This is a genomic window from Ferruginibacter yonginensis (assembly GCF_042651465.1).
Classification (GTDB): Bacteria; Bacteroidota; Bacteroidia; order Chitinophagales; family Chitinophagaceae; genus Ferruginibacter; species Ferruginibacter yonginensis.
This window is the reverse complement of sequence record NZ_JBHSCZ010000002.1, coordinates 1-461,373: the sequence shown is the minus strand read 5'-3', so window position 1 is coordinate 461,373 and position 461,373 is coordinate 1. Positions and strand designations below refer to the sequence as shown.

The window sequence follows — 461,373 nt, the reverse complement described above, 5'->3', positions numbered from 1 at the left end:
CTGCTAAACTCTTATTAGCGATCAGCTAATGGTATCCAGCAAATATTAATGTTTACTCTCATCTGCACCAACTGGTACATCTTGCATAATAAAATCTTTACCATCTTTTGAGTAATCGTATGGCCAACGGTGTACTTCTGGTATTTCACCAACCCAGTTACCATGACCCGGACGAATAGGTGTTGTCCACTCTAATGTATTCGCATTCCAAGGGTTCATCGTGGTTACTTTTCTACCTTTCCAAATACTGTAGAAGAAGTTGATGATGAATAATATTTGCGCTGCAAATACTACCATTGAAACGAAACTGATGAACTCGTTTAAACCACCAAACATTTTGAATGATTCCCAGTTTGAGAAATCATAATAACGACGTGGCATACCTGCCAAACCTTCGTAGTGCATTGGCCAGAAGATACAGTAAGCGCCAATAATAGTGATCCAAAAGTGAATATATGATAAGGTATTGTTCATATACCTACCAAACATTTTTGGATACCAGTGGTAAACACCAGCAAATAAACCAAAGAATGATGCAACCCCCATTACAATGTGGAAATGGGCAATTACAAAATAAGTATCGTGTAAGTGAATATCTAACGCTGAGTTACCTAAGAAGATACCTGTTAAACCACCACTAATAAATAAGCTTACAAAACCAATAGCAAACAACATTGCTGGTGTAAAGCGAATATTACCTCTCCATAATGTTGTTAACCAGTTAAACACTTTAATAGCAGATGGTACCGCAATTAACAATGTTAATAGTACGAAGAACGCTCCTAAGAAAGGATTTAAACCTGTTACAAACATGTGATGCGCCCATACTAAGAATGCCAAAATTGTAATCGCAAACATAGAACCTACCATGGCCATGTAACCAAAAATTGGCTTACGACTGTTTACAGATAATATTTCTGAAGACATACCCATTGCTGGTAACAAAATAATGTAAACCTCTGGGTGACCTAAGAACCAGAATAAATGCTGGAACAAAATTGCACTACCACCTTCGTTTGGTAATACTTTACCTGCTACAACAATATCGCTTAAGAAGAAGCTGGTACCTAAGTTTCTGTCAAATAATAATAAAATAGCACCTGATAATAATACAGGGAATGATAATACACCTAATACCGCAGTGAAGAAGAACGCCCAAATAGTCAAAGGCATTCTCGTCATGCTCATACCTTTGGTACGCATGTTTAATACGGTGGTAATGTAGTTTAAACCTCCTAATAAAGATGATACAATAAAGAAAGCCATACTCACCAACCATAAATCCATACCAATTTTACTACCTGATGATGCATCACCCAAGGCACTTAATGGCGGATATATTGTCCAACCACCACTTGCAGGACCCGTTTGTACAAATAATGATGACAACATTACGATTGATGCCAAGAAAAAGAACCAATAGCTTAAGCAGTTTAGTAACGGCGAAGCCATATCCCTTGCACCAATTTGTAATGGAATTAAAAAGTTTGAGAAAGTACCACTTAAACCTGCAGTTAATACAAAAAACACCAAAATGGTACCATGCATGGTTACCAATGCATAATAAAACTCAGGTTGTATTTTACCGCCTTTTGCCCAATGGCCTAACAAATCTTCTAACCAAGGGAAAGTACTTTGTGGGTAACCTAATTGTAAACGGAAAATTACAGAGAATAAACCTCCAATAAAAGCCCAAATGATACCGGTTACTAAAAATTGTTTTGCAATCGTTTTATGATCTTGACTAAATACGTATTTAGCAATAAACGACTGATGATGTTCATGGTGGTGTTCATCATGATGTGCACCGTGTTGTATTGACTGCCCTACTGATGCCTCATTAATTGTTACTACACTGCTCATTTTATTGAATTTTTATATCTTTTAATTATTTTTTTGCTGGTAATACTGATGCTAAAGCTTTTGCTGTATCGGTGGTTGCAGGTGCTGCGTTAGGGTCTTTTGGCGCCTTATCAGGAAACAAAGTATAGTACTCTGGTTTTTGAGATGCTAACCATTGTTTATACTTTTCAGGAGTTTCAACTACAATAATACCCCTCATTGAAAAATGCCCTTGTCCACACATTTGATCACAACTAATTTCATAGGTGAAATTAGGGTTACCTGTACGTACTTTCATTTCTTCAGTAGTGTACTTTGGTGTAAACCATAAAGTGGTAGGAATACCCGGTACTGCATCCATCTTCATTCTAAAATGTACCAAACCTACATCATGTATAACGTCTTGTGCACCAATAACCAACTTAACAGGAACACCAACTGGCAAGTGCATCTCTTGTGTATGAATATCATCTAAACTATTCACATCTTCAAAATCAACGCCTAAGGTGTTTCCAGATGGTTTATTATAATTGGTGTATTTCTTTTTACCTAAAATACCGTCTTTACCAGGGTAGCGCATTTCCCATGCAAATTGGTGACCTGTAATTTCAACTGTTATTGCATTGGCTGGTGGCTCACCCGTCATTTTAAACCAGTTAATCAAACCAAAAACAACCAATACAGTTAAGAAAATAGCTGGTACAGTTGTCCACAATAATTCTAATTTATTATCATGCGGAAAAAAGTAAGCTTTTCTACCATCTTTTTCCTGATACTTGTACGCAAACCAAAATAATAATATTTGTGTAATTACAAATACCAACCCAGTTACACCAATGGTAAGGTATAACATGAAATCAATTTTTTCACCTTCAACAGAAGCTGAACCTTGTGGAAACAAGGTTTTATTGAAATACCATTCGTTACAAACATACACACCTATAAGGCCCAATACCAAAAAGGCTATCAACATAAAACCGTTGATTTTGTTGTTTTGCTTACGAGTTTTTTCTTCTCCTTTTAATACACTAACATACTCACTGGCTTTTGCAATTTGAAAAATTACTACAAAAACCATGGCAACAATCGCTAATAAAAATAACTCTTTCATTTGTATCTCAATTTTTAGCTTTCTTCACTTATTTGTACGCTGTAAATACTTGTGATTGCAGCGATAATTTACTTTTTTGAGGACGACCTCCTCATTAAAATCTACGATAAAATTACGTATGGTGTATCATACTTTCTTTCAAGAAAGGATGATTTTTCGCAATTAGGGAGTGCTTTGTGAAAAAGCGACCCACACCCCACATAATGATACCTATAAATAGGCAAGCCACACCAAATTCAAAAGGCATTAATTCTGCATTTTCATGCAAAGTGCCCGGCATAACCATTTGATAAAAATCTATCCAGTGACCAAAAATGATTAACACACCCACAAAAGTCACCACCGTCCAATTTCTTTTTGAACCCTTACGCATTAATATCAATAACGGTGCTAAGAAGTTCACTATTAAGTTAAAAAAGAAAATGCCTTTGTACGGACCAGCTTGTGTTGCAGTGCCCAAACGTGCCACAAAATACCTGGTTTCTTCTGGTTGGTTACTATACCAAATCAACATATATTGGCTAAACCATAAATACGTCCAAAATACAGAGAATGCAAACATGAATTTACCAACGTCGTGCAAATGCTCTTCGGTAACATATTCAAGTTGGCCTCTATTTTTTAAGAAGATGATGAAAATTGCCATTAATGATAAGCCAGATACAAACGTACTAGCAAAGGTATACCAACTGTACATGGTACTATACCAATGAGCATCAATACTCATTAACCATAACCAAGGCACCGTTGATGCTACGGTTAAACCAAAAAACACTACATAGTACGATGCGTAAGTAAAGTTGGTATCAATCCACTTTTTAGCTTGTACAATGTCCATCGGACCTGTTTCGTCTGACTTTAAACTTAATGAACGCAATTTAGCACCCAATAAAGACCATAAGCCGATAGAAAGAGCCGACCAAACTATAAAGAAAGTAGGGTTTAAAAAACCTTTTTTACCATTCAATATTTTATCAAAATGTTCTGAGCTTTTGTCGTATAAACTAGCATCTAACCAATGGTAAATATCAGTACGGCCACCATAAACAATTGCCAATAATATTACAAAAGTGATCAAACCTAAAATAGGCACTACACTTGAAATCGCTTCTGGCACCCTACGCAAAGCCACTTGCCAACCACCCATTGCTAAGGTAGTTACGCATATAAAAAACATAGAGGCGTTAACTGTTAATAACCAATACACACTGTTTTGCAACAATACTGCCCAAAAACGTGTACTAGCAACACTTTCGTGGCCAGCAGCGCCATGAGCACCTTCGCCATGTACAGGGTGTGTAAATGGATGATACATTATAAAACCATAAAGTACGGCAAGTAAACCTGCTACAATCAGTCCCCATGTCCATTTTTTATAGCTTGCCGGTAATTGAAATGTGTTGTGATTCATCGAAAATTAATTTGTGTAAATACCTTGGTTTTATGTTGTTAGATTTTCTTTGCTGCTGTTGAATCCTTTGCTGCAGGCGCCGCTGCTGCTTCAGGTTTTGGTTGTAATGTTCTAATGTATTTAATAATCATCCAACGTTGTTGTCTTGATACTTGCGATGCATAACTTCCCATTACACCTCTACCATAAGTTATAGAGTGAAACATGGTACCGTCCGTCATTTTAACATAAGCATCTGCAGTTAAGTTTGCCACACCACCTACATAACCGCCGGTTGCTATTGGGCCATTAGCAACACCCTTTGCACCATGGCAAATAGCACAGTTAATATTGTATAACCTACCTGCTTCTTCCATATCTTTTTTGCTCATTGGAATACTATCATACGGATTTTTTACTGAAGCACTCAATTTATAACCTGCACTATCATTTGGGATGGTGTATGGAAACAATTCACCTCTTTTAATAGTACCATGCGGTGGTATATTGTTATAAAATATTACGTTACCACCTCTTTTACTTTCAATGGTAGTAAACTTGGTGGTATCTCTACCGCCATAGCTTTCGTAGGCACGACTGTACGCCATATCTGGCATATATATTTTACCCGGTTGGCGCTTGCTATCGCAGCTTGCAAAAACAACCGTAGCTACTACCAATATGGTTACTATAAAATTCAGCTTTTTCATTTATCAATTTTCATTAATGCATTAATCAATTAATACCCAAGTTCTTCTCTGTACAATTTTTGCTCTCTGTCGTAGCGACCTATCCACCAGCCACTTTCAGCAGTTTGTACATTTACATCTAAAGCACCTGCTTTCTGTAAAAAACTTTCTACTTCGCTTTGGTTGGTTTTTTCTGTACACTCAATAGCCATTACAAAATGATCATCAGTTGCTCTTGGGCTAAAGTGATGCTTTTTAACAAATGGCGCTAATTGACATAAGTAACAAAAGGTTAATACCATACCAACCGCAGAAAATAAAACGGTTAATTCAAATGTAATAGGTATCCAAGCTGGCAATGCAAAATGCGGCTTACCACCAACGTTTAAAGGCCAATCTTTTGTAAACACCCAGCTAATGAAACTCAACGCTGTAGTTGTACCTGTAATGGCATAAATAAACCCTGCTGTGTGCAAGCTTGTTTCTCTTAAACCCATTGCATGATCTAAACCATGCACCGGAAATGGTGTGTACACATCATGAATTTTGTAGCCTGCCTTTCTTACGTTTTTTACCGCAGGAAAAAGCACTGCTTCATCATCAAAAGAACCTACCACAAATTTTTTAATTCCGCTCATATAATTAATTAATAACTATTGTAAATATTGTGCTTTTATTAGTGTGCATGTTCTACTTCTTCAATGTAAAACTTCTCTGCGTCTGCCTTTTCAATATCACTCATTTTTACTTTGTAGTTTTCACCACTTGTTTTTAAGATAGATTTGATTTCGGCTACCGCAATAACTGGGAAGTATTTCGCAAATAAGAAGAAACAAGTAAAGAACAAACCAAAAGTACCTAAGTAGAAACCAATTTCATAGATACTTGGGCTGTAGTAAGTACTCCAGCTCGATGGTAAGAAATCTCTGTAAACCGATGTTACAATAATTACGAAACGCTCATACCACATACCAATGTTTACGATGATACTCATAAAGAAAGTAACCGTAATATTTCTTCTCAACTTCTTGCTCCAGAATAACTGCGGCGATACCACGTTACAGAACATCATTAAGTAATAACTCCAACCATATGGGCTAAATATATTACCCCTGTTTTCAAAGAAAGCTGCTAACTCGTAAGGGTTTTGGCCATACCAAGCAATAAACAACTCCGTTAAATAAGCGATACCTACAATACTACCCGTTAATACAATTACCTTGTTCATCGCTTCAATGTGACCAATTGTAATATAATCTTGTAGGTTTAATACTTTTCTTACAATAATTAAAAGGGTTTGTACCATTGCAAAACCAGAAAAAATAGCCCCTGCTACGAAGTAAGGAGGGAAGATGGTGGTGTGCCAACCTGGTACTACTGATGTTGCAAAGTCAAAAGATACAATGGTGTGTACTGATAATACCAATGGTGTACTTAAACCTGCTAATACCAATGATAATGATTCATGGCGTTGCCAGTGTTTGGTACTACCTGTCCAACCAAAAGCAGCCATACCGTACATCATTTTACGGAACTTGGTTTTTGCCCTGTCTCTTACCGTTGCAAAATCTGGCAACAAACCAGAATACCAGAATAATAATGATACTGTGAAATAAGTTGAAATAGCAAATACGTCCCATAACAATGGTGAGTTAAAATTCACCCATAACGGACCTCTTGTGTTTGGGTAAGGCAATACGAAGAACGCCATCCACACACGACCCATGTGCCATATTGGAAACTGACCAGCACATATTACCGCAAAAATCGTCATCGCCTCTGCTGCACGGTTTACACCCGTTCTCCAACCTTGGCGGAATAATAATAAAATTGCAGAAATAAGTGTACCAGCATGACCAATACCTACCCACCATACGAAGTTGGTAATATCCCAACCCCAACCGATGGTTTTATTTAAGTTCCATTGGCCAATACCATAAGTAACCTCTCTGTAGATGCTGTATACACCAAACATGAGCAATGCTACACTGATGTAAAAACCAATATACCAAAGCTTACTCGGCTTCATTTCAATAGGGCTGATGATATCTTCCGTTACTTGATGGTAATCTTTGTTACCATCTACCAGCGGTTCCCTTTGTTGCGATTCGTATTTGAGTAGTGACATATATTTTTCAGCTTAAGCCTTATAATTTATTTTTCTTCTTTCTAATTATGCAGTTGCTTTTTCCTCTTTTTTTGCACCTGCTTCATGGTGCTCTTCTTCATGGCCGTTGTTTACCAACCTATCCGTATTACGTACTTTAGCCAAGTAGCTCACATTCGGTAAAACGTGTAATTGCTCTAATACATAGAAATTACGGTTAACCTGATCTACGTGTCTGATTTTGTAAACATCACTTTCTTTATCGTTTACGTTACCGAAGCTAATGGCGTTGGTAGGACAAGCCTGTGCACAAGCTACTTTTACATTACGAACCAATGAAGGATCTTGTTGTTTTTTAGCTTCTAACTTGCTATCCTGTAAACGTTGTACACAGAAAGAACATTTTTCAATAACACCTCTACCACGTACAGTAACATCAGGGTTTAATACCATTCTTGTTAAGTCATCATTCATTTGAGCAATAACTTCATTGGTATCAACGCCAATAAGTGGTTGTTGGTTGTCGCTAAAACTATCAGATCCGTTATAATCTAACCAGTTGAAACGACGAACTTTATACGGACAGTTGTTTGCACAATACCTTGTACCAATACAACGGTTATAAGTCATTTGGTTTAAACCTTCACTACTATGGTTTGTAGCTGCTACCGGACAAACGTTTTCACAAGGAGCGTTGTCGCAGTGTTGGCACATCATTGGCTGAAATACCACATCTGGGTTTTCTAAATCACCCGTAAAGTAACGGTCAATACGCAACCAGTGCATTTCGTGTGCTCTTTGTACTTGTATTTTACCTACAACACTCACGTTGTTTTCTGCATTACAAGCCACTACACAAGCACTACAACCTGTACATGTATTTAAATCAATGCTCATACCCCATTTAACGCCCGGACGGTCATATTGTGGGTAAATAGTAGCATCTCTTTCAAAATCTGTTTTACCTTCTGGCGTAATACCTTCAAGCTCTTCCCTTAATTCTGCTAACAACGCAGTAGGGTCTTTACGGTAGCTCGTTAAATTAGTTTCGTAAAATACAGGGCGCCCTTCAGTAAAAGCATGCACCTGTGTTTGTGCTAAAGCATAAGTAGCATCGGTTTTAACCGCTGTTGCATTTACGCCATAACTAATAGTAGTACCATTAAATTGTGCTAAAGGATATGCATTTTTACCTGCACCGTACGCTGCTCTACCAATACGCTCAAGGTTTACAGCAGCATCAGTATTAGCACTGGTTCTACCATAACCAACAGCAATACCAATGGTTGCGTTGTTCATACCCGGCACAATCAAAGCAGGTAATTCTAACGATTTTCCATTAACCGTAATTTTCATTACTGGTTTTTCTGGGAAAACCTCATATTTATCAGCATCTTTTTTATTAGGATTGGTAACATCAAAACCAAACATTGCTTTAGCCATTGCTGGGCCAATTAATGCATAGTTATCCCATGTTACTTTTGAAATAGGATCAGGCAACTCTTGTAACCAAGGGTTGTTGGCTTGCGCACCTGTGCCAACACCTATTTTTTGATACAATACCACTTCAAATTCAGCACCTTTTATTGCAGCAATTTTGCTTGTAGCATCTGCAACTGCTGCGCTGTTAAATGTAGCTGCTGCTGGTGTAGTGGCAGTTTCTATCACACCATCTTGCAAAGCCTTATCCCATAAATTGGTGCTGTTTAATTTAGCTGACCAATATGCTTTGAAATAATTTTCGTAAGCATCAGTACTTGCTGGTGTTGCAGGTACCGACATTGAGTTAGCTGGCGCAGGCGATTTGGTGCTATCAACCACTGCAACCGCAGGGGTAGTAACTGCTGCTAAACCAGCCCATTTAATTAATGATGATTGGTAAGGACGAGTTTTGAATAATGGGTTAATGATTGGCTGAATCATACTAACATGACCCGTTACAGGCTCAGCATCACCCCAACTTTCTAACCAATGGTGTGTTGGTAAAATGTATTTACAGTTTTCAGCTGTTTCATCTAATGTGCCATTGAATGAAACACTTACAGGTACTTTTGATAATGCTTGTGCAAACTTAGCACCATCAAAATAACTATAAACAGGGTTACAATCAGCAATAAGTACGGCACCAATTGCACCGCTGCTCATTTCGTTGGTTAGTTGTACCATTTCGGCATCAATACCTTTACGGGTATTGGTTGTAGCCGCCCAATTAATGGTAGTACCATTGGCACCAATCGCTTCGTTAATAGCGTTTACTATAATTTGTACATTAACATCGTTGCTACCGCTTACTACCAAAGCATTGCCTTTGTTAGCTGCTAATAAAGCCGCTGCTTGGTCAATACCTTTTAATAAACGAGCATCTTTTAAACCACTAGCAGCACCGCCATTTAACTTTGCTAAAATAGCTAAAGCAACAGCGCCTGTTTCAGATGGTTTATGTGTATAACGATCATCAGCATTACTACCCGTTAAGCTCATAATGCTTTCGAATTGTATGTGACGATTTAATTCTGGATTTTTTCCGTTTACTTTTTTGTTAGCTGCATATTGCTTGCTGTAAATGGCACCATTTAACCAAGTACCTAAAAAATCAGCACCTAAACTAACAATAGCTTTTGCCTTATCAAAATGATAAGATGGTAACGCTTTTTTACCATAAGTGGCTTCGTTCGCTAACAACATACCACTGTAACTTACGGCATCGTACTGTACGTGACGGCTACCAGGGTATTTCGCTAAAAACTCAGTAATTAATTGTAATGTAGAAGGAGAGTGAACGGTTGATGTAAGTAATACCACAGGTTTACCAGCTACACCAGCCATTGCTTCAGCAATCATTTTATCGAAGCTTTCAAAACTAGTAACTTCTTTAAAATCGTTGCCCGACTTTTGTAAAGGATGACGTAAACGTGTAGGATCATATAAATCTAACACAGATGCTTGTGCTTGTGCACTAGTAGCGCCTTGTGATAAAGTTGATAATTCGTTCCCCTCTATTTTAATAGGACGACCATCTCTTTGCTTTACTACTACACTGATAGCATCGCCACCATTTACATAAGTAGAAGCATAATAATTAGGTACACCTAAAATAACATTATCTGGTCTTTGTAAATAAGGTACCGCTTTACGTACCGGCATTTCACAACTTGCAGCAATTGCAGCCGCAGCTGTACTAAAACCTAGATATTTTAAGAAATCTCTTCTCGGCGTTTTAGCGTCCAATAATCCTTTTCCGTCAAGATCTTCTATCGGTAGCAATTCTTCTTGAAACTCTTTTTCTGCTGATTGTTTAAATCTGTCAGAGTTGGTAAGGTCTCCAAAATTTTGCCAGTACAACTTATTACTCATATTACAATTTGAAAATTCGAAAAATTTAAACCTGCTTTAAACAAGGGTTATAACAACCCGAGTTTGTTGATATGCGTTGTGATTAATAGTGACATTTTTGACACTCAGTACCACCAATTTTTTCAACCGTTACGCTGTCCATTTTCTTGTTCTTTAAATCTGTATGGAACTTTTCGTAAATGCTGTAAAATTTGTTACCAGTGCTATCTGCCTTGTTGTAAAAATCAACTTTTGATTCTCTGTGACAGTTAATACACCATCCCATACTTAAATCAGAAAACTGATACACTTCTGGCATTTCTTGAATATTGCCATGGCAGGTTTGACATTGTTGCTTACCTACTTTAATGTGTTGGCTATGGTTGAAGTATACGTGGTCAGGTAAGTTGTGAATTTTTACCCACTCAATCGGACGAGAACCATCTGGAGCACCGTCACCATTGTTATCTGGGTTATATGCCTTGGTTTCTGGGTTCCAACCGGCGTAAGCATATAGTTTTTGAATTTCTGCAGTACCATTCACTTGTGTACCATCTTCTTTTACAATGGCTTCACCTTTGTATTCTTTAATAGACATGTGACAGTTCATACAAACGTTCACCGATGGTATGCTACCCGATTTACTATCTTGTGCACCACCATGGCAGTATAAACAACTAATTTGGTTAGTTCCAGCATGTACTTTGTGAGAGTAATAAATAGGCTGCTCTGGTTGGTAGTTTTGCATTCTACCTAAACCCATTGCACCGTTAATAGTATAATAACCACCCAAACCAAACAATAACAAAACCGCCGACATTAAATAGGTTTTGTTTCTATAAAAAGGTACTGGTTCGCCTCTCAACACACCTTCTTTATCGTCAGATAATTTGCGGAGGTTACTATTTACTTGTAATAATATAAATGCAACAATAGCTAAAATCAAAGTTAAAATACCAAACATTAAAGAACTGTTGCTATCTTCCGGAGCACCTACTGCACCAGGCTTGCCTGAAGTAGGTTCGGGTGCTTTATATGCATCACAATAGTCTAAAATAGCATCAATTTCAGCTTTCTTTAAATTGGGGAAAGCGGTCATAATGGTCGGCTTCCATTTTTCAGCCAAACCTTTTGCATAGGCATCAGAAGCAATCATGCCCGATGGGTTAGCCACCCACTTGTACACCCAATCTTTCGATGGTTCACGATCCCTTGCACCTTTTAATGCCGGCCCGGTATAATCTTGATCAGGCTTATGACAGTTAGCACACTGGGCTTTAAAAATAGCCTCTCCTTCCCCTTGAGCAAACGCATTATTATTCGAAACAAACGCAATGATAATAAGGCTTGCAACAAACCGATACATGAATTTTTTATAGCGAATCATACAATTAAGCCGGGTTTTTTTGTGGAAAATAATGAAACCCTTTGCAAAAATAAGACAGGATATTGACAAACTATCAACATTTTTTTATTTTTTTTAAATGATTTTCAACGAGAAATGACTAAACAGCCCACCGTACAATAATTGATTGTCATAAAAATGTAAGTGATTAAAAAATAAAATTTAAAGCAGCTACAGCTATTCAAAAATTTTATTAGATTTTTGCCACATGTTAAAAAAACTGCAATCAAAATGGGGGGTTAGTGCATTACAACTCCTACTCATAATAGCCACTTTTGCAGTAGGAGGTAGCCTTTGTGGCTATGCTGGCAGAAAAATATTGGCGCTAACACCGCTTGATAAAGGGTTGCTGTGGGTTATTTTATACGTTATTATCGTTACTATATTATGGCCCGTAGCTGTAATTTTAGTTAGCATACCGCTTGGTCAATTTAAATTTTTTAAAAATTACCTACATAAAATGTTTACCAAAATATCCGGTTCATCTAAAAAACAGCAGCCCCAATAATGATCAATATTGCCCTATTTGCAAGCGGTGCTGGTAGCAATGCAGCGGTTATCATCAAAACCTTACACCAATATATTACACCACAAGAGGCTAACGTTGCCGTAATAATTACCAATAATGAAAACGCAGGTGTAATAAACATTGCTCATGCTAACAATATACCCGTTGCCATTATCAACCTTAAAAAGAAAGACGAAGCCGCCCAAACCGACATTTACCAAACTGTTTTAGAGCAATATAATATTGATTTTATTGTACTAGCAGGTTATTTAAAGAAAATACCAGCTGCAATAACCCATGCTTTTCCCCAACAAATTATAAATATTCACCCAGCCTTGTTACCAGCCTACGGCGGACCGGGCATGTACGGCACAAAGGTGCATGAGGCTGTTATTGCAGCTGGTGAACAACAAAGCGGCATTACCATACATTATGTAGATGAAGTGTACGACCATGGTGCTATAATATTTCAAGCTACTTGTGCAGTAGAAGCAACGGATACCCCCGATAGCTTGGCCCAAAAAATACACCAACTAGAACACCAATGGTTTACAAAAACAATAGCACAAGTGTTACAATCGCAAAAATGACGTTAAAATAGCAACAGTATATCTATTTGCGACGTAATATTACCATCTCAAAAAATTAACGGTTTGCGATTATTTATTACCAGCTTTCTTTTATGGGTAGGTATTGCACCATTACAGGCACAAATTACTGTAAGTGGCACTGTGCTCGATAATTCAAAACTTAATTATGTTGAAGGTGTACGTGTGCTCAGCACTCAAGGCAAAATGAGCTATACCGATTCGCTAGGTCGCTATAATATTACAACGCAAAAAGGTGACTCCCTCTTTTTTATATACAACAATAAACCCACACAAAAGTTTGCCGTAAATAAAATTGGGAATTATAACCAGTTTGATATTGCCCTATTAGTACCTGTAAAAAGCAAATACAGCGTTTTAAAAGAAGTGGTGGTATACTCCAAAAGTTATAAAGAAGATTCAATTGAAAACCGCCAAAACTATGCTTCTATATTTTCATACAATAAACCTCGTTTTGAAACATCGGTTGTGCCAGGTGGTGGGGTTGGGTTAGATGTAAATGAATTGATTAACATGTTTCGTTTTAGAAGAAACAAAAGCCTGAAAAAATTTCAACAACGCCTCGAAACAGAGGAGCAAGAAAAATACGTGAACTATCGTTTTAGCAAAAACAATGTAAAACGTATTACCCAATTGAAAGGCGCTGCTTTAGATACTTTTTTGGTATGGTACCGCCCTAGCTATGAGTTTACGAGTAAAAGCAGCGAAATACAATTTAACCAATACGTACTCAACGCTAGCTATCATTTTAAGCGAACCTATAACATTGGTACAGGCGAAGCTAAATTAGAAAAACCGACTACACTTTAGTAACCTGCTAATTTTTCAATAACATCATGCAAACGGCTATATGCCATAAAGTTTTTCTCTAAATCAATATTAAACGGTATTGGAGTATCTAAACTTGCACAACGCATCACCGGTGCATCTAGTTGGTCAAAACAATGCTCCCCAATCCATGCAGCGATTTCGCCACCAAAACCACCAGTAAGCGTATCTTCATGTAACACCACCACTTTACCGGTGCGTTGTACAGCTGCTGCAATCGCATCATAATCTAACGGTAATAAAGAGCGTAAATCTAAAATATCTAACGAAATGTTTGGGTGGTTTTTTGCATAATCCAACGCCCAATGTACCCCTGCGCCATAGGTAATAACGCTAATATCTGTACCAGCTTGTATATGCCTTGCTTTACCAATGGGTACTTCATAATACCCATTAGGCACCGGGCCACTAATACTTCTATACAATGCTTTGTGTTCAAAAAACATCACAGGGTTAGGGTCATTTATGGCGGCTATCAGCAATCCCTTAGCGTCTTCTGGTGCGCTTGGGTACACTACTTTTAAACCAGGTGTATGAGCAAACCAAGCTTCGTTGCTTTGGCTGTGAAAAGGACCAGCACCCACACCGCCGCCAGTGGGCATACGCACCACCACATCGGCATTTTGGCCCCAACGATAATGTATTTTAGCTAGGTTGTTAATTATTTGGTTAAAACCCACAGTTACAAAATCAGCAAACTGCATTTCAACCACTGATTTAAATCCTTCTAAACTGAGGCCCAACGCAGTACCAATAATGGCACTCTCACACAGGGGTGTATTACGTACCCGATGTTTACCATACACAGCTACCATGCCTTCGGTTACTTTAAATGCACCGCCATACTCAGCAATATCTTGCCCCATTAATACAAGTTGCGGATGTTGATCCATACTCATTTTCAACGCATCGCTAATGGCGTTAATAAATTTTTTGTCGGATGTAAAACCCGTTTCTTTATACGTTACCGCATCATTGTGCAACATTGTTGCGCCAAAATGTTCCGTAACCTTTTTATATACATCGGCTACCTCCACTTCGGTATGAGGCACAATATTTTGGGCTTCAAAAGCAATGGCCAACTCTGCCTCTATATAGGCTTTGGTATCGTTTTTAATGGCGGCAATTGTAGCAGTACTCATGCGTTTATCGTTTACCAACCATGCTTCAAAATTTTTAACAGGGTCTTTTTGTTCCCATTGCTGAAACAGCTCTGGTGGTACATATTTTACACCACTAGCTTCCTCGTGCCCCCTCATCCTAAACGTGATACACTCAATAAAATAGGGCTTTTGATGGCTAATACAATAATCACGAACACCTTTAATGGTGTCATATACTTCTAAAATATTGTTACCATCTATTCGTATACCTTCCATGCCGTAACCCTTAGCTTTATCTACCAAGCTTTCACAGCGGTACTGCTCATTTACAGGTGTGCTAAGGCCATAACCATTGTTTTCAATGATAAAAATTACGGGTAAGTCCCACACAGCAGCCGTGTTCAACGCTTCATGAAAATCACCTTCGCTAGTGCCTCCATCGCCACTAAAAGCAACCGCTACTTTTTGTTCGCCTTTTAGTTTATACGCCAATGCAGCGCCATCTGCCAAAGCCAACTGCGGACCTAAATGCGATATCATACCACATACATAATGCGGTGCACTACCAAAATGAAAGCTACGTTCCCTACCATTGCTATAGCCTTCTTTATTGCCTTGCCACTGCATAAATAATTTGTGCAAGGGCATGTTTCTACCAGTAAATACACCTAAGTTGCGGTGCAAGGGCATAATCCACTCCTGTTGTTGTAATGCGGCGGTTACACCTACGGCAATAGCTTCTTGTCCAATTCCGCTGAACCATTTTGATATTTTACCTTGGCGCAACAACACCAACATTTTTTCCTCAATCATACGAGGTAATAAAATGGCTTTATACAGTTCAGTTAGTTGCTCGGTGGTGTACCCTTTATCATTAAAATTCATGTTGCGAAGATAATGGCTTGCGTATTTTAAAAAATCATTGGGGGGTTGAAATAGACCTATAAGGTTTTTAAAACCTTATAGGTCTTTATTGAATTACCACTGGTGGAATAAATGGTGTAGGTACGGCATTATTCGGAAATAAAGTAGACAACAAATAATTAACCATTCAAAATGCAGTTTTTTTATTTAAAACGTACAAAAAATCATCATTACAATATTAATGAACGGTTTATTCGAATATATAGCCAAATAATAGTAGTGTCATTTCAATCCTTTTTTAACCATACTTTTTGTGTAGTATATTCTTAATATCAAGGTTTTAAGTAAAATTTGGGATGTATAAAATTGTATATTATTCCCATTTTTGATTCTTATTGCTAAGGTTGTTTTATCAAAACAAAACTATCTGGCATTTTACTGGATCCTGTTGGTGGATTCCATGGCTGATTATTTTCAGTCATAGTATTTTGATAAGTTAGAAATAATGTCATTTGTGTGCCTGTATAGTTTATTACTGCTTTTAATTTATAAAACTGTGTGCCATTTAGTTCATAAAATAAACCTCCAAAAAGTTCATTTTGAGAATAGGGTAAATTTCCGAAATGGCTATACCGAAGAAATATTTTCATATTGTCGTAAGTAACATTATCCTTCATATAAGGAAATTGATAAAACCGATTTGCATAGTTACCAGAAACAATGTTGTTACCATGTTTATATTCATAAAAACCAATTAAATTATCAATTATAGAGTTGCGATTAATGCTTTTACCACGATAATATCTAAGATAAATTCTTATTGTATCTGCTCCATTCGTATACCTCCATTCACCCTGAAATTGCTGTAGGGCAGCACAAGTATCATAATGGGGTTTATTGATTTGCCCACTAGCTTTAGTATATATAAACAAACTAAAAATAAATATGGTAAGTATATTTTTCATTTTGTATGAATTTAATAATTAAAAACAATTTTTGTATTCAGTGTAAATACTAAGCGCAGGGTCAGTTAAGTCTTTTCCGTTCCAAATTAATTGAAGTTTTTTCCATTCTGTGCCAGTTGAATTTCCCGAATAAATTTCAAATGCATTGTTAACTTTTTCTTTTTTCATCATATACTGCATTCTTTCCTCCCAATTAGGAATTTTTGACAATTCCTCATCCCATACATCTCTAAACGAACTCTTTTTTTGTAGATTACCAGCAACATTCTCAGCAAAGATTCTGAATTGTGCAGTGTCTTTAACTTTTATTAAATAATTAGTTGCAGGGATGTAAATTCCCTGTACAGTGTAAGGAGGGGTAGTAACTTGGTAAAATAAATTCTGCGGATCGAGTGCATTTTCTTTTATGAATACATCAGCAAAGTCAATCACATCTTGTGCAGAAAACATGGGAGAAAGCCCTGCATAATGGCGATGCATAAAACCGCTTACCCCTCCTGCTGAACTCCACTCCATAGCAGGTACTCCGATACTTCCAGTCTTAGGGGTGTACTGATTATTATTTAAGTTATTTACGATAAATGCTTTTTCATACTGAATTGTAGTATCAGGGTCTGTTAATTCAGCTATTTTTTGTTTAAAAATATTATTATACTGAAGTGCGATTACAAAAGGATCACATTCATCATCAAAAAAAGGATCGGGTTCAAAACCACCACCTCCCGAGGATGAACAGGGTAATTTTGCATACCAGCGACCCTGACATGGATCGGGTGTGCTACCATCACCATTACCACCACCACCACCATTACCTGTTCCGCCGCCGTCACCGCCACCACTAGTTCCACCTCCGCCAGTTTCCTCATCATCAATAATAGTTACAAACGAGTGACTATTACATTCCCATTCAGCATAATGCGGAATATTGGGGTTGCCATCCCAAGTATGCCCACAACCATCATTATAACCTACAATTGTACATTGCGTAAAAGTTACCACCAACATTAAGCTTTGCGTATTGGTTGTATCATTTTTTACTACTATTGTTTTAGTAGTTGCATCTTGTTGTAGGGGATAAGCGTTAGGATAAAAATTTTGGGGAATATGGTAAAATGTATCTGTTCCAAATGCCCTGTTTTCCATTGCAAAATATAGCGATAATAAATCTTTTGTTAAAGCATTTGCTGTATCATTGGTATTATGTGTTTTGTTATATAAATTTTGCTGGGTATAGCTTGTATAATTATAGTTGCCATTGTTTTCATTTACAATTAAAAGGTTACTCAGTATAGAATTGTCCATACTAAAAGGAATTATGACAGTACTATCTGTTTGGGTTACCGATGAAGCTGAACCAGAAAACGATGAACTTGTTGTATTACGATTAGATATTATTACAGCTATTTTATCCCAAATAGGAAAGCCAGCATTTTTGGGTAACTTTTTTATAAAATGAGTTTTCTAGTTGTCCAGTTTTTAATTTACTCATTATAGCTGCAATTTCGGAAGTTAATGGTTTAGTTGTTGAAAAAAATTCCCTTCGATATACCGTTATCCCGTATTTGAATATCAAGCTTTGTACATAATTGTTGTAAAATAAAAAGCGAAAAATAAAACAACTGATAAAAACATTTTTTGGCTTTAATGTAAGTACTAATTTCATAGCAGTTGGATTGAAAGTTTATTTTTAAAATTAATATAATTTTTTATGTATTTCAAAATAGTTTGACCAACTTTCCATTTTTAAATGCTTTGCCCCACATTTAAAAAAACCTTACATGTATTAAAAAGGCTATTTCATCTTTCTCCCCTAAATTTGACTATGCAAAAATTAGGAAATTACATCACCGGACATTGGATAACCGGCGATGGGGACGGACAACCTTTGTTTAACGCCGTTACCGGACAAGTCATTTCACATGCAACCACACAAGGGCTTGATTTTGAAGCCATTTTACATTATGCTCGTACAGTAGGCAACCCTGCCCTCCGCAATATGACGTTCCAACAAAGAGGTCGTATGCTCAGAGCGCTTGCATTGCATTTATTAGCACACAAAGAAAAATTTTATACCATCAGTTACCAAAGCGGTGCAACCCGTATTGATAGCTGGATAGATATTGAAGGCGGAATTGGTAACTTATTTGCCAACGCTACACTTCGCCGCAAATTACCCGATGAAACCTTTTGTATGGATGGCGACCCCATTAACCTCAGCAAGGGCAATACGTTTATGGGTCATCATATTTTAGTGCCAAAAGAAGGAGTAGCCGTTCACATTAACGCATACAATTTCCCCGTGTGGGGCATGCTCGAAAAAATTGCTGTAAACTTATTGGCCGGTGTACCAGCTGTAGTAAAACCAGCAACAGTTACAGCTTATTTAACCGAAGCCGTGGTGAAAGAAATTATAGCATCGGGCATTTTACCCGAAGGGGCTTTACAATTGGTTTGTGGCAGCGCTGGCAATATGCTCAATTATGTAAATGCGCAAGATGTTGTTACGTTTACGGGCTCTGCTTACACTGGTGTAAAATTAAAAAGTCATCCTACTATTTTAAATGAAAGTGTGCCATTTAACATGGAAGCCGATTCGTTAAACTGTATGGTTTTAGGGCCAGATGTTACACCTGATATGCCCGAGTGGGACATCTTCATTAAAGAAGTAAAAAAAGAAATGACGGTAAAAGCCGGACAAAAATGTACCGCCGTTCGTCGCATTTTTGTACCTGAAAATAAATTAGAAGATGTACAAAAGGCATTATCAAAAGCCCTTGCACAAACCACCATTGGTAACCCATTGAACGAAACGGTACGCATGGGGTCGTTGGCAGGGCAAGAGCAACGCAACGATGTACGCCAACAAGTACAAAAACTACTAGCCAGCTCTCAAATTATTTATGGCTCATTAGACAGTGTTACCGTGGTAGATGCCGATGCTGCAGCTGGAGCCTTTATATCGCCTTTGCTATTATTAAATACAAACCCATTAGTGAACGAAGCGCCACACAATGTGGAAGCATTTGGTCCGGTAAGTACTTTAATGCCTTATAAAGATATTTATGATGCTATTGCCCTTAGTAAAATGGGTAAAGGTAGCTTGTGCAGCAGTATCATTACGGCAAGCCCAACCATTGCCAAACAATATGTAATTGGTGCCGCAACCCACCATGGGCGTATTTTAGTACTTAATGCTGCTTGCGCTAAAGAAAGTACAGGCCATGGCTCACCTTTGCCAACATTGGTACATGGCGGACCCGGCCGTGCCGGTGGCGGTGAAGAAATGGGTGGCCTACGTGGTGTAAAACATTACCTACAACGTACCGCTATACAAGGGTCGCCAGATATGTTGACCGCCATCAGTAATGTATACCAACCACATGCAACAGGCATTACCAACGAGCAACATGTATTTAAAAAATATTTTGAAGCGTTACAAATTGGCGACCAACTGATAACAGCAAAACGCCTTATTACTTCTGAAGATATTGATGCCTTTGCTACTTTAAGTGGCGATCATTTTTATGCCCATAAAACCAATACTGATTTTGCTGGCACCATGTTTACTGAACAAGTGGCACATGGCTATTTTATTATTAGCGCAGCGGCTGGCTTATTTGTTGATAGCTTTGAAAAAAACCCCGTACTACTCAATTATGGCATTGATGAAATGCGTTTTACCAAACCAGTATACGCAGGCAACAGCATCTACATCCGTTTTACTTGTAAAGAAAAAGTAGCGCAAGAGCTCAAAGAAGCTAATCCTGATGTGCCGATGGTACAGGGGCAAGACATACCGAAAGGAATAGTAAAATGGTTCGTAGAAATATTTGATGAACATGATGAAGCTGTGGGAGTTGGCACTATTTTAACTATGGTTCAAATGAAAAACTATTCAATTTAAAAAGATACACAATATGGCTATTACAGAAAATGTACAAGAAGGATATGTAAGTTCAGAAACACATGCAGGGGTTACCACCATTGAGTTTTACCACCCACAAAGCAATGCAATGCCCACATTGCAATTAGAAAAATTGGCACAAGCCATACACTTTGCAGGTACACATGATGAAACAAAAGTGATTGTTTTAAAAAGCGCAGGCGATCGTTCGTTTTGTGCAGGTGCTTCGTTCGATGAATTAATGCAAATAAAAACCCCGGCAGAAGGCGAAAAGTTTTTCAGCGGTTTCGCAACGGTTATCAATAATATGCGTAAATGCCCCAAGTTCATTATTGCTAGGGTACAAGGCAAATGCGTAGGCGGTGGTGTAGGTATTGCTTGTGCAGCTGATTATGCTATTGGTGTTGAAGGTGCCGATATTAAACTCAGCGAATTAGCGGTAGGTATTGGTCCGTTTGTAGTAGGACCAGCCGTTGAACGTAAAATAGGTACAGCGGCGTACAGTGCATTGGCTATTGATGCTACTATGTGGCGCAACAGCGATTGGGCTAAAAAGAAAGGTATGTTTGCAGAAGTACACGAAAACATTGCCAATATGGATGAATCGGTAAAACGCTTAGCCAACACTTTGGCCCATAGCAACCCCGAAGCCATGGCAGCCCTTAAAAAAGTATTTTGGCAAGGCACCGAACATTGGGACACATTGTTACACGAAAGAGCCCTCATTAGCGGCAAACTAATTTTAAGCGAATTTTCAAAAAACGCTATTGCGAAGTTTAAGGCGAAGTAATTGGCATATTAATTTTTAATCATTAGCTTTAATTAATGGTAAAACAATAACCAATAATTACGTACGTTTGCTAACATTTTTAGTTTCAATGAGTGAAAAAAATAAGATACCTTCTAAACTTACATTTTCGGGACACGATACCTTTCATTGTAGGCACTTGTGGCTAAAAAAGGGATATGAATTTGTAAAAGATGGTAATAAATTTTCGGATGAAGATGCTGTAGTTAAATTGGGGGTAGGGAAAAATATGGTTTCTGGTATTAATTATTGGCTTAGGGCTTTCGGTATTATAGATAAAGATGGGGCACTAACAGAATTTGCTCAATTCATTTTAGATGATACAGGTAAAGACCCATACCTTGAAGATGAAGCCACACTTTGGCTTTTGCATTATCAATTAGTAACTCAAAATATTGCATCAACCTACAACTTAATTTTTAACGAACTTAGAAGAGAAAGAATTGAATTTACAAAAGACAGTTTCGTTGCATTTGTTCTAAGAAAAGCAGAAGAATTAGGTTTAACCCAGATTAATAAAAATACAGTTGCTACTGACTTTGAGGTTCTAATAAAAATGTATATTAGAACGGATGCACAAAGCAAGGATAAAGAAGATACTTTTTCGGGGTTGCTTACCGAGCTAAATATTATACAGGAAGAAAAAAGAAAGATTAACGATAAAACAGAAGTCTTTTTTTCTGTTGCAGCAGACGACAAGGTGGAAATACCTGATGAAATAATACTTTATAGCATTTTAGATCAGGAAAACACTGGTAATTCTATTAGTTTATACAGTATCGAACAAGAAAAAAATCAAGCTGGAAGTGTGTTTGCAATTGGCAGAACAGGATTAGTGAATAAAATTGAAAGCCTTACTAAAAGCAAAATTTATAAGAAATATAGCATCACATTTAATGACCATGCAGGCATAAAAGAATTGCAATTCAAAACCAAACCAAACAAGTTTGAAGTATTGAATAACTATTATGGCAACTAAGTTTACAACATCAGTAAATATCATCCGCGATAGCGATAGGGAGTTAAATTACACCCCTACACCTAACGCCGTTCGTGTAGTAAACCAAATTGCAAACGACTTCAAAAAGGGTATTCGTTCTTTTAATATCATTGGTTCTTATGGCACAGGTAAGTCTGCTTTTCTTTGGGCATTCCAGCAAAGCATATTAGGAAAGAAAAAGTATTTTGGTATTAATCTATTGCCGAGCCCCAACATTGCTTTTATCAATATAGTGGGTGAGTACAAATCAATAAAAGAAGCTTTTGCAGAAACCTTTGAAATAAAAGATAATAGAAACTTATCTGAAAATATTTTTTCAGAAATTTTCAATAAGTATCACGACTTAGGTAAGAAAAATACCATCCTTTTTTTAGTTATAGACGAGTTTGGTAAGTTCTTAGAATATGCTTCACAAAACGAACCAGAGAAAGAGTTATATTTCATCCAACAACTTGCAGAGTTTGCCAATAATCCAGATATAAATATTGTTCTATTCACAACAGTCCATCAAAATTTCGATGCCTATGCTTTATCATTAAGCCAGGCACAAAAACAAGAATGGACTAAAGTAAAAGGTCGTTTTAGAGAAATTACCTTTAACGAGCCAGTAGAGCAGCTTTTATTTTTGGCTTCAGAGCATTTAAACAAAAAACCTTCTGCCAATAAGTCTTCAAAAGAAATCACAAAGTCTATTGATTTATTAATAAAGTCAAAAGCATTTACAGTTAATGAAGACTACATCAACGACGTTGCCGAAAAACTTTTTCCATTAGATGCTATTTCTGCTTATGTACTTACATTGTCATTACAGAAATATGGGCAAAACGAAAGGTCTTTATTTTCGTTTTTAGAATCAACAGACCACACAGGTTTATTTCAACATAGCCAATCAAAAGAAGGCTTTTATACAATAGCAGATGTTTACGAGTATTTAATATTTAATTATTACTCATTTCTTAATTCAAGATACAACCCAGACTTTGCAGCTTGGAAGTCTATTAAAACAGCACTTGAAAAGGTAGAAGCATCATTTGAAATAAATGTCATTGCTTACACTAAAATCATTAAAGCAATAGGTCTTCTAAATATTGCTTCTCAAGCAGGTGCAATACTTGATAAAACATTTTTAGTAAGTTATGCAGAAAAATGTATTGGCTTAAAAAATGCAAGTGGTTTAATAGAAGATTTAGAAAAGAAAAAAATTATACTTTACCGCAACTACAGCAAACGATTTGTTTTGTTCGAGGGTACAGACCTTGATATTCAAATGGCATTGTTTGAAGCTGGAAATAAAGTGGAAGATGTAACAGATATAGCTACATTACTAAGCAAAAGCTATAATGTACCGCCAGTTGTTGCTAAGAAAATAATGTACGAAACTGGTACACCTCGTTTGTTTGAATATAAAATTTCAGCACATCCAACGAATGATATTCCTGTTGGTGAAATAGATGGCTTTATAAATTTAATATTCAACGAAAAGAATATTACCAATGAAATAAAAGAACACTCACGTAATAATGAAGAAGCCGTTTTATATTGTTACTACAAGAACTCTAAATCAATTAAAGACTTATTGTTTGAAATTGAAAAAACAAAAAAAGTAATTGATGAAAACAGGGATGATAAAGTAGTGGTGAGAGAGCTTAACAGTGTAATAAAACACCAACAAAATCTGTTAACATATAAAATTTTGAATAATTTCAGTGGCACAAAGTCAGAGGTTATTTGGTTTTTTAAGGGTGAGCAAATAAATATTCACAACAAAAAAATGTTCAATAGTAGGCTATCTGCTATTTGTAAAATTGTATATAACAACGCCCCAATTTTCAATAACGAATTAGTAAACAAGCATAAAATTTCTCCTTCAATTCATACAGCAAAACGAAATTATTTTAAAGCACTTGTTGCTAATTGGGATAAACCACAATTAGGCTTTGCTGCTGACAAATTCCCACCTGAAAAAACAATTTACTTATCACTTTTAGAGAATAATAATATTAATCTCTATGCGGATGAAATAACTGAAGATTACAAACCAAATAACAAAAACAAGTTTGACGAGCTTTGGAAATTATCAATGGAATTTTTAGACAGTGCCAAAACTTCAAGAAGAACATTAGCAGAGTTCGTAGAAACGCTAAGTCAAAAACCTTTTAAACTAAAGCAAGGTTTAATAGATTTTTGGCTACCTACTTTTTTGTTTATTAAAAGAGATGATATTGCATTGTTTGGTGAAGGTGGTTATATTCCTTTCATTACAGATGAAGTATTAGACTTAGTTGTTAAAGAACCAAAAGACTTTGAAATAAAAACATTTGCAATTGAAGGTGTAAAACTTAATATTTTCAATAGTTACAGGCTTTTTTTAAATCAAAATTCTAAGAACAAGCTATCTAATACCAACTTCATTGAAACCATAAAGCCTTTTCTTACTTTCTATAGAGAGCTGCCAGAATATTCAAAAAATACAAAACGCTTATCTAAAGAAGCAATTGAGATAAGAAAGGCAATTGCAAGTTCTAAAGACCCAGAGAAAACATTCTTTGAAGATTTTCCTATGGCTTTAGGGTACTCAATAAACGATATTCAAGACTCTTCAAAATCTTTACAGCAGTACACTTTAAAGCTTCAAGATGCGATAAGAAATATCCGTACTTGCTACGATGAATTGGTAAATCGAATGGAGTTATTTATTCAAAGCGATATTGTTGGTGAAACTATTCCTTTTGAAGCATACAAAGAGAGCTTACAGGGCAGATATAAAAAACTAAGAAGGCACTTACTACTTCCTCAACAACGCATTTTTGTTCAAAGAATAGACTCACAAATTGAAGATAAAAAAGCTTGGTTAAATTCACTAACACAGGCTTTAATCAATACAACTTTAGATAAGATTAAAGACGAGGAAGAAATATTGGTTTATGATAAGTTTAAATCAATGATTGTAGAATTAGATAGCCTTACTACATTATCAAAAACTGATTTTAAAGAAGATAAAGAAGACGTTTTTGATTTGCAGATAAACTCTTTCTTTGATGGCATTAACAAAAAAATTATTCGTTTGCCAAAAAGTAAAAAAGAAGAAGTAAATTTAATACAAGTAGAGTTGAAAAAGAAGTTATCCAAAGACAATTCATTGAACATTGCAGCATTAACAAACCTATTAAAAGAAATGCTTAAAAAATGAGTAAAGTAAGACACGTTTTAGGTATATCTGGTGGCAAGGATAGTGCAGCTTTGGCAATCTATATGAAGCAAAACTATCCTCATTTAGATATAGAGTATTATACATCAGATACAGGAAAAGAATTAGACGAAACATATCAGTTAATTGATAATCTCGAAATTTTTTTAGGTAAAAAAATTCTTCGTTTAACTGGTGCTGATAACAGCCCAGAACTACCATTTGACCATTTTATAAAAATGTATAATGGTTATCTTCCATCATCAAATGCAAGATGGTGTACAAAAAAGTTGAAGCTTGACCCTTTTGAAAAGTTTGTGGGTAACGACCCTGTAATTTCTTATGTTGGCATTCGTGGCGATGAAGATAGAGAAGGCTATATTTCTAAAAAGTCCAATATTCAATCCATATTTCCTTTTCGTAGAAATATCTGGAGCGAAGATGTAATTAATAAATTCTTAGCAAACGCAAATATTACTATAGCACAAAATTGTTTTAATACACTTTCATTAAATGGGAAAACAGAAAGAATCAATGAAATTGTAAACACAAAAATATCTACAACATTTAACCAACAACAGAAACTAAACCAGCTTTTGGACTTAGGCGTTAGAGTGTTTAATAAAGCTGTTTTTGAATTTATTAAAACAACTAAATATCCATTATCAAAAGAAGACAGTTTTGCATTGGTTGATAATGAAGATGTTTTAGTTAGAGATGATATTTTTAGAATACTGGAAGATTCGGGTGTTGGTGTTCCTGCTTATTACAAAGAGGTTGAGTTTGAAATTAATGGCAAGAAATCTACTTATGCACGAAGCCGTTCAGGTTGTTTTTTTTGTTTTTACCAGCAGAAAATTGAATGGGTTTGGCTATACGAGCAACATAAAGATTTATTCTTAAAAGCAATGGAATATGAAAGGGATGGCTATACATGGATTGAGGATGAACCGTTATCCGAATTAATAAAGCCAGAACGCATTGAACGCATAAAAGAAGAATACATTAAGCGTAGCCAAAGCAAAAAAAATAAAATTCAGTCACCCTATTTGCTAGACATTCTTTCCGAAGCTGAGGAAGAAGGTTGTGCAAGTTGTTTTATTTAACTAAATGAGTGAGATAAATACAAAACAAATCTCTTTTAGTATTGATTCTGGTCTAATAGATAGATTGGGTAGAGAACTTGTTGGGAAAGCTGAAACGGCCGTTTCTGAATTAATTAAAAATTCTTACGATGCTGATGCCACGCAAGTTGAAGTAAATTTCATTAATACTGAACTTAGTGGAGGAACTTTGATAATCGAGGATAATGGTGTTGGTATGACTTATGAGCAACTTATAAATGGTTTTATGGTCATCTCATCTTCGGACAAAATACATAACCCGATATCAAAAAGATATCAACGAAGTAAGGCTGGAAAAAAAGGAATTGGAAGATTTGCAACCCAAAGGCTTGGAACTCTACTTACTATTATTACACAAACTATACAATCAACAACGGCCTATAAAATTACAATAGATTGGAATAAATATTTGATAGACACAGATATTACAAGGGTAACACATACAATTGAAGAGGTTGAAAAAGATAGAGATGAAGGTACAACTCTGTACATAACAAACCTTAGAGAATCATGGAACGAAAAGGCTGTGGAAAGAGTCTATCGTTATGTTTCAGAATTACTACAACCTGATTATCTATCTGAAAATAGCCGGACATTAGGTCTAGCAAAAAAAGACGTCACTTTATTCCATGTAATATTCTACACAACTAATAATGATGTAAAGAAGGCTGTTGCAAGTCAAGTTGATATGCTTTTTGACAAAGCGATTGCGACTATTGAAGGTTATATTGATCAAAGCGGTGATGGCTATTATGCTTTAAATAGCAAAAGTCTGGAAATTGATGACTATGCAATACCCATAGAAAATGAAGGAATCAGCCGAAGATTTTCAAGAATTAGAAATATATATTTTAAGTGTTACTACTTTATATACAATCGGACAGAATATTACACCAATATCTCAAAGTTAGAACTAAAAAATATTCAAAATATCTCCAAAGATTTTGGAGGTGTGAGAGTTTACAGAAATGGATTTCGAGTATTGCCGTATGGAGAGCCTACGGATGATTGGATAGGTTTAGATATTCGTTATAGTGGGGAAGTAGGTTTAACCAATATACCATATTCTAACAAAAATATCTTTGGTTTTGTAGAAATAGTAGACCAAGAGGGAACCGATTTTGAAGAAACAGCAAGTCGGGAAGGTCTAATAGATGGTCCGGCATTGGAAGATCTCAGAAATTTTATGCATAAAGCTTTAATAAGTGCAAGAGGTAGGATTAGTGAAGGCATAACCATCATCCGTAATAAAAAAAGAGGGAATACCACAAATAAAGAAGAACAAAAACGTGTTGATGATAGGTTTGATACATTAAGAAAATTAATTAATGAAGAGGCTGGAACTGAAAATTCTCAATTTAAACAAGAAGCCACAAAAGCCATAGAAGAACTGCAAGATGATTATATTAATAGTTTAGAAGAAATAGGAATGTTAAGGGTTTTGGCTGGATTAGGATTAACCATTGCAGAATTCACCCATGAGATAATACAATTTACTCCCTCTATTAATGGCTACTTATACTCTTTGTCTGAAAGATTAAAAGGTCAAGAAACGGAGCTTATAGAGAATATGCGAAGAACAATAAATAATGTAACTTCTTACACTTCGTACTTTAATACAACTGTTTCGCAAAATGTAAGTCGAGAACTCCGTCCAATTCTTCTAATTGATGTCATCAACACCTTTACAGATACTATATTTGCTGATTTGAATAAACAGATTATTAGCAAGGAGGTTGACTTTTATGGGTTTGATCTTTATACAATACCAATGCATCATTCTGAATGGAGTTCGATTTTCTTTAATTTGTACACCAACTCTAAAAAGGCTATTAAGAGAGCAGAAGTAGAAGGCAAAATCAAATTTATTGCAGGAAAAGAAAAAGAATATATTTATATTGAGTTTTTAGATAATGGAGATGGTATTCCAAAGGAAAATGAGAATCGCATTTTCAATCCATTTTTTACTACCTCAACTCCAGCAAATTTTGATTCTAGTAATGAAGATAAGCTCACTGGAACTGGCTTAGGACTAAAAATAGTTAAAGATACAATTGAGACATATGGAGGCCGGATATTTTTAGTTACACCTGAAGCTTCTTATTCGACAGCTTTTAGAATTGAAATCCCTGCGGCTACAAAAAAACAATTGAATGACTATGGCTTATAATTTTTTATATATTGATGACGAACAGCAAGAGAAGATTGATGGTACTATCTCTGGTTTAAAATGTGATGAATTAAATATTACATTTTCTAATCCTGATCCTTCATGGGATGAACAAATAAAAATCCTTATAGAAGGCCAAAATGAAATTGATGGTATTATTTTAGATTTAAGATTGCAAGAGGAAGTTAATCAAGCTAAAGGTGGGAAGGCAAATTACCGAGGCTCAACTTTAGCCCAAGAACTCCGAACCCTATCAAAAGAAAAGTTATTAAAAGATTTACCAATTATACTTTTATCTGCTACAGAACAAATTGACAAATCGTTTGATTCTACTGGTATAGATCTTTTTGACCTACGAATAGTAAAAGACCAAGTTCAAGAAAAAGATTATCCAATTTTTCAAAGAAAATTGATAGCAATTGCCAAAGCATATATTAATGCGAAAGATTTAGATACTGATAACGTACCAGAAAATCTTAAATCTATGCTTGGGAACACCAAAGATTTACAAATAGATTTTAGATTATTGGACGTATTGTCACAATTAATCATCGCAAAGCATCCATTCCATCAAACAAGTAAATTCATTTTAAAAGAAATAGTTTGTAAACCTGGTGTTTTAATAAATGAAAGATACTTGGCAGCTCGGCTTGGTGTTAATATTGCAGATTCACCTGACTGGGAAAAATTGATAAACTTATTAGATTATTTTCGATATAATGGGTTCTTTCACGATGCTTGGAAACGATGGTGGGCATCGGAACTTCCTGTTTGGTGGAAGAAAAATGTTTCCAAGGAAACAGATTTGCAATCTCTTAATGCAAAACAAAGAGTAGATATTCTAAAAGAAATATTTCAACTAGCGAATTTAGTCCCTGATATTAAACTTCCTAAATGTAGTAGTTCTAACTTTTGGGTAGTATGTCAAGGAACTAGCAAACCTATTGCCATAATTGATGGTTTTAGGACTGCTGGAGGCCTTCATTCTTACCCTTGGGTTGAACAGCATTACGTTTCAATAGATGCTGCTTTGGAAAGGACAAATATTTTGGCATGGAAAGGATTATCGCCACTTGAAAAAGAAAGATTAGAACAAGTTCAAAAATTCTATACACGTGAACGTAAGTGACAGTAAACAATTAATTGCTGCGGATTTAGAAACACTAGCCTTGCTTCTTAATACGTATGGGATAGGCAAAAATATAAATGTGGTGTACGACGCATCAGCAAATTGTAAAAATGACTCTACTGATGATTTCTATAAGTATTCGTTAGAAGAGTTGAATTTTGACATTAGCTCAATGTCACATACTATTCCAACTGAAGCCATATTATTAACTGTCTCTATCAGCTTGCATATTGAAGGAAGATACATTGATAAAGCATCTCTTTTCAACCCTTTAAATAATTTACAGGTAGATATTATTTGCCGTGGTTCCAAAAACGAAATCAACGATCTAGTTTCTGCATGGCATTTAGACAGGCACGAAGCAATTAATCAAGGCGGAATTGAAGAAGGAGAGAATAAATTTTTTCACCCAATGTACCACTTAACTTTTGGAGGTAAAAATATGTGGGCGTTTGGTATGGATAATTTTGGTTCGTCACTGATTTACCCTTCTCCAAGATTAGTACATTTACCTTTAGACGCAGCATTAGCAATTGATTTTGTTATAAGAAATTTTATACCATTAGAAGAGCGATTTGGGTTGATGAATGACAATGAATATAAAAGAATTATTTCCAATTCTCAATTAAGAATATGGCGGCCTTTTTTACAAGGAATGTTAGAGCATTGGAATTATTTAGACCCATACCTAAACAAAGAAGGGGCAAACACGAATACAACTCTATATTTACCAAATCTAGTTTTACAGTAAATTTCGAGCCTCACTCCGACTATTTGTCTAATAAATCAATAAAACAATTTTCATTGGTCAAGAAATAATTTGGATCAGCTTCCTTCTTTGCACGAATAATATCAAACCCTCCATTGGCATAATCTTCTAAAAGCCCCCTTAATTCAGTAATCTTTTTCTCTACCTTTTCTTCTTCAAGATTTTCTAATTCATTAAAGTCAATTCCCGATTTTGCAAACACCCCCATTATTATATAATCAGTAATATCCTGTGGCTGCCAAGAACGCATTTCAATAAACTTACTTTTTTCAGTTCCGTAAGCAATAGGTATTTTGTAATCTTTCTTTAGCCCTAATAAAGCAGCATACATATACATTTCATAACGGGTAGAGAAATATTTTCCCTGCTTCCACCTGTCTTCATTGGTACTTGTACCAGCCTTCCCACCTTGTTCAATGGTAAAGTCCAAAATCATTTGGTAATACTGGTTATCGTATTCTGGGGCTCTATCTTTTATACGTTTTAAAAGTTCCATAAATTAGTTAAGCTTTTCAATGTTGGTGGACAAACTGTTTCTGTTGCTTCTTGCACTTTCAGCAATTGATGGCGTAATCAAATACACTTTACCAAGTTTAATATCACCATTGGATAATAACTGTTCACGAAGTGTAGTATTCTTATAAAACTCTTTACTCATGATAATGCTTTGTCTGTAAACCTTACTAACAGTTTTGCAGAAACCAATGGTATAGTCTTCCCCAAAAACTGACATAGGTGCATCAGTTATTAAAGTATACAAATCAGTATCTCTTGCACCTTGCCTTGCAGATATAATAGCCATTATAGTGGCAAGTTTTATCAGTATAATATTACCTGTATTTAATTGAAGTAATACATTGCCGTTTTCATCAACAAGTTCTGGCATATAGTTTTTACCATTGCTTAATTCCTTCAACCTAATAATCCCTCTTGATGACATATTACCTTGAGTCATTTCTTGGTAATGCTTATTAGCTTCATTTTCTAACACTTGTACAAGTCCACTAAAAACCCTCTTACGAGTTGAATGTGCCAATTGATGAAACTCTTCTACCACTTTTACTTTTTCTAAAAGATAAGCAGGTATTTCACCTATCACTAATTTACTTAAATCAGCCTCAATTTTTGCTAAATCCTCTTTACGTCTTGCTATAATGCTTGCATTTGAAACCACTTCATTACTTGACCTAATTCGTAATTCATTTTGGGCATTATATTCATTTAGTAGGTTAGTGGCTTGGCTAACATTTAAAGCAGCATCAACTATTAAGCTATTTTTTTCTGCCTCTGTTTTGTTTAAGTCCTCGGTTAAAGTTTTCCTTCGTTTATCAAGCTTCCGCAATCTTCTATAAGTTGAAGCAATATCATCATCAATATTTTTAATGGTATGGCTTAATCCTAGTCCATTTTGATAAAGCCTTTTGAAATCTGCACTAAAGTTATGAGTAGATATTTCTTCATCTTCAAGTGTCTTAATCTTCATATTAGACCTATCAATTAGTTCTTTCATTTTCAGCCAAGCTACTGAACCAGTAGGTGCTTCTCTATCACACACAAGACATCTTTCATTATCAAGCATATGCTGAACATGTATAGGTTCAGGTACATCAATTGGCAATCTAGCATGAAGTTCTTTGATAAGCTCATTTTCATTATCTAGCTTTACTTGTATCTGGGCTTGTTTTTGTAGTTTCTTCTGTTCAAATTGATTGTACTGTAAACTGTATTGTTCAAATAAGTTTTCAGTACCTTTTAATACCCATTTATTAGTAAACATTTTTTTGTGCAAATTCTTTTGTTCTTCATCATACTCTTCTTGTACATCCTTTAAATTGCCTTCGATTGTTTTTCTTCTTGATTCTATTTCACGTATCTTCTGTGCATCTTCAAGTTTATTAAGTAAGTTCTCTGCTTTTTCTTCAGCCGTCGCTAAATTGTCTTTAATCTGTAGATCTTGTAGTTCTATCGCCTTGATTCTTTGTAAAAGATTTTGACGTTCTAATTCTAAGTTTTCACTTTTTCCTTTATCACCACTAAGGTCTCTTTGTTTTTTATTATGCTCTTTTGTTGTTGATTCCTTAATAGATTCAGCAATAGAAATAATATTATCAAATCTTGTAATGTTTGATAAAACATTTATAGCTTGTGTTAGAGTATCGTTTTTATTAAAATCAATAATCGATTCTACTTGTTCACCCTGAAACCACATATAGGGCTTGATATTATCAGGCAGAATAGATTTTTTTATCCTCTCAATTTGTTGATTATCTTTAATTTCTTTAGCGTTTAGGTATGACATTTCTTTCTCCCAAATAATTTCTTCACTTTCCTGTTCCCCAATGATTTTATCATCATATTTTCTTACACTATAACGCCTTTCTAAAATATATACACTATCCTTTTCTTTGTTATGAAAAGTGAGGGTAACGGAAGAGGTAATGATACCTTCTTCTGTTTCTTGAATTGCTTTATCTGATATTATTAACCTTTTTAGGAGGTTAGTATTTCTGAACTTCTTTATTGATGTATCAAAACATTGGTCATACATAACCCAATAAAAAGCGTCATACAATTTTGACTTGCCGTAACCATTATCACCTATAATAACATTTATACCTTCTGTAAAGTCAAACTTGTTTGAACCAGCATAACACATGAAATTATTTAACTCGATGCTTTGAAGTATCATTGCTGCCTGTTTAAAAGTGTATTTATTTTTTTCTCAGTAACATTTGCACTTTCATTGCTCACCTCACCTTCAATAGCTAGTTTCAAAACTTGTATTAAGTTGTTATCGCTATGTGTTGCCCACTTATATTTTCCAGCTTCCCCTACTGCTAAATATTTTTGTTCTATGAATAAATCGTCTTCTAAATAAGACCTTAATATTTCTTCTTTAGTCATTGTTTTTTAATTTATTGTGGATTGTGTAGATATTCAAATCATAGTGATGGCATATTTCTGAAAAGACACTTTCGGTTTCAAATGGGTTTATTGCCAAAGAAGCAAAGTACATTACTCTTTCTATTTCTTTTTCAACCAAGCTTCTTTCTACTTTAAAAGTATCTGAGTTCGCATCAGAAACTAATAAATCAGGTATTACAATTAGGTCGTGAATTACAGCAATATCCTTTTGTGGATGTGTCCTTAATATTCTACCTCTTCGTTGTATAAATTGTCTTGGATTTCCTGTGCTTGAACAAAAGATAGCATGTTCTGCCCTTGGTATATCCACCCCTTCATCTAAGCACTTCATTGATGCAATTACATGTATTTTGCCATCTTTAAATTGTTCTAACACTTCGTTTCTATCTACCATCCCACTTACAAATTGATTAACTCTAATCGAATCATTTATTCTGCCAATTTCTCGTGTATATTGATTGATAATCTTTATACTTTCTTCGTCTGTATTTTCATCCTCATCTATCTCAGGTGTATTGCCTTCAGGCACATAAATAAAAGTATATTTTAAATTTCCTTCTTTTCTAAATCTTTCTTCAAGTATGTACCTTGTAATTCCAAGCTTATTTACAGCCTTATGAATGATTCTTTTCCTTTTAAGTAACAACTTCTGTACAATATCATTATCATCAAATGCACCAGACTGCTTATTAAAAAACTTAGCCAGCTTTTTTGTAATTTCTATATATTCTTTTAGTTCATCGCTAGTTAGTGTTACAAGATGCGGATGATAATAATACTTGCAGAGTATACCTTCTTCAATTGCACGTTCCATTGAAAAAGAATAGGTATATGGTTCACTATCATTAAAAAAGTTTTCCATTGCTGAACTACCTTCAATATCATAAATTCTTTTTGGTGTTGCAGAAAGTCCAATTCGTTTTTGAATTAATACATTGGAGAGTTTACTTAAAACACTTTTTGAGCCAAGATTATGAGCTTCATCTGCAATAAATAAAGTGTCTTGTGGCAAATCTTTAATATACTTACTGAACCTATCTTTTATGAAAGAGGCGTAAGTGGCAATAATAATAAACGAAGTAGGTATTCTTTTATTTGTTGAAAGAGTTGTTGCTAAATCACTTTCCCAATCGTTATTAGATGACACCTGAATAATTTCTTTGAAATTAAATCTGTTAGCTTCGTCAGCCCATTGATTTACTAATGTTATAGTTGGCACTAATATTAGTGCATGATAATTTTTCTTATCATCTTTATTTACTTCTTGTAACAAACAATTAATTGATGTAATGGTCTTACCAGTTCCAGTTGCCATTGCAAAAATTCCTTGATAATTATTGCTGACCCAATTAGAATATGCTTCCATTTGATATGCTCTTGGGCCACTACTAAAAGGAAATCTTGGTTCTCTTCTTATTGTTTCAATTTTATCAAAAAGCTTTGTAATAGTTTTTTTTAGCTTTGGATTTGAAATTAAACCCTGTTTTTTTCGCAGGAGTTGTTCTTCTTGCACCAACAGTTCATTAATTTCTTTTTTGCCAAATCTATCTTTCAACACAACCTCTATTTCATTTACAGGAATGTAATCTACATCTTCATCCTCCTCAGTAAAATAAGCATCTATAAGTTTTAGTTGCTTTTTAATTAATTTGTTAGATCTGCCATTTTCCCAACTTAGAAAAGCTTCTAACTCTTCTAAATTTTCAGATAAACCATAAAGGGTGAAATTGCAAGATGCCTTATAACCTACAAAATCTTGGCCATCACTAAACACACCTGATTTGTAATGTGCTATACCCCTACCATTTTTAGGTTTGATAACTTTTATTTCAATTCGCTTTTCGGCGATTAAGTAAGCTAGACATTCAAAAAAGTGTGTGTCGTATTCGTCCAATACTCTACCTAGTGTAACCACATCGGTTAAGTCAAATACTTTATTAATAGTTTCGTGATTAGCTATTTCTATAGCTTTTTTGTCTTTTGAAGAAAGCAGATGATTAATCACCATTTTCATCTTGCCTCCCTTACTGATGAATGTAGCAAAGCCAACAGAAAGCAGGTTTATGGCTGATGAACTAAAGTAACCAAGCAATAAACTAAATTCATTGCTAGTCGCTAATCCATCCAAATAAAATTGTAATGGTTCGTTCTCTGAACCTGTTTTGTAATCTCTATCAATGGACCAATCAGCGTTTTTCAGCATTACAAGGTATCTTTTGGGGATTAATTTAGTTGACGAAAAGTGCTAGTTAATTTTTAGCAGTACTTTTTATATTTTAATAATTTTAGTTAAATAGTTGTATAGTTTATAGTTTATAGAGTACATGAATATTCCATTTCAAAATAATATTCTCAATTAATACTTCATCTATCCTTGTTAAACTTTTTTGTAGTGTAATAAAATACTAAAATACAAATTTATTTCAACACCTCCATTCCATCCATCACTTTTAATGCTGTTGCAGCATACATATCTTTCTCTTTTACAGCAGCAGTATAAGTAGCTACCACAAATAAATCATTGTTCAAATACACCCTTTGCAATAATTGTACATTATTACCATCGCTTTTAACTTGGTAACTTAACTCCCAGGCATTGCTGTTCATCCAAGTGGTGGCTTTTGAATAATTTAATTGTAAACTTGGGTATTTATTTTTTACACTCTCTAATGATGCGGCACCAATATCTGCCATGGTAGCACCATCGGTATTGGTTACAGTTTTTGTAATGATGTTGATATTCTCAAAAAATGCATCTGCCTCATTTTCTTTCGGTGATTTTATTACGAAACGAACACCTTTGTTTTCAAAATACCATGCTGTGGGGTAGCTTAACTTTATATGACTTTCAGTTAGGTTGACTGTTTTCCAGTCGGCTGCATCATTGTTGGTTTGAGCTGATGCATCAACAATATACCAACAAAAAAATAGGAGCATAATTTGTTTCATAACAGGTATTGCTTTGGTTAAATGATAAATGTTGCTGCATTAAAAATAGGCAATAAACCATTACAACCGCTCCGTTATGGGTATCCAAATAGTTTCTTCCGATAAATGACTTTGTGGGTTATACTCCGGTGGCAACAGTTCAAAATGAGGCCTATCTGCTAATTGATAACCAGATGTAGGTAACCAAGTTTCAAATATATACCTAAAAGCAACTGCTGCACCATCAACGGAGCCCTTGTATAAAAACACCGCATAGTTACCACTTGGCAACAACATCGTTTCCATATTGTCCGGTAATTCAGTTGCTGCACTTACTGCCACTGCGGCCCATTTTACAAAACTGGCCTTTGGGTCAAATGCTGCAAAAAATTGTGGCGGATAAACTTGTAATTAATAGTATTGCTCATCTATTCTATTAAGTATTTGGTGCCGGTAAGGCATAAACGATTGCCATAACGCCCCAGTTTGGTTTTGCTCGTACGTCATAGTCAATCTCCTCCCCACCAAAATGGTTGGTTCAATACTCGTTATGTAGTGTTTCATGGCTAAACAAATATACTAAGTTTATATATGTTTATAAGCGTACTTACTTTTGTTTAAAAGCTGCATAATGGTTCAGTTATAACTGCGTTACTCCGTACAAACAGCTGTACAACAGCTATGTAATAGCTTTACAACAGTTACTTTATAGTTATATAGCTCATGTACGTTATCACTCAAATGAGTGAGTTCATTTTTACTTTAATCTGCTATTTTTATCATTCAAAAAAATAAGCATGAATACTAAAACTTTTTTACTCTACTGCTGCCTTTTTACAGCAACCACTTTACAGGCACAACAAAAATGGTTCTCGGTTTTTACTGATTCAGCCAAGCTATTAAAAACAGCCAACCCCATTACCACCCAATTTAAAAAGGATATTAAAAAGCTACAACCCAACATCCGTTTTAATACCGATAACATCATCAACACTTCACCCTACCTTATTTATTATGGCTTAAACGATCATGTAAACCTTCCTTTATGGTCGCAAGTAATACCGCCAATTAAACAATTTTTTACGGGTGTTGGCGGCTCCCCTCAAGAAGGTGAAAAAATATTCGGTTTATTTTTTAATGGCTTTTATTTAATACACGAATATGGCCATGCGTTACAATATATGGTTGATAGTGCCCATACACAATTGGGGTACAGCAACGAATACCTAGCCAACACCATTGCTATATTATGGTGGCGCAAAAATGGTAAACAAGCACAATTAAAAGCTTGCTACGATTATGCTAAAAAAATATACAAACAATTACCCAACCCAGTACCTGCCGGTGAAGATGTGGCAACTTACTTTACTAAAAACTACGAAAAAGCCGCTAGCGACCCTAATGTATATGGGTTTATGCAATGGGGACAATTCATTACCATTTATGAAGATAAAAGCTTGCCTAATTTTGATACCTACATAAAAAATTATCTCAAAAAACTATAACCTCTTGCAACATTACCAGCATTAAGCAACTATTTTGTAAATAGTTGCTTTTTTATTATCGGCATGTACCTTGTATATATTATTTCAAATGTGCATATTATTATGCACTGTAAAAAACAACTGCATGAAATTATTGTTACGCATTGCTCTAGCGCTCTTAATTATAGGTATTACCGTTGGCATTTTTTGGTGGCAACAAAACAAAAAAGCTCTTGTAAAAAATGAAATTGAAAAGGCCGTAGCCAAGGGTACAGATAGTACCTATTTTATACATTACGATAGTAGCCGTATTGATGAAGTAGCAGGCAATGCCACATTTTACAACATTGCACTACAAAGCGATTCATTACAACAAAAGTTATTGGTGAACGATACCAGTAGCATGGGGGCTACAATTTTCAATATTCATATTGACGAACTTTCTATAACTGGTGCCGATATTCCATCTTTTCTACAAAAAAACAACGTTCAAGCTGCTAGTATTAATATTATACACCCCGTTGTTACAATTATTAGCACAGGCAAACAAAATAAAATTGAATTAACAGGGGCTGATACTTTAGCGTTATATGAAAAAATAACAGGTAAATTCAACAGCATTAACGCCGATAAAATCAATATTACCCGTGCTGAAATTTTATTTAAAAGAGGTTTTGATACACCCCACACAAGCCTACACAACGTGAACGTGTTGCTGCAACATTTTAAAATAGATAGTACCCGTAATTACGATAATATTATCAGTTATTTTATTAAAGATGTGGTGGCCAACGTTGCACAAATTGATATAATGGGCGCCACCAACAATATGAAACTACAACTCCAAAATGTGGTTTACAATGCACCCCAACGTTTTTTACAAATACAACGTTTTACCGAAACCAATACCCTTAACAATAAAACCCTCATCAATATTGGCAATACCAAAGTTGCAGGCTTATCAACCAATGCTTTTATTGTAAACAAAACCATTAAAGCCGATTCGTTGGTTACTCAAGGGGGCGATGTTACCGTTATTAAAAAGACTGAAAAAACGAGTCAAACCATTAAAATTGATAATCCCTTTTTTGATGCAGCCATTGTAAAAAACCTAGTAATCGGCAACAGCAATGTTACTTTTATTAATGGCAACAATAAACCAATTTTATTTAAAAATGTAAAAGCAAGCGCTTTGGGTATTGATAGCTTTTACAACGGCTCTAACATACTTACATTACTTACTGATAGTCGTTGCACCATAAGTATGGGATCATGTGTACTACCCATTTCAAACAATACAGCATCCATTCAAATAAATGGTTTGCTGTATAACAACAGCAACAATACCACAACGGTACAAGCAATTAATATAATACCCACTTTAAGTAAAGAAGCGTTTGCACAACAATTAAAAACACAAAAAGATTGGGTGGACCTACGCCTAAAAAACATTCAACTTACTGGTTTTAATTTAGGCAACTTTATTAACCAACAGCAACTTATTTTAAACAGTATTAGTTGTACACCTAGTATTCAAATTTATAATGATAAAACGGTGAAGGAAGATGCTACGAGTAAAATTGGGCAATATCCCCACCAACTCATTAAAAAAATAACCCTGCCGTTTTACATAAAAAAGGTACACATTAATAATGGCTATTTGAGCTATAAAGAAAAAGGAGACGTATCAAAAAAGGTAGGAGATGTGTTTTTCAACAACATTAATGGCGATGTAGTCAACATTACCAACATTAATAATAAAATACAGCTACAGCCCTTTTTACAAGTAATGCTACAATGTAATTTTTTGGGTAAAGCGCCCTTACAAACCAATTGGAAATTGCCACTACAAAACACCAAAGATCCGTTTTATATAAACGGAAATGTGGGTAGTTTTGATGCAGTAATATTAAACCCTGTTATTGAACCATTAGGCTTGGGTTCTATTAAAAGCGGACAAATAAAACAATACCAATTTAGTTTACAAGCTGATGATTATAATAGCAAAGGTGAGGGCCTTTTATTGTACAACAACTTACGTATTGCTTTATTAAAAACCAATGCAGATAATGAGCTACAAACAAAAGGTTTATTAACCACTATTGCCAACACTTTCATAAAAAACGACAACGAAAACCCCGGTGCCCGTAAAGCAGATTTAGCCTTCAAGCGTATTGAAAACAAATCGTTTTTTAATTTGGTATGGAAGAGTATTTTCGCTGGTGCTAAATCATCTACTAAATAAAACGCATAAAAATAGCGGCTGTAAAGCCGCTGAATATATGATGGAGTTGTTGTGCTATTAACTTACTTCTTTTTATTAAATAGGTTTTTATAAATAGCCGTAGCCCATGCTGCTATTTTATCTTTGTTATTATTAACTGCATTTTTAGCGGTTGATTGTAAAGCACTACTAGCTAAGTTGGTAACATAATTAGTAGCCTTGTTTAATACAAAGTTTTTGGCCAACAAGCCCACACCTATACCGCCTGCCGCTTTTAAAATAGTGCTGCCTATATTGCCGGGCTCTACCAAACCGTTCATGGTTGTTTTAAGAATATTTTGTGGTTGGTAACTTTCTAGCGTTGCATGAAACTGCGTTTTTAAAGCCGCTTCTTTAGTAGCTTTTTCAATTTCTAATGCCGCAATTTCTTTCTCTAAATCTTGTAAATTTTTGATAGCCATGTTAGTCTGCCATTTTATCGATGATAGAATCGGCTATTGGATTTTTAAGCCATTTATCTCTAAACCTAAAAGTAATAAGTCCGGCAACAAAGTAAAACCCTGCTAGTGCAAAAAAGCCCAAGTAAGTTTTATGCAATAATTCGCCCAACCACAAGCCTACGGCTATGTTTAAAATCATTACAAAAGACAGCAATAAGGCACCTACCACCAATTTTGATATGAGTGACGATGTTATTACAGCCGTTTTTTTAATGGCTTTGTACTTAGTTAACTCTAATCGGGTTTCTACATAATCACTTGTTTTTTCAAACAATGATTCTAATACATTTTCTGTTGGTTTTTTTTCCATTGTAAGGCTCGTTTGTTGCCGGTACTTATTAACTTTTTTAAACCCCTATATTAAGAAAAATTACGTTGAACATCTTCTTTAATATCTTTTGCGGTGTCTTTACCTTTATCTAAAATGCTATTGGCTTCGCCTCTAATGCTATCATATTTATCTTGCAAAGCTGAACCTAACTCATTGAACTTGTTGCGAACGGTATCACCTAAATCACCTGTTTTTTTAGCTATTTTTTTACGAGTTTCTTTGCCTTTATCTGGTGCAAATAAAATTCCCAAAGCTGCGCCAACTGCAGCGCCTACCAATATACCTGTTATTAATTTCTTGCTCATAATTATACAATTTTACGTGGTTAATTAATTAAATGTTATGTGTTATATTATTACCAAAATGCTGCCAACAAATACAAATTTTATAAGTGTGCAAAACTATAATGGTACTTTTTGTTGGTTAATAGGTTAGGCTTTTTTTAAGATGCCCACCATACAGTTTACTGTATTTGCTTACCAATTTACGGTAGTATTTTTAAAGTGAATACCTGTGGTGTTTATGAAACAAACCTTGCCTTATTTAGTAAATCAATTTTTAAGAAAGAATATTGTAATGCTTGCATTTGGTAATAGATCATTTGTTTTAAAGGCACAAGGGCTGCAATTTCTTTCATCAAATCTTGATATGCCTGTGTGAGCAAATTTGCTTTATTGGTGCAAATTTGTGATAACTCTTGGTAAGGTGTATCGTTATCACTTACTGCTTCAGCAACTTCTTGCTGCTTCATTTCGTTATTTTGTAAAGAAATGCCCATTTGTTTACAATAGCTGCGTAATTCGGTTTCATAATAATGACTTTCATCAGACAAGCCATTTAAAGCAGCCTTTAATAATGTATTTTCAATTTCATCTGCAAGGGTTTCAAATGCATTTTTTGTTTGCGTTAAAAATTGCAGTAAGCAATTCATTTTTTGCAATACCAAATGGTTCAATGTTTCCATTTCCAATATATTAGTTTGAAAAGTTCAATAAATGAAAGCGAAATATTAAGCGGCAAAACGGGCAATGTTTTACCCAATAGTATATTTTTATGCACAAACCGCTTCAACGGCTTTATAAATAATTTCTTTAGTAAAAGGCTTTCCAATAAAAAAATCGGCGCCATTTTCTATCGCCATCGCCCTATCAATAGCTGAGTCGTGAGCCGTAATCATCACCACTTTAGTTTCAGGATATTTCTTTTTTATATAACCAATATAGTTCATTCCTAAGCCATCTGGCAGGTGATTATCTAAAAAAATAATACCAGGGTGCTCCGTTTCAAGCGCCTCATTGGCCGCTGTTAGTGAGTTTACAAAGGCTGTTTCTAAATTCTTTTGTTTCAAAAGCCTACTCAACAAATAACATATATCTGTTTCATCATCTATTATTAAGGCTTTCAAAATTTGGGCATTTATATGATTACTCTGGTTCATACACTATCAATTTGCTACACGTTTATGTTTTCAATATTGTTGCCAACTATTAATTTTACTAGATTGTAGGCTGCAAACCAACCAACTTGTGCATAAGTTATAGCGATTGTGTTGTGTTTCAACCGTTTAAAAATAAAAAATTACGGGTCATTTACAAATTATTTTTATAATTAATCTTTTTACAACATTGGGCAATGCATATTGAGGAATTTTTTACAATTTTATCGAGGAAATAGTTACATGGTACAATTATAGAATACTTGATTGTATACTAATGAATATGAAACAAAAATTATTTGTTTTTGGGGGCTTTTTAAAACAAGTATTAGTAGAGTTTATAGGCGATAATATTTTAAAGTACAGCGCCTCTTTAGCCTACTATACGATGTTATCTATTGCGCCATTATTAGTTATTGTATTAACCGTTATGGGTACCTTTTTCGGCAAAGAGGCGGTAAATGGTGAGTTATACAACCAAATTAATAAGTTAGTGGGCAGCGAAGCGGCCATGCAAATTCAAACATCTATTCAAAATATTCATTTGTATAAAGACAATGTTTTTGCCACCACCATCGGTGTAGTAGTATTAATAATTGGCGCAACAGGTATTTTTGGTGAAATACAAGATTCACTTAATCGTATTTGGGGTTTAAAATTAAAAGCGCAAAGAGCTTGGTGGAAAGTGCTGATTGATCGGTTAATATCTTTTTCACTCATTATTAGCTTAGGCTTTGTACTCATTGTTTCACTAGTACTTAATGCCATTGCAGCTGCCATTAGTGGTAAAATAAGCAGCTTAATACCGGGTGTTGGTAATGTATTGGTTTTGGTAATAGATAGTGGCGTTTCACTCATTATCACTACATTTTTATTTGGTGCTATATTTAAAATTTTACCTGATGCTAAAATAAAATGGAAAGATGTTGGCATTGGTGCACTCATTACAGCTGGTTTATTTTTATTAGGTAAATTCGGTATTGGGTATTACTTAGGCCAAAGTAAAATTGGCTCTATTTACGGTGCGGCTGGCTCTATAATGATATTGATGATTTGGGTTTATTACAGTGCTACCATTTTATATTTAGGCGCTGTATTCACAAAAGTATATGCTACCAATTTTGGTGGTAAAATTTACCCTAGCGAATATTCTGTTTGGGTAAAAGTGGCAGAAATACCGATGCAAACGGTACAATTAAAAGATTAATTATTTATCCCATAAAAAAGTACAACCTCCTTCAAAAAAAGACAAATGAAAAAGAAAATTTTAATTATTGATGATGATGTAGATATGTGTTTATTGCTTAGCAAATTTTTAACCCGTAACGGCTACGAGGTTGATACTGCTAACGCTGGCAACAAGGGTATTGCCAAGTTTAAAGAAAATAAATTTGATATTGTTATCACCGATTTTAGGTTAGGCGATAAAGATGGTAAAGATATTTTAAAGGAAATAAAAGATATAGCACCCAACACCATCGTACTCATTATAACTGGTTATTCTGATATTAAAGTAGCGGTTGATGTTATTAAAATGGGCGCTTTTGATTATATCACCAAACCATTAATTCCTGATGAAGTGTTGAATGTACTCAACAAAGCGTTGGACCAACCAATAACACAGCAGAGCACCATTAACTCAGATGGTACAATCAAAAAAATTGCTCCATCAAAATCAGCGGTTGAACAAAAGTTAAGCAGCAACAGCGAATTTTTAGTAGGCGAAGCTGGTACTACAAAAGAGCTGTATAAACAAATTAAAATTGTAGCGCCAACAAATTACAGCATCATTTTATACGGCGAAAGCGGTACAGGTAAAGAGGTAATTGCAAAAACAATACATAGCCTCAGTGATAGGGCCGATAAGCCTTTTGTTGCTATGGATTGTGGTACGCTTAGTAAAGAGCTGGCTGGTAGCGAATTATTTGGTCACGTAAAAGGCGCATTTACTGGTGCCCTTTCTGATAAAGAAGGACATTTTGAACTAGCCAATGGCGGCACTTTGTTTTTAGATGAAGTGGCCAATTTATCATACGAAGTACAAGCATCTTTATTAAGGGTTATTCAAGAACGTGCCTTTAAAAGAGTTGGGGGTAATAAAGAAATGCCTGTTGATGTTCGCATTATAGTAGCATCAAACGAAAACTTACAAGAGGCCTATCGTAAAGGTAAATTTAGAGAAGATTTATACCATCGTTTCAACGAATTCTCTATCAACCTTCCGCCGTTGAGAGATCGTAAAAAAGATATTCCTTTGTTTGCTGATTTCTTTTTAAACAAAGCAAAAAATGAGCTGGGTAGAGAAATTGATGGTTTTAGCAACGAAGTAATGCAAATGTTTATTAACTACACATGGCCAGGTAATTTACGTGAATTTAGAAACGTAGTTCGCCGTGCTGTGTTGTTAACCCAAAGTGGCCTTGTTGATAGTGCAACGTTACCTTGGGAAATTACCAATAATGAGCCCACTAGCTTATCGCATACGCCACCTGCTTTTTCACATAGGTATGAAGATGAGTTTATACAACACCAAATGCCATCATCACCAGTACGAACCGGTTTCGATTTAAAAGATGCTGCTTCAAGAGCAGAGTATGATGCTATTATGACTGTATTAAAACAAGTGAACTTCAACAAAACGAAGGCGGCAGAAATTTTAAAAATAGACAGAAAAACACTCTACAATAAAATCAAAAGTTTTGAAGAGTTGAATAAAGGATAATATTTTATTTCCATTAAAAAGGGGGTATGGTCATTTACCATATCCCCTTTTCGTTTTTATTGCTAGCTATCTTATTACATTCTTTGATCTTTCTTTTCATCTGCTGCATCTTTTGATTCGTTGCCTGATAGTGCTGATTCTAACTTGTGTAAAAAACTTGAAACCGGACCCTCCATTTTATTGGTACTATCATCTAACGATGTATCGCCCAATAATTGTCCTACATGTAAACTTGTTGGTAAGTAACTCATAAAAAATGGTTTTTGTGCCCCTGCAATATCCCTAATAGCTGTACGCATATCATTACCCTTAGCGGCATTACGTAGTATAGCTACAGCTTCTTTTGCAACGGTATCAAATACTTTTTCAGCAATTGTTTCAGTTGTGGCCGTATAGGCTGCTAACCTTGCTTTTAATGTAGGCGCTTGCTCACCAAATAACAGTGTTAGCCAATCGCTACTGGTTGCATCGCTAGCTAAAACGGCTAAGCCTACTTCTGATTTTGCACTATCATAAATACCTGCTACTACGGTTGGTACTATGGCTTGTGTTAAGGCACTCTCCGTATTTTCAGTATTATGATCAACTACTTTTTCTGTTGTTGGGTCAATTTTTTGCAACGGTGCTAAGTGCAAATTTTCTACTAATTGGTTCACTATATTGATTGACATAAAATCTTTTTTTATTCTGTAATACAACAACCAACAAAAAAACCGTGCCATTTAATTGGTATAAAAATGGGGACTTGTTTATGAAATATGTTTTATCATCTCAAAAAAATTATATCATGGCAGCATCCACTTATTTAACAACCCTCAGTTCAGTATTAGAACAGTTGCGTATTAGAAAACAAGACAAGGCGTTTGAAATGACACCCGATGGTTTTGGCACATCGGCTAAAACCTACAGCCCTAGCGACTTACAGATTATTAAAACCTATCGTTTTGAAGGTGCATCTGACCCATCTGACAATATGATTTTATACCTCATAGAAGCCAATGATGGTAGCATTGGTTACTCTATTGATGCTTATGGTGCATACAGCAACCATGACGATGATGGGTATGATGATTTTATTAGAAAAATACCTGTATCAGAAAGAAGTGAACAACAAATTTTTGGAGAATAAATTAAACAATAGGGTATCAAAATACCCAATAAAAAAGCCTCACTAATTAGGTGAGGCTTTTTTGTTTTAATTACTTGGTTACTTTACCAACTTTAATTCATTAATTAAATTTTTAGCACCGCCTAATTTATCAATACACCACAACACATATCTAACATCAACACAAATGGTGCGGTTTAAATCTTTATCAAAAGCAATTTTGTGACTTAATGCTTCGTAGTTACCATCAAAAGCCAGCCCTATTAAATTGCCATTACCATCAATAACAGGTGAGCCAGAGTTGCCGCCAGTAATATCATTGGTTGTAATAAACGCAACAACTAAATCGTTACGAGATTTATCAATGTACTGACCAAAATCTTTGTTCTTTAATAATTCTACTTGCTTTGTAGGCAAATCAAATTCGTAATCGCCGGCTACATATTTTTCTAATAACCCTTTACTGGTGGTTACAAAATCATACTTCACTGCATCTCTTGGTGCATAGCTTTTTACATTGCCATAACTTACCCTCATACTAAAATTAGCATCTGGGTACATTTTAGCAGCTGCTGCAGGGTCTTTCTCCATAATACCTTTTAAATAAGCCCTACCTAGTTCGTTATTTTTATTTACAAACACAGTATACAATGGTGCATATTTAACGTTGTAATTTTTTGCAAATGCGGTAGCATAATCAAATGCAGGGTCAGCCTGTAACACATTAGCATCAGGCTTTGCAATAAATGCTGCCCATTTAGTATCGTTTAAAATGATGGTGTTGGCAAACAAATCTTTCGCCCATTTTTTAAAAGTAGCTTCATCATTTAAATCACCATACTGAGATTTTATTTTTTCGTAAAAACCTATTGGATGTTGATTTTTGTCGATATCATTATAAAACATTTGTGCTGCTGCAGCAACAATTTTTTCATCGCTGATGGTGTTAGCTGCTTCTAAATATGCTTTACGTGATGCATCTGCTGCAGCGGCAGCTTTGGTAATATCAGCAGCCGTCATACCTGTTTTTACCAATGCCATTTCGAGGCTTTGTAATTGAGCAGCAAAATTGGCTAATGGTGAGCCTAAAATACCTTCCACTAAATATTGGCGTTGTTTAGCATAGGGTGTCCATGCGGCATAATTAGCGGCATAGTCTTTAAAAATATTTTCATATTCTGCTTTACCTGTTGCCCATTTTTGAAAACCAGCTTCGTAAGCTTGCTTTTGATCAAAGGTTTTAAACTTTACCAACTGTTTGGTTTCGCCATCAAAAAATTTCCAATAGTTGGCAACGCTTGCATAGTTGCTTGCCAATTTTAATTTAACGGCAGGGTCTTTAATCATTTGCTCATGCATGTATTTCAAACGCATATCACGTAAACCCACTAACGATGGGTTTTCAATTTCGTTTTTCAATTTAATGCCATAGCTTGTTTCATAACGATTGGTGCTACCAGGGTAGCCATATATCATAGCATAATCACCATCTTTAATACCTTTAATGCTTACTGGTAAAAATGCTTTAGGTTTTAGAGGAATGTTTTCTGCACTAAAGTCAGCAGGCTTACCATCTTTACTTGCGTATACACGAAAAATAGAAAAATCGCCGGTATGACGAGGCCACTCCCAGTTATCAGTATCGCCACCAAATTTACCAACACTTTCTGGCGGTGCACCTACCAAACGAATATCTCTGTAGGTTTTATATACATACATTAAGTATTGATTGCCTTTAAACATGCTGTAAATTCTACCGGCTAAGCCATTGTCTTTATCAGCAACTTTATCAGTTATTGTTTTAAAAACATCGGGTAATTTTTTAGTACGATCCGCCCAACTTAAACCTTTTACAGCATCTTCAACTTCTTTGGTTACATCTACAATTTTATCTAAAAACTGTACCGTTAATTTGCTTTGAATTTCTTGGCCCATATTGTAGGCATAAAAACCATCTCTCAAATAATTGTTTTGAACAGAGCTGGCGCTTGCAATAGCATCATAACCGCAGTGGTGGTTGGTAAAAATTAACCCTTTATCACTCACTATTTCGCCAGTACAGCCACCGCCAAAAATAATAATGGCATCTTTTAACGATGATTTGTTGATGGAGTACAACTGCTCTTTGCTGAGTTTTAAACCACGTTTTACCATGTCGTTATACACTTGTTGGCCCAATAACATAGGCAACCACATACCTTCATCGGCACGGGCTTGTAGTAAGCTTGATATTAATACAAGCGATACAATAAATTTTTTCATTTGTTTGTGTTTTAAATAATATACAAGTGGCAAAAACCAACACACTGTTAGTATGCATGCAACTTGCTTCCTCTGAATTTTTGGTGCAACGAATTTAGGGTTTTTGTGTGGTATTGGTGAGCCAATTAACATTATTAGCCTACACAACAAGTAAGTGCAGTTTTATTAAAGCTATACAATATGAATTAACTTTTTAAGACCATTTCGAAACGACCTACCAATAGGAATTTGTACTTGATGAACTAATAAACTATCGTATTTAATTGCTTTTATATAATGTGTATTAATAGCGTATGACTTATGCACTTGCACTAATGTTGGTATCGCTAACTGCTCCAATACCTCAAGCATGGTAGCTCTAATTAAAAACTTTTTACCGTTTGATGTATGTACTTCAATGTATTTATTGTTGGCCTCAAGGTGTGTAATATCTTGAGGGTTAATCGCAATACTTTGAGGCCCATTTTTAATAAAAATTTGGGATGGTGGGTTTAATGATTGTTCACGTTCATGTTGCTGCTGTACCAACGCCAACTCAATGGTTGCAAATAAATTTTCTTTACTAAAAGGCTTCACTAAATATGCAGCAGGCTTATATTGTTGCGCCTGCTCAAGTGTTTGTTTATCGTACAAAGCCGTTAAAAAAATAAATGGAATATGGGCTTGTTGTAACTTAGCTGCAACATCAAAACCGGCGTAGCTAGCTCCTACATGTATATCAACAATTGCAATATCGGGTTGGTGATTTTCTAAAAAATGTATAGCCTCTTTTCCTGTACTACATGGTTCGTATGGTTTGTAACCTAGGTTTAATAAAACTTGGAACAAACTTTCCGCAATAATGGCTTCATCCTCAACAATTAATACTTTCATAGCTGCTTGAATACTACACAATAAATATAGCTATTTTTTACAGTGGTATCACTAATAAGAATTGTAAATGATGTTTATTTTGTTCAACTGTAATTTTTGCATTCATTTGTTTTGCTAGGCGTTTTACCAAACGAAGCCCCGTAGTGGTGGCTGTTTCAAGCTGTGTAGCTGTTATACCTTTACCATTATCAGCGTAAGTAAATAATAATTGATTGTTGATTTTTGTAGCCGTTATGTAGATGGTACAATCTTTTTTAGTAGCAACATATTTAATAGTATTTAGCAACAGTTCATTGGTTATAAAAACCAGCGGTGTAACAATATCTAATACCAAATAAACTTCCTCCATCATTAAATCAAAAGCTATTGCGTTGCTTCCATCGTGGTGGGTTTGTATGGTTTCAGCCACAAACTGTTCAAAGTATGATTTTAATTCAATGGAGTCGTAATTATTTTGTTGATATAATTTTTGGTGAATCAGTGCTAATGCTTGTATACGACTATGTAGTTGTTTTATGATTTCATCACTATTGGCGCCTTTTTTCAATTGTTGCAATAGCATAAAGCTGCTTATAATTTGTAAGTTGTTTTTTACACGATGGTGCACTTCGTTTAACAACAAATTATTTTGTACAATTTGATCTGCCAGTTTTTTATTTTGCCTTTTAGAGCGGATATTGGAACCGATAGCTAAAGCAACAATGATTAATAACAACGAACCAATAACTAATAAGCTATAAAATTTTATTTTGGTTTGTTGCTCTTTTAGTGAAAGCTTGGCATTATCTTCTTTCAAAAGCAATTCTGAAAAAACAAGTTTATTATTAATGCCATAAAGCCCTTCATTGGTGCTCATGTTTACATATACATCTAATTCTTTTTGCTTATAATAAGCGGCCTCTTTATATAAGCCTCCTTGTTTTGCAATGCTACTTAATTGTTGGTAAGTTAGCATAGAATCGTTAGGGCGCATACCTTGTTGCAAAGCAGTATCAGCAGCCATAAAAGCGGCTTTGTAATTGCCTTTATTGGCTAGTATATAATATTGTGTTGATCGGTATTTATTACGATACATTAAACCATCGTTTTCAATTACATCATTTTTTAAATTAAGCTGTTCAAAATACTTTCTTGCATTGGCGCTATCATTTAACATCATGTAATTTTCTGCTACAAAAACATACGCTTGGTTGCGCTTTTTTATAACTGAGTATTTGCTTGATAATTGAATAATTTTTTGTAACCAAATTTTTGCTTCGGCAGCTTGGTACATTTTGTTGTATGTTGCCGCAACGTTCATCATACTCCTTAAAATTTTGGCCGTATCGGTTGTTCGCAACATAGCTTTATAAAAAATTAGATAATTTTTTATAGCCAATGGTAATTTGTCTTTTCCGAGTGCATCATATACTTCTGCCATTGAGCCGCAGGCTAACCCAATCAATACACTGTCTTTGGTGGATTGTGCTATAGCCAAGGCTTTTTCAAACATTGATAATGCTTTTGAATAACCCAATGGATTGTAATACCCATAATAAAAATCACCGGCCTTTATATACGCTTTTAGTTTTGTAGCTGGTGTTTTTGCGGTGTCAATTTTTAGTTGAAGGCTATTTGGCAGTGGCCGTTGCGACAAAGCAATTATGTTAAAACACAATAAAATTATCAACAATAAATACTTCATTTTTTCTGAATATTAAAATAGCTTATCACACTTATGAGGTAAATGAATTTAGTACAAATAAAATTATATCGCTTTTAAATACAGTTAATATTAAAAAAGGGCTGCATAGAAATGCACCCTTGTAAATCCAATATCCTAAGAAAAACCTTTGGCAAATATGAAGTTGATGAAGATAATGTGCTAATAAAATGCCGTAAACAGCTTTAAATTGTGCACAAAATGCAGGACAACAATAATGTTGACTTGCTGTTTTGTATACGATAGCTTTTGTTTTCAAAATAAGTTAAGTTGTACCTTTACCCTATGCAACACCGTATTAATCCCGATATTGATATTATAGCACAGGTGATAGCTGCTGTATTAACGGCTAAGCCAGATGATGGCTTTTGTAAAAGTATACAGCAACAGTATTTTGAAAGAGGTAGCCTTAGCAAAAAACAATTAGAAGGCTTATTGGGCAAGGCACAACGCATTCAAAAAATTGCACCTGCAAAAATTGCAACCCTTGAGGCAATTATAAAAAAGAAGCATGTTACCCAACGTTCAGAAGCTACTATATCAGCTTCAATTGTTACAGCTAAAGATGAGCAAGTTGGGCAAATGGTAGCTGCCATTTTATTAAAATATCCCCAACACAAAAGAGTGTTGTTGTTTCAATCTATCTTTAAAAAAAACAATATTTTAAACCCTGCCGAAAAAGCTGAACTAGAGCGGTTATACAAGCTTTTAATTAAGTAAACGGTAATGTATAACCCATTTACATTACTAAATAATACCGTTTAAAACATATTAATATTATTTTTTGTGCAGTTCAATCAATAATCCTTACTTTTGATTTAGGAAACGGTAATTTTTACCCCGGTAACATTGCTTCTGCATGGAAACCCTTCCAATCAAATTTCAATAATCAACTACAATTTTCATCACAACAACAGCGAATTTTTTTTGAAACGCACTGCTGATTTTTTATGTACGATATATCACAATTAAACGAGCTACTCGTTCCTGAACTGCATGATATTGCAGACCAGCTCTCCATCAACCAATACAAAAAACTAAATAAAACTGACCTTATAAAGGCCATTACCGATAAACAAGTATACATGAGCACAGCCGCTAATACCAATGAAGCTGAAAAGCCAAAAAGAAAAAGAATTGTAAAAGCCACCCCTGTAGCTAGCGCCGCTACTCAAGCTACACTTGATATTGATACCGCCGCAACAGCCGCAACTGTAGTTAAAGACGAAACACCTGTTGCCGAACCTGTTGCAACAAAAAAAGAAAGCCCTCAAAAATTTAAAAAACAAGAAGGCAACGAAAGAAAACCTATCAGAAAAGATAAACCAGCGCCAGCGCCGATTGATATTGAAGAAGAGTTACAGCCAATAACCAGCGAACAAACAACCATACCTGCTGCTATTGCACAAATGTTACAAGCGGTTGATGCTGAAGAAATTCAAGGGCCAGAAACCTTTATTGAAGAACCTACCCCTCCACAACAACACAACAAACCACATTTTAAACAAAGAGAACAACCCGTTTTTAATATTGAATTTGATGGTGTGGTACAAGGCGAAGGCGTATTAGAAATGATGCCAGATGGTTATGGTTTTTTACGCAGCAGCGATTACAACTATTTATCTTCTCCCGATGATATTTACGTATCACCTTCTCAAATAAAATTATTTGGTTTAAAAACTGGCGATACCGTATTGGGCTCTGTTCGTCCACCAAAAGAAGGCGAAAAATACTTTGCACTTTTAAAGGTGAACACCATTAATGGTAAATCGCCAGAAGAAGTGAGAGACCGAGTTCCTTTTGATTATTTAACACCATTGTTCCCATACGAACGTTTAAACTTAACTACCAAAAGCGACCATTATAGCACTCGTATTATGGACCTTTTTACACCAATTGGTAAGGGGCAACGTGGCCTTATTGTAGCACAACCAAAAACGGGTAAAACCATGCTATTAAAGGAGTTGGCTAATGCTATTGCAGAAAACCACCCTGAGTGTTATTTAATGATTGTGTTGGTAGATGAGCGACCTGAAGAGGTAACGGATATGGAGCGTAGTGTAAGAGCCGAAGTAATTGCATCAACTTTTGATGAGCCTGCAGAAAAGCATGTAAAAGTATCAACCATTGCTTTAAACAAAGCAAAGCGTTTGGTTGAGTGTGGGCATGATGTAGTGATTTTATTAGACTCTATTACTCGTTTGGCAAGAGCGCATAATACCGTTGCACCAAGCAGTGGTAAAGTATTAAGCGGTGGTGTTGAAGCCAACGCTATGCAAAAACCAAAACAGTTTTTTGGTGCAGCTCGTAAAATTGAAAACGGTGGTTCATTAACAATCATTGCAACGGCTTTGGTTGATACTGGTAGTAAAATGGATGAGGTTATTTTTGAAGAGTTTAAAGGTACGGGTAATATGGAGCTACAATTAGAGCGTAAATTATCTAACCGTCGTATTTATCCTGCTATTGATATTGTATCATCATCAACTCGTAGAGATGATTTATTGTTAGATAAAGATACCTTCCAACGCATGTGGATTTTGCGTAAACACATGGCCGATATGAACCCAGAAGAAGCACTGAACACATTGCTTAAAAATATGAAAGGCACTAAAGACAACGCAGAGTTTTTAACCAGTATGAATGGTTAATCATTATAACAACACCGCAACGCCTCCAAATTTTGGGGGCGTTGTTTTTTAAAACAAATTTGTATGGAAGTAAAAGGTTTGTTGGTTGATGATGCTACTCGTTGTGAACATTATCATTCCGAATTAGATATTATCGCCATTAAAATGCACTGCTGTAATACATACTATGCCTGCATTACTTGCCACAACTTATTGGCGCAACACCCTGCCACCGTTTGGCCAAAAAATAGTTTTAATGAAAAAGCTATTTTATGTGGAAGTTGCAAAACCGAACTTACCATAAATGAGTATTTAAATAGTAACAGTATTTGTAAAAATTGTAACAGTAACTTTAACCCAAAATGTAGCAACCATTATCATTTATACTTTGAACAATAATTGGTTTTGGCAAACCTATAACATTAGTTATTGTAAGCTAAAGCAATTTTCTACGTAAGTAATACATCAACTTAATATCAAAAATAAATACAATGAAATCATTTAAAAATTATGCCATGTCAATGATTGGTTTATTGATCATTGGTGCATCATGCACAGCGCAACAGCAAAAAGCTACTACTTCAAAAGAAGGAAAAGAAGTAGCAGAAAAAACAAGTTTTCCAAAAGGTAAAACCAATGCTGAATGGAAAAAAATATTAACCAGCACCCAGTACGAAATAATGGTAAACAGAGGTACTGAGCGTCCCTTCGATAATCCATATTACAATAATCACGAAAAAGGTTTTTATTTAAGTGCTGCTACTGGCGATACCTTATTTAGTTCAGATGCTAAATTTGAATCGGGTACAGGCTGGCCAAGTTTTTTTACGCCATACGATAAAAATAAAGTAACCGTAGTAAAAGATAATAGTTACGGTATGGAGAGAGATGAAATCATTGAAACCAGTACAGGTTTACATTTGGGCCATGTGTTTAATGACGGACCCAAACCAACGGGCCTTCGTTACTGTATGAATTCTGCAGCATTTAAGTTTGTAAAAGCACCGTAATGTCATTTAATTTTTTTGCAACCGCTCTGTTAAAATGAGCGGTTTTTTTATGCCTAATTCAAAGCAATTTTAGTGGTACATTTACATGCGTTCATTATGGCCATTACAAAAACACACATTGCCGATTTTATTGAATTAACTACAACAGCTATCGTTATTGATGTTCGTAGCCCTGCTGAATTTGCCCATGCACATTTTCCTAATGCATACAATATTCCACTTTTTAGTAACGAGGAACGTGCCGTGGTTGGTACTGCTTATAAACAACAAAGTAGGGAAGTAGCCATTAAAAAAGGATTGGATTTTTTTGGTCCGAAAATGAACCAAATTATTGATGCCGTAACTGCAATAAAAACATTGTACCCCAACAAAAAAAATGTACTCGTATATTGTTGGAGGGGTGGTATGCGTAGCGCAGGTGTTGCCTGGTTGTTAGATTTATACGGTTTTAAAGTAAGTACATTAATTGGCGGCTACAAGGCTTTTAGAAATTGGACACTTGCACAGTTTAACCAAAGCTATCGTTTCAATATTATTGGTGGTTATACTGGTAGCGGTAAAACCCTTTTATTGCAACGCTTACAAACCGCTAATTTTTCAGTAATAAACTTAGAGGCATTGGCACATCACAAAGGATCAGCCTTGGGTGCATTAGGTGAAGCATCACAACCTTCGCAAGAAATGTTTGAAAATAAACTGGCCACATCACTTTACGAAAACAATAAATCCCAACCCATTATTTTTTTGGAAGATGAAAGCCAACGTATTGGTAAAGTGCAAATTCCTTTAGGTATATGGACACAAATGCGGTCGCAAACCGTTTTCTTTTTTGATATTGATTTTGAAGTGCGTTTACAATATTTAACTGAATGCTATGGCGTACACCCTAAAGACCAACTCATTGCAGCTATTTTACGAATTCAAAAAAGATTGGGAGGGTTAGAAACAAAAAACGCTATCAATTTTATTGTTGAAAATAATTGTAAAGAGAGCTTTCGCATTCTCTTACAATATTATGATAAATGGTATTTTAAAGGATTATACAAACGCCCAAACGTTAATGATGTGCTCATCACTATACCTTCAAACACTGTTGATAGCAACGAAAATTACATCTTACTAAAAAATTTATTACATGAGCAATATTAAACTTACTCAATATTCACATGGTGCTGGTTGTGGTTGTAAAATATCACCACAAGTGTTAGATACTATTTTAAAAGGCAACATTGCCATGCCCGATAATAAAAACTTAATTGTGGGTAACCATAGTAAAGATGATGCGGCTGTTTTAAACTTAGGCAATGGCACAGCGTTAATTGCTACTACTGATTTTTTTATGCCGATTGTTGATGACCCTTTTAATTTTGGACGCATCGCATCTGCAAACGCCATTAGTGATGTTTACGCTATGGGTGGTACGCCTGTTCTAGCTATTGCCATTTTGGGTTGGCCCATTAACAAGTTATCGCCAGAAGTTGCCCAACAAGTTATTGATGGTAGCCGTAGTATTTGTAAAGAAGCTGGTATTTCATTGGCTGGCGGCCATAGTATTGATTCGCCTGAACCCATTTTTGGGTTGGCTGTAAATGGTATTGTTGCTATAGAAAACATCAAACAAAATAACCAAGCACAAGAGGGTGATGTGTTGTTGCTCACCAAGCCTTTGGGTGTAGGCATTTTAACTACTGCTGAAAAAAAATCGATTTTAAAAAATGAACACGAAGGCATTGCTGCTAAACAAATGATGCAACTAAATAAAGTTGGTGAAGCCCTTGGCAAATTAAAGAGTGTTCATGCAATAACAGATGTTACTGGTTTTGGTTTGTTAGGACATTTAGCTGAAATGGCCGAAGGCAGTGGAGTAAGTGCTGTTATTCATTTTAATGATGTGCCCATTATTACGCCTGCATTGTTTGATTATATTGAACAAGGTGCTGTACCAGGCGGCACTCATAGAAACTGGGATAGCTATGGCCATAAAATTGGAAATATTACTGAGGTACAAAAAACCATTTTAGCAGACCCTCAAACAAGTGGTGGTTTGTTAATAGCTGTAAAAAAAGAGGCTGTTGATGCTGTGATAAATATTTTAAACGATTATAACCTCAGCGCTTTTACAAAACCCATTGGGTATTTAACCGCATTAAGTGAACATACTATTACGGTGCTATAAAAAAAGCCGCTTCGTATTGAAGCGGCTTTTTTAATAAAATAATTCTGACATCATACTTCGTACGCTACCACCTGCCGCTTTTTCAATATAGCTGATGTTGGGCGTTATTATTGTTGCATGTTTTTGTAGCATTTCAATTTGAGGTAGTGTAAATGCATCATGTGCCGTGGTACTCATTACCAAAATGGGCTCTCCTTTTTTATTGACCAACTCTAAAATATGTGCAGCAAATAAATTCATTTGTTCGTAACTAATATCAATTACTTCGTGGCCCGATTGTTTAAGCCTGTGTAAAATAATTTTACGTTCAATTGGTTTTTTAATGGCTTCTAAACAAATAATTGCAAAGCTTGTTCCCAAGCACATCATCAAACTGGTGTAATGAATAATATTGTCATCTTCGTCTTTTGATGTGAAAGTAATGGGCACATAATTGTTTTGTGCACAATATTGCTTTACCAATTTTTCATTGGTTCTGGGTGATATACTGGCGTATACCAACTTCGATTGATGATCAATCACCATACTACCATTGCCTTCTAAAAAAATATTTTCCTCTTCGTAAATACTCCAATCTTGCAAATTGTAAATACCCGTTTTTTCTTGAATAGCCTGCACTATATCTAATCGTTTTTCTATACGGCGAATAGGGGCCATCATAGGGAAAATGGTGATTACATTATTGTTACAGCTGATCCAGCTATTCGGAAAAATAGCATCGGGCTTTTGAGGCACTGGTGTATCATTTAATACCAACACTTCAATAGCATTTGCCCTCAATAGTTCCACCATTACATCAAACTGATGCACCGCATGTTCATGTAATGTTTTATTGTTTTTGTAGGTACTATCTTGAAAAAAATTATTGGTTGCTGTTTGTTCATTAAAGCCAAACGCCGCAGGGCGTATCATGGCCACGGTATCTGTTGTTTGCATAAAAACTACTATTTGAATAATGCATCAATAATGGCTGCCAATTGTTCATCTTTTGCTGTTACTACATTGCCCTCGTCGTGGGTACTAAGCCAAATTTCAACAATATTGTAAGTGTTGGTCCAGGTAGGGTGATGATTCATTTTTTCTGCCGCTATTGCAACCGCAGTCATAAATGAAAAAGCATGAACAAAGTTTTTACATTCAAACTTTTTGTAAAGTTTGTTATTAATGTTATTCCACATGTTGGTTGAATTTTAAAAAATTCAGGTTAAAAGATAAGGTGTTGTTTGTTTTTAATTTTCTCATTGGTCATTTCAGTAACCAATTGTACAGATGGTAGTAATCGTAAGGACTGGATAAGGGTTTGTAGTTCAGTTTTAGATAACATTTCGCCCTTGGTTAGCCATAAAAAATCTAAATGCTTGAACTCGGGTAATAAATATTCGCCATCATCTTCGTTATTATACAAATAATGCGCCAATGATGTACCTGGCACAAGGTACTCATAAATTGAAAAATAATAATCTCTACCCTTTTTTTTTAAGGGTATTTCAATACTATGGTTTAATATAAAATTAAATCCTAATGTTTGATTAATATGCCAAGCAAATTGATAATCTTTAACAGGTGCCACAATGCCTAATAGACAAGCATCTTCAAAAAAATCATCGAGCAATTTATCAACATCTAATTTAATTTTCATCATACAAAAGTTTGATGGGTATTAAAACGTAATGGGCAACGTTATTTCTTCGTTACCTCTTTTAATTTTTAATTGGGTACTATCACCCTTATTAAATTTACTTAATGTGTTCATATAGCTTTGTACATCTGTAAACTTATAATCGCCTAATTGTAATAATACATCACCCGTTTTTACACCGGCTTTAATGGCTGGTTTGTTTTCAGAAACACCATCAACCATTACACCTACGCCACTAAAAGTATAATCGGGCATTATACCCAAACTCACTTTAAAGCTTGATTTTCCCATTGCCGCAGCTTCTCTCGTTTTAGTAAACGTAAGTTTATCCATATTATTGGTTGCCGTTAATATTTGCTCAATATATTTTATGATAGCAACAGCGCCTTCATAATTTATTTTATCAGCATCGTCACTTGGTTTGTGGTAATCTTTATGGCTGCCAGTAAAAAAGAATAATACGGGAATATCTTTTTTGTAAAAAGATGTATGGTCGCTTGGGCCGCTTCCGCTGCTATCAATATTTATTTTAAAATAAGTATCGTTGGTTTTAATTAAATTTCCCCATGTAGGTGATGTGCCATAACCCCCAACCGTTAATCCGTGTGTACTATCGTTTAACCTGCCCACCATATCCATGTTAATCATGTAATTTACTTTGCTAACATCTATACCGCTTTGTTCAACAAAATATTTTGAACCAAACAAACCCAACTCTTCTCCTGAAAAAGCTACAAATACAACATTGTATTTTTTAAGGTCGCTTTTTTTAACCCAATTTGCTAAAGCAATTAAAGCAGCTGTACCACTAGCATTATCATCAGCCCCGTTGTGTATCATAGGTTGTGCACCTGTGTATAATGACGTATGATCTTCACCATACCCTAAATGATCATAGTGAGCACCTAGTATAATGGTATATGGTGCATTGTTGTTAATGTACCCTATTACATTATGACCCACTCTTACGGATTGTTGAACTTGAATAGTAATGGTGGCGTTTGGTACGCTGTAACCCTTTACTGTAAATGCAGCTTCGTTAACAGCAGCATCTAAAACAATTGCAGGAATATTCAATGCTGGTGTTTTTTCTTTGGCATCAAATACTATAGCATTTTTAGGGTTACTGCTATTTTTAACGATAAAAAGGGTTGCCTTGTTATTAGCCGCCGCCTTTGCAGCATCTAACATATTTTCTTTTATATCAAAATGTGGGTTGTTGGTATTTTGTGCAATAACACTATCTATATAATAATAAACAACGTTGGGCGATGAACTGTTGAATGATACTTTGCTAACATTTGCTGAATAAGCCAACGGAAAATAATCTTTCAACAATTGTAGTGTTTTGCCGTTTAATTCAAACTGTGTGGTAGTAGCAATTATTTTACCATCGTTTACCTCAAACGGTTGTATAAAACTATTATTGGTGTAGGTTGTTAAACCAGCTTTTTTAAATTGTGCTTCAATGTATTGGTAGGCCAATTTTTCACCAGCTGTGCCTGTGCGTCTGCCTTCCAACTTATCATCTGCCAAAAAATTAATAGTAGCTTTTAAATTATTTTTCAAAGCATCGTTTGTAACGATGTTATTTTTTTGTGCCCACAACACTTGTGGTAAAGCAACCATTAACAACACTAAATACTTCATAAATATTTTTTTGAATGTTCAAAGGTAAATTAATACATGGGTTAGTGTGCTAAATATGCTTAACTGATAGTCAATAATTTGTAAAATATGCTTTTGATTGGGGCATTTAACCGCTTTGGGGCTGTATTTTAATGTTTATATTTGCAGCCATTAAAATAATAGGCATGTTTAACAAGCGTACAAAAATTAAAGTTTTATTAGAAAGCGATCAAGCAAATTACGAAACCACTGTTATGGGTTGGGTGCGTACTTTTCGTAACAATCAATTTATAGCCCTTAATGATGGTAGTACCAATAATAATTTACAAGTGGTGGCTGCCTTGGGTTTGTTAGATGATGCTACTATAAAACGTATTACCACTGGCGCTTGTATTAAAGCTACGGGCACAGTTATAGAATCGTTGGGTAAGGGCCAAAAGGTAGAGTTACAGGCTACCGTTATAGAAATTTTAGGTGATAGCGATGCTGAAAAATTTCCGTTACAACCTAAAAAACACAGCTTAGAGTTTTTACGTGAAGTGGCACATTTACGCTTTCGTACCAATACATTTGGCGCTATTTTTAGGGTACGCCATAGCTTAGCTTTTGCTGTACATCAGTTTTTTAACGACCGAGGTTTTGTATACATGCATACGCCCATTATTACGGGTAGCGATGCTGAAGGTGCCGGCGAAATGTTTAAAGTAACCACTTTGCCTTTAGATGGTACTGCACCTAAAAACGATGATGGTAGCATCAACTTTAAAGAAGATTTTTTTGGTAAAAGCACCAACCTCACTGTAAGCGGACAATTAGAAGGTGAATTAGCGGCAATGGCTTTTAGTGATATTTATACTTTTGGACCAACGTTTAGGGCCGAAAATAGTAATACCACAAGGCACTTAGCTGAATTTTGGATGATTGAACCCGAAGTTGCGTTTAATGATTTGGAAGATAATATGAACCTTGCTGAAGATTTCATTAAGTATATTATTAAATATGCGATGGATCATAATGCTGATGATTTGGCGTTTTTAGCACAGCGTTTAGAGGAAGAAGAAAAACAAAAACCTCAAAACGAACGCAGTGAAATGGGTTTGATTGATAAATTAAAATTTGTAGTAGAAAATAATTTTGAACGTTTAACTTATACTGAAGCCATTGAAATTTTAAAAGAAAGTAACCATAATAAAAAGAAGAAGTTTCAATATTTGGTTGAAGGCTGGGGTGTTGATTTACAAAGTGAACATGAGCGTTACTTGGTAGAAAAACATTTTAAAAAACCAGTAATATTAACCGATTACCCAAAAGATATTAAGGCATTTTATATGCGCCAAAACGATGATGGTAAAACCGTTGCCGCTATGGATATTTTAGCACCAGGTATTGGCGAAATTGTTGGTGGCTCACAAAGAGAAGAACGTTTAGATAAATTGGTACAACGTATGGAAGAAATGCACATACCAACCGAAGAAATGAATTTTTATTTAGATACCCGTAGGTTTGGTGCTTGTCCGCATGCTGGTTTTGGACTAGGTTTTGAACGTTTGGTGTTGTTTGTAACGGGCATGACGAACATTAGAGATGTAATACCTTTTCCACGTTATCCGAAAAGTGCCGCATTTTAAATTTTTTAAAAGAGTAAGTAACACACTTACTCTTTTTTTATGCTTGCTGATAAAACAGTACTTTTAAAAAAGTTTTCTTTTCACCTATTATTGAATATATGTTTGGCACTAAATACCTCGATTTAATTTTAAGCAGCACCGGTTTGTTGCGAACTAAAAAGGTTTTACAAGTAAACCCCACCGCACCACCAACTAGGGTAGAGCCCGAAAAATCAATCATCACCGTTTTTGAATATAGTAAAGATGAGGTGCTTTGTAAGCAATTAAATAAAGTGGAAGATGCTTTTCCCTTTTTGCATTCACCTTCCAATACTTGGATTAATGTTGATGGTTTACGGAAAGAAGATGTTGATAAACTTGCTGCACAATTTGGTATACACCCTTTAATTGCCGAAGATATTATTAGTATTGGGCAACGACCAAAAACCGATGAAATTGATGGACTGGTTTTTTGTTTGCTGAACATGCTTTCGTTTAACAAAGCAATGGGTATTGTTGAATCAGAACAGTTGAGTATTATTTTGGGGCGAAAGTTTGTAATTACTTTTCAAGAAGATCCTACCAAAGATCCATTTAACCCTTTAAGAGATAAATTAAAAATTAGTAGTAGTAAAGTTCGGCAACTCGGTAGCGACTTTTTATTTTACAGCTTGCTTGATTATATTGTTGATTACTATTTTGTGGTAATGGAAAATCTTGCAGAAAAAATTGAAGACTTAGAAGAAGAAATTATTAAGAATGCTAATAACCGCAGCTTGGTAAAAATAAATATGCTTCGTAAAGAAATGATTGTGTTGAAAAGAAGCATAGCGCCTGTTCGTGAATTGGTGAGTAGCATTATGCGTAGCGAAACTGAGTTAATTGAAGAGCGTACTGAAAAGTATTTTAAAGATGTATATGATCATATCATTCAAGCCCACGACCTTTCAGAAAACTATCGTGATATGATGATGAACCTGCAAGATTTATATTTGAGCAATGTAAACCTTCGTATGAACGAGGTAATGAAAGTAATGGCGGTGGTTACTTGTTTACTAGCACCTGCTACTGTTATTGGTGGTATTTTTGGTATGAACTTCGATATAATTCCACTCATGCACAATACATGGGGCTTTTTTATTTGTGTTGGGTTGATGTTGATAATACCAATAGTGATGTTGCGTTTGTTTAAAAAACGTGGTTGGTTTTAACTAATAGGCGTTGCTGCACTTTTCTTTTTAAACACCGGCACAGTACTACATGGTTCACCATACATAATGCTTTTAGCAACAGGGCGTAATTTATTGGTTATCGCTACATATGCTGCTTCGCCAATAGGTAATTCGCCGCAACCTTTTATAACTAAACGAGCATCGGTATATACAGTACTATCAATAGCCGCTATGTTTTGTAATAATATTTTTGTAGCAATATCTTGTTCCGTACTAAATTCAATTTGTTTGGCAACAGGTTGTAATAAACTTACCACTAACATGTAGGCCCACATGGGTATCACCGCATCAGCAGTACATGTGAGTGCTACAATTTTATTGGTATAAATTGTAAGATCAATGTTTTTAAGTGCTTCCCTAAAATCTTTCTCTTTTAAAATTAGGCCCATAAAAAGGTAGTCTTTTAAATCAAAAACCACTACGCCTTCTTTAGGATAATAATCTTCTAAATTAATAGTGATGATACCACTTTCGGCTACCTTATTTACAAATTGCGATTCCATTGTACAAAATTATACTATTTACAAATGTTTACTGTTGTTACTATTGTTGAAATAAGAAATTTAACAGCACAAAAAAACCGCTACAAATGTAGCGGCTATTTTTATTAATTACTTTTTAGAAGAATTTACTTCTGTTATCTTTTATAGTGGCTTGTTTTCTTAATCCTTCAAACCAGTTGTTACTTTGTTGGCGAATAGCAGCCATACGAGCAGTGGTTTGTGCCGATTTTTCTTCTGGCGATGGTGCTGCTTTTTGTTGTATGCTGTTTACTTTAACTAAATACACACCTGTTGCACCTATAATTGGTGTTGATGCTTTGGTTTGATTGTCTTTATTAAATGCAGCACCAATTACCTTTGGTTCAGGGCCAATACCATTAATAATTCTACCACTCATAGTTAAGGTTGAATCTGCACCGGCAGTTAAAATTTGTTTGTTGTAAGCCGCTGCAGCACTTTCTAAAGTTGGTGTTGCACCTAGTTTAGCAGTAATAATATCAGCCTTCTTTAAATTTCTTACAATTGCTTCAGCACCCGGACGAGCCGTTGCAGCATCTTGCACACCTTCTTTATATATTTTATTTACAGTAGCTACAATAAATTGATCACCAATACCAATTGGGTCGCTTACTGCCCCAGGTTTTGCATCAAATACCCAACGTACCAAACTTCTTGCCTCTTGCATATTGGCAACACTAAAATCGTTCTCTTTAATAGTAGTTGGTAATTCAATAATTTGTAAACCATTTTTTGCAGCATACTCTGCTAATGCTTTACCATCTTTTTGTTGTGATGCTTTTGTAGCAGCTAAACTTGCACCGTTAATGGTTTCATCACTCGGTACAATTTGTTTTGCCATGTAAGCAATTTTATACGCTGTTTTAAAATCTTTTTGGTTTAAAATATCAATAACATGGTAACCAAATTGTGTTTTTACAACATCTTTAGCGCCTGCTGTTTTTGTAAAACTAAATTCATTAAACTCAGGTACCATTGCACCGTAGCCAAACGTACCTAAATCACCACCTTTTTCAACACTTCCTTTATCAGCAGAATATTTTGTTGCCAAAGCACCAAAATCAGCACCACCTTTAATAGCAGTTAAAATACTATCAGCCAATGCCTTTGCAGCAGAGTCTGTTCTTATTGGTTGTTGTGTTTGTAAATCATTTACGGCAACTAAAATATGACGAGCTTTTACACTATCAGGTAATTGCTTGGTTGCTAAAATTTTTGCTAAAGCATAATTATTACCTTCAATATAAGGACCGTACACAGTACCAACTGCTTGTTTTACGATTGTATCTTTTGCTTGCGATGGTATTTTTGATAATGGTGCATAATCATCTTTAAAATCAATGGTTGATGTATTACGAGCTACAAAAGCACTTGCGTTGGTATCTGCAGCAAAAGCATCTCTTAAACCAGCAACCATATCTCTTGCTTTTGCACTATCCGTTGCAGATGGTAATTGGCTAAACGCAATGTATGAAATCGTTCTACCGGCTTCTTGCTTAAACAAATCTTTGTGTGATGCTACATATTTATTAATATCATCGTCAGATACTTTTACGGTACTGTCGCTAATTTCTGCATAATTAACACCTACATATGAAATGTTTGAAAAAGTAACTGATTCTTGTTGGTCTTTTTCTTGCATCCAAGTAGGGTAGTAAGCAGCAGCACTTATTAAACCACCATATTTTGCAGCAGCGGTGCTTAATTTAAGTGGTTCCAAAATTTGTGCATCAATAGCTTCTCTATCAGCACCTTTTAATTTCTTAATATTATTTATAGCATCAGCCACTTTTGCTAAATCTAATTTTCCCGTTGCTGGGTCAATTAAACTTCTTTCTTGCATAAATGGATTACTAGGATCGTTGCTCATTAAAATTGATGACAACTCTTTTGGAGTAAGTGTAATACCTAACTTTTCTGTTACATTGTAAAACACATTTTCAGCAATCATTTGGTTCCAAACGTTATCTCTAATTCTTAAAGATGCTGCACCTGTTGGTTGTTGACCTGTTTGACCAGCTTGCTTATTTTCTTCTTGCGTTACTCTTTTATTGAATTCATTTAAATCAATACTGGTACCGTTTACTTTACCAACTGTTGTACCTGCACTGCCACCAAATAAACTGGCACTGCTACCTGATTTAGCATCCATTAAAATAAAACCAATAAGACTTAAAGCAATTACTATAATGATAATAGCTGCGCCTTTTTCTCTGATACTTTGAATAATCTGCATCTCTATATAATATTAATTTTGGAGGGCAAAAATAGGGTAATTAATAGCTATTAACAAATTGTGGATAATCAAGCTTAATTAAGTGAAAAAACAGCTTACTTATTTTATATGTATTCAAAAAAATGATTGCGAATTTTATTAGCAGCTTTGTATACCTGTATTTTACTACCTGTTAAGTTACATTATATAATAAAACATAGTTTTAATACTAAAAATACAATTAACTAACATTATGTATTATTAATAATCAATAAGTTATATATTTTTAAGGGTATTTTTAGGGTTATTAACATTTACTGTTGATAAGCCCTATTTTAGGTGTATAAAGCTATTTTTTACAAAAAAATTATCTTAACAGTTGGGGAATAAAAACCAAGGTTTTTGGTAATTGTTGTTATGCACACTTTTTAATATCATTTTACAACCAGTTCATTCACACAAAAAATAAAAAAATGTTCCAAATTATTTTCCACCAACAATGTTATTAACCATTGTGTGTTATTAAGGTTTAAAAGGCGTAAATGTGGCGTTTTTATTATTCATTATTCATATTAATTAAATGTTACTTACTTGTGAATTACTGTTAATAAAACAAAGTTTTTAATTTTACAATAGTTTAAAAGTTCGATCTTTCCACAAATTAACATCCCTAATAGTAATAGGGCTTTATATAAATAATAAGTATTAATATATATTATGGTAGATATACACAGTGAAAATGAATTAAAACAAATTGTTCAAAAAAAAGGTTTTCTTGATTTTGATGTGGACCCCACTATTGATTTGTTTGCGGCCATTCAACAACTCAAAAAAGAAAAGAACGCCATTATACTAGCGCATTACTATCAGGAACCTGATATTCAGGATATTGCTGATTTTATTGGTGATAGTTTAGGGCTGGCTCAAAAGGCACAAAGTACAGATGCTGATATGATTGTTTTTGCAGGTGTGCATTTTATGGCTGAAACAGCTAAAATTTTAAATCCACACAAAAAAGTTTTGTTACCCGATTTAAATGCTGGTTGCTCATTAAGCGATAGTGCACCACCAGCTATGTTTAAAGCTTTTAAAGATAAACACCCTGATCATTTAGTAATTACCTACATTAATTGTAGTGCAGGTATGAAGGCTTTGAGTGATATTATATGCACAAGCAGCAATGCACAACAAATTGTAGAGAGTTTACCAAAAGATCAGAAAATAATTTTTGCGCCTGATAAAAATTTAGGTGCATGGATCAATAAGCAAACAGGCCGTAATATGGTTTTGTGGAATGGTGCCTGTATGGTGCACGAAATGTTTAGTTATGAAAAAATTACCAAACTCAAAGTAAGGCATCCGCAAGCTAAAGTGTTAGCACACCCTGAGTGTGAAGCACCTGTATTAGCTTTGGCAGATTATATTGGTAGCACTACAGGTATTTTAAAGTATGCTGAAAAATCGGCTGATCAAACCTTTATTGTAGTAACTGAGTCGGGCATTTTACACCAAATGCAAAAAACAAGTCCGCATAAAACGTTTATACCTGCACCTCCAAACAATGCATGTGCTTGTAATGATTGTCCGTACATGAAATTGAATACATTAGAAAAATTATACTTATGTATGCAATATGAATTGCCAGAAGTTACGATGGATGCAGGTTTAATTGCCGCTGCTAAAAAACCAATTGAAAGAATGTTACAAATAAGTGCCGATTTAAAGTTGTAATTATTTCAACATATTAACAGTATTTCCACATTTTTCACTATTTTTAAATTTCTAATTGATGATTTAAAGTAGTTTCTATGTCTATTCCTTCAGTTGATTTAGCGCTGTTTTTATCAGGTGATCCTGTAAAAAAACAAGCATTTGTGCAAGATTTAGGTAAAGCCTATGAAGAAGTTGGTTTTGTAGCTGTTAAAAATCATGGCGTACCTGACAGTTTAATAGCTGATTTATACAAGTATGTGCAAGAGTTTTTCTCTCTACCGCTTGATATGAAAAAGCAATACGAAATACCTGAACTTGCCGGTCAACGAGGTTATACATCATTTGGTAAAGAACATGCAAAGGGTAGTGAAGCTCCAGATTTAAAAGAGTTTTTTCAGTACGGACAAGTACCAAGAGATAATTTTAAGGAAGAAGAATACCCAGCCAATGTTCAAGTACAACAAATAGCTCCTTTTAATAAAACCTTTGATGACGCCTATAGGGCATTCGAAAAATCGGGTACAGCATTGCTACAAGCAATTGCTTTATATTTAGGTTTAGATGAACATTATTTTGATGAATATGTACACAATGGTAACTCTATTTTGAGGGCTATTCATTATCCGCCTATTACACAAGAACCTGCAAGTGCTATAAGAGCAGAGCAACATGAAGATATTAACCTCATTACACTGCTTGTAGGGGCCTCTGCTGATGGTTTAGAGATATTAACGAAGCAAGATGAGTGGGTGCCCGTTACATCGCTTCCTGAGCAAATTGTGGTGAATGTAGGCGATATGTTACAACGTTTTACCAACAATAGGTTACGCAGTACTACTCACCGTGTGGTAAATCCTAAAAGAGAATTGTGGCACACCAGTCGTTTTTCAATACCATTCTTTTTACACCCACGTAGCAGTATGAGTTTAGCTTGTTTACCAAGTTGTATCACAGATGAAAATCCGATTGCATACGATGATATTACAGCAGGTGAATACCTCGATGAACGTTTAAGAGAAATCGGATTAAAAAAATAAATAATATATTAAACCACTTTTTTAAGTGGTTTATTTTTTAGTTTGTTGTTATTAAATTTATATTTGGTTATAACTTATTAATTGAATTTATTTAGACACATACCTTTTCTTAAAACGGTTTTCTTTTACAGCCTTACTGCTTTTGGTGGGCCACAAGGTCATTTAGGTATGATGTTAAAAACCTTTGTTTTAAAACATAGGTATGTAACTGAAGATGAATTAATTGAGTATAATTCTTTTTGTCAATTATTACCAGGCGCCTCAAGTACACAAACCGTAACTTTAATTGGTTATAAAAGAGGTGGTGTTCCTTTAGCAATATTAACGCTGTTGATATGGATTTTACCTGCCTGTTGTTTAATGGGCGGTTTATCATTTTTACTCACTTTATTTCCTGCAAAAAATTATACAGCTAACCTATTTAAGTTTATACAACCAATGGCTATTGGTTTTTTAGTGTTCGCTTTTGTGAGGGCATTTGGTATTTCAATTAACAACTTTATTACAATGGTAATTATGTTGATTAGTTTAATACTTACTTTTTTCTTTTTTAAAACGCCTTGGGTATTTCCTATTTTAATTATTGCTGGTAGTATTGCCACTAACTTCAGCGACAAACGTATTCCCGAAAAAGAAAAAATTGTTCCCAAACAAATTCGTTGGACGAACATTTGGTTATTCGTATTTGTATTTATTATCGCAGGTACTTTGAGTGAAACAGCTCGTTCGCAACATTGGCCTAATAGAAAAGCCTATAACTTATTTGAAAACTTTTACCGTTTTGGAAGTTTTGTGTTTGGCGGTGGTGATGTGTTATTACCTATGATGTTAGATCAGTATGTTGAAAGACCCAACTCTAAACAAATTGTAGAAAACAACCCCAATGTAATAAAAATAGATAGGGCAGATTTATTAACGGGTTACGGTTTTGTGAGGGCCATACCTGGTCCTGTTTTTTCAGTAGCATCATTCACTGGCGGTATGGCTATGAAAAATGATGGAATACAAATGCAGTTAATAGGTTGTATTATTGGTTCTATCGCTATTTTTTTACCAAGTGCCTTACTAGTATTATTCTTTTTTCCGGTGTGGCAATATTTAAAAAAGTATGTAATTGTATTTAGAGCATTAGAAGGTATTAATGCAGTAGTGGTAGGTTTAATGGGTGCAGCTGCAGCTTATTTATTAAAAGGTATGAATTGTACTTTTAGTAACCTTAATGATTACCTAATGATTATGGTAATTTTAGCCACTTTATTATTATTAAAGTATACCAAAATACCAGCACCATTTATTGTTATTGGATGTATACTACTCGGTTGGGTTTTCTAGGTTCGATTGATAATAACCCTTCTCCATTATTTCATCATACACTACATCTGGCACATAAAAACGAATACTTCTATGTTCTTTAATGTTTTTCCGAATCATGGTAGATGATATTTCTAACAAAGGAGCATCTATTATTTTAATAGTGTCTGATAAGTATTTAGTAACAGCAAAGCCTGGTCTATTGTAAATATAAATACTGTAGTTATCTAATATAGTTTGATAGTTTTTCCATTTATCAATATTTTGAAAACCATCACTACCCATTATAATGGTAAATGTTTTGGTAGGATGTTGTTCTTTTAAGTAAGTTAAAGTATCTACAGTATAGGAGGGTTTTGGTAATTTAAACTCTACATTACTAGCTTTTAGTTTTGGTACGTTTTCAATGGCTAATTGTACAAGTGATAAGCGGTGTTGTTGGTTTAATAAACCTGCAGGGTTTTTAAAAGGGTTTTGAGGCGATACCACAAACCATACTTCATCAACATCAGTATGGTCAGCCATATAAGCGGCTATTATTAAATGACCAATATGTATGGGATTAAATGAACCGAAATACAAACCTACTTTCATACTATGTTTTTATATTTCTTCTACTAAAATATGTTCTGCTTCGTTTAAGCGTAAACTTAATGTATACCCTGCAACCGAAACTGATATAGGATCTTTAAAAGGTGCAATTTTTTCAACGGTTACTTGTTCACCAGGCACACAACCCATTTCCATCAACTTTAAAAAGATATCATCGTTTTCAAATGCTCGGATAATAACCGCTTGCCCAATTTTAATTTCTGATAATCTTTTATACATGGTCATACCCTTTTTTGTAAGGCGTAAAAATAGTTGATATATTAGTGGTAACATTGCGATATTAAGAAAATTATGTCAGTATCATTTCACCAACAAACCACCGTTACGCTAAGCCAACGTAATCATTTAAAACTTTTTATAGCTAAGTTATTTGCTATGGAAAATAAAAGGATGGCAACATTGGATATTATTTTTTGTACAGATGATTATCTTTTAGAAGTCAATCGTTCATTCCTACAACACGATTATTATACTGACATCATCACTTTTGATTTAAGTGACAATAAAAAAGCACCTACCATCGGTGAACTTTACATTAGTGTTGATAGAGTAAAGGATAATGCCACCACTTTAAAAACTAGCTTTAAAAACGAACTTCATCGTGTAATTTTCCATGGCTGCCTACATTTATGTGGTTATAAAGACAAAACACCTAAAGCAGAACGCTTAATGAGACTTAAAGAAGAAGAGTATTTAGACCTATACTTTTAATAATGTTCCACGTGAAAAAACTAAAATACTACATAAAATGTTCCACGTGAAAAAAAGTGTATTTAAATTGTAATTATCTATTGCATTAATCTATTGCATAGTACCTTTGTACTCATGTTTCCAAAATACGATATTATAGTAGTAGGTGCTGGTCATGCTGGTTGCGAAGCTGCTGCCGCTGCCGCCAATATGGGTAGTAGTACCTTGTTAATTACCATGAATATGCAAACCATTGCTCAAATGAGCTGTAACCCAGCTATGGGAGGTATTGCAAAAGGACAAATTGTGAGAGAAATTGATGCCATGGGCGGTTATAGTGGTATTGTAACCGATAAAAGTTTGATACAGTTTAGAATGCTCAACCGTTCTAAAGGTCCGGCAATGTGGAGCCCACGTGCACAAAGCGATCGTATGTTATTTGCACAAGTATGGAGAGAAATGCTTGAGCAAACCCCCAATCTAGATTTCTATCAAGATACCGTGTATAATTTAATAGTTGAAGAAGGTGTAGTAAAAGGTGTAATTACAGGTTTGGGGCATCATATTTATGCCTCATCGGTTGTGTTAACCAACGGTACGTTTTTAAATGGTGTTATACATATTGGTGAAAAAAACTTTGGTGGTGGTAGGGTAGCAGAAAAAGCGGCTACTGGTATTACTGAGCAATTGGTAGCACTGGGTTTTGAAAGTGCTCGTTTAAAAACAGGTACGCCACCCCGTATTGATGGTAGAAGTTTAGATTATTCTAAAATGGAAGAGCAGCAAGGTGACGATGAATTGGTTGGCTTTAGCTATCTTGAAAAACCAACATTACCAGCAAATAAGCAACGCAGCTGTTGGATTACGTATACCAACCAAGAAGTACACGATATTTTAAAAACAGGTTTTGAAAGTAGCCCAATGTTTCAAGGGCGAATACATGGTACAGGCCCAAGGTATTGTCCTAGTATTGAAGATAAAATCAACCGTTTTGCTGAACGAGAACGCCATCAACTATTTGTAGAACCCGAAGGTTTTAATACAGTAGAAATTTATGTAAATGGTTTTTCATCATCTTTACCAGAAGAAATACAATTAAAAGCATTACGTAAAGTACCAGGTTTTGAAAACTGTAAAATGTTTAGGCCAGGTTATGCAATTGAGTACGATTTCTTTCCACCAACACAATTAACAGCATCGCTTGAAACAAAGCTGATAAAAAATTTATTTTTTGCCGGACAAATAAACGGTACCACAGGTTATGAAGAAGCTGCTTGCCAAGGTTTAATGGCCGGTATTAATGCTCACTTAGCCAATAATAATAAGCCTGCATTTATATTAAAAAGAAGTGAAGCTTATATTGGTGTGTTGATTGATGATTTAATTAATAAAGGTACAGATGAACCTTATCGTATGTTTACGAGCAGAGCAGAGTTTAGAACCTTACTCAGACAAGATAATGCGGATATTCGGCTTACTGAAATTAGCTACCAGTTAGGCTTAGCATCTAAACAACGTAAGGATGCTGTTACACAAAAAAAGGAAGCAGTTGCAGCAGCGATTGAAATTCTCAATTCATTGTCTATCAATATATTAGAAGCTGATGAATATTTAGTTTCCGTAAACTCAGCGCCACTTACTTTTAAGCAAAAAGCAGCGCAAATATTATTAAGGCCCAATATTAATTTGGTAGATATGATGGCCCAAATACCAAGTGTGCAAACTGCCTTAGCAGCATTTAGTAGCGAAGTGTTAGAACAAGCAGAAATTCAATTAAAGTACAATACTTACATAGAAAAAGAAAAAGAGTTGGTTGATAAAATGAGTGCTTTAGAAAACTTAGCCATACCTACCGATTTTAATTATGATAAATTGGTAAGCCTTGGTACAGAAGCAAAACAAAAATTTAAAAAAATTCAACCACGTACATTAGGCCAAGCAAGCCGTATTAGCGGTGTTAACCCTAGCGATGTGCAAATATTAATGGTGTATATGGGTCGTTAAAAAAAATATTATGGAAATACAAGCAGGCGATATTGTTGAGTTAAAATCAGGAAGCCCCAAAATGACAGTAGCTTTCGTATCAAAAGAGGGTTATTGTTATTGCACCTGGTACGATTTTAATTCGTTTACTTGGCATGAGCAAGTAAAAATTTATACGGTGCTCCTCAAAAAATGTGAATAAAAAAGTTTAAATAAAATAAAAAATGCCAACAACCATAGTTGGCATTTTTTCGTATCTATATTAAAGCGATAAAAAAAGCGAAAGCTTATAAAAATATAAAATGTTGTTCAGGTGTAGTTTTTAGGTTAGATGAAAAGCCCTTGTTTCGAGCAAGGGCTTTTTTATTTGATTTTTTTATACGACTAATATTGACAATTAGTTTCTTTCAAAAGTGAGGAAATCAACACCACCATTTCCTCCGCTAACATCTTGTAATCTTATTTTGGTATCAGTACGTTCTATTACATGCCAATCATCACTAATTTCAACAAAACTAGCAGGACTGCTAAAACTCAATACCAGCTTGGTTTTTGAGTCATCTAAAGCTGTATTCCAAGTTCCATTAATGGCTGTTGTGCCTGTTTTAGTTGCAGTAACCGTGTTGTTATTGGCAAAAACAAAACTATAGCCACTATAGTTATTTGTTTCTTCATGATCAGTATCATAATAATAAGTAATACGCCAATTACCAGTTACAACAGTGGCGGTTACAGCACTTGTGGTAATGTTTGTTGAATTATCATCTTTTTTACAAGACGATAAGCTAATAACACAAAAGGAAATAACAGTTAATAATATACTTTTCATGTTTAAAAAATTTTGGTAATAAATGTAGATATAATACCACATTAACAATAACTGTACCAATTGTAAAAATTTTGTAAAATTGTAGAATGTGTATATATTAGAATATTAAAACTAACTACATGAAAAAAGTATGCTTATTTTTTATTATTACATTATTTTTTAATATTTATGTTAATGCTCAAACGCAACGTACACTTAAACAGGTGTTAGTGTTACAAATGCCCAAAACTATTGATGATGATATGCCCGGTACCACAGGGTCTTCCGTAGCATGGCATCCTATATTCAAAAAATATTATGCTTGTTTTGCCGGTAATGTTGAATATCCATTTGGCGTATTTGATGAAAAAGGAAACCTCTTATCAGATCCTAATTTATCGTGTAACAATGATGTACGTGGTTTATGGTATTCGCCTATTAACAGAACCATTGCTGGTAATGCTTATAATGATGGTGGTTGGTTTGAGTATAAGCTAGATAATAAAGGCATGGTAAAAGAAACAAAAACGGTACTTGAAAAAATGAACCAGCCCGAAGAACAATCTGTGGGCTGTTATAATACTGCTGAAAATAAAATATTGTTTTTAGATGGGCCAGTAATAAAACAATATGATACAAAAGGCTATGCAGAAAAAACAATTGATATTTATTGGGGACAATCAAAAAAACCACAAGAAGCAACCATGTTTGATGAGTTACCTGTTGAATATAATACAAGAAATATTGTTTATGCGGCCAAACCACAAAGTATGATAGGCGCTTTAAATATTGATAATAATTCAGTAGAGTGGTACAGCTTAAAAACAGGTTTACTAATAAGAAAAGATAATTTACCACAAAGTGCACCGGCTCCCGAATCTTTTAATTTTGCTTATGCAAATGATATTGTTTGGTTGTTTGATAAAGAAAACAGGCGCTGGCTCGGATATAAATAGCATTAAAAAGCCGCAACATTTAAGTTGCGGCTTTTTTTATAAGTATTTATTTAAACGGATTACCCCATTTAACATCTGTATAAACATTATTACCGCTAAGCGTATTCATAAAGGCGATAACGTTGTTAACTTCTGTTGCCGTTACGTTTAATTTTTGGCCCACACCATTTGGTCGTAAACGAGGGTCGAGGTTGGTATTACCAGGCGCAATGGTAATGTTACCGTAGTGGCCAATAACTTGTTGTACTGTTGTAAATACACCTGTATGCATCATCGGTGTATTGGGTACACCATTTCTTAATAAATCTCTTAAACTGGGTGATCGGGTATTATTGATATCAATACCTGTTGCATTAATAATTCCAATAATGCCATTGTTTCTTGTATTGGGGTCAATATCAAATTCGGGTGCAGCATGGCAACCACCACAACCAAGGCCTCCAGCAATTCTGTTACCTGTTGCATCAAAAGTAGGAGGTGTATTGAATAAGTTTTTACCTGCATTTTCCGAAGCAGAAAAATTAGGAAAGTTTTGATTGTCGTTATTTACCAAAGCCCTGCCAGCATCATACTTTGCATCGAACGATTGTATACTGCGAATAAATTGTGAAAGACACTCTTGCAACCTTGCTTCGGTTACATTTACGTCACCATAAACAGCTGTAAATAATTCTTGATAATAACCAATACCTTTTAATTTGTTCAATAAATCATTTAAATTTTGGCGACCAGTTTGTCCACTAAAACCCATTTCAGCATGGTCTTGTATAGGTTGTGTTGTTTGTACTTCAAGTGTTGCCGCTCTTTCGTTCCAAAAAAACTTGGCTTCATTTGCAAAACGAGCATTCACTAAACGCATACTGTGCCTACCTGTAAGGCCCCCACTTACCCCTTTGCTTTGTATGGCAGTATCACCAAAAGCAAAAGTTTGTTTATGGCAACTTGCACATGCAATAGTATTATCAATACTTAAACTTTTATCATAAAACAATACCCGGCCAATAGTGGCCTTACCATTAGTAATTGGGTTAGCACCTGTATTGTCTTTTACAATATAATTAGGTTTAGGTTGTGCTGCGTAATTGGCAAAATTATTAGGATCAATGTTGTTACCAAACGCCGCAGTTATGGCTGGGTAACTTTGCGAAGCAATTGCATCGGTATTTTTTTTGGAACAATATTCAAAAATAAATACAGTGCATAATAATGCCGTAATAACGGAAATTTGTTTAAGCATGTTAGTTAGTTTGTGGTGTGACCAACAATTTATAAAAAAGTTTAATGGAAAAAAAGTTAATTTTCAAAATAGGTATAATGATGTTGTTTTAAAAATGATTTTATAACATCAACGTGAACACATTGCCCAAGGTGTAAAAAAGAGTAATCTGTTACTTTTTTATGTTGGTGGTTAATGATGATATCTTTATTAACCAAATCGAAACCAAGGTGAAGGTGCTTTGTTGAAAATTGCATGCCATATACTATACCATCTTTATTAAAAAGTGGTCCACCGCTTTGGCCCTTTAAACCCGGGGTGCTCATTTCAATACCTGTAATTTCATTTGGGCTATCAGCTAAAAAACGAGTTACCATACCATCAATAGGAAACTGTGGTGTACTGGCTACACCGGTATGGCTCCAATCAATATCATCAGCAGCTTCATTAAAAGTAAAATTGGTAAATTCAGGAAAAGGAAAACCCAACCTACACAACATATTACCTTGTTTTATTTGACCACTATCTTTTAAAAAAATTGCATGGTTATTATACAGTTTTTTACCAAACCCTTTAAATTGTATAATGGCTAAATCGGCCGTTGGGTGCACATGTGTAGTGAAGCCCTGCATACTATCAACACAATCAACAAAAGTGTTTTTCATTTGTATAATTGTATCTGCATCATAATTGTATTTTATTTCTAACCCTTTCAAGCGCATTTTATATTTGCCATCATTCGGCAAGGCGGCACGTTCTTTTTTAAAATCATTAAATGTTTTATTGATATGGTCTGATGATGCTAGCATTTGAGCAACATGTTTACAGGTAATAGCAACAGCCTCATCGTTTATAAAAAACAATGTAGATGAGCCTGTAGTTATTTGTTTACCACCATAAGTTCTTATAATTGTATTGATAGGACGGGTATAATTAGACGCAGTTGCAATTGCATATTCAAACATAATATGTATTTAAGTGTGTATTTTTGAATAAGTAAATTACAATAAACCCACTCAACAACATGAAATACATTTTCGGATTGCTATTTTTAACTTTTACAATACAAGGTTTTGCACAAAAAGCCATCAACTCAAACAAACAAAAAGCGGTTAAACAAATTGTTGATGTTGCATGTGGCCAATGCCAGTTTAATATGAAAACACAGCAAGGTTGCGATTTAGCTGTAAGCATAAATGGAAAAACCTATTTTGTTGATGGTGCAAATATTGATGCTTTTGGCGATGCACATGCAACGGATGGTTTTTGCAACGCAATTACTAAAGCTGAAGTAATAGGTACTATAAAAAACAATAGGTTTAAAGCAACATACTTTAAACCTATTAAAAATAAATAAGCAGCTATTGTTAGGAGAATAAATACTCTACATCTGCCTTTGATAATGCTTTTACAAAATTTGCATCATCAGCAATAAGCTCTTTTGCTAATATTTTTTTACGTTCTTGTAATTGTAAAATTTTATCTTCAATTGTATCAATACAAATCATACGATAAGCAAATATATTTTTTGTTTGCCCAATACGGTGTGTACGGTCAATAGCTTGTTGTTCCACCGCTGGGTTCCACCATGGGTCAACAATATAAACATAATCAGCAGCGGTAAGGTTTAAACCTACACCACCTGCTTTTAATGAAATTAAGAAAACCCTACACTCATCATTGTTTTGAAAATTTTGAATTGCCTTTTCTCTATCGGTTGCAGATGTACTACCATCAAAATACTCAAAAGGAATATTAGCTTCTGTTAGTTTTTGTTTAATTAAACTTAGCATACCTAAAAACTGAGAAAATACCAATGCCTTGTGGTCACCAATATTTTCTTCAATTTCTCGAGTGAGTTCATCAAGCTTAATGGAATGATTCGGAAATTTTTCATCTTCATTTAAAATAGCTGGGCTATCGCAAATTTGACGAAGCTTCATCAATCCCTGTAAAATGGTAAGCTGCGATTTTTGAATACCTTGTTCTTCAATAGTTCCCAAAATTTTATCTCTGTAACTATTACGGTAAGCATCATAAATTTTACGTTGCTCTTTTTCCATTTCACAAAACAAAATTTGTTCTGTTTTCTCTGGAAGGTCTTTGGCTACCTGCTCTTTGGTTCTGCGTAAAATAAAAGGAAACAATAATTTTCGTAAATGCTCTTTTTGTTCTTGTTCGCCAAACTTATCAATAGGTGTTGCAAACTCATTTCTAAAAAACTCCATGCTGCCTAATAAGCCAGGGTTTAAAAAATTCATTTGAGCATAAATATCAAATGTATTGTTTTGAAGCGGCGTACCACTCATACAAATTCTATTTGTTGCTACTAACAATGAAGCCGCTTTGGTAACTTTTGATGATGGGTTTTTTATAGCCTGACTTTCATCTAACACCACATAATCAAAATGTATTTTTAAAAATAATTGAATATCGCTACGCAATGTGCCATAGGTAGTAATGATAACATTGGCTTTTTTTAACTCCTCTACATTTCGGGTACGGGTGCTACCATGGTGTATATGCGCTTGTAACGTTGGCGTAAACTTTTTCATTTCGTTTTGCCAGTTGTAAATAAGCGTAGTAGGGCAAACAACAATGGCCATTAAACCACCTGTATTTTTATTGTAATGATCAAGCATGGTAAGGGCTTGTACGGTTTTACCCAAACCCATATCATCTGCCAAAATACCACCCCAACCTACTTCGTTTAAATAATTTAACCAGCGGTAACCAGCTAGTTGGTAAGGCCTTAGTATGGGCGCTAACTGTGCCGGTGCTTCAGTTTCAGGTATATTTTTAAATTCACGTAGGCGTTCATATTTTTCATCTAAAGCAAAACTCATTTCTTCTTCGTTGCGGTTTTCATAGAGGTCGTCAATTACGCTCATATGAAATTTACTTAAACGCAATTTATCGCTACGGCCGTCGCCTACTTTAAATAGTAATGAATATTTTTTCAACCACTCATCGGGCAAAATACCTAAAGTACCATCTCCTAATTGTACAAAAGAACGTTTATCGGCTAAGGCTCTTTTAATATCAGCAATGCCCACCCGTTGTTCACCAAATTCAATTTCAACTTTAGCATCAAACCAATCTTGTCCGCTACTTACATGTATATGCGTACTCGGCCTTGCCGTATTGAAACGAAAATTCTTTAAAGCCTCAAAACCGAAAACAGGAATTTTTAATTCCTTCATAGCATCAACAAATAAGAAAAACCAATTATCTCTGAGTACATCGGCACCTTTTAAAACAAGGCTACCATTTTCTTGTTTGTCAATAAAGCCAGAGTGTAAGCTGGTTAATTTATTGATGAAGCTAGCTTCAGCTTCTTTGTTGCGGTGAATCTGTAAAATTTTATCGCCATCGGGTATGGTAAGTGTTTCTTTATCACCAGCTTTGGTTTCAAAACCTTTGTAGCTAAACACGGGTTGAAAAACCAAGTAATCGCCTTTTTCTTGTAACAGTAACTTTACTTCTGGCACACTTACCTTCACCTCTTTCACCAACGATTTATCAAACGTAACATCATACTCTTTGGTAAGCGGCAGAATAACGGTTTCCATTACTTTTGCCCAATTTTTTTTATTGAGTGTAATGTTACCTTGTTTAATGAATTTTTCGGCTTGCATTACATCTTCCGTTTTCTGCCAAGTGTATAGCACATCATCATGTAAAAACAATAAACTGGTGCCAGATTGGTTTTCAGCGAAAGGAATATTTTGTGCACCAATACGCACTTTACAAGTAATATTAAACTGACCATCATTAACCCCTACATTAAAAAGGGGCGTAATAAAATGATCGCTTAACTCAGCCTCTTGTAAATGTGCTGTTTTTAATTTTTTGGCATAAGGCAACATAAAAACAAAAGGATTATTTGCCTGTTCATCAAAAAGCTTTTTTAGTTTTGGATGAAGGTATTCTGTAATTAATACTTTTGTTTCTTCTGGTAAATCATCACCATCGGTATGAATTATGTTTTCCCAAATGCCACTAAATGGTGAATTACGATTGAGGTATTTGTTGATTTCGTTGTCTTGCAGTTTGCGAATTTGTTGAAACAACAATTTATCATCTTCAGAAAAACCTTCTGTATCAACAAATTTAGTTAAGTCAATTTTAGCGGTTTTACCAATAAATTTTTTATTATCATCATCTGGCTCACCCTGTACTGCTTCTACCGTAAAGCCCGGATAATTTTTTACATTGAAATTAAAAACTACACCAAGTCGTAAACGTTGTTTTGAAACTTCAACTTTTTCAGCAACAGGGGCACTTGTAATGGGTACAAAAGTATTGGTACGTAAAGGTGCTACATTGGTGGTGGGGCTGGTGGAAGCTGCTACTCTTTTTATAGAGGTATCTAATACCTTCAAAAATGGTTTTCCATCTTTGTATATAAATTCAAATTTACCTGTTAAATCATCTGCTAAACTATAGCCATAAATTTGAAGCAGTTTGTTTTTTTCTTTATCTCTGTTGCGAATACTATCAAAATAATCAGCACCATAATTATGCAGTAGCTGCACAAATAATAACACTTTATGTTCGCATAAAGGGTGTTGCGATTCGCTACACATGCAAGAGGTATCAAAATTTCGTTCGTCGTTTTTTTGAATAACCAATGGGTAGGTTTCACCATTAATTACAAGTGATGCTTCTACACGTTCATCAGCTGCTTTTAAAATAGTGGCTTTGGTGCTTTGTAACAACTCTTCAGCTTCATGAAAAATAGAAGGTGATGATAACATTTTGATCATTTTAAGATCAATGTTTTTCATTTTTGCAACCGAGTGCATTTGGTTGTATTGTATAGCGCTGCTGCGTAACAAATTTTTATCAACCATATCTTGCAAACGCAGTAGTGCTGCAGCTTCGTGCCTACAAATATCGCCCATGTTATATGGGCAACTACAGCGCAAGCTCATGGCTTTTGCATCGCTGTATTTTTCAATGTATACCTTGTAAAAAGTATTGTAAACATCGTCTTTTACCCTAAATACAATGCTACTCATAAGCTCATCATGCTCCACCAACTCCACCGTATTGAGCGAATGAATTTTTTTGCCTCGGCGAATAACTTCGTCAGACCCATTATTGTACACGTATTTAATAAGATGTGGTAGCGCCAAAAGGAAAATATTTAAGTAAGCGTAAAAAGAAAAATTCTATAATAGCGATTGGTATTCCTATTAAGGCAATCGCATTACGCAAGGTACGAAGGTATTGTTAGAGCACAAAGGAAAATAAAAGTTAAGGCGTTGGGGTAAATAAAAAAGCGGTGGATTTTTAAAAATCAGCACCGCTTTGAAAGTATTATGAAAGATTGATTAAGCGCCCTTCACTATAAAATGGGAGTGAGGGTGCACCATCATTGGTTAAACAGTAACGTATATCTTTTTCAAGATGGTATTTGGTGAGCCTATGGTAATGTGTGGCATTACGCTCCTTCATAAACTCGTAAAGGTCGTTTTGTGCAGTATGGTATAAACTTTCAGCCATTTGTGAGGCATCACAAGCTAGTTCAAAATGTGATTTTAGGCGGCTAATTACTGCACCAGCAAAAAGGGTATCTTCAATATTCACCTTATCTTTCCAGGCGGCACAAGCCAGCACCACATTGGTATTTTGCGCTAATAAATAATCGCAAACACGGCTTATATTAGGGAAAGAGCCCGTAATTATTTGTTTAGCTCCATTTTTATGAGCCATGTGTAAAAGCTTGGTACCATTTGTAGTGGTGAGCACAAGGGTTTGTCCGCCAATAAAACTTTGTGGGTACTCAAAAGGAGAGTTGCCGTATTGCAAACCTTCTGCCACTTGGCCATCACGTTCGCCAGCTGTAATGCTGTTTAATTCTTTACCAATACGAATACACTCTACCACACTATCAACAGGTATTACAGCTGAAGCGCCATTATTTAAAGCGGTAGCAATGGTAGAGGTAGCACGGAGTACATCAATAATAACCACCACACTATTACTAACATCATATAAATGTAGTAATGCTGGTGACAAACAAGTATAAAGCGATGGTTTCATGTAACAACAACAAAAATTTTATTCAAAAGGAATTTTTACTACAACTGCTTTTAATAAAGTAGCACGTACTTTAATAAAAATTTCAGCGCCAATAGCAGCATAGGCGGTGTCAACATAACCCATTCCTATAGCTTTGTTTAATGAAGGTGCTTGTGTACCTGAGGTAACAATACCAATAGTGCTGCCGTCAAAATTTTTAATTTCGTAATCATGACGGGCAATACCTTTTTCCATCATTTCAAAGCCAACAAGTTTGCGTTGTACGCCTGCTGCTTTTTGCTTTTCGAAAGTAGCTTTATTGATAAAATCTTTGCTAAACTTGGTGATCCAGCCGAGGCCAGCTTCAATAGGTGAAGTGGTATCGTTAATGTCATTACCATATAAACAGAAACCTTTTTCTAAACGAAGGGTATCTCTTGCACCAAGGCCAATCGGTTTAATATCGGCAGATTTTCCTGCTTCAAAAATGGCATCCCAAATAATATCAGCAGCGTTGTTGCTGTTTTCAAAATAAATTTCAACACCACCACTACCTGTGTAACCTGTAGCACTTATTAATACATTACCAACGCCAGCAAAAGTGCCTTTTGCAAAAGTATAATAAGGAAGGTTTAAAATATCAATATCGGTGAGGGGTTGTAATATTTTAGTAGCGTTAGGACCTTGTATTGCTAACAAACAAGTATCATCAGATATGTTTTGCATAACAACATCGTTGGTATTGTGTTGGGTAATCCAGTTCCAATCTTTATCAATATTACCAGCATTTACCACTAACATATATACATTATTGGGCTCAATGCAATACACCAATAAATCATCAACAATACCGCCAGTTTCATTTGGCATACAGCTGTATTGTGCTTTGCCGGCAACAAGTTTGCTAGCATCGTTGGTGGTAATGCGTTGTATAAGTTCCAACGCATGAGGGCCTTTTAATAAAAATTCACCCATATGGCTTACATCAAAAACGCCAGCATTGTTACGAACACTAGCATGTTCATCATTAATACCGGTATAAGAAATGGGCATGTTAAACCCAGCAAAATCGGCCATTTTAGCGCCTAGTGCTACGTGTTTATGTGTAAACGGGGTATTTTTCATGTATACAATTTAAGTGTGCAAATGTATTGAATAATTGTAGAATGTAAAATTTGATGCATGCTACCTTAATTTAAAATTGTTGTAAAATAAAAAGCCCCGCTGTTGCCAACGGGAGCTTTTTCAACCTCAACTTACATGCTTTATTATATTACTGACCTGATGGGGTTGTGACCAGGTATTTTTTCAAACAGGGTAGCCGTACCACCTGCTTTCTCTTGGTATTTTTCTAATTGTTTATCAATTTTTTCTTTTTCTTTTTTCAATGAATCTTTCATGCGTTGCTCTTCTTTTTGTAAAATCAGTTTTAAAGAATCAACTTTGTTAGTAGGCGGCTCATTTGTATTGTAGCGGTAAGTGCCAGCATCTTCATCATCACTATCATCATCTACTTGTATACCATTACTATTGATGATTACCCTACCGTTACCATCTTTTACATCAATACCATTTTTATTAATACGTACACGGTTGTTTTTGTACGTATCAGCAGGTTTACCATCGAGGGTGTAAAGGCCATCTTTTGTCATGGTATACCAAACACCATGGTTCCAACCGTCTTCTGTGTTTTCAAATACAACATCTTCCCAATTACCATTGTTTGGTCCGTTGATGATGACATTGTAATTACGATCAACCTTATCGTTTACTTTAATTTGTTTACCAACAGGTACGTAAACAGTGATTACTACACGTTGGTTGCGAAATTTATCAGTTTTATTAATTGCAATACCGTTGTTGATGATTAAGAAAGAATCTTGTTGGTATGCGTTAAAGTTGATTAATGAAGCGGCAGTATCTGCATAGCGTTTGTTGCTACCATTGGCCATTTTCATCATTGTTATTTTAAAGCTATCGTTAGGCGATTTAACTATTTGTATGATGGTGTTTTTAACAAAAGCGGTGTCATCATCAATACCTTCAAAAGGCGACATGGTAAAAAAGCGACTGCGACTGTAACGTTGCCCCGGTGCTAACGTAGTAATTTCTAAAGATTTTACAGATGGGTTTGTTAATGTAACCTGTTGCTCAATTATGTTTGAATTGGCTTTAAAATCTTTAAACACTGATGATATTAAAAAGATAAAACAAACCCAACCAACTACCCAAAGTGCACTAAACCCAAAGCGTAGTAACTTGCTACCAGCTTTAATTTTTGCAATTTTTCTGATAATCCAAGTGATAACACCAATCATTGGCGTAAGTATAAAAAATATTAATGTACCCCAAGCCAATGCCGTTTGCCACCCTTGCGTTAAAACAAAATCTTTAGCAGGAAAAATACCAATAGCTACGATACCCAAAGAAAACAAAGCCACCACTAAAGAAAAACCAACTACGGCTAAAATGAAGTATACAAATATTTTAACCAACAGTGCAATTATATCACCCAAGCCTCTGCTGCTTTTTTTAGCAATGCTGCTAGCCTCTGAACTAAAAGCCCTGCTTTTTTCGTTGGCAATAATGGTAGCTTCTTTACTAAACTTTTGTACACGTTGTTGTACGCCTTTCATTTCATCAACCACAGCATTTTTAATAGAGTTCATATCAACCTTTTCGCCTTTCATTTCAAGCTTTTCGGCAGTAGTGGTAGCTTCTGGTAAAACCAACCATAAAATAATATAGATAAAAACAGCACCCGGACTAAACCCTAATCGTAAAAATTCGCCGAAGTTGTTAAACCCATCATCCCAATGGTTCCAACGGTTTACGAATGATAAAAACGGAATTAAAAACAATACCCTCGGAATCCATACACTTATACCAAAATAATGTGCTAAGCCGCTGCACACACCGCCAACGTATTTTTCATCACCATCACGGTAAAGTTTTTTACGCATGCTTCCAATTTCAGTGGTAGAGCTACTTGGTGTAGCAATCCATAAAATAATGTAAGGCAACAAACCAAACCCAAATGAAAAAACGAGTATTAAAAAAATAACCCTCACCACCACTACATCAATACCAAAATAGTTGGCAATACCGCTACACACACCGCCGATTATTTTTTGATTTTCATCTCTATACAATCGCTTTTTGTAATGTGTATTGGTGTTGGTTTCGGTGTTTGATGATGCCCCTTCATTGGTTTTTTCATTTTGTTGGGAAAAGGATGCTTCTTCGGTTTCAAAATCTTCGGGGCGGCCCATACTTTTGATAATAGCATTTACATCATCATCAGTAATACAAGTGGCGCCATTTTTAATACGCTCTTGAAAAAGTTCGCCAATACGGTTTTCGATGTCGTTAATAATTTCATCTTTACCATCTTCAGCAGCGAAGTGACGAGAAAGACTATCTATATAAGCTTTTAGAATATCGTAAGCAGATACTTCTATTGGAACTACCCTGCCTTGAAAATTTATGTTTATTACCTGTTTCATTTTGTAATAATTGATCGTTGAAAATTTGTTGTTGAGGTGATGTTGTTTTGGTGTTTATTAACCGGTAAGTGCTTGTACTGCATTGGCCAGTTCGTTCCAAGTAGTTTCTAATTCTGCATAAAACGTGGCGCCTTTTTCGGTTAATGAAAAATACTTTCGTGGCGGTCCGCTATTACTTTCCACCCAACGGTAGGTTAGCAATTCGGCATTTTTGAGCCTAGTAAGCAACGGGTATAAAGTGCCCTCAAAAATATTGAGGTTGGCTGCTTTCATTTTATCAATAATGTCAGAAGGATAAGCTTCTCCTTGTTTAATAACCGATAAAATGCAGAACTCTAAAACGCCCTTCCTCATTTGGCTTGCGGTGTTATCAATATTCATGGCATTTATTTTTAATGTTGTACCCAAACCTTGGTTTCGGTAGTGTAACTTCTTTTACAACACAAAGATAGGTTTAATTTGGTACTATGCAACACATAATACCATTTATTTTAAAGTAGTAGGTGCTGTATTTTTGGTGATAAATCGCTGAAATACAATACAGGTGTTGGTTTCATTAAAAAATGCCTGCTAAAAAAATAGTTTCATTTTAGGATGATTGGCGTATTAGCATGGCTGAGCGGTAAATTAATCACCCCAATACATGGCTAAAACAATACCGGGTTAACCAATATAATAGTCTACCTTTGCAATAGTTCATTTATTTAGCGGCATTAAAAGCCCGGACGATTATTGTAGATTTTTATTTAATACACTTCCCCAATAACATGCTGTACGAACAATAGCATGCTCCCATTTTTAGTGATGATGGATACCATCATTTCCGCACTCATTTATTAAAACAATTTATTTTGTTATTTACAGACTTAAAATTAATTAAGCCCATATTAGATGCGCTTATTAAAGAAGGCTATACAAAGCCTACACCCATTCAACAAGGAGCTATACCACATATTTTAGCTGGTAGAGATTTGTTGGGTTGTGCTCAAACAGGCACAGGTAAAACAGCAGCTTTTGCAATACCAATGCTACAGTTGTTAGCCAAACCAACCACCATGCAAGGTGGCGGTCAACGACCAATAAGAGCACTCATATTAACACCTACTCGTGAGTTAGCTATACAAATACAAGAAAGCTTTAATGCATATGGCGCCAACTTGCGCTTAAAAAACTTGGTAATTTTTGGCGGTGTAAACCAAGGCCCACAAGTAAACGAACTACGCCGAGGTATTGATGTATTGGTAGCTACGCCTGGCCGCTTGTTAGATTTAATGAGCCAAGGGTTCATTAATTTAAAAGATATTGAAATTTTTGTGTTAGATGAAGCTGATCGTATGTTAGATATGGGTTTTGTGCATGATGTTAAAAGGGTAATAACCAAATTGCCTAGCAAACGCCAAACGCTTTTCTTTTCAGCAACAATGCCTGGTGAAATACAATCATTAGCCAATAGCATTTTAACCAACCCCGAAAAAGTAGAAGTAACACCCGTATCATCAACGGCAGATACTATTGAACAATCGTTGTTTTATGTGGAAAAAGATAACAAAAAATCATTGTTAGCCTACATTTTAGCTGATAAAACAATAGAAACCGCCTTGGTGTTTACCCGTACCAAACATGGTGCAGATAAAGTAGTAAAAGATTTGGCCAGAATTGGTGTAAGCGCCGAAGCGATACATGGCAACAAATCGCAAAATGCAAGACAAAGAGCGTTATCCAACTTTAAAAACAGAACCACAAGGGTATTGGTTGCTACCGATATTGCTGCAAGAGGTATTGATGTTGACGATTTAACCCATGTTATTAATTACGAATTGCCCGATGTTGCTGAAACCTATGTACACCGTATTGGTCGTACCGGTAGAGCAGGCGCTAGTGGTATATCTTTCTCATTTTGCGAAGCAGAAGAAACAGAAGCATTGAGAGATATTCATAAATTAATTGGCAAGCAAATTCCAGTGAACGAAAACCACCCTTACCATGTTACATTTAATAAAATTATGGGGCGTCCAAAACAAGCGGTAAGGCCACAACGGCCACCACAACGCAGTTTTGGCGGTGGAAGAAGCAATGCAGAACGTAATAGAAAATACGGTTCAAAAGAACCACAAAGACGCTAAAGAGAGGGCCACATCATTAAAATGTGGCTTTTTTATTGCAACTATTTATTTCATCCATCAATATATTTGTTTAAACATTCTTATGGTTCCATACAATCAAAAAAACCCATTCAGTTACGTTTTTAAATTTCATAAGGCTGATACGTTTCGCAAACTATTACCTTTTATTGTATTGTTTTGTTTGTACGCTTGGGCCGTAGCGTATTTGGTTAAGGAGTATTATCACTTGCCAGATAGTAGTCCGTTACACAAAGTAACCCTCATGCATGCATTGTTGGGTTTTGCAATATCAACTTTATTAGTATTTAGAACCAATACCGCTTATGATCGTTGGTGGGAGGGGCGTAAATTATGGGGTGCATTGGTAAACAATAGCCGCAATTTAGCCATGAAACTCAACGCTATTTTACCAGAAAATATGGTGGAAGATCGTACTTTTTTTAGCAAAGTAATTCCGGCTTTTGCTTTGGTATTACACGATCATTTACATAAAGAAAACACCCGTACGGAGTTGTTTGAAGATGCGCAACATGGCCATATTTTTAATGAAATTGATGAAGATAAACACATACCTAACCAAGTGGGCGCTATAATTTACAAAAGAGTACAAAAATTATTGGCGCAAAAAGTAATAACAGGCGAACAGTTACTATTTATTAATGCAGAGCTACAATCGCTAGCTGATATTTGTGGCGCTTGTGAACGTATTAAAAATACGCCCATACCTTTTTCGTATAGTGTATTTATAAAAAAGTTTATTTTCATTTACGTGGCCACATTACCTTTTGGCTATGTATTTGATTTAGGTTATTTGGTAATACCTGTTACTGCTTTTATTTTATATGTATTGGCAAGTTTAGAATTAATTGCAGAAGAAATTGAAGACCCTTTTGGTGGCGACCAAAACGATGTGCCAACAGATAAAATTGCCGCCAATATTCAAAAAAACGTAGCAGATATTTTATAAATAGCCGTATATAAATCAAATTGCATACGTATTACGTATATACAAAAAACAATAACCCCCAGCATGAAATACAATCAATTAACACCAGAGGAAGCCTATGTAATTTTACAAAAAGGTACCGAAAGGCCTTTTACTGGCGAACTCAATAACAATAAAGCAACAGGTACCTATATATGCAGGCAATGCGATGCACCGCTTTACAACTCAACTGATAAGTTTGACAGCCATTGTGGATGGCCAAGTTTTGATGATGAAATACCGGGAGCGGTAAAAAGAGTGCCTGATGCTGATGGTCACCGAGTTGAAATAGTATGTAATAATTGTGCCGGCCACTTAGGGCACGTATTTACAGGTGAAAGGTTTACTGCAAAAAATACCAGGCATTGTGTAAACTCTATTTCATTAAAATTTATACCAGCAAATAATTCATAAAAAAAGCGCTTCAAACGAAGCGCTTTTTTTATTCAACTTTAAGTTGTTTGGTATTGTATAATACAATTTCTGGTTTTTCTTTAAAGAGTACAATTTTTCCTGTAACACACACATTTTTATCTTTCAATTGTAGCTCAGGCGCATAACCCATTTCTTTACGTACACTTAAAGGTATCATAATCGTTAAAGGGTGGTTAGGAAAAGCAGCACCCATATTTAACAAAGTGGGCGAACTATTTGATGTTTCAAAAAAACGCCCTCCAAAAATTTTACCACATACCTTCGTGCTATCTCCAATGTGTTGAGCAGCTTCATCAGCTTTTATAGTTTGTGCTGTTGCAAAATAATTACAAAAAACCACCAATAAACTACTGATCACAAAACGTTTCATACCTAATTATTAAGAAGATAAATATACACAACATTAACGTGTGATGGGTTAAAATATTATCAACATTAATGGGTTAACCTTGAGGCATTTCTTGGTAAAAAACAGCGTACCAAACACCGTTACGTTTAACATATACTGATGATGCTGAAACCTTTGGTATCCATTTTACGCCATCAGCCCCTGTAACATCTTGTAATACATCGTAATAAATAATAGCAACATCATTAGCAACCGGTTTTACCTTAATATTAGAGAGATGGTAATCAGTAAAAGTGGTTTTACTTAATAAATTAATAACATCGCTTGGTAACATGTTACCACTGCTAAAATAACCAATATAATCATCAGCCAAAATAGCCCTTAACTTATCAAACTGTTTGGTTTTTGAAAACTCCCAAATACTAATTTCTCTTTCGGTAATTTTTTCCCCATCGGCTTTACTCATAACTGGTAAAGGAACAGTGGTTTTTGAATTACCGTTGTTTTTACATTGACTAAAACATAAAATAACAAATGTAAAGGTGGCTATGGCTTTAACTAACTGCTTCATTTTAAAAATTTTAATGATGTAATAAGTAATTGTACTTGCAATTATTTTACCAAAAAAAATCAAAAAAAAATCGAAAAAGTTATCCCTACCATGTGCATTACTTTGGTGGAAAACTAATTTTTATGGCTGTAGCCTTTACTGTGTTTGCGTTTACATAATTTGTAAACATTCTGTGAAAAACTCTTTCAAAAAAGTGTATCAAATGATTAGTAATATTGTTTTCAAAGTGAACAAATCGGCTAACTGTTGACAACTGTCAAATTACCAAACCCTCGTTTGCTTTGCAACAAACAGCAACAATTTCTAAAATTATATACGCAATGCAAATGGAACCGCTTTTAGCAGATAATAAAGACCGCTTCGTACTTTTCCCTATTACCCATCAGGATATTTGGAAAATGTACAAACAAGCGGAAGCTAGCTTTTGGACGGCTGAGGAGTTAGACCTTACAACTGATGTACAGGATTGGGCTAATAAATTAACAGAAGATGAACGTTATTTTATTAAACACGTATTAGCATTTTTTGCAGCTAGTGATGGTATCGTAAACGAAAACTTAGCAGTTAACTTTTTAAAAGAAGTACAATACCCTGAGGCTAGGTGTATGTATGGCTTTCAGGTAATGATTGAAAATATACACAGTGAAGCTTATTCGCTGTTAATTGATACCTATATTAAAGACCCTATTGAAAAAGATAGGTTGTTACGTGCCATTGAAACCATTGATTGTGTACAGAAAAAAGCAGAGTGGGCTTTGCGTTGGATTGATAAGGGCAGCTTTGCAGAACGATTGGTAGCATTTGCAGCAGTGGAAGGTATTTTCTTTTCAGGCTCATTCTGTTCAATTTTTTGGTTAAAAAAGAGGGGTTTAATGCCAGGCCTTGCTTTTGCGAACGAATTAATTAGTAGAGATGAAGGCTTGCATTGCGATTTTGCTTGCCTATTATATACCCAGCATTTGCAAAACCAATTACCAAAAGAAACCGTTACAAAAATTATAACAGATGCTGTTGAAATAGAAAAAGATTTTGTTTCAAGTGCATTGCCAGTACGATTGATAGGTATGAATGCCGATTTAATGTGCAATTACATTGAGTTTGTTGCTGATAGGTTGTTACTATCATTAGGTTGTGCAAAAGTGTACAACGCAACCAACCCTTTTGATTTTATGGAATTGATTTCATTACAAGGCAAAACCAACTTCTTCGAAAAAAGAGTAGGCGAATACCAAAAAGCTGGCGTAATGGGCGAAGGCGGCACTACCTCAAAAGTGTTTTCGTTAGATGAAGATTTTTAATAAATACATAGTAATTGGTTTTTAGTATTTAGCATAAACCCTATCCGAATTAGCTAAATAAATAAAACGTACTAATAAAAGAAGGGGTGTTTCAATTGCAGTAAATATTGCAGTAGGCGCCAAAATAAAATAATAGCAAAACACATTCAATTATTTTATTTCAATTGTTGTTAGGCTTAGTTATAAAACAAAACATACAGCACAATAGCAATTCAATAAAAATGAATAAACAAAAATAAAGCAACAACTTTTTTTAGAAAAGTTAACATCAATTCAAAAAGCGTTGTTTGCGTTATAAAATAAATTAAGCAAAAAAATCTAAATACAAACTACTAACTACTCAATACTAACACCATGCAGGTAATTAAAAGAAACGGAAAAAAAGAAGCAGTACACTTTGATAAAATCACATCAAGGGTAATGAAGTTGAGCTACGGCTTACAACTTAAAAGCGATGATATTATTGAAATCGCAAAAAAAGTAGTGGCTGGTATTTATGATAATGTTACCACAACGGAGTTAGATAATTTATCTGCAGAAACAGCAGCATCGTTCACCACACGTCACCCAGATTTTGCGGTGTTGGCAGCACGTATTGCAGTAAGTAACTTACACAAAAACACCAAAAAATCTTTTTCTGAAACAGCAGAAATTTTATACAATTATATTGATGCTAAAACGGGTGAGCATGCACCATTGTTGGCAGATGATATTTTTGAAGTAATTAAAAACAACAGCGATTTATTAGATGCTTCTATCATCTATGAAAGAGATTATCATTTTGATTTCTTCGGTTTTAAAACACTTGAAAAATCATACTTATTAAAAGTACATGGTAAAATTGTAGAGCGTCCGCAACATATGTTTATGAGGGTTGCCTTAGGTATTCATAAGCAAGATGTAGCTGCAGCTATTGAAACCTATAACTTAATGAGTGAAAAATGGTTTATACATGCAACGCCAACCTTGTTTAATGCAGGCACACCTAAGCCACAAATGAGCAGCTGCTTTTTATTGAGCATGAAAGATGATAGCATTGCTGGTATTTACGATACGCTAAAAGATTGTGCAATGATATCGCAATCGGCCGGTGGTATTGGTTTAAACATTCACAACGTTCGCTCAACAGGTAGTTATATTAAAGGCACCAACGGCACATCAAACGGTATTATACCAATGTTAAGGGTTTTTAACGATACGGCTCGTTACGTTGACCAAGGTGGAGGCAAACGCAAAGGCGCCTTCTCAGTTTACTTAGAGCCTTGGCATTCAGATGTATTTGAATTTTTGGAGCTCCGCAAAAACCATGGTAAAGAAGAAATGAGGGCAAGAGATTTATTTTTAGCCTTGTGGATACCTGATTTATTTATGAAGAGAGTAGAGGCTGATGGTAACTGGAGTTTATTTTGCCCGAACGAAGCTCAAAACTTACACACTACACATGGCGATGCATTTGAAGCTTTGTACGAACAATACGAACAAGAAGGAAAAGCAAGAAAAACCATTCCGGCTCGTGAATTATGGAATGCTATTTTAGAAGCACAAATTGAAACCGGTACACCTTATATTTTGTATAAAGATGCTGCTAACAAAAAGAGCAACCAACAAAATTTAGGTACCATACGTTGTAGTAACCTATGTACTGAAATTATTGAGTACAGCGATGAAAATGAAACAGCGGTTTGTAACCTTGCTTCATTATCATTACCAAGGTTTGTTGAAGGAAAAAAATTCAACTTCGATAAGTTGGTAGAAGTAACTAAAATTGTTACCCGTAACTTAAATAAAGTAATTGACGGTAATTACTATCCTATACCAGAAACCAAACGCAGTAACGAACGCCACCGCCCAATAGGCTTAGGTGTACAAGGTTTGGCCGATGTATTTATGATGATGGGCCTACCATTTGAAAGTGATATGGCGAAGTTGTTGAACAAAAATATTTTTGAATCAATATACTTTGCAGCTATGACCGCTTCATGCGAATTAGCACAAGAGCAAGGCGCTTACGAAACTTTTAAAGGTTCACCATTAAGTCAAGGTAAGTTTCAATTTGATTTGTGGGATGTTCAACCAAGCGAAAGATACGATTGGGAAGACTTACGTAAAAAAGTAATGGAACATGGTGTAAGAAACTCATTATTGTTAGCGCCAATGCCAACAGCATCTACTTCACAAATTTTAGGTAACAACGAGTGTTTTGAACCATACACTTCAAACATTTACAACCGCAGGGTATTAAGTGGTGAGTTTGCTGTAGTAAACAAACATTTGTTGAAGGATTTAGGTAACCTTGGTTTGTGGAACGATAATATGAAACAGCGCATTATAGCAGCAAATGGTTCTGTACAAAATATTGACGAAATACCAGCTGACTTAAAAGAAATTTATAAAACCGTTTGGGAAATCAAACAAAAAAATGTGATTGATATGTCGGCCGATAGAGGTGCTTTCATTTGCCAATCACAATCATTGAATTTGTTTGTAGAGCAACCAAATTTTGCAAAACTTTCATCTATGCATTTTTATACCTGGAAAAAAGGTTTAAAAACAGGTATGTATTATTTGCGTACTAAAGCAGCAGCTGATGCAATTAAGTTTACGGTAGATGCCGATGTTTTAAGCAAAACAAAAGATGATGCAACGGCACAAATTTCATGTTCGTTAGATAACCCAGACGCTTGTGAAGCCTGTGGTTCATAAAAATAATAACAACCATTAACGGGGCCGCTCTATTTTGTAGAGCGGCTTTTTTATGAAATAAGGAACAACTGAAAGTACAGCACAAGAGTAATAAACGCAACAATTATATTTGCAAAAAATTATACAAGATGATGGATGTGGTTGAAATGAATGGTATAAGTTATAATTTAAACTACATTGAAAAAGATTGCTGGGTACGCCTCTTAAATGGTTCACTCAAAGGAAAAGACCCTATGCATAATGCAGCAGTGGCTAGCATAGGTAAATTTGGCGTACACCAACGCACCGTTGTGTTACGAAGGGTAAACACACAACAAAAACAAGTGGCTTTTCATACAGATATACGCAGTGGTAAATGGGGCGAACTTAATAATGGCGATACCATCAGTTGGTTATTTTATGATGCGCCGGCCCGAATACAAATTAGATTGAGCGGCACAATCACCAAACATTATAATGATGATGTTGCTAACCAAGCATGGAACAAAAGCACCGTTAATAGTAAAAAAGTGTATTTGGGCTTACAAGGTCCATCAACTATTTCGGCAATACCCACTAGTGGGCTTTCTGAAACTTTAGAAACTAATACGATTACAGAAGAAGAAGCTCAAAAAGGTAAGCCTAATTTTGGTTTGGTAATTACCAACATACAATGGATGGAGTGGTTGTGGCTAAACAGTAAAGGGCACCGCAGGGCAGCGTTTCATTATAACAATGATTTTACTTTTAATGCACATTGGCTTATACCATAGTTACAATAAATTGATATCGCATATTTAAAATATGTTTGTATTTTACAATGTCAATTATAGGCCACAAATAGCAACTAGTGAAAATTACCACCAAACAAATTCAGTACGGAACAGATATACATACTTGTAAAAACTGTGAACATAAGTTTACTGGCAAAGCATGTAATATGTGTGGCGAAAAAGTGTTTGATCCCCATCAACTTACCACCAAACATTTTTTTCATGAGGTGATTGATTTTTTTTACCACTTTGAAAGTAAGGTATTAAAAACCATCAAACTAAATTTTTTAAAGCCAGGCTTTATTACACTACAAAATATAAAAGGCATACGTGTACCTTATGCAAAGCCCGTACAACTGTATCTTGTAGTAGCTTTTGTGTTTTATGTTATAGTGAGTAAAGTAGGTGTGAAGGATTATATACCAACGTTTGGCGATCACCATTACTTCTCTTTATCTGACTACAAATTATTACAATGGGCACAACCGCTTGATGATAAAATTGCAGCAAACATTGATTCGCTTTGGGTAAAAAAGGGTAGAGTGATGCAAGCTGAAATTGAAGAAAAACTACGCTACAACAGCGTTAACCAACAATCACTCATATTAAAATCAAGAGATAGGCAAGATAGTATTGTACTACCAGTTGAAAATGTACCCATTATTGCGTACCGGCAAATGGTGGAACTTCGGCAATCCCTATACAACCACTCAATTGGTACATTTGGCAAAACGTTTATTTTTATTTTATTGCCCATTTTTGCTGCATTTTTATTTTTAATTTTCTTCAAAAAAATACAATACTATGGTGCTGCCCTTATTTTGGCTACCCATTTTATGATATATAACTTATGCGTTTATAGCCTGTATACATTAATTGATTTATGGCCACGGTACCTTTTTAAAGGGTTTAAAGGGTGGGTATTAAGGCCATTTGATGCGGTTTTATACAATGAAACCATGGCGCCTATTAGTGAAGCTTTGTTTGGCAGCGGCTTTGAGTTTTTTCACCTTTTGTTTTGGATGCCCTGGTTGTACATCGCCTTTAAGCGTTTGTTTAATACCGTTTGGTGGAAAAACATCATCTTATCATATTTACTTAGCAGGGTTTTCTTTTACCTCATTTTTGGCGTACTTAAAAAAGTACTTATAGCATTTACGGTGTACAATATGCATCTATAAAAACAGACTTCTATAAGGTTGTAAGAAGTCTGTTTTATAAGTTATTTATTTTTTATCAGCAATATTAAAAACAGCTGTATAAAAAGTAGTATCGCCTTTTTCAAAATTTACTCGTCTGTTATCAGCATCTTGCAATTCCATAGTATCGTTTATAACAAACTTAACTTCTGTAAAAGTATAACCGGTTTCAAAAGTAATGGCAGTAGTATAAATGCTGCTATCATTTTTTAAAGCATTCAATTTTGTAATATTTTTCCAGCTAAGCGGTTTGTTATTTCCTTTTATACCTACAGATGTAATACTTGTTTTACCGTTGGTATCAAGCGAAAAAACCACCGTTTTTTTAAAAGTTTTTTGAACACAACTGCTGTACAATAATATGGCTGCTGTTAATTTTAGAATTATAAAATATTTCATTTGTATAGTTTTTTTGTAATTAAATAATCAATACCAAACCTGCCGCTGCCCAATATTAGTGTGAAAATACTCACCCATAAAAAACCCATAGCAGGTAGCATGTTCCATGTACCATTGCTCCATTGTTGTAAAAATATAGCTACTAACATAGTGCATACTAATAAAAAAGCGGCTACCCTTGTTTGTAAACCAAGTAGTAAAAGTAAGCCACCTACTGCTTCGCTGAAGGCGCCCATCCAAGCAAAAAATACGGGGAACATTTTAAAAATGCCACCATACGAAGCAACATCTTGTGGAAACCAATAGGCTACTTCAAAAAGACCAAGATTATTATCTACCGGCGACCAAGGCATACCAAATTTTGCTGCGCCAAAATCAGTAGCTAACAAATAGCCGCAAATAAATCGGGGTAACATAAAAAGTACATCTTGCCACCAAAATGGCATTGTGATAGGTGTTAGTAATTTTTTCATTGTTATAAGTTGAGGTTGTTAAAAAAAATTGAATGTGAAATGAAATTATAATCCAAATACTCGGTTATTATCTTCTTTTTTTACAATTAAAAATGGCGGCTCATTATCGATACGGTTACCACTCATAACCGTTGCCACTTGGTTATTGTTAGCAATGTATACTTTAGCACCAACTAACAGTCGTAATTTTTTTCTTTGTCCGGGCATTAAAAAGAAGCCATTGGTACCGTTGCCAGTATTGCCTGGCTCATAAGTTATAATGGTTGGTTTTTTGGGTAAGAGGCTATTATTTTTTAAGTAGATATTCACCAACCCATCCGAGCCATTGGGTGTTACAACTGTGGTAGTTGGCGTATTTGATGCGGTTGTTTTTGAAATAATTTGTCCATTGCCATTATCTTCAATAACGGTTATATTTTTTGAGTGGGTGTATACATTACCATTGCCATTTCTTTTTATGGCGATGTTATTGGCCATTAATTTATTAGCATCAACATTACCGTTACCATTACAAATAATAAGTAAGTCGTTGACTTTACCTGTTATAAAAGTATTGCCGTTGCCAATATTACTAATGGTGCAATTGTTACCGATGGTATTATTTATTTGAATATTGCTATTGCCTTTGTTTAAAACAGCACTTAAAGTTGGTGCACTAATGCGTATGTCAATATTGGTTTTTTCGAGGTAGCGTTTATTATTGGTGTTGCCTTTTAAAGTAATGCTAAGTTGTTGGCTGTTTTCAGTAACAGTTAATAATTCGGCCAAATTATCATCAATAGCAATTGTTATGGCATAGGGCTTACCAATATCAATAGTAGCTTTTCCTACAAAATCTATTAAATCAACTGACGTAAATTGGTTAAAAGCAAAGGTTTTGTTTACAACCTTGCCCGATCCATTTAAGGGTGCTCGTTGGCAAAAACTCATTTGAAAACTCATTAAAAAACTGATGCTGCATACAAGTAACTTTTTCATGTTGGTTTGTTTTTGTGATTTATTTCAACAAAGGTGCAGCACACAAACAGCCATACGGTTTCAAATGATGATTTGATACAACTCAACAAGGGCTCAAATCATAACATCATCACTTTCAATGGTTTAAAATAAAATTCTTTTAGTGATTACACATAAAATGAGTCTTTTTAATTAACTATGGAAACCATCAAAATTTTAAAAATGAAAGAAAAACTGAAATTTATATTTGAGATGACCAGTCCTTAGGACCCACACCTGTAAATTTTTTAAACGCTCTATTAAAAGTAGCCTTGCTGTTAAAACCACAATCGTACGCAATACCTAATAGTGTTTGTTTTTTTTGTTCGCCAGCCTCCAACATTTTCTTTACAGCTTGTACTCTATAAAAATTAATAAGATCATTAAAGTTCATACCAAAACCCTGGTTCACTACTTTTGAAATAATTGTGGCATTGGTTTTTAACAAAGTAGCTATTTGTTTTAACGACAATTCAGGGTCCTCGTAAATTTTATTCTCAACAAGTAACTGCACTATTTTGGGTTTCCATTCGTTAATGAATGTTTGATCTGTAACAGCATCCGTTTCAAAAGGGTTTAATTCAATGGTTTCAATTACTTCATTTGCAGTAGCATTGTTTAAAACAAGCTGTTCATCATTAATATTACTTAGTAACAAAGGCTTATTAAACTGTAGCTTGTTAATTTGAAAAGGAATTTTGGTAGCGATAGCATTGCTGTAGCCCATAATAGCCACATAGTAAAAAATAATGGCGAACATAAAAAAGTACCACCAACTGCCAACATAGGTTTCAAAAGCAGGATTAATTTTTGAAAGCACAAAAAAAGCAACTTGTAACAACTGCATGGTTAAAAACGCCATTAAAAAATGGCTCACCCATTTAAACATGACAACATCGGCATAACTAATTACTTGTACCATTAATTTTTTATAAGTGTTGTAATAACGCATAGCCATAAAAAAGTAAAATAGCATAGCGGCAAAACCACACCATTGGTACCAACGGTCAAAATCTCTATCTAAACCATCTGCTAAAAAATAATAGCGCTGTAACAATAGCTTATCTACCAACACCATAACAATACAATACAAGGCGTATAACATGCCTGGTATAAAATGTAACAATTGATTTTTGGTAAAACGGAAAGATGGGTTCAACAAACTTTGAACGTAAAAATAAATAACGGGCCCTATTAAAAATAAATGTTGAAGTGGCGTATAAAAAAGAATGTCACGGTAGGGTTGGTTATCGTACCAGCCAGCAAAACCCAACATCCACGGTGAAATATAAAGTACACATAATAACAAAAAAGCACTGAGCCATTTATCAGCACTACTATTATTTACATAGCCTTTTCGAAAAAGCAGTAAGGAGTACACCAAGCCATGCACAAAAAATATAAGTAATACAGAGCTGCGTAAACCAAATTGAAAATGCATAGGCTAAAAAAATAAAATGGCCGATTACAATAATCGGCCATTAAATATAATTAAATTTCAACCATAAGTGGTTGGGGCGCCCTCTTTGGTTTGTAATTCATTTTTTGTAGGCTATTAATATCTATTTCAATACCTGCAATTAGCTGCTCTTCTAACACATTTGCGAAGGTTTCAAAATACACAATAGCATCTTCCTTTTTATTGCGTTTGAGCCACCTAAAACCACCTGGCAGCTGGTTTAATACAGCCCTGTCTGATAAATATTCAATGTGGTGAATATCTGTTGGGGTTAAACCAATTTCTTCTAAACGTTTAAAAATAAGCGTTAATGGCGCATTGGTTACGGGGCAAAATTCTTGTGCTAGTTCCGTCCACTCACCCACACCGGTATGAGCATATCTTAAAATTTCTTCTTTTGTAAACGATGTTACTGATTGTACCAAGTTACCACAGTTGCAAGCACCATGGTGACCCCATGAATGGTATGCTCCATTCGATAAATTTTTAGCTGTTGTTCTCAATGCTTCAATTAACGCAACAGTTGCCTTTGCCATATCTTTTCTATTTTTTGAAGTATTATAAAATAAGTACAACATAAATTTACAACACAACTGGCATAACCGCCTTTACAATGGCGCTAAACTATTTACCCGATGAGAAATTTTTTACAGCCCGATTGTTTTTTGCTATGCCACTTACTTTTTCGGCAAGCATAACAAACTCTTTACGGTAACCTTCTTTATCATCACCCATGGCTGCGGTTGCGTTTTCAATAACCCAAGTCATTTTACTAAAATCGCCACTGCGTAGTTGCATGGCAAACTGTGCCACTGTACTTGCAAAACGTATATTATTGGAGGCTTCATTAAATGGTAATGGTTTATTGGGTACAGCTTGTGTAATGAGTTTGCTTTCGTCGCCATCGGGTGCTTTGTACCTAAAGTTAATATTAGCCATTTCTGCAAAAAAGGGCCTTATGTAAGGCGATGTTATATTTTGTTGGTACTTTAATGCAGGCACACTTACACCATGCGGTAATGCTACCCCAACAGGAACAACCTCATATAAAGCTGTTACAGTATGGCCACTACCTAATTCGCCAGCATCTTTAGCATCGTTATTAAAATCTTCTTTATTTAGCAACCGGTTTTCGTAACCAATTAAACGATAACCAGCTACTGATTGTGGATTAAATTCTACCTGTATTTTTACATCTTTAGCAATGGTAAATAACGTACCACCAAATTCGTTCACCAATACTTTTTTTGCTTCGTTAATGTTATCAATATAAGCATGGTTGCCATTACCCTTATCTGCCAACTCTTGCATTTTGCTGTCTTTATAATTGCCCATACCATAACCTAATACCGTAAGAAAAACACCAGTTTTTCTTTTGTTTTCAATTAAACGAGCCATGGCATCATCGCTACTAGCACCTACATTAAAGTCACCATCTGTACATAAAATAATACGGTTGTTCCCTTTATCATTGAAATGGTCCATAGCTACTTTATAGGCTAATTCAATTCCCTCACCACCAGCAGTGGAACCACCTGCCTCTAAAGCATCAATAGCTTTATTAATATTGTTTTTTTGAGCACCACTTGTACTGGGCAACACCAAGCCAGCGCTGCCAGCATATACCACAATAGCTATATTATCTTGTGGTCGTAATTGCTCAGTAAGTAATTTTAAAGATGATTTTACCAATGGTAATTTATTGGCACTTTGCATTGAGCCAGATACATCTATTAAAAAAACCAAATTACTTGCAGGCAAATTATCTGTCGCTATATTTTTTCCTTGTAAGCCAATAAGCATTAACTGGTGTTGATTGTTCCATGGGCAAGCGGCTAGTTCGGTATTAATAGAAAAGGGTTGGCTATTGGTGGGTTGTGGGTAGTTGTATTTAAAATAATTAATCATTTCTTCGGTACGAACAGCACCTGCAGGCGGTAACTGTCCGCCATTAATAAACCTACGCACATTGCTGTAAGATGCTGCATCTACATCAATAGAAAAGGTAGAGAGTGGATCATTGGCCGTACTTTTAAAACTGTTGTCGGCAATGTAATTATAGCTTTCAGTGTTACCAATATCTTCATTATAATAACCTGATGGCATTGGTGCAGCTTTTAGTGCCAAATCATAATTTGAATTGGTTGTTATTACTCTTTTTACAGCAATATTTTTTTGTTCAACCACCTTAACTTTTTCAGCCAACGCTTTTAATTTTTTTAAGGTGATTTTTAAGTAAGATTTTCCTTTAATGTTCACTTGCAAAGGCTCGTAACCTTTTGCAGTAACAGTAATTGTGGTAGCAGTTTCGGGTAATGTTATTTTAAAATATCCCTTTACATCAGTTTGAGTTGATGATGTACCCACGGCAGTACTTACTATAGCATTATTAACAGGGTTATTATTTTCATTTACAACAATACCTGTTATGGTATTACTGAATTGAGGCGTAAAGCCGAGTGCAAAACAACATGCACAAATGAGGTTGGCAGCAAAAAACAGTTTCATAATTAAATATTTAAGATGATGGTAATGTGTAACAATGGTTAGATGCACCATTTTTCATCATTACACAAAAGCGCCTAAAAATTTTTAAATATCTTTATCATATTGGCACCTAAAACATACATATCAAACACGGATGCTGAACTAGTACAGCTGTATAAACAAACCACAAACATGGAGTGTTTGGGCGAACTGTACCAACGTTACATGGATTTGGTATATGGCGTTTGTTTGAAATATTTTAAAGAGCCAGAAGCTAGTAAAGATGCTGTAATGCTAATTTTTGAAGAGCTGGTGAAGAAAGTATTGAAATATGAAATCGATAATTTTAAGCCCTGGTTATACCAAGTTGCCAAAAATCATTGTCTTATGAAATTGCGTAGCCAAAAAACAATACCACATTTTATAGAGGCCGATGTTGTGCATTTGGCAGATAATGTGCATCTAGATGATGTAATGCAAAAAGAAACATCGTTGAACCACATGCAACACTGTATAGAGCAATTGCCCGTTGAACAAAAACAGGCCATTGAATTGTTTTATTTAAAAGAACAATGCTATAAAGATATTGCTATAGCAACGGCATTAGATATTAATAAGGTGAGGAGCTTTATACAAAACGGCAGGCGCAACCTAAAAATATGTATGGATAAATTAGCATTGCAACAGGCATAACATGAGTACTATTAAAACCTATACCGCCATTGACTTTGAGCGTTACCATAATGGTAGCATGCCTGCGCATGAAATGCATGCATTAGAAAAAGCAGCGTTGAACGATCCGTTTTTGGCAGCTGCATTGGATGGTTTTATACATACCAATACACCTGTAGCAGATGTAGCCATGTTGCGGCAGCAATTACAACAAAAAAATACACAACAAAAAAAGGGACTTTTATTAAATATACGTTGGTGGCAAGCAGCTGCAGCCTGCCTTTTATTTGGTGGCTTAGCTTGGTTGTTTTATAGTTTAAATGCAACAGAAAAAATACCAAATGTTGCACAAAATACTACTACTAAACCCCAAAACACAACTGTAACCCCAAACAACATCAAACCCAATGATACGCCTGTAACTACAATCGACAAGGTTAATACAGTTGAACCCCAAATTAATAAAACAGATAAAATTATAAAAGAGGCTGTTTCGCCAACAGCAGCATCGACAGATATGAAACCAGCACCAGCCCCCATAGTTACGTATGATGCTGATGAAGTAGCGGCTTATAAAGATAAACAAGCAACGGCTGCAGCCGAAAAGCTAAAACAAGATGCTGATAATGCGAAGGCAGCGAAAAAAATAGCGGCACCACCATATGAGTTAAAAGGGATAGTAACCAATGAACAAGGGGTGCCCTTGGCGAATGCTACAGTTAAATCATTGAACAGCAACAATGCAACAACAACTGATGATAAAGGGTATTACCAACTCAAAAATAATAATGCAGTCGAAAATGTGGTGGTTAATGCAAATGGTTATAATAATGCCACTACAAATGTTAGTGCAAACCAATTAAACAATATTGTTTTACAAAACAATTATAACCAAGCCATACAAGGGAAAACCAATGGGGTAAACATTGCCCAAGCTGAGCAAAAACTCGAGGAAGATGTTACGGTAAAGCAAAAAAATATCAATATTGTAACACCGCTAGATCATTTTAATAAATACGTTGCGGAAAATCTAAAACCTATCGTTGATAAAGAGGGAAATACACAAAAAGGTACCGTAACCGTACACTTTAAGGTTGATAAAAAAGGCAGACCATACCGTATTTCTGTAAAAAACACCACCTGTAAAGCATGTAATAATCAAGCGATTACATTTGTAAAAGAAGGCCCATCATGGCCGGCAAAACAACCGCAAACGGTTACCATTGTTTTTTAGTAACAGTGGTTTAAATTTTTACTGAGCGGTAAAATTTCGTATTTAGTAACCATAATATCTAAAATTTTCAATCTTTAACAATTGTGGCATCGTATGTGCTAAAAACTAATAAGTTAAAAACGACTAAAAAAAATCAAAATGAAAAAAACATTCTTATCAGCAATGATGGTTGCTGCAACAGCAGTAGTAGTGTTAACTTCTTGCAACGAAGGTGAAAAGAAAGCTGAAACGCCAGCAGCAGGTGCTGATTCTCCAAAAACAGAAATGGCAAAACCAGCTGAAGAAGCAGGTGTAATGGTAGGTGGTGCAAACATGGTACCTTCAAAAAACATTGTTGAAAATGCAGCAGGTTCTGCTGATCACACAACTTTAGTAGCAGCAGTAAAAGCAGCAGGTTTAGTAGAAACATTAAGCGGTGCTGGCCCTTTCACTGTATTTGCTCCAACAAACGAAGCTTTTGCAAAATTACCAGCAGGTACTGTTGATAATTTATTAAAGCCAGAAATGAAAAAAGATTTAACGGGTGTTTTAACTTACCACGTAGTAGCAGGTGCTTTAAAAGCAGCTGATTTAAAAGATGGTCAAAAGTTAAAAACAGTACAAGGTCAAGAATTAACGGTTACTATTAAAGATGGTAAAGTAATGATTAATGGTGCTGTAGTAACTATACCAGATGTTGTATCAAGCAATGGTGTTACGCATGTAATTGACGCAGTATTATTACCTAAAAAATAATTTGTTGTTTAATTTTAATTTTAAACGAAAGCCGCTCATTTGAGCGGCTTTCGTTTTTTTAGCTTGTTTTATTTTTTAGTAATTGATAACTTGTTCTTTCATTTGTGGAATGGTACGCCACTCGTATTGTTGGTTGCGAAGTTGTGGTTCAAAGCCAGCATCTTTAATAGCCTCTTGTATAGTAACACTTGTAAAACGATGCGGTGCACCGGCAGCGCTCACAACATTTTCTTCTATCATAATACTGCCAAAGTCGTTTGCACCTGCATTTAAACAAAGTTGTGCAACTTGTTTACCCACCGTTAACCAACTAGCTTGAATATTTTTTACATTCGGTAACATAATTCTACTCAAAGCGATCATTCTAATATACTCTTCAGGTGTAGTTAAATTATGTACACCTCTAATTCTGGCTAATAAAGTATCTGCATCTTGAAAGGTCCATGGTATAAAAGCTAAAAAACCTTTAGCGTCATCAGGTTTACGACTTTGCACTTCTCTAATTTTTACCAAATGTTCAAAACGCTCTTGTAATGTTTCAACATGGCCAAACATCATGGTGGCCGAAGTAGTAATGTTAAGTTTGTGGGCCTCATGCATAATATCTAACCATTCTTGAGCGCCGCATTTACCTTTACTAATAAGCCTACGAACCCTATCGGTTAAAATTTCTGCCCCGGCACCAGGCAAACTATCCATGCCAGCTTCCTTTAATGCAAGTAGTACAGCTCTGTGTGTACTTTTTTCAAGCTTAGTAATATGGGCAATTTCTGGCGGCCCCAATGTGTGTAATTTAATATTAGGGTAAAGGCTTTTTAACTCTTTAAATAGGTTTACATAAAAAGCTAAACCTAACTCAGGGTGGTGCCCACCTTGTAATAATAATTGATCACCACCATAGGCAATGGTTTCTTCAATTTTTTTCTTGTAGGTTTCAATATCAGTAATGTAGGCATCTTTATGGCCCGGTATTCTGTAAAAATTACAAAACTTACAATTGGCAATACATACGTTTGTAGTGTTTACATTTCTGTCAATTTGCCAAGTTACTTTACCATGTGGTACTTGAATTTTTCTTAACTCATTAGCCACATACATTAAATCAGTCAATGGTGCATTTTCAAAAAGAAAAACACCTTCTTCAACAGATAAAAATTCAAAAGCCAACGCTTTTTTCAACAATGCATTTATATCCATAAAATTGGTTTAAATGTTATTTTACAAAAGTACATTCATTAACTTGTAATACGATTAAACCAACTGCCATAAAAACTGTACTTACCATATTATTCCTTATTGTGAAAATGACGGGCTGTTCGCAATCAAAACCAGCATTATTATTGCAAACAATTCCCATTAAATCGTTTACAGGCGGTGTTATTGCCATTGAAGCAAATTTGGGTAATAGTAATCAACCCTTAAACTTTATTGTTGATACAGGAAGCGGAGGTATTTCGTTGGATTCATCTACTTGTGTAGAGTTAGGATGCTCAATGGTTAATACTGATACTACAGTTAGTGGTATCGCTGGTGTTAAAAAAGTAGCATTCGTATTTAACCAAAAACTTACAACGGGCAATTTGGTAACCGATAGTTTAAATTTTTATGTAAACGATTACTCATTGCTCACAAGTATTTATGGCATTAAAATCGATGGTATTATTGGATACTCCTTTTTAAATAAATACATTGTTCAAATAAACTTTGATAGTTCGTTAATTAGGTTATACAGCCAAGGTAAATTTAATTATGAAAATAGTGGTTATACGCTGCACCCATCAGTAAATAAATTATTAGCACAACCCTTAACTGTAAAAGATAAATTAAAGCTTACCTATAATTTTTTTTTGGACAGCGGAGCTGGCTTGAATTTACTGATGACGGAACAGTTTGCTAAAGATTATAACATTATATCAAACAAAAGAAAGCCCGTAGTTACTCAAGCAGAAGGTGTTGGTGGTAAAAAAAGTATGCTGCTAACGGTTATAAAAACACTAAAAATTGGACCCTTTAGTTTTAAAAACGTACCAACATATTTATATAACGATGATCAAAATGTTATACGATACCCATATGCAGCAGGCTTATTAGGAAACGATTTGTTACGAAGGTTTAATATTACCCTTAATTATTTTAAAAAAGAGGTACATATAGTACCTAACACACATTTTAATGACCGATTTGATTACACCTATACAGGTTTATCGCTTTATGATGTAAATGGTAAAATTATCATTGACGATATTGTTGAAAATTCACCTGCTTCAAAAGCTGGTTTAAAAAATGGTGATGAATTGGTGTCAGTTGCAAACGTGATGAACGCAAACATACAAGAGTATAACATACTTTTTCAAAAAGCGACAGACACACTTAAACTCATCGTTAAACGAAATGAACAACTGCTATTTTTAGCACTGCAACCAATAAGTATACGATAACAAATTTTTAAAAAATTGTCTTCATACATTTGTATATGATTCAATTTGAAAAATTTACGTTAGATAATGGTTTGAGGGTATTGGTTCATGAAGATAAAAGTACCCCAATGGCAGTGGTGAACGTGTTGTACGATGTGGGCGCTAAAGATGAACATCCAGAAAAAACAGGTTTTGCTCATTTGTTTGAACACCTTATGTTTGGTGGCAGCATTAATATTCCGGTATATGATGATCCGCTACAAGTAGCCGGCGGCGAAAATAATGCTTACACCACCAATGATTTAACCAACTATTACTGCCAATTACCAGCCGAAAATATTGAAACCGCTTTTTGGTTAGAAAGCGATCGTATGCTTAGCTTAGCCTTTAGCAAAAAAAGTTTAGAGGTGCAACGCAAAGTGGTATGCGAAGAGTTTAAAGAGCATTACATTAATAAGCCATACGGCGATGTTTGGCATAAGTTACGCAACCTTGTTTATACCACACACCCATATAAATGGATGACCATTGGTGCCTCTTTACAACATGTAGAAGATGCTACTTTAGAGGATGTAAAAGCGTTCTTCAAAAAACATTACAATCCTGCAAATGCTATATTAACGGTAGCTGGCAATGTAACGGTGGCACAGGTAAAAGCATCAGCTGAAAAATGGTTTGGACCTATTCCATCTGGCGAAAAATACCATCGTAATTTGCCGGTTGAACCACCACAAACAGCACCTCGTTTTTTAGAAGTAAAAGCCAATGTACCACTTGATGCCTTGTACAAATGTTGGCATATTTACCCAAGGGTTGATGATAGGTATTACACGGCTGATTTAATTTCTGATATATTAAGCGGCGGAGGTTCATCGAGGCTGTTTCAAAGTTTAGTTAAAGAGCAGCAACTATTCAGTAATATTGAATGTTACCACATGGGCAGTACCGATGCTGGTATAATGGTAATAGAAGGTAAGCTGGTTAAAGGTGTTGATATTAAAGTAGCAGAAGCGGCTGTAAATGCCGAAATAAAAAAACTACAGCAAAATGGTATTACTGTTGCCGAACTTGAAAAAGTGAAAAACAAAACTGAAAGCGCCATGGCTTTTGAAGATATGAGTGTTATGAACCGGGCAGCAAGTATTGCTATGTATGAACTACTAGGCGATGCTGAACTCATGAATAGTGAGTTAGATAAATACCGTGCCGTTACAGCTGAAAATATTATTACAGAAGCCAATATCATTTTTAATGAAAACAATTGTAGTACCATGTACTACTTATCTACTAATTAGTTTAAGCAAACATACATGCTCAATAGAAAAATAGCACCACCAATAGTTGATGCAACAGATTTTAATTTCACACTAAAGCCCTACGATTATTTTACCCTTGATAATGGGGTGCCCGTTTACGCCATCAACGCAGGCGCTCAAGATGTGTTGCAGCTGGAGCTTGTTTTTTACGCAGGTAATTTTTATGAACCTAATAGAGGCATAGCCGCTGTAACCAACTTCTTATTAAAAAACGGTACCGCTAATAAAACGGCTTTTCAAATTAATGAAGTGTTTGATTATTATGGCGCAAGTTGCTCAAGGGCTTGTTATAATGAAACAGCAGTATTATCACTACACACACTTACCAAACATGCTGACAAGCTTTTGCCTGTAATGAACGAAATGTTGGCGCAGCCAAATTTTCCGCAAACGGAGCTTGATATTTACAAACAAAATAGCAGGCAACGATTAATGGTCAACTTACAAAAATGCGAATTTGTTGCAGGCCGTAAAATTGATCAATTGGTATATGGTGAAAACCATCCTTACAGTAGCTACACAAACCCTGCTGATTTAGATGCACTCGATATTGAAACCATTAAAGCCTATTATCAACAATATTACCTAAATGGCCAATGTGCCATATTTGTTGCAGGTAAATTGCCTACCAACATACAAGCGCTACTCAACCAATATTTTGGAACATTGCCTTTTACCAAGCCAAGTTTCATTTTACAAAACATTGCTACTACACCAGCTATTGAAAAAAAGTATAGAATTGAAAATGATGCTAATGCAGTACAAGGTGCCATACGTTTGGCACAACCTTTTCCTAACCGCCATCACCCCGATTTTAAAAAAGCAATTGTTTTAAACACAGTTTACGGTGGTTTTTTTGGCTCAAGGCTCATGAGTAATATTAGAGAAGAGAAAGGCTATACCTATGGCATTTATAGTTACATTCAAAACCATTTACAACAAACCGCATGGGTTATTAGTACCGAAGCTGGTAAAGATGTTTGTGAAGCCACCATTGAAGAAGTGTATAAAGAAATGAAGCTATTAACGGAAACACCTATTGATGATGAAGAGTTATCGTTAGTACGTAATTATATGATTGGTGGTATTTTGGGCGACCTTGATGGGCCTTTCCAAATTATTGCTAAATGGAAAAATATTATTTTAAATAATTTAGACGAACAATATTTTTACGATTCAGTAGCAGCTATTAAAAATACAGGTGCAGAAGAATTACAAGCCTTAGCAAAAAAATATTTACAACCACAAAATTTTTACGAACTTATAGTTTATTAAATTTTTTAAGATGAACCTTTTGTTACGACTTTTATTTTCAGGTTTGATTGTGTTTGTACTATCAAAAATATTAAGCGGTATACACATCAATACATTTTTTACAGCACTCATATTTGCAGTTGCAGTTGCGGCATTAAATGCAATTGTAAAACCTATTTTTATTTTACTTACACTACCCATTACCGTATTTACAATGGGCTTGTTTTTGTTTGTAATAAATGCCATCATTATTTTATTAGCCGATGCGTTGGTTGATGGTATTAAAGTAGATGGATTTTGGTGGGCACTTTTATTTAGCATCATCTTATCAATATTTTCATCAGCCATACAAAAAGCGCTTGATAAACAAGAGTAATAAAAAAGGGAAGCTACTAGCTTCCCTTTTTTTAGATTAATGCAAATTGTTTTAAATGATGGTGCACATGCTTATAATGTAAACGGGTCCATTCATCAAAATTCAATGAGCCAAATATCGGGTGTATGGTACGTTGTTGCTGGTTGGTATTAAAGTAAGCTATAAATTGTTGTATACTGTGTAATAAAGTTTGTACCGCTTCGCTTATATTATTGTGGCGAATTGGTATAGGGGTATCGCCAAGTAAAGCAGCTGGCGCCTTAGTGTTTTCTCTAAACATTTTATCGCTCATTAAAAACGCATGGTATTTTGGTAAATCTTCTGTTGGTGTTAATAAGCTTGCAGGTTGGTTGTTAATGCTCATTTGAAAAAAATCATTCAAATGTTCAATCATTTCTTGGGCATTCATTACACCCCATTGAGGTTTTGTGGTAGCTTCAAGTGTTTGTAAATGGGTATGTAAAGCTTCCGTTAAAAAATGTAAGTGTTCGTTTTGTTGCATTATTAAAAATAGCAAAAAAAAGCAGGCTTTAAAGCCTGCTATCAATTTCTGTACAAATTCTATCAAAAATATCATCTACACTGCCTTCGCCTGGTACCATTACAACTTTATTGAAAGTTTTATAATAGTCGGCAACAGCTTCGGTTTTGTTTTTATATTCAGCCACTCTTGCTGCAATAATATTTTTATCGGTATCATCAGAGCGGCCGCTTGTTTCACCTCTTTTTAAAATTCTTTTTATAAGCTCTTCTTCACTAACATCTAAAGCCAACATCACTTTTACAGGGTTATTTTTTAACGCCAATAAATTATCTAAAGCCGCCGCTTGTGTAGCCGTTCTCGGAAAACCATCAAACAAAAAACCTTTAGCATCGCTATTTTCATCTAAAGCAGTGCTAATCATACCAACCACCACTTCATCAGGCACTAATTGGCCTTTATCCATTAGTTTTTTAGCCTCTAAACCCAAAGGTGTTTGTTGGGCAATTTGCGAACGTAACAAATCGCCTGTACTAAGGTGTACTAAATGGTATTTTGCAATTATTTTTTCACTTTGCGTTCCTTTTCCGCTACCGGGAGGGCCAAAAAGTATTAAGTTAAACATAAGCCTGCGTAAAATTTATCGATTTTGGTAAAGATAAGTTAAAAACATGGGCTTTTCAAACCCAAAAACCACCAATCCTTCGACTTATTTGTTTAAAACGAGGTTTTGATATGAAAGGCCTATCGGTTACATTTGCTTAAACAAAAATTTTGACCTAAAAACTTTTAAAATGGCTAATGTGAAATTAAGTGTACTAGCAGAAACCTTAATTGGATCTGAAATTGTGAAATTAGGCGGCATTATTAAAGAAAAAATTAGCAAAGGCGAACATATTTATAATTTTACGATTGGCGATTTTGATCCATCACAATTTCCTATACCGCATGCATTACAATCAGCCATAAATAAAGCCTACGAAAACGGCTATACCAATTACCCAATTGCCGATGGCGAAACGGATTTACGTAAAGCAGTAATCAGCTTTTTACAAACAAGAGAAAATCTTTCATTCGATTTAAATGAAATTTTAATTGCAGCTGGCGGTCGCCCTTTAATATATGCGGCATACAGAGCTATTGTTGACAAAGGCGATAAAGTAATTTACCCAGTACCAAGTTGGAACAACAACCACTATACACACTTTACAGAAGGCGAACATGTATTAATTGAGTCATCGCAACAAAATAATTTTATGCCTACGGCAGCACAAATAAAACCGCATGTACAAGGGGCATCATTATTAGCACTATGCTCACCGCTAAACCCAACAGGTACTGTGTTTACGAAAGAAGCATTGGAAGCTATTTGCGATGTGGTTTTAGAAGAAAATGCACGTAGGGCACCGGGTGAAAAGAAGTTGTATTTAATGTACGATCAAATTTATTGGACACTCACTTTTGGTGATACACAACATTACAACCCCATTACTTTACGCCCAGCTATGAAGGCTTATACCGTTTTTATTGATGGTATTAGTAAAGCTTTTGCTGCAACGGGTGTAAGGGTAGGTTGGAGTATGGGCCCTGCTGAAGTTATTGCCAAAATGAAAGCAATTAATAGCCATGTTGGTGCTTGGGCTCCAATGGCAGAGCAAAAAGCAGTAGCACAATTTTTACAAGATGAAATGGCCGTTACTGATTATTTAACCCATTTTAAAAGTGAGATTGAATACCGTTTGGTTACTATTTACAATGGCTTTAAACAATTAAAAGCTGCTGGTTTTACTGTAGATGCTATTGCGCCACAAGCTGCTATTTACCTTACTATTCAAATTGATTTGGTGGGCAAAAAAGTAGGTGAGCGCCTTTTGGCTACTCAGCAAGATGTAACTGCTTATATTTTAGATGAAGCCAAACTTGCCATTGTACCTTTTAGTTCGTTTGGCGGTTCGCCTGATAGTACTTGGTACCGTTTGAGTGTTGGCTGTTGTAAAAAAGAAGAAATTGATGAGATGTTGACTAAATTAAAAAATGCACTTGCGTTAACAAGTGCATAAATAAAAAGTAAATTAATTTTTATTACTAAAGAAGATGAATGGTTTAGATAATTTTTTCTGGCGAATCATCTTCTTTATTTCAACCGAATTGTTGATTACTTTATAACGGTTTAAATCAAGCACTTCATGTGCATTCACATAATTATCTAAACGCTCTGCTGTAAAAAGCATAGTATTTAGTTGCATTAATTCTCTATCAATGTCCTGCTGTGTCATCGCTCTCTGTCTCAGCATCAATAGTAAATCACGGTTGCTTGTCATGCGATATTGTTTTTACTTATAACCTACCATGCCAGTACAGCCACAGGTGCTTTTTTTGGTTGCAGAACAACCAGTTGCAATTAAGCTTAAAGCTATAAGGACTAATGAGGTAATTTTAATGAGCTTTTTCATAATTTGTTGATACAAAATAACAATTTTTTACTTACAAAATATTTAATTGAGCACAGCTTTTACAAATATTAACAGCAACAAAACCGCCAAAAAAGTGTTGGTTGCTCCTTTAGATTGGGGTTTGGGGCATGCAACTCGTTGTATTCCATTAATTAATGAATTATTGAAACAGCAATTTGAAGTTTTACTCGTTGCGGAAAAAGATGTGGCAACACTATTACAGAACGAATTTCCGCCATTAAAATTGCTCCCATTATCAGGCTATAATGTTAAATACAGTAAAAGCAAGTATTTGTTTGGCCTCAAAATGTTGTGGCAACTACCCAAAATATACAGTGCTGTAAAACACGAACAACGTTGGTTACAAAAAGCAGTAATAGATTATAATATTGATATCATAATTTCTGATAATAGGCTAGGTATGTATTGCCCACAAGCCAAGTGTATTTTTATAACACACCAACTTGCCATACAAACAGGCAACAGCATTACTAATTGGTTAGTACAAAAAATAAACTATCATTTTATACAAAAATACAATGAATGTTGGGTGCCCGATGTTGCTGGTGATAACAATATGGCTGGTGTATTAGCCCACCCCCAGCATTTGCCGAAGTTACCGGTACATTATATTGGCAATTTATCAAGGCTGGTAAAAAATGATGTTGTAGAAAATATAGATGTGTTGATGGTGCTTTCTGGTCCTGAGCCACAGCGAACAATGTTTGAAAATATTTTGTTGCAGCAGTGTGCCACCATTAATAAAAAAATGATTTTGGTAAGAGGTTTGCCCAACGCAACAGAGCAGGTGGTGAGTAATAACCCTCTGCTACAAATCATCAACTTTGCAACGGCGGCAACATTAAATACATTGATGCTGCAAGCCAAGTTAGTAGTGGCTCGTAGCGGTTACTCCACCATAATGGATGTGGCTGCTTTACAAAAAAAAGCCATATTTGTGCCTACGCCAGGTCAAACCGAACAGCAATATTTGGCAACGTATATGGCATCAAAAAAATATGCAGTGGTGGCAACGCAACATCAATTCAGTTTATCGAAATTATTAGCAAAGGCAGCACAATTTACTTTTGAGCAATATCCTACCAATAATACCGAAGCTTTACAAAAAGCTATTGCTGCATTGAAATAAAAACACCCCGTTCGTTTTTATTATTACTGCCTACCATACTTTCACTGTTTGTGTAATGAAATAGCAGCAGCCAATTTTTGGGCATTTGCATTAAAAAAGCTATATAAAATTGATAACCAATTTTACCAATACATGCTGCTATTTGAGTGTATTGTTGCGCCATTGTAGCAGCTATAATTGATTGAAATGCAGTTTTTGCATTTATTAAAAAAACCTCGTATTGAATTTGTTGATGATCTAAAATATTTGTGGCACTTGCTACATCTTCAGCTGCACCAACTACCAATATTTTTTCATGTTTATGGTGTTGTGTAATTTTATTTGAAGCAAACAATCTACCAACATCTGCCATACATTTACCAACACCAATAGCAGCCTTCATAGCAACTAATTGTGCAGGCTTTTTTTGGTAATGTTTATCTACAAAAAGGCGCATGGCACCATAAAAATGTTGGCTGTAACTGGCTGATTTTTTTTGCGTACTCTCACCTTTAAAATGCACAATAGTAGTTTGAGCTAAGTAATAATTTAGCAAACCTGCTTTTGTTATGCGATAGCTCAAATCAACATCTTCACCATACATAAAAAAGGTTTCATCAAAACCTTGAGTGGCTTCAATTGCAGCCCTACTTAACATCATAAAAGCGCCAGCCAACACAGCCACTTCATTACTTCGTGTGGCAGGCAAATGGCCTTGGTAATATTGAGCAAATATGCTTGATGTTGGTAAAAGTTTAGTGAGGCCCACCATTTTACAAAAGCTAGCCCAAGCAGTAGGCAAGCCACGTTTACTTTCTGGCAAAAACTGTCCGCTACCATCAACCATACACACACCTATTGCACCAATATGTTGGTTGGTTTTAAATTGTTGCAGGCATTGTACAAAACAATTTTCGCTCACAATCGTATCGGGGTTTAAAAACAATACATAATCACCTTTAGCTTGTTGCAAGGCTTTGTTATTGGCTTTGCCAAAACCGAGGTTTTTATCGCTCCAAAAAAATTGTACGTTTGGGAATTTTGGTGTGAGGTAAGTTTTGCTGTCATCAGTAGAATGATTATCTACAACCAATATTTCAGCATCAATATGCAAACAAGCACGAGCAACAGCATGCAAACACTGCTCTAAAAAGTATTGTACGTTGTAATTAACAATGATGATGGATAGTTGCATGTTGCTACGAAATACGAATATTTATTCGGCTTCACAAAATGTTGTTAAGTAAAATCTGCATAAAAATAGTTGGTTAAACTATCTTTGCCTTATGTTACAAACTACGCTATTACATGCGGTGCAGGCGGGTGCAGCACAATTACAGCATTATTTTAATGGCCGTTTTGAAATTTCAAATAAAGAAGGTGCAAATAATTTGGTAACCGAGGCTGATCATGCAGCGGAAAAAGCCATAATAGAAGTTATACAAAACAACCACCCCGATCATTTTATATTAAGTGAAGAAACGGGAGAAATACAAAGTAACAGCGGTATTAAGTGGATTATTGACCCTATTGACGGTACCGTAAATTTTGCCAATGGCATACCTATTTGTTGTGTGAGTATTGGGGTTGAAAAAGAAGGTGAAATGATATTGGGTGCCGTGTACAACCCATTTATGAACGAACTTTTTATGGCCGAAAAAGGTGCAGGTGCTACCTTAAACCAAAAGCCAATTAAAGTAAGTACCAAAAGCGAATTGCTCCACAGCTGTTTGGTAACGGGCTTTCCGTACACCTACACACAATCGCCTAATGGTCCGTTAGAGGTTTTTGAAAAATTTATTCGTAAAGGCGTACCCGTTAGGCGATTAGGCAGCGCTGCTATTGATTTGTGTTGGGTGGCAGCAGGTAGGTTTGATGGTTTTTTTGAACACTCATTACAAGCATGGGACAGCGCCGCAGGTTTTTTAATGGTAACAGAAGCCGGTGGTACCGTTACTGATTTTGCTGGCAAGGTTTACTCACCTTACCAACCACATTTGGTAGCTACCAACGGTAGTATACACCATGAATTATTGACCGTTATAAATGGCGGATCACTTTAAAAAAATAAATGAATATGGAAGAACGTACAGAAATAGCATCTTTAGGAGAGTTTGGTTTAATAGATCATCTTACAAAAAACAATGAAACAAAAAACGCCTCTACCATTTTGAGTGTGGGTGACGATGCTGCGGTGATGGATCATTTTGGTAGACAAACAGTAATATCAACCGATTTATTATTAGAAGGTGTTCATTTTGATTTATCATATACTCCCCTAAAGCATTTAGGATATAAAGCGGTAGTGGTAAACGTAAGTGATATTTATGCGATGAATGCAACGCCAACCCAAATAACCATGAGCATTGGCTTTAGCAATAGGTTTAGTTTAGAAGCACTAGATGAATTTTATGAAGGCGTTTATGCAGCCTGCGAAAAATACCAAGTTGATTTAGTAGGTGGCGATACCACCACCTCACTTCGTGGTTTTGTTATTAGCGTTACGGCTATTGGCGAAGTTGCGCCTGATAGTTATGTAAAAAGAAGTACGGCACAACCAAACGATTTAATTTGTGTAAGTGGCGAATTGGGTGGCTCATTTTTAGGACTTACCCTACTCGAAAGAGAAAAAAGAATATTTGAAGAAACTGGTGCTCAGCCTGATTTAGAAGGACAAGCCTACATTGTGGGCAGGCTACTAAAACCAGAAGCCCGTAAGGATATTGTTGAATACTTTGCAGAAGAAAATATTGTACCCACTAGTATGATTGATGTGAGCGATGGGTTAAGCAGTGAGTTGATGCACATTTGTGAAAAAAGTGAAGTGGGCTGTGTTATTTATGAAGACAAATTACCCATGGCAGATGAAATGAAAGAATTTGCTTATAAACTTCAAACAGACCCAACAGCTTGTGCATTGAGTGGCGGTGAAGATTACGAATTGCTTTTTACAGTATCACAAACGGAGTATGAAAAAATAAGGTTAAACCCTGCCATCAGTATTATTGGTTATGTAACAGCCGCTAGCGAAGGCAAGCATTTAATTACCAGAGGTGGTAATAAACATGGACTCGTTGCACAAGGGTGGAATCATTTAAATAAATAAAATAAATGCCGTAAAAAACTTACGGCATTTATTTATTATAACAGTTATTTGTACAACAAGCAATGTTTTCTTTTTAACTTGAAGTGAATTTATGCTGATACGTTTTTTCTTTTTTCTTTTAATCACCACACTACTGTATTCGTGTACAACGAGTAAATCAGCGTATAGCCCATCTAAAAAAATTGCCGCAACTGCCCTAAAAAAAGATTTTTTCTTGTTGCGTAAAACCCTCGAGGCAAAACATCCATCACTATATTGGTATACCCCCAAACAAAAAATGGATCAATATTTTGATTCGTACTATGCAAAAATTACGGATAGTATGACGGAGCAACAATTTGCATGGCTTATTGTAGCACCCGTAATTGATAAAATAAAATGTGGCCACACCAGTGTAAGTTTAAGTAAGCAATACGATAAATGGATAAAGGGTAAATACATAGCAACCTTCCCTTTGTTTTTAAAAGTTTGGAATGATACGTTGGCCGTTACGGGTAATTACAATTTTAAGAAAGACAGTATTTTTAAAAGAGGTACGCTGATCACCGCTATCAATGGTATACCCAACCAATTATTAATAAAGTACATGCTTGACTTTTTGCCAAGCGATGGTTATGCAGAAAACGTAAATTATATTAGGTTAAGTTCAAATTTTCCCTATTATCATCGTAATATTTTCGGGCTTAGCAAAAACTATGAAGTGGCTTATATTGATAGTAATGGAGTAGCGCAAAAAGCGATGGTTCCATTATTTATACCGGCACCAGATTCTACCAAAAAAGACAGTACCAAAAAAATTATAACAGCAACGCCTATTAAAGTAAATAAGTTATTAAAGTACCGATCGTTCACTATTGATAGCAGTAAAAAATTCGCCACATTAACCATCAACACTTTTGCCGAAGGGCATTTGAGGGCCTTTTTTAGAAGATCATTTAGAAAAATCCGAAAACAACATATACAGCATTTGGTGATTGATGTTCGTAATAACGGTGGCGGCAGGGTTGGCTTAAGTACCTTATTAACAAGGTATGTGAGTAAACAAAAATTTAAAGTGGCTGATTCGTTGTACGCTACAGCAAGAGGTGTTGGTCCTTACGGTAAATACATTACAGGCGGTTTTTTAAATAGTGTAGAAATGTTATTTATTTCACCATTTAAAAAAAATGGTCAATACCATATTAAACATTTAGAAAACCATTGGTACACTCCTAAACGTAAAGCCTTTAATGGCAATGTATATGTGATTACGAGTGGCCCTACTTTTTCAGCTGCAGCCTTGTTTTGTAATGTGCTTAAGGGTCAAAAAGATGTGACTATAGTGGGTGAAGAAACTGGCGGCGGATGGTATGGTAATAACGGTATTATAATCCCCGATGTTAAGTTACCCAATACAGGCATAAGGGTACGTTTGCCTTTGTATAGGCTTGTGCAATACAACCACCCTAATGTAAAAGGTACTGGTATTATGCCTGATGTATATGTGCCTACTAGTTACGAAGCCTTGTTAAAAGGATACGATAAAAAAATGGCTGTGGTTCGTTCAATGATATTCAGCAACACACAACCGTAGTTATACTAAAATATTAAAATCATCTGCATCTTTTAAAAATGGAAATTGCTGTCTTACAGCATCAAGTGTTTCTTTTTGTAATGTGATGGTGTGTATAGCCTCCTTATCAGCTTCATGGTATAAAATTTCTCCCAAAGCATCAACGACCATAGTATTGCCACTATGGTATATTTTATTACCATCATTACCTACACGATTTACACCCACCACATAACACTGGTTTTCAATAGCCCTAGCTGTGAGTAAGGTTTTCCAAGCATGGCTGCGTTTTTGAGGCCAGTTGGCAACATACAATAAAACATCGTATTTGCTATCACTGGCATTGCTTTGCCTAGCCCAAACAGGAAAACGCAGGTCGTAACAAATTTGTACATTTATTTTAAACCCGTTTACTTGGGTTATTAATTTACTATTACCTGCTTTGTAATGTGCATCTTCTTTACCAAAACCAAACAAGTGCCGTTTGTTATAATAACCCAATTGTCCGTTTGGTTGCATCCAAATTAACCTGTTATAATAACAATCATCTTCTTGTATCATTACACTACCAGTAACAATAACTTTTTTTTGCTGTGCTATTGTTCGCATCCATTGTATTGTAGCTCCATCCATTGTTTCGGCTAAACTTGTGTTCATAGAAAAACCGGTGGTAAACATTTCGGGTAACACTACAACATGAGTTGGTTGTTGTAAACTATTTATTTTATCAGTAAACATAAGTAGGTTCGCCTCTTTATCTTCCCAATGTAATATGCTTTGTATTGTAGTAATGTGAAGTGTACTCATATTTTTACAGCTTTGTGAACTCGTTATTGTATCATAAATTTAATCGCTTTACTTAACTTGTTGGCAAATTAATAAAGATGGTTTTTTAGTCCATCAATGAATTTAAATACTTAAGCATGAAATTATTTTCGAAAGATAATTTAACACCAATAAAAATTATATTTCTACTAGCGGTTGTTGCTTTGGCTTCACTGTCTATATTTTCATATTTAAAAAACAAGCAATTAATTGAAAATGCCCTGCTCGTAAACCATACGAGTTTTGTAAAAACGGAAATAGAACAAAATTTATCGTATTTAAAAGATGCTGAAACGGCAAATAGAGGTTTTATTATTACAAAAGATAGTAGTTATTTATTACCATATTTTGAAGCACAACAACAAATACCTGTCACTTTACATATACTCGATTCATTGGTAGCAGATAACCCTAAACAAAAGCAACAATTACAACAATTAACAAGTATTACCAATGAGCGAATGAGTGTATTTAAACTAAGGGATAGTGCACAAAAATCTAAAGAAGGGGTGAATGCCTTATTGTTAAAAGGAAAAATTGTAATGGATGAGGCAAGGCTGTTATCAGCTTTAATGATACATGAAGAAGACAGATTGCTTAACCAACGTATTACCACTTTAAATAACTCAGTATATTTTGCGCCAATCAACATGGCGTTATTATCCATATTTGCAATTACGTTACTTATATTTTCTTATTTAAAAATCATAGCCGAACTAAAAAAATCAAACCAGTTACAAAATGATTTAAGAGCGTCAAACATCATCTTAGAAAAATCAAATACTGAGTTGGCGCAATTTGCCTATGTGGCCAGTCATGATTTACAAGAGCCGCTACGAAAAATACAAACCTTTATTTCTCGTATACAAGATGTTGAGCCTAGTATGAGTGATAAAGCGAAAGATTATTTTAATAGAATTGTACGTTCGGCAAAGCGTATGCAGCAATTAATTTTAGATATTTTATCGTATGCTCAATCAAGCAACGAAACGGCTACAACGGAAAGTGTTGACTTAAATAATGTATTAACCGTTGCAACATCACAATTAGAAATATTAATTAATGAAAAGCAGGCCATTATAAAAGCAGCGCCTTTGCCAAGTTTAAATGTGGTGCAATATCAAATAGAGCAGGTGTTTACCAACTTACTTTCAAACGCCATAAAATTTAGTAAACCACAAGTAAAGCCAATTATAAACATAACATCGAGTTTTATTGAGCAAGATGTGTTACCTCAATTTATTACCAATAACAACAAAGCCTACCACTGTATTAGTTTTATTGACAATGGTATTGGTTTTGAACCACAATATGAAAACCGGATTTTTAAAATTTTTCATCGCTTAAACGATAAAGAAACTTTTGAAGGTAATGGCATAGGTTTATCAATTGTAAAAAAAATAATTGATGCACATGGTGGTTATATACATGCAACTAGTTCGTTGGGTAATGGAGCCACTTTTTCTATTTATTTACCTCATAATGTGTAAAACAAAAAAGGCTTTCTCAATCAAGAGAAAGCCCTTTTTCTAAAAAATTATTGTTTATTGTCCAACAAAAAACACTGCGTTGCATAACATCAATTTGCCGTTTTCCCAAAAGCTACGAAACATAACATTATCAGTAAGGTATGTTACAGTGCCACCGCCTAACTCCTGAGCACTAAACAGCAATCCATCTTTTAATTTGGGGGCTAGTTTTTTACCTACAAACCCTGCAACTGCATTTTCTTTTTTTATAACACCTATATTCCAGCCACCCTCTTTTACAAATTCATACACCACATCATCCATTTTTAAGGTGTAATAAAAATTAGGGTAACCATACATTAAAGGGTGACTATTATCAACTGCTACTTTAAAAATTGCACCAGGTGTGTAATTGCTGATGGCGCTGCGTTCTCTGTCGTTATAATTCACCAAAGCATCATAGCTGTTTTTATTTACATAATTTGTATCATCATCGCCATCTGTTTTTTTTGCTTTAATGCTGCTCCATTCTTGTTTTGATAATTGTGCAACAGCACTTTCTAATGCAACCACCCTACCACCATTTTTTATCCATTGTTCAAAAGCCTTTGCATCATCTTTATCATTTAAAAAATTATACCTTCCATCGGGCATTATTAAAACATCAATTACACTCCAATTAATACGGTTTACATTGTTAGCATTTATTAACGTAATAGGGTAGTGCAATACATTATCAAAAAAATGCCAAACTTCACCGGCAGCATTAGCATTTACATTTTCGCCAGTTAATAAGGCAACCCTTGGTGCTTGTATTGGGTGCACTGCTTCGCTACCAAAATCAGCCCCTTTATCAACCATGCCAGAGTTTACTGCAAACATTTTAACCTCATTTGCATCACAAATATTTTTTACGGTTGGCCATAAATTGTTGCCAAAACTTTCATTACCTTTTTTTAAGATGATAATTGCGCCGGCTTTAAATGATTGTCCGTTTGCATCAAAATCTTTTTCAGCATAGCGTAGTTTAATACCTTTTTGAAACAATGCAGCTACTGTTGAAGCACTATTTACAGCTTGCCATTTGAGCACATACCCATATACATCATTATTACTGTTGGGTACAAAAGCAGTGCTGGTATTATTGTTAACCGCTAGTTTTTGTGTAGTGGCATAACATTGTACACCGTATACATATGGCAAAGCCCATGCGGTGATATCATATGTTGCAGAATCTTCTAAAATGGCATTTGGCTCAAACAATACATTTAATAAAGTTGCTTTTGATTGTGCTGCCGTAATAACAATATCATTTTTATTGATACTGAACGATTCATTTTTTTGAGTAAAATAATTAAAGCCGTTGCTATTTGTTGGGTTGGTAGTACCATAACTGATACCGTTTTTTTGAAGCAGTTGTAACAGCGATTTTATTTTAGGCATATCATCATCACTTGTTTTAATGATGTATGTTTTATAAGTACCTACTTCACCGTTGTTGGCTGCTTTATAATATTTTTGAAAAGCGGCCATTAATAATCCATTGTTTTTTGATGCGGTTTCAACTGTACTCATACCCGTTGTAAAGTGGTGCATTATTCTATCTGTTAATGTAAGGGTATCGCCTTCATCAGTTGTTGCTGCTAAACCGCCAGCAGGTCCGCCACCTTGCTCGTATGTCATACCTATAGCGCCATTGTACAAAGGGTAGGTGTCGCCGTAAGATGGGTAGAACAAATCGAAGGTTTCCTTGGTAAAATAAAGCCAGTTGTTTTTATCAAAATAGCCTGCATGGTTTTTACCCACTATTACTTGAAAATCTTTTTGCCATTTGGTAATGGCTTGGTGATATGGTTTTGCTGCAGGTGCAAAGTAATAGGGTTGGTTAATACCTTGTTCGTGAAAATCAACATGTATTTGTGGCATCCATAGTTGGTATTGCTGAATACGGCTCATACTTTCTGTTTGTGTTTGCCAAGCCCAATCTCTATTAAGGTCAAAATTATAGTGGTTGGTTCTGCCACCCGGCCAAGGCTCACGATGTTCTCTTGCGTTGAGCGATGCATTGTATTGGCTGCCAACTATACCATTAAACCAATTTACATATCGCTCCCTACCATCAGGATTTAAACAAGGGTCAATAATTACCACCGTATTTTGTAGCCATTGTTTGCTTTGTGTATTTGAAGTATTTAGTAATTCGTATAACGTAAGCATAGCAGCTTCAGTAGAAGATGTTTCGTTACCATGTACATTATAACTCAACCAAACAATACTCGGGCTATTAGTATTTGCCTCAGTATTATTGTTGACTAACTGAATATTATTAACCCTAATTTTTTCAAGATTGGCAATATTTTTATCAGATGAAACAAACGCAAGGTATAATGGCCTGTGCTCATTTGTTGTACCATATTGCACCAACTTACATTGGGTATCCATTGTTTTGCTTACATACAAAAAATAATCAACTACTTGATGGTGTGCCGTGTACCTGCTACCTAATGGGTAACCTAAAAAAGCTTCCGGACTTTTTAATTGTGCAACCGAAACGGTAACACAACAAAGTGTAATCATAAATAAGCAATACTTTTTCATTGAAATAATTTACTGTATAAAAGTGTTGTTAGAATCCAATTGGTTGATTCTATATAAATTAAAAGAGTAAATTAAAACAATAAATCTAAAAAGCCATTATGCTTCTTTACGCTTCACCACCAAGTACCAATCATTTTCTAGTGCTAAATAACCCATATCATAACAAAAGCAATACACGTTACCTTTTTTATTGGTGTATGTATGGGTACTGTATTTAAATTGAAAACCGTGGCTCAATAATTTTTCACCCGTAACTTTTGCGGTTTCCTCATTATTTACAAGTAGGGCTTCTAAAATACGCCTGTTTTTGCCTAGGGCATTATTAATGTTGCGTACCAAGTTTGTGGTGGTTGATTTAAGTCGATTATTATATTCATTTCTACAATAATCATTACAAAATTTTTTGTCGGCCCTGCCTTTTACAGTACTGCCGCAACTCAAACAAGTGGTAGGTGTTTTTGTAGATATCATACGGTGGATATTGGTTTTGGAACATAAATATAAAAATTTTTATATGTACAACCGTTTACAAACGGCTATATACAACAATAAACGGTTAAAATACGAGTACCGCTTTTGGGCAACTGCATCTTTGCATTGTCAATCCGATAGAAGGGTTGGCTGAAATAAATAAAATTTTAAAACCGCAACACTTAATACGAGTGAAGCACAAAATCTAAAAAAATGTACGCATTAAAAAACAAAGTTCAATTGATTGGAAATTTAGGTAACGCACCAGAAGTAAGAAACACAGAGAGCGGAAAAAAACTAGTACGTTTTTCTATCGCTACCAACGAGCAGTACAAAAATGCTAAGGGCGAACGTGTTACAGAAACACAATGGCACAACGTAATTGCATGGGGTAAAGTAGCAGATATTGCTGAGCGTTTTTTATTGAAAGGAACGGAAGTTGCTATTGAAGGTAAATTGGTAAACAGAAATTATACTGATAAAGAAGGTAATAAAAAGTATGTTACTGAAATTCAAATAACAGAGTTGTTATTATTAAGTAAAGCCACAACAGGTATGGTAGCTTAATAAAAAGCCACACAAATAAATACCAAATAGGGTTTATTTGATGGTATCTTTGAAGCAGTTTGGTTGGTAAAACAATCCGGGCTGCTTCTATTTTTTTGATTGATGTTTTGTATTTAATTTATGACAACAGCGGCTTCTCCCATTGAACGTAACGAAAGGTTTGAACTAGCCTATAAATTTATTACCGAAACGGCTGAAAATATTTTTCTTACCGGTAAGGCAGGTACAGGTAAAACAACCTTCTTAAAATATTTAAAAGAACATTGTATAAAAAATATTGTAGTAGCCGCCCCAACAGGTGTTGCAGCCATTAATGCTGCCGGCGTTACGTTACATAGTTTGTTTCAATTGCCTTTTCATCCGTTTATACCAACAGCTGTGGGTAGAGATGAATTGCTGAAGAAAATGAAATACAATAACCAACGCCTGCAACTACTTCGCAAAATGGAATTGTTGGTGATTGATGAAATAAGTATGGTACGTAGCGATGTTATTGATGCTATTGATACCCTATTACGTAGTGTGCGTCGCAATTACAGCACCGCTTTTGGTGGTGTACAATTATTATGTATTGGCGATTTACATCAGCTACCACCTGTTGCTCAAAACCACGAGTGGAGCATCTTACAAGAGTATTACGAATCACCTTTCTTTTTTGATAGTTATGCAATTAAAGAGCAGCAGCCTATTTTAATTGAACTGAATACAATTTACCGACAAAAAGAACAACGTTTTGTTGATTTGCTCAATAATGTACGCACCAATAATATGTCCGAAGAAGATTTTGAAAGTTTACATGAGCGATATATTCCCGGTTTTCAACCGTATAGTGATGATAAATTTATAACCCTTACATCGCATAACAACCAAGCCAATCTTATTAACAATACTGAATTAGAAAGATTACTATCACCGGCCTACACATTTAAAGCTATTATAGAAGATGATTTTCCTGAAAACCAATACCCTGCTGATGTTGCTTTAGTGTTAAAAAAAGGAGCACAGGTGATGTTTATTAAAAATGATGGTCCTGAAAAAAAATATTTCAACGGCAAAATTGGTATTGTTGATACCTTAAATGATGATACCGTAATTGTTGATTGTAATGGCGAACGTATTGAAGTATACAAAGAGCAATGGGAAAACAGTCGTTACACACTTAACCGAACCGATGGTAAACTGGTGCAAGAGGTAGTAGGTACTTTTCGGCAATACCCTCTCCGGTTGGCATGGGCAATTACCATACATAAAAGCCAAGGGCTTACATTTGATAAAGTGATGATAGATGCTGGCGCAGCATTTAGTAGCGGACAAGTGTACGTTGCCCTTAGCCGATGTACAAGTTTAGAGGGAATAGTGTTATTGTCAAAAATACCAGCAACGGCTATTTATAGCAATAGCAGTGTTAACAAAGGCCAACAAAGCCTTACCCACCGAGGGTCGTTAGAAGAGCGATTTGAAGGTGCTCGACAACTTTATACACAACAACTGTTAGAAGATATGTTTACGTTTAATGCCGTAGCTGATGTGTTGGATGTGCTGCAAGTACAATCAAACATACACAGGGCAAAGTTGAATAATGGCGCTTTAGATTGGATTACGAACCTTAGAGAAAGTTTTGCTCCTGAAAAAATGAACGGGTTAAAATTTGTTCGCCAAATAAATACGCTGTTAAAAGAGCAACCAGTAGTTGAGCTTAACATCAGCCTACAAACAAGAATTACCGCTGCAGTTAACCATTTTATACCAAAGTTTGCGGCAATTTTAGAAGCAGTAAAAAAGCATCCAATTATAACAGAATTTAGAGAAGTGGCAGATGCTATTAACGAGCCATTGAATGAGTTGGCACAAGCTACTCATTTAACCCACTACATGTTGCAGTATGGTTTACAACCTTTTGAATTAACCAGCTACTTGCAACACAAATTAAATGCAGTGCAGCCTAAATTTAACCTTACTTGTTATGCCGCATCGCAAAAAACAACGGCGACAGATGTACCAAACCCAGCATTATACGAAACGCTAAAACAATGGAGAGATGATGTTTGTAAGCAAGAAGATAAACCTATTTACATGTTAGCATCGCATGCTACCTTAAAAGAAATTTGTGCACTTTTGCCAACCAACAATAGGGCATTACTTTTAATAAATGGTTTTGGAAAAGCCAAGGTTGATAAGTATGGTGATGAAATTATTAAAGCCGTTGTTGATTATTGCGACGAACACCAAATTGAAAGCCCAGCAGCTGCATTAAACACCACTACCAAAACAAAAAAAACAACCAAACCCAAAGCTGCTGCTACAGCTAAAAAGGTTGATACCAAACAATCAACCTTTGAATTATTTCAACAAGGCAAAACCATTATTGAAATTGCTACCATACGCCAACTTACAGTGGCAACCATTGAAGGGCATATAACTGCATTTATAGAAAAAGGTTTGGTAGATGTGCATCAGTTTTTACAACCAGCACATGTTACAGCAATTGCAGCAGTATTAAACGACAAAGCTTATACTAGCCTTACTGAAATTAAAGCAGCCTTACCCACGTTTAGTTACAGCGAAATAAAAATGGCCGAGGCGGCTATAAAATTTAATGAAAGTAAGGGGTAATATTACCTACCAAAATCATCTTGTAAGCGAATAATATCATTTTCATCGCTAGGGTTTTCGGCATCTGTATGGCGCCAAATTTCAGCAATAATGCCCCAATTTGTAGTACCTACAAGGCGGTGTCTTTCGCCTTGCTGCAATTCCACCACATCGCCTACGCTTAAATGGTGTGGTGTGTTTTCAATGTCGGTATCGCTTTTAACTATTGCGGCTTCTCCGTTAATAAGTTTCCAAATTTCGGCACGGCGGTGATGGTATTGCCAACTCAATCGTTTAAAAGGAGCCACTATTAATATTTTGGGGCTCAACTTGCCAGAAATATTTAAAGCGTCAAATGATAAATGCGGAAAAAAAGCAGCAATAAAAGTAGCCGCATCAGCTTCGTTAATTACAAAAAAACCACCCCAAGGGCGTTGATCATCATGTGAAGCAATACGTATATTTTTTTCAGCCAACATAGCTGTAACAATATCAAATATTTGGTGTTTGCTCGTTTGTTCTGTAAAGCGCATGCAAAGTAGTTTTGAGCAACAAATATAATTTATTAAAAAATTGAAGCTTCAATTTTCACAAATTGTTACAAAACACTCATAACAGTTTATTTACATTATACTCATAAATACTTAACAGTTTATTGATTATTTGGTTAGATGATGTTTCAACATTTGATACTAAAAATGTTGGGTTTCACCAACATCATCTAATTACATTGAAATGAAAATATTATACGCTGTACAAGCCACTGGTAACGGCCATATTAGTAGGGCAATGGAGTTATTACCCTATTTACAAAACTATGGTACTGTTGATATTTTTTTAAGCGGTAGTAACAGTAACCTTACACTCAATGCTAATGTAGCTTACCGCAGTAAAGGGTTAAGTTTATTTTATAGTGGTAATGGTGGCTTGCATTACCGTAAAATTGCAACTGATAATGCGCCGCTTCGTATTTTAAAAGAAATAAAACAATTACCTGTTGAAAAATACGATTTGGTAATAAACGACTTTGAGTGCATTACAGCTTTGGCATGTGCGTACAAAAAAGTAAAAAGTGTACAGTTTGGGCATCAGGCTAGTTTTATGAGTACCGCTACACCAAGGCCTGCGCAAAAAAATATAATGGGCGAATGGGTGCTAAAAAATTATGCAAGGGCTCAAAAATATATAGGGCTGCACTTTGAAAGCTACGATGATTTTATTTTGCCACCCGTAATAAAAAAAGAAATTTGGGGTGCTTACCCTACCAATCAACAATACATTACGGTTTATTTATTATCGTATGCTGATGCTGTGTTGTACCAACATTTTTCGCAGTTAAAAGATTGTTGTTTTCAAATATTTTCAAAAGAAGTAAAACAAATTACCACAAAAGGCAACTGTACATTTATACCTGTTGATAAAAAAGCGTTTAATAAAAGCTTGATCAATTGCTATGGTATTATTACTGGTGCTGGTTTTGAAACCCCGGCCGAAGCTTTACATCTTAACAAAAAAATATTAGCCATACCGGTTAAAGGGCAGTATGAGCAAGCTTGTAACGCCGCAGCTTTACAAAGGTTTGGCGTAAAAGTTATTAAAGGAATTGACCAGCATTTTACAGCTGTTTTTAATGATTGGGTGTACAACAACCAACAACAAACAGTAGTGTTTAAAAAAGATACCCAATCAATTGTAAGCAGTATGATGCAGATGGCTACTTACAACGAAAATTTACCCATGTTTGGTGTTGAAAATTTAGCTTGGTAAGTGTATTATTTACTGGCTAGGTTAATGGGTGTTTCATTCGAAAAACGTTCACCTGCTAATTGAGCAATGGTTGGTGCTATTTGTTTTTGATATAATTGTCCGCTATTTTTTACTTCGCCAAGTGCCTCAATATTTTTGCCTAACAATGCTACCCAAGTTTGTGAAGCGCCTTTGGTAAAAGGGCCATGTGAGGTCCATTTATTAGGGTTTGCACCCCTGCCATGGTCGGTAGTAATAATAAAAGTAGTGTTGTTTTTATAACCAGGGGTGGTTTGTGCCCAATGCCAAAGTTGTGCAATAATGTTATCAGCCTCATTGGCTTTTTGTAAGTACATATCATAGTTGCCGTGGTGAGCATATTCATCAGTTTCGCCCAAGCCTAAGTAAAATAATTTGGGATGGTTTTTATTTAAATATTCCTTTGCGGCTATAAACGTTAGCATATCTTGCCTAGTAGCCTCTTTCGCCTCAATAATATTTGTTTGTATGCTGTTGATGTTTTTTTCAATATCGGTGTTGGCGTTATTTATATTTTCATAACCACTGTTTATAGCAATGCCCATCCGTTTTTCGTTTAGTATATAAGGAAATACATCCCATGAGGTGAATAGCGCTATATGATCTTTATAAGTAGGGTTGCTTTGTAGTAATTCAAAAATATTGCGATGTGGATTATTGTTTTTATTGTTGGTAGCTATAGTAACATCAGTAGTACTTGTAAATATTTCATTATAGCCCGGGTACGATATGGCGTATAAATTGGCCACATTTACATTGTTATCATAACGGCGGTTACCATATAGCTGTCCTTTTTTTGCTAAAACTTGCCACATAAACGGCATCAGTTTTTTTCTTTTTTCTTCGGCAGTTGATCCTCCGTACATGCTTTCCATTAAATCAATATCGGTTGTAAAATGGTTGTTTTGTAAGATGGCATCATCGGCACCACCAAACAATTCTTGCCAGCGAAAACCATCTAAAGTAATAATAAAAATATTGGTACTACTGTCGGTTGTTGTATTAGCAAGGGCTGCATGCGTATTATTGGCTTGGGGTATGGTTGCCAATGATAGTAAAAAGAAACAAGCAAATAAATGTTTCATTGTTGTTGGTTTTTCAAAAGTCCATTTATAGTGTAAGTATTTTGTTAGCAAACCATCAACTTAATGTTAATTGTGCTTTGTAGTGGTAATGTCAATTCTTAAAATCGTAACCAAGGCATTAAATGAAAGCGTACTTTTGCAATCAATTCATATTTACTTAAAATTAAATATTGAGCAATCGTATAAACATAGCGTTGGTGGGTAACCCAAATAGTGGCAAAACATCACTATTTAATGTGCTTACAGGGTTAAACCAAAAAGTGGGTAATTTTCCGGGTGTTACGGTCGATAAAAAAACCGGCACCAGTACCATATCTACCAACATGGTGGCTAATATTATTGATTTGCCGGGCACGTATAGTTTATACCCAAAAAGGGCTGATGAATGGGTGGCTTATAAAGTACTAATTGGGGAAGATGAACAGGTAAGCCCAGATATGATTGTGTTGGTGGCAGATGCAAGTAACCTCAAAAGAAATTTACTGTTTTGCTCACAGATTATTGACTTAAAAATACCAGTAGTTATTGCCTTGAGTATGATGGACCTCGCCAAGCAAAAAGGTACACAAATAGATATTGCAGGGCTCGAAAGAGAATTGGGGGTGCCAATTGTAGTGATTAACCCACGAAAAAATAAAGGGATAGCGCCATTAAAAAAAGCTATTGAAACCGTAGCTGAAAATATGGCCAATACCAATGCTGCTAGAGATTTTATTGATACCAATGCGCTAGCGCCAGAGGCCATTAATACGGTAAAAGCAATGTTTCCGTCGGTGAGTAATTATGGTGCCATACATTACCTTATTAACCACGAAAATTTTCATTTAACAACAGCTCAGCAAACGGCCATTGAACAAGCTGAAATAGACCACAAATTCAATCCTACCAAAACACAGGCAGAAGAAATAATGCAACGGTACAGTCGCATTAAATTTATAATGCAACAAACTGTGGTTGAAAATGATCCATTAAAAAAATCGTTATTTACGGAACGGTTAGATGATATTTTGTTACACCGTACATGGGGCTATGTTATTTTGTTAGTGGTGTTGTTTTTTATGTTTCAATCTGTTTTTTGGTTGGCACAGTTTCCAATGGATGGTATTGAGTGGGTATTTGGTCAATTAGGTGGTTGGTTTGCCAACATTTTACCTGCTGGTTGGGTAAGCGATATTTTCATAAATGGTATTTTAGCAGGGTTGAGTGGCATCATGGTTTTTATACCACAAATCATGATATTGTTTGGCCTTATTACTTTGTTAGAAGACACAGGTTATATGGCTCGTATCAGTTTTTTAACTGATAAACTTATGCGTAAAGTAGGGCTAAATGGTAAAAGTGTAATGCCTATGATCAGTGGGTATGCTTGTGCCGTACCAGCTATAATGAGTGCCCGTAATATTGAAAACAAAAAAGAACGTTTACTAACTATTATGATAACACCGCTTATGAGTTGCAGTGCTCGTTTGCCAGTGTATACCATATTAATTGCGTTGGTAATACCTTCTAAATTATACTTTGGTTTTTTGAGTTTGCAAGGTTTGGTAATGATGTTGTTATATGTGCTAGGAACAGTGTTGGCTTTGTTGGTAGCATGGGTAATGAAATGGTTTATTAAAAGTACCGAACGTAGTTTTTTTATATTAGAATTGCCAGTATACCGCAGCCCACGTTGGAAGAACATGCTTGTAACTATGGTTGAAAAAGCTAAAATATTTGTGTTTGATGCTGGTAAAGTAATCATGATCATCAGTTTACTGCTTTGGGCTTTAAGTACCTACGGACCTGCTACGAAAATGAAAGCAGTTACCAACCAATACGATGCATTAGTTGCCGTACAAGAAAAAGCTAGGGAAGCGGTTGAAATGCAAAAAGCCAGCGCTATTGCTTTGCAAAATGCAACCGATAGCAGTGCAACAATAGTTGCTTTTAATGATAAACTACAGCAATACGATAGCGTTATTACACAATTGAATAAAGAACGTAGAACCGCTTTATTACAAAATTCTTTTGCAGGCTCATTGGGTAGTTTTATTGAACCTGTTATTAAACCGCTTGGGTACGATTGGAAAATTGGCATTGCCCTTATTACCTCTTTTGCTGCTAGAGAAGTGTTTGTTGGTACTATGGCTACTTTATATTCTGTTGGTGATGATGCTGATGAAAACAGCAACACCCTTCGCCAAAAAATGGGCGCCGCTACAAGGGCAGATGGTACTAAAGTTTACAACCTTGCCACAGGCTTGTCATTATTGGTATTTTATGTAATTGCTATGCAGTGTATGAGCACACTCGTAATTGTAAAACGTGAAACCAAAACATGGAAATGGCCAGCAATACAGTTGGTATACATGACCGGCTTAGCGTATGCACTCAGTTGGCTTACTTATATAATTTTTAGTGGAGTATAAATTGCACCAATCAATTTCGTGTACAATTTTATAGCCTTCATCAACTTTTATAATTGCTTCATCAATACTTTTTTCATCATTTTTATTTTTTAGGCATTTTTATTTTTCGTTAGAATTTTTTAACGCCATAATTATCCCATATTTAAAGCTCAAAAAATGAAATTGTATTGGTGGCTTTTACTTTTTTTTATCAACCTAAGTGTTGTATCGTTTGCACAAACTTTTAATGCCCCTATTCCTATTATAAACACACAAAATGGCACAGGTGGATTTGTTGGACAATATACAAGTCAACAACTGGTAAACGGCAACCCTGCCATGGTGTATTATGATGCCACTAGAGGCGATTTAGTGTATGTACGTGCCTTAGATGCCAACGGTTCGGTATGGGGAACGCCAATTTCAATTGACTATAATGGCAGTGTAGGTACATATGCCTCATTGCAAATTGTAAACGGCAATCCAGCAGTTGCTTACCATGATGCTAATAATCTTGATCTAAAATATATAAGAGCTATAGATGCTAATGGTGCTACTTGGTCGCAGCCAATAACTGTTGATGCTTCGCCAAGTTTAACGGGAAGGCACACTTCTTTACAAGTGGTAAACGGTAACCCAGCTATTGCTTATCAAAATACAACCACAGCCGATTTGCTATATGTACGTGCTACAGATGCAAATGGCGCAACATGGGCAACACCCATTATTGTTGATGCTGTGGGAGATGTTGGCACTTTTAATTCAATGGTAGTAGTAAATGGCAACCCAGCCATTTCGTACATAGATCAAACCAACTACGATGTAAAATTTGTTAGAGCAATGGATAGCGATGGTATCAGTTGGGGTACTCCTATTACAATTGACGGAGCAGGTATAGTTACTTTTTATACATCTATGCAAATTGTAAATGGGAACCCTGCAATAGCATATTATAGCCAAACTACGAACGATTTAATTTATATACGAGCTACAGATGTTAGCGGTACAGTTTGGGGAACGCCAGTTACGGTTGATGCTACAGGCGATGTTGGTTCATTTTGCTCATTACAAATTGTTAATGGTAACCCAGCAATTAGCTATTATGAAGGCACTATAAATTTTGACTTAAAATATGTTAGAGCTGCTGATGCTAACGGTACAACTTGGGGTACACCACTTACTATTGATGCTGCTGGTGCAGTGGGCACATATGCATCTTTACAAGTTATAAATGGTAATCCTGCAATTGGTTATTATGATGAAACTTCAAGAAATGCCAAATTTATAAGAGCGGCTGATATTAGTGGAAACTCTTGGAATACTGCAGTTTCATTTGATGGCATTGGAACTACAGGCCAATACATCAGTTTGGAAAATATAAATGGTAACCCAGCTGTTGTATTTTATAATGCAAGTAATAGCAACATTAAATATGTAAGAGCATTAGATGCAGCAGGCATTAACTGGGGCCCAAGTGTAACTTTGCAAACCACAGGTGCCGTTGGTCAGTATCATTCTTTAAAATTAGTAAATGGCAACCCTGCTGTTTCATATTATCAGCAAACGTCTGGCGATCTTAAATTTACAAGGGCAGACGATGCAATAGGAACAACCTGGTCAACATCAGTAAATATTGATGTTACAGGTAACGTAGGTCAATATACCTCTATGCAAATAATAAATGGCAACCCTGCTATTTCATATTATGATGTTACTAATGGCGATTTAAAATATGTTAGGGCAACCGATGCAAGCGGCACCGTTTGGGGTACTCCCATTAGTATTGATGTTACGGGTAATGTTGGTCAATTTACAGCACTACAAATAATAAATGGTAACCCAGCTATTTCGTATTATGATGTTACTAATGGCGATTTAAAATATGTTAGGGCAACCGATGCAAATGGCACCGCCTGGGGCACACCAATTAGTATTGATGTTACGGGTAATGTAGGAACATTTTCATCCTTAAAGGTTATAAACGGTAACCCAGCCATTTCATATTATGATGTTACTAATGGCGATTTAAAATATGTTAGGGCAACCGATGCAAATGGTACTGCTTGGGGCACATCTGCTGCAATTGATGTTACAGGTTTTGTAGGACAATTCACATCAATGCAAATAGTAAACAACACACCTGCAATTGCTTATTATGATGCAACTAATCAAGATTTAAAGTATGTACAAGCCATTGATGCCAATGGCGCAACCTGGGCTACTCCAATAGCAGTTGCTACACTAAGTAACCAAGGTCAATTTGTATCTATGATAGCAGGTGCAACAGGCGCAATGATTGCTTACTATAATGTAACAGAAGCGGCTCCATATTTTGCAGCCTCATCTACCTTTTCACCCTTGCCTTTACAATTATTAAATTTCACTGGCAAACAACAAAACGGCATTAACAAACTGCAATGGCATACTGCCAATGAAACAAATACCCAATATTTTGAAGTGCAATCAAGTACGAATGGTACTAATTTTAGTACAATTAACAGGGTAAACGCCGTAGGTACTGGCACCAACTATTATGAGTATGATGATGCTCTAAAATACAATGGTACTGTGTATTATCGTTTAAAAATGGTTGATCAAAATTGTAAGTTTAGTTATAGCCATATCGTTAAACTCAACAATAACATTGGTACTAAAATTACCGTATACCCTAACCCAGTAGTAGATAATGCTGTAGTGCAATTAAGTGATGATAAATATGTAGGCACCGTTGCATTTTTATTTGATGCAACGGGTAAAAAAGTAGCCATTATCAACATCAACAATAATTTTACCACCGTTCATATGCAAAACTTTAGCAAAGGGGTGTATGTATTGCAATTGATAGATGGTACCAATGCAACTATAATAAAGCAATAAAATTATTTTATGAAATGTATACATGCACAGATACCTATCTGTGTATGTTGCGTTTAATACATTTTCTATTATTAACACAGTACTGGCTAACAGCAGTTATTAAATTCTCATTAAATTGAGGTATGAACCAACGGAGCACCATCTTATTAAAAGTAGTTTTATTTACTATAATATTCATCGTACTTTTTATTGGATTATGTTTTTTAAAAAACAATATTCCATCTCAATATGAAAGGTTAGCTCATGGGCTTATAGGTACCCTAGCTGCATTGTTAACCAGCGCTGCGTTTATAAAATTTGATGGTATATCTTTCAATGCTATCGGTTTGCGATGGGAGCATGCAACAATACCTCGTTTTTTAATAGGCATACTAGTAGCTGCTACCATTATGGGCGGATTGACCATACTGGTGATTGCATTGCAAGGATTAACAATCACAAAAAATGAAAATAACAATGGTATTTATTTTCTTTTGAATGCCTTACCGTTACTGCCATTAGCGTTTATGGAAGAAGTGGCTTTTAGAGGGTACACTTTACAAACATTAAAGCAAAAATTTACAACACCTATAGCTATCATTTTTACAGCTTTTCTTTTTGCGGTATATCATGTGGTAAATGGCTGGAGCTTACAAAACGCTTTTATGGGTGCTGGTTGTTGGGGTTTGGTTTTTGGTGTATCAGCGGTTTATTCAAATGGTATTGCTATGCCAACAGGTTTGCATGTTGCTGCAAATTTTATAACGAGTTTATTCGGCACAACGGCACAAGGGGTTCATTTGTTTCATTTACAATCACACAATAGCAACAATATTAATGACCTTCAAACAAGTACTCTGCTTACTGTTATACCACAAATAATTGTTTTGCTTATTGGTATGGTTGGTATTGTTTGGGTAAACAAAAAACAACCAATAAAATAAAAAACGCAACCCATAGGTTGCGCCTTTTTGTATTAACTATATTTCAATAATATTACCAAGGATATTTGTTGGCAGCAATTAAAGCATCAGCAACGTTTCTACGAGCTGCTTTACTATTAAAAGGTGCTAATTTGGTAAAGCGCTTTAAGCCTAACAACATCATACGTTGTTCGTCACCATCAGCAAAAGCATTAATGGCTTCTTTACCAGCTTTGTTTACTGCATCAACCGCATCGTTTAGGTAAATACGCATCATATCAGTTTGTACACTTGCTGCGGCTTCCCCTTCTTTATCGCTTAATTTAATTACCCTCAACAAAGCACTTTCCGCATGAAAAGTAGCAATGGCCATATCGGCAATGTTCATCAAAATTTCTTGCTCATTGCTTAAGCTCATCATTAATTTTTGTACAGCAGCACCAGCTACCATTAAAATAGCTTTTTTCATTTGTACAATTGCTTTCTTTTCGGCTGCAAAAGCGCCTTCATCTTCACTACCAAAATCTGGTATACTCATTAACTCTTTGCTTACTTGCATGGCTGGTCCCATCAAATCTAATTTGCCCTTCATCGCTCTCTTCAACATCATATCTACTGTTAGCAAGCGGTTGATTTCGTTGGTACCTTCGTAAATTCTGTTGATACGGCTATCACGGTAAGCCCTGCTAATTACATACTCATCACTAAACCCATTACCACCGTGTATTTGTACGCCCTCATCTACCACATAATCCAACACTTCACTACCATCTACTTTTAACATGGCGCATTCAATGGCATATTCTTCAGCCGCACCCAAATGGGCTTCAGCAAAGGTTTTGCCACTGCTCATCATTTCATGTTCTTTATCATCAATCCATTTACTAGTGCGGTACAAAGCACTTTCGCTTACCCAAATACGAGTAGCACATTGTGCTAACTTATGTTTAATGGCACCAAACTGAGCAATTGATGTTTTAAATTGTTCTCTGGTATTGGCATAATTAATAGTATCATGCATGGCCATTTTTGCACCGCCTAAAGTGGCTGCACATAATTTTAAACGACCAATATTTAAGATGTTGAATGCGATAATATGACCTTTACCAATTTCACCTAAAAGGTTTTCAACAGGCACTTTACAATCTTGAAAATACAATTGTACGGTTGATGAACCTTTGATACCCATTTTATGCTCTTCGGGCCCTTGTGTAAAACCTTCCATGCCTCTTTCAACAATAAATGCGGTAAACTTATCGCCATCAATTTTGGCGAAAACGGTATACACATCTGCAAAACCACCATTGGTAATCCAGCATTTTTGTCCATTTAAAATGTAGTGTGTACCCTCTGCATTTAATACGGCTGTAGTTTTTGCACTTAAAGCATCGCTACCGCTGTTGGGTTCTGTTAAACCGTAAGCGCCTTTCCACTCACCGCTACTTAATTTTGGTACGTATTTCGCTTTTTGAGCATCGTTACCAAAATATAAAATAGGCAAAGTGCCAATACCTGTATGCGCTGCAATGGCTACACTAAAAGAGTAACCGCCGCCCAAGCCTTCGTTAACAAGGGTTGATGTAATAAAATCTTTACCCAAGCCACCAAACTCTTCAGGTGTAGATGCGCCCAATAAACCTTGTTCGCCAGCTTTTTCCATAAGCGATGGCATAAGCCCAGCTTCTAGTTTATCAATACGATCAATATTAGGTAGCACTTCTGCTTCTAAAAACTGCAAGCACATATCTTTCACCATTACTTGCTCTTCATTAAAATCTTCTGGCGTAAATGTTTCAAAAGCATTGCTTTCTTTAATGAGCCATTCGCCACCTTTAAGTACAGCTGCGGTTGTTGCATTGTTGGTAGTACTCATAATTGTTGTATTTAAATGTTATTAATAAATATGGTTAGCTTAAGTTTTCGTACACCATGTGTAATACTTCTTTCGCAATTTCTATTTGTCCGTTTGTTACCCCAACCAATGCTTCATTCAACGTTTGGTTGGCTACCTCCATTGATTGCTCTTGCAGCTCTTGAGCACTGGGTGTTAAACAAATTTTATTGATACGCCTGTCTTCTTTACTCGACATACGTTTAACCAATCCTAATTTTTCAAGGTTATCAACTAACCGTGTTATGCTAGGTTTATCTCTAAAAGTGGCATCGCACAATTGTTGCTGACTCAGGCCATCTTCTTTCCATAAATGGTATAACACACTCCATTGCTCAATGGTAATTTCAATACCGGCTTGCTTAAAATTTTTCTGTAAACGGCGTGCAATAGCGGTACTGGCTTTTCCAGTAATAAAACTGTATAGTTCGCTCTTTTTAAAATAGTTGTTGGGCATATAGTTGTTTAAACAACCATCTAAAGGTAAAGTATAATTTTTATATCAGAAAAATATTTTTCAAAAAAACTGTAAAAACTTATCCAGCTGAACATCTTGCTAAGTAAACAATTCGATTTGCATGAAATAAAATTATATTGCAGTATATGTTGGTATTGTATATAACTGCTTTGTTGATAGCGTTGTTGTATGCAGCTTTGTTGCTGTATTACAGGCGGTTATATGTAAATGTACCTACGTTTACAACGCAAAAAAATCATCAAAATAAAACGGTTGCTGTAATTATACCAGCACGTAACGAAGCACGGCATATTAAAAAATGTATTAGCTCAATTATAGCACAAAGCTACCCAGCGCATTTATTTGAAATTATTGTGGTAGATGATCATTCGGATGATGAAACACCATCAATAGTAACCAACCTACAAGCAACTAATATTAAATTACTGTATTTGAAAGATTTTGTACAAGGTGCATTTAATGCGTACAAAAAAAAGGCTATTGAAGTAGCTATTGCAAACACTAAAGCAGATATTATTATTACTACTGATGCTGATTGTATACTACCACCACATTGGCTACAACATTATGTAAACTTTTTTAATGAAACTAATGCAGTGTTTGTGGCGGCTCCCGTTTTTATACATTACCAACATCGGTTTATAGAAGTATTTCAATCAGTTGATTTTATGAGTTTGCAAGGTATTACAACTGCTGTAGTAAATGCGAACCAAATGACTATGTGTAATGGTGCCAATATGGCTTATACCCGTAAAGGCTTTTATGAAGTAAACGGCTTTAACGGTATTGATACCATTGCTAGCGGCGACGATATGTTACTCATGCATAAGTTTTTTAAACACTATCCCCAACAAGTAAAATTTTTACAATTGCCTGCAGTTATTGTAAACACTGCAGCTGTGCAAACTATACAACAGTTTTTTCAACAACGCATAAGGTGGGCAAGCAAGGCTGATAAATATGACGATAAACGAATTTTACCCGTGTTATTGTTAGTATATTTTTTAAATGTGTTGTTATTATTTATACCCCTGATAATTATTTTTTATAACCCAACTGTTGAGTGGTTAGGTTTAAGGTGGAATGGTGTTACTATTTGGTGCAGTATGTTTGCCTTAAAATTTTTAGCAGAGTGGTATTTTATGTACCCTGTAGCAAAATTTTTTAATGCCATGCAGTTGTGGTGGTACTTTCCATTAATGCAACCCTTTCATATAGTGTATACAGTGGTTGCAGGCTGGTTAGGTAAATGGAGTACGTACCAATGGAAAGAAAGAAAAGTACAATAAAATGAACATTGCTATTTTAAATGAAAACAATGTGCAGTTTCCGCATCCATCAAATGCTTTGCATGATGGTTTGTTAGCCATAGGTGGCAACTTGTTGCCGGCAACTTTAATAGCAGCGTATCAACAAGGAATTTTTCCTTGGTATAGCGAAGATGAACCTATTTGCTGGTATGCACCACATGAACGTTGTGTTATTTTTCCTGATGAAATTGTAGTGAGTAAAAGTACGCAACAGGTGTTTAAAAAAAATACCTTTCGGTTCACCATTAACAAAGCCTTTACGGAAGTTGTAAAGGGTTGTAAATTTATTCACCGTAAAGATCAGGATGGCACTTGGATTAATAATGATATAGTAGCAGCTTATGAACAGTTTCATCAATTAGGCTATGCAAAAAGTGTAGAGGTTTGGCAAGATGAACAATTGGTTGGTGGATTGTATGGAGTAGTTGTTAACAATGTATTTTGTGGCGAAAGTATGTTTAGTAAGGTGAGTAATGCCTCAAAAGCGGCGCTGATATGGCTTTGTAAACAACAACATTACCAATTAATTGATTGCCAAGTACCCAATGAACACCTCATTAGTTTGGGTGCCACAATGATACCGCAAGCTGAATTTTTACAATATTTACAATGCAAATAATATTGATTGTACATGATGAGTAAACCCAAGTTTTGGCAGCTGTTCAAAAAAAATAAACTAGCACTAGTGGCTATGTTTATTATTGTTGCTGCGGTGTTGGTATCAATATTTGCTTATATGATAGCACCTGATAACTCACCCAACGCCAATTTGCAAACAGTAGAAATTCAATCAAAACAAATGGGATATCAACAGTTGTTTTTAAAACTACCGTTGCGAAATAATATTTCTGCATCATTATTGTCAAAATGTTTTTGGGGTACACCGTTACAACATCAATACATACCAATAACATCTTACACTCAAAAAGCTGATAGTGTTATTATACAAAAGTTAGTAGATGTTGATACAAGTATTACCGTAGCTTACCATATTAACCAGGTTAAAGAAAACGATGCTGATCAACTTCAGCAGCACATCATTTTAAAAAAGTATGGGTTGGGTACCGATGCTTATGGTAGGGATATTTTAAGTAGACTTATTATAGGCACAAGAGTAAGTTTAATGGTGGGTATAGTTGCCATGTTTATATCAATACTACTTGGGGTGTTGCTTGGTGCATGGGCTGGCTATTATGGTGGTGTAACGGATAAGGTTATTATGTGGCTCATAAATGTGATGTGGAGCATACCTACACTACTGTTAGTTTTTGCGTTAACCTTAACCTTGGGCAAAGGGTTTTGGCAAATTTTTATTGCAGTGGGTTTAACCTTATGGGTAAGCGTTGCAAGGTTAGTAAGGGCGCAAGTAATGGCAGCAAAGGCACTTGAGTATGTGAAAGCAGCAACCACACTTGGCTTTAGCAACAACCGTATTATTTTTAAACACATACTTCCCAATATTATGGGACCAATTTTGGTATTGGCGGCAAGTAATTTTGCAACGGCTATTATTGTAGAAGCTGGCCTAAGTTTTTTGGGCATAGGCGTACAACCGCCTCAACCAAGTTGGGGTTTAATGATAAAAGAAAACTACAATTTAATTATTACCCATAACGCACTACAAGCCATAATACCCGGTATTGCAATTATGATGTTGGTACTTGCTATCAACATTTTGGGCAATGCGTTGAGAGATTTGTTAGATGTGAAAGACCATTAGTTGTAATAATATTATCAAAATATACAGCGAACAATGGTAATCTTAACCTTAAAATTTATCTTCGCAAAAAAACAACCACATGCTACCTAAATACAAGCGCATTCTTTTAAAACTTTCTGGCGAATCATTAATGGGTGAAAAAAATTTTGGGTTAGACTCTAATGTAATAGCCCAATACGCCCAAGAAATTAAACAAATTACCGATATGGGGGTACAAGTGGCGTTGGTAATTGGCGGTGGCAATATTTACCGTGGTATGAATGAAGCTGACACAGGTATTGAAAGAGCACAAGGCGATTATATGGGTATGTTAGCTACTGTAATTAATGGTATGGCATTGCAAAGTGGTTTAGAAAAAGCTGGTGTAACCACTCGTTTACAAAGTGCTATTAAAATGGAACAAATTGCTGAACCGTATATTCGTAGAAGAGCTATGCGACATTTAGAAAAAGGACGTGTAGTTATTTTTGGTGCAGGTACGGGTAATCCTTATTTTACTACTGATACAGCAGGTTCATTAAGGGCAATTGAAATTAAAGCCGATGTTATTTTAAAAGGCACTAGGGTAGATGGTATTTATACCGCTGACCCTGAAAAAGACCCTACTGCAACCAAGTATGAAAAAATATCATTCAATGAGTGTATTTCACAAAACTTGAAAGTAATGGATATGACGGCCTTTACGCTGTGTATGGAAAATGAGTTGCCAATTGTAGTTTTTGATATGAACAAGCCTGGAAACTTAATGAGTGTAGTAATCGGTGAAAAAACAGGCACATTAGTTAGTTAAGTTTATTGATTTAATAAATAAAAAAGCTGTTCATCTCTTTATGAACAGCTTTTTCATTTTCCCCTTAAATTTAAAACTATAGACTATTCAAAAAACCCTTAATGTTATCAATACTGCGGCGTACCGGCGTTAGTATAACCTCTTGTGTGCCCGTACCACTAGTTGCTATTGCTGTATTGGTTTGTTGTAATCCAAAATAATAATCGCCTGCTTGTTTTGATAAAACTATGATGGTAACAGGCCTATTTACAGGCAAACTGCCCGAAACAAAAACCCTGTTATTGATATTGGCTGTTGTAGGTGCAATGGTGATAGCGTCATTAAATGAAATAAAAACTGCCGTGTTGGTATTGGTGTAGTTGCTTGGTAGTTTTATAGAAAGGGCCGTTTGTTGTACCCCTACTGTATCAACCAATTGAGCGTTTAACAACCATTGTAAAGTATTGGTTTTTACATCGTACCCGGTGTTGGTTATTGTACTAAAATTAAAAGCAGTATCCGTATTTATTTCCCAATTAAAATTGTTGCTGTTACTAATGTTATATATTTTGGTATTGCCAACAATAGGAGTAGCGGTGTATTTTACATCTAACTTATTACCTGTGGTTACAACTAATGGTTGTTGGTTATTTCTTAAGTCAAGAAAAAACGCACCAAAAGCTTCTAATAACCTATTGTTACTTACGGTAGGCATATCCATCATAATAAAATCGCCCCTTTTTTGTAGTAACAACGATTGCCTACTCACAAACCCTGTAGGAAATAAACCATTGGCTGTGGCTAAACCATTGCTTGGAATACCCAATGAAAGGTTACCCGACGAAAAAACGATACCTGTATTATTGTATGAAAAACTATCTATTGTTTTGTTGATTTTTAATTCGTTTTTTAAACTAATAATCGGTGCATTTGCAGGTACTGAAATTTGCCAAACCGTATCAATACCGCTTTGTCCGGGGTTAATTACAAAGTTCTCTATATTTTTTTGACAACTATGCAGTAATACAATAGCCGTCAATAATAACAGCCCATTAAAATATTTTTTCAACATATGTATATGATACTATTTAATGGTTATTTGTTGCCTACTTTATAAATCAACCCTAAAGCCCAACCTTAACCCAACAGTATTATTTTTTTCTTTTAATGAAATATCGTTTTTAGTATTTGGCGTTAAGCTTAACTGCACATAAGGCTCAGCTAATGCTTGTAATTGATCGTTTAAACGATAATATAAAGAAGTAGCTGCCATAAAACTAACACCTGTATTTGTTTTATATTGATAAGCAGAGCTAGCGCTTTTGTTGCTCAAATCAACACTATTGCCATTAGCATCTAACACCAAACCTTTACGTTTGCTGTAAATATTTAAAGCCACACCTGCGTTAATGTTAGCATGTAAATCGCCATTACCTAACTCATAACCCATCATAATAGGTATATCTACCCGAGTATATTTATTGGTGTTTTCTTTGTATTGCGTACCTGTTACAACATAAGTACCTGTGGTATCACCACTGTTATTAGTGATGTATACATTTTGTGTAACCTGCCCTTTTACTGATTTAAAGCGTTCAAAAACCTGACTAAAATTAACCCCTGTTTTAAAACTCATACCGCTACCAAATACTCTAGTGTAGCGTACGCCAGCGGTATATGCAAATACAAATTTTGTACTTTCTCTACGCTTATCAATATAATTTGAACGAGCAGTGTCGCTCAAGGTTTTAAATACATAATCTGGTCCTGCATAAACCTCTATATACTTTTTACTACCAGCCGCTTCTTTTTCGGCTTTAGGGCATGGTATGGTACCAATTTTAGGTAGGCGAATATTGTTTAAACCAATACTATTGTTGGTTTGGCGAATAAATTGTGCAGCTGAAAATTGATTATTAAAGCCACTAAATGCAGTGTTATTAGGTGTTGATGGTACATTGTTGGTATTGTATAGTGAAGCATCAACAGGTGCATTTGCAATACCTATATTTAAATTACCTGTAGCGAATTTGTTTTGTGTGTTGTTATAATTGTTTTCGTTGGCTTCATTATTTGTAACCTTGTTGTTTACAAGGTTGTCGTTTTGAGTAGTAGTTGTGGTATTTTTAGTAGGAGCAACGGTATTGTTTTTCTCAATAATGTTGTTATTGTTTTTTTGATTCGCCGTTATATTTTTAATATCGGTATTGTTGTTGGTTTGATGTTGTAAGCTGTAGTAAGTAACTGCACCCACCACCAACAATGATGCTGCCACAGCAGCTACCATAGTGCTGTTAACATTCAACCAAAACAGGCCCGGTTTTTTTTTGTTTTTTGCAGCAATATTTTCCCATACATGCGCAGGTACATCTGGCTTGTAATGCTCAAATTGTTTTTTTACGTGGTCATCAAATAGCTTGTTCTTCATACAGCAACCTTTTGTAATTGTATAATTTCTTTTTGTAATAACATTCGTGCTTTAACTAATTGGCTTCTACTAGTACCGGGTTGTATACCTAGCATTTCAGCAATTTCATCATGCTGAAACCCCTCAATAACATATAAGTTAAAGATGATACGGTATCCATCAGGTAAGTTGTTAATAAGGGCTAATAAATCTTTTTCTCCTAAATGATTAAAAGCTGGTACATCCGTAACATCTGCCATTGCGTTTTCTTTTATTTCATCAACAGAAAACTCTTTGGTATACCGGCTCACAGTATATTTTTTGAGTGCCGTATTTACAACGATACGACGCATCCATCCCTCAAAGGAGCCATCGCCTTTAAATTGTTCAATTTTCTTAAAAATTTTTACGAAAGCATCTTGTAAAATATCTTCAGCATCTTCTTTATTACGGGCATAACGTTGACTAACCCCCAAAAGAGAGCTTGCATAACGATTAAATAGGCTCCGTTGGCAATGTGCCTCTCCCTTTATGCAACCTTTTATAATTTCGCCATCTGTCAAAATTTTCAGCTGGTATGTATTATTTTAAATAGAGATACCTTGAGCAACAATTTTGCTGCTCCCATTAAATATACAACTAAATTTAGTTTTTATTTTAGCTGTAATTTTATAGTATAACTAATTTTTGTAAATGGACTTAAGCCAAAAAATACGGTCATTATTATCAGAAAATGAATTTTTGCAGCTGCAATTGGTTGATTTAAACAACACCATTGCAAAGCGACAAGAAGAGATTGATTTTATAAACAATGAAGGTTTATCGGCTGCAGCCCTTGAAGCTAAAATTGCCAGTAACGCTGTTGAAATTGATGTGTTACAAAGCATGCTCACAGCCGCTGCAACTGAAGCGAACGCAGCACATGTTAAAAGCGAACATTTAGAAGTAGCTTTATTACAGCAAACTAAAATGTTGCATAATGTTGAACTCATTCAAAATGAGTTACAAACAACAAAGGCTAATTTACAAGTGATGACAGATGAGTTAGATGCTTCTGCCAGTTTTTACAAACAAGTAGTAGCGCTAAAAGCAAAACTAGCCGAGGCAAACAGCACTATTGCTGTTTTAAAAGAAGAAAACAGTGCTTTAAAAGATCAACAAGCTGAAATGCAGGCACTACTGCAGCTGTTTCAACAAAAAACATTAAAATAATAATTAATGAGTATATTAGTTTTCTAAAACTAAACATATGAATTTAATTGAAAGAGTTAAAAACATTTTAATAACCCCACAAACAGAGTGGGATGTTATTGATGGCGAAACCGCCACAGCTCCAGGATTATTTACTAGTTATGTATTGCCTTTATCGCTAGTTGCTTGTGTTGGCGGCGTTTTACAATATTTTTTGTTTTCAGCAAAAAATGGCATTTCTCCTACATTCGCTATTGCCACTGCTGCAATTGGTATTATTGCAAGTTTGGTAGGATATTACATTACAACTTTTATAGTTGATATGTTGGCACCAAGTTTTGGTTCAGAGAAAAATTTAGGAAAATCAGCCCAATTAGTGGCATATTCCAACACCCCATCTGCTATTGCACGATTGTTATCTTTTTTACCAATTATTGGAAGTTTATTAGCTTTTGCAGCTTGGGGCTATAGCATTTATTTAATGTACCTAGGCGTTGGTACTATTAAAAAAACACCAGAAGATAAAAAAGTAGTTTACATACTCGTAGCTATAGTTATAAATATTGCAGTTTATTTAATATTGGCAGCTATTTTAGGTGCAATAATTTTTGCAACCATCGGTATTGGTGGTATGGCGGCATCAAGAAGTTTCTTTTAAATACGCACTACAAATAATTTTTAAAGCATCTTTGCAAAAAGATGCTTTTTTATTTTTAAAATTATATAGATGATGGATGCAATTGCGGATATTAGAAAAGATTATAAGTTAAAATCATTTGCAGAAGCTGATGCAGCGGATAGCCCGTTTGATCAATTTACACAATGGTGGAATGAAGCCATTGCAAGTAATATTGATGAAGTAAATGCCATGACTTTAGCTACGGCAAGCCCCGAAGGTTACCCCACAGCAAGAATAGTTTTATTGAAAGGTTTTAATGAAAAGGGTTTTGAATTTTATACCAATTATGAAAGCAATAAGGGTAAATCTATTGCAGCAAATAATAAAGTAGCATTGGTATTTTTTTGGAAAGAGTTAGAGCGTCAAATTAGGGTAGAAGGTATTGCGGAGCAATTACCTGAGGCAACAAGCGATGCTTATTTTATGAGTAGGCCAGCAACGAGTAGAATTGGCGCATGGTCGTCGCCACAGAGTAGTGTAATACCTTCACGAAATATAATTGACGAAAACGTTAAAGCTATTACACAACAATTTGAAGGGAAAGAAATTACACGACCCCCATTTTGGGGTGGCTATATTGTAAAGCCTGTAGTGATAGAGTTTTGGCAGGGCCGAAGCAGCCGCTTGCACGATAGAATTGAATATCGTTTACACAATGGTCAATGGCTAAAACAAAGGCTAGCGCCCTAATTTTATACTTTACAGAAAAAATAAAGGGCTGTTATAAACAGCCCTTTTAAATTATTTTGCTTTAGCAGCAGTAGCTTTTTTTGCTACTTTAGCTGGTCTTGTTTTACCAAATGAACCTGCTTTAATTTTTCCTTTTTTTGTTTTGATATCACCACGTCCCATAATATGTATTTATTTTAATGTGTAAAGGTATAAAAAAAGCAAGACACTGCTGCATCTTGCTTTTAAATGTTTTTGAATACACCTTAGATTTTAGAAGATAATTCTTTACCTGCTTTGAATTTAGCAACTTTCTTTGCTTTGATTTTAATAACAGCACCAGTTTGTGGGTTACGGCCGTTACGAGCAGCTCTTTTAGATACAGAGAAAGTACCAAAGCCTACTAAAGTTACTTTGTCGCCTTTCTTTAAAGTTTTAGTTACTGCATCTACAAAAGAGTCAACAGTTGCGTTAGCTTGTGTTTTTGTGATACCTGCGTCTTCAGCAATTTTTGCAATTAATTCTGCTTTGTTCATAATGAGTTTTTTGAAATTTTATAGTAGGGCAAATATAGAAGGTTTTTAATTGCAACAAAATTTTTTTAAGTCAATTTTAATTCACATTTCTTTGCTACAATGCGCTGTGCGTATGATTTTCATCAAAATAAATATATATCTAAAAAAAAGTAATTTTATTTAAATGCAGTACTGTATTGATTTTCAATAAAATAACAATCAACAAACCCTTTATGGATGCGGCTTTTAAGCGTTGAAAATTTACAAAAAATTATAAAAATACGTTTTGCACAATTAGTCCACAATTTGCATAAAAGTTCTAAAAGCAATGAATTGATCGCCCCATTTATCAAAAGCTTTTTGCCGCATACTATTTGCAAACTTTTCAATGTACAAATTATAGTTGCTTTTACTCTCTGCAAAATATTGAACAGCATAGGTAGGACCTTCACTTTCATCTATTTCTAAAATTTGTAAAACGGTGGCATTGGTAAAGCAACCAGTATCAATAATTTCAGGTATATGAATTTCTTTTAACCACTGCAACCAATTCGTTGCTATGGCATGTGTAACTTTAGTAGTAACGTTGTATACGAACATATTTTATATATTTATATCAACAAAAATAGGACAGTGATCACTGTGCTTTACATCAGGAAAAATTGCTGCACTTACCAATTGTGTTGATAAAGGCTTTGTAACACAGATATAATCAATACGCCAGCCTTTATTGTTTAAACGTACGCTCGGAAAACGCTGGCTCCACCAACTGTAATGATGTGGTGCTTTGTTGAAATGCCTAAAAGTATCAATCCAACCACTTTGTAAAAATTGGTCCATCCAAGCTCTTTCTTCTGGTAAAAAGCCCGATGATTTTTTGTTGCCTTTAGGGTCGTGAATATCAATTTCGTTATGAGCAATATTATAATCGCCACATAAAATAATTTTTGGATTTTTTTTACTTAAATCATTTAGGTAAGCTAGCATTTCATTGAGCCAAATGTATTTATACGCTTGCCTTTCATCGCCAGATGTGCCCGATGGGAAATAAGCATTAATTAATCGAACATCACCAAACTGTGCTTGTATAACTCGTCCTTCAAAATCGCTTACTTCATGGCCTGTGCCAATGTGAATGTTATCGGGTTTTATTTTTGAAAAAATAGCTACACCACTGTATCCTTTTTTTTGTGCTGAAAACCAATGATGGTGATAACCTAAAGCTTCCAATGCTGTTACATCAATATCGTTTTCGGTAGCTTTGGTTTCTTGTAAACAAACTACATCGGCAGGGTTGCTTTGTAACCAATCTATAAAGCCTTTTTTAATGGCAGCTCTTATACCATTTACATTGTAAGAAATTATACGCATACACTATTATAATGAATGTACAAGGTATAAAATAAAAGGCTTTTTTTAATTTATTTATGGGATGGGAAGCGTACAAATAAATTTACTACCAACACCAATTTTACTTTCTACAAAAATATCGCCCCCGTTTTTCTTTATAAACTCTTTGCAAAGCATTAGCCCCAAGCCAGTACCAGCTTCGTTAGATGTACCTTGAGTGGTAAAAAAGCTGTTACCAAATAAATTATTTTTAGTTTCGTCACTCATACCAGTGCCAGTATCTTCTACAAAAAATTCAACGTTATGTTCATTTTGTAAAGCACCAATTTTTACTTCACCATTTTGAGGTGTAAACTTTATAGCATTAGAAACTAGGTTTCGTAACACCAAGTTCATCATATTTTTATCAGCAAAAATGTAAGTAGCAGGGGTAGCTTTGTTTACGAGATAAATATTTTTTTGCTCCGCTTGTAAACGCAATACATTTTTTACTTCATCAATCACTTCATTAATTTCAATTAATTCAAAATCAACGGTAGCGCCGTTCATTTGGCTCTTTGCCCAAAGCAATAAATTTTCAAGTAAACCAGTGGTATAATTAAGATCATTCAAAATATCGGGTATTAATATCTTGATTTCTTCTGCAGGTAAATCATGTTTATGTACGCCATTAAATAAATTGCGTAAACCAAATACCGGCGCTTTTAAATCATGCGAAATAATTGAAAACAGTTTATCTTTTAACGAATTTAATTCACTTAATTCATCGGCTTTTGTTTTTAATGCAATAGCGTTTGCTTTAATTTCAATGGCCTGACTTGATATTTTTAGTTTATCTCTTTTTAAACGCTTGTTTCTATTCACCAAAATTTTTCTGTACGAGTTGGTCTCATTTTTTGTCATAAATAAAGTGAGCCCAATAAAAAACAAAGCAATAACATGGTTGGCAACATAAAAGGTAAAATTAATATCAGCTATTTTAATACCGTATTGTTGGTGAAATAATTCAACATATAAAAAACATACAATAGCTAGTGTAAATGCTAATGTTATGTGTATGATTTTATCAAGAAAATAAATGGCTAAAACACCATAAAGTATAAAGAAAAGTTCAATACCCATATCAATACCGCTTAAGTATACCAAAACGGTTGCTAAAGGATAAAATGTGAAATAGGTTAAATAGGCAGCATAATACTGCTTAAAACTATTAAATACAAGTACGCTTAAACTTATTAAAAAAGGTGAAACTGCGACAATCCATGCAATTAAAGGTAAATGCCCTTGTGTAAAAATACCACTAATAGGAACCGCTAAACCTGTTACAAAACCGAGAATGTTTATTTGATTAAAAATTTGAAGTTTTCTATTTGCAACAATATCTAAGGTATTAGAAAACCCTAAATTGGTTATTTTATTAAGTAAGGATTTTAGGGATAATGAAAAATTCATGTGGTTGTTTTAAAAGTAAAAGAGTGTTATTATTAAAGTATGCGTATAAATACCCATACTGTTGTTATAATGCTAAGTAATAACGACAAGTAACCCATGATAGTTTCCCCTTTTTTGTTTTTGACATGAAGATGACCCAATGGGAAAAATTTTATACAACTTTAAAAACACGACCAACATTTTTTTTATATATGTTGTATGGTTTGTACATAATATATAAAAAGCAAAAAGCCCTCATTCTGTGTTTAAACATTCAATGAGGGCTTTTTTAAAATTCAAAAAATTTATTCCATAATTGGTCTTAACCAGCGTTGCATTTCATTGATGGGCAATTTTTTACGACGTACATAATCATCAAATTGATCTTGCTCAATTTTGCCTACACCAAAATATTTGCTTTGTGGGTGTGCAAAATACCAACCACATACTGATGATGCAGGGTACATTGCTAACGATTCAGTTAAGTGAATACCTGTAGCAACTTCTCCACCTAATAATTCAAACAGTTTGTATTTTTCAGTATGGTCAGGGCAAGCAGGGTAGCCCGGTGCCGGACGAATACCCACATATTCTTCTTTAATTAATTGCTCATTACTGAGTTGTTCATTTTTTTGGTAGCCCCAATAATGCGTACGAGTTAGGTGGTGCATATACTCAGCTAATGCTTCGGCCAACCTATCGGCCAATGCTTGCAACATAATTTTGTTGTAATCATCTAAATTTTCTTCAAACCTTTTTATGTGTGGCTCAATACCTTCAATAGTTACAGAAAAAGCACCCAAGTAATCAGTACCATTGGTAGCAGGCATAATAAAATCAGCCAACGATAAATTAGGTTGATCAGCAGCTTTTTTAATTTGCTGCCTTAAAAACTGTAGCTCAACTTGGTTGTTTAGCAATACAGTATCAGGCGCTATTTTTTGAGCTTCCCAAAAACCTATAACAGCTTTGGCGTTTAACCATTTTTCTGAAACGAGCTGATGCAATAATTTTTGAGCATCGTTGTATAAATCAGTAGCTTGTTTGCCCACAATATTATCGCTCAATATTTGTGGAAACTTACCATGTAACTCCCATGCAATAAAAAATGGTTGCCAATCAATATAGGGTATTAATGTTGCAACATCTATTGAATCAAATATTTTAGTACCCGTAAATGTGGGTACTGTTGGTGTAAACAACTCCCAATCAATATTAAAAATATTTTGTTGCGCCGCTTCAAATGGCACGTATTGTTTTACTGTACGCTTGCTTGCAAAATCAGTTTTTAATTGTTCGTACTCATTTTTAATACTTTGTAAAAAAGCAGGTTTTTGTTCTTTACTTAATAAGCTGCCTGCTACGGTTACGCTTCTGCTAGCATCTAACACATGCACTACACCATGCTCGTACTCAGGCGCAATTTTTACAGCCGTGTGCATACGACTAGTGGTGGCACCGCCAATAAGTAAAGGAATGTTCATGTTTAAACGAGTCATTTCTTTACCAATGTGCACCATCTCATCAAGCGATGGTGTAATGAGGCCACTAAGGCCAATCATATCAACATTGTGCTTTTGAGCTTCAGCTAAAATTTTATCTGCAGAAACCATTACACCAAGGTCAATAATATCATACCCATTGCAACCCAACACTACACCCACAATATTTTTACCAATATCATGCACATCGCCTTTTACGGTAGCCAATAATATTTTAGCGGCACCTGCAGCTTCCTCATTTACAGTACCTGCGGCAATATGGGCATTTTTTCTATCTTCTTTTTCTTGTTCAATAAATGGGGTTAAAACAGCTACGGCTTTTTTCATAACCCTTGCACTTTTTACCACTTGTGGTAAAAACATTTTACCAGCACCAAATAAGTCGCCTACAATGTTCATACCGTCCATTAATGGGCCTTCAATAACATCAAGCGGTCTATCATATTTTAAACGGGCTTCTTCTGTATCAGCATCAATATAATCTGTAATACCATTTACTAAAGCATGTGCTAAACGTTTTTCAACAGGTTCATTACGCCAGCGTTCATCTTTTACAATTTCTTTTCCTTTGGCTTTTACAGTTTCGGCAAATTGAATGAGTTTTTCGGTGGCTTCGTTATTATCGTTGTTACGATTGAGCAAAACATCTTCACAAAGTTGTTTAAGCAGTGGTTCAATTTCATCATACACTACTAACTGCCCGGCATTTACGATACCCATATCCATACCGGCTTTAATAGCATGGTATAAAAACACACTGTGTATGGCTTCCCTCACATGATCGTTACCTCTAAACGAAAATGATACATTGCTTACTCCACCACTTACTTTGGTGAGTGGCATTATTTGTTTGATGGTACGAGTGGCTTCAATAAAATCCACTGCATAATTATTATGTGATTCAATACCGGTAGCAACGGCGAAAATATTGGGATCAAAGATGATATCTTGCGGATCAAAATGCAATTGTTGGGTTAAAATGTTGTAGGCTCTTGAACAAATTTCAACTTTACGCTCTTTGGTGTCTGCTTGTCCTTTTTCATCAAACGCCATTACAATTACAGCAGCCCCAAAATCTTTACAGATGGTGGCTTGCTCTATAAACTTTGCTTCGCCTTCTTTTAATGAAATGGAGTTTACAATACATTTGCCTTGTGCACATTTTAAACCAGCTTCAATAATTTCAAATTTGCTGCTATCAATCATTACAGGTATTAAAGCAATATCTGGCTCTGATTGTAATAAATTCATGAAGGTGGTCATTGCTTCAACACCATCAAGCAAGGCATCATCCATATTCACATCAATAATTTGAGCACCACTTTCCACTTGTTGTCTGGCAACTGAAAGGGCTTCTTCGTATTTATTTTCTTTAATAAGTCTGGCAAATTTTTTACTACCGGTAACATTGGTACGTTCGCCTACATTTATAAAATTAGTTTCGGGCCTTACAACCAACGGCTGCAAACCACTTAAACGTAAATAGGGGTGTATGGTATTCATGAATAAATTCTAATTTTTAAATAGCATTAATTTTGGTAAGATGTTAAGCAGTAACAACAACGGGCAATGGCCTTGGTTTATAGTGTTGCACCGCATTGGCAATATGTTTTATATGATCAGGTGTTGTGCCACAACAACCCCCTACAATATTTAAAAAGCCTTTAGCGGCCCATTCTTCAATAATATGGGCTGTTTCATGCGGTTGTTCATCGTACTCACCAAATGCATTGGGTAAACCTGCGTTAGGGTAAGCCGATGTAAAGCATTGGGCAATTGATGACAACTCCTCTACATGAGGGCGCATTTCGCTAGCACCTAATGCACAATTTAAACCAACGCTTAAAGGGTTGGCATGCATTACGGATATGTAAAAAGCTTCTAAAGTTTGACCGCTAAGTGTACGGCCCGATGCATCGGTGATGGTACCACTAATCATAATTGGAAGTGGTGTTTTTTGTTGTTTTCTAAAATATTGGTTGATGGCAAAAATGGCCGCTTTGGCATTGAGGGTATCAAAAATAGTTTCTATTAATAAAATATCAACACCGCCATTTACTAGGCCATCAATTTGTTCGGTGTAGGCTGTTACCACTTCATCAAAAGTAACGGCTCTAAAACCAGGGTTATTTACATCTGGCGAAAGGGATAATGTTTTATTGAGAGGACCAATAGCACCTGCAACAAACCTTGGTTTAGCAGGGTTTTGAGTGGTATATTTATCTGCTGCTTTACGAGCACATTGAGCAGATGCTACATTCATTTCGTAAGCCAATACTTGCATATCATAATCTGCTTGAGCAATACTGGTACTGCTAAACGTATTGGTTTCAATAATATCAGCACCGGCTGCCAAGTATTGTTCGTGTATGCCTTCAATAATACTTGGCTGAGTAATGCTCAATAAATCATTATTGCCCTTAACATCTTTATGCCAGTTGCTGAAACGTTCACCACGGTAATCGTTCTCTTGTAATTTATGGCGTTGAATCATAGTACCCATAGCACCATCAATTACCAAAATTCGTTCTTTTAAAATCGCTTTAATATCCATATAAAATGTGTTTCATCTTTTTAAAATGAAATAATTTATGAACTATATAATACGATTTGCAGATCCGCAGCAGGGTGATTGTAGGAAATGTGCCTCGTTTATTAGTTCAGTTTTTTGAGAGATGCAAGTGGGTGAACAATAAACAAATCCTTCCACTTACTGTACAAAAGTACAATATGTTACGGTGTTTACAAAGCGGTAGGTTACTAATAGGGGAATAAAAAAAATCCCTCCAAGTTGTGGAGGGATTTTTTTAAAAAAGAATACAATTACTTGTAATAGTATACAACGCCTTTTTTCATTGATTGTTTGATACCGAAATTATCTGCTTTATCAGAAAGCATCAAAATGAAAGGAGCACCTAAATCAGCAGCATCTTGCTTAATTCTTTTGGTTGCTTTTTTATCTGCAGAACCAGCTGAGTTATAACTAATAAAGCCAGATGTTTTTCCTTTAACTTCTTCACCTTTTCTTAAACCAACAACTTGAGCTGCACTGGTTAAAATTTGTACGTTTTCCCAATCATCTTTATCGCCAATAACGATTTTTTCAGTAATGTTTTCAACCCTGTTACTTGATCCGTATGTAATTTTTGCAACGGCAAATTTACCAATGGTTTGTTCAGCATCTTCACCAGGGTATTTGTAAGTAATTGTTTCTTCACCTACTTTTAAAATTTTTACATCCAATGTTTCACCACTGTGTTTTAACATTTTGTCGGCTGTTTGAGCAAAAGAAACTGTCATAAGGGTTGCTGCTAGCAAACTTAAGATTAATTTTTTCATGTTAGTTTAATTTTTTTTGTAAAAATAGTAGAATATAATTGCTGACAAAATAAAATTAACGAAGGTTTAATTTCTTAATTTGAAATATAATGATCAACCGTAATACGGTTGCTAATGCTTTTTGCAAGCGTCATTTCATCAGCAAACTCTAATTCGCCACCAAATGCAATACCCCTTGCAATAGTGGTAATTTTTACATTGGTTTCTTTGAGCATTCTGCCAATATAATAAATAGTGGTATCGCCTTGTATATTAGGGTTTAGGGCAAAAATCACCTCTTCAATGGCTTCATTTTGAATACGATTTACTAAGGCTTCAATGGTGAGCTGTTCAGGACCAAGGCCATCAAGTGGAGAAATTACACCGCCTAAAACATGGTATAAGCCACTAAATTGTTGGGTGTTTTCAATAGCAATTACGTCTCTAATATTTTCAACTACACAAATGGTGTTTTGCTGGCGCATAGGGTTGCTGCAAATATTACAGGTAACAGTATCAGATATGTTATAGCAACGATTGCAAAATTTAATTTCGTTACGCATTTTAGCAATGGTATTACTGAAATGAGCCACCAAAGTTTCATCTTGTTTTACTAAATGCAATACCAACCGTAGTGCTGTTTTTTTGCCAATGCCGGGCAATTTGGCAAATTCGTTCACGGCGTTTTCTAATAATTGAGAAGAGAATTGCATAGCTGCAAAATTATTGATTGTAAAAGTATTTTACAGGTTAATTTCTCTTTCATTATCCCAATCAGCTCGTATGCTTAATTTTTGTGGTAAAGTGACAACTAGCTCGGGTTGTAACTGTTGGGTATAGTTGCCCGGCGTCCAAACACCATCTTTATTTTTATCATATAAAATGCGAACCGTATAATCGCCTGGGGGAAAACGCTTGCTTACAAACTCAGTGCTTGTAATAGGAAATGCCATTTTTATAGCATCACTCACTACAAATTGAATAACGGGGTTTTTGGTTAAATCAATATCGTTAAAACGAAGTATGAGGCGACCATAATCTTCTTCTCTTTTGGTATTAAAAGTAATGGTATCACTTTTAGTTAAGCTCACATTTGCCGAATCTGTAACGGCCGTTTGTGCAATCACTAATTTTAAAGGTGTGGCTGGTGACCAAGCGGTGTTGAATCGTATAACTTTTGCCGTACTATCTAAACTAAATTTTACATTGGGTAGGCGTTTGTAAAATGTATCTGCAATATAAATTTTATTAGTATCGATGTTTTTTAGTGCGTTGGTAAAGGTAATTTCAAGCGGTTGTAATAAATCCTGCGCTCCTGTTAAATTGGTATTATAGCGTAATTTTTTTTCGGTGGCACTTCTAATAACGCCTGCTACTGCATTGGTGGTTATTGTATTAGCAATTGCTTTTTGTTCTGCATATGCATAAAGTGTAATGTTACTATTGCTGTTAATTTTTTTATTGGCAAAGGCAAATATTTCAGCTTTGGAGTTGTAGGTTTTGCCACCATCGCCATCTTTTAATGCATAAATATTGAAGGTGGTGTTGGGTAAATTATTAAACCTAAAAGTACCATCGCTGTTTACTTTAGCAATATAGTTGGGTTTCTTTTTTAAAACAGTAGTATCAACAGCATTGGTGTAAAGCATTACTATTAAAGTAGAGTCGTACAAACCTGTTTCGGCCAATATTACCTTACCTGTTATAAAGTTGCTATCAATAAAAGCACCGGTTGAAAAAGCATAGGTAAAATTTTGGTAGATGTTGCCTTCGTTAATGTCTTTAATGGCGTTACCGAAATTAATATTATAAGTGGTATTGGGCAGCAATGAGTCTCTAAATTTTAAACTAATGCTACGTGGGTTCGTTATTATAATTGGGTTTCGGTTTTGTAGGGGAGAAATTAATAGGTTTTGCTGTAAATCCTGCACATCAATATATTCATTAAACTCAAAAGTAATTTTGCTGTTGGTAACATTTACACTACCATAACTTGGAGAAGCTCTTACTAACTTGGGCGCAAGAGTATCTTTAACACCACCGGTAGGTAAGCCAATTTGAGCGCAACTTCCAAAAATTGAAATGATTATGGCAATTGAAAATAGGGAACCCAAAACCGAATGTATTTTATAGCGCATTAATTTTAAGCATTGTTTCATCAAAAGTAACTCGATAAAGCTTATTGTTTAAAATATTAACCAAATAAAATGTTATTGAGCTAGTTTTGTAGCACGACTTTTGGTTCAGTATAAAAAACATAAAAAGTATTATGAAAAAATTTGTATTAGCATTTATATTAATTGCAACAACCCCTGTTTTATTTGCACAAGCTTACGAAACACAAATGGAATATAGTAAGGTAAGCCAACCTGCTGTAGCTATGGAGTATAAATACCCTAAAGAAACAGTAGAAAAATCATTAACAGATAAAGTAGAACGTATGGGCTTTAAACTTAAAAGCAGCAAAGGCTTTTTAGTTGCTAGTAATGCTATTATTGGTAGTATTAGCCCTAGTGCACAAGATTACATTTTTGATATTAGCAGAAAAAGTAAGAAAGAAAAAGACATAACTATTGTTACGCTTATCATCAATTCAAATGGATCAAACGCCACAACCATTAATGCTGCAAGTGCAAAATCGTTTTTAGCAGAAATGTTACCTACAATTGAGGCATTACATACTGATAATTTAGTGAACGATCAATTTGAAGTTGTTACAAAAGCACAAAAAAAATTAAAGAATTTGCAAGATGATCAATCAAGTATGGAAAAGAAAATAAAGAACTTACAAGATGATTTATCAAAAAATGCAAAAGACCAAGCAGATCAGCAAAAAGAAATAATAAAACAACAAGAAATATTAGATGTTTTAAAAGCCAAAAAAACAAACCCATAAATTATTAAAGGGCGCTTCAAACCAGAAGCGCCCTTTGTTTTTAATCTTCATTTGCTTCATCATTCATTTCGTGTAAAGCAATTGCTAGTTCATTATTTTTCACAAAGTTACACCACTTACAATCTGGCTTGCCGCAGCCTGTGTAAAAGTCTTTTGCTTGTATTTTATTCCAAACTGTTACAATTTGTTCTCTTACCAAATTGGTATCAGTGGGAGAAATCACTATTTTTTCTTTTCGGTATTTTTTGTTTTTATCTGGCTCCACAAAATCAAATTCAGTGCTTACTACTTGCCAATCTTTTTGTGGGTAATTGTCTATTAAAATTTTGTAAAAAATAGCTTGTCGCCAATAATTTCCACCTAACTCATTTTTATCATTGGGGCCTTTCAATTCTTCCAAAGCATTATCAACGTTACCTGTTTTATAATCAACAACGTTGATGTTTTTGCCATCAAATTCAAGCTTATCCATTTTGCCTTTTAAAGGTACACCATCAACCACTACGCCTCTAATGTTGCGTTCTACCGCTACCACTTTGTTCCATTGTTGAACATAGGTGTCGTAATAGTTTGTAAGCACTGTTTCGCCATACTCCATTCTTCGAGCAAATTGTTCTTTGGTGAAATTTTCACGATGGCGGTGCATATACCAATTAAAATCAGCCATTAAATCCGCTTTGCTTCCAAAGGTTTCTTTGCCACCATCTTGCATTTTTTTAAATAGTTGCTCTAGCGCATGGTGAATAGCACTACCAAATTCTGTTGCTTCGCTTTTGCCAGAAGGTATACGAATTAAATTGCCGTAATAAAATTGTAGCGGACATTTTAAATAGTTGTTTAGCGCCGTAACATTCATTGCAAATTTGCTCAGTATTTGCTCAATAAAATCAGCCTCTATATGAGCAATTTCAGGTGCTTGTGCTGTAAATTGTAAACTGTTAAAAATTGCCATTTCATCATCAGATAAACTAATTTTTTCAACGGGTAAATGATGTACTTGTTGTATTTCTGCAATAAACATTGACGGCTCTAAGCCTTTGCCTTCGTTATTATATTTTGCAAACGAAATATATAGGTATTTCTCGGCCCTTGTTAAAGCAACAAAAAACAATCGCCTTAACTCCTCATTTACTGCCAATGGCGAAGGCGCCGCATTAAACACAGTATCTGGCAAGATGTAACCACCATTTGGCTTGCGCTTTTTTTCCCAAGCGTTGGCATTTACACCAGCAAAAAATACATAGGTAAACTCTAAACCTTTTGAGCCATGTGCCGTGAGCAAATTCACACTTTTTTCGTTGCCACTTACTTCAACCATGTTTATGGGTAATGACTCTTTGGCCATTAAATCAATGATATCAATAAAGCCATTTAAATTGAGGTAGGGGTTTCTGCTCGTTTCTGCTTTTACAAAATCAAACAAAGCTGTTAGTACTTGTAACAACCTCAATTTTTCATTGCTTTGCATCACATATTTAAGCACCCCAGCATTACGAATAACATTATCAATTAACTGTTGTAGCGATACATTTGCAACATCAGCAATTAACTGCTCTAGCATAGCGCTGGTGCTTACAAGGTTTTTATTTAAGCCCTCATCAAATAAATTTTGTGGAGGCCTTGTAGCTTTATCAACCAATAAACGCCTTAGCGATGATGAAGGGTCAGTATATTTTTTTGTACTGGCTTCTACGGTTAATTTAGCAATATCTATGGGAGCAATTTTATAAAAATCGAAGTGTAAAATTTTAAACAACATTTCATCACCACCGTAAGGAATATCATGTTCTGCATTAAGGTAACGTAAAATGGTAAGTACTTTATCAATAAAAGGATCTTGTAAAATGTTAAAGCTACGTTTACTGTAAACAGGTATATTTTGTAACCTACAATACTGTGCCAACGCTTCGCCATACTTATTTTCTTTATAAATAATGGCAATTGCCCCTGGTGCAACACCGTTAGCTAGCAGGCCAACAATATTGTTGGTAATGCCTGCCATTTCTTCTTTAACACTATTATATTCCCTAATAATAGGGTTAATGGTAAGGTTTGCAAATTTGCTATTAGCACTTTTTAAATCTTTTGAAAGCCCTGGTATTTGCGTAACCAACCTTTCTTGGTTGTTGTTGATAAGCGTTTTTGAAATATCTAGAATGGGCTGTGTGCTGCGGTAGTTATTGGTGAGTACAACAGTTATTAAATCTTTTTCATAGGCATTGGCGAAATTGAGCATGTTTTCAACATTAGCGCCTTGAAACCTGTAAATACTTTGATCATCATCGCCTACAACAAACACATTTGGTTTTTCCCAATAGCTGATGAGCAATTGTACCAATCGGTTTTGTGTGCCACTGGTATCTTGGTATTCATCAACCAAAATGTATTGAAATCGCTCTTGATAATTGGCTAATACCGTAGGGTTTTCTTCAAAAGCTTTAATCACCCAATTGATCATATCATCAAAATCGTACCGGTTACGCTCTCTCATAAGCTGTTGGTAATGATCAAACTCATTTACAGCGGCACGCAGTTTTTCTTTTTTTTCAACTTCTTCTTTAATCTTATCCAACCTCACTTCGCCTTTTTTAAAATCTTTGGTAGCCCTTTTGGTAATATACTCATCACGTAAGGGTAGGCTTTCAATGTATGCATCAATTTTTTGGTTGATGAAAGAAGCCGTCCACCCCTCTCTTTTCATGGTAGAAAATAATTGGCGAAGGTTATTAATTTCATAGTACACATCGCCTCGGTATCTTTTTAGCGGATTGTCTTTTTGAAATTGATCAATCAATGTTTTGAAAAGCTGTATATTTTCTAACTCAGAAATGGCATCTAAACTATTTTTTTCAAATAGTGATAAGTTATCTTGAATAACATCGTTACAAAAGGCATGAAAAGTGTAAATGTTTACTTTGTAGGCATCAGCACCAATAAATTGTTGTAATCGCTTACGCATTGCAATGGCGCCTGCATCGGTATAAGTAAGACATAAAATATTTTCTGGTAAGTTATCGGGCATCAATAATATTTTAGAAATACGGGCTGCTAAAATTTGTGTTTTGCCTGTGCCCGGGCCTGCTATTACCATAACAGGGCCTTCGGTATTATTAACAGCAATTTGTTGTTGTTCATTTAGCTGATGATACGTTTCATTAAATTTTGAAAGCAATTGTTGTTGGTACGAAGCCATGAAAAAAAATTTTTATATGTAGAAAAGCGAATTTGCCAAAATAGTAAAAAGTAGGTACACTTTTAAGCGTTTCTTTACATTTCGTAAAAAAATTAAAGCGCATGAGTAAAGTGTATCACTTAAATACCGTTCAGTTTTTGCCTTGTAGTATGGATAAAGCGTGGGAATTTTTTAGCAACCCAGCCAATTTGGCTACCATAACACCTGATAATTTAAACTTTAAAATATTATCAAAAAATTTAGGCCCTGTGTACGCCGGTCAAATTATTGAATACAATGTACACCCAATATTAGGCATTCCATTGTATTGGATGACAGAAATTACGCATGTAGAAAAACATCGTTTTTTTGTTGATGAACAACGTTTTGGCCCTTATGTAATGTGGCACCATCAACATCATTTTAAAGAAGTGCCTGGCGGTGTAGAAATGACGGATATCGTACACTATAAATTACCATTTTGGTTTTTAGGTGATATTGCCCAAGTGTTATTTGTAAAAAAGCAATTGAAAGGTATTTTTGATTTTAGGGTTAAAAAAGTAGATGAACTTTTTGGAACAAAGTAGTAGCAATAATAAAATATGTAAAGCTTGGTAAAAATTACCAAGCTTTTTTAATGCTGTAAACCCATATTACCACTCGTTTTGTACTTTAAAATACTTGTTGTTACTGCATTTAAGGTATATGATTTCATAATTTTTAAAAATTATTATTGAAAATCAATAAGTTACAAATGTTCGGTAAAAAAATAGTTTCAAAATTGGTGATAATTCAAAAGCAAATAGCCTACTTTTGCACCTCATTTTAAAAAGCTGTGGGGATAGCCACAGGTTCACTTAAACAAAAATAACAATGAGTAAATTACATTTCACCACAAAACATGCTAACGAGGCTACTGTACAGCGTAATTGGTACGTTGTTGACGGTACTAATCAAACCGTAGGGCGCATGTGTGCTAAAATCGCAGCCATTCTTAGAGGTAAGAACAAAGCGTACTACACTCCACACGTTGATTGCGGAGATTATATTATTGTAACTAACTGCGAAAAGGTAGTTTTTACAGGTAATAAAATGGAAGATAAAGAGTATTTAACTTTTAGTGGCTACCCTGGTGGACAAAAAGGTGAAGCAGCAAAAAATCTATTGAAGCGTCGTCCAGAAGTGGTAATAGAAAGAGCTGTAAAAGGTATGTTACCTAAAAACCGCTTAGGCCGTCAGATATACAAAAAATTATTTGTATATGCAGGTGCTGAACATCCACATGGTGCACAAAAACCACAAGATTTAAACTTTAACCGCAAATAAAAATTAGGCTAATTATTGTGTTTTTAAACATAGTAATAACCAGCAACATATAAAAAATGGAAAAGCAAACAAACGCAGTAGGTCGCAGAAAAGAAGCTGTTACTCGTGTTTTCCTTAGCAAAGGCGAAGGTAGCATCACAGTTAATGGTAAAGACTACAAAACATATTTCCCGTTAGTATACTTGCAAAACCAAGTATTAACGCCACTAAAAACTGTTGAAGCAGCTGATAAATACAATGTAGTTATCAATGCAACTGGTGGTGGTGTTAAAGGCCAAGCAGAAGCAGCTAAGTTGGGTATTGCACGTGCTTTAATTGAAGCAAATGCTGATTTACGCCCTGTATTAAAAGCAGCTGGTTTATTAACAAGAGATTCACGTTCAGTAGAGCGTAAAAAACCAGGTAAAAAGAAAGCAAGAAAAAGCTTCCAGTTCAGCAAGCGTTAATATTGGAAGGTGTATACTGGCTTGGGTGTACAACACCTTTGCCTTACTTATACGTAGCATCATAATTTTTAAAAATTACTTTAATACTAAACAATGGAAAATAATACTTCCTTACAACAGCAGCTACTAGAAGCAGGCGTTCACTTTGGTCACCTAAAGAAAAAATGGAACCCAAAAATGCTTCCTTACATCTTTGCAGAAAAGAAAGGAATTCATATTATCGATCTTAATAAAACTGTAGAAGGTTTGCAAGAAGCAGCAGCTGCTATGAAAGCAATTGCTCGTAGCGGTAAAAAAATCATGTTTGTTGCAACTAAAAAGCAAGCAAAAGAAATTGTACAAGAATGTGCAAAACGTGTAAACATGCCTTTCGTAACAGAACGTTGGTTAGGTGGTATGCTTACAAATTTTAACACTGTACGTAAGAGTGTTAAAAAAATGCAGAGCATTGATAAAATGTTAGGCGATGCAAGTATTGAAAACTTGAACAAAAAAGAAAGATTAACCTTAGCTCGTGAGAGAGATAAAATGGAGAAAGTATTAGGCGGTATTGCTCAGATTAGCCGTGTACCATCTGCTTTATTTTTGGTTGATATTGGTCACGAACACATCGCTTTAGCTGAAGCTAAGCGTTTAAACATCAGCACATTTGGTATGGTTGATACCAATGCTGATCCTAATAAAGTTGATTTCGCTATCCCTGCAAACGACGATGCTACAAAATCAATTGCTATTATTGTTAACTACATTACTGCAGCCATTGCTGAAGGTTTAGAAGAGCGTTTAAGCAGTAAAGATGAAGATAATGGTGATGATATTGAAGAAAGCCCAGAAGCTAAAGCTGCTCGTTTTGAAAACAAGCAAGATGGTGGTGAAGACAGAAGAAGAGGCGGTGGCCGTGGTGCAGCAGGTGCTCCAAAGCGTAGAGTAGCTGGCCCAGGTACAGGTGGCAGAAAGCCAGCTGGTAAGTAATATAAATACTTGGTTTAAAAAGTTACTTTCATAACAATTTGTTGAAGTATACTTTTTTAATAAAGCCATGTAGTACATTAACTTGCAATGCCTTTACATTTCAATTATTAAAACCTTTTTACATAAAAATACTTTTCAAGTAAGATGATTATTTTACTTGAAAAGTATTTAAAGAAATAATAAAATGAGTGCAACAATAACAGCAGCAGATATTAATAAATTACGTCAGGCAACAGGTGCCGGTATGATGGATTGTCGTAAAGCGTTAACAGAAAGCAATGGCGATTTTGAAGCCGCTATTGATTGGTTACGTAAACAAGGGCAAAAAGTAGCAGCTAAACGTAGTGATCGTGAAGCTAAAGAAGGGGTAGTTATCGCAAAAACTACAGCTGATAACAAATCAGGAATTGTTTTGTGTATCAGTTGCGAAACTGATTTTGTAAGTAAAAACGCTGATTTCGTAGCATTTGCACAAAGCATTGCTGATGCAGCAATTACAAACAATGTAGCTAACGTAGAAGCTTTAAATGAAGTAACTATTAATGGTGCAAAAGTAGCCGATATGATTAATGATAAATTAGCAGCTATCGGAGAAAAAATAGAAATACAAAAATTTGAAAGAGTAGACGCTCCTTATGTTGCTAGCTATATACATGGTGCATACCGCATGGGTGTATTAGTAGGTATGAGTGCTGAAGCTGCTGAGGCAGGTAAAGATGTTGCAATGCAAATTGCTGCAATGAATCCTTTAGCGATTGATGAAACATCAATTGACGCAGCCACTATAGCAAGAGAAAGAGAAATCGCTATTGAGCAAATTAAAGCTGAAGGTAAACCGGCTGAAATGGCTGAAAAAATTGCGGTTGGTAAAGTAAATAAGTTTTTAAAAGATAATACTTTATTAGCGCAACCTTTTGTAAAAGATAACGGTAAATCAGTCGCTGAATATTTAAAATCAGTAAATGCTGATTTAAAATTGACTGAATTTAAAAGAGTTGCTTTAGGGTAATTTTTTACAAACAATCCCACCATTTTTGGTGGGATTGTTTTAATATTTATATATTTTTGAAAGTGCTTAAAAAATTATGCACAATATTGAAAATATGTTCAATATTAAAATCCAAACTGATCATATCTCGTATATATGTGTAAATTAAGTTCCTAGCTTGTTTCACATCAAATTCTTTTAACTCAAAATATAATATTGGCAAAATAATTGCCTATCCCCATTCTACATTTAATAATTAATAAAAACCAACCATTATCAAGGCAAAGCAATAAAATCAAACCACGAACGTTTGAAATATTGTAAAAGTCAATTACAACAAAGTTTATATCCCAAAAAGTCATGAAAAAAACATTACCCCAACTATGGGTGCAAATCAGTGCATCCGTAAAAACCACTCTACTTTTATTATCACTCATTACATTTGGCTCAAAAGTAAGTTTTGCACAGTTTGGAGCAAACACTTGTATGGGGGCACAAACCATTAAACTCAATCTTGCTAGTACCAACGTATCATTGTTATCAGGTACGCCTGGTACTGTTGGTGTAAGGTACAAATATAGCAACGCCAACGTAGGTGGTACAATAGCAATTGATGTTATAGCAGAATTAGTTGCATTGCAATATGGTACTGTATATAATAATACTCGGTTTACATTAGAGCCTGATAACATTGGAAATCCGCCAAGTGGCACAGGCTTTGGTGTAGATGGAAACTTTCAGCCGTCATTTATTGGAACAGCAACAACTATTTCAAATCCAAATGGTACTAATGAAAATTTATTCAGTACATGGAAGTTTACATTGGTGCTAAATTCCAATAACAATATCAATGTTTACGCTCCGATAGTAGCTCAAGTAATTGATAACGATGGCGGTGCAGGAAGTGCAACTACTCCTACAATTCAAGAGAGTGTTACTTCAATTACCAACCCTTCTTCAAAAACGTTGTCAAGCACAACCAATCAAACGTTGGTAGGAAATACGTCAACCGGCCCTACTGTAAATCAGGCAGGTATTGGTGTAAGTCCAGATTACACTGCTTATTTTTATTACAATAACGTAAATAATTTTACCCTTAGGTTTAACCATAATATTAGAATTCAAAATGGTACATTCAATGCGCCAACTAGCAATTTTAATCGTTATTCATCAATGCATGTAGGATGTGATTATGCTGGCGATGTTCCTTTTACACTTACAACTATATCAGGTACTGTATTTAATGATGCGAACGGTTTAAATGGTACACCAGCAAATACTGTTGATGGTACAGGAACCAACGTTGGCGGTACTTTATTTGCTACCTTATTTGACAATACTACTGGTAACGTATTATTAACGGTACCAGTTAATGCAGATGGTACTTACTTATTCAATGGTATTACACCGGGTAATAATTACTCAGTTTCAATATCGAATGTAAATGTACCAGTAGGACAAACAACAGCACCTGCTACTACTTTACCAGCAGGTTGGGTAAATACAGGTGAAAACAATAGCACCGCAGCAGGTAATGATGGTACGGTTAACGGTATTTATAATATTGGTGTAGTTAACACTAATACAAGTAATGTAAACTTTGGTATTGAGCAACGCCCTACTGCAGGCGCAGGTACAAACAGTGCTGTAAACCCAGGCGGCACAACGCAAGTAACAGTACCAGCAAATACATTTACGAACACTACAGCAAGTAGTGACCCTACACCGGGTACTGTAACGAGTATCAGAATTACATCATTCCCAACAGGTGCTACTACTATAGTGATTAATGGTACCTCATACACAAGTGCAACCTTCCCAGGTGGCGGTGTAGTAGTACCAACAGATGCAAATGGTAACCCAACACAAACCATTACGGTTGACCCAACAGCTAGTGGTGCAACATCAGTAAGTATACCTTTTGTAGCTATTGATAATGCAGGTGTTGAAAGTAGCAATACAGGAACAGCAGTGTTGAACTTTACTGCTATTGCCATTGGTGGTAATGTATTTAATGATGCTAATGGCTTAAATGGCACACCAGCAAATACAGTTGATGGTACTTTATATACAGCAGCAGGTTTAAACGCTGTGTTGGTAGATAATACAACAGGTTTAGTGGTAGCCACCACACCAGTAACAGGTGGTACATATAACTTTACCAATTTAAACAGTGGTAATTATTCTGTACAAATAACTACAAATACAGCTACTGTAGGTGCAACACCACCAACAGTTGTACCGCCAACAGGCTATGTTAATACGGGTGAAAATAATGGAGCAGGTGCTGGTAGTGATGGTACACCAAATGGTATCATTAATATTGGGGCTGTAAGTACTACACAAAACCAAGTAAACTTTGGAATTGAGCAACGCCCAACGGCAGGTTCAGGTAGTAATACAGTTGGTAACCCAGGCGGTACAACGCAAGTAACAGTACCAGCAAGCACTTTTACTAATATCACAGCAAGTGGAGATATTGCACCGGGTACTGTAACAAGTATCAGAATCACATCATTCCCAACAGGTGCTACTACTATAGTTATTAATGGTACCTCATACACAAGTGCAACCTTCCCAGGTGGTGGTGTAGTAGTACCAACAGATGCTAGTGGTAACCCAACGCAAACGATCACAATAGATCCAGCGGCAAATGGAGCAACCTCAATAAGTATACCTTTTGTTGCGATAGACAATGCAGGTGTAGCAAGTAGCAACACCGGAACAGCGGTAATAAACTTTGTAACACCAACAATTAGTGGTACAGTGTTTAACGATGCGAACGGTTTAAATGGTACACCAGCAAATACTGTTGATGGTACAGGAACAAATGCAGGTGGATTAAATGCGAATTTGATTAATGCATTAGGAAACGTCGTGGCTACAGTGCCAGTAAATGCAGATGGTACTTATAATTTTACGAATGTAAATGCAGGTAACTATACTGTACAAATTAGTACTACAGCAGGTACAGTTGGAAACCCAGCTCCGGCGGTAGTATTACCAGCAGGTTATGTAGCTACGGGTGAAAATATTGGAGCAGGAGCAGGAAGTGATGGTACACCAAACGGTATCAGTGCTACTATTACTGTAAATGCAACAAATATTACTAATGTAAATTTTGGTATTGAGCAACGCCCTACTGCAGGCGCAGGTACAAACAGTGCTGTAAACCCAGGCGGCACAACGCAAGTAACAGTACCAGCAAATACATTTACGAACACTACAGCAAGTAGTGACCCTACACCGGGTACTGTAACGAGTATCAGAATTACATCATTCCCAACAGGTGCTACTACTATAGTGATTAATGGTACCTCATACACAAGTGCAACCTTCCCAGGTGGCGGTGTAGTAGTACCAACAGATGCAAATGGTAACCCAACACAAACCATTACGGTTGACCCAACAGCTAGTGGTGCAACATCAGTAAGTATACCTTTTGTAGCTATTGATAATGCAGGTGTTGAAAGTAGCAATACAGGAACAGCAGTGTTGAACTTTACTGCTATTGCCATTGGTGGTAATGTATTTAATGATGCTAATGGCTTAAATGGCACACCAGCAAATACAGTTGATGGTACTTTATATACAGCAGCAGGTTTAAACGCTGTGTTGGTAGATAATACAACAGGTTTAGTGGTAGCCACCACACCAGTAACAGGTGGTACATATAACTTTACCAATTTAAACAGTGGTAATTATTCTGTACAAATAACTACAAATACAGCTACTGTAGGTGCAACACCACCAACAGTTGTACCGCCAACAGGCTATGTTAATACGGGTGAAAATAATGGAGCAGGTGCTGGTAGTGATGGTACACCAAATGGTATCATTAATATTGGGGCTGTAAGTACTACACAAAACCAAGTAAACTTTGGAATTGAGCAACGCCCAACGGCAGGTTCAGGTAGTAATACAGTTGGTAACCCAGGCGGTACAACGCAAGTAACAGTACCAGCAAGCACTTTTACTAATATCACAGCAAGTGGAGATATTGCACCGGGTACTGTAACAAGTATCAGAATCACATCATTCCCAACAGGTGCTACTACTATAGTTATTAATGGTACCTCATACACAAGTGCAACCTTCCCAGGTGGTGGTGTAGTAGTACCAACAGATGCTAGTGGTAACCCAACGCAAACGATCACAATAGATCCAGCGGCAAATGGAGCAACCTCAATAAGTATACCTTTTGTTGCGATAGACAATGCAGGTGTAGCAAGTAGCAACACCGGAACAGCGGTAATAAACTTTGTAACACCAACAATTAGTGGTACAGTGTTTAACGATGCGAACGGTTTAAATGGTACACCAGCAAATACTGTTGATGGTACAGGAACAAATGCAGGTGGATTAAATGCGAATTTGATTAATGCATTAGGAAACGTCGTGGCTACAGTGCCAGTAAATGCAGATGGTACTTATAATTTTACGAATGTAAATGCAGGTAACTATACTGTACAAATTAATACTACAGCAGGTACAGTTGGAAACCCAGCTCCAGCGGTAGTATTACCAGCAGGATATGTAGCTACGGGTGAAAATATTGGAGCAGGAGCAGGAAGTGATGGTACACCAAACGGTATCAGTGCTACTATTACTGTAAATGCAACAAATATTACTAATGTAAACTTTGGTATTGATCGTACACCAACGTCAAACAACCAAACATATACAATTGCAACGCCAACAGCTAATAGCTTTTTAACATTAAATGGTACAGGTGCTGCAGGTAGTCCTGGTCCGTTAACAGGTTCTGACCCTGAGGATTTACCAACAGCAGGTTCATTAAGTACAAGAACTATTCAAATAACGCAATTAACCAATAATGGTAATGAGTTATGGTACAATGGTGTAAAAATTACTTTAGGTGCAGATGGTATTAATCCACCATCATTAACAAACCCATTCACTATTAGTAACTATAACCCATCGTTATTACAAATCAGGTTTACAGGTATAGGTTCTACAAGCACTTCATTTAACTATCGTTTTGTTGATGCTGCTGGTGTTCCGTCTACAACTGCTGCAACTTATAATGTAAATTGGTTAACTGTTTTACCTGTTAATTTAATTTCTTTCCAAGCTTCAGCAACAGCTCAAGGTCATAACATTAAATGGGTTACAGCTGCAGAAATTAACTTGAGCAGGTACGAGTTAGAGTACAGCTTAAATGGTAATACTTATAAATATATTACTACGGTAGCTGCACGTAATGCAAGTACACAACAAACATACAGTTATTTCCAAGCACCTAATGATGGTGTAGCTACTTATTACTATCGTTTAAAAATTGTTGAGGCAGATGGTTCATTCACTTATAGTAATGTAAGCATCATCAACGAAAAGAGAGCAGTAAAAGTAAGTGTATCACCAAACCCTACAGTTGATGTAGTAAGAGCTACAGGTTTAGTTGCTGGTAACCAAGTAACTGTATTTGATGCAACGGGTAAAAAAGTAGCACAACAATTGGCTACTAATAATACCGCTACTATTTCATTAGTTGGTAAATCAACAGGTATTTATTACTTAATTGTAACTGATAAAAACGGTGAACGTATTGCCGAAGTTTCAGTAATTAAAAAGTAATAATTAAAATATAGCAATAAAAAAGGCGACCAATTGGTCGCCTTTTTTATTAAGATCAAAAAAATTAAACAGTACTTACCCCATAGTCAGCAGCTACTATTTCAAATGTACCGGTTGGTGTAACGCCACATAAATAATGGGTTAGCCTATCAACATAATTATCGAGGTGCGTTATTTGTTGAATGCCATGCTCCACAATAGGATCGAGGGTGGTTACTAGTAAAGTACCGCCGTAGTGGTTGGTTTCCCAAGTAATGATTTCACCTGCTTCATTTTTTTGAATGATGCTAGCATGAGCTGGTACTTTGGTATAAGCACCATGTGTATGCCAACAAGCATGCCTAGGTAGCAAGCCTTTGTATAATGGGTGATTATAATCAGTATCAGATACAGGTGGATTATTTAGGTTGGTTACCCACCAATAATTATTTACGGGTCTATCTTCCCACTGTGCTTCTAGCCAATTAGCAGTGCTATCACCTTCAACAAAAACTTTTTTACCAGCTTGTAAAAAATTATAAATTAATTGTTGGTGTTCATGCAAAGCTTCGTGGTTACTTTGAAAAGGTATGCATAGTGCATCTAAGCCATCTAATTTATCAGCCGATAAATCATGAATATAAATGAGCTCATAAATATCTTTATACTTAGGGGCTTTTGCAAAACTATAATGGCTCCAAACGCCATTAAAAATCAGTCCGATTTTAGGCATGTTGTAAATTTTTTATGGTGGTTAATTTGTTGATGAAGTTTTTATACAATTTATCAATACTGTTACATTCATTGTATGGTTTGTTGATATCGCCTAACGGGCCACTAGCAGTTAAAAACATAATTCCATTGGTAGTTACATCATCAACCACAATAATAGGGCGTTGCCATGTATCTTCTAACACAACATGAGCACCGGCTGCCGCATCAATATAGCCACAGGCCCAATAACCACTCATGCCATTTGAAAAAATAAATTCATTTACATCGAGGTCATTAAAAAGTTGATATGGGTCATCTTTTACAAAGTACCGTACATCAATGGTTTTTTTGCTAATATCCATACGCCACTGATTGCCCGGCACCCAATTGGTAAACCAGCCATCACAACAAATAAGGGCTTTGCCGCTATTTAAAAAAGTTTGTACATCATCTTTAATAGTTAGCATGGCTACATTATCGCAACCATTGGGCACCACCAATACATCATACGCTTGTAAATTGGGTTGAAAGTTTTTGGTGACCTTATAAAAATGATATTGAATAACCGTATTAGATTGATAATAACCTTCTATACCAAAAATATTGTTTGATATTACTAATGCTTGTAACATAAAATTATTTTACAGTTTGTGTTGCTTTTAATGCTAAAGTTTGAGCGTCTAAAAAACGGGCAAAAAATGAATCGCAATACAAACAAATATTTTGCAAAGCTTCGGTTTCTGCTTTTGCGGTATTTTCATCAATACCAATGGCAGCGCCCATTTTCCAAGGTTCGCCTTCATTCAATGCTTGAAAAACTTCCATTTTACTAACCCTTGTAATAACATCACTTACCTTTTCAACCCGAGCATCGCCTAAAGGAAATTTAGTACCAGGACAACAAGGATTTATTTTCCATAACTGAATTGAAATTTCCATTGGCAAATCGGTGCCACCTAAAAACCCTTTCGCACCTGATAATATTTTACAAAAATTATGATTCGGATTTTTGAGCCAAATATTTTTTTCCATTGCACGACCTCTTGCCCAGTTACCACCCAACCACATTTCTTCAGATGCACCCCAATACCCAAATGTTAGTTTATTAGTTTGTAAGTAGGTTTCTTTTTCAATAAGTGGTGTAGCATTTTCATCAGTAAAACCTCTTGAAAAGAGCAATTCTTTCAGTACATCTAACCGAGCACCAGCTTTTTTGTGATAACGGTCAATGCTGGCAATATCAATTCTGGTAACTCCTTTTGCAACCAAAGTATCTAAAATATCGCCAGTTAGTAAATCGCCATTGGTTTGTAGCATTATTTGTGTGGCGCCTTTATACTTTAATTGCAGTTTATCTAAAATATTAAAGAGTAATTTTTTTTCTGCCAACGGTTCGCCACCAGAGAGTATTAATCGATCAATTTTTTCTGGTAAATTATCTACAATAGCCATACACTCTTCTTCTGAAAGTCTTGCTCCTTGTGGCCCAGAGCTATTGTAGCAATGGTCGCATTGGTCGTTACAGAGCTGTGTAAACACCCAATAAACGCTTTCGTAATGATTGAAATTATTCATAATTAATTATTTGATGGTTCTTATGGTGATGATGTGTAGTGATGGTAATGGTTGCTTTTGGTTGCTATTATGGTTTGTAATATTTAGTAGTATCGGTCGTTTTTGAACAATAATACTATGCTTAAAACCACTATTTACGAGATAATGTAGGTATTCGTTCGGTTCGCAAATGCCATTCATACAGCCTGTTAGTTCGTTAATAACATTGTTAAGGCTGCTATTACTTGTATTTGATTGAACAATATCAGCAAAACAACATACAGCACCGGGTTGAGCAACACGGTATACTTCGTTGAAAAACGCTTGTTTATTGGGCAGTAAACTTATTACACCATTGCTAGTAATTGCATCAAAAAAATTAGCATCGCAAGGAATTTGCTCAATGTCAGCATTTATTAACGTTGCATTATTAATGTGATGTTGTGCAATGATAGCATTACCGTAAGCTACCAATTCGTTCGATAAATCATAACCGGTTACTGAGCCATCTGTACCAACTTGACTTTGCATAATACAAACATCGAGCCCTGCACCACAACCCAAATCGGCTACTTTTTTGTTTTGTATATCGCCTAAAAATGTGAAGGGTAAGCCGCCACTTAAGCCCAAATTTAACGCATCAATATAACCTGTAAATGTTGGGTATAGGTGTTTTAAATCATCAAAAATGGCATGACAAACATTGCTGCGTTGCAAAGCTGCTCCCTTTTGAGTAGCTGTGCTTGCTATAACATTGTAGGCTTGGGCAATATCGTTTTTTGTTGCTAACATTTAAAAATTCCAATTATAATCTATAATGTTGATACGGTAATTTTTGTACAAACTATCATTAAGGTATTTGTTTTCAAAATCATTTTTATACCAATTAAAGATGGCATTACATGTTATAGTTTGATGTTCATCATCTATTAAAAAATTATCAGTAACAAATTGTGTGGTTACTGTTTGCAATTGCTGTTGAATAGTATTAGCTTGATACACATGTATACTAGGGCATGATAAACCGCCGCAGTTTAATGCAAAATGTATTTGATAATTAAATTGATGCACTTGTAAAGCAAGAAATGCTGCATCGTTATCAAAATGAACATCTTTATTTTTACGAAGTATGCCATGCTCAATAGCATCTAGCGATAATTCATATTGATCAAATTGGAGGAAGTAACCATCAAAAAAATGAAGGTCTTCTCTCATATGAACTTTTAATTGTAATTGAATTATAAAAAAAATAGTTACGCCATTATAAATATTGATCCAAAAAGCTAATTTTTGGTCATCACTCTTTAACTCCGTTAATGGTTGTGAAGCCCAATATTGTTGCCATTTATTCAATACAGCCATATCAACATTGTTACCGGTTACATACAATGTTTTTTGTTGAAGCATTTCGTTTATGAAAGCTTCGCTGGCTATTTGTATATTTTTATATGGTGTTGCTGGTGTTAGCATGATACATTTTTCCAAAAGGCCATTTCGTTTTTTGCGCCTGTGATATCATCATCAATAAATGCTTGTTGGTTAGCATATATTTTTAAATGGCCATTGTTCATATACCCAATATCGTTGGCAACCAATAATGCTTCCTTTACATCATGCGTTACAAAAATAGAAGCCATGTTATAATTGCTGGTAATTTCTTTAAAAAGCAATTGCATTTCGGCTCTTGTATGGGTATCAAGGTTACCAAAAGGCTCATCTAACAACAACAATGGTGGGTTTATAATGAGCGCCCTTCCAAAATTAACTCGTTGTTTTTGTCCGCCAGATAGTTGATGCGGCATTTTTTGAGCATGTGCTGCTAAACTCAATTGGGTTAACAATGCCGTTACTTTTTGTTGTACTTGAGTGTTGTTTTCTTTTCTTATTCTTAACCCAAAAGCAATATTTTCAAACACATTTAAATGCGGAAACAGCAATGCTTCTTGGCTCATATAAACAATGTTTCTTAAATGTGGTGGCGTAGTATTGATGTTGTTATTTTGTAAAATAATTTCACCAACTTGTATAGGAATAATACCAGCAATAATTTTTAATAAAGTGGTTTTACCGCAACCAGATTTACCCAATATACCCAATGTAGTATTGGCTTGTAATTGCAAGTTTACATGTTGCAACACAGGTTCGTTATTATATTGATGTTGTATATTTTGAAGCGTTAAAAACATTTAATTAATTTTTGAAAAAACAAATCTTTTATTCACCCATAGTAAAATAATAACAGGCAACACAATCACACAGCTACCTAATGCTGCGTAATAAATATTGGCTTCATTAATATATTGAAAAACTTTGATAGTTAAAGTGGGTACTTTACCTACGCCAATAAATGAGGTTACACCATAATCAAACCAGCTCAATAAAAATACCTGAAAAAAACAAATTAAGAGTGTAGGTTTTGCAATGGGTAATAACACTTTAAAAAAGGTATTTTTAAAATTAGCCCCCAATGTATAACTGGTTTGTTCAATAGCCATAATTTGGTTACTCCAAAAACTCGACAGTAGCAAAATACTATATGGTATAGCAATAAATAATTGTGCTAAAATTACACCTACTAAAGTACCAGCTATATCAACATAAATAAAATAAAAGTGAAATGTGGCCGCAAATACAACTGGCGATAACGCAATTGGGAAGTAGCAACAAAATAACCACTGTTTATGATACTTGCTATTGGCAATGGCCCTGCTGCTTAAAAAACCAATAACAGTTGCCAACAAAGCAACAATACTTGCTATTAAAATGGATGTTAAAAATGATGTACCCATTCCTTCTGTTGTAGCAAATAAAGTTGAATATTTTTTGAATGTAATGCCTGCAGGTAATAATGATGGGTAGGTATAATTTGTTGACAATGATATCATCAAAATGTATACAATGGGTAATATACAGAGTGTGCTAGCTATAAAAATTTTTATTGATTTCATACTAGCTCGTTTGTTTTTTTAGTTTAAAAAAAACACCCATCACCAACATAATTAATATACAATACAATACAGCAATACAGTAGCCCTGTGGCATATCAGCTATATTAAAGCGTTGTAATTTTTTTACAATAAGTACTGTTATCATTTGTGGTTGTTGTTGGCCTAACAACAAAGGAATTTCATAAGAGCCTAACACAAATACAAAGTAGAGCAAAATGGTAGCGGCTCCTTTTTTTATTAAATTAGGATAGTATATTTTGTAAGTAACCTGCCTTGGAGTGGCTCCTAAAGTATGAGCAACATGGCCTAACGATTGTAAATTTTCGGCAACAAATAAATTTGAAAAATAGATGGTAAAAAAAGGAATGGCCATTAATGCATGGGTGGCAATAATACCAATACCCCAAGTATCATTTACCCAATCAGGAAACTGTTGTAAGTTATTAATGATGCCTAATTTAAAAGCAATGGCTGATAACAAACCCGTTTTGCCAAATAGTTGAAATGAAATAAATGCCGCAACAATAGCAGGTATGGCTAATGGTAAGTATAAAACAAAGGCATTTTTATGCTGGGTTACTTGCTGGTGAAAAGTAATTACGTTTGGCAATACCACTAGCAACGAAATAGCAATTGCCATTATAGCGATGTAAAAACTAAATAAAAAAGCACTGAGTACCTCATTACTTTGTAAGGTATTTACAATAACCTTTAAGTTGATTGCTTGAGCAAATACACCAACTGCTCCAATGCTATATAAAATGGCATATACCAACCCTGCCAAAAAAGGTAGTAGTACAAATAATACCAGCAGTATTATCCCTAGTTTGTGAAAAATATTTTTATTGTTCAATAACATATTTTCTAAAATCATCGCTCAAGCGAATCATGTATTCTGGCGCTAATTCTTCTATTGCTTTTTGCTCAATATCGCTTCTTTGCGGACCGTACATTCTGTTGCCTAATTGTTTAAACTGTTGTTGAAAACTATCGGGCAAACTATTTATATTTAACACCGTACCATCACCCCAAACCGTTGATTTATTTTTTTGTAATTGTGCAGCCGGTGAAATTAAAAAATTAACAACCACCATAGCACCAGCTTTATTGCCACTGTTTTTGATAATACCCATGTAGTGTGAGTTTTGGATAGTACCAGCATCAAAAACATATGAACGGGCAAATGTAGGGAAAGTGCCTAATGCTACTTTATTATCAACCTCTCCATCGTTATTGCTCATGGTAAAATACAACTCACCACTGGCAAACATTTGGTGCATGGGCGCTACAGCATTTGGAAAAGTTTTACCTTCTTTCCAAAAATATTTTTTATTAGTGTTGATGTAGTCCCACAGTTGTTGGCTGTATTTTTTATAAGCAGCTTCATTAAATTTTCCTTTTAATGAGGTATCTGCACCTGCAATTTCTACTAACATTGATTTTAAAAAAGTAAGTCCTGTAAAATCGTTGCCAATGGTAAATCGTCCCGGATTGGCTTTTACATAGCTGGCTAACTCTGTAATGTTTTTTGGAGGGTTAGCCACTTTATCTTTATTGTAAATTAAACACATTTGTACATTTCCCCACGGACACTCCATGCCATTGATGGGTTCTTGAAAATCAGTATTAATAAATTTATTGTTGAAGTTAATGTATTGGGCGTTGGGTAGTTGATTGGTAAATGGGCCATACAAACCATCTATTTGTCTTAGCTGGTAAAATGTTTCTCCATTAATCCACCCTAAATCAATTTCACTACTGGTTTTACTAGCTTGTTTTTCGTTGAGTAATAATGACACAATTTGATTGCCTTGTCCTGCAACAATTTTAAGATCAATATTGTAAAGTTTTTTTATTTGTGGCACTACATAATCAGCCATATAAGCATTTATTTGTGGGTCGCCCTGCCACATCATTAAATGTACGGTAGTACCATTAGCTTTCGCTTCAATATCTTTCCAACTTAATGAAGCAACATCTGCCTGCATTGTAGCTTTTTTTTGATTACAACTGGTAAGCATTGCTGAACAAACTATAAAAAAACTACAAATTATAACTGAAAACGATTTCATGAAATGTTGTTTAAGGTGTTTAGTTTTAAACTGAGTTGAAAAGGTAGTTTTAAAAGTACAAATTAAAAAAGCCACTTACTATTTTTTTAACAGTAAGTGGCTTGTGGTATTAAAAAGTGTAACGAGCACCAAACTGGAACTGACGTGGAGCGCCTGCATTTTTTTGCAAAATGCCATTGCTCTTAGGGCCAATTTGTATTTGGTTACTTTGTGTAGCATTATTACTGTAACCACTTAAGTTTACGGTATTAAATACATTAAATATATCAGCCCTAATTTCTAAACGGCCAGTACCTTTAATTGGAATATTGTATTGTACACCAGCATCAAACAATTTACTCCAAGGTAAGCGATCGCTGTTTCTTGCTTCGCCTGGTTGGCGATCACTGTTACCAACATAAGCATCACCAAAACTACCACCATCACCATTTAAATCAGTAGTACCATAAACTGTACCATCAGGTATACGGTTAATTGGTTGGCCACTTTGTAATAGTGTAGCAAATGAAACACTCAATTGTTTTACAGGATAATAATAAAACACACCACTAATTACATGGCGACGATCGTTTAATGATGGGCCCCATTCGTTATCATAATTATTTGCATCAGATGCACGGAAATTAATATCGTCTGTATTATTTTTTAAGCTAGATAATGTGTACGATACAAAATAGGCATACTTGTCAGCTGCTTTATCTTTTTTAGCATTGATGCTTAAACCGATATATTCAGATTTACCACCAGCATCAGTTACCGTTACATTACGAGCCACACCGTATACTTTTTGGCCATTAATAACACCGTAGTTACCGCTAGCATCATTAAAAATAGGAACGGGCCTAGTAGCGTTTGCAGCGGCTTGTGAACGTGGTGTAGTGCCGTTTGCAGGTATTTGGTAAGCTGTAGGAGCATTTAAATCAACCAATCTAAATAAGTTGTAACCTCTGTTATACACAACATCAGTATACAATAATAACTTATCATTTACTTGGTATTGGTAACCAATGGTATTTTGCCAAGTATAACTGTTTTGGTAACCATTAGGGTTTAATATGCGGCGTTCAAAACTAAATACGCTGTTACGTTGGTTTTGTAAAGATGCTGCACTTGGTCCATTTAAGTAAGGCACATTGGTAGCACCTGCACTCAAATTACCATCAAAAGTAATAGCGTTGAGGTTTGTATTTTTTGGTAAAATACCTTTATCAATCAATGCTTGCAATTGTAATTTATACTCAGGGCTTGTGGTATTTTGCTGAATAGCATCACTATAAACACTGTACAAAACTTTATCGTAAGAAAGGCCAGAACCACCACGAATACTGCTTTTGTCGTTTATTTTATAATTGAAACTTGCACGTGGGGCAATGTTGTTATAATCACCACGGCTGCTACCACCTTTTGATAAGTTATCATAATCGTAACGTATGCCGTAAGTAATATTTAATTTACTATTTACTGCAAATAAATCTTCTGCATACAATGAGGTAATGGTTTGTGTTTTACCAAATTGGTTCGGACGTAACTCAACACTATAAAACGGCACGGCTACGTTTGATGGAATATCAGTATAATCTAAATCTTTGCCTTTATTTTTTGCTTTTAAATCAGCTAACTGTGCTGCTGTTAATTGCACTTGATAATAACCGTTTGGTACACCACCGCCGTATAGTTGGTGTTTGGCACTAATAATTTCAGCACCTACTTTTAAGGTATGTTTATTTAAAAAGATTTTAAACTTTTCTTGAAACTGAATGGTGCTTTCATGAGAGTCAAACGCATAACCTGGGTGGCCAAACACTGCCACAGTACTACCATCAGGCGCTTTAACCTCTACTTGTGGATTGTTTTCGTTTGTTGGTCTTGCGTAGTTCCAACGAAAGTTGCTGTATTGAATATTGGTTTCGTTACTAATGTTGCCTTTGGTGTAAACATTTTGTAGGGCAATTAATGTTGAGTTACGATCTTGCTTGTTACCTGCAGATGGGAATGCTACACCGCCTTCTAACCCACCGCCTTGACGAGCAATGTTTACAATACCACCATTTACACGTAACGATGATTTAAAATGATCGCTCCATTTTTGATCAATTTTACCAGACAAGTAAGTGAAATAGTTATAACCACGAACCGTAGCATTTACACCTAATTGTGGCGATGTTAAAATATTGTCTTTTATATCAATGGTTTGCTCAGCATTGATGTAGTAAAAAGTTTTATCCTTTTTAATAGCACCACCTAAAGCCACACCAAATTGTTGGCGCTGAAAACCATCTTTTACATTATTGCCACTTAAATCTTTTTGAAAATATTTGCTAGATGCATCAACAGCAGCACCTGGTCTGGTTAAATAGAAAGCTTCACCGGTAGTTTTGTTGCTACCACTGCGGCTTGTAAGGTTAAATAATCCATTAGCAGTATTACCAAACTCAACCGAGTAGTTATTGGTTAATGCCGTAACGTTTTGTGTAAAACCTAAAGGCATTGCAAATTTTTGACCGCCTAAAAAGCGCTCATTATTATCCATACCATCAATTAAGTATGATGTAAATAATGAGTTAGCCCCGTTGATGCTAACGTTGGGTGCCTCTGGGTAAAAGCCTGTTGCTTGCGTAACGTTTGGTAAACGGTATAATGAACGAGTAATATCTCTACCCTCAACAGGCAATAACTCTAACTCTTTTCTTTTCAATTGAGCAGATACCTCGGCGTTCACTGTATTAATTTTTGAGCTTCCGCTGTACACTTTTACAGCATTCAATTCGGTGGTTTTTTTAGTAGTGGCTACTAACTGCACACTAGGGTTTTCATTAGTTCTAAACTGTAAATTGTCAATAACATCGGCATTATACGATTCGCTATTTAAACTTACGGTGTAAGTGCCAGCAATGCTCAATGATTTAAAAATTACTTTACCGGCAGCATTGGTACTAAGGGTTTGGTTATACCCAATTTCTTTATTTTGAAGCACCACCGCTACACTGGCTAATGGTTTTAAAGTGGCGTTGTTAGATACTGATACGGTTAAATCAACTTGTGCAAATACCGCAGCATTGCATAAAAATATACATAAAAGTGTAAAGCACTTTTTTATCATAAAAAATGTTTTAATAAAATAAATAATAATGAAAAATGGGTTTGCCTTTTAGGCAACAATAAATACTGCCGAAGGAGGTGCTCTAAGGCCTTTGTGGCTTACAATAGGTTGTAAGTATAACTGAAAAAATAAGTTTGTTGCAAACAATTGTGTGTATTGCAACAGGTTTACTAATAATTTTTTTAATTGACAGGTATAGGCTAAAGTAGAAAATACAGCAACTGCATCAGCCTTTGCATTAATATCAATTAATGTAGGAAGCCCAATATTGATGGTGTTAGTAAATAAACCACACAAATCGTGGTATAATTGGTTGCTTTGCCAGCTTACATTTTTAAATGGTTGATGTTGGTACCATTTTTTATTAAATGCAATTAAATAAGCACCGCCTCTACAATTTTTACCAATTACAGTATTTCCAAGTAAAATTTGTTGATGTGCTTTTAAAAGATGTTTTGTTTGTAATTGTGGACTATCATTTCCTACAATCATGATATTTTGAAAACCTTTTTCAAATACTGCATTTACGGCATTTGAAATTTTTTCGCCAAATGTTTTTCCAACTTGTTCTTTTTCTGAAAATATAAAAAAAGGCAAACCCGTTTTTTGTACTTTTTGAAACACAATGCGGTTAAGGTATTGAAAATAGGCAGCACCATGTTTGTGCAAAGCAAACGACTTATTGCCTTGCTCAGCCTGAGCAGTTTGGGCAAATACCAAAATAGCCGTTTGTTGTAACTGCATGTTTAAAAAGAATAGACTGTTTAATTACGTATAATACCGCAACTACTTACGAAGCTAGCAACAAATTAGTTTGAAAACTCATATATAAAATAAACAATTACGTTTTATTGGTCATTGTTAAGGGCAGCATCTGGCAATTGCTTTTGAGCATTGGCTCCCATTTTTTTAAGTTCTTCAACTTTTTGGGTAAAATTACCCCTACCTGTTATGAGTTGTTTTTGAGCTTGTTCAAAACTTTGATGGGCTTCTCTTATTTTTTTACCAACGGCATCAAACGATTCATAAAAACCAACAAATTTATCATATAAGCTACCAGCCTTCTCTGCAATTTCAATAGCATTTTTACTTTGGGATGATACTTTCCACAACGCTACTATTATTTTTAAAACGGCTAATAAATTGGTTGGGCTCACCAAAATAATATTTCTATCATAGGCGTATTTCCACAAAGTAGCATCTTGCTTAAGGGCTTCTAAAAAGGCTGGTTCAATTGGTATAAACAGTAACACATACTCTAACGCTGATGCATATTTGGGGTAATTTTTTTTACTCAACCCATCAATATGGTTTTTAATACTTTTGAGGTGTTGTGCCAAGTAGGTATGTTGTTCAGTAATATCAGTAGCGGCTACCAATATATCCCATGCTTGTAATGAAACCTTCGCATCAATAATAATTTTACGTTCATCGGGGTATACAATCATCACATCTGGCTGCAATCCTTTACCATCTTCATCTTTAATAATATTGCCAGCGTTATCTTTAATAAATTGTTGTAAAAAATATTGGGTGCCTTTTAGTAAACCACTGGCTTCTAAAATACTTTCTAAAATCAATTCACCCCAATTGCCTTGAATTTTGTTATTACCTTTTAATGCATTGGTTAAGTTGTTGGCATCTTGGCTTACTTGCTGTGTCATATCAATAAGTCTTCCCACTTCTTTATGTAAGCTAAACCGCTCTTTTGATTCTTTGTCGTAGGTTTCTTCTACCTTTTGTTTAAACTCTTGTAATTGTTGTTTAAGCGGTGCTAAAATAGCGGTCATTTTTTGCTCATTAACAGCTGTAAATTGGTTGGTTTTTTCATCTAAAATTGCCTGTGCAACATGTTTAAATTGCAACTGTAGTGTATTATTTAATTGTTGCACCTCTTGTTGTTGCGTTGCCAATTGTTGTGCGGTTTGCTGAAGTTGGGTTTCTGTAATGGCATTTTTTTGCAATAGTTGTTGGTATTGCGTTGCTATAATTTTTAGTTGATGCACTTCATCTTGTAAAAATTGTACCTGTGCTTCGCTATTTGCTTTACTTATTTGTAAAGCAGCTTCACTATTTTGTAATTGTTGATGGGCTTTGTTTAGTTGCTCCAACTGTTGTTGACTTTGTAACAACTGTGCTTTAATAAAATTTGTTTTTTGTGCATAAAGCAGGCGAATAATTACAATAACAACAATCAATAAAATGGCTGATGTAATAATGAGTATTAAGATGTTGTTCATAGTTGTAAATATACATTGGGTTGTATGGAAATACTTTGTAAATATACAACGTTAAAATGCCCACATCAAACGTTTGCAAATGATGTTTGATAGGCACTTCCATAAAACCATCATATATTTAAATACCACTATTTTACTGCAATGAATTTAACTAAAGCGAAGCTGAGCTTCTGGCAAATTATTAATATGAATGTTGGTTTTTTCGGCATTCAATATAGTTTTGGTTTACAACAAAGTGCTGTTAACCCCATTTACGATTTTTTGGGGGCTAAGCCAGATGAAATTCCTTGGCTTAATTTAGCCGGTCCGTTAACGGGTTTGTTGGTACAGCCCATTATTGGTGCTTTGAGTGATAGAACATGGCATCCAAAATTTGGCAGAAGAAAACCCTATTTTTTTATAGGCGCTATTATGTGCAGTATTGCATTGTTTTTGTTTCCGTTCAGCAGTAGCTTATGGATGGCTGCTGGTTTGCTCTGGATTTTAGATGCTGGTAACAACACCGCAATGGAACCTTACAGGGCATTTGTTGCAGATAAGTTAGATGAAACCCAACAGGCTACCGGTTTTCAGGCACAGAGTTTTTTTACGGGTTTTGGTCAAACCCTAGCTAATTTTTCATTGTTACTTTTTCCTTTGATTATAGTAGGAAAAACAGGCAAATTACCTAACTGGGTTTTTGCATCGTTCATGTTTGGTGCAGTTTGTTCAATAGGCAGTGTTTGGTGGAGTATGCGTACCACACCAGAAATTCCACCAAGCGATGAAGAAATTAAAGAAATGCGTTCGCAGCCTTTACATCTTTTTTCGCCTTTTAAAGATGTTATTAGTGCTATAGGCAACATGCCTAAAGTGTTATGGTTATTGGCTTTAGTATATTTATTTCAATGGTATGCTTTGTTTTGTTATTGGCAAAACAGTAGTAAAGCGGTAGCACAAAACGCTTTTGAGTGGCACCATAAAGATTTGAATGCAACCGAAGAAGCTGCAATGAAATCATTTACAACTTTTAAAGCTGATATAAAAAAGTATGTAGAGGCTAAAGGTTTGGAGCCAGATGATGTGAACAAAAATGATACTACAGCAATGGCTACTTATGATAATTGGAAAGACATCATAACAACATCTTTAACTGTTGATGATGTTAATGCAATAAGTGAAATTGATGCCAATGATAGAAAATATGAGAAAGCAGTATCTGCCACGGGTGGTATTAACGGTTGGTATAACATCGTTACTTTTTTAATTGCTTTTTTGTTGGTAGGGTTTGCTAAAAAATATGGTGCTAAATATGTGCACTTTATTTGCTTAATATTAGCAGGAGTAGGCTTTATAGCATTTTCGCAAATACACCAACTATCATTATTTTATGTAGCTATTACAGGCTTTGGTATTGGTTGGGCTAGCATGATGGGTATACCTTATTTAATGGTAGTAAGTGAAATACCTAAAGAAAAATATGGTGTTTATATGGGTATTATTAATATGATGATTGTAATACCTATGTTTATACAAACCATTAGTTTCGGGTATATTTTAAAACACTTTTTACATAACGACCCTACTAAAGCCATTTTGTTTGCAGGTGTATTATTACTTGTTGCGGCTTTGGCAACACTGCTTATAAAAAGTAAAAAGTTAACCAACGAAATAATGGCAGCACCTGCCACAGGGGGGCATTAATAAAACAATTAAATTTTGCACTGTTATTTATAAAGCGACATTGTATGAGTAAAATATTTTGTATTGGTGAGGCTTTAATTGATATGATTTGTACCGATAAGGGTTTGCCACTTACTACAGGCGAAAACTTTCTAAAAAAGCCAGGTGGAGCGCCTACAAATGTAGCAGCCGCCATTGCTGCATTGGGAGAAGATGTTGTGTTGGCAGCAAAAGTTGGTATTGACCCGTTTGGGCAACATTTAATTGATGTAATGAAAGGGTTTAATGTTGATACTTCGTACATGTTGCAAGATGCACAACACTTTACCACCTTTGCTTTTGTGAGTTTGTTAGAAAATGGGGAACGTGATTTTTATTTTAACAGAGGTGCCGATGGTCAGTTGCATTGGACGGATATTGCCTCATACAACCTTGCCTCAACCAGTATTGTACATTTTGGTTCGGCTACGGCTTTTATGGAAGGTCCACTCCAAGAAACCTATTTTATATTGTTTGATAAAGCAGTAGAGCAAGGTATTTTCACCAGCTTTGATCCTAATTATAGGCATTTACTTTTTAAAGATAATCAACCACACTTCATTAAACAAAGTTGGTACTTTATAGAGCGATGTAACTTCTTTAAAGTGAGTGATGAGGAAGCGTTGTTGTTAACAGGCTGTGCAGATGTTGAAAGCGCTTGTGCTATTTTTCAAAAAAGAACCAAAGGTTTTTTTGCTATTACTATTGGCAAAGAAGGAACTATATTTGGTACGCCCACTCATACTGAAATTATTAAGAGTATTGAAGTAAACCCTATTGATACTACAGGTGCAGGCGATGCATTTGTAGGTGCAGTATTATCACAATTAAATAAATTTGCGCCTGCTTTTAGCAAAATATCCATAGCACAGTGGCAAACAATAATATACAATGGTAATGTGGCAGGTGCTAAAACCTGCGAACATTATGGCGCTATGGAAGCCCTTAAACATTTAAATAGTAATATTTTTAACGCATAGTTTTATATTGGTAGTGATGAAGAATAGCCATATTTTGAGTGATGTATTAGCAAAACACCGATTTTTAAACAACCCACATGATCAATCTTTTTTAAAAAGATTACAACAGCATGAAAGTACCATCAATGGGCTATACGTGCAGTTGTATGGCGATACTTATGCTGCTTTATTTTTAGATCAACTCTATCGCTTACTCATTAATACACACGTTGAAAGAGCGCCACATTTTAAGCAAAGAGATGCGCAAAAAGCCGGCGAACAAAAATGGTTTTTGAGTAATGATATTGTGGGCATGAGTTTGTATGTTGATAGGTTTGCAGGTTCTATCAACGCCATGAATCAAAAATTACCGTATTTGCAACAGCTCGGTGTAAATTTTTTACATTTAATGCCACTGATGGAAAGCCCAGCCGATGCTAGTGATGGCGGTTATGCTGTGAGTAATTTTAGAAAAGTTGATGAGCGCTTTGGCAACATTACTGATTTAAAAAACCTGCAACAAAACATGCAGCAAAAAGGCATGTATTTGATGTTGGATATTGTGCTTAATCATGCATCTAACCAGCACGAATGGGCCATTAAAGCCAAACAAGGCGATAAAAAATACCAAGATTTTTTTTACATGTATGATGATAGGGTGGTGCCTGATCAATTTGAAAGTACCATGCCAGAAGTGTTTCCTGAAAGTAGCCCCGGCAATTTTACTTATGTACCCGAATTAAACAAATGGGTAATGACGGTATTTCACCATTACCAATGGGATTTAAATTTTACCAACCCTGCCGTTTTAATTGCCATGTTAGAAAATATTTTCTTTTATGCTAACATCGGGGTTGATGTATTGCGAATAGATGCACCTGCTTTTATTTGGAAACAACTAGGTACAACTTGCCAAAATTTACCATTAGCACATACCATATTACAACTTATTAAGCAATGCGTAAACGTTGCTACACCTGGTATGGCTTTACTTGGAGAAGCAATTGTAGCACCTAAAGATATTATGAAGTATTTTGGTGAAGGAGCGTTTTATGCTAACGAATGTGATGTAGCCTACAACGCAACCCAAATGGCCTTGCAGTGGGATGCTATTGCCACAGGCGATACTACCATTATGCTTGCGGCACAACAAGAAATTTTAAAGAAACCTTACGGTACTACTTGGATAAATTATACCCGTTGTCATGATGATATTGGTTTGGGTTACGAAGATGAAATGATTGCCCAAGCAGGCTATAACCCATACGAGCACCGTAAATTTTTAATGAATTATTTTTCTGGTAACCATGCCTATTCATCTGCAAGTGGGGCCTTGTTTTCAGTGAACCCCAAAACAAATGATGCTCGTATAAGTGGTACATTGGCATCGCTTTGTGGGTTAGAAAACGCTATCAATAACAATGATGCAGCACTTATTGAAACAGCCATCAAACGCATTATAGTAATGCAAGCTTGTGCAATTTTTTACGGCGGGTTACCAATGTTGTATTATGGTGATGAAGTAGGTTACACAAACGATTATAGTTATTTAAACGATGCTGCTAAAAGTTATGATAACCGTTGGATGCACCGCCCCATCATCGATTGGCAAAAGAATGATTTAATACAAACCAAAGGCAGCATTGAACAACGAATATTTGAAGCCACACAGCAACTTATTACAATTCGTAAACAACTACCAGCTATAAGTGATTTAAAAAATATACACTGGTTGCCACCGCATAATATTCATGTGGCAGGTTATGTGCGGCACACTGCTGATCAACATATTTACTGCCTATTTAATTTTAGTAACGAAGTGGCTTTTTTAACATGGTACGCTTTCAAATCTTTTTCAAAAAACCTTACCACTGTTACAGATTTGGTAACCAATAAAACATATAATATTGGTCCTGATGCAGCGTACTTAATTTTAGAGCCTTATCAATACTTAATTTTAACAACGGCCTAGTGATATTGTTGAAACTGTAACACCAACGCACTATCATTATTTTTTGCAATAATATAGGCTTGTTTATGTTGAATGGTAATAGGTGCGATATGCCTGCTTTCACCTTTTAATACTACGCCATTGAGCGTTTCATATTTAAAATTGCCCTTACCTTGGTTTATTAATAAGCTACCATAATCAGCATCATGCATACCCATTTGAATGTTATTATGGTAGTAGTTACCTATTAAAAATATATCTGGTAAATGATCATTATTGGCATCTACAATAGCAGCATCTCTATAGGGTGCTAATTGTGCTTGCCATGGTAGGGGCTTTACATCAAACTTGCCATTGCCTTGGTTAATAAGTACAACATTACTAAAGTTGTTGGCCTCATATTTTAAAGCATTATCAAAACTAGCTTTCGGAAATAAATCAAACAAATTGGCCTTTGCAAAATCTGCTGCGTACAAATATTGTTTTTTAAAAGATGGTAATTGTTTCTGTAATTCATCTTTATTAGCAAACGGAATTTGTTTGTTCTGTAAAAAATATGTTACGATTTGCTCTTTTTTTCCATTACCATCAAAATCATTATAGTACATATTTACGGGTGTAGAAGGGCTTGCATAAAGGCGATTGTTGAGGCCAAGGTTACCAGCAACAAAATCATCGTCACCATCGCCATCAACGTCAACAGCTTTAATAAAGTTCCACCAACCTTTGTTTTGTGTGAGCCATTTAGCTGTAAATTGGTGTTGTTGGTTTTGTGTGAAGGCAATAATACCACCCCATTCTAAAGTAAGCACTAAATCTTGCAAGCCATTTTTATCAATATCGTTGGTAATGGCGCTCGTTACAAAACCTACATCACTTAAATAGGGAGCTACATTTTTTATTACGTTTTTAAAATTGCCCTTACCATCGTTCAATAATAAATAGGATGATGGGACTACTCCATATTGCCAAGGCACGGCACGACCTCCGAAAAATAAATCAACAAAACCATCATTATTAATATCTAATGTAGTAACACATGAAGCAGTTAACATAATGGCATTATCAAATGCTGTTGGGTTTTTGGTAAGATGACCCTTGCCATCGTTAATATAAACCCGAGGTAATAAAAATTCGCTGTTGCCATAATATTCATTACCACCACTAGCAACTACTAAATCAAGTGAACGATCATTGTTTACATCCACCCATTGAGCAGCAACATCTTCATAAGTACTATCATTTTCAATATTAGGTTGTTTGTCTTGTTTAAAAGTACCGGTTATTGTTTGTAAAAATATTCCAGCTTTTTTTGCTTTCGCTGCACCAATAAAAACATCTTCCAATCCATCACCATTGTAATCACCAATGGCTAATGCTGGGCCTTCTCTACTTACCATGTGAGGCATTAATTGCTCTCTATTAAATTCATTAAAAGGATTTTCTTCATGCACATAACGGAGCTGTGTGGCGTTTGTTATGTCAACAATTTTATTAGATAAGAGAGGTTGTTTTAGTTGTTGATAATTGAAAACAGGCAACCCTTTTTTATACGTAATGGTAATGGTTGTATCTGTTGCATTATTTATTTTTTGGTAAGTATGATTAGGCCATACAATCAAAACAGAATCTGGCGTAATTGAACCTAAGCCAATATGAACGGGCACTTGCATAGCACTTTGAAAACCACGTACTGGTGTTGTTTCATAGGTTTGCAATTGTTGTTGGCTGTATACCAACACTTTGGTACCTATGGCATTGTAATTATTGCTATCGCCTCTTAATTGTATACTCAGCCAGTGATTGGTAGCATGGTCATTGGTTTTATTTTGATACAACATTGCTGCATCATCAATATTATTTACTACAATATCAATATCGCCATCATTATCAAAATCAGCATAGGCAGCACCATTTGAGTAGGTAGCTGTATTATTTTTTATGAGTGCATCAACATCTTCAAACTGCAGGTTTTTTTTATTGAGGTAAAAGCGATTGGGTAATTTTATTTGAGGAAACTTATCAATAAGGGCCATATCTTTTTCACCCATATTATTGCTGCGAATTTTATCTTGAAAAGCAGCATCACTCACATAGTTTACATAATCAATATCATTTAAGCGTTTAGGTATACCGTTGCTAATAAACAGGTCTTTCCAACCATCATTATCAAAATCAGTAAATAAAGCAGCCCAGCTCCAATCGGTTGCAAATACTTTGCTGTACATGCCTACTTCGCTAAACATACCATTACCACGATTGTATTGCAAAGCATTTTTGGCAAATTGTGGCATGTAACCGTAGCTCCTTTTAAACTGAAATAAATCATACGCATCTTCATCTAGCGAACGTTTTAAAATGTATGGGTCAGATGGCATCATATCCATCGTAATAATTTCAGGATACCCATCGTTATTAGCATCAGCAATATCAACCCCCATACTAAATTGGCTGGTATGCATTATGCAGTTTTGAATAACCTCTTTAAAAGTGCCGTTTTTTTGGTTAATGTATAAATAATCATTTTCATGAAAATCATTACCAATATAAATATCCTGATAACCATCCATATCAATATCACTGATACAAATGCCCAAGCCATAACCAATAATGTAGCCAGTTATGCCTGCTTGTTTTGATACATCTGTAAACACACCGTTGTTGTTTTGTAACAAATAATCAGCACTCAAACTATCGGTGGTGTTGTAGTAGGTATTACGTGCATTAAATGTACCATTGTAACGCAAAGAGTGGTTCATCAGGTACATATCAAGGTCGCCATCATTATCATAATCAATAAATGATGTTTGGGTACCAAATGCGCTGAATGCAACATTACGTTGTAAGGCTTCATCTTCATAAAAGGGTACACCGTTGGCATCAATACCTTTACAAATTAAAAATTCGTTGTGGCTCTGGAGTGCATCAAAATTGCCCACTTTGCATACATAGATATCAAGCAGGCCATCATTGTTAATATCTATTACAGATACACCTGTGCTCCAGCCGCCATTGGTAGGTATTTTAGCTGCTACAGTTACATCTTCAAAATGTAAATTGCCTTTATTGAGGTATAATTTATTTTGTTGTTGATTGCTTGCAAAAAACACATCTATCTTTCCATCATTATTAAAATCACCAGCGCCTACCCCAGCTCCGTTGTAAAAGTACATGTACTTAAACATATTGAAGCTTGGTGTAGCGGTGAGCTTGTTTACAAAATTAAGACCCGTTTCGCTGCCTTGTCTTAACTCAAACAACGGTTGTTGTTGGTTTGATGAACAGCTAGATAATAAGGTAAACCATACCAAAATAATGAAAGCGGTAAAGCCTAAGTATGTTTGTTGTAAGCAATTTTTTTTCATATTAAATTTTTATTCAGCCCCATCCGTTAAAGCTCTTTGAATTGCAAATTGGGCTACTTTATTTCCTACTATTAAACCTTTTTCGCAATCGCTTCTATAATGTATAGCTCCATATAAACGTGATAAAGAGGCTTCTTTAGCCATAGCATCGTAACCAGCTGCTTTTACGGGTATTATGTGTGATAATACACTAGCAGCGGCAGCACTAAAAGTTGAGTGGCCCGAAATATATGCAGGAAAATTAGGCACCCCAGTAGTTGTTTTTATGGCATTATTCATTTGTGATGGACGAGGATTAAAGTAGGTATACTTTGCATCCCAACAAGCAATGGCAGCATCCATTAAGCTCATATTGAGTAATGCCATATTACGAGCCCAACGCACTTCACTAAAACGTTCTTTTACAAAATCTTCTGCAGCAATAGCGTTCCAATGACCTGGTGGTGTATAAGTGCCAACGCCATCAGCCCAAAAGTGTGCTATTCTTATTTGCTCTCTGCTAGCATTGTTGCTGTAAGATAATACTTCATTGAGCTCGTTATTGAATTGTAAAGAGTTGGTTGATGGTGGTGCAGCTGGCCTTATTTGATTTACCAAAGTTGCAGAATCAAATAAAAACGCTTTCACCTTGCCGAACAAAGGTAACATTGGCGGACGCTTTGGTGTTTCTAAACTAATCCAAGGTGTTTGTCCTCTTGCAATAGCATCGTTTTCTAATTGAGCCCAAATAGTGGCATTGCCTACAGCAGCACCAGCTCTATCATTTCTGGCTCTTGTAATAAATTGTAGTGCAACCACTTTGCCAATATTTTCACCAGCATCTAAATCGCTCCTAACATTTGCGCCACTCAGCAAACGAGCTCTTTTATGTTCATCAGCTTTTTGTTGAATGTATGCTTGGTCACCCGGAAATAACAACTTCAACATTTCTACGGTTGCACCCATCACCGTAGCATCTTCACTCGGGTACGATGATAAAGGTGAACTAGGAATCAGTAATTTAATACCAGCATCTACCTTATGGGGCGCATTGCGGTTGTATATTTTTTTGAAATACATAGTTGTTACCAATGCATCATACTGAGCAGCACTTACATAAGCGTAGGCCCTTGCTGCATATGGTGGGTTTGAAAAAGGAAACAGTGGGTACGCTAATGGGTTATTGGCACTAGGTATAGGGTAAGTGCCATCATTATTTTGATAAGGAGGAAGGTTGTGTTTAGCAACTAGTTCTCTTAAAATTTCGTTCCAACGAACAACGGCACCAGCGCTCCAATATTTTACAATAGCTCTATCAGCCGCATTCATATTGGCTTGAAAACTTTTAATTTCATTTAATTGAATGATATAATCTGGCGAAGTAGTAGCAATAGGAGCACTTACAGTAAAGGCTGATGGCGACGAAATAAGTATTGGTCGCCATGTACCTGCATTGCTATCAACCCGTAATGGATTTAATGCTTCAAATTCGTTGGTACGTTCTACAATTTCTTTGCTACAGCTTGTTGCTACAATAATAATAGCGATGCATATATATAATTTTTTCATTGAATTACTTTTTAGAAAAGTTGGCTAAATAAAAAAGACCGATGCTTAAACCATTGGTTTGGCCTACGTTACGGCCAGTTATAGTGGTATAAGCATTGCCTACAATTGATAATTTTTTTTGAAACCACAATGGGTAAAACACATGTAACCCCACCATACTGTTATTCATACGGTTGCTAGGAAAAGGCATATTGTTTTTAGTAATATCAAAACCGCCTTGTGTAATCCAGTTGTTGTAAAAAACTTCTGCTATAAGGCCTTTGTTTCTATAGCCAGCTCTTATATTGTAGGTAAAGGCGTTGGGCATAGCCACTTCGTTGGTGTAATGCATGGTTGTTGTGTAGTAGCTATTTCTATCTAAGCGGATGTTGCTTCGCCATACATAAGCGGCCGATGCAGTAGTAAACCATTTTTTTATTTGATAATCTACCAATGCCCTTGAGGTAATAGTAGTAGCTTTTAACCCAATATTGAGCGGAAGGTAATCAACTACATAATTTGTTGTAGGTGCAGTAAATTTTGCTGATACGTAACCTGATAGTGTATGTTGCTTCAACGTTTTTTGAAACAATTTATATTTTGCACCAATCATAACATCTTGCCAGCCTTGTAAACCTTTTAATTGTCCGGCACTAGCTTTAGTAGTTACAAATGGTACACCCGCCATAATATTGAGTTTGTTTGTAACGCCATATGTACCCATTGCTGCATACATTTGCGTTCTTACTGTACCTAAATTTAGGTTGGGTCTTTTAAAATCAGCTTCCCAATATTTATTCCATGAGTGGTAGCTGTATTCAACACCAGCACATAGTTCTTTTTTTTGCATCATGTTTACATCAATATCAGTTTGTGCCTGTAGGGCATTGCTGCATGTAGTGGTTATTATGCTTATAATAATTGCTTTATATAGATAGTTCATGTTTATTTGTTTTTTAGACGAAGTTTTTCAACAATATAGATACCCAGTTTTGTACCCGATTGATTGCCGGCTTCATTATCAAAACGGTAATGAATACCACCGTACAACCTCGACATGGCTGCTTCTTTGGCAGCATTTCTAAACGTTACAATGTTTCTACTTTTTATACCAAAAGCTAAAAGTGAGGTATCGCTGATGTTAATAGTATCACCAAAACAATTTGCCATAACTTCAGCCGCCGCTGCAGAAATGGTTGCATGGCCGCTGGTATATGATGGAAATGGTGGTGTTTGTATATACGGTCGCCATGCATCATTAATATATTGGGCAATAGCCGTTTCAGGACGAATAAAATTACTACGGTATTTTTCATCCCAACAACTAATAAAAGCATCAAATAATGCAATAGCAGTTTGTGTATAAGCAGCAATAGTGGCACCAACATCTGCTTTTGATTTTTGTGCGGCAATGCCTACAATATTCATCCAATGGCCTGCAGGCGAAAACTTTTTTGAGGCAAACATAGCATGGCCTGATACATTCATTTTAAACGGGTTATCATCCCAAAAATCAGCGATAAAACGTTGTTCTTCTGTAAGGCTATCGCCAATATTTTTAACTTCTAACAAAGCTTTGTAGTAGCTACTGTTTTTATTGGTTACATCAAATACAGGTGGACGAACCGGCATAAACTGCGAAGCACTATCTAACACAAGTGGCCTAATTTCCATCCAATGCGGCTCCACTGCTGAGGCATACATAGGTGGTGTAGGTATCCAACGGCCATCTTTATTTTCAACAGTATATTTTTCTGCACTTCTTGTTTGTGCATAATGATCGCCTTTGCTCCATTTTAAAATTGTGCTTACTACGCTGTCAGAAAATGCAATGGTATGCTGTAATTCATCTGCAGGCATGCCTACACTATCAGCATCTTTTTTTAATTGTTCATATGTAGCCATAAGGCTACCTTCAGGAAAAGTTACTGCATTGCCTACCTTTATGAGTGATAACAAAGCAGCTAGATTATAGTTGATAGTAACCCCTGCTGGTGCAGTAGGCATTGTAGGTAAATGTTTAATTTGCTTACTGAGTGTTTGATAATTTTTATTACCTGCTGCCATACATTCATACGCTGCAATATTTGCATAGGCATAATTACGTGCAGCAATCATGGGTGGAAAATTATTTTCTAACACTACATCGTTTAAATTTTTAACCGCTTTGCAGTACAATAAGCTGTTATTAAAATATGCAGTTGATGTATTTTTTTTAGGTGCACATGCATGAAAAGCTACTATAATAGCAGCAATGGCTAGTATGCCTTTAATGAGTTTCATTAAATAATAAATTGAGTAAAAAGTAATGGTAAAATGCTGCTTACGTTATAACGTAGCAGCCAGTAATCGCATCAGGTTTATGCGATTACTTCTGGGGGATGCTGTATGCTGCTTGGCTCAAACTGTGGTTTACTATTTAAGTAGTAACTATTACAAGGTTGAGAAATTGGATTTAAAACGGGGGTCATTGTTGAGCTTGATTGAATTGTTCCATCATACTCAAATATTTTTAACGTGTTGTTTTTTGCTGGTTTATTATTTGATTCGTGGGCACTGAGAGCAGCATTACTTTGATTTTTTAATTGTTGTAAGGCTGTTTTTGATTTGTTAGGCAAGCACCAAATATGAAGTTCATTATTGCTTACCATTCTTTTAACGTATGCATAATGAGTTCCTTTTATTTCAATTTCACCGTAGGTATTTTCTAAAGGTTGGTCGCTGTAATAAGGCATGTTCAGTGGAATGGTCAGTTCCATTAAATCAGCCTCAGCGTATTGTTGCGCATCAATCTTTTGATTGATGGCAACAGTACTGGCATTGCTTTTATAATTTAATAGTAATCGGTAACCGATGGTATTAAATAGCATAATGCCCAATAGAAATATAGAAGCAGTTAGTTTCAATACACCAAATATATTTATTTGATTTGTTGAAGCTACTGCTAGGGCTTATTGCAAACGTTTGCTGTTTTAAACTTTATTTATAAAATTTTTTTTAGGGTTGGGTAACGGTATATGTTTTTTTATCGATGCCAATATTGGTCATTTCAATACTTTTCCAGTGTGGTGGCAAGGTTGATTTTATTTGAACAATACCTTTACTTGTAATATCTAGTCCGCCGTAACCCATAAGCACAGCTTGTAAAATACCGCCAGCACCTGTTGCAAAATAAGGATTGGTACCGCCTTTTGTTTCAGCAATTACCCTAAACGGTGGGTTGAGGTTAGGCATATACGCCTCTTGAAACCACTGATAACTTTTGCTGCCATTGCCTAACCTTGCATAAAGTAAAGCAAAAATAGCTTGGGTCATGGCAGGGGTACCTTCGTTAGGTATTCTGGTTTCATAAAATGCTAAATCTTTTTTTATGCTGGTAACATCTGTAATATATTTTAACGGATAAGCAAGTAAATTAACATCAGCCTGCTTAATACCTTCTCCTTTGTAGGTTGCATGTTCTTTTGTAACACCATCATCAAATTTTAAAATAGGTATATTGTTGGCAACTGTTGCCCAATCGGCATTAGCAGCAATGCCCAATACTTTTGCAGCTTCAGTTGCATATTTTAAATTAGTGATAGCCGCTGCATTGGTAAACGCATTATTATCAACGTTTTCAGCCCATTCATCTGCCGCTACCACATTTTTAATTTCATACTGACCTTTATCATTTTTTTCAACCCGACTCAACCAAAAATTTGCGGTTTCTTTCAATATCGAGTACCCTTTCTCTTTAAGCCAATCTTTATCTTGCGTAACACAATAATAATTCCATGCAGCAATGCCTACACAAGCCGTAATATGATTTTCAAAGGGTCCACTTAAGGCCCAAACCGGTGTTTCTTCCACACCACTTGCGGCACTTTCCCAAGGGAACATAGCGCCTTTGTAACCTTTGCTAAAGGCATTTCTTTTGGCAGCTTCTAACCTTTCAAACCTATACTCCACCATGCTTTTGGCTAATGTTGGGTTCAATACCAAAAGCGCTGGGTACATCCAAAGTTCGGTGTCCCAAAATACATGTCCGTTATAACCCAAACCACTCAAGCCCATTGGTGAAGGTGAGAAAGAACTTCCTTCTCTTACAAACGAATATAAATGGTACATCATACTATGAACATCTTGTTGGGCTTGGTCGTCACCTTTAATGGTGATATTGCTTTTCCATAAGTCTTGCCAAGCCCTGTTGTGTAAAGCAATGAGGCGATCACGACCTTCTAACTTAGCGAAAATGGTAGCACGTTCTGCTTCATTTAATGGATCATCATGGTGGGCAGATGTAATGGTGCTGCCTGCAATGGAGAAATGATACGTTTCACCTGCTTTTAGTTTTTTATTAAACTTCATGAGGTGCATGTTATTATCCCACATTTCATGAATAACCCTTGGCTCCATACCATGCTGTTCGGTAAATAAAAAAGTATTGCTAGCGCACATGAGCAATTTGCCTGTAGGGCTTTTTGCTGCTGATGTAAGTAAACTAATAACTACATGTGGCCTATCAATTTCGTTATAATAATTTTGAACATCTTTTAAAGCATCGGGTGCTTCCATAACACTAGCTGCGTTAATGTTACAATCTTTTTTAGCGTTAATAGTAACATCCATTAAAACGGTGTAAGGCAGTTGGCGTAATGCATAATAAGTATATGTAATAATGGCTTTATCACCATAATTAAAACTGCTGGTAAAAGCAGCATGTTGCATATCAAGCGTTTGGTTAAATTGACTGATATTGGTACTGTTAATACGAGTACCATCTACCTCAACATACATATTAAGGAGGTTAAAACTTTTTAAAAAATTACTCACTCGGCCCCTACCATATAAATCATAAGCTCCTGCAAGTACAACATCTTTTACTTTAAAAGGTTCTGGTGCTGATACAACCCCCACCATACCATTGGCCACTGTAATACCAAAGTAATTTGATGCATCAATTTTATTGGCTGTTAGCTTCCAAGCATCTTGCGCTGTAAGGGTTGTACTGATTAATATAATAGCAATTATGCTGAGTAATTTTTTGGTAATTCGCATGAGTGACATGTAGGTTTTAGTTACAACAAATGAATTGTAGCGGTAATAAATGTACGTAATGTAGTGGCAAATTAAATATTCCAAATATTTTTAGCAGCTCTAAATGTATTGCAATGAGCTTCCATAATAATTTTAACATCGGCACTGTAACCGCCGCCCATACTTACTATACAAGGAATATGGTGTTGTTGTAATAGTGTAAAAACCATAACATCTCTTTGTAAACAACCTTGGGGCGTTACTTTTAGTTTACCAAACTTATCAGTATCTAAAATATCAACGCCAGATAAATAAAAGGCAACATCGGGTTGAACTTTATTTATTAATGTAGGTAGCTGTTGTTGCAATAGTTGTAAATAGGTTTCGGTATCGGTTCCATCTAACAATTCAACATCAAGGTCACTTTTTTCTTTACGAAATGGGTAGTTGTTTTTGCCGTGCATACTAAATGTAAATACGTTGCTATTATCTTCAAAAAGCTTGGCCGTACCGTTGCCTTGATGAACATCTAAATCAATGATTAAAATGCGTTGTGCTAGCTTATTTTTTAAAAGATAATTAGCAGCAATAGCTTGATCGTTTAGCATACAAAAGCCCTCACCTCTATCAAAAAAAGCATGGTGTGTACCACCAGCAATGTTCATGGCAACGCCAAACTTCATTGCATAATGGCAGCATTGTATGGTGCCTTGTGCTATCATTAACTCACGAATAGTTAGTTGAGGCGATTGCGGAAAACCAATTACCCGTTGCTCTCTTTCTGATAAAGTTTGTGTATGTAATTTTTGTAGGTAATGATAGTCGTGCGTTAGTAAAACCGTAGCATCATCGGCAATATTGGGTTTAAATAAATTATCGCTTGTAATGGTACCTTCAAATAACAATTGCTCCGGTATTAATTCATACTTAAGCATAGGAAATCGATGGCCTTCTGGTAGTGGATGAGCATAAATAGGATCGAAGGCAATTTTAAGCATGCAACAATTTAAGCGTTTATTTTATGTTATTTTAAAAAGTAAAATTAGTGTATCGGTTGAATGATGGGTTTCGAAAAAGGGCATAAAAAAACCAACTAAAATAGCTGGTTTTTTTTATCAATGATTATCCCCAATTATTGATCAGTATTGAAGTGTAGTTTTTACACTTAGCTTGAAAATAATGTAACCTTTTGATAGGTTTTATTTTGAGCTGCAAAAGTAAGGCATATCAAATTTTGAAAGCGGTTATTATTGCCAATGAATTGTAATATTTGTGTTAATAATTGCAACAAAAAAGCAACCATTACAAATGATTGCTTTTTACAAGTATTTTTAAAAATATTTAGCCTGGCATGCGGCTAATATACTTTTCCATTTGTTTAATTTGATCAACAATTTGTGGTGTAGTTGGTTTAAAAGCTTTAGCTTTTTTGAAAAAATCTTTAGCTGCTCTAAACTCTCTTTTGTTCATCATAATAGAGCATAATTGTAAATAAGCTACAGCATTGTTTTCACTATCTGGCAAGCCTGCACGAATAGCAGCCCTAATGTATGACTCCGCTTCTTTAATATTACCTTTTTGCATAGCTAACATTCCTAATTGTAATTTATTAGGACCTTCAGCTTGCTTAGTTAAAGAGCCTCCGCCAAGGTCGAGCCCTTTTTTCATATGTTTTTCTGCCGTGTCAAAATCTTGTGTGGCCATTGCTAAGTTACCCTTAATGGTATAATAAACGGAACGCATTGGTTTTATTAACAGTGATGGAAACATAATACCATACACTACTTTTTTGGCCGCTTCCATATCGCCATTTTCCATATGTGTTTGTATTAAACGCATAGGACCAAATAAAAAATGACCCACAATTAAAACTGTGGCTACAAAATAAATAATAAATGATGGCCAAAAACTAGTTTGGTAATTCACAAAAATAGCTAGTGCTAACAATGCAAGGCCCAACCAAAGGCGGTATTTAATAACGGTATTCATCCACTTCATACAATAAAATTTGGTTTGCAAAGATAGCGTTGATTTATGATTTAATATTTGCCATTTTAGATTTGAAGAAACACCTTAAATTTGCCCACTGAAATATACCGTTGGTCCCGTAGTTCAATGGATAGAATAGAAGTTTCCTAAACTTTAGATCCAAGTTCGATTCTTGGCGGGACCACAAAAAAGGCATCCAAAAGGATGCCTTTTTACAATCAACAATTAATAATTAACTCTTTTTATTTGCTTTAAAACGTTTATCTGGTGTACCATCTTTTTTTAATGGTGTAGCAGCAGGTGTGTTTTTGTAGCGTTTATCTGGCGTACCATCTTTCTTTAAAACAACGCCAGTTTTTTCAGTTGCGGCAGCTGTTGGTTTTTTAGCTTCAGTAGTTTTACTAGCTGCTGGTTTTGCTGCCGGTTTACTTGTTTGAGCGAAAGAAGCAGTTGTAGCGCCAATAAATAGCATGGCTGCAATCAATAATTTTTTCATGATTTTATTTTTTGGTTGAATTTTGTAAAGTAAATGTAATAAAATTAGTATCCTAAAATCAGCATTAACACCCGATTAACGAAGCTATTTCGCCGTTTAACCAACTATTAACCTTACCGTTTTCACTCATAAATAAAATAGCACCACCTTTGTATTAACAAACGTTAAATAGCTTTAGTGCCATGCGGTCAGTCACTTTTAAATGGATTATGTTAACATCATCATTGGTAATAAGTACCATAGTGGTGATGCAATTGTACTGGCTCAACAAACAATATAATTTAGAAGAGAAAGAGTTTACTACCAATGTAGTTAAAAGTATAAAGGCCTTTTATGTAGATGTTAATTACAACACTCAAAAAAATTTACAAACCCTTATTGAATTGCCTGATAAAAATACCTTTTTATTTAAAGTAGATAGTGCTACTAGTGCAACCACTTTAGAAGACTCAATTGCATTGGAATTGAGTACACAAAATGTTTTTACAGATTGTAAAGTAGCATTATACCATCCTCTACAAAATGCTTATGTATATGAGGTTTACATGCCCACCGCTGCATCGCACTATCCAATAAATGAAGGCAATGAATTGCCTATTTTTAAAAGGAATTACACCTACGGAATGCTAAATTTCCCTCACCGTAATAAGTATATTTTAGGTCAAATGAGTTGGTGGATTTTCTCAAGCATCGTGTTAATTTTAGTACTGGTTTGTTTTGCTATCAGCTTGTTTTATTTGTATAAACAGAAGTTTCAAAACGAAATTCAAAATGATTTTATTAGAAACGTTACACACGAATTTCAAACACCGCTAACCACTTTAACCGTTGGGTTAGATATTATTGCAAAACCTACCATTGTTGATCATCCTGAAAAATTGGCCAAATACACCAAACTCATGCAAGGGCAAACGGAGTATTTAAAACAACATATTGATAACCTCATGAAAGTGCTTAAAACAGAAGCAGTGGGTTTAGTGTTAGAAAAAAAAGAAGTGCAACCGCATCAATTAATTAAAAATGCTATTGCGCAATTGTATACTGTTATTGATGAAAAAAATGCTACCATTCAATATTTTTTTGAGCCTACAGAAACCACTATTTTGGCTGATTACAATAATTTATTTGTGGCCATTTTAAACCTTATATCTAATGCTATTAAGTACGCTACAAAACCCGTAGTAATTATTGAAACAAGTGTACAAAATAATGTATACAGCATTTCAATAAAAGATAATGGCATTGGCATTGATAAACATTTTCAAAAGAAATTATTTAAAAAATTTTACAGAGTGCCCACAGGCGATGTACATAATGTAAAAGGGCTGGGCCTTGGTTTATACTTTGTAAAAAAAGTAATTGATGCTCACGGCGGTAACATTAAATTAAATAGCATAGTGGGCATTGGTACTGAATTTGTAATTGAATTACCTAAAAATTAATATTTATTTTATGTCAACAAAAGCCACCATATTATTTGCAGAAGATGATGCTAGCTTAGCTTTCATGGTAAAAGATTCATTAGAAGATGAAGGATATAAAGTAGTGCATTTTGCAGACGGACAATCAGCTATTGATCAATTCGATAAAAATAAGTTCGATTTATGTTTGTTAGATATTATGATGCCTAATAAAGATGGCTATATGGTGGCAAAAAAGGTAAGGCAGCAATCTGACCTTACACCCATTCTTTTTTTAAGTACAAAAAGCCAAGAAGAAGATCGATTAAAAGGGTATGATAAAGGCGCTGACGATTATATAGCTAAACCATTTAGTATGCCTGAGCTATTAAAAAAAATTGAAGTGTTTTTAAAGCGTTCTAAAAAAATGCATGCCGAAACAGCCACTATTTTTCACATAAATAATTTGGTTTTTTCACCCATTGATTTAAAAATAAGTACCGCAACCGCTGCATTTAACATTACCCAAAAAGAAGCCGATTTGTTACGTTTTTTGTGTGAACATCAAAATAAAGTAGTTAAAAGAGATGAGGTTTTATTGCACGTTTGGGGTAAAGATGATTATTTTTTAGGCAGAAGCATGGATGTGTACATGACCAAACTTCGTAAATACCTAAAAGTTGATCCTGAAGTAATTATAGAAACAATACACGGTGTAGGATTTAGGCTAGTTGTACCTACACCGTAGTACATAAATATTGTTTAAGACTTTTTTTGTTCAATGATATTTGGTGTTACCATAAACTCTTTCGGAGCTTCTTTTTCTTTAATAATGGTGTGCATTGTTTCGTATGCTTTTTTAGCTAGTTGATAACCGCTGGTTTCAACATAGGCAATATCATGATAATAAAGTGTCGGGAAAAAACCTTCGCTCATGCACACAATATTAATCGGTTTTTTGAAATGGTGTTCTAGTTTTTGAATACCTAACATGGCGCCAATTAATATTTCATCGCTCATACACATTATACTATCAATCTTTTTTTGCTCAAGGTATTGGCAGGCTAATGCTTCTGCTTCTTTACTTGAGTGCGCATGAACATATGTTACAGCAATATTTGATTGTTCCATTATTTCTTTAAAAGCAATATGTCTTCTATTAGTAATCGACATTTTAGCATTGCCGAATATTGCTAAAACATTTTTACCTTTTTTCTTTTTTATTGCTGAAGCTGCCAGTCTTCCGGCCTCCGTATCGTCAATAGATATTTTGTTGAATTGCACATTTTCAGGTACTTTATCATAAAATAGTAGTGGAATATTGTTATCCAGTACTTTATAATATTCCTGAAAATCTTCATTTTCTGGGTTCATGCAAGCAAATATGCCAGATACCCTGTTATGTCTACAGAGTTTTAAATTAGCCTTTTCAATATCAATATCATCTGCATTTTGCAATATCATTAAAGTATAATTATCTTTTCTACACTCTTCTTCTATACCTGCAATGAACGAATCGTAATAAAAGGTGGAAAGCGATGGTACCAACACAGTAAAAAGTCTTGAATTTTGAGTTTTCAAATGAATAGCATTTGCATTGGGGGCATATTCTAAACTTTCTGAAATTTCTTTTACTCTTTTAATGGTATGTTTTGAAATATCTGGATGGTCTTTTAATGCTCTTGAAACAGTAGAAATGCTCAAATTGAGCATTGAGGCAATTTTTTTTAAAGTAATCGTAGACATATTTTGGTTTGGTTTCACCGTAAACTTAAAGAATTAACATTAATTTAAAACTACTTTTCCACCGCAAACATTTTCGCAAACGTTTGCGGATTTGCTTGCTCTTTTAACAACATTTTGGCTTTATAAATAACTATAATTTTAAGTATTCATTTATTACCACTAACTAAAATTTTCTTTATGAACGTAGGAAAGCTTACCAAGCTACTATTGACCGTGTGCTTTGGTTTATTTTCTTTTGTGGCTTTTGCCCAAACCAAAACGGTTACCGGTACCGTTACCGATGACAAAGGTGCTACAGTATCAGGTGTATCTGTAACTGTAAAAGGATCAAAAAATGGCGTATCAACAAACGCCGATGGAACTTTTAAAATTAATGTTCCAACAAATGCAACTACATTATCATTTTCATCAGTTGGCTACGACAAAAAAGATGTGGCTATCGGTAGTGGTAATGAAGTAAACGTTGTTTTAACTGCAAGTAACAATCAACTTACAGAAGTAGTAGTGGTTGGTTATGGTAGCGTTAAAAAGAAAGATTTAACAGGTGCTGTTGCAGTTGTTTCTGCAAAATCATTTAACCAAGGTCCAATTACTGGTCCTGACCAATTAATTCAAGGTAAGGTTGCAGGTTTACAAGTTATTGCTAATAGCGGTCAACCAGGTGCTGCAACTACTGTAAGAATAAGAGGTAATGCATCAGTAAGAAGTGGTGCTGGCCAACCATTATACGTTGTTGATGGTGTGCCTTTAGATGGCCGTAATGCTCGTCCGCAATTAAATGCATTAGGGTTAGGTTCTACGGCTGATGTTGACCCATTGTTATTTTTAAACCCGAACGATATTGCTAGTGTGCAAGTATTGAAAGATGCATCTGCATCTGCCATTTATGGTTCAAGAGGTGCGAATGGTGTTATTTTAATTGAAACTAAAAAAGGTAACGGTGCTGTAAAGGTTGATTTTAACTTCCAAGTAGGAACAAGCTCAGTTGCTAAAAAGTACGATGTATTAGATGCTGGCGCTTACAGAAGTGCTTTATCTAAATACGGTATCTCTAATGGTGATCAAGGCGGAAATGTTGATGCACAAGATGCTATTTTACGTTCTGCCACCTCTAAAAATGCAAACATTGCGGTAAGTGGTGGTAACGATAAGAGTAACTACCGTTTATCATTGGGTTATTTTGGACAAGAAGGTATTGTTATTGGATCTGATTTAACCAAGTATATGACCAACTTTACTGGCCAAAGCAAATTAGTAAACGACAAATTAATTCTTGATTATGGTTTTAAAATTGGTCAAGTAAACGAAAAAATTGCGCCAGTATCTGAAAACGCAGGTTTTGAAGGTAGTTTAGTTGGTAACGCTTTACAATGGAACCCAACAAGAAACTTCTATAAGCCTGATGGTTCATTTGATCAACCAGCAGGTGCATTAAACCCATTAGCTTTAGCTGCTGCTTATAACGATAGAAGCAATTTGTTAAACGCAAGCGGTTATGTTGCTGCTACTTACAAATTAAGTAAAGAGCTTGATGTTAAAATATTTGCTAGCCAAATGAAACAAGCTGGTGAAAGAAAAGCTTATATGCAATCTTTCTTAAACCAAACGGATGTTTTGGGCAGAGGTTGGGGTTTTGTTGCTAACAACGAATTAGTATCTCAGGTGCTAAATGGTACTTTAAACTATAAAAAAGAGCTTACTAAAAAACTAAGATTAGATGCATTAGTAGGGTACGAATACTTCAAATCTGATAGATCAGGCTCAAGCATTTTCGGTAAAGATTTTAGTGGTATACCGCTTAATTCATCAAACATTTTACAATATGCTTCTCAATCAAGTTTAGCTGTTAGTTCGTTTGTTGATCCTAACTGGGAGTTACAATCATATTTTGGCCGTACAGGTTTTGTTTATAACGATAAATATTTCTTAACAGCTACAGTAAGAGCTGATGGTTCAACCAAGTTTGGTAAAAACAATCGTTATGGATATTTCCCTTCATTTGCTGCAAAATGGGCAGTTAGTAACGAAGCTTTCATGAGCAGTGTAAAATGGGTTGATAATTTAGCATTACGTGTTGGTTATGGTGTTACTGGTAGCCAAGAGTTTCCATCTGGTGCAGCTCAAGATCAATATACAGTTAGTCAACAATCAATTGTGTTGAGCAACGTTGCTAACCCAGATTTGAAATGGGAAAAAGAAAAACAAATTAACGTAGGTGTTGATTTCACTTTGTTCAACAAAAAAATTAATGGTAACGTTGATTACTTCAAAAAAGATAGAACCAACATCTTATTTAATACACAAGTTACATTGCCTGGCCCAGCTACTAAATATTGGGTAAATGTACCATGTAGCATCGTAAACCAAGGTGTTGAAATTTCATTAAACTCAGACATTATCAATAACAAAAATGTAGTGTGGAATGTTGCCATAAATGCTACTTTCTTGAAAAATGAATTACAAAACTACAGCTTTGGAAATGTATTAACTGGTACCATTAGTGGCCAAGGCTTATCTGGTGTAAGTGTACAAAAGTTAGTAAACAACAAACCTATCAATGCTTTTTACACGAAAGATTTTGCAGGGTTTGATGCAAGTGGTAACTCAATTTTTAATGGTGGTGATAACAATAGGGTGTACGCAGGTAATCCAAATCCAACTTCATTGTTAGGTTTCCGTTCAGAAGTTAATTACAAAAAATGGACTTTCACTGTTAACGGTTACGGTTTATTTGGTCAAAAAATATACAACAACACTGCTAATGCAACCGTTGGTTTAGGTAACCTTGGTAAAGGTAACGTTGATGCTCGTTTCATTGGTACTGGCGAAGCTGTTGGTAACACACCAAGCGCATCTAACCGTTACATTGAAGATGGTAGCTTCTTTAGATTAGCAAATGCTACCGTTAATTACAACTTCGGTAATATAGGAGCTACATTTAAAAACGTAAACGTATTTGTTACTGGTTCTAATTTATTTGTAATTACTAAATACAGTGGTTTTGATCCTGAGGTTAATACGAATAAAGCAATTAATGGTGTAGCATCACAAGGTATCGAGTATACACCTTATCCATCTGCAAGAAACTTTACTGCAGGCTTTAGAGTATCATTTTAATTTAATAAAAACGAATAAAAATATTTTTTATGAAATATAATTTTTTAAAAACAGCTTTTGTACTTGGTAGTGCTATTGCTTTAGCAAGTTGTACCAAGTTAGATGAGAAATTAGACAGTGCCTTAACATTGCCTCAAGCTCAAGCATTAACCAATGCTGATCAATTATTGAAGGCAACATACAACTCAATGCAAGATGCGTTAACATCACAAGACAGATTCATCTCTTTATCAGAACATTCAACTGATGAAATGGTTGGTCCAACAAGATCTACTGACTGGGATGATAATGGTGTTTGGAGAGTTATTCATACCCATAATTGGGATGCGGATCACCAACAAGTTACAGCAACATTTGAAAACTTGTTGATTATGCAGTTTAACGCTACCAATGTATTGAACTTTAACCCATCACCAGCACAAGCTGCTGAAGCTCGTTTTTTAAGAGCGTTTTCAATGTGGGCAACCTTAGATGGTTGGAACCAAGTTCCATACAGACCAACCGGCACTAGCTTATCAGCAGCGCCAATTGTATTAAAAGGTGGTCAAGCATTAGATACAATTATTAGCGAATTAAATGCTATTATTCCAACTTTAGGTACTGCTGCAAAAAATAGAGCTAACAAAAATGCTGCAAGAGCTTTATTAATGAAATGCTATTTAAACAGAGCTGTGTATACAAGCAACAGAAAGTCGTTTACATTCGCTGCGGCTGATATGAACCAAGTAATTACATTAGCTGATCAAATTATTAGTTCAGGTAGCTATTCACTTAATAGCAACTATTTTGCTCAGTTTGGTCCAAGTAACAATACCAGCACAGAAAATATTTTTACTTATGGTGGTGGTGTAACTGAAAACCAAGGTCGTTCTGGTAACAATGTTCGTAGCCGTTGGCACATGTCAATGCACTACAACCAAAACCCAGGTGGTTGGAATGGTTTTACAACATTATCTGACTTTTACAACAAATTTGAAGCAGTTGATAAACGTCGTGGTGCAGCATTCCCAGTATCAGGCTATAACAACCCGGGTGGTAGAGTTAACGTTGGTTTCTTAGTAGGTCAACAATACGATTTAGGTAATGATACATTGCTAAAAGATAGAAATGGTAATTTATTAGTATTTACACCTGCTGTTGCTTTATCTGAAAGTAATCCTGCTACTTTAGAAAGATCTGGTATCCGTGTGGTAAAATACGCACCAGACTTTGCAAGTGATGATAACCCTGCAAACGAATTTGCATTTATTCGTTATGCTGATGTTTTATTAATGAAAGCAGAAGCATTATTACGTACTAACAATGCTCCGGCAGGTTTATTAATTGTAAATAATTTACGTTCAGTACGTGGTGCTACTGCTTTGGCTACATTAACAGAGCAAAACTTGTTAGATGAAAGGGGTCGTGAATTATACTGGGAAGGTTGGAGAAGAAACGACCAAATACGTTTTGGTACTTTCTTAGCTGCAAACCAATTAAAACCAAATGTAAGTGCTGATAAGTATTTATTATTCCCAATACCGAATAATGATTTAGCAGCAAATCCTAGTCTTGTACAAAATACAGGCTACTAAAAATGGCTTTTTTCAAGTTTCATAGTTAATTTTTTTTTGAGGGGTCGTTAAGAGGCAGTTGATTTATTAACTGCCTCTCTTTTGTTTACAAGGTTGCTGATTTTATTAAACCACACTTTCTTTATTACCACAAAAATTACAAGCATGTGTAAATTATTACGTTTATCATTTTTTTTGTGTTTGCTACTGCAATTACTAGCATGTCAAAATCAATCTAACAAAACAACAGCTGCTGAGCCAAATAGTATAAATAATTCAAAAAAATGGTGGAAAGAAGCCGTGGTTTACCAAGTATACCCTCGCAGTTTTAAAGATAGCGATGGCGATGGTATTGGCGATTTAAAAGGACTTACCTCACAATTAGATTATATTAAAAGCCTTGGTGTTGATATAGTTTGGCTCAACCCAATTTATAGTTCACCTAATGCCGATAATGGGTATGATATTAGCAACTACGATGATATTATGAAGGAGTTTGGTACCATGCAAGACTTTGATACCCTACTTGCAGCAATGCACCAACGTGGAATAAAGTTGGTACTCGATTTAGTTGTTAACCATTGTAGTGATGAACATGAGTGGTTTAAACAAGCAAGAAGCTCAAGAACCAACAAATACCGCAACTATTTTCACTGGTGGCCAGCAGAAAAAGGCAAACCACCTTTTAGGCCGGGTAGCTTTGAAGTAGATGGGAGTGGTTGGCGTTTTGATTCACTAACTAACAGCTACTATCTACATTATTTTAGTTACAAACAGCCCGATTTAAATTGGGAAAACCCAGCTTTACGAAAAGAAATTTATGCCATGATGAACCGTTGGCTTAAAAAAGGTATCGATGGTTTTAGAATGGATGTTATTCCCGTTATTGCAAAAGACACTACATTTCCTGTAATTACACAAGCGTTTCTTGATAAAAATTTTAATGGCGATTGGTTCCAGTATTTTGCAAGCACACCTAGCGTACATACCTATTTACAAGAAATGAATAAAGAGGTGTTAAGCAAATATGATGCAATGTCATTAGCAGAAGGAGCTGGCACAACAAAAGCTACGGCTATGAATTTTGTTGACCCATCAAGGCACGAACTCGATATGAGTTACCATTTTGATGGTGTTAGTTTAGGTTATGTACCGGGCTATTTCAAAAAAATGAATCCTAACTGGGATTTACCATCATTCAAAAAAATATACTCTGAGTGGGATAGTGTTTTTGCTAAAAAAGGATGGGGTACAATTTACCTCGGCAATCATGATCAACCACGTATGGTTACTCGTTGGGGTAACGATGCACCTGAGTATAGAGAAGTATCATCTAAAATGCTTACAACCTTTTTACTATCAATGAGGGGAACACCTTATTATTATTATGGCGACGAGCTGGGTATGACGAACATTAAGTTTGATAAAATTGAAGATTATAAAGATATTGAAACAATTGCAGCGTATGAGCAAGTAAAAAATAAAGGCGGCGACCTTAAGCAGTTTATTGAAGATCAAAAAACAGGAGGGGCAAGAGATAACGGCCGTACCCCAATGCAATGGAATGCAGGCACCAACGCCGGCTTTACAACAGGTTTACCATGGATTAAAGTAAACGATAATAAAAACACCATTAATGTTGAATTTGCTGAGAAAAATCCATCATCAACCCTGCATTATTTTAGGAAAATGATTCAGCTCCGTAAAGCACATAAAGATGTGCTGGTATATGGTGATTACAATTTACTCGATGCAAGTAATCCATCTGTTTATGCATATACTCGAGCTTCATCAACAGAAAAAGTATTGGTATTACTGAGCTTTAAGCCAACTGGTGGTGTATTTGATTTGGGCAATTTGCAATTAGCAGATGAATGGATTAATAACGCAACGCCATTAAAAGTAGTAGGTAACAAAGTTGTATTACAACCCTACCAAGCCTGCATTGTAAAATTAAAATAACGAGCACCAAATTTCTGTTTTATTAAATGACAAATACTTCAAAATCGAGTAGAATTGAATTAGTAGATGCATTGAGGGGCTTTGCTATTTTGTGCATCATCCTTATTCATAATATGGAGCGCTATGAGTTTAACTTCAACCTTCAAGATTTTCCTCAATGGTTAAAACTTTTAGATGCCAAAGTATTGTTTTGCGGTTATTTCCTTTTTGGAGGAAAAGCATATGCCATTTTTGCTTTGTTGTTTGGTTTTAGTTTTTTTATGCAACACCAAGCACAACATAAATTAGGTAATGATTATAGGTTGCGTTTTTTATGGCGCATGTTTATTTTATTAATTTTCGGATTTATAAACACCGCTTTCTATCAAGGTGATATTTTAACCATGTATGCTATACTAGGGTTGGTGTTAATACCTGTATGCAACCTCAGTAATAAAGCTATTTTAACCATAGCAGTAATTTTAATGGCCCAACCTGTTGAATGGTTTCGGTTTTTTTATGCATACCTGCATCCACAATATGTACCAACACCAAATGCATCAGTAGCTTATTATGAGCAAATAGCTGCTTACATGAATAACGGAAATTTTATTGATTACGTTGTAGGTAATGTAACGCTAGGTAAAGCAGCATCCTTATTATGGTCGTGGGAAAATGGTCGCTTTATGCAAGCGCCAGCTTTATTTTTATTGGGTTTTTTAATAGGTAGAATTAAACTTTTTAATATTGATAACAGCAACTTGTTGTTTTGGAAAAAAGTTTTAAGCGTAGCTATTATTTGCTTTGTGCCGTTATATTTTTTAGGTATGTTCTTACCAAATTTTATACAAAGGCCAGCATTATTAAACCCATTGAGTGTAACCATTGGCTCATGGACAAACTTTTCATTTATGACAATTTGGGTTGCTTTATTTGTATTGCTTTTTCAAAAACAACGAATACAAAAGCTCCTTATAAACCTTGTGCCAATTGGCAAAATGGGCTTAACGAGTTATATATTTCAATCTGTAGTTGGCTCCACCATTTACTATAAATATGGTTTTGGTTTATATAAATACACTGGTGCCGCAACGGCTTTGTTTATTGGCATTGCCTTGTTTTTATTAAATGTTGCATTTTGTAAATGGTGGTTAAAAACACACCAACAAGGTCCGCTTGAAAAAATTTGGCATCAACTCACTTTTTTAAAATTTTCATCATCAACAAATTAATTATGATACAGCACTCATTATACCGATCAGCGGTCGTTTTAATATTGATGGCTATTTCTATGATCAATTGTACATCATCTTCAACAAAACAAGTAACCCCAACAAATGTTACTGCAAAAAGTGATTGGTGGAAAAGTGCGGTTGTATATCAAATTTATCCACGTAGTTTTAAAGATAGCGATGGTGATGGTATTGGCGATTTAAAAGGAATCATTTCAAAATTAGATTATTTAAAAAGTTTAGGTATTGATGCTATCTGGTTAAACCCCATTTATACATCGCCTAATGATGATAATGGTTATGATATTAGTGATTACCGAACCATTATGAAAGATTTTGGTACCATGGAAGATTTTGATTTGTTGCTAAAAGGCATGCACGAACGTGGTATTAAATTGATAATGGATTTGGTAGTTAACCACAGCTCAGATGAACACCAATGGTTTAAAGAAAGTCGCCAATCAAGAGACAACCCTTACAGAAATTATTACCATTGGTGGCCTGCTGAAAAAGGTACACCTCCCTACCGTTGGAGCTTTTTTGATGTAAATAGCAATGCCTGGAAATATGATACATTAACCAACAGTTATTATCTACATTATTTTTCTCAAAAGCAACCTGATTTAAATTGGGAAAACCCCAAAGTAAGAAACGAAGTATACGATATCATGCGTTTTTGGCTTGATAAAGGTATTGATGGTTTTAGAATGGATGCTTTTCAATTCGCTTCAAAAGATACTACTTGGCCCGTATTACCTAAAGATTATCAAAAAGATGTGATTCGTTATTATGGCAAAGGCCCACATTTACATGACTATTTGCAAGAAATGAATAAAGAAGTATACAGTAAATACAATGTAATGTCTGTTGCTGAAGGCGCAGGTAGCTCACCTGCAGATGCCATGCAATTTGTTGACCCCGATAGAAAAGAACTCAATATAGCCTACCATTTTGAAAGTGTTGATATAGGCAACCATATCAACGATTTTGGGTTGGTAAAGTATAAACAAATATTTGAACGGTATGACAGCACTTTTAAAGATAAAGGCTGGCTGGCTATTTTTTTAGCCAATCATGACCAACCACGTATGGTATCAAAATTTGGTAACGATAGTGCAGCTTACAGCGCATTGTCATCAAAAATGTTATCAACCTTTGTATTAACCATGAGAGGTACTCCCTTTTATTATAATGGCGATGAGCTTGGTATGACGAATATTCGTTTCAATAGCATTGAAGATTATAATGATGTAGATACTCGTAATAAATACACTGCACTTCAGCAAAGCGGAGGCAACTTAAAAGCTTTTATTGAACTTAAAAAGCAAACGTCGAGAGATAATGGTCGTACACCATTTCAATGGGATAATACCACAAATGCAGGTTTTACTATTGGCAAACCTTGGCTAAAAGTTAATCCAAATTATACGAGTGTTAACGTTGCTATGCAAGAGCAAGATCCTAATAGTTGCTTAAACTATTTTAAAAAGCTGATACAATTGCGTAAACAAACCAACATCTTCACAACAGGAGCATGGGCATTGGTTGATAAAAATAATCCTGATGTATTTGCTTACACAAGAATTAATGGCAACGAACGCTACCTCGTAATGCTCAATTTTACATCAAAAAGTACTTCAATTAATACAGGTATCAATCTTGAAAAAGCAACATTGGTATTAAGTAATTATCCAAAAACAAGTACAATAGGAAACTTACAACCATACGAAGCAACAATTTTAAAATATTAGGTAGTCAATTACACAAAGGGTTGGTCAATTTATTTAAATTGACCCCCTTTACTTTTAAACATTTGTTCATGAAAGGTCGCTCATCATATTTACTACTGCTTGTTTTTTTAGTTGCTTGTAAACAAACCAATAAGCCAACCTTATTTTCTTTAGAAACCAATACGGGTATTGCTTTTACAAATACGGTAACCAATACACCCGATTTTAATATTTTTAGTTATCGTAATTTTTATAACGGAGGCGGTGTTGCCATTGGTGATATTAATAACGATGGCTTGGCGGATGTTTTTCTTACCAGCAACATGGGCGCTAACAAATTATACCTTAACAAAGGCAATTTTACTTTTGAAGATATTAGCGATAAAGCAGGCATTACTCAATTAGGTAAATGGAACACAGGCGTAGTAATGGCCGATGTAAATGCTGATGGTTGGTTAGATATTTATGTATGTAATGCTGGTTACGATAAATTTAAAAATAAAGATGGCAACGCCTTATTCATCAATAACCACAATCTAACTTTTACTGATAAAGCCGCTGCGGTTGGCTTAAACGATGGTGGCTACACAACCCATGCAGCATTTTTTGATTATGATTTAGATGGTGATTTAGATTGTTACATACTTAACAATAGTTTTATACCCGTTAATACACTCAACTATAGTAACAAACGTACCCTACGAGCCAATGATTGGCCAATTGAAGATTTTGCAAAAGGTGGTGGCGATAAACTCATGCGAAACGATAATGGTATTTTTAAAGATGTGAGCGACTCCGCCAATATTTACGGTAGCTTAATTGGTTTTGGCTTAGGCGTTACAGTGGCTGATGTTAATGGTGATCATTACCCAGATTTATATATTTCAAACGATTTTTTTGAGAGAGATTATTTGTACATCAACCAACAAAATGGCACTTTTAAAGAAGATTTAGAAAATCGTATGCAGCATACCAGCCTAGCCTCAATGGGTGCTGATGTTGCCGATATTAATAACGATGGTGCTCCTGATATTTTTACAACCGATATGTTGCCCGGCGATGAACAACGTTTAAAAACCACCGCATCGTTTGATAATTATGATATTTATCAATACAAAGTGAAACAAGGGTTTTACCATCAATTTCAACAAAATGCTTTACAAATAAATGATGGTAAAGGCAACTTTAAAGAAACTGCCAATTACAGTGGCGTAAGTGCAACAGACTGGAGTTGGGGTGCACTAATTTTTGATGCTGATAATGATGGCTTGCAAGATTTATATGTGTGTAACGGTATTTACAAAGATGTAATTGACCAAGATTTTATTGATTTTTTTGCAGACGATTTGTATCAAAAAATGGCATTGAGTGGCCAAAAAACCGATATGCAGCAAATTGTAGATAAAATGCCATCTGTACCAATTTTAAACAAAGCATTTAAAAACAAAGGCGGTTTGCAGTTTAGTGATGAAGGCATCAATTGGGGCTTTACTACACCTTCGTTCAGCAATGGGGCAGCGTATGGCGATTTAGATAATGATGGCGATCTTGATTTAGTAATTAACAATGTTAATATGCCTTCGTTTGTGTATAAAAATCATGCACAAGAAAATGCCGCAACTCATTACATTAGTATTCAATTGAAAGGAGCATCGCCAAATACGTTTGCTATTGGTAGTACTGTAAAAGTATTTACTGGTAATAATATTTATAGTCGTGATGTATACCCTGCAAGAGGCTTTCAATCATCTACCGATTATAAAATGGTGGTAGGTCTCGGCAATAGTATGGTTGATAGCGTACAAGTTATTTGGCCTAATAATATGCAATCAACCATTGTAAAACCTACCATCAACACATTGCTTACTATTGATTATAATATAGTGGCTAAGCAAGTTTTTAAAAGTGCTACTAACAGCAATAATCCTATTATTTTTCAAGCAGCTAACCAAAATTTTGATGCCCATAAAGAAAATGATTTTACGGAGTTTTATCAAGATAGAAATGTACCTGTAATGTTGTCAAAAGAAGGTCCGCAAGCAGCCGTTGCTGATGTGAATGGCGATGGGTTAGATGATGTATTTATAGGAGGAGCGGCTGGCACTACAGGCAATTTATATGTGCAAACTGTAGCTGGTACTTTTAATAAAGCCAGTGTTGCTTGTTTTGAAAAAGACAAAGCCTTTGAAGATGTTGCTACCTTATTTTTTGATGCAGACAATGATGGCGATAAAGATTTAATTGTTGGAAGTGGAGGTAATAATTTGCCGCCGCATCATCCATTATTACAACTACGATTGTACACCAATGATGGTAAAGGCAACTTTGTAAAATCAACCGAAACATTTACTGATAACAGTGCAAACATCAGCACCATTGTAGCGCATGATATAGATAATGATGGCGACCTTGATTTGTTTGTGGGTGGACGAAGTTTATCATACAATTATGGAGCAGCACCACAGAGTTATATTTTTACAAACAATGGTAAAGGCCATTTTATTGATGATACCAAACGTTTGGCTCCAGCAATAAGTAACATTGGTATGGTTACCTCAGCCACTTGGGCTGATGTGGTGGGTGATAAAAATAAAGAACTCATTATTGTAGGAGAGTGGATGACGCCCCAAATTTTTGAACATAAAAATGATAAGCTTTCGTTAGTAACTACCAACCTTAATAACTATTTTGGTTGGTGGCAAACAGTTACAACTACTGATGTTAATGGTGATGGTAAATTAGATTTATTGTTAGGCAACATCGGTGAAAATGCTTATTTAAAACCAACACAAGAGGCTCCTATTAAATTATGGATGAAAGATTTTGATAATAATGGCATCATTGATAAAGTATTTTCAAGAACAGTTAATGGAGCAGATGTTCCGTTGTTTTTGAAAAAAGAGTTTACTGAAATATTGCCCATTTATAAAAAAGAAAACTTATTGCATAAAGATTTTGCAACAAAATCAATACAAGATATTTTCAAAAAAGAATTGCTTGATAAAGCAACAGTTTTACAATTTAATACTTGTGGTTCATACGTAGCTATCAATAATGGCAATGGCAACTTTACTTTGCAATTAATGCCAACAGATGTTCAATTATCAAGTGCCAATAGTATTTTACCTATTGATGTTGATAATGATGGCATCAACGAAATAGTAGTAGCAGGTAATAACACCAATTTTTTACCACAGTTTGGTAGGTTAGATGCGAATAGTGGTGTGGTACTAAAAGTTAAGCCTGACCATACATTAGTTGTAATGCAGCAGCAATACACCGGCCTTAATATACAAGGTGTTGTTAAATGCATTCAGCCCATAACTATTAAACAATCAAAAGCAATTTTATTTACACGTAACAATAATTATCCATTACTTTTTTCCTTTAAAGCACAATAAAATGAAAAAAATCTTCCTCATCATTATTTGGTCAAGTGTAGCGCATCAAATTGTAAAGGCGCAAACACCTAGTTTCCCTACTAGTAGTAATGCCGACTTAATAAAGGCCATGACGTTGTATGAAAAGGCTCGTATCATTATGGGTTTGGGTATGGATGTGCCTGCTTTTGGTCCTGATAAAATGCCACCCGATACTGCTAAACCCTACAACCCTGTTGATGGTGCTGCCGGTACCACTTATGCCATTGCAAGGTTAAAAATACCTGCAATTGTATTAGCCGATGGCCCTGCTGGTTTGCGTATTAACCCAACAAGAGCTAATGAAAAAAATACTTACTACTGTACTGCTTTTCCTATTGGTACATTGTTAGCAAGTTCATGGAACCCAACTGTAGTAAAAAATGTTGGTAATGCCATTGGTAATGAAGTAGCTTTTTATGGAGCCAATGTTTTATTGGCACCAGCCATTAACATTCATCGCAACCCTTTGGGTGGTCGTAACTTTGAATACTATTCTGAAGATCCGGTAGTTTCTGGTAAAATAGGCGCTGCCTATATTATGGGTGTTCAAAAAAACAATGTAGGTACTTCTATAAAGCATTTTGCTGCAAATAATCATGAAGCAAATAGAATGAATATTGATGTGCAAATGACACAACGCACTTTACGTGAAATTTATTTACGTGGTTTTGAAATTGTAGTGAAAGAAGCCAAACCATGGACGCTCATGTCATCTTACAACAAAATAAACGGCACCTACACTTCACAAAGCAATGATTTAATAACTACTATTTTACAAAAGGAATGGGGTTATAAAGGTTTGGTGATGACGGATTGGTTTGCTGGTGATAACGGTGCAGCGCAAATGGCAGCAGGCAACCATATGATAATGCCCGGCACCAAAAAGCAGCTAGATGACATTATCAATGCAGTAAATAATGGTACTTTAAAAATAGAAAGCTTAAACGAAAATGTGGATAGGGTTTTAAACCTCATCAGACAATCACAAAAAATTGCAACGCTAAAAACAATTCGTAACAAAACACAAAATGCAGCAGTGTCACGTATGGCTGCTACAGAAGGAATGATTCTTTTAAAAAATGAAAACAGCAGTTTGCCCCTCAATAAACCTGCTACTAAAATTGCATTGTATGGCAATATGAGCTACCGCACTGTAATTGGTGGTACTGGTAGTGGTGATGTAAATAAGGAGTACAGTGTTTCCATTGCTGATGGTTTTGTAAAAGCTGGTTATCAAGTAAATAATGATATTATAAAAGCCTATAATAACCATTTAATAGAAAGCGATAAAAATATAAAGCCACCAGCAATGTGGTTTATGCCAAAAGAGTTGCCACAAGAAATGGATATAGCTATAGCTACTTTACAAAATGAAGCAGCTACTAACGACGTTGCAATTTTAACTATTGGTAGAACGAGTGGTGAATTTGAAGACAGGGCATTGAGTAATTTTTATTTATCAGACAAAGAAAAAACACTCGTTAAAAATATTAGTGACGCCTACCATGCAAAGGGTAAAAAATTAATTGTATTACTCAATATTGGTGGTATTATTGAAATGGCTTCATGGCAAGCTGCTGCTGATGCTATTTTAGTAACATGGCAACCAGGCCAAGAGGCAGGTCATGCAATTGCTGATATTGTTAGTGGTAAAGTAAACCCGAGTGGTAAGTTGGCTACTACTATTCCGGTTGATTATAATGATTTATCTACTGCAAATGGTTTTCCGGGCACACCTGCAGCAATGCCTACTAGTATCACTTATAACGAAGGTGTTTATGTTGGTTATCGCTATTTTGAAAAAGCTACTAAGCCTGTTGTGTATGAATTTGGTTTCGGAAAAAGCTATACTAATTTCAACATTAGTAATATTAAATTGACAAACAGCATCTTTAAAAATCAAATTGGTGTGAGTGTTACAGTTACGAATACAGGTAAAGTAGCTGGTAAAGAAGTTGTACAATTATATTTAGGAGCACCTAGTGCCAATACTGATTTCAGTAAACCTGTAAAGGAACTAAAAGCATTTATGAAAACTACTTTGCTTGCGCCACAACAATCGCAGGTTATACAATTTACTATTTCGAAAAGAGATTTGTGTTCGTTTAACGAGGCTCAGTCTGCTTGGGTGGCTGATGCTGGTAAATACGAAGTTTTAATAGGTTCATCATCAAAAAATATTGCTCAGAAAGCTGCTTTTACTTTACCACAAACAATGGTTGTTGAAAAAGTAAACAATGTATTAGCACCTATCAATAATATCAACACATTAAAATTGTAACTATGGCACTCAAACTAGCAGCTACTTCTATAATAGCAGCGCTTGTAACAACTGCAAGTTTTGCACAGCAAACACCTGATCAACTTTATGGCGATTTGTTTAAAGCCGTGCAGATGAAAAAAATTTTTGGTGATGGTAAAACCTTTGTTGATTGTACACCTAAGCGTTCTATAACAGCAATTATGGCTGATTATAAACGCAATGCTAAAGATACTTCTACTGCTTTTTTGAAAAATTTTGTAGCTGCAAATTTTGAGCAACCTATTGTACCAAAAGTTACCAACGATGCTCCCGATAATGATGTGGTGGCACATATTAATACATTGTGGAATACACTCAAAAGAGCATCTGATAAAAAAGTAAATGGTAGTAGTTTAATTTCTTTACCGTATCCGTACATAGTGCCAGGCGGTCGTTTTAGAGAAATTTATTATTGGGATTCATATTTTACCATGCTGGGATTAAAAGAAAGCAAGCAATATGAAACCATTGAAAATATGATTAAAAACTTTGCTTACTTAATTGATCAATATGGTCATATTCCAAATGGTAATAGAACTTATTACATCAGCCGTTCGCAACCACCATTTTTTTCGTTAATGGTTCAATTGTTAGCAAGTATTAAAGGTGATGCTGTTTATAAAACTTATTTACCACAATTAACTAAGGAGTATAATTATTGGATGGAAGGTGCTGCTAATATGAAAATTACGGGTGCTTTTAAAAGAGTGGTTCGTTTAAATGATGGCACTATTTTAAACAGGTATTTTGATGAAGCTAATACACCAAGGCAAGAGAGTTATGCAGAAGATGTAGCTACGGCAAACGAAGCTGCAGCAGTATATGCAAGTAACAAGCGCTGGTCATCACCTGCGGCAATGAATAAGGCTATAGCACAATATAAAAAAACAATATACAGCCATTTAAGAGCAGGCGCCGCAAGTGGTTGGGACTTTAGTAGTAGGTGGTTTGCTGATGGTGAACATATTGCTACTATTGAAACAACTGATATTATTCCGGTTGATTTAAACGCTTTGCTACTCAATATGGAGCAAGTATTGCATTACGCCAATACCGTTGTAAAGCAACCAACTAAAGCAAATTATTATTTAAAACAATACAACAAGCGTTACAAAGCTATTCAACAAATATTTTGGAGTAACTCATTACAATTTTTTGTGGATTATAATTTCGTAAAACAACAACAGTGTAACATTATTGCTGCAGCAGGTATGTTTCCTTTTTGTTTTAATAATATGGATAGTAAAATGCCACAACACACTATCAACGATGCTTTGCCAACATTTAAAGCACAGTTGTTGAAAGATGGTGGCGTATTATCTACCCCACTTACCACTAAACAACAGTGGGATGCACCCAATGGTTGGGCGCCTTTACAATGGATGAGTATTTGGGCACTCGAAAGAAATAATGAAACAACCTTAGCAGCAGATGTTGCTAAAAGGTGGATTCAATTAAATACAACCGTATATAAAAATACGGGAAGGTTAATGGAAAAATACAATGTTGTAAATACAACGTTAGCAGCTGGTGGAGGGGAGTATCCTGGTCAAGATGGTTTTGGATGGACCAATGGGGTACTCCTTACTTTAATAAAAAAATATGGTGCAGCCACCAATTAAAATACAGGATAGTAAAATTGCGTAACCCATTTGCTACTATCTGGTTGCAGGCTTCTATCTGTAATTAGTAATTGAAAAGGTATGGCCGGACTAATATATTTATGATCTGCCTTATACTTTTCAAATTGTAAAAATTGTTGTGTTACTTTTTGTACACCACCTATAATGCTATCACTCACCAAAAATTTACCATGTGGCAACATTTGTTTAAAAGCAATGTTGCCATTGTTATTAAGGCGTTTGTTAATAGGCAGGCCAATCATAAAATAAAATGAACTGTCGCCCACTTGTGTAATATGAAACATGGCATGATTCGTAGCAGTTGCATTGCTTTGAGTGGCATAATTTTTTAACTGTGTTACCACTTCATATACCTGCTGTGTGGTAGGGTAATGGCTGCTTTGGCTTTTAATGGTAATTATACAAGTGTCATTCACTTCAGTTTCTTTAACCCTCATACCATATACCTTTACATCATCTTCAATAAAATTTTTAAAGTGATTTAATACATCTGTGAGGGTAGTTTTAATTTCTTTTGCTTCAAAATAATAAGTTATTTTTTTTATTGGATTTTGGGTTGCTGGCATATCAAATGTCCAAGTAACAATTACAGTATCGCTTTGTATTGGAAAAAAGCTAACAGTGCTATTCAAAGTATAGTTATCATTTTTAATAACAATGTTACTGCTATTAATATCATTGGTATGGATGTTATTGAAAGAGTAGTTAGCAATGCTGAAATGATTACTATTGCTGTTTTGTAAAGGAAACCATTGTGACCAAATACTGCTATCTGCAAAACACCTTTTTACAGTTAGCATAGGTGCTTTAAAAGTAAAGATTTTGCTAGCTGTAATTTTTTGGGGTATCAATAAATAAACAAAAACCAAGGAAGCTAGTAGCAATGAAGCAGCTACAATAATAATTTTTTTCAATGCGTTACTTTTTACTATACACTTTTTCACCATTTACCCAAGTACCTAAAACGTTGGTTTGTAAAATGGCATTTTTATTACAAGTCATTAAATCAGTATCCAACATAATAAAATCAGCTGCTTTACCTTTTTCTAAACTACCTTTTTCTTTTTCTTCAAAAGCACTTTTGGCGGCCCAAATCGTCATGCCATAAATAGCTTCTTTTCTACTCAATGCATTTTCCATTTCAAAACCTGCAGCAGGGTAGCCTTTACTATCTTGCCTTGTAACGGCTGCATAAAAAGTTTTAATAGGTTCAATATACTCCACCGGAAAATCAGTCCCCAAAGGTATCCACCCATTTGTTTGTAATAATTTTTTAAATGCGTAGGCGTTTTTTATGCGTTCAGCACCTAGCCTATCAGTAGCCCAATACATATCGCTAGTAGCATGTGTAGGTTGTACCGATGGTATAATGTTGTAATCGGTAAAATAATGAAAATCACTAGCATCTACTACCTGCGCATGTTCAATACGCCAACGTTTATCGTTTTTACCTTTTAATACATTAGCATAAATATTTAAAATGGCACGGTTGCCACTATCGCCAATGGCATGTGTACACATTTGTAAATCAGTATTTGCAAATAACTGAGCAGCCTTTTCAAAATGTGGTAATGTATTGAGTAAAAAGCCCTTCCATCCTGCTTTGTCACTATAGTCATGCAACAAACAAGCGCCTCTACTACCTAATGCACCATCTGCATAAAATTTAAAACCACCCACATGTAAGCGTTCCATTTTAAGCGGACCAGATTTTGCCCATTTTTCATAGTAGGTTGTATCGTCAGAAAGCAGTGCAAAAATTTTCATTTTTAAACCATTGTTAGCTTGTGCATCTTTCACTAAATCAATATTATGTTCACTTACACCACAATCGTGTACGCCGGTAAGGCCTGCTGCAAAACAATATGCTTGCGCATCATTGAAATATTTTTTTGCAAGACTATCACTAATATTCGGCACTTTTTTTTCTGCGAAATGCATGGCATTATCAACTAAAATACCTGTAAGTGCTCCGTTTTTTTGTTCAATGTCGCCACCGGGTATTTTAGTTGTAACATCAATACCAGCAAGGGTTAAAGCTTTTTGATTGAGTAAGGCTGCATGTCCATCAACACGTTTTAAAAATACCGGTCTGTTGGGAAACAAGCTATCTAAAATGGCTTTATTGGGGTATTGTTTATCGGCCCAATCGTTTTGGTCCCAACCCCTGCCATAAATCCATTCCATTGGAGCGTTTGTACTATAAACTTTTAGCTTTTCAATAATTTCATTGAAAGAAGTGGTACCTACTAAGTTACATTTCCACATATCGGTTGCGTAACCTGTAAAATGGCAATGGGCATCAATAAAGCCCGGAAAAATAGTTTTACCTGTACCATCAATTACCTCTTTACTACTGTACAAAGCATTAATTGCTGAATCGCTACCCACTGCTACAATTTTACCATCATTAATAGCCATGGCTTGTGCAACTGTAAAGTTGCTATCAGCCGTATAAATAGTGGCATGTTGTATTATTGTACTTACTTGTTTTTTGTTGTTACAAGCTGACAATACTATTGCGAATATGAGTAAGTAAGCCATAGATTTTTGAAGCATAAAATGTTACTTTTTAAAAGTGTTGAAGCTATAAAATTACATGCTTATCCTTATAATGCCATCGGTAAAAATTATAAATATTTAGGCAGATAATGCCATTTGCAAATTAACTTTACCGAATGTTTGATGCAACCAACGTAAACGATTTAATGGCAAAAACCGCTCATTGGCAGGCCATGCAAAATCAACACATTACTGAAAATAATATTGATGAACTCCGCCATGTGCTTCGTTTTCATGAATATAGATATTATGTGGTGAATAACCCATTAATAGCCGATTATGAGTATGATATGTTATACAAAAAGTTGGAAGCTTTTGAAAAAGCAAACCCACTTTTTATAACGAGTGATTCACCTACACAACGTGTAGGCAAAGGGCTAATCAAAAATTTTGCAAAAGCACAACACTTGGTACCTATGTTATCGTTAGATAACTCGTACAATGCGGCTGATTTAATTGATTTTGATAGAAAAGTAAAAGAGCTTTCAGGTAAAGATGTTATTGAGTATTGTGTGGAGCCTAAGTTTGATGGTGCCAGTATATCATTGGTGTATGAAAACAACCAACTCGTTAGAGGTATTACAAGGGGCGATGGTGAAGTGGGTGATGATATTACACCTAATGTGCATCAAATAAAATCGATACCCTTACATGCCAACTTTAGCCAATTTGGTATTGAGCAAATTGAAATAAGGGGTGAAGTATTAATGAACAAAAATAACTTTGCTCAATACAACCAAACGTTAATAGATGAAGGTTTGCCCCCATTAGCAAACCCACGAAATGCAGCAGCAGGTACGCTTCGCATGAAAGATCCTAGTATTGTAAGCAAACGAAATTTAGAAGCTTTTTTATACCATGTAAGTTTTGTTAGCACTTATAAAGATGGTAGTTCACAAGTTCCATCTACACACAGTGGGTTTTTACAAATGTTGTGGGCTGTGGGTATGAAGAGCCCCAAAAATGAAATGCGTACATTGAAAGGTATAGATGCCGTAATAAACTACATCAATGATTTTGAAGCTGGTAGAGATGCATTGCCTTATGAAATTGATGGTATGGTAATTAAGGTAAATGATATTGCCCAACAAGATCAGTTAGGCATGACCTCACACCACCCTCGTTGGGCGATAGCCTATAAATTTAAGGCCCGACAAGCAACCAGCAAATTATTGGGTGTGGAGTTTCAGGTGGGTAGAACAGGCGCCGTTACACCAGTTGCTAAAATAGCAGCAGCACAAGTAGGAGGTGTAACAGTTACGAGCATATCCATACATAATGACGATTATATTAAAGAGAAAGATTTAAAAATTGGTGATACTATTTTAATTGAACGCAGCGGTGATGTAATTCCACAAATTGTAAAATCATTAACTGAATTAAGAGATGGAAGTCAGACAGATATTGTGTTTCCGCAACAATGCCCTGTTTGTAATGATGTGTTGGTAAGGCCAGAAGGTGAAGCGGTGTGGCGTTGTGTAAACATCAACTGCGAAGCACAAGTGGTGGAACGTATGATTCACTTTGTGAGTAAAGATGCGATGGATATTAAAAGTTTTGGTGAAGCCAACGTACGTAAATTTTTTGCTGCAGGTATTATTAAAGATGTACCATCTATTTATAAAATTACCGCCACACAGTTACAACAATTAGAAGGCTTTGGTGAAAAATCAGTCACTAATTTATTAGCAGCCATTGAAGCGTCAAAACAACAACCATTACACCGAGTTATTTACGGCTTAGGTATAAGGTATGTTGGTGAAACAACAGCCAAAACTTTAGCACAAAGCATTGATACCATTTTTGATTTAGCCAGTAAATCGAAAGAAGAACTTCAGCAAATGGATGACGTTGGTGTAAAAGTAGCTGAAAGCATCGCTTCATTTTTCACCAATCAAGATAATATTGATATGCTACAAGCATTATCAGCAGCTGGTTTGCAAATGAAGGGGCAACCAAAAGAATTAGCATCAACAGGGCTAGCCGGACAAACTTTTTTATTTACAGGTACCCTCAATAAATTAAAAAGAAGTGATGCAGAAGCTTTAGCTGAAAGCCACGGAGGTACTATTTTAAGTGGTGTAAGTAGTAAGTTAAACTATTTAGTAGTAGGTGCAGATGCAGGTAGTAAATTAGAAAAAGCAAAAAAAATTGCTACTATAAATATTATTTCAGAAGATGATTTTATCAACATGATGAATCAATAAAAAAATTAAAATGATCCAAAAAGCAACATTACAGTTTTTAACGGAACTGAAAAAGCATAATGATAAAGAATGGTTTGATGCCAATAGAAAAAAGTATGAATCTGCTAAAGATGATATACAACAATTAACCCAACAATTGATTGATGCTATTGGTGCTTTTGATAGTAATATAGCCGTGCTACAACCGAAAGAGTGCACCTTTAGAATTAATAGAGATGTACGTTTTTCAAAAAACAAAGCACCGTATAAAACCAATATGGCAGCCTATTTTGCTAAAGGCGGTAAAAAATCTACCAATGCTGGGTACTACTTACACATAGAGCCAGGTGCTTCATTTTTGGCTGCTGGCTGTTGGGGCCCTGAGCCAGCTAAACTAGCGGCTATACGGCAAGAAATTGATTATAATTTTAGTGATTGGAATAAACTGGTTACATCAAAAACATTTACACAAACATTTAAAAATGGGTTGTCACAAGAGCAAGTATTGTTACGACCACCTAAAGGGTATGACGAACACAACCTAGCCATACAGTATTTAAAATTAAAAGGTTTTATTGTTACACAAACTTTAGATGATGCACTATTAACATCAACAACAATGGTGAAGGAAATAACTAAAATGTTTAAGGTAGCACAACCATTTGTTGATTTTTTAAATACGGCCGAATAAATTTTTGTGGTTATACATTCGTTTATATCTTTGCAACATCTTTAAAAAATGTTTAAGCAATTTATAGCTGCCATATTACTAATAGCCTTTATAGCAGGCACTTTCAGCAAAAACTTGCTGGTGGCAGATTATTATTTAAACACCAATGCTTATGCAAAAAACTGTATCAATAAAGCCAAACCAAAACTACGTTGTAATGGTAAATGCCAAATGATGAAGAAGTTGCAAGAAGAAGAAAAAAACGAAAACCAACAGAACGAACATAGAGAACAAGCAAAAAATCAAATCGTATCTTCTAAATCATTTTTTGCCACAACACATAATATTGTTTTTACTGAAATAAATAACAACGCTTTCGCATTATTGTATACACATGGAACCCCTGTGGCCATGCCTCGTAGTTGTTTTCACCCACCATCAGTATAGTTTTACATATAACTGTAATTACCATTTCAAACAATTTCTTTTTTAAAAATTGACACTTTAATGTGTGCAATATTGTAATGCTTTTGTGTATGCAAGTATACAAACAGGCACTTTATTGTAATAACTTATACATATAACATGAAAAAATTATTTTTCGTAGCCATCGCTGCTACTAGCCTATTTACATCTTGTAAAAAAACAGATACACCTATTTCTACAGACATGAATGCAACAGGTAAAATTGCTGTTGAATTTGATAATGTTGTTGGTGCTTCAGACTTACAACTTAATACAGGTACCTATACAAATGCATCTAACGAAAGTTTTAAAGTAACCACATTAAAGTATTTTGTAAGTAATTTCTCCTTCACAAAAACAGATGGAACTGTTATCACCATACCGCAAAAAGAAAGCTATTTTTTAATTGATGAAAGCATTGATGCTTCACATGCACCTGAGTTTACCTTACCCGTTGGTCAGTACAAAAGTGTATGTTTTATGGTAGGTGTTGATAGTTTACGTAACACCAAAGATATTAGCGAAAGAACGGGTGTACTTGACCCAGCTACTACTGCTGCTGGCATGTATTGGAGTTGGAACAGTGGCTATATACATTTTAAACTCGAAGGAACGTCATCTGCATCGCCACAAACTGGTAATATATTTCAATACCATATTGGTTTGTTCGGTGGCTACACATCACCTACAATCAACAATACCCGTATTGTAACGCTAGATTTATCTGCAAGAGGTATTGCTGTAGTTAAAAAAGACAATACGAGTGATGTGCATTTATTTGCAGATATTTTAAAAGTGTTTACTGGTAATACCAACGTAAGTATTGCAAGCGTTTCTGCCGTACATGGGGCAACCAACAGTGCTAACATTGCAAACAATTATAAAGCAATGTTTACGCATGATCATACACATAACTAATCAACAGCAACACTATGAATTATAAATTTATATGGGTGATTAGTTGCTTTGTTGTAGGCTTAATTGCCTGCAACAAAGCCATCACTGAAATAGAAAACTTTGTTGGGTTTCAACAGCCTACTCATTTTCCTGCACCTACTTATAATTTTGCTGCTAATACTGTTTCAAAAGATGGTTTTGCATTGGGCAGAAAATTATTTTACGACCCTATATTATCTGCCGATAACAGCATCAGTTGTGGTAGTTGCCATATTCAATCATCAGCATTTACACAGCATGGGCACAGTGTGAGTCATGGTATATTTGATCAACTAGGTACACGTAATAGTTTACCTATTATGAATTTAGCATGGAACACAAATTTTTTATGGGATGGTGGTGTGTTTAACCTCGACTTACAGCCCATCATTCCCATTACTGCTCCTGAAGAAATGGGCGAAAGCATGGCCAACGTCCTTCAAAAACTTCGTAACAATGGTACCTATGCGCCCATGTTTCAAAAAGCATTTGGTAGTACTGATATTAATGCAACGGTGGTATTAAAAGCATTATCGCAATTTATGTTGATGTGTGTGAGTGATCAATCAAAATATGATAGTGTAAAACGCAACCAAGCAAGCTTTACGGAGGCTGAAAGTAAAGGCTATACTGTATTTCAACAAAAATGCAATGGCTGTCATACCGAACCCCTGTTTACCAATTTTTCATTTAAAAATAATGGATTGGCTCCTAGTATTATTGATGACAAAGGCCGTTATAACATCACTCATCAAGACAATGATTTATATAAATTCAGGGTGCCTAGTTTGCGAAATTTGTTTTACACAGCACCCTATATGCATGATGGCAGGTTTTTTACATTAAATGCTGTATTAGCACACTATGATCACCAAGTACAACCTTCAACTACGTTAGATGTTATTTTCACTCAAAACAATCCAATTGGTATTCCATTAAGTAATACTGAACAACAACAATTGCTGGCATTTTTAAATACGTTGAATGATGCCAATTTTATTTCGAATAGAAACTTATCAGAACAGTAATTAAGAACAAGAATAGTAGATATAATATCAATCGGTATAGATACCTATTATTTATAAACTGAGTTGTATGAATAAAATTATAAAATGGATATTGATAGTAATGTTGGCATTGCCGAATATCACTAAAGCCTGCGATATATGTGGCTGCGGTGCTGGCAATGCTTATATTGGTGTATTGCCCGATTTTAAAAAGAAAATTATTGGCTTGCGTTATCGATATAACAATGTACGAACACATATCGGCTTAGGTGGTGCTACTACCTACTTAACAACAAATGAAAGTTACAAAGTGGCTGAGGTTTGGGCAGGATGGAATATTGGTAAAAAATTTAGGCTCATGGCATCATTACCATATAATTTCAATGAAAGAAATACGGCAACAAACAAAGCACAAAAAAATGGATTGGGCGATATAATACTTTCAGGGTATTATCAGCTACTCAATAAACGTACGCCTGTTATGGGTACAAAATTATTAGTGCAAAGCTTATGGGTAGGTGCAGGTATTAAAGCACCCACAGGTAAGTATGAAACCGCTGATAAAAACGGACGTAACCAAAATGCTAATTTATTTCAATTAGGTACGGCTAGTACAGATTTTTTAATTCAAACTATGTATGATGTACGTTTAAATGATGTGGGATTAAATATATCGGCTAATTACAAAATGAATACTAATAACAAGTATGATTATAATTATGGAAATAAATTAAGTATAAACGGTCAATTGTATTATAAATTCAACATCAACAATAAATGCACTTTGGCACCAAATTTAGGTGTGCAATGGGAGCAATCTCAAAAAGATATTGATAATAAAACCTTGGTTGATTTATCTGGTGGGCGCTTACTAACAGGCACTTTTGGTGTTGAAACATCGTTTAAAGCACTGTCTATGGGGGCTAATTTTCAGCCAGTATTGCAACAAAATTTGGCAAGTGGGTTTGTACAAGCAGGTAATAGAGGTATGGTGCATGTGGCAATAAGCTTATAAAAAAATGCCGGCGATAGATATCACCGGCCTTACTTACCTCTGAAACCACAATAAAAATTTATACTAGTTTACTAGATTGCATTAATTACCCGTTAAAAGTGCTGGTATTTGTTAGGATGTGAAGGAAGTAAAGCCGCTTACTACATTTCGTTCGAATATGTAAAGTAACATCAATTTTTTTAAACTGATGTTATTTTTTTTTAATGTATAGTTAATTTTTATTGGTTAATAGCTGCGGCAGCTAGTTGGTATACTTTCTTTTTTTTGCGGTTGTACCACCAAACTGGTGCTGTTTTTTTCATTAAAGTATCAATACCTCTCATGCCAAATAGTTTCCAAAGTCCGTTAAGCTTACCACCTAAACTACTTTGCATGGCTCTTAAACTCATCGCAAAGCCACTTTCAATATACTCCATGTGGTGCCAATAGCCAGCCGGCATAAATAAAGTATCGCCATGCTCTAAAATTACCTCATACCCTTGGGCTTTTTTTACAGCCGGGAAATTTTCATAATCAAAAGATTCATGATAATTGGCGTAATTGGCCAAGCTCAATACTTCCCATGGTTTGCGGTATAATTTGTACTGTTCTTCATGCGGAAAAAGCAATACCCTTTTTTTACCTGAAAACTGGGTGTGTAAAATATGGCTCATATCAATATCAAAATGCATGTGAGTTACAGAGCCTTCGCCTCCTACAAAAAGCATCGGGTATTTTTTTACAAAGCCCTTCATCAATTCATCTGGCCAGGTAAAATCCTTCACTACTTCAGGTGCATGTTGAAAAATATTAAAAAGAAATATGCGTAAATCAAGCGGACCAGCTTTTACCTTTTTTAAGTAATCGCCAAATTTCATGTACGCATCAGCCGTGTTAATGGGTGTGTAGGAGTCGCTTTTTATGTTATTGTAAACGCCTACTTCTTTATCGCCTACTATATCAATAAAATAATCCCAATTCCATTTATTATAAGCAGGCCATTGTTTTGCTAAGTTTTTAATTACAACTGGTTTTTTGGTGTTGTAATACAATTTCTTAAAATCAGCGGCTGAAATGCTATCTACCGTATCTACAGGTTTTAACTGCATAATTAATTAAAATTTAATATGCAAAAATAACAAATACCAACTGTGTGGCAATCATTTGCGCTGCTATTGAGCATAAAAAAACAGCAACCGCTTTCGAAGTTGCTGTATGTATTATCCTTACAAACTAAAACTAAGGCTGTGTTTGAGCATCATTTTTTTGACGCTTTATATTTCTGCTCAATTTTCTTTTATCTTGTCTTAAATCTTTACGCTCTGCTGGTGTTACTACGCCATCGGCTTTGTAAGCTTTTTGCTCTTGGTAAACGGCTGCTTGTTGCGATTTTAAACGTACCGTTTCTGCCTTTGTTAGTTCACCGCTTTTTACACCTTGGCGAATACGCTTATTGTCTGTACGCAAGCTAGTGGCTGGTCTTGCAGCAACAGTTTGTGCAAATGAAGCAGTGGTTGCAGCGCTAAAAATAGTAACGGCTAATAATAATTTAATATGCATGGCTTGTAATTTTTATTGTTATGTATGATAGACTTTTGTGTTTTTCAAAAGTTTAAACGCCGGTTAATAAAATTTATTTTTTTATGTTGGCATAATATTGAAACTTTTTCGATGATAAGGCGTTAGCCCATGTAATGCAATAGCATGGCGGTGTGTAGCCGTGCCGTATCCTTTGTTGCGTTGCCAATCGTACTCAGGGTGTTGAAAGTGTAATTGGTTCATATATGCATCCCTATAGGTTTTTGCCAAAATACTGGCTGCTGCTATAGCGGCGTATTTGCCATCGCCTTTAACAATGCACTCATGTTTTATTAATGGGTAAGGTTTAAAGCGATTGCCATCTATCAATAAAAAATGAGGTGTAGTGTTCAGTTTCGCAATAGCAAGGTGCATGGCTTTGTATGAAGCTTGTAAAATATTAATAGCATCAATATCATTATTATCAACGCTGGCTACTGCAAAAGCAATACTTTGTTGTTCAATAATAGGTTTTAGTATATCCCTATTTTTTTCAGATAATTTTTTGCTGTCATTTAATAATGGGTGATGAAAATTTGGTGGTAATATTACTGCAGCTGCAAATACAGGTCCTGCATAGCAACCCCTGCCAGCTTCATCTACTCCGGCTTCTACAAAATGTTCATGTAAGTAAGGTAGTAACATCGTTTACAAATATCTTGTTTAGCAACCTATTCACCACGGCATTTCGTAAATTTGTAATAATATTTTTTTTATGACAGCAGTAAGAAGGTGGGTGCTAGCAACATTTATATTAACGTTCATCGTAATTATAGCAGGTGGTATAGTTCGTACCACACAAAGTGGAATGGGTTGCCCTGATTGGCCTCGTTGTTTTGGTATGTGGGTGCCGCCAACCAATGCTGCACAATTACCACCCGATTTTGAAAAATATTTAAAAGTTCAGGATATTGACCACAGCTTTAATGTTTACCATACTTGGATTGAATATGTAAACCGCCTAGTAGGTGCCTTACTTGGTTTGTTTGCCATTATACAAGCTGCGTTGTTATTTAAAAAACGAAAAGAACAAACACAAGCATTTCGATTAGCACTAGCTTTTTTGATTATTGTAATATTAACCGGCTTGTTTGGTGCAATAGTAGTAAAATTGAATTTGGCCCATCTTAGCATATCGGTTCACTTGTTATTTGCATTGGCATTATCGCAAATACAATTAGCCTTGTTAATGTGTGTAACAAACAGGTTGTTCAAAAAAACAGCTGGTATTAAAATGCGTAAAGCTTTATTTTATATGCTCATCGTTGTATTCATACAAAGTGTGCTAGGTACTATGGTAAGAATGTATGTAGATGATGTTTCAAAACAATTGCATTACGAACAAAGAGCTGCTTGGTTGGCCGAAATGCCTATTGCTTTTTTAATTCACCGCAGTTTTTCGTGGATTGTTTTACTCTCCGTTTTTTATATTACATGGTATTGCCGTAAAGTAGCAGCACTTAAAAAGCCTTTACAAAATTTATTGGGTATTGTGTTATTAAGTGCCACTACTGGTATTGTGTTATTTTATTTAGATATGCCAGCCGTGGCCCAACCCATACATTTGTTATTGGCAACATTAGCCATTACACAAATTATGTATGCGTTGTTAAATACAAAAAACACAACTGATCTTTTAAAAGGGTAAGTAAAATTGTAAAAGAACTAGTGTAATTTTAAGGTAATAATATCACCCACTTAAAATTGCAGTACATGGTTCATTTTTTAAAGAACGTATTTTATTCGTTGCCTGTACAGTTACTCATACTGCACTTTAGGAAATACCAAGTATTATTATTTTTTTGGGCAATACTTTTTAGTACAGTAGCCAGTGTTTTTATGAAAACATTTGGGGCAGATGCTTTGTTTTTTTCGCCTGAATATTTGGGGTCAGTAAATATATTAGGGGCTATAATTACTGGTTTAGCAATGGGTGTTTTTATAATGAGTTGGAATGTTACCACGTTTATTTTGCATAGCAGGCGATTGAAATTTTTGGCTACTACTGCTAATCCTTTTTTAAAATATTGTATAAATAATAGCTTAATACCTATTTCATTTTTAACCTACTATTTTATAAAGTTGTATCATTTTAATGATTACAAAGAGTTGATGAATGGTAGCGGCATTGCCATTGAAATGCTGGGTATATTTTTAGGAATTTTTATTTTACTCCTTATCACTTTTGCCTACTTTTTTACAGCTGGTAAAACCATTGAAAGAAGTATGATACCTATCATAACGAACCCCGATCGGTTTAATAAAACATTTACTGCAAAAGAAAAAAAATACGATGAATTTGGATTAAAAGTTTATTGGTACCTCAACACCGGTTTTAAAATCAGCAAGTGCAGAAATGTTGCTCACTATCGGCAAGATTATTTGGATACTGTATTTAAACGACACCACTTAGTTGCCATTTTAAGTATTGTATTGGCATTTGCTTTAATTGTAACAACAGGTTTTTTACAAGAACATACATTGTTTGAAATACCTGCAGCAGCTAGTATTATTACAGTGTTTGCATTATTGATTGCCGTTATTGGTGCACTTACTTATTTTTTACAAAGCTGGAGTTTGGTAGCAGTCATTATAGTGTTTGGTGTGTTAAACTTATTGTACGAAAAAGAAATTATTGACCCACGTAACAAAGCATACGGTTTAAATTATACAAACAAATTACTGCGGCCTGCCTATAATAAACACTCCATACAAGCTTTAAATAGCCCAGCTCAAATTGAGGCAGACAAACAAAATATGCTCACCATTTTAAATAAATGGAAAGCCAAACAAAAAACAGCCAAGCCATTACTTGTTTTTATTAATGTAAGTGGCGGTGGTTTACGAAGTGCCGCCTTTACTATGAACGTACTACAGCAAACCGATAGTTTGAGTAATGGAGCATTAATGAACCAAACGTTTTTAATGAGTGGCGCTAGTGGCGGTATGTTGGCAGCTGCCTATTACAGAGGTTTGTATGTAAATAAATTAAAAAACCCAGCCTTAAATATTTACAACAAAAAGTATACGGATAATATTTCAAAAGATTTATTAAACCCCGTATTTACCTCACTAATGGCTCGAGATATTTTTGCCCCAATTCAAAAATTTGACGTTGGTAATAAACAATATGTAAAAGATAGGGGTTATGCTTTTGAAAGAAAGCTTGGTCAAAATACTGAGGGTGTACTTAACAAACAACTAAAAGATTTTTATGAACTAGAAAAACAAGCAGCAGCCCCTTTAATTTTTTTTAATGCTGTTATAAAAACCGATGCCCGAAAATTAATTATAAGTACACAGCCGGTTAGTTTTATGATGAAGCCTACTTCATTACAAAATGATACTACCACCAATGCCGATGCAGTTGACTTTGCACAGCTTTTTAAAAAGCAAGACCCAAATGATTTGCGGATTTTAACCGCTTTACGAATGAATGCTACTTTTCCTTACGTATTGCCGAATGTTTGGTTACCCAGTGAACCCGTTATTGATGTAATGGATGCTGGCTTAAGAGATAATTATGGACAAGAAACTGCTTTGCGATTTATTGATAATTTTAAAGAATGGATTAAAGCAAATACAAGTGGTGTTTTATTAGTACAAATAAGAGATCGGTTAGATGATGGCTGGCAACAACCCTTTGAAACAAAATCAGTAACCGATATGATTGTAACCCCTGCTACCATGTTACAGCATAACTGGTTTAAGTTACAAGATTTTTACCAAGCTGATCAATTTGGTTATTTTAAAAACGAATTGGGTGTAAATGTTTACAAAGCAACATTTATGTACACACCACAAAATGAAGACAAATCAGCAGCGCTTAATTTTCATTTATCACTCCGTGAAAAATTAGACGTTATATCATCTTATAACAATAACATTAACCAAGCAGCAGCAAAAAAAGTAGCCACTTTGCTACAAGCTCCTTAAGCATGTATTAATGTAAATGCATTTTTGATGATATTGATATTAAATGATGTAGCTGTTTTACTCGGCTCACCATCAATGTGTAAAGGAGCATTATCTAAGTTTTCAATAATTATATTTTCTGTTTGAAAATATTGAATGGTTTTATTTTGCTCACTAATATGGCCTAGCTTGCCAGCTTTTATTTGCTGTAACAACTTTATAATTAGGTTGAGTTTGTTGGTTTTGTTTACAACTACTATATCAAGCAAGCCATCACTCAAACTTGCCTTAGGTGCAATGGTAACATGGTTACCAAATTGGTTACTATTGGCAATACTTATAAAAAAAGCTTGGGTTGTAAAAGTTTGTTGATTCGCTGTAATTTTAAAACGGTAAGGCTTTGCTGAAAAAAAATGCTTGGTAGTTTCTTTAGCATAAGTAGCTAAACCTCTTGATGGCTGCTCTGCAAAATTATGTGCCACTTGTGCATCAAACCCAATACCACAAAGCATACAACTAAACTGATTGTTAATGTAGAACGCATCAATTGGTTGGGCGTTGTTTTTTAAAATAATCGCTAAAGCCTTTGTACGATTTTTAGGAATACCTGCTGCAAATGCTAACCCATTACCAGAGCCCATTGGTATAATTCCAACATGTACATTACTATCAATTAAAAATGAAGATATTTGATTAACGGTTCCATCACCACCACAAATAATAACATCTGTAATATTATCTGCTGCAATTTTATCTTTCAAAAAAGGGTATTGTCCATTTTGTTGTGTTGGCAACACTTCAACATAAAATTGCTGTAACGAAAGGGTATTGGTGATATACGCTTTCAATCCCTTTTTTTGTTGTGTACCTGAAATGGGGTTTATGAAAACTAAAAATCGTCTTTGTAAAGCCATATTATGATTTAATGTGCAAAACTACGTTACGTTTTGTTACCAACGTAGTAAGGCGCTGCCCCAAGTAAAGCCACTGCCAAATGCTGCCAAACAAACCAAGTCGCCTTCTTTTATTTTACCAGCTTCCCATGCTTCACACAATGCAATTGGTATAGATGCTGCTGTAGTGTTACCGTATTTTTCAATATTGTTAAATACTTTATCATCACTCAATTGTAACTTTTGTTGTACAAATTGAGCAATACGTAAATTGGCTTGGTGCGGTATTAGTAAATCAATATCGCTGGTTTGTAAGTTATTTTGATGCAATGCTTCCATAATTACTTCCGGAAACTTAACCACTGCTTTTTTAAAAACGGCTGGTCCATCCATGTATGGGAAATTTTGAGCACTATCAATCATAGAGTGACTCATAAACATTTCACCCCTTGGGGCATCATCAAAAGTAGCTACAGGTGTATCAACCCAATGGTTGGCATGTGTGCCGGGGTTGTACATGGCAAGCACTTCGGCGCTATCGCCATCGCTGTGTAAGTGTGTACTTAATATGCCGGGTTGCTCAGTTGGTTGTAAAACTACAGCCCCAGCACCATCACCAAAAATTACAGAGATGTTGCGCCCACGGGTACTAAAATCTAAACCGAACGAATGTTTTTCACTACCAATTACTAAAATATTTTTGTACATACCTGTTTTAATAAATTGATCGGCTACAGAAATAGCATATACAAAACCGCTGCATTGGTTTCTGATATCGAGGGCGCCAATTTCTTTCATTTTCATGGCACGTTGCACCAATACACCGCAGCCGGGGAAGTAATAATCAGGACTTAAAGTAGCGAATATAATAAAATCAACCTCTTGTGCAGTAATGCCTGCACGTTGTAATGCAATTTCGGCTGCTTTAACCGCCATAGTAGTGGTGGTTTCGTCAGTGCGATGGGCATATCTTCTTTCTTTAATACCGGTACGTTCTTGTATCCATTCATCACTGGTATCAATAAAAGCAGTTAAGTCATTATTAGTTACAACATTTTCAGGCACGTATTTACCAATACCTGCAATTTTGGTTTGTGGCATGTCTCAACAATTTTTGGTGTTGCAATTTACAATAAAAAGCACCTAAAATGCAACCATTTCAAATGCAACCAAATTAACTATTGGGCGATTGTGTATTTAGGGCATTCCACAACATATCTTTTAATTGAGGGATGTTATAACCCGTAACAGAAGAAATAAAGATGGAAGGAATTTTTTGTGGTAATTCTTTTTTAATGGCTTCTTTCAATTCATCATCTAACATATCTGCCTTGCTTATGGCAATCACAAAATCTTTTTGCAACATTTCAGGATTGTATTCTTCCAATTCGTTGCGTAATATGTCAAATTCTTTTTTATGGTCGGCACTATCTGCCGGTATTAAAAACAATAAAATGGAGTTACGTTCTATGTGGCGTAAAAAACGATGACCTAAACCCTTACCTTCTGCAGCACCTTCAATAATACCCGGTAAATCAGCCATACAAAAACTTTTGCCTTCACGGTACTCCACCATACCTAATTGCGGTACCAATGTAGTAAAAGCGTAATCAGCAATTTTGGGTTTGGCGGCAGTTATTACTGATAATAAGGTTGATTTACCAGCATTGGGAAAACCCACCAAACCAACATCAGCCAATACTTTCAGCTCTAAAACTCGGTAACCTTCTACACCAGGTTCGCCAGGTTGGGCATATTCAGGCGCTTGGTTGGTAGCTGTTTTAAAATTACTATTGCCTAAACCACCACGGCCACCTTTCATTAAAATAAACTCTTCACCATCATGCAAAATTTCACCTAATTTTTCACCCGTTTCTTCATCTTTTGCAATAGTACCTAACGGCACTTCAATAATAATATCATCACCATTTTTGCCAGTGCAGTTACCGCCAGCGCCATTGCCACCATCATTAGCCAATACATTTTTATAATAACGTAGGTGTAATAAGGTCCACAATTGTGCATTGCCTTTTAAAATAATATGGGCACCTCTACCGCCATCGCCCCCATCTGGTCCGCCAAATGCAGTGAGTTTATTTCTTAAAAAATGTTTACTGCCAGCACCACCATGGCCAGAGCGACAAAATATTTTTATTTGATCTACAAAATTTGATTTTTCCAAAACGGTTGATATATAGTAAGTGGCAAAAATACGTAAAGCCTTTTTGATAATTGATTTCATATTAATGAGCCAGCGAAAAATAAACTTTCATAAAATATTGAAAATTCAGAAAGTTTATATTATTTTTACATTCAGAAAGAAAGTTCATCATTTAAACCTACTAGTATGAACGTTTTAGCTTACAGCATCTACCTTTTTATTACCTATTGGGTTACGGTTAAAGTGGGTAATATTTTTTATAAAAATGGGCGTCATTACATTTTAAATATTTTTAATAACGATGTACCATTGGCAGATTTTATCAACAAAATTTTATTGGTGGGTTATTACTTGGTTAATTTAGGTTATGCCACTGTAATGCTCAAAAATTGGAAAACCATTGCTACTGTGGCAGAACTAATGGCAAGTGTGAGTAATAAATGCGGTAGCATCATTATATCGTTGGCTGTTATGCACTTTATAAATATGTACAGCATTCCTTTAATTGGGAAATCTTCATTATTTCATCATCATTAAATTTTAAGCAATGAAAACAGATTTTAATTTTATCGCCTACCTTATTTATTTACCAATAATAATGTTGCTTACTTGGTACGTAGCCCACACTTTGTTTAAAAATGGTAAAGTATTTATGTTAGATATTTTTAGTGGTAAAGTAGATATTGCACTTTCAACCAATAAACTTTTTGAAACTGGCTTTTACTTACTCAACCTTGGTTTTGCTTTTAAAATTATGGAGGTAACATCCATTATTGAAAATGGAAGAAGTTTACTTGAAATATTAAGTGCTAAAATTGGTGGTTTTGCCATTTACTTGGGCATAATGTTGTTTTTTAATTTGTATTTATTTTTTAGAGGAAGAAAAGCATCTAGAGCAAAAAATGTAGCAACCCATTAATGTAAAAAAATAGACTTAGCTTAGGCAGTGTTTTTGCACTGCCTTTTTTATTAAATACAATAAAATATGAAAATTATAATTGGCCTTTTAATGTTCGTTGCGGTAAGTTGCTGTAGCGCCAAAAAAAATACTATGCATGCTGCGGTTGTAACTGAAGCTAAACCAACAAATGAAAAAGATAGTTTAAGCAACTTGCCCTCGTGTATAAATAACCTTATCAAAACATTTAAAAATGAGCCTGTAACCAACCCCCCACGTAAAATAATACAGTATACTTTTAAAGGGGCTATTGTGTATTATGTGCCTTCTATTTGTTGCGATTATTTTAGTGATTTGTATGATACCAATTGTACGTTAATTGGCCACCCAGATGGAGGTTTTACAGGCCGAGGCGATGGAAGCATTAAAAATTTTAATGAGGCTACCAATGAAAAAATTATTTGGCAAGATGTAAGAACGAAGTAAACTTATGATTTGGTTTCATTCCAAGTTTTGAAAATGGCTGATTGTTCTTTTGTGTCAGCTGGTATTGTTGTTAAAGGTTCACAGGCATAAAATGTTTGGTGCATATCAGCAGGTAGTTGTTGGTATAATGCAGTGCCTTTTGTTTTCCAAGCAATCATTTCATCTGTAACATCTTTTATTTTTTTTGCTGGGTTACCAACAATGAGGCTACGTTTTTCAAAAATACTATCCGCTTTTATGAAACTCAATGCACCAACAATGCACTCATCACCTAATTGTACGTTATCCATAATAACAGCATTCATACCTACCATACTATTTTTACCAATAATAGCGCCGTGTATAATAGCACCATGACCAATATGGGCACCTTCGTGTAATGTAACAGTAACACCCGGAAACATGTGTATGGTACAGTTTTCTTGCACATTACAACCATCTTCAATAATAATTTTACCCCAATCGCCACGTATTGCTGCACCTGGCCCTACGTAACAGTTTTTGCCGATAATTACATGGCCTGTAACTGCCGCTTGTGGATGAATAAAACTGCTGGGGTGCACTACTGGTATGTAATTGTTGAATGCGTAAACCATGTTTTAATCTATTAACTTTTTTTGCGTTCTATAACAAGTGCCTTTAAACTGAGCCACCAAATGTTGGTGTTGGTTGTAAATAGCAATTTGATATAGGCCGGTACTTTTACCGTTATGAATTTCAGTAGCTTCTGCTATTAGTACATCACCTACATGAACAGGTTTTAAAAAATTGATCGCTGTATCTAATGCAACGGATAACACGTTGCGGTTATTACAAGCAAATGCAAAAGCACTATCCGCAAATGAAAAAGCAATGCCGCCATGCACAATACCCAAACCATTGATCATTTCTGGACGAACCGTCATGCTTATTTTGCTGTATCCTTCCTTAATATCAAGCACTTTTATACCGAGCCATTGGCTAAATAAATCGTGTTGCATCATGTGGGTTACAACTTCGTTGGGTGTGGGCGTCATGTTATAAAAGCTTAAAGTTTTTTATTTGCCGGTAAACAGGGGTGTTCGCTTTTCTAAAAAGGCTGTTATGCCTTCATTAAAATCTGATGTTGCAGCTGCAATTCTTTGTAACCTATCTTCTTCAGCTAATTGCGATACCAAATTATTATTCATGGTATTGTTTAACGCCTCTTTGGTATATGCTAAACCCAAGGTAGGCATTGCTGCTAAAGTGTTGGCTTGTGCTAATACGGCTGCTTCAAAATCAGCAGCAGCAATTACTTTAAATACCATACCCATGCGTTCCGCTTCTGTTGCACTTACTTTATCGCCAGTCATCATTAAAGCGCTGGCTTTTTGAAAGCCAATTAAACGTGGTAAAAAATAGGTGCCAGCGCTATCAGGCACTAAACCAATTTTTGAAAATGCTTGAATAAATGATGCTTGTTCATTTGCTAAAACAATGTCGCAACACAAAGCAATATTAGCGCCTGCGCCAGCAGCTACACCATTTACGGCTGCAATGATGGGTTTGCCAATATTTCTAATTAGTTGGATAATGGGGTTGTAATGTTCACTTAAAATAGTTTCAATTTTTAAAGCATCATCTCCTACTAATTCAGCAATATCTTGTCCTGCGGAAAAAGCTTTACCATTGCCAGTAATTACAATGCAACGAATGGTATCATTATTTGCACAGTCAGTGAGGGTTTGCTGTAAAAGCAATGCCATGCTGCGATTGAACGAATTAAATTTATCGGGCCTGTTGAGTGTAATTATGGCTACACTATTTTGTATGGATAATAATATGGATGACATGATGCTGGTTTTATACTTCGAAGCTTCTTACTTCTTTATGGTTTAAGAGAAAATTATTTACTTCGTCGTAGTTTCTATCTGGTGAGCTTATTCTATACATGTACACTGCATCTAATTCTTCTTTGGTTACTTTCATACAACGAAAAGTCATATCATGTCGAGAAAAAAATGCTTCTAATTCTAATTTAAAAACAGTGCTGGTTTCAACTATTTTTATTTTATAATCTTTTACCCGATGTAATTTGTTAATGTAACGTTGCACCGGTTCTAATACAAATAACACTATCACAATTAAAATAGATACTACAATTGCTAAAGGGTAGTTATGATAGCCAATAGCCATACCTAATGCTGCGGTAATCCAAATAAGGGCTGCTGTGGTTAAGCCGTTTACTGTAATACCTTCTTTAAAAATTACGCCTGCTCCAATAAAACCGATACCTGTAACTATGTTACTGGCAATTCTATCATTACTTACACTATTGGCTTCTTTTGAAATTATGGTATAAAGGCATGAGCCTACACAAATCAATATCATGGTTCTAAAACCTGCAGGCTTGCTTCTAAATTCTCTTTCAATACCAATAATGGCGCCTATTACAAAGGCAAAAGCCACTTGGCCAATTTCTTCAACGTACACCATTATATTCATAAATCAAATTTATGGAGTAAAGTAGGTACAACAATGCTGTTGAAAAAAATAGTAATGTTTATAAATAAGGCTAATGGCATTTGAAATAATCAAATGGTTCTTTACAATCATAACATTGGTACAATGCTTTGCAAGATGTTGACCCAAACTGGCTTAATAATTTGGTGTTGTTAGAGTGGCATTGCGGACAAGCTGGTGTAGTGTTGTTTGCTAAATGCGAAGCTGATGGAGGTGCAATGCCATAGGCGTTCAATTTGGCTTTACCTGTTTCACTCATCCAATCTGTCGTCCAAGCAGGTGATAAAATTTGCTGCACTTTAAAATGCTGAATGCCGTTTTCAATTAATTTTAGTTTAATGTCAACACTAATAGCATCCATTGCAGGGCAGCCTGAGTAAGTGGGCGTTATTTGAATAACAAGTTGTTCTGTATCATCAACAAAAATGTTGCGAACAATACCTAAATCAATAATAGTTAACACAGGTATTTCAGGGTCGCACACTTCTTGTAATAATTGCCAAACTTGGTTTATTTTTTCTTGATGTATTGTATGATCCGCAATTGTTTTCATTGTAAAATGCTGCACTACCAATTCGCCCCAGGATAGGTTCTTTGTAAATATTGTAATTCTGTTAATATATAACCTAATTGTTCAGTATGTAAACCATTTTTGCCACCAGTTTGCACAAAACTATTTTCAGGAATGGTTAAGGTAGCTTCTGCGAACACCTCTTTTACTTTTTGTAACCAAGCTGGTTGTAAAGTTGCGATAGCAGGTGCAATTTGTTGTTGGTGTAAACTGTTTTCGTAAGCTGCAGGCTCAAACAACTCACCGGTGTAGTTCCATAAATTGTCAATGGCTTGTTGCATGCGTTGTTGGCTTTCAGTAGTGCCATCGCCTAAGCGTATCACCCAATCGCTGCTCCAGGTTACATGGTAAGTAACTTCTTTTAACGACTTGGCAGCTATGGCCGCAAGGGTTTCATCACTACTTTTTTGTAACTGTTCGTATAATAAAAATTGGTAAACGCTGTAAAAAAACTGTTTGGTTACGGTTTGTGCCCAATCGCCGTTGGGTTGTTCTACTAATAAACAATTTTTAAATGACCTTTCATTGCGTAAATATGCTAATGAATCTTCTGTAGCATCGCCACCTATGAGCGTTGCTGCATATTGATAAAAGTTTCGGGCTTGGCCAATTAAATCAAGCGTAATATTTGTAATAGCAATATCTTGCTCTAAAATAGGGCCATGGCCACACCATGCAGCGTTGCGTTGGGTTAATATTAAATTATTATCAGCTAAGTGTAATACATAATCAACCAAAGCTGTATGATCATTATTTGATTGTTCCATTATACCATGTTTGTGTAATGCTCATAACGGAGCATAAAATCAATCTCTACAAAATAAATTACATGTGCCCCACTTCGTCGGGTATTTCGTAAAATGTGGGGTGACGGTAAATTTTATCAGCCGCAGGTTCGTATAAAGCCGCAGCATCATCTGGGTTGCTAGCATGTATATGTTTACTTTCCACTACCCAAATACTTACGCCTTCTTGCCTACGTGTATATACATCTCTTGCGTTTTCCATAGCCATGTTGGCATCCGCTGCATGTAAACTGCCGGCATGTTTATGATCAAGCCCTTGTTTGCTGCGAATAAAAATTTCCCATAATGGCCATGCTTCTTGTGCATTTTTGATAGCCGCATCTGTGTTATTGTAGCTGCTTGTTTTTTCGCTATCGCCACCAAAATCGCCGTAATAGCATTTTTTTATTGAGATGTTCATTGTGTACTATTTATTATTTAAGCTACTTTTTGAGTAGTACGTGCTGCTTTCTTTTGTGCATGTGCCACAGCAGCGGCTCTTACCCAAGCACCTTCTTCGTGTGCTTTTTTCTTAGCATCTAAACGTTGTTTGTTGCAAGGGCCATTGCCTTTTACAACGTTCCAAAATTCGGTCCAATTAATTTCACCAAAGTCGTAATGCTGGCGTTCTTCGTTCCATTTTAAATCGGGGTCAGGCAGTGTCATGCCCAACACTTTTACTTGTTGTACGGCCATATCAACAAATTGCTGGCGCAATTCATCGTTGGTTTTACGTTTAATTTTCCATTTAATACTTGTATCGCTATTGGTACTTTCGCTGTCTGTTGGGCCAAACATCATTAAAGCAGGCCACCACCAACGGTTTATAGCATCTTGACACATCGCTTTTTGCTCAGGTGTGCCTTGGCTCAATACCATAAGTGTTTCAAAACCTTGGCGTTGGTGAAAACTTTCTTCTTTACATATACGCACATTAGCACGAGCATAAGGGCCGTATGATGTTCTGCACAACATAACTTGGTTTAAAATAGCGGCACCATCTACCAACCAACCAATAGCGCCCATATCGGCCCAAGTAAGGGTAGGGTAGTTGAAAATAGATGAATATTTTGCTTTACCACTGAGTAAATCTTCGGTCATTTGCTCCCTACTCATCCCTAAAGTTTCAGCAGCTGAATACAGATACAACCCATGCCCAGCCTCATCTTGCACTTTTGCTATTAAAATGGCTTTACGTTTTAAGCTTGGTGCACGACTGATCCAATTACCCTCAGGTAACATACCAATTACTTCACTATGGGCATGTTGGCTAATTTGCCTGATATTTGTTTTTCTATATGCATCGGGCATCCAATCTTTCGGCTCAATTTTAATTTCTTGGTCAATTTTTGCTTGAAACGCTTTTTCTAAATCTACTAGTTGCATCATCACTAAGTGTTTATAATTCAAAATTAGTAAAAAAACTAACGATTGTTAGCTTTTTTGGCTAAACTTTATCATTTATTTTATATCGAAATCAATAATTACTTTTTCTGTTAATGGGTGACTTTGACAAGTTAATATAAAACCTTGTGCCACTTCATCAGCCTCGAGGGCATAATTTACATCCATTTTTACCTGTCCTTCTAACAATTTGGCCCTGCAAGTACAGCAAACACCGCCTTTACAAGCGTAAGGCAAATCGGCACCTTGTGCTAGGGCAGCATCTAAAATATTTTGACTGTTTTGCGGTAAATCAAATTCAAACGTACGACCATCGAGCCTTACCGTAATGTTACTGGTAGGGCCTACTTGTTTTTGTGCAAGGGTTTCGCTGCTTTGTTGTTTTGCTTGGCCTGGTGTTGTAAAAAGTTCGAAATGAATATTATTTTTTGAAATGCCTTTGTGTTCTAAAAAATCGGCTGCTGAAAATATCATAGCTTCTGGTCCGCAAATGTACACATCATTCATTTTTTCAAACTGAATAAGTGGTGTAAGAGCGTTTAATTTTTCAGCATCTATTCTGCCATAATTGATATCAGCATCTGTTCTTTCTTTACTCAACACATTTACACAAACAAAGCGGTTCATGTATTTGTTTTTGAGTGATTCTATTTCTTCAAAAAAGATGATGGACCCCCTGCTTTTATTGCCATAAATTAATGTAAAATGGCTATTGGGCTGGGTTTTAAGCGTATGCTTAATAATGGACATTATAGGCGTAATACCACTACCTGCAGCAATAGCTAAAAAATTACCTGTGGTATTTTTTGCCGTAAACCTGCCTGTAGGCGGCATAATTTCTAAAACATCGCCAGCCTTAATATGTTCGTTGGCGTAGGTTGAAAAAAGACCACCCGTTGTTTTTTTAATGGCAACCTTTAATTGATTTTCGTAAGGAGCATTGCAAATGGAATACGATCGACGAACATCTTGTTGGTTAATGGTCGTTTTAATGGTAATGTTTTGCCCTTCTTTATATTGAAAAACTGTTTGTAAATGTTCGGGTATATCAAAACTAATGGATACACATTCAGGCGTTTCCCTAATTACTTCTTTAACCTTTATAGCATGAAAATGCGAAGCCATTGTTATTTTTTTATGCCGTTTAGTAATAAATCAATCATGGTGTTTTCAAGCTCCTCTATACTAAATTCACTTTTATGCCTTTGTCGCAACTCTAAGCCACGAACCGCTGAAAGTATTGTTAATACTGTAATACTAGGAAAATGGTTTTTTAATTCTTTTTGAGCAATGCCTTGTTCAACCAACTCAATAAGGCTTTTCTCATAAGCTTTTCTAGAAGCTAAAAAAGTTTCTAATTGCTTTTGAGGTAACTGTTTCCATTCGTGGTCAGATACGTATACTTTATCAAAATCAGTAGATAACTTGCGTACATGAAAGCGAATAATAACGGCTAGTTTATCAATAACTTTTGCATTGCTTTCAACAACTATTTTTAAATGGTTGGTATAATCAGTAGCTACTTCAAAGCAAATGTCTTGCAGCAACTCTGCTTTTGAGCCAATATGGTTGTACAAGCTGGGTGCTTCTACCCCAACGGCATCAGCCAACTCTCTTAAAGAGGCAGCTCTGTATCCTTTTCTTTTAAATATTGCAGCGGCACTATTTAAAATAATATCTTTTTTAGTACCGTTGGTAACTACTTTAATTTTAGCCATAATCAACAACAAAACTAACGTATATTAGTGTTTTTTTAGTGTTTTTACGACAAATTTTTTATTCACTATTGCTCAAAAATACCAAGTCCTTGTCGAGTTACTACCCAATCATCTGAAGTACAATCAACCACGGTTGAAGGTACCATACCGCCAATACCACCATCAATAACAAAATCAACCTTGTTTTTAAAATTTTCGAAGATTATGTCAGGGTCAGTATAATCTTCAACCATATCGCCAGGCAATGAAGCACTTAGTATAGGAAAACCTGTGGCTTCACCTAATGCTAAACATATATTACTATTGGGTACCCTTAACCCTATGGTAGATTTTTTGCTTTGTAAAATTTTTGGTACTTGTTTACTAGCAGGTAAAATAAAGGTAAAAGGCCCCGGCAAATGACTTTTGAGCATTCGGTACAATGGCGTATCAATACTTTTGGTATAATCACTGAGGTGGCTTAAATCTTTACAAATAAATGAAAGCTGGGCTTTTGCAGGGTCAACATTTTTAATGGCACATATTTTTTCAATGGCTTTTGGTTGCCCAATACTACAGCCAATACCATAAATTGTATCAGTTGGGTAAATGATGATACCACCATCTAACAAACATTCAGCAAGTTGCTTTATGAGCCTTGGTTGCGGATTATCAGGATGAATGTGTAACAACATAGTAATAAGATTTTTTATTTATGGGGGAAAAGCATCATTTAAAACAAAACGCTTTAATTGGCAAAAAATATGGGTTAAGCATTTTTTATTCTCTATTTTTGCAGCGTTTTTTAATATTCAAAACTACAAATTTAATACCATGTCATTAATTACGGTTGGCACCATGGCTTTCGATGCAATTGAAACGCCCTTTGGCAAAGTAGATAAAATAATTGGAGGCTCAGCTACTTATGTGGCTTATGCGGCAGCTAATTTTGTAAAACCTATTCAACAAGTGTCTATTGTAGGTTACGATTTTCCGCAAGAAGAAATGGACGAACTAACCAAAAGAGGTGTTGAGTTAGATGGTGTTGAAATTGTAAAAGATAAAAAATCGTTTTTTTGGAGTGGTAAGTATCATATTGATATGAACTCGAGAGATACATTGGTAACTGACCTTAATGTATTAGAAGATTTTAACCCGATTATACCTGATAGTTACCAAGGCGCTGAGTTTTTAATGCTCGGTAATTTGATGCCTAAATTACAATTGAGTGTAATTAACCAACTCAAAAAAAGGCCAAAGCTGATTGTAATGGATACCATGAATTTTTGGATGGACATTGCAATGGATGACCTCAAAGAAGTGCTTAAAAATGTAGATGTGTTATTGGTGAACGATGGTGAGGCTCGTCAATTAAGTGGCGAAATTTCTTTAGTAAAAGCGGCTAAAAAAATAATGGAAATGGGCCCTGGCTTTTTAATTATTAAAAAAGGCGAACATGGTGCTTTGTTATTCCACGAAAACCATGTGTTTTTTGCGCCAGCATTACCATTAGAAGAAGTATTTGACCCAACTGGTGCCGGCGATACCTTTGCTGGAGGTTTTATTGGACATTTAGCAAAAACAAAAGACATTAGTTTTGAAAACATGAAAACCGCTATTATTGTAGGAAGTGCAATGGCTAGCTTTTGTGTAGAAAAATTTGGTCCAGAACGTTTGAAAGAAATTACAAAAGCAGATATTGATGACCGTATAGCTGCATTTGTACAATTGGTTAATTTTGATATTGATTTAGTTTAACCTACCAAAGTGGATATTTTAGTTTTAATATTTTTAGCTTACCAAATTGGTAACCTTGCTTTACGTAAAGGCGAAGCCGCTGGCAAATGGCGCTTAACATTGGTAATTGCTTGGATAGCTGCTGAAGTTATTGGTGGTATTATTGGTATTATTATTTTTGGTATGGATAATACTATTAGTTGGTTGTTAATTGCATGGGGTTGTGCTTTAACAGCTTACTTTGTGGTTAAAAATTATTTAGATAAACTACCTGATGCAGATATTGATTTATAAATTATTAAAAAGCCCTCAACATTTGTTGAGGGCTTTTTAATTTAGTTACTTATTTGCTTAAATGCATACTACGTTCCCTGTATAATTGTCTAAAATAAGGATCTTTTAAATCTTTAATAAATCGAATGGCTTCGCCTGTACTCTTCATTTCTGGACCTAACTCTTTGTTTACACCAGGGAATTTGTTGAATGAAAATACCGGTTCTTTTATAGCAAAACCTTGTAAGTTTTTTTCGAAACTAAAATCTTTTAGAGTGGCCACACCTAGCATTACTTTGGTAGCAACATTTAAATAAGGAATACCATATGCTTTTGCAATAAACGGCGTTGTTCTACTTGCACGTGGGTTGGCTTCAATTACATATATATTACCATCTTTAATGGCAAATTGAATATTGATTAACCCTTTAATATTGAGTGCTCGTGCTATTTTTTCAGCATACTCTTCCATAGTATGCACAATGAGTGGCGATAAATTAAATTGCGGTAAAACAGCATTGCTATCGCCACTATGAATACCTGCAGGTTCAATATGTTCCATTAACCCCATTACATGAAAATTGGTACCATCAAAAATGGCATCTATTTCTGCTTCTTGACACCTGTCTAAAAAGTGATCAATTAAAATTTTATTACCCGGTAAATGTTTCAATAAACTCAATACGCCACTTTCCAATTCATCATCGTTTATTACTATACGCATGCGCTGTCCGCCTAATACATAACTTGGTCTTACGAGTACAGGGTACCCTACTTCTTTCGCTACTTCAATAGCATCATCAGTAGTGTAAGCCGTACCATACTTAGGGTAAGGTATTTGTAACGCTTTGAGCATATCGCTAAAGCGACCTCTATCTTCAGCAATATCCATATTGTCGAAAGATGTACCGATGATGTTGATACCTTTTTCATGTAAACGCTTCGCTAGTTTGAGGGCTGTTTGTCCACCCAACTGCACAATTACACCCAAAGGTTTTTCATGCTCAATAATTTCCCAAATATGTTCCCAAAAAACGGGTTCAAAATACAGTTTATCAGCAATATCAAAATCGGTAGAAACCGTTTCGGGATTACAGTTTACCATTATCGCCTCAAAACCAGCTTCTTTAATTGCCAATAAACCGTGTACACAACAGTAGTCAAACTCAATACCTTGGCCAATACGGTTAGGGCCGCTACCTAATACAATTACTTTTTGTTTATTGCTAACGATGGATTCGTTTGAAGCTGCAAAACCTTCGTTGCTGTTATGAATATTGGTAATAGGCGTTTCAAAAGTAGAGTAGAAGTAGGGTGTTTTTGCTTCAAACTCGGCACTACATGTATCCACCATTTTGTATACTCTTGTTATGCCTAAAGCTTTTCTTTTTTCGTACAGCATTTCATCGGTACCATCTTTCATAATGCGTACCATTTGTTCATCTGTAAAACCAATGTTTTTAGCTGTTCTTATTAAATCTTCAGGTATGCTGTTAATGGTATGCAGTGCAATGGCTTTTTCAACCTCACAAATTTTTTGAATTTGGTAAATAAACCAACGATCAATTAAAGTGCTTTCGCAAATACGTTTAACGCTAACGCCAGCCATGAGGGCATCTTTAATTCTGAAAATACGATCCCATTTCGGAGTTTTAATGTATTCAATTAACTCCTCACTGTGCATCATACTTTTACCGTAATAACCTAAACCTACGGCTTCGTTTTCTAAACTCACACAAGCTTTTTGCACCGCTTCGGCAAAGTTGCGACCAATAGCCATTACTTCGCCAACGCTTTTCATTTGAAAGCCTAGGGTATCGTTGGCACCTTTAAATTTATCGAAATTCCAACGAGGTATTTTTACAATTACATAATCCAATGCAGGTTCAAAATAAGCAGAGGTTGATTGCGTAATTTGATTTTGTAATTCATCTAAATTATAACCGATGGCTAATTTTGCAGCAATTTTTGCAATAGGGTAACCGGTGGCTTTACTTGCTAAAGCAGAGCTTCTGCTCACACGTGGGTTTATCTCCACAACAATCAATTCTTCGGTATGGGGGTTTAAAGCAAATTGTACATTACAACCACCAGCGAAGTTGCCGAGGTTACGCATCATTGAAATGGCTGTGTTACGCATTAGTTGAAAAGCAGTGTCGCTCAACGTCATAGCAGGTGCTACGGTAATACTATCACCGGTATGCACACCCATTGGATCAAAATTTTCAACCGTACAAATAATGGCTACATTATCAGCATTATCTCTTAAGAGCTCTAACTCAAACTCTTTCCAACCTATAATGGCTTTTTCAACCAGTACTTCGTGAATAGGGCTAGCTGTAAGGGCATTGTTGAGGGCTTCATCTAATTCTTCTTTTTTAAATACCAATCCGCCGCCACTGCCGCCTAATGTAAATGAAGGGCGTAATACCAAAGGGTAACCAATTTCTTGGGCAAACTCTTTACCTTCTAAAAAGGAGTTGGCAATATGTGCTTTACAAACAGGAATACCCATTTGAATCATCCATTGGCGAAATTTTTCTCTATCTTCTGCTTTGTCAATCGCTTTAATATCAACCCCAATTAATTGTACGTTGTGTTTTTCCCAAATGCCCATTTCATCAACCTCTTTACAAAGGTTGAGGGCTGTTTGTCCACCCATTGTAGGTAGTACTGCATCAATATCGTTTTCTTCTAAAATTTGTTCAATGCTCTCAGGTGTAAGGGGCAATAAATAAACCCTGTCGGCCATCATCGGGTCCGTCATAATAGTAGCAGGGTTGCTATTTATGAGTATTACTTTTATACCCTCTTCTCTGAGGCTACGGGCAGCTTGTGTGCCGCTGTAATCAAATTCGCAGGCTTGGCCAATTACAATAGGGCCGCTTCCGATAATTAAAACTGATTGTATGGAGTTGTTTTTAGGCATGTAAACTTTTGCCTTTGCTGTGGCGTGCAAAAGTAACGGTAAGCAGGCAAAATAAAAAGCATATGAGCAACAAAATTCAGTAGCAATTTTTTATTATTGTGGGCCTGTGGGCTTCAAAGCTTTGTGTAACACTGGTTCGCTGCCCGGCTTTCGCTTTTTTATGGCTTTGCAAATACAATTAAAAATTCAAAAGTATTTTCAGCCATAAAAAGAGCTTCGCCTAAGCAGGCGCAGCCCATCAGCTTTTGTAACATTATTTTACTTACAACAACTTTATACAATCTTTACATATATAATTGTTTTGTAAAACCGATTTTTGTAAAAACAAAACAATTCCGTTGCAACAAAATAGGTTTCATTTATTGATTATTGCCCTGCTCACAACATTGGGTTTGAATGCACAAATATTTTCTCCCAAAAAATATCCGCAACAGTATTTTCAATGGCCAGTGGATGCTGCGGTTGGCATTGTTGCCAACTTTGGTGAATTGCGGCCCAATCATTATCACATGGGGTTAGATTGTAGAACGGATCAGGTAGAAAATAAACCCGTATACGCTGCTGCGGCTGGTTATATTGCAAAAGTTAAAATTGAACCTTTTGGTTTTGGTAGGTGCATTTACATTAACCACCCCAACGGCTTAACTACGCTTTATGCTCACTTAAATGCCTTTGAACCTGCTCTTGAAAATTACGTTACAACACAACAGTATTTGTTACAACGGTGGGATGTTTTTTTAGACATACCAGCTAAACTGTTTCCTGTAAAAGCTGGTGATTATATCGCTAATAGTGGTAACACTGGCGGCTCTCAAGGCCCTCATGTGCATTTTGAAATTAGAGACACTAAAACCGATAAAGTATTAAACCCGTTATTATTTGGCTTTAATATACCCGATAATGTGCCACCAACCATTGTACGATTAGCAATGTACGATCGAACCAAAAGTACCTACGACCAATCGCCTCAATATGTTGCCATTAAAAAAGTAGGTACGCATTATGAGCCAGTAAATGCTACTATTGTAGCACCATCAAATTACATAAGTTTTGGTATTAGTGCCGTTGACAAAGTTACAGGTTCGGCAAACCCTAATGGTATATATGGAGCTGCAGTTATGGATAATAATCAACTGTTGAGTTCATTTGAAATGGATAGCATTAGCTACGATGAAACCCGTTACCTCAATGCACATATTGATTATAAAACAAGGAGCAGCGGTGGGCCTTTTATTCAGCACCTTTCTGCATTACCGGGTTATTACAATGGTATATACAAATCGTACAAAAACTTTGGGGTTACAGTAATGAACAATGAACCTCATGCCATTGCAATTGTTGTTGCAGATGCTGCGTTGAATACTGATACATTATATTTTACAGTACAACCACCAATGCCAAATGCAGTAAAGGCGCCCTACAATTTTAATTATACCCAAAAAATGATTCCGGGGTTCATCAATGTATTTGAACGCAATAACCTTCGATTTTATTTGCCAGAAAACGCCCTGTATGATACCGTAAATTTTGTATACAAAGAAACACCTGTAGCAAACGGTGCTACTGTTTATCAGTTACACAACGCAACAGTACCTGTTCAATGTTATTACAGTATTAGTATACTTGATGATGTAGCCTTAACTGATACTGGTAAAATGATGATGAAAACTGTTTACGGCAGTAAAACAGATTTTAAGAAAGCCAATTTTTCAAAAGGAGGCTGGTTTACAGCAGCATTTCGCAACTTTGGTACGTTTCAGTTAGTGAAAGATACTTTGCCGCCAAGCCTTACACCTATTGGGTTTAAAGACGGAATGAAAGCATCGTCGCTCAAAAGATTGTTATTTTCAGTTGTTGATAACACTGAAGAAATTGGTAGTTTTAATGCTTGGTTAGATGGTAATTGGTTACGATTTAGTAACGATAAAGGTCGTAATTTTATTTATGTTTTTGATGAAAAATGTGCACCCGGTGCGCATACATTAATGATCAAAGTAGCTGATTTGTGTGGCAATACTACCACCAAAACATTTGCTTTTACAAGATAGTTACAGTGAAAATGATATTTAAAAATTAAAAAATGAAAAACGAATCAGTTAAAAGCCCCTTCAACAATTTAAAGCCAGGTAGCAAAGCGCCTGCATTCAAAGGTATTGATCAAAACGGTGCCAGTATTGCCTTAAAAGATTATGCTGGTAAAAAAGTAGTGCTTTATTTTTATCCAAAAGATGATACACCGGGCTGTACAGCTCAGGCATGCAACCTACGTGACAATTATACAAATTTGTTGCAAGATGGGTTTGAAATTATAGGTGTGAGCCCCGACCCAGCTAAAAAGCACAAAAAGTTTGAAGAAAAATACGAATTACCCTTTGCTTTAATTGCCGACGAAGATCATAGCATTGCCGAAAAATATGGCGTATGGGGCGAAAAAAAGTTTATGGGTAAAACATACGACGGTATTCATCGCACTACATTTTTAATTGATGAAACGGGCAAAATCAAAAATATTATCACCAAGCCCGATACTAAAAATCATACAGACGAAGTATTGGCTGCATGGCATGAGTAAACTGCATTATCGTATAAAAGAAAAAAGTTGGCTAGCTGCTATTGCTGCTAAAAAACTGAACGTAACTTCAGTTGCCATGGTATTGGGTAGTACCATACACTTGCATGGCTGTACAGCTGCACATTTTTTGAAAGATGAACGTTGGGTAAAGCATGAGCTTTGCCATGTGCAACAATTTAAAACACATGGTTTTATACCATTTTTGCTCAAATACCTTTGGGAAAGCTACAAAAATGGATACTATAACAATAAATACGAAGTAGCTGCACGGGCTGCTGAAAATTGCTAACGCAGCTTATAATTACTAGTGTAACAGCGGTTTTACCACTAAAAAACGACTATATTTGCCAATATGATGAACGTTGATAATATGGAGTACAACACTACAAGAAACCATTTAATTATGAAAGAATATGGCAGACATATTCAGAAAATGGTTGAATACTTACTCACCATCGAAAATAGGGAAGAACGTCAACGCAATGCGTATGCAGTTATTGAACTCATGGGCTTTTTAAATCCGCATTTAAAAAACGTAGAAGATTTTAGGCATAAACTATGGGATCATCTTTTTTTGATCAGCGATTTTGCGCTTGATGTGGAAAGCCCCTACCCAATACCAACAAAAGAAAAATTGAAGGCGAAACCACAACCTTTGGCCTATCCCAAGCGTTATCCAAAATTCAACCACCTTGGTAAAAATATTGAAGTGGTAATTGATAAAGCATTGAAAGAAGAAAACCCTGAAAAAAAGCAAGGTTTCGCCAATGCCATAGCGTATTACATGAAACTTACGTACAGCAATTGGCATAAAGAGTTGGTGCATGATGATACCATACAAGTTGAATTAAGTGATATTACCAAAGGTGAGTTGGCTTTCAATAACAGGCCATTTGTTAAGCACCAAGCACAACGTGTAGAGAGAGATGAGTACGGTGGTGGTGGCCGTAACAACCAATTCCGTAAAAATTTTGGTAGTAATAACAACCGCAATAACAACAACCGAAACAATAACAATGGTGCAAACCGCAACAACAATGGTAATAACCAAGGCGGTGGAAATAGAGATGCAGGCGGTGGCAACAATAGAAATAACAACAACAGAAACTTTAAAAAAAGATTTTAAATACTGTTGTGTACATAACTTCCGGCAGGGTAATTCTGCCGGATTTTTTTTATAAAACAGTTCACTGATGAACAATCATTTTTGTAAAATAATTTTTGATAAAACAACGTAATTTTAATGGCAATTTTTGAAGTAAGAGGCGGCAATAAACTAAGTGGTAACATTACGCCACAAGGTGCAAAAAACGAGGCCCTACAAATATTGAGTGCAGTATTATTAACCGAACAACCGGTTGAAATTCACAACATTCCTAATATTATTGATGTTAACTTGTTAATTGAGTTACTCAAAGAAATGAACGTAAAGGTTAGTCCTACAGGGCCTAACAGTTATGTGTTTCAGGCAGATGATGTAAATGTGGAATATTTACAAAGTGAAGATTATTTTAAAAAAAGTGGCCGGTTAAGGGGTTCGGTAATGTTGGCCGGTCCGTTATTAGCAAGGTTTAAAAAAGCGTATTTACCAAAGCCCGGTGGCGATAAAATTGGAAGACGCAGACTCGATACACACATTATTGGTTTTGAACGCTTAGGTGCAACATTTTCTTACAACAGCGATACTGGTTTTTTTGCTTTAAAAACCGATGAACTCAAAGGTTGTTATATGTTGTTAGATGAGCCAAGCGTAACAGGTACCGCTAATATTTTAATGGCTGCCGTGTTGGCAACAGGTACTACAACTATTTACAACGCAGCTTGCGAACCTTACATTCAACAACTTTGCAACATGCTCATTCGTATGGGTGCAATAATTGAAGGTGTTGGTAGCAATCAATTAATAATTACTGGCGTACAAAAATTGCAAGGTACAACGCATACCATGTTGCCCGATATGATTGAAGTAGGCAGCTTTATTGGTTTAGCTGCCATGACGCAAAGCGATATCACCATTAAAAATGCTGGTGTAGCTTCATTGGGTATTATACCAGAAAAATTTAGACAGCTTGGTATTCAATTAAATATAAACGGCGATGATATTCATGTGCCAGCACAGGAGCGTTACGAAATTCAAACCTTTTTAGATGGTGGCGTAATGACCATTTACGACAACCCTTGGCCAGGCTTTACGCCAGATTTATTAAGCATTGTGTTGGTAACCGCTATTCAAGCACATGGTACTGTTTTAATACACCAAAAAATGTTTGAAAGTAGGTTGTTTTTTACTGATAAATTGATTGAAATGGGTGCACAAATTATTTTGTGTGATCCTCACCGTGCCGTTGTAGTCGGTTTAGAAAGAGCAAAACAATTGAGAGGTATCACCATGTCGAGCCCTGATATTAGGGCAGGTGTAGCCTTATTGATTGCTGCATTAAGTGCTAGTGGCAAAAGTACGATCCAAAATATTGAGCAAATTGATAGGGGTTACGAAAATATAGATGGTAGGTTACAAGCCCTTGGTGCCGATATTAAACGAGGTTAATTCAAACAACAAAAAACAGTCAACAATTTTGAATAAAATCATCATCATAACAGCTCCTTCTGGTGCAGGTAAAACATCTATCACCAAATATTTAATGCAGCGTTTTCCTACATTAAAATTTTCAGTATCGGCGGCAACACGAAAAGCCAGAGGTATTGAAAAAGATGGGGTAGACTATTATTTTATAAGTGAAGATGACTTTAAGCATAAAATTCAGCACAACGAATTTATTGAGTGGGAAATGGTGTATGAAGGCAAATACTATGGCACCTTAAAATCAGAACTGCAGCGCATTTGGGCCGATGGTAATGTACCTGTTTTAGATATTGATGTAAAAGGTGCTATTCATGTACAACAGCAATTTAATGAAGGTACGTTGAGCTTGTTTATTGAACCACCTTCAGTAGAAGAATTGAAAAAGCGTTTAGAAAGCCGAGGTACTGAAACGCCTGAATCTCTAGCAGCACGGGTAAATAAGGCATCGTATGAACTATCGTTTAAAGATCATTTTGATGAAGTGGTTGTTAATGCCCAATTAGATGAAGCTTGCGCTGCCGCAGAAAAAATAGTAGCCCATTTTTTAAAACGTTAACTTCAACCTTGAAAATTTTTTCACAATGGATGTTAATTCACTTTTAGCAATTATTATTTCGTTGGTTTTTATCGGTTTTTTTGCCGGTATTGAAATGGCGTTTATTTCAGCTAATAAATTAACCATTGAGCTCAATAAAAAGCAAGCCAAGTATTCTGGAAAAGTATGGGGTAATTTTGCGGAACACCCTGCTCGTTTTTTAGGAACTATTTTGGTGGTGGGTAATATTGTGTTGGTTGTTTATGGGCTTCTAATTGGTGCCATATTATATCCTCTTTGGGAAAAAGTTGCTGCAATATTACCTGCTTATTTAGGCCCATATGTAAGCTTAGTAAAATTATTGATTGAAACTTTGGCTGCTACAATTATTATTTTATTGGTAGAGTTTGTATGTAAAGCTTTGTTTAGGGCTCGTAATAACAGCATCTTATCAAATGGTATCATCACTTATATTGTTCAGTTTTTTTATGCTATTTTTTTTGGTGTTTCATCTTTTTTTGTAAGTATAGCCGAGTGGATTTTGCAATACCTTTTCAACGTAAAAGTGCATAACAGAAAAGAAATGTTTAGTAAGGTTGATTTAGAACATTACCTGCAACAAAATAAAATGCACAGTGAAGAAGAATCATCTGAAATAAATAAAGAACTTTTTGAAAATGCCCTCTCTATTGGCGATGTTAAATTGAGAGAATGTTTAGTACCTCGTAAAGAAATTGTGAGCATTCATAAAGAAAGCAGCATTGAGCAAGTGAAACAATTGTTTATTGAAACGAGGCTTAGCAAATTAGTGGTGTTCGATAAAGACATTGATGATATTGTTGGCTATATTCATCAGTTAGATTTATTTAAAAGTCCTGCAAATATTGAAGCCATTTTATTGCCCATACCTACTGTGCCAGAAACCATGTTGGCAACAGACTTAATGAGTAAGTTTAGTAAAGAGCGTAAAAGCATTGCTTGGGTTATTGATGAGTTTGGAGGTACTGCAGGTATAGTAACCATGGAAGATTTATTAGAAGAAATTTTTGGTGAAATAAAAGATGAATATGATGATGTAGAAGAGCTGGTTGATAAGCAATTAGCTGCTAATGAATATTTATTTAGTGGCCGTATGGAATTAGATGCCATTACTGAAAAATATGATATTCATTTTTCTGAAGATGAAACCGCTGAAACCCTTTCGGGGTATATTGTACAGCATCATGAAGCCATACCCAAACAAAGTGAAAAAATTATAATAGGTAATTACGAATTTGATATTTTAAGTGTAAGTGATACCCGTATTGAAACCGTAAAACTTAAAATTTTACGCAGGTAACCAACCATATATTTAATCGTTATATTTTTTGAAATGATCATTGGGGTACACATTTTACATCAACCACAACCATACTTTGTAGATACTATTTTACAACTTGCAAAGCAAAAGCCAACGGATCGTTTTATTATTTTTTGCAAGCAACCATTGCAGCAATTGCCTGCTAACTGTGTGCAACATATAAAAGTACCGTCACCGCAATTTTATTTAAGTTTGCAGTTTTGGTATGCAGCAACGCTACCACGTTTAATAAAACAACATGGTATCAACGTATTTATTACCAATGCCAATAGGCTTTGTGTTAAAACCACTGCTGTACAATTTTTATATGTTGAATGTAATGTTGACACTACTATACAACATTTTTTAGGAAAATATCATTTCAAAAAAGCTTTAGCCACTGCATCAAAAATTTTTACGAATGAGTTATTTGTACAGCAACAGCTTTGTAATAATTGGAAGGTAAACGAAACACAGGTAACAAATATATACCATGCATTACCAGCGGCACCGTTGCAACAAGTAAGCTTTACTGTAGCGCAACAATTGAAAGATAGCTTTACCGAAGGGTACGATTATTTTATTTATCATGTTGATGAAACATCTTCTTTACATTTAATTACACTTCTTAAAGCATTTTCGCAATTTAAAAAATGGCAAAAATCATCCATTAAATTAGTGTTATTACTTAATGGTCAACAACCTGAAAGGCTCATCAACGATTTTAAAAACTATAAGTATAGAAACGATGTGTTTTTTATTGACGAGGCCGTAGCAATGGGTAGTATGTTAATTCCTTGTGCTTTTGCAATGTTGTATTTTTCAAATCAATTTGCTACAAATTATGCCATTGCTGCATTACAGCACCATGTGCCTGTAATTGCTGAACAAAATGATGTAAATAATGCATTTTTCAAAAAGGCTTTTTTACCTACAGCAATTAAGGAGCATGATATTGCAGACCAACTGCAAGCAATTTATAAAGATGAAGCAATTCGTGAACATTTACAACAACAAGCGCAACAAGTGTTAAGTGTTTATAATATTGATAATGCAGCTACTAATTTATATAATGCTATTTCAACTTAAACAAACCATACTACCTTTGTAAAAATTATAGCGATGAAGTTTAACGAACCAGTAAGTATACAAACCATAGCACAATTAATAAATGCCACTGTTATTGGTGATGTTAATGGTATGGCAACCGGTATTAACGAAATTCATAAAGTGGAGCCTGGTGATTTGGTGTTTGTTGACCATCCTAAATATTACGATAAATGCATAAACAGCGCTGCAACATATATCATCATTAATAAAGAGGCGCCTGTACCTGCTGGCAAAGCATTGTTGCTAACAGATGCCCCTTTTGATGCCTATTGTACTATTGTTGCCCATTATCGTCCATTCAACAAAGCAACATCTACTATAAATACAACATCCATTGGTGAGGGTACTTATATATACCCCAATGCATTTATTGGTAACCATGTTACTATTGGTAAAAATTGTTTAATTCACCCCAACGTAACCATATTAGATCATTGCACTATTGGCGATAACGTTATAATTCAAGCTGGCACTGTAATTGGCAGTGATGCGTTTTATTATAATACTAAAAAAGATAGAGCGGTTTGGTATAAAAAAATGCCGAGTTGCGGTACTGTTATTATTGAAGATGATGTGCATATAGGTGCTAATTGTACTATTGATAGGGGAGTGAGCCACGATACCCGAATTGGCCAAGGTACCAAGTTTGATAACCTCATTCACATTGGGCATGATACTGTTATCGGTAAAAACTGTTTGTTTGCTGCAAGTGTTGTTGTGGCAGGTTGTGTAACTATTAAAGATGGTGTTACCATTTGGGGCGGCGCTATTGTAAACAAAACACTTACCATTGGCGAAAATGCGGTACTGCTAGGCAGAACAGGTGTTAGCGGCGATTTAGAAGGCAATAAAACTTATTGGGGAGCACCTGCACAAGAGGCTAGTGCTGTTAAAAGAGAAATGATTTGGGTAAAACGTATACCTGCTTTGTGGGATAAAGTGATGAATAATAAATAGTATTAAGGCTTGTATAAATAATCATAAGGTACTTGGTTGCCCACTTTATCCCAAGTATAATAGCCACTTATAGTTACATCATTCGACTCATAAAAGAAACCGTTTTGCTCAATAATAATACTTTCTTTAGGTTTAAAGTTTAAAAAAGACAACCTAAAATCCTTAGGTTCATTAGGGTTTTCAGCAATGTAAGCCGGTAATGGTTTTTCAGCTTTGTACAAAACGGCTACTAAGTTTTGGTTGGGTAATATTTCAACGGTTTGTGTACTATCATCTTTCTCATACTGTAAAGCACCATAAAAATCTTTCAACACAATACTATTTTCTTTGCCTTGGTTATTAGTGATGAACTGAATTTCAAAACCATCAGCTGCCAACGATTTGTTGTAAACGCTCCGCATAAAATGTAACAGTGAACCCTTGTAGGCAATTCGCCTATTGGTTTCCCATATTTGTTGTTGTGAACTATCGCCTTGCATGGCTTCAAATAATGGGTAGCCAGAGTATATGCTCACATCTGTATTGTACTCATGTGTAAACGAATCAATATTGTAAGTAATGTTGTAGCCTAGCCATTGGTTTTTTATAACAAGTGGTTCGGTAGCCGTTACTTTAAGCCTGTTTTTTTTCTTTGAAAAAAAGAAGTGTAAAGCACTAGGGTTTTGAATAGTACAGGCGCTGTCATGAGCTAGTTTTCCTAAAAAGGCACTTTTGAAAAAGCTGCCATATTTTTCTAAACCATCAGCCACTTCATTGGTTGCTACTACTGCTACGGCGGCTAATTCTTTTTCTTTTTCGTTGAGTTCAAAAATTATTTTTTCATTTGCATCGGCAGTAGTAATTCTTTTTAACTCTGTTCTATAGCCTGTAAACGTAACCACTAAATCGTACCCACCAGCTGGTAATTGTAATTTAAAATTACCGGCCTCATCTGTTGCTGTACCAAAAGTGGTGTTTTGTGCAAACACGGATGCGGCTGCCATGGGTTGGCCATTTGTTGCACTTTTAACCGTACCCGAAATGGTAAAGTAAACTTGGGCTTGCGAAGTAGTTATGAAAAGGCAACTTAAAAGGGCAACACAAAATAATTTCATGTGAGTTTTTTTTAAAACAATGCTGGGTGAGCAGTGATGTAAATGTATGAGTAGTGAAAATAAAAAATTAGTTGTTAAGATGTTGTTGCAGCTACAAAAATTTAAAGTTACTTATGCTTTTGTGGCTAATAATTTATTACAAGCTTCAACAATAGTATTGTTTAATGCTGTGTATTGAAACGATGGTAAATATGAAAGTAATTTACTGTTATCGTAATACACTTTAGTAAGTGCAGTAAGGGTAGTTTCTTTTGTGAGCAGGGGCGATGTACCCGTAAGCCTGCTTTTTAACGCTTCAAAACGCCAGGCTAAAGCAGCTATAAATGGGGTTACTTTTTTTGAAGGCGCTTTTTTACCAAAGGCCGTTGCAATGGTTTCAAAAACATGTTTGTAGGTTTCATTTGCGGCACTCAAAATAAACTTTTCACCGCTAATGTTGCTTTCCATTAATAGTATCATTGCTTTTGCAACATCAGTTGCAGCTACAAAACCAGTAACGCCTTCTGTATACCAAGGAAATTCATCGTACACTGATTTAAATATTTTAGTAGAGCTATCATTCCAATCGCCGGCGCCTAGTATTATTGCAGGGTTTACTACTGCAGCTTGTAAACCTTCGGCAACGCCTCTCCATACTTCAAGCTCACCTAAATATTTACTTTGTCCGTATTTGCTATTGCTGGTTGATGGGGTCCAATCCATTTTTTCGGTGATCATTTCTCCCGGCCTTATTCTACCCAATGCTGCAACAGAACTTACATGTACTAATTTTTGTATGCCAGCATCTAAACAAGCGTTTACCACATTGGCGGTACCTTCAACGTTAATGCTGAATAAAGCAGCAGCATCTTTAGGATTAAATGATACCAATGCTGCACAATGATATACTTGTATAACACCCTGCATGGCATCAGCTAAGGCATATACATCTAACAAATCAGCCTGTATTTTTATTAATTGAGGGTGGTTAATGTTGATGGGTTTATGGTGGTACATTGCTTTTACTGTATAGCCTTTAGCCAATAATTGCTCAACCAGTGTAGTACCTAATAAACCTGCTGCGCCAGTTACTAAAATCATGAAGGAGTGTTTAAACTATAATCGTAAAAGCCTTTACCTGTTTTGCGGCCTAATTCGCCAGCAGCTACTTTGGCGGCTTGCATTGGCGATGGCATAAAACGTGGGTTATCGTTAAACGCATGGTAAACAGATTGTGAAACGGCGTAATTAATATCCATACCAATTAAATCCATCAATTTAAAAGGGCCCATTTTAAAACCTATATTTTCCATCAGTGCATCAATATCTGCAATGCTTACGGGTGTGGTGCTGGCCATATGCATGGCTTCTAAATAAAAATGACGGGCAACCCTGTTTACAATAAACCCAGGCGCATCATTACATATAACGGGTTGTTTACCTAATTGTATGCAAAGATTGTAGATGGTTGTTACCACAGTTTTATCAGTCTGTTCACCTGCTACCACTTCTACCAACTTCATTACATGTGCTGGGTTAAAAAAGTGCATACCAACAACTCTTTGAGGTGTGGCTATGTTTTTTTGTAAAGAAGATATTGATAATGAAGATGTATTACTTGCTAATATAGTTTCATTACTGTTAATGGCAGCTAACTGTTGGTATAAATTGGTTTTTACCTCCATGTTTTCAACAATAGCTTCAATAATTACATCGGCAATGCAGTCATTAATATTAGTAGTGTATTGTATATTTTGATGAATGATAGCAGCTTGCTGAGCAGTAATTTTTACTTTGCTTTCTAAAAATGCTACATTTTTTGCAATCATTTTTTGAGCATTTTCAATACCTGTTGTTTGCGTATCAAATAAAATTACTTTAAAACCGCTTTGTGCTGCATTTAAAGCAATACCACTGCCCATGGTACCTGCACCTGCTACCCCAATTTTTTGTATCATGTTACAAAAATAAAAAACTGCTGTGCCTTTTGCTGTTTTATTTTGTAAAAACAAAAAAACAGTTTAAAACACAGCAGTCACACTTAAAACCAAACTAACTATTGTTTTTCAGCTTCAGCTTTAGCATCTGCTTTCATTTTTTCGTTGGCGGTTATTGAAAATTCTACTCTTCTGTTTAAAGCCTTACCCTCAGCCGTTGCATTATCTGCTTTTGGTTGCGATTCGCCATACCATTTTACGGTTAAACGATTATTCGCCAAACCACCTGCTTTTAAAGCAGCACCAACTGCTTCGGCCCTGCGTTGCGATAAAAGCATATTGCTAGCATCGGTACCTACATTATCAGTATGTCCTTCTACTAAAATGTTAGTTTCTGGGTATTCAGTAAATATTTTTTCTAACTTATCAATGGCTAGTTGCGAATTTGGGGTAATGTTGTATTTGCCAGTGGCAAAATATACCCCAGCTTTTGAGCCATCGGGATTATTTTCATCAAACGTAACATTAATACCTTCACCTACTCTTTCTACTTTAGCACCTGGTATTTCTGTTTTAATTTTTTCAGCTTGCTTATCCATTTTATTACCAATAATACCACCAGCTACACCACCAACGGCTGCACCTAATATGGCGCCTAATGCGGTGTTATTTTTATTGCCAACATTGTTACCAAGTATACCACCAATTACGGCACCGCCTACAGCACCAATAGCTGCGCCTTTATTTTGGTTACTTGTTCTTCTTGTAGCATCGCAACTTGCAGCAATAATGATGATGCTTGCAATAGCCAATACACTTTTTGATATAATATTTTTCATCTTTTTTTAAATTTAATTTTTAGTTAAGAAGCTCATTGGAGGCTGCTTATTATGGGTTTTAACGGAATTAACTTCTTACAAAATTGTAAATAAATGCAGCTGGTTTACCTTCAAAAGTAATGTTGCTTTTTAACTGCATGGTATTATTGTCTAACGAAATAATGGTAAATCTAAAACCAGCTTTTTCTGCATCAATATCTTTATACTTATCATCAACTCTTTTATATTGTAGCATTTTAGGCATACCACTTTCTTCATAAATTGACCAACGAATATTGCGTTTAACAGCTACACATTCGCCCCCATTTTTACTGATTTCGTACGAACCAAGGCTATTGTATTGGTTGAATTTCCATTGGCTTCCAACAAAGCAATTAAAGTCAGCTTCTTCTAAAATTTGCGCTTTTACTTTGCCAGTAATACCTTCTGTGGTAATAGTTTGTAACTGCCAGCTACCATCTACCGTTTTTTTGTAGGTTCTAGCTTCTTTTGAACTTGAGCAAGAAAATAACACCAAACTCATGGTTACTACACTTGCTAAAAAAAATAATTTCTTCATAATATCTGTTTTTAGGCAATAAAAAAGCCTGTTAATTACAGGCTATATTTTCAATTTTAATGCCAAAGCATGGCAAAAATTTATTTTTAATGAAGATGTTGTTTTAAGCAGATTCAAATTGCTTTAAAAAACGTACATCGTTTTCACTAAATAAGCGGAGGTCTTTTATTTGATAATTCAACATGGTAATACGTTCTATACCCATACCAAATGCAAAGCCAGTGTATTTGTTGCTATCAATACCACAGTTTTCAAGTACTTTAGGGTGCACCATACCACAACCTAAAATTTCTACCCAACCCGTTTTTTTGCAAACATTGCAACCTTTACCGTGGCAAATAAGGCAACTAATATCCATTTCGGCACTAGGTTCAGTGAACGGAAAGTACGATGGTCTAAAACGCACCTTAACATCTGCCCCAAACATTTCAGTTACAAAAAAGTATAAGGTTTGTTTTAAATCAGCAAACGATACATTTTCTGCAATATATAAACCCTCTACTTGGTTAAAAAAGCAATGAGCCCTTGCACTAATGGTTTCGTTTCTAAAAACCCTACCCGGACAAATGATACGCAACGGCAAAGTTCCTTTTTGCATTTCCCTTATTTGTACGCTACTAGTGTGTGTACGCAATAACCAATCAGGGTTTTGGCTAATATAAAAGGTATCCTGCATATCTCTTGCAGGGTGGTTTTCTGGTAAGTTTAAGGCAGAAAAATTATGGAAATCATCTTCAATTTCTGGTCCTTCTGCAACCGCAAACCCCAATTTATTAAAAATGCTTATGATTTTATTACGTACAATGCTAATAGGGTGTCTTGTACCTAAAGGTGCAGGAGTGCCCGGTAGCGTTAAATCAATACCAACTGCTGTTGCGTTAGTTTGTGTACCTGCTGCTTCAGTAAAACTTGCAAAAGTGTTTTCGGTAAACACTTTAAAGTCGTTCAACAACTGGCCAGCCTCTTTTTTGTTTTCTGGCGCTACGTTTTTCATTTCACCCATAATGGTCTTTAAAAGTCCTTTTGTACCAAGGTATTTGATACGAAAAGCTTCAATAGCATCAGGGGTTGTGGGTTGCTCAGCAGCAATATCAGCTTTGTATTTTGCTACAAGTGCACGTAAATTTTCCATACTGCAAAGGTAAGGAAATGCCCTGTTTTTTATTATGTGTTACAAAGCAACGGCTCATATTTAGATTAGTATATATCAATACTGCAACATCATCCCCAATATGGATATTGATTACCATGTTTTTGAAACTGTTAAATATGATTGCTAACCCTCAAATTATATATTAAATTCATAAATGGTTGTACCTTTATTACAACATTTAAAACAATAAAATTTAAATAGAATGGCACTTTTTGAATCGGGCAACCCAGCATTATCAGAAAAAAAGTTTAGCAGTACCGTAATACCAGATGTATTGCATGTAGATGAAGCCACAACCATGACGGTAAAGGGCTCATTACAAAAATTTGGATTTTTATTATTATTAGTATTGGGTACATCATTTTACTCATGGAAACAGTTTGCAGAAGGCGGTGCTATACAAGGCATGTTGCTAACGGGCTTAATAGGCGGCATTATTGCTGCAATAGTTATTATATTTAAGCAAGAGTGGTCGCCCTATTTAGCTCCAGTATATGCCTTAATGCAAGGTTTATTTTTAGGAGCTATTTCAGCGATGTTTAATGCAGCTTTTGCTGAAAAGGCACCCAATATTGTGTTCAATGCTATTGGTTTAACCTTAGCAGTAGCAGTGGCGATGTACTTACTTTTTAGCTTTAGAATTATTAAAGCAACCGAAAAGTTTAAATCAATCATAATTGCTGCAACAGTTGGTATTGGTGTGTTTTACCTCATAGTAATGGTGGTACGTATGTTTGGCGTTGATATGCCTTTTTTACACGAAGGTTCAGCAATGGGTATTGGTTTTTCATTAATTGTAACTGCAGTTGCAGCCCTTAATTTAATTTTAGATTTTGATATGATTGAAAAGGGTAGTGAGTTAGGTGCTCCTAAATATATGGAGTGGTACGGGGCTTTTGGTTTATTGGTTACCATTATTTGGTTGTACATGGAAATTTTAAAATTATTGGCAAAAATTAATAGACGATAATTTTCGATAGTTTCTTTGTTTTGTGAAGCATTTATTTTAAATTTATACTTCACCAAAGAAAAAGGAGGTATAAATGTCTAATAGTAAATCATGGACGCCTTCGGTTAGCAAATTCTAATTGAAGCGTTCGTATCTAATGATTTTTGGCTTTAAAAAGCCATAGCCGTAGTTAAACACTACGGCTTTTTATTTGCCCAATATTTCCGTAAAAAGAAACATAAAATACCCTTATTACCTTTTTAGGATGTTGCTAAACCTCCTATTTTTAGTAAATTTGCTGCATTAATATAAAACATGACAGACACCATCACTCCACATACGCCCACTTTAACGGCAAAAGATTTTGCAACAGACCAAGAAGTACGTTGGTGCCCGGGTTGCGGCGACTATTCTATTTTAGCACAAGTACAAAAAGTGATGCCTACGTTGGGTATCCCAAAAGAAGATATTGTAATTGTGAGTGGTATTGGTTGTAGCAGTCGTTTTCCATACTATATGAATACCTATGGCATGCACAGCATACATGGTAGGGCAACGGCGGTAGCAAGTGGTTTGAAAGCGGCTAGGCCAGCGTTATCTGTTTGGATTGTAACAGGCGATGGTGATGCGTTGAGCATTGGTGGTAACCACACCATTCATTTATTAAGAAGAAATTTTGATGTGAATATTTTATTGTTCAACAACCAAATTTATGGTTTAACAAAAGGGCAATATTCGCCAACATCAGAAGAACATAAAATTACCAAGAGTACGCCTATGGGCAGCATTGATCATCCATTTAACCCCTTAGCGTTGGCTATGGGAGCAGATGCTAGCTTTATTGCTCGTACGATGGATAGAGATCCGAAGCATTTACAAGCCATGTTGTTACGTTCCGCTGCACACAAAGGCGCTTCGTTTTTAGAGATTTACCAAAACTGTAATATTTTTAATGATGGTGCCTTTGAAATTTTTACAGAAAAAAACAGCAAACCAGAAGAAGCCATTTTTTTAGAACAAGGCAAGCCATTGGTATTTGGAGCTAACCAAAATAAAGGTATTAAGTTAGATGGTTTTAAACCCGTAATTGTTCATTTAGAGGAAGGGGCAAGCACAGATGATTTGTGGATACACGATGAGCATGATTTTTACAAAGCACAAATTTTAATTAGGATGTTTGATGACCCTAGTTTGCAAGGACATTTACCTCGTCCTTTCGGTGTTTTTTACCAAACCGAAAGAGCTTGTTATGAAGATGTGATGGCTATGCAAATTGATGAAGCTTTTGCAAAAACAGGCCCTGGTGATTTAGATAAATTATTAAGAGGAAAAGAAACGTGGACGATAGGGTAATTGTTGAAAAACTTTTAAAAAAGGAAAGGCTATCGTTAAATGATAGCCTTTCTTATAAAATTAAAAAATCGTTTACAATAATCCCTTTGCTAATAAAGCTTCTGCAATTTGTACGGCATTGGTTGCAGCACCTTTACGTAGGTTATCGCTTACAATCCAACAATTAAGCGTATTAGGTTGGGTTTCATCTCTACGAATACGACCCACAAAAGTATCATCTTTATCATGCGCTGTTAATGGCATAGGGTATATAAAGTTATCTAAGTCGTTTTGTACCACAACCCCAGGTGCTTTGCTCAAAATGTTTATTACTTCTTGTAAATCAAAATCATTTTCAAATTCAATATTTACGCTTTCACTGTGGCCACCAACAGTTGGTATACGCACACAAGTGGCCGTAACTTTAATAGCATCATCTCCCATTATTTTAGTGGTTTCTTTCACCATTTTCATTTCTTCTTTGGTGTAACCATTTTCTAAAAACACATCAATATGCGGTATAGCGTTCAAATCAATAGGGTGCTTATAAGCCATTTCGCCAGTAACACCTTTACGTTCGTTCATTAATTGTTCCACTGCTTTAACGCCAGTACCTGTGACACTTTGGTAAGTACTCACTACCACTCTTTTTATTTTATATTGTAAGTGTAATGGTTGTAAAACCACTACCATTTGTATGGTGGAACAATTGGGGTTGGCAATAATTTTATCATCAGCCGTTAATACTGCAGCATTTACTTCTGGCACTACTAATTTTTTAGTAGCATCCATACGCCAAGCACTGCTATTATCAACCACAGTAATACCTGCTGCTGCAAATTGAGGTGCCCACTCCAATGAGGTATTGCCGCCAGCTGAAAATAAGGCTAGTGCAGGTTTGGCAGCAATAGCATCTTGCATGCTTACAATGGTATACTGTTTATTATTAAATTTTATTTGCTTACCTACTGACTTTTCTGATGCTACAGGAATTAATTCTGTAACAGGAAAATTTCTTTCTGCCAACACTTGTAACATTTTTGTGCCTACCAAACCAGTAGCACCCACCACTGCAACTTTCATGATTTATTTTTTTATGCAAAGAAAATAATAAACTGCCAATGTATTTTAAAAAATATGCTTTAAAACAAATACACCTAAACATCATCATTTATTAAACTATATGCTTCAAACAACATTATTTAAAATAGTATCTTTAAATATCAATATTATGCAAACGTTCATCAACTAAATATTGTTTGCAGGTATTCATTAACTAACAGTATATGAAAAAAATTGTACTAGCTTCCTACTTTATTACCACTACATTTTTTGCCAGTAAAGCACAGCTTATAGATAATTTTGCTGATGGAAATTTTACCGCCAATCCAACATGGGTAGGCGGTACGGCTGATTTTACTGTGAATGCCGCTTTTCAATTACAAAGCAATAATACAGTAGTTAATAGCGGCTATTATTTAAGTACGGCTAGTACGTTAGCAGCAACAGCCCAATGGGATTTTTATTGTAACCTCACATTTAACCCATCAGGCGCCAATTTTGTAGATGTGTTTTTAACAGCATCTGCCAGCGACCTTACCTTAAACAGCACCACAGGCTATTTTGTACGCATAGGCAATACTTTAGATGAAATTTGTTTGTATAAAAAAGATGCAACAGGTGTTGTTACTAAAATTATTGATGGTGTAGATGCGGTGCTAAATACCAGCAATAATGTGATGAAAATTAGGGTAGTGAGAAATAGTGCTAATTTATGGACGTTGAGTCGTGACTTAACTGGCACTGGTAATAGCTATGTTACAGAAGGTACGGTTACTGATAACACCTACAATACAAGTGCTTTTTTTGGTATTTTAATTAGACAAAGCACTGCAAGTTTTTTTCAGCGCCATTTTTTTGACGATATACAAGTTCAAACATTTGTGCCAGATGTTACACCTCCAAGTATTACAACTGTTACCGCTTTAACAGCAAACACTGTTGATGTGTTGTTTAATGAACCTGTAGATGTTACTACCGCTCAATTAGCTAGTAATTACATAGTAAGTAATGCAGTAGGTACACCCACCACTGCTGTAAGAGATGCGGTGAATACCGCATTGGTGCATCTTACATTTGCTAACAACTTGCCTATACGTACCAACCTAACTTTAACTATAAACGGCGTGGCTGATGTTGCTGGCAATATATTGAACAATGGCACCCGAACCTTTTTATATTTTGTACCACTACAATACGATGTAGTGATTGATGAAATTATGGCTGACCCTACACCCGTAGTGAGTTTGCCAACCAATGAGTGGCTTGAGTTACGCAACAACACTACATTTCCTATTAATTTGCAAAACTGGCGTTTAGGTAAATCAACTGGCGAAAGTGGTGCGATGCCCAACTATATTTTACCACCTGGTGGTTTTGTTATTGTTTGTACGGGTAGTGCAGTGGCTGCAATGAGTGTATACGGACCAACTATAGCAGTAACGAGTTTTCCATCATTAAATAACGATGCGGATCGTATTTATGTAAAAGCGCCACAAGGTTTAATAGTGCACTCAGTAGGTTATACTGATGCTTGGTATAAAAACGAATTAAAAAAAGATGGCGGTTGGACGTTAGAAATGATTGACACCAAAAACCCATGTACAGGTATTAATAACTGGAAGGCAAGTACAGATGCCCGAGGAGGTACACCCGGCACAATTAATTCAGCCGATGCAGTGAACCCAGACAATGCTAACCCTAAATTAGTAAGGGCTTATGCACCCAATGCAAATAACATTGTGTTGGTTTTTGATGAACCATTAGATAGCACAAAAGCTGCTGTTGCTGCAAGTTATACTATCAGCAATGGTATTGGAGTACCCACTACTGCAACGCCACTTTCAATTGCTTTTGACAGAGTGCAACTAACATTCAGCACTGCGTTAGCAGCAAATACTGTTTATACTGTAACAGCCACAGCGGTAACTGATTGTAGCGGTAATGCTATTGGTGTAAACAATACTGCAAAAGTTGGTTTCCCTGTACGTATGGATAGTACTGATATGGTGGTGAACGAAATTTTATTTAACCCAACACCAACTGGGGTTGATTATGTAGAGTTTTATAACCGCAGCAAAAAAATACTGAATTTAAAAAATGCCTATATCGCTAATAGAAATACATCAGGCATCATTGCAAGCATTACACAGTTTAGTACAGAAGATTATTTGTTGTTTCCTGATGAATACATAGTGGTTACTAGCGACCCAACTATTGTAAAACAACAATTTGTTGCGAACAATCCTACAGCTTTTATTCAAATAAGTACACCGTCTTTTAATGATGATAAAAGCAATGTTATTTTATTGAATGAACAAGGGTTGATTGTAGATGAAGTAGCGTATTCAGATAAATGGCATTTTGCATTAATAAGTAATACCGAAGGTGTTTCGTTAGAACGTATTGACCCTAACGCAGCAAGTGTGCAAGCTAATTTTCACAGTGCAGCATCAAGTGTAGGTTATGGTACACCAACATATAAAAATTCGCAATATAAAATTGATGCGGAGGTAAAAGGTGATATTACTATTACACCTGCTATTGTGAGTCCGGATAATGATGGTTTTGATGATTTTGCTACCATACAATATAGTTTTCCTGAGCCAGGCTATGTAGCCAATATCACCATTTTTGATGCCGCTGGCAGGCCCGTTCGTTATTTGCAGCGCAATGCGTTGAATGGTTTAAAGGGATCATATCGTTGGGATGGATTGGGTGAAAAAAACCAAGTACTACCAGTGGGTATTTATATTATTTACACAGAGGTATTTAATTTACAAGGTAAAACCAAAAAATTTAAAAACACTATTGTTGTGGCTAGAAGAAATTAGTTCAAATTAAAGAATTGAAGCGATAATAAAAAAAGACCAACACAATATGTTGGTCTTTTTTTATTAAACATTAATCCAATTAAATTGATATTCTAAAGCAGGTTTTAAACCACGTTCGGCAATACGTTTGAGTCGTTCTGGTAACTTCATTATATAATCTCTACCTTTTTCAGCAGCACTGTTCAGGTTATTGATAGAGGCAATTTTCCATTCTTTAATGAGCGATTCTAAAATATCAGTATAATCTAAAGCCGTATACACACCCAAACGTTGTGCAGCATCGCTAAAATGGCTATATGCAGCGCCAATTTTTTCACCTTGTTGGCGTAAAAAGTGAGCAGGCATCACAATTTTTTTACGCATCATATCTTCAAAAGCTAGTAACATACCATTGGGGTCAACCTCAAAAATTTGACTTACAAAACTTTTGTAGGCTTTAGCATGGCGCATTTCATCGGCAGCAATAATGCCGCATATTTTAGATAAGTGTGCATTGCCATATTGCTTGGCCATACTAGCTGTACGCCTGTGTGATATATTGGTAGCCAACTCTTGAAAAGATGTGTATACAAAGTTTTTGTAAGGATCTTTAGCTGTGCCTATTTCCATACCATCAGCAATTAAATGTTGCGTACTAATTTCAAGTTGCTTCATATTCACTCGGCCTGAGAGGTACAAGTATTTGTTGAGCAAATCGCCATGCCTGTTTTCTTCGGCGGTCCACATACGCACCCAACGGCTCCAACCTTGTGGCTCAGCATTGGTAATACCTTCTACCTCCATTAACCAACTTTCGTAAGTGGGTAGTGCTTCTTCGGTAATAACATCACCCACCAACACCGCTAAATAATCGTAAGGCAAGGCCTTGCATTGTTCTTGCAGTTCCTTTACTTCAGCCAAAAAACTTTCGTTGTTACTTTGTGGCAATAGTTCACTAGGCTGCCAATTTGTATCAGGGTTTTTTAAAAAATCAGCAATGATGGTATCCATTTTTGAACCCAAAAATTGCATTACCTCTAGTGTGGATGGTGACAAAGTGTATTGGAAGTTGTAAATATGAAATTGTAATATAACGTTGTAAAGGTAGCCTATATAAAATTGTTTTACTCAAATTAAATCCGCATCAATGAGTTGTTTATTATCTTTGAGATGATGTTAAACAACAAAAAATTTTCATGGGTTTCAGTAATAAAATCAATTGCAAAAACAGCAGCGGTTTTATTTTTACTACTCAACATCATCACCCTTTTTCATGCCTACAAGTTTACCCACTATTATGAAGCTGGCGAAGTAAACATTAAACCTAATAATGAAAAAACCGGTTGGGATAAAACAAAGGAATTATTATTCGGTTTTACCGCAGCCAAACAGCCTAACCTACCACCTGATAGCAGCTATAAAATTATTAATCTCTATACCAAAGATAGTTTGCGTTTAGAAGCTTGGTACAAAGTGGTACCGCAAGCAAAAGGAACCGTTGCATTGTTTCATGGACATGGCGGTAACAAAGCTAAAAATGTATTAGAAGCCACTGCGTTTCAGCAAATGGGTTATAATACACTCCTGCTCGATTTTAGGGCACATGGTAATAGCCAAGGCAATACCTGTACCATTGGTTTTTATGAAGCGGAAGATGTTGCGTTGGCATACGAGTATCTGCAAAAAAGTGGTGAAAAAAATATTGTATTATGGGGTATTTCATTAGGCGCTGCTACCATAACTAAAGCCATAAATGATTATCAATTACAGCCTCAAAGAGTAATTTTAGAAATGCCATTTGCATCATTACCTGATGCTGTAACTGGGCGTTTAAAAATAATGCATGTACCAACGCAACCTATTGGCACTTTGCTCACTTTTTGGGGTGGTACAATACATGGCTTTTGGGCTTTTGGTTTACAACCATATCGCTATGCCGCTGCCATACAATGCCCTGTATTATTGCAACATGGCACCAACGACCCTCGAGTTACTGTTGCAGAAACACAACAAATTTTTGATCAAATTACTACCGCTAAAAAGTGGGTGGAGTACCAAAATAGTGCCCACGAATCACTTTGTAAAAATGAACATGATAAATGGATAGCGGAGGTATCAGCTTTTTTAAAATAATGCACCCACAACAACTTAGTATCAACGATTTTGACTACAATTTGCCAGAAACACAAATTGCTTTACACCCTTTAAAAGAAAGAGATGCATCGCAATTATTGGTATATAAAAATCAACAAATAAGTAGTGCTACTTTTGCAGCAATTGATCAGTACTTACCTGATGATGCCTTGCTAATTTTTAACAACACTAAAGTTATTAATGCACGTATAAAATTTGTAAAACCAACCGGTGCTGTTATTGAAGTATTTTGTTTAGAGCCTGTTGGTACTTTTACAGATTATGCAATGGTAATGGCTAGTAACCAAACGGTGCAATGGAAATGTTTGGTAGGTGGCGCTGCAAAATGGAAAGATGAAGTGCTGCAGAAAACAATGGAAATTGATGGAAAAACAGTGGTGTTATCAGCTACCAAAATTGAAAAAATTACGGAGGCCTTCATTATTTCGTTTTCATGGACGCCCAATGAAGTGAGTTTTGCCACAATTATTGAAGCTGCTGGCACAGTGCCATTACCACCGTATATAAAAAGACAAACCGCTGATGCGGATACCGAAAGGTATCAAACCATTTTTGCTGAAAACAGCGGTTCTGTTGCTGCTCCAACAGCTGGTTTACATTTTTCTGAAGCAGTTTTTGAAAAGCTATCTGCAAAAGGTTGTGCCAAAGCATTTGTAACCTTGCATGTGGGTGCAGGTACTTTTAAGCCTGTAAAAGCCGCAACCATGGCGGCACACGAAATGCATGCTGAGTATATTGATGTTACAATACCTGCAATACAACAAATAATACAGCAACTTGGTAATATAGTAGCAGTGGGCACTACATCGCTCAGAACTATTGAATCGTTGTATTGGCTAGGTGTTAAAATAATTGTAGAGCAACCCTCATCAATGCCCACCATTTACCAATGGGATGTATATGAACCGCCTTTGAAAGATGTTACGATCAGTGCAAAAGAAAGTTTACAAGCATTAGTAAATTGGATGCAAGCACACCAACAAAAGCACTTATTTACTAAAACTCAAATTTTAATTGCACCGGGTTACCAATTTAAAATAGCAAACATGTTGGTAACTAATTTTCATCAACCAAAATCAACTTTATTGTTGTTAGTAGCTGCTGCTATTGGCGATGATTGGAAGTTATTGTACGAATATGCTTTAAAAAATGAATTTCGGTTTTTAAGTTATGGCGATGCTAATCTTATTTATTTAAACCAAGCTAAGGGTTAATGGTAACGTTGGTACCTACGGTAATGTAGCTATACAAATCTTTCATTTCTGTGTATTTTAATGAAATGCATCCATCAGTCCAGTTATAAAAATTATCTACGGTCCACTCTTCTTCTGGTCTTGTGGCATGTATGGCAATACCATCGCCAATTTTAGCAGTAGCAGGTATAAGGCCTTTTTCTTTTCGCTCTTTAAAACGTCGGTAACTTTCATCGTTGGGGTAATCAAGCAAAAGCTCGGGCCCCCATTTGTTATGAATTTTTTTGAGTACAATTTTAAATGAACCATTAGGTGTTCGCCTGTCGCCTTCCCTCATTTTATCACTCAAATCTTTACTACCAAATACAATTGGGTAAGTAGCATACCATCCTTCTTCATCGTATACATTTAATTCATAATCTTTTTTTGAAATAACTATGTAGTATGGGTTCGTTTTTTTTGTTAACCGATAAGCTTTTTTGGCAGGTCGTTTTTTGTAACTCCTAAAATTATGATCAGCAGGGGCAAAGGCTGTAAGTGCCGTTAATGTTATAAAGGAAAAGCTCAGTAAAAAAATTCTGCTGTTCATTTTATTTGGTTTTTTCCTTGGATGGAGGAAATGATTGGTTTGACTTGTTTATCAAAAATTAGACCATGAATGTAATAAAATGTAACATACATAATTGTTATAAAATTGCCAATTGCAATAAACAAAAAAGCTGTTTCAAATAAATGGATAATCCATTTAATGAAACAGCTATTATTTTAAAATAAAATTGGGATTACCAGTTGCTCAAACGTATACCTACATTAAAGGTTTTAACATCTAATCCTCTTTCAAAAATTGATTTTGGTGTATAGGCGCCATATAAACGAACACCACCTAACCCAATTTCGCCGATGTAGCTAATTTTAAAACGCTCTACATCATAATCACCTTTATTTTTTTCTTTACCTCTTTCGTCGCTAATTTGTTTGTTGCGTTGGCTGTAAAGGTAGCCAGCACTAATACCGAAGCTGGTGCTGAATTGTTTTTTACCTGGTTTTTTATTGGTTGCAAAATTGAGCATTACAGGTACTGTTAAATAATCGAGTGCTAATTTATTTTTTGAGAAGCTAATAGAATCTCTAAAAACAAATGGTGCATTGGTTTGTAAGCCACCACTGTAAGGGATGGTGCCATTTTCTTTAAAGCTAATTGGTGAGCGGAAACGATAGTTATTCAACTCCAAGCCTAAACCGTATTTTAAATTAATATTTTGTTTTACTAATGCTACTTTTTGCATAAAAAACCAAATATTGATGTTGATGCTTTTACCACCTTTTAATTTCAAATCAGCTTCTGAAAAAGCAGGACTACCTGGTTTGTTTACCGTATACCCACCTGTATTACCGTAACTGGTATTATCATTAAAGTTGCTGAAACCAAAATCAACAATACCATAGTTGGTACTTACTTTACTGTTTTTCTTTTTGGTAGTAATAATTACACCTGCGGAGTCTGTTTTACCAATTTTACCTTTTTTAATAATTAAGATATTGCCAATGCGGATGGTATCGTTATTCGAACTTTTTTTTGTGGAATCACTTGCTGGTGTGTTAGTTTGTGCCATACTAGTAATGGCAAAAGCGCATAGTAATGTTGTTAAAGCGTACAATCTTTTCATGTTCATTCGTTTTTAGTGTGTAATAAATTGTTAGTTGCCGGTTATTTGAAAATTGGCAATTTTGATGGAGTTACCTGTTTTTACCTTTGCAGTTCGTTCAACAAACCGTTTTACTTTTCTAAAAAAGCCGCCTACTTTGCTGCGTTTTACATCATCTTCATCTAGATATAAGATTTTGTTTTCGCTGCTTTCGGTTTCATTTAAAACAGCCGTTGAAGTATAAGCTGTTTCTAAAGGAACGATATTATTATCATCAACCTTTTTATTATTGCCTACCGCTGCTATAGCAATGTTTTGTTGCGGTACATCAATTTTATTAGGGATGATGTCAACAGGTACAATTGTTTTTGGTGTTACAGCAATAATGGGTTCGTTGCTTAAAGAACCACCATTACTATTGTTGGGCATAACAACCTTTTTGTTGTTGCTATCATTGCTGCTGCTGTTGTTGTTATTTTTTACTGCAATAGCGTCGTTTTGTTTAGTAACAGCAGGCTGCGTTTTGTTTACATTATTTTCAGTACTGTTCGTATTATTAACAATAGTTGGTTGGCTTTTTTGGTTGTTATTGCTTGTAGCTATTGTAGGTGCCGCAGTATTATCAACAGGTTTATTAAACCATGTAGCACCCCAAAAAATACCGAACCCTATAAAAATAGCTGCTGCAGCATAGCGTAAAAATTTACCAATTACCAATTTGCCTTGCTCGTGCCTGTATAAAACGGCTTTGTTTTTAAATTCTATAACATCAGCAGCATCAAGCTTTGTTTGTTGTAACAATGCCCACTCTTGTTGTACTGCAACGTCTTTTTGTATAAGCTGTTCAAGTGCAGCATGTTCATTTGCTGGCAACGCATCATCTAACTTTAATAATAATTGCTCTTGCAATGTTTCGTTGATGCTGGTTGTTTTTAATAAGGCATTTTTATCATCAAAATAAACAGCATCATTTGGTAAAATGGTTGCCATTAACATATTGAGCTCTATACGCAAATCTTCATTTTCTGCTACAAAAGCCTCAACAGCTAGGCGTTCATTGGCACGCAATTCATTATCTGCATACAGCAGAAAAAATGACTCGTAATTATTGCGGTTGATGAACATGGCGTTTATTTTATAATACGTTTTCTGGTTTTACAATATAGTTGCGTAACTGTAACCTAGCTCTGTGCAAATACACTTTTACTTGGCTTTCGTTTAAATTGGTTATTTCACCAATTTCAGCATAGTTATAACCTTCATAATCTTTCAACATTACCAAACTACGCTGTAACTCAGTAAGCTGGTTTAATGCCTCATTTAAAATACGTTTGGTATTTTGTTGCATGTGGCTGTTACCAAGGGCTGTTTCACTAAAATCATCTTTTAATTGAATGCGTTTGTTTTTTCTGATATGGTCAATCATACTATTGTAAGCCACGGTAAATAAAAAACTTTTGCATTTATCATTTTCTACTTGAGCTCTATTGATCCACATTTTTTCAAACGCATTTTGCACTACATCCCTAGCATCATCTTCATTACGAAGATTTTTTAGGATAAAACGATATACGTTGTCAGCGTATAGTTTTACACAATCGTTATATTGATGTTCTGTCATGCAGTGTTAAAAGATAAGCGTTGTAAAGTTAGTTCAAATGTGCCCTGTTTGAAAGTATAACGCAGGTTGATTTTAAAAAGTTACAATTGGTGCAATTTTTTTTAAATATTTTTTTAAGTCCTTATTAAAAGCAGAAATATCTGTGTGTAGGAGTGCCTTTGTGGGGGCATTAGTAGTATTTTTGCAAGGCAATAAAAACCGCAATTATGAACCAAGCATTTGCCAACCGCATTGGCGCTGAACTGGCTGAAATACAAACTGCCGGATTGTTTAAAAGCGAACGTGTTATTACGAGTGAACAAGGTGCCGAAATTACCGTAAATGGCGCAACTGTTTTAAACTTTTGTGCTAATAACTATTTAGGTTTATCGGCTCACCCCAAAGTGTTAGAAGCAGCTAAAAAATATATTGATTACCGTGGTTTTGGTATGAGTAGTGTACGTTTTATTTGTGGTACGCAAGATATACATAAGGAGCTTGAACAAAAGTTAGCCAGCTTTTTAGGTACTGAAGATACTATTTTATATGCCGCAGCATTTGATGCCAATGGTGGTGTATTTGAACCTTTGTTTAATGAAGAAGATGCCATTATTAGTGATGCGTTGAACCATGCTAGTATTATTGATGGGGTTCGTTTATGTAAAGCACAACGTTACCGTTACGAACATAATAATATGGCTGATTTAGAAGCCAAGTTAAAAGAGAGTGCACATTTACGCAGCAGGATAATTGTTACAGATGGCTCATTTAGTATGGATGGTACTATTGCACAGCTTGATAAAATTTGCGATTTGGCTGATCAATACGATGCTATTGTAATGATAGATGAATGCCACTCATCGGGCTTTTTAGGTAAAACAGGTAGGGGAACACACGAACATTGCAATGTAATGGGTAGGGTAGATATTATTACAGGTACATTAGGTAAAGCATTAGGTGGTGCAAGTGGTGGTTTTACAAGTGGCAAAAAAGAAATTATTGAAATGCTTCGCCAACGCTCACGTCCGTATTTGTTTAGTAATACATTAGCACCAAGTATTGTGGGGGCTTCTATTGCAGTGTTAGATATGCTTACTGAAACTACTGCGTTAAGAGATAAATTAGCCTTTAATACGCAATATTTTAGAGAGCAAATGACTGCTGCTGGTTTTGATATTAAACCAGGCGAACACCCTATTGTACCTATTATGTTGTACGATGCAGTGGTGGCTCAAAACTTTGCTGCTGCTCTGTTGCAAGAAGGTATTTATGTAATTGGCTTCTTTTACCCAGTGGTGGCAAAAGGGCAAGCAAGAATTAGGGTACAATTAAGTGCAGCGCATGAGCAACATCATTTAGATAAAGCCATTGCCGCTTTTATAAAAGTGGGCAAAAATTTAGGTGTATTGAAAAATTAAGATTGGAGATATATTTTGTAAGCCATCAAAACATTAAATTGTTTGATGGCTTTTTTATGTGTTGATAGGCAGTTTAATGATCACCAATGTGCCAGTAGCTTGCCCATCGTTATCATATTTATCAACGATTTGTAAGTTTACTTCTTTAAAGTGTTGTTGTAAAATATCAAGCCTTTTTTTGTTGGCGTTCATTGAAAATGATTGGTGTAACTTTTTATTGAGCTCTTTCAATTCGGCGCTACGCTTGCGGCCGATACCATTATCATCAACCAAAATTTTTACCTGTTCACCTTCTAATTGAAAACGTATTTGTAATTGCCTATTGGTTTTGCGGTGTAATAACCCATGTTTAACGGCGTTTTCAACATAAGGTTGAATTAGCATAGCAGGTATCGTAATTTTATCAACCTCTAACGTATCATCTACCAATATTTCATATTCAAACGAATCTTCAAATCGCATTTTTTCAAGCGATAAGTATAGTGAGAGGGCATTTATTTCTTCACTTATGGTAATAGCATCTTTATTGCTCATATCTAAAATGCTACGGGTAAGGTCGCTGAATTTACTGATGTATATACCTGCATTTTTTTTGTCATTCATGTACACATAGCTCTGTATAGTATTGAGTGCATTAAAAATAAAATGAGGGTTCATTTGTGCTTTGATGCCAGAAAGTGTTGTTTTATCAAGCTCTTTTTCAAGTAAAATTTTTGATTCTTTTAAAGCCAATTGTGATCGTTCTTTTTTGATTTTTAGTTTTACCAAGGCATAAACAATACCCATTATTATACAACTAATGATGCTGATAAACCACCATGTATTATAAAAAGGCGCATTTATTTTAAAGGTAAAACTTTGTGAAACGGTATTACTAACAATACCGTTGGTTACTATAAAAAAATCTATTTTGTAATTATCAGCTTTTAAAAAAGCTAAATTAATTTCCCTTCTATCGCTTGGTAAATGCACCAACTCCTTACCGTTTATGCTATATGCAACATGTGTATTTGTAGCATTGGCATAAGCAATTAATGAAAATTGGAAATTGATGCTGTTGTTTTCAAAACCTATAGTGCTATTATTGGGTAGTGAATTTTTGTTATTACCATAAGTTACTTTATTTAAAATAAAAGTAGGTACAACATTGGTTGTGTTTAGTAAATTTTTTGAAAATGCAATGATGTTATTGCCATTGTTGAGGTATACTTTATTTTCAGTAACAAAAAAGTTTTGTGTATTATCAGTATTAATACCCATTTGCTTATCATACTTATAAAGCTGGTTGTTGTTGTAACAAAAAATTGCATCTTCCCCTAAAACCCACAATTCATTTTTATAATTAAAAAATTTATATAAAATACCCGTAGTAGGTTTATTGGTAAAGGCTGGTATGTAGCTTTGGCCAGTCCATTGTAGTATGCCTTTATCTTTAGTTGCTAATAAAAGTGCATCATTCCATACAATAATATCTTTTAAAACACAGGCAGGTTCAGGTAATTTAATGGCTTGGGTATAACCATTTTTCATTTCTAAAATACCGGTGTAGTTACTGATATAAATTGTTTTGTTGAATGGATTGTATTTTATGCTTGATGTATGTTCATTAGAAAAAGATAGTTTTTTAATATTGCTATTGTTGAGTTGATAGGTGATAACATATTTATTGAGCCAATGGTTTTCATCAATTTTACTTTGGTATAAAAAAACACCTTGTGAGGTAGCAAATAAAATATTACTATCAACATAGCAATAATCTTTAATAATAAAAGGCTGATTTGTTTTATTGATGATTGATGTAATGTTTGAAAAAAACGGACTTTGATTATACTGGTTGATACCAATAAAATTGATTGGAAATTTACTTTTATAAGTTTCAACCGCATTGATATTATTGGTTAAAGTGTTGTAGTGCAAAATGCTGCCATCTTTTGTGCCTAGTAATAACTCAGTTTCATTACCACTCATGGCGGTGATGTTGTGGGGAATATTGATAATACTATTGGCTTTTAAATTGGGAACAAATAACAAGCCCTGCCCTAAAGTGCTTATAAAATAGCTACCCTCTTTTGTTTGTTTAACATCAGTAACATCATAACCACTAAATATGTAAGTGAAGTTGCCTCCTTTATTATTTTTTTTACGATAATAAATACCGTTGCTGGTACATATCCAAATGGTGCTATCGGTTGTTGAAATATAATTCACCGTAATTGGTTCGGGTGCATTTTTAATTTGTATGTATTCGCTGTTATTGTAATAATAAATAGCATCTAACTGTTTATTTTTTACAATAAATAAATCTTTATTAGAATAATGAAAACCACCTTTGAGCACTCGTGGTAATAAGTATAATTTTTTTTCTGAGGAAAGAATGTAAAAATTAAAATTTGTACTATAGCCAATAAAACTAATAGCTATATTTTTATTTAACAGTTCAGCATTTTTTAAACAAATGCTTTTTCGTTTATTCGTTGTAACATCTATTTCAATAATACTGTCATTGGTAATAGCAAACAAATTATTTTTATAGGTGGTACTAATACTAAAGCCCCAGCTGTAGGGTATGGTATTGGCGTACCAACGGGTTGAGTCGCCTTGTTTTTTAAAAAGTACATTGTTAAAAGCTTTGCAAAAAATGGAGCCATCATCTGTCTCCATAATATTGGTGAGCTCTGTAAAAGGATGTTCTTTGTTGTAGTAGTTTGTAAAATGGTTACCATCAAAACTACTAAGCCCTTTTGAGTGAGCAATATAAAGCAAACCATTTTTAGCCACATGTAGGTTGTAAATGGTGTTTGATTGTAAACCTTTATCGGTTAAAAACTGAATAAAACTTGGTTGTAATTGAGCACTACTTATTGAAGCTATAAAAAGCGGTATAATTAAAAGTAATGTTGATTTGGCTTTATTTAATTTGATGGACATTGTAATTACAACTTAGTAAATTAAGCCAATTGTTTCATTTTATCGATAAGTACATCGGTTTTATCTGCACTTAAAACTGCGGTTAATTTTTCTTCTAAAAAAATATCCCCTTCACTGCGGTTAAATTCTAATACATATTTGAGGTTTATTAGGTATGATTTATGGCATCTGAAAAAATGAGTGATACCCATAAGTGCTTCTTCAAAATATTTTAAATTTTTACTTACAGTTAGTTTTTCATTGCCCTTCATAAATATTTTACAGTAAGAACCTTCCGCCTCAAACATAATAATATCTTTTATTTTTATAAACCTTGTGGAGCCTGTTAGGTTTACAACAATACATTTATCGTTATTATCATTATTAAAATTATTTTGTAGTGCTTTGTACTGATGCAGTTTATTTTTTTCATCATTTTTAGCAATGCGTTGCATGGTTTGTTGCAACATTTCTGGGTTGATGGGTTTTAACAAATAATCAATAGCCGATAGTTTAAAAGCTTGAATAGCATATTCGCTATAGCCTGTAGTGAATACAATATCAAAATGTACTTCATCTGGCTCAAAAAAATCAAGAATACTTAAGCCGCTGTGGCCTGGCATTTCAATATCTAAAAAAACAATATCTGGCCTTAATTTTTTTATGGCTTTTATACCGCTTGGCAAATCGTCGCAATCAGCTAAAATGCTGATATCTGGGGCTACTTCATGCAACATATTTCGTAATAAAAGTCTTGCTTTATTTTCATCATCAATAATAATGCATGTTTTCATGTATATAGTTTAAGTAGTTGGTTGCGTTAAATAGTTCAATATAATTACTGCAAAATACTTTATTGTGCATGTATTTATGATTTGGCTTTATAAAAGTGCAAGTTCAGTTTACCAAATTATATATAGGCTGTTTTTTACGTTGGTTTTAATTTTTTGAAAAGGTAAAAAACTAGTATCTAATTTTTGCAAATTCAATTTATGCTTTTATAAATATCGATTTCAATACTTTTTTAGCCGTAATAATTTTATTGTTTAAACAATAAAAGTATTATTTATGAAATCACTGATTTTAGCCTCGGCCATGCTCATATTTGCTTTGGGAGCAATTGCTCAAAAGGTAAATAAAGTTGTTAGCAAACCATATAAGGTATATGGTAAAGAAATAGGTAAAAAGTTTTTTTATCCTTACGGAAAAGAGGGCGATGAATTTGAAAAATTTTATGCAAAGGTTGATGGCGATACACTGTACATCACCATAGAGCATTTTAAAGAAAAAACGGGTCAACTAAGTTACGTTTATAACTATAGGCTGCCTTTTAAACACCCTGATTTAGTTTTTAGTGAAGTTAAAAAATGGTATGGCGCTACCGATGTTTATCAAATAAATATTACTGGTAAAAACAAAACAACTTTCTCGTATGATTTTATTGACAGTGATGGAAAAATAACGCCTTCAACTAGTTCATCTTATATAACGAGTCTTTCTTTTAATGATGAAACTGCAGCCAACTCTTTATTAAAATCTATAAAAAAATAATATGAATAAAATTAAATTTCTTGCAACATTATTGTTTGCATTGGTTGTAAATGCTGTTGTAGCACAAACTACTTCTTTAAAATGGAATGATAGCACTGTTACCTTTTTAGGTTCAAAAATTGGCGCAACAGTTGTTTTGGGTAAAAATAATAAGCCTGCTTTACAATCAACCTTTTATTATGGTTTTGATAAGGCTGCTAAAATGCATGTGTTTCATTTAGTGAAAACAGACATATCTACTCCAGACATGAAGTACTATTTAATTTACAAATACCTAGTGCCAGCAACGGCTGTTAATACCAGTAATTTAAAAGTTGAAAAGGTTGACAATATTGCGGTTGAAGGTGGCTTTTATGCTTATGTTTCTCTTAAATGTAAAGATGATGTTGAGTGTTTTACATTTTATGAAAAAGGAAGCCATTATGACGATTTCGGTAATGAATCAAAAACCGATGAGTTTACCATTGAAGCAAGTGTAGCGGAAATGCCAGCTTTAGAAAAATTGATACAACAAATTAAGAACAACCATTAAATTTTAATCGCTTAAATAAATTAATATGAAAATGCTATTCATTGCTACTTGTGCAGTAATGCTAACTTTAACTTCAGCAATAGCTAGTAGTTTCCCCTTTTCATCTTCCGTAAGTATTACTCATAAATTAGGTAGTAAAGTAAAAGTTAAGTTACAGAACAAAGGGAAAGATAAAATTGAAATTTTTTATCAAGAAACTGCTGGCTCAAGAAATTTATCAGGTGCTACCATCAACCAAAATCAAACAATTACTATTAATGTAGAACCTGGCGCTCAAGTATACTATAAAGTGAAAGGCAGTAAAGGCGATTTAATTTTAACCGTTACTGCTGAAATGGAAGGCACTACACAAATCATTAAACAATAATTAAACACATTAACAATTGATAAGAGCCCTATTAGCGGGCTTTTATAATAACCAAAACTATATTTTATGTTACGTTATTTTATATTAATACTTGTTATTAGTTTTTTACAAAATTCAAATGTATTTGCACAAGATGCTAGAGAAGGTACGCCAGAAGAAAAGGCGGCCCATGCTCAAAATGTTAAAGGTATTATGGGTAAATGGAAAACCAATGGTACTGAAACAGAAATTGTTGAAGATCAACTAAAACCCAAAAAGCAAGAAGTTGAACAATTGTATAAAAATATATTTGACAATGCTGCATGGGAATTTAAAACTGATGGTAGCTTTACCATTACCAATAATATTGATGGTAAATCATCAACCGATAAGGGAACATTCACTATTGTTGCCAACAAGCTCACCTTGTATATGAGTGGCAATACACTCCACTGTTTAATGAAAATGAAAGTTGATGGAACAATGGTGGTAGCTATAATGATTACTGAAAAATCAAAATTTGGAATGTTACTTACCAAACAATAATAATGAACTTCTATTTAAAAGCCCGATACAAAATAAATGTATCGGGCTTTCTTTATAATTGAAATTTACATTTCTTCAGGAGTATTGATGCTACATATAATTTTAGGCGTTTCGTTTTTTGGAACAATAAAGATGATATTACGTTGTAAAGTTTCGCCGTTTCTAAAAATGTAACCGACTTTGGCATTTTTAGTTTCTTCTTTATTGTTGATTGTAACTTTTGTTGCCACAATAAATTCTCTGGCTTCAATATTGGCATTTTTTACAGTTAAACGCTTACCAGTGGCATTTGTACAATTAAATAAGGCTAACTTGTTTCCAACATTATCAGTAATCATTGTTTTAAAATTATTACGATACAATTTTGTACAGCCTGTATGATTGGTAATGTAAATGGTTACTTCATACCGGGTATAATCATCACCCTTCACAACCTTATTTTGTTCGTTTGTAATATAATATCCATATTCAAAGCCATTTTGTTGCACAGCCTTTTTTTCTTCTAGCTCAAAGGTTTGTGCTTTTGAAAAATGTACACTTGCCATTGCAAGTAAAGAGATTATATAAGTTTTATTAGAAAGCATTATTTTAAAGTTGATTTTTTTAAACACTATAAAGTGGGTTAGAAGTAGTATTAATTGTGATAGTCGCTACCCCAAATGGCAACTGGCGCATTGTATTTTTTCCAGATGCCATCATACCAAACATCGGTACTAAAACTACCTGACTCAGCAATTGCCCAGCCAGTTGATTTTTTAATAAATAAAGCTTCAACATGACAGCAATCCATAAAATCAGCATCATCAGCTTTGAATTTTATTGGTTGACCATCTTTTCTAGCAGCAGTTGCTTTTAACCATGCATATTTGTTTGATACGTTGAAAACATTTACTGAAAAAACAACATCTTGTTGATAGTCTTTTTTTAAAGATGATCTTAATAAATCGAGCATTAGTGTACGTTCTGCAATGTTGGCTTGATTGGCAACTTTATAGTTTTTTATGGCCTGCGCTGTTACCATATTGTTGAAAGCTAATATTACAATTGTTGTAAAAAAAATTTTCATTTTATAATGTTAAGGTTGATGTATTGTAATGCCAATTTAAGAGTGCAGGTTGTAATTGTTTTTTTATTGTACATGCTTTTTGATTACCAGTGTTACACTCAATATCTAACAAATTTGTGCCATAGTTAAATATTACAGTAGTGCCTTTTATTGGTAAAGTAAAATAGTAATAGGGCTTGTCTCCAGTAAATTCGGCCATTTCGTTTGCCGTAATGTTAGCTTGTGTTTTTTGAACCAAAGCTGTTATTGATGGTACAACTTTGCTAGTAATATTGTTCATGTTATTGCCATCATAAAAATGTATTGTGCCATTTTCATTTACATCGCCTTGTGTATAATAATTTACTGCGATTGTATAACCTTTATTATTTTTAAACAATGCCAATTGATAATGGAGTGTGCCGCCTCCAGTGCCGCTATCTACTATTTCTAAATATCCGTTTGTTTCCATTAGTTGTAGCCTACAAGTGCCTGTGCTTGAATAAGCCGAATAAGTACTTCCTTTTTTTACAATTGAAAACCCTTGCCGATCACTTGTTGGTAATTTATGAAAATACTTGATAAGTAATGGTTGTGCAAATGCAGTTGTAATAGTAGTTGTTGTAATTACTAGCACTAAAAAAATGATTTTCATGCAAAATAATTATGGTGTTGGAGGATATGTTTTTACAGCCCATTTTTTTAGTATAGCTGGCATTTCAATACTTTTTTCAGCATACAAGTATTCAATTTGATCTCTCACACCAACAAAAATTTCATTGGTTTTTAAGTTGACTATTATACAGGCGCTTGGGTCGCCTCCACTGTGTAGCTGCATACCTTCTGCAATAAAATAATCGCCTTCTACACGGTTAGGTATTAATGTTTGCCAAACTTCGTTATTCACAAAATCATAATGCAAAACCATCATTTTTTTTAGCCTACTTTTTAGTTTAGGATGCTCTAATAAACCTGCAGGGTATTTACCTTCCAGCTTTTTTAAAAAACTTAAATCGTTGGTTGTAGCGGTTGTGGCTTTTAAAGGTTTATTAGTTTGAGCCAACAAATTAGTTGTTACAAATGCTAGTATGATTATAATTAGAAACTTTTTCATGTTAATGTTATTGGTATGTGATGGGCTATTGTTTTTTGAGTAGGTCTGATTCGCTTTTACATGTTGCCGCAGTACCACAATCGGCTACTTTAAACTTGGCTAAATTGGTATAGCCTTTTTCATCGCCCATGCGTATCATAACATAACAGCCTTTTGTTTTGTCAACAAATTGTTTAACTTCAAAAGCATTGTCATCACTATCAATTTCTGTTTCATTTCCTACATAATTTGCGGTACCTTTTCTTTTAAAGGCACTGCATCCGCCACTTTCGGTATATATTTCGTAGTTAATTTTTTTGTTATTGATGTTTGTAATTTTTAAATACTCATGTAAATCAGCTTTATCTTTTGCATAAGTAATTGTTTGTGCATTGGTTGTGAGTTGTGTAATACTAAGTACAATGGTTGTACATAATAACTGCATTATTTGTTTCATGGTTTTAGCTTTTTTTGATTTTTCCTTTATCAGAAATTTGTAAGGTTACGGTGTTCATTTCGCCAGCGGCTAACGTTTTAATAATTATTTCGTTGAATGAATTTATTTGCATGTTGCAGTCTGCTCCATTTTTACTGAAGCCACCCACTTGCAACAGTTCATCAATTAACTTACCTGTTTTGTAATTATAGGTTTGTACATCAATAAAATAGAAAAGATTATCTGCTTTGCCTTTATAAAAAAACAGCGTAGCTACATTGGTATTTTTATTGAGCATAAAACCAATGTTATTGCAATTGGCTTCTTCTTCTTTTACATATTTATTTTTTTGCCACAGAAATTGATATGCTAGCTTATTTTCAATAGGTAGCTCTAAATTTTGTAACATGGGGTAACTACCAATATTTTTGGGTGCTCTTATTTCTGGTCCCATTTGAATAAGTAGATCCATAAAAGCATCATCAACACCTAAAGCATTATTTTGGGCCATGCTACTTGTATTTAAAAGTACCCCTATTAAAATACTGTATATTATCTTCATGTTTTATTCTTTTATAAATGATTTTATTTGAGCAGCAAATGCATCAGCTGCCTTTTTTGTAGAGAAGGGCACTAAGTATGATGTGCCTAAGTATTTATTTATAATAGCAGTGCCGTCATCATTTTTATAGTATGTGGTACTGCCTGCTTCAACAACATCACCATCGGGTTTTCTAAACCCTACTGATACTTCCCAATAAGCCGCTGGATTTGTTTTTTCATCACTATTTTCAGTTGACTTTTTAACTTCAACATCAGGCACTAAATTTTTAACGGCATCTTTTGTAATCACTTGCATGACGATGATGTGTGGATATTCACCTTCAGTACTTACAAAACTGAATACCACTTTTTTACTATCAAATAAAATGTGGGTGTAACGTGATCCTATTTGTTTGTTTGCATAATCAACAAGCTTTATGGTACTTACAATTGGACCTGGAACATAAACCGTTTCAGTACCTACATTGTATTGTTGCTGCGCCATGCAAATAGATGCCATAAAAACGAATACACTTATTATAATTGTTTTCATATTACTTTTTTGATTTATTGGTTTCAAAATATTTTATTACTTCTTTATCTTTCCCAAAGGTTTTTAGACCTTTTTCAATAACTGCTAAACTTTTATAACTATTGTAACCCTTTATTGATGCGTATTTTGTGGGTACCGCATTTAGAATCATAGCCATAGCAAGACCAGCTTTTGTTTTTTCATCGCCGGTCGTGTTTTTAATATTTTCTTTAATTTGTTTTACAATGCCGGCATAGTATTTAGCAAAATCTATCACATCGTTTTTTGTCATGGTAGGCATAACAGGCTTAGCCATTTCGGCTTCGTAACCTATGGTAGTATACCATTTAAAAAAACTATTTTCATCTGGTTTATATTGCTGTGCAGCAGTAATAGTTGCAAATGTGTTACTGTAATAACATACATTAGCAGCACTATCTGTAATGTTTTTAAAGATGATGACAGCGTATAACGAATCGCCATATTTTGTGATGATTCTTTCTTCATTGCTATTGGTAACTATATTGGCCACTTTAATTTCCATTGGGCTATTATCCCAAATGTCACCAGTGCCAAACTGATCTTCTATCATAACCGTATCAGTTATAACATGTGTTTTGGTGAAGTAGCTATTTTTGCCACCAACAACTAAACGATGCCATTTTATATTGGTTGATTTTTGTGCAACGGCTTGTTGCATTACTAACAAACAAATACCGTATAATATTTTTTTCATGATGTTAATTTGAAAGGTTGAATGTTGCTATTTTTTTATCCCATAATAATTTTACTGGTTGTAATTTTTTTTGAAGCGTACAAGCTTTTTTATTGCCCTCACTACAAGCAGCATCTAAACTTTTAAAACCAATGTTGAATAAAATAGTGGTGCCTTGTTGGGGCAATTGAGCATAGGTATATTCAGTACTAGCGTATGGTTCAATATCTTTTTTAGTAACGCCATTGGTAAGTAAGTCTTCAATGTAACCAAAGTCGGGCCATACACTCATGCTTACATCTGTCATATTTTGTGCAACATCAAAAAACGCAATGCTACCACCTTCTTTACCATCGCCACTGTAAGCGTATGTATTTACGGCTAGTATGTCGGTTTTATTTTCTTTTTTAAAAATGGCTAACTCCAGTACAAATGTGCCACCGCCAGTACCATCATCAATAATTTTTAAATAGCCGTTTTTTTCATCAACTGTAATGCTGCATTGGTTATCAGCAACCACATTGTATTGGTTATTTTTAAAATTTATTTTATAACCATGTTGTTGTTCAGCTGGTAACTTTTTAAAGTATTGTACAATTTTGGCTTGTGCATGGGTAATATTACATAGGGCAATTAGCCAAGTAAATGCTATGATTTTTTTCATTTGGTTATTTATTTAATTGTTGATCTCTTTTGCCGTAATCACTTAAAATGCCGTTCAAATCAAACATTGAAATATTGTACGGCAGCTTTGCCATTTTTTTGGGTTTGATGATGTACCAGCTATAAGCTTGCGTCATTTCTTTAAGATCATCGTAACCATCTTTAAACCTTATATAAATACAATTTTTGTAAATGAATGCAATCATAAAATGGCCACCCTTTGGATTTTCGTTTTCATCATCATCATGTAAAATGAAGTTGGTTTTCTTTTTTAAACTTTTCACTATGGTGCCTCCGGTAATATCGTTTGCACTTCCCTCTTCTTTAATTTGTAAGCCAATACATTGTTTACTGGCATCATCATCTACATATACTTTTGTTATTATAGGCTTGGCAGTGGTTACCACTTCTGTTGTGTAGGTATCAGCAAATGCACCCCTATCGCTTTTCCATCGTTTAATACGTACAAATTCATAAGTTTCATCTTCATCATAAAACTCAGTAATGATGGTTCTAAAATCGCCATAAATATTATTTTCAATATTGTTGTTAAACCGATCAATAAAGTTTTGTTCACTTTGTGCCGCATCGGTTACTTGCTTTTTTGCTTCGGTTGCCAAAGCATTATTTTGGAAACCCCATTTTGCGATTGCATTATTGGTTGCCTCATTTATTTTTTTATTGATACCGTTGCTGTATTTTTTTTCACTTGCTGCAAATAAATCAGCTCTTGCTTTAATAGCTAACGGATAAACCTTTTTTGCAATAGCTTCTAAAATTGGTTTTAACTCAGGCAGCATATTTTTTGCTACAGTTTTCACGTCGCCAGTTGGAGCTATTGTGGTTATAATAACAGGCGGCATAAGGTTGTCTTTAAATGCAATTATTTCATTATTTTGATTAACCTTGACTGTTGGTAGGCTTGCAAATACAATATTGTTTTTATATACCATACAAACTTTGTTGTTGGCATTTTGCAAGTACGATACGTCTACACCATTTTCAGTTTCGTACCTAAAATTTACATCGCTTTCAAATGCAGTGGTTGCATCAATTAAAAGCCCATTGCAACTTACTTCATTGCCAGGGTTAGTTGGTTTGAAGCACCTGAAATCAATTGTATTGGTACTATTGGGTTGGTTTGATTTGCTGTAGTCAATACTAACATCATTGGTTAAACCCATAAAATCTAACTTGTAAAGTTTTTGGCTTTTAAAGGCATCAAAACTGTTTACTAAGTTGGTTTGTGCACATGTTGCATAAACCAAAAACATACAAAAACTTATGGATAATATTTTTTTCATGATGGTTATTTTAAGAAACTGTTTTTGCCTTGTATACCATAAACCCTATAATGAGTGTGTAAATAATAAGTAGACTAAAAATGAATACTTGACCTATTTTTTTAGCCCTTTCTTTTTGTTCATTTTTTGCTAGCCAATAGGTGTATAGCGCCATACCAATTACGAGTATAAAACATAAAAAAGTAAAGTTGTGTATGGTATCCATTAACGTATTGCCATTGCTACTCGGAGCTACACTTGCTGCAAAGTTTTTATTACTAACCGCTGCAAATAGGCTGCCTGTGGCAACGCCAAAACGAGTGGTATTATCTGGCTCTAAAAAAAAGGCGCTGCAAATGATGATGAACGATGCAAACAAAACGGTGAGCAGTTTAAAAAAAATCATGTACGGACTTTTTCTACTCAAATCAACAGTTGCATTTATATAACTGTATTTGCTGGCGGCCATTTTTATGTTTGGGTCGCCATAGTTGGTATTATAAACAGTGGTGCCATTGGTAAGTTTAAATTTTTTCACTTGCCAATCTTCCATAAAGAGGCTGCTATCAATACTGCTGTTTAATGAGTCTGGCAGTAATGTTATATCGCTCTGTTCAAGCGAACTTTCAATTTTTATTTGTAATGATTGTTTATCAAAAGGGAAGTTGGTTACGTTCCAATCTTTAATAATTTCAGCTTTACATTTTTGATTACTGAAATTTTCATCACTAGCATTAGTTCTTTTTCTAAAATAATCATAAGAAAAACTACTGCTTTTACTTTGCGGTAATTCGCAAGTGCCAAGGGTTTTTAAAGAATCGTTTTTGTGTAAATACCAAATCCAAAAATCAGCTTTAAAACTTTTACCTGCAATATTAAAATCATATAGGTTGGTAATAAATACACCTACCTTAATACTGTCTCTACTGCCAGCCATGCTGCTATGGCAACAGCAAATCGTTAATACAATACAAACTATTTTTTTCATAAATAATATTTTAGAAGTTTACTTTTTCGCCCTTTATTAACTTTTCTTTTGTGCGATATTGACTGTATATTTTATCGTATTCCGTTTTATCAATCGTTAATGGAGCTGCACCTACAGGCCTTAATGCAAAAAAATTGTAATAGCTTTCTACTCTTTTAGAGTCTTCAATAAAATCGCCTTGTTGTTTGATGATGTAATAACCTTTGTAAAAAATACCTTCTTCAGTTTCATAATCTTCTTTGTTAAGTAAATAGCCATTTTTTACAGGATCATTATCTTCTAGTTTGCCTTTAAAGTGCAGTGTTACTTCGCCTGTTGGCAAGGTTGGATGATTATCGTTTACAGGTATTAATTCAAGCCCCACAACATTGTTACTGCCTTCGGGTTTGTAAGTAACGTTAGCTTCTTTTAATGGTGTAAGTACTTTATCGCCAAATGTGTACGATGTTTTTTCTGTATTACTATTATATACTACTTTAACAGTTACATACTCGTAAGCTGCTCCAGGTTTTGTAAGTAATTTTGCAAATGCTGCTAATGATTTGAATTCGCCAGAGGCAATTTTTTCATCAAAACTTTTTTCCCATGCAGCCTTTTTTTGAGCGTAAGCCATATCGCCTTGTTGGTTTAAGGAGGTAATCATTGCGGCACTTGGCTTTAATGAAGTATAGTAGCTTGAAACGCTACTGGCTGCTTTTCTTAATTTGCCAGCTAAAACCAAATTGGTGTTCGTTGCTAAAGCATCTAGTTCTTTTTTTGTTGTGTTTACAATATGTTGTAATGCAGTTTCCACTTGTGGTTTGCATGCTGCTGCTATTTTGTTTTTATCAGCTTGTTCAATTTTTTCTTCGGCATAAATATTATCAACACTAATAGCGCCATTCCATTCAATATCATAAGGTGTTTGGCTGCTTTTACTTTTTACATTTATGGGCCTACCAATAATAATTTTATTACCATCTGCTACCACAACTTTAGTATTGTAGGTAATAATGCCATTTTCTTCTTCATAATTAACCCAGCCTAAAGTGGCTACATAATCATTAATAAAATAAATGGGTTCATTTAAATTGCTGTAAGTTGCTCCAGTTGTTTTTGCATAAATTCTTTTTGAGTTTTCATCGTAACTCAATAAAAATTTTACCTCATTTTTGTCGAGTAACGTTCCTTTCAAAGGCTTGCCATTTATGGCTTTAAACGCATCTATTAATTTTGTTTGTGCAAAAGTGTTGTTGCTTGTACTCAATAGGAGTAGGGCGTAAATAAGGTATTTCATTGCAGTTTGTTTTTTACAAAACTGCTATTTCAATGTATAAACTCTTTGTTGCTTTTTTAAAGGATGTATATCAGTTTATTAACTCCGTTTTTTATTTTGTAAAGATGATCGACAGGGTGGTATTTACATGTTTTTCGTTTTCGTAAATGCGATTAAGCATTTTATAAATTGCTTTATTGGGTTGATGAAACTTTGAAATAATGGGTTGGTGTACAATGTAGTTTTACCTTACAAAACTTAACAAACAATGAAAAAATTATTTTTTGCTTTTGCATGTGTAGCGGCTGCTACCTCATTTGTAGCCAACGCAATGGTGCCAGTTACCCCAACAGAAATGGTACAACCTTTTGGTAAAATTGACATTAAAATTAAAAACGACAGTGGCGATGAGGTTACTGTTTTAAATGCTGGCAGTGGTGGTACTTATCGTTTATCTAAAAACGTAACCACTACTATTAAAATGGATGAAGGTGATAAGTTGTATATGTACGAAGGTGGTAAAAAAGGAAAATTATTGTTAACTGCTTCTGCCGATATGAATGGTAAAGTGCAATTATTTAGCAAGTTATAATACCCTTAACAAACAATCTGTAAAGCCTTTTCTGTAAAAAGAAAGGGCTTTTTTTATGCCTTTTTGGAACGTTATATTTGTGCAATGAAAAAAATTATAGCCATTTTAATAATTACATTTATTACTGCAGCAGCATTTGCTCAAAGTACCCATACTTTTCCGCAATCATTTGTTGGTAAATGGAAAGGTTCATTACAATGGTTGGTAGCCGGTAAGCCTACTCAAACTTTTACCATGCAGTTGCACATAAAGCCTACTGATACCGCTGGTGTGTATACTTGGCAAATTATATATGGCGATGATGCTAAAGATAACCGACCCTATTTATTAAAACCTATTGATACTGCAAAAGGTCATTGGGTGGTTGATGAAAAAGATGGTATTGTGCTTGATGGCTATGTATTGGGTAATACCTACACTGGTGCTTTTACAGTACAAAATAATACTATTGTTGATACTTATAGGGTTGAAAATGATACCATGTTTGTTTCGTTTTTAAGCATAAACCTCAATGCCAAAAACACTTCTGGTAAGGGTACAGATGAAGTGCCTACGGTTACAAGCTACAAAATTGGTAGCTACCAACAAGGCATTTTACAAAAACTGCCGTAACTTTATACTTTCAAAAGGTATTACAAAGCGCATCAATAGTGAAGTGTAGCGATAAAAAGAAATAATATGTCAAACATAGCAGAAACTTTTTTAGAGGAAAGTGAAGTAAAAGCAGCTGATTTAAAACACAGGCGTACCATTAATTTTAATATTGGTAGGTATAATGCCGTTGTACCGCAAGGTAAAATGCAGTTTGATGATGTGCATTTAGCAAGAGAAAGAGCCAAAAACACCAAGTGGAGAGCTATTGAAACGCTTGATCAACAATTAGAACAATTTGAACTTAATTTCACCAAACGTGGCGGAAAAGTAATTTGGGCCGAAACTGCTGCCGATGCCATGAAAGAAATCATCAGCATTTGCGAAGCTAAAAATTGCAAAACCTTGGTGAAGAGTAAAAGTATGGTTACTGAAGAAATTCACCTGAATGACCATCTTCAAAAACATGGTATTGAAAGTATTGAAACTGATTTAGGTGAATACATTCAACAATTAGATGGTGAAGCCCCTTACCATATTGTTACACCTGCTATGCATAAAAGCAAAGAAGATGTAGCCCAGTTGTTTCATGAAAAATTAGGCACACCACTTGATTATACGCCAGAGCAACTTACTATTAAAGCAAGAGAAATACTTAGAGAAAAATATGTACAAGCAGAGGTAGGTGTTACCGGTGCCAACTTTATTATAAGTGATATTGGCGCTGTAGCCGTTACTGAAAATGAAGGTAATGGTCGTTTAAGTTGCGCCTTTCCTAAAACACATATTGTAGTGGTGGGTATTGAAAAAGTAATTCCCTCGTTAACAGATTTGGGGCTGTTTTGGCCTTTGTTAAGCACATTTGGTACCGGACAAAAAATTACAGTATACAACAGTATCATCGCTGGGCCTAGGCAAGCGAATGAGTTAGATGGGCCAGAAGATATGTATGTTATTTTGTTAGATAATGGGCGTACCAACATTTTACAAAACCCTAAACAACGTGAAAGTTTATACTGTATACGTTGCGGTGCATGTTTAAATGCTTGTCCGGTTTACAAAAATATTGGTGGGCACACGTACGGAGCAACCTACAGTGGCCCTATCGGAAGCATCATCACACCTAATTTACAGGGTATGGATGATTTTAAGCATTTAAGTCATGCCTCATCATTGTGTGGTAATTGTACCGAAGTATGTGCCGTAAAAATTAATTTACACGAACTGTTGTTAGATAACAGAAAAGAAGCTGCAGAAGAAGGGTTGGCTAGTTTTGGTGAAAAAGCAGCATGGAAACTTTGGAAATTTGCCAGCTTGCACAGAGGTATGATGAATATGGGTAATGGGCCATTGAAAAATAAAGTAGTGAATGGTATATTTAAAGGTTGGACGAAACACCGCTCCACCCTTAACTTCAGCAAAAAAACGTTTAATGAGTTGTGGAAAGAGCAAAATAAATTGTAAGTTTACGAACCTTATTCGTACAAATCCGTAACATGTTTTTAATTTATTCGCCACAAATTACAAATAGAGTCACCTACATTATTCATTACTTTTTTGAAGAGTTGATAGGTATGCCTTGTGAAATAACAACTGATGTAGCAACTTTTAAAAATTACCAAGGTTATAAAGTTAATTATAGTGACACACCCATACAAGGAAGCTACCATATAAAACCTCATGGGCTGTTATTTGAGCATGATATAAAGCCGCAAACCCTTAATGGTAAAGGCACTAGAGAGTCTGCTATTATTTTTCCTACAGATGGTGAAAACCACCAATTTGATATTTTTGCCGCATCATTTTATTTAATTACTCGTTACGAAGAGTATTTACCCCATACTAAAGATTTGTATGGTAGGTTTCCACACACAGCTGCGATTGCTTATCAACAAAATTTTTTAGATTCACCAGTACTCAATGTTTGGGCACTTGATTTTAAATTGTTATTTAGAAACATTGATTACAGTATTGATTACCCTCGGCAGGTATTCAAATTTGTACCAACGTATGATATTGATATTGCATGGGATTATAAAAACAAGGGTTTTATCAGAAATGTTGGTGGCTTCTTAAAAAAACCAGAATGGGCAAGAATTAAAACTTTGTTTTTGGGCAAAAAAGATCCTGCAGATGCGTACGATTGGTTAGATAAAGTACATGATAATTATGAGCTAAACCCTATTTACTTTTTTTTAGTAGCACAACAAAATAGTGTATATGATAAAAATATTTTACCTGCTAACAAGCACATGCAGCAGCTGATACAACAGCATCAACAAAAATATGAAATTGGGTTACACCCATCATGGCGTAGCTACAATAAGTTAGATGTTGTAAAGGAAGAAAAATTAACCCTTGAACAAATTATTGGGAAAGAAGTAACGATATCTCGACAGCATTATATTAAATTCAATTTACCTGAAAGCTACCGCAACCTAACAGCCGCTGGTATTACGGATGATTTTAGTATGGGTTATGGAACAACCAATGGTTTTAGGGCATCAGTGGCATCATCGTTTTATTGGTTTGATTTAGAACGTAACCAAACAACTACGTTAAGGGTACATCCATTTAGTTTTATGGATGCGAATGCTTATTATGAGCACCATATGGATGCAAGTGATATGTACAACAATATGCTGCATTATTATTTTGAATGCAAACGTTTAGATGCCCAGTTTATTTGCATTTTTCACAATAATTTTTTAGGAACAAATCCTGCTTTTAAAGGTTGGCAAGAATTTTATTTGCGATTTATATCTCACCTTCTACCATAATTTTTTTACTCCGCTTAATAGAATAATTTACGAGGTATACACCAACTATTGTTACAATAGAGCCCCATAAAATATGGATACTTAATTTTTCATGTAGTACAAAATAAGCCGTAATCATTGCTACAAAAGGGTTGATGTATGCATACAATGAGGCAATAGCTGCTGGTAACTTTTTCATTGAAAAAATAAATGCTATAAAAGCCATTACTGAACCTAATAAAACTAAGTAAGCAATTACCCACCACACTTTTGCACTTATTGCAGTAAATGCAACAGTTTTTTGTGTGGTTTCCATTATTACAAATAATATAACACTGCTAATAAGCATTTGCCAACCTACACCGTAGTAAGGGTTAATATCAACTTTATTACGAGCAATAAAAATAGTACCCAAACTCCACGAAAGCATGGCTATGACTGATAAAATAATACCAAATACATAATTACTGCCAGTGTGGTGAAAAGCGTTTTCGTAAAAAACAATGGCTATACCAGCAATACCTAAAAATAAACCTGCAAAAGTAATGGGGGTTAGCGGAGCACTTTTAAAAAACATTTTTTCAAAAATAACCACACTCAATGGGTATAAAGCACCTATTAATGAACCCATACCTGCAGGTATATATTGAATACCCCAAGTGCTTAAACCATTGGCCGAAGTAAACATTATAATGGCCATTATAAATAACCACCTAAATTGTTTAGTAGTGGGTAAGGGTATTTTTTTGTAAAGTAAAAAGAACAGTACAAAAATGCTACCTGCCATAAATTGACGAATGTAAGCCATTTGTAAAGCAGGTATTTCGGCTACGCCTATTTTGCTTACTACCCATGTAGAGCCCCATACAATACTTGTAATACAAAGGGCAACATAACCAGGTGCTTTATTTGTTGTTGGTTGCAAAAATTAATGTTTAAAATGTCTAGTACCCGTTAACACCATTGCCAAATTATTGCTTTTGCAATAAGCAATACTGTCATTATCTCTAACAGAGCCACCTGGTTGAATAAAAACCTCAATGCCTGCTGCATGGGCAATGCGTACACAATCATCAAAAGGAAAAAACGCATCGCTGGCTAAAACAGCCCCAGCTGTATCAGCGCCAAATTGTTTGGCTTTTTCAATAGCGTTGCGTAAGGCATCAATGCGACTGGTTTGTCCGCAACCCTTACCAATGAGTTGATTGTTTTTAACCAACGCTATGGCATTACTTTTAAGGTGCTTGCAAATAATATTAGCGAATGATAAAGCCGTTTTTTCATCTTCCGTACAGCTTCTGCCACCTACTTCATTCCACGTACTGTAGTTACTATCATCAACATTTTGTACCAACACACCATTTAATAATGATTTTGATTGGATGTTTTGTGCTGGGTACGTTTGTATAGCCAATAATATCCTGTTTTTTTTCTGTTGTAATATTTGTAACGCATCAGCATCAAAAGAAGGTGCTATCAACACTTCAAAAAATATTTCATTGATGGCGTTAGCGGTTGCAGCATTTATAGCAGTATTACTAGCTAATACACCACCAAAAGCACTTTCAGGGTCGCCAGCTAAAGCCGCTTCCCATGCACTTTCAACCGTTGGCCTCATAGCAGCACCACAAACATTGGTATGTTTAATAATTGCAAATACTGGTGTAGCGGTATCTTTAAATTCACTTATAAGTTGTAATGCTGCATCAACATCAACCAAATTGTTGTACGATAGTTCTTTACCATGTAATTGTGTAAAAAATTCGTTGATGTTGCCATAAAACCCAGCTGATTGATGTGGGTTTTCGCCGTAACGTAAAGCCCGTTTTTCTTTATTAAATGGCGTTGTAAAAGGTAATGCATTAAAGTAAGCAGATATGGCATTGTCGTAATGTGCACATACGTCAAAAGCTTTAATAGCAAAGGTTTTACGTTGTTCTAAACTAGTGGCACCTTGTTGCGTTTTCAAAATATCTTCTAAAATGCTGTAATCTTTTTTAGCAGCTATCACCACTACATCACTGAAATTTTTAGCGGCTGCTCTTATCATTGATGGGCCGCCAATATCAATTTTTTCGATGATTAAATTTTCGTCAGTGGTGTTGGCTACAGTTTCCTCAAAAGGGTATAAATCAACAATCACCAAATCAATAGTAGGTATTTGGTGTTCAGTCATTTCAGCCACATGTGTAGCATCGTTGCGTTTGCCTAAAATGCCGCCAAATACTTTTGGGTGTAAGGTTTTTACCCTTCCTCCTAAAATAGATGGGTAGCTGGTGAGTGATTCAACGGGAACACAAGCCACACCCAATTGCTCAATAAATGTTTGTGTACCTCCGGTGCTGTAAATAGTAACTCCTTGTTCACAGAGGAGGCGAATAATATTTTCTAAACCATCTTTATAAAAAACAGAAATTAACGCAGATTCAATTTTTTTTTGCATGCAACTATTTTGTAAAAGTGAAATTTTTTAAAGATCGATGTTACCTATCAAATCAATAATAATGCAGCGGTAAAAAAGTGCTTTTGGTAAACGTTGCGTTATGGCACATTTAAAATATACGCTCCCATTTTTGGAGTGATATGGCAGCGCAAATGTAGGTCATCACATTGCTTTTTCCATTGTTCAATTTTCCACAGGCTGTTAGCACCGTCAAACACAATACAGTGGGGCTTTACAGCGATTAATATATTTTCTAAATTAATATTTGGGTTTTTTGTTACGAGTAATACATCTACCTCAATGGGGTTGGCCAAGGGTTTGCAAGTAATTGCACTATCAATTATCCATATTTTTTTATTATTAAATTCAAAGAAATTATGTTGCTGTTGTACAGCTGGTAATCCGTTGGGTGCAACATTAATTTGATATAATATTCTCGATGGTTTTAAATTAAAGTTTTGTAATGCGCCATCAATACGCAGCGTATCATCACCATAAAATTGATACTTATTACCTTCAATAAAATCAATAGCCGTGTGTTTGCTTACATTATAAATAACAATTTTTTGTTGTTGTAATAGTTGCCATTTATGGTAGCCCCAACAAACTAAAAATAGTAACAAAGCAACTGAAGTGGTATATTTTAATACTTTGTTTTTGTATAACAAATATGCACAACCACTAACAACAAAAACATACAGCAAAATAGTACTTAGTACATTGGCAAAAATAGCATCTATTACCGCAAATGGTATATTGTTGCAATAGGTAATACAGGTGTTCATAAGCCATGTTAGTACATAAATGGTTTGTCCTATGGCACTTGCTAAAGGTTTTATAGCACTCACTATCAGTAATAAAATTTCTGCAAATAAAATAACGGTAGATAGTGGTACGCAAATTAAATTAGCTAGTAAAAACAACGTTGGAAATTGGTGAAAATAAAAAATACATATAGGAAAGGCAATTATTTGTGCAGCAATAGTAATGGCACACATTTCCCAAATAGATCGCAAGAATTTATTTTTTATGTACCAAATGTTGGTGATGGGTTTTTGTAACCACACAATACCAATTACGGCAAAGTAACTGAGTTGAAAACCTACATCCCACAGCAGGTAAGGGTTGTAGCATAGTAAAACAAAAGCAGAGGCTGCCAATGTATTGTAGATGGAGGCTTGTTTAAAAAAGTTTTTTCCTATTACTATAAACGTAAACATAACAGCGCTTCTTAAAACTGATGCAGCGGCTCCGGTTATTAAACTAAACAACCACAAACATCCTAAAATTAAAATTACCCTTGTAATAGGTGAATTTTTTATATAGGGCAGTTTCGAAAATAGCCATACCAGTACCACGTATATAAGTCCTAAATGCATACCTGAAATGGCTATAATATGTACTACTCCTGTATTACTGTAAGCCTGTACCGTATCTTTATCTAAATCTTCTTTATAGCCAATAAGCAAAGCTTCTGTAATACCTACTACTTTTTTATCACCCACAATATATTTCTGTAAAGTTTTAACGACTTTACTTCTAGCCCAATAAATGAAATCATATACAATGTTTGTTTTTTGTTGATGTAGCACTATAAAATCGGCTTCTTTTAAATATACTTGATGATAAGTTTGTTGAAAAGCCATGTAACGACTATAATTAAAAGCACCAGGGTTACCATTGTTTTGTATAGATTGTAGGTTGCCTTTTATTAAAATTTTATCGCCATATTGTAATGTTGCAGCTGTTTTATTTTTGGCGAAGTAAAGTAGAAGGGTTCCATTTACTTTTTTTAGTGTATCATTATTAAACAAACTTTCAACTGTTGCACTAACTTTAAATGAACGTTCTTTTTCAATGAGTGGTTCATTTATTGAAACTACCATTTGCATGCTATCGTTATAAAACTTACCATACCAATTGCTTTGATGGCTGCTATTGTTTTGCCATGTAATAAACATACCCAAACACCCTATCAATACATATATAAAAACACCTTGTACCCATTGATAATGATACCTTTTACCAATAGGCAAACTACGTAAGAGCGTTAAGCCCAAACCACAACATAATACAGCGATGATAATATTTTGAAGATTAATATTTAAATACCATGCAGTAATTACAGCCAATATTAACGGCGGTAATAATCTCACAAATGGAGCAGTTTTCCAAAATGGTATACGGTATGTTAAGGCCACGGCAGTAGTTTTCTACCGTTAAATTACAACTTGTTTTTTTAATACTTATATGGCTATTCCGTATTTTTTTGTGGTGGTACCAATAAATCGTAAAAGGTTTTTTCATCTAGCTCACGAACAGCACCTGGTGCTAAATCACCCAAATAAATATTGCAAATATTTAAACGCACCAATCGTAAACAGCGATGCCGTAAGGCTTGTACCATTTTACGTACTTGCCTAAATTTGCCTTCCGTTAAAGTAATGAGCAGCCATGTATGAGGGTATTGGTTACGATGATCATTTGCATAAGGGTAGTATGAGCAAGGGTTTTCAACAACAAAAGCACTAATTGGTTTTGCTATATATAGTGCTCCGTTTTTAATAGGTATGGCTACACCGTTTTGTAAATGTGCAATGGTTGCAGCACTCATATTGTTTTGTACCATTACCAAATACGAACGAGGATGTGGCTCTGTAGCTAAAAATAACTTTCGGGTAACGGTTTTATCAGTAGTTAAAATAAGTAATCCTTCTGATGTACTATCAAGCCGGCCAATGGCATGTGTTCCCTCAGGAAAATCAAAGTCAATATCACCCAATAAAGGTACCTGGTGAGTACTTTTAAATTGCGAAACCATATTGTATGGCTTGTTTACAATAAAGTATCTTTTAGGAATATTATGTGTAGCTAAGTAGTTAATAATAATTATTTTGAAGTTTTGCAAAAGTACCTTTCATAAATGTATAAATGGTAGGTGTATTGTTTTTTTATTAGCTATTTTTACTATCTAAATAATCAAATATTTTATTCATGCTACAATTGAAATCAGTTTTTGTACTATTGTTTTGTGGTGCTTTTACATTGGCCAAAGCACAAAATAGTACTATTGAATGGAAAGAAGCTACCAGCGGTGGCTACACGTACAAGTATGTAACCAACGACCCAGCAAAAGCTAGGTTTTATACGTTGAAAAATGGCTTAACAGTGATATTGAGCCCTACCAATAAAGATCCACGTATTCAATGTTACGTGGCCATTAAAGCAGGTAGTAAAACAGATCCATCAACCAACACAGGTTTAGCCCATTACTTAGAGCATTTGTTGTTTAAAGGAACTGATAAATATGGCTCGTTAAATTGGGCAAAAGAAAAACCAGAGCTTGATAAAATAGCCGCATTGTATGAGCAATACAATCATACTACAGATGAAGTACTGCGTAAAGCTATTTACCATCAAATAGATTCAATATCAGGTGTAGCAAGCAAATACAGTATTGCAAACGAGTACGATAAAATGATGAGTGCTATGGGTGCTCAAGGTACCAATGCATTTACATCATTTGAACAAACGGTGTATACAGATGATGTGCCGGCAGCATCTATCAACAAATACATTGCCGTTCAAGCAGAGCGTTTTAGAAATCCAATTTTCAGAATTTTTCATACGGAGTTAGAAGCCGTGTATGAAGAAAAAAATATCAGCTTAGATAATGACAATCGTAAAGTAAACGAAACCCTATTTGCTGAGTTATTTAAAAACCACAACTACGGTAAGCAAACTACCATAGGTACCATCAATGATTTAAAAAACCCATCGTTGGTTGAAATTCAAAAATATTTCGATAAATATTATGTGCCTAATAATATGGGGGTCATTATGTCGGGTGATTTTAATGCAGATGAATTAATTAAAAAAATTGATCTGGCATTTAGTTACATGAAACCTAAGCCAGTTACAAAATACAATTTTGAGCCCGAAGCACCCATTACAGCGCCCATTATAAAAGAAGTGGTAGGTGCCGATGCTGAAAGTGTAGCAATAGGTTACCGTTTGCCAGGCAATAAATCAAAAGATGTGTTGTTGGCTGATTTGATTGGACAAATTTTAACCAATGGTAAAGCAGGTTTAATGGATTTAAACTTGGTTAAAAAACAAAAATTATTAAGAGCATCAGCATCAGCTTTTACTTTAATTGATTATGGCGTTTTGTATATGAGTGGTGCAGCCACAACAGGACAATCTTTAGAAGATGTAAAGACTTTAATGTTAGGCGAAATAGATAATTTAAAGAAAGGAAATTTTGATGAAAGTTTAATTACAGCTATCATCAACAATCAAAAGAAAAATAAAATATTAGCATCAGAAGGTTATGGTGGTCGTGCAAGCGATTTAATGGATGCTTTTACATCTGAACTCGATTGGAAAGATCAAGTAGCTTACACAGATCAATTATCAAAAGTTACTAAAAAAGATATTGTTGCTTTTGCAAACAATTATTTTAATGATAATTATGTGTTGGTTTATAAAAGAAAAGGTGAAGATAAAAACGTTGTAAAAGTTGAAAAACCAGCTATTACACCTGTTGAAACCAACAGAAACGAACAATCTGATTTTGTAAAAAAAATCAATCAAATGCCTGCTTCTACAAGCAAGCCAGTATGGGTAGATTATAATAAAGATTTACAAAAATCAACAATTGGTGGTGCCCAAGTATTATATGTTCAAAATAAAGACAATAGTATTTTTAGACTACGTTATAGGTATGATGTGGGTACATGGAACGATAAAAAAATTGGATTAGCAACACAGTATCTACAATTTTTAAGCACTGACAAAATGAGTGCTGAAGAAATTACAAAGGCCTTTTATAACATTGCTTGTAGCTTTACCGTAAGTGCAGGGGCTGAGTATACTACCGTTACTATTGAAGGTTTACAAGAAAACTTTGATAAAGCGGTTGGCTTATTTGAAAATATTTTAGCAAATTGTAAACCTAACGAAGCTGCAATGGCTTCATTAAAAGCACGTACGCTCAAAGCAAGAAACGATGCTAAGTTAAACAAGGGCGCTATTTTAAATGCACTTACATCGTATGCAAGGTTTGGTGCTGAAAACCCAACTAATAATGTATTGACCAATGCTGCATTAGAACAAACCACTGCTGATGAATTAGTAGCTATATTACACGATTTAAATAAATACAATCATAAAATATTGTATTATGGTCCTAAGCCTTTAGCGGCTTTCACTGCTGGGTTAAAAGCATTGCATTATGTACCAGCAACCTTTAAAACGCCGGCTGCTAAAAAACAATTTACGCCAACAACGCAAACTGCTAACCAAGTTTTGTTTGCCGATTATAATATGGTGCAGGTAGAAACCCGTTGGATACGTAATAATAATGTATACAATGCAGCTGAAGAGCCTACCATTGCTATGTTTAATAACTATTTTGGCGGCGGAATGGGTGCCTTGGTGTTTCAAACAATTAGGGAGTCAAAAGCGTTGGCCTACAGCACATTTGCCTTTTATGCATTGCCAGAAAAAAAGGAAGATCCTTTTTATACCATCGCTTATGTTGGTAGCCAAGCTGATAAGTTTAAAGAATCAATTGAAGCAATGAATGATTTATTAAATAGCGTGCCCGAAGTAAAATCAAATATTGAATTTGCTAGAAGTAGTATTAAAAAAGATATTGAAACAGAACGTATTACTCAAGATGGTATTATTTTCAATTACTTAGCAGCACAGCAAAAAGGGTTAACACAAGATTTACGCAAAACTACCTACACGGCAGTTGACAAAATTGGCTACAATGAATTAAAAGCATTTCATGCTAAATACATTGCCAATAAACCTTACACCTATTGTATTGTAGCAAGTGAAAGTAAAGTGCCAGCAACCGCATTAGAGAAATATGGCACCGTTAAAAAAATTAGTTTAGAAGCATTGTTTGGGTATTAATACCAATAAGTTATCAAACAAAAAGCGCCATCAAATTTAATGGCGCTTTTTGTTTATTTAAAATTTTTAGTAAAAAATACGTGCATTTTGAATAGGTGTATTATTACAAGTTGCGTTGGTTATTTTTATAGAATCGATGGTATGGTGTGTACTCGAAATACTATTAATGGTGTTGGTTGTAATACTACCACATTCTAAAGAAAGATTACTCGTTTGGGAACTGTAACGAATGGTAACCGTATCTTTCGGTAAGTTACCTGCAATTGTAATAACATATCGGTTACTATCTAGCGTACTATTTAAACCAAACCCCATTTCAGCAACATTGCCTTGGTTGGTATAAATAAAAGCATTTGTATTTAAAATACTCACACTCAATTGAGGCGCTGGTGCAGGTGTATTTTGTGATTGATAAAATCCTGCAATAAACTTAACATCTTTGCTTAATGTGCAAATGGTATACTCATCTTTACATGATACCAAACTGCATAATACAGCAACTACAGAAACACTTAAATATTTTTTCATGTTGACTTGTGGGATAATATGCAAATTACATAATATGCTTTGCAATTATTACTAAAATATATAATTCATTACAACTTAATAAAGTAAATTCATAATAGCCCCTCTCACATTTAAATGGCTCAACATATTGTTGGTATTGAATTGCAAACGATTGCAGAGAAAAATAAAAACCAGTTTATTAGTTGGGTCGGCCCAAACAATGGTACCTGTAAAACCAGTATGGCCATAACTTGTATTGCTTGCATGTAAACATGGGTAAGGTGTTTTTTGCAGATTGTTATCTTTTTCCGGCTTATCAAATCCCCAACCTCTTCTACTAATATTACTTTGGTAAGCGGTAAAGGTTTTTATAGTGCTATCGTTTAAATAACGTTGCCCATTAAAATGGCCACCATTTAAAAGCATTTGCATAATAGCAGCCAAATCATATGCATTTGAAAAAAGACCTGCATGGCCAGCAATACCACCCATTAAAGCGGTGCCAGGGTCGTGAACCGTAGCTCTTATATTTTGTTGCCTAAAAATGGTTTCGTTTTCAGTAGGGGCAATGGTATTTATAGGGTTTTGATGTAGTGGAAGGTAGCCAATACTGTACAAATGCATAGGTTTATAAAATGTATTCGCCACATAGTTATTGAGCGATTCTCCTGTAATTCGTTCTACTACCTTGCCTAAAAAAATAAAATCAAGATCGCTGTACACATATTTTTTTTGAGGGCTAACAGCACTTGCTAAAATACGGTGGTACAGTGTATCTTGTAAGCTTGTTTTTAAATATAATTGTTGCGCAACTGCTATTGAAAAGCTATCAGATGCTGTACTAGAAAAAAATTGCTGATTGGGCTTTCCATTAGCATCTATTAATTCTTTGTATAAAGCAATGAAAGGTACTAAACCAGCTTGATGTGTAAGTAAATCTTCAATTACAATATCAGCTTTGTTGGTGCCAAAAGTTTCAGGTAAGTAGGTAACTAGTTTTTTTTTACATCTAATTTTTGGTCTTCATACAATTTCATAACAGCAAGGGTTGTAGCTGCTATTTTTGTTACAGATGCTACATCGTAAACGGTTTGTAAATTGGTTGCAGTGGTATCATCCGCAGAAACTGTACCGTAAGCTTTTTCGAAAAAACTAGTACCATTTTTTAAAGCGAATACTACCGCCCCTGGCATAGCCTTTTGAGCAATAGCAGTTTGTATGATACTATCAATTTGTTGTTGTTGCGAAATGGAAATGCCGTTCGCAACATCTTTATTAAACAGAGGTGTAATGGCAGTAGTAATGATGCTGGTACCAAATTTAAAATTATTACAAACGCTTACTGGCAATACGCCTTTATACGGCGATTTACCTTGTAACATATCAACAGCAACATTTTGTACAATGCTATCATCTTCATAACATAAAACCAAGTTGCTGGCATTGCACATATTTTTAATTGCATAAGCATTACCAAAAACGAAGCTGATGCTGTTATTACTTTGTTGTAAAATATTCAGCAACGTTATTGCATTATTGCTTAAACCAAAATTATTGGTGGGGTACCTACCTAAATTATGTACACCAATTATTATTTGCTTAAATGATTTTATTGCATTGCGTATGCTATCTACATTAATATTGTTGTAGCCAATATAAAAGTTAGTGCTGTTATGTGTTGTACGCAAACGTTGCCCCATAGCTGTTTCAGTGGTTGCGCCTAAAGCCACATAAGCAACTTCGCCAGGTTGGGTATTGGTAAACGGAAAAAATGAAGTATTGTTTTTTGCTAACAACGTAATGGCATTTTCTGCCACCAAGGTACGCATAGCCGGTATACCTGCATTTAAATCAGCGGTAAGGTTGTTGGTATTTATAATGGTGGGTTGTGTTACATGGTATTGGTATTTTGCTAGCAATACTTTTTTGCAATGCAATTCAATATCGGCCCAACTTAATTGTTTCTTTTTAATGGCGGCTTTCACTTTTGTAATAACCATGGGTACATCATCTGGCAAGCAAAGCATATCGTTACCTGCAATTAGCGATTGTACACTTGCAGCACCATCAGGGTAAAACTTTTTTACACCTTGCATCTCTAGCGCATCAGTAAAAGTAAGCCCCTTGTATTGTAAGGTGGTACGTAATAAGCCATTAATATTTTGTGGCGATAATGAAGTAGCTCTGTTGGTTGTTTTATCAATAGAAGGTATGTATAAATGCGCCATCATCACACTACCAATACCTGCTTTAAAAAGTTGTTTAAATGGATAAAGCTCCAGCGAATCTAATGATTGCATGGTTTTGTTTATAATCGGTAAATCAAAATGTGAATCTGTTGCTACATCACCATGGCCCGGAAAATGCTTGGCACAAGCCATTACTCCAGCATCTTGCATACCTTTCATATACTGAATGCCGTAGTTAGCTACTTTAAATTTATCTTCTCCAAAGCTTCTATCGTTTATAACAGGGTTATTGGCATTATTATTAACATCAATAACGGGTGCATAATTTACAGCAATACCCATGCGTTTGCATTGTGCTGCTACTAATTGTCCGTATTCATAAATTATTTTTTCATTTGTAATTGCACCCAGCATCATCTGTTTAGGTAAAGGTAGTACGCTATCAATCATACGCATTCCCAAGCCCCACTCAGCATCTATACACAATAAAAGGGGCGTTTGTGCCAAGCTGTGTAACTTATTTAATATAGTGGCTTGTTGTACCGGTCCACCTTGAAAAAGGCAAATGCCACCAATATTGTAGTTTTTTATCAAGTCAGCTACTTTATCTTCAAAAAAAGTAACGGTTTTTGTTTTCATATCAATGGTGGAGAGTCTTACCACCATTAATTGTGCAATGCGTTGCTCTTTTGATAAGCTTTTGTATACACTATCAACCCACTTTGTTGCAGCATTATTTTTTTGAGCCAATAAGCTAGTAGCGCTAAATGTAATACCAATAAAAATGGTTATAATTTTTTTGAACATAATCGTAAATATATGAAACGATGTTGTTAGTTAAAATGTAAAAATACGTTGGGGCTGTGTACAAGCTGCAAAGTTCAGCTGGGTTCCCGGCTGTTCGCTGTACCTGCACCGCTGTGGCGGTTTCGGTGCCGCTACCATCCGGCAGCCCTTGTTCGGCGGTAGTTGTGGCGGCAATTACTCATAACAGCACTACTTTAAAACGCAGTATTGGGTATTAAAAATGCTGCTTGTTCATATTATTTACGGTTGTTTTCACTTTAGTGTAAGTAAATTTGCAACTAAATAAATAGTGTGCAGGATATTATACAATTATTGCCCGATAATATAGCCAACCAAATTGCAGCTGGTGAGGTTATTCAGCGCCCTGCAAGTGCTGTAAAAGAGTTGTTAGAAAATGCGGTTGATGCCGGGGCTACACAAATAAAATTAATAGTAAACGATGCTGGTAAAGCATTGGTGCAGGTAATAGATAATGGTAAAGGTATGAGTGAACTAGATGCTCGTATGGCTTTTGAACGCCATGCCACTTCTAAAATAAGCCATATTGATGACCTATTTCAAATAAAAACCATGGGTTTTAGAGGTGAAGCTTTGGCTAGTATTGCTGCCGTAGCACAAGTGGAACTTAAAACTAAACGTGCCATTGATGAAGTAGGGGTATTTGTAACCATTGAAAACAGTAAGGTTACCCAACAAGAGCCAGTAGCAACAGAAAACGGTACCAGCATCGCCATGAAAAATTTGTTTTTCAATGTGCCGGCTCGTCGTAATTTTTTAAAAAGCAACCCGGCTGAACTCAAACATATTATTGATGAGTTTATTAGGGTGGCCATGGCTTTTCCTGAAATATTTTTTTCGTTAACCTCAAACGGACAACAAGTTTTTCATCTCGAAAAAGGCACCCTTAAACAACGCATTGTACAAATTTTGGGTAATAATTACAGTGCTAAATTGGTGAGTGTGCAAGAGCGTACTGATTATTTAGACATTATTGGTTTTGTGGGTAAGCCCGAAACAGCCAAAAAAACCAGGGGCGATCAATACTTTTTTGTAAACAACCGTTTTATAAAAAGTGCTTATTTAAACCATGCGGTGATGAGTGCTTTTGCTGAAATGATACCGAAAGATAGCTTCCCTATGTATGCATTGTTTATTGATTTAGACCCTGCTCAAGTTGATATAAATGTACACCCTACCAAACAAGAAATTAAGTTTGAAGATGAAAAAATTGTGTACGCATTTGTACAAAGTGCAGTAAAGCATGCATTAGCACAGTTTAGTATTACCCCTACGCTTGATTTTGAGTTAGATGCTACTATACAACATTTAGATGCGGTGAATAAACCCATTTCCAATCAAGATAAACAATCGACCGCTTCATCTAAACTCTTTCAAACATTTACACAAAAAAACCAAGCACATTTGGTTGAAAAACGCAGCGAATTAGGCCATTGGAAAGATTTTTATGAAAAGCCCATTGATACTGATTTTACACCGTTAAGTACACAAATAACATCATTTACTACAACGGCATTGCATGTTGATGCACCTTTACCTCATGCCGATTTTTTGCAATTGCATCAAGCTTATATAGTGGTAGCTAACAGTAATGGTTATTTGCTTATTAACCAACAAAATGCCCACGAACGTATTTTGTACGAACGTTTTTCAAAAGCGGTGGAAGGTACACCTATATCAATGCAGCAATCGTTGTTTCCGGTAGTAATTGAAGTAACGCCAGCCGATGCTATTTTGTTAGCAGCTTTATTGCCCGATTTAAAACAATTGGGGTACCAATTAGAACATTTTGGCAATAATAGTTTTGTGGTACAAGGTACGCCTGCTGATGTACAACAAGCAGGCGAAACAGCCGCCATTGAAAAACTTTTAGAGCAGTACAAACATTTTAGTAGTGATTTAAAGTTTTCTAAACGTGAAAAATTATTACGCTCTTTAGCCTTACAACAATCTATAAAAACGGGTACAGTATTGGGTTTAAAAGAAATGCAACAACTAGCAACATCGTTATTTTTATGTGATATGCCTAATGTAACACCAACAGGCAAACCAACTTATATTACGTTTAAAAAAGATGAAATGGATAAAATGTTTGGGCGATAATTGATTCAAATATGAAAATAAAAATAAAAAAGAGCCGCTTTTAAAAGCGGCTCTTTCGTTTTGGTAAACAGCTTAATAGCTATTGTTTTATAAATGTTGCATAACAAACTTGGTTGCCGTATGCTACTCTAAAAATATAGGCACCCGCTGTTAAATTATTTATATTGAAACTCACTGTGTTATTACCCACAACGCCTTGCTGTTGTTGTTGTAATACCTGAACATTTTGAGCGTTAAAAATGGTTGCATTTATGGCGGTAGGCGCTGTTAGTGTAACTACAGCATTTACAATACTTGTTGCAGGGTTAGGAAAAACTTGCAAACTACAAGTGTTTGTTGTTGGCATTGGAGATGCTATGTAAATTGTGTTACAATATGTTTTTACACATCCATTAGCAAATGTTGCTCTTAAACAAACATTATAGTAACCGCTATCTAAAAATACATAAGTCGGGTTGTTTTGGTTAATGGTTGCGGTGCCTGTCCCTACTGTGGCTGGCATTCGAGTAATCGTCCAGGTTTGGCTTACAATATTAGTGTTAGAAGCCGCTACGAAAGTAACCCTATTAGGTACTAACGAATCTCTGTAACTATTGTAACCTATGGTAATACCATTACAATTAGGAGCACTGTATACATTGCTACATTTGGTTGCTGCACAGCTATTATTGCGGTAAGCTGTTAAACAAACTGTATAGTTACCTGGTGTAGTATAGCTATGTGTTGCCGTGGTAGTTGTAGCGCCAGTTCCATCACCAAATGTCCAAGTATAGGTTATATCGTTACCAATATATGCTGGTGTAAAGGTGAATATTTGTCCGTTAGGAGTAGTGGTTGATGTAACTGTATAGTTAGCCAGTTGCGTACAAGCTGGCATAGGTTGCACTATTGTAATTGTATAACATTTTGTAGCGGTGCAATTACCACTTTGTATTGTTACACAAACATTGTATGTACCTGCGTTGGCATAAGTGTGCGTAGCATTAAATGTTGATGCTGTTGTGCCATCGCCAAAGTTCCATTGGGTAGTAATATTGGTACTATTTACAATACTCGTATTGGTGAAATTGATGGTTTTGTAATTAGCAGTACTAGCAACCCAACTATAGTTAGCTTGTAAATTACAAATTGGTGCAATTACAATAGTGTAGCATTTTTCGCTTATACAATTGGTTAACAAAACACCATTAGGGTTACGTTTAATAATGCGTAAACAAACATTGTATGTGCCCGGTTGTGCGTATACATGACTTGTGTTAAATTGGTTAGATGTTGTACCATCTCCAAACGTCCACCGGATGGAATCAGTAGCAGCTGCTCCTACACTGGTATTGTTGAATTGATAGGTGTATAAAGCAATAGCACCACTATCTCGGTAGCTTGTAAAATTGGCCACTAAATTACATGATGTTGGTGTTGGATAAATAGTAACCACTTTGCAATATTCACTAATACAAGGTGTGGTACCTGCAGGGAAATTACGTTTTACACGAACACATACGGTGTAATTACCCGGACTAGTATACGTATGATTCGGATTAGCATCGAAAGAAAATGTGCTATCGCCAAACGACCAACGTATAGAGTCTGAAGCAACAAAACCTCCTGTTTGGTTGTTGAAATGTATTGTATTTACATTTACCGAATCATGTGTAAAGTAGGCTTGTATGTTACAATTAGGTGATGGTGCCGTAACAACAATTTGTTGGCATATTTCACTTATACATGGTGGTATGGTAGCTACAGTTCCAAATTTTCTAACACGTAAACAAACGGTGTATGTACCTGGTGAGGTATAGGTATGATTTGGATTAATATTTAGCGATGAAGTGCCATCGCCAAACGTCCAACGGATTGAATCAGCCGAGTTAAAATTCGCTGTGGTGTTTACAAAGTTCCATTGTAAAGAATTGGCAGTACTTGCACTACTAGTAAACGATGCTATTAAATTACAAGTGGCTTGTTGTATGGTAATGGTTTGGGTAGTAGAATCGTTACAAATTAATAACCCGTTAGGATTTAATCTTTTAATTACATGTTTTACTGTATATACACCATTAGCGGTATAGTTATGGGTTGGTGCTATGTAGTTAAAAGCAAAGGCGCCATCGCCAAAGTTCCAGTCATGTATCACTAAAGGTGAATCAACAGTTACAGCAGGTGTAAACTTAATATTGGTACTCGTTAAAAATTGGCTGCTAAAAGCAGGGCTACAAGCAATTTGTGCCTTTGCGGCAGTACTTGCTATAAAAAGCAATAGTAATGGTAATAGTTTTTTCATACATGCAGTTTTTGGTGGTTTCGGTATATTAGTTTTTTAATAGATGCGACATTTTTTAATTATGTTGCCTCATATATACTAATTGGTTGCAATAATACCTTGTAGTAATTTTTCAATGGCACGGCGACCAGCTTTTCCACTACCACTGTAATTATTGATAATCACTGAGAAGCGTAAGTTTTTACCACTATCCGTTTTTAAAGTGCCACTTAGTGAAACATTATTGCTCATGGAACCTGTTTTAGCAAAAATTCGCTGTTCATTGCCGTTGTAATATGCTTTTAAGGTGCCTTCGCCAGCAGTAGGTAATATTTGTTGTAATTTTTTAACCCCAAAACAATCTGTAAGTTTTTGTAAAATATAAATGAACTGTTGCGGTGTAAATAAATTGTACCGGCTTAAGCCACTACCATCTACCCACCGAGGTTGTTGGGGTATGTTTATAAAATCAGTTTTTAATAATGAATCTATTAACAAAGTCGTATTCATTTGATGAAAACGTAGGTTGCTAATAACAAGCAGCATTTGTTCAGCTAAAAAATTATCGCTTTCAAACATCATTTTTTTGAGTACATCAACAGTAGGTACGCTGTAAAAAGTTTTTATTTTTTGGTTGGATAGTTTGCTTGTGTCGTGAATGATGTTTATGGGTTGATGCACCGTATCTCCCAACAACAAAGCGGTGTTTTTGTAAGATGTTATAAACGGCACTTCTTCTAACTTATTTTGAATATACTGTGTTAATATAAATTCATTATTATAAAAATTTCTGGTAACAGCCCTGTTATAACTGGCATTGTTAACATCATCGGCAACACTAAATTGTGTTACCATTTTTGATGGATAGTAATGTACATTATTTTTATCGCCATAAAATCTTACCACATTGCCGTACAAAGGCATGGCTGATTTTTCGGGCATAAAGTAATCGCTATAATCATCCCAAGCCCAGCCTACGCCGTAAGGTTCAATAATTTGGGGCGATTGAAATAGGTACAATTTTTTGGTGCTTTGTTGTAACCATTTTAAAACGGGTTGCTGGTTAAATGAAGGGTGCAATAAAGTAGGGTCAGCTGTGGGGAATAACACAATACTGGTATCGGTTTCAATATATTGTACGCCGGGTATACTATCACCCAAATATTGTAGTGCAGCAAATAGTGTAAACAATTTTACATTGCTGCTGGGGGTAAAGTTTTTTTGATCGTTATACTGAATAAGGTATTGTTTGCTGGCCGGCTCGTATATACAAATTCCAACATGGCCAGTTTTAATAGCCGTATCATTTAAAAAACTAGCCACCAATTTTTCATTGGTTTGTGCCATTACCCATTGGCATAAAAATATGCTTGTAATAAACCAACATTTTTTCATGAAATACAATTTTTAGATGGTAATGACGATAATAGTTTTTATTAACTACGCTCTTGTACCCTTAACCAACGCTCCGGAATTTCATTATTGCCAGCAACAATATAATCCTTATTACTGCAAGCGATGAAACTACCATCTGGCATTTCCATCCACCAACGGTTGGTGCGTTTGCTTTGTAAAAACAAGGTATCAACCTCGGCAAATGCGGTACGAAACTCGTTAAAAAACTGGCGCTGGTGTAACGGCGCTTCTAAACGTTGCCTGTGTTTGCCATCAATAAAATACCAAATTATTTGTGCAATTTGTTTGGCCGTAATTTCATCCGTATCTAATGAGGGTGAATAGCCATAAATGCCAAAGCTGCTTAGTTTTTCACTCATACCAGCAAAACGAGTAAGCATGCAAGCCTCAACACCAGTAAAGCCATTGGGGCAATTTTTATTTACAGGTGCATCGCTGTATTTTATGGCACTTACATCAAAACTGAGCATATCTGTCTGGCGCATTACAGGTTCCATCTCATCTATTTCAAATTGAACATGGCCAAGTCTGTAACAATCAAAACGCAATTTATCAATGGTTTGCAACATACGTGGGTGTACAAAATAACTTTGAAAACCAATATGGTTGTAGTGTTTCAAAATATTATCTTCACCGGTAAACATTTGCATTAAAAAGTTTTCCGCAGGCACTTCACTTTCACCTCTCAGGTTAATGGTAGCATCAATACAACTGGCTTCAATACCTGTTGTTTTTTTTCGGTAAGCTTCATATTGTGGTAAAGTAATATCATGCGAACCACCGATGATGAGCACTGTTTTTTGTAGTGCATACAACTCCTCAAGCACCGTTTTTATTGCGGCATAACTATCTGTTAAGGTAGCACCTGTTTTAATGTTTCCAATATCTGCTATGGTAATATCAGTATGCCAATAATATAATCGGTACAATTGTTTTCTAATAATGTCGGCTGCATTATTTTGCTTTTCCATTGTACCATTACCACGATTTTCAGTTACACCTACTACAATAATATCAACTTTGGTTAAATCAAATACCTCATCATCTTGCGTAATAATGTGTTTGCCTAATTGTCCGTCAACATACCCTTCATCTTCATTAATGGCAGCAAAAGATATCGGTGTTAAAAAATCATGAAGATCAAGCATGTTTCATTTTTTGGCAAATGTAATAAAATTGAATTGCCTTGTGCATATACTTACGACCGTAAACATAGTTTTTTTGATGCATTTAAAATAGATAAAAAATAATTCATAAATGATCCTTAATATTATCTCAAAACCATAAAGCTTTTGTACTTTTATAATATGAGTACAAATCAATATATTTTACCTTATACACAAACTGCTGCATATAAAAAGGTAGCATTGGCTGTTATGGGGTTAATTGTATTTGTAGTAAGTACTGCTGCACAAACTTCATACGAAGCTAAATACCGCCGTTTGGCCGATTCATTGTCTGGTGTATACCATATACCTGCTTCAATAATTTTAGGCGTAGCTTTTATTGAATCTGGTGGAGGTAATAGTAAAAATGCTCGTCGCCTTAACAATCATTTTGGTATTGTTGGCCCCAATAATTTGGGCAAAAAAAAGGGTATTAAAAGTCGTTATCGTCAATACCCTAGCGTTGCTGCATCGTACGTTTCTTTTTGTAATTTAATGACAAGAAAAAAGTTTTATAATAAATTAAAATCATCTTCTAATATTGCATTGTGGGCAGATGCTATCAGTAAATCTGGTTACTCAGAAGCTCCAGTAATTTGGAAGAAGCGATTGTTAGACACCATCAAAAAACATCATTTGTAATACCAACGTTGTATGAGCGGCTCCAGAAAAGTGTTGTACTTTACTTGTATAACATTTTGCATTTATTTTTCGCTGTCATTAGTAGGCACCTACTTGGGTGTACATTATACACCATTTATGAGGGTTAATGTTGTGGCTGATGTTTTTAAAATGGATGTAAATGATTCCATAACATTAAATAAAGAGGAGGCTCCTATTGCCATTCAACAAAAAGCCAGTTATAATTTTTCGTTATACCGCACCCCTCATTTAATTACTAATTTTAATATTGATACCAACAGCGCTGCATTGCAGCAATTTGCAAAAAAATTACATCTTTTAAAAACTACTAAAAAAGGTAAAGTACGCATAGCTTTTTTGGGTGATAGTATGATTGAAGGCGATTTAATGACCCAAACATTGAGGGAATTAATGCAACAATATTTTGGTGGAGTAGGAGTAGGTTTTGTGCCATTGGCTACACCAGGCTCAGGTATTAGAACAACAGCTTATAGTAGTATTACAGGTGATTGGCAAACTACCAATTTTAAAAGCGATGATAAAGCAACCCTGTTTTTATCTGGTTATAAATACAACACTAATAGCGGTAGTATTAAAATTACTGATCATAGTTTTAAAGACTCAAATGCTGTAATAACAAAAAGCTTATTGTTCGGTTATATGCCTACGGCTGTTGCCATAAATGTAAATGATAATGCATTAAGTATTTATGGTTCAAACAAAATAAACAAAGCGGCTTTATTGCAAAATAATAACCCACAAATCAACATCAATATTAATAATAAAGCACTCGATGTTTATGGGGTTACATTTGAAAGTAATGATGGTGTTTTTGTAGATAATTTTTCTTTCAGAGGTATTTCGGGAACCGAAATTGGAAAAATTGATAGTAGTTTTTTGGCAGATATAAATAAAGCTAACCCATACGATTTAATTGTATTGCAGTATGGTGTTAATGTATTGTACAAGCCTAACGATGTTAACTTTAATTATTATGGTAAATTAATGTTGCCCGTAGTTAAGAAAATTAAGCAATGTTTTCCTTCAACTGATGTGCTTATTATAAGTACTGCCGATAGGGCTTTTAACTATGCCGGCACTTACAAATCGGCCATTGGTATTGATAGTTTGGTGAAACTACAAGCCAATATTGCCTACCAAAACAATTGTAATTTTTATAACCAATTTGCAACAATGGGTGGTACTAATAGTATTGTTGATTGGGCTAATCGCAAACCTGCATTAGCTAATAAAGATTATGTACACCCTAACAGAGCAGGGGCAACCGTATTAGCAACTTATTTTTTTGAGGCTTTGTATAATGATTATCAAAAATATACCCAACAACTAAATCCATAATAAAGAACCCATATGCCCACCTTTGATGCTGACGCATTGCTGAAACAGTTATTATACAATCCGGATAATCCGTTATTGTTTAACAATGGTTTTTTTGTTTTTTTCTTTACCATTTTTATGGTGTTGTACTATATTTTTAAAAATAATATAATAGCAAGACGTTATATTTTCTGTTTTTTTTCACTGTACTTTTTTTACAAAGCAAGCGGTTATTTTGTGGGTTTGGTTATTATATCAGCCATTGTTGATTTTGTGCTATCGAATGCAATTTGGCGACAGCAAAACAAAAAGGTTAAGTTAACCTTACTTTTAACGAGCATTGTTTTTAATTTGGGAATGCTCTTTTATTTTAAGTACACCAACTTTTTTATTGAGCTTAGTAATAATCTATTTCACACAGGTTTTAATCCACTCAACATTTTACTACCAGTAGGTATTTCATTTTATACTTTTGAAAATTTGAGTTATACGTTTGATGTATATAAAGGTGAATTTGAACCTGCTAAAAAGTTCAGCGATTATTTATTGTTTTTATCTTTTTTTCCAAAGTTGGTAATGGGGCCAATTGTGAGGGCACACGATTTTGTACCGCAAATTAATAAACCTTATCGCATTACTGAACATGACTTTGCAAAAGGGTTTTATTTAATTGTATCGGGCTTGTTTAAAAAATTGGTAATATCAGATTATATTACCCTCAACTTTGTAAATTATATTTTTGATGCTCCTGAACGCTACACCGGTCTTGAAAATTTAATGGCTGTGTATGGTTATGCTGTAGTTATATACTGCGATTTTAGTGGTTTGAGTGATGTGGCCATTGGTATTGCCCGTTGGTTAGGGTTTCATATACCCACTAATTTTTTATCGCCTTACCAAAGTAAAAGTATTACTGAGTTTTGGCGTAGGTGGCATATTTCACTATCATCATGGCTGAAAGATTATTTATATATACCGTTAGGTGGTAATAAAAAGGGCAGCATTGCAACATGGCTTATAGCCTTATTATTTACAACTGGCGTATTTGCTGCTGCTCATTTTTTGTTGCATTGTAGTGTGGTAGTTTCAGCAATAATTTGTGTGGTAGTATTGTTACTATTTTTATTGCCAGCCATTATTAAAAAAGAAAAAGCAGGTATGGCAGCTAGTTTAAACCTAATGGCAACCATGTTATTGGGCGGCTTTTGGCATGGTGCCAGTTGGAATTTTATTATTTGGGGCTCGTTACATGGTATTGGTTTGGCAATTCATAAAATTTGGTTATTGCTTACTGGTAATGCACTTAAAAAAATGAACAATACTTGGTGGTATAACACTATCGTAATACTGATTACTTTTCATTTTGTTTGTTTTTGTTGGGTGTTTTTTAAAGCAGCCGATTTTACTGTTGCAAGTAATATGTTACATCAAATCACCAATGATTTTACTTTAAATGTTTGGAGTGGCTTTGTTGCTAATTATTGGCCAGTATTATTATTTATGTTATTAGCTTTTTTATTACATGCTATACCTGATGGTTGGATTGATACAAAAATTGCTCAAACCACCACAATACCGTTATGGGTTTATTTGATAGTATTTTTTGGTTTTCTATCGGTGTACAGTTTGTGTAAATCGGCTGAAACAGTATTGCCTATTTACCTTCAATTTTAGTGGTTAAATAGTTATTAAATGCCGTTGCCAAAGCATTGTATAATAATTGGCCTTGTAGTAAGTAGCCTTCCTTATTAAAATGCAAATGATCTTTAGCCATTAAACCTTTTTTTATCCAATATAAAGGTGTTCTGCCGCCAGCTTTGTAAAAATCCCATAACGGTATATTGTTAGCCATACATACTTCATTAATGGCTTTATTTATTTGTACAATCATGGGGTTGGTTCTGCCGCCCTTTAATGAGTTAGCTGGTGTGGTAATCATTACGCTGGCTTGTGGAGCAATGGCCCTGGCGCTATCAATAAATGTTTTTACAGCTAACTTAAATGAATCAATATTTAAATCGTTTTTTTGTGCTTCGTTAGTACCTAATGAAACAATAATACAATCTGGCGCAAGTATGCTAAGCTGCTGCCAAAACAACATACTGGCATTGTATTGTTTGTACTGTGCACCATTTACTCCTATATTGTGGTAGCGAATACCAGTATTGTTTTTTTCAAGTGAAAAGCCATAAATCTTTTTTGTTGTAGTGTTATTTATAGAAGATAATGTAAAGGCTGAAATGGGTTTCGGAAATGAAAATTGAAATACCCCATTTTTATAAAAATGAGGCGTAAAAATAGTATCGCCTTGTGGCTTTAATTGCCATTGACTAGCGGTATCACTAAATACTTTCACCGTTTCAAAATATTGTAAATTGTTTTTGTTGTTTAAACTAAATGAAACGTTGGCTGCTTCATTATTAGTGTAAATTTCAAAGCCAGCAACACCATAACTACCATTGGTGTCAGGTTTGGCTATTCTGCTAAATTGCCAATTTATATTGCTGCTGCTTTGTACATCTGCCGGAGCATTGCTATTAGCTAATTTGTAAGGGAAAACAATACCCCTGCCAGCGTCACCCCATTGTTGTTGAAGTTGGTAACGCACTACAGATGATATAAAATCGGGCTGTGTATGTGAATCACCAATTTGTACAATGTTTATAACAGATGGATTTGTTTTTAATTGTACCAGTTTATTAAATAATTTATCTAGATTTTGTGGATACTCAATTCGATTGAAAGCTTCGTTCACAATGGGTGTTTTACATAACAAATAATTACTATTAATAGGTAGTATTGGTAGCTGAGCTTTCGATAAAAGTAGCTGACCAACAAATAATATTATTAAGGTAATGCGAAGTTTCATTGTAAAATATCAGTAAAAATTCCTACAATTTAACTATAATTATTTAGCAACAATTAAATACAAAAATTGCAAATAATTACGTTCATTTATTTTGATAAATTATCATTTTTTGTATTTTCGTTTATCAATTTTAAACCTACAACATGAAAACGTTTTTAGTAGTGCTTTGCAGCATGCTTTTTCAGTTCAGTGCTGTTCAAGCACAAAAAAAAATTTACAAAAACACACTCCAAGTACCTGATATTACCCTCAACGATTTTACACCCACAGTATATGCATTAGACAGTAATGCGCAAGCGGTTATATTGTACGATGGTGGTAGTGCTAGGTATGTGTCTGATAATTCTACATGGTTTAATATACTATACACCTACAAAAAAAGAATTCGCCTACTTAATAAAAATGCTTTTGATGAAGCCACTGTGAAAATTCCACTTTACAAAGGGGAAACTGAAAACGACAAATTAAAAGAAGTTAAAGCTTGTACCTACAATATTGTTAATGGTGCAATTGAAAAAACAGTATTAGATAAATCAGCTGTTTTTTTAGACAAAGCTTCAAAATCGTATGATATTCAAAAATTTACTTTACCTAATTTAAAAGAGGGTTGTATAATAGAATACAGCTACACTATTGAGTCACCTTTATCATATAGTTTAAGGAGTTGGTCATTTCAAACATCATATCCCGTATTAAAAAGCGAATACGATGTTTTAATACCAACATTGTTCAACTATATATATTTGCCAACTGGTTACTATAATTTAAAGCCTACCATTGAAGAAGGTTTTGAACAATTTAAAATTGTTGATAGAGGCCAAACTGCATTTGCTCGAACTGAAATTTATTATTACGATGCTACTATGGTGCATTCTACGTGGGTGTTGAAAGATTTACCAGCACTAACCAAAGAGCCGTTTACCACAGCTTTAAAGAATCACCGTGCTGCTATTGAATTTCAATTAAAAAGTTTAGATTATCCCAATAGCGAATCAAAACCTTACTTAAGTAACTGGAATGAACTGGTAAAAACGCTTTTAAAAGATGAAACCTTTGGGGCAGATTTAGATGCAAGAAACCCTTGGATGAGCGATGAAGTGAAACAACTCACCGTTTCAAATAATACACTCAATACAACAAAAAATATTTACCAATACGTTCGTGATAACTTTACTTGTACAGATCACGACGCATTTTACATGTCAACAAATCTTAAAAAAGTTTTTGAAACCAAAAAAGGTAATGTTGCTGAAATTAATTTAATATTAATTGCCATGCTTAAAAAAGCTGGTATTGATGCAGTGCCACTTTTATTAAGTACAACAGATAATGGTAAAGCATATGATGTATACCCACTGATAAATAAATTTAACTACGTAGTTGCCAAAGTTTTGATAAATGACAAACCTTTCTATTTAGATGCTAGCGAAAAAAAAATAGGATTTAATCACCTACCGCAAGCTTGCTACAACGGAAATGCTCGAACAATAGCAGATCCGCCAAATTTGGTTTCGTTTGCAGCAGATAGTTTGTTAGAACAAAAGCAAACAGTAATTTTTATTTCAAATACCGAAAAACAGGGTGTGTTAGAAGGTTACTTTAAAACAAACTTGGGTTATTACGAATCAGTAGGTTTAAGAGAAAAATTAATATCAACTACCAAAGAAGATTATTTCAAAAAAATAAGCGCAGGTTTTAGTTACCCACTGCAGATGAAGAATACAGTTATTGATTCTTTGAATGTTTTAGAAGCGCCTTTAGAGCTGAGTTATGAATTTAATTTAGATGTTAATGAAGATATTCTCTACTTCAATCCATTAATGGGGGAGGGCTATAAAAAAAATCCTTTCGCCTCTACCAATAGAAATTTTCCTATTGAAATGCCTTTTAAATCTTCAGAAACTATTGTGGTAAATATTGAAATTCCAAAGGGATATAAAATTGATGAGCTACCTAAATCAGAAAGGGTGAAGTTTAATGAAAACGATGGGCTTTTTGAATACCTTGTTTCTGCTGATGCTACTAACATTTATGTAAAATGTAGGGTTGATTTCAGTAATACTTTTATGTTGGCAGAAGATTATCAAACATTAAGAGATTTTTATGGCCACATCGTAAAAAAGCAAGCAGAACAAATCGTATTTAAAAAAATTAAATAGTGCCGCTATGAAAATTAACTGGATTTCAAAAACATTTCTTGCTTTTGTATATATCTGTAATACCTCAACAATAAAGGCACAGCAATATGCAGTGAATTTAATACCCGAAATGTTACAAAAAAATGCCTTTGCTGTAAAACGTTTTGAAGAAATTAAAGTGACAATAAAATCAACTTCAAAAGCATTCATTAAACACAAATATGCAGTAACAATATTATCAGAAGCAGGGGCTAAAGCTGCTCAATATCAAAATAGTTACGATCGCTTACAAACGTTGAGTAATATTGATGGGGCCTTATTTGATGCAAATGGAAAAAAAATAAAATCAATTAAGAAAAAAGATATTGGTGATTTTTCAGAACGAGATGAAGTAAGTTTAATAACTGATAATAGAGTAAAATTGCATAATTTCTATTACAACCAATACCCCTATACTGTTGAATATGAAGATGAACAAGAATTAAATGGTTTGTTTTTTTTACCATCTTGGCAACCAGTCGAAGATGAACATTATAGTGTTCAGCAAAGTAATTTTATTGTTGAAATGCCTGAAACATTTGTGTTGCGTTTTAAAATAATTGCCAATGTTTCACAACCAATTCAAACAACTTCAAGTGGAAAAAAAACATACAGTTGGTCAGTTAATAATTTAACGGCAGTGGTACATGAATTATATCAACCAAGTTGGGCCGAAATTAACCCTGCTGTATATATTGCCCCATCGCAATTTGAGTTACAACAACTTAAAGGTGATATGTCAAGCTGGCTACAGCTTGGCAATTTTATCAATCAATTAAACAACAATCGCCAACAGTTGCCAGATGATGTAAAGCAAGAAGTACATCGCCTAACCGACCCATTAAAAACGCCACAAGAGAAAGTGGCTGTTTTATATAATTACCTACAAAAAAATACCCGATATATTAGTGTACAATTAGGTATTGGAGGGTGGCAGCCATTTGATGCTACTTACGTGGCTACCAAAAAATATGGCGATTGTAAAGCATTATCTAATTACATGATTAGCTTATTAAAAGAAGCTGGTGTAACAGCTAACTATGTTTTAATAAACGGAGGCGATAATAACGATAGGCCCGTGTGGGATGATTTTGCAGCACCTTATTTTAACCATGCTATTATGTGTGTGCCAATGCAAAATGATACTACTTGGTTGGAGTGTACAAGCCAAACAGTAAGTGCAGGTTATATGGGCTCATTTACTGGTAATAGAAAAGCGTTGTTAATTGCACCAGATGGTGGCCATTTAGTAAAAACACCAACTTATAAAGCCAACGATAATTTGCAATTAAGAAATATTACCGCTACCATTGATGCAACTGGTAATCTTTCTGCAAAAGTGGTTACAAAATTTACAGGTTTACAGCAAGATGATATACAACAAATGATGTACGGTGCTACATTAGAGCAAAAGAAAAAATACTTAAACGCAGCCATAAGTTTGCCCACCTATGAAGTGGTATCTTTCGATTATAAAGATGAAAAAGGCGTATTGCCTGCAGTAACCGAACAGCTCACTATTACAGCACCTAACTATGCTACAGTATCCGGTAAACGTTTATTTGTTACGCCTAATTTCTTCAATAAATCGGGTAGTAAGTTTGAAGAGGGTGTGCAGCGTACTTATGATATTGTTTTTCCTTCATCGTATATTGATGTTGATAGTATTCAAATTACCATACCCGATTATTATGAGGTAGAAGCATTACCTAAAAATGTACAATTACAATCTGCCTTTGGTACCTATAACATTCAATTTGTGGTATCAAATAATCAAATAAAAGTAATAAGACGCAATGAACGTAAAGAAGGGCGATACCCACGTTCAAGCTATGCCGAAGTGGTAAAATATTATAACGATATTTTTAAAGCCGATAGGGGAAGGATTGTACTCACTAAAAAATAATCAATCAAACCAATAAAAAAGGGTTCACCTACAAGTGAACCCTTTTGCTTTATAAAATTATTCTCTACCATCTAATAAATTACCTAAGCTGCCTAAAATACTGCCTTCTTCTTTTCTGCTTACAGAACTGTATTGCATTAAACGACCTGCTAACCTACTAATAGGTAACGATTGTATCCACACTTTACCCGGTCCCCTTAAAGTGGCAAAAAACAACCCTTCACCGCCAAACATCCAGTTTTTAATGCCTTTAATAAATTCTATATCAAAGTCAATACCTGCCGTATAAGCTACTACGCAACCCGTATCAATTTTTAATACTTCACCGGGTTGTAAAGTACGTTCGGTAACATAACCTCCAGCATGCACAAAGGCCAAACCATCACCTTCTAACTTTTCCATTATAAAGCCTTCGCCACCAAATATACCAGTACCTAACCTACGTTGAAACTCAATGCCAATGCTTACGCCTTTGGCGGCACATAAAAAAGCATCTTTCTGTGCTATTACTTTACCGTTCAATTGCGATAAATCAAGCGGTATAATTTTACCAGTATAAGGTGCAGCAAAACTTACCCTTTTTTTGCCTTGGCCAACATTAGTAAACGCCGTCATAAATAAATTTTCGCCAACTAATAAGCGTTTACCAGCGTTAAAAAGTTTATCTAAAAAACCACCACTGTTTTGTGAGCCATCCCCAAACATGGTATTCATTTGAATATCATTATCCATCATCATAAAACTACCTGGTTCGCCAATTACGGTTTCTTGTGGGTCCAATTCAATTTCAACATATTGGAGCTCTTCTCCATAAATTTTGTAATCAATTTCGTGATTCGATATCATGGTTTCATTTTTTTGATAAATGTAATAAATACATCATTTAATAAATTGCCTTTATATGATAAACGGTAAATTTGTTTACACATTTTTAACTTATTTTGACCTTCAAACCATTTTAAATTATGAAGAAATACCTTTTTGCTACGGCAGCTTTTTGCTTTGCTGTAAGTGCAGGTTTTAGTCAAGCAAAATTGATTGAAACCGTTACCAAGAAAGGCGACGAGCTGGTAATACCTTATCAGAAATATGTGTTGCCAAATGGATTAACAGTTGTGTTAGCGGAAGATCATAGTGATCCTTTAGTGCATGTTGATGTTACATACCACGTAGGTAGTGCAAGAGAAGAAATTGGCAAAAGTGGTTTTGCACATTTTTTTGAGCACATGATGTTCCAAGGAAGTGATAATGTGGGTGATGAACAACATTTTAAAATAATTTCAGGTTCTGGCGGTACTTTAAATGGTAGTACCAATCAAGATCGTACTAACTATTACGAAACTGTACCCTCTAACCAACTTGAAAAAATGTTGTGGTTAGAAAGTGATCGTATGGGCTTTTTGTTAGATGCGGTTACACAACAAAAATTTGAAATTCAACGCAGTACTGTTAAAAACGAAAGAGGTCAAAACTACGATAACCGTCCTTACGGTTTGGCCGGTGAGTTTGCAAGCAAAAACCTGTATCCTTATGGGCACCCATACAGTTGGTTAACTATTGGCTATGTAGAAGATTTAAACAGGGTGAACGTAAACGATTTAAAAAACTTTTTCTTACGTTGGTATGGTCCAAACAACGCAACCATTACCATTGGTGGCGATTTTAAATCGGCTGATGTAATTAAGCTGGTTGATAAGTATTTTGGTTCTATTCCTCGTGGTCCTGAAGTTACCAAAACAGTTTTGGCACCGGTTGTTTTAGAAAGCGATCGTTATGCATCATACACTGACAATTATGCAAAAATTCCATTACTTACAAAATCATATGTAACTGTACCTAACTATGATAAAGATATGGCTGCATTGGCTTGCTTAGCGCAAGTAATTGGCCAAGGTAAAAATTCAATTTTATACCAAAATTTGGTAAAAACTCAAAAAGCATTAAATGCATCATGCAACAGTAGGTTAAGCGAATTGGCTGGTGAATTTAGTTTTCAAATTGTACCATTGCCTGGTAAGTCATTGGCTGCAATGGATAGTTTGTTAACCGAGGCTTTAGTAGCATTTGAAAAACGTGGCGTTACTGATGAAGATATCATTAAATTTAAAGGTGGTATTGAGTCGCAATTCATTAATGGTTTACAAAGCGTATCAGGTAAAGTATCACAATTGGCTGCTTTTCAAACTTATGTTGGTAACCCTAACATGATTGGTAAGCAATTAGAAATGTACCGTGCCGTTACTAAAGAAGATGTAATGAATGCTTACAATAAATATATTAAAGGTAAGCATAGCTTAACAGTGAGTGTATTGGTGAAAGGCCAAAACGCTGCACCTGTAATGGCTGATAATTATACGGTTGACACCACAAAATATGTACGCCCTAACTACGGTTATGATGGGTTGAAATACGTAAAAGCAAAAGATAATTTTGATAGAAGTAAGCAACCTGGTGTAGGTGCTAACCCTGTTGTTAAAGTACCTGCCTTTACTAAAAAATCAACACCAAATGGTATTAAAATGATTTTTGCAGAAAGTAAAGAATTACCAATTGTAAATATTTCAATAAGAATACCAGGTGGGCAAATTGCTGAAACAGATATGCCAGCAAAATCAGGTATAGCTGGTATGACGGCAAGTATGATGAATGAAGATACTAAGAACTATACTGCAGAACAAATGGCAGTTGAGCTACAAAAATTAGGTAGCAATATCAATATTTCATCTTCATTTGATGGTACAGTGTTTAGTGTACAAAGCCTAAAGAAAAATTTAGATAAAACATTAGCCCTTTTAGAAGAAAGAATGTTGAACCCTAAGTTTACAGAAGCTACTTTTAGCCGTTTACAAAAACAAGCTTTAGAAGGTTTTAAACAATTAAAATCGCAACCTGCTGCTATTGCTGATAATGTTTTTGATAAAATTAATTACAGCAACAGTATTTTAGGTTTGAGCAGCAATGGTACAGAAACTACCATTAAAAGCTTAACCTTGAAAGATGTTGAAGATTTTTATGCAAATAATATGACTACCCAAGGCGCAAGAGTAGTGGTGGTAGGCGATGTTAAAGAAGCTGATGTATTGCCGAAGTTGGCTTTCTTAAACAAAATACCAAATAAAAAAATAGCTTATGCAAAACCAGCTGCTGCACCATTAGTTAACAAAACCACTATTTATATAGTTGATGTACCTAAAGCTGCTCAAACAGAGTTTAGAGTAGGTGGGCCTACAAACTTAAAATATGATGCTACTGGTGAGTATTACAAATTAGGTTTAGTAAACTTTACTATTGGTGGTGATTTTAACAGCAGGTTAAACATCAACTTACGTGAAGATAAAGGCTGGACGTATGGTGCACGTTCATCATTCAGCAGCAATGATTATGCAGGTGATTATACATTTAGCGCTGGTATTCGTGCAGATGCTACGGATAGTGCATTAACAGAAGTAATTAAAGAAATTAAAAATTACGCTGCTAATGGTATCACTGCTGAAGAGTTATCATTTATGAAAATGGCTATTGGTCAACGTGATGCTTTGGCTTACGAAACGGGTGGTCAAAAAGCAGGTTTTGTGGGCCGTATTTTGCAATACGACTTGCCAGCTACTTACGTAAATACACAAAGCAACATCTTAAAAAATATGACCAAAACAGAAATTGATGCATTGGCAAAAAAATGGCTCGATATTAATAAAGTAAATATTTTATTAGTAGGCGATAAAGCTAAAATTTTACCAGGCTTACAAAAATTTGGTTACGAAATTGTTGAGTTAGACGTTGATGGTAACAAAAAATAATCATCCACTTAATTAAATAAAAGGCGCTTCAACACTGAAGCGCCTTTCTTATTTATAATACATTACATCATCTCACTTTAACCATGGTACGCACTTGTTGCGTAACCCCATTTTGAAAACGTACATAATAAACACCTGTACTAGTGTTACCACTTTGCCAAACTACACTATAAGTGCCTGCTGTGGCAAATTCTCTATCAACCAAAGTTGTAATTACTTGGCCCAATGTATTTATAATTTGCACCAATGTATGGCCACCACTGGTTGTAAAACGAATGGTCGTACTTTGCGTAAATGGGTTCGGGTAATTATCAACCAAGGTTGTACCACTTAAATTAGGCACGGCAGGGTTGCAGGCACTTGTTTTTACCAATGGTATATTTTGAAAATTTTGCAGCATAATTTGTTGGAGATCGCTATTCTTCACACACATCCAATCTTGTAACATGGATGCATATACACTTCTAAAATCATATTGCATCGGTATATTATCGTTTACCCCCGCATTTGCAGGTATTGTAGGGTTATTACCATGCACCATTTTTTGAGCATTGCTACCAAATACAAATAAAGGTGCAGCGGCACCATGGTCAGTACCCGTACTTGCATTGCTTTTTATACGGCGACCAAACTCACTAAATGTTAAGCCCATCACCCTATTTTCTACGCCTAAAAATTTTAAATCGTCTTGAAATGCTTTAATAGCATCACTTACATTTTTTAATAAATTAGCATGTGTACCAACAGTTGTATCAGTAGTAGTGGTTTGTAAAGAGTGGGTATCAAAACTACCATAACTTACCATGTATATTTTTGTTTTTAGTCCACCTTTTACAAGCCTTGCAACAATTTTTAATTGATCAGCCAATGCGTTGTTGGTTGGGTAGGGTGCTTGCTGTGTAACATTTAAAGCTGCATTTTTTACAACCGTTGCGTATTGCGATGTTTGATTAGCCACTTGGCGAATGTACTTTAATTCTTTACCTGCTAGTGTATTAGGTGCAGGGTCTTCAACACCACTTATTAAATTGTAAAAACTGGTAGGGTTGCTTATACTCATTCCCATACTAACACTTGGTCCTTGAAAAACCAATGAGGTAACAGAGCCAATTTGAATACCTAACGGATCAGGCATGCTGCTGTTGGGGTAACCTGTGGGGAAATTAGGATATTCATAATCTAAAAACCTACCGCCCCATCCATTGGTAATAACTTGGTTACTATCGCTGGCGCTCATCCAAATATCTGTTGCTCTAAAATGTGAAAAGTTTGGTTGCGGATAACCCACTGATTGCACTATACCTAATTTGCCCTCATTGTACATAGTGCGAAGGCCCGTCATAGCTGGATGTAAGCCCGTTTTATCAACACCATCTAATTTTAGAACACTGTTTTCGGGTATGGCAATATTGCTTCTTGCATTAAAGTAGTTGCTATAACCATCAATAGGTATTACCATATTTAACCCATCATTACCTCCTTGTAACTGCACAATAACCAACACATGATCATTATCTGTAGTACCTAATAACTTAGCAAGTGGACTATCAGCTGCAAATGATTTTAATGAAAAACCATTTATAACAGTTGGTAGTACAATGCCTGGTAGCGTATTTTTTAAAAAATCTCTTCTTTTCATTTTGATGATTTTTTATTGATAAGATTGATGTTTGTTAGCACAATTGATATTCTGCTAAACGTAATAGATATTGATATAAGCTGGCTAATCTGGTTTTTACAATGGTGGCATTCGTCATATCGTTGGGGTTAGCCATGTAGGCATTCCAAGCACTCGTCCAATACGCATCTGTTGATTGGCCACTTAATAAAATATCTGTTTTAATTTGATTGCGACTAGCAAGGCTTAATGGTAAGCCCAATAAGTATTTTACTGATTGTGCTATTAAACTATTGGGGTCGCTTGGGTTAGGCATTGATGCTGCAAACGCCACATGATTAATTTTGATATTTCTGCCAGAACGTGTATAACCATTAGCGTTCATGGTATCCGTAAATTGATTGCGTTTGGGTAGTGTATCACTATTGATCCATAACTCATGAAACTGTGGTCGTTGGTAATACGCTGGCCAACCTGCTACAGCTGGTGGGTCACCAATATTTTGTTGTAATGATGTACCAATGGTTTGTATAGAATTCCATAACAAATAATTACCCGGTACATCAGTACCCACTGGGAAGCTAACACCCAACTCCCTACACAAACCTATCATTACATCCATAGGTGATTTTATTAAACAGCCTTGGTTAAGTGCATCAAAAAAATGTTGGCTTTTAAATAAGGTGCTTAGCACAGGTGTGATATCGTAGTTGTTGTTTCTAAAAATTTGTGCTAATGGTACAATTACATTGGCTTCAGTAGCAGCATCAATTTCGTAGTATACAAAAAAGCGATAGAGTTTTCTACAAATATTTAGCGATACATCATCTTTCGAAAAAATCATATTCAGCAAGGCATCTAATTCAATATTACCAGCATTTGCAGTGTTGTTGCCTTGAATAATAGTGTTGTTGTAAAAACTTGAAAATTGTTTGTTGGTAATATCATGCCTGCTTAATTGAAAAGTAGCAGTGTTGGTAGTGTTATCAATTACCCAGCCAGTGAGTACTTTGGCAGCTGCTTTTACATCATCTTCACTATACGGTGGTGTAGCATCGTTAATGCCTTTACCAACGGTGAATAATTCTTGCAACTCACGGGCATAGTTTTCGTCGGGGGCAGTTTTGGTATTGAGGTAGCCATTTAAATAGCGTAGCATACCTGTATTAAGAGTTATAGCTTTTACAAATGTTTTAAAATTACCTAAAGCATTTGCTCTAATAACGGCATTGTTTTGATAGCACCAAATGCCATTGCCAATATCAGCAGTTTCTGTGGCAAAATGGTTATGCCAAAACAACACCATTTTCTCTCTTATAGTAGCATCTTGGTCAATCATGAGACCCGTCCACCAATTTTTAAAACTAGCTCTTCGTTGAGCATTAATACCACCATCGGTTGTATTGGTATTTACCCAAGTACTTTCCTGTGGTATGGCTGCATCAGGGTCGCCAGCAGTGGTTGAGCTAGCATAGGTTTTAAGTGGCGGTGCTGGAGGGGTATTGTTTACATTCAATAAATAGTCAACAGCTTGGGTCATCGTCATCCCAACAAAAAAATCAACATCGCTCTTTTTTGCTCCAAACATGGTACGCCTGAGTAGGTGAATCACTTCGGTGTTGGTCCATGGTCCAGTATATGGCTGTATGCCACTTAATACTCGAGCGCCTGCATATGTGTTAGAAACTAGCTGTTCATTTTTTGGAACTGCTTTAGCTGTTAAAAAAGCTCTTCTATCCATAACAAATAGTTTTGGTAGTTAGTTGGTAAAAAGACGTACCAATCAACAAAAAGTTTAATGTTAAGTTACTATTTATTTTATGAGTAATTGATAATCATCGGCACTCGTGTTGAGTAGCCCTACTTTTGGTAAGCGTTGGGTGAGCAAGCGCCAATTATTATCTTGCTTGTATATTTTTTGAAGAATAGCAGCAGCTTCTTTAATTTTTTTGTTATTAGCAAGTGTAATGGCCGTCCAATACTGCATTTCGAGGTTTTTAGGAAACATGCTCATGGCGGTGCCATATTCCTTCATGGCTAGTGGCATATCGTTTTTTTCTGAAGCTAAATCACCTGCATCCATGTGTTCATAGGCTCTGTAGAGTTTTAAAAGTCGGGCAAGTTCTACCAATGGAGTAATATGATCATCAACCCGTAAATCAATTTTTTTATCGTTCCAAGGTTGTGCAGTTGCTTGGCCAGCTACAACAAGTATAGCGGCTGATTGTTTACCCCTGATATCGCCACCTGCTTGTTGGGCTGCTTGTAATGCCGCTAAAACCCTTTCGGCAAGTGGCTTATCATTATTTTTTTCATAAGCAGCGGCCATAGCTTTACAAACTGTATTATTCAACATCATGTTACTTTGAACGCTATAGTTATTTCCTACAATATGGTTAGCGTAATCAATACAATTTTTACCAGTATAGGCATTTACGTTTCCTTTAGCATCAATCATGGCAACTTGTCGTACTTCTTTGCCAGCATCTTTGTCTAATAATTGTTGTAAAGCATCAGTGGCTGTTACGCCATTTTTCATTAGTTGTAAACCCAAAGGGCCATAACTTTTGTTCACAAAAGATTGTGTTGCCACCACACCTACACCAGCTTCGCCCCAAGGCACAGCAGTACCTACGCTAAACCAATGGCTTTGCACACCTACGGCCATTTCGCCAGTTTGAGGGTCACGTGCTACAATAGAAAAAGTATGTGCAAAGGCTTCATCATTTTTAAAAAATTGTGCCTTTACTTGCGAACCACATACCATTGCCACTAACATGAATTGAATACACTTTTTCATCTGCTATTTTTTGAAGTTTATGAATTTACATCCGCACTTGCGAATGCGTATTAAAGCTACAAACTTTATGAGCTGCATTCAACAATTGTATTCACTTTTTAAATAGCCAAAATAATGGCTAATTTTATGGCATATTTAAGTTGTTTATGAGTATACACCAAAGTGCAATCGCCCATTTATTTTCTTTATTTAGTAACGATGCTATTGAACATATACAACAATTACCACAAAGTGGTGGTGATAGGGTTTATTTTAGAATATTTACCAGCACACAACAAACTTATATTGCAACTGTAAACAACTTTGTAAAAGAAAATGAAGCATTTTTTTACTGTACAGCCCATTTTAAACATATTGGTGCACCGGTGCCTACCATTTTCATAAAAAACGATGAGGGTACTATTTATATTCAAGAAGATTTTGGAGACCAATCATTATTAGCCATTTTAGAGCAAGAAGGCCCAACCGATGCAGTACAATTGTTGTATAAAAAATCATTAAAAGCATTGGCGCATTTGCAAATTAAAGGCGCTGTGGGGTTTGATTATGATAATTGTATAACGAGTAAAGTATTTGGTAAGCAAGCCATTTTGAGTGACTTATTATATTTTAAGTATTATTTTTTAGATACTTTAAAATTACCGTACGATAAAGAGCAGTTGGGAGCGGCATTTGAGGTACTCAGTAATTATTTACATGAGGCAGATTACCAATTTTTTATGTACCGTGATTTTCAAAGTAGAAACATCATGATCAAAAATGGGGAGCCATATTTTATAGATTATCAGGGCGGTATGATGGGTGCTTTGCAATATGATGTTGCCTCGTTGCTATGGCAAGCAAAAGCTCATTTAAACGACGATTGGAAGCATGATTTATTTAAATATTATCGTGATTGTGTAGCGGAGCTATTGCCTACACCTATTGATGCACATAGGTTTGAAAGCCAGTATAATGGTTTTGTACTCATTCGCTTATTACAAGTATTGGGGGCATATGGTTTTAGAGGATTATTTGAACGCAAAGCCCATTTTTTAACCAGTATACCTATGGCGTTAGAAAACTTGCGTTCATTTATGCAACATTACCGTATTGGCATTGATGTACCTGAACTTGAAAAAGTATTGAATGCGATTACTACTGATGATGTAATACATCGTTTTAAACCTATACGTGCTACTAAAGAAACGCCTTTGGTTGTGCATATAAAAAGTTTTTCTTTTTTAAAATCGGGCTACCCAAAAAATGTTTCAGATAATGGAGGTGGTTTTGTGTTTGATTGTAGGGGTATTTTAAACCCTGGTCGAATTGAGCAACATAAAAAAGAAACGGGTAGAGATAAGCCCGTTCAAATTTACTTGCAAGAAAAAACCCGTATGGAAGAATTTTTAGCAGGTGTATACAGCGTTGTTGATATTGCAGTTGAAGATTATATACAACGTAATTTTGAAGTGCTCGAAGTAAATTTTGGTTGTACAGGTGGCCAGCATAGAAGTGTATACGCAGCGGATGCATTGGCAAGGCATTTAAAAAATAAGTACGGTGTAGCTACTACAATAAAACATATTGAACAAAATTTTGATAATTAAATAGTAGCAATATGAAGGCAATGATTTTAGCGGCAGGTTTAGGTACTCGTTTAAAACCCTTTACGGAGCAGCATCCTAAAGCGCTGCTACCCATTAATGGAAAATCTTTATTACAGCGAAACATCATCTATTTACAACAAGCAGGCATTACTGATGTGGTTGTAAATGTGCACCATTTTGCATCACAAATTATTGATACTATCAACCATAATAATGGCTGGGGAAGCTATGTAACAATCAGCGATGAAACCAACGAAGTGCTCGAAACAGGTGGTGGTTTATTAAAAGCAGCTCCACTTTTGAAAGAAGGAAATGAGGCATTTGTATTGATGAATGCAGATATATTAACTGATATGGATTTACAAGCTATGATAGCCCAGCATCAACAAAGCCAAGCCCTTGCTACATTAGCCGTAACGAACCGTACCTCTAGCAGAAATTTATTGTTTGATGAAAACCATTATTTGTGTGGTTGGCGTAATAATAATACGGGTGAACTAAAAGGCAAATCCGGACAAGCAAAAGCATTTAGTGGTATCCATATATTAGAGCCAAACATTTTTGATGAAATAACAGAAACAGGTAAGTTTTCAATGATTGATGTTTATATGCGATTGTGTACAACGCAAAAAATAAATGCGTATGATCACAGTCATACGCATTTAATAGATGTGGGTAAACCCGAAAGTATTGCTATTGCTGAAAGCTTGTTTAGTTAAACTCGTTTGGCACCTGTATCGTTTGTTTTGGTTCGGCCTTGGGTTTAATACCAAAATTATATTTTACAGCAATTCCTACACGTCTGGTATCTGTATACCTCAAACCCGTTGCGGTAAAGTTAGTTTGGTCAACGGTGAATGCGTTTCTATTGGTTCTAAACATATCGTTAACCGATAGTACAATATTCATTTTTTTATTGAGTAATGATTTGTTTGCTGAAAAATTAAGTGAGCCAAAATTTTTCAATTCAAAAAAGTTAGCTACTGCATTGATACGCATAAAGCCATTTAAGCTTAAGTTAAGCGTTGGCGTAGCTTTAAAGCTTTGAAACATAAACAGGTTCCAGCTTGTACGTTTAAAGGTAAAAGGTGCATTGTCATACAACCCGTTATAGTTAATAAAGTTGGCTTGAGCCCCTGCATAAAAAAAGTATTTTTTGCCTGGAGGAATACCAGCAACTAAACGTAGGTATGCTTCTTTGTTCGTACCTAAATTATCGTAGGTACGAAACAACGTATCGTTTTTTACATAGGTAATATTCGAAAAAATATTTTTTACATTATTAAAGCCAGCAGTAAGTAACGGAAAATCATCAGCCATAATATTTACCTCGTAGTTGGTGGTAAATTGTGGTTGTAATGATGGGTTGCCTACATCAAAAGTATATTGATCAGCGTACCTAGGAAAAGGGTTTAATGCTTCATAAAATGGCCTTGTGATACTGCGTTTGTAAATAGCACTAGCACTCAATTTGAAACCAAACACTTTTGCAATTTTATGGCGTAAAAATAAAAACGGAAATAAATCGGTTCTATTGATTTTGAAAGTAGTATCTGATGGTATTAACTGATTACCATTAATGTTGGTATACTCTAATCTTAACCCAGGTTTTACCGTTAAACCTTTAAATGTTTTAGCTACTTGAAAATAAGAGGCTGCTATGGTTTCTTTGTATTTAAAACGATTGGTTTGAAAACGATCAACATACTTGCCCATGCTAGTATCAGCAAAATAGGCAGCATTGTTTTTACTAAAGCTAACATTTGCTTTTGTACCTAATTCAACAGTGTATTTATTTTTTAATTTAAGTACCAAATCAGTTCTGTAGGTAATAATATTTTTGGTATTATTTACATCGCCATTACCAAACATGGTATTTTTTGATGGCTGTATGTATAAGTTTTGATATACTTGATTGTTAGTCGTTTTAAAATAGGTGTAATCAATATTATTGGTCCATTCGCTGCCTAACGAATCAATCTTTAGTTTAGTTGTGAAATTGTTACCGAGGTAAATGCTGGGGCCATTGTTTTGAACAATCGATACATTTTTACCGATGGTTGTATTGGTTGAAATACTTTTAATATCAATGTCGTTGTTAACCCGGCTGTGATTATTGTTAGCACTCAACCTAACATCGTAGCCGGCACTCCATTTTTTATTGAAATTATAATCCACACCAACATTAGCATAGTTGTTTATGCCAGGTAACTTTGTATAGGCATCTTGATTAAAAATTGTATTGCTATTAGATATTCTGCTAGATGTTAGTACGTCGTAATTGTTTCTATTGGTAAACGAATAAGCTGCTCGTAGATTTAATTTATCTGCTGATTTATTGATGTTAAAACCAATAGACTGTGTAGCTACTTTACCTTGAAAATGCGATACATCAAAACTACCGTTAGTGCCTAGTTTTACTCCTTTTTTGAGTACAATATTCACAATACCCCCACTGCTTGCTGCATCATATTTTGCAGAGGGTGTTCTTAAAATTTCAACTTTACTAATACTATTTGCTGGTAAGCTTTTTAATAAAGATGATAAATCGCTGGCACTTAATTTTATTTCTCTACCATTAATAAAAACAGTTGCAGGTGTGGTGCTATTTAAATAAACATTACCATCTTGATCAACAATGGCGCCTGGGGTTTTTTCTAATACTTCAAATGCATTGGTACTGCTTACGGCAATCGGTTCAACATCAACCACGGTTTTATCATCATCTTGCTTTATAATTGGTTTTACAGCATTAACCACCACTGCACCCATATCTTTTGTTTTGGTTTGTGCATTTACAGTAAAGGTGGTATCGTTATCACCGCTACTCACTTGCGTAAATATATTATTGATATTTACTGCGGATATCCTCAAAAAATAAGTGGTATTTTTTTTAATTGAAAAACTAACGTTGTTTTTTAATGTTCTAACAGCAACAATAGCACTATCAGCAGTACGTAAAAATTGTACAGTTGCATTAGTAATAGCTTCTTGTTGTTCGTTTTTGATAACAACTTTGGCTTCTATATTTTGAGCATAGATTGCATTTGATAAAAGTACAAGTATGCAACTTGTCAATAACCTTGATTTCAACACTTAGTAGTTTTGGTAGTAAATTTTCAATAATTGGTTACACGGATAACAGGAATATTTTACCTGAACTTTGGTACACCAAAAATAATGAAAACTTAATATTTATAACAAGTAAAACTACTATTCTTTTTTGTCGTATAATGCTTTTTTATCAACTACTTTAACTTGTGTACCTACTTTTAATGTTTTACTTACAACATCATATGGGCCAGTAATAACTTCTTCGCCACCTTTTAAACCACTGCTGATTTCAATATAATTGATATCTTGTATACCTGTTTTTACTACCACTTTGGTTACCTTATTATCTTTTCCTTTTACAAAAACTACGGTTTCAATATCATCATCAACCCCAGTTGTGTTCGTTGTGGTGTTATTGGTGTTGTTAACTTTTGTTTTAGCGCTGTCATTTTTTTCTCTTGTGGTTACCGCATTAATTGGAACAGCTACTATATTAGCTTGCGTTTTAGTTTGAATATCGGCATTGGCACTCATGCCTGGCCTAAACGGAAAGCTGCCTTTACCTAACAAATCAGTATAACTTTCTTTTAAAATTCTGATGTATACTTTATATTGCGTTACATCGCTTGTGGCACTTGTTAAGCTGCTCGTTGCAGCTCCATTATTACTGCTTGCAATTTGCGTAACTATACCTTTGAATTTACGTTCGCTATAAGCATCTACAGTTACTATAGCACTGTCTCCTAGTTTTACTTTTGGCACATCGTTTTCACCTACATCAACCCTAATTTCAATTTTATCCATATCAGCAATACGTAACATTTCGGTACCTACGTTGAAGCTATTACCGGCTACTTTTTCACCTTTTTTTACACTTAATAAGCTCACCACACCATCCATAGGGGCCACAATAGCTGTTCTGCCTAAATCGGTATTGGCTTTTGCTAAATTATCACGGGCACTTTGTACAGCAGCTTGCGTACCTCTAATACCTTGTACGGCAGCATTATAGTTGGCTTTTGCAGTTTTCAATGCAGCATCGGCCACATTAAATTCACTAGCGCTGATCACTTTTTCATCGAACAAACGCTTTTGCATATCATACGTACGTTGGCTTTGTTCAACATTGGCTTTTAAAGCTTCTAATGCTGCTTGTGAATTAGCAACTTGGGCTTGACTTTGTGTTACACCGCTTGCCGCTTGGCTGCGTTGAATATTATATACATCCGCATAAATTCGAGCTAATAATTGCCCCTTTTTTACGGTGTCGCCTTCTGCAACTGTTAATTCGGTTATTTCGCCACTAATATCAGGACTCACCTTTACTTCTATTTCAGGATAAACTTTACCACTAGCGTTAACTACTTCAATAATCGTACGTTTTTGTGCAGTTTCAGCGGTTACCTTTATACCTTCTTCTTTACCAAAAGTGCCAGCTTTGGCTAATACGATTAGTACTAATAACAAACCGATACTTCCAAATAAAATCCATTTTGTTTTCTTGCTCATGATGTTGCGTTGTATTGAAAAAGTGCTGTGTAAAAATATGATTACAGTTTTAAGCCCATGCCTTTATAAAACTCTAAAACTTTCATTTTAAAAATATAGTCAATATTGTTTTGTGCTAATTCAAGCTTTGCCCTCAACAAGTTGTTTTGTGTAGTTATTAAATCAAAAGTGCCCAATACGCCTACATTAAAGCGTTTGGTTGCATAATTTAAATTAAGTTCATTAATAGCGGCTGATTTTTTACTGGCATTTAATTTTTCTAAGGCAATTAATGCAGCATTGTAAGCTGTATAAATATCTTGCTTTAGTTTTAAATTATCTTGTTGTTGTTGTAATTGAATGATATTGATGTTGAGTTTGCTGCGTTCGTAATTACTTTTTAATTGTCCGCCATTAAAAATTGGCACCGTTAACGAAAGTCCAATACCTTGTCTAAAATTATCGCTCAATTGGTTTGCAAAACTACTTTTAGAAAAGTTTGCAGTGCCAGAAGGTGCTGTAACAATATAATCAGTACCACCCACATTTACTGAACCAATAGGACTAATTTTTGGCGTAAAACCAGTAACCACTTGCGATTTGTTATTGTAATTGCTACCTAAACTAACAAAAGCGGCTAAACTAGGTAACATACTAGCTTTGGCTGCTGCTGCATTTTTTTCGGCTGCTTTTAATTTTAAATCATTAAAACGTTGTTGTGGTAAGTTTTTTAAGGCTAAATCGTACACAAAATCAGGTAATAAGTTACCAATTGGTTCCACCGGAATTTGATCAACCGGCGGTGTATCTACGTCAAAAGATGTTGCAGCATCTAAACTTAAATATGATTGTAGTAACAGCAAATTATTGGTGGTATTGCCTTTAGCGGTAATGTAGTTTAAACTGTCTAATGCTAATTGAGCCTCTAATTGCGAAGCACTTAACTCAGGCAACGCACCAGCATTTACTTGTTTACGGGTGTTAGTAAGTTGTGCCTGTGTTTGTTGAATTTGTACTGCAGTAATTTTTTCTTGCTCTTTGCTAAGTAATACTTGTAAGTAGGCATTGGCGGCTGTTAAAGCAATATCATTTTTGGCTTTATCGGTAGCAGCTAATGCAGCTTCAGCCTCCCACTTATTTGCGGCGATGGTATTACGTTTACTATAAAAGTTAAAAATATCGGCACTGCTTTGTAGCTGTAAACCTGCTGATAAGTAGGTTTGTGTAATTCTGCTAAAGGTAGTAGGATCTTGGTTGTTACCAGAGTTAATACTGGTGTTGCCAGAAAAACTTGCCGTTGGATATTGCGATAATTTGCTCTGTTTGTAATTGATGCTAGCAATTTTTGCTTGAACATCGCTCAACTTTACATTAATATTATTGGCCATTGCATAATCAACAATGGTTTTTAAGTTCCATTTTTGTTGCGCCATACAAGTGGTACTTAAACTGATGGCTAGTGCTAGAGTTGATAATTTTCGCATATACAAATTTATCATTTGTTGCGATAAAGACACAGCTAATTTTATAAGCGGAAAAAATTGATGATTGGATAACATGAATAGGCTACAAGCACATTAAAATGTACTTATAGCCTATTTAAACCAACTGTAATTGCACATGAGACGACAATAAAGTAAAAAATAATTTTACCCAAAAAATGCTAGCAAATAAAGTTTTTAAGTTTGTAAAATTCTTGATGAGCGCTAGAGGTAAACAATGATTTTACTGTTAAAGCAATGGCTTTTTTAAAAGCACTTAAAAAACGATGGGTTCTTTTAGTGTTTTTCATAAATATAGTTTTGATGTTAGGTTTACAACATCAACAATAAATTAAAATCGGTAAGTGTAACTTATTTGTGATGATTGTATTGTAAATGTACTTTCATCATTGGCTTAAAACAATAGCAGCAACACTCTTTTTAAGGTTTTGTAATTTCCGATACGATGGCGTTTTGTAATTCGTAAAACTACGGTTGTAGTGTAGCGAAGGCTTTCGAAAGATCTTTAATTAAATAATCCACCTCTTCTAACCCTACATATAATCGCAACGAACGGTGCAGTGGGTTTTGTGCATCAAAACTATCAACAGGTAAACCTGCACATTTCGGTATAATTAAGCTTTCATAACCACCCCAACTTACAGCCATCATGATGTGTTGCAGGCTTTCACAAAATGTTTCAATCGCTTTTACTGAATTGGCTTTAATGGTAAAAGTTATTAAACCTGCGGCACCTTTCATTTGTTGTTGCGCCAATGTGTATTGATTAAAATCAACATCCAACGGAAAGTACACACCATCTACCAACGGGTGATTTTTTAAAAAGGCCACCATTGTTTTTGTTGATGTACTTATTTGTTGCAAACGCATAGGCAAAGTTCGTAAACCCCTCAACAGCAACCATGCATTAAATGGTTGAATACCGCTGCCAATATTATTGTATTCGCTTTTAAAAATACGGGCAATCATGTGGGTATTGCTGCTTAATACACCGGCAACGGTATCGCTATGTCCGCTAATGTATTTGGTGGCAGATTGTAATGCAATATCAATACCACATGCAATAGGCTGTTGGTATAAGGGGGTGCAATAGCTGTTATCACAAATGGTGATGATGTTATGGGCTTTAGCAAGTTGTGCAACGGCTGTTAAATCTTGCAGCACAAAATCCCAGCTATTAGGGCTTTCTAAATAAATAACAGTGGTGTTAGGTTGAATAGCTTGTTCAAAATGCTTTGTAGCTGTACCATCAACAAACGTAGTGCTTACCCCAAATTTTGGTAATATTTCAGTAAACATTTTTTTTGCCCAACTGTAAGGCTCATGTACACTAATAATGTGGTCGCCTTGTTTTACATTAGCCAATACAGCAGCAAATATGGCAGCAGCGCCACTGTTAAAAACGAGGCAATCATCAGCACCATCTAATGCTGCTAATTTTTTGCATAAAATATCAACCGTAGGGTTTTTACCTCGGCTGTATAAATACGTACTGTATTCATCGGCAAAGGCGCTACGCATGGCTGCAACTGATTTAAATGCAAAATTGCTGGTTTGCATAATGGGCGGTGCAATAGCATTGAAATACTGTTCTCTATCTTCTCCCAATTCGTTGATGATATATGATATGTCCATTATGAAAGGTTGGTAGGTTTGCTAAACTTTTTTACGGCAAAATACAATGCTATAAAACCACTTAATATGGCAATGCCTGTAACACCTGTTATAGGTTTATCAATAAAAATACTGATGCCCACAAAGGTATATGCCAACATAAAAATTATAGGCATTAAGGGGAACAATTGCATTTGATAAATACCAGTGCCATTAAGGTGTTGAGTGGTTTTTCTGAGTTTAAAAATAGTAGCTGCAGAAAGTACCATGCCAAAGCAATCTAAAAAGATGGTGAAACTTAAAATTTCATCAAACGTTTTTGCCCAAAAAACAATAAGCATACAAAGGCTTGCAAATACACTTAATGAGGTAAACAATACATTCGTTTTAACCGTTCGTTTACCAAAGGTTGAGGGTAGCATGCCCTCATCGCTCATGGCTTGCATTACCCTTGGGTTGGCCATTAAAAGCACATTCACATAAGCCAGTACACTTAAAAATAATAGCACTGATAATATGTTTGCGGCAGCACTACCAAACACATAGCCAGCCATAATTGCGGCAATATTAGCGGATGTTTTTAGGGCTGTAAAACCTATAACGTGGTAATATGCATAGTTAATAGTGAGGTATAAACTGATGATGATTAATAAGCCAATGATAATACCTCTTGGTATATTTTTAGCAGGGTTTTTAACTTCTTCACCGAAATTGATAGATTGCTGATAACCACCATAGGTAAAGCTTACGGCAACTAAACCCAACCCAAATGCTTTTATGTATTCTCTTAATGTTGGGTTGCTTAAAGTGCTTTCTGCTGTAGCGGTAGCCATGTTATTGTTATAAAAAAACAATGGTGTTATTAATAATAATATCAAGCCTATTTTAATAATGGTAAGTATGTTTTGTGTACGAGCACTCATTTTTAAACCAGCTAAATTAATGGCATAAAAAAGTACAATTGAAATGATGGCAATCGTAATTTGAGCTGCTTGCGTATCAGTTTGGGTGGGCATAACCACTTTTATGATATATTCTGCTCCAATTAATGCAACACCAGCTAACGAAGCTGCGTTTGATATTAAAATAATACAGTTAACGGCAAAAGCGATGGACGGGTGATAGGCATAAGAAAAAATACGATAATAACCACCTGTTACAGGAAACCTGCTGCCAATTTCAGCATAAGTAAGGGCACCACCAATGGCTATAATACCACCAGCTATCCAAATGCTAAAAAATAATATAGGGTTGGGTGAGGTAGCAGCCACATTTGCAGGGGTTCTAAAAATACCCATGCCTATTACTAAACTTACCATAATCATGGTAAAATCGAACAAATTTAACTTTGGTTTTTGTAACATAATTTGAAGATAAAACAATATTGATTGTTTACCATTAACCATGTATAATTAATGATAGAATGAAGCCATACCCATTTTATAATTTTATATTTGTGAAAAATTGAGCGCCATGTTTGATGTAGGACAAATCATGATAAAAGAAATTATTACAGTATCATTTACCTTATTTGCGGTAATTGATATGCTGGGTAATGCGCCTGTACTTATTTCATTAAAAGCAAAAATGGGGGGTAAAATAAATAATGTACAAGCTACCTTAGCCTCTGGCTCATTAATGATATTGTTTTTATTTATAGGCAAGCAGTTTTTAGATTTGTTGGGGTTAGATGTAAAATCGTTTGCGGTGGCTGGTAGTATTGTTATTTTTATAATTGGCTTAGAGATGGTGTTGGGGCTCGATTTTTTTAAGGCAGAAAATAATGATAAAAGTGGAAGTGTGGTGCCGATTGCTTTTCCCTTAATTGCTGGTAGTGGTACGCTTACCACTATTATGTCGCTCAAAGCCAATTATGAAGATGTAAATATTTTATTGGGTATATTAATTAATTGTGTGGTTATATTTTTGGTGTTAGGCTCACTAAAATGGATTGAAAAAGCGTTAGGTCCGAATGGACTGCTAGTAGTACGTAAATTTTTTGGAGTGATATTATTGGCCATTGCGGTGAAAATATTTGGGACTAATATTGTAAAATTTGGAAGATAATTTTTGGCCTCGTAGTACAATGGATAGTACAAGAGTTTCCGAAGCTCTGGATTCAAGTTCGATTCTTGACGAGGCCACATGTAACACTTTGCTTTAATAGCAGAAAATAGCTACACTGCCCAAGGGCTGCGGTGTATGAAGGGTTTAGCCCAAGGCACGAGGGCCGCAGCCCGTAATACGCCGAACAACTGCTGCCACCTGCACCATTGTACAAAGCCCCCCATTATTTTTTGGTTGAATTGCGTACAAATAATTGCGACTTCAATACAATTTCTTTGTTAGGTATTTTTTCGTTTGCGGTGGCTTCAATTAATTTAAACAACACAGCCGCAGCCTCTTTGCCAATTTCGTACGCAGGTTGCGTAACAGTGGTGAGTGATGGGTTTAAAATATCAGCCGTTTGTAGATTGGAGTAACTAATAATTTTAATATCCTGCGGAATTTTTAAGCCTAGCTCCTGACAAATTTCAAAGCTGCAAATGGCCAACTCTTCTACACAAGCAAAAATAGCATTGGGCCTGTTGGCGCTGCTTAATAATTTTCGTATTTGTTGCTTATTGGCTTCCCTACTATCATCGCAAGTGAGTATATAATTTTTATTGATTTTTAATTGATGGTTTTTTAAGGCAGCTTCATACCCTTCTTTACGATTATTGGTGATAGATAAAATATTGGAGATACATAAAATGGCAATTTTAGTAGCGCCATTTTTAATGAGGTGCTCCGTGGCTTTTAAGGCACTTTCATAATCGTTGGTGGTAATTTTGGGCGCTTCAATATTGTGTGGAACCCTATCAAAAAAAACGAGTGGTATATTTTTATGTTGAATTTCTTTTAAGTGGTGTATAGATGATGTGTGGCTGGTTAACGACATCATAATACCATCAACACGACCATTTTGTAAGTGTTTGGCAATGGCTACTTCTTGCTGTACATCATCATGCGTTTGGTAAATGAGTACATGAAACCCCTTTTTTTGAATGAATGATTCGGCACCATTAATGGCCGATGAAAAAAAGTTATTGGCAATTTCGGGTATTACTACTGCTATGGTTTTGCTTTTTTGCTTGCGTAAATTGCTGGCAAAGTGGTTGGCGTGGTAATTATGTTCTTTCGCTTTTGCTAAAACGAGTTTTTTTGTTTTTTCACTAATTTCTTTACTATCTCTCAATGCTCTTGATACAGAGGAAATAGATAAGTTAAGCTCTTGTGCTAATTGTTTTAAATTCATAACTCAGTGGCAATGGTAGCTGAAACAACTTTAATGATTTCATTAATTGCATAAAATTACGAATTGTTATTTTATAATTTTTAATCTTAATCCTTTTGCTACCGCCTCAGTGCCACTAGCCACATGCATTTTTTGATAAATATTTTTTAAGTGCGTTTTAACGGTTTCTATTGAAATGTTTTTTTGTGCTGCAATTAATTTATAGGGCAAGCCTTGTGATAGCATACTGAGTAACTCAACCTCACGATCGCTGAGGTTATGGGTAATATGTGCATGCTCCTCTTTAAATACTTGCATTACCTTACGTGCAATTTGTGGGTGCATGGGAGCACCACCACTAAATACATCTTTTATGGCCGCTGTTATTTGGGCCGGACTATTTTTTTTAAGTAAGTAGCCATTGGCTCCTGCCATAAGGCAACGGTAAAGTTTATCTTCATCTTCATATACCGTAAACATAATTACCTGTACATCGGGCAATATTTTTTTTACTTTATATACACCTTCAATACCACCAATACCGGGCATATCAATATCCATTAAAATAACATCTGGTAACTTGTTGTTATCAATATCGTTTTCAATATCATCGCAATGGCCGTAAGCACCTATTACTGCCAGTTGTTCATCAGCCTCAATTAATAGTTGAAGGGTATCACGTAGGCTTGAATTATCCTCGTATATTAAAACGTTGATCATGTTATAATTTAATTTGTAGGGTTATAGTTGTGCCTTTGCTACTACTATCAATGAAAACTTGTGCACCTATTTCAGTAGCTCGTTGGTGCATGCCTTTAATGCCATTTCTTTTATCGATATTGGCTTGGTTAATACCTTTACCATCATCTTTAATAACAATACTAAGTTGTTTATTGGTATGAGTAAATAGTAATGCTGCATGTTGTGCTTGACTGTGTTTGGCAATATTATTTAAAGCTTCTTTCACCAATAAGTAAATGGAGCGTTTGTGTTGATTGGGTACAAAAATAGTAGCTGCATCATTGGGAAGTTGATGGGTGAAGTTGATATTTTTTGCATCAAAAATATAAGTACCGTAATTAATAAGTTTATTGAAAATTTGTTGGATGCTATTTTCTTCTTTTTTTAAACTCCAAATTATTTCATCTAGTTTAAGTTGCAGTTGCTGAACATCTGTATTAATTTTTTGAACATAGGTTTTAGGTTTATCTGCCAGGGTGGTGCTTTCTGAAAGCATGGTTGAAAGGATGTTGATACTGCTTAAAGTAGCACCTACATCATCATGCAAATCTTGTGAAATATTGGCTCTAAATTGGTTGATACGGCGTAGTTGATTGAGCCTAAATTTAAACAAGGCCCAGCCTATTGCAATACCAATAGCCGCTAACAGTATAATGAACCAAATGGTTTCAATAAATTTTGGTTTTGCAATTATGGTGAGTAGCAGCTGTTTGTTTTGCCACATATCTAAATTATCTGACACCCTTACTGCAATGTTATAAGTGCCAGGTTTAAAGTTTGAAAAGGTAAGCGTTGGAATATGATCTAAATTTTGCCAAGCACCATTGTTGATAGCATATTGGTAATGTATTTTTTTGGTGTCGCTAAAGTTGAGCGCCGAAAACGAAAATTGTAAGTTGCGTTGTGAAGGGTTAAGGGTAATGGTGTTATCAAACACATCTACCAATGAGTCGTTTACTTTTAGTGATGCTAATACCAGTTTTTCTTGCAGGGTACGTTCAAATATTTTATCAGTATTAATGATACTTACTTTTTTATTAAAACCCACTGCTAAGCTATTCGTATCAATAACATCAAAAGCATAAATAGCGGTATTAGAAGGTAAGCCTATTTGAGTGGTGAGTGCAAATAATTGATCGGTTGCAGGGTTCCATACCTGAATACCTTCTTCTGTTCCAAACCAAATTTTACCATCATTAAGTTCGGCAATACCTTCAACATGATCGTTGATGATTTTGTAATGATCAACTGAAACTATTTTAGTAGCTATTCCTTTTTCGTTGATCATATTAAAACCACCATAACCAGAAAACAAAAGATGGTATTTTTTAGACTTTGCAATACGGTTGAAATAATCGCCAATAAACATTGCTTCTTTATTGGTACGCCTAGCGATTGGTTCAAATGAATTGTTGGTAAAATTAAATTGGGCTAAACCATAGTTACTGGGCATCCACCCGGCTAAAAATATTTGTGCTTCATCGTCTTCAATAATATCATTCCAAATATTATCTTTCCCAAAAATGTTATTGTTTTGTACAGTGACTGTTTGAGCAATTGAAAACGTTGGGTTATTTAACACCAATGGTGGTGCATCTTTTAATAATAGCCACACATATTTTTTGGTGATTAATATTTTTTTTATAGCAATGGTATTGCTAACGGCATTCATTGGTTTAACGTAACTACCATCAAAAACTAATAAGCCATTATTGGTGCCTATAAGCAATTGGTTGCCCGTCCAGCTGATGAAATTGGCTTGCGTAGGTAATGCTATTTTTTTAAAGGAGGTATATAAATCGCTCAGGTATAATTCGCCAACGGTAGTAAGTATGCAATAATTGTTGGAGGCTATTTTTATAACTTGTTTTACAGCATTTTCACCTTGTACCGTATTAGGTATTGCAAAAGTTTTAATGGCGTTTGATGGTGCCGTTAACTTTACCAAGCCTTGGGTAGTACATACCCAAATATAATGACTATTAGGTGCACAATAAATGCTGTTAATAATACCATCGTTATCATTACCAATATAAATGATTGAAGGTTTACTGTTGTTGGCATTTAAAATAAATACCTTTTGTTGGGTTGCAATTAAAATGTTTTTAATGCCATTATTGTACATGCACGTAATACTTACAATAGCATCGTTACTGGGTAAAGTATAAGTTTGTATATTTTTTTTACTAACCGTATTGATGAGGTAAAATTGGTTGCCAGATGCTGCTATTACAGAATCATTCCCTACAATAGCGGCAGTTGAAAAATTACGTTTGTTGATGCTGTTATCTGGAAATAAAGTGAGGGTATCGTTTTGCTTGGTCCAAATTTTTAAACCAAATAAGCTGGCAATCCACACTTCATTTTTATTGGGTTGCAATATGGTAGCTAATCTATCAGTACTTACATTAAAATCATTTAATGTAAAACTTTTAAAACTTTTAGTAGTGGGTTGAAAGTATTTTACATGTGCAAAATCGCAGCACCAAATATTGCCCCAACTATCTTTAAAAATATTATTGTAATGATCGTTAGTGGGATCACTATCTGTAAATTTTGTAGCAGCAATACTGTTTATTTTTTTGTTGTAAGGATTTAATTCGTTTAAGCCAGTATTGTTGTTGTAATAATAAAATAATTGATTGTTGGCATTGTATAAACTCAATACATCGCCTCTTAGTTGGTTGTTGTTATTGAAATTATACCCATCGTATTTGCTAATGCCTTTTTTTGTAGCTAACCATAAATAGCCCACACTATCAACCGTACAACTTTGTATGTAGTTAGATGGTAAACCAAACTCAGTTGTAAAAACATCAACCGTAAAATTATTTTGTGCTATTACTGCTGTGCCACCGTAACCTAAAGTGGTGTACATGATTAGTAAAAATAATTTCAATTTAAACATGAGAGCGGCAGTAAGTTTACAAGTAATACAATTTACGACAGTTTGTTTTATTTTGTTGGTATAGAAAGTGTGTTGATTTTTTGTAAAAGTAATTGTTGAAACGCTGCTGTATTTAAACACTGTAAGTAAGCAACATTTATAATATTATCGCTTAATACATCAAAAGTAGCTGGTAATAACCAATTGGTATTTGTATTGGGTGTTGTACTAATTTTTACTTTATAACGATTGGGGTATAGGGCCATTTCTATGGCCATATCATCATCTACCAGCCAAATAAATGTTTGGCTTGGTAATGATATGGGTAATGCTTTGTAGATTGATAATGCTGCCATACTATCTACCTTTATAAACGTAGGTTGAATGTTAATATAGGTTTTACCGATACGTCTTTTTTTGCTCACCAATGGTTTGTCTTTATATATTACTGTTGCTTTAATATTTTCAAGTGATATATTTTTAGGAAGCTGAAATGCGTATATATTGATATAAGCCCAACTTATTTTTTGTTGAGCATTTACTTTCGTTGTAATAAAAATGAATAATATGAAATAGCATTTCATGTTAGTGTGCAATGATTATTTTATGATAACTGAAACTATTATTTTGCTGATGCCATATTTTTAAAATGTACCAACCATTTGGTTGATGACTTACATCAATACTATTATTAAACGTGATGGCTTTTTGTAATATTGTTTTTCCATTGCTATTAATAAGTGTTGCCCAACCAATGCTATTGGCTTCTATTTTTATTTGTTGATTAACTGGGTTGGGATATATTTTTGTATTGCTGGTTGTTGTATTACAGCTTGCCACATTACTAAGCCTACTGCCATTTGTAAGAGCAGCCCTAAAAATTGTTGCAGTGGTAATATTTACATTATTTATTACTATTGAGCCATCAATACTTGTATGTGTAAATTGTTGTTGTGTTTGCCATGTAGCACCATTATCTGTACTAGTTTGTAGTATTATATTTTGTTGTAGGGGGATGTTATTAAAATCTATTTTTAAACCAATGTTATTACCAGTGTTACAATTTATATGCAATTGTAGGGCAGTTGTTGCTAATACTGTTGCATTGCCAAAGGTGCTGTTTAAACGAATGGCAGTATTGGCCAAACCATAGGTGCTGTTATTGGTAATATCTAACCCAAAAGTGCCAAGGTTGTTGAATAGACCAGTACTTGTCATTTCTCTATTTGCACAAGCATCGTATTGCCAGTTCCATGCCAACCAACCAATTTGTTGCGTTTGTAAATTATTTAATAATGCTTGGTAATTGAGTACGTATTGGCAGGCCGTTGCATCTGATTGGTAGTTAGATATTTCGCCAAATACAAATGGCAGGTTACTATTTACCATCAGTTGTACTTTGTTTGCAATAGCTGTTGCATCGTTACCCGTAATGCTTATCCAGTAACTATGTACACTAAAAATGATATTGTGTAATGGGTCGTGTGTGAGTAGTTCGTTACCAACGGCTATGAGTACATCGGGGTTGGTGCCACAATCTGGTGCATCAATCATAATGGGTTGTTTGTAACCAGCATTACGAATAGTGGTGATGATTGTTTTGTAATTATTTTTATAAGTATTTAAAGCAGCCGTAGTGCCACCTACATAGTTGTAGTAACCAAACTCATTAGCTAAATTAATAACACTGTAACGTTTGTGTTTGTTGAACAAATTAATAACGGCAGGTTGTGTATACCAATTGGTTATTCGAGTTGCGAAGGTAGCCCAATCGTTGCCACAGGTAACATCCCACAAACCAACAATGGGTATCATTTTATAACGGGCACAACGGGTGAGCAAACTATCTAAATGAGTGAGGTTATAAGTTGGTCTTGTTGGTTGCCCATAATCATTGTACCATTGAATACGAACTGTGTTAGCTTTTGTTTTTTCAATTTCACTCAAACGTTCGTTGCCGTTGTTCATATTGCTGGGGAACGACCAATCATCTAACACGGAATAATTAATACCTTTTAAAATAATTTTTTCGTTGTTTTTGTTAAACAAAAATCTGCCACTTACATAAAGTGAATCACCTTGTGCATAAGCACTGCAATGCATTAAAAAAAATAGGTATAATAGATTTTTCATAATACCGGGTTATATTATTTATATGATTGTATTAAACTGCTTATTTAACCTCATATACAAATTATATAAAATAGTTGCATCTTTTAATTGTTGTATGAGCTGCTGTTTTTTTAAATTGTTTTTTTCTTTTTTAATTAAACTTTGGTGTTTATCGTACGCAGCCATGCTTGCTACACAAAATAATTGCTTATTAGTTATACCATCATTATAAAACCAAGATGTTAAGCCGTAACCACCACAAATACTTGGCTTTACCTTGACTTTGTTTTGATAAACAACAATACTGTCTACCAAAACAAATATCATAGCCGTACTATTTTTTAAAGTTGAAGTATTTAGCACAGTACTATCATGTTGCTTTGGTAAATCTTTTTTTGAAAATGATTTTTTAATACCATCTTCTGTAATCGTAATATACCCACTTGTAGGAATGATGCCCCTTGAGCTGTAAGAAGCTGTTATACTACGTTGGGCTATTGCCGAAGTATTTAAAAGTAATAAACCAATAAAAAATTTAAGCATACACTACATATTTGGTATAGTTATATTTTTGAAAGTTGCTGTAATGGTGCCACTCGGGGTGTCTGCAGCTTTGGCTTTCTTTTTATCAATTTCGTACAAAGTACCTTTAAAAGAAGCGTTAACAGTTTTGCCTTTAACGGTGAAAGTAATATCACCTGCTAGTTCATAAGCAGTACCATTAATAAGGGCAATAGAACTATTGTTTTTATCTTTTATAATGGTTTGTTTACCATTAGTTATTTTTTTGACCAATAAATGAATTTGGCTTGGGCTATTAGATTTTACCAAACTACTGCCAACATCGTATACACCATTTTGGTTTTTTATGATGGATGCTGCATCGGTAACCGTGGCGCCTTTACCACTAAAAGTTACGGTGCCTTTGCTGTTATTTTGATCTTTTAATTGTGCAATTAATGCATCTACCTTTGGGTCGCCTGAGGTTTGTGCATGTGCCATTAATTGACTGGTTACAATTAAACTGAGTATAATAATTTTTTTCATGTTATGATGTTTGTTTTTTAAAAATGAATTGAAAGCCAATTAGTATAAAGAGTAAGCCAACAGCGCTATACAATACATAAAAAATCCAGCTGGTCCAGTTTACAATAACTGCATGTTGGGGCTCATTTTGTAAATAGGCCACTTCAATGGTTTGGTTTACTTTAAAGTACCTATAACTACTGTTGTTCCATGATTTGGGTAACGATGTTTTGTATTTAGTGATTATTTTTTGGTCAGTATTTGTTACAAATTCAAAAGTGGGTTGTGGCTTGCCAGTATTATTTATACGTTGGTAGCCAATAATGGTGCCCTTTGTATGTACCCCTTTTAAGTTGGTGACAAAATATTTATACATAGCACCTGCTGCAAAATATAACGCAAAGCAACCAGCAGCTATCATTAATAAACCTATTAATTTTTTGTTTTTGATCACCATCTTTTATCGAAGTATCACTTTTATACTAGAAATATTATCATTAAGTTCGGCAACTTTATTGCCTTTATTATCTTTAAAGTTTTCACTACGGTCGTTAAAAACATTAATATCTGTTCTATAACCAATCCATGAGTTGTTGGTACTATGTTGTAAGTTGGCTAAGCCAAAACCTTTTAAGGTAGTTGTGGGGCCATCAAAATTATCGTTGAGGTAAACGGTTACGTCAATGCCTTCAGGAATAAGCATGCTACTAACTTTATCATTCCAAAACAAACCCAAAGCTGCAAGATTATAATTACCAACTTTTAAAACTTTTTTGGCGCCATTAAATAATATATCTTCATATACCCATACTTCATTGCCCTTAGGGCTAAATGCTTTGAGCTCAGCATCTCTCTTTTCAACCATTTTTTCGTAGTCGGTTTTTTGTTTTTGTGGACGAAGTGCAAATAAGCTATCCACCATTTTTGATTTTGATGATGCTATGTTGGATAGTTTATTGTTGGTTTGAATATTTGCAGGTTCTTTTAAAGCTGCGTCAATCTTATTCTGCGCCACTGATACCATGCCAAAGCAGATAATCCAAATTGTGATGATTGTTTTTTTCATATTGTTTATGTTGAGCTGTTATTTACCGTATGATATTCTATTAATTACAAATTGTACAACGTTATTGTTATTGCCAATACGTTTTTTTATGAATCCACATGCAGCATTTGATTGGTTAAATAATTTGTACGCAGCTTGTAAGCCACTGCCCATGTTTAGGTTGTCATTAAAGCCAACTAATCCCATTGAACAAGTTTCGCCTAATGTGCCAGGCATTATTTCAATATTGTATTTGCTTGCAAAAAAATTGTTTAACGCAGCCACAATTACTTTTGGATTATCGGGTGTAGCTTTTTGTGCTAACCTATAATGAATGGTTGTATAACCCCCACTTACTATACTTGGGAAAATTCCATTAATGGGCTCAATAACTTCAAAATTTTTGATGATGAATTTATTGCTGCTCTTGCTTTGTATGAGTTTATCAATATCAAACCAATTACCGCTATTGATGGTGATATAGTTTAAAAACAAATTATTGTGTTCGTTCGGCTTATTTCTAAATAGCTCATAAATTTCGTTATTGCTAAGTATACCATCTTTAATAGAAATATATACGTCAACCGTATCAACAAATTGGTTGATTTTATTGCTGCTTATATCCTTGGCATTAATAGGTTTTCGTATTTGTGCAAAACCATTGCTCATTGCACATAAAGTAACAATTGTGATCAGTAACTTTTTCATTGTAGTATATTTTTTATTATTCGTTAATGGCTTTTATTGGTAAGTTGATGATGTTGCCTTGTATGGTTTCTGTAACAGTAGTATCGCTCAGTTTATATACGTTTAATATAAAGCTGCCGCTCACCAAACTATCAGTAACATTGGTGAAAGTGATGCTGCCTCCTTTTTGTTTGTAACTTGTTGGTGTGCTGTATTTGTATTCGCCTTCGCCTTTAGTAATGGTATTAACTGCATCAATAAAATTGCCGAATAAGTTTGATGTAAGGGTAAATGTACCAACGCTAATTTGTTTGTTTAATACAGCTACTAGCTCATACATGATGTTGTTATCGCTATTTTTTTGCTTTACCATTATGGTGCTGTTGCAATCATTATTAGCATTGCACTGTGTTGTAATTTTGCCTACAAGGTTTAATGTTTGTCCTTTAAAAATGGCAGTTATTTGCGGTGATGTGGTATTAGGTTTTTGAGAAGTTTCGGTGATGGTGTTACTTGTTTTTTCAGTGGTATTTACAGGCGCAACATTGTTTGCATTGCAACTAATAAAGATGATGGTTGTTATGTATATTATTTGTTTTTTCATATCGAATTTTTTTTGATGAAAATTGAACAACTGTTAAGCCTAACCCAGATTGGCAGTAGTAGCTGCCGCTTTTATTTAATTTACATTATAATAACCTTTGTGGCGGCACTACTACAGAAAGCTGGAAACTAATGTTACATTAATGGATAATGTTGAAGCTTTAACCTCATTACACTATCAAAGATTTTTTATTTGTAATTTATATTTTATGTTCACGTAATCTGAGCCATCGGTTAAGTGATCATTTATGTTTAATATGTTATTGTTTCTTATAATTTCTTTCAGTTTTATTTCTTTGTACGGATGGTTACCATTGTTATAACGCCATGAGCCGTTGTTGTTCTGTAGTTTTAAATAATCATCAGCGCTCGTTTCATCATGATCGTTTAGCCAATAAGTAATTCGTATATATGCATTGTCATTTATTTGGGTTTGAGATAAGTTGTAGAATCTTTTATATTGATTATTATTTTCAACAAAACTTAATTTACCTCTGCTACTAGTTTCTTCATTTAAGTATCGAGATTTATCGATGTTGAATAAGGAAAATGATTTGCCATCGGCGTCTATTACTTCTGTGCCATTACCTTGGTACACTCTAATATCCATCCAACCATATAAATCAATGTAGTCTACAATTTCTAAAGCACCATTTTCTTTACCAGATATACTCATAGGTGTAAAAGTGAGTTCAAATTGGTTTGAGTTATCTTTTGGTGGTGTTACAGCATTTGGATTATTGCTATACAACACTGGTTTGTTTGGCGCAAAAAATAAAGTACCTTTTTCAAATTGTTGGTAACGTGTGTAACCATCAATAAAAATTTCAACTTCGTCAGTTGTAGGAAATCCCAACTCGGCACTATTTTCCCAACCTTTTTTTGACCAATAATCTTTAAACGCACCACCTATACTATGATAGCCAGTTGTAGGGCTATAATATATACTGCCACCATCAAAATGTTGGTAAGTGCCTGTTCGGTTAGGGGTATTTTTAGGATCGGTTGTGGGAAAGCCAAGCCAGCCCATTTCATAATTGGCAGCTTGGTATTTTTTCATGGTTTCGCCCCAAATAGCAAATGCTTGGTTGAGCCTAGGGTTGTAGTATACCCAACCTTTTTCGTACCTTAAAAAATAGCCACCTTTGCCTGCTGTAGGCCTCATAATGTTGCTTTCAGTATGTATAGCGCCTAAATTTTTTTGTTTGGCTTTAACTGAAATCATTTGTGCAATATCGTATGTTGTATTTGCAGGTGTTGAATTGAGCTGAGCAACTATTTGTTTATTACAAATAGAGCATAGTAGGATGACTAATAACGCTTTCATTTTTATAATTTATGTATTGATTATTTACGTTCAAATGCACCCAGTGCTTTGGTATAATAAATAATGCCGCCTTGAAAATTTTGTGCTACGCCATCACCGAAAGAGTATTCATCGCTTATAGGTAAACCAAGAGGGCCTTGTTCCCATTTTTTAGAGGCGTAATAATCAAAAATCGGTCCTTTGAGAATAACGAAGGCATCTTCTTTATCAAATTTGCTATTGGGTTGTTTTACAATACTTTCATATATAAACCCCTTTTCAAATTCGGCAAATTGAGAGATTCTAATTTTAGGGTAACCACGGTTGGGTGTTACTAAGTCACCAAGATAAGAATTTACACCTCCAGTTTCTCTCCACTTGTTGTATAATCCACGTGTATTTCTTGATGAATTGTATATGATTTTGTAAGCACTGGCTTTAGTAGAAATTACTGCACCAAACTCAAAATATTGAACTGAGTTATTGTTTTTAATGATTTCGTCACTAGTAGGGTAGCCTAGTTTACCTCTTTCTTTACCTTCTTTATCCCACACATTGTAAATTAAATTAGGTATGCTATAGGTACCAAGGTTGGGGTGAAAATAAATAGCACCACCTTCAAATAAATTGTAGCGGCCAAACTTATCGCTAGTAGTTAATTCGCCTGTTTTTGGAAAGCCTAAAAAGCTATTTTCCCAACCCAAATTTTTCCATTTATCTCTTATTGCTCCATGTATTTCATTGGCGCCAGTATTGGCACTCCAATAAATACTGCCAGCATTAAAATGCTGACCAGCACCTGGTTTGTTGGGTGTTTTAAACTCATCACTAATTGGATAGCCTAAAATTTTAGCTTTATTTACTAATTCAACATTATAAAACTCTTCTCTTATGGCTTTCCATAGTGCAAATGCTTCATCTTTATACAACGCTCCTTTTCTATAAGGCGGCTTTACATAATAAATGCTGATGGAATTATTTACTATAGTGTGGTATACGTACGATAACTCAACTACATCATTTGTTGCATTTAAAACGAACGATGATGTTTTAATATTGAGTGCTTTTATTTTGCTCAATATTTTTTCTGCTGCTTGTACATCAACAGGGTTGTTTGGGTTAGTGGTAGTACCGTAAATTACCTTTTGGCCAAAGCTTAATTGGCTGAATAGAATGGTTATTATTACTGCTGTTTGTTTCATATTTTTTATTTACAATTATTATAGTCATTTATGATTTGTAGTAGTACAGCTTTACGACGTAAATCGCCATTGCTCACTACAAAAGGGTAGAAGTAGTTTTTATCTTTCGATTTTATTTTGGCTGCTAAACTGGCGCAATCACTTACAATAGCACTCATTTTATCATCAAAATTGGGCGTAAACTTGTTGCTCTCTACACTGTATATTTCGTTATTAGCAGCACCAGGTAGTTGTATAAAATATTCAGTAGTTAGCTCATCTTTACCAGTGCTATTATTACGGGTTAGTTTTTCATTTTGATATAAATCCATTTTACCGCCTGGCTGTGTAAGTTGCTTTACAAACCTATTAGCATCACCACCCCAAAAGCGGCTACCAATCAATGTTTTAACGCAATAAGTGCTTCCGTTTAAATATATGTTTTTGATGTTGTTTATGAAGTAATCTTTATACGCATTGCTAGCACCTTCGGCAAATTGAATGCGGTTTACGGAGCTGTAATCATCAAAAGTTTTAATGCTTATTTTGCCATTTAATTGTTGGCCATTGGTAAGGGTGAGTATAGCAGGTTGCCCTTGCATATTATTTACAGTACTGTAATAAGGTGTATTACAAGCCTGTAACAACATGAAACTAAAAAAAATAATAACTATAATATTTTTCATACCTGTTTAGTTTATGGAATGATGATGCCTGAAAATGAACCATTGATATGCTGTGTAGTGCTGGTTTTGTAACCACCTTTGCCATCTTCTTCAAAAAGTTTTGCATTGAAAGCACCCGATAATATTTTACCTTCTGCAGTGAGTTCAATTTGCCCATTATTCAACAAATACGTTTTGTTATTCAGCCAAATGCTACTTTGGTTTTGTTGGTTTAAAAAAGGCTGCACACCATTATTAGTATGTGTGAGTGATATCAATATATTTTGTTGATTATTGTTAACGGCTGATGTAATATCGTACCCCTTATCATTGGGTTTTTTAACCATGATTACATTTAGTTTGTATTGATGGTTAAAGCATGAAAATTGAATAATGCCGTTTCTTACAAGGCTAATTTTTTTTGTTGGAATGTATGGTGTATTTGCTGTACCGTTACTACTAAAAAGTATTAAATAGGTAATAATGTGTAATATGATTGCCTTGTGCTTCATGAAATAATTGAAACACAAAACTACTATTGCTACTAAAGGCTTTTATACCTCATTTGGGTGAGTTTTCAGTAAAAGTTGGGAGAGTGATTTTTGGCGTAGTAATATTAATTGGTAACGTAGGCTTCAAATAATTGTTGAAGCGTTTCGCCTGCATTAATACAAAACCCTGGGTGTACTTTTGATGTTTGAATAATAGTGCTTCTATTGGCAGTAAGCCACCTAAACCTATTGATAGCTGGTAATTGACTAATGGGGCTATTTACAGCAGTGCCTTCACAAATTTGTTGAAATGCTTGAAAATAGCTGATGGTTTCTTCCAGCTCAATTTTTGAACAAAAATGTTGAATACGTTGGTAATTATTTGTAAAAATGGTTTGTAAAAATTGTTGTTGTTTGCAAAAAAGCACTACCCCCACGTTGATAAATTCTTCTCTTTCAACATGCGGTACCAACCTAATTACAGCGTATTCATATAAGTGTTTCTCTTGCATGGTTGGCTTGGTTTATAAAAATAGTGGCAGCACTTAAACGGTTGGTTAAAAATTGTACATAGGCATTTCGGTGTTCAGCAATTGTGGCGAAAGGTGCATCAACGAGCAACCATTCATCGGGTATGAGTGACACCACTTCTTCAAAAAAAGTTGGGGTTAATAGCTGCTGATACGTTTCATTTACAATGGCTAATTCGCTGGCTTGTGGTAACAATACATGGTCTTTAATCATGCTGAATGGCGACTGTGCTTGCTTTTCAGGATTATCCCATGAGTGGTGAAAATAAAAAGCGGCTCCATGATCAATGAGCCATAATTCTTTTTTCCACCATAACATATTAGTATTTCTGCAAGTTCTATCAACATTCATTATAAAACTATCGAGCCATACAATTTTAGAGGCTAATGTTGCGTCAACTGTAATCACTGCTGGGTCGTATGTTAAAGCACCACTTAAATAATGTAAGGCTAAATTACCCCCTTCGCTGGCACGTAATAAATCTTGTATTTCCTCATCGCCTTCAGTACGGCCAAAGGCTTCATCTAATTGGGCAAAAACAATTTCGGGTATTTTAAAACCCAGTTTTCGAGCTATTTCGCCCCCTAGTAGTTCTGCAATAAGTGCTTTGCAGCCTTGCCCTGCACCTCTAAATTTTACTACATATAAAAAACCATCATCAGCTTCGGCAATGCCTGGTAATGAGCCACCTTCTCTCAAAGGTGTTACATATCTGTTTACTTGAACGGTTCTTAATGATAGCATTTATTTGGTTTCAAATGAATCAGCCAATTGTTTTAACTCTAGCAAGTTGGTTACCTTAAGTTTGGTGAAAATGCGACTTTTATGGGTGCCAACAGTAGAGGTGCCTAGGCTTAAATCAGCTGCAATATTACTCAAAGTTTTGCCATTGAGCATCATTGTAACAATTTCAAATTCTCGAGTTGATAAAATGCTAAAAGGGTTATTGCCTTTTTTAATATTATCACCATCGGCTAAAGAAAACAACATAGCTTCACTCATATACTTTTTACCACTTAATACTTTTTTGATAGCTATTTTAATTTCATCTAAAGGAGCATCTTTACTTATAAAACCCAAAGCGCCTGCTTTTAAAAAGCGCATGGCAAAAATATTTTCGGGACTCATGGAAAACACCAGCACTTTAATGGAGGGGTAAAGTAATTTAAACGTTTCCATCAGCGCAAATGTATCAGTATTGGGCATTTGTATATCAAGCATCACCATATCAAACGATTGTTGCTGTAAAAGCAACAAAGCAGATTCGCCATCTTTTGCCTCTGCAATTTGAATATCCATAAATAAATCAGCCAAAAGTATCTTTACTCCAGTACGTACAACAGTATGGTCGTCAATTAAAAGAAATGATGTCATGGTTAGTTATTTAGGGTTAATGGCTCAAAACTAAGCATTCTGCCATCAATATTTAATTTTCTTATTATGGCATTTTTTATGACAATTAATTATATAGTTTTCAAATGGTTAATTTATAAGTAAATTGCTATATACCAACTAACATTACATAAACAGCATTTTCGTTTATAACATCGGCAGTTTTGTATATAACCTGTAGTAAATAATTTTTGATGAAGCAGATTAGTATACCTTATAATTTAAAACTCATTTTTTTTAGCTCCATTATTATTACTGGCATTTTATTAATACTGATTTACATCAATATCAGTAATACTGCTGCTGAAAATAAAAAAGAAAATGCCACACTGGTTACTTTGCAATATTTAGAAAATACACTAATTAAGCTACAAACTATTGAAACTGTAAAAAGGGTGTATGTAGCCACAGGCGATGCTGTTTTTTTAAAAGAATATCAAAATGCAGTTACTGATGTTAACCGCACATTAAAAGAGTTACGCTATTTTAATATTCCAATAAACGTTGATAGCAGTGCCATCAATAATTTAAAAAAACAAATTGAATTTAAAATTGCCCACACAAATAAAGTAGTAGAAAGTAGGAGGGTTATTGGTGTTGATTCATCTACATTTATAAATGATGACATTACTGATAAAACACTGATGGATGCTGCGATACAGCCATTAAGTAATTTGGTAAACGATCAACGTAATAAGTTAAACGAGTACAATCAAACAAATCAAAAAAATGCTGATTGGTTAACACTTTTATCAATAACATTAGCCATTGTTTTTGTTATTACAGGTGCCACTAGTTATGTAATTATTAGAAAAGATTATAGTAAGTCGGCAGCCATCATTAATATACTCGAGTACAATTCATCTTTACTAAACAATATATCTGATGCTATTATAACGACTGATACCAATGGCTTCATTACTGAATGGAATGGCTTTGCGGCAGAGTTATATGGCTATACTTTTGAAGAGGTTAAAAATAAACCTATTAACGAAGTATTAAAAGTATTGCAACAGCCAACCAATAATACAACGCAACCAATTGATAACAACATACAAATTCAAAATGGCGAAGCAATACATCATCATAAAAATGGTACTGCTTTTTATGTAGAAGTAAATAGCTCTTTTTTTAAAAATGCCCAGCAAGAAGTGATTGGTGTTATTGCTACTATTAGAAACATTTCAAAAAGGGTGGCTTTGCAACAACGCCTTACCGCTCTATCTGAAAATTTGCAACAACAAGTAAATCAAAAAGCAGCAGAGTTAACTTTTTTTTACGAACGTATTGCAGATGCATTTGTTGCTTTAGATGTTAATTGGAACTATACTTATTTAAACAAAGCTGCTGAACAATTGTATGGTAAAAACGCCCATGAGTTGTTAGGTAAAAACATTGGTGTAATGTACCCATCGTTAACCAACGAACCATTTTACAATGCATTGCAACAAGCTCAAAATACACAATTACCACAAAATTGCGAATACTTTAATGCAGAAAATAATACATGGCAAGCCATTTTAATTTACCCTGCTAGCGATGGTATTTCATTTTATTACCACGATATCACCAGTAGAAAAGATGCTGAACTTAACTTGAAAAAAGTTCACGAAAAGTTGAGTTTTCACATTAATAATACGCCATTAGCCATTATTGAGTTTGATGCTAATATGAAAATTACCCAATGGAGTGAAAAAGCACAAGAGCTTTTTGGTTTGAGTGATGCAGATGTATTTTCGCCTGAGTTTAATGTAACACAAATTATTTATGAACCCGATGTACAGTTGGTTTTTGAGGCCATGTTGCCTTTATCGAGCCATCAATCATCAAGTATAATTATTAAAAATAGAAACATAACAAAATCTGGTAACATCATTTTTTGCGAATGGTATAATTCTGTTTTAAAAGATGATGATAATAATGTAATAGGTATTCTATCACTCGTAAAAGATGTTACCAACGATAGCATTAACCAACTGCAATTAAAAAATGCTGAAGCCAAGTTTAGAGGTCTTGTAGAGCAATCAATGGTAGGTGTATATATACGCAAACAAAATAAATTATTATACGTTAATCCAAAGTTTGCCGAAATATTTGGTTATACCGAAGCTGAAATTTTAGATGATTTTTCATCTTACACTTTAGTGCATGAATCTGATGTGGAGCATACCAAACTTCAATTTAAGAAGTATAACGATGGGGTTACAAAATTTCATCATTACGAATTTTTAGGTGTAAAAAAAGATGGTACTAAAATTAATATTGAAGTATTTGGCACCCTTACTACGCTTAACAATGAAGAAGTTGTAATTGGTTCTATTATTGATATTACTGATAGAAAGAAGGCAATAGACAAACTCAAAATTTCTGAAGATGCCCTTCGCTCCGCAAATGAACGCTTTGAAATTGTATCAAAAGCTACCAACGATATTATTTGGGATTGGGATATGCAAACCCATGAACTAAAAGGAAACGAAATTTTTCAACATTTTTTTAATGTTGCCCCACACCAAAGTTTGAAGTTTGAAGATTTTTTAAAAAGGGTACCAATAGCACAAGTTGAATTGCTTCGCCAAAAATTGATAGCTGTATTAAAACAACAAGAAACGCTCATTACGTATGATTATACATTGATGAATACAGATGGTTCAGAAAATTATTTTTATAACAGGGCTTACATTATGTACAATAGTGAAGGCAGGGCTTATAGAATGATTGGCGCCATGCAAGATGTTACTGCACGTAAACAAGTAGAGCAACAGCTGTTGTTTGAAAATCAATTATCAGAATCTATTATAAACAGTTTGCCAGGGGTGTTTTATTTGTTTGATAAAAATGGTCAGTTTAAACGATGGAATAAAAATGTTGAAACAGTTACCGGCTATAATGCCGCTGAAATGGCAACCCTTAACCCTTTACAGCTTTTTGTTGATGATCAAAAAATATTAGTACATCAAAAAATAATGAGTGTTTTTGAAAATGGTACTGATAATGTTGAAGCATTTTTAACCACCAAAAACGGTAACTTAATACCTTTTTATTTTACGGGGATGCGAATTGTTTATAAAGGCGAACCTTGTTTATTAGGGATAGGATTAGATATTAGTGAAAAAGTAAAATCGCAAGAAGCCCTCATCAAAAGTGAGGAAAAGTTTAGAACCTTGGTGCAGCAAGCTTCAGATGGTATTATTATCACAAATGAAGAAGGTATTATTTATGATGTAAACGAAAAAATTGCATCCCTTACTGGTTATAGTTTACAAGAGTTAAGTGTAATGAATGTAAATGATATTTTTTATGAAGATACCGTCTTAAAAAAATCATTTAGGTACCGTGAAATGACCTCAGGTATGGTGTTTTTATCTGAACGAATTATTAAACGCAAAAACGGCAAGTTCATTAATGTAGAAGTGAGTGCCAAACAATTATCTGATGGGCGTTTCCAAAAAATTATAAGAGATATTACTGAACGTAAAATGGTAGAAGAAGCATTGATAATTTCTGAAAAAAAATACAGAATTTTATTCAATGAAAATCCAATGCCAATGTGGATTTTATCATTGCCAGAAAGAAAATTTATTGATGTAAATGCTGCTGCTATTGCTTCGTATGGTTATACTAGAGAAGCATTTTTACAAATGCATTTGGCAGATATACACCCAGAAAAAAATTGGCAGTTTGATGATAGTTTATTGTACAAAGATGGTGGAGTGGTTCGGCATCAAGGCATTTGGAATCATCAAAAAAAGGATGGCACTATTATTAAAGTAAATGTAATATCACACAATATAATGTACGATGGTGCTTCGGCTATTTTAGCCTTAGCAAACGATATTACCGTAAAATTTGAGGCAGAAGCTAATCTTAAAAAATCGCATGAAGCCTTACGTGAGTTGGCATCTCACCTAGAGGCCGTTCGTGAACAAGAGCGTACCCATATTGCCCGTGAAATACACGATGAACTTGGCCAACAACTTACTGGTTTAAAAATGGATATTTCATGGTTGAATAAAAAAATACGTTCAGAAGATGCCGCCATTCAACAAAAAATGAAAGATGCCATTGATTTAATTGACCAAACAGTTATTTCTGTAAGAAGAATTTCAACCCAATTACGCCCAAGTATTTTAGATGATTTAGGTTTAATTGCAGCTATGGAATGGCAATGCGAAGAGTTTGAAAAAAGGTCAGGTATTCAATCGAAAATAATATCAAATATAACAGAAATAAATATTGGGGCCGATGTTGCAACGGGTTTGTTTAGAATATTTCAAGAAAGTTTAACCAACGTTTCTCGGCATGCTAAAGCCACACAAGTTATTACCAATTTTATGAAGTACGATGACCACATCACTTTAATCATAGAAGATAATGGTATAGGTTTTAAAGAAGTTGAAATTGCCAATAAAAAAACTTTAGGGCTATTAGGGATGAAAGAAAGAGTATTATTGATCAATGGTACCTATGAAATAAATGGACAATCAGGTAAGGGAACTTCTGTAATAATTACAGTACCTTTATTTAATAACAACCAAAACTAACTGTACCACCATGATAAGAATTCTTATCGCAGATGATCATATTGTTGTTCGTAGAGGGCTTCGCCAAATATTAATCGAAGGCTTTTCAAATGTTGAAATAGAAGAAGTAGGTGATGCTGAATTACTGATAAAAAATGTAATAAAATTTGATTGGGATGTTATTATTAGTGATTTAAGTATGCCTGGCCGTAGTGGCTTAGATGCATTACAACAGATTAAACAAATTAAACCAAGTATACCTGTTTTAATTTTGAGTATACACCCCGAAGAGCAATATGCATTAAGGGTTTTAAAAGCTGGTGCATCTGGTTATTTAAGTAAAGATATGGCAGCTGAAGAGTTGGTGGGTGCTGTACAAAAAGTGATGCTTGGTAAAAAATATATTACCGCATCGGTTGCTGAAAAATTAGCAACATTACTTGATCAGGATAGCAATAAGCCGCTGCACGAATATTTATCTGATAGAGAATTTAGTGTACTCAAACAATTAGCCTCAGGCAAATCGGTATCCGAAATTGCAGAGGCACTTTTTTTAAGCGTAACCACCGTAAGTACATACCGAGCCCGTATTATGGTAAAAATGAATTTAAAAAATAATGCAGAACTTACGTTGTATGCAATGGAACATCATTTATTATCGTAACCAAAATGTTGATTATAGTTATCGCTAGTATAAAAATTAATATTTTTTATTTATAAATATTGGCAATTGCAGTTTTATATTTTTCCATAATTACCTTACGTTTTAATTTTAAGGTAGGGGTAAGTTCACCACTTTCAATTGTCCATTCTTCAGGTAGTAATTCAAACTTTTTTACTTGCTCTACATGGTTGAAAAACTTATTAAAGCTTTCAATTAATTCTTTAAATAATGCTTTTACTTTTTCATGATGCACCGCTGCATCATTTGTGGTGAAGGGAATATTTTGTTGACGCATCCACTCCCTTACATTGGGTATTGATGGTACAATGAGTGCACCAACAAATTTTTCATCGGCACCAATAATCATAATTTGTTCAACATACGGCGACTCTTTCATTTTGTTTTCAATAGGTTGCGGCGCCACATATTTACCACCACTGGTTTTAAATAATTCTTTTTTACGATCAGTAATTTTTAAAAATTTGCCATCTTCAAAAACACCAATATCACCTGTATGCAACCAACCATCAATTACCGTTTCGGCAGTTAAATCTGGTCGTTTATAATAACCTAACATTACACTTGGGCCTTTTACACAAATTTCTCCATCTTCTAAAAGCTTTACTTCTTGTCCTTCTAAAACTGGGCCCACAGTACCAAATTTCATTCCGCCTTTTTCTTTACGGTTTACACTTATTACAGGGCTATTTTCAGTAGGGCCATAGCCTTCGTAAATTGGTATTTGTGCTGCATTAAAAATGCGTAAAAGCCTTGCTTGGCAAGCTGCACCGCCGGTTATAATATACTTAATATTGTTGCCTAGTGCCTCCCTCCATTTACTAAATACAAGTTTATTTGCAATGGCTAATTGTAATTTATATTTGATGCTGCCCGGTTTAAGGCTATCAAATTGATCACCCAAATTAACTGACCAAAAGAATAATTGTTTTTTAAAGCCAGTTAATTCGTTGCCTTTTGCAATAATTTTTTCATACACTTTTTCTAAAAGCCTTGGTACGGTACAAAAAACGGTGGGTTTTACTTCTTTTAAATTTTCGCCTATGCTTTCTAAATTTTCAGCGAAGTAAATAGAATGTAAGCTGTGAATAAATATATAAGATGCTACTCTTTCAAAAATATGATTGAGCGGTAAAAAACTTAATGTACGGCCTTGAGGGTCATCGCTAAAAGGAAAGCTACGTGTGCCATTTAATACATTTGTAACAATATTACGGTGGCTCAACATTACACCTTTAGGAAAACCTGTGGTACCCGATGTGTAAATGATGGTAGCACAGTCAGTAGCTTTAACAGCAGCCTTAACCGTTTCGAGTTGTACTAAATCAGCCTCAGTAATGTTTTCTAATAACGATTTCCAATTTTTTATACCCGGTACTTCATCAAACTCATAAATATCTTGTAAGGTTGGTACGTTCGATTTTATTGAGTTTACTTTTTCACGTATTTCATGACCACATACAAATGCTATTTTTATTTCAGCATCGTTAAAAATAAACTGTAACTCATTCACATTTGTAGTGGGATATATAGGGCACAATACGGCACCTATTTGTTGACAAGCAATATCAAGCATTAACCACTCCGGTCGGTTACGACTGATGAGTGCAATTTTATCTTGACGTTCTACCGTCATATCATTACCACTAATGCCAAGTTTTAATAACCCTGCACTTAATTGGTTAATGGTTTTTATAACTTCATTAGTACTGTACGGCACCCATTCATTATTAATTTTTGCAGCAAACATATCTGCTTTTGGTAGCCTTGCTTGTTGGTCGTATATAAAATCAAAAAGTCTTGAATGCTCGTTCATGTATGTATCGTTTATACTAATGGTTATTGGTTTTACAAATTAACCCTAGTGGTAAATGTATTATACTTGTAAATATCGGTCTCATTAAAAAACTAAGTTATAAAAAAAAAGCCACCCTTGTAAGGTGGCTTTATAAAAATATCATCACAATTATTTTGCTGTAGCGGTAATATTTAATTTGATGGCAACTTCTTTAGAAATAACCCAATCTTGTGGGTTGTTTGGCCCTTTGTAATTGATGCCCCACAAGGTTCTATCAATGCTGAAAGATGCTGTTGCTGCAAGGGTTTTAGCATCTACAGTAACTTTAGCAGGTACAGCAACATTTTTAGTACTATCTTTTAAAGTGAGGTTACCTTTAATAATGTGTGTAATACCAACTTTGGTAGTATCTGTATTTACTTCAACACCTGTAATTTCAAATTTAGCAGTAGGGTATTTTGCAACATCAAAAAAATCTGGGCTTTTTAAATGGCCTTCTAGTTTTGCTTTTGATTCAGCATCGGCAGCTAAATCTTCGTTATTTAACGAAGCAACATCAATAATAAAACTACCTGCTGTTAAGGCGCCATCTTTAACTGTTAAAGCACCTTCTTTTACTTTGAATGTGCCACTGTGTGTGCCAGTTGGCTTGCTGCCTACCCAACCTACTTTTGATGTACTGTCAACTGTATAAGCTGTGCCATCAGTAGCAGCTGCTGCTTGTTTTTCTGTAGTTTCAGCCTTAGGTTCTGTGTTGTTATTGCACGATGCAAATGTGATAGCGGCTAAGGCTAAAAAAGCAATTTTTTTCATTTTATTATGTTGTTTTTTTGTTGAGAATGCAAATATAAAAAAATTAATGTTTAAACATCAAATATTTATTTATGGTAGTATTGGTCGCTCGTCATTTTTAAAGTTCTGGCTTTTTGGAAATTTAAAAATTGGGTGGTTTCTGCAGGATGTGTTTTGATCCAATTTTCATAAGCACTTAAATTATCAGCTGCTGTAAAAATCCATTGGTTATAGGCATCAAACATTCCTTCTTTCAATAATTGTTGGTGCAAATCAAATAATTTAAACGCAGGTTTATTGCTACTATTAAACCAATCAATGATGAACCTAGTACGTATCATTGTAAGTGTTTCGGTATTGATGCCGCTTGTAGCTAAACTTGCTTGTTTGTTCATTACTTGTACATATTGTACTGTAAAGGCAGTTTTATCTTTGTTTGCTTTTTCAATATCCACATCAGTAAACAGTTTTTTATAACCGTTTAGTAATATTTCTTTTATTTCAGCTGTACGTGCCGTGTTGGTTTCCATGTTTATGAAAATTTCACCATAAATGAGGGCCCATACTTTATCTAAAGAGTAAAAATAAAACTTGGCAGCATTGTAATAGTTTTTGCTATAAGTAGGGTCAACCTCAATACCTTTCTCCCATGTTTTTATAGCGTCAGTATTTTTATTTGCTAATTGTACTTCGCCTAAATCGTTGTACAATGGGCCGCTATCAGCAAAACGTTTCAACGCCTTTTTATATAATTTTTCGCAATCACTTAATTTATCTTGTTGGCGGTACATATTACCAGCAATTTGGTAACATTGGTCATCAGCATTTTTATTATCTAAAACTGGGTTTATTATTTGAAGTCCGGTGTAATAATCTTTTTGAAAATAATAGCAAAGTGCTAAATCTTTTGCTAGTTGAATATTATCTGGCGCCATTTGATAGGTGCGTTTTAAAACCACAATGGCATTGGTGTAATCGCCTTGACGCATAAAAGTTTTAGCGGTTTCTTGTAGTTCGGCTACTGTTTGCGCCGCTAAAGGCAGGTAGTTAGTAAAAAGTAATAAAAGGCTAAAAGTAAATTTTTTCACTGTTGTTATTTAAATGAAAGCTTTAGTTGCTGTTGCTAGCCTTTGTAAATAAATGTATATGTTATGTTTATAACAAGGGCTGTTGCTATTATTGTAAAGATAAAAAAAGGGCACTTTAAAAGTGCCCTAATATTAGTTAATTAAATGTGTTAATAAACCATCTCTCAGTTTTGGCTCAAACCACGTACTTTTTGGTGGCATTACTTCACCAGCATCGGCTACTTCAAATAATTGCTCAATACTAACAGGGTATAAGCTAATGGCAACAGCCATTTCACCACTGTTTACCCTCTTTTCAAGTTCACTTAAACCCCTAATGCCTCCAACAAAGTCAATGCGTTTATCTGTACGTTGATCTATAATATTAAAAATAGGGGTAAGTACATTTTCTTGTAATACATTAACATCCAACACACCTAAAACATCATCTTTTATTATATTTTCAAGTGCTTTTACCAGGTACCATTGTTGGTTCATATAAAAACCAAATTCATGTGGTGCTGATGGTTTTACTGCCTCTTTGCTTGGTGTAACGGTAAAGTTTTTTTCTAAAGCGGCTATAATATCTGCAGGTGTATGGCCATTAAAATCTTTGATAACCCTATTGTAATCAATAATACGCAATTGGTTTGCAGGGAAAAGCGTAGTTAAAAAAATATCAGCCGCTGGTGTTGCATGGTTACCTAATGCTGCTTTTACTTTTGCTGCAGATGCTGCTCTGTGGTGCCCATCGGCAATATAGCTTGCAGGTACATGCGTTTTAAATAATTGGGTAATAGTTTCAATGCTATCTGTATCGTTTATTACCCAAATATTGTGTTGAATAGCATCATCAGCTTCAAAACTATACTGTGGCGCTTTATCGCTCATCATGCTTGCAATAAAGGTATCAATAGCTGGTACGTTACGGTAAGCTAAAAATACATTACCTGTTTGAGCCCCTGTTGTTTTAATATGTGTAATTCTATCCAATTCTTTTTCTGGACGAGTAAACTCATGTTTTTTTATAAGTCCATTTTCATAATCTGCAACCGAACTACCGCACACTAAGCCAATTTGATTAATTGGTGCAGCATCTTTATCGCCAAGTAAATGGCCAGGCATTATTAATTGATAAATGTAGTAACAAGGTTTACTTTCTTGAAACAAAATATTCCTGCTAATAAAGGCAGTTAAATTTTCTTTAGCCTTGTCGTATACTTCTTGCGAATGAATATCAATGTTATCAGGTAAGTCAACTTCACTTTTAGTGATATGTAAAAACGAATTGGGATTTCCTTGTGTTGCAAGCTTCGCTTCTTTACTATTCAATACATCGTATGGTGGTGATGCTACTGCTTTTGCTTCAGTAACCTCGGGCCTTAATGCTGCAAATGGAGCAATCGTAATCATTGTTATTTTTTTATTTATGAAGGGTTGTTTTGTTCAAATTGTTGCATAATTGAAACTAAATATTCCACACTGCTCAATGGCATAGCGTTGTAAAGTGAAGCCCTAAAACCGCCTACACTTCTATGTCCTTTTATACCAATTATTTGGTGTTGGGTAGCATAATCTAAAAAAGCTTTTTCTTTGTTAGCATCGTTCATTACAAAGCAAACGTTCATATTGCTTCTATCTTCCACTGCCACAGTACCTTTAAATAGTGTGTTTCTATCAATTTCGTTATACAATAATGCTGCTTTTTGGTTGTTAATTTTTTCAATGGCATTTACACCGCCTTGTTTTTTTAACCAACGTAAAGTAAGCATACAAGTGTAAACAGCAAATACGGGTGGCGTATTGAGCATGCTACCTTCGGCAATATGGTTGCGATAATCCATCATGGTAGGAATATTACGCTTTAATTTGCCCAAAATATTTTTGTTTACAACAACTATTGTAACACCGGCAGCACCAATATTTTTTTGTGCACCGGCATATATTAAATCAAAGACATTAAAATTCATACTTCTGCTTAATATATCGCTACTCATATCTGCAACTAAGCTATTTGAAGTAACGGGTATTTTTTTCCATTGGGTACCGTAAATAGTGTTATTGGTAGTTATATGCAGGTATTTTGCATCGTTTGGTACGGCAAAATCTTTTGGTATAAATGTATAGTTTTTATCTTTTGATGAGCATACAACCTCTGGTTTGCCAAATAGCTTAGCCTCTTTAATGGCTTTTGCTGCCCATACACCTGTATCGGTATATGCAGCTGTATCTTTTAAATCGAGTAGGTTCATTGGCACCTGCATAAATTGGGTTGAGGCACCGCCATGTAAAAATAACACTTCGTGTTGTTCATCTAACGCCATCAACTCTCTCATAAGTTGACGAGCTTCTTGCATGATAGCTTCAAAAGCGGCAGTTCTATGCCCATATTCTAATATAGATAGCCCCGTATTATTAAAATTTAAAACTGCAGCTGCAGCCTCCTCAAAAACTTCTTTAGGTAAAATGGAAGGACCAGCATTAAAATTGTGCACCACTGTGTAGATTTTAGAACGGGCAAAACTATGAAATTTAATTAGCAATTTGTTGCCAATTTTCAGCTTGCCGTTTAATCTTCTTCTCTACCAATCATTTTTGTGGCGCCACTCCATTGGGTATTGAGGTCTTCAATTTCTTTTAAATCTGATGCACTCAATTTTTGGTTTACAAGGCCCTTTAAATCGGGTTGTCCGGCATTTACCCATGCCGTATACCAAAATGAGGCAATACAACTGATAGATTGGCGCATGCGGCGTTCAATCATACCATCTAACTTTTTATTGAATGCCAATGTAAAAGCGGTGGAATATTGTTTGATGATTTTTCCGTTTCGGTTTTCAAATGAATATTTTTTATCATCAGGGAAAGAAAGGGTGAGCTCTCTTTCAAAGCGAAGTACACTATCACTGGCTTTAGCACTTTCTAAAACCCTGTCCCAAATATAAGCGCCTGGGTCTTTTATATAAGTGGCTTTACCTATCATAAAATCCCACTGTTTTTCAGCCAACAACTCTGGTACCCTGCTTTCCCAAAAACCGTGTATACCACGTTGGTTGGTGTATTGGCCGTTGTGGTTACTATTGGCATGTAATGGTACATGCGCATCGGCAATGTAATGGCCTAACTCAGCACTGTTTTTCATGATACGACTAAAATTTTTATCTTTAAAAGCTTGGGTAAGTCTTTGCAACATAACTTGAACATGCCAAGGAACAATACCGTAGGCACGGAGCGTATCTTCACTATATTTTGCAACAGCATCGGTCCATTTATGTGGTAATGCATCAAATGGGTAAGTACCATAGCGATCAATATCAATGTAATGCCTTGGGCCTTCATCTTTAACAGCATACCGTCTTTTATCGGGGTCAATCGCATGTTCGCTAATAAAACCGATATTAGGTTTGTATAGCACCATCATATCTGGCGGTAATAAAAAAGTTGCGTAGTAATTAATTTTTTGGTGTGCATAAAACCCCCAACAAAATGAGGTAAAATGCGATAGCAGCATAATGATGGTGAATAAAAAAGCGATCCAAGTTTTTTTCATGTGTTTGCTAAATATTTTTATTGATATGTATTATGCTAAAAGTATATGCTACATCAATGATTACATGTGTTACTAAAAATAAGTAAATATTATAACATTATTCTTCAGAAACATCGGTAACGCCGCCACTTAACGCAAACTTCATGGTTTGTGCGCTGCTGATATTGGTAATAGGCTTTATTCTTGTTTTGGGTATAATGTACACATTACCTGCAACCGAGTATGCCATTGGTATGTATACGGCTACGTAATCAATCAAGCCAAAGTCACTCATATCATCTTTGGTAATAAAACCCATGCGCCACACATCGTTATCATCAACATTGGCTAGTACATTTTGGGTAAACTTTTTTTTGTCGCCTGCAAAAGCTTCAAAAAAATCTCTTGTGGTGCTGTAAATATGTTTAATACCAGGTGCTTTTTGCATGAAACGGTCTAAAAAACTTACAATTCTACCTGTAATAAAAAACGAACTGAAATAACCTATCAAAATGATGGCTCCTAAAATAATAATAAAGCCTAACCCATAGTTTTGGGTATGGCTCATACCCTGTGCATCGGTATAATGAAAAATTGGTAACCATCCATCAATAGTAGAAATCACAAAAAATAGTGCATAAATAGAAATGGCTACTGGTGCCAATATCAATAAGCCTTGTAAAAAATATTGTAATAAACGCTTGTATTCAAATGGCTTTTCCATATTTCAAAAAATTATGATCAAAGATAGCTACATATAATATTGTGGAAACAAACGTTAACAACGTACAAATTACAGTGCTACGTTAATAAATTATTATGAATGGTAAAATATTGTTATAGAAACTTTGGCAACGTTAAAAGTTTCCTTAGTTTTGCGCTTTATTATGGAACCCATTAATACAGTAGCAGAAAGAATAAAGCAAAAAGCGCATGATTTATTTATGCAATTTGGCTTGCGTAGTGTTAGTATGGATGATATTGCCACTGCCTTAGGCGTAAGTAAAAAAACCATTTATCAATACTATGCTGATAAAGATGCGTTGGCCAATGAAGTAATTGCCGACCTTTTAAATGGTAATATGTGTAGGTGTGAGGCGGATGTAAAGGCTTCAAAAAACGCTATACATGAACTATTTTTAGCAATGGAGTTTATGACGGAAATGTTTAGTAAAATGAACCCTTCCTTATTATTTGATTTACAAAAATACCATCCTGAAGCATTTAGTAATTTTTTAAAATTTAAAAACGATTATATATACAACATGGTAATGGCCAATATTAAAAGGGGTATTGCCGAAGGTTTGTATAGAGATGATTTTAATGCCGAAGTAATTACACGATTTAGGGTATCAAGTATGATGATATCTTTTAACCCTGAGTTTCATAATAGTGTAAAGCTTGATGTATCTACCATTGAAGAAGAGCTACTACTTTATTTTTTATACGGTATGGTTTCACCTAAGGGTTATAAGCTTATTAATAAATACAAAGAAGAACGTAAAAACAACGATAAATAATGAAACAACAACTAACAAAATACAGTATGTTCCTTTGCTTGTTACTACTAAGTAACAAAGCAATAGAAGCGCAAGCTGTAAATAAATTTTCGGTAACACAAGCAGTAGACTACGCTAAGAAAAACAGTGTACAAGTAAAAAATGCCTTAATAGATTATAAAATACAGCAGCAAACAAACAGAGAAATTACAGCAGCAGCCTACCCACAAATAAGTGCAACGGGTACCTTTCAAGATTATTTAACTATACCAACAACATTATTGCCAGCTGAAATTGCAGGTGGACCAGCAGGTACATTTGTACCCGTACGTTTTGGTACTAAATACAGTGCTACTGGCGGTTTTGATGTGCAACAATTATTGTTTGATGGACAAGTATTTGTGGGCTTAATAGCTAGAGGTGTGGCGCTTGATTACTATGCCAAACAGCAAGAGGTTACGGAAGAAATGATTAATGTGAACGTTCAAAAAATTTATTACCAATTAGTGGTTGGTAAACAACAAATGACCTCTATAGATGCCAATATTGAACGTTTTGAAAAATTGTTGAAAGACACTAAAGAAATTTACAAACAAGGTTTTGCCGAAAAATTAGATGTAGATAAAGTAAGTGTGCAATTAAACAACCTTCAAACTGAAAAAGTAAAAGTACAATCGCAGTTAGATGCTGGTAATGCAGGTTTAAAGTTTTTAATGAACATGCCGCAGAAAGATACCTTGATACTTACTGATACATTATCAGAAGATATGTTGAAAGACAATTTACTAGCACTTGATTATAAATACGAAAACCGTAAAGAGTTTCAATTATTAACACTAGGAAAAAAACTAGGTGAGTACAATGTACGCAGGTATAAACTAAGCTATTTACCAACACTTGCTGCCTTTGCTAGCTACAATAAAAATGCACAGCGCCAAAAGTTTGATTTCTTTGGCGATGGACCATGGTTTACCACTTCATTAATTGGTTTACGTTTAAATGTACCCATTTTTGATGGCTTTGCAAAAAGCTCAAGAGTTCAAAAAGCTAAATTACAATTACAACAAACCAATAACCAAATTGAACAATTTAAAAACTCGGTTGATAATGATGTAACACAAGCTAGGCTTAAAATAACAGCAGCCGTATTAACACTCGATGCTCAAAAAAAGAATATGATTTTAGCAGAAAAAGTGTACGGCACTACCAAACTTAAATACGAGCAAGGGTTAGGTACCAACCAAGAAATATACAATGCACAAGCAGAATTAAAAGTGGCACAAAATAATTATTACGGTGCTTTATATGATGCAGTAATTGCCAAAATTGATTTCTTAAAAGCAACAGGAACCTTATAAATTTTATACCAAAACAAATTTTAAAATACAACAATACAATATATGCAACACAATAAAATCTTTATCATTGGTTTAACTACCCTTGTTTTATTTGCCTCTTGTGGTGATAGTAAAAAAGAAGGGAATGCTGCCATTAACGATAAAAAAACACAGTTAGAAAAACTAAAATCTGAGAAAGAAAAAAAGGATCAAGAAATTTTGAAGTTGCAAGAAGAGCTTTCAAAATTAGATACAAGTAGTGCCAACCCAGCAAAAATTAAATTAGTGGCTTTTGCTCCAATTGTAATGCAAAACTTTGATCATTACATTGAGTTGCAAGGTAAAATTGATGCCGAAAATAGCTCATACATTGCGCCAAGGGGTATGGGTGGCCAGGTAAAACAAGTGTTGGTAAAACAAGGGCAAATTGTTAGAAAAGGTCAATTGCTATTGCGATTAGATAATGCCATACAAAACCAACAACTACAAGCAACCAAGCAACAAGCACAAAATATAAAAACACAATTAGCGCTTGCTAAAAGCTTGGCTGAACGTCAACAAAATTTATGGAACAATGGTATTGGTACTGAAGTGCAATTGCTTACTGCAAAAACCAATGTAACATCATTAGAAAACCAACTAGGTACTATTGCAGAACAAGTAAAGTTAGCACAAGAGCAATTGAATACTGCTAATGTGTACAGCGATGTAAATGGTGTAGCTGATGTGGTAAATATTAGAGTAGGTGAAATTTTTCAAGGGGCAACAGCTGCTGGTCCGCAAATAAAAATTGTAAATAAAAGTAGTTTAAAAGTAATAGGTAACATACCTGAAAACTATTTGGGTACTGTATCAAAAGGTACACCAGTAGTAGTTATAATGCCTGATATTAATAAAACATACAACACCACTGTAAGTTTTATAGGTGCAGCCATTGATCCTTTAAGTAGGGGTTTTAATGTAGAGGCAAAATTACCGTCAGATCCAGCACTTAATCCCAACCAATTAGCACTCATTAAAGTAAGGGATTATGCAGCAACCAATACGATTGCGATTCCTTTAAAAACGCTACAAAACGATGAAAAAGGCAAATATGTAATGGTAGCAAGCAACGAAAAAGGCAAATTGTATGCACGTAAACGTGTAGTAACAGTAGGCCTCATTAACGGTGATGTTATTGAGGTGAAGAGTGGTTTAAAAGCAGGTGAACAATTAATTGTGGAAGGCTATACAGGTTTATACGAAGGCCAACAATTAAAAACTTCAGCACAGTAAAAATATACTAGTAAGTATTTATTTCAACAGAAAAATGATTGTATGAGTGCAGCAAAAAATATACAAAATAAATTTAAAGAGTTTAAACCAACATCGTGGAGTATAGGTAATAAAACATCTATTTACCTTATCATGCTTATTGTAACGTTGATTGGGCTGTATCAGTTTTTTACGCTTCCAAAAGAGCAGTTTCCTGATATTGTAATACCTACCATTTACGTACAAACGGTGTATGTAGGTAACTCTCCAAAAGATATTGAAAACCTTGTTACAAGGCCAATTGAAAAGCAAATAAAAGGCATTACAGGTGCAAAAATTACTAAGTTCACCAGTACTTCTTTGCAAGATTTTTCTGCCATACAGGTAGAATTTAATACTGATGTAAAAGTAGATATTGCCCTGCAAAAAGTAAAAGATGCTATTGATAAAGCAAAGCAAGATTTACCTAACGACCTTACTCAACAGCCCACTGCTTTAGAGGTAAACCTGAGCGACCAACCTATCATGTATGTAAACCTTAGTGGCGATTATGAAATGGCCAAGCTAAAAAAGTTTGCAGATGATATGAAGGATAAGCTTGAAGATATTCCTCAAATAAATAGAATTGACATTGTTGGTGCTCCTGAACGTGAGTTTCAAATAAATGTTGATAATTATAAAATGCAAGCAGCTGGTATCACTTTCGATGATATTAGCAATGCTGTTGCCAGAGAAAATGCAGATATATCTGGCGGTTTGTTAGATGTAGGTGATATGAAAAGAAACCTACAATTAAAAGGTCAGTTTCATACTGCGTATGATATCGAAGGTGTTATTGTAAGAAACACCAGCGGCAACCCCATCTATTTAAAAGATATTGCTACCATAAAAGATACCACCAAAAACGTAGAGAGTTTTGCTCGTTTAGATGGTAAAAATGTTGTTACCCTCAACATTGTAAAACGTAGTGGTGAAAACCTGATTGAAACCAGCGAAGCGGTGCAAAAAATGGTGAAGGAAAGTAAGGGGGTTATTTACCCTGAAGACCTTAATGCCGTTGTAACAGGTGATCAAAGTATAAAAACAAAAGCATCTTTTAATGAGCTCGTTAACTCCATTGTAATTGGCTTTTTGTTGGTATTAATTGTATTGATGTTTTTTATGGGGGTAACCAATGCCTTTTTTGTGGCATTGAGTGTGCCTTTAAGTATGTTTGTTGCCTTTGTGTTTTTGCCTGGTGCCGATTTAATTGTAGGCACCCATGTTACCCTCAACTTTATGGTATTGTTTGCCCTACTTTTTGGGTTGGGTATTATTGTAGATGATGCCATTGTGGTTATTGAAAATACGCATAGAATATTTGTGGATGGCAAAGGAAAAATACCCATAAACACTGCTACCAAAATGGCTGCTGGTGAGGTTTTTGTGCCTGTGTTAGCTGGTACACTAACTACTTTAGCGCCATTTTTTCCGTTGTTATTTTGGCCAGGTATTATTGGGCGTTTTATGGTGTATTTACCTACCATGCTCATTTTTACACTAGCAGCATCATTAGTAGTAGCGTTTATAATGAACCCCATTTTTGCGGTTGATTTTATGAACCATCCCGAAGGTGAAAAAGAAAAAAAATCGGCCATTTTTAAGAAGCCTATTTTTTGGATTATCATAGCGTTTGGTATTTTGTTAGATGTTATTGGAGCTCCGTTCCTTGGTAACCTTCTCATCTTCTTTATGATTTTGGTTGTGTTGCACAGGTATGTAATTGATGGTGCTATACATAGCTTTCAAAACAAGGTATTGCCTTGGATTATGAGCCATTATGAAAATTTAATTCGTTGGTCGTTAAAAGGCTGGAGGCCTGTACATTTATTACTTGGTACGGTTGGTTTATTAATATTATCTGTATTTATTTTTGGTTTATCAGTATCAACTGGTAGAATTGGTATTGCGTTTTTCCCTAAAGGTGATCCTAACCAAATTTATGTGTACCTCAAATTACCGGTGGGCACAAGTGTAGAGTATACAGATTCTGTGGTTAAAACACTAGAAGCCAAAGTAAATAAGGTGTTAGAAATTGACCATGCAAAAGGAATAAAAAATCCGATTGTGGAGAGTGTTATTAGCAACGTAGCCATCGGTGCAAGTGACCCATCATCTGGCGATAGAAGCACCCGTAGCGAACTAGGTAGGGTACAAGTATCGTTTGTAGAGTATGAAAAGCGCCATGGTAAAAGTTCACGTCCGTATCTTGATCAAATTCGTGAAGCCATTGCAGGTATACCGGGTGCAGAAATAAGTGTGGATCAAGAAAGTAGCGGTCCGCCAACTGACCCTCCAATTAATATTGAAGTAGCAAGTGAAGATTTTGATAACCTTGTACGCACCTCTGTAAACCTAAAAAATTATTTAGATAGTATACAGGTGCCGGGTGTGGAAGAATTGAAAATGGATGTTGATTTAAACAACCCTGAAATTACTTTAACTGTTGATAGGCAGCGTGCATTAATTGAAGGTGTATCATCAGCACAAGTTGGGTTACAAATTCGTACGGCTTTATTCGGTAAAGAAGTATCAAAAATTAAAGAAGGTAAGGAAGAGTATAAAATTCAGTTACGTAACAATGAACTGCAACGCAAAAGTTTATCAGAATTGCTCAATATGCGTATATCGTTCAGGGATTTTGCTGGTGGCGGACAAGTAAAAAATATTCCGATAAGTGCCTTAGTAAAAGTTGAGCCTACAAGTACGTTTGGTAGCGTAAAGCGTAAAAACCAAAAAAGGCTCATTCAATTACGTTCAAACGTATTAACCACACAAGGTTACAACGCTACTGCCGTAAACCAAGTTATTGCTGGTTACCTAACATCGTTCAGTAAAAAAGATGATGGCGTAACCATTAAACAAACGGGTGAAGGTGAGCAACAAGCAGAAACAGGTGCCTTTTTAAGCAAAGCATTGTTTATTGCATTGGGTTTAATTTTATTAACCCTAGTACTACAATTTAACTCAGTTAGTAAATCGGTTATTATTTTAACTGAAATTGTATTTAGTATTATTGGTGTGTTATTGGGCTTCTCTATTTTTGGTATGGAAGCATCCGTATTAATGACCGGTTTAGGTATTGTTGGCTTGGCAGGTATTGTGGTTAAAAATGGTATTTTGGTGATTGAGTTTGCTGAAGAGTTACGCCAACGTGGTATGAAAACCAGAGATGCAGTAATTGAAGCAGGTAAAACCCGTATTATACCTGTATTGTTAACAGCATTAGCGGCAATATTAGCATTTATACCTATTGCAGTTGGTTTCAACATCAATTTTGTTACGTTGTTTTCTGAATTAAATCCACATATTTTCTTTGGTGGTGATAACGTAGCGTTTTGGAAACCATTAAGCTGGACGATTATTTTTGGTTTAGCATTCGCTTTCTTTATGACGTTGATTATTGTACCAGCCATGTATTTAATTGCTGAGCGTTTACGTAGGCCAATGCGTAGAATGTATGGTGGTAAGTGGGTGAGCTTTTTAGGTATTCCACCATTGATTTTCTTATTTATTCCTTTAATGATTATTACAGCTTTTGCTCACCGTGCAGCTGTAAATCGTAGAAGAAGAAAAGTGAAAAATGCAGATACCATTTTTACTGGTAGCTGGTTTTAATAATACTTAGTAGTGCGGTTAATACAAAGCCCTTCAAGCAATTGAAGGGCTTTCCTTTTTGTAATGCAAAGGCTTTAACAAACTAATTTACGAGTACTCCATTACAAGTATTATTTTTACAAAAAAACAAACTATGTCAATAAAGGTACATCAGTTATCAAAAAATTATGGGGCACAAAAAGCAGTGAACAATATTTCATTTGAAATAAATAAAGGTGAAATTGTAGGCTTTTTAGGTCCTAATGGTGCTGGTAAATCTACCACCATGAAAATGATAACAGGGTACTTGGTTGCTGATGAAGGCACCATTTTGGTAGATGGTATTGATGTTGCAAAAGATGTGGTGGCTGCCAAATCAAAAATTGGTTATTTGCCAGAAGCTAATCCTTTATATGCAGATATGTATGTAAGGGAATATTTGCATTTTGTAGCAGGCGTACATCAATTAAAAAATATAAAACAGCAAACCGAAAAAATGATTGCTACGGTTGGTTTAACCAATGAGGCACATAAAAAAATGAGTCAGTTAAGTAAAGGGTATAAGCAACGTGTAGGTATTGCTGCAGCTTTAATTCATGAGCCTGAAGTTGTTATTTTAGATGAGCCAACATCGGGCCTCGATCCCAATCAAATAATTGAAATACGTAATGTTATTAAAGCATTATCAGTCAATAAAACTGTTTTATTTTCATCGCATATTTTACAAGAGGTAGAAGCTATTTGTGATAGGGTTATCATCATCAATAAAGGCAGTATTGTGGCAGATGATCAGCTTCAACATTTGCAAAAAAATATACAGCCAACACAAGTAGTACAAGTACAATTTGAAGAATTAGTGGAGCTAACTATGTTACAAACCATACCACAGGTGCTTCATGTTGAAATGGTAAATCCACATATATTTAAAATTGAAACAGCTGCTGCAGATGCAGTAAGAAAACAGCTGCTTCAACTAGCAGTAACTAACAACCTTAATATTGTAGCTTTACAAACCGATACCAATAGTTTGGAAGATACGTTTAGAGCAGTAACGAAATAATATTTTTATTGTATCACTACATCTTTCTTTTTCAAAATTATATACGCATCTCTATCATCATCTGAGGCATACATATTTTTGTTTTCGGCAACAGGTATGCGTATTAACACCATTGGTTCAAATTTAGTACCGTTAAATTGGTGTACAAATTGAGCTATGCAATACATTTTAAGTTGTGCTGCTTTTTCAGTGCTATATGTTTCATTAAAATTGGCAGCAAAGGTCTTATCCCAATACTGTTCTGTACAATAGCTTTCCATTTGTTCAAATTCTTTGATTCCAATTTGCTTTATAATACCTGCTTTATCTTCTTTAAAATAACCTGGTAGCATGTAAACAGATAAACTGCCCCAACTATTTACAGTTACTGGCTTTCCTTTAACAGGGTATTTATTTACAGCTTTTTTATAGCTACTCTTTTTTGGTGCGTTTACTTTTTGAGCAAAAACTTGGCTACTCATAAAAATGGCTACAGCCACAAAGCAAATTGTAATTTTCATATATCTCATTTAATTATTTTTTAATGTTTTTAAAGTAATGCTAATGTTGTTTTTAAATTCAATTTTAGAAAATGTAGCGTTTAATATTTTTTAGTGTTGTGCTCGGTAGTTTTAAAATATAGCTTCAATGCCCAGTAGTTGGTTATTAAAATGAAAGCCGCAATAATGATAATGGCAGCACTAAAAAAATAACTTAATGAAAACTCACCTTTCCATAAACCATGCTCTTTTTTAAAATGAAAAAGGTGTTCGTTGCAATAACCTAAACCTATAGCCACTATTATTGAAAACACAAACGGAATCCATAGCCAAAATAATTTTTGTGAAGTGATACTTACAAAATTTACCCACAACCAACTTACAATACAAATGGTTAACCCTACTTGAAAAAATGTTTGTGCAGCTGATTGGTAATAGGGTACAAAATCTTTTGCAAAAGCTAATTTGTACGTTTCAATTACATGATATGCATTAGCTAAATAAATTAATATGGCAGTAAACAATACAGTGATGGTGATGGTGATTTTTGTGAGCATGATGTGTGAATTTCTATTTTGTTTAATCTTTAATAATAGAGTAAGGCTGCAATTTTGAATCGTAATAACCTATATAATATTTTTCTCCTTTTGAGTTTAAAGTATACTTGATATAGGTGTTATTATTACCATTCATCCACAAGCCATCTTCACTTTTTTGTATAAGTTTTCCTGTAACATCGTATATGTAGGTTGCGTATTGGTTTTTATTTTTATCAATAACTTTAACCAAATAGTAATCACCTAATGGTATTGCAATATCATCAACGCTAATGCCTGCGCCCAAATCAACCTGCTCTGCTCCTGTTGATTTACCAGTTAATGCATTGTAAATATTGAATATGAGTTTGTTGGTGTTTCTATTGTAAATGATGAAACCTTTGTTTTCCATGTATCTTCTAACAACGTCATATTTAAATGATGCTTCGTTCACCAATTTTTCTGTTTTATTATTTATAAAATAGCATTTAGCATCTACTTTATTAATAGCGAAAAATAAATTATTACCGCATACATCTTTAATAGTATATAGACTTGTTTTTAGTATTTCATTACCATTATTATCGTACAAAGTGGTAATACTTGTACTGTCGTTGAATGCTGAAAATACACCACTTGTTATTTCTTTAATATTGTTAATATCAGCTTTTTTAATAATTACTTTTCCATCTGCATTTACTACATAAGTTTCAGATAATTTGTCGGCTTCGGTACATTCTTTTTTGCCGTAAATTTTTGTTGATTGTTTTTTTATTGCAAACCCACTGCTTGTACAAAAAAAGGCGTTATTAAATTTGTTACCTGATAGGTAATAAAATTTAGTGCCTACGGTTTTCCCCTTGCTATTAATAAAACTGCCTTCATAAATACCTTTTGTTTTATCTATTAAAGTATAACCTATAGCAAATGAATTTCTGCCTGCATTAAATTCAATTTCATCGTAAGATGTTGTATTGGTTTTTTTGCCTTTTTTATCATAAATAAAAACGGTGTTGTTATAATTATTTTTCGCAATAAAACAATCTTTAGAGAAATTATAAATGTATTGATACAACTCTTTTGTAATGATTTGTTTGCCATTTTCATCTACTACACCTTCTGCACCACTACCTTCTACAATTACATAGCCCTTTTCATTGCTGTACCTTCCTTCATCAGCAATTGTTTTTTTAGTTAAGATGTTTTTGAACGAATAGTATTGATAATTTACAGCACCTCTTTTCGGCATTCTTATTTTTACAATATTCCCTACAATTTCATGTAAATTTTGCGATTCCACACTATCCCAAATTTGTTTGCCTGTTTTTAATTCAATAATATATTTTCCTAAAAAAATATATTCATCTGTAATAATTTGTGGAGCTATGGTATAGTAAGTTGGTGGAAGTATAGTTTTTCTATCTGCCGTCATTAAGCCCCACTTATCTTGAAAGTTCCACTTACTTTTACTTTGGTATTGAAAAGGTATATACTGTTGTGCCATACTTACGGTGACAATAAATAAAATCAAAATAGGCGTAGCAATAATTTTTTTCATGATATTGTTTGTTGTTTTTTAGTATTGTTGATATCGATTTATTGAAGTAGGTTTTAATACATAATTGATTACACTTTTATTGAAATATAAAGCCCCTATTTTATTGTGTTTTGTTGGTAATAATGCTTAATGAAAGTGTTATAATGGATAGTGTGTTATTTTTTTATTTCACTTTGTTTTCATTATTAAAATATCACAAATACAATAGTTGTTTGTAAATAAATGGCGATGCATAGGCAACAAAGCCAACTCCAAAACCACCACTTGCTAATCGCTATTTGCTGTACTACTTTGTAATAAATGATTATCATAAATAGTACTGATATTATTAGCGATGCAAAAAAGCTACAATCGACTGAGCGTATGGTAGAAAACAAAGTATAAGGCAACAAAAAACAGCTGCCAATAAAACAGTTAAATGCAATCAGTTTAATAAATAGCCATTTTTTTTCGTTTAAGAAAAGCACTGCTGCTATAATTTGTATCGCCCATTTTGCACCAGCAATGTTAGCAGATAATATCATTTTATTATGGCTACTGTACAACGCTGCACCTTGCTTAATAAAGTATGATGTTATAATAGTTGCTAAAGCAAAGTATACGGCAGCCCAAATTATATTTTTCAAAATGTGGTTATTTAAAATGCTTCACCCAATATCTTTTTATATGTTGATACAAAGTGTTGTGTTTTTATGTTTGCTTTAAAGTGTACTACTGTATAAAATGAGTAGTATTTATTTTTTATAAATGCTATCACCTATTTGTAAGGTAATGTTCATGCTATTAGGCATTGGTAAATATTAGCCATCTGCTAAGGTCATTTGTTTAAAAGTTGGCTTGTGGCTATCAAACGAAATATTTGTAACAATGCTATTGATAGCAACATTTTTTATGATGAACGTTATATCGTTCGTATTCATTTTTTGAATAAAATGGTAGGCAATTGCAAATACACCTATGCACATCACTATTACAACTGAACCAACGCTTATATTTTTATTGTACTTATCATTAACCACCTTATAAACAGTGCAGTAAAAAGCGCTAATAAAAAAAGTAGCATAAACCAAGCGAAATTGTAAAAGCACCTTTAAAATTTATTACATCAATAAATACCAATACAACAAAGCCAATTAGTAAAAAAAGCAAGCTTACTAAAACCATAAGAGCAACTTTATGCTTTAGTTTAATACCAAGTTTACTCCATTTTTGAAAAGTAGCAAGCAAACTACAAAAGCTATAATGCCAATAAAAAAGTATAAAGTAGTTACGCCCATTTAAATAACAGTATCAACAAATATTTTACCACCAACAGTATTGTGTAATAGCCACTACTTACCTATAGCGTAACTAGCATAAAATAAAAAATTACGGGTTTTTATATAGTTGCCATTGTTCACCCTATCTTTTGGTATTTCATTACGCATACCAATGTTATATTGCAAGCCCATGTACAACTTATTGACCCTTACGGCTGTTTTTAGCAGCAAGCCAGCATCTGTTCTTTTTCTATTGTCAGCAGTGCCATTGCCAAAACTCATGGCTTTATAATTGTCAGTTGATAGTACTTTAAATTCACCATTCAAAGCAGTATTAATAAATGGTCCTGCTCCAAAAATAAAGCCCATGTCGTTTGCATCATTTAAGCCAAAAACCTCATAGCAAATAGGCAGCCCTAATGATAAATAGTTCACTTTTACTTTTCCGCCTACAACCGTTTCGTAACCGGTTTTCAAATAACTTAGGTTGGGGTTTAGTACCAATTTACTATCACGTTTAAGCGGTACAATGGGTACAACCGTTTCAACCCCAATGCCCAACGCAAATGTGCTGCTACCTTTCCCAGTATTAGCTTTTACATTGCTACTACCAAAATCAGCCCTTATAAGCAAGGGTAGTTTTTGTTGTGCCATAACTACGATGCTGTTAAAGCACACACTTATTAATAGTATTATTGACCATCTTTTTTTCATACAATTACAATTTTTAGTTTGGGTTTACTTTTAGTTAGTTTATATGGTAAAAATATTTTTAATACCAGTGTTGTTAACTACCCTCTTCAGGGTATATTTTAGTATATGAATTATGTATTTTAATTTTTATCTTCGCAATCATACATTAAACCAAAAATTAAATTTTAAAAATGAGCTACATCGCATCCATTCATGCAAGACAAATTTTAGACAGTCGTGGTAATCCTACCGTTGAGGTTGATATTCTTACAGAAAACGAAAGTCTTGGCCGTGCAGCCGTACCAAGCGGCGCTAGTACAGGTATACATGAAGCGGTGGAGTTAAGAGATAATAATAAAAAATTATACGGTGGTAAATCAGTATTAAAAGCTGTAAAAAACGTAAACACCGTATTAGCCGAGCATTTAATTGGTTGGGATGTTGCTGACCAAACTGGCATTGATGCCATGATGATTGCTTTAGATGGTACGGCCAATAAAAGTAAATTAGGTGCCAATGCTATGTTGGCTATTAGTTTAGCAGTAGCAAAAGCAGCAGCATTAGAAGCAAACTTACCATTGTACCGCTACATTGGTGGCACCAATGCTAAAGTGTTACCTATACCTATGATGAATATTTTAAATGGTGGTGCACATGCTGATAATAAAATAGATTTTCAAGAGTTTATGGTAATGCCCATTGGCGCCAAATCATTTAGCGAAGGGTTGCAATGGGGTGTTGAAATTTTTCATGCCTTAAAAACAGTATTGAAAAAGAAAGGTTATAGCACCAATGTGGGTGATGAAGGTGGGTTTGCGCCAAATATTCAGAGCAACGAAGAAGCTATTGAAACGGTGTTAACTGCCATACAAGCAGCAGGTTACAAAACAGGTAGCCAAGTAGCTATTGCTATGGATGCTGCTAACAGTGAATTATGGAATGCAAAAGAAAAGAAATACATTTTCCATAAAAGCGATGGAAAAAAAATGACCAGCGAACAATTGGTAAAATATTGGGAAAGTTGGGTAAAACAATATCCTATCATTTCTATTGAAGATGGTATGGCTGAAGATGATTGGAAAGGTTGGAAAATGTTAACAGAAGCAATTGGTAGCAAATGCCAAATTGTGGGTGATGATTTATTTGTAACCAATGTTGATCGTTTACAAAGAGGTATTAAAGAAGAAATTGCGAATGGTTTATTAGTAAAAGTAAACCAAATTGGTACCCTTACTGAAACAATTAATGCCGTAAGCATGGCGCAACATGCAGGGTACAATACCATTATGAGCCACCGCAGCGGCGAAACAGAAGATAGTACCATTGCTGATTTAGCAGTAGCACTCAATTGTGGTCAAATTAAAACAGGTTCAGCAAGCCGTAGCGATCGTATGGCAAAATACAACCAATTAATACGTATTGAAGAAATTTTAGGTGATAGCGCCATTTACCCAACCGGTAAAATAAAGTTTGGTAAATAGTATTTAATGTGCACCTTTAAGTAATTGAACGGAATATGTTGCAAACAGTAATAAAATCAATGATTAGCCTGCTAAAAAATAAGTACATATTAGTAAGTATTGCTTTTTTGGTATGGATGTTATTTTTTGATCCTAAAGATTGGGGCACCATTACCGCAAGAACGCAAAAACTCAACGAATTAAAGCAAAGCGAAAAGCATTTGGTAGTGCAAATTGCTGATACAAAGAAAGAACTGCAACTCCTAAAAACAGATGCTAGCTCTATTGAAAAGTACGCAAGAGAAAAGTTTTATATGAAAAAAGACAATGAAGACATCTTTATTGTTAAAATGCCGTAAGATTTTTTATACCAATGCAATAAGCTTATTAAATTATCGTTATTAAAGGGAGCAAAATTAATAACGCAAAACTGAAAGCATGGTCAATATCACACAAGATGACCTTTTGAAGTATTTATACAATGAAGGCACGCTTGAAAAAAGAACACAAATACAAACACTACTCAATACGGATGATGAATTGCTAGAACGTTTAACAAATTTAGCCATCGTTCAAAATAGGTTGGATGCCATAAAATTAATATCCCCGAGCGACAGAGCGGTGGATAATATACTTAATTATACAGAACGAGTAGCTGAATTGGCAGCATCTAAGTAGCAATTATTAACGAATAACTTGAATATAGCCCGTACTTTGCTGCGGGCTTTTATTATGACAAAAAAACAGCGATACGAGTTTTTAATAAATTATTTTTTACAACACAGTCCTGATGCCGAAACGGAACTATTATATGATAATCCGTTTCAATTATTAGTGGCTGTAATACTATCAGCCCAATGTACTGATAAACGAGTGAACATGACCACTCCTGCCATTTTTGAAAAATACCCCGATGCTGCAACAATGAGTAAAGCAAGCGTTGAAGATTTGTTTAAACTAATTAAAAGCATATCGTACCCCAATAACAAGGCAAAGCATTTGGCAGGTATGAGCAAGCTATTAATTGAAAATTTTGGCGGTGAAGTACCCATGACGGTCAACGAATTAGTTACCCTGCCAGGTGTAGGGCGTAAAACCGCCAATGTGGTTACTTCCGTAATTGATGAGCAACCCAATATGGCTGTAGATACACATGTGTTTAGGGTGAGTGCTCGTATTGGGCTAACTACCAATGCTAAAACACCCACTGCTACTGAAAAACAACTCATCAAGCATTTTCCACCTGAGTATGTTTACAGGGCACACCATTGGTTAATTTTGCATGGAAGGTATACTTGTATAGCCCGTAAGCCCAAATGTGATGTTTGTGGGTTACAATCTATATGTAAATTTTACATGAAACAACATAAAAACTCATAAAATCAAGTAATTTATTAGTTTCTTTGTACTATATTTAATCGATACACCGTTATGGTGGTATAATATGTTTAAAATGAAGAAAATCTGTTTGATTGCATCACTTATCACTGTTTTTGCCCTAAGCAGTGCATCTGTAAATGCACAGTATTACTTTTTTGACGGCGACTATTATGAAAATCCGGTTTTGTATGAAGCTGGTGTGTCAGTAAATGCTATGAATAGCTTAACTGATTTGGGTGGAAAAAAAGGTATTGGTGAAAAGTTTTTGAAAGATTTAAACCTAGGCTATACTTCAATAAGTGGGGGTATATTTTTTAGCGTAAGTTATAAAAATGCAGTCGCTTTAAGGCTCGAAGGTACTTTTGGTAAAGTATCATCAGACGATAAAATTTTAGCAGGTATTAACGATGCTGCCAAAAACCGTTTCAACCGAAATTTAAATTTCAGAAGTAACATATCAGAAGTGGCAGCCTTAGTTGAAATTCACCCAATGTACATTTTTGTTGATTGGCCTGCAAAAGAAACAACCCCACCACGTACTTCACCTTACTTATTAGCAGGTGTTGGTTATTTTTCATTTAACCCACAAACTAAAATAGGTAACAGAACTATTGATTTGCAACCGCTTAGTACTGAGGGACAAGGTTTTGCTGAATACCCTAACAGGCCCATTTATAAGTTAAACCAGCTAAACATACCTATGGGTGCCGGTGTAAAATACGAGCTATCGCCTTTGGTAAACCTAAGGGCTGAAGTAGTATACCGCAAGCTATTTACTGATTATTTAGATGATTTAAGTACCACCTATATTGATCCAGCTTTGTTTGATAAATACCTCACTCCACAAAAAGCAGCCAATGCTAAAATTTTGTACGACAGGCAAATTGTAAAAGTAGCAGGTATTAATGGTAAACGTGGTACTGAAAAAAACAACGATGCTTATTTTACCGCTAATCTAAAAATTAGCGTAATCATTGGTAGAGAAAGAATACGTAGATAATATGTAACTTATTTTTTTAGCAAAGCAAGATGAACATCTTGCTTTTTTTATGCCACCTCTGTACCTAATTGCTGTGTTAATATAATGCTTCTGCACTTATATAAAAAATAAAAAACTAAATAATTTAGTATAATATTGCTAATTAATTTAGTTTAAAGCCTTTGTATAATGGAAGTAGAAAATTTTTTAGGAAGTAGTTACAATGGTACCAAACAATTTACCCAACACCATGTACCTACCGCCAATGCCACAGGCTTTGGCGCAGCTGCAGATGATTATATGGAAAGAGGTATTGACCTCAACGAACAGCTTATTCGTAATAAACCAGCTACCTTTTTTATGAGGGTAAGTGGCAATAGCATGGTAAATGCAGGTATTTTCAATGGCGATATTGTGGTGGTTGATAAAAGTGTAAAACCCACCAACAACAAAATTGTAATAGCTGTGTACGAAGGCGAAATGTTGATACGCCGCTATCAAAAAACATTTAATCAACTTTTTTTAGTGGCCGAAGCGCCCAAGTTTGCTACAATTGAAGTATCGCCCCTCTGCGATTGCCGCATTTGGGGAGTGGTTACTTGTGTTATCAGACAATTATAAAACACAATACTGTGATAGCTATTATTGATTGCAATAGTTTTTATTGCTCTTGCGAACGCTTATTTAGGCCTTCGCTAGATGATAAGCCCGTGGTGGTATTAAGTAACAACGATGGTTGTATTGTATCACGAACCGATGAGGCCAAAGCCTTGGGCGTAGCCATGGCTGGTCCGTATTTTTTGGCAAAGCCCACTATTGAGAAGTATGGTGTAGCCACTTTTTCATCTAACTACAACCTATACGGCGATTTAAGTTGGAGAGTAATGGAAACCTTACGGATATTATTAGGCGAAAAAAACATTGAAGTGTATTCTGTTGATGAGGCTTTTTTAGATTTATCTGAATTTAAGCATACTAATTTGTACGAAGAGGGGCTACGTATTAAAAATGTGGTTGAAACCTGGACGGGTATTAAAGTATCCATAGGCATAGCACCCACTAAAGTACTCAGCAAAGTGGCCAATAGGCTTTGCAAAAAAAATAAAGAAGCCACCAAAGGGGTAATGGTGTTAGATACTCCAGCAAAAATTAGCGAAGCCCTACAAGCCACACCCGTAAGCGATGTTTGGGGTATTGGTAGGCAATATGCACTAAAGTTGAAAGAGATGAATGCCGTATACACCGCCTACGATCTTAGCAAAAAATCCGCCGCATGGGCACATAAAAATTTAGGTGGGGTAGTAGGCACTCGTATGATAAGCGAACTCAATGGTATACCAGCTATTGAGGTAGCTAAAGAGCAGCTTACACAAAAAAAAAGGATTGCCTGCACCCGTATGTTTGGTAAAACGGTAAGCACCATTACTGAAGTAAAACAGGCTGTAGCTACCTACGCATCAAGGGCAGCAGAAAAGTTACGCCGACAAGGGAGTGCTGCAACTGTGGTAAGTGTGTTTGTACTTACCCGTGAGCCCAGTAACAATGGGCGTTTTAGGCATGGTAATACATACAGTCATTATACGGTATTACCTATTGCAACATCAGCAACTAATGAATTAATAAAACATGCCATGGCCTTGGTAGATGTGTTGTATGATGCTAGTAAACAATACAAAAAAGCTGGCGTAATACTCAGCGGTTTTGTGCCCGATGCTACTATACAAGCCAACTTATTTGTAGCACCGCAACAAAATAACCAACGTAAGTTGATGAGCACTATGGATAATATCAATTTCGCTTTACGTAATGATGTGGTGCAGTTTGCCGCAACCGGTACCAAACGTAATTGGAAAATGAGGGTTGAAATGCGAAGCCCACGCTATACCACTCGTTGGAACGAATTGTTTGAAGTGAAATAACATATTACCCCATTAATTCACTCAACTCAAGCCAACGCATTTCTTTAGCTTCTATAGCCGCTAAAATATCGGTTACTCTTTTTGCCATGCGTTGCATTTCATCAAACGAAGGTCCGGTACTCATTTGTTGCTCTAAGGTTTCCTTTTCTTTAATTAATAAAGGAAGTTCTTTTTCAATATTTTCAAACTCTTGCTTTTCTTTAAAAGATGGTTTTTTAGCAGTTGCCCCACCAATAGTTGAGGTAGGTTTGGGCGCTGCTGCAACTGTTGGGTTATTGGCAGATTTTGAATCGTTGTTTTTTTCAGCAGCCTCTGTTTCTTTTAAATAACTACGGTATTGCGTATAGTTGCCTGGGTAATCTTTAATAACGCCATCACCTTCAAAAGCAAATAAATGATCTACCATTCTATCCATAAAATACCTATCGTGGCTTACAATTAAAATACAGCCAGGGTACTCCAACAAAAACTCCTCAAGGGTGCGGAGGGTTTGTAAATCTAAATCGTTGGTAGGTTCATCTAATATTAAAAAATTGGGGTTTAAAAACAATACGCTCATTAAATGCAAGCGCCTTTTTTCGCCACCACTTAACTTACTTAATGGGGTAAATTGTTGTTGTGCATTAAAGCCAAATTTTTCCATAAACATGCTAGCACTTAGTTTAGTACCATCTGCCAAGGGAAAATACTCCGCCATATCTTTTACATATTCAATGGCCCTTTTATCTTCTTTATACTGCAACCCTTCTTGGTTAAAATTGCCAAAAACTACAGTGTCGCCATGGTTTATTTTACCACTATCAGGCTCCTCTTGCTGCAAAGCAATTTTCAAAAATGTTGATTTGCCCACCCCATTTTTTCCAACAATACCAATGCGTTCGCCTCTTTTAAACGTATAATCAAACCCTTTCATAATGACTTTTTCGCCATAGGATTTGTTTACTTTTTTCATTTCTAAAATTTTGCCTCCAAGCCTTGTCATTTTTACTTGTAGGCTCACTTCAGCATCTTCTTTACGAACAGATACCCGTTCTTCTACTTCTTTAAAAGCATCTTGCCTACTCTTGCTTTTGGTAGTACGGGCTTTGGGTTGCTTACGCATCCACTCCAGTTCTTTTCTGAAAATATTTTTATCTTTTTGTAATTCGCTGGCTTGTACTTCTTGTCGTAAACTTTTTTGCTCTAAAAAATAATCGTAATCGCCTTTGTAAACGTAAAGTTTTTCTTCATCCATCTCAATAATTTCGTTACATACGGCATCTAAAAAATAGCGATCATGGGTAACGAGTAAAATGGTCATTTTGTGGGTGCTCAAAAAATCTTCGAGCCACTCAATCATGCCCACATCAAGGTGGTTGGTAGGTTCATCTAAAATAAGTAAGCAACGGCCTTCGTGCAGTTGAGCTTCAATAAGTGATTGTGCCAAGGCTACTCTTTTGCGTTGGCCACCACTGAGGGTGCTCATAGTAGCTTCTAAATCGTGTAGGTTGAGTTTTCCTAAAATTTGTTTGAGTTCGCTCTCAAAACTCCAGGCATTGAGCTCTTCCATTTTACCCATTATATCGGCTAAAAGGTCCATATCATCGGTACCTTCATCTAAATATTTTTCGTAGGCGCTTACGGTTTTAATAACGGGGTTATCTAACCGAAGTACATTTTCACGAATGCTTTTATCTTCCATAAAAGGCGTATCCTGCTGTAGCATAATCACCTTTACATCTTTATGCACCCATACTACGCCTTCATCAGCAGTATCTAACCCTGCAAAAATTTTGAGTAGGGTTGATTTGCCTGTACCGTTACGAGCCACAAAGGCAATTTTATCACCTTCTTCAACATGAAAAGAAATGTTTTTAAAAAGGGTTCTAATACCGAAAGACTTACTAATATTTTCAACAGAAGCGTAATGCATAGCGGCAAAGATAGTTTACATACTTTTTAAACCTGTTATTAAATGTATTTATTGTTTATAGTTAATAAGAATAAAAGAATGAGTAATTTTGTAACTCAATTTATGTTAGAAACACTCATATCATCTAAAACACGTATAAAACTGCTGCTTAAGTTTTTTTTAAATAGCAGCACCAAAAGCTATTTACGAGGCTTAGAGGAGGAATTTGGTGAAAGTACTAACTCCATTAGAGTAGAGTTAAATAAAATGGAGCAAGCTGGTTTGCTAAATGCTAACATAGAAGGCAATAAAAAAATATTTACTGCCAATAAAAAACACCCACTTTTTCCGGAAGTACAACAAATAATGCGAAAATATATTGGTATTGATACTATTATTGAGAACATTGTAAAAAAACTGGGCGATGTAAGCAAAGTATATATTACTGGTAACTATGCCAAAGGTTTAGGAGGCGATGTGATTGATCTTACTTTTATAGGAAATATTAATCAACCATATTTGGTAGAACTGATCGAAAAGGTAGAAAAATTAATTAATAAAAAAATTAGGTACATCATTTATAGTGAGAATGAAAGTGCCAATGTTTTTTCATTAAAAGAAGAGCAAGAAAGTTTGTTGATGTGGAATAGGTAAGGCTTTGAATTCAATATTTTAAAAATTTTGATGGTACTAAAGTGGCGGAGTTTTATGAAGTAAATAAAAATGTAGTATGTTGTATAAAACATAGTTATTAATTAATAATTAAAACGTTCAAATAACAGTTACTAAATATTAAAAAAATAGTATGAATATATTAATTACAGGTGGTGCAGGTTTTATTGGTTCGCACCTTGTTAGGTTATTTGTAAATAAGTACCCATCATACCATATTGTAAATATAGATGCACTAACTTATGCTGGCAACTTAGCCAACCTAAAAGATATTGAAGATAAAAGCAATTACACCTTTGTAAAAGGTAATATTACTGATGCCGCTTTATTACAAACACTTTTTGATAAATATTCTTTTAATGCCATTTTACATTGTGCAGCTGAAAGTCATGTTGATAGAAGTATAACAGACCCACTTGCATTTATTACAACAAATGTAGTGGGCACCGCCACTTTGTTACATGCCGCAAAAAACAGTTGGCATGGCAATTACGATGGTAAATTATTTTATCATATAAGTACAGATGAAGTGTATGGAAGCCTTGGAGATACAGGCTTTTTTACAGAGCAAACAGCCTATGATCCTCGTAGCCCCTACAGTGCAAGTAAAGCAAGTAGCGATCATATCGTAAGGGCATTTTACCATACGTACCACATGCCTGTTAAAATTAGTAATTGTAGCAACAATTATGGGCCATATCATTTTCCTGAAAAACTAATTCCACTTTGTATAAATAATATTATTAACAATAAGCCATTGCCTATTTATGGAAAAGGCGAAAATGTTAGAGATTGGCTTTTTGTAGAAGATCATGTAAAGGCAATTGATGTGATTTTTCATAATGGAAAAGTTGGCGAAACTTATAATATTGGTGGCCATAACGAATGGACTAACATCGCATTGGTAAAAGAATTATGTAAGCAAATGGATATTAAACTTGGAAGAACAGCTGGCCAATCTGAAAAACTCATTACTTATGTTACCGATAGGGCTGGTCATGATTTGCGTTATGCAATAGATGCGTCAAAACTTAAAAATGAATTAGGCTGGATGCCTTCATTACAATTTGAAGAAGGCATTAGTAAAACAATTGATTGGTATTTAGAAAATACAAAATGGTTAGAAGAAGTAACAAGTGGCAATTATTTAAAGTATTATGAAGGAATGTATGGTGCATAAAAAATGTAATGATAGAAAGAGCCATTTTTACATAAACCAATACCATCATAGGTACTAATGTTATAAAAGAAGCGCTTTAATAACCATATTACAACAGGATATAATAGTAAATAACCCCTATAAATAATTATTTATTAGAGGTATTTCGAACTATAGTTTTTTATTAAAAATAAAGTATTGGCTAGTATTAATTTGGAAAGCGGAAGCGCTAAAATGATTATAATTTTGCTTTCACGAATATGGGGAGCAGCATTATCAATTTTGCTTGTTCCAATATATGTGAAATTATTAGGGGTAGAAAGTTATGGACTTATAGCATTTTATGCGACCTTATCAGGCGCTTTAGCAATTCTTGATGTTGGGTTGAGTGCATCAGTAATTAGGCAGGTAGCTATTTATAAAACACAAACCAATAAAGAGCAACAATTAAAGAATTTAATTTTTACAGTTGAAGTAATTAATTGGATAATAGCCATTGTATTAGGTATAAGTATTGTTTTATTAGCAAACCCAATTGCTGTTAATTGGGTAAAAGCAGTTCATATTGAACCAATAACAATACAGCACTGTATCATGTTAATGGGGGTGGTTTTTGCATTTCAATTTCCTGTAAGTGTGTATGATGGTGCATTAGTAGGTTTGCAGCAACAAAATGCTAATGCAATACTCAATATCATTTTTACAACCTTAAAGGCGCTTGGGGCATTATTAATTTTATTCTTTTTTAAACCAACAATAGTTTCATATTTTATATGGCAAGTAGCTATTACTATACTGTACACATTTGCCATGCGAATATTTGTTTATAAAAAAGTAAATGCACCCCTAATAAAATCAGCCTTTTCAGTAATTGAGTTAAAAACAATATGGCGCTTTGCCGCAGGTATTGCAGCAACAGCGGTTGTTACTTTTTTTATCACACAAATAGATAAAATTATTGTAAGTAGAAATTTAGAGCAATTAAGCTATTACAGTTTAGCTTTTTTATTAGCAAGCGGTATTACTGCAATAGTAACGCCATTACAAACCATTATTTATCCTAAACTTACACAATTAGCCGCTACACAAAATCAAACAGCACTTGTTGAGTTGTATCATAAATCTTGTAAATGGATTTCCATTATAGTGTTTCCAATTGGTTTTACTTTGATTGTTTTTGCAAAAGATATTTTAATGTTGTGGACAAAAAACGAAACATTAACAAACAATACTACACCCATATTACAAGTAGTAATAGCTGGTACTATTTTCAATTGCTTAATGATTGTACCTTATTATTTAACATTGGCAAAAGGTAATACTAAGTATGGTTTATATCAAAATATCATCGCTGCCATTATATTAGTTCCATTATTATTAATATGGTATAAAAATTATGGTGCTTTAGGAGCAAGTTATGTTTGGCTAGTTGTGAACCTTGGCATTGTATTAATTTCAATTCCTCTAATACATTTTTTTTATTTAAAAAATGAAATTTGGAATTGGTTTAAAAAAGACGTGTGTATACCACTTATTGTAGCTGGTGTATTAGCAATAGGAGCTAAATATTTAAAAACCCAATTTATAAGTAACAACAGTATTTTTGCGCTAGCAATATTATTATTTGTGGTGTCAATTATTTACTTGTTAGTAGTACCTGAAACAAATACATACTTTAAAAAGTTAATTTTAATATTTAAAAAATGAATTCTATTTACGATAAATATTTTGTAGAACAAAATTGCCCAGTATGCGGAAGTAATGAACGCAAATTGCAGCATAAAAATATTTTACATACCTGCTTTGTGTTAGAAAAGGCTAAAATAGATGTAAAAAATGAAGAGGCAATGAGTGATATTGTAAAGTGTTTGCATTGTCACCATTCATATTTATCAAGAATAATAAAGGAGGAGTATATAAATAAATATTATAGTGAAGCTAATTCTGAATATTATGATGCAGTAAAACAAAACCCTTATGATAGAAGGCCTCTCGATACAAAACGGTTTGGAGATTTAATTTTAGAAAAATGTCCAAGTGCAAAAAATGTTTTAGAAATAGGTTCGGGATTAGGACATTTATTAAATGATTTATCATTAAAAGGCTTAGATTGTTATGGTGTTGAACCATCTCCTCTTGCTAGTGAATTTTCTAGGAAAACGTTTAACTTAAACGTAGTAACATCTATGTTAAATGAAAAAACTTTTGAAAATAAAAAGTTTGATATTATTTTAATTATGGACGTTGTAGAACATGTTGCAAATATTAATGAGCTAATGAAACTTGTTAAGCATTACCTTGCTAAAAATGGAAGGTTGGTTGTTTTAACAGGTAACAACAACTCTTTATATGCTAAACTATGTGGTAAAAAATGGTTGTATTATTTCTCTTGGGAGCATATTTCATTTTTTAATAAATCATCAACAAAATTTTTATTTAACAAGCATGCTTTACAATTAGAGCATTTTATTAAAACACAACATAGTGGAACATTTTATGAAAACATGCGTATGGTGTTTTATACCATTTTTTGTATGTGTAGAAACTTTTTTGGAGTGCGTAAACAAGTATATTATTACATGGCATTCGATCACTTTTTTGCAATAGGTAAAAACGATGATTAAAAGAATATATTATAAAATTAAGTACCTGTACTATAAAACTAAATTTAAAAAATTTGGATATGCTAGTGTATTGCGTAGCCCAATGTCATTAGGGGGTACTAAAAATATTAGTATTGGTAAATGTACGTTTATTGGTTACAATGCTTGGTTAGCAGCAGTACCTCATACTGGTCAAAGTACGTGTGAGTTAACCATTGGCGACAACTGTTCCATAGGAAATTTTAACCACATATATGCAACTGGTAAAATAGTTATTGAAGATTATGTACTTACTGCTGATAAAATCTATATTTCAGATAATTTACATGGCTATGAAGATGTAACTATACCTATTAAACTTCAAAAAATTGTACAGAAAAATTCTGTAGTAATTGGCTATGGAAGTTGGATTGGCGAAAATGTTTGCATATTAGGTTGTAGTATAGGTAAGCAATCGGTAATTGGCTCAAACTCAGTTGTTACTAAAAGTATTCCTGATTATTGCGTAGCAGTTGGTAACCCTGCAAAAATAATTAAGCGATATTGCTTAGAAACTAAACAATGGAAAAAAACAAACCCTGATGGGGATTTTATAAATTAATATGAAAATTTTAATAACAGGAGGTGCTGGTTTTATAGGTTCTAATTTGGCACTAGCATTAATCAAAAAAAATCATAGTGTTGTTGTACTTGATAATTTATCTCCACAAATTCATGGGGATAATGCTGTAGAAACATCACCATTGTACAACAGTATAAAAGATAAAGTAACATTTATAAAAGGCGATGTTACAAATAAACAAGATTGGATGAAAGCCTTAAAAGGCATTGATTTAGTAGTGCACTATGCTGCAGAAACTGGCACTGGGCAGTCAATGTATGAAATTGAAAGATATACTAATGTTAACGTTGGGGGTACTGCTATATTGTTAGATTTATTAACAAACGACAAATCATTACAAGTTAAAAAGGTTATTGTAGCATCATCTCGATCCATATATGGGGAAGGTAAATATTTATCTGAAAAATTTGGAATTGTTTATCCAGAACATAGAAATGATGAAACCATGCTTAGTGGAAATTTCGAAGTATCTATACCTGCCGAAACCACCGCATTACAACTAATGGCTACAGATGAAGCATCAAAAATACACCCTTCATCTGTTTATGGAATTACCAAACAAAATCAAGAACAAATGGTTTTGTGCGTTTGTAAAACTATTGGTATTAAGGCCATTGCTTTTCGCTATCAAAATGTTTATGGTCCGGGTCAATCATTAAGCAACCCATATACAGGAATACTTTCAATTTTTTCTACATTAATTTTAAATGATAAGCCTATTAATATTTTTGAAGATGGAAAAGAAAGTAGGGATTTTGTATTTATAGATGATGTAGTAGATGCTACAATTTTCGGAATTGAAAATGATACAATTGAAAATGATGTTTTCAATGTTGGTTCGGGAGTTGCTACTGATGTATATACCGTTGCTACAACATTATTAAAACAATATAACAAAAATGTGCCCATTACTATTACAGGTAATTATCGTTTAGGCGATATAAGGCACAATTATGCTGACCTTACCAAAATAAAAAACGCTTTAAATTTTACGCCTAAAGTACCGTTTGAAGAAGGTATTACAAAATTTGCTAGTTGGGTATCAACTCAAAATATTAAAGAAAGCAAATATGATGAGAGTATTGAAGAAATGAAAAATAAAGGTTTATTTAAATAAAATTTATGCAACAAAAAAAAGTACTCATTGTTGGACCAATTTTTCATGGCTATAATGAAAGTGTAGAACAAGCATTTAAAAATTTAAACTTTCAAACTAAGGTAATTGGCTTTACAGATGGAGCAGTTGAAAACGTAAAAGAAAAAGTTCAGTTCTACTTAACAAAAACCGACGACTTTTATAAATTTAAAAATAAGCAGTTTAATAGCTTATTTGAAAAAACTTATAACGAATTTAAACCCGATATTCTTTTTATAATAAAAGGGCATCAAATTGATCCTACCGTAATTAGTAAAATGAAAAGCAGTGCCAACATTTTATGGATGATGGATTCAATTCATAGCTATCCAGGATCTTTAGCTATACTTCCATATGTACATAAAGTTTTTTTATTTGAAGCAACTGATATTCCATTATTAAAAGAAAAATATGATGTTGATGGTACGTTTATGCCTTTAGCACTAGATGAAAAAGTGTATTTTCCAATAACAAATAAAAAAGAAATTGATATTCTATTTGTAGGCGGATTAGTGCCAGATAGAATAAGATTACTCGATAAAATAATTGAAAAATTCCCCGATAAAAAGATTTCAATTTATGGTCAATATTACTCAAAATTTAGAAGGCCATTACATCATCTATTTAGGAAAAACAAAAAGAATTACACAAATAAAATTGTTTTGCCATCAAAGTTAAATGAGCTTTATAGTAAATCTAAATTGTGTATCAACATACATCAAAAACAGTCTGTAATTGGCGTAAATCAAAGGTTTTTTGAAATATTGGGGTCAAAAAATTTACAAATATGCGACCATAAAAAGTTTATAAGTGATAATTTTTTAAAAGATGATTTGTTGTGGTATCATAATGAGCAGGAGCTTTTTGATACTATCTCATTTGCATTAAATAATTACAATGATTTAAACAACGTAATTACAAACGGTTATGAAAAAGTAACCTCAAAACATACTTTTACGCATAGAATCAAACAAATTTTAACCTTATCAGAAGTGTTGTAAAGAGTGTAATGCATACACAGCAATCAAAAAAATAATACTTCAATTCAACATTATCTATCACTATTTTTCGTTTGAAAAAAATTCTTCATATCATCAATGCTATGACTCCGGGGGGAGCAGAAGTACTACTTGCTAACTCACTTTCATCTGGTGGGTTAAGTGAACATACTGAAAATCATTTAGCATTTTTCATGGGGCCATCTTATCTGCTTGATAGATTGGATAATAAAGTAACTATTCATAATTTAAATTACAAAGGTGTTACAGATGTATGGCAGCTTTTACAAAGAATTAAAAAAATTATTGTAGATTATAACATTGATATTGTACATAGTCATTTAAATCCGGCAGGTTTGTATGCTCATTTAGCCATGCCTAAAGGAGTAAAGCATATCCATACTTTACACACCACCTACTCAATGGATAAAGAGACAACCAAAACTAGGTTGTGGCTTGAGAAGCATTTGTTTCTATTAAAAAAATCAACAAATGTTATCTTGTTATCAGATTTTATTAAGGCAGATTTTATAAATGCAATTCCGTTTAAAGGGAAAGCATTTGTACTTAATAATTTTGTACCCGATCATTTTTTTGAACTAAAAACCAACGATTATAATTACCATAAAAAAGAATTAAAATTAATAGCACTAGGTACACTAAAACCCCTCAAAAATTTCGAATACCTCATACAAGTGTTTCAGCACTTAAAAGCTGAAAATATAAGTTTAGATATTTATGGCGCTGGTAATAAAGCAGTGTATGAACAAACTATTGCAAAGCTTGGTGTAAAAGTTAATATGATGGGGCATATAAAAAATACAGCAGCAGTTATTTGTAATTATGATTTATTTATAATGCCATCTAAATTTGAAGGGTTCCCATTATCGGTTTTTGAGGCTATGGCGGCTGGTTTACCGGCGATGCTTTCTGATATAAAGCCACTAAAAAGTATTGTAAACGAGCATGCAATTTATTTTAGTTTAAATGATGAACATCAAGTGGCTGCTATTTTAAAAGATATTTATAATGGAAAAATAAATATTAATGAGCAAAGTAGAAACGCCAAAAAATATGCACTTGCTACTGTAACAAGAGCCCAATATATCCATAATTTACTTTCTATTTATGAAAGTATTTAGTTTAAAAAATGGGCTTACAATAAACAATTTCAGCACTTTTAAATAACTATATATAATGAAGATTCTCCACATACTTTACTCTGGCCTTGGTGGTCATGGCAATGTATTTTTCAGCATGGTAAAAGCTGATAAGGAAAAATCATTTGAGTACGAAGCAATTTTTTGTGGTATTGAAGATATTAGAGAAGAGTATGTAACAAGGTGTACGGCTAACAATATCAAATATCATTTTATAAAAAAAACAGCAGGTAAACATGTTTCGTACTATTATAAAATATTTAAACAAATAAAAAAATCAAAACCTGATATAATTTTTTTACATGGCTCCATGCAGCTACCATCCGCATGGCTAGCAAAATTATTACTATCGAAAAGTAAAATTATTGTTAGAGAAACACAAGCCCTTCATTTAAAAACAACTTTCGAAAATGTTGCACTTAAAGTGGCTATGAAGCTTGCTGATAAGATTGTTTTTTTAAGCAATGATTATATGAAGCAGGTGAGCATTCATTTCGGAAAAAAATTTAAGGCATCAAAATGTTCTGTTATTCCTAACGGAATTGATCTTAATAAATTTGCTCCCTTAGCTTCAAATAATGTAACACAAATTAGTATTGGTATGCAAAGCCGTATTGTTGCTATTAAAGATCATAGTACACTTATAGCAGCATTCAAACAACTGAAAGAAAAATTACCTGAACATCATTTAAAATTATACTTGGCTGGCGATGGAGAAAAAAAAATAAGTTTAGAAGAAGAAACAAAAAAGTTGCACTTACAAAACGATGTTATTTTTGAAGGGATGCTTAATGAAAATGCGTTGGTTTACTTTCTTCAAAAGTTAGATGTTTATGTTCATGCATCATTTGGCGAAACAATGAGTACTGCTATTATGCAGGCAATGGCTTGTGGTAAAGCAATTGTAGCTTCTGATGTTGATGGTATAAATAACATGATTACAAACCAAAAAGATGGGTTATTGGTTCCTGTAAATCAAGTAAATGAAATGGCAAACGCTATTGAAACAATTATATTAAACCCTGTTCTTAAAGCTAGTTTAGAGGCAGCAGCCCTAAATACAGCTACTCAAAAGTTTAGTGATCGTCAAATGTTTTTAAGTTATAAAGCAATTATCGATACTTTATAATAACATAAATTATATTTTTTTTCCTAAAAATAGATTGTACCTTATAAATTATGTAATCTTAAATCAACACAAATAAAAGTCAGTTTAATAAAAATATGAAAGGAATAATTTTAGCAGGTGGTTCAGGAACAAGATTGTACCCAATAACAATTGGTATAAGCAAACAATTAATGCCGATTTATGATAAGCCTATGATATACTATCCGCTAAGTACATTAATGTTAGCTGGTATAAAAGATATTTTAATAATTACAACGCCAAATGATCAGGAGCAATTTAAAAGGCTGCTCGGAAACGGTCATAATTGGGGTTGTAACATTGAGTATGCTCAACAAGAAAAACCCAATGGGTTGGCACAAGCATTTGTAATTGGTGAAGAATTTATTGGTACAGACAGTGTTGCGCTAGTACTTGGTGATAATATTTTTTACGGTAGTGGCTTTAGCAAAATACTGAAAGAAGCCGCTGAAGTACAAGGTGCAGTAATTTTTGCATACCCTGTTAGCGATCCAGAGCGTTATGGTGTAGTTGATTTTGATGCAAATTTCACAGCTTTAAGTATTGAAGAAAAACCTACACATCCTAAAAGTAATTTTGCTGTTCCGGGTCTTTATTTTTATGATAATAGTGTAGTATCAATAGCAAAAAATATTGAACCTAGTCCACGTGGTGAATACGAAATTACTGATGTCAATAAAATATACTTACAACAACAAAAGCTTAAAGTTGCGCTATTAGATCGTGGATTTGCTTGGTTAGATACAGGTACTTTTGATTCATTAAGCGATGCAAGCGAATATGTTAGAGTTGTTGAAAAAAGGCAAGGGTTAAAAATTGGATGTCCTGAAGAAATTGCTTTTAGAAAAGGCTTTATTAACAAAGAACAGTTACTGAGTTTGGCCAATGAACTTAAAAAAAGTGGATATGGTGAGTATCTTTTGAACGTGGCAAATGGATAATATTTTTTAACAACAATACCTTTATTACTTTTACTACTAAAAACAATTGCTTAATTTTTAAAAACGGTACATGCATTGCTGCTTACCGAGTTATAATAAATTTTTCAAATAAATAGCTTTACGTAGCTATGCCAGTAATAAAAATCAATTCATTTAATTATATTATAACGGTATTGAATTACTTTTTTACGCTCAATTAATTATAAATACATGTGTGGAATATCAGGTTTTGTAGATTTTAAAAAACAAACAGATAGGGTTGTTCTAGAAAAAATGAACAGAACAATGCAGCACAGAGGTCCTGATGGCGAAGGCTATAAAATGTTCAATATGCAACATGCAAATATAGGCTTAGGCCACAGGAGGCTTAGTATTATTGACCTTACAGAGGGAGGTAGCCAACCGCAGCATTATAAAAATTATCATATTACCTACAACGGTGAAGTTTATAATTATGCTGAAATAAAAGCTACTTTAGAAACATTAGGTCATCAATTTCATAGCAACAGCGATACTGAAGTTATTTTACATGCATATGAACAATGGGGTAGCGATGCACTACATCACTTTATTGGTATGTTCGCTTTTGTAATTTATGATGAATCAAATAATACCTTATTTGCTTGTAGAGATAGAGCTGGGGTAAAACCATTCTTCTATTACTGGAAAGATGGATTGTTTCTATTTGCATCTGAGTTAAAAGCTATTATGCAGCATCCTTCTTTTCAAAAGCAAATAAATACACATGCGCTGGCAGCTTACATGCAATATGGGTATGTACCTGCGCCACATTGTATATTTAATGATACCTATAAACTTAATGCAGGCCACTATTTACAATTAAATTCAATTGATACTTCATTAAGTATTAAGCAATATTGGAATGTTTATGATGCATATAATAAGCCTACCTTAAAAATTGATTTACCCGAAGCAATTGTTGAAACAGAAAAAATTTTGGTAAAAGCTTTTGAATACAGAATGGTGAGTGATGTGCCAGTTGGTGTTTTTTTGAGTGGAGGTTATGATAGTAGCTGTGTTACAGCTTTATTGCAAAAAGAACAAACAAAAAAATTAAAAACGTTTACAATTGGTTTTACCGATAGTAATTTAAATGAGGCTCCGCATGCAAAAAAAGTTGCAGCACATTTAGGTACAGATCACACTGAATATTATTGTACCCAAAAAGAAGCCCTAGAAATAGTACCACAGTTGCCATTTTTTTATGATGAACCTTTTGCTGATAGTAGTGCTATACCTACAACACTTGTAAGTAAAATTGCAAAAGCACAAGTTACTGTGGCGCTTTCTGCCGATGCTGGCGATGAAATTTTTGCAGGCTACAGTAGGTATGAGTATGTTATGAATTATGGAAAAAAATTGCAACGCATACCAGCTTTTGTAAGAAGTAGCGCTGGTTTTTTAATGGGTGGTATTCCAAAAAATAATATTCCTTTTCTCAAAAAAAAGCACCACAAGTTTAAAAAAATGCAAAACTTGTTTAAAGATGCAAGTGACCATAACATACTTTTAAATTTAACCAAATTGTTGAATGATCAAGAAGTTTTTAGGTTGATAAAAATGCCTGTAACTACTTTAAATACCCATTTTAACAGTAAAGAGTTAATGCCACATAATTATAATACTTTGTCATACTTAATGGCAATTGATTACCAAACGTATTTAGTAGATGATATTTTGCAAAAAGTTGACAGAGCTGGCATGGGCGTTAGCTTAGAAGGTAGAGAACCCTTCTTAGATCATAATATTATTGAATGGGCTGCCCAATTGCCCCTGCATTTTAAATATAAACAAGGCAACAAAAAATTCATTTTAAAAGAAATTGTTCATAAGTATATTCCTGCACAAATAATGAATAGGCCTAAAATGGGCTTCACAATACCAATTTCAGAATGGTTGCAAACTGATTTGAAAATGTATGTTGATGAATATTTGTCACCTTCATTTATCCAAAAACAAAATATTTTTAATTTAAATGAGGTAAATAGTATTGTTCATGCTTTTTATCAACAAAAAACGGCAACAGCAGAAAAAATTTGGTATTTGCTGATGTTTCAAATGTGGTATGATAAATGGATAAATGGAAATTAATATTGCTTACGAATGTATGCACTAGCTTCACAAGCAAACTTATAATATTGTAAATATAGACGTGTGGTGAAGTATTTAAAAAAACATCAATGAAAATTGCTCATTTAATATATACCGAAGGCGTTGCAGGTGCAGAAAAACATTTAAAGCATCTGTTACCTCAATTAAAATTGCATGATATTAATTGTGAACTTATTATAGTATGCCCATCATTTTGTTATGAAACGCTACAAAATTTCGCTACTGCATTACAGCAAAAAAATATACCTGTTTCCATCATTGTTGCTGGTAGAAGCATTCAATTAAACACCCTAAAGCAAATCAACGCTTATTTAAGAAAAAATGGCATTAGCATTTTGCACAGTCATTTGCTCAGAAGTGATTTGTTAGCATCATTAGTAAAACTTATTTTTTATAAAAACCTATATGTTATTTCATCAAAACATGGTTACAATGAAGCGGTGCAAATGGCATATTCAAGAGGAGATAAAAAACTTAAAAAGGGCATCATTTTTTATATAACACTATTTACATTAAAGTATATTAATAAAAATATTGCTGTATCAGGCTTTATAGCCAATTTGTTTTTTGATATAGGTTTAACAAAAGAGCATTTTCATGTTATATATCATGGGTTAGATTTACCACTACAAAACAATGTACATAAATTAAACAAAGATTATAATGCCATACCGCCTAAAATTGTAGTGGTGGGTCGGTTAGAAACTATAAAGGGACATAGCTATGCTTTACTAGTGCTACACGAAATACAGAAAGTGTATCCTAACGTTCAACTAGAAATCGTAGGAATAGGTTCAATAAAAAATGAATTAGAAGAACAAGTGAAGATGTTGGGGCTTGAGAAAAATGTTTCTTTTATAGGATTTCAGCAAAATCCATATCAATTTATCGCAGGTGCCGATATCATATTGAATCCAACATTAGGAGAAGCCTTTGGGTTGGTATTTATTGAGGCTATGGGCTTAAAAACACCCATAATTGCCTTTGATTTACCAGCAGGAAATGAAATTATTACAAACAACAAAACTGGGATACTTGTGCCTAAAGCAAATGTTTCAGAAATGGCAAAAAGTGCTTTACATTTATTACAACATCATGATGTAAGAAATAATATTGCACAGCAAGCATATAATGCTTACAACACATTGTATACCACTGCTATTATGGCCGCAAATACAGCAAATTTTTATAAAACTGCATTATAAACTTTTCGTATTATCATCAACCAAGTATTGCTTTATCGCTAGTATTTTTATTTGATTTGATATGATTATTTATGAGTAAAATCATAAAAATATAAAAAGGTAGCAAGGGTAACCTATATCTTACAAGAGTACCAAAATTAAAGGTTGTAAACCCTACAATCATTGCCATAAGCGTACAAAAAACAAAACAAAACATTACGCAGGGATCAGTCAATAATGTTTTAAAAAATCCAAAAAATTTTGATTTAAACAGCATATATAAAAAAGAGCACAACATTATAAACGATTCTAATGCCGATAAAAACATAATCGGTTTTCTTGTTTCCCATAAAAAAGGGCGATAGAGCGTACTAAAAACTGTTGCAGGGGTTGCTATCAAAATACCAACAGGGCTTATATCAAAATTTAAAGGAGCAAATCCGCCTTTACTTTCTTCACTCTCTGCAATACTGTAATTTTCAATATTTGACTGAATTAATTGCGCTGTTTCTTCTAACGAATCGTTAATAGCATTTATTGAAATAAAAATAAACCCAATTAAGCCAGCTATTGCAATTATTATTAAAGTAAACCGTAATAATATATTTTTACTTTTTTGTATAATATTTAATATAAAGTAAGCACCTATTGATACTGATACAATACCTATTAAAGCCACTTTTATACCTGATAGTAAATAAAGAGAGATTATAGCATAGATGATGTTGATAATAATTCGCTCTTTTTTTATAAACAACTGATAAAGTGAAAAAAGTAAAATGCCTAGAAAGCCTAAAGCAATCGAATCTTTGCCAGCACCACTGCCCCAAAACCATATAGTGGGCGTAAAAATGATAAAGTTTGCAAGCGGTTTCTCAATACTTCTTTTTGATAAATCATTAAAAACACAAAATAATTTCCATGTACCTATGAATGAAATAAATCCAAAAAACAAAGCATTTATTAAAAAATGGCTAAATGAAAAAATTGAAAAAAATCCCATAAACTTCATTGCCGAAAGGCTAGAAGTTGCAAATAAATTACCATATGCGTACGCAGACATATTTTCGGTGCCAGGTAGTTGACTCAAACTTTGACCATCTAAAAAAAACACACCTATGAATTTGCCAGAATTGAAAACGGATTGTTTAATAAAATGCCCACCGTCAAAATATCCAAAAGCATCACCAGAACCATAATAGTATTGTAACACCATTGCATGTATTACACAACCAAAAATGTGTATATAAAAAGTATTAAGAAAATACTTTCTTAGTATCGTTCCTTTATATTTTTCTGCTTTTCTTAAAACGATGAAAAATAATATTAAAAAATAGAGTGGAAACAACAAATAATCAAATAAAGTAATTACCATATTTTTTATTTATTGTAGATGAGTGTAAATAAATCATTTTATATATCACAAATATAGTGGCAACTATGCTAACGGTTCAAACTTTTAAAAAAATTATCAGATATTTACACCCTTTACACAAACACACAAAACCTCAATGATTGATAAGCGAAATTTGAATCTGATACAAGTATTGAGAGGAGTGGCAAGTTTATTGGTTGTACTTTTTCATACAACATCGCTTATAAAAGAAAGCATTCACTTAAACTTTATTGGCGGTTTCTTTTTATTTGGGGGTGCAGGGGTTGATATATTTTTTGTGTTAAGTGGTTTTATTATTGCCTATTCAAGTCAACAATTGCATTATAAAAATAATAGTTTTACTAGTTTCTTAAAAAGGCGATTTGTAAGAGTTTTTCCGGTGTATTGGGTTATTATTACGTTATTGCTAGCCTTGCAAATAATGTTGCCTACATTTTATAACAATCAATATAATTTAAATGCCTCCAATTTGTTATCTACCTTTTTATTGCTACCGCAACATACAATGTTAAATGGAGTAAGTTGGACGTTGAGTTATGAAATATTCTTTTATATTTTATTTTCACTCAGTTTTTTAATACCTAATAAAAAAGTGTTAACGGTAATATCCGTTTTATATTTGGCAATCATTATTCTTTTGCCCTTAATGGGGTTTATTAACCATAGTAGTTGGTATTACTTCGTTTTTTTTCCCATGAATATTGAATTTTTTATGGGCATTGCGATAGCTGTTTTTATGAAAAAAATAAGCTTAAACCTAGGGAAAATATTAGTATTGTTAGGCACCATTTTATTTTTATGTGCAGGGGTGCTTTATAATAATGATATTGCTTTAGTGGCTGGTTTTTTTAATAGAGTAATATTTTTTGGTGTGCCTTCTTTTTTTATAATAGCAGGCGTAGTAAGGTTAGAGCAGCAAAAGCAAATTAAAACCAACCGCATTTTAAATTCACTTGGTACAGCATCGTACTCACTTTATTTGATACACCTTCCCATTATTGCTGCTTTTTTAAAATTAACAGGCAAATACTTTAATCAATCAGCAATATTATTGCATGTATTTGCTTTATTTATCATCATTTTTATTTGTGTACTCAGTATCATTTTTTTTAATGTAATAGAAAAGCCCCTTATTAAAAAACTCAATTCAATTATTCGTTAAAAATTTAAATATTTTATTTTGTTAAGTAGAAAAATCAAACTTATTCGTATAACCACGGTTCCTATGGCATTGGCATATCCTTTACAGGGGCAGCCAACTTATATGCAACAATCAGGTTTCGATGTAATTATGATTAGTTCAGCTGGTAAGGAGTTGCCTATTTTATTGGCTAACGAAACTTGTCCTCATATTGTGGTACCAATGACAAGGAAGATAACACCATTACAAGATTTAATTTGTATTGTAAAACTTATAAAATTATTTAAAAAAGAAAAACCAACCATTGTACATACAGAAACACCAAAAGCAGGTTTACTTGGTATGATAGCTGCAAAAATTGCCGGTGTCAACATTCGCATTCATACAGTCGCAGGCTTACCACTTATGGTAGAAAAAGGAGCAAAATTAGCCTTGCTTAAAACAATAGAAAAAATTACGTACGCAGCAGCAACCAATGTTTGGCCTAATAGCAATTCGCTAAAAAATTATATTCTTCAAAATAATTTTACAAATACAAAAAAAATCAACATTATTGGTAGCGGTTCTTCCAACGGTATCAATACTGAAAGATATAATCCAAACAACCTAGATGAAAAAGTTCTCTTAACAATAAAATCATCTATACATTATGACAGCAACTGTACCTATTTACTATTTATTGGTAGGCTTGTATTAGATAAAGGCATTACAGAATTGGTAAATGTTTTTACAAAACTGCAAAAAGATTTCCCCAACTTGCGACTTATACTTGCAGGCCAATACGAGCCTGATCTTGATCCCTTACCTGCATTTATAGAAGATCAAATTAAAAATAACACATCAATTATTCACATAAATTGGACAGATAAAGTAGAATATTATATGCACATTGCTAACTTCTTTGTTTTTCCTTCATACAGAGAAGGCTTCCCTAATGTTTTACTAGAAGCTGCTGCAATGAAATTACCTATTATATGTAGCAGAATTGCTGGTAATGTTGATATAGTAACACACAATGAAACTGGGCTTATTTTTACAAGTATGGATGAAGCAGATATAGCAGCAAAAATGAATATAGCACTTAATAACCCCAGTTTAATGGAGCAAATGGCAGAAAAGTTATTCCAAAAAATTACTACTGTTTATAAAAGAGAATTATTTTGGGAAAGCATGAAAAATGAATATCAAAAATTATTATAACATCATAATTTTTTAAAATGATAATAATAGGTTACTCTGGTCATTCATATGTAGTATGTAGTATACTAAATGCCATGGGCTATAAAGTAGATGCGTATTGCGATGCAGAAGAGAAATCAAATAATCCATTTAAACTAAAGTACTTAGGTGAAGAAGATAGTGTGCATGCTTTAAAGCAATTAGCCTGTAATCCATTTTTTATATCCATAGGTAATAACAATATTAGGGCCATCATTCAAGAAAAACTGAGAGCGAATAATCTTTTTCCTATCAATGCCATTCATCCATCAGCAATAATTGATAATACTGCCATAATACAACCTTATGGTGTTATGGTAAGTGCTGGTTGTATTATAAATGCTATGGCAAAAATTAATATAGGTGTCATTTGCAATACAGGTTGTATTATAGAGCATGAATGTAACATTGGCGATTTTGTTCATATTGGTCCAGGGGCGGTGTTATGTGGCAATGTTACAGTCGGAAAAAATAGTTTTATTGGGGCAAGTGCAGTTATAAAGCAGGGTATTACATTAGGTAATAATGTTATAGTTGGAGCAGGCGCAGTTGTTGTTAAAAATGTACCTGATAATGTTATTGTAAGAGGCAATCCTGCAGTATAACTTATTATTATAATATCTTATTGAATACTAATCTTCACCAATGATTATATTTGCAAATGTTTAATAATTAAAAACTAAATTTTTTCATTTAGTTTTTAATCATGTTTTAAAATTAGGTTATAAAAATTATATATGAAAATACTTGTTACAGGTGGGGCCGGCTATATTGGCTCAGTATTGGTTCGTCAATTATTAGCAAAAGGATACGATGTTCGTGCATTTGATAATTTAAGTTTTGGTGGCGATGCGTTGATAGATGTAATGCTACACCCAAAGTTTGAATTTTTAAAAGGTGATATTCGTAACGCTGCTGATGTTGCATTGGCTTTAGATGGCGTTGATGCAGTAGCGCATTTAGCTGCAATTGTGGGCGACCCTGCTTGTAAAAAATACAGCGATGATGCTAACAGCACCAATTGGGATGGCAGCGTAGCATTATATGAAGCGGCCGAAGCAGCCGGCGTTAAGCGTTTTGTTTTTGCTAGTACTTGTAGCAATTATGGTAAAATGGCTGATCCAAACTCTTTTGTAACTGAAACATCGGCTTTAAACCCTGTTTCACTATATGCTGAGTTAAAAGTAAAATTCGAAAAATATTTATTAGAAGATAGAAAGGATGCAAATATGTGCAGTACGGCTTTGCGTTTTAGTACGGTGTATGGGTTTAGTCCTCGTATACGTTTCGACCTTACCGTTAATGAATTTACCCGTAATGCAACCGTAAATGGTGAACAACCCATTTGGGGAGCACAATTTTGGCGCCCTTACTGCCATGTTGATGATTTAGCCCGTGCCGTGGTATTGGTTATAGAAAGTGATGAAGCTAAAGTACGAGCCAATGTTTTTAATGTAGGTAGTACCGAAGAAAACTACAATAAAGGGATGATCATTGAAGAGGTTTGTAAAGTAGTACCAAACGTAAAAGTTGATTATGTAGAGTTAAACGAAGACCCTCGTGATTACAGGGTAAATTTCGATAAAATTAAAAATGAATTAGGGTATACGATCACCAAAACAGTGCCCGATGGTGTAAAAGAAATTTACACTTTATTGCAAACAGGTATTGTTACCGATTCATTTGCACAAAAATTTAGAAATATTTAAAAGTAGTATCAAATTTTCGAAAATCCTCGTTGCAACACAACGGGGATTTTTTATACTTTTGCAACATCAAAACAACGTCATATTTACTTCATTTTTAGGCTATATTGTCGCAGATAACGGTAATAAATGACCTAAATCACTATCTTTAATCAAATTAAAAATTCAATTACAACATGCTCCTATTAAGTGGCCCAAACATGGGTGGAAACGAATTAAAATATGTAACCGAATGTATTGAAACAGGTTGGGTAAGCAGCGTAGGCAGCTTTGTTGATCAATTTGAAAAAATGAGTGCCGAGTTTGCCGGTACCAAATACGCAGTGGCCACAAGTAGTGGTACTACTGCTTTACACATTTGTTTAATATTAGCAGGTGTTGGAGAAAATGATATGGTTATTGCCCCAAACATCACTTTTATTGCAACGCTCAATGCCATTAAATACACCAATGCTACGCCTATTTTAATTGATACCGATGCTGGCAATTGGCAAATGGATTTGACTATTTTAGCTGATTTTTTACAGAACGAAACGGAACAACGCAACGGTGTTTGTTACCATAAAGCAACAGGTAAACGTATACCTATCATTATGCCAGTGCATGTGTTAGGCAATATGTGTGATATGGATAAGTTGATGCAAATAGCACAACAACATAACCTTACAATTATTGAAGATAGTACCGAAGCTTTGGGTAGCTACTATAAAGGTAAACATGCAGGTAGCTTTGGTTTAATGGGTACGTTTAGCTACAACGGTAATAAAATTATTACAACAGGTGGTGGCGGTATGATTGTTACGGACGATGAAGCTTTGGCTAAAAAAGCAAAACACCTCACCACACAAGCAAAAAGCGACCCTTTTGAATATATGCATGATGCTATTGGTTACAATTACCGTTTGGTAAACGTAGCAGCAGCCATGGGTGTAGCACAAATGGAGCAATTGCCAGGTTTTTTACAACGCAAACAAGCCATTACTGATTTTTATAAAAAAGCATTAACTGGCGTGGGTGATATTGTTTTTCAAGAAGTGCTGCCCAATGTACAACCCAACAACTGGTTGCCAACTATTTTTACTAGCAAACAACGTGAAGTATTAAAAGCATTGAACGATAGCAAAATGCAAAGCCGCCCTTTTTGGGTACCTATGAACCAGTTGCCTATGTTTAAAAACGACCTGTATGTCAACAACAATGATCGGTCTGATTATATTTACCAACATTGCTTAAGCATACCATGTAGTACTTATATAACTGATGCCGATTTAGAAGCAGTGGCTAATAAAATAAAAGAAGTATTCGCCTAGCTTTAAATAAATGGTTGTTCAATTTTATAAGTGTTTAGTATGTATCAGTTTTTAAAAAGAGTTATTGATATTTTAATTGCAACGGTTGCTTTTATTATTTTATCGCCTATTTTAATACCGGTGATGATTATTTTGAAACTTACCGGTGAGCATGAAATATTTTATTTTCAAAAAAGAGTGGGTTATAAAAACCAACCCTTCTACATTTGGAAGTTTGCTACGATGCTTAAAAACAGTCCTAGCATTGGTACTGGCGAAATTACCCTCCGTAACGATCCACGGGTGTTGCCTATTGGTGGCTTTCTTCGCAAGACAAAAATCAACGAGTTGCCTCAAATTTTCAATATTTTTAAAGGCGATATGAGTATTGTGGGGCCTAGGCCATTAATGGAAGTGAGTTTCAACCAATATAATGCTGAAATACAAAGTAAAATTTATAATGTGCGTCCGGGTATGACGGGCATTGGCTCACTCATTTTTAGAGATGAAGAAAAAATTATTTCAGAAGCAGCTGATGCCAAAGCAATGTACGCCCAAATATTTCCTTACAAAGGCGCATTAGAAATGTGGTATCAAGCCAATGCATCATTGTTAACCGATTTTAAAATCATTTTTTTAACGGCTTGGTCCATTGTTTTTCCTGAAAATAATCTTACCAATAAGTTTTTTAAAGATTTACCTCCAAGGCCGTTTTAAAAACATATTACCAAAACCGTAAGCCCATCAACCATAATGCTGATGGGTTTTTTTATTTTGAAAACTATTTCGTTTAAATTTGTAACAGTAATCTTTTCAAGCTAATAATAGCTACATTGTACTGCATATAACTATTTTAATGAAGAATGTAATTGTGATTGGGAGTGGGTTTGCAGGTTTATCAGCAGCGTCGTTCATGGCCAAAGCTGGGTGGCAGGTAACCTTGTTAGAAAAGCATTTATTGCCTGGTGGAAGAGCACAAAAGTTTGAGGCCGAAGGCTTTACTTTTGATATGGGGCCCAGCTGGTATTGGATGCCCGATGTGTTTGAACGTTATTTCAACTGCTTTGGTAAAAAAGTAAGCGATTATTACAATTTAAAAAGGTTAGATCCTTCTTATGCTGTTTATTACCCTAACAATCGTTTAGACATTCCGGCTGATTACAGCGCATTAAAAAATTTATTTGAATCCATTGAAACAGGTAGTGGCGATAAACTCGATCAGTTTTTAAAAGAAGCTGCTTACAAATATGAAGTAGGTGTACAAAAATTAGTATTTAAACCTAGCTTATCTGTAACAGAGTTTTTAGATATTGAATTGGCAAAAGGTATTTTAAAATTAGATGTGTTTACGAATATGAAAAAGCACATCAAAAAATACTTTACGCATCCGCAATTAGTACAGCTAATGGAGTTTCCGGTATTGTTTTTAGGAGCATTACCACAAAATATTCCAGCATTATACAGTTTAATGAACTATGCCGATATTAAACTCGGCACTTGGTACCCTGATGGTGGTTTAAATACAGTGGCTAGTGCCATGTTTCAATTAGCCCAAAGTTTGGGTGTACAATGTAAAATGGGGCATGATGTTACGAGTATAAATATTGAAAATGGTAAAGCAGTTTCTGTAACTGCCCAAACAACCAATGGTAGTGTTACCTATAATGCCGATGTTATTATTTCTGCAGCCGATTACCATTTTACTGAAACCAAATTATTGCCAAAGGCTTATCAATCATACAGTGCAGCGTATTGGGATAATAGAGTTATGGCGCCCTCATCATTATTATATTACGTAGGGTTAAATAAAAAATTAAAAAACATTGTACACCATTCGTTGTTTTTTGATGTTGATTTTGATTTACACGGTAGAGAAATTTATGATACGCCTCAATGGCCTACTGAGCCGTTGTTTTATGTTTGTGCATCATCCGTAACTGATAATACGGTGGCGCCAGATGGTGGCGAAAATTTATTTTTCTTAATACCAGTAGCAGCAGGTTTACAAGGGGATGATGAAGCGTTACGAGATAAATATTTCAATAAAATTGTAAATAGGTTTGAAGCTATTACTGGCGAATCATTGAAAGATGCTATAGTGTATAAAAGAAGTTATGCTGTGAGTGATTTTATACACGATCATAATGCATTTAAAGGTAACGCTTATGGCTTGGCGAATACCCTTATGCAAACAGCCATTTTAAAACCATCATTAAAAAGTAAAAAAGTAAGTAATTTATTTTATGCTGGTCAACTAACGGTACCTGGGCCAGGTGTGCCACCTTCATTAATAAGTGGTGAGGTTACTGCTGCCCAAGTTGTAAAACAGTTCAGTAAAAAAGCTTAAATTAGTACTTAACAATGATCCAATTATTTCACCAAGTTAGTCATGAGTGCAGTAAACTCACTACAAAGCGCTACAGTACTTCATTTAGTAGCGCTATTAACATGCTGCACCCAAGTTTAAGGCAACCAGTATTTGATATATATGGCTTTGTACGTTTTGCCGATGAAATTGTGGATACCTTTCATGATTATGATAAAGCGGCGTTGCTTACAAAATTTAAGCAAGAAACTTACGATGCCATCGAAACAAAAATTAGCTTAAACCCCATTTTAAATAGTTTCCAAATCACTGTAAATAAATACAATATTGATAAAGCACTCATTGAAGCTTTTTTCAATAGTATGGAAATGGATTTAAGCAATGTATCGTACGATGAAGCTGGTTATAATACTTACATTTATGGCAGTGCCGAAGTTGTAGGACTAATGTGTTTATATGTTTTTTGTGAAGGCGATGAAACCGCCTATAATAAGTTGAAACCCACGGCACAATCATTAGGTGCAGCTTTTCAAAAAATTAATTTTTTAAGAGATGTAAAGGCTGATAATGAACAGCTCAATAGAACATATTTCCCCGGTATCAATTTCAATCATTTTACTGCTGCTGACAAAGCCGCTATTGAAAAAGATATCGCCAATGATTTTGCACATGCATTCGAAGGAATACTCATTCTGCCTGCAAAAGCTAGGTTTGGAGTGTATTTAGCGTACAAGTACTACATCAGTTTATTTAAAAAAATAAAAAAATCGAGCCCTTCATTATTGTTGCAAAACAGAATAAGGGTAAGCGATACTTTTAAAACCATTATTTACCTCAAAGCAAGCTTACGCAATTCGTTAAATACCTTATAGTTTATGGTACCTGTAAAAAAAGTGGTGGTTATTGGTGCAGGTGTTGCAGGCTTGGCAACAGCTATACGTTTAGCTGTACAAGGTTTTGAGGTTGCTGTTTATGAAAAAAATGCAACACCCGGCGGTAAACTCACTGCCTTTAATGACAATGGTTTTCATTTTGATGCTGGTCCTTCGTTATTTACGCAACCTCAAAATATTGAAGCATTATTTGCTTTAGCCAATGAACCTATAGCAGATTATTTTAGTTATAAAACAGTGCCTGTTGCATGCAAATATTTTTATGAAAATGGTAAAACGGTGCAAGCCTACACCAATCAGCAAATGTTTGCATCCGAAATGGAGCAACAATTAGGCGAACCTGCTGCCAATGTTACGAGCTATTTACACAATGCCTCAAAGCTGTACCAAAATGTAGCTACCATCTTCTTAAATTTTTCGTTGCACAAAAAAAGTACCTGGTTACATTTTAGGGTAGTAAAAGCATTACGTTCACTAAAGTTTGCTTATTTATTTAAATCGTTGGGTAATTACAACACTCGTTTTAAAACGGAGGAAGCACAACAAATATTCAACAGGTTTGCAACTTATAATGGTAGTAACCCATATAAAGCCCCTGCCATGTTGAGTTTAATACCACATTTAGAACAAACCGAAGGTGCGTTTTACCCAACAGGTGGTATGGTTAGTATAACCAATGCTTTACATAAATTAGCTTTAAAAAAAGGAGTACATTTTCATTTTAATACACCCGTACAAAAAATTATTTATACTGATAACCAAGCCAAAGGTATTGTTGTAAATAACAACAATATAATGGCAGATGTTGTGGTGAGTAATAGTGATGTGTATTTTACATATAAGCATTTAATTGGTAACCATAAAAAAGCACAAAAAGTGCTAAAGCAAGAGCGTAGTAGCAGTGCGTTGGTTTTTTATTGGGGTATCAATAAAACCTATCCTCAACTCGATTTACATAATATATTCTTTACCAAAAATTACCAAGCTGAGTTTGATCATATATTTAAACTCAAACGTTTATATAATGATCCTACCATTTATATCAACATTACATCAAAGCAAGAGCAGCAGCAAGCCCCTAACGGTTGCGAAAACTGGTTTGTAATGATTAATGTACCAGCAAATACGCATTACGAACCAGCAACATTAATAGCGCAAGCCAAGGCAAACATCTTGCATAAATTGCAAACCATGTTAGGTGATGATGTAAGTAAACATATAGTAGTAGAGCATACATTACATCCACAAACCATTGAACAAAATACAGGCTCATACATGGGCTCTTTATATGGTACAAGCTCAAATTCAAAAATGGCTGCCTTTTTAAGGCATCCTAATTTTACGAGTGCCATTAAAAATTTATATTGTTGTGGTGGTAGTGTGCACCCTGGAGGTGGCATTCCATTATGCTTAAAAAGTGCACAAATTGTAAGCGATTTAATTAAGAGTGATGTTAAAGTGGCAGCACATGCTTAAAACTAAAACACAGCAAGCAACGGCTGTTGCTATTTTGTTTCATGCAATTGGTTTAATTGGCATTTTATTTTTTGATAGTAACCTCATGGCAAAAGCAACACCGCTTAACATGCTTTTAATGCTGGGTTTACTTTTTTATACACAAGAAAAAATCAATACGCCTTTCTTGGTATTTTTTGCGGTATGTTTTGTTACAGGTATTGTTGTTGAAATAATTGGTACTTCATCAGGCTTGCTGTTTGGTAATTATGCATACGGACCAACTTTAGGTGTAGGTGTAAAAAATGTACCATTACTTATTGGTGTTAACTGGTTCATTATAGTTTATTGTTGTGGTGTAACGGTGTATACTATTTTACAAAAACTATCAGCCAAATTAAGTGAAGTAACTGGGGCGCCTACTCCAGCTATTCATTTTATTACAATTGTGGTGGATGCCGCATTTTTAGCTGTGTTGTTCGATTGGGTGCTTGAACCTATAGCTGTAAAACTTGGCTATTGGCAATGGTTGGGCGATGGTACTATACCATTTTACAATTACGTATGTTGGTTTGTGATTAGTGCTGCATTACTAGCAGTTTTTAACATACTGTCTTTTAATAAACGCAATATTTTTGCAGTAAATTTGCTACTCATTATGTTGCTGTTTTTCATGTTATTAAGAACATTTTTATGAACGCAATTTTTTATATATCCATTACACTTGCCACTTTCATTGCAATGGAAGGTATTACATGGCTTACCCATAAATATGTAATGCATGGTTTTTTGTGGTATTTGCATGAAGATCATCATAAACCAAACGGGCATTTATTCGAAAAGAATGATGCATTCTTTCTCATTTTTGCTATACCGAGTTGGTTGTGTATTATGTTGGGCTTACAGCACCAACAGTATATTGCAGCTGCCATTGGTTTTGGTATAGCTATGTATGGTTTAGCTTATTTTTTAGTACATGATGTAATAATTCACCAACGCTTTAAATGGTTTACACGTAGCAATAATGTGTATGTACGCACCATCCGTTGGGCACATAAAATGCACCACAAACACATCAATAAAGAGCATGGCGAAAGTTTTGGGATGTTGTATGTTGCTAAAAAGTATTGGGAAAAAGTGCAGGCAGATAAAAGAAGAAATGTTTTTTAAAACAACTAGGGCGTATGCCCTGTAGAGGGGCACCGGGCTTTACGCCTGTACGCCTCAGCCACCTGTGGTGGCTTGTGGGGTACAGCTGCTTCAATCCCTTACGCATGGGCACCCCTAAAGTTCAAACCTTATTCACTTAATAAACTTGTATAAAGTTGAATACCCACTACACATACTTTTTAATTTTAGCAGGTTCTATAGCCGGCCCTTTGGCACTAAGTTTCGATAAAAAAGTAGCCTTTTACCGTAAATGGCCAGCCGTTTTTAGTGCCATGTTATTGCCAGCACTCTTTTATATTGTGTGGGATGTTGTTTTTACACACCTTAATGTATGGTCATTCAACACAGATTACATTACTAATATACGCATTGTAAATTTACCGGTTGAAGAAGTGCTATTCTTTTTTGTAGTGCCCTACTGCTGTACATTTATTTATGAATGTATACGTTGTTATTTTCCCAATATACAATCAACCAAAACAGCCCAAAATATTTTATACGGTTTAGCAATAACCATGTTGGGTATTGCCATTATGTTCAATCATTTATACTACACATTTTATACAGCTATATTTTTAGCAGCATTCATTTTTATTGTATCAATGTTTAAACAAGCATTTGCTTCTTTTAACAATACTGCTTTTTTAATTGCTTACGCCATTATCATTATACCTTTTATGGTGGTCAATGGTTTTTTAACAGCCATACCAGTAGTGTTGTACAATAATGCCGAAAATTTGGGTATTCGTATCACCACCATTCCTATTGAAGATACTTTTTACGGCATGTTATTAGTAATTTGGAATATTATATTGTACGAGAAACTACTAAAGCGTTCACAAATTTCGTACTAGTAGCATTTAGCCATCTTTTAAACCTTATTTATGCTTTATAAATTAGTAGGCTCTTGTGTATTGATATGTGTATTTTTTATAACAAATGCCCAAACAGACCAGCCATTTATAAAATTGGTCAATCCGCTAAAGCAAGAAAATGCTGTTTCAACAGCTCGACAATTTATTATTGGTAGTACTTGTAAAACATGCTCAGTAACTATTAATAATACGCCTGTAAAAGTATATACTACAGGGGCTTTTGCTTATGAGCTAAATTTAGTAGCTGGCGATACAAGTTTAATCATCAACGCAAATAATCAAAGTAATAAATCAGTAACCAAATCACTTTCATATACATACACCATACCTAAACCTGCTGCACCTGTAACATCATTAAGTATTGAACGGATAGAAACTTTTCCTGAAGGTAACATTGTAGTAAAGCCAGGCGACATTATTAAGTTTAAAATAAAAGCACTGCCCAATGCATTGGTTACTACTTTTAAAAATACCGTATTGTATGAAATGCCCCTCACAAAAACAAATGGAATGCCGGGTATTTATCAAGGGGAGTATGTGGTACAAACAACAGATGATTTTCGGTCGTATAAATTTCCTATAACTATTACAGCTACTGACGGACAAACACTTACCAAAGAAGCACCCAATACCATTTCAGTACTATCAACCCTCAGTGCTGATGTTTGCCTTACTAAAGGTAGGTTAGCACATTTAGAATATGGCTTAGGTGATGATAGACTTGGCGGTGCAAAAATTGGCTATATAGATAGTTTAATTCCTTTAAAAATTATTGGTAAAGTAGGTACGCATTATAAAGTGGCGCTTACGCCTTACCGAACAGCTTATATTCCTGATGATGTAGTTACGCTAGCCCCTAAAGGTACTTTTGCTGGCGAAGCACTTACTGACAAAATACAAGTTGCTGGCGATAGTGTTTACGACTATGTAACGGTGGCACTTACAGCAAAATTACCATACCAATCAATGCAGTTGTTAAACCCATCTACCATTGCTGTTGATGTATTTGGTGCCACCAACAATACCAATTGGATTACTCATTTACAATCAGCTAAAGAAATACAAGCTGTAAATGTTGAACAAGTGCAAGAGCAAGTTTTTAGAGTTTCCATCACTTTAAAACATACACAACATTGGGGTTACAGCATTTTTTATAAGGGTAATGCACTCATTATAAAAGTAAAGCAACAGCCTAAAAGTTTGAGTTTAAAAAATTTAACCATTGCGGTTGATGCTGGCCATGGTGGTAGTAATACGGGTGCAGGTGGTGCTACTGGTGTTGCCGAAAAAAATATTGCTTTAGCTATTGCATTACAACTGCAACAAGCTTTACAAAAAGAAGGTGCAACCGTTATTATGACAAGAACCAAAGAGCAGTTTTTTGATAATAAAGAACGCATTTTGTTTTACAGAGATAGTGTGCCAGATTTGCTCATTAGTATTCACCTTAATTCATCTGCTGATCCCTTTAGAGCTAGTGGCACCAGTACCTTGTATAAATATATTGGCTTTAAGGCATTTAGTAATTTTATACACCAACGTATGTTACAGTTAGGTTTATCTGAGTATGGTAACATTGGGGCTTTCAATTTTATGTTGAACAGTCCTACGGAGTACCCTAATGCATTAATTGAAACATTGTTCTTAAGCAACCTTGATGAAGAGGCGCTGGTTTTGGATGCAGGTTTTCAACAAAAAATGGCCAATCAAATTGTGGCAGGTATTAAAGATTTTTTAGCAGCACAGCAACAATAAAAAAAGTCCGCTTACAAAATGTAAGTGGACTTTTTTTACAAATAATTTTTGCAACTATTTAAAAATATCATTGAGAACCGTAGCTAAATGAAAACCACCTTTTAAAAGCTGGTCGTTCATTGGTGCTAAAAATTTAAAATTATAGAGATAGTCTAACCTGCTATCAGGCTTGCTTTCAGCATATACTTTACCAGTTAAAGTATAAGTATCATAAATCCATTGAACAAGGCTTTGTTGTTTCCAACTGTTGCGTTGTTCTTTTGTGATGAAGTTAATGGCTTTTGCATATTCAGTATAGCTTAGTTCTTGAAATTCCACTAATTTTTCATCCCATACCGCATGTAGGTTAGTAGGTTCATCAAACCATTTTAATTTTACGGCATTGCCACCTCTATCATCTGGCTTGCCCAAATGCATGGGTTGGTGTATATCGCCAATTATATGAATTAACAAACGAATGTACATTACCTTGGTTTCGTTAGGCAATAGGGTATTGGTTTTCATTTCGTTTACTAAAAAATTAATTTTAGTATAAGCATCAGTAGCAGTATCGGCGGTTAAAAAATTATTTACTTCATCAAAAGTTAAATCGCTTTTTAGGTTTACATAATGCCAATTATTGAGGTACCTATAATTTGGGTCGCTCTTAATAAAATCGGGCCAATTACTAGCCATCGCTACACTTTCATTACCTAATATAGCTGCTATCGCTTTCTTTGTTTTTTTTGTTAAGTAGCTATCTGCTATTTCGCCTACAACTCTGTGCCCTATAATACCCCAAGCACTACTCGTAAAAGGGAGGTAGCACATTGCAGTAAAAATGATGATTTTTTTAAACAATTTCATTTGTAATTTTTGCAACAAATGTAAATGATTAAAACTGCAGTATAAAAATTGTATCGTTAGTAAACTATTAAAAATATCCACTTTCGTTACTTGTAACAAACGATATATATGATTAGGCAATTACCTTTGCTGTAAAATTATTAATATGAGCAATATCGTAAACGAATTCAACGAGTATCGTACCAAAATGAACGAGGTAATTTTAAGTAAAGAAAACTTAGTTATTAAGCGTTTATGGAATTTAGATACGAATACCTATGCAGCTGGCGCCTTAGATGTTAAAACAAAAGAGTTATTGGGGTTAGTTGCAAGTATGGTTTTGCGTTGCGATGATTGTATTAAGTACCACTTAGGCAAGGCCCATGAGTTAGCAGTAAGTACTGATGAAATGTACGAGTTGTTTGCAGTAGCTAATATTGTTGGCGGTACTATTGTTATTCCGCATACACGTAGAGCGGCTGAGTATTGGGAGGCTTTACAAGAGGGTTAATAGGTATTGGTCATATCTTCATCAACACAAATAATATAGTCCGCTTTTTGTTTATTTTCTGCCAATAGTTTTTTAATATTTTTTTGTGTTACAGTGGTAATGGTTTTAATTTTTAAAGCTGGGTTGCTATTGCGTAAATGCCAAAAAATGCCATCATGGTAATCGCTGTGGTAACTACCATTGAAGTGTAAAAATAATTTTCCTGCTATAGTATTGGTTTGTATAAAATAAGCCATGGTAGCATCTTTAAAAGCCTGTGCTTTTACCATATTAGCACTACCATGGTCACCCATCATGGCAATCATGTTTTTATAACCCGGTAGTGTTGAATCAAAAGCGATGGGTAATGGCGCTATTAAATTTTTAGTTGCGCTACTCAATGTATCTAAAGCGCTGAAGCCATTTTTTGCTACCAATGCAGCATATTTTCTAGGTGTGTTGGTAGCTATCACTTCAATTGTATGCTCACGTGCAAATTGAATGATTGGTGCATAATCAGTTGCGTAATTAGACCAAAATCGGGCTGATGATGCAAATGTTTTTTCATTTGTTTTTCCTTGAACAAAAGCAGTTAGTGCAGGTTGGTCATCTTGCTCAAACATTTCAGCACCTAATATCAACGGTATTTTTGCATAACAATCTTTGGTAACACTTAACTCCAACCAATGACTAATAGGGTTGTTATGATATTCCCCAAACAGTACTACATCTTGTTCTACTAAATCTTTAATCATTTTGTTATACCCTACTTTTTTACCATTGCTATTGTACAATACATAAGCTGGTTTTTGTTGTGCTTTAACTGTACTTACACCATAAATAGTAACAATAAGCAACATCCACTTTTTCATATCACAAGTATTAAGCAATTTTTATATAATATACATCTGTAGCATTGCGTTGAATATTAGCAATGTAAAATCCACCGGGTTCGGGTATGAGCTCTACAAAATCAAAGGCTTTACAATTTTTGGGTAAGCCTTCAAAAATGAGTGTAAAGTAAATGGTTTCATTGCAATACACGTACGTCCATTGTGGGTGTAAGGTAATATTATCTACCAATAACAAGCTACTTTTTTGTTGGGGTGTTTCTTGAGGTATTAAGTAGGTTGTTTTCCAAATTCTAATACAAGTATCTTCATCGGCAGCTTTAAAACTTCCGTGTATAATCACTTGCCGCTCTTCTTGTACTTGTGCTTGCAACAACAATTTTGTGGCTTCACTTATCTGCACATCATATTCAGTTTCCTTAATGGTTTGCATGCATCACTATGTTTACTTATTTGGTAAAATTACTTAAAGTTTACAGTTTATATTACTATACTAATATGGTATAGTATTAGATTTGTAAAAATTTTTTTATAGATGAAACCATTTGCCATTTATTACGAACACCCTGATTGGTTTAAGCCTTTGTTTGAAGTGCTCAATGAAAGGGGTATTCCTTATGTAGCATTAAACCCAACGCAACATACATACGATATTGAAAATACATCAGTTGATTATAGTTTGTTTTTTAACCGTATGAGCCCATCAGCTTATTTAAGAGATGGTGAACAAGGGTTGTTTTTTACATTAAGTTATTTGAAGCATTTGGAAGATAATGGTACTAAAACAATTAACGGTTATAAAGCATTTACCTACGAAACATCTAAAGCCATGCAGCTTTCATTGATGAAGCGTTTGGGGTATCATTATCCGGCTTCAAAAGTAGTGAACCATGTTTCGCAATTAGTGGCAGCAACGGAGGGTTTGCGTTTTCCTATTGTGGTGAAAGCTAATATTGGTGGTAGTGGTGCAGGCATTACTAAGTTTAACGATGTGGCTGCTTTACAACAAGCTATTGATGAAAACGATATTGATTTTGGGGTTGATAAAACAGCATTGGTGCAGGAGTTTGTTCCAGCACGTGGCGGCCATATTACAAGAGTTGAAACCATTGGTGGTAAATACTTGTACGGTATTAATGTGTATACTAATGGTGATAGTTTCAATTTATGTCCGGCTGATATTTGCCAAACCAATGATGGTAAAGAGCTCGTTCGTAATGCATGTGCAGTAGATGCACCAAAAAACGGCATGAAAGTTACAGCCTATACACCTCCACATGAAGTAATTGAAGCCATTGAAACCATAATGCAACATGCAGGCATTGATGTAGGCGGTATTGAATATATGATTGATGATAGAGATGGTTCTATTGTATATTATGATGTTAATGCCTTATCAAACTTCGTAGCTGATGCGGTAAATGTTATTGGTTTTAATCCACATCATAAACTTGTTGATTATTTGGTAGCACAAAGTCAGTTACAAAACACTACAACAATAGCTTAATACAATTAAAATTACACTTATGAAATATGGTTATTGGTTGCCAGTTTTTGGCGGTTGGTTGCGTAATGTAGAAGACGAGCATATGCAAGCAGATTGGAATTACGTAAAGAAATTAGCCATTCGTAGCGAACAAATTGGGTTCGATGTTTCCTTAATTGCTGAGCTAAATTTAAATGATATAAAAGGGATTGATGCACCAAGTTTAGATGCTTGGAGCACCACAGCAGCCTTAGCTGCTGTTACTGAAAAAATTGAATTGATGGTAGCAGTAAGACCTACTTTTCATAACCCTGCCTTATTAGCAAAAGCCGCAGCTAATATTGATCATATTAGTAATGGCCGTGTATCATTAAATGTAGTAAGTAGTTGGTGGAAAGATGAAGCTGAAAAGTATGGGGTACATTTTGAGCAACACGATGATAGGTATGCCCGAACCGAAGAATGGTTAACTGTTTTAGATAATGTTTGGAAACAAGACCACTTCAGCTTTAAAGGAAAATATTACGAAGTAAATGACAATATTTTACAACCCAAACCAATCAGTAAACCAAGGCCGTTTTTATACGCAGGAGGCGAAAGTGATAAAGCAAAAGATTTAATTAGCAGTACCTGCGATGGCTATGTAATGCATGGCGATGACCCCGTAACAATTGGTAAGCGAATCAACGATATTAAACAACGCAGGGCAGCTAAAAACTTGCCTCCTATGAAGTTTGGTGTGGCGGCATATAGCATTATCAGAAATTCAGATGCTGAAATAAAGCATGAATTGGAAAGAATTACAAATGTGAAAGCAGGTACGGCTGGTTATGATAATTACCAACAATGGTTAGCTGGTACGCAACTTGAAAACACCGTTTCTTTATACGATTATTCAGTAAGTAATAGAGGACTTCGTACTGGGTTAATTGGTTCGCCACAACAAGTGAAAGATACGGTTGCACAATTTGAAGCCGTTGGGGTTGATTTCTTTTTGTTGCAATGTAGCCCACAGTTAGAAGAAATGGAGCGTTTTGCAGCGTCAATCATCAATAACTAAAAAGTGATTTCACCGAATTTTGGTTGATTCATATATTAATTCATTTCAACACAAAGCCGTTTTTTTACAACGACTTTGTTATTTTACGGTTGCATAACGGCTCAATTCATAAAAATCTATCTAAAACACCCTCTTTATTACTACATGGGTAAATCATCGCAATGCAACAAAACGTATCTTTGCAACCTCAAATAATGATAATTTTTAATAATGGCAGATACGCAAGAGATATTACAAGAGGTTGTTATAAAATTTGCTGGTGATAGTGGTGATGGTATGCAGTTAACAGGTACACAGTTTACCAATAATAGTGCAATGCTGGGCCTTGATTTGGCTACCTTTCCTGATTTTCCTGCTGAAATAAGGGCCCCAATAGGTACTTTACCTGGGGTGAGTGGGTTTCAATTACGTTTTAGTAGCGATCGCATTTTTACGCCTGGTGATGAGTGTGATGTATTGGTTGCCATGAATGCAGCTGCCCTTAAAGTAAATTTAAAAAGCTTAAAGAAGGGTGGAAAAATCATTGTTAACACCGATGGTTTTGATACAAAAAATTTACGATTGGCAAATTACCCTGATGGTATAAATCCGTTAGAAGACCATAGTTTAGATGGATATGAAGTGATTAAAATGGATGTTACTAAAATGACCCGAGAGGCATTGAAGGACATTACCATGGGTACCAAAGAAAAAGACCGAGCCAAAAATATGTTTGTGTTAGGTTTTTTATATTGGATGTACAACCGTAACATGGACAATACCATTAGTTTTTTGACCGAAAAATTTGGCAAAAAACCCGAAATTTTAGAGAGTAATGTTAAGGCCCTACAATCTGGTTATAATTTTGGTGATACCACCGAAACTTTTTCAGCTAGGTACAGTGTGCAAAAAGCCACAATGGAGCCAGGTACGTACCGTTCAATGATGGGTAACCAAGCATTGGCTTATGGCTTAATTGCTGCATCGCAAACAAGTGGTTTAAAAATGTTTTTAGGTACATATCCAATAACGCCAGCTTCTGATATTTTGCATGAACTAAGTCGCCACAAATCATTTGGTATAAAAACTTTTCAGGCAGAAGATGAAATTGCAGCAATAACTTCGGCAATAGGTGCTAGTTATGGCGGCATGTTAGGTGTTACAACAACGAGTGGTCCGGGTATGGCATTAAAAACCGAAGCTATGGGTTTAGCGGTTATGTTAGAAATACCATTGCTTATTGTGAATGTACAACGTGGTGGACCAAGCACGGGCTTGCCTACCAAAACAGAGCAAAGCGATTTAATGCAAGCCTATTATGGTCGTAATGGTGAGTGCCCAATGCCAGTAATTGCTGCAAGCACACCAAGCGATTGTTTTGCGGCAGCCTATGAGGCGGTTCGTATTTCAGTACAACACATGACACCCGTTATTTTGTTAAGCGATGGTTATATTGCCAATGGTGCTGAGCCTTGGAAGTTTCCACAAACAGCAGATTTAACACCTATAAAAGTATCGTTTAAAACGCAGTTAGGTGATCATGAAGATAAATTTCAACCATACTTACGTGATGAAAAATTGGTTCGTCCTTGGGTAGTACCAGGCACGCCAGGTATGGAGCATCGTATTGGTGGGTTAGAAAAACAAAACATTACGGGTAATATCAGTTACGATCCTGAAAACCATCAGTTGATGGTAAAAATTCGTCAAGAAAAAGTTGACAAAATCGCTGATTATATACCACTACAAAAAATTGATAGTGGTGCAGAGAGCGGTAAGTTGTTGGTAATAGGTTGGGGTAGTACGTATGGTTCATTAAAAAGTGCTTGTGCACAATTGCAGGCAGAAGGTGCATCAGTGAGTCATGTGCATATTCGCCACATGCGTCCTTTCCCTAAAAACTTAGGTGACATTATTAAAAACTTTGATAAAGTATTGATACCAGAATTGAACAACGGACAATTAGTGAAAATTATTAGAGATCAATATTTGGTAGATGCACAACCGTTTAATAAAATAATGGGTATACCATTTACAAAAGCAGAGTTGGTGGAAGTGATGAAGGAAATGTTAGCTGATTAATAAAATGTATTCAAATAATAATGCCGTTACTATGTAGCGGCATTTTTATTTTGTAACGAAGGCATCATCTTCCTTAACCCTATACTGCACTATTGTTTTTATAAGCGTTAATGGTAGTGGTTGCCGTAGCGGAAATTGTATAGCACCTTTCGATGTTTTATAGGGCAATAATTGATCTTTAAAAAAGATGATGGCCTTGGGTGTAGGGTAAAAGCCAATATGATTTTTGTAAGCTGCGTAATATACCAACACTTTATTGGCCTTAAATGCAGGCATATTGTAACTGATGGTTTTCTTTGCTTTTGGAGCAGCTTTGGTAATTGCGTTACGAAGTTGCGCTAATTTTTGTTGAACAGGTTCGCTAAACTGTTGACGGTATGCATCTACAGTATCAAATTTTACACTACCGTAAGGTGATGTTGGCATGTAGTTCAATTTATGTTTAAACTTCAATTTACGCAATAAGAAGTAATTTTTTTTTAAACTTTAAGGCCTTTTAAAGGCATTTTTATTTTCGTAAATTTGTATGAATAAATTAAAAATTACATGGAAAATAATACAAACAACGGTGCTACGTCTTACAACGTAAACAGTGAGAGTAAGTGCCCTTTTTCTGGTGGTGCAGCTATCCGTAATAGGGCTGCAGGTGGCGGTATGCGTAACCGTGATTGGTGGCCCAATCAATTAAAATTAGAAGTTTTGCGTCAGCATTCAAATTTATCGAACCCAATGGGTGCAGACTTTGATTATGTTGAGGCCTTCAAATCAATTGATTATACGGCTTTAAAAAATGATATTAATGCGTTAATGACCACATCGCAAGACTGGTGGCCGGCTGATTACGGTACTTATGCAGGTTTGTTTATACGTATGGCATGGCATAGCGCAGGTACATATCGTATTGCTGATGGTAGAGGCGGTGCTGGTGCAGGAACCCTACGTTTTGCTCCATTAAATAGTTGGCCTGATAACGCCAACCTTGATAAAGCTCGTTTGTTACTATGGCCTATCAAACAAAAATATGGCAACAAAATTTCATGGGCTGATTTAATGATTTTAGCTGGTAACTGTGCACTAGAAACAGCTGGTTTTAAAACCTTTGGTTTCAGTGGTGGCAGGCCCGATGTTTGGGAACCAGAAGAAGATATTTATTGGGGACCAGAAAGAGAATGGTTAGATGATAAACGCTACAGTGGCGATAGAGAATTGGAACAACCTTTAGCTGCGGTACAAATGGGCTTAATATATGTAAACCCAGAAGGACCGAATGGTAATCCTGATCCATTGTTGGCAGCTCGTGATATTCGTGAAACTTTTGCACGTATGGCTATGAACGACGAAGAAACAGTAGCGTTGATAGCAGGTGGACATACACTAGGTAAAACACACGGTGCAGCAGACCCTACACAACATGTTAGTGCCGAACCAGCAGGTGCAACTATTGAGGAACAAGGTACTGGTTGGAAAAATTCATTCGGAAAAGGAAATGCTGAAGATACTATTACCAGTGGTTTAGAAGGAGCATGGACAACCACTCCAGATAAATGGAGCAATAATTATTTTGAAAATTTATTTGGTTACGAGTGGGAATTAACCAAAAGCCCAGCAGGTGCTCACCAATGGAAACCTAAAGGCGACGCAGGTGCTGGTACAGTGCCAGATGCACACGTTGCAGGTAAAACACACCAACCATTTATGTTAACAACAGATTTGTCTTTGCGTTTTGACCCTGCCTACGAAAAAATTTCTCGTCACTTTTTAGAAAACCCAGCAGCGTTTAATGATGCTTTTGCAAGAGCATGGTTTAAATTAACGCATAGAGATATGGGGCCTAAAGTAAGATACGTTGGTCCTGAAGTGCCAGCCGAAGAATTAATTTGGCAAGATCCTGTTCCGGCTGTGGCGCATGAGTTGGTAAACGAAGCCGATATTGCTTCTTTAAAAGCAACAATTATTGCATCGGGTTTAACAGTTTCACAATTAGTATCAACAGCTTGGGCATCAGCATCAACCTTCCGTGGTACTGATAAACGTGGTGGAGCCAATGGAGCTCGTATTCGTTTAGCTCCGCAAAAAGATTGGCAAGTTAACAACCCAGCACAATTAGCAAAAGTATTACAAACCTTAGAAGGTATACAAGCAGCATTCAATGCACAAAATGCAAGCAAGCAAATTTCATTAGCAGATTTAATTGTATTAGCAGGTAATGTAGGTGTTGAAAAAGCAGCAATGGCAGCAGGTACAAATGTTACTGTACCATTTACACCTGGCCGTACAGATGCTACAGCAGCACAAACCGATGTTCATTCATTTGCAGTGTTGGAGCCGCAGGCTGATGGTTTCCGTAATTATTTAAAAACAAATTACACCGTAAGTGCAGAAGATTTGTTGATTGATAAAGCACATTTATTAACCCTCACTGCGCCAGAAATGACAGTATTAGTGGGTGGTTTGCGTACTTTAAATGCAAACTATGATCATTCTAACAATGGTGTGTTTACAAACAGACCTGAAGTATTAAGCAACGATTTCTTTGTGAATTTATTAGATATGGGTACTACTTGGAAAGCCGCATCAGCAGCGAATGATGTATTTATAGGTAGCGACCGTAAAACAGGTTCTTTAAAATGGGTAGGTACTAGGGTTGATTTAATTTTTGGCTCAAATACTGAACTACGTGCCATTGCCGAAGTGTATGCATGTGCAGATTCATCTACAAAATTTGTACATGACTTTGTGGCTGCATGGACCAAAGTTATGAACCTTGATCGCTTTGATATAGCTAAATAAGTAACAGTTTATTATAAAAAAGGTGAGCCAATTGGTTCACCTTTTTTTATTGTGTATAATTGCCTAATTATTAAAATGGAATAGTGGCTGAAACTGTTTTTTTAGCACCGCTTCTTGTAGCTAAAACCACCTCTTTAATAATAATTTTTCTATCTGTTACAGCTATGCTGCCAGATGGTTTATCAGTGCCAACAAATTCTTCATTATTAAAACCTTCGCCTACTCCTGAAAGTGCTATTGTAACTGAACCACTCTCGGGCTCCGTCATTGGTAAAGTGCTACCACTGTATATTTTTAGCGGAGCAGTAGTAGCATCTTTTTCATTTATAAAAGTTACTTGTAATAATTCAAAATTAGGATTATCGTTGCCACCTTCGTTATGTTGACAAAGCACTGAAAAATTTGATTTTTCTTTATCACTACCAAAATATTGAGTGGTAACTTCACCCGTTATTTTCTTACCATCAATAGTAAATTCGCCCGTTTTATTACTTACATTTTCGGTGGGTGTTGAAGGTGTTTCATTTTTAGTTGTGGTGCTATTGTTACATGAAAATAAAGAGATTGTAACGGCAGCAATAATGATGATTGTTTTTTTCATACTTGTATTTTTGGGTTTATTTAATAATTATGTTCCATGAAGCAGCCGAATCTTTTGTAGCGTTCATTATAAATTCTTTAATCTCGGTTTTGTTGAAAAGCCCGATACTAGCGGTAGCTGGGCTATTGTAGCCTTCACTTATAGCAACTACTCCTAAAATATGTGTGCCTTTTTTTAAAGTGCCCAAGTTTAATGTTATTGGCTCGTTACGTAGCTCAATACTGTCTTTAATTAAATTACCATCTACATACACTTTTACAGTATCGCCATCTTCAGCCTCATTATCCCAAAGCTTACAACCAATATCACCATAAGTAATTTCTGTAGTGCCTTGCAAATTGAACGTTGGTAAACTTGCGGTAGTACTATTTTTTTTATTGCAGGTAAGCAAATAAATAATTACTGTTATAATGAGTAGTATGAATAAAATGGGTATGATTTTTTTGTTGTTCATTAGTGAGTAACATTTATATAACTGTACGTATAGTTTTCGGTAACTAGCTTTCTTTTAGCTTCAGGGTCGTACCATGTGGTCGTACTTTTTAAGGGTAAACCATTTCTATATTGTGTAGGTATTTTTGCAGCACCAGGTACATGTTTTGATACTAGTAGTTTTTGATAAGTGTATGATACATTGTACGTATATCGTTCACTGCCTAATTGTTGTACCGTTGCATTTCGTTTACTAAGAGGTTTGTCAAATACAAAACCACCCGTTAATGTAAGTGGATTCGTACTTTCATCAAATTTATTAAAGTGAAATGCATCAGCGCCAGATGTAGTAGGGAAGCTTATTTCCGTGATATTATTATCAGCATCAAAAGTATAAACAGTGGTATTGCCAGCACTTGTAACCATAAGTTGCTGTGGTGACCATTTGTAGTTTTGGCTTGATATGATGACAGGCTTATCGGTCGGTATGGTTTTTATTTTTTCAATTTTGATAACTTGATTGTCATCATTATAACTGATGGTGGTTTTTTGTGGTGCTATTTTTAAATTATAGGTGGTGGTGTAAGTTTCTAGTAACCCCAAATTATTAAATGTAATATTATTGATGGTATAGTGCAGCCTACCATCTTGCTTATAAATAATTTTATTTATTTTAAAATGTGTATCATAGAAATAAGTGGTTTCTGATGTAAAATCATTTCCTTTAAATACAACTTTGCTCAACCTTACATCAGGGTTTTTTACAGGTGCTTGGGCTTTATTTTCGGTTGTTAATAAAGTTGCAGCAAACAACAGTGCTGGTATTAGTTTAATCTTTTTCATTGCTTAGTTTGAGGGTTAAGTTAAAATCAACCTTGGTATCGTTAGGTGTTTCTGTACGGCTAAATGTTTTTTCAATTTTGCTAATGCCGTTATTAGTGATCATATCTAAAGTAACAGTTGGAGCGGCTTCTGGCATACGCATGGTACGAGTTAATATAAAATTGGCAGTAGTTAAAGGGTAGCTGAACATAGCCGCTTGTAAACTTAAGGCATTGTTTTTTTGTTGTACCACTACAATACTTCTGTTAACCAATGCCTCATTAAACTCTGCTAAGGCAGGCATTAACCGAATCACCATTTTACCTTTTGTAATTTGTGCTTGCAACGGAAAATAAAAGGAGCCGGGTACTGCACTACGTGCAACTGCACCAAAGCCAGGGTCTTTATCAGCCAAAGTAACCGGAGGCACAATGGCTGGTATTCTTTGGTACTTAATAACATCCCAACTTGATTTGTCTTCAATAGCCCATACATCATCAGTAAAGTCCATTTTAGTAACATTGCCTTCTAAGTAACCACTTAGTTTAGGGCTACCATTTGCCAATGCTTTTTTGGTACAATACACTGAAATTTTGCCACTGTATATTAGCTTGTAGCGCATGTACATTTTGCCATTGTTTTTAAACTCCAAAGTATAATCGCCGCTAATAGGACCTTTATATACAGCACAATAAACTCTTATTAATTCGTTGGTGATGTGTTGGGTTAAATCGCCAGCAAAACCAATACCGTAGCTTTTGGTTTTTAAATTACTTAATGTGCCTTTGGCTGTTAAAAACGCTTTGCCTGATTGGTCTAACAAATACTTATCTGTCTCTTTAAAATGGGCATCTTTAGCCATTTTTTCATTGGCTTTAGGCCACAGTTTATCAATCATTATATTATCAACAATACTAATAATGCTTGTACTAGCAACGTTCATAACGGTTGATAATAAAGCACAAGATTCACTGATTACATAAGCGGTATTACAAATGTTGGGTTCTTTTTCTTTTTTTGCACCAAGGTTTTTTTCTATTTGTAATAATTCATTTGACTTTTCTTCCATAAGGCTTGATAGTTTGCCTAATGGCGCTGCAATAATGCTATTGAGTGCAGGATATTTTTTAGCTAATGTAGCGGCATCTTTTACAGCATCATTTAACTGTTTGCTTGCATCTTTATATTGCTTGATGTTGGTTTTTACTTTTTGAATATTGCTTTTTGTATTTGCCTTATCTGCTGCACTCACATCACTATTCAAGGCAGCCTCTAACATGGTTTCAATTTTTGAAAATGTGTTATCAAGTGCTTTATCGAGCAATGTTATTTTTTCATCGGTATTTATTTCAGCAGTAACGGTAAACGTAGTGTTAGCAGTTTGCTTTTTATCAGCTGCATAGGCTATTACTTTATAAGTGCCAAGGTCAATGGGTTTATACTTAAAAATGTATTCGCCAGAGGTTTTATCGGCTCTGCCACTTAAAGTTTGGGTTGCCCCTTTGGGCGTAATGATTTCAATAAAAATTTGTGCAGGCTCATTGTTGATACTGTACGTAGTACCCATTAGTTCAACACTACCATCAGCATAGTTTACGGTTGTATTTACTTTTACTGTAATGGGTAACCCGTCTGTTTTATCTTGTGCGTAAGCTTGTAATGTAATAGTTGTACAAAACAACATCCCTATTAATTGAAAGTATTTCATGAGCTATGGTAGCTGTTAGCTATTTTTTTAATTTAGCGTTAAAGCCATTCTTTTTAATAGCTGTAATAATTAGATTACTCATATCAGCAGCATTGGTGTTACAGTAGGTTATGCCTGTATCAGCATCAATGGTTACACTGTTTATACCATCTAACTCAAACAAAATTTTTTCCATTTTTGTTTTATCAGCAGCGGTTTTAATATTGGTTTGAAATACCAATTCAGTATTATTATTACTTGTTATATCAGCTGTAATATTTTCAGCATTCACAGCGTTGTCTGCAACAACTTTTTCTTTTTTATTTTTTTTGCCCTTCATTAATTTTTCAGTTTTTTGTACCACCGTATCAACTACATTCATTGTTTTGTCAACAGCCTTTTGTTCGGCAGTAGCTTTGGCTTTGTTTTTAACACTGTTCAATAAATCTTTTCCAAATTGTGCTTTGCACAACATACTACTGCAAAGCAACATGAGCAGGGTTGTATATTTTTTCATGAATTGATTTTTAGTGTTTAATTATAATGCGCTGCAACCTTCAATCATATTTTACTCAATTCAAAAATGCTGCTATTTAGCATTAAAATATATTTAAACCGATAAACGGATATTTAAATTCGACCAATAGCCATCATCTTAATAAAGCAACTTTATTTGTATTAATTTTAAAGGTTGATTTTACTTATTAAGCCGACTTTAAAATTTGTAATGATGGTAACGAAGTTGTTAGATGATTTGAATGATTCATTTGGGTATACCGCCACCATGCCGGTATTATTTTTAGGGCATGGTAGCCCCATGAATGCCATTGAGGAAAATCAGTTTGTAGCAGGTTTTAGAAATATTGCCACTACAAAACCCAAGCCCAATGCTATTTTATGTGTATCAGCACATTGGTACACGAATGGCACAAAAGTAACCGCAATGGATATGCCTGCCACCATACATGATTTTGGTGGTTTCCCAAAGGCATTGTTTGATGTACAATATCCGGCAAAAGGAAACCCAAATTTGGCATTAATAACAAAAAATATTTTAACACCAACTCCGGTTTTATTAGATGATAAATGGGGGCTTGATCATGGTGCTTGGAGTGTTATTAAACATTTGTACCCTTTGGCTGATATACCGGTAGTGCAGTTAAGTATCGATTATACAAAACCTGCTGATTACCATTTTGAATTGGCAAAAAAATTACAATCGCTTCGTAACAAAGGTATTTTGATTATTGGTAGTGGTAATATAGTGCACAATCTTTCAATGGTTGATTGGGCACAACTACATAAAGTAAATTATGGGTATGATTGGGCTATAGAAGCAAGTACGCTCATTAATAAATATTTAGTAGAAGGTAACGTAACCCCATTGCTGCAGTACGAAAAGCAAGGTAAAGCATTTCAATTAGCGATACCTACACCTGAGCATTATTTACCATTAATTTATGCCCTTGCTTTGCAGCAAAAAAATGAATCGATGCTGTTATTTAATAACGAATTGTTGGGTGGTAGTTTGAGTATGACGAGCTTTAAAATTGGTTAGTTAATAACGGCATTTATTTTTGTCCAGATGGTACTATCAAAACCAGAAAGTGCAAAGCTAGGATTGAGTGGATCAGAAGGTTCGCCCATACGAACCACCACCATTTTTTTACTAGGCACTACATAAATACGCTGATCTTTGGCGCCCATTGCCGCATATAAATCTGACGGAGCGTTGGGTATTAAACTGCCTTGAAACATGGTTTGCCCACCAGGTACCATATAATTGGGCTTTCCATTTAACCACCATAAATAACCGTAGCTAGGGTTAATGTTTTGAGATGCGTTGATACTTTCATTAAAAAATGGTTCATTTAATATTTGCTCATTCATCCACTTACCTTTATTCAATGCTAACACACCAAACCTAGCCATGCTCCTTGTATTGCTATGGTATATTTTGTAAATAAGGCCATAATTCCAGAAGCCCTCCATACCTATTTTATTTTTTAGTTTGTTATTAAAATAGGTTTCAAAATTTTGGTTACTTGCCGCCGCCACAACATCCATTAATTTTTGAAAAACATTGTGGTACGACCAACGAGTACCAGCATCAGCCAAGTAGGTTAAGTTAGCAGTTATAACAAGTTCATTAGCATCGTTGATGCCAGATGTCATTGAGAGTAAATTTTTTGAAGTGATTAAATTTTCTTTAGCAAGCGGTTCACTCGTCCACCCAAAACCTAAATATTGTGAAGCCCTTGTATTGATATTTAGTAAACCTTCTTGTTGTGCTATACCCGTCATAGCACTTACCAAGGTTTTGCCAGCACTATTCCACTCCCATGTAGCGGTGGCATTATGGCCATTAAAATATTCTTCCATTACAATTCTTCCATTTACAAGAATCATAAATGATTTTGTATTGATTTGGTTGAGGTAATCTTTTAGTGGTTGTACAGCATTTTGGTTCCAGCCTAAACTTGTAATTGATTTTGTTTCCCAAACGCTACTATTATTTGGGGGAAAATACATGGCTTCTGTAGTGGCAGGCGGCGTAGGGGTTACATCGGCAGATGATGTATCTTTTTTACAACTAATGAATGCAACAGTAAGTAATAATGTAGTGATGATTGTAATATTTTTCATGATAGCAGTTTAAGCGCAGGTATGACTGTAATAATTTTAAAAGGATTAATAAGGGTATATATTTTTTTAGAACTGAATTTAAGTGAAATAAAACAACCTAACTTCCTCTTAAAATTTTTTCCATTTTTTTACCCTTCGCAAGTTCATCTACCAGCTTATCTAAGTAGCGTACTTGCTTTGTTAATTGGTTCGTAATGTTTTCTATACGATAGCCACAAATAACACCCTTTATTAATGCTGCATTTACATTGAGTTTAGCAGCTTTGAAAAAGTTTTCAAATGTAATTTTTTTATCAATATGTATTTTAATGGTTGCTTCATTAAAGCCTGTTAACCATTCAATTACTTGGTGTAACTCAGCTACAGTTCTGCCTTTTGAAGTTACTTTTGAAACATAATGAGGATAAACTGATGCGAAAGTTAAGTTGGCAATGCGTTCGTTATGAGCAGCGGTAGTGTTCATTACTTATATTTTAAAAAGTTTGCCTTTGTTTTTTACAATGTTTTTATAATCCCATTGAATGGTTTTTGATGTTGTTAACCATTGTTGGAGTAATGCAATATCAATTTCTTCAATTGAGTTATAATAAATGGCTGCATCTTTAAACTTTCCTGAACCCGGTTGCAACAACGCTTCATTAAAATCAGCACCACTCCAAAACATTAATTTAATGCCATTTTTTAGTTTACTGTAACCAACAATAGGGTTGCCTTGTAAAAACCAAACAGGGTGTGCATGCCAAATTTTACTTTCTGCATCATCTAATTTATCATCAATAGTATTGGCTAGTATATTACAAATTTGTTGAAAAGGTGCAATTTGGTTGTTGTTATATAATTTTATAGCTGAATTCATTGATAAGAATTGTGTTTAGTGTGTTGAAAATTACATTCAAACTTTTAAATTAACATTAAGGAATTTGAAATATAGTGGTTGTTATATTATATTGAAATTACAATTTTTAACTGCTTCAATATTTTTTTAAGAAAATCAATTTGTAACTTATGTTACAAATGGTTCCAATTGTTTTCTGAAAACAAGATAGTTCAGTTACCAATGCAACAGATAAAGAAAGTATAGATTTAAAGTATGGATATTACTATAAAATAGCGTAACACTTTCAAATAGTTATAATATTTTAAAATTTTTTTTATTTAGGGCTTACATTTCATAGTAATTGATGCACTTAACCTAAAGGCTTGTTGTGTACATACATTTATATTGGTAATTTTGCCATTTTATTTTATACAAATAATTAACACAGATTATGAATTTTTTAAGTTTAGCTCAAAATAGATACACTACTAAAAAATACAATCCAACCAAAAAAGTATCGAACAATGATATTGAATCGTTAAAAGAAATTTTACGGTTAAGTCCATCATCTATAAATAGCCAACCATGGAAATTTATTTTTGTATCAGATGAAGCTATAAAAAATGCATTGGCAGCTGAATCGTTTTTTAATGAACCTAAAATTAAAGATGCTAGTCACTTAGTGGTTTTTTGTGCGGTAGATGATATTGCTACATTTGAAAATCAAATACAACAACATTTACCAGAAGGTGCGGTGGGTTATTATAATCAATTTATTAAACCACAATCTGAAGCAGCCATAAAATCATGGTTGCAACACCAAGTTTACCTTTCGTTGGGTTGTTTTTTGAGTGCTTGTGCAACTATGGCTATTGATGCTACACCTATGGAAGGCATTAAGATTGATGCATACAACAGTATTTTAAAACTCAAAAATTATACTTCATTATTTGCCTTAGCTATTGGTTATAGAGATGATAATGATACAAACCAACCAAGCGTTAAACCAAAATCAAGGCTACACTTGGATGATATCATTGAAGTGGTATAGTTAAATAATTGATTGTTTTTCAAATAGCTCAATACTTAAAGCACTTCTAAATATCATTCGTTGAAGATGATTTTAGGCTATAAAAAAAGCTGTACTTTTTTAAGTACCTTAAATATTTTTATTTGACATTGAGTGTTAGATATTATTATAACCAAGTAACTAAAGTAGCTTAATACATTTTAAATGATGTTTTATAATTATTGATTTTCGTTATTGGTTTATTACTATAACTTACTGTAATATTATGAGAGATTGACTATTTTAATATAACATTATTTCACACATAACTATTTTTATTCGAAGTTAGATTTTTCTACTTTGTACCGCATATATAATGCAATTGCTCTACTGCCGTTGATTTGTAATTTTTGTGAGTACCACCATTGAATATTAAATGAAACAGAGTCGCCATTTACGTGTTGTTCAATACGTATGGCATTACCTTTTTTATGATCATTGTAGTAGGGTATATATAGTAAAGTATCGCTTTGTTGTAGTGGGCCTCCGCAAATAAGTGCAGCATTTTTATTTAAATACATTTTTGCCCTAGTCCACATAATTGCAGCACTATCTTTTTGTACAACAAAATAGTTGTTTTGTTTTTCTAATAGCTTTTTATAGGCAATAGGTTCATCAGCAGCAATTATATATTTATAGGTTATAGATATTATGATTACTATAAAAATAAATGATAAAATATATTTCATTTGGACCGTTATTATATTAAAGAACATACATGCATACTTCAAAATTATTTATTGAATAGGCATTGATTTCTTTTTTAATTTTTTCGCTAGTAAAATAGAATGCTTTAATGATTTTGTACTATTCCAATCATGATGCGAAACGATGATGTATGTTGGATTTTTAAATGTTCGTTGCACATGCTTAAGCGTTGTTTCGTATTCTAGCACATTACCATCGCCTAAGAAACCTAAATCTGTTGCATCGGCCCCTTTTATTAAACAACCTCCATATAATATTTTTTCGTTTTTGAACCATATTACAATATTGTCAACGGTGTGCCCTTCACCAGGGTAATAGGTTTCAAAACTATATTGTCCTACAGTGTATGTGGTATCGTTTTCAATTAAAAACGCTGCTCTTTTCTTTCCATTTTGTTTACTAAGTTGATCAGTTGATATTGTAGTATACGTTTTAATGCCTTGTTGCTTGTAAAATTCAAGTCCATCGGTTCTATCGCTATGCCAATGCGTTGCAATACACATTAATACATTTTTGTTATGCCGCCATTTAATGCTATCAAGTAAAGGTTGAAATTGTGTGCTATCCCAAGGTGTATCAAATAATATAACGCCATCGTTTGTAACTACGTACATGCCGTTTGCAGGAATTTTGTTGCCTTCGTAAGTGTTGTAAGTAGTGTAAATGTAAAAGTCACCTGTTAATTTGGAGATTTTAAGTTGATTGTTTTGTGCAAACGTATGGAGGCATACTAAAGAAAATAATGTTGTTAAAAGTAATAATCGCAATTGTATACTGGTTGGCATGTGTTGCACTTTATAAAGAAACTTGTTTATTACATTTTGTAATTTACATGTAATGTTCAATGAACTTTAATTATTGAATATTACTCTTGGTAATATAAATTTATTTGTTTTTTGATTTACCTATTAAATAAGTAATACAAGTTGCTAGTAGTAATAGGTTGATGAGGTAAGCAATAAATATAAAACCCCCTAGTTGTAGTTTTTCAGCAATAAACGCAAAAGGGAATGATAGTAGGGTGTATAATTTATTTGCAAATTGAATTACATAATCATCATTATTTATTTTTCCTTCTAAATCAGCTATCTTTCCATAAAGCCCCAAAGCACCTATTATTAAAACTATTATTACAATTTTGATAAATAGTTTTTTATTGAAGGGTATTTTATTGGGCTGTAACTTTTCATCTGAGCTAGTGCCACTATCTGCTATTTTTAAAAAAGCTACCTCACGTTCATCTAATATTTTTTCTATGGTCATTAAAAATGCTTCTGAATAGTCATTTCTTTGGGTGGTATACAAATGCAATAGTTCATTTGTTGATTGTTTAGAAAGTTGCTCGTAAAAATTTGTGTTCATCATCTATTTCAATTTGATGGTAAAGATGATTTTTTTTTGTAACACTCAATAAACGTTTATAAAATGATTTGGAATAGCAGCTTATGTTGTTGTAACAAATGCGTTCATCAAGCTTTTTTAATTATGAATTTTCAACTTTATAAAATTTCAACTCAATTGTTAGAATCAAATTAATTGATGAACATACTACCTTGTACACCAAATATTTTATTCAATGTACTTATTTTTTACACGAATATTAAATAGTTATAGCAAAAAAAAATACCCAGTAAAGGGTATTTTAATAAAGTGCGGTAAAATTAAATTTATTTTTTTGCTGTGATGATGGTATGCGTTTCTTTGTTTTGGTACAATATTTTAAAAACATTAAAATCATGAAATTTATTTTCAGTAAGTCTTTCTTTTAAATAGGCTAACTCGTAGTAGTAAAAATAACTTCTATCGCCAGTGCTGGCAACTTTAAAGCCACTATTGCTATGTTTACCTTCAATAAAACTAATATAAATGAGTGCTTCATTATGCAACAATGCATAGGCATCTTTTAAAAAGTTTTCGCAGTCACTATACGATATATAAGGTAGTGAAAAACCACAAATGATTCCATCGTACATTGAATTGAGTGTGTTAATTTTTCTAATATCTAACACTGAAAAATTTGCTGTAGGGTTATTTTGTTTTGCAAGTGCAATCATATTAGGAGCCATATCTATACCAAGTATATCAACATCTGGCCTTTGCGTTAAAATATATTTGCTGATGTTGCCTGGTCCACAACCAACATCTAACAACTTTGCATTGGGTTTAGCTATTGTTTTACAAATAAAATCATACGTTGCATTGTATATATCTAATTCCATAAACTTCTCTTGATAAAGTGTGGCTACTTTATTCCAAGTTTCAAATGTTTCTTTATATGAATCCATTAGATAAATAACTTTTAAATAAAAGATTGTTAGAGAGAAAAATTTATTATTTCAACATTAAAATATTTGATTAAGCTCAATTATTTCAAAATAAGGGTGATCTTCAAAAAAATGCCTTATCAATGCGGTATGTGAACTACCAAACAATACTACAATTACTTTGTCTTTTTTAATATCAATATTTCTAAGTATGTTGGTAAATATTTTTAAGTTCCTGTCGTACCACGATAAGGCAAAAGCTTCGCCAATATAATCTTTATCTACGCCATAACTTAGTGCATAATGTATATAATCAAACATATGCGATTGCCTGTTGTAACCGTTGTTTAATTGTATATAATATTCTGAAAGGGTACTTTCACTTAATTTTTTTTGCTTTTGAGTAAAGGGATATTTTACTTCGAAAAAAGAATATGGGTTGATGGTATCATTTTTATGTTTTTGTTCGTATTCATTGATCATATCATAAGGGAGCTCTTGCCTACTGTCTGCAGCAATAAGTAACGCATTATTTATGGCCGCTGTTCTAAAAGCAATTTGAATTTCTTCATCTCTTAATATGATAGTGTCTGTAAGAGTTTTAGCAATATAGCTTGCGTAAAGACTGTCTTGTTTTTTTTGTTTGGATACAGGTGTTTCTAAAAAGAATTTATTTACGCCAAACTTTACTAAACGTTGGGCTATGTTATCTAACTCAGACTGTCTTTTCTTTGAAAATAAATCAGGGAATGAAGTTTTGCTTCTATCAGAAGTAGCACCGTAGTGAAAAGTACCTAATAAAATGACTTTTATTTTTTCATTGTTGGTTTGCCCAAAAGCAGTGTTCACTAAAAAAATACTGATGAATAATATGCTATTTAATTTCATTTGAGAAGTTATTTATATTCAAATATATTCTAAAGAAATTTGCTCAGAAAGGGCAACAAAATTTTACCTAAAAAGAACTGCCGCTGGTTTCAATTTATATTGAAGATAATAACAAAAAGCTACTTAGTATTTAACTCATTTGTACCTATTTAAAAGGGAAGTGTAATTTTTTTAACACTTCCCTTTACAAAATTTTTTACCTTACTTTTTTAGTTGTGGAATAAATAACTGATTATGCAATGTAAAATTCATTAATCATGCAGAGGGCATTGTATGTTTTTTGAAATTATCCCTAAGCCATTACATTGAGTGCAGTATTGTGCTATAAAACCATTGCCAAAACACTTTGTACATCTATATGAACCTTTTCCATAACATCTTTCACAATCTATTTGTTCTATCACTCTTGATGATACTCCTTCATTTGATATGGCGATTGTTTTAGTAATTTTTCCGATGCCGCCGCAGTTTACACATTTTTCATTTCCTAAACCATTGCAATAATTGCAAGTATAATTTTCTACTCTACTGCCGTTACAAAAATTGCATTTTTTATTTTGAATTACGTATCCCACTCCATGACATTTGTAACAATTTTTTCTTTTTGCGTATAATGCATTTTGCTTTATTTGTTGCAACTGCATTTTTTCAGATTTTATTTTAAATGTAGTGTCGCCAGTTGTAACAAATAGTGTATCGTAATCTTTTTGTGCCAAATCAAATTTATTACCATTTTCATAATATGAGGCTCTACAAAATAGGTATTGTTTTGTGTTTTTACCTTTCGTAGAAACTTTTCCTAAATAGTTTACTGCCTTTTTTAAATTACCTTCTTTTATTTCAACTGTTGCTTTTACTATCATAATGCTATCTCTTGAATTTTGAGCATTTAAAATACTAGAGAAACTAAAAATAAAGATTGCTACTAAAGAGTACTTTTTACACATAAGATTAAATAAAAGTGGTTATTTAAGATGTTATATTTTTTAATCAAATATTATAGAAAATTATAAAATTGAATAATCACATATTAAATAATTTAAAAGTTAATAACGTTTTAGATTATTTAATAGGGAATAAATAGCAAGGTGTAAATTTTTATTAGTATAGATGTGCCACTTAGCGTATTTCACTATTTTTTTATTTTACATAACTAGCTTTTTTTTAAATTGAATGAAGGGGCATATATTATCGTGAAAAGTTTATTCTAATGCTAGTAATGCCATGGCAGCAGAAGTTTTTAATCTGTGTAATTAAATATCAAACTTGCTTTTTTACCTAGCGTTCTTAAAAACAAGTTTTCGCTAATTTTTTCATAATGGTAAGGTTGATTATTAATTAATGAAATGCCGATCTCTTTTATTAAAAATTTTGGCAAATGTTGAACTTCAATATATTCAATAGTTGTTTCGCCATTTGTAAATGCATTTTTAACCTTTTTGCAATTATTTAGCTTCGCATATTTATTTATTCTATCAATAAGTTTTTTGTCTGCAAATAATTTAATGTACGTAACCATTGAAAACCCTCTAGGGTATTTCATTCCATTTGACAAAAGTTCATTAAACGTTTTGTATGTCATGGGCTGGTTAATTTGGTTGTTTGTAAACCCCAAATACTTTAAATAATCTGATTGATACTCTAAGATTGCTAGTTCATTGTTTGAATGCTTTAAGGTCATTGATTTGTACCAACTAATTTGTAAACTATCTACAGTTAAATTAGTTGTAAATGTATCTATAGTAATTTTCTGCAAGTTTGATTTTTTAATTAATTGGTCAAGCAAATTGATTTTTCGAGTTTTAAATTCAATCCCCCAATCGGCGAAATTGTCTCCAAGTTGATGTGTAACTTTGGGTTGAAAAAATTCTATCGTAGCTGATTCGCCAATTAAATACTTTCCCGTATAGCTTCCTACATTTGTTTCTTCTTGTTGTTCTCTACATAAAAACAATGTGTCTTTTAGATATTTACTTTGAAATAATTGTTTATATGTGGTACTGTCAATGCATATATAGATTGTATTGAAATCTGTTTTAATAGCAGACTTTTGTCCAAAGCTGATTGTATGTATAAGTAATGAAATTATAAAAATGTATTGTTTCATATAATATTTGAGCTAGCGAACCAGTATTTGTAGTGCCCTACAATTTTTAATGACGTCTTCTAGGCCGATGCTATTTTTTTTGAAAATGAAATTAAGGAATAAAGTTGATGACATGCATTTATGATAGTACCATTGTTAATTAGTACTTTTTTTGCTGTTGGCCTATTTTTTTAGCAAAGATTTTAGGAATAGATTTTGTAAAAAAATCATTCCTCTATTATCTTCATGGCAATTCGAAACCCAATGTCAGCTTGTGGTTTCGAATATTTTACTTCACTTGAAATTCTTACATTATAGGCTGGGTCGTTATAACTACCACCTTTTGCTATACCTTTTTCTTCTATCATTTCAGCAACATTTCCACACATATTATAAAGTCGAAAAGAATTTGGAAAATAAGATTTTACACAAGCTGAAATTGATTGATGTTCAAGTGAATTTTCAATTTTGTTTTTCACAACTTCTTGATATTTTCTTGTGGTGGAGTCATAAGTATATTCAACTTTACGGTAATTACATAAATCTTGTTTTCTTTTATTATGAATAAAACCTGAACCCCATGTATAAACTTTTGAAGTATCACTTTTATTTGCAGCAAATGTTCACTCGTATTTACTAAGTAAATTGAATAACACTTTTTTAGAATTTTCTTTTATCGTTTTGATTATAATTTTCTGTCAGCCAAGCACAGTATGCAATAGCTTATTTATAACTCACTCCAACTACTGGATAATTGTCGAAACTGGAATTACGAAAATAATACGTTACAAATGTTGCTGCTGTATTATTTATTTCATTAAGTTTTTCTTTCCAACATAAAGCGTCTGGTAAACAACGTAAATAAATCTCTTCTTTCATTAGCATTTTCAATGCTGACAGAAAATTTCTGTATTCTAAATCTGAAACTTCGTATTTGCATACAAATAAGTCAGTTTTAGTTTTTGAAAAATTCTTCTTGAAATTATTGATTTCAAACTTTGGTTCTTTTTTTTATGTGAATGAAGTTAAAATCATTACAAAAAGTATAAAAATGATTTATTCATAATTTTCATTTTTTTAAAAAAAAGAAAGTTTACTTTGAATTTCCAGTATATTAATTGTCGTTTGGTTTGCTGACGTTCTGCATAATGCTGAACTTAAAATTGTAAAATAAAGTTGATGTTTAGGAGAGTAGCTTAATAAAATCCGTATGCCTAAACCGCTGCTTGGATTTGTATAGCTGATGATTGTTAATCCGCTCCGGCCCAATGGCAGCAATAGCATGTTGTGTGCCGTACATTTAATTTATTGTGGTATACTTGTAGCGAATTTTTCCTTCGATTACTTGTCTGTCAATAATAAGTATAGTAGTTGTTAATTCGCTAATTTTCATTTTCTCTATTGCAGTATTACAATTAGAATTTATTTCAAGATTGTTATCTGTTTGTAAAATATATGTTCCAATACATTGTTGGTTATTCCCATTTATATTTTCTTGACGAAGATATTGCCCATTTTCTGAAAATTCTAATGAGTGAGAATAGTCATTTGAAATATTGTTCCATTGAAAATTTCCACCATTAGCATATCCATCGTATACTTCTATAAGTTTCCACTTTCCTATTATTCCATTATTAACATTGTCTTTTTTACAAGAAGAAAATGTTGCGACAAAAAGCAGAAGACATAAAAAGTAGGTTTTCATAATTTTAAATTAAAAGGTTCTTTCTTCATTCCAACATATATGTGCCATAATGAAAACATATATGTTGGAAATAATTTTCATAACTTAATAATATAGACAACTAAAAGCTTTAAAGTGCTGCATGAGTATGGTACGCAACGGACGGGTATTGCTGGTCGTTGGGGTTTGCCGACGTCCTGCCTGGTGCTGAAGTTAAATTTATAAAATTATGTTGATTATTAGTGATAAAGCTGGAGAGAAATCCGTCCGACCTAACTACTGCTGGGATTTGTACAGCCGATGATTGTTATTCCGTCCAGCCCCAATGCCAGCAATAGCTTTGTTGGGCGTAGTAATTCAACTATTAAACGGGTATAAAAGTAGAATTACCATCTATGTCCATCATCCAAGTCCAAACTTTTCCTTTTTCCGGTTGACAAATCTCTAAAGGAACTCCAGTAATATCAGATAATAAAAGCGAATAATCGTCATTATTCCAATCATCAAAGATTGGTTTGTCACTTAAGCCTTGTAGAGACATTAGATGTGTTTCAGTTGATCCGCCATTTTGAACATTCATAAATTTTGGTGTACGGTTCATTAAAAACCTTTTATATAAAATTTTAGCGGTCATTTCTCTAAACTGAAGTGGATGCAAGTCAATATCTCTATGATGGTCTAATAACTCTTTAAGCTGGTAAGTCGCTTCACAATCTTGGAGTACACTTATTATTCCGATTTCTCCCATTCTAATTGAGACAAAGGGAGTGTTTTGACTGTCAATAAAGTCCCACTGTTTTTTAATATTGTTTGGCTTTTGAGTTTTGAAAAGGTAAATCGATGCCGGAAAAAAATCATTAAATGTGTGAAGTTTTCGGATGCCTTGTAGAAATAAGAAATGAGAATAAAATGATTTTAAGTATTCAGGATTTGTTATGGTTCCTTTTTCAGGATCTGTTCTATCTAAGTTTAAGAATAACTCTCGATACATTATTCCGAAATAAATTTTGCCTAACCATAAAAACAATAATTCTTTGTCCACTTTTTGAAACTCTTCATATCCACTATCAACTGCCGCTTTAATTTTATCTTCAAATGGTCTGAGGTGATGATTATTGCATTCAAAGCAACAGGGAATTGTCAAAAGCCTGTATGGAAGTAGCGTACCATTTAGGAGGGAAATCTTTTCGTCCCAAAGATTAAACTGATGTTGTAACCATTTTGGAATAACATGTTCTTCAGTTTTATTATCGTTTGTCAAGCTACAACCACATAAAAAGCATTTGTCTGCTGTAAAGGTATGCTCCTCGATTAGTTTAAAAATGCCTGTTAGTTCTGTCATGGTTTTATTACGCCCAACGAAGAATGTAACGTTTCTTTTTTCAGAAATCGCTTGTTGAATAAATGGTTTTAACTCTAAAATTCCTGGTTTGCGAATGAAAGCAACAAAAACTGTTATGTCCGTAAAAACGGAATTCTTGAGTGATGAGCAAACATAGTTGCCACAAGTTTCGTTGTCGTCTTCGTGAATACCGTGTCCAATAAATTCTGCTATCATTGTCGGTTAGTAGGGTGGTCGTTTAGCATAACGCACAACGGCCGGGTATTTGCGAAGACTGGGAATTTGGAGTTCCGTCTGCCCGACCGATGTTGATTTTTAGTTGATGTTGAAATTAAGAAATAATGTTGATTAGTAACGTCCTGCCCGAACCGCAGCTGATTAGAACTTTCCTGTCGATGACCTATTCGTCCTGCCCAGATTTTGCAAATACCGATGTTAGCAGCCGTACTTTTCTTGATCTAATAGCAATAAGCTCATTACTCTGTTTTCTTTTTCTTCATCAGAATTTGTTTTTCTAAATACTATATGTAGACTTTCATTTCTTTTATCATGATATTTTTCAAAATTATTTTTATGAAAAATCTGTAAGCCTTCTAATTTGTTTACTATTAATTCATCATACTTTTCTATAAAATATTTAAGTTTTCGTAACAAGTATTCAGACATAGCTTTTGTTGGTTCGTCCATTTGAGATTTGAAAGAGAAGTAATCTGGCCATAAATATGATATTTTATGTCTGAGTAGTGAAGCTTCAAGTTCGTTTGGTTTGAACAATCTATTATGCCTAAAATGATCTATAAGAATTTGCTTTTTTGATTCATTTAAAAACTTTTTGTATTCAGCTTTTAGAAATTCAATTTTTGCTTTATCGGCTGAAAGCCAAATGAAACTATAAAGAGCTGGATCTTTAAAAAAGTCTTGCAAAAATTGCTCTTCATAATATTGTATAGCCGCTTTATTGAATTCAATTTCTTTTAGATTTTCTATGTCTTGCTCAATTAGACTTTGTTGATAATTTTCTACTGTGTTTTTCACATTTTGTTCGAAAATGGCAAATTGTTCTGGCTTTAATATTTTCTTGAAAGTTGAAAGTTCATAATCCCATTCTTCCCATATTGAGAAATAGTATTTTTCTGAATAAATTGATTTCTCTTGCTCAAATACATTAATTTCTTTGGCTTGTTCAATAGTTAAGTTTATTCCGTAAAACGCATGGAAACGACTTCGAATTGCTTCAAACTTCCAATTATCTATTTCTTTTTCTTGAGGTGTCATTTTGTATGGCTGCTAATGGCCAGGTATTTGCGAAGACTGGGCATTTAGAGTTCCGTCCGCCCGACCGATGTTGATTTGTTGTTGATGATGAAATTAAGAAATAATGTTGATTTTTAAAGTCCTGCCCGAACCGCAGCTGATTAGAACTGTTCCTGCCGATGACCTGATCGTCCGCCCAGATTTTGCAAATAGCTTTGTTGTAGGCAGCCTTGTCGGTCAAATGTTTTAGAAGTTCAAATGTCCACTCTTAAAATACAGCTTCATGTTGTTTCGCATTTTTTGTCGTGGAAGTATTTCTTGTCCGTCTGCTGAACCACTACTTGCATAATAGTCTTTGCTTTTAAACTCAACATAGCCGTAAATAATTTGCTTTTTCGTGCTGTCAGGAATTTCCGATAAAATAATTTTTGTGTCGCTACATGGAACTTCAAGCCGAAATATTAAACTGTCATTTGCATTGTAACAATAGGAAGGAAAGTCGTCCGAACTTAGCATGTGATAAAGGATAGCTTTATTATTTACAATTTCAATTCCAAAGCCAACGCCTCCAAAAAGTCCAAATGCTCCGTCAATTGAAAGAGTGTCGCCATGCCACAAATAAAACGACTTAAAAGGTGCTTTGTAGCTGCCCATTTTTGAATTTATAGTTAGACTGTCGTTTTGATATGATTGGATGTCGCCTGAATTAATATAGACTTCCATTTTGTCTTTAAATGCGTCAAGCTCTTTTGAGTTTTCAATATGCTTTTCAACTTCGCTTTTAATGCGTGGGTCAATTGTCAAATCTTTTACTGCGTCCGAATTTTTGCTTTGCCCACAAGCAGTAAGTGTCAAACAGAAAAGGAAAATAGCAATTATGTTTCTCATCTTACGGAATGTCTTTAAGGTTGCCTACAACGGCCGGGTATTGCTGGTCGTTGGGTTTGCCGACTTCCAGCCCGGTGCTGAAGTTAAATTTATAATATTATGTTGATGATTAGGAGAGAAGCTCAAGAGAAATCCGTCTGCCCGAGCTGCTGCAAGGATTTGCACCGCTGCTGATTGTTATTCCGTCTAGCCCCAATGGCAGCAATAGCTTTGTTAGCGGATGTTTTATTTATTTTGCTTTATCTTCTCTGCCCAAAACCTGTCAAGCTCTTTTACATTCTCAGGTTTATTTCGATTTTCACGATAGTTTTCATTAGTTAAATCCATAATATTTCTTGCGATACCGACTTGAACCCACTCTTTCTTTTCAACAACTTCATCTTTAAAAATCTCAATTTCAATTTCAGGTAAATAATTTTTTACTTTCTTGTATGATTTTTTTAGTTCACTTAAAGAAATATTAAATTTTGAGAATTCATCAACTAAATCGCTTGTCATTTCAATATTTTTTACTCTCTCTGGGAAATTCAAGTCTAAAAAAGATTGTAGGCTGTCAAGGTTTAAATCAATCTCGTCATTTTGTATATCTTCAGTATTTAAAATGTTTGTTACGTCATTACGATAATCAATTATTGAATTCTTAAGTTCTTCAAATTGTTCATCGGCTTCTTCAAGTTTTGCACTAATTCTGTAAAGTTTTCTTTTCAATTCTTTCGGGATATGGATATCTTTTTTATAAGCCAATTTATGTTCTATCTCTGCCCAAGAATGCATTAAGACGGTTCTAACCTGAATTTCTGTTTTTAGATTTTCTAGTCCTCTGTAATTTGGAGCTTGAAGCCATTTTGGTTTTATTTTAGCTATAAAGTGTGTTGAACGATAACCAAATTGGTCAGTATTAAGTAAATTTTCTTTGTCTTCATTTTCTAGAATTTCAAATTCATTTTTAATTATCTCGGCTATCTTTTGCACGTCGTTTTGATAATAGCAAATTATTCTAACCCCACAAATATCTTCTATTTGTTCAAAAGGGCTTTCATACTTTTTTCTCTCTATTTTTTCTAAGAAACTATTTTTATCTTTTACTCTATAATATATTGACAGAAAACTAATTTCTTTTTCATTAAGAAATAATTCTAGAGCTTGAACTATATTCTGTCCAAGTTTTTGATATTTGTCTATAACCTCAGAGTATTGGTATGAAACTTGGTTTGTATCCATTGTGATGTTTATTTAAATATCCGCTAACGACCGGGTATTGCTGGTCGTTGGGTTTGCCGACGTCCTGCCCGGTGCTGAAGTTAAATTTATAAAATAAAGTTGATGATTAGTGATGTCGCTCAAGAGAAATCCGTCCGCCTGAACTGCTGCTTGGAATTGTACAGCTGTTGATTGTTATTCCGTCCTGCCCCAATGGCAGCAATAGCTTTGTTGCCTGCTGTGTTTATTCGTTTTGCTTGTCTACAACAATTTTGAAGACAAAATACTGGTGTTTTTTAAGAACTTCTTTTACAAGTTTAAATCTTGTGTAAGGTGTCATGGCAGTAGAAGCTACAAAAATCTTTGTACTATCAATTTCGGTTTTATGTTTCGTAATAAAATTGTCAAGTCCTGAAGCGTTTACAAAATTAGTGATTGTCTTTAAGTGATTGACTCTGATACCTTTTTCCAAAATTGTTATAATGAAATTCGTTGAATCATTTTCATCTATTTTGTTAGAAACTAAAGTCGGTGCTTGCACAATTGCAGGTGGTGGAGAACTGAAAAAGGTGTCCATATCAATTACACGGTAATTGTCTAACTTATTATTTTTTAATAAAGCAAGTATCGAGACAATTTGTTTAAAGCTAACACTGCTGTCATAAAGAACATAAATTTTCCTTTTGTTTATTTCGTCAGTGTGTGTCTTAATGTAGTTTGAAAGTTCACTTTCTGTGTCGAATCGATTTTGGATTTCATTAATAACAATTACGAAATACCCTTCCTTTATTTCTATACAATTTTTGTAAATGTCAAGAGGCATAAAATTAACCTCTAATTTTTCTGGTCTTGGGTCAAACAATTTTGCTGTGTCAATTTGAGTTTGTCCAACTTTAGTTTGTTGTCCTGAACAACTTATCCAAATGATGATACAGAAAAATAAAAGAATTCGCATTTTCAGGATTTATGTTTTGAAACGGAATGCTGTTTTAACATAGCAGGCAACGGACTGGTATTGCTGGTCGTTGGGGTTTGCCGACGTCCTGCCCGGTGCTGAAGTTAAATTTATAAAATAATGTTGATGAATAGAACTGATGTTCATGAGAAATCCGTCCGCCCGAACTGCTGCTTGGATTTGTACAGCTGATGATTGTTATTCCGTCCAGCCCCAATGCCAGCAATAGCTTTGTTGGCAGTAGTAATTCTATTCTTCTGTTTCTTTCCAATTAATTTCTTTTGCTATTTGCTCAAAGGAATAATTTCCAATTTTTTTTATTTCTCCTTTTGCATTTATAAATCCGTGTTTTTTACAAATAATAGAATAATGGTGACAGTCGCTTTCTTTTAAATGTCCGTCACCCCAAAGTTTCTTTGTACAACTTTGTCCAACTATTGCCTTTCCATTATGGAATGAAGTTGCAATTTCATACGTTGGTTTGATAATTATCTTCCCTTTGTTGTTTGCAAAACCAATTAAATTAGCACTGTCAACAATTCTAATTTTATTTTCTATAATATTATCTGGAGTCGGTTCACCAAAACTTGTATTGTAAACATTAAATAATACATTTTCATCAGCATCAATAGCAGCCCAACCTTTAAAGTCTTTCTTCCCAAATATTGCAAAGTATCCATAACCGTTAATAGTGAAACAGGTGTAATATTTTGAAGTGTCAAGTTGTCGAAATGTTTTACCATTTATATCTACCAAATAATAAATACTTCTCCATGTTTCGGTTTCCTTTTCTACTACTTTAAATTTTTTCTGTCCATAAGTTATTGTAAAAGTTAATAGAAGGAAAATTGTCAAAATCGTTTTTTGATTATGCATAGAGGCTTTCGTATTACTGCCAACGGCCGGGTATTTGCGAAGACTGGGAATTTCGAGTTCCGTCTGCCCGACCGATGCTGGTTTGTTGTTGATGATGAAATTAAGAAAATTAGTTGATTAGTAACGTCCAGCCCGAACAACTGCTAATTAGAACTCTTCTAGCCGATGACTTATTCGTCCAGCCCAGATTTTGCAAATACCGATGTTAGCTTATGTGCCAACAAAGTGTCATACACCTGCTGCGTCCAACAGTAATAAACTACAACTAATATTAAACTATCCTTGCTCGGCTATGTACAAAAGCAACAAAAAATATTCCCAAGTAAATTGTTTAATGCTTCCTTTCTAACTACCGATGTTTGGCCTTGCGCCGCAGCGGCATTGGAGCTAACGAGCAGGTATTGCCGATGGTGGGGAAATAGGATTTCGTCCGCCGGAACCGCTGCCTGGCTTTTTGATAAAGTTAAATATTAAGACCTAAAGCTGGGCTTTATTCGTCGAGCCCCGAACCACAGTACAAAAGAATTACGGCTGCTGATTGCTCCAATGTCAAGCCCCACTATTGGCAATACCAATGTTGTAGGCAGTTTTATTGGTATTGATTTTTTATCTGCCGCAAATTTTCTGTGTTTCGTCGTAACTCTTCATTTGAAATTCCTGTCGGATTATGAACAAGTTTGTTTCTAAACATTCTTAGATAATCAAACTCTTTCAACAGTCCATATTTGTAATCCCGATTTTTCATTAAGGTTAGTAGAGCGTCTCTCATATTGTGAACTGCTCTATTAAATTGTCTTGCATCAGTTAAAATAATTTGTTCAAACTCTGTCCACAATTTCAAGAAGTCGCCAATGTTTGCAGGTGCTATATCAGTTACTAATTCTTGACCTATTTCTTTACAAATTTTTTCGATTGTGTCGCCCTTTGGATATAATGCACTTTCAGGAATTCTATTGAAATCTTTACCCCAAAATCTCTCTGTGTTTGGAATTTCAAATTTTGCTATTAGCCTATTATTTAAGTCAAGTTCCCCTTTGTTTGAATATTCATTTGTTATATCGTCTGTACCAACTAAGTATCCTTCTTGAAAATAAGGTCGTAATGCTTGTGGTGGACAAATGCTAAGAAGCCTAATATTAATTAAATCGTGTTCTGAGTTTACAGAAATTCTGTTTGAATAATACGGAAGTCCAAAGACGTAAATGAATGCACTTTTTTCTTTATTTGCTAATTGTGCAAACGAACAAGCCACTCTTAAAGACTGGGTTACGTCAATTAGCGGTGTTTCTGTTACTTCATAGTGTTGTAATAAGCTCCATTGAATTAATTTCTTTCTTTGAATTTCATTTGCACCCTCAATTTTATTTTCTGTCAACAATTCACTTAATATCTTACTTGCACTATTCAGTTTGTCAAACCTGAAATCCAATTCTTGCTGTGTCAAATATTCACTTCTGTAAATTGTCGGGTAGAAGGTTGAATTGTTATATGTGTTTTTATAGTCGCTTTTCTGCCCTCGAAAAAAAAGCAGGTAGTCTTTATTTAGGTAGGAAAGTTTTGCTACTTGTTCAACTAAGTGCCTGAAGGTTGAAATAGGAAATCCATTGTCTGACCCAACAGTTTTTGGTGTCGTGTGTTTTGTTAGTTCTGCTGTTAGTCGTCCGAAAATTTGTCTCATAAATTAGGGGCTGTCAAAAATTGCCTACAACGACCGGGTATTGCTGGTCGTTGGGTTTGCCGACGTCCTGCCCGGTGCTGAAGTTAAATTTATAGAATAATGTTGATGATTAGAGATGCAGCTCAAGAGAAATCCGTCCGCCCGAACCGCTGCTAGGATTTGTACAGCCGATGATTGTTATTCCGTCCAGCCCCAATGGCAGCAATAGCTTTGTTGGTAGCAGTTTTTTCGTAGCTATTTGAAGTCTTTGTGCACTAGGTTTGTTAATTCTAAAATATCAATTGTCGGAGAACTAAATTTCTTTTTTGGTTCGTTTAACATTTGTTTTTCTTCACCAATTGCAAAGCCAAGTTTAAAACCAATACTGTCAATCGTAGTCATATAAACATTGTCGTGGTCTGTGTCGTCAGATGGAATAAAAAGCATTACTTTTTTGTTTGCACTTTTCTCTGTTATCCAATTGTCTCCACTTTTTGTCGTTGTCCAACCTGTAACATAAAAAGTTTTGTCAAAGTCCATTGGATAATGAACATAGTTGATGAAGTAACAAAAAATTATAAAGTCTATATCAAAGGGAAATGTAATAGCAAATTCACTTTCTGTTATTTTAGTAAGTCTTGGTCGAGCTTGGTAACGTTCTTTGTTGTACATATTGCAAAATCCTGTTAGGATTGTCTGTAAGTCTGTGTAACTAACATTTTTTACAATTACGAGTTTATCATTTTGCTTTTCTTGTGTTGGTAAAAGTTCTGTTGATTGTTTGGATGTATCTGTGTCAGTCTGATGCTTTTGATTTTTGAATTTTGTCCAAATAAAATACAGAATTACAACGGTAGCGATAAGTCCAATTACGATTGATTGAGTCTTCATTTTGTTTGAAAGAATGTAGTCTGTTTAAAATTGCTACCAACGGCCGGGTATTGCTGGTTGTTGGGTTTGCCGACTTCCTGCCCGGTGCTGAAATTAAATTTATAAAATAAAGTTGATGATTAGAACTGAAGCTCAAGAGAAATCCGTCCGCCCGAACTACTGCCTGGAATTTTACAGCCGATGATTGTAATTCCGTCCAGCCCCAATGGCAGCAATAGCTTTGTTGGCTGCCGTTAAAGTTGATAGTCCAAAGAATATATCTCGTCTTTTAAACTATTTGGGTTAAGGTCTACGCTAAAGTAGTTACTTTGTTTATCTCTTTTTATTAAACCAGATATATGAAGTATCTCTTGACCGTTTTCAACTTTTGAAAATTTAAATCCGTATGGAATAAAGTCTGAGGCATTACCAAATTCAGGTTCGGCTTTTTCCAAGTTTGAAATTAATATTTCTTTGTCATATTTAAATAATGCTGTGTCGACAATTAAGTAATTCTTTATGTCGTTGAATTTTTTATCTTATATGAGGCTCACAATTTTGTCAACTAGTTGAATTTTTGATTTTACCTTTTCAAGTTGGGCTATTGTAAAACTAGATTTCATAGTCCCACCATCACCAAAAATTAATTCACTTTCAATATGGTTATAATTGTTTTTTTCCTTGTCTAAGTTCTTATACAAGATATATACAATATTTGAGCAATGCAATTCAGGAACTTTTGCTAAACTATCAATTGAAGCGCTTTTACTTAATTTGAGCCAAAAATTGCTTTCATTGGCTTTGTTTGTATAGACTTTTTTTTCAACTCCATATTCACATTGGCCACCATAAAATGCAATAATTTCTTTAATTCCTCTGTCCTCATTATCTGTAATGCTTACCAAATTTGATAGCAGTCCTGTCTTTTTCTCTCCTTGGTGTTTAGGTTTGCAAGAACAGAAGAAAATTGAAAACAAAAGAGTAAGTCGTAATAAAATTTTCAAAAGGTTCAAGTTTTATGGTGTTTGAATTAATGGCAGCCAACGGACGGGTATTGCTGGTCGTTGGGTTTGCCGACGTCCAGCCCGGTGTTGAAGTTAAATTTATAAAATAAAGTTGATGATTATAAATGCAGCTCAAGAGAAATCCGTCCGCCCGAACTGCTGCTTGGATTTGTACAACTGCTGATTGTTATTCCGTCCCGCCCCAATGGCAGCAATAGCTTTGTTGTGCGTTCGCTTTTCTATTTCGAAATTTCAAGTTTATAAGTCTTGTTATTGCAAGTCATTTCAATTATTCGTCCTTTGTTGTCGGTTTTTAAATTGGTTTTGTTTGGTATAAAACCTTTAATGGTTTGGGTTTCGTCATAGAAAAAATTTTTGTCCATTGCATATTTATAATGTCCTGCAAGTATTTTGAAAGTCTTGCTGTCTGCCATGTCAATTTTTGAAATTTGCATAGCACCGCTGACAGGTCTATAATAGTAAACATAGTTTTTGTCTTTTGAATACCAACCGTCAAGCGGTGCAAAAGTTAACGGGTCAACCTCTTGTGAAAAGTATCCATTAAAATAAGTTACATCAACCAATGTGTCTTGACCTTGCACTTCTTTTGTTGCGATTGTCTTTTCATAAAGATGTCCCGTTTTACTTCTATAAAATTGGTCTTTAATATGTGTCAGTTTAAAGCTGTCTTTAAGTGCATACTCAGCCGTGCATTTACAAAGTTGAGAAGTATCGTCAGAATAAACGCAATGTTTTGCGTTTGTTGTAAATTGAGTTGTGTCAACCTTAGAAGAAGTTTGTTGGTTATATTGTGCCTGTTCATTACAAGCTGTCAAGACAAAACAGATAAGACTGAAGTAAAAAAGATTTTTAAGTCTGTACATTTTTGTTATTGAACGGTCTGTCTAAAGTGACGCACAACGGCCGGGTATTGCTGGTCGTTGGGTTTGCCGACGTCTAGCCCGGTGCTGAAGTTAAATTTATAAAATTAAGTTGATCATTAGAAATGCAGCTCAAGAGAAATCCGTCCGCCCGAACTGCTGCTTAGATTTGCACAGCTGATGATTGTTATTCCGTCCAGCCCCAATGGCAGCAATAGCTTTGTTGTACGATGCCTTATTACGGCATTAATTTTGGCCCTATCCAAAATAACCAAAAAAAGTATCCAAATGTCCCTCCAAAAAGTCCTGCTAAAATGAATGTAAATCTTTTCTTAGTTGGAATTATTTTGAATATCACAAATATTAAAACTGCAATTCCTACAAGAGCTGTAAAAATTGTTAAACTTTCTTTTGGAAGGCTTAATGATATGGCAATTCTAATTTCATCACTTCTTGTTAATACTTTATTATTAATAAGATAAGTAATTACCCACACAATAAAATTTACCGATTGTCTAAGCCAGAATAGGCATAAAAAAATAGATAACCATTGGTAAGGATTGATGCGATCTCTTTCAATTATTTTTCTTTTTTGAGTTAATAATAAAATAAATCCAAATGAGCCTGTTAACATAGTTTGAATTGGTCCACCAAGAGTAATGTAAAAACCATCCTTATTATATTTTTTTTGGATCAAATCAAATTCCTTCTTTCTAGGAAAATCTTGATTAGATTCTATCTCTTTGTAGTATTTCGAATAAATTGAATCTATAAAAGGCCTATTAGTAGTGTCGTCCCAGATTGTATAACCATAACTTACTTTTGAATAGTAACCTAGTGATTTTGCAACCGTATAGTGTCCCAACTCGTGAGAAAGAGTTCCAATAATAGTCGAAAGAAAAAAAGCTAGCGACAAAAATAGAAAAAGTTTTATGTCAAACTTGAATGGGAGCAAGGTGGTTGTTAAAGGTATTGTACAACGAACGGGTATTGCTGGTCGTTGGGTTTGCCGACGTCCTGCCTGGTGATGAAGTTAAAATTATAAAATTAAGTTGATGATTAGAACTGATGCTCAAGAGAAATCCGTCCGCCCGAACTGCTGCTTGGATTTGTACAGCCGATGATTGTTATTCCGTCCCGCCCCAATGGCAGCAATAGCTATGTTG

General features: G+C 34.8%; 407 protein-coding genes, 2 tRNA genes and 2 pseudogenes. 181 read left to right on the top strand and 230 right to left on the bottom strand.

Annotated features, from left to right (window positions below; genetic code table 11):
• Window positions 1–45: 45 nt before the first annotated feature.
• From ACFOWM_RS09155 to ACFOWM_RS09120, 8 genes are all read right to left on the bottom strand, one after another.
• Complete coding sequence (locus tag ACFOWM_RS09155; protein WP_379709099.1) at window positions 46–1,863, bottom strand: cytochrome c oxidase subunit I; 1,818 nt, start codon at window positions 1,861–1,863, stop codon at window positions 46–48.
• A gap of 25 nt (window positions 1,864–1,888) precedes the next feature.
• Window positions 1,889–2,953, bottom strand: coding sequence for a cytochrome c oxidase subunit II (locus tag ACFOWM_RS09150; RefSeq protein WP_379709097.1), 1,065 nt, complete (start codon window positions 2,951–2,953; stop codon window positions 1,889–1,891).
• Between the two features lie 112 nt (window positions 2,954–3,065).
• Window positions 3,066–4,364, bottom strand: a complete 1,299-nt coding sequence (locus ACFOWM_RS09145; protein WP_379709095.1) for a quinol:cytochrome C oxidoreductase — start codon at window positions 4,362–4,364, stop codon at window positions 3,066–3,068.
• A 38-nt stretch (window positions 4,365–4,402) separates the two neighbouring features.
• A complete protein-coding gene (locus ACFOWM_RS09140) occupies window positions 4,403–5,053 on the bottom strand; it encodes a c-type cytochrome (protein WP_379709093.1) in 651 nt (216 codons plus the stop codon).
• A 29-nt stretch (window positions 5,054–5,082) separates the two neighbouring features.
• On the bottom strand, window positions 5,083–5,670 hold the full coding sequence (locus tag ACFOWM_RS09135) for a DUF3341 domain-containing protein (protein WP_379709091.1): 588 nt from the start codon (window positions 5,668–5,670) through the stop codon (window positions 5,083–5,085).
• A 38-nt stretch (window positions 5,671–5,708) separates the two neighbouring features.
• Complete coding sequence (gene nrfD, locus ACFOWM_RS09130) at window positions 5,709–7,160, bottom strand: NrfD/PsrC family molybdoenzyme membrane anchor subunit (RefSeq protein WP_379709089.1); 1,452 nt, start codon at window positions 7,158–7,160, stop codon at window positions 5,709–5,711.
• A gap of 45 nt (window positions 7,161–7,205) precedes the next feature.
• Window positions 7,206–10,493 carry a TAT-variant-translocated molybdopterin oxidoreductase gene (locus ACFOWM_RS09125; protein ID WP_379709087.1) on the bottom strand — a complete coding sequence of 1,096 codons (3,288 nt, stop codon included), beginning with the start codon at window positions 10,491–10,493 and terminating at the stop codon, window positions 7,206–7,208.
• An 82-nt stretch (window positions 10,494–10,575) separates the two neighbouring features.
• Window positions 10,576–11,838, bottom strand: a complete 1,263-nt coding sequence (locus tag ACFOWM_RS09120; protein ID WP_379709085.1) for a c-type cytochrome — start codon at window positions 11,836–11,838, stop codon at window positions 10,576–10,578.
• Between the two features lie 247 nt (window positions 11,839–12,085).
• Between ACFOWM_RS09120 and ACFOWM_RS09115 the strand changes: the two genes are divergently transcribed.
• From ACFOWM_RS09115 to ACFOWM_RS09105, 3 genes are all read left to right on the top strand, one after another.
• The gene (locus ACFOWM_RS09115) at window positions 12,086–12,385 is read left to right on the top strand and encodes a DUF6787 family protein (RefSeq protein WP_379709083.1); all 300 of its coding nucleotides are present in this window, start codon (window positions 12,086–12,088) and stop codon (window positions 12,383–12,385) included.
• Window positions 12,385–12,975, top strand: a complete 591-nt coding sequence (gene purN / locus ACFOWM_RS09110; RefSeq protein ID WP_379709081.1) for a phosphoribosylglycinamide formyltransferase — start codon at window positions 12,385–12,387, stop codon at window positions 12,973–12,975. Before ACFOWM_RS09115 ends, purN begins: the two co-directional genes overlap by 1 nt.
• 63 nt (window positions 12,976–13,038) lie before the next feature.
• On the top strand, window positions 13,039–13,803 hold the full coding sequence (locus ACFOWM_RS09105; protein WP_379709079.1) for a hypothetical protein: 765 nt from the start codon (window positions 13,039–13,041) through the stop codon (window positions 13,801–13,803).
• Here ACFOWM_RS09105 and ACFOWM_RS09100 read toward each other — a convergent pair.
• The 3 genes from ACFOWM_RS09100 to ACFOWM_RS09090 form a co-directional block, all read right to left on the bottom strand.
• Window positions 13,800–15,809, bottom strand: a complete 2,010-nt coding sequence (locus tag ACFOWM_RS09100) for an alpha-ketoacid dehydrogenase subunit alpha/beta (RefSeq protein ID WP_379709077.1) — start codon at window positions 15,807–15,809, stop codon at window positions 13,800–13,802. The two genes, ACFOWM_RS09105 and ACFOWM_RS09100, sit on opposite strands and share 4 nt — an antisense overlap.
• Before the next feature lie 377 nt (window positions 15,810–16,186).
• Entirely contained in the window at window positions 16,187–16,753 is a 567-nt protein-coding gene (locus ACFOWM_RS09095) for a DUF6705 family protein (protein ID WP_379709075.1), read from the bottom strand.
• 18 nt (window positions 16,754–16,771) lie between these two features.
• The gene (locus tag ACFOWM_RS09090) at window positions 16,772–18,055 is read right to left on the bottom strand and encodes a hypothetical protein (RefSeq protein WP_379709073.1); all 1,284 of its coding nucleotides are present in this window, start codon (window positions 18,053–18,055) and stop codon (window positions 16,772–16,774) included.
• Between the two features lie 13 nt (window positions 18,056–18,068).
• Here ACFOWM_RS09090 and ACFOWM_RS09085 point away from each other — a divergent pair, with 13 nt between their 5' ends.
• From ACFOWM_RS09085 to ACFOWM_RS09045, 9 genes are all read left to right on the top strand, one after another.
• On the top strand, window positions 18,069–18,209 hold the full coding sequence (locus tag ACFOWM_RS09085; protein ID WP_379709071.1) for a hypothetical protein: 141 nt from the start codon (window positions 18,069–18,071) through the stop codon (window positions 18,207–18,209).
• Between the two features lie 366 nt (window positions 18,210–18,575).
• The gene (paaZ, locus tag ACFOWM_RS09080) at window positions 18,576–20,657 is read left to right on the top strand and encodes a phenylacetic acid degradation bifunctional protein PaaZ (RefSeq protein WP_379709069.1); all 2,082 of its coding nucleotides are present in this window, start codon (window positions 18,576–18,578) and stop codon (window positions 20,655–20,657) included.
• A 13-nt stretch (window positions 20,658–20,670) separates the two neighbouring features.
• Entirely contained in the window at window positions 20,671–21,447 is a 777-nt protein-coding gene (locus ACFOWM_RS09075; protein ID WP_379709067.1) for an enoyl-CoA hydratase/isomerase family protein, read from the top strand.
• Between the two features lie 88 nt (window positions 21,448–21,535).
• Window positions 21,536–22,444, top strand: a complete 909-nt coding sequence (locus ACFOWM_RS09070) for a DUF4007 family protein (protein ID WP_379709065.1) — start codon at window positions 21,536–21,538, stop codon at window positions 22,442–22,444.
• Window positions 22,434–25,655 (top strand): hypothetical protein, encoded by a 3,222-nt coding sequence (locus ACFOWM_RS09065; RefSeq protein WP_379709063.1) that lies wholly within the window; start codon window positions 22,434–22,436, stop codon window positions 25,653–25,655. Before ACFOWM_RS09070 ends, ACFOWM_RS09065 begins: the two co-directional genes overlap by 11 nt.
• Window positions 25,652–26,758, top strand: coding sequence for a phosphoadenosine phosphosulfate reductase domain-containing protein (locus ACFOWM_RS09060; RefSeq protein WP_379709061.1), 1,107 nt, complete (start codon window positions 25,652–25,654; stop codon window positions 26,756–26,758). The genes ACFOWM_RS09065 and ACFOWM_RS09060 overlap by 4 nt, the downstream gene beginning before the upstream one ends.
• Window positions 26,759–26,762: 4 nt before the next feature.
• Window positions 26,763–28,946 carry an ATP-binding protein gene (locus ACFOWM_RS09055; protein WP_379709059.1) on the top strand — a complete coding sequence of 728 codons (2,184 nt, stop codon included), beginning with the start codon at window positions 26,763–26,765 and terminating at the stop codon, window positions 28,944–28,946.
• Window positions 28,936–30,075: a hypothetical protein gene (locus ACFOWM_RS09050; protein ID WP_379709057.1), complete on the top strand. Its 1,140-nt coding sequence runs from the start codon at window positions 28,936–28,938 to the stop codon at window positions 30,073–30,075. The genes ACFOWM_RS09055 and ACFOWM_RS09050 overlap by 11 nt, the downstream gene beginning before the upstream one ends.
• Window positions 30,062–30,826 carry a hypothetical protein gene (locus ACFOWM_RS09045; protein ID WP_379709055.1) on the top strand — a complete coding sequence of 255 codons (765 nt, stop codon included), beginning with the start codon at window positions 30,062–30,064 and terminating at the stop codon, window positions 30,824–30,826. Before ACFOWM_RS09050 ends, ACFOWM_RS09045 begins: the two co-directional genes overlap by 14 nt.
• A 19-nt stretch (window positions 30,827–30,845) precedes the next feature.
• Here ACFOWM_RS09045 and ACFOWM_RS09040 read toward each other — a convergent pair whose 3' ends face one another.
• From ACFOWM_RS09040 to ACFOWM_RS09015, 6 genes are all read right to left on the bottom strand, one after another.
• The gene (locus ACFOWM_RS09040; RefSeq protein ID WP_379709053.1) at window positions 30,846–31,340 is read right to left on the bottom strand and encodes a hypothetical protein; all 495 of its coding nucleotides are present in this window, start codon (window positions 31,338–31,340) and stop codon (window positions 30,846–30,848) included.
• A gap of 3 nt (window positions 31,341–31,343) precedes the next feature.
• Window positions 31,344–33,533, bottom strand: coding sequence for an AAA family ATPase (locus ACFOWM_RS09035; RefSeq protein WP_379709051.1), 2,190 nt, complete (start codon window positions 33,531–33,533; stop codon window positions 31,344–31,346).
• Entirely contained in the window at window positions 33,530–33,748 is a 219-nt protein-coding gene (locus tag ACFOWM_RS09030) for a hypothetical protein (RefSeq protein ID WP_379709049.1), read from the bottom strand. Before ACFOWM_RS09030 ends, ACFOWM_RS09035 begins: the two co-directional genes overlap by 4 nt.
• Entirely contained in the window at window positions 33,741–35,972 is a 2,232-nt protein-coding gene (locus ACFOWM_RS09025) for a DEAD/DEAH box helicase family protein (RefSeq protein ID WP_379709047.1), read from the bottom strand. Before ACFOWM_RS09025 ends, ACFOWM_RS09030 begins: the two co-directional genes overlap by 8 nt.
• A 215-nt stretch (window positions 35,973–36,187) precedes the next feature.
• Entirely contained in the window at window positions 36,188–36,706 is a 519-nt protein-coding gene (locus ACFOWM_RS09020) for a hypothetical protein (protein WP_379709045.1), read from the bottom strand.
• Window positions 36,707–36,778: 72 nt separating this feature from the next.
• On the bottom strand, window positions 36,779–37,039 hold the full coding sequence (locus ACFOWM_RS09015; protein WP_379709043.1) for a GyrI-like domain-containing protein: 261 nt from the start codon (window positions 37,037–37,039) through the stop codon (window positions 36,779–36,781).
• 455 nt (window positions 37,040–37,494) lie between these two features.
• On the opposite strand from ACFOWM_RS09015, the gene ACFOWM_RS09010 reads away from it, so the two are divergent.
• Together ACFOWM_RS09010 and ACFOWM_RS09005 are read left to right on the top strand one after the other, a co-directional pair.
• Window positions 37,495–38,202, top strand: coding sequence for a hypothetical protein (locus ACFOWM_RS09010; RefSeq protein WP_379709041.1), 708 nt, complete (start codon window positions 37,495–37,497; stop codon window positions 38,200–38,202).
• A 124-nt stretch (window positions 38,203–38,326) separates the two neighbouring features.
• The gene (locus ACFOWM_RS09005) at window positions 38,327–40,426 is read left to right on the top strand and encodes a hypothetical protein (protein ID WP_379709039.1); all 2,100 of its coding nucleotides are present in this window, start codon (window positions 38,327–38,329) and stop codon (window positions 40,424–40,426) included.
• 62 nt (window positions 40,427–40,488) lie between these two features.
• Here ACFOWM_RS09005 and ACFOWM_RS09000 read toward each other — a convergent pair whose 3' ends face one another.
• The 5 genes from ACFOWM_RS09000 to ACFOWM_RS08980 form a co-directional block, all read right to left on the bottom strand.
• The gene (locus ACFOWM_RS09000; RefSeq protein WP_379709037.1) at window positions 40,489–40,866 is read right to left on the bottom strand and encodes a hypothetical protein; all 378 of its coding nucleotides are present in this window, start codon (window positions 40,864–40,866) and stop codon (window positions 40,489–40,491) included.
• 1 nt (window position 40,867) lies between these two features.
• The gene (locus ACFOWM_RS08995; RefSeq protein ID WP_379709035.1) at window positions 40,868–41,215 is read right to left on the bottom strand and encodes a phage holin family protein; all 348 of its coding nucleotides are present in this window, start codon (window positions 41,213–41,215) and stop codon (window positions 40,868–40,870) included.
• A gap of 50 nt (window positions 41,216–41,265) precedes the next feature.
• Window positions 41,266–41,541, bottom strand: coding sequence for a YtxH domain-containing protein (locus ACFOWM_RS08990; protein WP_379709033.1), 276 nt, complete (start codon window positions 41,539–41,541; stop codon window positions 41,266–41,268).
• Between the two features lie 215 nt (window positions 41,542–41,756).
• Entirely contained in the window at window positions 41,757–42,200 is a 444-nt protein-coding gene (locus tag ACFOWM_RS08985) for a hypothetical protein (RefSeq protein WP_379709031.1), read from the bottom strand.
• Between the two features lie 87 nt (window positions 42,201–42,287).
• Window positions 42,288–42,674, bottom strand: a complete 387-nt coding sequence (locus ACFOWM_RS08980; RefSeq protein ID WP_379709029.1) for a response regulator — start codon at window positions 42,672–42,674, stop codon at window positions 42,288–42,290.
• A gap of 280 nt (window positions 42,675–42,954) precedes the next feature.
• Here ACFOWM_RS08980 and ACFOWM_RS08975 point away from each other — a divergent pair, with 280 nt between their 5' ends.
• Together ACFOWM_RS08975 and ACFOWM_RS08970 are read left to right on the top strand one after the other, a co-directional pair.
• Entirely contained in the window at window positions 42,955–43,878 is a 924-nt protein-coding gene (locus tag ACFOWM_RS08975) for a YihY/virulence factor BrkB family protein (protein ID WP_379709027.1), read from the top strand.
• Window positions 43,879–43,923: 45 nt separating this feature from the next.
• Window positions 43,924–45,393: a sigma-54-dependent transcriptional regulator gene (locus tag ACFOWM_RS08970; RefSeq protein ID WP_379709025.1), complete on the top strand. Its 1,470-nt coding sequence runs from the start codon at window positions 43,924–43,926 to the stop codon at window positions 45,391–45,393.
• A 74-nt stretch (window positions 45,394–45,467) separates the two neighbouring features.
• Here ACFOWM_RS08970 and ACFOWM_RS08965 read toward each other — a convergent pair whose 3' ends face one another.
• The gene (locus ACFOWM_RS08965) at window positions 45,468–46,064 is read right to left on the bottom strand and encodes a hypothetical protein (RefSeq protein WP_379709023.1); all 597 of its coding nucleotides are present in this window, start codon (window positions 46,062–46,064) and stop codon (window positions 45,468–45,470) included.
• Between the two features lie 116 nt (window positions 46,065–46,180).
• Between ACFOWM_RS08965 and ACFOWM_RS08960 the strand changes: the two genes are divergently transcribed.
• Window positions 46,181–46,522: a hypothetical protein gene (locus tag ACFOWM_RS08960; RefSeq protein ID WP_379709021.1), complete on the top strand. Its 342-nt coding sequence runs from the start codon at window positions 46,181–46,183 to the stop codon at window positions 46,520–46,522.
• A 78-nt stretch (window positions 46,523–46,600) separates the two neighbouring features.
• Here ACFOWM_RS08960 and ACFOWM_RS08955 read toward each other — a convergent pair whose 3' ends face one another.
• From ACFOWM_RS08955 to ACFOWM_RS08945, 3 genes are all read right to left on the bottom strand, one after another.
• On the bottom strand, window positions 46,601–48,763 hold the full coding sequence (locus ACFOWM_RS08955; protein ID WP_379709019.1) for a S46 family peptidase: 2,163 nt from the start codon (window positions 48,761–48,763) through the stop codon (window positions 46,601–46,603).
• 171 nt (window positions 48,764–48,934) lie between these two features.
• Entirely contained in the window at window positions 48,935–49,636 is a 702-nt protein-coding gene (locus ACFOWM_RS08950; RefSeq protein ID WP_379709017.1) for a LytR/AlgR family response regulator transcription factor, read from the bottom strand.
• Between the two features lie 37 nt (window positions 49,637–49,673).
• Window positions 49,674–51,272 carry a histidine kinase dimerization/phosphoacceptor domain -containing protein gene (locus tag ACFOWM_RS08945; protein ID WP_379709015.1) on the bottom strand — a complete coding sequence of 533 codons (1,599 nt, stop codon included), beginning with the start codon at window positions 51,270–51,272 and terminating at the stop codon, window positions 49,674–49,676.
• Window positions 51,273–51,623: 351 nt separating this feature from the next.
• On the opposite strand from ACFOWM_RS08945, the gene ACFOWM_RS08940 reads away from it, so the two are divergent.
• From ACFOWM_RS08940 to selD, 6 genes are all read left to right on the top strand, one after another.
• Window positions 51,624–52,058 (top strand): hypothetical protein, encoded by a 435-nt coding sequence (locus tag ACFOWM_RS08940; RefSeq protein ID WP_379709013.1) that lies wholly within the window; start codon window positions 51,624–51,626, stop codon window positions 52,056–52,058.
• A gap of 230 nt (window positions 52,059–52,288) precedes the next feature.
• Window positions 52,289–53,989, top strand: coding sequence for a transcription termination factor Rho (rho, locus tag ACFOWM_RS08935; protein WP_379709011.1), 1,701 nt, complete (start codon window positions 52,289–52,291; stop codon window positions 53,987–53,989).
• 63 nt (window positions 53,990–54,052) lie between these two features.
• The gene (locus ACFOWM_RS08930) at window positions 54,053–54,367 is read left to right on the top strand and encodes a CHY zinc finger protein (RefSeq protein WP_379709009.1); all 315 of its coding nucleotides are present in this window, start codon (window positions 54,053–54,055) and stop codon (window positions 54,365–54,367) included.
• 92 nt (window positions 54,368–54,459) lie between these two features.
• Entirely contained in the window at window positions 54,460–54,978 is a 519-nt protein-coding gene (gene msrB / locus ACFOWM_RS08925) for a peptide-methionine (R)-S-oxide reductase MsrB (RefSeq protein WP_379709007.1), read from the top strand.
• A gap of 96 nt (window positions 54,979–55,074) precedes the next feature.
• Window positions 55,075–56,127 carry a tRNA 2-selenouridine(34) synthase MnmH gene (mnmH, locus tag ACFOWM_RS08920; protein WP_379709005.1) on the top strand — a complete coding sequence of 351 codons (1,053 nt, stop codon included), beginning with the start codon at window positions 55,075–55,077 and terminating at the stop codon, window positions 56,125–56,127.
• Window positions 56,114–57,154: a selenide, water dikinase SelD gene (gene selD / locus ACFOWM_RS08915; RefSeq protein ID WP_379709003.1), complete on the top strand. Its 1,041-nt coding sequence runs from the start codon at window positions 56,114–56,116 to the stop codon at window positions 57,152–57,154. The genes mnmH and selD overlap by 14 nt, the downstream gene beginning before the upstream one ends.
• A 30-nt stretch (window positions 57,155–57,184) precedes the next feature.
• Here selD and ctlX read toward each other — a convergent pair whose 3' ends face one another.
• From ctlX to ACFOWM_RS08895, 4 genes are read right to left on the bottom strand one after another with little or no spacing between them, the layout of a single operon-like run.
• Entirely contained in the window at window positions 57,185–58,090 is a 906-nt protein-coding gene (gene ctlX, locus ACFOWM_RS08910; RefSeq protein ID WP_379709001.1) for a citrulline utilization hydrolase CtlX, read from the bottom strand.
• Between the two features lie 8 nt (window positions 58,091–58,098).
• Window positions 58,099–58,332 (bottom strand): 4a-hydroxytetrahydrobiopterin dehydratase, encoded by a 234-nt coding sequence (locus tag ACFOWM_RS08905; protein WP_379708999.1) that lies wholly within the window; start codon window positions 58,330–58,332, stop codon window positions 58,099–58,101.
• Window positions 58,333–58,358: 26 nt separating this feature from the next.
• On the bottom strand, window positions 58,359–58,796 hold the full coding sequence (locus ACFOWM_RS08900) for an IPExxxVDY family protein (protein ID WP_379708997.1): 438 nt from the start codon (window positions 58,794–58,796) through the stop codon (window positions 58,359–58,361).
• 18 nt (window positions 58,797–58,814) lie between these two features.
• A complete protein-coding gene (locus tag ACFOWM_RS08895; RefSeq protein ID WP_379708995.1) occupies window positions 58,815–60,443 on the bottom strand; it encodes a M20/M25/M40 family metallo-hydrolase in 1,629 nt (542 codons plus the stop codon).
• Window positions 60,444–60,607: 164 nt separating this feature from the next.
• Here ACFOWM_RS08895 and asnS point away from each other — a divergent pair, with 164 nt between their 5' ends.
• The gene (asnS, locus tag ACFOWM_RS08890; protein ID WP_379708993.1) at window positions 60,608–62,050 is read left to right on the top strand and encodes an asparagine--tRNA ligase; all 1,443 of its coding nucleotides are present in this window, start codon (window positions 60,608–60,610) and stop codon (window positions 62,048–62,050) included.
• Between the two features lie 98 nt (window positions 62,051–62,148).
• The gene (gene corA / locus ACFOWM_RS08885) at window positions 62,149–63,240 is read left to right on the top strand and encodes a magnesium/cobalt transporter CorA (protein ID WP_379708991.1); all 1,092 of its coding nucleotides are present in this window, start codon (window positions 62,149–62,151) and stop codon (window positions 63,238–63,240) included.
• On the opposite strand, the gene ACFOWM_RS08880 is transcribed toward corA, so the two are convergent.
• Together ACFOWM_RS08880 and ACFOWM_RS08875 are read right to left on the bottom strand one after the other, a co-directional pair.
• Complete coding sequence (locus tag ACFOWM_RS08880) at window positions 63,237–63,764, bottom strand: DUF2480 family protein (RefSeq protein WP_379708989.1); 528 nt, start codon at window positions 63,762–63,764, stop codon at window positions 63,237–63,239. The two genes, corA and ACFOWM_RS08880, sit on opposite strands and share 4 nt — an antisense overlap.
• Before the next feature lie 115 nt (window positions 63,765–63,879).
• A complete protein-coding gene (locus ACFOWM_RS08875) occupies window positions 63,880–66,018 on the bottom strand; it encodes a peptidylprolyl isomerase (RefSeq protein WP_379708987.1) in 2,139 nt (712 codons plus the stop codon).
• A 696-nt stretch (window positions 66,019–66,714) separates the two neighbouring features.
• On the opposite strand from ACFOWM_RS08875, the gene nadA reads away from it, so the two are divergent.
• The 3 genes from nadA to ACFOWM_RS08860 all read left to right on the top strand — a co-directional run bounded on the left by nadA (window position 66,715) and on the right by ACFOWM_RS08860 (window position 70,079).
• Window positions 66,715–67,728, top strand: a complete 1,014-nt coding sequence (gene nadA, locus ACFOWM_RS08870; RefSeq protein WP_379708985.1) for a quinolinate synthase NadA — start codon at window positions 66,715–66,717, stop codon at window positions 67,726–67,728.
• A 77-nt stretch (window positions 67,729–67,805) separates the two neighbouring features.
• Window positions 67,806–68,747, top strand: coding sequence for an isopenicillin N synthase family dioxygenase (locus ACFOWM_RS08865; protein ID WP_379708983.1), 942 nt, complete (start codon window positions 67,806–67,808; stop codon window positions 68,745–68,747).
• 81 nt (window positions 68,748–68,828) lie between these two features.
• Window positions 68,829–70,079, top strand: coding sequence for a chromate transporter (locus ACFOWM_RS08860; RefSeq protein ID WP_379708981.1), 1,251 nt, complete (start codon window positions 68,829–68,831; stop codon window positions 70,077–70,079).
• On the opposite strand, the gene nadD is transcribed toward ACFOWM_RS08860, so the two are convergent.
• Together nadD and ACFOWM_RS08850 are read right to left on the bottom strand one after the other, a co-directional pair.
• Complete coding sequence (nadD, locus tag ACFOWM_RS08855; RefSeq protein WP_379708979.1) at window positions 70,059–70,652, bottom strand: nicotinate (nicotinamide) nucleotide adenylyltransferase; 594 nt, start codon at window positions 70,650–70,652, stop codon at window positions 70,059–70,061. The genes ACFOWM_RS08860 and nadD overlap by 21 nt on opposite strands.
• A 9-nt stretch (window positions 70,653–70,661) precedes the next feature.
• Window positions 70,662–70,895, bottom strand: coding sequence for a FeoA family protein (locus tag ACFOWM_RS08850; RefSeq protein ID WP_379708977.1), 234 nt, complete (start codon window positions 70,893–70,895; stop codon window positions 70,662–70,664).
• Window positions 70,896–70,961: 66 nt separating this feature from the next.
• Between ACFOWM_RS08850 and ybeY the strand changes: the two genes are divergently transcribed.
• From ybeY to ACFOWM_RS08835, 3 genes are all read left to right on the top strand, one after another.
• Window positions 70,962–71,381, top strand: coding sequence for an rRNA maturation RNase YbeY (ybeY, locus tag ACFOWM_RS08845; RefSeq protein WP_379708975.1), 420 nt, complete (start codon window positions 70,962–70,964; stop codon window positions 71,379–71,381).
• A 114-nt stretch (window positions 71,382–71,495) separates the two neighbouring features.
• Entirely contained in the window at window positions 71,496–73,364 is a 1,869-nt protein-coding gene (mnmG, locus tag ACFOWM_RS08840) for a tRNA uridine-5-carboxymethylaminomethyl(34) synthesis enzyme MnmG (RefSeq protein ID WP_379708973.1), read from the top strand.
• A gap of 10 nt (window positions 73,365–73,374) precedes the next feature.
• Window positions 73,375–73,545, top strand: coding sequence for a DUF2158 domain-containing protein (locus ACFOWM_RS08835; RefSeq protein ID WP_379708971.1), 171 nt, complete (start codon window positions 73,375–73,377; stop codon window positions 73,543–73,545).
• A gap of 195 nt (window positions 73,546–73,740) precedes the next feature.
• On the opposite strand, the gene ACFOWM_RS08830 is transcribed toward ACFOWM_RS08835, so the two are convergent.
• The gene (locus ACFOWM_RS08830; protein ID WP_379708969.1) at window positions 73,741–74,172 is read right to left on the bottom strand and encodes a hypothetical protein; all 432 of its coding nucleotides are present in this window, start codon (window positions 74,170–74,172) and stop codon (window positions 73,741–73,743) included.
• 119 nt (window positions 74,173–74,291) lie between these two features.
• Between ACFOWM_RS08830 and ACFOWM_RS08825 the strand changes: the two genes are divergently transcribed.
• On the top strand, window positions 74,292–75,107 hold the full coding sequence (locus tag ACFOWM_RS08825; RefSeq protein ID WP_379708967.1) for a hypothetical protein: 816 nt from the start codon (window positions 74,292–74,294) through the stop codon (window positions 75,105–75,107).
• A gap of 46 nt (window positions 75,108–75,153) precedes the next feature.
• Here ACFOWM_RS08825 and ACFOWM_RS08820 read toward each other — a convergent pair whose 3' ends face one another.
• Both ACFOWM_RS08820 and ACFOWM_RS08815 read right to left on the bottom strand, forming a co-directional pair.
• The gene (locus tag ACFOWM_RS08820; RefSeq protein ID WP_379708965.1) at window positions 75,154–76,344 is read right to left on the bottom strand and encodes a cytochrome-c peroxidase; all 1,191 of its coding nucleotides are present in this window, start codon (window positions 76,342–76,344) and stop codon (window positions 75,154–75,156) included.
• A 56-nt stretch (window positions 76,345–76,400) separates the two neighbouring features.
• A complete protein-coding gene (locus ACFOWM_RS08815; RefSeq protein WP_379708963.1) occupies window positions 76,401–77,288 on the bottom strand; it encodes a trypsin-like peptidase domain-containing protein in 888 nt (295 codons plus the stop codon).
• A gap of 59 nt (window positions 77,289–77,347) precedes the next feature.
• Here ACFOWM_RS08815 and ACFOWM_RS08810 point away from each other — a divergent pair, with 59 nt between their 5' ends.
• Window positions 77,348–77,680 (top strand): DUF6370 family protein, encoded by a 333-nt coding sequence (locus ACFOWM_RS08810; protein WP_379708961.1) that lies wholly within the window; start codon window positions 77,348–77,350, stop codon window positions 77,678–77,680.
• Between the two features lie 10 nt (window positions 77,681–77,690).
• On the opposite strand, the gene ACFOWM_RS08805 is transcribed toward ACFOWM_RS08810, so the two are convergent.
• The 5 genes from ACFOWM_RS08805 to ACFOWM_RS08785 form a co-directional block, all read right to left on the bottom strand.
• Window positions 77,691–81,464 carry a DEAD/DEAH box helicase gene (locus ACFOWM_RS08805; protein WP_379708959.1) on the bottom strand — a complete coding sequence of 1,258 codons (3,774 nt, stop codon included), beginning with the start codon at window positions 81,462–81,464 and terminating at the stop codon, window positions 77,691–77,693.
• A gap of 184 nt (window positions 81,465–81,648) precedes the next feature.
• A complete protein-coding gene (locus ACFOWM_RS08800) occupies window positions 81,649–82,374 on the bottom strand; it encodes a 2-phosphosulfolactate phosphatase (protein WP_379708957.1) in 726 nt (241 codons plus the stop codon).
• A gap of 18 nt (window positions 82,375–82,392) precedes the next feature.
• Window positions 82,393–83,478: a glycine cleavage system aminomethyltransferase GcvT gene (gcvT, locus tag ACFOWM_RS08795; RefSeq protein ID WP_379708955.1), complete on the bottom strand. Its 1,086-nt coding sequence runs from the start codon at window positions 83,476–83,478 to the stop codon at window positions 82,393–82,395.
• Between the two features lie 143 nt (window positions 83,479–83,621).
• Window positions 83,622–85,859 (bottom strand): PspC domain-containing protein, encoded by a 2,238-nt coding sequence (locus ACFOWM_RS08790; protein ID WP_379708953.1) that lies wholly within the window; start codon window positions 85,857–85,859, stop codon window positions 83,622–83,624.
• Window positions 85,860–85,916: 57 nt separating this feature from the next.
• Window positions 85,917–86,240 (bottom strand): PadR family transcriptional regulator, encoded by a 324-nt coding sequence (locus ACFOWM_RS08785; protein ID WP_379708951.1) that lies wholly within the window; start codon window positions 86,238–86,240, stop codon window positions 85,917–85,919.
• A gap of 470 nt (window positions 86,241–86,710) precedes the next feature.
• Here ACFOWM_RS08785 and ACFOWM_RS08780 point away from each other — a divergent pair, with 470 nt between their 5' ends.
• From ACFOWM_RS08780 to ACFOWM_RS08770, 3 genes are all read left to right on the top strand, one after another.
• On the top strand, window positions 86,711–87,982 hold the full coding sequence (locus ACFOWM_RS08780) for a DEAD/DEAH box helicase (protein WP_379708949.1): 1,272 nt from the start codon (window positions 86,711–86,713) through the stop codon (window positions 87,980–87,982).
• Window positions 87,983–88,064: 82 nt separating this feature from the next.
• Window positions 88,065–88,949 (top strand): bestrophin family protein, encoded by an 885-nt coding sequence (locus ACFOWM_RS08775; protein ID WP_379708947.1) that lies wholly within the window; start codon window positions 88,065–88,067, stop codon window positions 88,947–88,949.
• A 63-nt stretch (window positions 88,950–89,012) separates the two neighbouring features.
• Window positions 89,013–89,381 (top strand): methionine-R-sulfoxide reductase, encoded by a 369-nt coding sequence (locus ACFOWM_RS08770; protein ID WP_379708945.1) that lies wholly within the window; start codon window positions 89,013–89,015, stop codon window positions 89,379–89,381.
• 28 nt (window positions 89,382–89,409) lie between these two features.
• On the opposite strand, the gene ACFOWM_RS08765 is transcribed toward ACFOWM_RS08770, so the two are convergent.
• A complete protein-coding gene (locus ACFOWM_RS08765) occupies window positions 89,410–89,772 on the bottom strand; it encodes a hypothetical protein (RefSeq protein ID WP_379708943.1) in 363 nt (120 codons plus the stop codon).
• Window positions 89,773–89,845: 73 nt separating this feature from the next.
• Window positions 89,846–90,322, bottom strand: a complete 477-nt coding sequence (locus ACFOWM_RS08760) for a nuclear transport factor 2 family protein (RefSeq protein WP_379708941.1) — start codon at window positions 90,320–90,322, stop codon at window positions 89,846–89,848.
• A 320-nt stretch (window positions 90,323–90,642) separates the two neighbouring features.
• Here ACFOWM_RS08760 and ACFOWM_RS08755 point away from each other — a divergent pair, with 320 nt between their 5' ends.
• The 4 genes from ACFOWM_RS08755 (at window position 90,643) to ACFOWM_RS08740 (ending at window position 96,256) form a co-directional block, all read left to right on the top strand.
• A complete protein-coding gene (locus ACFOWM_RS08755) occupies window positions 90,643–91,620 on the top strand; it encodes a ribonucleoside-diphosphate reductase small subunit (protein ID WP_379708939.1) in 978 nt (325 codons plus the stop codon).
• Between the two features lie 354 nt (window positions 91,621–91,974).
• Window positions 91,975–94,323, top strand: coding sequence for a ribonucleoside-diphosphate reductase subunit alpha (locus ACFOWM_RS08750; protein ID WP_379708937.1), 2,349 nt, complete (start codon window positions 91,975–91,977; stop codon window positions 94,321–94,323).
• Window positions 94,324–94,451: 128 nt separating this feature from the next.
• Window positions 94,452–95,075, top strand: a complete 624-nt coding sequence (locus ACFOWM_RS08745) for a hypothetical protein (protein WP_379708935.1) — start codon at window positions 94,452–94,454, stop codon at window positions 95,073–95,075.
• A 77-nt stretch (window positions 95,076–95,152) separates the two neighbouring features.
• Window positions 95,153–96,256, top strand: a complete 1,104-nt coding sequence (locus ACFOWM_RS08740) for a DUF3667 domain-containing protein (RefSeq protein WP_379708933.1) — start codon at window positions 95,153–95,155, stop codon at window positions 96,254–96,256.
• Between the two features lie 45 nt (window positions 96,257–96,301).
• On the opposite strand, the gene ACFOWM_RS08735 is transcribed toward ACFOWM_RS08740, so the two are convergent.
• From ACFOWM_RS08735 to ACFOWM_RS08710, 6 genes are all read right to left on the bottom strand, one after another.
• On the bottom strand, window positions 96,302–96,673 hold the full coding sequence (locus tag ACFOWM_RS08735) for a hypothetical protein (RefSeq protein WP_379708931.1): 372 nt from the start codon (window positions 96,671–96,673) through the stop codon (window positions 96,302–96,304).
• Window positions 96,670–97,146: a DoxX family protein gene (locus ACFOWM_RS08730; protein WP_379708929.1), complete on the bottom strand. Its 477-nt coding sequence runs from the start codon at window positions 97,144–97,146 to the stop codon at window positions 96,670–96,672. The genes ACFOWM_RS08735 and ACFOWM_RS08730 overlap by 4 nt, the downstream gene beginning before the upstream one ends.
• Before the next feature lie 45 nt (window positions 97,147–97,191).
• Window positions 97,192–98,124: a GIN domain-containing protein gene (locus ACFOWM_RS08725; RefSeq protein ID WP_379708927.1), complete on the bottom strand. Its 933-nt coding sequence runs from the start codon at window positions 98,122–98,124 to the stop codon at window positions 97,192–97,194.
• A 220-nt stretch (window positions 98,125–98,344) separates the two neighbouring features.
• Window positions 98,345–99,583: a helix-turn-helix domain-containing protein gene (locus tag ACFOWM_RS08720; protein ID WP_379708925.1), complete on the bottom strand. Its 1,239-nt coding sequence runs from the start codon at window positions 99,581–99,583 to the stop codon at window positions 98,345–98,347.
• Between the two features lie 50 nt (window positions 99,584–99,633).
• Window positions 99,634–100,137, bottom strand: coding sequence for a hypothetical protein (locus ACFOWM_RS08715; protein ID WP_379708923.1), 504 nt, complete (start codon window positions 100,135–100,137; stop codon window positions 99,634–99,636).
• 88 nt (window positions 100,138–100,225) lie between these two features.
• Complete coding sequence (locus tag ACFOWM_RS08710; RefSeq protein WP_379708921.1) at window positions 100,226–102,109, bottom strand: vWA domain-containing protein; 1,884 nt, start codon at window positions 102,107–102,109, stop codon at window positions 100,226–100,228.
• A gap of 102 nt (window positions 102,110–102,211) precedes the next feature.
• On the opposite strand from ACFOWM_RS08710, the gene ACFOWM_RS08705 reads away from it, so the two are divergent.
• The 3 genes from ACFOWM_RS08705 to ACFOWM_RS08695 all read left to right on the top strand — a co-directional run bounded on the left by ACFOWM_RS08705 (window position 102,212) and on the right by ACFOWM_RS08695 (window position 104,729).
• Window positions 102,212–102,781, top strand: coding sequence for an RNA polymerase sigma factor (locus ACFOWM_RS08705; RefSeq protein WP_379708919.1), 570 nt, complete (start codon window positions 102,212–102,214; stop codon window positions 102,779–102,781).
• A gap of 1 nt (window position 102,782) precedes the next feature.
• The gene (locus tag ACFOWM_RS08700) at window positions 102,783–103,994 is read left to right on the top strand and encodes a carboxypeptidase-like regulatory domain-containing protein (RefSeq protein ID WP_379708917.1); all 1,212 of its coding nucleotides are present in this window, start codon (window positions 102,783–102,785) and stop codon (window positions 103,992–103,994) included.
• 138 nt (window positions 103,995–104,132) lie between these two features.
• Window positions 104,133–104,729 carry a fasciclin domain-containing protein gene (locus tag ACFOWM_RS08695; protein WP_379708915.1) on the top strand — a complete coding sequence of 199 codons (597 nt, stop codon included), beginning with the start codon at window positions 104,133–104,135 and terminating at the stop codon, window positions 104,727–104,729.
• Between the two features lie 75 nt (window positions 104,730–104,804).
• On the opposite strand, the gene mqnC is transcribed toward ACFOWM_RS08695, so the two are convergent.
• Window positions 104,805–105,926: a cyclic dehypoxanthinyl futalosine synthase gene (mqnC, locus tag ACFOWM_RS08690; protein WP_379708913.1), complete on the bottom strand. Its 1,122-nt coding sequence runs from the start codon at window positions 105,924–105,926 to the stop codon at window positions 104,805–104,807.
• Between the two features lie 143 nt (window positions 105,927–106,069).
• On the opposite strand from mqnC, the gene ACFOWM_RS08685 reads away from it, so the two are divergent.
• From ACFOWM_RS08685 to ACFOWM_RS08670, 4 genes are read left to right on the top strand one after another with little or no spacing between them, the layout of a single operon-like run.
• The gene (locus tag ACFOWM_RS08685) at window positions 106,070–107,167 is read left to right on the top strand and encodes an aspartyl protease family protein (RefSeq protein WP_379708911.1); all 1,098 of its coding nucleotides are present in this window, start codon (window positions 106,070–106,072) and stop codon (window positions 107,165–107,167) included.
• A gap of 35 nt (window positions 107,168–107,202) precedes the next feature.
• Window positions 107,203–108,441: a M16 family metallopeptidase gene (locus ACFOWM_RS08680; RefSeq protein WP_379708909.1), complete on the top strand. Its 1,239-nt coding sequence runs from the start codon at window positions 107,203–107,205 to the stop codon at window positions 108,439–108,441.
• A 15-nt stretch (window positions 108,442–108,456) separates the two neighbouring features.
• Window positions 108,457–109,737 carry a M16 family metallopeptidase gene (locus tag ACFOWM_RS08675; protein ID WP_379708907.1) on the top strand — a complete coding sequence of 427 codons (1,281 nt, stop codon included), beginning with the start codon at window positions 108,457–108,459 and terminating at the stop codon, window positions 109,735–109,737.
• Between the two features lie 10 nt (window positions 109,738–109,747).
• A complete protein-coding gene (locus ACFOWM_RS08670; protein ID WP_379708905.1) occupies window positions 109,748–110,092 on the top strand; it encodes a phage holin family protein in 345 nt (114 codons plus the stop codon).
• 31 nt (window positions 110,093–110,123) lie between these two features.
• On the opposite strand, the gene ACFOWM_RS08665 is transcribed toward ACFOWM_RS08670, so the two are convergent.
• Window positions 110,124–110,594, bottom strand: a complete 471-nt coding sequence (locus ACFOWM_RS08665) for a DUF1569 domain-containing protein (protein ID WP_379708903.1) — start codon at window positions 110,592–110,594, stop codon at window positions 110,124–110,126.
• 28 nt (window positions 110,595–110,622) lie between these two features.
• Window positions 110,623–111,198 carry an adenylate kinase gene (locus ACFOWM_RS08660; RefSeq protein WP_379708901.1) on the bottom strand — a complete coding sequence of 192 codons (576 nt, stop codon included), beginning with the start codon at window positions 111,196–111,198 and terminating at the stop codon, window positions 110,623–110,625.
• Window positions 111,199–111,367: 169 nt separating this feature from the next.
• On the opposite strand from ACFOWM_RS08660, the gene ACFOWM_RS08655 reads away from it, so the two are divergent.
• A complete protein-coding gene (locus tag ACFOWM_RS08655; protein WP_379708899.1) occupies window positions 111,368–112,633 on the top strand; it encodes a pyridoxal phosphate-dependent aminotransferase in 1,266 nt (421 codons plus the stop codon).
• 12 nt (window positions 112,634–112,645) lie between these two features.
• Here the strand turns inward: ACFOWM_RS08655 and ACFOWM_RS08650 are convergent, their stop codons facing one another.
• Complete coding sequence (locus tag ACFOWM_RS08650; RefSeq protein ID WP_379708897.1) at window positions 112,646–112,867, bottom strand: hypothetical protein; 222 nt, start codon at window positions 112,865–112,867, stop codon at window positions 112,646–112,648.
• Between the two features lie 205 nt (window positions 112,868–113,072).
• Between ACFOWM_RS08650 and ACFOWM_RS08645 the strand changes: the two genes are divergently transcribed.
• Window positions 113,073–114,176: a glycosyltransferase gene (locus ACFOWM_RS08645; protein ID WP_379708895.1), complete on the top strand. Its 1,104-nt coding sequence runs from the start codon at window positions 113,073–113,075 to the stop codon at window positions 114,174–114,176.
• On the opposite strand, the gene ACFOWM_RS08640 is transcribed toward ACFOWM_RS08645, so the two are convergent.
• Complete coding sequence (locus tag ACFOWM_RS08640; RefSeq protein WP_379708893.1) at window positions 114,157–115,350, bottom strand: glycosyltransferase family 2 protein; 1,194 nt, start codon at window positions 115,348–115,350, stop codon at window positions 114,157–114,159. The genes ACFOWM_RS08645 and ACFOWM_RS08640 overlap by 20 nt on opposite strands.
• A gap of 91 nt (window positions 115,351–115,441) precedes the next feature.
• On the opposite strand from ACFOWM_RS08640, the gene ACFOWM_RS08635 reads away from it, so the two are divergent.
• The 3 genes from ACFOWM_RS08635 (at window position 115,442) to ACFOWM_RS08625 (ending at window position 118,834) form a co-directional block, all read left to right on the top strand.
• On the top strand, window positions 115,442–116,218 hold the full coding sequence (locus ACFOWM_RS08635; RefSeq protein WP_379708891.1) for an inositol monophosphatase family protein: 777 nt from the start codon (window positions 115,442–115,444) through the stop codon (window positions 116,216–116,218).
• Window positions 116,219–116,232: 14 nt separating this feature from the next.
• The gene (gene thiL / locus ACFOWM_RS08630) at window positions 116,233–117,261 is read left to right on the top strand and encodes a thiamine-phosphate kinase (RefSeq protein ID WP_379708889.1); all 1,029 of its coding nucleotides are present in this window, start codon (window positions 116,233–116,235) and stop codon (window positions 117,259–117,261) included.
• 91 nt (window positions 117,262–117,352) lie between these two features.
• Window positions 117,353–118,834, top strand: coding sequence for a S41 family peptidase (locus ACFOWM_RS08625; RefSeq protein ID WP_379708887.1), 1,482 nt, complete (start codon window positions 117,353–117,355; stop codon window positions 118,832–118,834).
• On the opposite strand, the gene ACFOWM_RS08620 is transcribed toward ACFOWM_RS08625, so the two are convergent.
• Window positions 118,835–119,620, bottom strand: coding sequence for an amidohydrolase (locus tag ACFOWM_RS08620; protein ID WP_379708885.1), 786 nt, complete (start codon window positions 119,618–119,620; stop codon window positions 118,835–118,837).
• 116 nt (window positions 119,621–119,736) lie between these two features.
• Between ACFOWM_RS08620 and ACFOWM_RS08615 the strand changes: the two genes are divergently transcribed.
• On the top strand, window positions 119,737–121,128 hold the full coding sequence (locus tag ACFOWM_RS08615) for a sensor histidine kinase (protein WP_379708883.1): 1,392 nt from the start codon (window positions 119,737–119,739) through the stop codon (window positions 121,126–121,128).
• Window positions 121,129–121,182: 54 nt separating this feature from the next.
• On the opposite strand, the gene ACFOWM_RS08610 is transcribed toward ACFOWM_RS08615, so the two are convergent.
• Window positions 121,183–123,705, bottom strand: coding sequence for a M14 family metallopeptidase (locus ACFOWM_RS08610; RefSeq protein ID WP_379708881.1), 2,523 nt, complete (start codon window positions 123,703–123,705; stop codon window positions 121,183–121,185).
• A 96-nt stretch (window positions 123,706–123,801) separates the two neighbouring features.
• Window positions 123,802–124,176 (bottom strand): hypothetical protein, encoded by a 375-nt coding sequence (locus ACFOWM_RS08605; RefSeq protein ID WP_379708879.1) that lies wholly within the window; start codon window positions 124,174–124,176, stop codon window positions 123,802–123,804.
• Window positions 124,177–124,389: 213 nt separating this feature from the next.
• Between ACFOWM_RS08605 and ACFOWM_RS08600 the strand changes: the two genes are divergently transcribed.
• Window positions 124,390–124,743, top strand: a complete 354-nt coding sequence (locus ACFOWM_RS08600; protein WP_379708877.1) for a single-stranded DNA-binding protein — start codon at window positions 124,390–124,392, stop codon at window positions 124,741–124,743.
• Between the two features lie 120 nt (window positions 124,744–124,863).
• Window positions 124,864–127,356 (top strand): helix-turn-helix domain-containing protein, encoded by a 2,493-nt coding sequence (locus tag ACFOWM_RS08595; protein ID WP_379708875.1) that lies wholly within the window; start codon window positions 124,864–124,866, stop codon window positions 127,354–127,356.
• A 2-nt stretch (window positions 127,357–127,358) separates the two neighbouring features.
• Here the strand turns inward: ACFOWM_RS08595 and ACFOWM_RS08590 are convergent, their stop codons facing one another.
• Window positions 127,359–127,868: a hypothetical protein gene (locus ACFOWM_RS08590; RefSeq protein WP_379708873.1), complete on the bottom strand. Its 510-nt coding sequence runs from the start codon at window positions 127,866–127,868 to the stop codon at window positions 127,359–127,361.
• Window positions 127,869–128,070: 202 nt separating this feature from the next.
• On the opposite strand from ACFOWM_RS08590, the gene ACFOWM_RS08585 reads away from it, so the two are divergent.
• The gene (locus ACFOWM_RS08585) at window positions 128,071–129,102 is read left to right on the top strand and encodes a glycosyltransferase family protein (RefSeq protein ID WP_379708871.1); all 1,032 of its coding nucleotides are present in this window, start codon (window positions 128,071–128,073) and stop codon (window positions 129,100–129,102) included.
• Window positions 129,103–129,107: 5 nt separating this feature from the next.
• Here ACFOWM_RS08585 and ACFOWM_RS08580 read toward each other — a convergent pair whose 3' ends face one another.
• A complete protein-coding gene (locus ACFOWM_RS08580; protein ID WP_379708869.1) occupies window positions 129,108–130,205 on the bottom strand; it encodes an alkaline phosphatase family protein in 1,098 nt (365 codons plus the stop codon).
• A gap of 170 nt (window positions 130,206–130,375) precedes the next feature.
• Between ACFOWM_RS08580 and feoB the strand changes: the two genes are divergently transcribed.
• The 3 genes from feoB (at window position 130,376) to ACFOWM_RS08565 (ending at window position 136,395) form a co-directional block, all read left to right on the top strand.
• Window positions 130,376–132,616, top strand: a complete 2,241-nt coding sequence (gene feoB, locus ACFOWM_RS08575) for a ferrous iron transport protein B (RefSeq protein ID WP_379708867.1) — start codon at window positions 130,376–130,378, stop codon at window positions 132,614–132,616.
• A 156-nt stretch (window positions 132,617–132,772) separates the two neighbouring features.
• Window positions 132,773–135,472 (top strand): T9SS type A sorting domain-containing protein, encoded by a 2,700-nt coding sequence (locus ACFOWM_RS08570; protein WP_379708865.1) that lies wholly within the window; start codon window positions 132,773–132,775, stop codon window positions 135,470–135,472.
• 122 nt (window positions 135,473–135,594) lie between these two features.
• Window positions 135,595–136,395, top strand: a complete 801-nt coding sequence (locus tag ACFOWM_RS08565) for a CPBP family intramembrane glutamic endopeptidase (protein WP_379708863.1) — start codon at window positions 135,595–135,597, stop codon at window positions 136,393–136,395.
• 52 nt (window positions 136,396–136,447) lie between these two features.
• Here ACFOWM_RS08565 and ACFOWM_RS08560 read toward each other — a convergent pair whose 3' ends face one another.
• Both ACFOWM_RS08560 and ACFOWM_RS08555 read right to left on the bottom strand, forming a co-directional pair.
• Window positions 136,448–138,247 (bottom strand): acyl-CoA dehydrogenase family protein, encoded by a 1,800-nt coding sequence (locus ACFOWM_RS08560; protein ID WP_379708861.1) that lies wholly within the window; start codon window positions 138,245–138,247, stop codon window positions 136,448–136,450.
• Window positions 138,248–138,281: 34 nt separating this feature from the next.
• Window positions 138,282–138,722, bottom strand: coding sequence for a MarR family winged helix-turn-helix transcriptional regulator (locus tag ACFOWM_RS08555; RefSeq protein WP_379708859.1), 441 nt, complete (start codon window positions 138,720–138,722; stop codon window positions 138,282–138,284).
• 146 nt (window positions 138,723–138,868) lie between these two features.
• Between ACFOWM_RS08555 and ACFOWM_RS08550 the strand changes: the two genes are divergently transcribed.
• From ACFOWM_RS08550 to pyrH, 4 genes are all read left to right on the top strand, one after another.
• A complete protein-coding gene (locus tag ACFOWM_RS08550) occupies window positions 138,869–140,032 on the top strand; it encodes a glycosyltransferase (protein WP_379708857.1) in 1,164 nt (387 codons plus the stop codon).
• Window position 140,033: 1 nt separating this feature from the next.
• A complete protein-coding gene (gene aat, locus ACFOWM_RS08545) occupies window positions 140,034–140,672 on the top strand; it encodes a leucyl/phenylalanyl-tRNA--protein transferase (protein ID WP_379708855.1) in 639 nt (212 codons plus the stop codon).
• 12 nt (window positions 140,673–140,684) lie between these two features.
• Window positions 140,685–141,773: an ABC transporter permease gene (locus ACFOWM_RS08540; protein WP_379708853.1), complete on the top strand. Its 1,089-nt coding sequence runs from the start codon at window positions 140,685–140,687 to the stop codon at window positions 141,771–141,773.
• A gap of 79 nt (window positions 141,774–141,852) precedes the next feature.
• The gene (gene pyrH / locus ACFOWM_RS08535; RefSeq protein WP_379708851.1) at window positions 141,853–142,563 is read left to right on the top strand and encodes a UMP kinase; all 711 of its coding nucleotides are present in this window, start codon (window positions 141,853–141,855) and stop codon (window positions 142,561–142,563) included.
• A 76-nt stretch (window positions 142,564–142,639) separates the two neighbouring features.
• On the opposite strand, the gene ACFOWM_RS08530 is transcribed toward pyrH, so the two are convergent.
• The 3 genes from ACFOWM_RS08530 to ACFOWM_RS08520 are packed head-to-tail and all read right to left on the bottom strand — an operon-like array spanning window position 142,640 to window position 145,512.
• The gene (locus tag ACFOWM_RS08530; protein WP_379708849.1) at window positions 142,640–143,614 is read right to left on the bottom strand and encodes a hypothetical protein; all 975 of its coding nucleotides are present in this window, start codon (window positions 143,612–143,614) and stop codon (window positions 142,640–142,642) included.
• Window positions 143,615–143,653: 39 nt separating this feature from the next.
• A complete protein-coding gene (locus ACFOWM_RS08525; RefSeq protein ID WP_379708847.1) occupies window positions 143,654–144,970 on the bottom strand; it encodes a hypothetical protein in 1,317 nt (438 codons plus the stop codon).
• On the bottom strand, window positions 144,967–145,512 hold the full coding sequence (locus ACFOWM_RS08520) for an RNA polymerase sigma factor (RefSeq protein WP_379708845.1): 546 nt from the start codon (window positions 145,510–145,512) through the stop codon (window positions 144,967–144,969). The genes ACFOWM_RS08525 and ACFOWM_RS08520 overlap by 4 nt, the downstream gene beginning before the upstream one ends.
• A gap of 130 nt (window positions 145,513–145,642) precedes the next feature.
• On the opposite strand from ACFOWM_RS08520, the gene ACFOWM_RS08515 reads away from it, so the two are divergent.
• The 3 genes from ACFOWM_RS08515 (at window position 145,643) to pdxH (ending at window position 147,509) form a co-directional block, all read left to right on the top strand.
• Window positions 145,643–146,161, top strand: coding sequence for a hypothetical protein (locus tag ACFOWM_RS08515; RefSeq protein ID WP_379708843.1), 519 nt, complete (start codon window positions 145,643–145,645; stop codon window positions 146,159–146,161).
• A 37-nt stretch (window positions 146,162–146,198) separates the two neighbouring features.
• Window positions 146,199–146,798 carry a Yip1 family protein gene (locus ACFOWM_RS08510; protein WP_379708841.1) on the top strand — a complete coding sequence of 200 codons (600 nt, stop codon included), beginning with the start codon at window positions 146,199–146,201 and terminating at the stop codon, window positions 146,796–146,798.
• A gap of 69 nt (window positions 146,799–146,867) precedes the next feature.
• The gene (gene pdxH, locus ACFOWM_RS08505) at window positions 146,868–147,509 is read left to right on the top strand and encodes a pyridoxamine 5'-phosphate oxidase (protein ID WP_379708839.1); all 642 of its coding nucleotides are present in this window, start codon (window positions 146,868–146,870) and stop codon (window positions 147,507–147,509) included.
• A 51-nt stretch (window positions 147,510–147,560) separates the two neighbouring features.
• On the opposite strand, the gene ACFOWM_RS08500 is transcribed toward pdxH, so the two are convergent.
• The 10 genes from ACFOWM_RS08500 to ACFOWM_RS08455 form a co-directional block, all read right to left on the bottom strand.
• Window positions 147,561–147,671: a 30S ribosomal protein THX gene (locus ACFOWM_RS08500; protein WP_379708837.1), complete on the bottom strand. Its 111-nt coding sequence runs from the start codon at window positions 147,669–147,671 to the stop codon at window positions 147,561–147,563.
• A gap of 83 nt (window positions 147,672–147,754) precedes the next feature.
• Window positions 147,755–148,024 (bottom strand): HU family DNA-binding protein, encoded by a 270-nt coding sequence (locus ACFOWM_RS08495; RefSeq protein ID WP_379708835.1) that lies wholly within the window; start codon window positions 148,022–148,024, stop codon window positions 147,755–147,757.
• A gap of 273 nt (window positions 148,025–148,297) precedes the next feature.
• Window positions 148,298–148,603 (bottom strand): DUF4286 family protein, encoded by a 306-nt coding sequence (locus tag ACFOWM_RS08490; RefSeq protein ID WP_379708833.1) that lies wholly within the window; start codon window positions 148,601–148,603, stop codon window positions 148,298–148,300.
• 3 nt (window positions 148,604–148,606) lie between these two features.
• Window positions 148,607–149,374 carry an exodeoxyribonuclease III gene (locus tag ACFOWM_RS08485; protein ID WP_379708831.1) on the bottom strand — a complete coding sequence of 256 codons (768 nt, stop codon included), beginning with the start codon at window positions 149,372–149,374 and terminating at the stop codon, window positions 148,607–148,609.
• A 54-nt stretch (window positions 149,375–149,428) separates the two neighbouring features.
• A complete protein-coding gene (locus ACFOWM_RS08480; RefSeq protein ID WP_379708829.1) occupies window positions 149,429–150,805 on the bottom strand; it encodes an ATP-binding protein in 1,377 nt (458 codons plus the stop codon).
• Between the two features lie 284 nt (window positions 150,806–151,089).
• Entirely contained in the window at window positions 151,090–153,789 is a 2,700-nt protein-coding gene (gene metH / locus ACFOWM_RS08475) for a methionine synthase (protein WP_379708827.1), read from the bottom strand.
• Between the two features lie 43 nt (window positions 153,790–153,832).
• The gene (locus ACFOWM_RS08470; RefSeq protein WP_379708825.1) at window positions 153,833–154,840 is read right to left on the bottom strand and encodes a homocysteine S-methyltransferase family protein; all 1,008 of its coding nucleotides are present in this window, start codon (window positions 154,838–154,840) and stop codon (window positions 153,833–153,835) included.
• 269 nt (window positions 154,841–155,109) lie between these two features.
• On the bottom strand, window positions 155,110–155,625 hold the full coding sequence (locus ACFOWM_RS08465; protein WP_379708823.1) for a hypothetical protein: 516 nt from the start codon (window positions 155,623–155,625) through the stop codon (window positions 155,110–155,112).
• A 74-nt stretch (window positions 155,626–155,699) separates the two neighbouring features.
• Window positions 155,700–156,317, bottom strand: coding sequence for a recombination mediator RecR (gene recR / locus ACFOWM_RS08460; RefSeq protein ID WP_379708821.1), 618 nt, complete (start codon window positions 156,315–156,317; stop codon window positions 155,700–155,702).
• 30 nt (window positions 156,318–156,347) lie between these two features.
• Window positions 156,348–157,718, bottom strand: coding sequence for an Ig-like domain-containing protein (locus ACFOWM_RS08455; protein WP_379708819.1), 1,371 nt, complete (start codon window positions 157,716–157,718; stop codon window positions 156,348–156,350).
• A 155-nt stretch (window positions 157,719–157,873) separates the two neighbouring features.
• Here ACFOWM_RS08455 and ACFOWM_RS08450 point away from each other — a divergent pair, with 155 nt between their 5' ends.
• Entirely contained in the window at window positions 157,874–158,500 is a 627-nt protein-coding gene (locus ACFOWM_RS08450; protein ID WP_379708817.1) for a hypothetical protein, read from the top strand.
• A gap of 40 nt (window positions 158,501–158,540) precedes the next feature.
• On the opposite strand, the gene ACFOWM_RS08445 is transcribed toward ACFOWM_RS08450, so the two are convergent.
• A complete protein-coding gene (locus tag ACFOWM_RS08445; protein WP_379708815.1) occupies window positions 158,541–161,693 on the bottom strand; it encodes an ATP-dependent helicase in 3,153 nt (1,050 codons plus the stop codon).
• A gap of 101 nt (window positions 161,694–161,794) precedes the next feature.
• Between ACFOWM_RS08445 and ACFOWM_RS08440 the strand changes: the two genes are divergently transcribed.
• The 6 genes from ACFOWM_RS08440 (at window position 161,795) to ACFOWM_RS08415 (ending at window position 171,002) form a co-directional block, all read left to right on the top strand.
• Window positions 161,795–162,259, top strand: coding sequence for an SRPBCC family protein (locus tag ACFOWM_RS08440; protein WP_379708813.1), 465 nt, complete (start codon window positions 161,795–161,797; stop codon window positions 162,257–162,259).
• Between the two features lie 286 nt (window positions 162,260–162,545).
• Window positions 162,546–162,998, top strand: a complete 453-nt coding sequence (gene rplM, locus ACFOWM_RS08435) for a 50S ribosomal protein L13 (RefSeq protein WP_379708811.1) — start codon at window positions 162,546–162,548, stop codon at window positions 162,996–162,998.
• Between the two features lie 56 nt (window positions 162,999–163,054).
• Entirely contained in the window at window positions 163,055–163,444 is a 390-nt protein-coding gene (gene rpsI, locus ACFOWM_RS08430; protein ID WP_379708809.1) for a 30S ribosomal protein S9, read from the top strand.
• Between the two features lie 93 nt (window positions 163,445–163,537).
• Window positions 163,538–164,416: a 30S ribosomal protein S2 gene (gene rpsB, locus ACFOWM_RS08425; protein WP_379708807.1), complete on the top strand. Its 879-nt coding sequence runs from the start codon at window positions 163,538–163,540 to the stop codon at window positions 164,414–164,416.
• A gap of 184 nt (window positions 164,417–164,600) precedes the next feature.
• Window positions 164,601–165,425, top strand: a complete 825-nt coding sequence (gene tsf / locus ACFOWM_RS08420; protein WP_379708805.1) for a translation elongation factor Ts — start codon at window positions 164,601–164,603, stop codon at window positions 165,423–165,425.
• A 339-nt stretch (window positions 165,426–165,764) separates the two neighbouring features.
• Window positions 165,765–171,002, top strand: a complete 5,238-nt coding sequence (locus ACFOWM_RS08415) for a T9SS type A sorting domain-containing protein (protein ID WP_379708803.1) — start codon at window positions 165,765–165,767, stop codon at window positions 171,000–171,002.
• Between the two features lie 64 nt (window positions 171,003–171,066).
• Here ACFOWM_RS08415 and ACFOWM_RS08410 read toward each other — a convergent pair whose 3' ends face one another.
• The 12 genes from ACFOWM_RS08410 to ACFOWM_RS08355 form a co-directional block, all read right to left on the bottom strand.
• A complete protein-coding gene (locus ACFOWM_RS08410) occupies window positions 171,067–171,714 on the bottom strand; it encodes a hypothetical protein (RefSeq protein WP_379708801.1) in 648 nt (215 codons plus the stop codon).
• Window positions 171,707–172,327 carry a hypothetical protein gene (locus ACFOWM_RS08405; RefSeq protein ID WP_379708799.1) on the bottom strand — a complete coding sequence of 207 codons (621 nt, stop codon included), beginning with the start codon at window positions 172,325–172,327 and terminating at the stop codon, window positions 171,707–171,709. The genes ACFOWM_RS08410 and ACFOWM_RS08405 overlap by 8 nt, the downstream gene beginning before the upstream one ends.
• Before the next feature lie 4 nt (window positions 172,328–172,331).
• Complete coding sequence (locus ACFOWM_RS08400; protein ID WP_379708797.1) at window positions 172,332–173,270, bottom strand: radical SAM protein; 939 nt, start codon at window positions 173,268–173,270, stop codon at window positions 172,332–172,334.
• 6 nt (window positions 173,271–173,276) lie between these two features.
• Window positions 173,277–174,041 (bottom strand): methyltransferase domain-containing protein, encoded by a 765-nt coding sequence (locus ACFOWM_RS08395; protein WP_379708795.1) that lies wholly within the window; start codon window positions 174,039–174,041, stop codon window positions 173,277–173,279.
• The gene (locus ACFOWM_RS08390; protein ID WP_379708793.1) at window positions 174,042–174,719 is read right to left on the bottom strand and encodes a DUF547 domain-containing protein; all 678 of its coding nucleotides are present in this window, start codon (window positions 174,717–174,719) and stop codon (window positions 174,042–174,044) included.
• Entirely contained in the window at window positions 174,713–175,435 is a 723-nt protein-coding gene (locus ACFOWM_RS08385) for an ABC transporter ATP-binding protein (RefSeq protein WP_379708791.1), read from the bottom strand. Before ACFOWM_RS08385 ends, ACFOWM_RS08390 begins: the two co-directional genes overlap by 7 nt.
• Entirely contained in the window at window positions 175,436–176,197 is a 762-nt protein-coding gene (locus ACFOWM_RS08380; protein ID WP_379708789.1) for an ABC transporter permease, read from the bottom strand.
• Window position 176,198: 1 nt separating this feature from the next.
• On the bottom strand, window positions 176,199–176,981 hold the full coding sequence (locus ACFOWM_RS08375; protein WP_379708787.1) for an ABC transporter permease subunit: 783 nt from the start codon (window positions 176,979–176,981) through the stop codon (window positions 176,199–176,201).
• Between the two features lie 58 nt (window positions 176,982–177,039).
• Window positions 177,040–178,269: an ABC transporter substrate-binding protein gene (locus ACFOWM_RS08370; RefSeq protein ID WP_379708785.1), complete on the bottom strand. Its 1,230-nt coding sequence runs from the start codon at window positions 178,267–178,269 to the stop codon at window positions 177,040–177,042.
• Window positions 178,270–178,378: 109 nt separating this feature from the next.
• Window positions 178,379–181,369: a TonB-dependent receptor plug domain-containing protein gene (locus ACFOWM_RS08365; RefSeq protein WP_379708783.1), complete on the bottom strand. Its 2,991-nt coding sequence runs from the start codon at window positions 181,367–181,369 to the stop codon at window positions 178,379–178,381.
• Window positions 181,370–181,417: 48 nt separating this feature from the next.
• The gene (locus ACFOWM_RS08360) at window positions 181,418–182,113 is read right to left on the bottom strand and encodes a DUF2064 domain-containing protein (protein WP_379708781.1); all 696 of its coding nucleotides are present in this window, start codon (window positions 182,111–182,113) and stop codon (window positions 181,418–181,420) included.
• A 104-nt stretch (window positions 182,114–182,217) separates the two neighbouring features.
• On the bottom strand, window positions 182,218–183,609 hold the full coding sequence (locus ACFOWM_RS08355; RefSeq protein WP_379708779.1) for a DNA recombination protein RmuC: 1,392 nt from the start codon (window positions 183,607–183,609) through the stop codon (window positions 182,218–182,220).
• Window positions 183,610–183,795: 186 nt separating this feature from the next.
• Between ACFOWM_RS08355 and ACFOWM_RS08350 the strand changes: the two genes are divergently transcribed.
• From ACFOWM_RS08350 to ACFOWM_RS08340, 3 genes are read left to right on the top strand one after another with little or no spacing between them, the layout of a single operon-like run.
• Window positions 183,796–185,292 carry an MFS transporter gene (locus ACFOWM_RS08350; RefSeq protein ID WP_379708777.1) on the top strand — a complete coding sequence of 499 codons (1,497 nt, stop codon included), beginning with the start codon at window positions 183,796–183,798 and terminating at the stop codon, window positions 185,290–185,292.
• A 44-nt stretch (window positions 185,293–185,336) separates the two neighbouring features.
• The gene (locus ACFOWM_RS08345; RefSeq protein ID WP_379708775.1) at window positions 185,337–186,290 is read left to right on the top strand and encodes a carbohydrate kinase family protein; all 954 of its coding nucleotides are present in this window, start codon (window positions 185,337–185,339) and stop codon (window positions 186,288–186,290) included.
• 16 nt (window positions 186,291–186,306) lie between these two features.
• Window positions 186,307–188,241: an alpha-amylase family glycosyl hydrolase gene (locus ACFOWM_RS08340; protein ID WP_379708773.1), complete on the top strand. Its 1,935-nt coding sequence runs from the start codon at window positions 186,307–186,309 to the stop codon at window positions 188,239–188,241.
• On the opposite strand, the gene ACFOWM_RS08335 is transcribed toward ACFOWM_RS08340, so the two are convergent.
• The 8 genes from ACFOWM_RS08335 to ACFOWM_RS08300 form a co-directional block, all read right to left on the bottom strand.
• Entirely contained in the window at window positions 188,238–191,585 is a 3,348-nt protein-coding gene (locus ACFOWM_RS08335) for a VCBS repeat-containing protein (RefSeq protein ID WP_379708771.1), read from the bottom strand. The two genes, ACFOWM_RS08340 and ACFOWM_RS08335, sit on opposite strands and share 4 nt — an antisense overlap.
• A gap of 9 nt (window positions 191,586–191,594) precedes the next feature.
• Window positions 191,595–193,133, bottom strand: coding sequence for a phosphatase PAP2 family protein (locus ACFOWM_RS08330; protein WP_379708769.1), 1,539 nt, complete (start codon window positions 193,131–193,133; stop codon window positions 191,595–191,597).
• A 4-nt stretch (window positions 193,134–193,137) separates the two neighbouring features.
• The gene (locus ACFOWM_RS08325; protein WP_379708767.1) at window positions 193,138–194,055 is read right to left on the bottom strand and encodes a hypothetical protein; all 918 of its coding nucleotides are present in this window, start codon (window positions 194,053–194,055) and stop codon (window positions 193,138–193,140) included.
• Window positions 194,056–194,057: 2 nt separating this feature from the next.
• Window positions 194,058–195,395 carry a vanadium-dependent haloperoxidase gene (locus ACFOWM_RS08320; RefSeq protein WP_379708765.1) on the bottom strand — a complete coding sequence of 446 codons (1,338 nt, stop codon included), beginning with the start codon at window positions 195,393–195,395 and terminating at the stop codon, window positions 194,058–194,060.
• A gap of 77 nt (window positions 195,396–195,472) precedes the next feature.
• Window positions 195,473–196,018, bottom strand: a complete 546-nt coding sequence (locus tag ACFOWM_RS08315) for a hypothetical protein (protein WP_379708763.1) — start codon at window positions 196,016–196,018, stop codon at window positions 195,473–195,475.
• Between the two features lie 91 nt (window positions 196,019–196,109).
• Window positions 196,110–198,152: a glycosyl hydrolase family 95 catalytic domain-containing protein gene (locus tag ACFOWM_RS08310; protein WP_379708761.1), complete on the bottom strand. Its 2,043-nt coding sequence runs from the start codon at window positions 198,150–198,152 to the stop codon at window positions 196,110–196,112.
• Between the two features lie 71 nt (window positions 198,153–198,223).
• Entirely contained in the window at window positions 198,224–199,129 is a 906-nt protein-coding gene (locus ACFOWM_RS08305) for a histone deacetylase family protein (protein WP_379708759.1), read from the bottom strand.
• A gap of 343 nt (window positions 199,130–199,472) precedes the next feature.
• Window positions 199,473–200,129, bottom strand: a complete 657-nt coding sequence (locus ACFOWM_RS08300; protein ID WP_379708757.1) for a tetratricopeptide repeat protein — start codon at window positions 200,127–200,129, stop codon at window positions 199,473–199,475.
• 103 nt (window positions 200,130–200,232) lie between these two features.
• Between ACFOWM_RS08300 and ACFOWM_RS08295 the strand changes: the two genes are divergently transcribed.
• Window positions 200,233–200,304: transfer RNA gene (locus ACFOWM_RS08295), tRNA-Arg, on the top strand.
• A gap of 48 nt (window positions 200,305–200,352) precedes the next feature.
• Here ACFOWM_RS08295 and ACFOWM_RS08290 read toward each other — a convergent pair.
• Window positions 200,353–200,616, bottom strand: coding sequence for a hypothetical protein (locus ACFOWM_RS08290; protein ID WP_379708755.1), 264 nt, complete (start codon window positions 200,614–200,616; stop codon window positions 200,353–200,355).
• 182 nt (window positions 200,617–200,798) lie between these two features.
• On the opposite strand from ACFOWM_RS08290, the gene ACFOWM_RS08285 reads away from it, so the two are divergent.
• Both ACFOWM_RS08285 and ACFOWM_RS08280 read left to right on the top strand, forming a co-directional pair.
• A complete protein-coding gene (locus tag ACFOWM_RS08285; protein WP_379708753.1) occupies window positions 200,799–202,058 on the top strand; it encodes a sensor histidine kinase in 1,260 nt (419 codons plus the stop codon).
• A 10-nt stretch (window positions 202,059–202,068) separates the two neighbouring features.
• Complete coding sequence (locus tag ACFOWM_RS08280; protein ID WP_379708751.1) at window positions 202,069–202,764, top strand: response regulator transcription factor; 696 nt, start codon at window positions 202,069–202,071, stop codon at window positions 202,762–202,764.
• 14 nt (window positions 202,765–202,778) lie between these two features.
• Here the strand turns inward: ACFOWM_RS08280 and ACFOWM_RS08275 are convergent, their stop codons facing one another.
• On the bottom strand, window positions 202,779–203,780 hold the full coding sequence (locus ACFOWM_RS08275) for a LacI family DNA-binding transcriptional regulator (protein ID WP_379708749.1): 1,002 nt from the start codon (window positions 203,778–203,780) through the stop codon (window positions 202,779–202,781).
• Between the two features lie 159 nt (window positions 203,781–203,939).
• Here ACFOWM_RS08275 and ACFOWM_RS08270 point away from each other — a divergent pair, with 159 nt between their 5' ends.
• The 8 genes from ACFOWM_RS08270 to ACFOWM_RS08235 all read left to right on the top strand — a co-directional run bounded on the left by ACFOWM_RS08270 (window position 203,940) and on the right by ACFOWM_RS08235 (window position 220,681).
• Window positions 203,940–206,879 (top strand): SusC/RagA family TonB-linked outer membrane protein, encoded by a 2,940-nt coding sequence (locus tag ACFOWM_RS08270; protein WP_379708747.1) that lies wholly within the window; start codon window positions 203,940–203,942, stop codon window positions 206,877–206,879.
• A gap of 29 nt (window positions 206,880–206,908) precedes the next feature.
• The gene (locus ACFOWM_RS08265) at window positions 206,909–208,453 is read left to right on the top strand and encodes a RagB/SusD family nutrient uptake outer membrane protein (RefSeq protein WP_379708745.1); all 1,545 of its coding nucleotides are present in this window, start codon (window positions 206,909–206,911) and stop codon (window positions 208,451–208,453) included.
• Between the two features lie 144 nt (window positions 208,454–208,597).
• A complete protein-coding gene (locus tag ACFOWM_RS08260; protein WP_379708743.1) occupies window positions 208,598–210,394 on the top strand; it encodes a glycoside hydrolase family 13 protein in 1,797 nt (598 codons plus the stop codon).
• A 26-nt stretch (window positions 210,395–210,420) separates the two neighbouring features.
• Complete coding sequence (locus ACFOWM_RS08255; RefSeq protein WP_379708741.1) at window positions 210,421–211,605, top strand: DUF418 domain-containing protein; 1,185 nt, start codon at window positions 210,421–210,423, stop codon at window positions 211,603–211,605.
• A 2-nt stretch (window positions 211,606–211,607) separates the two neighbouring features.
• Window positions 211,608–213,356, top strand: coding sequence for a glycoside hydrolase family 13 protein (locus ACFOWM_RS08250; RefSeq protein ID WP_379708739.1), 1,749 nt, complete (start codon window positions 211,608–211,610; stop codon window positions 213,354–213,356).
• A gap of 68 nt (window positions 213,357–213,424) precedes the next feature.
• Window positions 213,425–216,736 carry a VCBS repeat-containing protein gene (locus tag ACFOWM_RS08245; RefSeq protein ID WP_379708737.1) on the top strand — a complete coding sequence of 1,104 codons (3,312 nt, stop codon included), beginning with the start codon at window positions 213,425–213,427 and terminating at the stop codon, window positions 216,734–216,736.
• A 1-nt stretch (window position 216,737) separates the two neighbouring features.
• Entirely contained in the window at window positions 216,738–219,038 is a 2,301-nt protein-coding gene (locus ACFOWM_RS08240; protein WP_379708735.1) for a beta-glucosidase, read from the top strand.
• A gap of 2 nt (window positions 219,039–219,040) precedes the next feature.
• Window positions 219,041–220,681, top strand: coding sequence for a trehalase family glycosidase (locus ACFOWM_RS08235; RefSeq protein ID WP_379708733.1), 1,641 nt, complete (start codon window positions 219,041–219,043; stop codon window positions 220,679–220,681).
• Here the strand turns inward: ACFOWM_RS08235 and ACFOWM_RS08230 are convergent.
• Together ACFOWM_RS08230 and ACFOWM_RS08225 are read right to left on the bottom strand one after the other, a co-directional pair.
• Entirely contained in the window at window positions 220,678–221,616 is a 939-nt protein-coding gene (locus ACFOWM_RS08230; RefSeq protein ID WP_379708731.1) for a hypothetical protein, read from the bottom strand. The two genes, ACFOWM_RS08235 and ACFOWM_RS08230, sit on opposite strands and share 4 nt — an antisense overlap.
• A gap of 4 nt (window positions 221,617–221,620) precedes the next feature.
• A complete protein-coding gene (locus tag ACFOWM_RS08225; protein WP_379708729.1) occupies window positions 221,621–223,261 on the bottom strand; it encodes an amidohydrolase in 1,641 nt (546 codons plus the stop codon).
• Window positions 223,262–223,380: 119 nt separating this feature from the next.
• On the opposite strand from ACFOWM_RS08225, the gene ligA reads away from it, so the two are divergent.
• From ligA to ACFOWM_RS08195, 6 genes are all read left to right on the top strand, one after another.
• Window positions 223,381–225,471, top strand: coding sequence for an NAD-dependent DNA ligase LigA (gene ligA / locus ACFOWM_RS08220; RefSeq protein WP_379708727.1), 2,091 nt, complete (start codon window positions 223,381–223,383; stop codon window positions 225,469–225,471).
• Between the two features lie 10 nt (window positions 225,472–225,481).
• Entirely contained in the window at window positions 225,482–226,141 is a 660-nt protein-coding gene (locus ACFOWM_RS08215) for a DUF2461 domain-containing protein (RefSeq protein WP_379708725.1), read from the top strand.
• A gap of 48 nt (window positions 226,142–226,189) precedes the next feature.
• On the top strand, window positions 226,190–226,567 hold the full coding sequence (locus tag ACFOWM_RS08210; RefSeq protein ID WP_379708723.1) for a hypothetical protein: 378 nt from the start codon (window positions 226,190–226,192) through the stop codon (window positions 226,565–226,567).
• A 138-nt stretch (window positions 226,568–226,705) separates the two neighbouring features.
• Window positions 226,706–227,503 carry an MbnP family protein gene (locus tag ACFOWM_RS08205; RefSeq protein ID WP_379708721.1) on the top strand — a complete coding sequence of 266 codons (798 nt, stop codon included), beginning with the start codon at window positions 226,706–226,708 and terminating at the stop codon, window positions 227,501–227,503.
• Window positions 227,504–227,517: 14 nt separating this feature from the next.
• Entirely contained in the window at window positions 227,518–228,549 is a 1,032-nt protein-coding gene (locus tag ACFOWM_RS08200) for a cytochrome-c peroxidase (protein WP_379708719.1), read from the top strand.
• A 67-nt stretch (window positions 228,550–228,616) separates the two neighbouring features.
• Window positions 228,617–229,543, top strand: coding sequence for a transporter (locus ACFOWM_RS08195; protein WP_379708717.1), 927 nt, complete (start codon window positions 228,617–228,619; stop codon window positions 229,541–229,543).
• 218 nt (window positions 229,544–229,761) lie between these two features.
• Here the strand turns inward: ACFOWM_RS08195 and ACFOWM_RS08190 are convergent, their stop codons facing one another.
• The 3 genes from ACFOWM_RS08190 to ACFOWM_RS08180 form a co-directional block, all read right to left on the bottom strand.
• A complete protein-coding gene (locus tag ACFOWM_RS08190; protein WP_379708715.1) occupies window positions 229,762–230,631 on the bottom strand; it encodes a cupin-like domain-containing protein in 870 nt (289 codons plus the stop codon).
• Between the two features lie 130 nt (window positions 230,632–230,761).
• The gene (locus ACFOWM_RS08185) at window positions 230,762–231,082 is read right to left on the bottom strand and encodes a hypothetical protein (protein WP_379708713.1); all 321 of its coding nucleotides are present in this window, start codon (window positions 231,080–231,082) and stop codon (window positions 230,762–230,764) included.
• 81 nt (window positions 231,083–231,163) lie between these two features.
• The gene (locus ACFOWM_RS08180; protein WP_379708711.1) at window positions 231,164–231,745 is read right to left on the bottom strand and encodes a ribonuclease HII; all 582 of its coding nucleotides are present in this window, start codon (window positions 231,743–231,745) and stop codon (window positions 231,164–231,166) included.
• 70 nt (window positions 231,746–231,815) lie between these two features.
• On the opposite strand from ACFOWM_RS08180, the gene ACFOWM_RS08175 reads away from it, so the two are divergent.
• Together ACFOWM_RS08175 and ACFOWM_RS08170 are read left to right on the top strand one after the other, a co-directional pair.
• The gene (locus tag ACFOWM_RS08175) at window positions 231,816–232,748 is read left to right on the top strand and encodes a COX15/CtaA family protein (RefSeq protein ID WP_379708709.1); all 933 of its coding nucleotides are present in this window, start codon (window positions 231,816–231,818) and stop codon (window positions 232,746–232,748) included.
• A gap of 65 nt (window positions 232,749–232,813) precedes the next feature.
• Window positions 232,814–235,036, top strand: a complete 2,223-nt coding sequence (locus ACFOWM_RS08170) for a patatin-like phospholipase family protein (RefSeq protein ID WP_379708707.1) — start codon at window positions 232,814–232,816, stop codon at window positions 235,034–235,036.
• On the opposite strand, the gene ACFOWM_RS08165 is transcribed toward ACFOWM_RS08170, so the two are convergent.
• The 3 genes from ACFOWM_RS08165 to obgE form a co-directional block, all read right to left on the bottom strand.
• Window positions 235,033–235,929 carry a diacylglycerol/lipid kinase family protein gene (locus ACFOWM_RS08165; RefSeq protein WP_379708704.1) on the bottom strand — a complete coding sequence of 299 codons (897 nt, stop codon included), beginning with the start codon at window positions 235,927–235,929 and terminating at the stop codon, window positions 235,033–235,035. The genes ACFOWM_RS08170 and ACFOWM_RS08165 overlap by 4 nt on opposite strands.
• Before the next feature lie 36 nt (window positions 235,930–235,965).
• Window positions 235,966–237,009: a 3-oxoacyl-ACP synthase III family protein gene (locus ACFOWM_RS08160; protein ID WP_379708702.1), complete on the bottom strand. Its 1,044-nt coding sequence runs from the start codon at window positions 237,007–237,009 to the stop codon at window positions 235,966–235,968.
• Window positions 237,010–237,082: 73 nt separating this feature from the next.
• Complete coding sequence (gene obgE / locus ACFOWM_RS08155; RefSeq protein ID WP_379708700.1) at window positions 237,083–238,150, bottom strand: GTPase ObgE; 1,068 nt, start codon at window positions 238,148–238,150, stop codon at window positions 237,083–237,085.
• Window positions 238,151–238,255: 105 nt separating this feature from the next.
• Here obgE and ACFOWM_RS08150 point away from each other — a divergent pair, with 105 nt between their 5' ends.
• From ACFOWM_RS08150 to ACFOWM_RS08140, 3 genes are all read left to right on the top strand, one after another.
• Window positions 238,256–238,606, top strand: coding sequence for a hypothetical protein (locus tag ACFOWM_RS08150; RefSeq protein WP_379708698.1), 351 nt, complete (start codon window positions 238,256–238,258; stop codon window positions 238,604–238,606).
• 10 nt (window positions 238,607–238,616) lie between these two features.
• Window positions 238,617–238,988 (top strand): hypothetical protein, encoded by a 372-nt coding sequence (locus ACFOWM_RS08145; protein WP_379708696.1) that lies wholly within the window; start codon window positions 238,617–238,619, stop codon window positions 238,986–238,988.
• A 66-nt stretch (window positions 238,989–239,054) separates the two neighbouring features.
• The gene (locus tag ACFOWM_RS08140) at window positions 239,055–239,453 is read left to right on the top strand and encodes a DUF6970 domain-containing protein (RefSeq protein WP_379708693.1); all 399 of its coding nucleotides are present in this window, start codon (window positions 239,055–239,057) and stop codon (window positions 239,451–239,453) included.
• 2 nt (window positions 239,454–239,455) lie between these two features.
• On the opposite strand, the gene ACFOWM_RS08135 is transcribed toward ACFOWM_RS08140, so the two are convergent.
• The 11 genes from ACFOWM_RS08135 to ACFOWM_RS08085 form a co-directional block, all read right to left on the bottom strand.
• Window positions 239,456–240,049 carry an acyltransferase gene (locus tag ACFOWM_RS08135; RefSeq protein ID WP_379708691.1) on the bottom strand — a complete coding sequence of 198 codons (594 nt, stop codon included), beginning with the start codon at window positions 240,047–240,049 and terminating at the stop codon, window positions 239,456–239,458.
• A gap of 3 nt (window positions 240,050–240,052) precedes the next feature.
• Window positions 240,053–240,469, bottom strand: coding sequence for a hydroxyphenylacetyl-CoA thioesterase PaaI (paaI, locus tag ACFOWM_RS08130; RefSeq protein ID WP_379708689.1), 417 nt, complete (start codon window positions 240,467–240,469; stop codon window positions 240,053–240,055).
• Window positions 240,470–240,490: 21 nt separating this feature from the next.
• A complete protein-coding gene (locus ACFOWM_RS08125) occupies window positions 240,491–241,267 on the bottom strand; it encodes an enoyl-CoA hydratase-related protein (protein ID WP_379708686.1) in 777 nt (258 codons plus the stop codon).
• 10 nt (window positions 241,268–241,277) lie between these two features.
• Complete coding sequence (locus tag ACFOWM_RS08120) at window positions 241,278–241,919, bottom strand: MgtC/SapB family protein (RefSeq protein WP_379708684.1); 642 nt, start codon at window positions 241,917–241,919, stop codon at window positions 241,278–241,280.
• 70 nt (window positions 241,920–241,989) lie between these two features.
• Window positions 241,990–242,490: a 1,2-phenylacetyl-CoA epoxidase subunit PaaD gene (paaD, locus tag ACFOWM_RS08115; RefSeq protein WP_379708682.1), complete on the bottom strand. Its 501-nt coding sequence runs from the start codon at window positions 242,488–242,490 to the stop codon at window positions 241,990–241,992.
• 14 nt (window positions 242,491–242,504) lie between these two features.
• Window positions 242,505–243,275 (bottom strand): 1,2-phenylacetyl-CoA epoxidase subunit PaaC, encoded by a 771-nt coding sequence (gene paaC, locus ACFOWM_RS08110; protein ID WP_379708680.1) that lies wholly within the window; start codon window positions 243,273–243,275, stop codon window positions 242,505–242,507.
• Between the two features lie 58 nt (window positions 243,276–243,333).
• Window positions 243,334–243,714: a 1,2-phenylacetyl-CoA epoxidase subunit PaaB gene (gene paaB / locus ACFOWM_RS08105; protein ID WP_379708678.1), complete on the bottom strand. Its 381-nt coding sequence runs from the start codon at window positions 243,712–243,714 to the stop codon at window positions 243,334–243,336.
• 17 nt (window positions 243,715–243,731) lie between these two features.
• A complete protein-coding gene (gene paaA, locus ACFOWM_RS08100; protein WP_379708675.1) occupies window positions 243,732–244,682 on the bottom strand; it encodes a 1,2-phenylacetyl-CoA epoxidase subunit PaaA in 951 nt (316 codons plus the stop codon).
• Between the two features lie 72 nt (window positions 244,683–244,754).
• Window positions 244,755–245,822: a 1,2-phenylacetyl-CoA epoxidase subunit PaaE gene (paaE, locus tag ACFOWM_RS08095; protein ID WP_379708673.1), complete on the bottom strand. Its 1,068-nt coding sequence runs from the start codon at window positions 245,820–245,822 to the stop codon at window positions 244,755–244,757.
• Between the two features lie 2 nt (window positions 245,823–245,824).
• Window positions 245,825–246,415, bottom strand: a complete 591-nt coding sequence (locus ACFOWM_RS08090; RefSeq protein ID WP_379708671.1) for a TetR/AcrR family transcriptional regulator — start codon at window positions 246,413–246,415, stop codon at window positions 245,825–245,827.
• A 65-nt stretch (window positions 246,416–246,480) separates the two neighbouring features.
• Window positions 246,481–247,089, bottom strand: a complete 609-nt coding sequence (locus ACFOWM_RS08085; RefSeq protein ID WP_379708669.1) for an L-threonylcarbamoyladenylate synthase — start codon at window positions 247,087–247,089, stop codon at window positions 246,481–246,483.
• A 139-nt stretch (window positions 247,090–247,228) separates the two neighbouring features.
• Between ACFOWM_RS08085 and ACFOWM_RS08080 the strand changes: the two genes are divergently transcribed.
• Both ACFOWM_RS08080 and ACFOWM_RS08075 read left to right on the top strand, forming a co-directional pair.
• The gene (locus ACFOWM_RS08080) at window positions 247,229–248,152 is read left to right on the top strand and encodes a PfkB family carbohydrate kinase (protein ID WP_379708667.1); all 924 of its coding nucleotides are present in this window, start codon (window positions 247,229–247,231) and stop codon (window positions 248,150–248,152) included.
• A 9-nt stretch (window positions 248,153–248,161) separates the two neighbouring features.
• A complete protein-coding gene (locus ACFOWM_RS08075; protein WP_379708664.1) occupies window positions 248,162–248,425 on the top strand; it encodes a hypothetical protein in 264 nt (87 codons plus the stop codon).
• Between the two features lie 49 nt (window positions 248,426–248,474).
• Here ACFOWM_RS08075 and carB read toward each other — a convergent pair whose 3' ends face one another.
• Entirely contained in the window at window positions 248,475–251,333 is a 2,859-nt protein-coding gene (carB, locus tag ACFOWM_RS08070) for a carbamoyl-phosphate synthase large subunit (RefSeq protein WP_379708662.1), read from the bottom strand.
• 338 nt (window positions 251,334–251,671) lie between these two features.
• Between carB and ACFOWM_RS08065 the strand changes: the two genes are divergently transcribed.
• The 9 genes from ACFOWM_RS08065 to ACFOWM_RS08025 all read left to right on the top strand — a co-directional run bounded on the left by ACFOWM_RS08065 (window position 251,672) and on the right by ACFOWM_RS08025 (window position 260,430).
• The gene (locus ACFOWM_RS08065) at window positions 251,672–253,381 is read left to right on the top strand and encodes a M23 family metallopeptidase (RefSeq protein WP_379708660.1); all 1,710 of its coding nucleotides are present in this window, start codon (window positions 251,672–251,674) and stop codon (window positions 253,379–253,381) included.
• A 32-nt stretch (window positions 253,382–253,413) separates the two neighbouring features.
• A complete protein-coding gene (gene bcp / locus ACFOWM_RS08060) occupies window positions 253,414–253,905 on the top strand; it encodes a thioredoxin-dependent thiol peroxidase (RefSeq protein ID WP_379708658.1) in 492 nt (163 codons plus the stop codon).
• Window positions 253,898–254,194 carry a DUF4157 domain-containing protein gene (locus ACFOWM_RS08055; protein WP_379708656.1) on the top strand — a complete coding sequence of 99 codons (297 nt, stop codon included), beginning with the start codon at window positions 253,898–253,900 and terminating at the stop codon, window positions 254,192–254,194. The genes bcp and ACFOWM_RS08055 overlap by 8 nt, the downstream gene beginning before the upstream one ends.
• 63 nt (window positions 254,195–254,257) lie before the next feature.
• The gene (locus tag ACFOWM_RS08050) at window positions 254,258–255,031 is read left to right on the top strand and encodes a DUF4290 domain-containing protein (RefSeq protein ID WP_379708654.1); all 774 of its coding nucleotides are present in this window, start codon (window positions 254,258–254,260) and stop codon (window positions 255,029–255,031) included.
• A gap of 117 nt (window positions 255,032–255,148) precedes the next feature.
• Window positions 255,149–256,453 (top strand): UDP-N-acetylglucosamine 1-carboxyvinyltransferase, encoded by a 1,305-nt coding sequence (gene murA, locus ACFOWM_RS08045; RefSeq protein WP_379708652.1) that lies wholly within the window; start codon window positions 255,149–255,151, stop codon window positions 256,451–256,453.
• 28 nt (window positions 256,454–256,481) lie between these two features.
• On the top strand, window positions 256,482–257,045 hold the full coding sequence (gene gmk, locus ACFOWM_RS08040) for a guanylate kinase (protein ID WP_379708650.1): 564 nt from the start codon (window positions 256,482–256,484) through the stop codon (window positions 257,043–257,045).
• Between the two features lie 25 nt (window positions 257,046–257,070).
• Window positions 257,071–258,363 carry a hemolysin family protein gene (locus tag ACFOWM_RS08035; RefSeq protein WP_379708648.1) on the top strand — a complete coding sequence of 431 codons (1,293 nt, stop codon included), beginning with the start codon at window positions 257,071–257,073 and terminating at the stop codon, window positions 258,361–258,363.
• Between the two features lie 33 nt (window positions 258,364–258,396).
• Window positions 258,397–259,452: a hypothetical protein gene (locus ACFOWM_RS08030; RefSeq protein WP_379708646.1), complete on the top strand. Its 1,056-nt coding sequence runs from the start codon at window positions 258,397–258,399 to the stop codon at window positions 259,450–259,452.
• Window positions 259,453–259,485: 33 nt separating this feature from the next.
• Window positions 259,486–260,430, top strand: coding sequence for a UDP-3-O-(3-hydroxymyristoyl)glucosamine N-acyltransferase (locus ACFOWM_RS08025; RefSeq protein ID WP_379708643.1), 945 nt, complete (start codon window positions 259,486–259,488; stop codon window positions 260,428–260,430).
• Window positions 260,431–260,432: 2 nt separating this feature from the next.
• On the opposite strand, the gene ACFOWM_RS08020 is transcribed toward ACFOWM_RS08025, so the two are convergent.
• The 6 genes from ACFOWM_RS08020 to pheS all read right to left on the bottom strand — a co-directional run bounded on the left by ACFOWM_RS08020 (window position 260,433) and on the right by pheS (window position 265,970).
• Window positions 260,433–261,524, bottom strand: a complete 1,092-nt coding sequence (locus ACFOWM_RS08020; protein ID WP_379708641.1) for a carboxypeptidase-like regulatory domain-containing protein — start codon at window positions 261,522–261,524, stop codon at window positions 260,433–260,435.
• Window positions 261,525–261,635: 111 nt separating this feature from the next.
• Window positions 261,636–262,604, bottom strand: coding sequence for an NAD-dependent epimerase/dehydratase family protein (locus tag ACFOWM_RS08015; protein ID WP_379708638.1), 969 nt, complete (start codon window positions 262,602–262,604; stop codon window positions 261,636–261,638).
• Window positions 262,601–263,461: a 3-hydroxyacyl-CoA dehydrogenase family protein gene (locus ACFOWM_RS08010; protein WP_379708636.1), complete on the bottom strand. Its 861-nt coding sequence runs from the start codon at window positions 263,459–263,461 to the stop codon at window positions 262,601–262,603. The genes ACFOWM_RS08015 and ACFOWM_RS08010 overlap by 4 nt, the downstream gene beginning before the upstream one ends.
• Window positions 263,462–263,559: 98 nt before the next feature.
• The gene (locus ACFOWM_RS08005; RefSeq protein WP_379708633.1) at window positions 263,560–264,279 is read right to left on the bottom strand and encodes an OmpA family protein; all 720 of its coding nucleotides are present in this window, start codon (window positions 264,277–264,279) and stop codon (window positions 263,560–263,562) included.
• Between the two features lie 67 nt (window positions 264,280–264,346).
• Window positions 264,347–264,838: a lipocalin family protein gene (locus ACFOWM_RS08000; RefSeq protein WP_379708630.1), complete on the bottom strand. Its 492-nt coding sequence runs from the start codon at window positions 264,836–264,838 to the stop codon at window positions 264,347–264,349.
• A 103-nt stretch (window positions 264,839–264,941) separates the two neighbouring features.
• Window positions 264,942–265,970: a phenylalanine--tRNA ligase subunit alpha gene (gene pheS, locus ACFOWM_RS07995; RefSeq protein ID WP_379708628.1), complete on the bottom strand. Its 1,029-nt coding sequence runs from the start codon at window positions 265,968–265,970 to the stop codon at window positions 264,942–264,944.
• Window positions 265,971–266,193: 223 nt separating this feature from the next.
• On the opposite strand from pheS, the gene ACFOWM_RS07990 reads away from it, so the two are divergent.
• Both ACFOWM_RS07990 and ACFOWM_RS07985 read left to right on the top strand, forming a co-directional pair.
• Complete coding sequence (locus tag ACFOWM_RS07990) at window positions 266,194–266,961, top strand: Bax inhibitor-1/YccA family protein (protein ID WP_379708626.1); 768 nt, start codon at window positions 266,194–266,196, stop codon at window positions 266,959–266,961.
• Window positions 266,962–267,255: 294 nt separating this feature from the next.
• Window positions 267,256–268,293: a 2-oxoacid:ferredoxin oxidoreductase subunit beta gene (locus ACFOWM_RS07985; protein WP_379708624.1), complete on the top strand. Its 1,038-nt coding sequence runs from the start codon at window positions 267,256–267,258 to the stop codon at window positions 268,291–268,293.
• A 72-nt stretch (window positions 268,294–268,365) separates the two neighbouring features.
• Here the strand turns inward: ACFOWM_RS07985 and ACFOWM_RS07980 are convergent, their stop codons facing one another.
• On the bottom strand, window positions 268,366–269,355 hold the full coding sequence (locus ACFOWM_RS07980; protein WP_379708622.1) for an aspartate-semialdehyde dehydrogenase: 990 nt from the start codon (window positions 269,353–269,355) through the stop codon (window positions 268,366–268,368).
• A 203-nt stretch (window positions 269,356–269,558) separates the two neighbouring features.
• Here ACFOWM_RS07980 and ACFOWM_RS07975 point away from each other — a divergent pair, with 203 nt between their 5' ends.
• Window positions 269,559–272,165: a lamin tail domain-containing protein gene (locus tag ACFOWM_RS07975; protein WP_379708620.1), complete on the top strand. Its 2,607-nt coding sequence runs from the start codon at window positions 269,559–269,561 to the stop codon at window positions 272,163–272,165.
• A 63-nt stretch (window positions 272,166–272,228) separates the two neighbouring features.
• On the opposite strand, the gene ACFOWM_RS07970 is transcribed toward ACFOWM_RS07975, so the two are convergent.
• Window positions 272,229–273,176, bottom strand: a complete 948-nt coding sequence (locus ACFOWM_RS07970; protein ID WP_379708618.1) for an acyl-ACP desaturase — start codon at window positions 273,174–273,176, stop codon at window positions 272,229–272,231.
• 138 nt (window positions 273,177–273,314) lie between these two features.
• Between ACFOWM_RS07970 and ACFOWM_RS07965 the strand changes: the two genes are divergently transcribed.
• Window positions 273,315–274,277, top strand: coding sequence for an alpha/beta hydrolase (locus ACFOWM_RS07965; protein WP_379708616.1), 963 nt, complete (start codon window positions 273,315–273,317; stop codon window positions 274,275–274,277).
• The gene (locus tag ACFOWM_RS07960; protein WP_379708614.1) at window positions 274,244–275,512 is read left to right on the top strand and encodes an S-adenosylmethionine:tRNA ribosyltransferase-isomerase; all 1,269 of its coding nucleotides are present in this window, start codon (window positions 274,244–274,246) and stop codon (window positions 275,510–275,512) included. Before ACFOWM_RS07965 ends, ACFOWM_RS07960 begins: the two co-directional genes overlap by 34 nt.
• Here the strand turns inward: ACFOWM_RS07960 and ACFOWM_RS07955 are convergent.
• From ACFOWM_RS07955 to ACFOWM_RS07940, 4 genes are all read right to left on the bottom strand, one after another.
• Window positions 275,502–276,080, bottom strand: a complete 579-nt coding sequence (locus ACFOWM_RS07955) for a L,D-transpeptidase family protein (RefSeq protein WP_379708611.1) — start codon at window positions 276,078–276,080, stop codon at window positions 275,502–275,504. The genes ACFOWM_RS07960 and ACFOWM_RS07955 overlap by 11 nt on opposite strands.
• A gap of 193 nt (window positions 276,081–276,273) precedes the next feature.
• Window positions 276,274–277,158, bottom strand: coding sequence for an outer membrane beta-barrel protein (locus tag ACFOWM_RS07950; protein WP_379708609.1), 885 nt, complete (start codon window positions 277,156–277,158; stop codon window positions 276,274–276,276).
• Window positions 277,159–277,188: 30 nt separating this feature from the next.
• Window positions 277,189–278,262, bottom strand: a complete 1,074-nt coding sequence (locus ACFOWM_RS07945; RefSeq protein ID WP_379708607.1) for a hypothetical protein — start codon at window positions 278,260–278,262, stop codon at window positions 277,189–277,191.
• Between the two features lie 10 nt (window positions 278,263–278,272).
• Window positions 278,273–278,758: an RNA polymerase sigma factor gene (locus ACFOWM_RS07940; protein WP_379708605.1), complete on the bottom strand. Its 486-nt coding sequence runs from the start codon at window positions 278,756–278,758 to the stop codon at window positions 278,273–278,275.
• Between the two features lie 206 nt (window positions 278,759–278,964).
• Here ACFOWM_RS07940 and kbl point away from each other — a divergent pair, with 206 nt between their 5' ends.
• On the top strand, window positions 278,965–280,155 hold the full coding sequence (kbl, locus tag ACFOWM_RS07935) for a glycine C-acetyltransferase (RefSeq protein ID WP_379708603.1): 1,191 nt from the start codon (window positions 278,965–278,967) through the stop codon (window positions 280,153–280,155).
• A gap of 54 nt (window positions 280,156–280,209) precedes the next feature.
• On the opposite strand, the gene ACFOWM_RS07930 is transcribed toward kbl, so the two are convergent.
• Complete coding sequence (locus ACFOWM_RS07930) at window positions 280,210–283,083, bottom strand: sensor histidine kinase (protein ID WP_379708601.1); 2,874 nt, start codon at window positions 283,081–283,083, stop codon at window positions 280,210–280,212.
• A gap of 20 nt (window positions 283,084–283,103) precedes the next feature.
• Window positions 283,104–283,856: a LytR/AlgR family response regulator transcription factor gene (locus tag ACFOWM_RS07925; protein ID WP_379708599.1), complete on the bottom strand. Its 753-nt coding sequence runs from the start codon at window positions 283,854–283,856 to the stop codon at window positions 283,104–283,106.
• Between the two features lie 274 nt (window positions 283,857–284,130).
• Between ACFOWM_RS07925 and ACFOWM_RS07920 the strand changes: the two genes are divergently transcribed.
• The 4 genes from ACFOWM_RS07920 (at window position 284,131) to ACFOWM_RS07905 (ending at window position 286,037) form a co-directional block, all read left to right on the top strand.
• On the top strand, window positions 284,131–284,613 hold the full coding sequence (locus ACFOWM_RS07920) for a hypothetical protein (RefSeq protein WP_379708597.1): 483 nt from the start codon (window positions 284,131–284,133) through the stop codon (window positions 284,611–284,613).
• Window position 284,614: 1 nt separating this feature from the next.
• Complete coding sequence (locus ACFOWM_RS07915; RefSeq protein ID WP_379708595.1) at window positions 284,615–285,145, top strand: hypothetical protein; 531 nt, start codon at window positions 284,615–284,617, stop codon at window positions 285,143–285,145.
• Window positions 285,146–285,170: 25 nt separating this feature from the next.
• Window positions 285,171–285,512: a hypothetical protein gene (locus ACFOWM_RS07910; RefSeq protein WP_379708593.1), complete on the top strand. Its 342-nt coding sequence runs from the start codon at window positions 285,171–285,173 to the stop codon at window positions 285,510–285,512.
• A gap of 66 nt (window positions 285,513–285,578) precedes the next feature.
• Window positions 285,579–286,037, top strand: a complete 459-nt coding sequence (locus ACFOWM_RS07905; protein ID WP_379708591.1) for a lipocalin family protein — start codon at window positions 285,579–285,581, stop codon at window positions 286,035–286,037.
• Window positions 286,038–286,102: 65 nt separating this feature from the next.
• Here the strand turns inward: ACFOWM_RS07905 and ACFOWM_RS07900 are convergent, their stop codons facing one another.
• From ACFOWM_RS07900 to ACFOWM_RS07845, 12 genes are all read right to left on the bottom strand, one after another.
• Window positions 286,103–286,582, bottom strand: coding sequence for a hypothetical protein (locus ACFOWM_RS07900; protein WP_379708589.1), 480 nt, complete (start codon window positions 286,580–286,582; stop codon window positions 286,103–286,105).
• Window positions 286,583–286,671: 89 nt separating this feature from the next.
• Entirely contained in the window at window positions 286,672–287,103 is a 432-nt protein-coding gene (locus ACFOWM_RS07895) for a hypothetical protein (protein WP_379708587.1), read from the bottom strand.
• A gap of 1 nt (window position 287,104) precedes the next feature.
• Window positions 287,105–287,737 carry a hypothetical protein gene (locus ACFOWM_RS07890; protein ID WP_379708585.1) on the bottom strand — a complete coding sequence of 211 codons (633 nt, stop codon included), beginning with the start codon at window positions 287,735–287,737 and terminating at the stop codon, window positions 287,105–287,107.
• A 9-nt stretch (window positions 287,738–287,746) separates the two neighbouring features.
• Window positions 287,747–288,196: a hypothetical protein gene (locus ACFOWM_RS07885; protein ID WP_379708583.1), complete on the bottom strand. Its 450-nt coding sequence runs from the start codon at window positions 288,194–288,196 to the stop codon at window positions 287,747–287,749.
• Window positions 288,197–288,221: 25 nt separating this feature from the next.
• On the bottom strand, window positions 288,222–288,632 hold the full coding sequence (locus tag ACFOWM_RS07880; protein WP_379708581.1) for a hypothetical protein: 411 nt from the start codon (window positions 288,630–288,632) through the stop codon (window positions 288,222–288,224).
• Window positions 288,633–288,636: 4 nt separating this feature from the next.
• Window positions 288,637–289,173: a hypothetical protein gene (locus ACFOWM_RS07875; RefSeq protein WP_379708579.1), complete on the bottom strand. Its 537-nt coding sequence runs from the start codon at window positions 289,171–289,173 to the stop codon at window positions 288,637–288,639.
• 3 nt (window positions 289,174–289,176) lie between these two features.
• On the bottom strand, window positions 289,177–289,707 hold the full coding sequence (locus ACFOWM_RS07870; RefSeq protein WP_379708577.1) for a hypothetical protein: 531 nt from the start codon (window positions 289,705–289,707) through the stop codon (window positions 289,177–289,179).
• Window position 289,708: 1 nt separating this feature from the next.
• Complete coding sequence (locus ACFOWM_RS07865; RefSeq protein ID WP_379708575.1) at window positions 289,709–290,422, bottom strand: hypothetical protein; 714 nt, start codon at window positions 290,420–290,422, stop codon at window positions 289,709–289,711.
• Between the two features lie 4 nt (window positions 290,423–290,426).
• Window positions 290,427–291,065 (bottom strand): hypothetical protein, encoded by a 639-nt coding sequence (locus tag ACFOWM_RS07860; RefSeq protein ID WP_379708573.1) that lies wholly within the window; start codon window positions 291,063–291,065, stop codon window positions 290,427–290,429.
• Between the two features lie 4 nt (window positions 291,066–291,069).
• Window positions 291,070–292,368 carry a hypothetical protein gene (locus ACFOWM_RS07855; RefSeq protein WP_379708571.1) on the bottom strand — a complete coding sequence of 433 codons (1,299 nt, stop codon included), beginning with the start codon at window positions 292,366–292,368 and terminating at the stop codon, window positions 291,070–291,072.
• Window positions 292,369–292,378: 10 nt separating this feature from the next.
• On the bottom strand, window positions 292,379–293,335 hold the full coding sequence (locus ACFOWM_RS07850; RefSeq protein WP_379708569.1) for a hypothetical protein: 957 nt from the start codon (window positions 293,333–293,335) through the stop codon (window positions 292,379–292,381).
• Window positions 293,336–293,345: 10 nt separating this feature from the next.
• A complete protein-coding gene (locus ACFOWM_RS07845; RefSeq protein ID WP_379708567.1) occupies window positions 293,346–294,611 on the bottom strand; it encodes a hypothetical protein in 1,266 nt (421 codons plus the stop codon).
• Window positions 294,612–294,858: 247 nt separating this feature from the next.
• On the opposite strand from ACFOWM_RS07845, the gene ACFOWM_RS07840 reads away from it, so the two are divergent.
• The 4 genes from ACFOWM_RS07840 (at window position 294,859) to ACFOWM_RS07825 (ending at window position 298,553) form a co-directional block, all read left to right on the top strand.
• Entirely contained in the window at window positions 294,859–295,182 is a 324-nt protein-coding gene (locus ACFOWM_RS07840; RefSeq protein ID WP_379708565.1) for a hypothetical protein, read from the top strand.
• 84 nt (window positions 295,183–295,266) lie between these two features.
• Complete coding sequence (locus ACFOWM_RS07835) at window positions 295,267–295,794, top strand: hypothetical protein (RefSeq protein WP_379708563.1); 528 nt, start codon at window positions 295,267–295,269, stop codon at window positions 295,792–295,794.
• 66 nt (window positions 295,795–295,860) lie between these two features.
• On the top strand, window positions 295,861–297,237 hold the full coding sequence (locus ACFOWM_RS07830; RefSeq protein ID WP_379708561.1) for a LutB/LldF family L-lactate oxidation iron-sulfur protein: 1,377 nt from the start codon (window positions 295,861–295,863) through the stop codon (window positions 297,235–297,237).
• A gap of 32 nt (window positions 297,238–297,269) precedes the next feature.
• Entirely contained in the window at window positions 297,270–298,553 is a 1,284-nt protein-coding gene (locus ACFOWM_RS07825; RefSeq protein WP_379708559.1) for a DUF7033 domain-containing protein, read from the top strand.
• Here the strand turns inward: ACFOWM_RS07825 and ACFOWM_RS07820 are convergent.
• The 4 genes from ACFOWM_RS07820 to ACFOWM_RS07805 all read right to left on the bottom strand — a co-directional run bounded on the left by ACFOWM_RS07820 (window position 298,531) and on the right by ACFOWM_RS07805 (window position 303,883).
• Entirely contained in the window at window positions 298,531–299,457 is a 927-nt protein-coding gene (locus tag ACFOWM_RS07820) for a DMT family transporter (RefSeq protein WP_379708557.1), read from the bottom strand. The genes ACFOWM_RS07825 and ACFOWM_RS07820 overlap by 23 nt on opposite strands.
• A gap of 3 nt (window positions 299,458–299,460) precedes the next feature.
• The gene (purH, locus tag ACFOWM_RS07815) at window positions 299,461–300,975 is read right to left on the bottom strand and encodes a bifunctional phosphoribosylaminoimidazolecarboxamide formyltransferase/IMP cyclohydrolase (RefSeq protein ID WP_379708555.1); all 1,515 of its coding nucleotides are present in this window, start codon (window positions 300,973–300,975) and stop codon (window positions 299,461–299,463) included.
• Between the two features lie 98 nt (window positions 300,976–301,073).
• Window positions 301,074–303,131, bottom strand: coding sequence for a ComEC/Rec2 family competence protein (locus tag ACFOWM_RS07810; protein WP_379708553.1), 2,058 nt, complete (start codon window positions 303,129–303,131; stop codon window positions 301,074–301,076).
• A 98-nt stretch (window positions 303,132–303,229) separates the two neighbouring features.
• On the bottom strand, window positions 303,230–303,883 hold the full coding sequence (locus ACFOWM_RS07805) for a pseudouridine synthase (RefSeq protein WP_379708551.1): 654 nt from the start codon (window positions 303,881–303,883) through the stop codon (window positions 303,230–303,232).
• Between the two features lie 86 nt (window positions 303,884–303,969).
• Here ACFOWM_RS07805 and ACFOWM_RS07800 point away from each other — a divergent pair, with 86 nt between their 5' ends.
• Window positions 303,970–306,903 (top strand): M16 family metallopeptidase, encoded by a 2,934-nt coding sequence (locus tag ACFOWM_RS07800; RefSeq protein WP_379708549.1) that lies wholly within the window; start codon window positions 303,970–303,972, stop codon window positions 306,901–306,903.
• Window positions 306,904–306,969: 66 nt separating this feature from the next.
• Here the strand turns inward: ACFOWM_RS07800 and ACFOWM_RS07795 are convergent, their stop codons facing one another.
• Both ACFOWM_RS07795 and ACFOWM_RS07790 read right to left on the bottom strand, forming a co-directional pair.
• A complete protein-coding gene (locus tag ACFOWM_RS07795) occupies window positions 306,970–307,431 on the bottom strand; it encodes a DUF6452 family protein (RefSeq protein ID WP_379708547.1) in 462 nt (153 codons plus the stop codon).
• A 75-nt stretch (window positions 307,432–307,506) separates the two neighbouring features.
• Window positions 307,507–310,238, bottom strand: a pseudogene (locus ACFOWM_RS07790) (glycoside hydrolase family 3 N-terminal domain-containing protein).
• A 459-nt stretch (window positions 310,239–310,697) separates the two neighbouring features.
• Here ACFOWM_RS07790 and mutL point away from each other — a divergent pair.
• On the top strand, window positions 310,698–312,527 hold the full coding sequence (gene mutL, locus ACFOWM_RS07785) for a DNA mismatch repair endonuclease MutL (RefSeq protein ID WP_379708545.1): 1,830 nt from the start codon (window positions 310,698–310,700) through the stop codon (window positions 312,525–312,527).
• A 79-nt stretch (window positions 312,528–312,606) separates the two neighbouring features.
• Here mutL and ACFOWM_RS07780 read toward each other — a convergent pair whose 3' ends face one another.
• From ACFOWM_RS07780 to ACFOWM_RS07770, 3 genes are all read right to left on the bottom strand, one after another.
• The gene (locus ACFOWM_RS07780; protein WP_379708543.1) at window positions 312,607–314,808 is read right to left on the bottom strand and encodes a PKD domain-containing protein; all 2,202 of its coding nucleotides are present in this window, start codon (window positions 314,806–314,808) and stop codon (window positions 312,607–312,609) included.
• Window positions 314,809–314,886: 78 nt separating this feature from the next.
• Entirely contained in the window at window positions 314,887–316,182 is a 1,296-nt protein-coding gene (gene dacB, locus ACFOWM_RS07775; protein WP_379708541.1) for a D-alanyl-D-alanine carboxypeptidase/D-alanyl-D-alanine endopeptidase, read from the bottom strand.
• 41 nt (window positions 316,183–316,223) lie between these two features.
• Window positions 316,224–317,351, bottom strand: coding sequence for a formimidoylglutamase (locus tag ACFOWM_RS07770; protein WP_379708539.1), 1,128 nt, complete (start codon window positions 317,349–317,351; stop codon window positions 316,224–316,226).
• A gap of 159 nt (window positions 317,352–317,510) precedes the next feature.
• Between ACFOWM_RS07770 and ACFOWM_RS07765 the strand changes: the two genes are divergently transcribed.
• From ACFOWM_RS07765 to ACFOWM_RS07755, 3 genes are read left to right on the top strand one after another with little or no spacing between them, the layout of a single operon-like run.
• Window positions 317,511–318,011 carry a glucosaminidase domain-containing protein gene (locus tag ACFOWM_RS07765; protein ID WP_379708537.1) on the top strand — a complete coding sequence of 167 codons (501 nt, stop codon included), beginning with the start codon at window positions 317,511–317,513 and terminating at the stop codon, window positions 318,009–318,011.
• Window positions 318,012–318,023: 12 nt separating this feature from the next.
• Window positions 318,024–319,370, top strand: a complete 1,347-nt coding sequence (locus ACFOWM_RS07760; protein ID WP_379708535.1) for a hypothetical protein — start codon at window positions 318,024–318,026, stop codon at window positions 319,368–319,370.
• Window positions 319,371–319,382: 12 nt separating this feature from the next.
• Window positions 319,383–321,023, top strand: a complete 1,641-nt coding sequence (locus ACFOWM_RS07755; protein WP_379708533.1) for an MBOAT family O-acyltransferase — start codon at window positions 319,383–319,385, stop codon at window positions 321,021–321,023.
• On the opposite strand, the gene ACFOWM_RS07750 is transcribed toward ACFOWM_RS07755, so the two are convergent.
• Complete coding sequence (locus ACFOWM_RS07750; RefSeq protein ID WP_379708531.1) at window positions 321,004–322,218, bottom strand: GDSL-type esterase/lipase family protein; 1,215 nt, start codon at window positions 322,216–322,218, stop codon at window positions 321,004–321,006. The two genes, ACFOWM_RS07755 and ACFOWM_RS07750, sit on opposite strands and share 20 nt — an antisense overlap.
• 143 nt (window positions 322,219–322,361) lie before the next feature.
• On the opposite strand from ACFOWM_RS07750, the gene ACFOWM_RS07745 reads away from it, so the two are divergent.
• Together ACFOWM_RS07745 and ACFOWM_RS07740 are read left to right on the top strand one after the other, a co-directional pair.
• Window positions 322,362–324,377, top strand: a complete 2,016-nt coding sequence (locus tag ACFOWM_RS07745) for a DUF3857 domain-containing protein (RefSeq protein WP_379708529.1) — start codon at window positions 322,362–322,364, stop codon at window positions 324,375–324,377.
• A 7-nt stretch (window positions 324,378–324,384) separates the two neighbouring features.
• On the top strand, window positions 324,385–326,301 hold the full coding sequence (locus tag ACFOWM_RS07740) for a DUF3857 domain-containing protein (RefSeq protein ID WP_379708527.1): 1,917 nt from the start codon (window positions 324,385–324,387) through the stop codon (window positions 326,299–326,301).
• A gap of 57 nt (window positions 326,302–326,358) precedes the next feature.
• Here ACFOWM_RS07740 and ACFOWM_RS07735 read toward each other — a convergent pair whose 3' ends face one another.
• Window positions 326,359–327,147, bottom strand: coding sequence for a TIGR00266 family protein (locus ACFOWM_RS07735; RefSeq protein WP_379708525.1), 789 nt, complete (start codon window positions 327,145–327,147; stop codon window positions 326,359–326,361).
• 119 nt (window positions 327,148–327,266) lie between these two features.
• Here ACFOWM_RS07735 and ACFOWM_RS07730 point away from each other — a divergent pair, with 119 nt between their 5' ends.
• Window positions 327,267–330,098: a M16 family metallopeptidase gene (locus tag ACFOWM_RS07730; RefSeq protein ID WP_379708523.1), complete on the top strand. Its 2,832-nt coding sequence runs from the start codon at window positions 327,267–327,269 to the stop codon at window positions 330,096–330,098.
• 67 nt (window positions 330,099–330,165) lie between these two features.
• On the opposite strand, the gene ACFOWM_RS07725 is transcribed toward ACFOWM_RS07730, so the two are convergent.
• From ACFOWM_RS07725 to ACFOWM_RS07715, 3 genes are all read right to left on the bottom strand, one after another.
• A complete protein-coding gene (locus ACFOWM_RS07725) occupies window positions 330,166–331,737 on the bottom strand; it encodes a DUF1501 domain-containing protein (RefSeq protein ID WP_379708521.1) in 1,572 nt (523 codons plus the stop codon).
• 34 nt (window positions 331,738–331,771) lie between these two features.
• Window positions 331,772–333,457 carry a DUF1800 domain-containing protein gene (locus ACFOWM_RS07720; protein WP_379708519.1) on the bottom strand — a complete coding sequence of 562 codons (1,686 nt, stop codon included), beginning with the start codon at window positions 333,455–333,457 and terminating at the stop codon, window positions 331,772–331,774.
• A 72-nt stretch (window positions 333,458–333,529) separates the two neighbouring features.
• On the bottom strand, window positions 333,530–334,516 hold the full coding sequence (locus ACFOWM_RS07715) for a DUF1028 domain-containing protein (protein WP_379708517.1): 987 nt from the start codon (window positions 334,514–334,516) through the stop codon (window positions 333,530–333,532).
• 146 nt (window positions 334,517–334,662) lie between these two features.
• On the opposite strand from ACFOWM_RS07715, the gene ACFOWM_RS07710 reads away from it, so the two are divergent.
• Together ACFOWM_RS07710 and ACFOWM_RS07705 are read left to right on the top strand one after the other, a co-directional pair.
• Window positions 334,663–336,105 carry a RapZ C-terminal domain-containing protein gene (locus ACFOWM_RS07710; RefSeq protein WP_379708515.1) on the top strand — a complete coding sequence of 481 codons (1,443 nt, stop codon included), beginning with the start codon at window positions 334,663–334,665 and terminating at the stop codon, window positions 336,103–336,105.
• An 11-nt stretch (window positions 336,106–336,116) separates the two neighbouring features.
• Entirely contained in the window at window positions 336,117–336,824 is a 708-nt protein-coding gene (locus tag ACFOWM_RS07705) for a nucleotidyltransferase family protein (protein ID WP_379708513.1), read from the top strand.
• On the opposite strand, the gene ACFOWM_RS07700 is transcribed toward ACFOWM_RS07705, so the two are convergent.
• The 6 genes from ACFOWM_RS07700 to ACFOWM_RS07675 form a co-directional block, all read right to left on the bottom strand.
• Complete coding sequence (locus ACFOWM_RS07700) at window positions 336,817–339,198, bottom strand: TonB-dependent receptor domain-containing protein (RefSeq protein WP_379708511.1); 2,382 nt, start codon at window positions 339,196–339,198, stop codon at window positions 336,817–336,819. The genes ACFOWM_RS07705 and ACFOWM_RS07700 overlap by 8 nt on opposite strands.
• Before the next feature lie 120 nt (window positions 339,199–339,318).
• Window positions 339,319–340,668: an efflux RND transporter periplasmic adaptor subunit gene (locus ACFOWM_RS07695; protein ID WP_379708509.1), complete on the bottom strand. Its 1,350-nt coding sequence runs from the start codon at window positions 340,666–340,668 to the stop codon at window positions 339,319–339,321.
• 41 nt (window positions 340,669–340,709) lie between these two features.
• Window positions 340,710–342,131 (bottom strand): TolC family protein, encoded by a 1,422-nt coding sequence (locus tag ACFOWM_RS07690; RefSeq protein ID WP_379708507.1) that lies wholly within the window; start codon window positions 342,129–342,131, stop codon window positions 340,710–340,712.
• Between the two features lie 179 nt (window positions 342,132–342,310).
• On the bottom strand, window positions 342,311–342,439 hold the full coding sequence (locus ACFOWM_RS07685) for a hypothetical protein (protein ID WP_379708505.1): 129 nt from the start codon (window positions 342,437–342,439) through the stop codon (window positions 342,311–342,313).
• A 178-nt stretch (window positions 342,440–342,617) separates the two neighbouring features.
• Window positions 342,618–343,784, bottom strand: coding sequence for a trans-sulfuration enzyme family protein (locus ACFOWM_RS07680; protein WP_379708503.1), 1,167 nt, complete (start codon window positions 343,782–343,784; stop codon window positions 342,618–342,620).
• The gene (locus tag ACFOWM_RS07675) at window positions 343,784–345,127 is read right to left on the bottom strand and encodes an APC family permease (RefSeq protein ID WP_379708501.1); all 1,344 of its coding nucleotides are present in this window, start codon (window positions 345,125–345,127) and stop codon (window positions 343,784–343,786) included. The genes ACFOWM_RS07680 and ACFOWM_RS07675 overlap by 1 nt, the downstream gene beginning before the upstream one ends.
• A 109-nt stretch (window positions 345,128–345,236) precedes the next feature.
• On the opposite strand from ACFOWM_RS07675, the gene ACFOWM_RS07670 reads away from it, so the two are divergent.
• Window positions 345,237–345,830, top strand: a complete 594-nt coding sequence (locus tag ACFOWM_RS07670; protein WP_379708499.1) for a MarC family protein — start codon at window positions 345,237–345,239, stop codon at window positions 345,828–345,830.
• A gap of 5 nt (window positions 345,831–345,835) precedes the next feature.
• Window positions 345,836–345,907, top strand: a tRNA-Arg gene (locus tag ACFOWM_RS07665).
• Between the two features lie 146 nt (window positions 345,908–346,053).
• Here the strand turns inward: ACFOWM_RS07665 and ACFOWM_RS07660 are convergent.
• The 18 genes from ACFOWM_RS07660 to ACFOWM_RS07575 all read right to left on the bottom strand — a co-directional run bounded on the left by ACFOWM_RS07660 (window position 346,054) and on the right by ACFOWM_RS07575 (window position 361,689).
• Window positions 346,054–347,061, bottom strand: a complete 1,008-nt coding sequence (locus tag ACFOWM_RS07660) for a LacI family DNA-binding transcriptional regulator (RefSeq protein ID WP_379708497.1) — start codon at window positions 347,059–347,061, stop codon at window positions 346,054–346,056.
• A 66-nt stretch (window positions 347,062–347,127) separates the two neighbouring features.
• Window positions 347,128–347,760 carry a response regulator gene (locus ACFOWM_RS07655; RefSeq protein ID WP_379708495.1) on the bottom strand — a complete coding sequence of 211 codons (633 nt, stop codon included), beginning with the start codon at window positions 347,758–347,760 and terminating at the stop codon, window positions 347,128–347,130.
• Between the two features lies 1 nt (window position 347,761).
• Window positions 347,762–350,659: a sensor histidine kinase gene (locus ACFOWM_RS07650; RefSeq protein WP_379708493.1), complete on the bottom strand. Its 2,898-nt coding sequence runs from the start codon at window positions 350,657–350,659 to the stop codon at window positions 347,762–347,764.
• Window positions 350,660–350,736: 77 nt separating this feature from the next.
• On the bottom strand, window positions 350,737–351,252 hold the full coding sequence (locus tag ACFOWM_RS07645; protein ID WP_379708491.1) for a hypothetical protein: 516 nt from the start codon (window positions 351,250–351,252) through the stop codon (window positions 350,737–350,739).
• 1 nt (window position 351,253) lies between these two features.
• A complete protein-coding gene (locus ACFOWM_RS07640; protein ID WP_379708489.1) occupies window positions 351,254–352,801 on the bottom strand; it encodes a cellulase family glycosylhydrolase in 1,548 nt (515 codons plus the stop codon).
• 18 nt (window positions 352,802–352,819) lie between these two features.
• Window positions 352,820–353,323: a hypothetical protein gene (locus ACFOWM_RS07635; protein ID WP_379708487.1), complete on the bottom strand. Its 504-nt coding sequence runs from the start codon at window positions 353,321–353,323 to the stop codon at window positions 352,820–352,822.
• 3 nt (window positions 353,324–353,326) lie between these two features.
• Entirely contained in the window at window positions 353,327–353,827 is a 501-nt protein-coding gene (locus ACFOWM_RS07630) for a hypothetical protein (RefSeq protein ID WP_379708485.1), read from the bottom strand.
• Window position 353,828: 1 nt separating this feature from the next.
• On the bottom strand, window positions 353,829–354,263 hold the full coding sequence (locus tag ACFOWM_RS07625) for a DUF3592 domain-containing protein (RefSeq protein ID WP_379708483.1): 435 nt from the start codon (window positions 354,261–354,263) through the stop codon (window positions 353,829–353,831).
• A gap of 3 nt (window positions 354,264–354,266) precedes the next feature.
• The gene (locus ACFOWM_RS07620) at window positions 354,267–354,872 is read right to left on the bottom strand and encodes a hypothetical protein (RefSeq protein ID WP_379708481.1); all 606 of its coding nucleotides are present in this window, start codon (window positions 354,870–354,872) and stop codon (window positions 354,267–354,269) included.
• Between the two features lie 18 nt (window positions 354,873–354,890).
• A complete protein-coding gene (locus tag ACFOWM_RS07615) occupies window positions 354,891–355,559 on the bottom strand; it encodes a hypothetical protein (RefSeq protein WP_379708479.1) in 669 nt (222 codons plus the stop codon).
• 16 nt (window positions 355,560–355,575) lie between these two features.
• On the bottom strand, window positions 355,576–356,142 hold the full coding sequence (locus tag ACFOWM_RS07610) for a hypothetical protein (protein ID WP_379708477.1): 567 nt from the start codon (window positions 356,140–356,142) through the stop codon (window positions 355,576–355,578).
• Window positions 356,143–356,319: 177 nt separating this feature from the next.
• Window positions 356,320–357,468, bottom strand: a complete 1,149-nt coding sequence (locus ACFOWM_RS07605) for an LGFP repeat-containing protein (protein ID WP_379708475.1) — start codon at window positions 357,466–357,468, stop codon at window positions 356,320–356,322.
• 20 nt (window positions 357,469–357,488) lie between these two features.
• Window positions 357,489–358,649 carry an LGFP repeat-containing protein gene (locus tag ACFOWM_RS07600; RefSeq protein WP_379708473.1) on the bottom strand — a complete coding sequence of 387 codons (1,161 nt, stop codon included), beginning with the start codon at window positions 358,647–358,649 and terminating at the stop codon, window positions 357,489–357,491.
• Between the two features lie 5 nt (window positions 358,650–358,654).
• The gene (locus tag ACFOWM_RS07595; RefSeq protein ID WP_379708471.1) at window positions 358,655–359,314 is read right to left on the bottom strand and encodes a hypothetical protein; all 660 of its coding nucleotides are present in this window, start codon (window positions 359,312–359,314) and stop codon (window positions 358,655–358,657) included.
• Window positions 359,315–359,325: 11 nt separating this feature from the next.
• On the bottom strand, window positions 359,326–359,805 hold the full coding sequence (locus tag ACFOWM_RS07590; protein WP_379708469.1) for a hypothetical protein: 480 nt from the start codon (window positions 359,803–359,805) through the stop codon (window positions 359,326–359,328).
• Between the two features lie 104 nt (window positions 359,806–359,909).
• A complete protein-coding gene (locus tag ACFOWM_RS07585; RefSeq protein ID WP_379708467.1) occupies window positions 359,910–360,296 on the bottom strand; it encodes a DUF3037 domain-containing protein in 387 nt (128 codons plus the stop codon).
• A complete protein-coding gene (locus tag ACFOWM_RS07580) occupies window positions 360,274–361,059 on the bottom strand; it encodes a HipA family kinase (RefSeq protein WP_379708465.1) in 786 nt (261 codons plus the stop codon). The genes ACFOWM_RS07585 and ACFOWM_RS07580 overlap by 23 nt, the downstream gene beginning before the upstream one ends.
• Window positions 361,060–361,689 (bottom strand): response regulator, encoded by a 630-nt coding sequence (locus tag ACFOWM_RS07575; RefSeq protein ID WP_379708463.1) that lies wholly within the window; start codon window positions 361,687–361,689, stop codon window positions 361,060–361,062.
• Window positions 361,690–361,901: 212 nt separating this feature from the next.
• Here ACFOWM_RS07575 and ACFOWM_RS07570 point away from each other — a divergent pair, with 212 nt between their 5' ends.
• Both ACFOWM_RS07570 and ACFOWM_RS07565 read left to right on the top strand, forming a co-directional pair.
• Complete coding sequence (locus ACFOWM_RS07570) at window positions 361,902–366,248, top strand: PAS domain S-box protein (RefSeq protein ID WP_379708461.1); 4,347 nt, start codon at window positions 361,902–361,904, stop codon at window positions 366,246–366,248.
• Window positions 366,249–366,258: 10 nt separating this feature from the next.
• Window positions 366,259–366,891, top strand: a complete 633-nt coding sequence (locus tag ACFOWM_RS07565; protein WP_379708459.1) for a response regulator — start codon at window positions 366,259–366,261, stop codon at window positions 366,889–366,891.
• Window positions 366,892–366,937: 46 nt separating this feature from the next.
• On the opposite strand, the gene ACFOWM_RS07560 is transcribed toward ACFOWM_RS07565, so the two are convergent.
• From ACFOWM_RS07560 to ACFOWM_RS07530, 7 genes are all read right to left on the bottom strand, one after another.
• On the bottom strand, window positions 366,938–368,725 hold the full coding sequence (locus tag ACFOWM_RS07560; RefSeq protein WP_379708457.1) for an AMP-dependent synthetase/ligase: 1,788 nt from the start codon (window positions 368,723–368,725) through the stop codon (window positions 366,938–366,940).
• Window positions 368,726–368,875: 150 nt separating this feature from the next.
• On the bottom strand, window positions 368,876–369,520 hold the full coding sequence (locus tag ACFOWM_RS07555; RefSeq protein WP_379708455.1) for a YceI family protein: 645 nt from the start codon (window positions 369,518–369,520) through the stop codon (window positions 368,876–368,878).
• 65 nt (window positions 369,521–369,585) lie between these two features.
• Window positions 369,586–370,587: a tetratricopeptide repeat protein gene (locus ACFOWM_RS07550; protein WP_379708453.1), complete on the bottom strand. Its 1,002-nt coding sequence runs from the start codon at window positions 370,585–370,587 to the stop codon at window positions 369,586–369,588.
• Window positions 370,588–370,719: 132 nt separating this feature from the next.
• Window positions 370,720–371,979: a DUF1015 domain-containing protein gene (locus ACFOWM_RS07545; protein ID WP_379708451.1), complete on the bottom strand. Its 1,260-nt coding sequence runs from the start codon at window positions 371,977–371,979 to the stop codon at window positions 370,720–370,722.
• Window positions 371,980–371,993: 14 nt separating this feature from the next.
• The gene (gene serC, locus ACFOWM_RS07540; RefSeq protein ID WP_379708449.1) at window positions 371,994–373,064 is read right to left on the bottom strand and encodes a 3-phosphoserine/phosphohydroxythreonine transaminase; all 1,071 of its coding nucleotides are present in this window, start codon (window positions 373,062–373,064) and stop codon (window positions 371,994–371,996) included.
• A gap of 71 nt (window positions 373,065–373,135) precedes the next feature.
• The gene (locus ACFOWM_RS07535; protein ID WP_379708447.1) at window positions 373,136–374,116 is read right to left on the bottom strand and encodes a zinc dependent phospholipase C family protein; all 981 of its coding nucleotides are present in this window, start codon (window positions 374,114–374,116) and stop codon (window positions 373,136–373,138) included.
• 97 nt (window positions 374,117–374,213) lie between these two features.
• Window positions 374,214–374,819 (bottom strand): DUF502 domain-containing protein, encoded by a 606-nt coding sequence (locus tag ACFOWM_RS07530; protein ID WP_379708445.1) that lies wholly within the window; start codon window positions 374,817–374,819, stop codon window positions 374,214–374,216.
• Window positions 374,820–374,982: 163 nt separating this feature from the next.
• Between ACFOWM_RS07530 and ACFOWM_RS07525 the strand changes: the two genes are divergently transcribed.
• From ACFOWM_RS07525 to gldA, 5 genes are all read left to right on the top strand, one after another.
• On the top strand, window positions 374,983–375,615 hold the full coding sequence (locus ACFOWM_RS07525; protein ID WP_379708443.1) for a TetR/AcrR family transcriptional regulator: 633 nt from the start codon (window positions 374,983–374,985) through the stop codon (window positions 375,613–375,615).
• Window positions 375,615–376,952, top strand: a complete 1,338-nt coding sequence (locus tag ACFOWM_RS07520; RefSeq protein WP_379708441.1) for a TolC family protein — start codon at window positions 375,615–375,617, stop codon at window positions 376,950–376,952. Before ACFOWM_RS07525 ends, ACFOWM_RS07520 begins: the two co-directional genes overlap by 1 nt.
• 42 nt (window positions 376,953–376,994) lie before the next feature.
• Window positions 376,995–378,206, top strand: a complete 1,212-nt coding sequence (locus ACFOWM_RS07515) for an efflux RND transporter periplasmic adaptor subunit (protein ID WP_379708439.1) — start codon at window positions 376,995–376,997, stop codon at window positions 378,204–378,206.
• A gap of 42 nt (window positions 378,207–378,248) precedes the next feature.
• The gene (locus ACFOWM_RS07510; protein ID WP_379708437.1) at window positions 378,249–381,842 is read left to right on the top strand and encodes an efflux RND transporter permease subunit; all 3,594 of its coding nucleotides are present in this window, start codon (window positions 378,249–378,251) and stop codon (window positions 381,840–381,842) included.
• Between the two features lie 133 nt (window positions 381,843–381,975).
• Complete coding sequence (gldA, locus tag ACFOWM_RS07505) at window positions 381,976–382,881, top strand: gliding motility-associated ABC transporter ATP-binding subunit GldA (RefSeq protein ID WP_379708435.1); 906 nt, start codon at window positions 381,976–381,978, stop codon at window positions 382,879–382,881.
• Window positions 382,882–382,886: 5 nt separating this feature from the next.
• Here gldA and ACFOWM_RS07500 read toward each other — a convergent pair whose 3' ends face one another.
• From ACFOWM_RS07500 to ACFOWM_RS07475, 6 genes are all read right to left on the bottom strand, one after another.
• On the bottom strand, window positions 382,887–383,381 hold the full coding sequence (locus ACFOWM_RS07500) for a hypothetical protein (protein ID WP_379708433.1): 495 nt from the start codon (window positions 383,379–383,381) through the stop codon (window positions 382,887–382,889).
• Between the two features lie 80 nt (window positions 383,382–383,461).
• Entirely contained in the window at window positions 383,462–383,917 is a 456-nt protein-coding gene (locus tag ACFOWM_RS07495) for a hypothetical protein (RefSeq protein WP_379708431.1), read from the bottom strand.
• Window positions 383,918–383,939: 22 nt separating this feature from the next.
• Window positions 383,940–385,454: a hypothetical protein gene (locus tag ACFOWM_RS07490; RefSeq protein WP_379708429.1), complete on the bottom strand. Its 1,515-nt coding sequence runs from the start codon at window positions 385,452–385,454 to the stop codon at window positions 383,940–383,942.
• Between the two features lie 185 nt (window positions 385,455–385,639).
• Window positions 385,640–386,080 carry a hypothetical protein gene (locus ACFOWM_RS07485; RefSeq protein WP_379708427.1) on the bottom strand — a complete coding sequence of 147 codons (441 nt, stop codon included), beginning with the start codon at window positions 386,078–386,080 and terminating at the stop codon, window positions 385,640–385,642.
• 174 nt (window positions 386,081–386,254) lie between these two features.
• Window positions 386,255–386,542, bottom strand: a complete 288-nt coding sequence (locus tag ACFOWM_RS07480) for a hypothetical protein (protein ID WP_379708425.1) — start codon at window positions 386,540–386,542, stop codon at window positions 386,255–386,257.
• 243 nt (window positions 386,543–386,785) lie between these two features.
• Window positions 386,786–387,427, bottom strand: coding sequence for a hypothetical protein (locus ACFOWM_RS07475; protein ID WP_379708423.1), 642 nt, complete (start codon window positions 387,425–387,427; stop codon window positions 386,786–386,788).
• A gap of 170 nt (window positions 387,428–387,597) precedes the next feature.
• Between ACFOWM_RS07475 and eno the strand changes: the two genes are divergently transcribed.
• From eno to ACFOWM_RS07440, 7 genes are all read left to right on the top strand, one after another.
• Window positions 387,598–388,887, top strand: coding sequence for a phosphopyruvate hydratase (gene eno / locus ACFOWM_RS07470; RefSeq protein WP_379708421.1), 1,290 nt, complete (start codon window positions 387,598–387,600; stop codon window positions 388,885–388,887).
• A 59-nt stretch (window positions 388,888–388,946) separates the two neighbouring features.
• On the top strand, window positions 388,947–389,225 hold the full coding sequence (locus ACFOWM_RS07465) for an FtsB family cell division protein (protein WP_379708419.1): 279 nt from the start codon (window positions 388,947–388,949) through the stop codon (window positions 389,223–389,225).
• A gap of 79 nt (window positions 389,226–389,304) precedes the next feature.
• Window positions 389,305–389,544, top strand: a complete 240-nt coding sequence (locus ACFOWM_RS07460) for a hypothetical protein (RefSeq protein WP_379708417.1) — start codon at window positions 389,305–389,307, stop codon at window positions 389,542–389,544.
• Between the two features lie 54 nt (window positions 389,545–389,598).
• Window positions 389,599–390,246 carry an endonuclease III gene (gene nth, locus ACFOWM_RS07455; protein WP_379708415.1) on the top strand — a complete coding sequence of 216 codons (648 nt, stop codon included), beginning with the start codon at window positions 389,599–389,601 and terminating at the stop codon, window positions 390,244–390,246.
• Window positions 390,247–390,319: 73 nt separating this feature from the next.
• On the top strand, window positions 390,320–391,246 hold the full coding sequence (locus ACFOWM_RS07450; RefSeq protein WP_379708413.1) for a hypothetical protein: 927 nt from the start codon (window positions 390,320–390,322) through the stop codon (window positions 391,244–391,246).
• Window positions 391,247–391,414: 168 nt separating this feature from the next.
• A complete protein-coding gene (locus tag ACFOWM_RS07445; RefSeq protein ID WP_379708411.1) occupies window positions 391,415–391,846 on the top strand; it encodes a LexA family protein in 432 nt (143 codons plus the stop codon).
• Between the two features lie 11 nt (window positions 391,847–391,857).
• Window positions 391,858–393,144, top strand: a complete 1,287-nt coding sequence (locus ACFOWM_RS07440) for a Y-family DNA polymerase (protein ID WP_379708409.1) — start codon at window positions 391,858–391,860, stop codon at window positions 393,142–393,144.
• Window positions 393,145–393,148: 4 nt separating this feature from the next.
• Here ACFOWM_RS07440 and ACFOWM_RS07435 read toward each other — a convergent pair whose 3' ends face one another.
• Window positions 393,149–395,056 carry an ABC-F family ATP-binding cassette domain-containing protein gene (locus ACFOWM_RS07435; protein ID WP_379708407.1) on the bottom strand — a complete coding sequence of 636 codons (1,908 nt, stop codon included), beginning with the start codon at window positions 395,054–395,056 and terminating at the stop codon, window positions 393,149–393,151.
• 78 nt (window positions 395,057–395,134) lie between these two features.
• On the opposite strand from ACFOWM_RS07435, the gene ACFOWM_RS07430 reads away from it, so the two are divergent.
• The 12 genes from ACFOWM_RS07430 (at window position 395,135) to ACFOWM_RS07375 (ending at window position 408,810) form a co-directional block, all read left to right on the top strand.
• Window positions 395,135–395,689: a hypothetical protein gene (locus tag ACFOWM_RS07430; RefSeq protein WP_379708405.1), complete on the top strand. Its 555-nt coding sequence runs from the start codon at window positions 395,135–395,137 to the stop codon at window positions 395,687–395,689.
• A 151-nt stretch (window positions 395,690–395,840) separates the two neighbouring features.
• Window positions 395,841–396,887, top strand: coding sequence for a dTDP-glucose 4,6-dehydratase (rfbB, locus tag ACFOWM_RS07425; RefSeq protein WP_379708403.1), 1,047 nt, complete (start codon window positions 395,841–395,843; stop codon window positions 396,885–396,887).
• 213 nt (window positions 396,888–397,100) lie between these two features.
• Window positions 397,101–398,573, top strand: coding sequence for an oligosaccharide flippase family protein (locus ACFOWM_RS07420; protein ID WP_379710319.1), 1,473 nt, complete (start codon window positions 397,101–397,103; stop codon window positions 398,571–398,573).
• The gene (locus ACFOWM_RS07415; protein ID WP_379708401.1) at window positions 398,570–399,490 is read left to right on the top strand and encodes a class I SAM-dependent methyltransferase; all 921 of its coding nucleotides are present in this window, start codon (window positions 398,570–398,572) and stop codon (window positions 399,488–399,490) included. The genes ACFOWM_RS07420 and ACFOWM_RS07415 overlap by 4 nt, the downstream gene beginning before the upstream one ends.
• Window positions 399,483–400,070 (top strand): acyltransferase, encoded by a 588-nt coding sequence (locus tag ACFOWM_RS07410; RefSeq protein ID WP_379708399.1) that lies wholly within the window; start codon window positions 399,483–399,485, stop codon window positions 400,068–400,070. The genes ACFOWM_RS07415 and ACFOWM_RS07410 overlap by 8 nt, the downstream gene beginning before the upstream one ends.
• Before the next feature lies 1 nt (window position 400,071).
• A complete protein-coding gene (locus ACFOWM_RS07405; RefSeq protein ID WP_379708397.1) occupies window positions 400,072–401,208 on the top strand; it encodes an NAD-dependent epimerase/dehydratase family protein in 1,137 nt (378 codons plus the stop codon).
• A 5-nt stretch (window positions 401,209–401,213) separates the two neighbouring features.
• Window positions 401,214–402,227: a CgeB family protein gene (locus ACFOWM_RS07400; RefSeq protein ID WP_379708395.1), complete on the top strand. Its 1,014-nt coding sequence runs from the start codon at window positions 401,214–401,216 to the stop codon at window positions 402,225–402,227.
• Between the two features lie 71 nt (window positions 402,228–402,298).
• The gene (locus ACFOWM_RS07395; protein ID WP_379708393.1) at window positions 402,299–403,366 is read left to right on the top strand and encodes a glycosyltransferase family 4 protein; all 1,068 of its coding nucleotides are present in this window, start codon (window positions 402,299–402,301) and stop codon (window positions 403,364–403,366) included.
• A 55-nt stretch (window positions 403,367–403,421) separates the two neighbouring features.
• A complete protein-coding gene (locus ACFOWM_RS07390) occupies window positions 403,422–404,513 on the top strand; it encodes a glycosyltransferase family 4 protein (RefSeq protein WP_379708391.1) in 1,092 nt (363 codons plus the stop codon).
• A gap of 95 nt (window positions 404,514–404,608) precedes the next feature.
• Window positions 404,609–405,472: a glucose-1-phosphate thymidylyltransferase RfbA gene (rfbA, locus tag ACFOWM_RS07385; protein ID WP_379708389.1), complete on the top strand. Its 864-nt coding sequence runs from the start codon at window positions 404,609–404,611 to the stop codon at window positions 405,470–405,472.
• Between the two features lie 210 nt (window positions 405,473–405,682).
• Entirely contained in the window at window positions 405,683–407,584 is a 1,902-nt protein-coding gene (gene asnB / locus ACFOWM_RS07380; RefSeq protein ID WP_379708387.1) for an asparagine synthase (glutamine-hydrolyzing), read from the top strand.
• A gap of 89 nt (window positions 407,585–407,673) precedes the next feature.
• Window positions 407,674–408,810 carry a glycosyltransferase gene (locus ACFOWM_RS07375; RefSeq protein ID WP_379708385.1) on the top strand — a complete coding sequence of 379 codons (1,137 nt, stop codon included), beginning with the start codon at window positions 407,674–407,676 and terminating at the stop codon, window positions 408,808–408,810.
• Between the two features lie 16 nt (window positions 408,811–408,826).
• Here the strand turns inward: ACFOWM_RS07375 and ACFOWM_RS07370 are convergent, their stop codons facing one another.
• Window positions 408,827–410,164, bottom strand: a complete 1,338-nt coding sequence (locus ACFOWM_RS07370) for a hypothetical protein (RefSeq protein ID WP_379708383.1) — start codon at window positions 410,162–410,164, stop codon at window positions 408,827–408,829.
• Window positions 410,165–410,300: 136 nt separating this feature from the next.
• On the opposite strand from ACFOWM_RS07370, the gene ACFOWM_RS07365 reads away from it, so the two are divergent.
• From ACFOWM_RS07365 to ACFOWM_RS07305, 13 genes are all read left to right on the top strand, one after another.
• Entirely contained in the window at window positions 410,301–411,347 is a 1,047-nt protein-coding gene (locus ACFOWM_RS07365; protein ID WP_379708381.1) for an acyltransferase family protein, read from the top strand.
• Between the two features lie 18 nt (window positions 411,348–411,365).
• Window positions 411,366–412,526, top strand: a complete 1,161-nt coding sequence (locus tag ACFOWM_RS07360) for a glycosyltransferase family 4 protein (RefSeq protein WP_379708379.1) — start codon at window positions 411,366–411,368, stop codon at window positions 412,524–412,526.
• A gap of 17 nt (window positions 412,527–412,543) precedes the next feature.
• Window positions 412,544–413,149 carry a NeuD/PglB/VioB family sugar acetyltransferase gene (locus ACFOWM_RS07355; protein ID WP_379708377.1) on the top strand — a complete coding sequence of 202 codons (606 nt, stop codon included), beginning with the start codon at window positions 412,544–412,546 and terminating at the stop codon, window positions 413,147–413,149.
• Window positions 413,150–413,281: 132 nt separating this feature from the next.
• Window positions 413,282–414,253, top strand: a complete 972-nt coding sequence (locus ACFOWM_RS07350) for an NAD-dependent epimerase/dehydratase family protein (RefSeq protein ID WP_379708375.1) — start codon at window positions 413,282–413,284, stop codon at window positions 414,251–414,253.
• A gap of 173 nt (window positions 414,254–414,426) precedes the next feature.
• On the top strand, window positions 414,427–415,560 hold the full coding sequence (locus tag ACFOWM_RS07345) for a LegC family aminotransferase (protein WP_379708373.1): 1,134 nt from the start codon (window positions 414,427–414,429) through the stop codon (window positions 415,558–415,560).
• A gap of 39 nt (window positions 415,561–415,599) precedes the next feature.
• Window positions 415,600–416,256, top strand: a complete 657-nt coding sequence (locus tag ACFOWM_RS07340) for a sugar transferase (protein ID WP_379708371.1) — start codon at window positions 415,600–415,602, stop codon at window positions 416,254–416,256.
• Between the two features lie 139 nt (window positions 416,257–416,395).
• Window positions 416,396–417,886: a phytoene desaturase family protein gene (locus ACFOWM_RS07335; RefSeq protein WP_379708369.1), complete on the top strand. Its 1,491-nt coding sequence runs from the start codon at window positions 416,396–416,398 to the stop codon at window positions 417,884–417,886.
• 14 nt (window positions 417,887–417,900) lie between these two features.
• The gene (locus ACFOWM_RS07330; protein WP_379708367.1) at window positions 417,901–418,737 is read left to right on the top strand and encodes a phytoene/squalene synthase family protein; all 837 of its coding nucleotides are present in this window, start codon (window positions 417,901–417,903) and stop codon (window positions 418,735–418,737) included.
• A 3-nt stretch (window positions 418,738–418,740) separates the two neighbouring features.
• Window positions 418,741–420,234 carry a 1-hydroxycarotenoid 3,4-desaturase CrtD gene (gene crtD / locus ACFOWM_RS07325; RefSeq protein WP_379708365.1) on the top strand — a complete coding sequence of 498 codons (1,494 nt, stop codon included), beginning with the start codon at window positions 418,741–418,743 and terminating at the stop codon, window positions 420,232–420,234.
• Complete coding sequence (locus ACFOWM_RS07320) at window positions 420,227–420,910, top strand: carotenoid biosynthesis protein (RefSeq protein WP_379708363.1); 684 nt, start codon at window positions 420,227–420,229, stop codon at window positions 420,908–420,910. Before crtD ends, ACFOWM_RS07320 begins: the two co-directional genes overlap by 8 nt.
• Window positions 420,907–421,383: a beta-carotene hydroxylase gene (locus tag ACFOWM_RS07315; protein ID WP_379708361.1), complete on the top strand. Its 477-nt coding sequence runs from the start codon at window positions 420,907–420,909 to the stop codon at window positions 421,381–421,383. The genes ACFOWM_RS07320 and ACFOWM_RS07315 overlap by 4 nt, the downstream gene beginning before the upstream one ends.
• Window positions 421,384–421,538: 155 nt before the next feature.
• Window positions 421,539–422,237 carry a lycopene cyclase domain-containing protein gene (locus ACFOWM_RS07310; RefSeq protein ID WP_379708359.1) on the top strand — a complete coding sequence of 233 codons (699 nt, stop codon included), beginning with the start codon at window positions 421,539–421,541 and terminating at the stop codon, window positions 422,235–422,237.
• Between the two features lie 30 nt (window positions 422,238–422,267).
• The gene (locus ACFOWM_RS07305; RefSeq protein WP_379708357.1) at window positions 422,268–424,013 is read left to right on the top strand and encodes an N-acetylmuramoyl-L-alanine amidase; all 1,746 of its coding nucleotides are present in this window, start codon (window positions 422,268–422,270) and stop codon (window positions 424,011–424,013) included.
• Between the two features lie 54 nt (window positions 424,014–424,067).
• Here the strand turns inward: ACFOWM_RS07305 and ACFOWM_RS07300 are convergent, their stop codons facing one another.
• Window positions 424,068–424,859, bottom strand: a complete 792-nt coding sequence (locus ACFOWM_RS07300; RefSeq protein ID WP_379708355.1) for a S1/P1 nuclease — start codon at window positions 424,857–424,859, stop codon at window positions 424,068–424,070.
• Between the two features lie 145 nt (window positions 424,860–425,004).
• Here ACFOWM_RS07300 and ACFOWM_RS07295 point away from each other — a divergent pair, with 145 nt between their 5' ends.
• Window positions 425,005–425,349, top strand: a complete 345-nt coding sequence (locus ACFOWM_RS07295; protein WP_379708353.1) for a carboxymuconolactone decarboxylase family protein — start codon at window positions 425,005–425,007, stop codon at window positions 425,347–425,349.
• On the opposite strand, the gene ACFOWM_RS07290 is transcribed toward ACFOWM_RS07295, so the two are convergent.
• Window positions 425,346–426,200 carry a ChaN family lipoprotein gene (locus ACFOWM_RS07290; RefSeq protein WP_379708351.1) on the bottom strand — a complete coding sequence of 285 codons (855 nt, stop codon included), beginning with the start codon at window positions 426,198–426,200 and terminating at the stop codon, window positions 425,346–425,348. The genes ACFOWM_RS07295 and ACFOWM_RS07290 overlap by 4 nt on opposite strands.
• 10 nt (window positions 426,201–426,210) lie before the next feature.
• The gene (locus ACFOWM_RS07285) at window positions 426,211–426,612 is read right to left on the bottom strand and encodes a hypothetical protein (RefSeq protein ID WP_379708349.1); all 402 of its coding nucleotides are present in this window, start codon (window positions 426,610–426,612) and stop codon (window positions 426,211–426,213) included.
• A gap of 102 nt (window positions 426,613–426,714) precedes the next feature.
• On the opposite strand from ACFOWM_RS07285, the gene ACFOWM_RS07280 reads away from it, so the two are divergent.
• From ACFOWM_RS07280 to ACFOWM_RS07270, 3 genes are all read left to right on the top strand, one after another.
• Window positions 426,715–427,686 carry an ATP-grasp domain-containing protein gene (locus tag ACFOWM_RS07280; RefSeq protein ID WP_379708347.1) on the top strand — a complete coding sequence of 324 codons (972 nt, stop codon included), beginning with the start codon at window positions 426,715–426,717 and terminating at the stop codon, window positions 427,684–427,686.
• 19 nt (window positions 427,687–427,705) lie between these two features.
• A complete protein-coding gene (locus tag ACFOWM_RS07275) occupies window positions 427,706–428,725 on the top strand; it encodes an LLM class flavin-dependent oxidoreductase (protein ID WP_379708345.1) in 1,020 nt (339 codons plus the stop codon).
• A 210-nt stretch (window positions 428,726–428,935) separates the two neighbouring features.
• Complete coding sequence (locus ACFOWM_RS07270) at window positions 428,936–430,786, top strand: 2-oxoacid:acceptor oxidoreductase subunit alpha (RefSeq protein WP_379708343.1); 1,851 nt, start codon at window positions 428,936–428,938, stop codon at window positions 430,784–430,786.
• Window positions 430,787–430,831: 45 nt separating this feature from the next.
• On the opposite strand, the gene ACFOWM_RS07265 is transcribed toward ACFOWM_RS07270, so the two are convergent.
• Window positions 430,832–431,212 (bottom strand): iron chaperone, encoded by a 381-nt coding sequence (locus ACFOWM_RS07265; protein ID WP_379708341.1) that lies wholly within the window; start codon window positions 431,210–431,212, stop codon window positions 430,832–430,834.
• A 120-nt stretch (window positions 431,213–431,332) separates the two neighbouring features.
• Between ACFOWM_RS07265 and katG the strand changes: the two genes are divergently transcribed.
• Complete coding sequence (gene katG, locus ACFOWM_RS07260; protein ID WP_379708339.1) at window positions 431,333–433,576, top strand: catalase/peroxidase HPI; 2,244 nt, start codon at window positions 431,333–431,335, stop codon at window positions 433,574–433,576.
• 70 nt (window positions 433,577–433,646) lie between these two features.
• On the opposite strand, the gene ACFOWM_RS07255 is transcribed toward katG, so the two are convergent.
• From ACFOWM_RS07255 to ACFOWM_RS07235, 5 genes are read right to left on the bottom strand one after another with little or no spacing between them, the layout of a single operon-like run.
• Complete coding sequence (locus ACFOWM_RS07255) at window positions 433,647–434,177, bottom strand: hypothetical protein (protein ID WP_379708337.1); 531 nt, start codon at window positions 434,175–434,177, stop codon at window positions 433,647–433,649.
• A 16-nt stretch (window positions 434,178–434,193) separates the two neighbouring features.
• Window positions 434,194–434,631: a hypothetical protein gene (locus ACFOWM_RS07250; RefSeq protein ID WP_379708335.1), complete on the bottom strand. Its 438-nt coding sequence runs from the start codon at window positions 434,629–434,631 to the stop codon at window positions 434,194–434,196.
• On the bottom strand, window positions 434,631–435,452 hold the full coding sequence (locus ACFOWM_RS07245) for a hypothetical protein (RefSeq protein ID WP_379708333.1): 822 nt from the start codon (window positions 435,450–435,452) through the stop codon (window positions 434,631–434,633). The genes ACFOWM_RS07250 and ACFOWM_RS07245 overlap by 1 nt, the downstream gene beginning before the upstream one ends.
• Window positions 435,439–437,139: a hypothetical protein gene (locus ACFOWM_RS07240; protein ID WP_379708331.1), complete on the bottom strand. Its 1,701-nt coding sequence runs from the start codon at window positions 437,137–437,139 to the stop codon at window positions 435,439–435,441. The genes ACFOWM_RS07245 and ACFOWM_RS07240 overlap by 14 nt, the downstream gene beginning before the upstream one ends.
• A gap of 19 nt (window positions 437,140–437,158) precedes the next feature.
• The gene (locus ACFOWM_RS07235) at window positions 437,159–437,635 is read right to left on the bottom strand and encodes a hypothetical protein (RefSeq protein WP_379708329.1); all 477 of its coding nucleotides are present in this window, start codon (window positions 437,633–437,635) and stop codon (window positions 437,159–437,161) included.
• Between the two features lie 210 nt (window positions 437,636–437,845).
• Here ACFOWM_RS07235 and ygiD point away from each other — a divergent pair, with 210 nt between their 5' ends.
• Entirely contained in the window at window positions 437,846–438,676 is an 831-nt protein-coding gene (ygiD, locus tag ACFOWM_RS07230) for a 4,5-DOPA-extradiol-dioxygenase (RefSeq protein ID WP_379708327.1), read from the top strand.
• Here ygiD and ACFOWM_RS07225 read toward each other — a convergent pair.
• The 3 genes from ACFOWM_RS07225 to ACFOWM_RS07215 all read right to left on the bottom strand — a co-directional run bounded on the left by ACFOWM_RS07225 (window position 438,673) and on the right by ACFOWM_RS07215 (window position 440,620).
• Window positions 438,673–439,764 (bottom strand): serine hydrolase domain-containing protein, encoded by a 1,092-nt coding sequence (locus ACFOWM_RS07225; protein ID WP_379708325.1) that lies wholly within the window; start codon window positions 439,762–439,764, stop codon window positions 438,673–438,675. The genes ygiD and ACFOWM_RS07225 overlap by 4 nt on opposite strands.
• 97 nt (window positions 439,765–439,861) lie before the next feature.
• Complete coding sequence (locus tag ACFOWM_RS07220; protein WP_379708323.1) at window positions 439,862–440,227, bottom strand: DUF2200 domain-containing protein; 366 nt, start codon at window positions 440,225–440,227, stop codon at window positions 439,862–439,864.
• Window positions 440,228–440,230: 3 nt separating this feature from the next.
• Entirely contained in the window at window positions 440,231–440,620 is a 390-nt protein-coding gene (locus ACFOWM_RS07215; RefSeq protein ID WP_379708321.1) for a DUF1801 domain-containing protein, read from the bottom strand.
• A 412-nt stretch (window positions 440,621–441,032) separates the two neighbouring features.
• Between ACFOWM_RS07215 and ACFOWM_RS07210 the strand changes: the two genes are divergently transcribed.
• Window positions 441,033–441,632, top strand: a complete 600-nt coding sequence (locus ACFOWM_RS07210; RefSeq protein ID WP_379708319.1) for a nitroreductase family protein — start codon at window positions 441,033–441,035, stop codon at window positions 441,630–441,632.
• A 293-nt stretch (window positions 441,633–441,925) separates the two neighbouring features.
• Here ACFOWM_RS07210 and ACFOWM_RS07205 read toward each other — a convergent pair whose 3' ends face one another.
• The 21 genes and pseudogenes from ACFOWM_RS07205 to ACFOWM_RS07105 all read right to left on the bottom strand — a co-directional run bounded on the left by ACFOWM_RS07205 (window position 441,926) and on the right by ACFOWM_RS07105 (window position 461,123).
• Window positions 441,926–442,339, bottom strand: coding sequence for a hypothetical protein (locus ACFOWM_RS07205; RefSeq protein ID WP_379708317.1), 414 nt, complete (start codon window positions 442,337–442,339; stop codon window positions 441,926–441,928).
• 48 nt (window positions 442,340–442,387) lie between these two features.
• Complete coding sequence (gene bla / locus ACFOWM_RS07200; protein WP_379710317.1) at window positions 442,388–443,125, bottom strand: BlaB/IND/MUS family subclass B1 metallo-beta-lactamase; 738 nt, start codon at window positions 443,123–443,125, stop codon at window positions 442,388–442,390.
• Between the two features lie 118 nt (window positions 443,126–443,243).
• On the bottom strand, window positions 443,244–443,723 hold the full coding sequence (locus ACFOWM_RS07195; protein ID WP_379708315.1) for a hypothetical protein: 480 nt from the start codon (window positions 443,721–443,723) through the stop codon (window positions 443,244–443,246).
• 302 nt (window positions 443,724–444,025) lie between these two features.
• Entirely contained in the window at window positions 444,026–444,643 is a 618-nt protein-coding gene (locus tag ACFOWM_RS07190) for a class I SAM-dependent DNA methyltransferase (RefSeq protein WP_379708313.1), read from the bottom strand.
• A 57-nt stretch (window positions 444,644–444,700) separates the two neighbouring features.
• The gene (locus ACFOWM_RS07185) at window positions 444,701–445,510 is read right to left on the bottom strand and encodes a DUF5694 domain-containing protein (RefSeq protein ID WP_379708311.1); all 810 of its coding nucleotides are present in this window, start codon (window positions 445,508–445,510) and stop codon (window positions 444,701–444,703) included.
• A 251-nt stretch (window positions 445,511–445,761) separates the two neighbouring features.
• A complete protein-coding gene (locus tag ACFOWM_RS07180; RefSeq protein ID WP_379708309.1) occupies window positions 445,762–446,457 on the bottom strand; it encodes a hypothetical protein in 696 nt (231 codons plus the stop codon).
• Between the two features lie 293 nt (window positions 446,458–446,750).
• The gene (locus ACFOWM_RS07175; protein ID WP_379708307.1) at window positions 446,751–447,617 is read right to left on the bottom strand and encodes a DUF5829 family protein; all 867 of its coding nucleotides are present in this window, start codon (window positions 447,615–447,617) and stop codon (window positions 446,751–446,753) included.
• 206 nt (window positions 447,618–447,823) lie between these two features.
• Window positions 447,824–448,204: pseudogene (locus ACFOWM_RS07170) on the bottom strand (hypothetical protein); the annotation flags it as partial.
• A 692-nt stretch (window positions 448,205–448,896) separates the two neighbouring features.
• Window positions 448,897–449,301, bottom strand: a complete 405-nt coding sequence (locus ACFOWM_RS07165) for a hypothetical protein (RefSeq protein ID WP_379708305.1) — start codon at window positions 449,299–449,301, stop codon at window positions 448,897–448,899.
• Between the two features lie 343 nt (window positions 449,302–449,644).
• Window positions 449,645–450,838 carry a hypothetical protein gene (locus tag ACFOWM_RS07160; protein WP_379708303.1) on the bottom strand — a complete coding sequence of 398 codons (1,194 nt, stop codon included), beginning with the start codon at window positions 450,836–450,838 and terminating at the stop codon, window positions 449,645–449,647.
• A gap of 219 nt (window positions 450,839–451,057) precedes the next feature.
• Window positions 451,058–451,897 carry a hypothetical protein gene (locus ACFOWM_RS07155; protein WP_379708301.1) on the bottom strand — a complete coding sequence of 280 codons (840 nt, stop codon included), beginning with the start codon at window positions 451,895–451,897 and terminating at the stop codon, window positions 451,058–451,060.
• 225 nt (window positions 451,898–452,122) lie between these two features.
• Window positions 452,123–452,764 carry a hypothetical protein gene (locus ACFOWM_RS07150; protein ID WP_379708299.1) on the bottom strand — a complete coding sequence of 214 codons (642 nt, stop codon included), beginning with the start codon at window positions 452,762–452,764 and terminating at the stop codon, window positions 452,123–452,125.
• Window positions 452,765–452,989: 225 nt separating this feature from the next.
• Window positions 452,990–453,985, bottom strand: coding sequence for a GTP pyrophosphokinase (locus ACFOWM_RS07145; protein ID WP_379708297.1), 996 nt, complete (start codon window positions 453,983–453,985; stop codon window positions 452,990–452,992).
• A 223-nt stretch (window positions 453,986–454,208) separates the two neighbouring features.
• Complete coding sequence (locus tag ACFOWM_RS07140; RefSeq protein ID WP_379708295.1) at window positions 454,209–454,919, bottom strand: hypothetical protein; 711 nt, start codon at window positions 454,917–454,919, stop codon at window positions 454,209–454,211.
• A 249-nt stretch (window positions 454,920–455,168) separates the two neighbouring features.
• On the bottom strand, window positions 455,169–455,795 hold the full coding sequence (locus ACFOWM_RS07135) for a WG repeat-containing protein (protein WP_379708293.1): 627 nt from the start codon (window positions 455,793–455,795) through the stop codon (window positions 455,169–455,171).
• A 589-nt stretch (window positions 455,796–456,384) separates the two neighbouring features.
• The gene (locus ACFOWM_RS07130; protein WP_379708291.1) at window positions 456,385–457,473 is read right to left on the bottom strand and encodes an FRG domain-containing protein; all 1,089 of its coding nucleotides are present in this window, start codon (window positions 457,471–457,473) and stop codon (window positions 456,385–456,387) included.
• A gap of 234 nt (window positions 457,474–457,707) precedes the next feature.
• A complete protein-coding gene (locus tag ACFOWM_RS07125; protein WP_379708289.1) occupies window positions 457,708–458,343 on the bottom strand; it encodes a hypothetical protein in 636 nt (211 codons plus the stop codon).
• A 233-nt stretch (window positions 458,344–458,576) separates the two neighbouring features.
• Window positions 458,577–458,777 (bottom strand): hypothetical protein, encoded by a 201-nt coding sequence (locus tag ACFOWM_RS07120; protein WP_379708287.1) that lies wholly within the window; start codon window positions 458,775–458,777, stop codon window positions 458,577–458,579.
• An 84-nt stretch (window positions 458,778–458,861) separates the two neighbouring features.
• Window positions 458,862–459,326 carry a hypothetical protein gene (locus ACFOWM_RS07115; protein WP_379708285.1) on the bottom strand — a complete coding sequence of 155 codons (465 nt, stop codon included), beginning with the start codon at window positions 459,324–459,326 and terminating at the stop codon, window positions 458,862–458,864.
• A gap of 239 nt (window positions 459,327–459,565) precedes the next feature.
• The gene (locus tag ACFOWM_RS07110) at window positions 459,566–460,210 is read right to left on the bottom strand and encodes a hypothetical protein (RefSeq protein WP_379708283.1); all 645 of its coding nucleotides are present in this window, start codon (window positions 460,208–460,210) and stop codon (window positions 459,566–459,568) included.
• Window positions 460,211–460,445: 235 nt separating this feature from the next.
• The gene (locus ACFOWM_RS07105) at window positions 460,446–461,123 is read right to left on the bottom strand and encodes a hypothetical protein (RefSeq protein ID WP_379708281.1); all 678 of its coding nucleotides are present in this window, start codon (window positions 461,121–461,123) and stop codon (window positions 460,446–460,448) included.
• Window positions 461,124–461,373 lie beyond the last annotated feature (250 nt).

Bases quoted from the DNA above. Each gene is read 5' to 3' on its own strand.
- ACFOWM_RS08370 (WP_379708785.1), bottom strand. From the start codon at position 178,269: ATGAAATCGTTTTCAGTTATAATTTGTAGTTTTTTTATAGTTTGTTCA.
- ACFOWM_RS07745 (WP_379708529.1), top strand. From the start codon at position 322,362: ATGAAAACGTTTTTAGTAGTGCTTTGCAGCATGCTTTTTCAGTTCAGT.
- ACFOWM_RS07130 (WP_379708291.1), bottom strand. From the start codon at position 457,473: ATGAGACAAATTTTCGGACGACTAACAGCAGAACTAACAAAACACACG.
- ACFOWM_RS07615 (WP_379708479.1), bottom strand. From the start codon at position 355,559: ATGAAAAAGTTACTGATCACAATTGTTACTTTATGTGCAATGAGCAAT.
- ACFOWM_RS07110 (WP_379708283.1), bottom strand. From the start codon at position 460,210: ATGTACAGACTTAAAAATCTTTTTTACTTCAGTCTTATCTGTTTTGTC.
- ACFOWM_RS08185 (WP_379708713.1), bottom strand. From the start codon at position 231,082: ATGCATATTAAATTATTATTAGCCGTTACTATTTTTAGCGCTGCAACC.
- ACFOWM_RS08600 (WP_379708877.1), top strand. From the start codon at position 124,390: ATGTACGCATTAAAAAACAAAGTTCAATTGATTGGAAATTTAGGTAAC.
- rho (WP_379709011.1), top strand. From the start codon at position 52,289: ATGTACGATATATCACAATTAAACGAGCTACTCGTTCCTGAACTGCAT.
- ACFOWM_RS07740 (WP_379708527.1), top strand. From the start codon at position 324,385: ATGAAAATTAACTGGATTTCAAAAACATTTCTTGCTTTTGTATATATC.
- carB (WP_379708662.1), bottom strand. From the start codon at position 251,333: ATGCCTAAAAACAACTCCATACAATCAGTTTTAATTATCGGAAGCGGC.
- selD (WP_379709003.1), top strand. From the start codon at position 56,114: ATGAGCAATATTAAACTTACTCAATATTCACATGGTGCTGGTTGTGGT.
- ACFOWM_RS08620 (WP_379708885.1), bottom strand. From the start codon at position 119,620: ATGAGTACACTTCACATTACTACAATACAAAGCATATTACATTGGGAA.
- ACFOWM_RS07410 (WP_379708399.1), top strand. From the start codon at position 399,483: ATGATTAAAAGAATATATTATAAAATTAAGTACCTGTACTATAAAACT.
- nrfD (WP_379709089.1), bottom strand. From the start codon at position 7,160: ATGTCACTACTCAAATACGAATCGCAACAAAGGGAACCGCTGGTAGAT.
- ACFOWM_RS08080 (WP_379708667.1), top strand. From the start codon at position 247,229: ATGTCATTAATTACGGTTGGCACCATGGCTTTCGATGCAATTGAAACG.
- ACFOWM_RS08675 (WP_379708907.1), top strand. From the start codon at position 108,457: ATGCTCAATAGAAAAATAGCACCACCAATAGTTGATGCAACAGATTTT.
- ACFOWM_RS09120 (WP_379709085.1), bottom strand. From the start codon at position 11,838: ATGTATCGGTTTGTTGCAAGCCTTATTATCATTGCGTTTGTTTCGAAT.
- ACFOWM_RS07655 (WP_379708495.1), bottom strand. From the start codon at position 347,760: ATGATCAACGTTTTAATATACGAGGATAATTCAAGCCTACGTGATACC.
- ACFOWM_RS07300 (WP_379708355.1), bottom strand. From the start codon at position 424,859: ATGAAATTGTTTAAAAAAATCATCATTTTTACTGCAATGTGCTACCTC.
- ACFOWM_RS08835 (WP_379708971.1), top strand. From the start codon at position 73,375: ATGGAAATACAAGCAGGCGATATTGTTGAGTTAAAATCAGGAAGCCCC.
- paaC (WP_379708680.1), bottom strand. From the start codon at position 243,275: ATGGAACAATCAAATAATGATCATACAGCTTTGGTTGATTATGTATTA.
- ACFOWM_RS09135 (WP_379709091.1), bottom strand. From the start codon at position 5,670: ATGAGCGGAATTAAAAAATTTGTGGTAGGTTCTTTTGATGATGAAGCA.
- ACFOWM_RS07555 (WP_379708455.1), bottom strand. From the start codon at position 369,520: ATGAAAAAAATTGCTTTTTTAGCCTTAGCCGCTATCACATTTGCATCG.
- ACFOWM_RS07650 (WP_379708493.1), bottom strand. From the start codon at position 350,659: ATGTACACCACTTTAGGTTACGGTGGCACAGCAGTAATAGCACAAAAT.
- ACFOWM_RS08720 (WP_379708925.1), bottom strand. From the start codon at position 99,583: ATGCATTTTCAATTTGGTTTACGCAGCTCTGTATTACTTATATTTTTT.
- ACFOWM_RS07625 (WP_379708483.1), bottom strand. From the start codon at position 354,263: ATGGTGATCAAAAACAAAAAATTAATAGGTTTATTAATGATAGCTGCT.
- rfbA (WP_379708389.1), top strand. From the start codon at position 404,609: ATGAAAGGAATAATTTTAGCAGGTGGTTCAGGAACAAGATTGTACCCA.
- ACFOWM_RS07180 (WP_379708309.1), bottom strand. From the start codon at position 446,457: ATGTGTAAAAAGTACTCTTTAGTAGCAATCTTTATTTTTAGTTTCTCT.
- ACFOWM_RS09060 (WP_379709061.1), top strand. From the start codon at position 25,652: ATGAGTAAAGTAAGACACGTTTTAGGTATATCTGGTGGCAAGGATAGT.
- ACFOWM_RS07375 (WP_379708385.1), top strand. From the start codon at position 407,674: ATGAAAATTGCTCATTTAATATATACCGAAGGCGTTGCAGGTGCAGAA.
- ACFOWM_RS08970 (WP_379709025.1), top strand. From the start codon at position 43,924: ATGAAAAAGAAAATTTTAATTATTGATGATGATGTAGATATGTGTTTA.
- ACFOWM_RS07930 (WP_379708601.1), bottom strand. From the start codon at position 283,083: ATGTCCATCAAATTAAATAAAGCCAAATCAACATTACTTTTAATTATA.
- tsf (WP_379708805.1), top strand. From the start codon at position 164,601: ATGAGTGCAACAATAACAGCAGCAGATATTAATAAATTACGTCAGGCA.
- ACFOWM_RS08715 (WP_379708923.1), bottom strand. From the start codon at position 100,137: ATGGCAAAGGCAACTGTTGCGTTAATTGAAGCATTGAGAACAACAGCT.
- ACFOWM_RS08305 (WP_379708759.1), bottom strand. From the start codon at position 199,129: ATGCTTAAAATTGCCTTCGATCCTATTTATGCTCATCCACTACCAGAA.
- ACFOWM_RS07780 (WP_379708543.1), bottom strand. From the start codon at position 314,808: ATGAAAAAACTATTACCATTACTATTGCTTTTTATAGCAAGTACTGCC.
- ACFOWM_RS08510 (WP_379708841.1), top strand. From the start codon at position 146,199: ATGAATTTAATTGAAAGAGTTAAAAACATTTTAATAACCCCACAAACA.
- ACFOWM_RS08160 (WP_379708702.1), bottom strand. From the start codon at position 237,009: ATGCCACAAACCAAAATTGCAGGTATTGGTAAATACGTGCCTGAAAAT.
- ACFOWM_RS09100 (WP_379709077.1), bottom strand. From the start codon at position 15,809: ATGAATTTTAATGATAAAGGGTACACCACCGAGCAACTAACTGAACTG.
- ACFOWM_RS08985 (WP_379709031.1), bottom strand. From the start codon at position 42,200: ATGGAAACATTGAACCATTTGGTATTGCAAAAAATGAATTGCTTACTG.
- nadA (WP_379708985.1), top strand. From the start codon at position 66,715: ATGGTAGATATACACAGTGAAAATGAATTAAAACAAATTGTTCAAAAA.
- ACFOWM_RS08180 (WP_379708711.1), bottom strand. From the start codon at position 231,745: ATGTTACTACCTTACTTACATGAACATTTTGTAGAAGCCGGAGTAGAT.
- ACFOWM_RS08200 (WP_379708719.1), top strand. From the start codon at position 227,518: ATGAATTATAAATTTATATGGGTGATTAGTTGCTTTGTTGTAGGCTTA.
- ACFOWM_RS08050 (WP_379708654.1), top strand. From the start codon at position 254,258: ATGATGAACGTTGATAATATGGAGTACAACACTACAAGAAACCATTTA.
- ACFOWM_RS07195 (WP_379708315.1), bottom strand. From the start codon at position 443,723: ATGATGAACACAAATTTTTACGAGCAACTTTCTAAACAATCAACAAAT.
- ACFOWM_RS08025 (WP_379708643.1), top strand. From the start codon at position 259,486: ATGAAGTTTAACGAACCAGTAAGTATACAAACCATAGCACAATTAATA.
- ACFOWM_RS09070 (WP_379709065.1), top strand. From the start codon at position 21,536: ATGAGTGAAAAAAATAAGATACCTTCTAAACTTACATTTTCGGGACAC.
- ACFOWM_RS07500 (WP_379708433.1), bottom strand. From the start codon at position 383,381: ATGAAAATTACAATTTGCTTTGTGGCTGTAGCCATTTTTATGAGTAGC.
- ACFOWM_RS07675 (WP_379708501.1), bottom strand. From the start codon at position 345,127: ATGTTACAAAAACCAAAGTTAAATTTGTTCGATTTTACCATGATTATG.
- ACFOWM_RS08320 (WP_379708765.1), bottom strand. From the start codon at position 195,395: ATGAAACTCATTAAAGGCATACTAGCCATTGCTGCTATTATAGTAGCT.
- ACFOWM_RS07985 (WP_379708624.1), top strand. From the start codon at position 267,256: ATGACAGACACCATCACTCCACATACGCCCACTTTAACGGCAAAAGAT.
- ACFOWM_RS08615 (WP_379708883.1), top strand. From the start codon at position 119,737: ATGAAATTATTTTCGAAAGATAATTTAACACCAATAAAAATTATATTT.
- ACFOWM_RS08235 (WP_379708733.1), top strand. From the start codon at position 219,041: ATGGCACTCAAACTAGCAGCTACTTCTATAATAGCAGCGCTTGTAACA.
- ACFOWM_RS08210 (WP_379708723.1), top strand. From the start codon at position 226,190: ATGTTTAAGCAATTTATAGCTGCCATATTACTAATAGCCTTTATAGCA.
- rplM (WP_379708811.1), top strand. From the start codon at position 162,546: ATGAGTAAATTACATTTCACCACAAAACATGCTAACGAGGCTACTGTA.
- ACFOWM_RS09155 (WP_379709099.1), bottom strand. From the start codon at position 1,863: ATGAGCAGTGTAGTAACAATTAATGAGGCATCAGTAGGGCAGTCAATA.
- ACFOWM_RS08725 (WP_379708927.1), bottom strand. From the start codon at position 98,124: ATGAAAAAGTTACTTGTATGCAGCATCAGTTTTTTAATGAGTTTTCAA.
- ACFOWM_RS07530 (WP_379708445.1), bottom strand. From the start codon at position 374,819: ATGGAAAAGCCATTTGAATACAAGCGTTTATTACAATATTTTTTACAA.
- ACFOWM_RS08900 (WP_379708997.1), bottom strand. From the start codon at position 58,796: ATGATGAAAATTAAATTAGATGTTGATAAATTGCTCGATGATTTTTTT.
- ACFOWM_RS08950 (WP_379709017.1), bottom strand. From the start codon at position 49,636: ATGAAAGTATTAATTGTTGAGGATGAAGCCATTATTGCGGAAAGTTTG.
- ACFOWM_RS08680 (WP_379708909.1), top strand. From the start codon at position 107,203: ATGATTCAATTTGAAAAATTTACGTTAGATAATGGTTTGAGGGTATTG.
- ACFOWM_RS07250 (WP_379708335.1), bottom strand. From the start codon at position 434,631: ATGAACAACAAAAAAATCATACCCATTTTATTCATACTACTCATTATA.
- ACFOWM_RS08745 (WP_379708935.1), top strand. From the start codon at position 94,452: ATGATGGATGTGGTTGAAATGAATGGTATAAGTTATAATTTAAACTAC.
- ACFOWM_RS08930 (WP_379709009.1), top strand. From the start codon at position 54,053: ATGGAAGTAAAAGGTTTGTTGGTTGATGATGCTACTCGTTGTGAACAT.
- ACFOWM_RS08335 (WP_379708771.1), bottom strand. From the start codon at position 191,585: ATGAAAAAAAATTGCTTACAACAAACATACTTAGGCTTTACCGCTTTC.
- kbl (WP_379708603.1), top strand. From the start codon at position 278,965: ATGAACCAAGCATTTGCCAACCGCATTGGCGCTGAACTGGCTGAAATA.
- ACFOWM_RS08085 (WP_379708669.1), bottom strand. From the start codon at position 247,089: ATGTTGTTACACATTCATCCTGATAATCCGCAACCAAGGCTCATAAAG.
- ACFOWM_RS08770 (WP_379708945.1), top strand. From the start codon at position 89,013: ATGAAATACAATCAATTAACACCAGAGGAAGCCTATGTAATTTTACAA.
- ACFOWM_RS07640 (WP_379708489.1), bottom strand. From the start codon at position 352,801: ATGAAAAATCTATTATACCTATTTTTTTTAATGCATTGCAGTGCTTAT.
- ACFOWM_RS07205 (WP_379708317.1), bottom strand. From the start codon at position 442,339: ATGAAATATATTTTATCATTTATTTTTATAGTAATCATAATATCTATA.
- ACFOWM_RS08090 (WP_379708671.1), bottom strand. From the start codon at position 246,415: ATGGCTAAAATTAAAGTAGTTACCAACGGTACTAAAAAAGATATTATT.
- ACFOWM_RS09055 (WP_379709059.1), top strand. From the start codon at position 26,763: ATGAGTGAGATAAATACAAAACAAATCTCTTTTAGTATTGATTCTGGT.
- ACFOWM_RS09050 (WP_379709057.1), top strand. From the start codon at position 28,936: ATGGCTTATAATTTTTTATATATTGATGACGAACAGCAAGAGAAGATT.
- ACFOWM_RS08280 (WP_379708751.1), top strand. From the start codon at position 202,069: ATGTCAACAAAAGCCACCATATTATTTGCAGAAGATGATGCTAGCTTA.
- ACFOWM_RS07430 (WP_379708405.1), top strand. From the start codon at position 395,135: ATGAGTAATTTTGTAACTCAATTTATGTTAGAAACACTCATATCATCT.
- ACFOWM_RS07980 (WP_379708622.1), bottom strand. From the start codon at position 269,355: ATGAAAGTTGCAGTGGTGGGTGCTACTGGTTTGGTAGGCACAAAAATG.
- ACFOWM_RS07620 (WP_379708481.1), bottom strand. From the start codon at position 354,872: ATGAAAAAAACAATCATCACAATTTGGATTATCTGCTTTGGCATGGTA.
- paaZ (WP_379709069.1), top strand. From the start codon at position 18,576: ATGCAAAAATTAGGAAATTACATCACCGGACATTGGATAACCGGCGAT.
- ACFOWM_RS07150 (WP_379708299.1), bottom strand. From the start codon at position 452,764: ATGAGAAACATAATTGCTATTTTCCTTTTCTGTTTGACACTTACTGCT.
- ACFOWM_RS07165 (WP_379708305.1), bottom strand. From the start codon at position 449,301: ATGAAAACCTACTTTTTATGTCTTCTGCTTTTTGTCGCAACATTTTCT.
- ACFOWM_RS07680 (WP_379708503.1), bottom strand. From the start codon at position 343,784: ATGGACATATCATATATCATCAACGAATTGGGAGAAGATAGAGAACAG.
- ACFOWM_RS07855 (WP_379708571.1), bottom strand. From the start codon at position 292,368: ATGAAAAAAATATTATCCATAAGTTTTTGTATGTTTTTGGTTTATGCA.
- ACFOWM_RS07690 (WP_379708507.1), bottom strand. From the start codon at position 342,131: ATGCGAAAATTATCAACTCTAGCACTAGCCATCAGTTTAAGTACCACT.
- dacB (WP_379708541.1), bottom strand. From the start codon at position 316,182: ATGAAAAAATGTTGGTTTATTACAAGCATATTTTTATGCCAATGGGTA.
- paaI (WP_379708689.1), bottom strand. From the start codon at position 240,469: ATGACGCCCACACCCAACGAAGTTGTAACCCACATGATGCAACACGAT.
- ACFOWM_RS07895 (WP_379708587.1), bottom strand. From the start codon at position 287,103: ATGAAAATTTTTTTTACAACAATTGTAATATTAGCTTTCAACAATATG.
- ACFOWM_RS08310 (WP_379708761.1), bottom strand. From the start codon at position 198,152: ATGCGAATTACCAAAAAATTACTCAGCATAATTGCTATTATATTAATC.
- ACFOWM_RS07725 (WP_379708521.1), bottom strand. From the start codon at position 331,737: ATGAAAAGAAGAGATTTTTTAAAAAATACGCTACCAGGCATTGTACTA.
- ACFOWM_RS08660 (WP_379708901.1), bottom strand. From the start codon at position 111,198: ATGTTTAACTTAATACTTTTTGGCCCTCCCGGTAGCGGAAAAGGAACG.
- ACFOWM_RS07225 (WP_379708325.1), bottom strand. From the start codon at position 439,764: ATGAAAAATATTACAATCATCACTACATTATTACTTACTGTTGCATTC.
- ACFOWM_RS07720 (WP_379708519.1), bottom strand. From the start codon at position 333,457: ATGGATAGAAGAGCTTTTTTAACAGCTAAAGCAGTTCCAAAAAATGAA.
- ACFOWM_RS08905 (WP_379708999.1), bottom strand. From the start codon at position 58,332: ATGTGGAATAACATTAATAACAAACTTTACAAAAAGTTTGAATGTAAA.
- ACFOWM_RS07585 (WP_379708467.1), bottom strand. From the start codon at position 360,296: ATGCAAGAGAAACACTTATATGAATACGCTGTAATTAGGTTGGTACCG.
- ACFOWM_RS07265 (WP_379708341.1), bottom strand. From the start codon at position 431,212: ATGCCAACATCACCTTACGGTAGTGTAAAATTTGATACTGTAGATGCA.
- ACFOWM_RS08820 (WP_379708965.1), bottom strand. From the start codon at position 76,344: ATGCTTAAACAAATTTCCGTTATTACGGCATTATTATGCACTGTATTT.
- ACFOWM_RS08170 (WP_379708707.1), top strand. From the start codon at position 232,814: ATGGTTCATTTTTTAAAGAACGTATTTTATTCGTTGCCTGTACAGTTA.
- ACFOWM_RS08145 (WP_379708696.1), top strand. From the start codon at position 238,617: ATGAAAACAGATTTTAATTTTATCGCCTACCTTATTTATTTACCAATA.
- ACFOWM_RS07760 (WP_379708535.1), top strand. From the start codon at position 318,024: ATGAGCGGCTCCAGAAAAGTGTTGTACTTTACTTGTATAACATTTTGC.
- ACFOWM_RS08515 (WP_379708843.1), top strand. From the start codon at position 145,643: ATGGACTTAAGCCAAAAAATACGGTCATTATTATCAGAAAATGAATTT.
- ACFOWM_RS08665 (WP_379708903.1), bottom strand. From the start codon at position 110,594: ATGCAACAAAACGAACACTTACATTTTTTAACGGAAGCTTTACATACC.
- ACFOWM_RS08410 (WP_379708801.1), bottom strand. From the start codon at position 171,714: ATGCCTAAAATCGGACTGATTTTTAATGGCGTTTGGAGCCATTATAGT.
- ACFOWM_RS08270 (WP_379708747.1), top strand. From the start codon at position 203,940: ATGAACGTAGGAAAGCTTACCAAGCTACTATTGACCGTGTGCTTTGGT.
- ACFOWM_RS07415 (WP_379708401.1), top strand. From the start codon at position 398,570: ATGAATTCTATTTACGATAAATATTTTGTAGAACAAAATTGCCCAGTA.
- ACFOWM_RS07940 (WP_379708605.1), bottom strand. From the start codon at position 278,758: ATGACAGAACATCAATATAACGATTGTGTAAAACTATACGCTGACAAC.
- ACFOWM_RS07270 (WP_379708343.1), top strand. From the start codon at position 428,936: ATGGCAGATACGCAAGAGATATTACAAGAGGTTGTTATAAAATTTGCT.
- ACFOWM_RS08960 (WP_379709021.1), top strand. From the start codon at position 46,181: ATGGCAGCATCCACTTATTTAACAACCCTCAGTTCAGTATTAGAACAG.
- ACFOWM_RS08730 (WP_379708929.1), bottom strand. From the start codon at position 97,146: ATGAAAAAATTACTAACACCTATCACAATGCCATTTTGGTGGCAAGAT.
- ACFOWM_RS07450 (WP_379708413.1), top strand. From the start codon at position 390,320: ATGAAGAAAATCTGTTTGATTGCATCACTTATCACTGTTTTTGCCCTA.
- ACFOWM_RS08245 (WP_379708737.1), top strand. From the start codon at position 213,425: ATGAAAGGTCGCTCATCATATTTACTACTGCTTGTTTTTTTAGTTGCT.
- ACFOWM_RS09065 (WP_379709063.1), top strand. From the start codon at position 22,434: ATGGCAACTAAGTTTACAACATCAGTAAATATCATCCGCGATAGCGAT.
- ACFOWM_RS08240 (WP_379708735.1), top strand. From the start codon at position 216,738: ATGAAAAAAATCTTCCTCATCATTATTTGGTCAAGTGTAGCGCATCAA.
- ACFOWM_RS07575 (WP_379708463.1), bottom strand. From the start codon at position 361,689: ATGACATCATTTCTTTTAATTGACGACCATACTGTTGTACGTACTGGA.
- ACFOWM_RS09150 (WP_379709097.1), bottom strand. From the start codon at position 2,953: ATGAAAGAGTTATTTTTATTAGCGATTGTTGCCATGGTTTTTGTAGTA.
- ACFOWM_RS07600 (WP_379708473.1), bottom strand. From the start codon at position 358,649: ATGAAACAAACAGCAGTAATAATAACCATTCTATTCAGCCAATTAAGC.
- ACFOWM_RS08415 (WP_379708803.1), top strand. From the start codon at position 165,765: ATGAAAAAAACATTACCCCAACTATGGGTGCAAATCAGTGCATCCGTA.
- ACFOWM_RS08530 (WP_379708849.1), bottom strand. From the start codon at position 143,614: ATGTTGAAAAAATATTTTAATGGGCTGTTATTATTGACGGCTATTGTA.
- bcp (WP_379708658.1), top strand. From the start codon at position 253,414: ATGAAAAACGAATCAGTTAAAAGCCCCTTCAACAATTTAAAGCCAGGT.
- ligA (WP_379708727.1), top strand. From the start codon at position 223,381: ATGTTTGATGCAACCAACGTAAACGATTTAATGGCAAAAACCGCTCAT.
- ACFOWM_RS08265 (WP_379708745.1), top strand. From the start codon at position 206,909: ATGAAATATAATTTTTTAAAAACAGCTTTTGTACTTGGTAGTGCTATT.
- ACFOWM_RS07370 (WP_379708383.1), bottom strand. From the start codon at position 410,164: ATGGTAATTACTTTATTTGATTATTTGTTGTTTCCACTCTATTTTTTA.
- ACFOWM_RS08015 (WP_379708638.1), bottom strand. From the start codon at position 262,604: ATGATTTTAGTAACTGGCGCAGCAGGTTTATTAGGTACTACACTGGTT.
- crtD (WP_379708365.1), top strand. From the start codon at position 418,741: ATGGTACCTGTAAAAAAAGTGGTGGTTATTGGTGCAGGTGTTGCAGGC.
- obgE (WP_379708700.1), bottom strand. From the start codon at position 238,150: ATGAAATCAATTATCAAAAAGGCTTTACGTATTTTTGCCACTTACTAT.
- ACFOWM_RS08605 (WP_379708879.1), bottom strand. From the start codon at position 124,176: ATGATATCTACAAAAACACCTACCACTTGTTTGAGTTGCGGCAGTACT.
- paaE (WP_379708673.1), bottom strand. From the start codon at position 245,822: ATGGCTTCGCATTTTCATGCTATAAAGGTTAAAGAAGTAATTAGGGAA.
- ACFOWM_RS07580 (WP_379708465.1), bottom strand. From the start codon at position 361,059: ATGCTATCATTAAGAACCGTTCAAGTAAACAGATATGTAACACCTTTG.
- ACFOWM_RS07435 (WP_379708407.1), bottom strand. From the start codon at position 395,056: ATGCATTACGCTTCTGTTGAAAATATTAGTAAGTCTTTCGGTATTAGA.
- ACFOWM_RS07185 (WP_379708311.1), bottom strand. From the start codon at position 445,510: ATGAAATTAAATAGCATATTATTCATCAGTATTTTTTTAGTGAACACT.
- ACFOWM_RS07390 (WP_379708391.1), top strand. From the start codon at position 403,422: ATGAAGATTCTCCACATACTTTACTCTGGCCTTGGTGGTCATGGCAAT.
- ACFOWM_RS09145 (WP_379709095.1), bottom strand. From the start codon at position 4,364: ATGAATCACAACACATTTCAATTACCGGCAAGCTATAAAAAATGGACA.
- ACFOWM_RS08465 (WP_379708823.1), bottom strand. From the start codon at position 155,625: ATGAAAAAATTAATCTTAAGTTTGCTAGCAGCAACCCTTATGACAGTT.
- ACFOWM_RS07545 (WP_379708451.1), bottom strand. From the start codon at position 371,979: ATGATTACGATTGCTCCATTTGCAGCATTAAGGCCCGAGGTTACTGAA.
- ACFOWM_RS09115 (WP_379709083.1), top strand. From the start codon at position 12,086: ATGTTAAAAAAACTGCAATCAAAATGGGGGGTTAGTGCATTACAACTC.
- ACFOWM_RS08150 (WP_379708698.1), top strand. From the start codon at position 238,256: ATGAACGTTTTAGCTTACAGCATCTACCTTTTTATTACCTATTGGGTT.
- ACFOWM_RS08625 (WP_379708887.1), top strand. From the start codon at position 117,353: ATGCTGATACGTTTTTTCTTTTTTCTTTTAATCACCACACTACTGTAT.
- asnB (WP_379708387.1), top strand. From the start codon at position 405,683: ATGTGTGGAATATCAGGTTTTGTAGATTTTAAAAAACAAACAGATAGG.
- msrB (WP_379709007.1), top strand. From the start codon at position 54,460: ATGAAATCATTTAAAAATTATGCCATGTCAATGATTGGTTTATTGATC.
- ACFOWM_RS07770 (WP_379708539.1), bottom strand. From the start codon at position 317,351: ATGCTTGATCTTCATGATTTTTTAACACCGATATCTTTTGCTGCCATT.
- gcvT (WP_379708955.1), bottom strand. From the start codon at position 83,478: ATGAAAAATACCCCGTTTACACATAAACACGTAGCACTAGGCGCTAAA.
- ACFOWM_RS07285 (WP_379708349.1), bottom strand. From the start codon at position 426,612: ATGCAAACCATTAAGGAAACTGAATATGATGTGCAGATAAGTGAAGCC.
- ACFOWM_RS08175 (WP_379708709.1), top strand. From the start codon at position 231,816: ATGACAGCAGTAAGAAGGTGGGTGCTAGCAACATTTATATTAACGTTC.
- ACFOWM_RS09005 (WP_379709039.1), top strand. From the start codon at position 38,327: ATGAAATTATTGTTACGCATTGCTCTAGCGCTCTTAATTATAGGTATT.
- ACFOWM_RS07140 (WP_379708295.1), bottom strand. From the start codon at position 454,919: ATGCGAATTCTTTTATTTTTCTGTATCATCATTTGGATAAGTTGTTCA.
- ACFOWM_RS07750 (WP_379708531.1), bottom strand. From the start codon at position 322,218: ATGAAACTTCGCATTACCTTAATAATATTATTTGTTGGTCAGCTACTT.
- ACFOWM_RS09085 (WP_379709071.1), top strand. From the start codon at position 18,069: ATGACAGTACTATCTGTTTGGGTTACCGATGAAGCTGAACCAGAAAAC.
- ACFOWM_RS07610 (WP_379708477.1), bottom strand. From the start codon at position 356,142: ATGAAAAAACAAATAATATACATAACAACCATCATCTTTATTAGTTGC.
- ACFOWM_RS08165 (WP_379708704.1), bottom strand. From the start codon at position 235,929: ATGGCTTTACAAAGACGATTTTTAGTTTTCATAAACCCCATTTCAGGT.
- ACFOWM_RS08775 (WP_379708947.1), top strand. From the start codon at position 88,065: ATGGTTCCATACAATCAAAAAAACCCATTCAGTTACGTTTTTAAATTT.
- ACFOWM_RS07865 (WP_379708575.1), bottom strand. From the start codon at position 290,422: ATGAAAAAAATATTATACGGTATTTGTTTGTTAGTAATGCAACAAGCC.
- ACFOWM_RS09075 (WP_379709067.1), top strand. From the start codon at position 20,671: ATGGCTATTACAGAAAATGTACAAGAAGGATATGTAAGTTCAGAAACA.
- ACFOWM_RS07765 (WP_379708537.1), top strand. From the start codon at position 317,511: ATGAGTACAAATCAATATATTTTACCTTATACACAAACTGCTGCATAT.
- ACFOWM_RS07915 (WP_379708595.1), top strand. From the start codon at position 284,615: ATGAATAAAATTAAATTTCTTGCAACATTATTGTTTGCATTGGTTGTA.
- ACFOWM_RS08390 (WP_379708793.1), bottom strand. From the start codon at position 174,719: ATGCTAACACCAGCAACACCATATAAAAATATACAAATAGCCAGCGAA.
- ACFOWM_RS08790 (WP_379708953.1), bottom strand. From the start codon at position 85,859: ATGAAACAGGTAATAAACATAAATTTTCAAGGCAGGGTAGTTCCAATA.
- ACFOWM_RS08365 (WP_379708783.1), bottom strand. From the start codon at position 181,369: ATGATAAAAAAGTGCTTTACACTTTTATGTATATTTTTATGCAATGCT.
- ACFOWM_RS07660 (WP_379708497.1), bottom strand. From the start codon at position 347,061: ATGAATTTAAAACAATTAGCACAAGAGCTTAACTTATCTATTTCCTCT.
- ACFOWM_RS07215 (WP_379708321.1), bottom strand. From the start codon at position 440,620: ATGAATTCAGCTATAAAATTATATAACAACAACCAAATTGCACCTTTT.
- ACFOWM_RS07490 (WP_379708429.1), bottom strand. From the start codon at position 385,454: ATGAAAAAAATTATTGCTACGCCTATTTTGATTTTATTTATTGTCACC.
- ACFOWM_RS09030 (WP_379709049.1), bottom strand. From the start codon at position 33,748: ATGACTAAAGAAGAAATATTAAGGTCTTATTTAGAAGACGATTTATTC.
- ACFOWM_RS08655 (WP_379708899.1), top strand. From the start codon at position 111,368: ATGGCTAATGTGAAATTAAGTGTACTAGCAGAAACCTTAATTGGATCT.
- ACFOWM_RS08610 (WP_379708881.1), bottom strand. From the start codon at position 123,705: ATGAAAAAGTATTGCTTATTTATGATTACACTTTGTTGTGTTACCGTT.
- ACFOWM_RS07795 (WP_379708547.1), bottom strand. From the start codon at position 307,431: ATGAAAAAATATTTAAGTGTTTCTGTAGTTGCTGTATTATGCAGTTTG.
- ACFOWM_RS08285 (WP_379708753.1), top strand. From the start codon at position 200,799: ATGCGGTCAGTCACTTTTAAATGGATTATGTTAACATCATCATTGGTA.
- recR (WP_379708821.1), bottom strand. From the start codon at position 156,317: ATGCAATTCTCTTCTCAATTATTAGAAAACGCCGTGAACGAATTTGCC.
- ACFOWM_RS08555 (WP_379708859.1), bottom strand. From the start codon at position 138,722: ATGCCCAACAACTATTTTAAAAAGAGCGAACTATACAGTTTTATTACT.
- ACFOWM_RS07445 (WP_379708411.1), top strand. From the start codon at position 391,415: ATGGAAGTAGAAAATTTTTTAGGAAGTAGTTACAATGGTACCAAACAA.
- ACFOWM_RS07960 (WP_379708614.1), top strand. From the start codon at position 274,244: ATGGATAGCGGAGGTATCAGCTTTTTTAAAATAATGCACCCACAACAA.
- ACFOWM_RS07315 (WP_379708361.1), top strand. From the start codon at position 420,907: ATGAACGCAATTTTTTATATATCCATTACACTTGCCACTTTCATTGCA.
- ACFOWM_RS08810 (WP_379708961.1), top strand. From the start codon at position 77,348: ATGAAATACATTTTCGGATTGCTATTTTTAACTTTTACAATACAAGGT.
- ACFOWM_RS07210 (WP_379708319.1), top strand. From the start codon at position 441,033: ATGAATTTTTTAAGTTTAGCTCAAAATAGATACACTACTAAAAAATAC.
- ACFOWM_RS07475 (WP_379708423.1), bottom strand. From the start codon at position 387,427: ATGAAAAAAAGATGGTCAATAATACTATTAATAAGTGTGTGCTTTAAC.
- ACFOWM_RS07345 (WP_379708373.1), top strand. From the start codon at position 414,427: ATGCTCCTATTAAGTGGCCCAAACATGGGTGGAAACGAATTAAAATAT.
- ACFOWM_RS08405 (WP_379708799.1), bottom strand. From the start codon at position 172,327: ATGTTACAAGCATTAGTAATATCAAACAATATTTTTGGTATAGAAGGT.
- ACFOWM_RS07320 (WP_379708363.1), top strand. From the start codon at position 420,227: ATGCTTAAAACTAAAACACAGCAAGCAACGGCTGTTGCTATTTTGTTT.
- ACFOWM_RS08250 (WP_379708739.1), top strand. From the start codon at position 211,608: ATGATACAGCACTCATTATACCGATCAGCGGTCGTTTTAATATTGATG.
- ACFOWM_RS07190 (WP_379708313.1), bottom strand. From the start codon at position 444,643: ATGGATTCATATAAAGAAACATTTGAAACTTGGAATAAAGTAGCCACA.
- ACFOWM_RS07405 (WP_379708397.1), top strand. From the start codon at position 400,072: ATGAAAATTTTAATAACAGGAGGTGCTGGTTTTATAGGTTCTAATTTG.
- ACFOWM_RS07275 (WP_379708345.1), top strand. From the start codon at position 427,706: ATGAAATATGGTTATTGGTTGCCAGTTTTTGGCGGTTGGTTGCGTAAT.
- ACFOWM_RS08450 (WP_379708817.1), top strand. From the start codon at position 157,874: ATGAAAAAATTTGTATTAGCATTTATATTAATTGCAACAACCCCTGTT.
- ACFOWM_RS07755 (WP_379708533.1), top strand. From the start codon at position 319,383: ATGCCCACCTTTGATGCTGACGCATTGCTGAAACAGTTATTATACAAT.
- ACFOWM_RS07685 (WP_379708505.1), bottom strand. From the start codon at position 342,439: ATGAAAAACACTAAAAGAACCCATCGTTTTTTAAGTGCTTTTAAAAAA.
- ACFOWM_RS07420 (WP_379710319.1), top strand. From the start codon at position 397,101: ATGATTATAATTTTGCTTTCACGAATATGGGGAGCAGCATTATCAATT.
- ACFOWM_RS08560 (WP_379708861.1), bottom strand. From the start codon at position 138,247: ATGAGTACTACCAACAATGCAACAACCGCAGCTGTACTTAAAGGTGGC.
- ACFOWM_RS07920 (WP_379708597.1), top strand. From the start codon at position 284,131: ATGAAATCACTGATTTTAGCCTCGGCCATGCTCATATTTGCTTTGGGA.
- ACFOWM_RS08325 (WP_379708767.1), bottom strand. From the start codon at position 194,055: ATGAACTATCTATATAAAGCAATTATTATAAGCATAATAACCACTACA.
- purN (WP_379709081.1), top strand. From the start codon at position 12,385: ATGATCAATATTGCCCTATTTGCAAGCGGTGCTGGTAGCAATGCAGCG.
- paaB (WP_379708678.1), bottom strand. From the start codon at position 243,714: ATGAACATCTCAATAAAAAAATGCTATTACGGCGATTTTGGTGGCGAT.
- ACFOWM_RS07400 (WP_379708395.1), top strand. From the start codon at position 401,214: ATGCAACAAAAAAAAGTACTCATTGTTGGACCAATTTTTCATGGCTAT.
- ACFOWM_RS08895 (WP_379708995.1), bottom strand. From the start codon at position 60,443: ATGAAGTATTTAGTGTTGTTAATGGTTGCTTTACCACAAGTGTTGTGG.
- ACFOWM_RS09010 (WP_379709041.1), top strand. From the start codon at position 37,495: ATGAATACTAAAACTTTTTTACTCTACTGCTGCCTTTTTACAGCAACC.
- ACFOWM_RS08980 (WP_379709029.1), bottom strand. From the start codon at position 42,674: ATGAACCAGAGTAATCATATAAATGCCCAAATTTTGAAAGCCTTAATA.
- ACFOWM_RS07890 (WP_379708585.1), bottom strand. From the start codon at position 287,737: ATGAAAATCATTTTTTTAGTGCTAGTAATTACAACAACTACTATTACA.
- ACFOWM_RS07280 (WP_379708347.1), top strand. From the start codon at position 426,715: ATGAAACCATTTGCCATTTATTACGAACACCCTGATTGGTTTAAGCCT.
- ACFOWM_RS08640 (WP_379708893.1), bottom strand. From the start codon at position 115,350: ATGCAACTATCCATCATCATTGTTAATTACAACGTACAATACTTTTTA.
- ACFOWM_RS07595 (WP_379708471.1), bottom strand. From the start codon at position 359,314: ATGAAAAATATTATAGTTATTATTTTTTTTAGTTTCATGTTGTTACAG.
- ACFOWM_RS08565 (WP_379708863.1), top strand. From the start codon at position 135,595: ATGAACCAACGGAGCACCATCTTATTAAAAGTAGTTTTATTTACTATA.
- ACFOWM_RS07525 (WP_379708443.1), top strand. From the start codon at position 374,983: ATGGAACCCATTAATACAGTAGCAGAAAGAATAAAGCAAAAAGCGCAT.
- ACFOWM_RS07590 (WP_379708469.1), bottom strand. From the start codon at position 359,805: ATGAAGCACAAGGCAATCATATTACACATTATTACCTATTTAATACTT.
- ACFOWM_RS08550 (WP_379708857.1), top strand. From the start codon at position 138,869: ATGTTGGTATTGTATATAACTGCTTTGTTGATAGCGTTGTTGTATGCA.
- mnmG (WP_379708973.1), top strand. From the start codon at position 71,496: ATGTTTCCAAAATACGATATTATAGTAGTAGGTGCTGGTCATGCTGGT.
- ACFOWM_RS08650 (WP_379708897.1), bottom strand. From the start codon at position 112,867: ATGCTGAGACAGAGAGCGATGACACAGCAGGACATTGATAGAGAATTA.
- ACFOWM_RS08635 (WP_379708891.1), top strand. From the start codon at position 115,442: ATGTTACAAACTACGCTATTACATGCGGTGCAGGCGGGTGCAGCACAA.
- ACFOWM_RS07970 (WP_379708618.1), bottom strand. From the start codon at position 273,176: ATGCAATTTTTGGGTTCAAAAATGGATACCATCATTGCTGATTTTTTA.
- ACFOWM_RS08865 (WP_379708983.1), top strand. From the start codon at position 67,806: ATGTCTATTCCTTCAGTTGATTTAGCGCTGTTTTTATCAGGTGATCCT.
- ACFOWM_RS07825 (WP_379708559.1), top strand. From the start codon at position 297,270: ATGTTTTTAATTTATTCGCCACAAATTACAAATAGAGTCACCTACATT.
- ACFOWM_RS08485 (WP_379708831.1), bottom strand. From the start codon at position 149,374: ATGCGTATAATTTCTTACAATGTAAATGGTATAAGAGCTGCCATTAAA.
- ACFOWM_RS07255 (WP_379708337.1), bottom strand. From the start codon at position 434,177: ATGAAAAAAACAATCATCATTATTGCTGCCGTTACAATCTCTTTATTT.
- ACFOWM_RS07135 (WP_379708293.1), bottom strand. From the start codon at position 455,795: ATGCATAATCAAAAAACGATTTTGACAATTTTCCTTCTATTAACTTTT.
- ACFOWM_RS07460 (WP_379708417.1), top strand. From the start codon at position 389,305: ATGGTCAATATCACACAAGATGACCTTTTGAAGTATTTATACAATGAA.
- ACFOWM_RS07885 (WP_379708583.1), bottom strand. From the start codon at position 288,196: ATGAAAAAGTTTCTAATTATAATCATACTAGCATTTGTAACAACTAAT.
- ACFOWM_RS08590 (WP_379708873.1), bottom strand. From the start codon at position 127,868: ATGCGCTTTACAGAACAAACGAGCAAACACCAAATATTTGATATTGTT.
- ACFOWM_RS08225 (WP_379708729.1), bottom strand. From the start codon at position 223,261: ATGCTTCAAAAATCTATGGCTTACTTACTCATATTCGCAATAGTATTG.
- ACFOWM_RS07645 (WP_379708491.1), bottom strand. From the start codon at position 351,252: ATGAAATGCTATTTCATATTATTCATTTTTATTACAACGAAAGTAAAT.
- ACFOWM_RS08785 (WP_379708951.1), bottom strand. From the start codon at position 86,240: ATGAATATTGATAACACCGCAAGCCAAATGAGGAAGGGCGTTTTAGAG.
- nadD (WP_379708979.1), bottom strand. From the start codon at position 70,652: ATGAAAGTAGGTTTGTATTTCGGTTCATTTAATCCCATACATATTGGT.
- ACFOWM_RS08585 (WP_379708871.1), top strand. From the start codon at position 128,071: ATGAAAATATTATACGCTGTACAAGCCACTGGTAACGGCCATATTAGT.
- ACFOWM_RS08195 (WP_379708717.1), top strand. From the start codon at position 228,617: ATGAATAAAATTATAAAATGGATATTGATAGTAATGTTGGCATTGCCG.
- ACFOWM_RS07495 (WP_379708431.1), bottom strand. From the start codon at position 383,917: ATGCTCACAAAAATCACCATCACCATCACTGTATTGTTTACTGCCATA.
- ACFOWM_RS08135 (WP_379708691.1), bottom strand. From the start codon at position 240,049: ATGGTTTACGCATTCAACAATTACATACCAGTAGTGCACCCCAGCAGT.
- ACFOWM_RS07515 (WP_379708439.1), top strand. From the start codon at position 376,995: ATGCAACACAATAAAATCTTTATCATTGGTTTAACTACCCTTGTTTTA.
- ACFOWM_RS08350 (WP_379708777.1), top strand. From the start codon at position 183,796: ATGAATGTTGGTTTTTTCGGCATTCAATATAGTTTTGGTTTACAACAA.
- mnmH (WP_379709005.1), top strand. From the start codon at position 55,075: ATGGCCATTACAAAAACACACATTGCCGATTTTATTGAATTAACTACA.
- ACFOWM_RS09125 (WP_379709087.1), bottom strand. From the start codon at position 10,493: ATGAGTAATAAGTTGTACTGGCAAAATTTTGGAGACCTTACCAACTCT.
- ACFOWM_RS08755 (WP_379708939.1), top strand. From the start codon at position 90,643: ATGCAAATGGAACCGCTTTTAGCAGATAATAAAGACCGCTTCGTACTT.
- katG (WP_379708339.1), top strand. From the start codon at position 431,333: ATGGAAAATAATACAAACAACGGTGCTACGTCTTACAACGTAAACAGT.
- ACFOWM_RS08815 (WP_379708963.1), bottom strand. From the start codon at position 77,288: ATGTTTGAATATGCAATTGCAACTGCGTCTAATTATACCCGTCCTATC.
- ACFOWM_RS07605 (WP_379708475.1), bottom strand. From the start codon at position 357,468: ATGAAAGCGTTATTAGTCATCCTACTATGCTCTATTTGTAATAAACAA.
- ACFOWM_RS08880 (WP_379708989.1), bottom strand. From the start codon at position 63,764: ATGGAATCGCAATTTGTAAATAAGGTAGCCGAAAGTGGTATCATCACT.
- ACFOWM_RS08190 (WP_379708715.1), bottom strand. From the start codon at position 230,631: ATGCAGTTAAAACCTGTAGATACGGTAGATAGCATTTCAGCCGCTGAT.
- ACFOWM_RS08385 (WP_379708791.1), bottom strand. From the start codon at position 175,435: ATGTTTTTAACGCTTCAAAATATACAACATCAATATAATAACGAACCT.
- ACFOWM_RS07850 (WP_379708569.1), bottom strand. From the start codon at position 293,335: ATGAAAAAAATAGTTTGTATTGTATTAACGATTTGCTGTTGCCATAGC.
- ACFOWM_RS09040 (WP_379709053.1), bottom strand. From the start codon at position 31,340: ATGGAACTTTTAAAACGTATAAAAGATAGAGCCCCAGAATACGATAAC.
- ybeY (WP_379708975.1), top strand. From the start codon at position 70,962: ATGTCAGTATCATTTCACCAACAAACCACCGTTACGCTAAGCCAACGT.
- ACFOWM_RS07510 (WP_379708437.1), top strand. From the start codon at position 378,249: ATGAGTGCAGCAAAAAATATACAAAATAAATTTAAAGAGTTTAAACCA.
- ACFOWM_RS07845 (WP_379708567.1), bottom strand. From the start codon at position 294,611: ATGAAATACCTTATTTACGCCCTACTCCTATTGAGTACAAGCAACAAC.
- ACFOWM_RS08340 (WP_379708773.1), top strand. From the start codon at position 186,307: ATGAAGAATAGCCATATTTTGAGTGATGTATTAGCAAAACACCGATTT.
- ACFOWM_RS08400 (WP_379708797.1), bottom strand. From the start codon at position 173,270: ATGAATAATTTCAATCATTACGAAAGCGTTTATTGGGTGTTTACACAG.
- ACFOWM_RS07905 (WP_379708591.1), top strand. From the start codon at position 285,579: ATGTTACGTTATTTTATATTAATACTTGTTATTAGTTTTTTACAAAAT.
- ACFOWM_RS07730 (WP_379708523.1), top strand. From the start codon at position 327,267: ATGAAGAAATACCTTTTTGCTACGGCAGCTTTTTGCTTTGCTGTAAGT.
- murA (WP_379708652.1), top strand. From the start codon at position 255,149: ATGGCAATTTTTGAAGTAAGAGGCGGCAATAAACTAAGTGGTAACATT.
- ACFOWM_RS08010 (WP_379708636.1), bottom strand. From the start codon at position 263,461: ATGATACAAAAAATTGGGGTAGCAGGTGCAGGTACCATGGGCAGTGGT.
- ACFOWM_RS08445 (WP_379708815.1), bottom strand. From the start codon at position 161,693: ATGGCTTCGTACCAACAACAATTGCTTTCAAAATTTAATGAAACGTAT.
- ACFOWM_RS08260 (WP_379708743.1), top strand. From the start codon at position 208,598: ATGTGTAAATTATTACGTTTATCATTTTTTTTGTGTTTGCTACTGCAA.
- ACFOWM_RS07560 (WP_379708457.1), bottom strand. From the start codon at position 368,725: ATGAACGAGCATTCAAGACTTTTTGATTTTATATACGACCAACAAGCA.
- thiL (WP_379708889.1), top strand. From the start codon at position 116,233: ATGGAAGAACGTACAGAAATAGCATCTTTAGGAGAGTTTGGTTTAATA.
- ACFOWM_RS08140 (WP_379708693.1), top strand. From the start codon at position 239,055: ATGAAAATTATAATTGGCCTTTTAATGTTCGTTGCGGTAAGTTGCTGT.
- ACFOWM_RS07465 (WP_379708419.1), top strand. From the start codon at position 388,947: ATGATTAGCCTGCTAAAAAATAAGTACATATTAGTAAGTATTGCTTTT.
- ACFOWM_RS07900 (WP_379708589.1), bottom strand. From the start codon at position 286,582: ATGGCAAGTGTACATTTTTCAAAAGCACAAACCTTTGAGCTAGAAGAA.
- ACFOWM_RS08735 (WP_379708931.1), bottom strand. From the start codon at position 96,673: ATGAAATATTTTATAATTCTAAAATTAACAGCAGCCATATTATTGTAC.
- ACFOWM_RS08035 (WP_379708648.1), top strand. From the start codon at position 257,071: ATGGATGTTAATTCACTTTTAGCAATTATTATTTCGTTGGTTTTTATC.
- ACFOWM_RS07800 (WP_379708549.1), top strand. From the start codon at position 303,970: ATGCTACAATTGAAATCAGTTTTTGTACTATTGTTTTGTGGTGCTTTT.
- ACFOWM_RS08290 (WP_379708755.1), bottom strand. From the start codon at position 200,616: ATGAAAAAATTATTGATTGCAGCCATGCTATTTATTGGCGCTACAACT.
- paaA (WP_379708675.1), bottom strand. From the start codon at position 244,682: ATGATGCAACTAGTAGATTTAGAAAAAGCGTTTCAAGCAAAAATTGAC.
- gldA (WP_379708435.1), top strand. From the start codon at position 381,976: ATGTCAATAAAGGTACATCAGTTATCAAAAAATTATGGGGCACAAAAA.
- ACFOWM_RS08955 (WP_379709019.1), bottom strand. From the start codon at position 48,763: ATGAAAAAATTTATTGTATCGCTTGTATTAATATCAAGCTTACTACAA.
- ACFOWM_RS07695 (WP_379708509.1), bottom strand. From the start codon at position 340,668: ATGAGCAAGAAAACAAAATGGATTTTATTTGGAAGTATCGGTTTGTTA.
- ACFOWM_RS08580 (WP_379708869.1), bottom strand. From the start codon at position 130,205: ATGAAACATTTATTTGCTTGTTTCTTTTTACTATCATTGGCAACCATA.
- ACFOWM_RS07870 (WP_379708577.1), bottom strand. From the start codon at position 289,707: ATGAAAACAATTATAATAAGTGTATTCGTTTTTATGGCATCTATTTGC.
- ACFOWM_RS07950 (WP_379708609.1), bottom strand. From the start codon at position 277,158: ATGAAAAGATTGTACGCTTTAACAACATTACTATGCGCTTTTGCCATT.
- nth (WP_379708415.1), top strand. From the start codon at position 389,599: ATGACAAAAAAACAGCGATACGAGTTTTTAATAAATTATTTTTTACAA.
- ACFOWM_RS08670 (WP_379708905.1), top strand. From the start codon at position 109,748: ATGAACCTTTTGTTACGACTTTTATTTTCAGGTTTGATTGTGTTTGTA.
- ACFOWM_RS08765 (WP_379708943.1), bottom strand. From the start codon at position 89,772: ATGAAACGTTTTGTGATCAGTAGTTTATTGGTGGTTTTTTGTAATTAT.
- ACFOWM_RS08525 (WP_379708847.1), bottom strand. From the start codon at position 144,970: ATGAAGAACAAGCTATTTGATGACCACGTAAAAAAACAATTTGAGCAT.
- ACFOWM_RS07365 (WP_379708381.1), top strand. From the start codon at position 410,301: ATGATTGATAAGCGAAATTTGAATCTGATACAAGTATTGAGAGGAGTG.
- ACFOWM_RS07155 (WP_379708301.1), bottom strand. From the start codon at position 451,897: ATGACACCTCAAGAAAAAGAAATAGATAATTGGAAGTTTGAAGCAATT.
- ACFOWM_RS09020 (WP_379709045.1), bottom strand. From the start codon at position 36,706: ATGCTCCTATTTTTTTGTTGGTATATTGTTGATGCATCAGCTCAAACC.
- ACFOWM_RS07945 (WP_379708607.1), bottom strand. From the start codon at position 278,262: ATGTTCATCAACCGCAATAATTACGAGTCATTTTTTCTGCTGTATGCA.
- ACFOWM_RS07335 (WP_379708369.1), top strand. From the start codon at position 416,396: ATGAAGAATGTAATTGTGATTGGGAGTGGGTTTGCAGGTTTATCAGCA.
- ACFOWM_RS07355 (WP_379708377.1), top strand. From the start codon at position 412,544: ATGATAATAATAGGTTACTCTGGTCATTCATATGTAGTATGTAGTATA.
- ACFOWM_RS08440 (WP_379708813.1), top strand. From the start codon at position 161,795: ATGAGTAAAGTGTATCACTTAAATACCGTTCAGTTTTTGCCTTGTAGT.
- ACFOWM_RS07340 (WP_379708371.1), top strand. From the start codon at position 415,600: ATGTATCAGTTTTTAAAAAGAGTTATTGATATTTTAATTGCAACGGTT.
- ACFOWM_RS08760 (WP_379708941.1), bottom strand. From the start codon at position 90,322: ATGAAGCAGTTAGTTAAAGCCATAGCCACCTTTACATTTGTTATTTTA.
- ACFOWM_RS08495 (WP_379708835.1), bottom strand. From the start codon at position 148,024: ATGAACAAAGCAGAATTAATTGCAAAAATTGCTGAAGACGCAGGTATC.
- pyrH (WP_379708851.1), top strand. From the start codon at position 141,853: ATGCTACCTAAATACAAGCGCATTCTTTTAAAACTTTCTGGCGAATCA.
- aat (WP_379708855.1), top strand. From the start codon at position 140,034: ATGAACATTGCTATTTTAAATGAAAACAATGTGCAGTTTCCGCATCCA.
- ACFOWM_RS08710 (WP_379708921.1), bottom strand. From the start codon at position 102,109: ATGAAACTGTTTTTTGCTGCCAACCTCATTTGTGCATGTTGTTTTGCA.
- ACFOWM_RS07240 (WP_379708331.1), bottom strand. From the start codon at position 437,139: ATGAAATACTTTCAATTAATAGGGATGTTGTTTTGTACAACTATTACA.
- ACFOWM_RS07570 (WP_379708461.1), top strand. From the start codon at position 361,902: ATGAAGCAGATTAGTATACCTTATAATTTAAAACTCATTTTTTTTAGC.
- ACFOWM_RS08300 (WP_379708757.1), bottom strand. From the start codon at position 200,129: ATGAAGTGGATGAATACCGTTATTAAATACCGCCTTTGGTTGGGCCTT.
- mqnC (WP_379708913.1), bottom strand. From the start codon at position 105,926: ATGGATATAAATGCATTGTTGAAAAAAGCGTTGGCTTTTGAATTTTTA.
- ACFOWM_RS07975 (WP_379708620.1), top strand. From the start codon at position 269,559: ATGAAAAAAATTGTACTAGCTTCCTACTTTATTACCACTACATTTTTT.
- ACFOWM_RS08345 (WP_379708775.1), top strand. From the start codon at position 185,337: ATGAGTAAAATATTTTGTATTGGTGAGGCTTTAATTGATATGATTTGT.
- paaD (WP_379708682.1), bottom strand. From the start codon at position 242,490: ATGAAAACAATTGCGGATCATACAATACATCAAGAAAAAATAAACCAA.
- ACFOWM_RS07955 (WP_379708611.1), bottom strand. From the start codon at position 276,080: ATGAACAGCAGAATTTTTTTACTGAGCTTTTCCTTTATAACATTAACG.
- ACFOWM_RS08695 (WP_379708915.1), top strand. From the start codon at position 104,133: ATGAAAAAAACATTCTTATCAGCAATGATGGTTGCTGCAACAGCAGTA.
- ACFOWM_RS08500 (WP_379708837.1), bottom strand. From the start codon at position 147,671: ATGGGACGTGGTGATATCAAAACAAAAAAAGGAAAAATTAAAGCAGGT.
- ACFOWM_RS09140 (WP_379709093.1), bottom strand. From the start codon at position 5,053: ATGAAAAAGCTGAATTTTATAGTAACCATATTGGTAGTAGCTACGGTT.
- ACFOWM_RS07925 (WP_379708599.1), bottom strand. From the start codon at position 283,856: ATGAAAACATGCATTATTATTGATGATGAAAATAAAGCAAGACTTTTA.
- ACFOWM_RS08995 (WP_379709035.1), bottom strand. From the start codon at position 41,215: ATGGAAAAAAAACCAACAGAAAATGTATTAGAATCATTGTTTGAAAAA.
- ACFOWM_RS08030 (WP_379708646.1), top strand. From the start codon at position 258,397: ATGATCATTGGGGTACACATTTTACATCAACCACAACCATACTTTGTA.
- ACFOWM_RS08380 (WP_379708789.1), bottom strand. From the start codon at position 176,197: ATGAAATCAATAAAAATTTTTATAGCTAGCACACTCTGTATATTACCC.
- pdxH (WP_379708839.1), top strand. From the start codon at position 146,868: ATGATGGATGCAATTGCGGATATTAGAAAAGATTATAAGTTAAAATCA.
- ACFOWM_RS07735 (WP_379708525.1), bottom strand. From the start codon at position 327,147: ATGATATCGAATCACGAAATTGATTACAAAATTTATGGAGAAGAGCTC.
- ACFOWM_RS09025 (WP_379709047.1), bottom strand. From the start codon at position 35,972: ATGCTGAAAAACGCTGATTGGTCCATTGATAGAGATTACAAAACAGGT.
- ACFOWM_RS07835 (WP_379708563.1), top strand. From the start codon at position 295,267: ATGAAAAAAATTATAGCCATTTTAATAATTACATTTATTACTGCAGCA.
- ACFOWM_RS07245 (WP_379708333.1), bottom strand. From the start codon at position 435,452: ATGAAAAAGATTAAACTAATACCAGCACTGTTGTTTGCTGCAACTTTA.
- corA (WP_379708991.1), top strand. From the start codon at position 62,149: ATGTTTGGCACTAAATACCTCGATTTAATTTTAAGCAGCACCGGTTTG.
- ACFOWM_RS08875 (WP_379708987.1), bottom strand. From the start codon at position 66,018: ATGCAGATTATTCAAAGTATCAGAGAAAAAGGCGCAGCTATTATCATT.
- ACFOWM_RS08330 (WP_379708769.1), bottom strand. From the start codon at position 193,133: ATGAAAAAATTATATATATGCATCGCTATTATTATTGTAGCAACAAGC.
- ACFOWM_RS09035 (WP_379709051.1), bottom strand. From the start codon at position 33,533: ATGATACTTCAAAGCATCGAGTTAAATAATTTCATGTGTTATGCTGGT.
- ACFOWM_RS07565 (WP_379708459.1), top strand. From the start codon at position 366,259: ATGATAAGAATTCTTATCGCAGATGATCATATTGTTGTTCGTAGAGGG.
- ACFOWM_RS07630 (WP_379708485.1), bottom strand. From the start codon at position 353,827: ATGAAAAAAATTATTATACTCAGTTTAATTGTAACCAGTCAATTAATG.
- ACFOWM_RS08990 (WP_379709033.1), bottom strand. From the start codon at position 41,541: ATGAGCAAGAAATTAATAACAGGTATATTGGTAGGCGCTGCAGTTGGC.
- ACFOWM_RS07235 (WP_379708329.1), bottom strand. From the start codon at position 437,635: ATGAAAAAATATACAACCCTGCTCATGTTGCTTTGCAGTAGTATGTTG.
- ACFOWM_RS07910 (WP_379708593.1), top strand. From the start codon at position 285,171: ATGAAAATGCTATTCATTGCTACTTGTGCAGTAATGCTAACTTTAACT.
- ACFOWM_RS08255 (WP_379708741.1), top strand. From the start codon at position 210,421: ATGACAAATACTTCAAAATCGAGTAGAATTGAATTAGTAGATGCATTG.
- eno (WP_379708421.1), top strand. From the start codon at position 387,598: ATGAGCTACATCGCATCCATTCATGCAAGACAAATTTTAGACAGTCGT.
- ACFOWM_RS08975 (WP_379709027.1), top strand. From the start codon at position 42,955: ATGAAACAAAAATTATTTGTTTTTGGGGGCTTTTTAAAACAAGTATTA.
- ACFOWM_RS07175 (WP_379708307.1), bottom strand. From the start codon at position 447,617: ATGAAACAATACATTTTTATAATTTCATTACTTATACATACAATCAGC.
- ACFOWM_RS07840 (WP_379708565.1), top strand. From the start codon at position 294,859: ATGAAAAAATTATTTTTTGCTTTTGCATGTGTAGCGGCTGCTACCTCA.
- ACFOWM_RS08700 (WP_379708917.1), top strand. From the start codon at position 102,783: ATGAGTACTATTAAAACCTATACCGCCATTGACTTTGAGCGTTACCAT.
- ACFOWM_RS08005 (WP_379708633.1), bottom strand. From the start codon at position 264,279: ATGAAAAATATTATATCAAAAAGTGTATTGGCTATTGCAAGCATCATC.
- ACFOWM_RS08125 (WP_379708686.1), bottom strand. From the start codon at position 241,267: ATGTCATCCATATTATTATCCATACAAAATAGTGTAGCCATAATTACA.
- ACFOWM_RS07145 (WP_379708297.1), bottom strand. From the start codon at position 453,985: ATGGATACAAACCAAGTTTCATACCAATACTCTGAGGTTATAGACAAA.
- ACFOWM_RS07715 (WP_379708517.1), bottom strand. From the start codon at position 334,516: ATGAAAAAGTGTATTCAATTCATGTTAGTGGCAATGGTATGTGGTTCG.
- ACFOWM_RS08540 (WP_379708853.1), top strand. From the start codon at position 140,685: ATGATGAGTAAACCCAAGTTTTGGCAGCTGTTCAAAAAAAATAAACTA.
- ACFOWM_RS07860 (WP_379708573.1), bottom strand. From the start codon at position 291,065: ATGAAAAAAATCATAGCATTTACTTGGCTAATTGCCCTATGTAATATT.
- ACFOWM_RS07880 (WP_379708581.1), bottom strand. From the start codon at position 288,632: ATGAAACAAATAATGCAGTTATTATGTACAACCATTGTACTTAGTATT.
- ACFOWM_RS08395 (WP_379708795.1), bottom strand. From the start codon at position 174,041: ATGTTAGCAACAAAAAACGATATTGCCCAAGCCTACAATGTTATAGCA.
- ACFOWM_RS08940 (WP_379709013.1), top strand. From the start codon at position 51,624: ATGCAACACCGTATTAATCCCGATATTGATATTATAGCACAGGTGATA.
- ACFOWM_RS07710 (WP_379708515.1), top strand. From the start codon at position 334,663: ATGAGTATACACCAAAGTGCAATCGCCCATTTATTTTCTTTATTTAGT.
- ACFOWM_RS07705 (WP_379708513.1), top strand. From the start codon at position 336,117: ATGAAGGCAATGATTTTAGCGGCAGGTTTAGGTACTCGTTTAAAACCC.
- ACFOWM_RS07965 (WP_379708616.1), top strand. From the start codon at position 273,315: ATGATGTTAAACAACAAAAAATTTTCATGGGTTTCAGTAATAAAATCA.
- ACFOWM_RS09095 (WP_379709075.1), bottom strand. From the start codon at position 16,753: ATGAAAAATATACTTACCATATTTATTTTTAGTTTGTTTATATATACT.
- asnS (WP_379708993.1), top strand. From the start codon at position 60,608: ATGTTTAACAAGCGTACAAAAATTAAAGTTTTATTAGAAAGCGATCAA.
- ACFOWM_RS08850 (WP_379708977.1), bottom strand. From the start codon at position 70,895: ATGACCATGTATAAAAGATTATCAGAAATTAAAATTGGGCAAGCGGTT.
- purH (WP_379708555.1), bottom strand. From the start codon at position 300,975: ATGCAAAAAAAAATTGAATCTGCGTTAATTTCTGTTTTTTATAAAGAT.
- ACFOWM_RS08490 (WP_379708833.1), bottom strand. From the start codon at position 148,603: ATGTTCGTATACAACGTTACTACTAAAGTTACACATGCCATAGCAACG.
- rpsI (WP_379708809.1), top strand. From the start codon at position 163,055: ATGGAAAAGCAAACAAACGCAGTAGGTCGCAGAAAAGAAGCTGTTACT.
- ACFOWM_RS07875 (WP_379708579.1), bottom strand. From the start codon at position 289,173: ATGAAGATAATATACAGTATTTTAATAGGGGTACTTTTAAATACAAGT.
- ACFOWM_RS07125 (WP_379708289.1), bottom strand. From the start codon at position 458,343: ATGAAGACTCAATCAATCGTAATTGGACTTATCGCTACCGTTGTAATT.
- ACFOWM_RS08470 (WP_379708825.1), bottom strand. From the start codon at position 154,840: ATGGATATTAAAGCGATTTTAAAAGAACGAATTTTGGTAATTGATGGT.
- ACFOWM_RS08000 (WP_379708630.1), bottom strand. From the start codon at position 264,838: ATGAAGAAATTATTTTTTTTAGCAAGTGTAGTAACCATGAGTTTGGTG.
- ACFOWM_RS07535 (WP_379708447.1), bottom strand. From the start codon at position 374,116: ATGAAAAAAACTTGGATCGCTTTTTTATTCACCATCATTATGCTGCTA.
- ACFOWM_RS07290 (WP_379708351.1), bottom strand. From the start codon at position 426,200: ATGAAAAAGTGGATGTTGCTTATTGTTACTATTTATGGTGTAAGTACA.
- ACFOWM_RS08965 (WP_379709023.1), bottom strand. From the start codon at position 46,064: ATGTCAATCAATATAGTGAACCAATTAGTAGAAAATTTGCACTTAGCA.
- ACFOWM_RS08055 (WP_379708656.1), top strand. From the start codon at position 253,898: ATGAGTAAACTGCATTATCGTATAAAAGAAAAAAGTTGGCTAGCTGCT.
- ACFOWM_RS07350 (WP_379708375.1), top strand. From the start codon at position 413,282: ATGAAAATACTTGTTACAGGTGGGGCCGGCTATATTGGCTCAGTATTG.
- ACFOWM_RS08570 (WP_379708865.1), top strand. From the start codon at position 132,773: ATGAAATTGTATTGGTGGCTTTTACTTTTTTTTATCAACCTAAGTGTT.
- ACFOWM_RS07830 (WP_379708561.1), top strand. From the start codon at position 295,861: ATGTCAAACATAGCAGAAACTTTTTTAGAGGAAAGTGAAGTAAAAGCA.
- ACFOWM_RS07520 (WP_379708441.1), top strand. From the start codon at position 375,615: ATGAAACAACAACTAACAAAATACAGTATGTTCCTTTGCTTGTTACTA.
- ACFOWM_RS09090 (WP_379709073.1), bottom strand. From the start codon at position 18,055: ATGGACAATTCTATACTGAGTAACCTTTTAATTGTAAATGAAAACAAT.
- ACFOWM_RS08355 (WP_379708779.1), bottom strand. From the start codon at position 183,609: ATGAACAACATCTTAATACTCATTATTACATCAGCCATTTTATTGATT.
- ACFOWM_RS07635 (WP_379708487.1), bottom strand. From the start codon at position 353,323: ATGCTTAAATTTTTTATTGGTTTATTACTTTTAAATACTTCGGCAATA.
- ACFOWM_RS08205 (WP_379708721.1), top strand. From the start codon at position 226,706: ATGAAAAAATTATTTTTCGTAGCCATCGCTGCTACTAGCCTATTTACA.
- pheS (WP_379708628.1), bottom strand. From the start codon at position 265,970: ATGGAAAATTTACGTGCACTTGTAGCAAAATACAAAGCTGATATTGCT.
- ctlX (WP_379709001.1), bottom strand. From the start codon at position 58,090: ATGCAAACAACAGATACCGTGGCCATGATACGCCCTGCGGCGTTTGGC.
- metH (WP_379708827.1), bottom strand. From the start codon at position 153,789: ATGAATACCATACACCCCTATTTACGTTTAAGTGGTTTGCAGCCGTTG.
- rpsB (WP_379708807.1), top strand. From the start codon at position 163,538: ATGGAAAATAATACTTCCTTACAACAGCAGCTACTAGAAGCAGGCGTT.
- ACFOWM_RS07160 (WP_379708303.1), bottom strand. From the start codon at position 450,838: ATGATAGCAGAATTTATTGGACACGGTATTCACGAAGACGACAACGAA.
- ACFOWM_RS08750 (WP_379708937.1), top strand. From the start codon at position 91,975: ATGCAGGTAATTAAAAGAAACGGAAAAAAAGAAGCAGTACACTTTGAT.
- ACFOWM_RS07295 (WP_379708353.1), top strand. From the start codon at position 425,005: ATGAGCAATATCGTAAACGAATTCAACGAGTATCGTACCAAAATGAAC.
- ACFOWM_RS08360 (WP_379708781.1), bottom strand. From the start codon at position 182,113: ATGCAGTTACAACAAACGGCTATTTTGGTATTTGCCCAAACTGCTCAG.
- ACFOWM_RS08830 (WP_379708969.1), bottom strand. From the start codon at position 74,172: ATGAAAAGTATATTATTAACTGTTATTTCCTTTTGTGTTATTAGCTTA.
- ygiD (WP_379708327.1), top strand. From the start codon at position 437,846: ATGATGGTAACGAAGTTGTTAGATGATTTGAATGATTCATTTGGGTAT.
- ACFOWM_RS07305 (WP_379708357.1), top strand. From the start codon at position 422,268: ATGCTTTATAAATTAGTAGGCTCTTGTGTATTGATATGTGTATTTTTT.
- ACFOWM_RS07220 (WP_379708323.1), bottom strand. From the start codon at position 440,227: ATGAACACTACCGCTGCTCATAACGAACGCATTGCCAACTTAACTTTC.
- rfbB (WP_379708403.1), top strand. From the start codon at position 395,841: ATGAATATATTAATTACAGGTGGTGCAGGTTTTATTGGTTCGCACCTT.
- ACFOWM_RS08480 (WP_379708829.1), bottom strand. From the start codon at position 150,805: ATGAATTTTTCATTATCCCTAAAATCCTTACTTAATAAAATAACCAAT.
- ACFOWM_RS07670 (WP_379708499.1), top strand. From the start codon at position 345,237: ATGTTTGATGTAGGACAAATCATGATAAAAGAAATTATTACAGTATCA.
- ACFOWM_RS09000 (WP_379709037.1), bottom strand. From the start codon at position 40,866: ATGGCTATCAAAAATTTACAAGATTTAGAGAAAGAAATTGCGGCATTA.
- ACFOWM_RS08825 (WP_379708967.1), top strand. From the start codon at position 74,292: ATGAAAAAAGTATGCTTATTTTTTATTATTACATTATTTTTTAATATT.
- ACFOWM_RS08215 (WP_379708725.1), top strand. From the start codon at position 225,482: ATGATCCAAAAAGCAACATTACAGTTTTTAACGGAACTGAAAAAGCAT.
- ACFOWM_RS08800 (WP_379708957.1), bottom strand. From the start codon at position 82,374: ATGAAACCATCGCTTTATACTTGTTTGTCACCAGCATTACTACATTTA.
- ACFOWM_RS08595 (WP_379708875.1), top strand. From the start codon at position 124,864: ATGACAACAGCGGCTTCTCCCATTGAACGTAACGAAAGGTTTGAACTA.
- ACFOWM_RS08120 (WP_379708684.1), bottom strand. From the start codon at position 241,919: ATGAATATAATGGTGTACGTTGAAGAAATTGGCCAAGTGGCTTTTGCC.
- ACFOWM_RS08020 (WP_379708641.1), bottom strand. From the start codon at position 261,524: ATGAAATTATTTTGTGTTGCCCTTTTAAGTTGCCTTTTCATAACTACT.
- ACFOWM_RS07330 (WP_379708367.1), top strand. From the start codon at position 417,901: ATGATCCAATTATTTCACCAAGTTAGTCATGAGTGCAGTAAACTCACT.
- ACFOWM_RS07990 (WP_379708626.1), top strand. From the start codon at position 266,194: ATGGCACTTTTTGAATCGGGCAACCCAGCATTATCAGAAAAAAAGTTT.